Below are 449,273 nucleotides of genomic sequence, written 5' to 3' on the forward strand. Positions count from 1 at the left end.
CGAGACCCTCATCCCCGCAAGCGACACCATGCCGTCGGCCACCACTGCCGAGGTGTCCGGCGCCCTGCTCGACCAGGTCCTGGGTTACCGGCCCGACCTCGTCGGCGCGCTCACCGAGGCGCTGGACTCCAGCGCAGGCAAGGATCCCGAAGCTGCGCTGGACAGCCTGTCCGCCGAGCAGCCGGACCAGTTCGAAGCGCTGACCGTCCTGGCTGCGGGGGCCTACTTCCTCAGCCCGGCAGTGAAAGCTGCCATGCCCTACGACGCCGCACCACGGCCGGCGCGCGACGACATGGACACCTATGTGGACATGCTCGAGAGCGTCGTCGACCGCGGCTTCGCGATCCGCTGATCCGGCCGATACCCACCAGACAAGGACGTGTTTCATGTCGCATGACAGTGCCCCGAGGGTCGAGTATCTGACCATCCAGCCGGTGCCGGAATCGCAGCGCACCGGAAAGGTGCGGCACCTTTTCTCGTTCTGGTTTACGGTCCAGATCATCCCGCTGGCCGTGGTCACGGGCCTGCTGGGGCCGACGATCTTCAAGCTGGACGTGACATCCACGATCATCGCGATCCTACTCGGCAGCGTCGTGGGTGCGGTGTTCATGGCGCTGCACTCGGTCCAGGGGTCGGGCCTCGGTGTGCCGCAGATGATTCAGGCGCGTGCCCAGTTCGGGATGTACGGGTCGCTGCTGGTGATCGTCGTCGTCATTCTTGCGTACGTCGGCTGGATCGTCTCCCTGATGATACTGGCGCAGCAGACCCTGATCGCGGTGTTCCCATCGCTGAATGCCGTTGTGGCGCTTGCCGTCAGCACCGGACTCACCCTGGTCACCGTAGTCGTCGGCTATCAGCTCATCCTCCGGATGAACCGGGTGATGGTCTGGCTCTCGGGTCTCGCCCTGCTGTTCACCCTCGGCTACACCGCAGTCGCCGCGGCGCACGGCGGTGTCGGCGACATCGGTGGCGGCGGCGGTGGCGCCTTCAACTGGACCGGCTTCCTGGGCATGGCATCGGTTGCCGGGATCTGGCAGCTTTCATACGCGCCATATGTCTCGGACTACTCACGCTATCTGCCGTCCTCCACCACCCCCCGTTCCGCGTTCTGGTACACGTACTTCGGCACGCTCCTCGGTGCCGCCGGAGCGATGATCGTCGGTGCGCTCCTCGTTGCGGGCCTTGGCTCCGATGCCCAACTGGCCAGTCTGTCGCGCATCATGCCCGGCCCCCTGTTCGTCTTCGTGATGCTCGTGTTCTTCTTCGGAGCGATCGATGCCGGCGTCATCAACATGTACGGGTCATCGCTGTGCACGCTCACCTGCATCCAGGCCTTCAAGCTGAAGTGGTCGCCGAAGTCCTCGGCCAGGAACATCACCGCGACAGCGATCGCGGTAGTGGTCTTCGTCGCCGCCATCGGATTTTCCGATGACTTCCTCGTCCAGTACTCCAACTTCATCAGCATCCTGATCTATCTGCTGATCCCGTGGAGCATCGTCAACCTGATCGACTACTACGTGGTGAAGAAGGGGCATTACGACCCGGCCTCGTTCAGCGATCCGAAGAGTGGCTACGGTGCCTTCAATGTCCCGGCCGTGCTCAGCTACTTCCTCGGCTTCGTCGTCCAAATCCCGTTCATGTCAACGGCGTTCTATCAGGGCGTGGTTGCCAGCAAGATCGGTGGCATCGATACGGCGTGGATCGTGGGGACGGTTGCGACGTTCTTCATCTACCTCGGTCTGATCAAGCTGTGGCAGGCACGCCAAGTCGAAGAGTTGCAGCCTGCGCTCGCGACCGAGAGCGCACGCTGATCACCGTGACAACCACCACGCAGGCCGATATCCACGAGTTCGAAGAGATTCTCCAACCGATCCCCGAATCGGTCCGCACCAAACGAGTTTCAGGGCAGTTCTGGATCTGGGCCGGTGCCAATATCGCGCCCATCAACTGGGTGCTGGGCGCGCTCGGCATCGGGCTCGGCCTTGGGTTGCGTGACACACTGATCGTCCTGATCGCCGGGAACGTCGTCGGGATGGCGCTGTTCGGCGTGTTCGTGGTGATGGGCCAACAGGCCGGTGTCACGGGGATGGTGTTGTCCCGGGCCGCATTCGGCCGACGTGGCGCCTATGTGCCGGCCGCCATCCAGGCGGCGCTTGCCGTGGGCTGGTGTGCGGTCAACACCTGGATCGTGCTGGATCTGGTGATGGCGCTGCTGGGCCGCCTCGGTTTGGTCGATCCGGACGCGCCGAACATCACGGCCAAGATCCTGGTCGCCGCGGCGGTCATGACCATCCAGGTGACCATCGCCTGGTTCGGCTATCGGACCATCGCCAGGTTCGAGCGGTGGACGGTTCCACCGACCCTGGCGGTGCTGGTGCTGATGTCGGTGGTGGCGTGGGTTCACCTACCGATCGACTCGTCGTACGCCGGGCCCGCCGGCCACGTGCTGCACGGCGGCGAACGCGTCGCAGCCATGTCCGCGGTGATGACGGTGATCGGAATTGGTTGGGGAATCACCTGGTTCGCCTACGCGTGTGACTACTCGCGGTTCGTCAGCACCACGGTGCCGAAGCGTCGGTTGTATCTGGCCAGCGTGCTGGGCCAGTTCATCCCGGTGGTCTGGCTCGGCGTACTGGGGGCGAGTCTGGCGACGACGAATGGTTCGGTCGATCCGGGCAAGCTGATCGTGGAGAATTACGGTGCCTTGGCGATACCGGTGCTGTTCTTGGTGATTCATGGTCCGATCGCGACGAACATCCTCAACATCTACTCGTTCTCCGTATCCGCTCAGGCCCTCGATATCAAGGTGCACCGACGGAAGCTGAACGTGTTCGTCGGTGTGTTGGCTCTGTTTGCCATCGTCTTCTTCATCTTCCAGTCCAGCCTTGCCGCCGTGCTCGACACCTGGCTGGCCTCCATCGTGGCGTGGGTGGCGAGCTGGGCCGGCATCATGCTGGTGCACTACTTCTTCATCGAGAAGGGCCGTCTCGATTCGCAGCGACTGTTCGACCCGATCGGGTCACCGCGGTTGCCCGATGTGAACTGGGTGACGATGGGGTGTTTCGCGGCCGGCATCGTGTCCACCTGGATGTTCATGTACGGGACCACAGGCGTCATGCAGGGCTTCGGAGCCCGCGCGCTGGGCGGACTGGATCTGTCCTGGCTGGCCGGCGGTAGCGTGGCCGCCACGCTGTACGCGGTATTCGGGCCGCAGGCCCATCGCAAGGCCAGGGATGCAGCCCTGGTGGGCAATCCGTAATCGGGTCGGGCTGTTCGGATCTGGCTGATGGCGCTACCCGATGTGTCGTCGAGTCGATACGGTTGGCATGTGAGTATCACGGTGCGCGAATTGCTGGACATGCCGCACCTGCAGCTGCGACTGCATTCCGGCAAGTCCGGACTGGATCGACAGGTGACCTGGACCCACACGTCGGATCTGCCCGAGCCGTGGCAGTGGGTCAGCGCCGGGGAACTGCTCATGACCAACGGCATGTCGTTCCCGGCAGCAGCGGACGACCAGGAGAATCTGCTCGAGGAACTCCATCGCGTGGGGGCCAGCGGACTGGCCATCGGCGAGGACATGTTCTGCCCGCGACTGACCCAGCGGTTCACCCGCGCCAGCGAGCGTCTCGAGTTACCGGTGCTGTGGATTCGTTATCCGATGCCGTTCGTGGCGATCTCGCGCGCCGTCGCCGAGGCCACCCTGCTCGAGCAGTCCCAGCGGCTGATGCAGACGGCACGCATCTATGACGCGCTGCGCCACTCCACCACAGGCGATGCGGGGCGATCACGCATCGCCGACGCCCTGACGAAGGAACTGAAATGCGCGGTGTACGTGTGCGACCGGGTCACCGGAGACGCTTATCACCCTGACGGCCCGCACCCGTCGGACGACGTGAAAGAGACTGTGCGGACGGCGTCGCAGGGCACACTGGCCGCCGGGGCACGATCGGTCCTCACCGACGGCGGGGCCGAGGTTCTGGTCGGGGAGGTGCCCACGCACGACGACGCGGTGCTGGCCGTCATCCGCGAAGGCGGTGCCGCGCTCGACGGTGTGCTGATACAGCACGCCGCGACCGTCGTCGCGCTGGAGTTGTCCCAGACCCACCTCGCGCTCGAACACGCCCGGCGCTCGGGTGCCGAGCTCACCGCGCAGCTCATCGACGGGCGGATGGATCAACGGGTCGGGCGTCGTCAGCTGGTGTCCTCGGGGCTGGACCCGGCGACATCGATGTTCGTCTCGGTCACGTGCGATGACGAACGGCGGTTGCGGGATCTGCACGTGGCGTTGTGGCGCCGCCGGATTCCCCATGTGTCGGCGTTCCGGTCGGGAGTCGCCCATGCCGTGGTACCGGCATCCGATGATGCGGTCGAGGCGATCGCCGCCTCACTCGGGCCGACGGCCAGGGTCGGTGCGGGCCGGGTGATCAAGACCGTGGCCCGTTCGGCCGAATCCGCCCGCGAGGCGACGTGGGCGCTGGGTACCGCGCAGCGGACCGGGGATCCCGTCGTTCGCTACGGCACCGCTACATCGTGGGTGGGCATGGGCGGTGTCGAGGACGCCCGGGCGATGGTGGAACGCTGGCTCGGTCCGGTGATCGAGCATGACGCCCAGCACCGGACCGGCCTGGTCGAGACGCTGGAGGCGTTCCTGGCCAACCAGCGGTCGTGGCAGCGTACGGCGGCCGCGATGAATGTCCATCGGCAGACCGTGCTCTACCGCGTGCACAAGGTCGAGGAGCTCACCGGCGCCCGCTTGTCCGATACCGCGGACATCGCCCAACTCTGGCTGGCTCTGCAGTCCCGCGACCTGCTGGCCGGCGGCAGTGGTCCGGCCGGCGATCGCTAGTGATGCAGAAGGGTGCGCAGCGCGATGGCCTCGGGGTCATTGCCGAAGTGCTCGATGACCTGCACCTGGATTTCGCCGACGACGCCGCCGAGGATTGCGCCGACGGCGATCATGGTCGGTTCGTCGTCCTTGAAGACCGGCCGCAGGATCGACTCGTACTCCTCGTTGGTGAGCTGCCCCATCTTGTCGATGATGGTCTTCTCCAGGTCCAGCGCATGCATGGCGTAGTCCTGGGCCTCGACCATCGTGGTGGGGAGCCGTTCGAGCACCATCTTCACCATGTTGTCCTTGAAGGCGTTGTAGCGCTGCGTGCCGACGGCGAACTTGACCAGCGGGGTCGCGATGCCGGTCTGCGCATCGATGGCTGCTTCGACCTCCTTGCCCACCAGCGCGAACAGCTTGTCGGAGCCCGGGCCGCGTAGCACGCCGTCGAACAGGATCTCGGGTGAGAACAAGTCCTCGGCGAGGATCCGCGCGTAGTCCGCGGTGATCTTGTCGCGCTCGGCGTGCAGCAACCCCTGGAACGGGATGAAGCCGAGGTACTTCGTCGGCCGCACGGGCCGGAACAACATGTTGAGCGCGATGTAGTCACTGATGAGGCCGACGCCGAAGCCGAAGGCCGGCATGATCCACGGATTCTGGAACAGCGCCCACGCGACCATCTGGACCACGCCGATCGCGAGCCCGAAATAGATTCCGCTGCGACGGACGAAGGCCATCGCGTTGTCGCCGAGCCCGCGCATCAGCTTGTTGAGCTTGTCCTTGTTCCGGACCAGCGTCGTGACCGCCAGGTACTGGATGTCGACGAACCGGTTCAGGTCCGACCGCATCTCGTTGAGCATCTTCTCCACGATCTTCGGCGTCTGTTCGTGGACGCGCGCCATGATCGCCTTACGCGCTGCATCAGGCAGCGAATCCCACAGCCCGGGGCGGATCTGCTCGGCGATGTCGCGGGAAATCTCGTCGACTGCCTGGGTCAGCGGCTCGCGCAAGGTGTCGACGGCCTCTCTGGCGTCGACCTTCTCCAGCAGCTCTTCGGGTTTCAGAAGGTTCTGGGTGAGCAGCTCGATGGTCTTGGACCCGACCTTGCCCGCGCGGCGAGGCACGATGCCCTGCCAACCGAACAGGCCGATGCCCTTGAACTCCATCGGCCGGTACAGCATCTCCAGCGCGACGATCTTGGTGCTCCACCCGACGAAGGCGGCGACGAACGGCATGGACAGATAAATCAGCCAATTGACGCCGAAATCTGCCTTGATCTCCTGCCAGGTCTGGATCGCGAGAAATGTCTCGCTGCCGCTCATGCGGTTACGAACCGTCCCGTTGCACCGCGGCCTCCCACAGGCCGCGACCCAGGCCTGACAGCGTGAGGGTCAGCTTGTCCACCCGGGCCGTGAGGGGACCGCGCGACGCACTCTTGATCGCCCGCAACACCATGGGCTCCGCCATGAGCACCTCGTACTCCGCTTTCTGCGACGGATCCTCTGGACCGGTCTCAACCAGCCCCAGTGACAGCAGATGGCCGACGTACTGCGGGACCATGGCGGGCAACGCCACATTGGCGGTGCGACCGATCAGGCAGGCGTTCTCCAGAACGGCCTGCCCCGGGGTCCGGGCCCGGGTCCAGGTATAGACGTTGACCAGCGGCGAAGCCGCGCCCTCCGACAATGCGCCGATGATCCGTGCTTCGTCGGCGACCAACTGGTCGAGCAGGCGGTGGTAGAGCTCGACCTGGCTGCCGGTGGTGCTCTGGTCCAGGGCGCGGTCCAGCAACCGGTCCATCTTGTTGTTGAGCGATTCCGACGTCGGTTCCTCGGGCGTGGCGATCGTCACCGGCCTGGAAGTCGCTGCCGAATCGATGGCCTCCAGCCGGTTCTTCACCAGGGTGGCCAGCTGTTCCTCACCCCAGGCGGCCAGCTTCATGCTGGTCTTCGCGGCATCGAGCGCGCGATCGGCGATTCCGAAGGGGTCGTAGCGCTTCGGCACGAGCGGGCGGGGGTTGCGCGGGGTGCGGATGGCAATGGCGATGTCGCCGACCGGGGTGGCCCATCTGAAAGCCCGGCGCTGGTAGCCGTGCTTCGCAGGCTTGTCCTCGGGCACGTTCGGTTGGGTCGTCGTCATCTCGTCTGACATCGCCGGTCGATCCCCCTCGAGTGGCTGCTTGCGCCCGTGGGGGCGAAGGTCCGCGCCGGATGTCACGACGTTGTCGGGCTGCCGGCGGCATTTGATTATGGGGCACGGTACCCGGTCGGGGCGGGGGCGAGTACAGCGGCGATGACCCGCGAGAAGCACCTGCCCGGCAGCACCACACCCATCCCCAAAAGAAATCGCTGTGGGAAGTCATCGAACTCGTCGGTGATTCGACCCATCAGCTGAAATGGAGCTCGGCCTCGACGTTCACCCGATGATGGTCCCGGCCCACGTGGGCCTCGGAACGCATCCGCTCGACCATGTGCGGGTAATGCAGCTCGAACGCCGGTCGCTCCGAACGGATCCGGGGCAGCTCGGTGAAGTTGTGCCGCGGCGGCGGGCAAGAGGTCGCCCACTCCAGCGAGTTGCCGTAACCCCAGGGGTCATCGACCGTCACCGGCTCGCCGTAACGCCAGCTCTTGAACACGTTCCACACGAACGGCAGGACCGAGACACCCAGGATGAACGATCCGATCGTGGAGATCACGTTGAGCGTGGTGAAGCCGTCGCTGGGCAGGTAGTCGGCGTAGCGGCGCGGCATCCCCTCGGCGCCCAACCAGTGCTGCACCAGGAACGTGGTGTGGAAGCCGATGAAGGTCAGCCAGAAGTGCAGCTTGCCCAGGCGTTCATCGAGCAGACGTCCGGTCATCTTCGGGAACCAGAAGTAGATGCCCGCGTAGGTGGCGAACACGATGGTGCCGAAGAGCACGTAGTGGAAGTGCGCGACGACGAAATACGAGTCGGTGACATGGAAGTCGATCGGCGGGCTGGCCAGCATCACGCCGGACAGGCCACCCAGCAGGAAGGTGACCAGGAAGCCGACCGAGAACAGCATCGGCGTCTCGAACGTCAACTGACCCTTCCACATCGTTCCGATCCAGTTGAAGAACTTGATACCGGTCGGCACCGCGATCAGGAACGTCATGAAGCTGAAGAACGGCAGCAGCACGGCACCGGTGGCGAACATGTGGTGAGCCCACACCGCCATCGACAAGGCGGCGATGCTGAACGTCGCATACACCAGCGTGGTGTAGCCGAAGAGCGGCTTACGCGAGAACACCGGGAAGATCTCGCTCACGATGCCGAAGAACGGCAGCGCGATGATGTACACCTCGGGGTGGCCGAAGAACCAGAACAGGTGCTGCCACAGGATCGGGCCGCCGTTGGACGGGTCGTAGACGTGTGCGCCCAGGTGGCGGTCGGCGGCGAGGCCGAACAGCGCGGCGGTCAGGATCGGGAATGCGATCAGCACCAGGATGGAGGTCACCAGGATGTTCCAGGTGAAGATCGGCATCCGGAACATCGTCATGCCCGGCGCCCGCATGCAGACCACGGTGGTGACCATGTTGACGCCACCGAGGATGGTGCCCAGGCCGCCGACTGCCAGGCCCAGGATCCACAGGTCACCGCCCGCGCCCGGTGAGTGGATCGCGTCGGTCAGCGGCGAGTAGGCGGTCCAGCCGAAGTCGGCGGCGCCCCCCGGGGTGATGAACCCGGCGAGCGCGATCGTCGCGCCCAACAGGAACAGCCAGAACGACAATGCGTTCAGCCGCGGGAACGCCACGTCGGGCGCACCGATCTGCAGCGGCAGCACCAGGTTGGCGAACCCGAACACGATCGGGGTGGCGTAGAACAGCAGCATCGCCGTGCCGTGCATGGTGAAGAGCTGGTTGTACTGCTCATTGGACAGGAACTGCAAGCCGGGGGCCGCCAGCTCGGCGCGCATGAGCAGCGCCATCAGACCGCCGATGAAGAAGAAGATGAAGCAGGCGACGCAGTACATGATGCCGATCAACTTGTGATCGGTGGTAGTCAACAGCTTGTAGACCAGATTGCCCTTGGGGCCTTGGCGCGCCGGGAACGGACGGCGGGCCTCAAGTCCATGCAGTAAGGGCGCTTCGGCTGTCACGAGATCCTCCAAAAACCCATCCCGGTTGTTCCCGAATCTCGCCTCAAATAGTAGTTGGACAGTCTGGCGAGCGAATTGAGTTGACCGAACCTCCTCGGTCGCCGCCGGTGCGCGCCAGACGCAGCACCAGCGGGCAGTCCGCCCCCGGCTGGCGCTGTGGAGTGTGAAGCACCGATTCACGTCCGCCCACATGTCTGGGCTAGTGGCGCTGCCCCGCCGACAGCTTGATGACGATCCGGCAAGATAACCGGGTTTCCTACAGCGTCCGGGAACAAAACCGCGGAAACCCCCGTTGACCACATCGACAGCAAGTTGAGCGATACAGACTCAAGTATGGGTTGACAATCTATGCCTACCCGGAGCAAGCTTGAGCGCAGTCCGCTCAGACCCCTTATCTCTAACAGGAGGCAACACCATGGCTCGTGCGGTCGGCATCGACCTCGGGACCACCAACTCATGCGTCGCGGTCCTGGAAGGCGGCGACCCCGTCGTCGTCGCGAACTCCGAGGGCTCCCGGACCACTCCGTCCGTCGTCGCGTTCGCGCGCAACGGCGAGGTGCTGGTCGGTCAGCCCGCCAAGAACCAGGCGGTGACCAACGTCGACCGGACCATCCGTTCGGTCAAGCGTCACATGGGCACCGATTGGACCGTCGAGATCGACGGCAAGAACTACACGGCGCAGGAAATCAGCGCTCGCGTGCTGCAGAAGCTCAAGCGCGACGCCGAGGCGTACCTCGGTGAGGACATCACCGACGCCGTCATCACCGTGCCCGCGTACTTCAACGACGCCCAGCGCCAGGCCACCAAGGAAGCCGGCCAGATCGCCGGCCTCAACGTCCTGCGCATCGTCAACGAGCCCACCGCGGCCGCCCTGGCCTACGGCCTGGACAAGGGCAGCAAGGAACAGACCATCCTGGTCTTCGACCTCGGTGGCGGTACGTTCGACGTCTCGCTGCTGGAGATCGGCGACGGTGTCGTCGAGGTGCGAGCCACCTCCGGTGACAACCACCTCGGTGGCGACGACTGGGACGACCGGATCGTCGAGTGGCTGGTCGACAAGTTCAAGGCCACCAGCGGCATCGACCTGACCAAGGACAAGATGGCGATGCAGCGGCTGCGCGAAGCCGCGGAGAAGGCCAAGATCGAACTCAGCTCCTCGCAGAGCACCTCGATCAACCTGCCTTACATCACCGTCGACGCCGACAAGAACCCGCTGTTCCTCGACGAGCAGCTGACCCGCGCCGAGTTCCAGAAGATCACTCAGGATCTGCTCGACCGCACCCGTCAGCCGTTCCAGTCGGTGATCAAGGACGCCGGCATCTCCGTCGGCGAGATCGACCACGTGGTTCTGGTGGGTGGCTCGACCCGTATGCCCGCGGTCACCGAGCTGGTCAAGGAAATGACCGGCGGCAAGGAGCCCAACAAGGGCGTCAACCCCGACGAGGTTGTCGCGGTGGGCGCTGCGCTGCAGGCCGGCGTGCTCAAGGGCGAGGTGAAAGACGTTCTGCTGCTTGACGTCACCCCGCTGTCCCTCGGTATCGAAACCAAGGGTGGCGTGATGACCAAGCTGATCGAGCGCAACACCACCATCCCGACCAAGCGGTCGGAGACCTTCACCACCGCTGACGACAACCAGCCGTCGGTGCAGATCCAGGTCTTCCAGGGTGAGCGTGAAATCGCCGCGCACAACAAGCTGCTCGGTTCCTTCGAGCTGACCGGTATCCCGCCGGCCCCCCGCGGTGTCCCGCAGATCGAGGTCACCTTCGACATCGACGCCAACGGCATCGTGCACGTCACCGCCAAGGACAAGGGCACCGGCAAGGAAAACACGATCAAGATCCAGGAAGGCTCCGGCCTGTCCAAGGAAGAGATCGACCGGATGATCAAGGACGCCGAGGCGCACGCCGAGGAGGACAAGAAGCGTCGCGAAGAGGCCGACGTCCGCAACCAGGCCGAGTCGCTGGTCTACCAGACGGAGAAGTTCGTCAAGGAGCAGCGCGAGGCTGAAGGCGGATCGAAGGTTCCCGAGGACACCTTGGCCAAGGTCGACGGTGCTATTGCCGAGGCCAAGTCGGCGCTGGAAGGCACCGACATCTCGGCGATCAAGGCGGCCATGGAGAAGCTCGGTGTCGAGTCCCAGGGTCTCGGCCAGGCGATCTACGAGGCCACCCAGGCCGAGCAGGCCGCCGGTGGAGACGGTGCTTCGGCCGCCGCGGACGACAACGTGGTGGACGCCGAGGTTGTCGACGACGACCAGGAGACCAAGTGAGCGAGAACGATTCGCACGAGCCGGTGACCATCACCGACAAACGGCGCATCGATCCCGACACCGGTGAGGTTCGTGAGCAGGCGCCGGCCCCAGGTGGGCCGGCGTCGGCCGCCTCCGCCGCTGGAGAGTCGGCGAGCGAGAGCGACGAGGTTGCCGAGCTCAAGGCCACGCTGCAACGCGTGAAGGCCGAATACGACAACTACCGCAAACGGGCTCTGCGTGATCAGCAGGTCACGGCTGACCGGGCCAAGGCGGGCGTCATCACTCAGTTGCTGGGTGTGCTCGACGACCTGGACCGCGCCCGCAGCCACGGTGACCTGGAATCCGGACCGCTCAAGTCGGTCGCCGACAAGCTCGTCGGTGCCCTTGAAGGACAGGGTCTTTCCGGATTCGGCGTGGAGGGTGACGAGTTCGACCCGTCGCTGCACGAGGCTGTGCAGCACGAGGGCGAGGGCACTCATCCCGTGGTCGGGACCGTGATGCGCCGGGGCTACAAGATCGGTGACCAGGTGATCCGGCACGCCCTCGTCGGCGTGGTCGACACGGTGCCCGAGGCCGAAGCTGGTGCACAGACGGCAGATAACACTGACGCCACCGGCGATCAGGCCGCAGAATCAGACAATTAGTCCATCCAACTAGAGAGAAGAGGTAAGGAGGTGGCGCATGGCCCAACGCGAGTGGGTCGAGAAGGACTTCTATAAAGAACTCGGCGTCTCCTCTGACGCCAGCGCCGACGAGATCAAGAAGGCCTACCGGAAACTGGCCTCCGAACTGCATCCCGACCGCAATCCCGATGCGGGAGCGGCCGAGCGGTTCAAGGCGGTTTCCGAGGCGAACAGTGTTCTGTCGGACCCCGCGAAGCGCAAGGAGTATGACGAGACCCGCCGGCTGTTCGCCGGGGGTGGGCGTCGGTTCAACCCGGGCGGGAACTTCAGTGGCGGATTCGGTTCCGACGGAGCCGAATTCAACCTGGGCGACCTGTTCGACGCTGCCGGCCAGAGTGGCGGCGCAAACATCGGTGACCTCTTCGGCGGGCTGTTCGGGCGTGGTGCACAACCGCGCCCGAGCCGGCCGCGTCGGGGCAACGACCTGGAAACCGAAACTGAGTTGTCCTTCCTGGAAGCCACGAAGGGCGTGGCCATGCCGCTGCGGCTGACCAGCCCGGCACCGTGCACCAACTGCCATGGCAGCGGTGCGCGGCCGGGCACCAGCCCCAAGGTGTGCCCGAACTGCAACGGCTCGGGTGTGGTCAACCGCAACCAGGGGGCGTTCGGATTCTCCGAGCCCTGCACCGAATGCCGGGGCAGCGGCTCGATCATCGAGCACCCCTGCGACGAATGTCAGGGCACCGGCGTCACCACCCGGACCCGCACGATCAACGTGCGGATCCCACCGGGTGTCGAGGACGGTCAGCGCATCAGGCTGGCCGGCCAGGGTGAAGCCGGGCTACGGGGTGCGCCCTCGGGCGACCTCTACGTCACCGTGCATGTGCGTCCGGACAAGGTGTTCGGGCGTGACGGCGACGACCTGACCGTCAGCGTTCCGGTCAGCTTCCACGAGTTGGCTCTGGGGACAACGCTTTCCGTTCCCACCCTGGACGGCAAGGTCGGTGTGCGGGTGCCCAAGGGCACCTCCGACGGCCGGATCCTGCGGGTGCGCGGACGCGGGGTGCCCAAACGCTCCGGCGGCCACGGTGACCTGCTGGTCACGGTGAAGGTCGCGGTGCCGCCGAACCTGGAAGGTGAAGCGGCAGAGGCGCTGGAGGCATATGCGAAAGCCGAACGAGCCAGCGGATTCGATCCGCGGGCCGGATGGGCAGGCAACATATGAGTCAGCGCAAAGACGAAGCCCGCACGTTTTTGATCTCGGTGGCCGCCGAGCTGGCCGGTATGCACGCGCAGACCCTGCGCACATACGACCGGCTCGGCCTGGTCAGCCCGCAGCGCAGTTCCGGCGGCGGGCGCCGCTACTCCGAGCGTGACGTCGACCTGCTCCGTGAGGTGCAGCGGTTGTCACAGGACGAGGGCGTCAACCTCGCCGGGATCAAGCGCATCATCGAGCTGACCAATCAGGTTGATGCGTTGCGCACACGGGTTTCCGAGCTGACCCAGCAGGTCGAACAACTCAGTGATCAGCGCCGCGACGTTTCGGTGGCATCCAAAGCGGTGGTCCTGTGGCAGCCCGGAGCCGCTCGGCGGCGACATAGGCCGTAGCCGAGGCGCGCGTTAGCCGACTCTGATCGAAAAGGTGGCCGTCTCCGGATTTCCGGGGGCGGCCATCATGTATTTCCCCCGGCGCAACGCGTCGGTGGGTGCGGCCATCGGCTCGATGCCCACCACGTTGTCGCTGCCCGGCGCGAAAAGCTGTGCGGCGGTATAACCCTCGTCGAAGGTGACGTCGACCCGGTGGCCGCCACCGGACAGTGTGAACACAGCACCCCGGGGCACGTCGTCGAAACCGTCGTCGAGTTCGGTGGTGCCCAGGCGTCTCGCCCCACCCGGCCACTCCCGGGATTCGCCGGTGGGCAGGCCCCGGTCATCCACGAGTAGATGCCGCATGGTCGGGGTCTGTAGCTGCCAATCTTGGCGGGGCACATCGGGAATCATCACGTACGGGTGGTAGCCGTAGCACAGCGGCACCGGCTGCTCGGCGGTCGGCGCCACCGTCGTGGACACGGTGAGGGTCCGATCGGCCAGCGTCACCGCCATGGTCAGGCGGTGGGGGAACGGGAACGTCGCCAGCAGGCCCGGTTCGGCGCCCCAGTCCAGTGCGGCTGCCAGTGTGTTCTCGGACTTCTCGATCACCTGCCAGTCCGGATTGGCGGCGAGCACGCCGTGCATCGGCGCCCCGTGCGCATCGGTGCGGACGCCGTCGACCCCGGGGGTCAAGTGCACTGTGGTGCCGTCGACGCGGTACTCGTTGGCGCTCAAGCGATTTGCCCACGGGTAGAGGATCGGGATTCCCATCGTCTTACCGTCGGTGAGGTAAGCCTGCAGCCCGCGCCGCTGGCCCAGGTATTCGACGTCGGTGTCCTTGTCCGCCAGCGAGGTGCAGATCATCCCCGCCTCCGGAACATACGTGGCAGTCAGCGACGACGACGGGTCATGCAGGGTGACTGATCGAACCGCGGCCATGGGGAAAGTCTGGCATCCTCAGCGCGTCAGCGGGTCGTGCTGGATGCGCTCGGCGGGCGCTCCCCGCTCGACCAGGGCGGCTTTGGTAACGGTGACCATGTCCGGGCCGCCGCAGACGAGGATCTGCCGATCGCCCCAGTTGCCGTACCTGGTCACCACTTCGGCCAGGGTTCCGGTTTGCCGGACGTGCAGGCCGCGCGGCGGCTGAACGTTGGGATACTGGCCCGCCCAGGGCGGATCGGTGCTGTATTCGGACACCGGGGTCACCGACAGCCACGGATTCGTGGAAGCGATGTGCCACAGCGTCTTCAGGTCGTACAGGTCGCACGGATAACGGCCACCGAAAAACAGGTGCACACGCGGATTCTCGCCGTGCAGCGACATGTCCATGATGATGTTGCGCAGTGGGGCCAGACCCGTGCTGCCCGCCACCATCAGCACGTCCTCGCCGTCGCGGTCGACGTGCAATCCGCCGTGCGGGCTGGACAGGCGCCAGCGGTCCCCGATCTTGGTCTCGGCGACGATGGCGGTGCTCACCATGCCGCCGGGGACCGACCGGATGTGGAACTCGATGCCCCCGGACCGGTCGGCGGGGACGGCCGGGCTCAGATAGCGCCACCGGCGCGGCCACTGCGGCACCTGGACCGTCACGTACTGCCCGGGGTGGTAGAACAGCGGCTGGTCGAGTTGCAGCCGAATCACCGAGACGTCGCGGGTGACCCGGTGGTGCTCGATGACGGTGCCGTCGCCATAGGCCGGGGAGTCCTCGGCATCGGCCGCTCCGCGCATCACCCCGATGATCAGGGCCACGGCATCGTGGGCGGCCTCGGCCAGTCGTTCGTCCCATTCGGGCTCGAGGTGGCTGTGCAGAGCGTTGTAGAGCGCATCCTGCATGGAGTCGTAGTGGCTCTGCGTCACACCGTATTTGCGGTGATCCCTGCCGAGCTGAGCCAGGAACGCCACCGGCTCCTCGGCACGCTGGTCGATCAACTCCCCGAACAGCCAGGTCAGGGCGCGGGCAAAGACATCGCGCTGGCTGTCCATGTCGGGAGGGAACAGATCGCGGGCCGAGAGGTCGGTGGCGAACCACTGGGTGTAGAAGTTGCGGATCAGCGTTGCAGAGCCCTGCTCGGGGTCGACAGCGTTCTGGAGCGTCTCCAGTGCCTGACGGTCATCGAGTCCCACGGAGTCGCAGTCTAGGCGTGGAGCGCCCGGGCCGCCGCAATGCTGCGATGATCACCAATGTCACGCCGGCGAGGGCCCAGCAACTGAGCACGATGATCGCCAGGTCCGCGCCCGCGCCGCCGAAGTATGCGGTGGATCGCAGCAGCGTGGCGGTGGCCCCCTGGGGCAACAGCTGACCGAGCTGGCCCCAGCCGGCGGGCAGCATCTCCGGTGCGGACGTCAGCCCGGACAGCGGGTTGCCCAGCAACAGGGCCAGCGCGGCGCCCACGGCCAGGCCGACCTTGCCGAACATCGAGCCCAGGCCGAGCATGAACAAACCGGCCGCCGCGATTCCCAGCGTCAGGCCTGCGGCCACGCCCCAGAAGTTCGAGTCGATCGAGCCGAATACGTACTGGAGCAGGGCCGCGACGGTGGTGCCTGCGACCGCGGCGAACACGATCGTGGCGGTCAGGCGGGTCCACACCTCGCTTCGCAATGCCAGCACCAGTGCGATGGCCGGCAGCATCCCGGCCATGGTGATCGGCAGCGCTGACGCCGCCAGGCCGGTTCCGCGCGAATCCTGGGTGGTGGGCGGGGCGAGGTCCTCGGTGTGCAGGGCAACCCCCGAGTGTGTGGCGATGCCGTTGCCGATCTGGGTGAGCAGTTGCGCGACGGCGGGGCCGCCACCGGTGGCGGTCAGCAGGGTCGGGCCCTGCGGGCCGAACGCTATGCCGCCATAGACGTTTCGGTTGAGGATCGCCTCGCGCAGGGCGTCCTCGCCGGGGTAATAGGTCACCTTGAATGCGCCTGGGGCCTGCTGTTCCAGGCGCTCGGCGATCTGGCTGGTGGCGGCCTGGGGTCCGGCGGCACCGATCGGTATGTCGTGGGGCTTGGAACGCGAGGCGGGCAGGGCGAACGCGATGGCGACGACGGCGATCGCGACGGTCAGCACGGCGACGATGCCCGCGGCGCGCACGACGGCGGGCGGTTCGTGTTCGGGTGCCGCGTGGTGGACGGGCGTGGGGGACTGTGTCGAGAGCATGTTCCCTCTTTTCATCCGATGTTGAATTAATCGGTTGGTGTGAGGGTAAGCCTGATGAGTCCTGTTTTCAACAATCATTGAAATGATAGTGTCGATGTATGGCTTCACCTGGGAAAACCGTCACGCGGCGCGGGCGACGCCAGGGCGACCCGGTCTCCCGCGACGCTGTGCTGGCCGCGGCCAAGCAGCGCTTCGCGGCCGAGGGATATGAGAAGACGACGCTTCGGGCGATTGCTTCGGATGCGCACGTCGACGCGTCGATGGTGCTCTACCTGTTCGGCTCGAAGGCCGACCTGTTCCGGGAATCGCTGCGCCTGATCCTGGATCCCGACGTGCTGGTGGCTGCCTTGGAAGGGCCGGCCGAGGAGATCGGCGAGCGCATGGTCCGCGCCTACCTGAAGATGTGGGAGACACCCGACACCGCAGCCAGCATGCGGGTCATGTTGCAGTCGGCAACATCGAATTCCGATGCGCACGTGGCATTTCGAACGTTCATGCAGGATTACGTGCTCGCCGCGGTGTCCGGCGTGCTCGGCGGTGGCGAGCAGGCCCGACTGCGGGCCATGCTCGCCGCATCCAACCTGGTCGGCACCGCGATGCTGCGTTACGTGATGGCGGTGCCGCCGATGGCGACACTCGACGGTGAAGAGGTCGTGCGACTGCTCGCGCCGACGGTGACCCGCTACCTCACCGCCGATGCTGATGAGCTGGGGTTGCCTGAGTTGTAGGCGCTCGGCATGCAGGCTCTGGATGGAGCGATCGAAGCGCTGTCCGCACCTACTTGCCGGCATTCTGGGCGCGGCGGTCGGGCTAAGCGTGGCGCCGTACTCCAGGCGATGAGGGTCAAACCCCCAGGTGACCGGAACTTCCTGGCTAGGCTGTGGTCGTGCGAGGGGACACGCTGGCGGCGGAGTTTGTGGCGCGGGGGCGTCTGCCGAGTACTCCCGGGGAATGGTTCGGCGTGTTGACCTTCTTCGCTGTGATCGGCACGACTTTTGCACTGATGCACTTTTGGGTCGGTCGGAGAGGGTCCGCTCGGTTGGGGGCGCAGGAAGCGCGGCTCAGGTCCGAGTCGGCGCAGTTCAGGTCGCAATGGCCGGCCCAGCAGCTGTGGCAGGCGCCCTATGCTGACCTCGAAGCAGAGGCGGAGCGGTGTTGGCGCATCATTTTCGTTCTGGAACAGCGACGCGACAGCGACGGCGGAGGGCGACGCGGTGACTTTGACGCCCAGATCGCGGCTCTGCGTGGCTGGATCACCACGGTGGTCAATGCGATGAACGCCGTCACTTCCCGAGCGCGGTAAACGCCGTCTCGATGCATCGGTCCACTTCGAGAATCCAGAGGTGAGAAGCCAGAAGATGGTCGACCAAGTGCTCGCTGACGCGTCACATGAACCCAAGAGCTTCGTTACGTACTTGGTTGTCAGTCTGGCGATATCCGCCGTCATTGCCGTGGTGTTCGTTGCTATCGCCTTGATTCCGTCAGCGGCGGGGGAACAGTTGGCTGCTGAACGGGCGCGGCTGTACATCGACTCCGAATTGTTCTGGATTCGTTGGCCGAAATATCGGCTCTTAGAAGCGCCCTACGATCAGCTGGCAGCCGAAGGAACCAGGTGTGAGCGGGTCATTGAGATCTACCGGCGCCAGCGCGGTACGAATATCCGGCCGGCTCCTGGGCCGGCCCGTGAAGTTCACGACGAAGCCAACCATCAGATCGCTGTCTACCAAGGCATGCTCGGCGCGGTGCAGAATGCGATGAACGACGCGATCTCGCGAGGCCGTGGCCCGCAGCAGCCGCCGCGCTACGGCGCGTGAATTCAGCTGCCCTCGAACTGATTCTGGCCCAAGGTGTCTACAAAGGTAGGGCCGCGGCGTTCGAGCTCACGCCGGTATTCGTCGGCCCAGGCGCCGAATGGCCGGTGCGCCAGGTATTCGTTGCGGAACCGGTCATCCTCGGACACCTCGGAAACGCAGAAAGAAGGAATGGCGAGATCGACCACCGGGCTGCCGCGCTCGACTTCCGAGAGCAGTAGCGGTGCGTTTCGCCCGAGGAATTGGTCGATGATCCAGCCGTCCTCGCCCAGCCATATCGAGTAGCGAATCTTCGCGATGACGTGTTCAGATCGGCCGACGATCTGCCCCGCGACCGATGGATCGAGTTCACGTTCGGCCTCGTAGCGGGTGCCACCGACGGCGGGGCCTTTGGCGGTCATGGTCCCCAGCGATTCCTCGCCCAAGGTCGCTACGAGCTCGGCGGGAGTGGCATCCAATTCCGCGGGTGCAGGCCCCTGCACCCGGACGCGCACCGCGTATCCATCGGATGCGAACAGATATGCCTGCACGATGAGGGCAGGCATCGGATCTGATGCTGCCACCGCGGGCAATTCGCGGACAAAGAACTTCCGCTCGAATTCGAAATCACCGAAACCGGATTCGGACATGCGCACACCGTAGCCCGATCCGCGCCGAAAACGTCACCTATAGGGCGTGAATTCCCTTGTAGAGCACGAGGAGGCCGATCGCCACGAGAATCGCCGCAACCAAGACTGCGTGGTTGCGTTCCATCCATTCCTTGAGTCGGACCAGTGTGGGATCGAGACGATCACCCGATACCGCGTAAGCGAGGATCGGCAGGGCCACCGTCGACCCCGCGAACGCCACGTAGTAGAGCCCCGCTGCCCACACCCCGGGTTGACCGAGGCCGGCGCTACCGATGGCTAATCCTGCTGCCGCACAGATGAACAGCACCTTGGGGTTCACCACGGTGAGTACGGCGCCGGCAGCTCCGGCCTTCACGGGCGTCAGCTTGCTGAGGCCGGTCATCCAGCCGGCCATGTGCTCCGATTTCGCCCGGGTGAGAAAGCGGTAGACGCCGAAGACGATGAGGGCGACGCCCACCACGATGCGCAACCACGAGGCCCACGTCGGGGCCGCGTTGAGCCCGCCGAGCATGCTGGAGACACCGACGAAGATCGTGGTCAGCGCGGCCAGTCCGACGAGCCACCCGGTGAGGAAGGCCAGGCCGGTCGGTCGAGGGCGAGGGGTGTGCAGCACCAGCACGGCCGGAATGATCGACAGCGGTGACAAGGCCACCACCAGTGCCAGCGGGATGAGTTCGGCAAGAACCGAACCCCAGCTTTCCGTCATGGCCGCCCTCTCGATGCAGTATCCGAGCAAAACCTAGCAAGCATCGAGTCACGCGGGAGCTGGGTGCTCACCAACGGCCGGTCGCAACGTCCTCGACGGCGTCGGCGGCGTGCCCCGGCCCGCCATGGGCACGGATCTCGTCGCGAATGGCGTCGAGGTTCGTTCGGATCTGCTGATCGGCCGCGACACCGAGTACCGCGTTGCGGATCTCGGCGATTCTGGGGAGATGGTCTGCGAGGTGACGGCCGACGCCGATGGTCTCCAGTCTGGCGGCATTGGCGGGCTGATCGACGGCCTGCGGAATCGCCACCATCGGTACCCCGAACCACAGTCCTTCGGTGCACGAGCCCATGCCGGCGTGGGTGATGAAGCAGTCGGCCACCCGCAACACCGCCGGTTGGGGAACGGTGTCGCGCAGTTGAACCCACGAGGGCACCGGACCCACGTCGGCACCGCCCGTGGCGAGCACCAGCCGCCAACCCAGACCGTCGAGCGCCCCGATCACGTTGCGATAGACGTCGGCTCGGTCGGTGTAGGCCGTGCCGAAGGCGAGTAGGGCCAGCGGGCCGTCGCCGTCCGGCGGGGTCCAGTCACGCGGACCTGCACGACGTGGATCGATGCACGGCCCCACGAACCGGTAGCGGTCACCGACCCGGTCGGCGTTCCGTTGCATGACGCGGGGGATCAGCGCCAGACAACGTCGCGGCACACCGGTTACGTCGTCGAACGTCAACCCTGATCGCGAATCGGTGAGCCAGTCATCGAACATCTGGCGGTAGGCCAGGCCGCTTGGGCTGTTGAGAATGGGATCGAGTATTTCGGCCATGTCGTCGTGGTAGCCCTCCCAGGCCACCTCGCTCGGGGACAGCTGAGCTGACGGCACGCCCCATTGCTCCGCGGCCACCGGACCGGCCATGCCGCCGATGTCGTAGAGCACCAGGTCGGGCTGATCGTCATCGAGGGCGGCGTGAAGCTGGGGCAACACATGGATGGCCTCGTCGAGGAACATCCGCATGCCGGTCACCGGGTCGCCCTCATCATCCCAATCCTCGGGCGCTCCCGGAGCACCCGGAAGCATGGACGTGCACTCCACGACGTCGGCGCCGGTCGGGCGAACCAGCCCGCTCAGGTGGCCGCTGACCAGGTAACTCACCCGATGGCCGCGGCGCGTCAACTCGTGAACCACCGCCAAATGCGGGTACATGTGGCTGGGAGCGGATGCGGCGACGAGGGCGATGTGCACGCGACCAAGTCTGCCCGGGAAAAATTTTTAAAGTTGAGCGGAACAGACTCAACCTTGACTACGTTGTACATCGCGACAAGCATTTTCCACGTAGCCGAAATGGCCGTGGATAGACACAGAAGGGGAGGTGTCGTGGACTCGTTCAACCCGACCACGAAGACCCAGGCGGCGCTGACCTCGGCGTTGCAGGCGGCGACCGCCGCAGGCAATCCGCAGATCACCCCCGCCCATTTGTTGATGGCGTTGCTGACGCAGAACGACGGTATCGCCGCACCACTGCTGGAGGCGGTCGGAGTTGAGCCCGCAACCATTCGCGCAGAAGCCGAGCGCATAGTCGGCCGCCTGCCGAGTGCGAGTGGATCCAGCTCGCAGCCGCAGCTGTCGCCCGAGTCGATCACCGCGATCACGACGGCGCAGCACCTCGCCACCGAGATGGACGACGAGTACGTCTCCACCGAGCACCTGATGGTCGGCCTGGCCACCGGAAATTCCGAGGTCGCCAAGCTGCTGACGGGCCATGGCGCGTCGCCGCAGGCGCTGCGTGAGGCGTTCACCAAGGTGCGCGGCAGCGCGCGCGTCACAAGCCCCGACCCCGAGGGCAGCTACCAGGCGTTGGAGAAGTACTCCACCGACCTGACCGCCGCCGCGCGTGAGGGCAAGCTCGATCCGGTCATCGGCCGCGACACCGAGATCCGTCGTGTCGTACAGGTCCTGAGCCGCCGCACCAAGAACAACCCGGTGCTCATCGGCGAGCCCGGCGTCGGCAAGACCGCGATCGTCGAGGGCCTGGCCCAGCGCATCGTCGCGGGTGATGTGCCCGAAAGCCTGCGGGACAAGACCGTCATCAGCCTGGATCTCGGGTCGATGGTGGCCGGTGCCAAGTACCGCGGTGAATTCGAGGAACGCCTCAAGGCTGTCCTCGACGACATCAAGAACTCGGCCGGCCAGGTCATCACGTTCATCGACGAGCTGCACACCATCGTGGGCGCCGGTGCCACCGGCGAGTCCGCGATGGACGCCGGCAACATGATCAAGCCCATGCTGGCCCGCGGTGAGCTGCGACTGGTCGGCGCGACGACCCTCGAGGAGTACCGGAAGTACATCGAGAAGGACGCCGCTCTGGAGCGTCGCTTCCAGCAGGTGCTCGTCGGCGAGCCGTCTGTCGAGGACACCGTCGGCATCCTGCGCGGCCTCAAGGACCGCTACGAGGTGCATCACGGCGTGCGCATCACCGACTCCGCGCTGGTCGCCGCGGCCACGTTGAGTGACCGCTACATCACCAGCCGGTTCCTGCCGGACAAGGCCATCGACCTGGTCGACGAGGCCGCGTCCCGGCTGCGCATGGAGATCGACTCCCGGCCTGTCGAGATCGACGAGGTCGAGCGGCTGGTCCGTCGCCTCGAGATCGAGGAGATGGCGCTGTCCAAGGAAGAGGACGACGCGTCGAAGGACCGGCTGGAGAAGCTGCGCGGTGAGCTGGCCGACTACAAGGAGAAGCTCGCGGAGCTCACGACTCGTTGGCAGAACGAGAAGGGCGCCATCGACATCGTCCGCGAGTTCAAGGAGCAACTGGACACGTTGCGCGGTGAGGCCGACCGGGCCGAGCGCGACGGCGACCTGGCCAAGGCCGCAGAGCTGCGCTACGGGCGTATCCCCGAGGTCGAGAAGAAGCTCGACGCCGCGCTGCCCGTGGCCGAGGCTCGCGAGAACGTGATGCTCAAGGAGGAGGTCGGCCCCGACGACATCGCCGACGTGGTCGAGGCGTGGACCGGCATTCCCGCCGGCCGGATGCTCGAAGGCGAGACCGCCAAGCTGCTGCGCATGGAGGAGGAGCTGGGCAAGCGCGTCATCGGCCAGAAGGCGGCGGTGACCGCGGTGTCGGATGCGGTGCGCCGCAGCCGGGCCGGGGTGGCCGACCCCAACCGGCCGACAGGTTCGTTCATGTTCCTGGGCCCGACCGGTGTCGGTAAGACCGAGCTCGCAAAAGCGTTGGCGGAGTTCCTGTTCGACGACGAGCGTGCGATGGTCCGCATCGACATGAGCGAGTACGGCGAGAAGCACTCGGTGGCTCGGCTGGTCGGTGCGCCTCCCGGGTACATCGGCTACGACCAGGGCGGTCAGCTGACCGAGGCCGTGCGCCGGCGTCCCTACACGGTGGTCCTGTTCGACGAGATCGAGAAGGCGCACCCGGACGTGTTCGACGTGCTGCTGCAAGTGCTCGACGAGGGCCGGTTGACCGACGGCCAAGGCCGCACGGTCGACTTCCGCAACACGATCCTGATCCTGACCTCCAACCTGGGTGCCGGTGGCACCGAGGAGCAGGTGATGGCCGCGGTGCGGGCGGCGTTCAAGCCGGAGTTCATCAACCGGCTCGACGACGTGATCATGTTCGACGCGCTCAACCCCGAGCAGCTGGTGTCGATCGTCGACATCCAGCTACAACAGCTGCAGAAGCGGCTGGCGCAGCGCCGGCTCACCCTCGAGGTGTCGCTGCCCGCCAAGACCTGGCTGGCGGAGCGTGGTTTCGACCCGCTCTACGGTGCCCGTCCGCTGCGCCGCCTGGTGCAGCAGGCCATCGGCGACCAGTTGGCGAAGATGCTGCTGGCCGGCGAGGTGCACGACGGTGACGTGGTGCCGGTCAACGTCAGCGCGGATGGCGAAAGCCTCGTTCTGGGCTGAGCCAGCCTGACGGAAGACACAAAAGTGCCCAATTCCCATCGGAATTGGGCACTTTTGTTTCCGCTCGCGCAAAGATGGGCGGGTGATCACCAAGGTCCCCGGTAAACCCAACCTGCTCCTCGGCGCGTACGACCTGGCCGACCTGGGTTACGGCGCCGAGGAGTTCTTCGTGTCCGGAACGGCCAGGTCCTATTCGGACACCGTGCCGTCCGAGGCGGACTACACCACCCGCATCGTCGTCATCTCGCCCACGGATGCGGCGAAGTCCAACGGCACCGTGATCGTCGAGTGGCTGAATGTCAGCGGCGGGATCGACGCGCCCGCGGTCTGGTTCATGGCGCATCGGGAGATCGCCCGTGCGGGCTACACCTACGTGGCGGTCTCCGTCCAACAGGTCGGCATCCAGGGCGGAACGAGCCTTGTAGGCGCCGAGATGTCATTGAAAGCACAAGACCCGCAGCGCTATTCCGAGCTGAACCACCCGGGAGACCCCTTCGCCTACGACATCTTCACCCAGATCGGCCGTCTGATCCGCGATGGCGCGATCGACGGTCTGCGGCCGGAGACCGTTCTGGCGGTGGGTGAGTCGCAATCCGCGGCATTCCTGACGACGTACGTCAACGCCGTGGACCCGGGCGCCGCCACGTATGACGGCTTTCTGGTGCATTCGCGATTCGGCAATGCCGCACCCCTCGACGACACCCACGTCTTCGACGAGGCCAGGTCGGATGTGGCCGTGCCCTTCCGCCCGGATCTGCGTGTTCCGGTGCTCACCGTGCTCGCCGAGACCGATGTCGTCGGGGGCTTCCGCGTGGGCTATCACGCTGCGCGGCAGGCGGACAACGAGTTTCTGCGGGCCTGGGAGGTGCCGGGGACCGCGCACGCTGACAACTACACCATCCGCGTCGGTTTCATCGATGACGGGTCCAGGCCGCTCGAAGCCATCGTCGCGGCGTACGCACCCACAAATGAGCTGATGGGCACGCGACTGTCGTACTACATCAACTTCGCTCCCCAACATCACTATGCGCTGCAGGCCGCGATCGCCGCACTCAACACCTGGGTTCACACCGGCACTCCCGCGCCGAGCGCACCGCCGATCGCCTTGACCGGCGGCGACCCGCCGGGACTCGTCCTGGATGCGAACGGGCTCGCCGAGGGCGGAGTCCGCACGCCGTGGGTCGATGTCCCGATCGCGCGGACGTCGGGACTCGCGAAGGACGAGAGCCCCATGTCCTTCCTTTTCGGGTCGGGCGAGGTGTTCGACGCCGCGAGGCTGTGCGAGCTCTACCCCGACGGCGTCGACGAATATCTCGACCGCTTCACCGATGCGCTTGACCGGACAATCGAGGCCGGATTCCTTCTGCCCGCGGACCGCCCGGAGATTCTGGAGCTCGCGGCCGCGATGTTCCCAGCCGTCAGATGTTGAACCTGCCGGCGAATCCCCGCAGCGGCACGTCGGCGCTCGTCAACAGTCCCGGCGGTGCTTTGACCACCGACGCGATGGCGTTGAGTGCGGGCAGGCCGGTCACGGTCATGCCGATCGAGGCGAACGAGGCCGGATCGGACAGGTCCACACCGGGTTTCGGGAAGATCATGTGCTTGTTGTAAACGCACGGATCGCCCTTGATCTGGGTGATGTAGCAGCCCTTGATATCCCAGCTCGGATCGGTGTGCGGGGTCATCTGCCATTCCAGGTGGGTTTCGACGCGCGGCACTCCGTCGACCATGCCCTGGTACTTGATGTAGTTGCCGCCCAGCGATCCCTTGGGCAGCGTGTACCAGCCCAGGTCGACATCCTTGGTGCAGGCGCCGAGCTCGTAGCTGAACTTGACCTCGTCGAGTTCCAGCCCGAAGCAGTCGGCCATCATCAGCACGCTGTCGGCGAAGACCCGGGTGTACTTCTCCAATTTGGCCGGGATCGACGGATCGTCGACGGGCAGGCCGTAGCCGACCTCGATCCAGGTGTCCTTGCTGTGATGGCATGACACATCGACGGATTCGATGGTGGTGACGTTCTCGATCTCGGCGACGTCGGCCGAGCACACCACGCCCAGGATCTGGTTGACGCCGGGGTTCATCCCGGTGCCGTAGAACGTCGACGAGCCCTTCGCGCACGCCTCGGCCAGCAGCTGAGACACCGGCTTGCCGGACGGATGCGGGTGGTTGGTGTCGCGGTGCCAGCCGGTGATCCAGTCGGCGGTGGTGACGATGTTGATCCCGGCCTCAAGGACTTTCACGTAGAGGTCCTCATCCGGAAAGACGCCGTGGAACGTCAATACGTCGGGCTTGGCGGCGATGATCTCGTCGATCGAGCCCGTCGCTGTCACCCCGATCGGATCGATGCCGGCGATCTCACCGGCATCGCGGCCCACCTTTTCCGGTGTGTAGCAATGCAATCCGACAAGTTCGAGGTCGGGTCGCTTGCTGATGCGCTTGATCATCTCGGTGCCGACGTTGCCGGTCGCCACCTGGAAAACGCGGAGCTTCTCGGTCATAGGGTGTCTGCCTTCCGTATAAGCGACAGGTCTGCGGCGCTGCCGCCCCGACCGTCTGGATAGAACTGCATGGCCCACTTGCGGATTGCGGTGAAGCCCTCGTACTCGGCGGTGGCCAGCGCCGGAGGATCGGAGTAGCGCTGGTGTGACCAGATGTGGATGTCCTGGGTGAACTGGCGGATCACCTCGTCGCCGAAATCGGTGGCGCGCTGGGCAGCCCGGGGACTGTCCTTGCCGGGGGTTCGGCCGATGTAGACCATGAACCGCACGTCGGAGGTGGACTCGTCGACGGGGGTGACGGCCGAGATGGTGCGGTTGTCGATCATTCCCCAGCTCTTGGTCACCGCGATGCCCAGACCGCCGTTGATCGCCTCGACGCCGCTGCGCACATCATCGATCGACTGTTGATCGTCGCCCTCGAACGTGATGGTGAAGTCGACGTAGGAGATCGGCGCGGCGAAGTCGTGGCGGGTGAACACCGGCACGATCGGGGTCTGGTGCACGAATTTGAAGTGCGCGAAGTCGACGCCGTTCTCCAGCACGTACTGCGGATGCAGCTCGAGCCCCCCGCGGAACAACCGCTGCTGGGGGTAGTAGTCGGCGGCGGTGCTGCCGTCACCGAAGGACGCGAACACATCCGGCGCATCGAAGAACGGCTCACGCCCTTCGATGTCGTGCCAAACATAGATGGCCTCGTTGCGTTCGACGACGGGGTAGGTGCGCATCCGGCGGCCGCGGTTGGGCCGGTCCTGGTACGGGATGCAGACGTTGCGGCCCTCGGCATTCCACTGCCAACCGTGGAACGGACATTGGATGACCTCGCCGACGACGTGGCCGCCGAATCCGAGGTGGGCGCCCAGATGCTCGCAGTAGGCGTTCATCACGGTCACCTGCCCGGATTCCGAGCGCCAGGCGACCATCTCCTCGCCGAAGTACTTCATGGCGTGCACGGCCCCGGTGCCCACCTGGTCCGACCAGGCGACTTGGAACCATCCCGTCGGTTTCATCGACAACGGTGGTTTTGCCATGACGCGAATCGTAGGAGGTTCTGTGAAACTTTGAAAGAGGGTTCTGTGAAATTGAGGTAATCTCCTGAGATGACCGAGGTGAGCGCGCGCCGAACCAATCGGCGCGGTGAAGCCACCCGGGAGAGCATGTTGGAGGCCGCGCGCAAGGCGCTGGCAACCGGCGATCCGGGGGCGGTCTCGGCCAACCGGATCGCCAAAGACATCGGCGCCACCTGGGGTGCGGTGAAATACCAGTTCGGCGATATCGACGGGTTCTGGGCTGCGGTCCTGCAGCGCACCGCCGAGCGCCGTGCGGGCATGCTGAGCCACCGTCACGACAGCGCGCCATTGCGTGAGCGCGTCGCCGGCATCATCGACCTGCTCTATGACGGGTTGACCGCCAGCGATTCGCGGGCGATCGAGAATCTGCGCGCGGCGCTGCCACGGGACCATGCCGAACTCGAACGGCTCTATCCGAAGACCGCCGCCGAGCTGTCGTCATGGGGGCACAGCTGGCTGCAGACCTGTCAGCAGGCCTTTGCCGACCTCGACGTGGACCCCGAGCGGGTACGTGAAGTTGCCTCGTTCATCCCCGGCGCGATGCGCGGTATCACCTCTGAGCGGCAACTCGGCACATATACAGACCTCGATGTCGCCAGGCGAGGGCTCACAAACGCAATCGTCACGTACCTCGAAGAGTCCCGGTCACGGCGCTCTGATCACCAGTAATCGGGTTGTGACCTCACAAGGTGGAGGCATTCCCGCTGTCAACAAGTAGGCTATGCCCGATGGTCCCGCTCTGGTTCACGCTGTCCGCACTCTGTTTCGTGGGTGCGGCCGTATTGCTGTACGTCGACATCGACCGTCGACGTGGGTTGGGACGGCGCCGGAAGTCGTGGGCGAAGTCGCATGGCTTCGATTACGAGCACGAGTCGCACGAGATCCTCAAGCGCTGGAAGCGCGGGGTGATGTCGACCGTCGGTGACGTCACGGCCAAGAACGTCGTGCTCGGCCAGATCCGTGGCGAGGCGGTGTTCATCTTTGACATCGAAGAAGTGGCAACGGTGATCGCGCTGCACCGCAAGGTCGGCACGAACGTCGTCGTCGATCTGCGACTCAAGGGCATCAAGGAGCCCCGGGAGAGCGACATCTGGCTGCTCGGCGCGATCGGTCCGCGGATGGTGTACTCCACCAACCTCGACGCCGCTCGCCGCGCCTGCGACCGCCGGATGGTCACGTTCGCCCACACCGCTCCCGATTGCGCCGAGATCATGTGGAACGAGCAGAACTGGACGCTCGTCAGCATGCCGGTCACGAGTACCCGCGCCCAATGGGACGAGGGGCTGCGCACTGTGCGTCAGTTCAACGACCTGCTGCGGGTACTGCCGCCGGTTCCGCAGAACGGTGTGGCACCGCAGTCGGGTCAGGGCAGCCAAGCTGCGCTGGCACGTCGCGCAGGCTCGCCCAGCCGCCCGTTGGCGCCGACCCCCGCCGGGCGTCGGGAGCTGCCTCCGGGCCGGGCTGACGCGGCACCCGGACGTGGTGACGTGAGCCGCTACACCCAGCCGCGCCAGGAGCCCGGCCGTCCGGATGCGGTCCGTCGGACCCCGCCGCCGGCGCGCAACGGCCGTCACGCACCGCACTACCAGCGCTAGCCAGCGCACCGGAACAGTTCAGTAACCTGTCGGCATGCCTCGCCCCGTCGCGCTGATCACTGGACCAACCTCGGGCCTCGGTGCCGGGTTCGCCCGCCGGTACGCGCGCGACGGCTATGACCTCGTCCTCGTGGCGCGGGACGGCGCCCGGCTGGAACAACTCGCTGCCGAACTGCACGACGAGGCCGGCGTAGACGTCGAAGTGCTTCCCGCCGACCTGGCGTGCGCCCCCGACCGGGCCAAGGTCGCCGACCGGTTGCGCGCCGGTGTGCAGGTGTTGGTGAACAACGCCGGCTTCGGTACCTCCGGTGAGTTCTGGACCGCCGATCTCGCCCAATTGCAGGCCCAACTGGATGTCAACGTCACCGCGGTGATGGAGCTGACGCACGCCGCGCTGCCGGCGATGATCGAGGCGGGCAGCGGCACCGTCATCAACGTGGCCAGTGTCGCCGGGCTGGTGCCCGGCCGCGGATCGACATATTCGGCCTCCAAGGCCTGGGTCGTCTCGTTCACCGAGGGGCTGGCGAACGGACTGGGCGGCACCGGGGTTGGCGTACACGCGCTGTGCCCGGGGTTCGTCCACACCGAGTTTCATGCCCGCGCGGGCATCGACATGGCGGGCACACCGTCGTTCCTGTGGCTGCAGGTCGAGGACGTGGTGCGCGACTGCCTGGCCGACGTGGCCGCCGGCAAGGTGGTCATCGTGCCCGGCCTGCAGTACAAGGTGCTCACCACCGGGGGCCGGATGGTTCCACGAAACCTGGTGCGCGCCATGACAAAAGCAGTGGGAAAAGGTCGTGGGAGAACTTAGAACAGAATTCTTGTGCCGGTGCGGGCGCTGATCGCGGCGGTGATGGCGGTACTTCTCGCCGTCACCGCGGGCTGCGCATCCGATCAACCGGGCCGCACGTATGAAGCGTCGACCGCCGCACTCGGGGAATCGTTGGACATCCTCGGCTGGCGCCTGAAGGTGTCGGATCTGCGGTTCGACTCCGAACATGTACTGGTCGACGTCGAGGGCACCGCATCTGGCGATGCCCACGCCAAACCAGAGGACATCCGGTTCGGTCTGTACGGTGCCCTCGCGCACCCGATCGAGGCCGACGCGCTGCACGGCTGCGACGACATCACCAACCTGGGTATCCGGCCGCTGTCCGCGCCGGCGCCCGACAAGCTCAGCGGCACAGTCTGCTTGGGGCCGCAACGCGAACAGAACCAGGTGCGCGGGATCTATGTGTACTCGCCGCGCGAGCGCATCCCGGGTACCACAGTGGCCTACCCGGCGGCCTTTCCGGTGGGCATGCTGCCCACCAGCGTCAACGACACCGGTGTCACCGTCAAGACCTCCAGCGTCGATGCATTCAGTGCCGACGGCGGACAGTTGGCGCCGACGGCGATCGGTGACCCCACGGCCTTCAATGGCAAGGGCTCCATGCTGCTCGGCCTCGAAATCGATGGTGCGGCAAAGCGTTATGCGGAGGATTCGGCGGCGCGTGGCGGCCCGCTGATGGTGGTGGCCGGCCCGACGCTGCCGCCCCCGGGACTCAGCCATGCCTGCACGGTGTACGGCTCGTCGCTGCTGCTCCTGCCGGAGGCCTCGCGTGAGGCGGTGAACGTCCGGGCGTCGCTGTGCACCCAGGGGGAGATGAACGCGGCTCTGCTGTACGCGTCGGTTTCGGTGATCGGCACCCACGCGGCCCTGTGGACCACCGGTGGCTGAGGCCGTCGGCCCCACCGAATGGGGAGAGTCCCCCGGAGTGGGGCCCTGGGAGGGCCCGCTGCCCTCCGGGGAAGAAGCCGCCCGTTATGACCCCGAGCTGCTGCGCGACGGAGATACCCGCAATGTCGTTGATGCCTACCGGTATTGGACCCGGGCGGCGATCATCGCCGACATCGACCAGCGGCGGCACCCGCTGCACATCGCGATCGAGAACTTCGGCAACGACGCCAACATCGGTGCCGTGGTGCGCACCGCCAACGCCTTCGCCGTCGACACCGTGCACATTGTCGGACGGCGCCGGTGGAACCGGCGGGGCGCCATGGTCACCGACCGCTATCAGCGGCTCTGTCACCACGACACCACCGCCGAATTGTTGTCCTTCGCCGCCGACGCCGGGCTGACCGTCGTCGCGGTGGACAACGTGCCCGGCGCCGTGCGGCTGGAAGAGACCGAACTACCCCGCGATTGCCTGCTGATCTTCGGTCAGGAAGGCCCGGGCATCACCCCGGAGGCGCAGGCCGGGGCGGCCGTCACGGTATCCATCGCGCAGTTCGGGTCGACCCGCAGCATGAACGCAGGCGTTGCCGCCGGAATCGTCATGCACGCATGGATCACTCGCCACGCGGATTTCTCGCGGGCCTGGTGATCAAAAGGGCTTCGTCGGAAGGTATTTGCCGTCCAGGGTGATGACGGCGCGTTCGCCGCCCTCCGGGTCGGCGACCTTGCGGACATCGAGTTTGAAGTTGATCGCGCTGATGATGCCGTCGCCGAACTGCTCGTGGACCAACGCCTTGAGGGTCGTGCCGTAGACCTGCAGCATCTCGTAGAAGCGGTAGATCGTCGGGTCGGTCGGGACACCGCCGGGGATCGAGCCGCGGGTGGGGATGGTCTGGAGCAGCAGCGCGGCGTCGTCGTCGAGTCCGAGCAGTGCGGCCACCGCGACGGCCGACTGGGCAGGCAGCGCGTGCTGGCCGAGCACGGCAGCGGTCACGAACGCCGGTGAGAGTTCGGCGGCGTCGGCGATCTGCTGCCAGGTGAGGTCCTTGCGGGTCTTAGCCTCGACTGCGGCGGTGGCCAGCTGTTGACGAGCGGCCGGATCAAATTGGGCGTGCACCATTTTGGTGTCCTTCCCTGTAGGGGCTAGATGGCAACCACCATGCCCCCCAGCCGCTATAGCGTCCAATACTTGCTTTCGATTGAAGTTATAGGCAGCACCTATGGCTAGAGATGTCCGTAGCGCGGGCCGTGGCGCACCGCCGTCGCGCTGAAAGCCTGCGCCGCGGCGGACTGGTATCCGGCCTCCCGGTGCAGCAGGACGACCTCGCGTGAGGGCAGCGGGGGATCGGGCCGGATCGGATGCAGGTCGGCGTGTGCCTGGGTGACCGCATCGGGCAGCACCGTGGCCAGCGTGCCGAGTCGCACGAACTCGAGCAGTGCGCTGATGGAGTTGGCCTCGATCACGATGTCCGGTGTGACTCCGTGCGCGGCGAAATAGTCGTCAATGTAGTTGCGGGTGGCGAAGTCTCGGCTCAGCAGGGCCAGGGGTTGGGCGGGCAGTCCTTCGATCGCGAATGTCTCGACGTTCGGAGAATGCGGGTGGGCGGTGCCCACCACGAGGCTGAGCGTCTCGGTGAAGAGCGCGGACGCGGCGACGCCGGCGGTGTGCCGGCCGGCGAACGCGATACCCAGATCGATGCGGTCGGCGAGCAGGTCCGCTTCGATGAGGTCCTGGGTGGTCTCGATGACCGTCAGGGTGACGCCGGGGTGCTGGGCGTGGAACTCCCGCACCAGCGGGCCGATCAGGTAGGCGGTGATCGTCGGCGTCATCGCTATCCGCAGGTGCCCGCGAGTCAGATCCTGGACGTCGTGGACCGCCCGCTGGGCGGCGTCGAGGCCCTGTATGGCCAGCCGGGCGTGCCCGGCGTATGCCGCGCCGGCGTCGGTGAGCCGGACCGTGCGCCCGGAGCGGTCCAGCAGTGTTGCGCCCACCTCGCGTTCGAGCTGTTTGATCTGCTGCGACAGTGTCGGCTGTGACACGTGCAGGGCCTCGGCCGCCCGGGTGAAGTTGCCATGCTCGGCGACGGCGAGCAGGTAGCGGAGATGACGCAGCTCCATCGACCCAATGTATAGGCGATACCTATCGTATCAATGACATCTGCGACTTGGACACTATGGCTGGCGGTCGGCAGAGTTGGAACAAAGAGAAGAAGGAGCACTCCAGAATGGCCATCCGCAACCTACTGATCCTGTTGGCCCGCGTGGGGCTCGGCGTCATCTTTCTGGCGCACGGGTGGCAGAAGTTCGTCACCAACGGGATCGCCGCGACCCAGCAGGGCTTCGCGGCCATGGGCGCCCCGGCACCTGAGTTGTCCGCGGTGGTTGCGGCCACCATCGAATTCGCGGGCGGTATCGGGTTGATCATCGGTCTGGCCACGCCGGTGTGGGCAGCTCTGTTGTTCGCCACCATGGTCGGCGCGTTCCTGATCGCACACACGGGCCATGGGTTGTTCGTCGCGAAGGGCGGGTTCGAGCTGGTACTCGCGCTGGCCGCCCCGATGCTGCTGCTGATCGTCACCGGGGCGGGGCGGTTCAGCGTCGATGGCCTGCTCGGTGCCCGGTTACCTTGGAACCGAGCCATTTTCGCGAACCCATCGCGACCGCTCACTTCGGAGGCGTCATGACCGGCCCGGTGCTCGACGCGCTGGTCGACGTCGTGCTGCCCGACGGCCGTCGGGTCGATGTCACGCTGCGAGAAGGACGGATCGAGGCGATCGTGGATCGCGGACAACCAGATTCGCCGATCGCGGGTCCTGATCGGCACGTCGTCGACTGCGGCGGTGCCCTGCTGCTGCCCGCATTCGTCGACGGCCATTGCCATCTGGACAAGACCTTCTGGGGCGCACCGTGGCAACCGCATCGTTCGTCAGGGTCGCTGCGTGAACGCATTGCCGACGAGCGCGCACTGCGCGCAAAGATCGGAGTTCCCGTCACCACTCGGGCCACCGCGTTGGCCGAGCAGATGGTTTCGCTGGGCACAGGTCACGTTCGCTCCCACGTCGACATCGACCCCGATTGAAGCTCGCCGGCCTGCACGACCTGCTGGAGGTTCGGGAATCCCTGCGCGACAAGGTCAGCATCCAACTGGTGGCGTTTCCCCAGAGCGGCGTCGTGACCGCCCCGGGCGTACCTGATCTGCTCGATGCAGCCCTGGCCGAGGGCGCAGACGTGATCGGCGGGCTCGACCCGGCGGGGTTCGACGGGAATGTCGACGGTCAGCTTGACGTCGTGTTCGGGCTGGCCGAGCGTCACGGCGCGGGCGTCGACATTCACCTCCACGACGGCGGCGAGATCGGAACCCGGCAACTCTCGGCGATCGCCGAGCGGACGAAAACCCTTGGGATGGGCGGCAAAGTGACCGTCAGCCATGCGTATTGCCTCGGGCAGATCGATGAAGTCGCGCTCGACAGGACCGCGATCGCGCTGGCCGCCGCGGGAGTGGCGGTGATGACCAACGGCCCGGCCGGGACCATGCCGCCGGTGCTGCGATTGCGTGAACACGGTGTCCTCGTGTTCGCCGGCTCGGACAACATCCGCGACGCCTGGTGGTCCTACGGGACGGGCGACATGCTCGAACGAGCCACGATCATCGGCCTTGAGGGCGATCTGATGACCGATGACGAGCTCGGGTTCGCAATGTCGCTGATCACCGACTCCGCCGCCACCGCACTCGGACTCGCCGATTACGGACTGCAGCCGGGTAACCGGGCTGACCTGGTGGTCGTCGCTGCGGCGAACTCCGCCGAAGCGGTGGCCGGGCATCCTGAACGGCGGCTGGTACTGCACGGCGGGCGGGTTGTGCGCGCGGCGGATCAACCGCCCTGACCACGCGAGGGGTGCGGAAACTGCTCGACATGCCGACAATTCGAAGGCCTGGTAAGGCAGGATCGTCAGCATGGATCAGCTATGGGCCAACCGTGCGGCCAGCGCCGAAGCTGCGATCACCCAACGACACCTGACGAAGCTCTGGGGTCTGCCGGGTACCCAGCTCGGTGTGGTGGCCTGGCCGGCGACCAAGAAGTACCGCAAGTTCGGAACCTGGCACTACTGGTGGCAGGCGCATTTGCTGGACACTCTGGTCGACGCGCAGGTGCGTGATCCGCAGCCCGAGCGGATAACCCGCATCGAACGGCAGATCCGTGGGCACCACATCCGCAACAACCTGTCCTGGACCAACAACTACTACGACGACATGGCCTGGCTGGCGCTTGCCCTCGAACGGGCCGGCCGGCTGGTCGGGGTCGAGAAACCCCACGCGCTCAAGAAGTTGTGCGCGCAGTTCGTCGACGCCTGGGTGCCCGAGGACGGCGGCGGCATCCCGTGGCGCAAACAGGATCAGTTCTTCAACGCCCCGGCCAACGGTCCGGCAGGGATCTTTCTGGCCCGCTATGACGACCGGCTGCGCCGGGCCCAGCAGATGGCCGACTGGATCGATGACACCCTGATCGATCCGGAAACGCACCTGGTGTTCGACGGCATCAAGGCCGGTTCGATGGTGCGCGCTCAATACACCTACTGCCAAGGCGTGGTGCTCGGGCTGGAGGTCGAACTCGCGGTGCGCACCGAGGATGCCCGGCACGCCGAGCGGGTGCGCCGCCTGGTGGCCGCGGTGGACAAGGAGATGGCCACCGACGGAGTTATCAAAGGCGCCGGCGGCGGCGACGGGGGGCTGTTCAACGGCATCACGGCGCGGTACCTGGCGCTGGTGGCGAATACCTTGCCGGGGGATACGGCCGACGATCGCGCCGCGCGCGAGACGGCCCACTCGCTCGTCCTCAAATCAGCGCAGGCTGCCTGGGACAACCGCCAGACCGTCGATGGGCTGCCGCTGTTCGGTGCGTTCTGGGAGCAGACCGCCGAGGTGCCCGGGGCCGAAGGCCAGCAGGCGCAGTTCGTCGACGGCGCGGTCAACGCCTCGGCGATCCCCGAACGTGACCTGTCGGTTCAGGTGTCGGGTTGGATGTTGATGGAGGCCGCGCACACGCTGGCCGCAGACGACGAGGAGTAGGACTTGACCCAGGCGCAGCGAGCCAGGATCGATTTTCCGTCCCGGATCGGGGTGTGGTGGGCCAGCGAAACCTGGTCGATGCCGGATGCGCAGGAGGTCGCCCGAGAGATCGAGGCACTCGGCTTCGGCTCGTTGTTCCTGCCCGAGGTCACCGGTAAGGAATGCCTGACGCAGTCGGCGGCTTTCCTGGCCGCGACTCAGCGTCTGGTGGTGGGCACCGGCATCGCCAACATTCACGTCCGGGTGCCCAGTGCGGCCGAGACCGGTGCGCGCACCCTCACCGCGCTGTACCCGGGCCGGTTCGTGCTCGGTCTCGGTGTCAGCCACGGGCCGTTGGTCGAACACGGTCTGGGTGGCGTCTATCAGAAACCACTGGCCACCATGCGCGACTATCTGGACCGGATGGCTGCGGTCCCCGAACAGATCGAGCCGGGCGTCGGCCGCCCGCCGCGGCTGCTGGCCGCGCTGGGCCCCAAGATGATCGAGTTGTCCGGCACCCATGCCGATGGCGCCCACCCGTACCTGGTGACGCCCGAGCAGACCCGCGTCACCCGCGACATCCTCGGCCCGGAGAAATGGATCGTCTCCGAACAGGCGGTGGCCATCGGATCAACCGATGACGATCAACTTCGCCGCGCGCATGCGCACCTGGATGTCTACAGCGGTCTGCCGAACTACCGGAACTCGTGGCTGCGTCAGGGTTTTGACGAGTCCGATCTGGTACGCGGCGGATCCGACCGGCTGGCCCGTGCCGTGGTGGGGATGGGATCGGTCGACAGTGCGGCCAAGGCGGTGACCGCTCATCTGGACGCCGGTGCCGATCACGTTGTGCTGCAGGTGCTCGGTGACAACCCGATGGCGGATCCGCGTCCGGCGCTCCGTGAACTGGCCCAGGCCTTCGGCCTGGGGTAGCCAATTGGCGCGAATGGCCAGTTATTGCACGCTGTCGGCGAAGAGCCGTGTAATAACTGGCCACTCGGCGTTCAGTCAGTCAGCTCCACAGGGTCACGTGGACCTTGGGCCGGAACCTGGTGACACCCACCCCTGTTCCGCGGATCATGGCCTGGGTGCAACGCGGGGTCGTGATGAACCGCACCAGTTCGGACACCGCCGGCTGACGGGCCGCCGCCGGCAGGGTCGAGGCAAACCACTCCCCGGCGATCTGCAGGCCCGGACCCTTGACCTGTGCAAGCCTGCCGCTGGTCAGGTCGGCGGCCACGGCGAACCCGATCGTCGGCATCACCCCGCCGACCCGGTGGACCTCCTCCAGAGCGGCCGCATCGCTCTGGAAGATTCGCTGCCGGGCCTCGGGGATCGCGAGGTGTCGCAACATGGTGGCGATCTCACCGTCGACGCTGCCGCCGGAGGGGCCGAGCGTCCATTGCTGCTCCCGCAACTGACCCGGGCTCGGCGACCGTCCGGCCAGCGGGCTGTCCGGGCTGGTCACCGTGATGATCTGGTACTTCAGGAATGCGCGCACGGCGAGCGTGGCGTCATCGCCCTCCGGTGGCGGGCCCAGCGCGATGTCGATCGCACGGGTGGCGATCAGGTCGGCGAAGCGGCTGGCCGGGTGGACACTCAGCTCGACCGAAAGGTCGTCGGCGCGTGAGGAGAACAGCTCGATGAGCCCGGGTGCCGCGTGTTCGGCGAACGCGCTGGATGCCGCGATGCGCAACAGCCGTCGACCGTGCGCAGCCTCGGTCACCTCGATGGCCGTCTGCTGCTGCAAGCCGAGGATCTCGACGGCGCGGCTTGCCAGGCGCAGGCCGCCCGGGGTGAAGGCCAGGCCGGCCGCGGTGCGGGTGAACAGCGGATCGTCGAGTTCCTTGCGCAGTTGGGCGACGTGCATCGAGATCCCGGCATCGGACATACCCAGTTCCTCGGCCGCGGCCCGCACCGAGCCCAGCCGGACGACCGCCGAAAACGCACGCAGCTGCGCGGGTGTCACGATTGAAGCCTAGAACGCGTCGAACGAAAGGGACGTGCGGTTGAGTCGCGCCGCAGGCGGTGCCGAGATCCTTGTAACGGAGTGGCCCGGCACGCTCTAGATTGAAACCGTGAGAGATGTGCTGAGCACCTTGTTAGCGGTGTGGCGTGCAGGTGACACCGCAGCTGTCGGGACTGTGGTGCGCACATTTCGGTCGGCACCGCGCCCTGCGGGTGCGGCGATGGTGGTCGCTCCCGACGGAACCGTCGCCGGGTCGGTGTCGGGCGGCTGCGTCGAGGGAGCGGTGTACGAACTGGCCACCGAGGTGATGGCGAGTGGCACCCCGGTGCTGCAGCGCTACGGGGTCAGTGACGACGACGCCTTCGAGGTCGGCCTCACGTGCGGCGGCATCCTCGACGTGTTCGTGGAACCGGTGTCGCAGAAGACGTTTCATCAGTTGAGTGCCATCGCCGAGGACATCGACGCGCACATCCCGGTCGCGGTGGCCATGGTCATCGCCCATCCCGACGCGTCGTGGGTCGGCAGGCGGCTGGTGGTGCACCGAGACGCCTCGGACGGCTCGCTGGGGTCGCCGCGCGCGGACGCCGCGGTCACCGACGACGCCCGTGGGCTGCTGGCGGCGGGGCGCAGTGAGGTGCTGACCTATGGTCCCGACGGTCAGCGCCGGGGTGAGGGCATGGAGGTCTTCGTCGCGAGCCACGCCCCGCGGCCCCGGATGCTGGTGTTCGGCGCGATCGACTTCGCGGCAGCCGTCGCCCAGCAGGGCGCGTTCCTGGGTTACCGGGTCACGGTGTGCGACGCCCGCCCGGTGTTCGCCACCTCGGCGCGGTTCCCGACCGCCGACGAGGTGGTGGTGGACTGGCCGCACCGGTACCTGGCCGCCCAGGCTGAGGCAGGCGCGATCGATGCCCGCACGGTGATCTGCGTGCTGACCCATGACCCCAAGTTCGACGTGCCCCTGCTCGAGGTGGCACTGCGATTGCCTGCGGCCGCTTACATCGGCGCGATGGGATCGCGGCGAACCCACGAGGACCGGTTGGCCCGGCTGCGTGATGCCGGGATCACCGAGGCCGAGCTGGCCAGGTTGTCCAGCCCGATCGGGCTGGACCTCGGCGGCCGGACCCCTGAGGAGACGGCGGTGTCCATCGCTGCCGAGATCATCGCCCAGCGCTGGGGAGGCGGCGGGCGGCCGCTGGCCCAGACGGGCGGTCGTATCCACCATGAGCAGGGCGAACGCTGGGTGCTGCCGACCAGTTAAGTAATCGCTTAACTGGCTGTTGACGCCGGCGTCAGCAGGGTGTGAGCTGGCTCACATGCAAGTTCCCGGCCCCTTTGAGTACGAACGCGCCACCAGCGTCGACCACGCGGTCGGACTGCTGGACCGGTTGGGGGAGGACGCCAGGATCGTCGCCGGCGGGCACAGCCTGCTGCCGATGATGAAACTGCGCATCGCCAACCCCGAGTATCTGGTCGACATCAACGACCTCGCCGCCGAGCTCGGCTATATCGTCACCGATCCCACCCTCGTCCGCATCGGGGCGATGGCTCGGCACCGCCAGGTGCTGGAGTCCGACCGGTTGGCGGCGATGTGCCCGATCTTCCGTGACGCCGAACGGGTGATCGCCGACCCCGTCGTGCGCAATCGCGGCACCCTCGGCGGCTCGCTCTGCCAGGCCGACCCGGCCGAGGACCTGAGCACCGTATGCAGGGTCCTCTCGGCGGTATGCCTGGCCCACGGACCGGCCGGAGACCGGGAGATCCCCATCGACGACTTCCTCGTGGGGCCCTACGAGACCGCGCTGGCCCACAACGAGATGCTGATCGAGGTCCGGATCCCGGTGCGCCACCGCACCTCCAGCGCATACGCGAAAGTCGAACGCCGCGTGGGGGACTGGGCCGTGACCGCCGCCGGCGTCCAGGTATCGTTGTCCGCTGATTCGGACGGGGCTTCGATCGCGGCGGCCCGCGTCGGTCTGACCGCGGTGAACGCCGACTGGGACGCTCTCCGTGCATTATCGGACTCGTTGGTGGGCAGGCCCGCTGTCGAGGAGACCTTCGCCGACGCGGGTGCGGCCGCGGCACAGGCCTGCGCCCCGGTCAGCGATATGCGCGGCAGTGCCGACTACAAGCGTCATCTGGCGTCCGAACTGACCATCCGCACGCTGCGCGCCTCCGTGGAGCGGGTACGCAACGCCCCTGCGCTGGAAGGGAATTAACCATGCAGGTCAACATGACGGTCAACGGCGAAGCAGTCAGCGCCGAGATCGAACCGCGGATGCTGCTGGTGCACTTCCTGCGCGACCAGTTGGGGCTGACCGGGACCCACTGGGGCTGCGACACGTCCAACTGCGGCACGTGTGTCGTCGATGTCGACGGCGAACCGGTGAAATCCTGCACCATGCTGGCGGCGATGGCCTCCGGGCATGCGATCCGCACGGTCGAGGGCATGGAGGTCGACGGCCATCTCGATCCGGTGCAGGAAGGGTTCATGCAGTGCCATGGACTGCAATGCGGGTTCTGCACTCCGGGCATGATGATCACCGCCCGCGCGCTGCTCGATCGCAACCCGGACCCGACCGAAGATGAGATCCGCGAGGCCATCTCGGGTCAGATCTGCCGCTGTACCGGCTACACCACGATCGTGCGATCCGTGCTGTGGGCCGCGCGGCACGCCCGTGAGGAGGCGAAGGCATGACGACGCTGGAGAACCCGGTCAGCCGACCCGAGGACACCGCAACCAACGACGCGAAACCCTGCGGTCACGGCCGGATGCTGCGCAAGGAGGACCCGCGATTCATCCGGGGCCGCGGCACCTACGTCGACGATGTCACGCTCCCCGGCATGCTGCACCTGGCCATTCTGCGCTCGCCGTACGCGCACGCCAGGATCGCCGGCATCGATGTGACTGCGGCGCAGGCACATCCGAAGGTCCATGCAGTGGTCACCGGTGCCGACCTGGCCGAGAAGGGCCTGGCCTGGATGCCGACGCTGTCCAACGACGTACAGGCCGTGCTGGCCACCGACAAGGTCCGCTTCCAGGGGCAGGAGGTGGCCTTCGTGGTCGCCGAGGATCGGTACTCGGCCCGGGATGCCCTGGAACTCATCGACGTCGACTACGACCCGCTGGACCCGGTGATCGACGCCCGTCACGCACTGGACGCGGACGCCCCGGTGATCCGCACCGACCTCGACGGCAAGGCGGACAATCACTGCTTCGACTGGCAGACCGGGGATGCCGCGGCCACCGACGCGGCCTTCGCCAAAGCCGATGTGGTGGTCAAACAGGAGATCGTCTACCCGCGTGTGCATCCCGCACCGATGGAAACCTGCGGTGCGGTCGCCGATCTGGATCCCGTGACCGGCAAGCTCACCCTGTGGTGCACTTCCCAGGCCCCGCATGCGCACCGCACCTTGTACGCGCTGGTCGCCGGCCTACCCGAGCACAAGATCCGGGTGATCTCGCCGGACATCGGTGGCGGGTTCGGTAACAAGGTGCCGATCTATCCCGGCTACGTCTGTGCCATCGTCGGGTCTCTGCTGCTGGGCAAGCCGGTCAAATGGATGGAGGACCGCAGCGAAAACCTCACCAGCACAGGGTTTGCGCGGGATTACATCATGGTCGGTGAGATCGCCGCGACCGCCGACGGCAAGATCCTGGCGATCCGGTCCAACGTGCTGGCCGACCACGGTGCCTTCAACGGCACCGCGGCCCCGGTGAAATACCCCGCGGGTTTCTTCGGCGTGTTCACCGGCAGCTATGACATCGAGGCGGCCTACTGCCACATGACCGCGGTGTACACCAACAAAGCACCCGGCGGCGTGGCCTATGCCTGCTCATTCCGCATCACCGAGGCGGTGTACTTCGTCGAGCGGCTGGTGGACTGCCTGGCCTATGAACTCAAGATGGATCCGGCGGAGCTGCGGCTGCGAAACCTGTTGAAACCCGAGCAGTTCCCGTACAAATCCAAGACCGGTTGGGTGTACGACTCCGGCGAGTACGAGAAGACGATGCGGCTCGCGATGGAGATGATCGGTTACGAGGGCCTGCGCGCCGAACAACGGGAGAAGCGCGAGCGTGGAGAACTCATGGGCATCGGCATGTCGTTCTTCACCGAGGCCGTGGGCGCCGGCCCGCGCAAGGACATGGACATCCTCGGTCTCGGCATGGCCGACGGCTGCGAACTGCGGGTGCACCCGACCGGAAAAGCTGTGGTGCGGTTGAGTGTTCAGACCCAGGGACAGGGCCACGAGACGACCTTCGCCCAGATCGTGGCCGAGGAACTGGGGATCCCGCCCGAGGACATCGATGTCGTGCACGGCGATACCGACCAGACCCCGTTCGGCCTGGGCACCTACGGCAGCCGGTCGACACCGGTGTCGGGCGCGGCGGCCGCGCTCGTCGCGCGCAAGGTCCGTGACAAGGCCAAGATCATCGCGTCCGGGATGCTGGAGGCCTCGGTCGCCGACCTGGAATGGGACAAGGGGAGCTTCCACGTCAGGGGTGATCCGACGGCGTCGGTCACCATCGCCGACATCGCGATGCGCGCCCACGGTGCGGGCGATCTTCCGGAGGGGATCGAGGGCGGTCTGGACGCCCAGATCTGTTACAACCCGGAGAATCTCACCTACCCGTACGGGGCGTACTTCTGCGTCGTCGACGTCGACCCGGGTACCGCCGTGGTCAAGGTGCGCCGGTTCCTCGCGGTCGACGACTGCGGCACCCGGATCAATCCGATGATCATCGAGGGGCAGGTGCACGGCGGTCTGGTCGACGGCATCGGTATGGCCTTGATGGAGATGATCGCCTTCGACGAAGACGGCAACTGCCTGGGCGGATCGTTGATGGACTACCTCATCCCCACCGCGATGGAGGTGCCGCACTTCGAGACCGGGCACACCGTCACCCCGTCGCCGCACCACCCGATCGGAGCCAAGGGCATCGGTGAGTCCGCGACGGTGGGCTCACCGCCTGCCGTGGTGAATGCCGTGGTGGATGCGTTGGCGCCGTTCGGGGTTCGGCACGCAGACATGCCGCTGACCCCGTCGCGGGTGTGGGAAGCCATGCAGGGCCGGGCCAGGCCGCCCATCTAGATGGAGTGCAGATGACTCTGAGCGAGCGCGTCGCGCAACTTCGCCGGGCACGAACGCCATTCGTGCATGCGACGGTGGTGCGCGCGCAGCAGCCCACCTCGGTACATCCCGGGGATGAGGCGATCCTGTTGGCCGACGGCACAATCGAGGGGTTCGTCGGCGGACATTGCGCTCAGAACTCGGTCCGCAAGGCAGCGCTGGGGGCGCTGCAGGTGGGCGAGAGTGTACTTCTGCGCGTGTTACCCGACGGCGATGTGCATTTCCCAGAGGCCCCGGGTGCCTGCGTGGTCGTCAATCCCTGTCTGTCCGGCGGCGCGTTGGAGATCTTCCTGGCGCCCGAGGTGCCCGCGCCGCTGGTACAGATCTTCGGTGGCACACCGATCGCCGACGCCATGGCCGAGCTGTGCGCGATCCTCGGCTATGAGGTGCGGCGGCTCGACGATCCCGGCTCCGACCCCGGGGATGCCACCGCCGTCGTGGTCGCCAGTCTCGGTGGCCCCGAAGGCGAGGTGATCCGGGCCGCGCTGGACGCCGGGGTCGGCTACATCGGGCTGGTCGCCAGCCGGATACGCGGGGCGTCCATCCTGGACGGACTGGAATTGACGGAAGCCGAACGTGCCAGGGTGCACACCCCGGTCGGCCTGGCGATCGGCGCGAAAACCCCGGCCGAGATCGCTGTTTCGATCGTCGCCGAGGTCATCGAAGGCATCAGGGTCGGCGGGCTCCGCGGCGCATGAACACTGACCCGGTCTTCTCCTGCGTCGAGGATGTGGTGCGGCGGTTCGACGCCAGCGATTACCTGCTCGGTGAAGGCACCGCGACAGCCATCTATCTCGCCGTGACGATGGGACGCCCGCTGTTGCTGGAGGGCGAGCCGGGCGTAGGCAAGACCACCGCGGCCAAAACGCTGGCGGCCGTGTTGGATACCCCACTGGTCAGGCTGCAGTGTTACGAAGGGCTGACCACGAGCGAGGCCCTCTACGACTGGAACTACCAGCGCCAGCTGCTGTCCATCCGGTTGGCCGAAGCTCGCGGCGGCGAACAACTCGACGAGGCACACCTCTACACCGAGGCCTACCTCATGGACCGGCCGATCCTGCAGTGCGTGCGGCACCGCGGACCGCGGCCGCCGGTGCTGCTGGTCGACGAGATCGACCGGGCCGACGACGAATTCGAGGCGCTACTGCTGGAGTTCCTCGGCGAGGCGGCGGTCACCGTGCCCGAGTTGGGTACCTTCGTCGCCGAGCGACCGCCCATCGTGGTGCTGACGTCGAACCGCAGTCGCGATCTGCACGATGCGTTGCGCCGTCGCTGCCTCTACCACTGGATCGAATACCCGCAACGCGCCCACGCCGTCGCGATCGTCCGCCGCACGGTGCCCGGTGCCACCGACCCGCTCATCGAGCGGGCTGCCCAATTCGTCGGCACGGCAAGGGATCTCGACCTCGACAAGCCGCCCGGTATCGCCGAGATCATCGACTGGGTGGCCGCCCTGGTGACATTGGGAGTCGGTGACCTGGTGGACCCCGCCGCATTGGAGACCCTCGGGGCCCTGGCCAAGACCCCCGACGACACGGGACTGCTCCGTGACGCACTGCTGGAATTGAGAGGAAGCGCCCTATGAAGATCGCCAACGAGTTCACCGTCAGCGTGCCCGTCGACGAGGCCTGGGACCTGCTCACCGACCTCGAGCAGGTGGTCCCCCTGATGCCGGGCGCACAGCTGACCGGTCACGAGGGCGAGGACACCTTGGGCAAGGTGAAGATCAAGGTCGGCCCGGTCACCAGTGAGTTCACCGGCAAGGTCCACTTCGTCGAGCAGAACCGCGACGAGCATCGGGCCGTCATCGATGCGTTGGGCAAGGAAGCGCGGGGTACCGGCAATGCCGCCGCCACCGTGACCGCCCGGTTGCACGACGCGGGGCAGGCCACCCGCGTCACCGTCGACACCGACCTCAAGGTCGTGGGCAAGCTCGCGCAGTTCGGTAGCGGCATGCTGCAGGACGTTTCGGAGAAACTGCTGGGCCAGTTCGTCGAGTCGCTGGAGGCCAAGCTCGCCGGCCAGAAAGCTCCGGTGAAGCCCGCCGACACGCCCGTAGCGGCCGCCACTCCCGAACCCCAGCCGATCGATCTGCTGGATCTGGCCGGCGGCAGCGCACTCAAGCGGTATGGCCCGCGAGTCGCCGGTGCCTTTCTCCTGGCGGCCCTGGTGTTCACGATCGGTCGTCTGCGGATGGCCAGGCACGCTCGCCGGTGACGTCGTCCCTGCTACGCGGGGTCGACCTGGCGGCGTTCGCCGTCGCGCTGGTCGACCGGCTGCGCGCGGGCGGGGTGACGGTGTCCGCCGTCGGTCCCTCGACCCTGGTCCAGGCGATGCACGAGCTGGTGCCCGCCGCGCGGTCTCGGCTGTACTGGGCGGCGCGGCTCGCACTCGTCACCCGTGTCGAGGATCTGCCTGCCTTTGACGCCGTGTTCGACGCGGTTTTCGCCGACGCCGTGGTCGGCCTGGATCCGCCGGGTCTCAAGCGGTCGGCGTTGTCGTCGACGGTGCCCGCCCAGAACCCGAGGCCTGAGGACGGCGAGGCCATCGACGGCGACGACGAATTGCCGTGGACGACCAGGCCCGCGTCCGTCGCCGCGGCGACCGGGGCGCCGGAGGGCAGTGCATTGCCCGACCTGATGCCCAGCTGGATGGCCGCGCGGGCTGACGAACCGTTCGATCGGTTCGACACCGACGAACTGCGACGGATCGGAGCCTGGCTGGAAAGCGCGGAAGCCCGCTGGCCGCACCGCCGTACGCTGCGGCGGCGCCGTCACCCGGCCGGCCGGCGCGTCGACCTCAGGGAAACCATCAGGGCCTCCCGGACCACCGGTTGGGAGCCGTTGCGGGTGGCCAGGACACTGGCCCGACTCCGCCCCCGGCGGGTGGTGCTGGTGTGCGACGTCAGCGGATCGATGCAGCCGTATGCCGCGGTGTATCTGCATCTGATGCGCGCGGCGGCGGTCCACCGGCGGACCCGACCCGAAGTGTTCGCGTTCGCGACCACGCTCACCCGGCTCACCGCCGTGCTGTCGCACCGGTCTGCCGAGGTGTCGTTGGCCCGGGCCAACGAGAAGGTGGCCGACCGCTATGGCGGTACGCGCCTGGCCCGGTCGATCCGTGCGTTGTTGAGCGGTCCGCACGGTCATGCGTTGCGCGGTGCCGTGGTGGTGATCGCCTCCGACGGCTGGGATTCGGACCCGCCCGAACTACTGCGGCGCGAGATGGTCCGGTTGCGCCGGCGGGCACACCTGGTGGTGTGGCTCAACCCGCGGGCGGCGGCACCGGGATATGCGCCCCTGGCCGGGTCGATGGCGGCAGCCTTGCCGCTGTGCGATCACTTTCTACCGGCACACACACTCACCGGCTTGCGGGAGGTGTTCGATGTGCTCGGTGGTTAGACCTGCTCGGCGGACTTCTTCGCGGCGCGGCGGCGCTTGAACCACTCGATGAACATCGGTGCCACCGAGGCGACGACGATCAGGATGAAGATCGGCTCCAGCAGCTTCTGGATGATCTCGAACTGGCCCAGCCAGTAGCCGAGCAGCACGAGGCCGACGCCCCACACGATCGCGCCCAGGACGTTGAACGTCGTGAACACCGAATAACGCATCTTGGCGGCGCCGGCAACGATGGGTGCCAGGGTCCGCACGATCGGCACGAAACGGGCGATGACGATCGCGAACGGACCGCGCTGCTCGAAGAAGGCGTGGGCCTCGTCGAGGTACTTCTGCTTCAGAATCCGGGCGTCGGGCTTGAACATCTCGACACCGATGAACCGGCCGATGAAGTAGCCGACCTGGCCGCCGAGGATCGCCGCCACCGGGATGAACACCAGCAGCTGCCAGAGTTCGAAGTTGGCGTTGACCGCCGTTCCCTGGGCGGCAGTGCCTGCCGCGAGCATGCCCGCGACGAACAGCAACGAGTCACCCGGCAGGACTGGGAACAACACCCCGGACTCGACGAAGACGACGACCAGGATGCCCACCAGGGCCCAGGTGCCGAAGGATCCGATGAGGTGCACCGGATCCATGAAATCCGGCATGAGCGCCAGATTGGTCGTAGCCTCAGGGAGGGCGATGTCGATCACGACTCCCTAGGGTACCTGGGTCCCACCACCGGTCTTCACCTGCGACAACCCGCGACAAGATAGAAGGACAAGCCATGCCGATCGCCACGCCTGAGGTCTATGCCGAGATGCTGGGCCGGGCCAAGGAGCACTCCTTCGCATTCCCGGCCATCAACTGCACGTCGTCGGAAACGATCAACGCCGCCATCAAGGGTTTCGCCGACGCGGGCAGCGACGGCATCATCCAGTTCTCGACCGGTGGGGCCGAGTTCGGCTCCGGGCTCGGCGTCAAGGACATGGTGACGGGCGCCGTCGCGCTGGCGGAGTTCGCCCACGTGATCGCCGACAAGTACCCGATCACGGTGGCCCTGCACACCGATCACTGTCCGAAGGACAAGCTGGACACGTATGTACGGCCGTTGCTGGCCATCTCCGCCGAGCGGGTCGCCGCCGGCCGCAATCCGTTGTTCCAGTCGCACATGTGGGACGGCTCGGCTGTCCCGATCGACGAGAACCTGACCATCGCCCAGGAGCTGCTGAAGCTCGCGGCGGCGGCCAAGATCATCCTCGAGGTCGAGATCGGCGTGGTCGGCGGTGAAGAGGACGGCGTCGAGGCCGAGATCAACGAGAAGCTCTACACCTCCTCGGAGGACTTCGAGAAGACCATAGACGCGCTCGGCGCCGGTGAGCAGGGGGCGTACCTGCTGGCCGCGACGTTCGGCAACGTGCACGGCGTGTACAAGCCCGGCAACGTGGTGCTCAAGCCCGACGTGCTGGCCGAGGGGCAGCGGGTGGCCGCCGCCAAGCTCGGATTGCCCAGTGATGCAAAGCCTTTCGACTTCGTCTTCCATGGCGGGTCGGGTTCGCTGAAGTCCGAGATCGAAGATTCCCTCAAATACGGCGTGGTGAAGATGAACGTCGACACCGACACCCAGTACGCCTTCACCCGTCCGCTGGCCGCGCACATGTTCACCAACTACGACGGGGTGCTCAAGGTCGACGGCGAGGTCGGCAACAAGAAGGTGTACGACCCGCGCAGCTACCTGAAAAAGGCCGAGGCGTCGATGTCCGAGCGCGTCATCGAGGCCTGCAACGACCTGCACAGCGCCGGGCGTAGCGTCACCGGCGGTTAGGTGGCCAGTCGGAGCCAGAGCTTGCGTCCGCGCGGCGTCACCCGATCAGGTCAACCGGTGGGCGCCTGGCAGATCTTCCACTGATTGTCGCGGAACTGGAGGTCGAAGCTGCGGGTGGATCGCGTTTGCGGGGCAAAGGCCATGAAGCTGGTGACGTTGGCTTCGGCGTGGTCGCCGTTGACGACCACCTGGTCGATGCTGGCCACCACGGGGTACTGCTTGGCGGCCTCCACCCGGGCGTGGGTTTCATCCCAGGCCTTCTGGTCGTATTTGACGTAGTTGTCGCGGGTGGTGCCGCAGGTGATCGACCGCAGGGCGGCCAGGTCGCCGCGCTGGATGGCTGAGTCGAAGTTCTGGATCGTCGTGCGGACGTCGTCGTCCTGGGAGGCGGCCGTCGACGATGTGCGGGTCAGCAGGACGGTGCCGAGTACTGCGATGGCTACCAGGGCCGCGATCACCAATATGACTGCGACCACCCACCCCCAGCTGCGGCGGGCAGCGGGCTGTGGCTCCTGATCTGGATCTTCGCGCGGCGGAATGACTTGTGGGGCAGCACCTTTAGGCGCCTCGGCGGCGACGGTATCGCCCTCGTCGGGCGGCGCGAAGATCTCGGTCTCCGGGTCGGGAGGGGTGTCGATCTTCTGCGTGGACCCGTCGAATCCGGACGGTGCGGTGAATCGTCGCTCTTCGTTGAGGTGCACTTCCCCGGTGACTTCGTCGGCTGAGCCGAAAATCTCGGTGGCCGGTTCGGTCACCTCGGACATGTTCGGCAACTCGACCTTCTCGGTCGGTGTGTCGCTGTGGTCGGTGCGGTCCTCGTCAGGTCCCGTTGGGTTCGACATCCCTGGTGCGGTCCTCCCCGTACGTCGGTACCGGTGGAGCTTATCGGTCGGTGCACAATAGGCCCATGACACGGATGGGTGATTTGTTGGGGCCGGAACCGGTCTTCCTTCCAGGGGACCCTGAGGCCGAGGACGAATTGGCTGCGGGGGAGAAGGCGGCCGTGGTGGCCGCCGCCCACCCGTCGGCGTCGATCGCCTGGGCGGTACTGGCCGAGAAGGCGCTCGCCGATGACAAGGCCGTCACCGCATACGCGTACGCCCGCACCGGTTATCACCGCGGGCTGGATCAGTTGCGCCGCAACGGCTGGAAGGGGTTCGGCCCGGTGCCGTTCGCCCATGAGCCGAACCAGGGATTCCTGCGGTGCGTGGCCTCGCTGGCCCGGGCCGCCGACGACATCGGCGAGACCGACGAGTTCCAGCGGTGCCTGGATCTGCTCGACGACTGCGATCCGTTGGCGCGGGCCGAGCTCGGCCTGGCCTGAGCCTCAGTCCTTCGCCTCGCACGAGCAGTCGTCTGCTGATTCGGGCGGTTCCACCTGCACGGTGGCGTGAGCCAGGCCCCGGGCGTTGAGTACCGCGCGTGCGTCGTCGAGCACTCGGACGGCGTCGGCATTGCTGGTCAAGTGCGCGGTGACCATGTCCTTCCCGGGGACCAGTGTCCACACGTGCAGATCGTGCACCTCGGTCACACCGTCCACCGATTCGAGCGCAGCTCGGAGTTCCTCGACGTCGATGTGCTGCGGAGAGGATTCGCTGAGAATCCGCAGCGCGGCGCGGGCCAACGCGATGGCCCGGGGCAGCACCCACAGGGCCACCAGGACCGCGACCACCACGTCGGCGTAGGGCCAGCCGGTGGTGACGGTGACGATGCCGGCGACCAGGACGCCGATGCTGCCGACGGTGTCGGCCACGACCTCCATGTAGGCGCCCTTGACGGCCAGGCTGTCCTTGGAGTGCGACCGCAGCATCATCACGACGACGGCGTTGGCGGCCAGGCCCGCCAGGGCCACGACGATCATGGGCACGCCGGGAACGTCGGGAGCATCGCCGAGGCGTTCGAAGGCCTCGTAGAGGATGAAGCCCGCCACGCCCAGCAGGAGGGCGGCATTGGCCACGGCGGTGAAAACCTCTGCTCGGTGCCAGCCGTAGGTGCGGGCCGGCGATGAGCTACCGCGCTTCGCCAGCAGTACCGCGGTCAATCCCATGAACATGGCGACCAGGTCGGTCAGCATGTGGCCGGCGTCGGCGAGCAGTGCGATCGAGTTGATCAGCAGTGCGGTGACCAGCTCGAGGACGAAGAACGCGCTGAGGATCACCGCGGCGAGGATCATCCTGCTGACGCGGGTATCGCTGCTGTGGCTGTGATCGTGGCCGGCACCCATGCCCCGAAATATATGCGGAAATACGCATATGTGGCAAGTGGCGAGGCCACCGTCGGCGACGAAGCGTCAGAGCCAGGCGGACCAGAACCGGGTCAGCGCGCTGCCCCACGACACCAGTTGGCTCGGTACTCCCGAGAGGTCGACGAACCAGAAGACCACCGAGAAGAACCAGCGGTTGAGCGTGGGCGTGAACAGCAGGACCATCAGGATGAGGAAACCCCACTGCTTTGCGGGCGCCACCGCTCGTTGGGTGTCGGGGCTCAGGTGTGGTTCCAGTGCGCCGTAGCCGTCCAGCCCGGGGATCGGCAGCAGGTTCAGTACGAGCGCGGTGACCTGCAGAAATCCCAGGAAGGCCAGCCCGGACCAGAAGACCGCGTGGGCCGAGTCGAAGAAGATCCGGGTGACGGCCAGCAGGATCACCGCCAGTACCAGGTTCGCGGCCGGGCCGGCCAGGCTGACCAGGGTTTTCTGTCGGGCCGTCATCCACGAGGTGCGGACGTAGACGGCCCCGCCGGGCAAACCGATGCCGCCCAGCGCGATAAACAGCGCCGGCAACCCCAGCGACAGCAGCGGATGCGAGTACTTGAGCGGGTTCAGCGTCAGATACCCGCGTACCGCGACGTCGTGGTCACCGAACCGCCATGCGGTGAAGGCGTGGCCGAATTCATGCAGGCACAGGGACACCAACCAGCCCGCGATGACCAGGATGAAGACGCCGACGTAGGACAGCGTCGTGCGCTCCATCCCGGCGAGCCAGGCCAGCACTCCACCGGCCACGGTGAGCGCGACGACGGCCAGGAATACCGGGCTCGGCCGTACCGATTGATGCAGCGGGCGGATGTTCACGATTCGACGCTACCTGCAGTGTTGGTCGATCAGCCGACTCGCAGCCAACCCTCGGTGTGCCGGTAGAACGTCGAGCGCCGTACCGTCCGCGGCGCGGACACCCCGTCGCGGATCACCTGCGCACCCGGCGTGCCCAGCTGCGCGGCGCGTCCGGCAACCCAGCGCTGGGGCCGGCCACGGTCCGACAGCACGCTCGCGCGCAGGCCCGGCATGTCCAGCGTGGGCTCGACCCGGACGCCCGGTGCCTCGCCGTCGAACAGCACGACGTCGTCGACGATGGCTTCGCCCTGCAGCGGCGCACTGTCGGCCCCGTGCCATTGCGCCGCGCTTACCAGCACTGTTCCCGTCTCGTCGCGGATCAGTGGGACACGCCGGGCCGGGGCGCGAAGTGCGCGGCGCGCCGACCAACTGCCGGTGGCCGCCGCGACCTCGACGTCGAGCCGATCGGTGCGCAGCAGCGCGGTCAGAACGGCGGCCAGATCGGCTTCGCCGCCGGTCACGACCAGTCTGCGGTGCGTTCCGAGGTCGTCGACATCGACCCTCGGCAGGCCGCGGAGCGGGCGCGGAACACGCGCCGTGCCGACCACCGCAACCCCGTCGGAGGTGGTCAAAACTGCTCCTTGTGGTCAGACAAATGTGTTCCTGGCGTGAGCTGGGATAAGGTGACCTACCGGCTGCATCACATTAGTGCGGAAGATTAGGCGGGAGATTACGCCATGCCGGCAATCGTCCTCATCGGCGCCCAGTGGGGCGACGAGGGCAAAGGTAAAGCCACCGATCTGCTCGGTGGACGCGTGCAGTGGGTCGTTCGGTACCAGGGGGGTAACAACGCCGGGCATACCGTCGTCCTGCCCACAGGGGAGAACTTCGCACTGCACCTGATCCCCTCGGGCATCCTGACACCGGGGGTCACCAACGTCATCGGTAACGGCGTGGTGGTCGATCCGGGTGTGCTGCTCACCGAGCTCAAAGGGCTGGAAGATCGCGGCGTCGACACCTCGGGCCTGCTGATCTCCGCCGACGCGCATCTGCTGATGCCGTATCACGTCGCCATCGACAAGGTCGTGGAGCGATATGCGGGCAGCAAGAAGATCGGCACCACCGGACGCGGCATCGGTCCCTGCTACCAGGACAAGATCGCCCGCATCGGCATCCGCGTCGCCGACGTGCTCGATGAGCAGTTGCTGGCCGAAAAGATCGAGGGCGCACTGGAATTCAAGAACCAGGTGCTGGTCAAGATCTACAACCGCAAGGCGCTCGAACCGGCCGAGGTGGTCGAGAATCTGCTCGCCCAGGCCGAAGGCTTCAAACACCGCATCGCCGATTCCCGGCTGCTGCTGAATCAGGCGCTGGAAAGCGGCGAGACCGTGCTGCTGGAGGGGTCGCAGGGCACCCTGCTCGACGTCGACCACGGCACGTACCCGTTCGTCACCTCGTCGAATCCGACGGCCGGCGGCGCTGCGGTCGGTTCCGGGATCGGGCCGACGCGGATCACCACGGTGCTGGGAATCCTCAAGGCCTACACCACTCGTGTCGGGTCCGGTCCGTTCCCGACGGAGCTGTTCGACGAGCACGGCGCGTACCTGGCCAAGACCGGCGGCGAGGTCGGCGTGACCACCGGCCGGGCCCGGCGTTGCGGCTGGTTCGACGCGGTGATCGCGCGCTATGCGACCCGGGTCAACGGCATCACCGACTACTTCCTGACCAAGCTCGACGTGCTGTCCAGCCTGGAGACCGTGCCGGTGTGCGTCGGCTACAAGGTCGACGGCAAGCGCACCAACGAGATGCCCATGACGCAGTCCGACATTCACCGCGCCGAGCCGATCTACGAGGAGCTGCCCGGTTGGTGGGAGGACATCTCGGCCGCGCGTGAGTTCTCTGATCTGCCCGCCAAGGCGCAGGACTACGTGCTGCGGCTGGAAGAGCTTGCCGGCGCCCATGTTTCGTGCATCGGCGTGGGTCCGGGCCGCGAGCAGACGATCGTGCGACGTGACATCTTGGCCGCCAAGTGAGCGACGAACCATCGGTCTTCGAACAGCACGGCGGTTTCCCGGTTTTCGAAGCCGCCGACCCGGGTCCCGGATTCGGGCGGTTCCTGACCGCGATGCGTCGCGTCCAGGATCTCGCGGTATCGGCCGACCCTGACAGCGACACCTGGGACGACGCGGCCAACCGGGCCGAGGAACTCGTCAAACTGCTCGACCCGTACGAGGCGGCGGAGGGTGTGGGCCCGGCCAACCGGGTGCCGTCCCTGCCAGGTGCGGGCAGCTTGCTGATGGCGCCGTGGACCATGTCGAAGTTCGAGCCCGAGGGCGTCGAATTGCACGTGCAGTTCAGCCGGTTCCACGTCGGCGGCAACTACGCGGTGCACGGGGGTGTGCTGCCACTGCTCTTCGACTCGGTGTTCGGCATGGTGATCCACGCTGCGGGCCGGCCGATCAGCCGCACGGCTTTCCTGCATGTGGACTACCGCAAGGTGACGCCCATCGACACCAAGCTGACTGCGCGCGGCTGGGTGCGTGAGTCCGAGGGGCGCAAGGCATTTGTGAATGCCGAACTCCGCGACCCCGACGAGAATCTGCTCGCCGAGGCCCACGGCCTGATGATCAGATTGCTGCCCGGCCAGCCCTGAGCCGTGTCACGATGACGCGGTGGTTCAACAACACTTGCACCGCTTGTCTACGCCGCGGGCGGCTGCGTTGGCGGGGGTTTTGTTCGCCGTGCTGTTCGGGGTGGCCCTCGTGTTGATCCGCACCGCATTGCCAGAGGGGGCCGAGCCCGGCTCGCAATGGGTCGACGGCGCGACGACCCGACTGCGGGTGGCGTCGGTGTTGATGCCGTTCGCCGGTATCGCGTTTCTATGGTTCATCGGCGTGGTGCGCGACGGCTTCGGCCGCTATGAGGACCGATTCTTCTCGTCGGTGTTCCTGGGCAGCGGAATCCTGTTCTTGGCGATGATGTTCGTTTCATCAGCCGTCGGTGCCGGATTGATCGCCAGCCGGGCGGGGATTACCGACGCCACCGCCTACAGCCACGTCGCCACGTTCGGGCAGATGGTGTTGATGGCGCTGAGTAAGACCTACGGCGTCCGGATGGCGGCGGTGTTCATGATGTCGCTGGCGACGATCTGGTTGAAGACGGGTCTGATGCCACGTCCGCTGGTGTACACGACTTACCTTGTCGCACTGGGCCTTCTGATCGCCGGCGATGTCAGCATGTGGATCGTTCTGGCGTTCCCGCTCTGGGTGCTTGCCGTCAGTGTGCTGATCCTGATCCGGGCCGGGGTGATCCACCTGCACGGCGAGCGAGAGCATCCCGCACAGCCCGAGGGGTGATCGCCCACGGTTGTCGGTGTGATGTCTCAGGACATCGGTGTCGGCTGTGGGTTCCTTGGGCGGGTCCCTGGGGGTCGGCCGTTGCCGACGTAGGTGATGCCGGGTTCGGGACTGGTGTGCTCGGCGAGGACCTCGCCCCGACCGATGCCCTAGAGATAACAGCCCTCGCGTGTCGGTGGGTGGTGGCATACTCGAACGTATGTTCGATACCGATTCCGATGCGGAGCTGATCGACAGGATCAGTGCCGGTGCACGGGCGGAGTCGGTGGCGATCGCGGGCCGGTTGGCGGCGATCGGGGCGTTGGACTCCCTGCGCGAACAGGAGCTGGCCGAGTCCATTTTGTGGCGGACTGATCCGTTCGAGGAGGTCGCCGCGGAGGTGTCGGCGGCGTTGCGGATCAGTCGGGGGCGGGCCGGGACTCAGGTTCATCATGCTCGGGTGTTGCGGGACAAGCTGCCCCAGGTGGCGGCGCGGTTCGCGGTTGGGGATATCGATTATCGGGTGGTGTGCACGATCATTGCCCGCACCGGCATCGTGGACCAAGCGGTGTGGGCCGGGTTGGATGCGGAGTTGGCGGCGCGGGCGCATCGGTGGATGCGGTTCTCGCAGCGGCAGTTGCGGGATCGGGTGGATCAGTGGATCGCCAAGCTGGACCCGAATGGGGTGCGGGTGCCCCCGGATGTGGCTGAGGAACGGTTCGTGCAGATCGAGGCGGGCAGCCCCGGCAAGGCGACGGTGTGGGCCAACCTGGATGCCGTCGACGGGGCAGCGTTGGATCAACGCCTCAACGCCCTGGCGGCGACAGTGTGCGAGCACGATCCGCGTACCCATGAGCAGCGCCGCGCGGATGCGGTGGGGCCGTTGGCCCGGTTGGAAGCCCAACTGCCGTGCCGGTGTGGGTTACCGGACTGCCCGGCCGCGCAGAAGCGGGCCGCGGCCGATGCGGCGGTGGTTCATGTGCTGGCCGACCGGGCCACCGTCGATGGCACCTCGGATGATCCGGGATATCTACCGGGGCACGGGATCCTGCCCGCCGAGTCGGTGCGCGACCTCGCGGCCACGGCGAAGATCAAGCCGCTGCACGTGCCTGCCGAACCCGCCGAGCCAACCGAACCCGGCGAGGCCGCCTCCGAGCCCGAGCCACCCCAACCCACCGACTCCGATGGGTCTGAACCCGGCTATCGCCCTTCGGTGGCGCTCTCGGAGTTCATCCGCTGGCGCGATCTGACGTGTCGCTTCCCTGGCTGCGATGCCCCCGTCGAGCGCTGCGACATCGACCACACGATGCCCTATCCGCTGGGGCCCACGCATCCGTCGAACAACAAGCTCTACTGCCGCGCCCACCACTTGGTCAAGACGTTCTGCGCGGGCTGGTCGGACCGTCAATTGCCCGATGGCACCGTCGAATTCACCGCACCGACGGGGCACACCTACGTCACCGAACCCCACGGCGCCGGCATGTTCCCGACCCTGGCACAACCCACCGGGGAGCTGAACCTTCCCGAACCGCCGGCCCACCACCCGAACCGGGGCGCGAGGATGCCGACCCGCCGCCAAACCCGCGAGCAGGACCGCCGAGACCGGATCAACGCCGAACGACGGCTACGCGCCGAACTCAACAACGACCTCGAAATCGAACGCGAATACCAAGCCTGGCTCGCCGAAGAATATGGACCACCGCCACCGTTTTGACGGGTACCGCCCGATTTCACTCCCCGGTGAGCTTCAATGCCGACGCGGGGCACAGCTTGACGGCCTGGCGCGCCTGGTCGATCTGATCGTCAGGAACTTCGTCGACGAGGACTTCGACCACGCCGTCCTCGCCCTGGTCGAAGATGACATCGGAGATCATCACGCAGTTGCCCGATGCGATGCAGGCGTCTTGATCTGCTTCTACTTTCATGGCAATCACCACGTTACCGCCAACGATTTCAACCCGTAGATGAAGTGAAAAGAACGGTACTGCACCGCATCGAACGGTTCCGCGAGCGTAAGGGCAGGGAATCGCCGCAGTAGGGCCGGGAAGCCGATCCGCATCTCCATGCGGGCCAGCGGGGCCCCGAGGCAATGGTGCACGCCATGGCCGAAGGCCAGATGTCCGGGTGCGCCGCGGCGGATGTCGAGCACGTCAGGGCTGTCGATGAAGTCGGGGTCCCGGTTGCCTGCGGGCAGTGAGGCAAAGACCAACTCGCCCGCGCCAATCCGTACCCCGGCCACCTCGACGTCGGTGGTGGTGAAGCGGGGGATGGCGTTCTGCACGATGGACAGCCAGCGAAGGAGTTCCTCGACGGCGGGGCCGACGGCATCCGGGTCGTCGCGCACCGCGGCCAGCTGTTCGGGGTGGCGCAGCAGTGCCAGGGCACCCAGGCCCAGCATGTTCGACGTCGTCTCGTGCCCGGCGAGCAACAGCAGCCCGGCGATGCCGACGAGTTCGTCGTCGGACAACTCGGCGCCGTGGTCACGGATCAGCATGCCCAGGATGTCCTCGCCCGGATCCTGGCGGGCCCGCCGAACGAGGCCGCGCATGTAATCACGGCTCTGCTGTTGCAGCGCAAGGCGTTCCGCGATGGGCAGCGACAGGTCGAGCTGGAGCGTCGAGCGGTGCTGGAAGTCGTCACGGTCCTCGTAGGGGACCCCGAGCAGTTCGCAGATCACCAGCGAGGGGATGGGGAGCGCAAAGTCGGCCACCAGATCCGATGGTGGGCCGGCCACGGCCATCGCATCGAGCCGGGCGTCGACGATCTCGATGATCCGAGGCTCGAGCCGCTTCATCCGACGGATGGTGAACTCGGCCGTCAGCATGCGGCGCAACCGTTGATGCTCGGGTGGGTCGAGGCCCAGCAGGTTGCCGGCCCGTGCGCTGGCCAGCTCCTCCTCGGACATCTCGGGCGCCCCGGGCAGGGTGAAACCAGGCGGCCTGCTGTTGGAGAACCGTTCGTGGTCACTGAGTACCGCCTTGACGTCCTCGTGGCGGGTGATCAGGTGCACCGGGTTGCCGAGCGCGCTGGTGACGGTGCGTACCCCGTCGTTCTCGCGGATCTCGCTCAGATCGGACGTCGGGTCGAAGGCGTTGCGCCGCATGTGCAGCGGCGGCAGGGTGACCGGCTCAGTCATGCTTCGACGCTACGCGCGCCCGAGGAAGTCCCTGATCAGCGTATTGGCGAGGGCGGGATTCTCCAGGGCGGCCAAGTGTGCGACGCCGTCGAGAACTACGAACTCGGCGCCGGGGATGGAATCGGCCATGGCCTTGGTCTCGGCGAGGGGGAACGTCGCGTCCTCGGCGCCGGCGACCACGAGCACCGGGGTTTGCACCTGTGAGAGCAGGGCCCGCTGATCCGGGCGTCGCGGCACGACGCTTCGCACCGCCCATGCGCTCGAGTCGATGTCGACCCGGTGCGCGGTGTCGCCGACGAATGCGACGACTTCTGGGCGTACCCGCATCGATGTCGGTCCCAGGAACGCCTTGAGTACCGACCGGGTGAGGGGGCCGCGGATGCCGTTGAGCACTTTTGCCGCGCGGAGCAGCAGCCCGTACTCGAACCGTTGACGCCGGCCGGCAGCCGACGCCGTGCAGTTCATCAGCACGGCCCGGCCGATACGGCTCGGGTACAGCGCCGCGAATGTCCCGCCGATCATTCCGCCCCACGAGTTGCCGACGAAATGCGTGCGTTCGACCCCCACGCCGTCGAGGATGTCGGCGACGGTATCTGCGCAGTCGGTGAAACTGAATGGCGCGGTCAGCTTTTCGCTGCCGCCGTGGCCGGGTGGGTCGACCACGATGACCCGGTGGGTGGTGCCGAACTCGGCTGCCTGCGCGGCCCACATGTCGCCCGTCATCAACAGGCTCGGCCAGAACAGGATCGCCTCACCCTGACCGGTGACCTGAACCCGGAGCCGGCCGAGCTTGGTCGGCAGCGTCAACTCCTCCACGTGCGACATGGTAGGCAGTCCTAGCGCTCGGCGTTCAGGCCCGGCCACCAGATCCGCGGGCCGATCAACGTGAACAGCGCCGGGATGATCACCGTGCGCACCACGAACGTGTCGAGCAGGATGCCCAGTCCGACGATGATGCCCAGCTGCGTCAGCACGATCAGCGGCAGTACGCCCAGCACGCAGAACACCGCCGCCAGCACCACACCGGCACTGGTGATCACCGCGCCGGTGGCCGACACCGCGCGCACGATGCCTTGGCGTGTGCCGTATTCCGGGGTCTCCTCACGGGCCCGCGTCACCAGGAAGATGGTGTAGTCCACACCGAGGGCCACCAGGAACAGGAACGCGAACAGTGGGGTGCTGTTGTCCAGGGCCGGGAAGCCGAACACATGCACGCTGGCCCAGCCGCCCAAGCCGAGTGCGGCCAGCGCGCTGAGCACGGTGACCCCGACCAGCACCAGTGGTGCGAACGCCGAGCGCAGCAGCAGGTAGAGCACTGCCAGAACCACCGCCAGGATCGCCGGGATCACCACGAGCCGGTCGCGCTTGGCCGCCGCGGCGGTGTCCCTGGCCTGGGCGTCGGACCCGCCCACGACCGCGTCCCGGTCCGCGGAACGGACCGAATCACGCAGGGCGTCAATGGTTTCGAACGCTTCATCGGAGGCGGGTTCGGCCTTGAGCACCACGGACCACTGTGTCAGCCCGGTCGGCGACTGACCCGCGGGGGTGGCGGAGACGACGCCGGGAGTGTCGGTGATCGCCCGCTGCACCGCACCTGCGTTGGCGGTGGCGGCGATGACGCGGGTGGGGTCGGTCAGGCCGCTCGGGAAATGTGCGGCCAGTGTCCGGTATCCGGTCACCGATTCGGCCTGTACCCGGAACTGCTCGGTCTGGGTCAGCCCGATCGGCGTGGCCAGCAGGGCGGTACACAGCACGGCGAGGCCGGCCAGCGAGGCCACCGCGACGCGGGCGGGCTTGCGCGCCACGGAGTCCGCAATCCGGTGCCAGACACCGCTTTCCGTCAGCGGCGTGGCACCGACCTTGGGGATGAACGGCCAGAACAACCGCTTGCCGCACAGGGCGAGCAGCGGCGGCAACACGACAAGGACGAAGACCGCGGCGACCACCAGGCCCGATGCAGCCTGCACGCCGAGGCTGCGGTTGCTGGGTGCGGAGGCGAGTAACAGGGTCAGCAGGGCCAGCACCACGGTGGCGTTGCTCGCGACGATCGCCGGGGCGGCGGCGCGCACCGCAACCACCAGGGCTTCGCGGTGTCGTTCGGTGCGCCCGAGCTCCTCCCGGTACCGCGAAATCAACAGCAACGCATAGTTGGTGCCCGCACCGAACACGAGCACGCTTGTGATGCCCGATGTCGAACCGTCCGGGCTGAGGCCGAATCCGGAGGCCACCGCGGTGCCGACGACGGCGCCGACGCGGTCGGCGAAAGCGATCACCAGCAGCGGCACCAGCCACAGCACCGGCGAGCGGTAGGTGATGATGAGCAGCAGCGCCACCACGGTCGCGGTCACCGCGAGCAATGTGATGTTCGCTCCGGCAAACGAATTGGCGATGTCGGCACCGAACGCCGGGCCGCCGGTGATCTCGGCCCGCAGCCCGGGCGGCAAGCCGTCGGTAGCGGTCGCGCGCAGATCCTTCACCGCGTCGTTGAGACCGAAACCCGACAGGTCGGCCTTCAACGGCACGGTGGCCACCGCGGCCTTGCCGTCGTCGGCGACCACCACGGGCGGTCCGGGCGCATCGGTCATCCGGTGGCGCGCATCGGCGGTGGCGTCGACGTCGGCCATGGTGAGCTCACCGCCGTCGGTGCGGGTCACCACCAGGATCGCCGGAACCTGATCGCCGCCGGGGAAATCGGCCCGCAGGGCGTCGGCCCGGGCCGATTCGGCGTCGGACGGAACGGCGACCGGCGACTGCGAGGCGGCGTCGCCTCCGCTCAGCAGGCCCAGCAGTCCGCCGGAGACGACCACGACCAGTACAGCCAGCCACGCCAAACGTCTAATCACGGTTCAGTGTCGCCTCTTCCAGATCGAGACCGCGCAGCACGGTGCGCAGCACCTCATCGTCGATGTGCCCGGCATCGCGCTCGGCGATGAACGTCTGCCGTTCGGCGGCAAGCATTTCCAACCGTAATCGGCGGAAGGCCGAGGCGGGGCTCTCCCCGATGTCGTCTTCGCCGCGGCCCAGGCGTTCCCAGGCGGCATTGCGGCGCCGGGTGTTCCATGCCCGCAGGATCTCGCCGGCGCGTTCGGGTACGTCACTGCCGGGGGTCTGTTCGGAGAGCAGTTCGTCGAGGCGGTCCGCGGCGGCCCTGGCAGCCCGGTCCTGTGCGGCCGCGGTGGCGATCGCGTCGGCATGCTCTTCGTTGCCCTGCACCCCGAGCACCCTGATGAACCACGGCAGCGTCAGACCGTGCAGCAACAGCGTGCCGACCACGACGACGAAGGTCAGGAACACCAACTGCGGGCGGCCGGGGAACGGGTCACCGGACAGGGTCGTGGCCGGGACGGCGAACGCCGCGGCGAGCGAGACGACCCCGCGCATGCCCGCCCAGGCCAGGATGAACACCTGCCCCGGGGTCGGGCGCGGTTCGCGGGCGCGCACCTTCTTGGACAACAGCCGCGGCAGATAGGCGAAGCAGTACACCCAGATGATCCGCACCATGATCACCGACGTGAGTACCGCCGCCGACGAGATCGCCAGGGTGGCCGCCGAGATCCCGGTGAGTTCGCCGATCACCTTGGGTAGTTGCAGCCCGATCAGGAAGAAGGCGAACGACTCGAGCACCAACTGCAATGCCTTCCACACCGCGGAGTCCTGCAGCCGGGTCGCATAGCCGGCGTCGGTCTCGCGCTGTCCCAGCAGCAATGCCGCCACCACCACCGCGATCACCCCGGAGCCGTGCACTTCTTCGGCGACGAGGTAGATCGTGAACGGTGCCACCAGGCCGATGGCGCTCTCCACCAGCGGATCGTCGAGCCGGGTGCGGATGAAGTGCACCATCATGCCCAGCGTGACGCCCACCACGACGCCGCCGGCCGCGGCCAGGGCGAAGGTGCCAAGCCCGCCCTTCCAGGTGGCCGATGCGCCTATCGCGGCGGCCAGGGCCACCTTGTAGGCGGTGAGCGCGGTGGCGTCGTTGAGCAGGCTCTCGCCGCCGAGCAGCGTCATGATGCGGCGCGGCAGCCCGAGCCGGCGGCCGACAGCCGTCGCCGACACGGCGTCGGGCGGCGCCACGATGGCGCCCAGGGTGAGTGCGGCGGCGATCGTGAGCTCGGGCACGGTGTGGAACGCCACGATGCCGACGACCAGCGTCGTGGCCAACGGCAGACCCACCGCCAGTAGCCCGATCGTCCTGATGTTCTTGCGCATCGCCAGGTAGCTGCTCTCCAGCCCCGCCGACCACAGCAGCGGCGGCAGGATCACGAAGAGCACCAGGTCGGGGTCCAGGTGGACATCGTGGAAGCCGGGCAGCGCGCTGCCGGCGAGGCCGGCGACCACCAGCGCCAACGGCGCCGAGACGTCGAAGCGGCGGGCCACGGCGGCCAGCAGGACAGCGGCCACCAGCGCCGCCAGGAGTGAGGCACCCACGTTGTCGTTCCTCCTTCGTGTGCCGTGCCTATCCTTGATCAACATGTTGAGGAGATCACGTCGGCGTGAGCCGAATCCGGCGCCTCGCACCTGTGAACACCTCGACGCGGCGGTCGACGAGCCGCAGCCGTTGACCCCCGGTCGCTGCCAGGAATGCGAGGAAGACGGCGAGAACAACTGGGCGCATCTACGGATGTGCCTGGCCTGCGGCCACGTCGGTTGCTGTGACTCGAGCCCGCATCAGCATGCCACCAAGCACTTTCATCAGTCCGGTCATCCGGTCATGCGTTCGGCGGAACCCGGCGAGAGTTGGCGTTGGTGCTATATCGACCATCGAGTCGGGTGACGATCTGGCAGGCTGGTACGTGCGATGAGTGAATCGATTGAGGACGCGCAGACCGATGACCTGGCCGACGATCAGGTCGACGGCGCCGAAGATGCTCCGGCCGAGGCCGCGAACGACGGATCAGAAGCCGGCGCCGGTAAGCCCACGGACCCTGCAGCGACAGTGCTGCTGCTGGGTTCGGGTGACCTGAGCCGTGAGCTCGCGCTGGCGTTCCAGCGGCTGGGCGTCGTCGTGGTGGCCGCCGACCGGTACTACGCGCCCGCGCACAGCGTCGCGGACCGCTCGGCGGTGATCAAGATGAACGACGCCGAGGAACTCGCCGCGCTGATCGAGCGGGAGAAGCCGCGTTACGTGGTTGCCGAGTCGGGTGTCATCGCCGCCGACGCATTGGTCGCCGTGGCCGAGCGGGGCGACATCGAGGTTCTGCCGGCCCCGCGCAGCATCCGGCTCAGCCAGGACCGCGAGGGTCTGCGCAGGCTGGCGTCGGACGAGCTGGGCCTGCCTACGGTGCCGTTCTGGTTCGCCGGGTCGGTCGAGGAGCTGACCGCGGTGGCCGAGCATGCCGGCTTCCCGCTGGTGGTCAAGCCGGTGATGGGCGCCCAGCGTGACGGCGAGTCGGTGCTGCTGCGTCCCGACGATGTCGAGCCGGCCTGGCAGCGTGCCACCACCGCCGGACACATCGCTCAGAACCGGGTGCTGGCCGAGTCCGTCGTCGAGGTCGAATACGAGATCACGATGCTGACCGTGCGCACCACCGGTCCGACCGGTCCGGGCGTGCAGTTCTGCGAGCCGATCGGGCACCGTCAGGTGGGGACCGACGTGCTGGAGTCCTGGCAGCCTCAGCCGCTGTCGCCGGCTGCGCTGGATGCCGCGAAGTCGATCTCCGCGCGGATCGTCAACTCGCTGGGCGGTCGCGGGGTTTTCGGGGTTGAGCTGCTGGTCCAGGGCGACGACGTGTACTTCTCCGATGTACGGATCCGTCCGCACGACAGCGGGCTGGTGACGCTGCGGTCGCAGCGGTTGTCGGAGTTCGAGATGCATGCCAGGGCGATTCTGGGCCTGGCGGTGGACACCATCATGATCTCCCCGGCGGCTGCCGAGGTCACCTACGGTGGGGCCGACGCCGGCGAGCCGTCGGCCGACATCAGCACGGTGTTGGCCGAAGCGCTGGCCACCTCGGAGAGCGATGTGCGGCTCTTCGGTCGCCCGGGCGAATCCGACGCTCCGCGCCGTCTCGGCGTCGCGCTGGCCACCGCCCCTGACGTGATCATCGCCCGTGACCGTGCCCGCCGCGTCGGCACCGCGCTGCGCAAGCTGTGGTAGGTCGGGATATGGCTGAGGACACAGAAGGCACCGAGTTTTCGCAATCCGATCGGCCCACGATGGCGCCGTTCCTGGGTGCGCTGGCCGTCATTGTGCTCGTGGTGATCGTTGTCGTTCTGCTCAACGTCTTCGGCACCGACGGGCGCAGCGAGGAGCAGAAGGTGAGCCTCGCGGCGGTCGGCCAGAATGACGCGCTGCAGCGGGAGAACTTCGGCGAATTCTCGGATTACACCTGCACCGTCCAGCGTGGGGCCGAGGCAGATTTCATTGCCCGGCAGCGTGATTCGGTGACCAGGCAGGGCGCCAGGTATGTGGACGACGTGACGGAGGTCAAGGTCGAGGGGGATCGGGCCACCGCAACGGTGGTCTACCACTTCGGTAACACCCCCGACGCCAAGGTGAACACCGAGACGTCGTTCGTGCGTGAGGACGGCCAATGGCGCGTCTGTTCGAGTATGGGAGACTCACGCCCGTGAGCTATGCAGGAGACATCACGCCTGAGGAGGCCTGGAAACTTCTGAGTGAGAATTCCGAGGCCGTGCTGGTGGATTGTCGTACCGACGCCGAATGGCGCTTCGTCGGTGCCCCGGATCTGTCCAGCCTTGAGCGTGACGTGGTTTACGTCGAATGGAACCGTACCGACGGCAGCCATAACGACGCGTTCGTCGACGATCTTCAGGCGTCGGGTGTGACGCCGGGCGAACGGCCGGTGGTTTTCCTGTGTCGCTCCGGCAATCGTTCGATCGGCGCTGCCGAGGCCGCCACCGCGGCGGGCATCGGGCCGTCCTACAACATCCTCGACGGATTCGAAGGCAATCTCGACGAGAACCGCCACCGCGGGGGTACCGGCTGGAAGGCCGTCGGTCTGCCGTGGAAGCAGAGCTGAGGGCCCGATGACCGACATCCCATCTGTCCGGATCCCGGCTGCCCTGCCCGACGGCGTCAGCCAGGCCACCATCGGCGTGCGCGGCGGTCTGCTGCGGTCGGAGTTCGAGGAAACCGCCGAGGCGATGTACCTGACCTCGGGCTACGTCTACGAGACCGCCGCTGCGGCCGAGAAGGCGTTCACCGGCGAGATCGACCGCTTCGTGTATTCGCGCTACGGCAACCCGACCATCTCGATGTTCGAGGAGCGGTTGCGCCTGATCGAGGGTGCACCCGCGTGCTTCGCCACTGCCACCGGCATGGCGGCGGTGTTCACCGCGTTGGGGGCGTTGTTGGGGGCGGGCGACCGCCTGGTGGCCGCCCGCAGCCTGTTCGGGTCGTGCTTCGTGGTGTGTAGCGAGATCCTGCCGCGTTGGGGCGTGGAGACGGTGTTCGTCGACGGCGACGACCTCTCACAGTGGGAAGAGGCGCTGTCGGTCCCGACCCAGGCGGTCTTCTTCGAGACGCCGTCCAACCCGATGCAGTCCCTGGTGGATATCGCCGCGGTGTCCGAGCTGGCGCATGCTGCCGGTGCAAAGGTGGTGCTGGACAACGTCTTTGCCACTCCGCTTCTGCAGCAGGGCATGCCGCTCGGCGCGGACGTTGTGGTCTACTCCGGCACCAAGCACATCGACGGTCAGGGCCGGGTGCTCGGCGGGGCGATCCTCGGTGACAAGGAGTTCATCGACGGTCCGGTGCAGAAGCTCATGCGTCACACCGGCCCGGCGATCAGCGCGTTCAATGCCTGGACGCTGCTGAAAGGCCTTGAGACGCTTGCGGTCCGGGTGGATTACTCGAACCGCTCGGCGCACTCGGTGGCCGAGTTCCTGGAGGCCAAGGCCGGCGTGAACTGGGTGAAATACCCGTTCCTGGAGTCTCATCCGCAGTACGACCTGGCCCAGCGGCAGATGCGCGGCGGCGGCACCGTGGTCACCTTCGAACTGGACGGCGGCAAGGACCGCGCCTTCGAGGTGCTCGACAAGCTGCGCGTCATCGACATCTCCAACAACCTGGGCGATGCCAAGTCCCTGATCACCCATCCGGCCACCACCACACACCGGGCCATGGGCCCGGAGGGGCGCGCGGCCATCGGGCTCGGCGACGGCGTGGTCCGCATCTCCGTCGGTCTGGAAGGCACCGAGGACCTGATCGCCGACCTGGACCAGGCGCTGGGCTAGCCCGTGTCACGCGGATCCGACGAGAAGAAGGCCCGCCGCCGCAAGCGGCAGGCCGTCCGGAGTGTGAACCGGGTGTCGGCGGAGTCCGTCGACGAACTGGCGGACATCCCCGACGCTGTGGTCGCCGATCTGGCCGAGTTCGACGAGCGAATCACCCAGCGCGGCTGGGAGTTCGACGAGGAACAGTCGGACGACGACTACGCCGTGTGGTTTTACGAGCCATCCGGGGCTCAGGTCCAGGACGGCCTCGCGGTGACCTCACTGTGGCTCGATGCGGCCGAGGACGGCGAGATCGTGCGGGTGGTGTTCGTCGGCAGCGTCGAGCGCTACGAATTCACCCATGAGGAATTGCTCGACGGCGCCCTCGATGTGATCGAGGGCTACCGTCACGGAGCCGAGCTGCCGACCTTCGGCTAGGTCTTCCCGTCGGAGTCGATGACGCCCTGGGCTGACTGGGCCCGGTCCTCGTAGCTCTTGCGCTTGGCGGCGTCGAACTCCAGGAACACACTGTCCAGGCCCAGCTTCTTGTTCATCCAGCGCCGGCCCTTGGGCGGCAGCATCTGGGCGGCCTGCGCGGTGAAACGCAGGGGCGGCGGCACCGACACGTGGGTCTTCGGCTTGTCGAGCGTCTTGATGATGGCGGCGGCGATGTCCTCGGGCTCGACCGGCTTGATCGCCCCGCTGGACTTGGTGCCCGCGATCAGGTCGGTGTTGGTGAACGGCGGCATGACCACCGACACGTCCACTCCGTGCGGGGCCATTTCGTCGGCCAGTGCGGTGGTCAGTCCGACCACGGCGTACTTCGCGCCGACGTAGACCACCTGGCCGGGCAGGGGGATCAGTCCCGACAGCGACGCGATGTTGATCACGTGGCCGCTGCGGCGCTTCACCATCTCGGGCAATGCCAACTGGCAACCGGTGAGCACGCCGTACACGTTGACCTCGATGGATGACCGGATCGCCTGCTCGGACTGCTCCAGGAACGGGCCGATCGGCATGACGCCGGCGTTGTTGATCAGCACGTCGATGTGCCCGCCGCCGTCGGTGCGGGCCTTGTCCAGGAACGTCGCGAACGATTCGCGGTCGGTGACGTCGAGCGGGTAGCCGGACACCGGGCCGAGCTTGCCCAACTCGACGACAGCCGACTCCTGAAGCGCCACGTCACGGTCGCCGATCACGACGCGGGCGCCCCGGGCCAGCAGGGCCTTGGCAGTGGCGTAACCGATGCCGCGCGCGGCGCCGGTGATCGCGATGGTCTTGCCCCTGATGTTGTCCATGGCGGCGAACTTTACACGTGTCAAGTTTTGCGCGGAAGGGGGTGGCCGAGGCGGCGTAGTCTGGGCGGGCGTGATGGTGAATGGCACTGACCAGCAGGCAGTTACCGAGACGGTTGAAGACTTCTCCGAACGGATGACCTCGGCGATCGACAGCGCGGGCCTGGTCCTGCTGATGAGCCTCGGCCATCAGACCGGGCTGTTCGACGCGATGGCGAACCTGCCGTCGGCAACCAGCGCCGAGATCGCCGACGCAGCCGGCCTCGACGAACGCTACGTCCGTGAATGGCTCGGCGGGATGGCCGCGGCGCGGGTGGTCGACTACGACGTGGAGTCCTCGACGTATCGGTTGCCCGGCCACCGTGCCGCGGCGCTGACGCGCGACGCCGGCCTGGGCAATCTGGCGCGCCTGGCCCAGTACGTCCCGCTGATGTGCGAAGTCGAACAGGAGATCCTCGGCTGCTTCCGCGATGGGGGCGGTCTGAGCTACGACGACTACCCGCGCTTCCACACCGTGATGGCCGAACGCAGTGGAGAGGTTTTCGACGCCGCCCTGCTCAGTTCCGTGCTGCCATTGGTCGATGGCCTTCCGCGACGGCTCGAGAGCGGAATCGACGTCGCCGATTTCGGATGTGGCAGTGGGTACGCGATCGGCCTGATGGCCCGGGCCTATCCGGCCAGCCGATTCACCGGTATCGACTTCTCGGCGGAAGCGGTCGGCACCGGGGCCGCCGATGCGGCGCAACGCGGTTTGACCAATGTCTCGTTCCTGCCTGCCGACCTGGCCGACCTGGACCAGACCGGGGCGTACGACCTCGTCACCGCCTTCGACGCGATCCACGACCAGGCGCAGCCGGCCCGGGTACTGGAGAACATCCATCGCTCCCTGCGGCCGGGGGGAGTCCTGGTGATGGCCGACATCAAGGCTTCCAGTCGGCTGGAGGACAACATCGGCGCCCCGATGAGCACGTATCGCTACGCGGTTTCGCTGACGCACTGCATGTCGGTCTCGCTCGGCCTGGGAGGCGCCGGGCTGGGGACGATGTGGGGCAGGCAGTTGGCCGTGTCGATGCTGACCGACGCTGGATTCACCGATGTGGAAGTCACCGAGATCGAGCAGGACCCGGCGAACTACTACTACCTCGCCAGGAAATGAGCGGCTCGGCAGGGTTTTGTTCAGGCTGAGCCTGTGGGCATATCCCGGCCGGCACTGTGCGTTGAAGCAGGCGTGAATGTCGGAACGGTGGTTAAGTCAGCCCCCGTGAGTGGTGTGCGGTTTGCCGCGGTCGGCCTGGATGATCCACTGGCCGCCCCGCTGCTGGCCGAGTTGTCGGTGGAGTACTCGGGGCGCTACGGCGGAACACCCGAACAGATGATGGTTTGGCTGCGCGGGAAGTCCGCCGACGAGTTCGCCCCGCCCGGCGGTGGCCTGTACATCGGGGTGCTCGACGGCGTGCCGGTAACCGGCGGGGCATTCACCCGATTCGACGCCGACACCGCCGAGCTCAAACGCATCTGGACCGACAGTCGCTATCGGCAGCGGGGATACGCCAGGGTGCTGCTGGCCCACCTCGAACGCGAGATCGCCGCACGCGGGTACCGGCGGGTCTATCTGACGACGGGTCACCTCCAACCCGAGGCTGAAGCGCTCTACGACTCGGCGGGCTACAGCCGACTGATCGCCCCGATGCCGGCCGAGGGGGAGGGGGCGGTCTGTCCGATCGCCTTCGAGAAGGAGCTGTCGAGGGAGGACGGCACATGACGGTGCCGCTATCGATTCTCGACCTGGCTCCCATCAGTGCCGGCAGCGACGCCGTGACCGCCCTGCGCAACACCGTCGACCTGGCTCAGCACGCCGAACAGTGGGGCTTTCAACGGTATTGGGTCGCCGAGCATCATTTCGTATCGGTGGCCAGCTCGTCACCCGCCGTTCTGGTGGGGCAGATCGCCGCGGCCACCGAACGGATCAGGGTCGGCACCGCGGCTGTGCAACTCGGCCACACGACCGCCGTCGCCGTGGTGGAGAGCTTCGGCACACTGGCCGCGTTCCATCCCGACCGGATCGATCTGGGGGTGGGCCGCTCGGGGCAGAAACGCGCCGAAGCGGTGCGGGACAAGCCCCGCGAGCCACGGCCGCCGAGGGAGTGGCACGAGGTCGATGGCGTGGTGGTCCCGGCTCCGTACGACGTCAGCGCGCTGATGCGGGACCCGCAGGTGCGGTCCCGGATGGCGGTGTTGCAGCAACCCGAAGCTGTCACACCGGATTTCGCCGAACAGCTGGATGACATCCTGGCCATGCTCGCCGGCCGCTACGAGGTGGGCACAGCCGTGCCAGGCGCCGGCGCCGGCCTGACCCCGTGGGTGTTCGGCAGCAGCAAGGGACAGAGCGCCCGCGTCGCGGCCGCGCGTGGGCTGCCGTTCGTGGCGAGTTATCACATCACCCCGGCCACCGCGCTGGAGGCAATCGAGGTGTACCGCAACGGATTCACCCCGTCGGAGTACCTGTCCGAGCCGTACGTGGCGGTATCGGCCGACGTGGTGGTGGCCGAGGATGAAGCCACCGCGCGGTATCTGGCGTCCAGCTACGGCCACTGGGTGTACTCGATCCGGGCCGGCGGCGGCGCGATTCCCTACCCGGATCCGGCCGACTGCGGACCGCTGTCCGACGAACAGCTGGAGGTGGTCCGGGACCGTACCGCAACGCAATTCGTCGGAGACCCCGATCAGGTGGCCGCGCGGCTGGCGGCCCTCCAACGGGTGAGCGGGGCGGACGAACTCGTCATCACCTCGGTGACGCACCGGCACGAGGACCGTTTGCGCTCCCACCGGCTGATAGCGCAGCGGTGGGGCGGTTAGCGACTAGGCTGGCCTGCGATGCCGAGTCTGCAGGTAATCGTGGGATCGCTGCTGCTGGCAGCGGCTGCGGTGGTGTTCGCGACCGGGGTGGCTTTGCGGCTGTTCATCGGTCGTCGGGCGGACTCGGCGGAATCACAACGACGGATGCACGCGTTTCGCCGGACCACGTTTGCCAAGGTGCTGTTCGGGTCGGTGTACGACGACGAGGTGTTCGACCCAGACGAGCTCGATCAGTTGGTCCTGATGCCGACGATCGTGCTGGCCTGCGGCCTGTGCCTGACCGGGTTCTTCCTGCTGGGGTACCGCATCCTGCAGCACTAGGCGTGCCGGGCCGCCGCGGCGGAGGCGGCGTCGGCGATCGATCCGCGCCACAGCGGGCCGTGTCCGGGCAGCATCACCTCGGCATCGACTGCCGCCAGCGTCTTCAGGCTGGTCAGGCAGCCCTCCTCGTCGTGGTTGAACAGGGCCGGCAGCAGCGTCGGGCCGGTGTGCCGCAGCAGGGGATGTCCGGTGACCAGGGCGTCGCCGCTGACCAGAACCCCGTCGACGATGAAGGAACAGTGTCCGCCGGTGTGCCCCGGGGTGGGAACCGGCACCGGATTGCCCGGGAGATCTTCGTTGTCGGTCAGCGCCCGCGCGGTCGGGATGCCGGCGTGGTTCATCCCGCCCTTGGCGGTGATGGTAGCCGCCCACTTCAGCCAGCGGGGCTGCCAGATGTTGCGCACCACATCGGCCGGCGCGGCCTGCTCGAGATACTCACGCTTGGTGTGCCCGAGCTCGGTGGAATGGCAAAAGACCGGTGTGCCATGGTTTTTCGCCAGCCAGATGGCGGTTCCGAAGTGGTCGATGTGAGCGTGGGTCAGCAGGACGGCGGCGATGTCGTCGACCGTGAACCCCAGTTGGCGGACCGAGCCGATGACGTCCTCGCGCTGCCCCGGGAACCCCGCGTCGATCAGCATGACCCGGTTTCCGTCGGTCACCAGCGTCCAGTTGACCAAGTCGGTTTGTGCGAAGTGCACATGCTCGGTGATCGCGGTCAGGGCTGCTGCCATGTCGCGAGTTTAGGCATAGGAGTAGAAACGAACCGTGGCTGAACTGAAACTGGGATACAAGGCATCGGCGGAGCAGTTTGCCCCGCGTGAACTCGTCGAGCTGGCAGTGCTGGCCGAAGCGGCGGGAATGGACAGTGCGACGGTCAGCGACCATTTCCAGCCCTGGCGCCACGAGGGCGGGCACGCACCGTTCTCACTGGCCTGGATGACGGCGGTGGGCGAGCGCACCGAGCGGCTGGTGCTGGGCACATCGGTGCTCACGCCCACATTCCGGTACAACCCGGCGGTGATCGCGCAGGCGTTCGCGACCATGGGCTGCCTGTACCCGGGCCGGATCTTCCTCGGGGTGGGCACCGGTGAGGCGCTCAACGAGATCGCCACCGGCTACATCGGGGAGTGGCCGGAGTTCAAGGAGCGTTTCGCCCGGCTGCGCGAGTCGGTGAAGCTCATGCGCGAGCTGTGGGTAGGTGACCGCGTCGATTTCGACGGCGAGTACTACAAGCTCAAGGGCGCCTCGATCTACGACGTGCCCGAGGGCGGCATCCCGGTGTACATCGCCGCGGGCGGGCCGGTGGTGGCCAAGTACGCGGGCCGCGCGGGTGACGGCTTCATCTGCACCTCCGGCAAGGGTGCGGAGCTGTACAAGGACAAGCTCATCCCCGCCGTGAAGGAAGGCGCCGAGGCCGCCGGGCGCAATGCCGAGGACATCGACCGGATGATCGAGATCAAGATCTCCTACGATCCCGACCCCAGGCTGGCGCTGGAGAACACCCGGTTCTGGGCGCCGCTGTCGCTGACGCCCGAGCAGAAGCACTCGATCGAGGACCCGATCGAGATGGAGAAGGCCGCCGACGCCCTGCCCATCGAGCAGGTCGCCAAGCGCTGGATCGTCGCGTCGGATCCCGACGAGGCGGTCGAGAAGGTCGGCCAGTACGTCGAGTGGGGCCTGAACCACCTGGTGTTCCACGCGCCCGGGCATGATCAGCGCCGGTTCCTCGACCTGTTCAAGAAGGACCTGGAGCCCCGGCTGCGCAAGCTGGGCTGAGTTGGGCGGCTCAGGCGCTGCTCACTGAGCGCTGCACCGCGCCGACCGCGCCATGGCTCGTCGCTGTGAGCCGGACCCGGTCGGCGCGGAACAGGTCGGAGGCGTACTCGAATGGCTCGCCACTGCTGTCGCGCGTGATGCGCGTGATCGCCAATAGTGGCTTGCGTTGGGCGATGCCGAGCCATTGCGCCTCGCGAGGGCTGGCGCTGACCACTTCGATGGTCTCGGTGGTGACAGCAGGCGTCAGGCCGTACCGCACCCGCACCAACTCATAGAGCGAACCGCCGAGCGGTTGTTCCAGCAGGTCCTCCATGCGCTCGGCCACGAAGCAGGACAGGTCCACCGACAGCGGCACACCGTCGGCGTAGCGCAACCGACGGACCGTGAATATCTCTGCGCCATCGGCGATTTCGAGCGCACGCGACTCCACCTGGGTGGCCGGTCTGCGATCGGTCGCCAGGACCCGGGTGGCGCTGCTGTGACCGCTGCTGCGCAGCCGGGCAGGAAGCCCGGCCAACTCCGCTGCGTTGCGTTCCACGACGTCGGCCCGCACGAACGTGCCGCCGTTGCGCCCGGTCCGGCGCTCCAGCACACCGGCCTGGCTCAACGGCAGCAGCGCGCTGCGCAGGGTGGATCGCGACACCGCGAAGCTCTCCGCCATCTCACGCTCGGTGCCCAGTCGCGAGCCGGGGCGCAGGGTGCCCAGGGCCAACATGGACAGGATGCGTCGACGCACGTCCTCGGCGACGGGGCCGCCGGATGTCAGGGACATGCTCCGAGTGTGGACCAAATCGACGCCCGCGAGCAGACCAAAACCCACCGATTAACCTGCTCGTTGCACGACTCCCAGGTTCGAAACATAACGGCAACAAAGCGCTTGACCCGCAACAAGTTTCGAGTTGCCCGATGATCTGGGCGGGATGACAATGTGCTGCGTCGCACTACAAAGCCGTCGTCGACGCCGAACAATCAGACCAAATAGTGGTCCGAAAACCGTCCTTCAGTTAGGACCCGCAATGAGCGAGATCATCGATCCGCCGGCCCCGTCCGGCACCTCTATCCAACGCCTCAAACCCAACGCCGTGGGACTGGTCGGCGTGCTGTTCATGGCGGTCGCCACGGCCGCTCCCATCACCGCCATGGTCGGCAACGTGCCGATCGCGGTCGGCTTCGGCAACGGCGCCTACGCGCCCGCCGGGTACTTCGTCGCCACCATCGTGCTGACCCTGTTCGCCATCGGCTATGCGGCGATGAGCAAGCACATCACCGCCACCGGCGCCTTCTACGGATACATCTCGCACGGCCTGGGACGCGTCGTCGGCCTGGGTGCGGGATTCCTCACCGCGCTGGCCTACATGGTGTTCGAGGCGTCGCTGATCGGCATCTTCTCGTTCTTCGGCAACGATCTGTTCAAGTCGTTCTTCAACATCGACGTGCCGTGGGTCATCTTCGCCGTGGTGATGCTGGCCGTGAACGCCGTGCTGACCTACTTCGACATCAATCTGGCGGCGAAAGTGCTCGGGGTGTTCCTGATCACCGAGATCATCATGCTCGCCATGATGGCGCTGTCCGTGGTGTTCACCGGTGGCGGTCCGCAGGGCTGGTCGCTGGGATCGCTCAACCCGCTCAACGGTTTCCAGAGTCTCTCCGGTGAGGTGGCCGGTGTCGACGGCAGCATGATCACCGTCGCCGGATCGGCCGGTGTCGGCCTGTTCTTCGCGTTCTGGTCGTGGGTGGGCTTCGAGTCCAGCGCCATGTACGGCGAGGAGTCCCGAAACCCCAAGAAGATCATCCCGATTGCGGTGATCTGCTCGGTCGTCGGGATCGGCGCGTTCTACATCATCGTTTCGTGGCTGGCCATCGTCGGCACCGGTCCGCAGAATGCGATTGCGCTGGCGCAGGATTCGACCACCGCGGGCGATATCTTCTTCACCCCGGTGCGCCAGCATCTCGGTGAGTGGGCCGTGGACCTGTTCAAGATCCTGTTGATGACCGGCTCATTCGCCTGCGGCATGGCCTTCCACAACTGCGCCGCCCGCTACCTGTACGCCCTCGGGCGGGAGAACGTCATCCCCGGCATGCGCAAGACCATCGGCGCCACCCATCCTGTGCACGGCTCACCGCACATCGCCGGATTCGTGCAGACCGGCTTCGCCACCGTCGTGGTGCTGTTCTTCGACCTGACCGGGCGTGACCCCTACACCGGGCTCTACGGCCTGATGGCGTTGCTGGGCACCACGGCCATCATGATCGTGCAGGCCCTGGCGGCGTTCTCGGTGATCTCGTTCTTCCACGTGCAGAAGCGGCATCCGGAGACCGCGAACTGGTTCACCACGTTCCTGGCACCGCTGCTGGGCGGGGTCGGCATGCTCTACGTCATCTACCTGCTCGCCAAGAACGCGTCGTTCGCTGCGGGTTCAGCCGCTTCGGACTGGATCTTCACGTCGATCCCGTATGTTGTCGGCATCGCCGGAATCGGTGGGGTGCTGTGGGCGCTGTTCCTGAAATTCAGGGATCCGCAACGCTATTCCGATCTGGGGCGCACAGTGTTGGAGGAAGCGCACGAACGTTAGCGGCGGGCCGCGTCGGCGTTAGTGAAAGGAATGCGGGTGCCATGGGTTTCTCGAACATCATGGACTCCAACAGCTATTCGGGAGGTCTGGCGACCGATCCTGATACCGAAAGGCTGATCGAGGCCCGCTCGCACCTGCTGGGCCCGGCGTACCGGCTGTTCTACGAACGGCCGGTACACCTGGTCCGGGGCAGCGGCAGCCACCTGTTCGACGCGGACGGCGAGCGTTACCTCGACGCGTACAACAACGTCGTCAGCGTCGGGCACTGTCACCCGCGCGTGGTCGCCGCCATCACCCGCCAGGCCGAGACGCTCAACACCCACACCCGATACCTGCACGACGGCATCGTGGAGTACTCGGAACGGTTGTTGGCCACGCTCCCAGGAGAAGTCGACCGGGTGATGTATGCCTGCACCGGCTCGGAGGCCAACGATCTGGCCCTGCGGGTCGCCCAGATGTGTACCGGGGCACACGGTGTGATCGTCACCCGCGATGCGTACCACGGCAATACCGAAGCAGTGACGGCGATTTCACCGTCGATCGGCGGCGCCACCAGCATCGGTCCGCATGTGCGCGCCGTGGCCGCGCCGGACAGCTACCGCTCGGGCGACGATGTGGCCGGCCGGTTCCTGGCCGATGTCGACGCCGCAATCACTGATCTGAAGGCGGCCGGTCACGGGCTGAGCTGCCTGATCGTCGACACCTTCTTCTCCTCCGACGGCATCTACCCCGACCCCGCGGTGCTGGCGCCGGCGGTGGCGGCGGTGCGCGCGGCCGGCGGGGTGTTCATCGCCGACGAGGTGCAACCCGGTTTCGGCCGCACCGGGGAGGCGATGTGGGGTTTCACCCGCCACGGCGTCGTGCCCGACCTGGTAACCATGGGCAAGCCGATGGCCAACGGGTTGCCGGTGGCGGCGATGGCCGCCCGCAGTGAGGTGCTCGAGGCGTTCGCCCGCGAGGTGCCGTACTTCAACACCTTCGGCGGCAATCCGGTGTCGATGGCCGCGGCGGGCGCGGTGCTCGACGTCATCGAGGACGAGCAGCTGATGGCCAACGCGGCCAAGGTCGGCACCGTCTTGCGTGACGAGCTCACCGGGGTGGCCGCCGAGAACCCGCGCGTCGGCGATGTCCGTGGCGCCGGGCTGTACGTCGGGATCGAGATGGTGACCGACCCTGATCTATTGACCCCCGATCGGGCCGGCGCCCACGATCTGGTCAACGCGATGCGCGACCGGCGCGTACTCATCTCGGTTTGCGGGACACAGGGCAGTGTGCTGAAGGTGAGACCCCCCCTGGTATTCTCTTTGTCGGATGTGGACTGGTTCTGCACCGAATTCGCCGATGCGCTGCGTCAGCTGCGCTGAGCAAAAAGCAGAGCATCTGGCCGTCCAAACCCTGATGAGGGAAGCTGTATCAGTGCCGGAGGCAGTCGTCGCTACCGCGATCTACATTGCGTCACCAGAAGGTGATACCGGCAAGTCGACCATCGCACTCGGGATGCTGCATCGGCTTGCTGCGACCGTACCCAGGGTGGGCGTATTCCGGCCCATCACGCGCCTGGGTGAGGATCGCGACTACATCCTCGAATTGCTGCTGGCCGGCAGCACCGCGGGGCTGAGTTACGACGACTGCGTCGGCGTCAGCTACCAGCAGGTGCACGAGGACCCCGACGTCGCGATCGCCGAAATCGTCGACCGGTTCCACCGCGTGGCCGAGAAGTGCGACGCCGTGCTGATCGTCGGCAGTGACTACACCGACGTCGCCACCCCCAGCGAGCTGAGCATGAACGCGCGCATCGCGGTCAACCTCGGTGCGCCCGTGGTGCTCGCGGTCAAGGCCGCCGACCGCACGCCCGACGAGGTCGCCCACGCGGTCGAGGTGTGCCTGGCCGAGTTGAACCACCAGCATGCGCACGCCGCGGCGGTGGTCGCCAACCGGTGCGACCCGGCCCAGTTGACCGCGGTGGCCGAGGCCCTCAAACCGCTCGGCCCGCCCGCCTACGTGCTTCCCGAGGAGCCGTTGCTGGTCGCCCCGTCGGTCGCCGAACTGAAGGTGGCGGTCGACGGCACGATGATCGCCGGGGATCCTGAGCTGCTGTCCCGTGAGGCGATGGGCGTGATGGTCGCCGGTATGACCGCCGAGCACTGCCTGGAGCGGCTGACCGAGGGGGTCGCGGTGGTGACCCCGGGTGACCGGTCCGACGTAGTGCTGGCAGTCGTGAGTGCTCATGCGGCAGAAGGCTTTCCGTCACTGTCCTGCATCATCCTCAACGGCGGCCTCGACCTGCACCCGGCCGTCGCGTCGCTGGTGGAAGGGCTCGGGCTGCGGCTGCCCATCGTGGCCACCAAGTACGGCACCTTCGAGACCGCAAGCCGGGTCGCAGGCGCTCGCGGCCGGGTCACGGCGAAATCGCAGCGCAAGATCGACACCGCGCTGGCGCTGATGGACAAGCACGTCGACGTCAACGATCTGCTCGCGCAGTTGAGCATCCCGATCCCCGCGGTCACCACGCCGCAGATGTTCACCTACCAACTGCTCGATCAGGCCCGTTCCGACCGCAGGCGCATCGTGCTGCCCGAGGGCGCCGACGACCGGATCCTCAAGGCCGCGGGCCGGCTGTTGCAACACAAGGTTGCCGAGCTGACCATCCTTGGTGAGGAAAGCCAGATCCGTTCCCGGGCAGCGGAACTCGGGGTGAACATCGATGCGGCCGTCGTCCTCGACCCGCGCACCAGTGCATTGTGCGACCAGTTCGCCGAGCAGTACGCCGAACTGCGCAGCAAGAAGGGTGTGACGGTCGAGCAGGCCCGCGAGATCATCCACGACGTCTCATACTTCGGCACGATGCTGGTGCACAACGAGATGGTCGACGGCATGGTGTCGGGTGCGGCACACACCACGGCGCACACCGTGCGTCCGGCCTTCGAGATCATCCGCACCGCGCCGGGAATCTCGACGGTGTCGAGCATCTTCCTGATGTGCCTGGCCGACCGGGTGTTGGCCTACGGCGACTGCGCGATCGTGCCCGACCCGACCTCCGAACAACTTGCCGACATCGCGATCTCCTCGGCACGCACCGCCGCGCAGTTCGGCATCGATCCGCGGGTGGCCATGCTGTCCTACTCGACGGGCACCTCGGGTACCGGTGCCGACGTCGACAAGGTCCGGGCCGCAACCGAACTGGTGCGCCAGCGCGAACCGGGCCTGTTGGTGGAGGGGCCGATCCAGTACGACGCCGCGGTGGAGCCGTCGGTGGCGGCGACCAAGATGCCCGATTCACCCGTGGCCGGGCGCGCGACCGTCCTGATCTTCCCGGACCTCAACACCGGCAACAACACCTACAAGGCGGTGCAACGCAGTGCAGGCGCCATCGCGATCGGCCCGGTGCTGCAGGGCTTGAACAAGCCGGTCAACGATCTGTCCCGAGGGGCGCTCGTGGAGGACATCGTCAACACCGTGGCGATCACGGCGATTCAGGCGCAAGGAAACTCATGACGGTTCTGGTGCTCAATTCCGGTTCCTCGTCGCTGAAATACGCGGTGGTCAAACCGGATTCAGGGGAGTTCCTGGCCGACGGCATCATCGAGCAGATCGGCTCGGCGCAGGTGCCCGATCATGAGGCCGCGCTGCACGCGGCGCACGAGGCGCTCGCCGCCCAGGGCCTGCACATCGCCACGCTGGGACTGTCCGCGGTCGGTCACCGGGTGGTGCACGGCGGGACCACCTTCTACCGGCCGACCGTCATCGACGACACGCTGGTCGCCAAGCTCGAAGAACTGTCTCCACTTGCCCCGCTGCACAATCCGCCGGCGATCCTGGGTATCGAAGTGGCGCGCAAGCTGCTGCCCGACCTGCCGCACGTGGCCGTGTTCGACACCGCGTTCTTCCACAACCTCCCCGAGGCCGCGGCGACCTACGCCATCGATCGCGAGGTCGCCGACCGCTGGGGTATCCGGCGTTACGGTTTCCACGGCACCTCGCACGAGTACGTCAGCCGGCAGGCCGCCGCGTTCCTCGGTACGCCGTACGAGTCGTTGAATCAGATTGTCCTGCATCTGGGTAACGGTGCGTCGGCATCGGCGATCGCCAGCGGCAGGCCGGTGGACACGTCGATGGGCCTGACGCCGATGGAGGGCCTGGTGATGGGCACCCGCAGCGGCGACGTCGACCCGGGCATCATCATGTACCTGTGCGGCGAGGCCGGCATGAGTGTCGAGGACGTCGACACGATGCTCAACCGCCAGTCGGGGGTCCGTGGCCTTGGCGGCGAGAACGACTTCCGCAAATTGCGCGCCCGGATCGAATCCGGCGATCAGAACGCACAATTGGCTTACGACGTCTACATCCACCGGCTCCGCAAGTATGTCGGTGCGTACCTGGCGGTGCTGGGCCGCGCCGATGTCATCAGCTTCACCGCGGGAGTGGGCGAGAACGACGCCGGGGTACGCCGCGACGCGCTGGCCGGGCTGACCGGGCTGGGGATCGAGATCGACGAGGAACTCAACGCGTTGCGGTCGCCCGAAGCCCGACGGATCTCGACACCGGACTCGGCGGTGACGGTGCTGGTGGTGCCGACCAATGAGGAGCTGGCGATCGCGCGGGCCAGCGCGGCCTTGGTCTGACCGGGATCAGCCCGGCAACCGCCGATTGAGCGCGAGCCCGGCGACAGCCGCGGCGGCCAGCGTCAGGGTGGCGAGAATGATCCATCCGGCACTGGCATCGGCAGGGACCAGTTGGAACCCGATCTGCTGCTGCAACGTGCTGTACACCTCCTCCAGGGAGCCGATGGTGTCGGCGTGGAACACCCGGCCGTCTCCGGAGAGCTTGCTGATCTCCTGCAAGGTTTGGTCGTCGACGGGTACTGCGATTTTCTGGTCGTTGAGGGTGACGTAGCCGTCGGGGGTGCCGAAGGAGATTACCGAGATCGGGACTCCTTGGGCCTTGGCGGCGCGTGCGGCGGCGAACGCCCCTCGTGGCTGGTCGGGGTCCAGCGGCACGGTTTCCTTGCCGTCGGACTCCAGCACGATCCGTGCGGGCGGCGGGCCGTCACCTCCGCCGATCACCCCGCTGACCGTCGCGATCGCCTGCAGTGCGGTGTAGATGCCCTCGCCGGTCGCGGTGCGTTCGGCCGGTTCGAGCTTGTCGATCGCGGCTTTCATCGGTGCCCGCTTGGTCGTCGGTGGTACCAACAACGCGGCGGTACCGGCGAATGCGATCAACCCGAGGTTGACGCTCGGGTTGAGTCCGTCGACGAACTTCTTGCCCGCCTCCTTGGCGGCCGCCAGCCGGTTGGGGGCGACGTCGTTGGCCGCCATCGACTCTGAGACATCGATGACCAGCATGACCACCGCACGATTGCGCGGTATCAGGTGATCGCGCGTCGGGTCGGCCAGGGCGATGGTCAGCAGCAGAAGAGAGATCAGCAGCAGGGCCGCGGGCACGTGCCGCAGTCGCTGCACCCTCGAAGGGGCGACCGCAGTCAGCACATCCATGTTGGCGAACCTCAGCACGGGGATGCGTTTCGCCCGGTACCGCTGAACGTAGAGGGCGAGCATTCCGACGGCAACCAGTGCACACAGGAAGAACCAGCGGTGTTGGAACCCGGACAACGACAAAGCGCTCACGCCCAGAGGGTCTGACCGCAGGCCTCACAACGCCAGCACAATGACCTGGCGGAATGCTGCCAGGTTCGCGGCGTACGTTCACGCTGTGTCTGGGGCGGCTCTCCTGCTGATCCTCGTTATCGGGGTGGGCTACTACCTGTGCCATCGGCGCGCCCGGGGCATCGCTGGTGCGGGGCGGCTCCAGGCCTGGTGCTTCGGCGCCGGCCTGGTGTGGTGGCTGCTGGCCACCCAGGGTCCCGTTGCGGTGTACGCCCCGGTCTTGTTCTGGGTGCGGGCACTGCAGGTGCTGCTGTTGCTGTACGTGGTGCCGTTCCTGCTGGCGCTGGGCCAGCCGGTGACCGCTGTTCGCGAGGCCTCGAGCCCGAATGCCCGCGCGCGACTCGACGCGATGCTCGGGTCGCGGGTCGCCCGGGTGGTGCTGTCACCGCCGGTGACGTCGGTGCTGATGCTGGCGACGCCGTGGCTGCTCTACCTGACTCCGTGGTACGTCGCCTCGCTGGTCAACCCGGTGATCGCGGATCTGACCAACATCGCGTTGTCCGCCATAGGTTTCTGTTACTTCTACACCCGTTTGCAGTCGGACCCCGTTCCGCGGCGGTACTCGCCCCTGCTGTCCATCGGTATCAGCGTCGCCGAGGGTCTGGGCGACGGCGTCCTCGGTCTGGTGCTGTGGCTGGGGCCGCTGATCGCCTACGACTATTACTCTGCGCTGCACCGGGACTGGGGCCCCTCCCTGCGCGACGACCAGACGCTGGGCGCCGGCGTGCTGTGGATTCTGGGCGATGTGCTGGGCATCCCGTTCATCATGGTGTTGATGCGGGCGCTGGGCTCGCATGAGCGCAGGCGCGCCGCCGAGGTGGACGCCGAGATCGACGCCGGAGTCGAGGAGCAGCGCGCTACCGGCGCTTCCGCACTCTGGTGGGAATCCGACCCGCAACTGCGGGACCGCTATCACCGCTGAGGAACTCAGAACGTGCTCATCGGCCGCACACTGTTGGCCAGGTCGATCAGTGCGTAGCGGTGCGACTGCGTTGGGGCGACCCGGGCCAGTGCACGCAGTGACGCCTCGACGCCCAGCTTGAGACCGTGCTCGGTGAACGGGAATCCCAGGATGTGATTGCTGCTCGCCGAGTTGTCGGCCAGCCAGTCCATCGCGGTGCCCAGTACCAACGCCCTGATCTGCAGCACGCGCGGCTCCGAATCGGGAAGTGCCTCCACGCGTCGGGCCGCATCGCGGATGTTCTGTTCGGTGATCTCGCCGGTGGACCGGCCGGACAGCAGGGTGACCGCGCTGGTCAGCCGGGCTGTGGTGAAATGCCGCGAGGTGGGTGGAACTTCGTCGAGGGTTTCGACCGCCTTGTCCCGTGTTCCGGCAACCGACTCGGCGCGGGCCAATCCGAAACCGGCCGAGATCACGCCGTTGTCGGTGCTCCACACCGTGTTGTAGAACTTGAGCTCGTCGGCGGTGCCGGCCAGCTCGGCCGTCGCCGCCAACGCCAGCTTGGGCGCCAGCTCCCCGGGCAGCGTGTCCAGCACCTCGGTGAAATGCTTTGTCGCCGAGTCATAATCAGCCGACAGCATCTCGGCCACCGCGCGGAACCAGACCAGTTGCCAGCGCCAGCCGGCCCAGGTGGCCAGGTCGTCGAGCTTGCGGGTGGCCTTGGCGACGTCACCCAGATCGAGCAGGGCGCGCGCCTCCATCAGCGGCAGCTCCACCGATTCGGACAGGTCCACGCCTTCGGAGTCGATGGCGCCGTGCCGCGCCGCGCGCAACTGGTCCAGGGTATGAACGGGTTGGCTGAGCACGCTGGCGACCAGCATCGGGGCCCCGACATCGGTGCGATCAACCAGGGGTACGGGCAGCGCCCGCACGATCTCCTGCGCCGTCAGCTTCTCCGAATGCACCTGCCCGTCAACATAAACATCGGTGTGGGCGACCAGCAGATCGACTCCGAAAGTCGACCGGGATGGGCTGAACACGGTCGACAGACCGGGGCGGGGGATCCCGGTGTCGGCCGCCACCACCTCACGCAGCACACCGAGCAGCTGCGACGACATCTCCTCGGCGCTGCGGAACCGCCGCCGCGGATCGGGATCGATGGCGCGGCGCAGGAACCGGCCGAAGGAATCGTAGGTGTCGAGCACCGGATCCTCGGACGGCAGCCCCAGGACGTAGCGGCCCCGCCGGGTCCGCAGGTTCATGGTCAGCGCCGCCAGCGTGCGTCCCACGGTGTAGATGTCGGTGGCCACCGTCGGCCCGGTGCGCACGATCTCGGGCGCCTGGAATCCCGGTGTGCCGTACAGGTATCCGTAGGAGTTGAGCTTCGATACCGCACCGAGGTCGATCAGCTTGAGCTGTTCCTCGGTGATCATGATGTTCTCGGGCTTGAGGTCGTTGTAGGCCAGCCCGATCGAATGCAGATAGCCCAGCGCGGGCAGGATCTCGAGCATGTAGCCGATCGCCTCGGCGACCGGAAGTCGGGTGCCCCTGGCCTGTTTGAGCGATGTTCCGCCGACGTACTCCATCACGATGTAGCCGACCGGGTTGCCGTGCTTGTCATCGTGTTCGACGAAGTTGTAGATCTTCACGATTCCCGGGTGCGTCACCTCTGCCAGGAACTGCCGCTCGGCCATCGCGATCACCTGGGCCTCGGCGTCACCGGAATGCACCAGGCCTTTGAGCACGACCGGACGTTCGTTCACGTTGTGGTCGAAGGCCAGGTACACCCAGCCCAATCCACCGTGGGCGATGCAGCCCTTGATCTCGTACTGGTCGGCGACGATCTCGCCCGGGGACAGCTGCGGCAGGAACGAGTACGCGCTGCCGCAGTGCGGGCACCAGCCCTCCGACAGAGCGTGCCCGTCGGACGAGGACCTGCCGACCGGCTTGCCGCAGTTCCAGCAGAACCGCTTCTGCTCGGCCACCACCGGGTTGGTCATCAACGCCGTCAACGGATCCCGCTCGGGCACCCGCGCGATCTCGACCAGCCCGCCGCCCAGCCTGCGGATCGGCGAGAGTATCCGGGTGGCGATCGTGGCGAGGTTCTGCGGTTCGGTATCGCCGCCGCCGAACGTACCGTCGTCGGAATCGTCGAACTCCGGGCGGAAAACCGCCTGGGTCGCCATGGGCCGCATGGTCGACTGCGAATCCATGTCGAGGTCTTCCAGGCTCGCCGGCTGTGTCCCGGGACCGCCCGCGGTGTCGGGGGTTTCGGGGAGCTCAGTGTCGTCGGGCTTCTTCATCAGTCGACATACCTCGCGACCGGGGGAGAGGGCGCCGGACCCAGGACCGTCAACCACTTGCGGTACAACGTGTTCCAGGTGCCGTCGCGGCGGATGCGCTCCAGCGTCGCATTGACGACCCGGACCAGCGGCGTGTTCTCCAGGTTCAACCCGATGCCGTAGGGCTCTTCATTGAGGCTCGGGCCGACGATGTGCAGGTACGGATCCTGCGCCACCAGCCCGGCCAGGATCGAATCGTCGGTGCTGACCGCGTCGGCCTGGCGCTGCTGCAGCGCCACCAGGCAGTCGGCCCAGGTCACCACCGAGACGATGATCGGTGACGGGCTGATCTGCTGGATCCGTTTGAGCGACGTGGTGCCGTCCACCACGCACACCCGCTTGCCCGAGAGGTCGGAGGCCTGCGAGATGTTGGAGTCACGCGCGGCCAGGATGCGTTGGTGGGCCATGAAATACACCGTGGAGAAGTTCACCTCCTTGCGGCGCTCGCAGGTGATCGTCATGGTCTTGACCACGATGTCGACCTGATTGTTCTGCAGGGCGGTGATGCGGTCGGCCGAGGACAGGATGCGGTACTCGACCTGTGACGGCGTGCCGAAGATGTCGCGCGCGACCTCCCCGGCGATGTCCACGTCGAACCCGTTGATCTGACCGGTGATCGGATCCCGGAAGGAGAACAGGTTGCTGCCGATGTCGAGGCCGACGACCAGCCGTCCGCGGTCGCGGATCTTGGCCACTGCCGCGTCGGCGTCGGCCTGATTGCTGAACGGCCGCAGACTCGCGGTGCGGTTGCACTGGTCGGTCTCGGGCTCCGGCACCCGCACCGGTTGGGGGGCGAGTTCCTGCATGCCGGCGGGGCTGGGCGGCGCCAGCGTCATCGTCGGCAACGTCAGGGCCGGCGCGCTCTGACTGCACCCGGCGACCGCCAGGGCCGCGGTCAGGACGGCCAACGTCTTCTTCATCTTCCTCATCAGCGGTACTCACTCAGTCGAGGCCACAGGCCCAGCGCCACCGCCAGCGCCGCGGCCACGCTGAGCAGGGCGGCACCCACGGTCGCGCCGGACAGCACCCGGCGGGCATTGGCGATGTCGTTGCGCAACTGGCTGCGGCTCTGCTCGATGCCCTTGGACAACGCGTCGTCGAGCTTGTCGAAGGCCGAGGTGGAATCGTCCTCGCCGGTGCCCAGCGCCACCTGCGTCGCGGCCTGATAATTGCCCACCGCGATGTAGGCGTTGATCCGGTCATCGGCCGCACGCCACTTGGTGAGCAGGTCTTCGGCACCCGTCAGATCGCTCTTGTCGATGCGGGTGTCACGGGCCAGATACTGCGCGAGCTGTTGCTGCATGGCCTCGATGCGCTGGTAGTAGGACTGCTTGCGCAGGTTCTCGTCGCCGCGCCGGATCAGGGCCAGCGTCTCGTCGGCCCGGGCTTGCTGGGCGGTGATGGCGAGGTTGGTCACGGTCTTGAGGGATTCGGCGGCGGTGTCCTTGGCGTTGCGGCTGTCCGACGTCGAGATCACCAGAGCTGTGGTCACCCAGATCAGCATGATCAGCACGGCCATGCCGCCCGCCACGAAACCGATGTTCACCCGTCGCCGGGTCCGGCGGGCCAGCCAGCGGTTGGCGAACGCGCCGAACATCAACGTGGCCAGCACCACCAACATCACCGCGGTCGGGATCCGGGTGGAGGCCGTCGTCTCGGCGTCCACCCGCGCCGAGGTCTCCTCGTACAGGCGTTGCGCGTCGGGCAGGATCTGCGACTGCATCAGCGCCGAGGCTTCCGACAGATACGACGAACCCACCGGGTTGCCGGCCCGGTTGTTGGTCCGTGCGGTCTCCACCAGGCCCGTGTAGACGGCGAGCCGTGCGTTGATCCGGCCGAGCAGCTGCACCAGCGCTTCGTCGGTCAACCCACTCGATGCCCGCGTCACCGCCACCGAGGCGTCGGTGATGGCCTGCTCGTACCGCTGGCGCACGTCGCGGGGTTCGGCTCCGGCGATGAAGGCCGTGGCAGCGGCGGCGTCGGCGACCGACAGCGTGGTGTAGAGCTGGCCGGCCGCGAACGCCAGCGGCTCGGTGTGGTCGAGCACCGTGGTCAATGCCTGCTGGCGGTCGTTGATCGTGGTGGACGTCGCGAACGCGCTGGCGAGCACGAGGGCCGACAACACGAGCCCGATCGTCAGGATGCGCCCGGGAGTGGTCCACAGAAACCACCAGCGCGGGTGGGCAGGAGTGGTCGGCGACCGGGACGCGAGTGGTTCGGTCGAGGGATGTGCCAACTCCACAGTCACCTGCGCACGGACCTCATTTAGTTTCGGTACAAACGGGGCGTCCCACCACTATAAAAAAATTCTAAGAGCGCCGCGCTTAGGCTCGCTGAGAAATTGGGACCCACCGAAACTCGCGACGTTCCTTATCCTGTACGGGTGCGTGGCGACGGTGACGGCTGGGTGTTCTCCGACAACGGCGCCCGGTACTGGGGGCGCCACGGTGCGGCCGGCCTGCTGCTGCGGGCACCGTGGCCGGGCGGATCGGCGGCGGTGCTGCTGCAACACCGGGCCCCGTGGAGTCATCAGGGCGGAACGTGGGCGTTGCCCGGCGGTGCCCGCGACAGTCATGAGACCGCCGAGCAGGCCGCGGTCCGCGAAGCCCACGAGGAAGCCGGGGTGACGGCCGAGCAGCTCACCGTGCGGACCACCGTGGTGACGGCCGAGGTGGCCGGTATCGGCGGCACGCACTGGTCCTACACGACGGTGATCGCCGACGTGCCCGAGCCGCTGGAGACCATCCCCAACCGGGAGAGTTCGGAGCTGCGCTGGGTGGCCGAGGACGAGGTGGCCGAGTTGCCGCTGCATCCCGGGTTCGCCGCGAGCTGGCAGCAGCTGCGGGCGGTGACGGCGTCCCTGCCGCTGGAGCACAACCGGCATCACTAGGCCCGCGCGAGCGCAGCCTTCAGTTCCGCGGCCGCCGCCCGGGGATCCTCGGCGGCGGTGATCGCCCGGACCACCACGATGCGCCGGGCGCCGGCGGCCAGCACCTCGGGCAGTCGCTGCTGATCGATCCCGCCGATCGCGAACCACGGCTTGGCCGGGTTCAACGCGGCCGTCGAGCGCACCAGGTCCAGGCCCGGTGCGGACCTGCCGGGTTTAGTCGGGGTGGGCCAGCACGGGCCGACGCAGAAGTAGTCCACCTGTTCATCGATCGCGGCCGCGGCCTGCGCGGCGTCATGGGTGGAGCGGCCGATCACCGGACGCTCGCCGATGATGCCGCGCGCGACGTCCAGCGGCAGATCGTCCTGGCCCAGGTGCAGCACGTCGGCCCCGGCAGCCAGGGCGATGTCGGCGCGGTCGTTGACCGCCAGCAGTGCGCCGTGGCGACGGGCGGCGTCGGCCAGGATCTCCAGCGCGTCGAGTTCCTGCCGGGCCTCCAGCGGGCCGAGCTGCTTCTCTCCGGCCGAACCCTTGTCGCGTAGCTGGATCAGATCCACCCCGCCGGCCAGCGCGGCATCGGCGAATTCGGCCAGGTCACCACGCTCCCGGCGGGCATCGGTGCACAGGTAGAGGGTGGCGCGCTGCAGACGGTCGGCGGGTGATTCCACACCGCGACGGTAGCCGGTACCGCCCGAGTACCCTGGACTGGCAATCAATACGGGAGTCCCGGGGACGAGGGGCTGAGAGTGGGCATCCGGACCGGCCCTGACCGTCACACCTGATCCGGGTCATGCCGGCGAAGGGAGCGGATATGGCGCGAACACTCGCCGTCATCGGCGGCGGTGTGATCGGGCTGTCTGTCGCACGCCGGGCGGCGCTGGACGGCTGGACCGTGCGGCTGCACTGCACGCGTGAGCGCGGCGCGTCGTGGGTGGCCGGCGGAATGCTGGCCCCGCACAGCGAAGGCTGGCCGGGCGAGGAACAGATACTGCAGATCGGCCTGGAATCACTGAAGCTGTGGCACTCGGGATTCCTCGACGGGCTGGCGCCCGAGGTGGTCACCGCGCGCGAGTCACTCGTCGTCGCCGTCGACCGGGCCGACGTGGCCGACCTGCGTACCGTCGCCGAATGGCTGTCGGCCCAGGGGCAGCCCGTCGAACTGATCACGGCTGCCCGTGACGTGGAGCCCCTGCTGGCCCAAGGCATCCGGCACGGGTTCCGGGCCACCACCGAACTCGCCGTGGACAACCGCGCCGTGGTCGACGGGCTGGCCGCGCACTGCGAGCGACTGGCCGTGCGCTGGGCCGGGCCCGTCGAGGATCTGGCCGATGTCGAAGCGGACGTGCGGGTGGTCGCCAACGGGATCGACGCCCCGAAGCTCCTGCCCGGCCTGCCGGTGCGTCCGGTGAAGGGCGAGGTGCTGCGGCTGCGGTGGCGCAAGGGCTGTATGCCGGTGCCGCAGCGGGTGATCCGGGCCCGCGTGCACGGGCGGCCGGTGTACCTGGTGCCGCGTGCCGACGGTGTGGTGGTCGGCGCCACCCAGTACGAGCACGGACGCGACACGGCGCCGGTGGTCAGCGGGGTGCGTGATCTGCTCGAGGACGCCTGCGCGGTGATGCCGGCGCTGGGCGAGTACGAACTGGCCGAGACGGCGGCGGGGCTGCGGCCCATGACACCGGACGGCCTGCCGATCGTCGAACGTGTCGACGAGCGCACGCTGGTGGCCGTCGGACACGGCCGCAACGGATTTCTGTTGGCGCCGTGGACCGCTGAGCGGATCGCGGCTGAACTCGAGGTGGGCGTGGGAGCGAAATGATCACCATCACGGTCAACAACGAGACCCTCGAGGTGGACGAGCAGACCACCGTCGAGGGCCTGCTGGAAACCCGGGGCTTCCCCGAGAAGGGCATCGCCGTCGCGCTGGACTGGACGGTGCTGCCCCGCTCGGAATGGGATCGGACCCTGTCCGACGGAGCCCGGGTGGAGGTCGTGACGGCGGTGCAGGGTGGGTGATTCAGTTCTGCGGATCGGCGGCCGGGAGTTCGGCTCCCGGCTGATCATGGGAACCGGCGGCGCGCCGAACCTGGCGGTGCTGGAAGAGGCTCTGGTGGCCTCGGGGACAGAGTTGACGACCGTGGCGATGCGGCGGGTGGACGCCGAGACCGGTACCGGGGTGCTCGACCTGCTCAACCGGCTCGGCATCGCGGCACTGCCGAACACCGCGGGCTGTCGCGGTGCCGCCGAGGCCGTGCTGACCGCGCAGCTGGCCCGCGAGGCGCTGGGCACCGACATGGTCAAACTCGAAGTCATCGCCGACGAGCGCACGCTGTTGCCCGACGCCATCGAATTGGTCAAGGCCGCAGAGCAATTGGTCGATGACGGGTTCATCGTGCTGCCCTACACCAACGACGACCCCGTGCTGGCCCGCCGGCTGGAGGACACCGGCTGTGCCGCGGTGATGCCACTGGGCTCACCGATCGGCACCGGTCTGGGCATCTCCAACCCGCACAACATCGAGATGATCGTCGAGCAGGCCGGAGTGCCGGTGGTGCTCGATGCCGGGATCGGCACGGCCTCCGATGCTGCCATGGCGATGGAATTGGGTTGTGACGCCGTGCTGTTGGCCACGGCCGTCACCCGTGCCTCCGACCCGCCGACCATGGCCGCCGCGATGTCGGCTGCCGTCACCGCCGGATACCTGGCGCGTCAGGCGGGGCGTATCCCGAAGCGGTTCTGGGCACAGGCGTCGAGCCCGGCGCTGTGATTTCGCGCCGAGGCGGCAGTGAGTGCGCCGAGTCTGCGCTGAGATCGTGAAAATGAACAAAATCGCGATCTGGGCGCAGGCTCGATGCGGGGGAGCGGTGTTATGAAGCGCTATGTCGCCCTGGGCAGTTCGATGGCTGCCGGGCCGGGCATCAAACCGTCCGCTCCGGGTGCCCCGTGGCAGGCGGGTCGCTCGGCACGCAACTACCCCCATCTGGCGGCGGCCAGACTCGGGCTCGACCTGGTGGACGTGACCTACTCGGGGGCCACCACCGCGCACATACTGCATGAGCCTCAGAACGGTGCGGCGCCGCAGATCGGCGCGCTCGACGGGTCTGAGGTTCTGGTCACGGTCACGATCGGCGGCAATGACGCCGGCTATGTGCCCCAGTTGATGGCGGCTGCGTTGCCGCGGTTCACCCGGTCCCTGCCGCTGGTGGGGTCGTTCCTTCGCGGCCTGCTGGATCCCGGCGCGCGTGAGACGGCGTTGACGCAGGTGGCCGGCTCGCTGGCGACGGTGGGGCGTGAGATCCGGCAACGCGCTCCTGCGGCCCGGGTGCTGTTCGTGGACTATCTGACGCTGCTACCGCCGCAGGGCGTCGCGGCCTCGCCGCTGTCGGAGGCCGACGTGGAACTCGGCAGACACGTCGCGGCCACGCTGGAACGACTCACCGGAAAGGCTGCGGCCGAAACTGGCTGCGGTTGGGTTCGCGCCGCGCAGGCCAGCCTGCCGCACCATGCCTGGTCGGCCCAGCCATGGACCACGCGGCCCGGTTTGCCATGGCCGGGCCGGCCCGCCCCGCTGCACCCGAACGCCGCCGGTATGCGGGCGGTCGCCGATATGGTGGTGGCGCAGGCAGGCCCCGACACGTGAGGTGGCGCTGACACCATGGGAGCCATGATCGAACTGGCCGGGCTGACGAAGCTCTACGGGACCCACCGCGCCGTCGACGATCTGACGTTCACCGTCGAACCAGGTGTGGTGACCGGATTCCTCGGGCCCAACGGTGCGGGCAAGACCACCACGATGCGGCTGATCCTCGGACTGGACCATCCCAACGCCGGGTCCGCGACCATCGACGGCAAGAAGTACCGGGAACTGCGGGATCCGCTGCGCACGGTCGGCGCCCTGCTCGACGCCCGTCAGGCCCATCCGAACCGCTCAGCCCGCAACCACCTGCGCTGGATCGCGGCAGCCAACCGGATTGCGCCGGCCCGGGTGGACGAGGTGCTCGAGATGGTCGGGCTGACGTCGGTGGAGGACCGCACCGCCGGGACGCTGTCGCTGGGCATGAGCCAGCGGTTGGGGATCGCCGCCGCGCTGCTGGGTGATCCGCCGGTGCTGCTGTTCGACGAACCGGTCAACGGCCTGGACCCCGAGGGCATCCACTGGGTGCGCACCCTGATGCGCAGTCTGGCCGCCGAGGGCCGCACGGTGTTCGTGTCCAGTCACCTGCTGGCCGAAATGGCCAACACCGCCGATCGATTGGTGGTGATCGGTCAGGGCAAGTTGATCGCCTCGACCACGGTGAGCGAATTCGTCAGCGGGACATCCGCCGACACCGTGCGGGTGCGCACACCACAACTGGAGACACTGCGCGAGGTCCTCACCGACGCGGGGTTCGAGGTGGAGGCCGCCGCCGACGGCGATGCGCTGGCGGTGCACGGCGCGGCCATCGAGGTGATCGGTGACCTCGCCGCGCGCAACACCATCACCCTGCACGAGCTGAGCCAGCGGCAGGCCTCGCTGGAGGAGGCATATCTGAAACTCACCGATGACGCGGTCGATTATCGGGCGGCTCAGGCGTGAGCGCGCTGGCCGCGTTCGACGCCGAGCGCATCAAACTGTCCACCACCCGCTCCCCGCTGTGGTCCACGGTCGGGGTGGCGGTGCTCAGCCTCGGCCTGGCAGCGATACAGGGCATGACGGTGAACCACTACACCGGGCTGCCCCCGTCCAAGGCCGCGCTCGGTGTCGCGGTGTTCGGGGTTCCCGTGCTGATGGTGTTGTCCTCGATGACGATGACCGGCGAATACCGCAGCGGGCTGATCCGCACCACCTTGCTGGCCACGCCCAACCGGACACAGGTGCTGACCGCCAAAGCGGTGGTGTGCGCGGCGTTCTCCTCGGTGTGTGCGGTGATCATGGTGCTGGCATCGGTGCTGGTGGCCCGGATGGCCGCCGACCCGGTGGTCGGTACCCAACTGTCGGTGGCCAATCCGGCGACCTGGCGGGTGGCCGGCGGGTTCGCGTTGTACGCCGCGCTGGCCGCGGTGCTCGGGGTGGCCGTCGGCGCGCTGGTGCGATTTTCAGCCGGTGCGGTGGCGGTCCTGCTGCTGTGGCCGCTGGTGGCCGAGCCGCTGCTGGGGAACATGCCCAACTCCGGCCCCAAGGTCGGACCGTGGCTGCCGTTCGCCAACATGTTCCGGTTCCTTGAGGTCGAGTGGTTGTTCCCGACCTATTACACGTCGTGGAGCGAGCTGGGCTCGCTGTTCTATTTCCTGGTGTGGGTGGCGGTGGCGTTCATTGCTGCCGCGGTGGTGCTGAACAGGCGTGACGCCTGACCCGGAATTACTCCGGGTCAGACGCCACATCCGTTGAGATCGCATCGTTACTGCCCAGGGCCAGTACCACCTTCGACCCGTACGGCACCCGCTGGATCAGCTGCAGCTGAGCCAGCGCCGGGTGGGCGTCCAGCAGCTTGCCGGCGTTGGCCAGCGCACGCAGCGCCGCGGTCTCGGCACGGGCTGCTTCCAGCTTCGCCGCGCCGGTGGCCTTGGCCGTCACCAGCGCCATGGCCGCGGCGCGGATCTCAGCCGGGATGATCACGTCCTTGACGAAGGCGTCGATCACCTCGACCCCGGTACGGGCACCGGCAGCACGGGCCGCCGCCGCGATCGCCCCGGCATCGATGCGATTGCCGCGCTGCATCACCTCGTCGGCGGTCACTGCCGCGACGAGATCGCGCAGTGCGATCTGCGCGGCCAGGTACACCGCAGCCATCGGATCGGCCGCCGCCTCCACGTAGGCCACGGCGTCGCTGACCTTGAACTGCAGTGCGACGGTGATACGCAGCGTCACCGCATCCGAGGTCAGCACCTCCTGCGGGGCCAGCGTCAGCACCTGCTCACGCATCTCGACACGCACCACCGAGGCCGCCACATCAATGCGGTGGCGGCCCGGGGGCAGGACACGACCCAGCGTGCCGTCCCGGTACTCCAGTGCGCACTGGCCTGCGGAAACAGTGATTCGGTTGAACGTGAAGATACCCATGTCGTGTCCTCCTTCCGGTGTATGTGTCTGTGCGGCAAAGGGATACCGCCGCCGGACGCAATCGGTGGCGGGGCGTCACATCCCCATACCGGCGGATGCGGGCCGCAAGGCCGTCGACTGCGCGATCCCGGCGACGGTATCGGGGTTGTAGGAGAGGATTCGAACCTCAGGCCCTTTACCTGTGCCATGACGCCGCGGCAACATGCAGAAACGTTGCGGTACCCCGCTCGGCCTGCCCCCTGCCGGCGCCGGGGAACACCATGCCACCACAGCAAATCACCAGGCAACCGATTTATCCGCCAGGCAGTTCGGGGGAGCCGCTACCGTGGGTGCAATGCGACGTACTTCGACGGGGGCGGTTCTGGGCGCGCTGGCGCTGACCGTGGGGCTGGCCGGCTGTGATGCAAAGACCGAACTGCAGACCGACGGGCGGCAGTCCCAGGAGTCGTCACCGGCGGCGGTGCAGTTCGCCGACCAATTGCGTGAGCGGATCTCGGCCGACGCCATGATGGGGCATCTGAGCAAGCTGCAGGACATTGCCAACGCCAACAAGGGCAACCGGGCGCTGGGCAGCTCGGGGTACGACGCGAGTGTCGACTACGTGGCCAACGCGCTGCGCGATAAGGGGTTTGACGTGGAAACCCCGGAGTTCGAGGTGAAACTCCCGTTCGCCGAAGACCCCCAGGTCACCGTCGGTGGCCAGGCCGTCAGCGCCAAGCCGCTGGAGTTCACCATCGGTACCGACCAAGCGGGGGTGTCCGCGCCGCTGGTACCGGCCAAGGTGGAGGACACCCCGGGGTGTGAGGCCGCCGACTACGACGGGCTCCCGGTCGCCGGTGCGGTGGTGCTGGTCGATCGCGGCTCATGCCCCTTCGCGGACAAGCAGGCCGCAGCCGCCGAGCGTGGCGCGGTCGCGATGATCGTCGTCAACACCAACAACGACGAGAAGATGGGCGGCACGCTGGGTCGCGACACCGACGTGAAGATCCCGGTGGTCAGCGTGACCAAGGATGAGGGCACCCGGCTGCGCAACGCGCCCGGACCCACCACGATCAAGCTCGTCGCCGGCGTGCGCACCGAGCACACGCGCAACGTCATCGCCCAGACCAAGACCGGATCGACCTCCGACGTGGTCATGGTCGGCGCCCATCTCGACAGCGTTCCCGAAGGCCCCGGCATCAACGACAACGGTTCCGGCGTGGCCGCCGTGCTGGAAACCGCTCTGCAGTTGGGCGATTCGCCAGAGGTGGCCAACGCGGTGCGGTTCGGGTTCTGGGGAGCCGAGGAAGAAGGTCTGCTCGGTTCGACCAACTATGTCGAATCCCTGGACACCGAAGCCCTCAAGGACATTGCCATGTACCTGAACTTCGACATGCTCGGCTCGCCCAACGCGGGCTACTTCACCTACGACGGCGACCAGTCCGCACCTCTGGAGGAGCAGGGCCGCCCCCGGGTCCCCGAGGGTTCGGCGGGAATCGAGCGCACCCTGGCGTCCTATCTGCAAAATGCTGGAAAGACGCCGCGCGACACCAGTTTTGACGGTCGGTCCGACTATGACGGGTTCACCATGGCGGGCATTCCCTCCGGCGGATTGTTCTCCGGTGCCGAGGACAAGATGAACGCCGAAGAGGCCAAATTGTGGACCGGCGAGGTGGATCAACCGTTCGACCCGAACTATCACAAGAACACCGATACCCTTGACCACGTGAACCGGGACGCATTGCAGATACATGGTGAGGGAGTCGCATTCGCTGTGGGGTTGTATGCCCAAGATCAGCGGGGCCGCAACGGTTTACCGATTCGCTCGGACCGTACGCGGCACCAGATCACCGCGCAGTGACGGGACGTCGACTCGCTGTCATATTGCTCGGTGCCGCACTGGCGGGATGCTCGACGCAGTCATCGCCGAAGGCCGTCGAGCCGCAGGAACTGGCGGGCAAGATCACGGTCGACGCCATGTTCACCCACCTGCGCAAGCTCCAGGAGATCGCCGACAGTCATGACGGAAACCGGGCGGTCGGCAGCCCCGGGTACGACGCCAGCGTCGACTATGTAGTAGAAGTTCTGCGGGACAAAGGCTTTGATGTACAGACGCCGGAGTTCGAGCGGATGGGCACGATGCGTGGGGGTAACCCCGCGCTGAGCGTGTCCGGGACCGTGTACCGGGTGGACCAGGCGTCGATGCTGGTGACGACGGCACCCGGCGGGCTGAATGCTCCGACGCTGCGCCCGGGCAAGCCGTCCGGATGTGCGGCCACCGACTACGGGTCGGTCAACATCACCGGTGCCATCGCGGTCGTCGACGACACCGGGTGTTCGGTTGTGGCAAAACAGAACACCGCTCTGGCCAAGGGCGCGGTGGGCCTGCTGGTGGTCAACAGCGGGCACCAGCCCCCTCCCGGCGGGTTGTTCACCACCGGCTACTACCGACAACTCACCGTCCCGGTCGGCGTCATCGACGAGAACGCGGACGCGGCGCTGCGACGCACGAGTGCGCCGGTGCGCCTGACCCTCGACGGCAAGGCCGAGATGGTCAAATCCCGCAACGTGACCGCGCAGACCAAGACCGGGTCGGGGTCCGATGTGGTGCTGGTGGGTGCGCACCTCGACAGCGTCGGCGGCGGTCCGGGCATCAACGACAACGGCTCCGGGGTGGCGGCCGTTCTGGAAACCGCGCTGCAGCTGGGCAGTTCGCCGAAAGTGGGCAATGCGGTGCGGTTCGCGTTCTGGGGCGCCGAGGAAATGGGGTTGGACGGGTCGACGCAGTATGTGCGGAACCTCCCGCTGGACCAGCTGGACGACCTCGCGCTGTATCTGAACTTCGACATGGTCGGCTCGCCCAACGCCGGGTTCTTCACCTATGACGGCGACCAGTCCGGCCAGGCCACCGATCCCAAGCCGATCCCCGAAGGATCGGCCGGTATCGAAAGGACCATGGCCGGTTACCTCAACCTGGCCGGGGCGCGGCCCGCGGACATGCCGATCAGCGCCAACACCGACTATCACCCGTTCCTGCAGGCCGGTGTGCCCATCGGCGGCACGACCACCGGGGCGTCGCAACGCAAGACCGAGGTGCAGGCCAGGCTGTGGGGCGGACGGGCAGGGGTGGCGTTCGATCCCAACAATCACACGGCCCGCGACACGATCGACAACGTCGATGCCCGCGCGCTCGGGATCATGGGATCGGCGATCGCGTTCACCGTCGGCACGTACGCCCGGTCGATCGAGGGCCCCAATGGTGTGCCGGCACGTGACAAGCGTCACCGCGGCTGAACCCGGATTGGTCGAGGGAGCGTTGAACCGGCGACCGTAGGCCCCCGTGATACGGGTATGGGAATTAACGTCGCGAGAATGCCCAGCCGCAGCACGATTGCCGGCGTCCATGCCGTCCTGCCTCCATATCGGTATACCCAGGACGAGGTCACCAGCGCCCTGCTGGACCTGCCGGGATACGCCGAGGTCGAGGACGTGGTGCGGGCGCTGCACAAGAGCGCGAAAGTGAACAGCAGGTATCTGGTCCTGCCGCTCGAGAAATATGCGAATCTCGATGATTTCGGTGAGAGCAACAGCCTGTTCATCGAGCATGCGACCGAGCTGGGCTGCGCCGCGCTGTCCGGGGCACTGGATGAGGCCGGCCTGCGCCCGCAGGACGTCGACCTGATCGTCACCACGACTGTCACCGGCGCCGCGGTCCCGTCCCTGGACGCGCGCATCGCCGGACGGCTGGGCCTGCGGCCCGACGTACGCCGCATCCCGATCTTCGGATTGGGGTGTGTGGCCGGTGCCGCCGGTATCGCGCGGCTCAACGACTACCTGCGGGGCGCGCCCGACAAGGTAGCGGTCCTGGTGTCGGTTGAATTGTGTTCGCTGACCCGCAAACACAATCCCTCGATGCCGACGCTGGTGGCCGGTGCACTGTTCGGCGACGGAGCCGCCGCGGTGGTCGCGGTCGGTGAACAACGCGCCCGTAGGCTCAACCCGACCGGACCCGATGTGCTGGACTCCCGCAGTCATCTGTACCCAGACTCGTTGCACGCCATGGGGTGGGACATCGGCTCCGATGGCTTCGAGATCGTACTGAGCGCCGAAGTCCCGGGCTTCGTGGGGCGCTACCTCGGTGACGACGTCACCGGGTTCCTCGGCGATCACGGTCTATCCGTCGACGATGTCTCCGCCTGGGTGAGCCATCCCGGTGGGCCGAAGGTGATCGAGGCGATCATAGAAACCCTCGGATTGCCTGAGGACGCACTGGATCTCACCTGGCAGTCGCTCGCCGACGTCGGCAACCTGTCGTCATCCTCGGTGCTGCACGTGCTACGTGAAACCATCTGTAAACGGCCGGAATCGGACACACCCGGGGTGATGATGGCGATGGGGCCGGGGTTCTGCTCGGAGCTCGTCCTGCTGCGTTGGCGCTGATGACGGCCAAGAGATACACCGCGCTGATCACCCTCGTCGCCGTCGAGCGGGTCCTCGAACTGGTGGTGTCCAAACGCAACCTGAAGTGGAGCATCGCCCAGGGCGGCAAGGAATTCGGGGCCGGCCACTATCCGGTGATGGTGGCGCTGCACAGCGCGCTGCTGGTGGGCGCGGTGGTGGAGGCACGTCGCCGCCGCCCGGCACCGGTGCTCGGCCGCATCATGGTGATGGTGGTACTCGTCGCCCAGGCGCTGCGGTGGTGGTGCATCACCACGCTGGGTAGGCAGTGGAACACCAGGGTCGTGGTGGTGCCGGGCGCAACGCGCGTCGTCGACGGTCCGTACCGCGTGCTGCCGCACCCGAACTACGTGGCCGTGGTCACCGAGGGGGCCGCACTGCCGTTGGCCGGCGGCGCGTGGATCACCGCCCTGGTGTTCACGGTGACCAACGCCGCGCTACTGCGAGCCCGGATCCGCGTGGAAAACGAAGCACTGCAAGGTTTGACGTGATCGATTTGCTCGTCGCAGGTGGCGGCCCGGCCGGGCTGGCCACCGCGGTGCACGCAGCGCGTGCCGGGTTGGAGGCCGTGGTGGTGGAACGCCGCCAGGGCCCGATCGACAAGGCCTGCGGTGAGGGCCTGATGCCGCACTCGGTCCGGCAGTTGCAACGCCTGGGCGCTCAACCCGAGGGCCGAACCTTTCGGGGCATCCGCTATCTGGACGGCCACCGCATCGCTGAGGCCAGGTTCCGCGACGGCGCCGGCCGCGGAGTGCGTCGTACGGTTCTGCATGCCGCACTGTCTGAGGCCGCGGCCGAAGCCGGGGTCCGGGTGGTCCAGGGTGAGGTGGGCCCGGTGACCCAGGACTCGACGTCGGTGAGCGCGGCCGGTTTTCGGGCCCGCTACCTGGCGGCCGCCGACGGCCTGCATTCACCGATCCGCCGCGCGCTCGGATTGAGCGGCGGTGAGGGCAGGCGACGCCGCTGGGGAATTCGGCGCCACATCCTGATCGCGCCGTGGTCGGACTGTGTCGAGGTGTACTGGGGCCCTGACGCCGAGGCGTACGTGACGCCGGTCGGGGAGAACTGTGTCGGGGTGGCGATCCTGACCTCGGCGCGCGGCGGCTTCGACGAGCACCTGGCGGCATTCCCGTTGCTGGCCGAGCGGATTCACGGGCTTGAGCACGGCCACGACCGCGCCGCGGGACCGTTGCGGCAGAAGGTCCGTAACCGGAGCGCGGGCCGGGTGCTGTTGGTCGGCGACGCGGCAGGCTACGTCGACGCCCTCACCGGCGAGGGGATGGGCCTGGCCTTCGGTGCGGCCGAACTCCTCGTGGGGTGTGTACGCGCGGACCGGCCCGGTGACTACGACCGGCAATGGCGTGCGCTGACCCGCCGCTACCGGTTGCTCACCGCAGCCCTGTTGCACGGCAGCGGTTTCGGTCCGGTGCGGGCCTGCATCACCCCGGCGTCGGCGGCGCTGCCCTCGGTGTTCACCCGTGTGGTCAACGCGCTTGGCGAGTAGGTTGTGCCAGGTTCCCCAGGTATTCCAACAACCTCATGCCGTGAAAGACCAGTAGCGCGGCGATGGAGCCGAGGGCGATCCCGGTGAACGTCAGAGAACCGAGCTGCCAGGTGAAGTCCGCGATCCCGATGATCAGCGGAATGGCGGCGGTCATCTGGTTGACCGGCTTGGAGAAGTCCACGTGATTAGTCAGCCAGATCCGCACGCCCAGGATGCCGACCAGGCCGTAGAGCACGATGGTCGCCCCGCCGAGCACGCCAGGAGGGATCGCTGAGATCGCCGCTCCGACCTTGGGACACAACGACAATGCGATCGCCACCGCGGCGGCCACCCAGTAGGCCGCGGTCGAGTAGACCCGGGTGGCGGCCATCACCCCGATGTTCTCGGCGTAGGTGGTGGTGGCCGAGCCGCCACCGGCACCCGCCAGCACGGTGGCCACACCGTCGGCGGCCAGTGCGCGGCCGATCATCGGATCGAGGTCGGTCCCGGTCATCTGCCCCACCGACTTGACATGCCCGATGTTCTCGGCGACCAGTGCGATCACCGCAGGTAGGAACAGCGGCAGAACCGCGAGGTTGAAACTCGGGGTGTGGAACTCGGGCAGCCCCAGCCACGGTGCCGCCGCGATCGCCGCGGTGTCCACGTCGCCCAGGGCCAGCGCCAGCAGATACCCGATCAGCACCGCGCCGAAGATCGCCAGCCTGCCGATCAAGCCCTTGAAGAAGGCCAGCGTGGCGACCAGCAACACCAACGTCACGATTCCGACCAAGGGGCCCTTCTCGAAGTTGGACTTGGCGGCCGGAGCGAGGTTGAAGCCGATGAGCGCGACGATCGCCCCGGTCACCACCGGCGGCAGTGCGACGTCGATCCAGTGGGTACCGACGAGGTGCACCACCGCGCCGATGAGGATCAACAACACCCCGACGGCGATCAAACCGCCGAGTGCACTTCCGGTTCCGTGCGATGCCACCGCCGCGGTCACCGGGGCGATCACGGAGAAACTCGACCCCAGGTAACTCGGCAACCGGTTGCCGGTGATGATCAGGAATCCGATGGTGCCGATCCCGGAGAACAACAGCGTGGTCGCGGGCGGAAAACCGGTGAGCACCGGGACCAGGAACGTCGCGCCGAACATGGCCACCACATGCTGGGCCCCGATACCGATGGTGCTCGACCAATTGAGCCGTTCCCCGGGGTTGACGACGAAGTCGTCATCGTTGCGGGTCTCGACGTACTTCCAACTCAGCGGAATCACGCATGTGACTACACACCATGATCGGCTGCCGCGCACGCGGACTGCGGCAACAATCAATCGTGATGAAACCGAACCTGGCGCGTTGGGTCCCCGGACTGGAACAGTTCACCGGCTACCGGCGGTCCTGGCTGCGCGGCGACGTGCTGGCCGGGGTGACGGTCGCGGCGTACCTGGTGCCGCAGGTGATGGCCTATGCGACCGTGGCCGGCCTGCCGCCGGTCGCGGGGTTGTGGGCCGCGCTGGTCCCGATGGCGGTCTACGCGCTACTGGGTTCTTCACGGCAACTGTCGGTCGGGCCGGAATCCACCACGGCCCTGATGACGGCCACGGCGCTGGCTCCACTGGTCATCGGCGACCCGGCGCGCTACGCCGCGATGTCGGCGGTGCTGGCACTGCTGGTGGGAGCGATCTGCTTGGTGGCCGGTCTGTGTCGGCTCGGGTTCCTGGCCGACCTGCTGTCGCGCCCGGTCCTGGTCGGCTACATGACCGGGGTGGCCGTCATCATGATCAGCGGCCAACTCGGCAAGATCAGCGGCATCGAGGTCACCGGCGACGAGTTCGTCGATCAGATCCGCTCTTTCGTCAGCGGCCTCGAATCGGTGCACGTACCAACGGTCGTGCTGTCGGCCACGGTTCTGGTACTGCTGCTGGTGCTGTACCGGATCTCGCCGCGGTTCCCCGGCCCGCTGGTCGCGGTGCTGGCGGCGACCGCTGTGGTGTGGCTGTTCTCCTTGGATGACAAGGGGATTCGGGTGGTCGGCGGCATCCCGGCCGGGCTGCCGAAACCCGCCCTTCCACCGGTCGCGATGACGGAGCTGGTGGCTCTGGTGATCCCGGCGGTCGGCATAGCGGTTGTCGCGTTCTCCGACAACGCCCTGACTGCCCGCACCTTCGCGGCGCGCAAGGGAGAGACCATCGACGCCAACGCCGAACTGCGGGCATTGGGTGTGTGCAACCTGACGACCGGTGTCACGCAAGGCTTTCCGGTCAGTTCCAGCGGAAGTCGTACTGCGCTGGGCGACACCGTGGGCAGCCGCACGCAGCTGTACTCGTTGGTGATGCTGGCGACGGTTCTGTTGGTCATGCTGGCCGGCCGTGACCTGCTGGAGCACTTCCCGATGGCCGCGCTGGGTGCACTCGTCGTCTACGCGGCCCTACGGCTGATCGACGTGGCAGAGTTCCGGCGGCTGGCACGCTTCCGGCGCAGCGAGCTGTTCCTGGCGGTGGCCACCACGGTCGCGGTGCTGGGCCTCGGTGTGCTCTACGGAGTGCTGGTGGCGATCGCCCTGTCGCTGATGGACGCGCTGCGGCGGATCGCCCGCCCGCACGACAGTGTCCTCGGCTATGTCCCCGGGGTCGCCGGGATGCATGACGTCGACGACTATCCGGACGCCCAGGTGGTTCCGGGGCTGGTCGTCTACCGCTACGACGCCCCGCTGTTCTTCGCCAACGCCGAGGATTTCCGGGAGCGTGCGTTGGCCGTGCTCGAGAACGCCCCCGGCAAGGTCGAATGGTTCATCTACAGCGCCGAGGCCAACGTCGATCCTGACCTGACCGCGGTCGACGCGCTGGAACAGTTGCGCCGGGAGCTGACCGCCCGGGGCATCGTGTTCGCAATGGCCCGGGTGAAGGCGGATCTGCGCGACGATCTGGTGGCCGCGGGCTTTCTCGATCGGATCGGCACCGACCGGATCTTTCCGACCCTGCCGACCGCCGTCGAAGCATTCCGTAACCGTTCGGCCTGAGGTCCGCTCAGAGCGGCGCGAGCAGAAGCGCGCAGGCCGTCTTCAGGCTGTCCTGCGCCTCGGTGACGGACATGCGCCCGTTCAGGCTGGACTGCAGGATCCCGTGCCAGGTTTGTTGGACGAGGCGCACCAATGAGATCTGTTGTGGGCTCGGGTCGTTCACGCCGGAGGCGTCCAAGAGCATGGTGCGCACCAGCTGGTCGATCCTGCCCACCTCGGCGACCACCGCCCCATCGGCGGTGTTGAGGGAGTTGAGCATGGCGGCGCTCAGGTGGGGTTGGCGCAGCATCGTGCGGGTGGCCCGCTCCAGTACGTCGAAGACCCGGTCGGCCGCCGTTCCCGATGGGGTGGACCGGCGACGGATGCCGTCCTGCATCCCCTCGACCCGGTCGGCCATCACGGCAAGGAACAGGTGCGTCTTGGATGGGAAGTACCGGTACAGCGTGCCCAGCGCCACCCCTGCCGACTTCGCGACCTCCTGCATCTGGACCTGCTCGGCCGGTCGCAGCGCGCCCAGCACCGCGGCTGCGCGCACTATCGCCTCACGCCGCTCCTGCTGGAGCTCCGAACTGGGCTCCGCTGCGGGGCGTGGTTCCCAGATCCTCGGCAACGCTGCTTCTCCCTGTCGATGGCGAACTCACACTAGAACACAGTCCACTTGCGCTGTAACGTCACTCAAAATTGAAATTCATTCTAGTTCTAGACGAGAGGCTCAGCATGCCGAAATTCACCCGTGATGAGCTGGCCGGCGCGCTCGATCACTACACCAGGACCGTCGAGGTCTGCTCCAAGACGGGCGACTGGGCTCCGTTCGCGGACCTGTTCACCGAGGACGTCACCTACATCGAGCACGCCTACGGCGTCTTCGAGGGCCGCGAGGCGGTCAGGGAGTGGATCACCGCCACGATGGCGCCGTTCCCGCACATGCGGTTCCCGCACACCTGGGTGGCCTATGACGAGGAAAACGGCGCGATCGTGATGGAGATCCTGAATGTCCTCGATCATCCGACCGAGCCCGGGCGTGAGTTCGGCTTTCCCAACGTCACCCGCCTCGTCTACGCCGGGGACAACTTGTTCTCCAGTGAGGAAGACGTCTACAACCCCAACCGGGACGCACCGCGCACGGTCGGTGCGTGGCTGAAGGCCGGCGGGGTCATGCTCGGCGAGGTGCCCGCCGCGAAGCACGCCTGAAATTCACTCTAGTTATGCCCGGTTCGAGTCGTGTATGACCGGACGGCGTAGATCGCCACCCCGACGGCGACCACGACAAGCCCGGTGAGCACCGAGGTCGGGGGCAGTGAGAAGGCCAGCACCAGGCAGCCGATCAGGCCCACGGCCGGCGCCACGCGGGACCACCGGTTCTCGGTCCGCAGCGTCCACGCCGACACATTCGCGATGGCGTAGTACAGCAGCACCGCGAACGACGAAAACCCTATTGCCCCACGAAGATCCGCCACCGCGGCCAGCACTGCCACCATGATGCCGACCAGCACCTCGGCCCGGTGCGGGACGGCGAACCGGGGATGAACCGCGGCCAGCCAGTGGGGCAGGTGATGATCGCGGGCCATCGCCAGGGTGGTGCGCGATACGCCGAGGATCAGGGCCAGGAGTGAGCCGAGTGCCGCCACCGCGGCCCCGGCACGTACCACCGGCTGCCACTGCGGCGCGCCGGCCGCCGCGACCGCATCGGCCAGCGGTGCGGGTGCGGACGCAAGGCCGGATCCGCCGAGCACCGACAGCACGGCGACCGCCACCACGGCGTAGATGGCCAGGGCGATACCCAGGGCGATCGGGATCGCACGCGGAATGGTGCGGGCCGGGTCGCGGACCTCTTCACCCAGGGTGGCGATCCGGGCGTATCCGGCGAAGGCGAAGAACAGCAGTCCCGCGGCCTGAAGTACACCGCCGGCACCGACGTCGTCACCGATCCCCAGGTGGGCGGAGTCGGCGGCGCCGGACCCGGCGATGATCACCACGACCGCGGCCAGGACCGCCAGCACGCACGCGACGATGATGCGGGTCAGCAATGCCGTCTTCTGGATTCCGGTGTAGTTCACCGCGGTCAGGGCCACCACCGCGGCCACCGCCACCGCGTGGGCCCATTGCGGCCACACGTACATCCCGACCGTCAGCGCCATGGCCGCACACGACGCGGTCTTGCCGACGATGAAACTCCACCCGGCCGTGTAACCCCAGAACTCGCCGAGGCGTTCGCGCCCGTATACGTAGGTGCCGCCCGATTGCGGGTAGCGCGCGGCGAGTCGCGCCGATGATGTGGCGTTGCAGTAGGCGACGACGGCCGCGACGGCGAGGCCGATGAGCAGCCCGCTTCTGGCCGCGGCGGCCGCCGGGGCCAGCGCGGCGAAAATGCCGGCCCCCACCATCGACCCCAGGCCGATCACGACGGCGTCAGTTGTCCCGAGCCTGCGCTGCAGGCCGCCGGGGGTGGTCACCCGGCGATATTAAGGTGTGATCGCCGATGCGGCAGCGCTGGAGTCTCCCGGCCAGCGGTTCACGGGTAACCACGGCGTGACCTCGGTTGTTACGCTCGAGTAGTGGGAGAACCCGAGTCAGCAGCCGCGCCGGCGCTAGCCGCCAATAGTTGGGCGCTGCTCGGGATGTTGTCCTACCAGCGCGAACTCTCGGGCTATGACATCCGCAAATGGCTCCACTACGGCGTGCGCTACTACTACGGCAGCCCGGCCTTCAGCCAGATCTACTCCGATCTCAAGAAGCTCGAGAAGATGGGCTTCCTGACCTCTCGCGAAGATGACAGCGGCCCGCGCAACCGCCGTTTGTACAAGATCACCGAGACCGGCCTCGATGCCGTCACCCGATGGGCGCGGGATACGCCGGCAGATCCTCCGACGCTGAAGCACGCCGCGATAATGCGGGTGACCCTGGGGCACCTCAGTGACCCCACGGCACTCAAGCAGATGCTCGAGGAGCACATCGCCTACGTCGATGAGATGCATCAGGATGCCGCCAAGGGCGCACGATGGGCCGCGGCCGATCCGACATGGACCTACGCCCGGATCGCCCTGGATTGGGCGGAGCGGTATTACGCGTCCGAGCGGGAACTCACCTTGAGGATGATCAAGGATCTCGATGACGCCGATGCGAATTTCCCGAAGGTGGGTGAGGGAATTCCGTTGCCCGGACCCGAATATTGGGAAGAATTCGAGAAGCGAGTGGCCGCCGAAAGCCGCAAATCAGCGCAAGATCGGCGGGCTACGCCAGCTGCAGAGTAGCCCCGGTCCGCGGGTCCGCGGGGCTGGGTGCTGCGGGGCCACCGCGCAGCGGACGCAACGGCTGCAAGGTCGGCGCCGCACGGTCGGGACCGTCTTCCGCACTGCGCCAGATGCCCATCGCCGTCATCCGCACCGGTGCGGTCAGCCGCTGGTCGAACGTCATCCGGTTCATCGGGCCGCAGACCGACACTGCCGCGACGGCGGCGCCGACCGGGCCGATCGGCGCCGCCACACAACCGAATCCCGGCAGCGATTCTTCGCGCTCGAAGGCCACTCCGCGGGCGCGGGTCTTGGCCAGCTCGGCTGTCAACTGCTGTTCCGTCGCGATCGAGAACCGCGTCTTGCGTGAGGTCAGGCTGATCTCGACGGACGGGTTGTCGGCCAGTATCGCCTTGCCCACCGCTGTGCAATGCGCGGGTTGGCGTCCGCCGACGCGGGTCGGGATGGCGGTCACCATCTGACCACCGATCTTCTCCAGGTACACCACGTCGGAGCCGCAGAGGACCGCGAGGTGGACGACCAGCCCGGTAGCCCGGTGCAGATCGCGCATGAGTGGAATCGCCGCCTGGTGGATGCGGTCCTGATGCAGCGCGAGCGATCCGAGCTCGACCAGTCGCATGCCCAGCTGGTAATCGCGGCCTTCGCGGCGAAGCCACCGCAGGTGGACGAGACGTTCGAGCATGCGGTGCGCCGACGAACGCGGCAGGCCGGTGCGGCGGACGATCTGAGCCAGCGTCAGACATCCGGGCCCGTCGAAGGCATCGAGGACCAGGGAAATCCGGTCGATGACGGCGCTGGGCGTCTCGCCCGTCTTCTCGACAGCCGTTGTCATCAGAAACCTCCCACCGTGAGCTACATGCCTAATCGAAGTATGACTATTAGGAATATGACTGTTTGTAACATAGCAGTGTGGGCGCTGTCACACTAATCGCTGAATGCGGTCGGTGTCTCTCAGATCATCGCGCGCAGCGGGCCCTGTGGGTCCACGCCCAGAGAGCTCAGGGCCGAGGCGTGATAGACCGTGCCGGGAACGTGGATGGCGTGCGCCTGCCCGACGTGGACATCGCGCCAGTACCGCTGCAGCGGCTTGTCCATCCGGGCGGCGTTGCCGCCGCAGCGCGCGAAGATCTCGTCGACCGCTGACACGGCCCGCCACACCGCCCGGACCTGGGTGCGCCGGCCCGCGGCACGGTCCTCGAAAGACACGTCCCCGCCCGAGTCGACGAGGTCGTAGATGCGGTCGACATTGGCCAACAGCTCCTGGCGGGCGGCGTTGATATCCGCGGCGGCCTCGCCGATCGCATACATGACGTACGGATCGTCCTTGATCGCCACTCCGCTGGCATTCACCCGTTCACGCTGGTAATCGAGTGCGGCCGCCAGCGCGCCCTCGGCGATCCCGATCGTCGCCGCACTGATGCCGAGCGGGAACATCGTCGACCACGGCATCAGGTAGAGGGTGTCGGTCATCCCGGCCTCGCGCTGGGCCGTACCGTCCATCACCTTCGTCGCGTCCATCGTCCGGTACGAGGGAACGAAGGCGTCGGTGACGATGACGTCCTTCGAGCCGGTACCGCGCAGGCCCACGACATTCCACGAGTCCTCGACGATCTCGTAGTCCTGGCGCGGCAGGATCATGTGCAGCATCTGCGGCGGCATCAACGGCTTGCCGTCCGCACCGCCGAGCATGGCGCCCAGGAAGATCCAATCGCAATGGTCGGTGCCCGAGCTGAACTGCCAGCGGCCAGTAAGGAGGTAGCCGCCGGCGTTCCCTTCAATGGGCGTGGCCACACCCTGGGGCGCATACGGCGAGGCGACCCAGGTGTCGACGTCGTCGGCCCAGATCTCGGCGGCGACCCGGGGATCGGCGTAGGCCAGCTGATAGGGATGGACACCCACCACACCGTTGATCCAGCCGGCGGCCGGGTCGAGCGCCGCGGTGGCCATCACGGTTTCGGCGAACTCGCGCGGATGGACCTCCAAGCCGCCGTGGGTCTTCGGTTGCAGCAGCCGGATGTTACCCACCGACTTCATCAGCTTGACCGTCTCGTCGGTGAGCTTCCCGATCTTCTCCGCCTCGGGACCCTGGCTGCGTAGTTGATCGGCGTTCTCGCGCACTCGGTCGATCACCCGGTCGGTCATCATCTGGTCCTATCCGTCGAGGGCTGTCATAAATGGTGTACCGCTTCGCGCCGGTGATGTGGCCTGAGTCTCAGTGAGTGAAATTTGTTGCCATATCTGCTCACGGGTGTGCTTCCGGGGGCCGGCGACAGACGCTTCCGCTCCCCGTCGCGTCGGTCTCCCGATAGGCGGGATACGCCATGCCAAGCCCCGAAATTAACTGCGATTGTTCCCGGTCGAGACGAGTGGTCCGGGTCATACGACCCCTCGCGTGATTCACACACAGAACGGAGAATCCGATGCTGCAGCGACAACTCGCCGGCCCACTCGAAGGGGTGGGTGGGTTGTTCGCCATGTCGGTGGACGCCGCGAGATTCGTGGTTCGCAGACCCTTCCAATGGCGTGAATTCCTCGACCAGTCCTGGTTCGTGGCACGGGTGTCGATGGCGCCGACCCTCCTGGTGGCGATCCCGTTCACCGTGCTGGTGTCGTTCACCTTGAACATCCTCCTTCGCGAGCTGGGTGCGGCAGACCTCTCCGGGGCGGGTGCGGCCTTCGGTGCCGTGACCCAGGTCGGACCGATGGTGACGGTGCTGATCGTGGCCGGCGCCGGGGCCACCGCGATGTGCGCCGACCTCGGGTCCCGCACCGTGCGTGAAGAGATCGACGCCATGGAGGTTCTGGGCATCAACCCGATCCAGCGCCTGGTGACCCCCAGAATGCTCGCATCAGGGCTGGTCGCCTTATTGCTCAACAGCGTCGTCGTGATCATCGGAATCCTTGGCGGATACCTGTTCTCGGTGTTCGTCCAGGACGTCAACCCCGGTGCGTTCGCAGCGGGCATCACCCTGCTCACCGGCGTTCCCGAGGTGATCATCTCCTGCGTCAAGGCCGCGTTGTTCGGCCTGATCGCCGGCCTGGTCGCCTGCTACCGCGGTCTGACCGTCTCGGGCGGAGGTGCCAAAGCGGTGGGCAACGCCGTCAACGAAACAGTGGTGTACGCCTTCATGGCACTGTTCGTCGTCAACGTGGTGGTCACCGCCATCGGCATCCAGATGACGACCCGATGACGGCATCGACGGCGGTACTCCAGTCGGCCTACCCGCGACTGTCCCGCGCCGTGCGACGGCCCGGGGCCGTGCTGAGCGGCATCGGTGACCATGTCCTGTTCTACGGTCGGGCCCTGGCGGGCGTGCCGTTCGCGGCTGCGCACTACCGCAAGGAAGTCGTCCGGCTGATCGCTGAAATCAGCATGGGCGCAGGAACATTGGCGATGATCGGCGGAACCGTCGTCATCGTCGGGTTCCTGACCCTGGCCACCGGCGGGGTCCTGGCGATCCAGGGTTACAGCTCGCTGGGCAACATCGGGATCGAAGCGCTCACCGGGTTCCTGGCGGCCTTCATCAATGTCCGGATCTCGGCGCCCATCGTCGCCGGTATCGGTCTGGCCGCCACCTTCGGTGCCGGCGTCACCGCGCAGCTCGGCGCGATGCGGATCAACGAAGAGGTCGACGCCTTGGAGTCGATGGCGATCCGGCCGGTCGAGTACCTGGTGTCCACCCGCATCGTGGCCGGGATGATCGCCATCACGCCGCTGTACTCGATCGCGGTGATCCTGTCGTTCCTGGCCAGCCAGTTCACCACCGTTGTGCTGCTCGGGCAGTCGGGTGGTCTGTACGGCCACTACTTCAGCACCTTCCTCAACCCGATCGACCTGCTGTGGTCCTTCCTGCAGGCGCTGCTGATGGCGCTGGCGATCCTGTTGGTGCACACCTACTACGGCTTCTTCGCCACCGGGGGCCCGGCCGGCGTGGGAGTGGCGGTCGGAAACGCGGTGCGGACGTCGCTGATCGTGGTCGTCTCGATCACGCTGCTGATCTCGCTGGCCGTCTACGGCTCCAACGGCAACTTCAACCTCTCCGGCTAGAGAAGGCATCTGATGTCGCGTGACGCTAAACGTCAACTGAGCGGACTGATCACGGTGGTGGTGATCGCCGCGATCATCGTCGGCGCCATCGTGGCGTTCCGCGGTGGGGTCGCGCCCACAGCGTCGGTGACCGTCATCTCTCCGCGCGCCGGTCTGGTGATGAATCCCGACGCCAAGGTCAAACTGCACGGTGCGCAGGTCGGCAAGGTCGTCGCGATCGAAGCACTGCCTGACGGGCAGGCGGCCCTCCGGTTGGCGATGAACCCTGATGACCTGCAGCTGATTCCATCCAACACCGGTGTCGAGATCGCCTCGAGCACCGTGTTCGGCGCCAAGTTCGTCCAACTCGTGCCACCGCCGAAGCCGTCGCCGACATCGATGTACGCCGGCCAGGTTCTCGATGCGACGCACACCACCGTCGAGATCAACACGGTGTTCGAGCAACTGGTGACGGTGCTGGCGCAGATCCAACCGGAGAAGCTGAACGAGACGCTCGGCGCGATGGCCCAGGCGATCGACGGTCGCGGTGACAAGCTGGGGCAGACCCTGGTCGATCTGGACGCCCTGCTGGCCAAGATCGCCCCCAGCCTTCCCACGCTGAGCCATGAGATGGCTGTCGCACCACAGGTGTTCAACGCGTACGCCGACGCCGGACCGCAGTTGATGGACACCGTCCGCAATTCGACGCAGCTCAGCAACACGATCTTCGATCAACGGAACGATCTGGATGCGTTGCTCGTCAGCGCGATCGGGCTGGCCGACGTCGGCAACGACGTGGTCGCGACCAACAGTGCTGCGGTGACCGACGCCATGCGACTGCTGGTGCCGACCACGAACCTGCTCAACCAGTACAACCCGGCGCTCAACTGTGCGCTGAAGGGCTTGGAGCCGTTGGCCCTCGGTCCGCCGACACCGTTGCCGGGCGTCATGCTGCTGGACTCGTTCCTGCTGGGCACCGAACGCTACCGCTACCCGGGCAACCTGCCGAAGGTGGCCGCCACCGGCGGCCCGCAGTGCCAGGGCCTGCCCGAGGTCGGTTTCGAGCAGCGGCCGCCGTTCATCGTGACCGATATCAACGCCAACCCCGCGCAGTACGGCAATCAGGGGATCCTGTTGAACTCCGACGCACTCAAGCAAGCGCTGTACGGCCCGCTCGACGGCCCGCCACGCAACACCGCCCAGATAGGACAACCGGGATGACGCGCAGCCGCGGGACCGCTGTGAAGTTCGGCGTGTTCGGACTGACGATGCTGCTCTTGACCGGAGCGCTGTTCGCGATCATGGGCCAGTACCGCACCGGGTCGACGAACGGTTATTCGGCCATGTTCACCGATGCGTCCAGCCTGAAGGCCGGTGACTCGGTACGTGTCGCCGGTATCCGCGTCGGTACGGTCAATGACGTTGTCCTGCAACCTGACAACAAGGTACTGGTGCGCTTCGACGCGGACCGCGAAGTCGTCATGACGACTGGCACCAAGATCGCGGTGCGCTATCTGGACCTGGTCGGCAACCGGTATCTGGAGCTGCTGGAGGGCCCCGGCTCGACCAAGCTCCAGCCGCCCGGGTCACAGATACCGGTCGAGCGCACCGAGCCGGCACTGGATCTCGACCTTCTCCTCGGCGGGCTCAAGCCCGTCATCCAGGGGCTCAACGCCCAGAACGTCAACGCCCTGACCAACTCGTTGATCCAGATCCTGCAGGGCCAGGGCGGCACGGTGGAATCGCTGATGGCCCACACGACTTCGTTCACCCAGGTACTCGCCGACAACGGACAGACCGTGCAACAACTGATCGACAACCTGAAGACCGCCGTGGCAACGGTTGCCAAGGACGGCGACAAGTTCTCGGGTGCTGTCGAGCAACTGCAACAACTCATCACGGGTCTGTCGCAGGAACGCGATCCCATCGGAGAGGCGATCAACGCCCTGGACAACGGCACCGCCTCCCTGGCGGATTTGATGACACAGGCCCGGCCTCCGCTGTCGGGCACCGTCGATCAACTCACCCGCCTGGCGCCGTTGCTCTCCAACGAGGATGACATGGCGCGGCTGGACCTGTCGTTGCAGAACGCGCCCAAGAACTACCGCAAGCTGGTCCGGTTGGGCGCTTACGGCAGCTTCATCAACCAGTACGTGTGTGGCATGAATGTCCGCGTCACCGACCTACAGGGGCGTACCGCGTACTTCCCGTGGATCATCCAGAACTCCGGACGCTGTGGGGAGCCCTGATGCTGAAATACCGTGGATCGCACCTCATCCGGAGCGGACTCATCGGCATCGTGCTGATCGCGATGATCATCGCCGTCGGTCTCCAGCCGCAGGCGCTGTGGTCATGGGCCACTTCGGTCAAATACAACGCACTGTTCGCCGAGGCAGGTGGGCTCACCACCGGTAACGACGTCAAGATCTCCGGAGTCACCAAGGGCCTCGTCACCGATGTCAGCCTGAGCCATGGGAAGGCGTTGGTGACCTTCACCCTCGACAGCAAGGTCCGTCTCGGTTCCGACACCACGGCGCACATCCGCACCGGGACGATGCTCGGTGCCCGGATGCTGACCCTGGAACCGGCCGGCGCCGGCACGATGCACGCTTCGGACACGATCCCCATCACCAGGACGGCGTCGCCGTATTCGTTGACCAACGCCGTCGGCGACTTCACGAACAACACGGCCGGCACCGACACAGCGGCGCTCACCCAGTCCCTGGATACGTTGTCGGACACCATCGACCGGATGGCGCCGCAGCTGGGGCCCACGTTCGAAGGCCTGTCCCGGTTGTCGGAAACGCTGAACAGCCGCAACGAGTCCCTGTCCAATCTGCTCAAGAGCGCCGCCGATGTGACCGGCATCCTGTCGAAGCGAAGCGAGCAGGTCAACACGCTGTTGTTGGACGCGAACGCGTTGACCGGGGTGCTCGACCAACGCCGGTACGCGGTCGTCAACCTGCTGGCCAACACCTCGGCGCTGTCCCAGCAGCTCTCCGGACTCGTCCACGACAACGAAGAAGAGCTCGCACCCACCCTCAAACAGCTCAACTCGGTGAGCGCGATGCTCGAGAAGAACCGTGACAACATCGCGGGCGCACTGGCTGGCCTGGCCAAATACCAAGTCACCCAGGGTGAATCGGTGAACAACGGCTTCTACTACAACGCCTTTGTCTCGAACCTCAATCCTGCGCAAACCATCCAGCCGTTCTTCGACTACGCCTTCGGATTCCGGCGCGGTACCAACGCCGGACAACCACCGGACAATGCCGGCCCACGCGCCGAATTCCCCTTCCCCTACAACGGCATTCCTGGAGGAAGTCGATGATCGCCCGCAACCGGAAGAGGATCAGCCGCGTCGCGCTGGTGCTGCTCGCCGTGCTGGCGCTGGCCGGCACGGTGGTGGTCGTCCGGCAGACCGTCTTCAAGCCGACCACCATCACCGCGTACTTCACCTCGGCCACCGCGATCTACCCGGGTGACGAGGTTCGTGTCGCCGGGGTCAAGGTCGGCTCCATCAAGAGCATCGAACCGGTCGGTGGGCAGGCGCGGATGGTCCTCGCCGTCGATCGTGGGGTGAAGATCCCGGCCGATGCCAAGGCAATCCTCATGGCGCAGAACCTGGTTGCCGCCCGGTACGTCCAGCTGACCCCGGCCTATGAAGATGCCGGTCCGACGATGGCCGACGGTTCGCAGATCGGGGCGGAACGCACCGCGGTGCCCGTCGAGTGGGACCAGGTCAAGGACCAGCTGATGCGGTTGGCGTCGGATCTGGGGCCGATCAACGGAGCGTCGGCCACCTCGCTGAGCCGCTTTGTCGACAGTGCCGCCGCGGCCATGGACGGCAACGGCGAGAAACTGCACGAGGCCATCAGCCAGTTGTCCGGTGTCGCAAAGATTCTGGGCCAGGGGAGCGGCGATGTCGTCGGCATCATCAAGAATCTGCAGGTCTTCGTGACGGCGCTGCGGGACAGCAACGCCCAGATCGTGGAATTCCAGGGCCATCTCGCGAACGTGACCAGCGTCGTCGACGGGAGCCGCTCCGATCTGGACGGCGCCCTGACGAACCTGGCCGACGCCGTCGGCAACGTCCGGCGATTCGTCGCAGGCAGCCGTGACCAGACGGCCGAGCAGCTGGAGCGGCTGACCAACGTCACGCAGAATCTGGTGGACAACAAGACCAAGCTCGAGAACGTCCTGCACGTCGCGCCCAACGCGATCGCCAACGGCTACAACATCTACAACCCCGACAGCGGTACCGCAGTCGGCGCGTTCTCGCTGGCGAACTTCTCCGATCCGTTGTCTGTGGTGTGCTCGGCGATCGGCGCGGTCAAGAATGCCACCGCAGCGGAATCGGGCAAGTTGTGCGCGCAGTACCTCGGACCGGCCCTGTCGCTGCTCAACTTCAACCACATGCCGATGCCGTTCAACGCCTATCTGAAGAAGTCGCCCAGCCCGGAGAACCTGGTGTACACCGATCCCAACCTGGCACCGGGCGGGGCCGGCGGGCGTCCGCAGCCGTACGAAGATCTACCGCCTGCCGTGTCGGCCTACACCGGCGCCGATGACATGGCGCCACCGGCCGGATGGGGTGCGACCCCGGGGGCACCTGGTGCGTACGCACCCAACGGACTGCCCGCGAATACCTCGCCCGCGGCGTATCCCGGATCACCGATCGTCTCGGACCCGCCCGTGCAAGCACCGAAGACATTGCGGGACATGCTGCTTCCTGCCGAAGCTGCACCGGTCCCCGCACCGCCCGCCCCAGGAGGCACCCCATGATCACTCGGCGGTCGCTCACGCGCCTGACCGCGGTAGCCGCCTGCTCGGTGGCCACGCTGACCGGATGTGCGTTCCACGGGCTGAACTCCCTGCCCCTGCCCGGCACCGTGGGGCGCGGGCCGGACGCGACGGTCTATCACGTCGAACTCGCCAATATCGGGACACTGGAATCCAATTCGCCCGTGATGATCGGTGACGTCATCGTGGGCAGCGTCTCCCGCATGGTGGTCAAGGGCTGGCATGCGGACGTGGAGGTCTCGGTCAAGCCCGACGTCGTCGTTCCGGCCAACGCGATCGCCACCGTCGGGCAGACCAGCCTCCTGGGCTCCATGCACATAGCCCTCGATCCGCCGCTCGGGCAGTCTCCGTCCGGGCGGCTTGCCCCGGGCGCGACCCTCGAGCTCAACCAGACTTCGACATATCCGTCGACCGAACAGACCCTGTCGTCGCTGTCTGTGCTCGTCAACGGCGGAGGCCTGGGCAAGATCGGTGACCTGGTCACCGAATTCAACGCCGCGCTGAGCGGCCGCGAAGACAAGATCCGCGATCTGCTCACCCGCCTCGACGACATCGTCGGCATGTTCGCCAACCAGCGGGACGACATCAACGCCTCCATCACGGCACTGAACCGGCTGGCCGGCACGCTGGCCGGACAGCAGGAGGTGATCACCACGGCGTTGAACCGGATACCGCCTGCACTGGACGTCCTGGTCAAGGAACGCCCGCGCATCACCACCGCGCTGGAGAAGTTCGGGAAGTTCAGCGACACCGCGACCAATCTCGTCAACGCGACGCGAGACGACCTGCTGACCAACCTGCGCAACCTCGAACCGACGGTCAAGGCGCTGGCCGACGTCGGCCCGAATCTGGGCACCGTGCTGGCATTCGCGCCGACATATCCCTACCCGCAGAACTTCATCGACCGGGCGATCCGCGGGGACTACCTCAACCAGTTCATCACCTTCGACTTCACGATTCCGAGGCTGAAGCGGGGATTGTTCCTCGGCACCCGGTGGGGCCAGGAGGGGCTGCCCCTTACCCCGGCGCCCGGCGACCCCTTCTTCGCCAACTACACGAAGGACCCGCTCGGCATGCCATTGACGCCGCCACCGGCCGCGGTGGCCACCGTGCCACCGCTGATCGACCAGGCTCCGGCCAATGGTCAGGCGGCCCCGGTGGACCAGGCCGCGGCGCCCGCACCGGAACCGCAGCCCGATCCGCCTGCGGCAGTGGCGCCTTCTGACCCTGTAGAGCCGAACGGAGGCAACTGATGCTCACCCGTTTCGTCCGAATCCAGCTGGCCATCTTCGCGGTGGCGTCGGTGATCGGCATGGCCCTGATGGGCATCGTCTATCTGCAGGCCCCCACCCTCCTGGGCATCGGGCGAATGACGGTGACCCTGCAATTGCCGGGAACCGGTGGGCTCTACCAGTTCTCGAACGTGACCTATCGCGGTGTTCAGATGGGGAAGGTCACCGAGGTGCGGCCCACCCGGGACGGAGCGGAAGCGACACTGTCGCTGAACACTTCACCCAAGATTCCCGCAGACCTGCACGCCGCGGTCTTGAGCGTGTCGGCAGTGGGCGAGCAGTACGTCGATCTGCAACCCCGCAACGACTCGGGACCGTATCTGCACGACGGCTCGGTGATCCCGGCATCGAACACATCGATCCCCCAGGCCGTCGGGCCGATGCTCGATCAGGTCAGTTCACTCATGGGCAGCATCCCCAAGGACAAGATCAGCCCACTGCTCGATGAAACCTTCAAGGCCTTCAACGGCTCTGGAAACGATATGGGGGCGTTGCTGGACTCGTCGTCGAGACTGATCGCCGAGGCGAACGCCGCATCCGATCAGTCCCGTGCGCTCATCGATGACGGCGCGCCACTGCTCGACGGGCAGGCCGAATCGGTCGATGCGATCCGTACCTGGGCTCGCAGCATGGCCGGAATCACCAAGCAGGTCGCCGACGACGACCAGCACGTGCGCACCCTGCTCAAGGAAGGGCCGGGAGCCGCAGACGAAGCCTCCCGCTTGTTCAATCAAGTCAAACCCACGCTGCCGCTGTTGCTGGCCAACCTCACCAGCCTGGGCCAGGTCGGGGTGACCTACCACCCGTCGCTGGAGCAGCTACTGGTGCTTCTGCCGCCGTCGATCTCGGCGACGCAGTCATACGGTGCGCCGAAGAACAATCCAATCGGAATGTCGTTGGGAGACTTCACTCTTACGATGGGCGACCCGCCGGCGTGCACGGTCGGGTTCCTGCCGCCGTCGTCGTGGCGGTCTCCGGAGGACACCACCGACATCGATACCCCCGACGGGCTGTACTGCAAGCTGCCGCAGGATTCGCCGATCGGCGTCCGCGGCGCCCGTAACTACCCGTGCATGGGGAAACCTGGAAAGCGTGCTCCCACAGTCGAAATCTGCGACAGTGACCGACCTTACGAGCCATTGTCGATGCGGCAGCACGCCCTCGGCCCCTACCCGATCGATCCCAACCTGCTCGCTCAGGGGATCGCGCCGGACTCCCGCGTCGATCATGACAAGTTCATCCACGGCCCCATAGAGGGCACGCCACGTCCGCCGGCCGCGGTGCCGCCGGGGGAGGCGCCGCCGCCTGCCGAGGCGCCTGCCGCACCGCCGGCCGAGGCACCGGCTGCTGAGGCACCGCCGAGCCCGGATGCTCCGACACTGGCGCCAAGTGCGTTCAGCCCAGGCGAATCTGCCGGGCCATCGGTTGCGATCGCCACCTACGATCCGCAGACGGGTCGGTACGCCACCCCGGACGGCAAGGTGTACCGGCAGTCCGACCTCGTACCGCGCACCGGTGAGCAGACCTGGCAGGACCTGTTCACCACCTGATTCGAATAACCCCCGCAACGGGATCCATTGCGGGGGCCGGTACCGGAACTGACCGGACAGCTGAAAAGCTGTCCGGTCAGGCCGTTTTCACGAGTTTGAACGGCATCGTGATGAACACCACCTTGCTGGTGCCGCACGACCCGCTGACGCCGGTGGTCGAATCCTCGCCCACCAATGTGGTCGACGCCGGATCGACTGCGGTGGCGCTCTCGTTCGAGGGGAAGAAGCGGTAGACCTGCAGACCGGGGCCGGCGGTGCCGTCGCCGCACGTCTGCCAGTTGTCCACCGTCCTCTTGACGTACCAGACGCCGCTCTTCTTGTAGATCGGTGCGCTCCAACCCCAGTCGGTGTCGACCGTGCCGGTGCATTCGCTCGGGTAACTGCATGTCGTGGAGATCGTCCAGGTGCCACGAATGCTGGCCTCGTCGTGGAAGATGTCGTTCGACTTGGCCCACTCACCGTTCGACGTGGCGATGTACGTCCCGTTGAGACCCCAGTTACTCGGAGATGCCTCGGCGACAGGGCTGCACAAACCGCCCACCACAGCGGCGGTAAGCACCCCTGCCCCAATGAATGCCGTCGACACCCGCATCACCAAACTCCTCCGTACACCGGCCGCCGGCGGTCGCCGTGGCAAGCCTTCACTGTCCAACTTCTGGCGCCTTTTGACGGACAACCTCCCACCTAGTGGGCATTGCGATGGCAGCCGGATTCGGCCGTGCCACAGTGTCGTGCGTGCGGATACCGTTGGCAGCCATGGCAGGTCTGCTCGTCGCGGGGGCGATGACCGCCCCAGCCCCGGCGAGCGCAGAACCTGCCGGATGCAGTGAACCCTCGTGCGTACCCGGGATCGTCGGCGGGGTCGTGCTCGGCGCGCCGTGTGGGGATACGGCGTACTACGTCTTCGGCACCACCTCGTGGGGCCGGCTGGTCTTCTGCGGGTCGCCGCGCCGGTACGAGCCGCGTTACTTCCGGTCACCGCCGCTGAAAGGCATTCGCGAGGAGAACACCCCATGTACCGGCTTCGAAAATTCCGTCGCCCAGGCGCCCGACGGGCTCTTCTTGACTTGTGTGTCCAGTGACGGATCGAGCAGGTGGCTTCGTGGCGACCTCTGACGCGCTGGGCGGTGCGCCGTCGAGGCGGTGGCGCACCGGCGCGGTGTTCGCCGTCACCATCGGCGCGTGCCTTCCCTTGGCGATACCGGCGCACGCGGACGAGGATCCGATGATGCACCGCGTGACGTACACAGTCACCGCCGAGCAGCCGACGGCCGTCGGCATCTACTTCCGCGAGGTCGACCCGCCGACGTGGGCGGACTACAGCCACAATCCTTACGAGTTCAGCCCCAAAGACGATCTCACTCTGGAACCGGGCAAACCCTGGATCCGCGAGGTCACGCTTGCCGATCCGATGAAGTGGGCGATGGTCACCGTCAGCACCGGTGGGTTGGCTCCGCAACCGCCGCGGGCCCTGAGTTGCGAGCTGGCAATCGACGGAGTCGTCGTCGACCGTGCGGCCGGCCCCAAAGGGGCGTTGTGTTCGCTGCGCAATTGGTGAGGCACGAGTTCGGCAGCCACGGATTTGTCCGCTGGGTGGGACAGCGGCGGCGACGCGAACTTCGGTCGCATTAGCGTGTGGCAGCAGTCACATCGGCCATGAGGCGACCGCAGCAACTGGTGCCGTCCTCGACTGGCCGAGATCAACCGGAGGTGCACTATGCGGTTACTCAGCCGCTCCGACCAGGAAACTGAGACAGCCGAACTCGACGAGGCCGACGAGGTCACGTCGCAGCTGAGCGACGACGACCTGGAGTCACCGGATCAGGCTGAAACCGCCGACCCCGCCGACCCCGCCGACCCCGCCGATGAGGACGAGGACCAGGACGAGGACCAACCGTCGGACGCGGGCGGAAAACGTAGATGGCGTCCGAGTCTCGCGACGTTGCTCGCCGGCATCGCCATCCTGGTCAGCGGTGCGTTGCTGGCGGCCGGCGGATACATGATCTGGTCTCACCAGCAGGCCGACCGTGAGCAGCAGCGCCGCGCGGAATTCGCGGCCGCCGCGTCGCAGGCCGCCGTCACCCTGATGTCGATCGACAGCGCCACGGCACAGCAGAACGTCCAGCAGATCATCGACAACTCGACCGGTCAGTTCAAGGACGATATCCAGTCCACCGCCGAAGATCTGGTGAAAGCGGCGCAGGACTCGAAAGCCACGACGAAGGCGACTGCGAAGGCCTCGGCAGTGCAGTCGATGGACGGGGACTCCGCCGTCGTCCTCGTCGGCACGGCAACCACAGTCAGCAACTCGGCCGGTGCCAATCAGCAGCCGCGGAACTGGCGCTTGAGCCTCACCATGGTCAAAGACGGGGGACAGATCAAGATGTCGAAAGTGGAGTTCGTCCCGTGAGCGCGACAACAGCCGAAGCTGATATCGAGGAGTCAAAGGCCGACTGTGCCAGCGAGATCGAGGCCGAGCAGACGGTAGCCGATGAGGGTGCCGACGAGGGTGCCGCTCCCCGGGAGCGGTGGATCCATCGCGTTGCCCGGCGATGGCGACCGATCGCGGTCGTCTGCGTGCTGCTGGCTTCGGCGAGCTCTGCCGCGGCACTCTATTTCGCCATGTATCGCGTGGATCATGGGATCGCCGCCGCGTCCACGACGGTGGTCGACGCGGCGTCCGACGGTTCGGTGGCGTTGTTGTCTTATGCGCCAGACAGTTTGGATCAGGACTTCGCCGACGCGCGTTCCCGCTTGACCGGCGATTTCTTGACGTACTACAGCGAGTTCGCCGACAAGTTCGTGGCGCCCGCGGCCAAACAGAAAGACATCCGCGCCACCGCCTCGGTCGTGCGCGCTGCTCCGATCGCCGTGCAGTCCGATACCGCGGAGGTGTTGGTCTACCTGAACCAGGCGACGACCAGCCGCGACAACCCGGAGCCGGCGCAGGCGGCCAGCGCCGTGAAGGTCGGGCTCACGAAAGTCGATGGGAACTGGCTGATCTCATCGTTCACCCCGATCTAGCCGGCCGAACTGCGTTGTGGTGTGCGCAACGGGGTGGACGCCGTCGCCGGGTGGCCCCCGGACATGACGCCTAGCTAGGGACCGCGGACTGCTTTGCCGGTGAGGGCGTGGTTGTTGTCGAGCAGTGTCCAGCCGGGTGGAAGTCCGGGGTCGAGTGGTTCTGGGGCGGATGGTTCGGGGTTCCAGAGGTGTTCGACATTGGGTGTGTTGGGTGTGGGTTGGTCGAAGTCGTTGTCCCAGTCCAGGTCCCATTGCGGGTCCCATTGCAGTTCCCAGTCGGGAGGCTGCTCGAGTTCGTGGGTCAGGTCCCGTTCGGGATCCTGTTCGGGGTGCTGTTGTGGTTCCGGTTCTGGTTGGTCCTGGGGTGGGGCCAGGAGTAGTTCGGGGCGGTGGTGGTAGTTGATGCGGTGTTGGCCGTGGTCCAGTTCTGGTGGTGGGTGCCATTCGACTTCGCCGTGGTTGTTGATGGTGGTGGTGTAGCCGCCGTTGGTGTGCACGAGGCGGTTGTCGGGGCCGCAGGCCAGGGCCATGTCGTCGACGTTGGTGTTGCCGCCGTCGGCCCAGTCGGTGACGGCGTGATGGACTTGGGTGCCGTAGGCGCCGACGGTGCAGCAGGGTTTGGTGCAGCCGCCGTCGCGGGCGATGAGCATGATGCGTTGGGCGGGGCTGGCGGTGCGGCGGGCCCGGAAGTAGTCCAGGGCTGCTCCGGTGGCCTGGTCGAACACCGCGAGGTGATGGTTGGCGTGTGCGCCCATGCGGATGACGTCTTTGATGGGCAGTTTGGTGCCGCCGCCGGTGAGGCCGATCCCGGCGCGGGATTCGAGGTCTTGCAGGGTGGTGCGGATGATCACCGCGACGGGTAGCCCGTTGAGTTGGCCGAGATCGCCGCTCATCAACGCGATCCGTCCGATGACGAGGAGGGCGTCGTGTTGGCGTTGGGCCAGGCTGCGGTGATCGTTGTCGATCTGGGCTTGGGTGGGGGTACCTGTGGTGCAGGGTTCGTCGTCGTCGGGGTTGCACATGCCTGGGGCGGCGAATTTGGCGAACAGGACTTCCCATACGGCGGCGGCTTCGGGGGTGAGGTTGGCCGTCAGGCCGGTCATCGCGTCGCGGCCCTGCTTACTGACGCACACCGCTCGTTTGCGGGCGCGTTCGGTGTCGTCGGGTTCGGGTCCGTCCTGATCGAGCAGGAACAATCGCAGTTCGGCGGTGTCTTTGAGTTCTTTGGGGCCGACCCCGACTGCGACGCGGACCAGGTCGGCTTCGAACTGTTGGCCGGTGGTGGGGTCGAGGAATCCGGGGAGTCGGTTGATCGCGTCGCGCAGCACTTTGACGTGGTCGGCGTTGATCAGCCCGGCTTCAACCGCGGCGGCGACCGCGGGCAGGACCGGGGCCAGGGGTTGCCCGGTCAGGGCACGCCGCGGCCCCAGTTCGGCTGCCTCACCCAAACGGCGGCCGGCCTCGGTGGTGGACAGTCGCCACCGGATGCGCAGCACCTCGTTCCACGTCTTGGCGCCCATCTCGCGCGGGGTGGTGTCGGCTTGCAGTTGGGCCAGCAGTCGATGCACTACGGCGGGCATCTGGCAGGTCAGGGTCTCGTATTCGTCGAGCACCGCGATCAGCTCGGCTCGGGTCAGCGACCGGTAATCGCAGGCGGCGAACGCGTCGTAGGCGGCCCGCAATGCTGCTACCGCCTGGACCGCACCCGTCTCCATAACTCGAACATACATTCGACCACCGACAAGTCGGACGTTACGTGACAACCAGGGCGCTAGGCCGTATCGCGATTGGGCAGCAGTGTCTCGTGCGCCGAAGACGTTGCGGCACGGAACAACACCGCGATCAACGCCAGGGCACCGAGCGCGGCGACCGGGATGGTCCACAACCGGCGCATCGTCAGGGCCGACCCGCACTTGTCCGCGTACTCCTGGCCGGCGGCAGTGGCTTGAACGAGGTGTGCGCCGTACCCGGAGCCGCAGGGGATCTGCATGCCGAACTTGTCGAAGTCGTCGAGGTAAACCGGCAGGCTCAACAGGTACAGCCCGATGCCTAACGCCACTGCTCCGGCGATTCCGATGTAGACGGCGCGAAAACTCACCGTTCCCCCCTTCATGTCATGCATACGTCGGTGAACAACAACACCGGCCACGAGACGATCGCCCCCAGAAAGGACACCACTGCGTCGAGGCCGCCCATCTCTTTCAGGTGGTCGGTGTGCGTGCCGGACCAGAAGGTACCGATCAGCAGATATGGCACACCCAGCACCACAGATACGACGATCAGTTCGCCGAGCGCGACGCGGTAGGCCAGCAACCTCCGCAACCTGACAAGCACGCAACCCCCGTTCGAACTTATTGCCGTCTATGTTAATGGCTATTCTCTGCCGAACTACCATTTTGACCCGGCTGTTCGGTCCGTTAGTGTGACGGAATGGCGCGCATCTCGCCCCGGTCGATCGACAGCGGTGCCAGTGGTGTGCGACGCCGTCCGAAAGACCGAAAGGCCCAGATAGCGCGGGCCTCGGCGGAGTCCTTCAGCGCGCTCGGATACCACGGCGTGAGCATGGAGGCCATTGCCTCGCGTGTCGGGATCTCGGCGGCCGCGTTGTACCGGCACTATTCGAGCAAGTACGAATTGTTTCGCGACGCCGTACTCAACCTCGGCCAGCAACTCGTCGACGCGACGGCGTTCGCCGAAGAGGCCGACGGGGACCCGCGTGAGCAGTTGCGCAGACTGGTCGCGGCGCTCAGCGACACCGCGTTGGTCAACCGCGAATCCGGTGGGCTGTACCGCTGGGAGGCGCGTTATCTGCGCGGCGACGATCAGAGCACCCTGGATGCGCAGGTACATACGGTGCACCGCCGGATCCACCGGCCGCTGATGGAACTGCGGCCTGAACTCAGCTCGCGGGCCCGCTGGACCCTGTCGACGGCGGTGCTCGGTGTGATCGGCAGCGTCGTCGATCATCGGTCCAAACTGCCCGCCGGTCAGATCCGCGAGCTGCTCGCCGATATCTGCGACACCGTGCTGGCCGCCGAGCTGCCCGAGTTTCCGAACCCGACCGACCCCGTGCCGACGCCCCCCGCGGCCGCGAACACGACGAAATACGAAGCGCTGCTGACCGAATCGATGCGGCTGTTCAACCAGAACGGCTACCGCGACACCACGATGGAGGACATCGCTGCCGCCGTCGGCATGCCCGCCTCGGGGATCTACCGGTATTTCTCCGGCAAATCCGACATCCTGGCCGCCGGGTTCCGGCGTGCCGCCGACCGGTTGTCGGCGGACATGTCGGAGGTCCTCGGTGCGGCGACGGACCCCGAACAGGCGCTGAGCACCCTCATCGACGACTATGTGGCCCGATCGTTCGACCGCCCGGAGCTCGACTACGTCTACTACACCGAACGCCTGAGCATGACGCCCGCCGACCAGAAGATCCTGCGCGACCTGCAACGTGCGGCCGTGGAATCGTGGGTCGAGATCGTCATGCCGGTACGTCCGGGGTGGAGTGCGGGGCAGGCGCGCTTCGCGGTTCATGCGGCGATGGCCTTGGTGATCGACTTGGGCCGGCTCATGAACTATCAGAATTCAGAGCAGGCCCGAGCCGTCGTCGCCGTCCTGATCGATCTGACTCTGCTGGGCCGCTACCGGTTACGGACGGCGTTGCCGGCCAGGTAGGCCACGTAGCCGAGCGTGCCGATCTTCGCCAGCTTGCGGGTCTTGGGAAGCAGCAGGCCCAGACCGATCGCGGTCTCGATGCCGCCGTTGGTGTAGATGTGCTTCTGCGTGTCCTTGGGGAACGCCGGCTTGGTGATCGACTCGAACAGCTGCGGCTTCACGAAATGTGAGACGCCGGCGCCGGCCACGCTGAGGCCGACCAGCTTGACCAGCTTGGAGTTCTTGCCCTCTGCCATGTGTGATCCTCTCTGATCAGGCAAATGTGTAGTCGCTCAACGGGAATCGTGAAGCTTCGGCGACGGCCCGGCGGGTCGTCATCGGCCGGAGCAGCGTTGCCTCGCCGCTCGGATTGAAATAGTACGACCGTGCCGATGCGCAGTTTCCGAGGGTGAACAACGAGTCGCCCAGCGCTTCGGTCATCCGGTCCAGATACCGGCTGTTGGCCTCCTCGGTGACCTCGAATGTGGTCGCCTTCCGGCGCTTGACCTCGCCGAACAGGCGGTCCATCAAGCGCATCTGATACTCCATCGTGTTGAAGAAGTTCAGGCCCAGGAAGGCGTACGGACTGGCCAGGCTCAGGTAGTTCGGGAAGTACGGCATCGAGACACCCTGGTAGGCCTGGAACCGGGTCTCCCGCCACCACTTTCCGAGGTTGCGGCCGTCGCGCCCGATCACCTCGATGGCCGGGAAGTTGGCGTCCCACAGATCGAACCCGGTGGCCAGCACCAGCGTGTCGATGTTCGTCCTGCTGCCGTCGGCGTTGACGATGCCGTCCGCTTCGATGCGTTCGATGCCATCGGCCTGCAGGTGCACGTTCGGTTTGGTGAATGTGCGGTAGTAGCCGTTGGAGAACGTCGGGCGCTTGCAGCCGAAGTCGTAGTCCGGGGTCAGCTTGCGGCGCAGCTCCGGGTCGCGGATCGAGGCGAACCGGTGCAGCTTGGCCAGGTCGGCCGCGGCGATGTTGAACCGGCGGAAGTACCGGTGCTTGAGCACCGCGGTGTCGACCATGAACGCGTAGATGGCGTCGGTGACGGCGCGGATCGCCCGTTGGGCGGCCGGCACGCGGGCGAACAGACGGCGTACCCGCGGCGGGAACTTCAGGTCGATCTTGGGCACGACCCAGATCGGGGTGCGCTGGTAGACGGTCAGGTCTGCGGCGTGGCGGGCCAGCTCGGGGATGAGCTGCACCGCGGTGGCGCCCGTGCCGATGATCGCGATGCGGCGGCCGTCGGGCCGGTAGCTCTCATCCCAGTCCGTGGTGTGGATGACGTCGCCCGTGAAGTCGGCGATCCCGGGGATGTCGGGAGTGTGCGGCTGGGACAGGAAGCCGGTCGCGGTGAACAGGAACTGCGCGGTCAGCGCCTCGCCGCCGGCCAGGGCCACCCGCCAGCGCGAGGACTCTTCATCCCAGCGCGCGCCCTCGACGGTTGTATCGAACCGGATGTGGCGGCGCACGTCGTACTTGTCGGCGACGTCGTCGGCGTACCGCTTGATCTCGGCGCCGGTGGAGAACAGTCGTGACCAGTTCGGATTCGGTTCGAAGAAGTACGAGTAGGTGGTGGTGGGCACGTCGACGGACAGGCCGGGGTAGTGGTTGACGTACCAGGTGCCGCCGAGGTCATCCTCGCGATCCAGGATCACGAAGTTCTCGATGCCCAGCCGTTTGAGCTGGATGGCAGCGCCGATGCCGGCGAAGCCGGCGCCGACGATGATTGCCTCGTATTCCCCCGGGCTCATGCTGGAATACAGTACCGCAGGTACCGGGTACTTTGTCGAGGCCGGCGTTCGCTGTAGTCCGCGATTTTCAATATCGGGTTCGTGAATATTGATTTCGCCTGCGTCTTTGGGTGGGAAAATCCTCTGTGTCCAGGGACTTGGAGTCCGACGCCTAGGAGGATCGCCATGGCATCCACGCCGCGAATCTTTGTGCAGTTGTTCATCATCGCGAGTGCCGCGGTACCGGTTGCCCTGGCGCCGGTCGCCGTCGCCGACCCGACGGGCGTGCCCGAAGCGGGCTCTGAGCCCGCCAGCACCACGATCAAGAACCTGCGTTCCCAGGGCTACAACGTCGGAATCAACTGGGTGAGCGGCGATGCCGACGTTCCACTGTCCGAGTGCAGCGTCACCAATATCGACACTGCCGCCGCACCAACCGTCTGGGTGTCGGTCGAATGTGCCGAAGCCGGTGACTGAGGCCCGGCGGCCGCGTCATCAGCTCCAGCGCAACGGATCACACTCGAGGCTCGCGCGGTCCCAGTCGGCAAGGTCGGCCGCGGCGACGTAGGTGGTCTGGAGGAACTCCATCAGCGCACGGTCGGGATCGGCGGACGTCCGCACCGCCTCGTAGGGCAGCAGGAATTGCCGGAAGTCCTTGTTGTAGTACGCGGCATCGGGGCCGACGGGGTGGGCGGCGAATCCTTCCGGTTCGGGATAGGCGTAGGCGTAGAACGCGCCTTCCTCGCCACCGCCCGGCCAGAAACCGCAACTGCTCAACTCGTGCGAATAACCTTCCACCATCACGCTATTGGGGCAGTTGGGGGCGCCGCCTGGGTGCTCGGGCGCGCGACGCCCGGAGAATCTGGTGCACGCCAGGTCGAATGAGCCCCAGAAGAAGTGCACGGGGCTCACCTTGCCGATGAAATGTGCCCGGAAGTCGCTGATCACCCGGTGCGCCTGCACCAGTTGGCGCCAGAACAGATTGGCGGCATGCGGGTCGTAGGACGCGTGGTGGTGATCTTCGGCGAACGGGATAGCGGGATCGACCTCGTTGGGCCGGGCGTGGATGCGCGCCTCGATGCCCAATTGTTCCAGTGCGGAAAGGGTTTCGGTGTAGAACTCCGCGACCGATTTCGGGGCCAGCGCGACTGTGCCCCGTGCGCCGTCGCTGGTGCGGATGGCAAGCACATGGTCGATGAAATCGAACTCCATGTCGAACAACCGGTCTCGATACGGAATCGACGACGTGGTCAGGCCGCGCGGACTCACATACAGGGTCACCTCCCACCAGTGGTTGAGCAAAGGCGAGTACGTCAGGCGAATCTTTCCGACGATCTGCGTCCACATGTGAAGGGTGTCGCGGGTGGATTCCCAGTCCGACACCCGCAGCGCGGGCCAGGGATCATCGGTCAGAGTGCTCATGGGCCAGCCACCTGCCTTCCCGCCGCACCGCCGCTCGGCATGCGGCACCGCGAGCATAGCTGCGTGCCGGTTGGCGCACCGGCGGAAAGACAGTACTGGCGAAGCCGTCAGAACAGCTTGGCGATCACCTCGCCGGCCTCGGCGTCCTCCACGCAGGGAGTGACGTCGAACGTGAGGTACTCGCTCCACTCCGCGACGGACTCGAACATGGTCTTGGCGTCGTTGGTCTCCACGATGGCGAAGCCTTGGCCGTTCATGCCCCACCAACGGCCGAGCATGGTCGCTCCTTCGGGAACCTGGCCGGCGGTCTTCTTGAACTTCTCGACCGCATCTCGATAGTTCGCCTGCGACTGGGTCCAGTGCACGATGAACTTCATGGCGTACTCCTTCTTGTGATGCGGGCCGGGATCGGCTCGGCGGCGATGACGGTGAAGGGGGTCTCCACCGGGAAGTTGTCATTCAGCGAGGTCACGGAAACCTCGCGCACGATGGTCGCCAGTGCCAGCGTGGCCTCCAGCATGGCGAAGTGATCGCCGACGCAGGACCGCGGGCCGCCGCCGAAAGGCAGGTATTGCCAACGGTTTCTGCCTGCCGAGCGTTCGGGCGTGAACCGCTCCGGGTCGAAGGTCAGCGGATCGTCCCACAATGCCGGGTCACGGTGCATGACATAGAAATTGACCATCGCCATCGTGCCGGCCTCGGCGCGGTAGCCGTCGACGCTCATCTCCTCGTTGAGCATCCGGGGCGTGCCGGCGCCGGGCGGGCACAGCCGCAGCGCTTCGTGCAGCACCCGCACGGTGCGTTCGAGTTGCGGCACGTCGTCGGGCGCCAGCGTGCGATCACCCAGCGCGGCGACTTCGTCGTACAGCCGGGACTGCAGGTCGGGATCGCGGCCCAGCGCCCACAGCGAGTAGCACAGCGTCGTCGACGTGGTGTCATGCCCGGCAAGCATGAAAAGCACCAGTTCATCGCAGATTTCGTCGTCGGTCAGCTGTCGGCCGGTATCCGGGTCACGGGCCTCGATGAGCGCGCGCACGAGCGGTGCGTCCCGATCGGGATCGTCGCGCACCGCGGCGAGGATCTCGGCGGCCAGCCGGTGCAGGCGGGCATTGGCCGCCTTGGCGCGACGCTGTCCGCCGGTGGGCACCCACTGCGGGAAGTTGACCGGCCGAACCGCCCGATCGGAAATCCAGGACAACGCGGTACGCAGCGACGGGCCCACATCGTCGGCGCGCTCGTCGAGATCAAGCCCGAACACCGAGCGGCCCAGCGCCCGCAGCGTGAGTGCCCGGCACGCGACATCCAGATCGACCGTCTCCCCGTCGCGCCAGCCGTCCGCGATCGTGTGTGCTGCGGCGGCCATATGCCCCGCATACCGCGGAACGCTGTGCTTGGTGAACATCGGCTGGAGCGTTCGCCGTCGCGGCAGCCAGCGCTCATGCGGCAGATTCAGCAGGTTGCCGCCCATCAGTCGACGTAGCTCGACCATGTTGAGGGCGCCGCCGCGATCGGCGACCGAATCGCGGCGGCCGAGAACGTCGCGCGCTCCCTGCGGGGACGTGACCAACAGGACCGGGGGGATCAGCCACCGCGGGCCCAGCACCATCCGGGTGACGGGACCGCCCGCGTCGCGGAGCTGCTGATGTCCCTCGATGAAGGACCGCATCGCTTTGATCATCGGTCGGTAGGACAGGGGATTACGCGGTGCGAGCGGCAGGGTGGCCGTGGCGGCCCGCGTATCGATCTCGACCATGTGTCGAGTGTCCGACCGCACGGGGTGAGCGGCCTAGAGTAGCGCGTTACTCTATTTTGCCGCTGCGGGGATTCTTGCTGGTAGCAATGCACGTCACGGTGCGGTCGCCGCGTTGCCAGGAGTCCGCGGTCGGGTACAGGACGAACAGTTGGATACCGGATTCCGCGCTTGCGCCGGGGGCGTGCTGGGTCAGTGCCGGCGCGCACTTGTCGGCGTACGTGACCACCGTGGCATCGCCGGGGAAATCCCCGTCGGGCAGCGGCAGCACGGCGAACACCTCACCCTTGTGCGGCTGGTCGCAATTCACCGTCTTGACGTACAGCACGCGGCTGCTGTCGGGGATCTCGGTCAGACAATCACCCGAGCGGACCTGACTGGCCTCGGTGGCGCCGCGGTCCCGCGCGAGGTAGAACACCGCACCCGCGGCGACCATGACGGCCACCAGCAGCACGACACCCAACAGCGCCCACTTGGGCGCCGAGGATTTCTTCGGCTGAGCCGAGAACTGGTCGGGACCGGTGGAATACGGCTGCGGAGGCGGTGGCGGGTAGTTGTGGCCCTGCGGGCCGGAGGGACCGGGCGGACCAGGAGCGAAGGTCATGGCTCGACGATATCGACAGCGCGTAACGCCGCATCCACCGCAAGGGCGGGTACATCCAGGCGCTTGGATCCGAGGTCGTGGCGGGCACCGTCGATGACGACGAGTTCGGTCGGTCCACTCACCAACGCCGCGGCGGCGGTGAGCTCGTCGATCGTGCCGAACGGATCGGACGTGCCGTGGGTGAATACCGTCGGCACCGTGATGCGGGACAGATGCTCGGTGCGGGCGCGTTCCGGCTTGCCCGGCGGATGCAGTGGGTAGGAGAACAGCGTCAAGACGTCCGGACCGGCCCCGTCGGCGGCCACCATCGAGGTCATGCGCCCGCCGTAGGAATGTCCACCCGCGATCACGGGGCCGTCGGTGAGGCTGCGGGCCAGGGCGATCGCCTCGACGATGCCTTCCTGGTCTCCCGCTGCCGATCCCGACGGCGGTCCCTTGGGTCGGCGACGGCGGTAGGGCAGGTTGTAGCGGACGGCCAGCCAGCCGCGGGAGGCCCACTCGTCGCAGAGCTTGACCAGCATCGCCGAGTCGCGATTACCGCCCGCCCCGTGGGTGAGGACGACGACGCCCTGCGCCTGCCCTTCGGGCTCGTGCGCGACGCCCGCGATCGCCTCCAGGTTCATCGCTGCAACCGGAACAGCGCGTTCACCGGGCCGTGGCCGTGCCCCAGCGGATATGCCGCGCGGATGCACTCGGTCACCCAGGCCTTGCCGAACTCCACAGCCTGGGGAACTGAATAACCATGTGCCAGAGCGCAAGCCGTCGCAGCGGCGAGGGTATCGCCGGCACCGTGGTCATTTCCGGTGTCGATCCGCGGCGCGGCGAACTCGTGGAACTCCGTGCCGTCGAACAGCAGATCCGGGCTGGCTGCCGACGAGCGCAGGTGCCCACCCTTGACCAGTGCCCACTGCGGACCCAGCGCGTGCAGGGCGCGTGCCGCGTCTCGTTGCGAGGCTTGGTCGACGACCTCGATGTCGACCAGCAACCGGACCTCGTCGAGGTTCGGGGTGACCAGCGTGGCCAGCGGGAACAGTTCGGTGCGCAGCGCGTCCAGTGCGCTGTGGTGCAGCAGCGGATCGCCGTGCATCGATGCGCACACCGGGTCGACGACCAAGGGAACGGTTCCGGACAGTCCCTCCATGCGCCAGGTCTCGGCGATCGTGGTGATGATCTCCGAGGAGGCCAACATCCCGGTCTTGGCGGCCTGGATCCCGATATCGGAGGTCACCGCCGAGATCTGATCGGAGACGATGTCGAGCGGGATCTCGTGGAAACCCTTGACACCGACCGAGTTCTGCACGGTCACCGCGGTGACCGCGACGCAGCCGTGCAGGCCGAGCATGGCGAAGGTCCGCATGTCGGCCTGGATCCCGGCACCACCGCCGGAATCGGACCCGGCGATGGTCATCACCCGCAGCGGGGTGTCGCCCGCGGGGGTCAAGGGCAGGAAGTTCACTTCGGCCTCACGTGGTCAAGGGTAGATAGACGCGGTTGCCGTGGTCGGCGAACTCCTGGGATTTCTCGGCCATGCCGCGCTGGATGTCCTCGGGGGCGACCCCGTCCGGGTAGGCATCCCGGATGTCCTGCGTGATGCGCATCGAACAGAACTTGGGGCCACACATCGAGCAGAAGTGTGCGGTCTTGGCCGGTTCGGCGGGCAGCGTCTCGTCGTGGAACTCACGCGCGGTGTCGGGATCGAGGGACAGAGCGAACTGGTCGTGCCAGCGGAACTCGAAGCGCGCCTTCGAGAGCGCGTCGTCGCGTTGCTGGGCGCGCGGGTGCCCCTTGGCGAGGTCGCCGGCGTGCGCGGCGATCTTGTAGGCGATCACGCCGTCCTTTACGTCCTTGCGGTCGGGCAGGCCCAGGTGTTCCTTGGGGGTGACGTAACACAGCATCGCGGTGCCGGCCTGGGCGATGATGGCCGCGCCGATCGCCGAGGTGATGTGGTCGTAGGCCGGGGCGATGTCGGTGGTCAGCGGTCCCAGCGTGTAGAACGGCGCCTCCTCGCACCATTCCTCTTCGAGCCGCACGTTCTCCACGATCTTGTGCATCGGAACGTGGCCCGGCCCCTCGATCATCACCTGCACGCCATGGGATTTCGCGATCTTGGTGAGCTCACCCAGGGTGCGCAGCTCGGCGAACTGGGCCTCGTCGTTGGCGTCGGCGATCGACCCGGGCCGCAGCCCGTCGCCGAGCGAGAACGTCACGTCGTAGCGGGCCAGGATCTCGCAGAGTTCATCGAAGTGGGTGTACAGGAACGACTCGGTGTGATGTGCCAGGCACCAGGCGGCCATGATCGACCCGCCTCGGGACACGATGCCGGTGACGCGCTTGACCGTCAGCGGGATGTAGCGCAGCAGCACCCCGGCGTGCACGGTCATGTAGTCGACACCCTGCTCGCACTGCTCGATCACGGTGTCGCGGTACATCTCCCACGTCAGCTTGGTGGGGTCGCCGTTGACCTTTTCCAGGGCTTGGTAGATCGGCACGGTCCCGACCGGGACCGGGGAGTTGCGCAGGATCCACTCCCGTGTCTGGTGGATGTCCTTGCCGGTGGACAGGTCCATGATGGTGTCAGCACCCCACCGGGTCGCCCACACCATCTTGTCGACCTCCTCGCCGATCGATGAGGTGACGGCCGAATTGCCGATATTGGCATTGACTTTCACGCCGAACGCCTTGCCGATGATCATCGGCTCGGCCTCGGGGTGGTTGTGGTTGGCCGGGATGACCGCGCGGCCCCGGGCTACCTCGTCACGCACCAGATCAGCCGAAACGCCTTCGCGCTCAGCGATATACGCCATTTCGGCGGTGATCTCCCCGGCGCGGGCCCGCTGCAGCTGGGTGCCGCGGTCTCTGTGCACCGCGGGCCGGGCCGGTAGGCCGGCGTTCAGGTCGATCACCGCGGCGTCGTCGGTGTACGGACCCGAGGTGTCGTACAGGTCCAGATGCTCGCCGTTGGTGAGGTTCACCCGGCGAAACGGCACGCGCATCGTCGTGCCGTCATGGTTGATCTCGCGATGGACCTTGGTGCTTCCGGTGATCGGACCGGTGGTCACAGAAGGGTCGACAAGAACATCACTCATTTTTCATCTCCCTACGCCGGCATTACCCGGTCAGGTTCGTACGGTCGACGGGCCTACCCGTCCTCTCAGTGCGCTCGTGCGCACTCCCGCGTGTGGTTTGCAGGGCCCAACCTAGCGCAGACCGGGTGCCGCTTTCTACGTCTGGGCCGTGTTGAGCGTGGCGGCGCGACGCTGGGGTGGAAACCGGCGAGTCCGCCAGGCTGGGCGCCTTCGGGTTGCCCCCGCTTGATTTGCATAGCTAATATATGTGTTTTGAACATGTTGGGCCTCGCAGCCCCCTCGATTGCTACTAGAGCGAAGACGGAATGACGACTGAGATGACGAACGCGTCGGGCGACGTCGACGCCGCACAGGCCGAGACCGCCGACCGGCGCAAACGGATGGACCACGATCACCCGTTCTACAAGTGGGTGGTGCTGTCCAACACCACGTTGGGCATCCTGCTGGCCTCCATCAACGCCTCGATCGTGTTGATCTCGCTGCCGGCGATCTTCCGCGGCATCGGGCTGAACCCGCTCGCCCCCGGCAACGTCAGCTACCTGCTGTGGATGTTGATGGGCTACCTGGTGGTGACCGCGGTGCTCGTCGTGCCGTTCGGGCGTCTGGGTGACATGTACGGCCGGGTCCGCATCTACAACCTCGGCTTCGTGGTCTTCACCCTGGCCGCGATCGCGCTGTCCTTCGACCCGTTCCAGCTCGGTGGCGGCGCGGTCTGGCTGATCGGCTGGCGCGTCGTTCAGGGTGTCGGCGGTGCGATGCTGATGGCGTCGTCGTCGGCCATCCTCACCGATGCCTTCCCGGCCAACCAGCGCGGGATGGCGCTGGGCACGAACATGGTGGCCGCCGTTGCCGGGTCGTTCCTCGGCCTGCTGATCGGCGGCTTCCTGTCCGAGTGGCACTGGAAGGCCATCTTCTGGGTGGGTGTCCCGATCGGCATCATCGGCACCATCTGGAGCTACCGCTCACTCAAAGAACTCGGTGTCCGCACCGCCGGACGGCTCGACTGGGCCGGCACGCTGACCTTCGGGCTGGGCCTGACGGTGCTGCTGATCGGCATCACCTACGGCATCCAGCCCTACGGTGACTCGACCACGGGCTGGACCAGCCCGTGGGTGCTGGGCTCCATCGCGATCGGACTGCTGCTGCTCGTCGCGTTCTGCATCGTCGAGCTCAAGGTGTCGTCGCCCATGGTCGACGTCCGGTTGTTCAAATCGGCCGCGTTCGGAATGGGTAATCTCGCCGGGCTGATGTCCTCGGTGGGCCGCGGCGGGCTGCAGTTCATGCTCATCATCTGGTTGCAGGGCATCTGGCTGCCGCTGCACGGCTACAGCTTCGAGTCCACCCCGCTGTGGGCCGGCATCTACCTGTTGCCGGTCACCATCGGGTTCCTGGTCGCCGCGCCGATCGCCGGATCGCTCTCGGACCGCATCGGCGCGCGGCCGCTGACCGTCGGCGGCATGCTGCTGATGGCGGCCACCTTCGTGGCGCTGCTGATGATTCCGGTCAACTTCGACTACTGGGTGTTCGCCATCCTGGTGTTCCTCAACGGCCTGGGCGGCGGCATCTTCACCGCCCCCAACACCGCGGCCATCATGTCGAGCGTGCCTGCCGATCAGCGCGGTGCGGCCTCGGGCGTGCGGTCCACCTTTTTCAACGCCGGCAACTCGCTGTCGATCGGCATCTTCTTCTCGCTGATGATCGTCGGGCTGGCCAACACGTTGCCCGCCGCGTTGACCAGCGGCCTGACGCAGCAAGGGGTTTCGGCCTCGGTGGCCCATGATGTGGCGAACCTGCCACCGGTCGGCAGCCTGTTCGCGGCCTTCCTGGGCTACAACCCGATGGCCGAATTGCTCGCGCCGTCCGACGCGCTGCACCAGCCGGGCGTGAACGCGGACGTGATCACCGGGCAGACGTTCTTCCCGCAGCTGATCACCGAGCCGTTCCATTCCGGCCTGACGGTGGTGTTCACCGCCGCGGCCGTGATGATGGTGATCGGTGCCGTGGCGTCGATGTTCAGCGCGGGCCGCTATGGGACCGAGGCCGGGGCCGACAACGAGGCCTGAGGGGCCCTCTCGGCAAACGTTTTTTGGCCGCTGGTCATGGAATACTCCCCGCCATGGTCGCTCACACGTTGGCCGCCGCCGGAAGCGCCGCGTATTCCGCGGGCTATCTCCTCGGCGCGCTGCTGATCCCTGGGTTGGGGCTGCTGCTGCTCATCCTCGGCCTGGTTCGGCGTTCGTCATCGTCGAAGCCGAGCGGCCAGCCCGGGTACCCGCCGGGTGCGTATCCGCAGCCGGGTTATCCGCCGGGTTATCCGCAACCTGGCTATCCGCAGCCGGGTTATCCGCAGCCGGGTTATCCGCAACAGGGCTATCCACAGCAGCCGGGCTATCCACCGGCCCCGCCGCAGGTCTACGGTGCGCCACCCAAGAAGTCCGGCACGGTGATGATCGTGATCGGTGTGATCCTGCTGGTGCTCGGCCTGTTGGGATTCGCTGCGCGGATGGCGGCACGCACGTCGGGGTCAGATTCGAGTTCGGGGTCGCGCACGTCGAGCTCCGGCTCAAGTTCCGGGTCCTCGAAGTCGGGCGGCTCTGGTGGCTTGGCGGTGGGGGATTGCATCTCCGGCGATCAGTACGCCGTGGCGGACATGAACCTCACCCCGGTCGGCTGCAGCAGCCCGGAGGCCGTCTATGAGTTGGTGTCCAAAGGTGGCGGATCCGCGACATGCCCGGACGGCAAACGGGCCGACTCGGACTACTCCGTGCTGATGAACGAGTCCCTCACCTACTGCTTCATCCTGGACGTCGACAAGGGCCAGTGCTTCGACATCAACGAAGAGACCAAGCTCGTCACCCCGGTGGAATGCTCCGACCCGGACGCTGCCATCAAGATCGTCAAGCGGGTTGACGGGTCAACGGACACCGCCGTGTGCGGTTCCGCCGGGCGGGCGGTGGCCTTCCCCGAGCCGGCGCGGGTCTACTGCGTGGAGGCGCCGTCGTAGCCGACCTAGACTCGGGCGCGTGACCACCACGCAGCGCCGCGGATTCAACGAGGCCATCACGCGATTCTGGAGCTTCGCCGCCCCGGCGTACGACCAGGGCTGCCTCCAGCGGTGGGTGTACCGGCCCGCTCAGGACGAGGTGATCGCGCAACTGCAGCAGCACGGCGCCAGGGAGATCGCCGACATCGCCTGCGGTACCGGCATCCTGGCCGACCGCATCCAGCGAGAACTGCAACCCGATGAGGTGTACGGCCTGGACATGTCCGACGGCATGCTCGCCCAGGCGCGCAGGCGTTCGGACCGCGTGCGGTGGAAGTTGGCCCCTGCCGAGGAGTTGCCCTTCCAAGACGGCTTCCTGGACGCGGTGGTGACGACATCGGCATTCCACTTCTTCGACCAGCCCGCCGCGCTCGCGGAGTTTTATCGCGTAATCGCACCCGGCGGCATGGTGGCGGTGACGACGATGAGTCCCCGTCGGGAGTTCCTGCCGCTGCACGCGCTGTCGGCCGACCTGGGTGCGCCCGCCCACAGCCCCACCGAGAAGGAGATGCGCGCGCTGTTCGAGGCGGCCGGATTCACCGTCGCCGAACAGCACCGGGTGCACCGGCCGGTGTGGACGCCGATCTCCGACGTCATCACCGTGGGGGTCAAGCCGAGGTGAGCGAGAACGACGACACCCAGTTCCAAATTCGTGGTTCGGTGCAACTGCGTCGTGACCGCTGTGCCACCTCGACCGCCGACCAGCGCCTGCTGGACCGGCACGGCCACACCGATTGGGTGCACACCGATCCGTGGCGAGTGATGCGCATCCAGGGCGAGTTCGTCGAGGGTTTTGACGCCCTCGCCGAGATGCCGAGGGCTGTCACAGTTTTCGGATCGGCGCGGACGGAACCGCATTCGCCGGAGTACCGGTTGGGCGAGGAACTGGGCATCGCGCTGGTGGAAGCGGGCTACGCGGTGATCACCGGGGGCGGTCCGGGCTCGATGGAGGCGGTCAACCGCGGCGCCAGCGAGTCCGGCGGCTACTCCGTCGGACTCGGTATCGAACTGCCCTTCGAGCAGCGCCTCAACCACTGGGTCGACCTCGGCATCAACTTCCGCTATTTCTTCGTCCGCAAGACCATGTTCGTCAAATACGCGCAGGCGTTCGTGTGCCTGCCGGGCGGATTCGGCACCCTCGACGAACTGTTCGAGGCGCTGACGCTGGTGCAGACCCGCAAGGTGACCGAGTTTCCGATCATCCTGCTGGGCGTCGACTACTGGTCGGGCCTGATCGACTGGATCCGCAACACGGTTCTGCGCGAAGGAAAGATCTCCGAACCCGACTTGGCCCTGCTCCATTGCACCGACAGTGTGGCCGAAGCCGTCGAACTCATCGCCGCGTCGGCGCGATAGCCGAAGAGTAGCGACGCGGCTTGCCGGGCCCCAACTCGGCCAGCGTCGCCACCCGGGTGACCTCGACGGGGCGTCCCAACAGCAGGGCCAGCGACTCGGTGACCCGCTGCCGGTCACCGGACGCGATCACCGCCGCGACGCGGCCCTCCGCGTCCTGGTCGACGCTCCACCCGCGGGCCCCGGCGGCCTGCAACTGCTGGGTGAGATCGACGCAGGGCACCGCATCGCCCGTCGCCGACACGAAAACCGTTGCCTCTCTGCCTTCCAGATCGGTCAGCGCCCGACGGCCATGATGGGTGACGAGCCGCGCGTAGTCGCCGGTGCGGTAGCGGACCAGTGGCAGAAACTGGTTCTCCCCGCATGTCACCACGACCTCGCCCGCCAAGACCTCGACATGCACGCGCCGTTCGGCCACCACGAACGGCCCGCCGTCATCGCTGACCGCGATGGGCCGGGTCTCGTGCAAGCCGTAGACGTCCAGGACCGGGCAGTCGTAGGCCGCCTCAAGTGCCCGGCGCAGCGGGAGGGTCAGGGTCATCGCCCCGGAGATCAGCGCCAATGGCCGCAATGTGGACGCGAGCGCAGGCTCCAGCAGCACCTCCAGTGAGGTGGGCGTCCCGCTGATCACCTGCGGATCGGTGTTCCGCAGATACGCATCCCGCTGCATCCCGCCGCCTGCCCACGCGGCGGGATGCAGGTTCAGCCGCGCCATCAGGGCCTCACCGAAGCCCGGGATCACCGACGCATAGGTGAACGCCTGCCGCTGAAACACCGTCTGTGCCAATGCCACCCGATGCTCCACGGGTTCCCAGTCCGCGCCCACCAGCCCTCGTAGCCAGTGGAAACCGCGAGCGAGCTCGTCCGGGTCGTCCGGCATGACCAGGGCGGCGCCGGTGCTGCCCGAACTCGTGCCGTGCAATATCCGGCTCAGGTCGGCGCCGGGCGGGACGAACGCCGCGATGTCATCGACGAGGTCTTCGCGGCCGATCAACGGGAAGTCGGCGAGGGTGTCCAGCGGGCCCGTCCGGTGACGGTAGGCCGGCAGGGTGCGGGCCAGCGCGAGATGCCGTGGCAGCCAATCATCAAGGGGCAGTTGCCGCGTGGCGGCCTGCTGTTGGGCGGGGGAGAGCCGGTGCCCCACCCGGTGACACCAGGCCGGCGCGAGACGATGCTGCTCGAGACCGGCCAGCCGCACCCGCCCGGCCGCCGACAGGCCCGGCCAGCGCTGTTCGTCAGTCAGCGCCACCTGGCCGAACGGAACGTAGTCGTCGAGCCGCAGCGGATCGTCACTCACTGTTGTACCGTGCCGCAGCTTCTTTGGCCTTGGCGTCAGCCAGGCGGCGTTGCACCGCCATTCGATGTTCGTGATCGGCCAGCGCCTGAGCCAGCGCACCTTCGCGGCGCACCGAATCACGCATCTCGAACAGTGAGCGGGCCTGTGCCGCGTCCTCGCCGTGCGGCAGCAGGCCGTCCCAGAGCAGGAACGTCCGCACCGCTTCGTCCCGGCGTTCCGCATCGCTGAGCCAGCGGCCGGGGTCCACCAGGGGCGCCACCCGAAATGCCAACGCCAACAAGGCGGTCGCAGCCCTCCGTTCATCGAGTGGCGTGCTGAACGGGCCGGTGAGATCCGTACTGGCGAACAACCACAGTCCGATGGCAGCGCCGCGCCGGGAGGCCGGCGACCCCCGTTCGGCGATGCGTTGAGCGGCGGCTGCGCACCCGGTGTGGTTGAACACGTCGCAGGCGAGTGCCACCACGTCGACGGTGTCGGCGAGAAACGGTTGGGGTGTGCTCGCCAGCCGTGCGGCGACCTCATCCACCGTCGGGCCGGGCCGCAGGCTCGACCACACCGCCTGCTCGTCCAATCCCTCGGCGAACCAGTTCGCCAGTTCTCTGCCGGATTCCCGACTTGCTTCATCGGCCATGCGACACCTCCCGCCGATACCCGGCGATGTGCGCGGCCAGCCGCGCGCAGATCGCCGGCGCGTCGGACATGTTGTCCAGATAGTCCACCGAGTAGCCGGCCTCGGCGGCCGGGCCGGCCACCGAACGCCGCCGGTCCTGGACCAGCAGGGTGGCGGTATCGAGTTGGCGCCGCACCGCGGCGGCAACCCAGGCGTACTCTTCCTGGCAGGCGCCGAACAGCGACCTCAAGCCGTCGTCGGACAACACCACCAGGTGGCGCTGCTCATCGCGGGCATCGTCACCGGGCGGATACCGGTGCGCCAGCAGATCGAGGGGAAACACCGTGCTGCCGCCGAAGAACGTCGTCAGCTGGCGCATGATCTCCAACCGATCGCGGGTGTACACGCTGTCGCCGGCGACCTGGCCGCGGCCCGACCATGACGTGACCCGAACCCGCCCACCGCCTTTGAGCACCGACAGCACGAGAATCATGCCGGCCAGCACGGCCGGGGATCCCCGCTCTGGGCGCGGCATCGAACCGGACGAGTCGATGTAGAGATCCAGTGTCACCGCTTCGGTGGTGGCGACCGGATCGTCGGGCAGGTACGTGCGGCGCCGCGTCGTCACCCCGGGAACCACCACGGGGTTGGCGGCAAGGGTTGCCGGCCAGTCGAGTTCGGCGATGTCGTCGCCGAGCTCCCACGTCTCCAACGGTCCAGGGATCCCCTGGTCGGCGACGCCCCGGCCGGACTGCCGAAGCGATTGGACCCAGGGCCGGGCCTGCGCCTCGTACCAGGCGAGCATCACGGCGTTCGGATCGGATCCGGCGAAGAGGGCCAATGTCTGTGCGACGCCGTACTGTTGGCCCGGCGGCGCGTCCTGCGACGGTGCACCGATGGCGGCCGCTGCGGGGTGCACCGGGGTCTCGTCGAGCCGCGGATCGGCCAGCACCTGCGCGAGTTCGACTGCGGTGGCCGGCGGCCCACCCTGTTCGGCGCATCCACCGCCGGGCAGGCCGGCGCCGTCGGAGACCATGGATTCCAGCACCAGGTAGGGCACCAGCACCATGCCGAAGGTCAGAGCCCCACCCACTGGGTCCGCCCCGAAGGTGCGGACCGCCTGCGCCACGTACTCGGCGTCGGCGACGGGTTGCACCGGCTGGCTCAGCAGCAGTTCGTCCTGGATGGCGCGTACCCGCAGCGCCGCGGCCCGGTGGATGCGTTCCTTCTCCTGCAGATCCTCGCGGACCATCGATACGTCGAGTGTGGCGGGGTCGATGTGCTGGCGGGCCCGGGCCTCCTCCCGCACCGATTCGGGAACCGCAGGAGGGTCATTGGGGCACAACGTGTTCGACGGCAGTGACCACAACAATTCGTAGGCCCGCATGAGTACCCACCAGGCCGCGTTCGACACCGGCTCCCGCGCGGTCAGTGTGCGCCACAACGCGATCATGTCCGGTTCGGCACCAGGGTGCCGGCGGCGCTGCATCCGGACCACCCGGTCGTTGATGAGTAGATCCGACCACAGATTGGACAGCCGCTGGGCCGTGCTGGTGACGGGAATGGCCCGGCGCGGATCGCTCGCCACAATCGCGCGGGCCATCTGTTGCATCAGCTTGAACGACACGATGCGGGTGCTCGGGGACAACACGTGATGACCGATCTCGTGAGCGAAGACGCTCACCAGGTGGTGCTGTGCGCCCTGACGAGTCAGCTCGTCAAGGTCGATCGAGATCGACGGTGGGAACGAGAACCAGGCGAACGTACCGGTTGCGCTGTCCTGCACCATATCCGGCGGATGAAGTTGCACGCCCCACAACTCAAGGGCGGCCCCCCAGGCCACCAGCTCGGTGTCGGTCGGTGCCCGTCCGGTCATGCCGGCCAGATCTCGGCCAGATAGGAAGTCGGGCGCACCACCAGCTGCGCCGTGCGTGATCCGTCGGCCGAGGGACCGTCGACGGGTGCCGAGGACAGTACGTGGCCGAATACGTCGGCGTCGATCTGCCAGCGCTGCACGCCGACGTCCACCGTCCAACGGCCCGGTCCACGCGGCGTGGGAGCGGTGGGCGGATGATCCCACCTGCCGCCGAGCCCGGTGAACCCGCCGATCCGCGCGATCAATTGGCCCGGTCCGCGCAGCGGCCAGTAGAAGCGGTCGACCGCTTGCCCTTCGGCGAAGGGGACGACCGCGTCGACCGGCAGACCCAGCACCGACGCCGCGAGATCGGTTCCCAACAGCTCCAATCGGGACAATGCGTCGGCGCGGATCCCCAGCACCCCGGCCCGCCAGGCAGCCACCGCGGCGACGTTGAACATCGCCTCCGGCGCCGCGGAGATGCCGCTCAGTGCACGGCGGTACCGGCGTGGATCCCCGCCGAAGCGGGCCACATTGTCGGCCGACAGGGCCAGATCGAGACCGGCCATCACCGGAAGATCGGCATCCGCCGCGGGTAGGTCGAGGTTGACCTGGTGATACGCCCGGGCAATCACCGGCCGCTCTCCAGCCAGTGCAGATAGTTCGAATACCGTTGGTAGAGATACTTCAACGCGACCAGATCATCGAAATCCCGGCCGTAGATCTTGCCGACGGCGGAGACCGCCGAGATCCGGGCCTCGATCGTGGTGAGGCGTCGCGACACCTCGAGTGTCTCCAAGCCGTCGAGCCCGCGGTCGAACTCGGCGAGCAGCTCGGCCACCGGGTCCTCGCCCTCGCGTGCCAGCGCGACGAACTGACGGCACGAGGTGTCGAACAGGTCGGTCAGCCAACTTGCCGGGTCTGACGCCAGTTCCCGGTCCGCGCCGGTGTCGAACCGAGGATGGGCGGTGTTCGGTAACAGCTTGCCGCGCAAGGCGAACGGCACCATGGCCCGCACATCCTCGAGCGTGACGGAGACGTTGCCGCGGAACCAGGCCAGCGCCTTGGCGTAGAGCACCAGGTTCTGCAGTGAGCGCACCGACACCCCGTTGACGGTCTGTGCGCCGAGGTCCACCTGCAGATCGGCGCCGGAGTTGGCGTCGATGATCTGTTCGACCTCGATGCCGGCGGTGGCCACCACATCCTTGGTCCGGTACTCGAAGCGCCGGCCGCCATGCTGGACGAACTCGAAATGGCTGACGAAGAACTCCAACTGGCGGCGCACATCGGTGGGCACCGGGATGGCGCGGATCTTCTCGACCATCGCTGCCTGCTCGGCAGTGGCGAACACCAACTCGGCGGGCACGTTGTCCTCCGGGCGGTCACCGGCCTCCACCCGGCTCACCAGCTCGTCGAGGAACCGGCTGTTGAACCCGAACGCCTGGACTGTCACGTCGATCCGATCGCGCAGAGCCTGGATCACCGGGAAGGTGCCACCGCCGCCGTCGTCGTTGGCGGTGAAAAACCAGCTCTGCACACCGTGTTCGGGTGTGGTCAGGTGCATCTGGTCATGGCTTTCGACGTATCCCTCGGCGACCATGGTCAGCAGCGCGGACTGGGTCTTGGTCGGAATCCGGTTGTATTCGTCGACGATCTTGACCGGCGCGGTCAGCCAGCTCTTCCAGGCGATGGTGATCTCGGCCAGGCTCCCGGCCTGCACCAGATCGCGTGGCAGCGGAATCCCGACCAGGTCACCCACGGTCAACTGCGGCTGGCCCTGCTGGACGTGGCGGCGCACATCGGCGGGCGCCGCCCCCGCGAGAACCCCCATCAGCACCGCCAGGGTGGTCTTGCCGCGGCCCGGACCGCCGATCAGCAGGCACCTTCTGCCCACAGCGAAAGTCAGCAGCGGGACAAGAACATTGGAGGAATAAGCGGGTTGTTTCGGCAGGCTCAGGGAAGCGCCCGCATCACCGAGCGGATAGTTGACCGTGGTGTCCGAGCCGAATTCGACGTCGTAGAACGGGGAGATGACGGCCTTGTTGATCAGCCAGAAGTAGGCGCGGCGCAGCTTCTCGTCGAGAGTGACCGCAGGAGCGGCGGGCGGGGTGAACAGGTCTGCGGCAGTGAGGCCGGCGGCCGGCGCGTGGTCCACGGGCAACGTCGGCGATTTGGATACCGCGCTCCACCTGGTCGTCATCTGGCCCCTCCCCGTCGCGCCAATGCTAACCGCCCCGGCGGCTGCTCAGCTGAGGTCGATCAGTACCGGCGCATGGTCGCTGGGTGCGGTGGTGCCCTTCTTGGGGCGGCGTTCATCCTTCACGATCTCGGCGTTCGTGACCCGCGAGGCGAGGCCGGGGGAGCCGAGGATGAAGTCGATGCGCATGCCGCGGCGTTTCTGGAAAGCCAGCTGGGTGTAATCCCAGTAGGTGTAGATCCCGGGACCTGGTGTGAAAGACCGCACCACATCGGTGAATTGGGCGTCGTTCATGGCCTGGAAGGCCGCGCGCTCGGGCTCGGACACGTGCGTGCTGCCGTCGAAGGCGGCCATGTCCCAGACGTCCTCATCCTGGGGGGCGATGTTCCAGTCGCCGACCAGCGCGATGGGCTGCTCCGGATCCGCTTGCAGCCAGCCGGCGGCGGTATCCCGCAGCGCGGCAAGCCAATCCAGCTTGTAGGCGTAGTGCGGATCGGCCAGCGTACGACCGTTGGGCACATACATGCTCCACACCCGCACCCCGCCGCAGGTCGCTCCCAGTGCGCGAGCCTCGGCCGTGGCCTCCTCCTCGGGTTTGCTGCTCCACGCCGGCTGTCCCGGGAACCCGATCTCGATGTCGTCGAGGCCGACCCGGGAGGCGATGGCCACGCCGTTCCACTGGCTGAGCCCGATGTGTGCGACTTCGTAGCCGAGCGCCGCGAACGGCATCATCGGGAACTGTGCGTCGGTGCACTTGGTTTCCTGCATGGCCAGCACGTCGACGTCGGCGCGCTCCAGCCAGTCGACCACGCGGTCCACTCGGGTTCGGATCGAATTGACGTTCCAGGTGGCCAGGCGCATGAGGTTAGAGGTTACGGTCAGCGCGAACCGAGGATGTCCTCGGCCGCGACATAGCGGGTTTGGTGATGCAGCCGGAATCCCAGTGCGGTGTACAGCGCGATGGCCGGGTGGTTGTCCACCTCCACCTGGACGTAGGCCCGCCGGGCACCTGCCTCGGCGCCCCAGCCCAACAGCGCTTCACACACCGCCCGGGCATGGCCCTGCCTGCGATGGGCGGGGGAGACGCGCACCGACGAGATGCCCAGCCAGGCCGTGCCGTCCGGAGCGCTCGTCACCGCGCCGCGACCGACCGCGCAGTCGGGCACCGTCGCGAAGATCAGCTCTCCGTCGATCACGGCGGTCAGCACGTCGCCGGGGACCTCGCGTTCATAGATCCGCAGCCACTGTGCGTCCAGTAGCTGTGCCAGCGTGACACCCGACGCCGGGGGCTGTGCACCCGGCAACTCGCGCACCATGACCCGTGCCGGCTTGATGCCGGGGGTGCGTATCGGCAGTAGCCGCTCCGGCAGGGCCAGCCAGGCCGGCAGGTCACGCTCGCGGTACCAGTCGCGCACCGCGGACAGATCGGCGATCTGCGCCGACACGCCCAGTGGGATCGCCGAATTGGCGCGGCTGGTGACACCGCGCCCGGCACGCAGCAGCCAACCGCCCAGCCATTGCTGTTCGACGCCGGGCCAGGCCAGCGCCGCCGCGTGTTCGAGCGCGCGGATTTCGGAGGCCCGCACCGGTGCGTGCGACAACTCACGCACGCTCACGATGTCGGCAGGAGAGACTTCGACGAGCTCGCCGTCCTTGGTGCGGATCAGCACCGTCGGCTCCAGGCGCTCCACATGGCCGATGACGTCGGTCAGTGGCTTGGCCGACCCGGCGGGCAGCTGGTAACGCAGGCTGACCCGGGACCCGAGCGCGGGCAATGCCGGCATCAGTGACCGAACGGGTCGGGAACCTCGCCGGGCATCCAGGACAGGCCGGGTACACCCCATCCGTTGCGCTTGACGGACTTCTTGGCCGCCCTCGCGTAGCGGCCCACCAGACGGTCGATGTAGAGAAATCCGTCGAGGTGTCCGGTCTCGTGCTGGAGCATCCGGGCAAACAAGTCGGTGCCCTCGAGAGTGACCGGTGAACCGTCGGCGTCCAGCCCGGTGACCCGCGCCCAGTCGGCCCGGCCGGTCGGGAAATTCTCGCCCGGCACCGACAGGCAGCCTTCCTCGTCATCGTCGGGGTCGGGCATCGTCTCGGGAACCTCGGACGTCTCCAGCACCGGGTTGATGACGACCCCGCGGCGGCGCGTGACTTGGCCCCGCGTCGGGGCACAGTCATAGACGAACAACCGCTTGGCCACGCCGATCTGGTTGGCGGCCAAGCCAACCCCGTTCGCAGCGTCCATGGTGTCGAACATGGTCTGGATGAGTTCGGGCAGGTCCGCGGGCAGCGAACCGTCCGGGCCGACCGGCACCGGCTCGGTCGGCGTGTGCAGAACGGGATCCCCGACGATGCAAATTGGTACGACAGCCACCGGGGAATCTTAGGCGGAAGTCCTTCCGGAGCCGACTCGCGGGTTTATGTGTCACCCAGACCCAGCAAGCCGTGGTTGAATAATCGCCGAACCACAGCGATGTTATTTCTCACGTGTCGGAAGGGTCCAGGGAGCAATATGGACGGCGCCATGGCGCGGACTGAGCAATCCGGGGACGACTCTGATCTGAGCGATGGGCTCACCCGGCGCGAGCACGATATTTTGGCCTTCGAACGCCAATGGTGGAAGTACGCCGGAAGCAAGGAAGACGCGATCAAAGAGCTCTTCTCGATGTCGGCTACGCGGTACTACCAGGTGCTGAACGCGTTGGTGGACCGTCCCGAGGCGCTGGCTGCCGACCCGATGCTGGTCAAGCGGCTGCGGCGGATGCGGGCCAGCCGTCAGAAGGCGCGGGCTGCGCGGCGGCTCGGCTTCGATATCAGCACCTAAAAGGTCACGGGGTGAGGGATCGGGCGGTTCGCTCGATACAGTGGTGGCGATGAATCAGCGAGACTCCTCCGGGTTGCCCCTGCGTGCCATGGTGATGGTGCTGTTGTTCCTCGGGGTCGTGTTCCTGCTGGTCGGTTTCCAGGCGATCGGCTCAGGCGACGACTCTTCGGATCAGTCGTCGTCCGTGGCCACGACCACCGCGACGACCACGACGAAGACCTCGGCAAAGGCCGCACCCGCACCAGAGGTCAAGGCCGACGTGCGCGTGTACAACATCTCCGAAGTCCCCGGTGCGGCCGAGACCACGGCCAACCGGCTGCGCGAGGCGCACTGGAATGTCACCGAGACCGGCAACCTGGCGTTGGAAGGTGTTGCCGGCACCACGGTGTTCTTCGGTGAGACTCCGGGTGAGAAGGAAGCCGCCGACGCCGTGGGCAAGGCGATCCAGGCGCCCGTCGAACCCCGGCGCCCAGAACTTCTGGAGCAACCACCGGGCGTGATCGTGGTAGTCACCGGCTAGGCTTTGGGCCATGCTGAAGCCCGTCAGTGTTGCCATACTGTTCGCTGCCCCCGTTGTCGCGCTGAGCGCCTGCAGTCCGCCCGGACAGGTGCCGTCCGACACGCCCGGCACCACCCCGGCGATCTGGACCGGATCGCCGTCGCCCTCGGCCGCTCCCGGTGAGCAGGGCGGCGGGCACGGTGCACCGGCCACCAGCGGCGGAGAGACCCTCACCGCGGATCTCAAGACCGCCGACGGGACTGCCGTGGCAACCGCCGAATTCCAGTTCGCCGACGGTTTCGCCACCGTCACCGTCGAGACCACCACTCCGGGCAAGCTGGCTCCGGGATTCCATGGTCTGCACATCCACTCGGTCGGCAAGTGTGAGGCCAACTCGGTGGCCCCGACCGGCGGCGCGCCCGGCGACTTCAACTCCGCCGGGGGCCACTTTCAGGTGCCCGGTCACTCCGGTCACCCCTCCAGCGGTGACCTGAGCTCGTTGCAGATCCGCGCCGACGGCTCGGGCAAGCTGGTGACCACCACCGACGCGTTCACCGCCGAGGATCTGCTGGCCGGCTCGAAGACCGCCATCATGATCCATGAGAAGTCGGACAACTTCGCCAACATCCCGCCGGAGAAGTACCAGCAGGTGATCGGCGGCGCACCCGGCCCCGACCCCGCGACCTTGGCCACCGGCGATGCCGGCAGTCGAGTGGCATGCGGTGTTATCGGCGCCGGCTGACAGCCGTATCGATTTCGCCGGGTCGCCCCGGCCCACTGTCGGCGTCGAATGGGAGTTCGCTCTCGTCGACGCCGACAGTCGTGATCTGAGCAACGGCGCCGCCGAGGTGATCGCCGAGGTCGGCGAGAGCCCACACGTGCACAAGGAGTTGCTGCGCAACACCATCGAGATCGTCACCGGGATCTGTGAGAACACCGGTGAGGCGATGGACGACCTGCGCGGCACGCTCGGTCCCGTGCGCAAGATCGTGCACGACCGCGGCATGGAGCTGTTCTGCGCGGGTACCCATCCGTTTGCGAAATGGTCCGCGCAACAGCTCACCGACGCGCCGCGGTACGCCGAGCTGATCAAACGCACCCAATGGTGGGGCCGCCAGATGCTGATCTGGGGTGTGCACGTGCACGTCGGGATCTCCTCGGCGCACAAGGTCATGCCGATCATCTCGTCGCTGCTCAACCAGTACCCGCATCTGTTGGCGCTGTCGGCATCCTCACCGTTCTGGGACGGTGAGGACACCGGGTACGCGAGCAACCGGGCGATGATGTTCCAGCAGTTGCCCACTGCCGGCCTGCCGTTCCAATTCCAGACCTGGCCGGAGTTCGAGGGTTTCGTCCACGATCAGAAGAAGACCGGCATCATCGATCATCTCAACGAGATTCGTTGGGACATCAGGCCGTCGCCGCACCTCGGCACCGTCGAGGTGCGGATCTTCGACGGGGTGTCCAACGTCCGTGAGCTCGGTGCGCTCGTCGCGCTGACCCACTGCCTGATCGTCGATCTGGACCGCAGGCTCGATGCGGGCGAGCAGTTGCCGACCATGCCGCCCTGGCATGTGCAGGAGAACAAATGGCGTGCGGCCCGCTACGGACTGGACGCCGTGATCATCCTGGACGCGGACAGCAACGAGCGGCTGGTCACCGAAGATCTCGACGAATTGCTGAATCACCTTGAGCCGGTGGCAAAGTCACTGGGATGCTCGGACGAGCTCGCCTCTGTCACCGACATCTACCGCGGCGGCGCCTCGTATCAACGGCAGCGCCGGGTGGCCGAGGAGAGCGACGGCGACCTCCGCGAAGTCGTCGACGCCCTGGTCGGCGAACTCCAACTGTGAGGATGAGCGCTATGCGACTGCGGATCATGGCGGGGATTGTGGTGGCGGGCTTCGCCCTCTCGGGTTGCAGCACCGTCACCGCCGGAACGCCGATGGGTGATCCCGATCAGACCGGGATCTCCACCACGACGACCACCAGACCCCGGCCCAGCTACACGGCGGCGCCCTCGGCCCCGGCCTTCCCGTCCCCCAGGACCGGTGGCGGGACCAGTGGCGGGGCCAGCACCCCGCCACCCAACGGGATGTCGACCACCTGCCGGGAGTACGCGTCGATGGACGAGGCCACCCAGCTCGGCATGGTCGAGTTGCTGGCGAAGAACGGCTACGCGGGCATGCAGAAGAATCCGTTCCTGTGGACCTCGTTCATCGGAGCCATGTGCGTGCTGGCCGATCGGAATTCGACCGTGGTAGAGGCGATCAACAAAAAGGTGCCTGGCTGACATCTCTGGGATGAATTGCCTTGTAGTGCACTGCGATATAGGGCCAGGCCTGCATCGCGGTGACACCGTCCAGGCCTCGGATGCGCTCGTCGAGCACGTCGAGCAGATCTTCACCGCGGGCGGTCACCACCTCGGCCACGACATCCCAACGACCGGCGGTCAGCGCCACGTACGACACAGTTTCCACGCGGGTCAGCGCCTCGGCCACCTTCTGGGCGCCGGCCCGTCCGTCGGTACGGATCGCCACCCAGCTGCTGTGGCGGTAGCCGAGCCGCAACGGATTGGCGATGCACATCACCCGGGCTGCGCCCGTCTCGACCATCCGGTTGTACCGGACCCGGATGGTGGTCTCGGACAGGCCCAGCGCGGAAGCGAAGTCGCGGAAGGCCGCGCGGCCGTCGACGGCGAGGCGCGTCAGGATCGCGCGGTCGATGTCGTCGAGCGGGCGCGGCCGCACCGCGCCGTCGGCGAGCACGCCGGACAGCCGGGCCTGCTGATAGTGCAGCCGCAGGTAAGGGAGCAGTTCGACCGAACGCACCCCGGGCAGCGTCGCGATCTTGCCGAAGGCGACATCATGAAGTTCACGGGCGTCGGTGCAGACCAATTCCAGCACCACCCCGTACGGGCCCGTCGTGGCCGTCACGTAATCGGCTTCGCCCAACAAGGCGAGCTCGGCGGCGAGCTCGACCGGTGTGCGGGATCCGTCGACGGTCAGCAGAGCCAGGCCCAGCGAGCCGAACCCCAGCACCGCCGGATCGGTGATGGCGGCGATGGTCATGTAGCCCTCATCCAACAGTCGCGAAACACGGCGGCGCGCAGCCTTTTCCGTGATGCCGGCGCGACGGGCCAGCTCCGCGTAGGGAATACGGCCATCGGCCTGCAGCAATTCGATCAGTTGGCGGTCGACCGCGTCGAGGTCGGTGTAGCCCGGGTCGGACAGCAGCGTGCGGGCTGCCTCAAGCTCCGCTGACGGTGGCATCATCCGAGGTTACCGGCTGATGCGCATTGACCAACCAAAGGGCGAGGACGATCCTGGCCTCATGACGGTCTCACCGATGTTTCCTCTCGAAGTGGCCATGCTGCCCGGCCAGGAACTGCCGCTGCGGATTTTCGAACCGCGCTACGTGGCGATGGTGGGCGACTGTTTGGCCATGTCGGAGCCGTCGTTCGGGGTGGTGCTGATCTCGGCCGGCCGCGAGGTGGGCGGCGGTGACCGCCGGTGCGACGTCGGGGCGCGGGCCTTGATCGTGGACTGCCAGGAATTCGGTGTCGGCAAGTACCGGCTGCTGTGCGTGATGAGTGATCGAATCCGGGTGCAGCGCTGGCTCGACGACGATCCGTATCCACGCGCCGAGATCGAACTCTGGCCCGACGAACCCGGCGGCCAGGCGGATGCCGCCCGCATCAGCGACGTCGAAGACCGGATGGTGGCACTGCTCGACCGGATCGGGGAGGCTCGCGGCACGTCGATCCGCAGCCGCGAGATCGTGGAGTCGGCCGGCGTCGATCCGGAGAACCGCTTGTACGCCTTGGCCAGTCGGTTACCCATGGGACAGGCCGACCGTTATTCACTGCTGGCGGCGCCGTCGGAAGCGGCCCGGCTCGAGGTGCTCAGCGAGGCCGTGGACACCGTTACCGCGATGGTCGAGTTCCAGCTTTCGCAGTAGCGAGCGGACAATTGGTCACGAGATGAGAGTGTTGATCGTCGACGATGAACCCGGGCTCACCAAGACGCTGAGCCTGGGGTTGCGGGCCGAGGGCTGCGTGGTTGTGGTGGCGGACAACGGTGTGGACGGGGCGCACCTGGCCGTGGAGGACGACTTCGATGTGATCCTGCTCGACATCATGCTCCCGGGCATGAGCGGCTACGAGGTGCTGCGGCGGATCCGGGCGCAGCAGGTGTGGACTCCGGTGCTGATGCTGACGGCCAAAGACGGTGAATTCGACGAGACCGACGCGTTCGATCTGGGAGCCGATGACTACCTCACCAAACCGTTCAAGTTCAATGTGCTGGCGGCCAGGATGCGGGCACTGCAGCGCCGGGGCGCACCTCAGCGGCCGGCCGTCATCACCGCGGGATCGCTGTCGCTCGATCCGGCCCGCAAGACCGTCGCCCGCGGCGATGTTCCAATTGACCTGACGCCCAAGGAATTCTGCCTGCTGCAGTACCTGATGCGGAACAAGGACACGGTGGTGACCAAGGCTGACATCCTGCGGAACGTATGGGATGCCCACTACGTGGGGCCACACAACGTCGTCGAAGTCTATGTGCGATACGTTCGCCTCAAGATCGATGCACCGTTCGGTACCAACAGCATTCACACTGTGCGGGGAGTCGGCTACCGGCTCGAATCGGAAGAGAGCCGAGGCAGTTGAACACGGACGACGGTGCCGCCTCCGGCCCGGTCGTCCACAGTGACCGTACCGCCATGTGCGGCAACGATTTCAGAAACGATCGCCAAGCCGAGTCCCGTCCCGCCGCCATTGCGGGAACGATCGGAGTCCAGCCGGACGAACCGGGCGAACACCCGCAGGCGGTCGGCCTCTGGGATGCCCGGCCCGTCGTCGGCGACAGTCAGCATGACGGTGCTGTCCACCTGGTGCAGGTCGATGTCGATGCATGAACGCGCATGACGCGCGGCGTTGTCGGTCAGATTTCGCAGCACTCGTGAGAGAGCCTGGGTGTCACCTGACATCCGGGCTTCACCAACGTCGGTGTGCACGGTCAGGTGGGTTCCGCGCCGTAACCGGTCGGCCTCGGCCTGGATGACCGGCCGGAGGTCCAGCTCTTCCAGGCGGAGTTTCAGACCGCGCTCATCGGCTCGGGCCAGCAGCAACAGATCATCGATCAGCGACTGCATCCGCTGAGCCTCGGGCATCAGTGTGGTTTCGAGCAGGTCCTGGTCGAGCAACCCGGGGTGTACCTGGGCGACATCCAGCGCGGAGATGATCGTGGTCAACGGGCTGCGCAGCTCATGGGAAGCATCCCCGACGAACTGGCGCTGCGCGTTGTGGCCGGTTTCCAGGCGGGCCAGCATGGCATTCATCGTGTCGGCGAGCGCGGCGATCTCATCGTGGCTGTCGGGTCGAGGCACACGCTCGGCAAGGTCCGATGTGCTGATCTCGGCGACCCGGGCGCGGATCGCGTCGACCGATCGCAGAGACCGCTTCACCAGCAGGTAGGTGACCATCGCCACGACGGCGATGACCAGCGGCGCTGATCCGCACAACAGCAGCGCGACGGTCTGGACCGTGGATTCGGCGAGTTCACTGCTGCCGGCAACCAAGATCGTGTACCGCCCGTGGGGCGTATCGACCGTCCGGCCGATGATCCTGAGATCGTCGTTGGGAACCGAATTGCCGGCCAGCCGGGTCGGCTTGGCGCCGACGGCGGTCACCGGCACCAGCGGCGTGCTCGGTGCGTCGGTGGAACTGAGGACGACGGTGTTGTCGTTGGCGATTATCTGGATCGCGACAACCCGCTGATCGGTATCGAGCAGGGAGCTGTCGAAGGCGGCGGGGGACTCGGCCCTGAGTGCGGTGGTGATGTCATGCAGCTGCGTCGCCGCAGCCTCGTCGATCCCCGAGATCAGGTAGCGGTACAGCAGCACCGTCAGGCCCGCGCCCGCGACCACGAGCGCCATCAGCACCACCGTGGCCGCGACGAGGGCCGACCGGGTCGCGATACCCCACTGTCGTGGCCACGGCCGGATCCGCAGCCGCTGACGGCCTGTACCCGAAGCCGACGTCATCTCGACAGTCTGAGCTGCACCGCGTCCTCTCCGATCTCCGGGGTGTCGTCGGCCGGCCTCGCCAGGAAAGCCCAGCCGAGCAGTACGGCCGCCGAACCCAGCAGAAACCCGCCGCTGACATCGGCGAGCCAGTGCACGCCAAGGTAGAGCCGTGTCGCCGCGACCACGAGCGTCGCGAAAGCGCCGCACACGAGTAACCCGACTGTGTGCCCACTACGTGCGCCGACGACAACCGCGAGGATGCCGAGGAGTGCCGCCGTTCCGGTGACGTGTCCGGAGGGGAACGAATGGTCGGTCTCGGCCAGCAGTTGAACTGCGGACGGCGGCCGGTTGGACCTCACCACTGCTTTGCCCAAGGTGCTTGCCACCGATGCGAGCCCAACGGTGGCCACCACCACGATCGCGGGTCGGGCCAGGCGCGTCCGGAACCAGATCAGCGCCGCGGCACCGACCGCGATCAGCGCGACAGCGGCGGGACTACCCAGATCGGTGATCACCGCGGCAACGCTGGTCAGCCATGCATTGCGCTGCGTAACGACCCAGTCGAGGACACGATGGTCTACTGCGGTGCCGGAGTGGGACGACCAGGAGATGAACCCCAATCCGACGAATCCGCTGAGCAGAACAACCGCCATCTGGACCTGCCAGGTCACGCGCCGCATCGCATTCACCGTCCCACGGTGCCCAGGCGTTGCTGAGGCGGCGCTGAGAAGCACGGTGATCACGATCTTTATCAGCGTTTTCTCATCGACGACCTGTCACTCTGTGGCATCGCTGCGGTGATCACGCCGCGGACCGTACGAGGAGATGTTCGATGCCCCCGCTACAGAAGCCGTATCACCGGATGAAGTTGTTGGCCGCCGTCACCGGGATAGGTGCCATGGCGCTGCTCGGCGCGGTAACCGTCATCGACGGCGCCAAGACGGGTACAACTGACTCCGCCTTGCAGTTCAGCAGTACCACGACCGTGACCACCCCGCCGACCGCACCGGAGACTCCATTCGCCTCCCCGAAGGTGAAGGCTCCGCACAAGTAGCGCCGTCGGGGGCTAACTCCGGAACGAAGGCCTCGATGTCGAGCCGGTCGAGCGCACGGCCGTCGATCAGCTCGATGCGGTCCTCCGGGTGTCGAATCTCCGTCATCCAGAATAGGTTTCGGCCAGGATGCCCTCGACGAACTCCGTGGCCATGGTGCCCTCGGTGGTATCGGCGGGCAGGGTGCGGTGGTAGCGCGCCATCAGGTCGTCGGCCGGCAGGGCCGCCACGTCCCAGCAGTGTTCGCTGAGCCAATCGGGGACGTGGGCGCGATCCTCGATGAACCACAGCTGCTCCGGATCCGGCATGTCGTCGCCGGCCTCGGCGGCCTCGGCACGCATCTTCTCGATGAGCTCACGGCGGCGGGCCAGCTGATCTTCGGAGAAGAACCCGGCGCTGAACGACTCGACCGCGATCCGGCTGTCCCGTGCCGACAGTTCGGTGATGCGCTCGAACAGCAGGTCCTGCGCTTCGGCCGGCAGGTAGGGGAGCAAGCCTTCGACGGACCACGCCGTCGGCTCGGTGGCGTCGAAACCCGCATCCCGCAATGCCTTCGGCCAATCCTGGCGCAGGTCGACCCCGACGGCGACATGCCGGGCCTTGGGCGCAGCCCGGTGCGCCGCCAGGACTTCCTCCTTGAACTGCAGCACCTGCGGTTGGTCGATCTCGAACACCACGCTGTCGTGGACCCAGGGCAACCGCCAGGCTCGGGCATCCAGGCCGGCCGCCAGGATCACCGACTGGCGGATACCCGACGCGCCCGCGGCGAGGAAGAACTCGTCGAACCATTTGGTCCGGGACGCGGCGTAATTGCCGATGGCGCGAATCCGCTGGGCCATCGCGCCGGTGGGCGGGCGCCAGCCCCGTGCGGCCGCGGCGTCGAGAAACATCCGCGCATACGGGTCGGTGAACAACGGAGATTCAGCGGCGGTCTCGTCGGCTCGGGCCATCGCCACCCCGAGCGCGGTGGCACCCACGCTCTCGGTGATGTCCCAGCTGTCGTCGTTAGTTCTGGCCATCACTGTCAGTCTCCCCGAACTCCGCCATCTCGTCGCGGGTCAGCAGATTCTCCCGGTTGCGCTGCTCCCGGTAGGCCAGTTGCCCGACGCGGTTGGCGATCACCGGGGCGGTGATCAGCGTGAACAAACCGGTGAGGATCAACATGCCGACATCGGCGTGGCCCCGGAGCCGGATCGCCGCACCGGCCAGCACCAAGAGCAGCCCGAGCACCTGGGGCTTGGTCGCCGAATGCATCCGCGACATGGTGTCGCCGAACCGCACGATGCCGATCGCGGCGGTCAAGGCCAGCGTCGACCCGGCCAGGATCAGGACGGCGGTGACGATGTCGAGGATGTTCATGGCACCCACTTCCGCCGCGGTTCATCGGTATCGGGCACGCGGAACCGCGCCACGCTCACCGAACCGACGAAGCTGATCAACGCCAGCGCCGTCAAGCTGTAGGTCACCGTGGTGTCAAGGCTGTACGCCGCCCAGGTCCCGATACCGCACAGCGTGACGGCCACCAGGGTGTCCAACGCGACCAGCCGATCCAGGGTGCTCGGCCCCGCCAAAAGGCGAAACATCGTGATCGCCGCGGCGGCCGTCAACATGACCGCGGCGATCGTCCACACGGTTGTCATGCGCCCTCCTTGTTGGCCGCAGGGCGCCAGTCCGACTCGCGCTCGAAAGCCGCCACCAAAAGCCGCTGCAGGGTGGTGATCTGGCTGTGGAACCGGTTGATCGCCTTGTCGGAACCCACGTCGACGACGTGTACATAGATCAGCCGCCGGGTCTGATCGATCTCCAGCACGATGGTTCCCGGGGTCAGGTTGATGATGTTGACCCCGAGGGCCAGGACCAGATCCGACTTGATCGCCAGATGCGCCCGTAACACGGCGTTGAGCGGCAGCGGCCCCGGTCTGACCGCCAACCAGGCCATCTGGAACGACGACATCACCAGCCAAACGGCGACCTGAATGACCAACCGCAGCAGCGACAACAGATGTACCCGCCCCTCCACCGGGACGGCGGGCAGCGGCAGCAACACCGTGATCACCACGGCGACCGCCAGGCCCGACACGATGTTGGCCGCAGAGATGCTGCCCCACAGCAGCACCCACACGAGCATCAGCCAGCACAAGATCCAGGCTCGTAGCAGCAGCCACCTCATCGCCCATCACCCCCGAGCACCGCCGAGATGTACTGTCCACGGTCCAGCACTTCGGCCGCGGCGCGCTCGCTGTAGGAGAAGATCGGCCCGGCCGCCACGGTCAGCGCCAGCCCAACCGCGATCAAAGCGCCTGTCGGAGCCAACATTCCCATCGGCATGCGGCCCACGCTGTCGCGATCGGCGAACTCGATGTCCTCGATGTCGTCGAGCAGCACCGCCGGTGCCGCCCCGGCCAGGTGCCCTTCGGGTGCGTCGGCACGGGCTCGCCAGAACGCCTTCGTCCACACCCGCGCCACCACGTAGAGCGTCAGCAGGCTCGTCACCACGCTGCCGGCCACCAGGATCCAGGCCAGTGGCGAACCGTTCGCGGCGCCCGCCTCGAGCAGCGCCACCTTGCCGATGAAGCCCGAGAACGGCGGGATGCCACCGAGGTTCAGCGCGGGCACCACGAACACGAACGCCAGCACCGGGCTGGCCGCGGCCAGCCCGCCCAGCCGTTGCAACGTCGACGCCCCGGCCTGCCGTTCGATCAGTCCGACGACCAGGAACAGCGTCGTCTGCACGACGATGTGGTGGGCCACGTAGTAGATCGCGCCGGACATGCCGAGCTGGTTGGCCAGTGCGACACCGAACACCATGTAGCCGATGTGGCTGACGAGGGTGAAGGACAACAGCCGTTTGATGTCGCTCTGGGCGATCGCACCGAGGATGCCGATGATCATGGTGAGCAGGCCCGCCACCAGCAGCACATTGTCCAGCGCCCCGCCCGGGAACAGCAGCGAATGGGCCCGGATGATCGCGTACACACCGACCTTCGTCAGCAAGCCGGCGAACACCGCGGTGACCGGCGCGGGCGCGGTGGGGTAGGAGTCGGGCAGCCACGTCGACAGCGGGAAGACCGCGGCCTTGATGCCGAACGCCACCAGCAGCACCGCGAACAACGCGGTGCGGGTGCCCGACGGGATGTCGTCGAGGCGTAACGCCAGCTCGGCCATGTTCAGCGTCCCGGTCGCCGCGTACACCAGCGCGATGCCGATCAGGAAGATCAGCGACGACACCATCGACACCAGCACGTAGGAGATGCCGGCACGGACACGGTCCTCGCTGGCGCCGATGGTCAGCAGGACGAAGCTCGCGGCCAGCAGCACCTCGAAGCCGACGAACAGATTGAACAGATCACCCGCCAGGAACGCGGTGCACACACCGGCCGACAGCACGAGATAGGTGGGCAGGAAGATCGACACCGGCTGGCGTTCGTCGCCGTCGCGGATACCCTGCCCGATGGCGTACGCGACCACCGCCAACAGCACGATGGCCGACACCACGAGCATCAGCGCCGAAAGCCGGTCCACCACCAGGGTGATGCCCAACGGCCCCATGCCCGGCACGCTCTGACCCCACCCGCCGACGTGCAGGACCAGGGTGCCGTCCCGGTCGGCCAGGTACACCAGCGCTGCACACACCGCGACCACCGCCGTGAGTGCGAATTGGGTGATGAAGCGTTGCAACTGGGGACGGCGCCCGGCCACGAGCGTCGCCGCCGCGGCGAGCGCCGGGATCAGCACCGGCAACGGGATCAGAGCCTGGGCGTTCACTTCGACCCCTCGAATCCCGGCAGCGCATCGAGTTCGTCGGGCGCGTCGGTGTCGCGGTTGGGGTCGGGTTGCGGAATCTCTTCTTCTTCCTCGGTGCCGGACTGCTGCGACACTCGCGTGTCTTCGGGATCGTTGCTGACCTCTTCGACCGTGGTGAGGCGATACGAGCGGTAGGCCAGTGCCAGTACGAATGCCGCGAGCCCCATGCTGATCACGATCGCGGTGAGGATCATGCCCTGGGCCAGCGGATCAGCGTCGGTGGTGGCGCCGTTGCTGGTGCGCCCGCGGATCGGTGGATTGCCCGACTTGCCGCCGACAGTCAGGATCAACAGGTTGACCGCATTGCCGATCAGCAACAGCCCCAACAACATCCGGGTCAGGTTGCGTTCGAGCAGCAGGTACACGCCGGTGCTGGTGAGCCCGCCGATGATGATCAGCGGGACCAGGAATGTCGTCATCGGGCCATCTCCGCATCCACGCGGGCGCCGAGGCTGCGCAAGATGTCGAGCACCAAACCGACAACGATGAGATACACCCCCAGATCGAAGAACAACGCGGTCACCATCTTGACCGAACCCAGCACCGGCACGTCGAACTGCAGGACAGCCGAGGACAATGCGGGCGCGCCCAACAAGATTGAGGCGACCGCCGTTCCCGCCGAGAGGCCGAGCCCGGTGCCGAGGATCTTGCCCGCGTCCAGCGGCAGCGTCTCGCCGAGCTCGTAGCGGCCACCGGCCAGGTACCGCAGCACGAGCGCGAGGCCAGCGGTCAACCCGCCGGCGAAGCCACCGCCGGGAGTGTTGTGGCCGGCGAAGAAGAAGTACGCCGAGAGCACCATGATGAGCGGGAAGATGACGCGCGTCGCCACCTCCAGCACCAGAGAGCGGTGTCGAGGATCGCGCAGTTCGCTGCCGCGCAGCCAGGTGACATCTCCGACGGCCGGGCTGTACGCCCCGATGGGGCCGATGTCGGGCTGCCCGACGGCGGTGCTGACGCGCGGCGCGGCACCGAAGCGCCGGTGCCGGAACACCAGCGACGCCACACCCGTCGCGGCCACCAGCAACACCATCACCTCGCCCAGGGTGTCCCAGGCACGGATGTCGACCAGCAGCACGTTGACCGCATTGGCGCCGTGCCCGCGGTAGTAGGCGGCATCGGGGATCAGCTCGGCGATGCCCACACCGTTGCGCGCGGCCATCGCGAACACCGCGAGCGTCGTGACCGCGGCACCCACCGCCAGCGCCAGCGCGGCCCGCGGCAGCCGGTGACGGTTGATGTTGGTGGCGTCGGCCTCGGCGGGCAGGACCCGCAGGACCAGCACGAAGATCACCAAAACCAGTGTCTCGACCAGGAATTGGGTCAACGCCAAATCGGGTGCACCGTGGAAGGCGAAGATCGCGCCGCAGCCGTAGCCGGTCACACCGACCAGCAGCACCGCGGCCAGTCGGTTGCGCATCACCGTCGCGCCGATCGCGGCGGCCAGCATCAACAACCCGATCACCACCTGCAGCGGGGAATCCCACAGCGCGAAATTCGGGCGGTCCCTCGCGCCCAGCGCCAGCATCACGATGGGCAGCACCACCAGCGTCGACAAGATCACCGACTGGGTGGCCGGCAGTGAGCCTCGCTGGGTCTCGCCGGTCAGCCGCACCGAGGTGATATCCAGGCCGCGGATCACCGCGTCGTACATGCGGTCGGCGTTGCCCAGCGGCCGATAGGCAAACCGGGTGCGGGGCAACCGGTTCCGGCCGAAGAACACCACGGTGCCGACGGCGAGTACGACGGCCGAGAGCAGCAGCGGCAGGCCGAACCCGTGCCACAGTGCCAGGTGGTAGCCCGAGCCGCCGGGCATGGTGTTGGCGTATTCGTCGAGCACCGCGTCCATCCCGGCGGGCCACAGTCCGAAGACCAGGCCCCCGGCGGCGAGGATCGCCGGTGCGGTCAGGAAAGTGATTGAAGGACGGTGCATTTCGGCAACTCGGGTGCTGGGCTGCGATCGCCCCTTGGCAGCGAACGCGCCCCACATGAAGCGCAGGCTGTAGATGGTGGTGAACACCGAGCCCACCACGATGCCGGTCAGCACCCAGGGAGCCGCGGAGCCGAGCGCCGGGCTGTGCAGCACGGTCTCCAGGTCGGCCTCCTTGGCGACGAACCCGAAGAACGGCGGCAGCGCGGCCATGCTCGCGGTGGCGCATGCGGCAATGATCAGCAGCGGCCGGTTCTGGCGCCCCAAGCCCGCGAGGCGCCGGATGTCGCGGGTGCCGGTGGTGTGGTCGATGACGCCGACCACCATGAACAACGCGGCTTTGAACATCGCGTGCGCACACAGCATCGCCAGCCCGGCCAGCATCATGTCGCTGCCGCCGGCGCCCACCATCACGGTGATCAGGCCCAGCTGGCTGACGGTGCCGAACGCCAGGATCAATTTGAGGTCGTACTCGCGTACCGCGCGCCAGCCGGCCAGCAGCATGGTCGCCAGCCCGAGGCCCACCACCATGGGCCGCCACAGCGGAGTATCGGCAAACCCCGGCGTCATCCGCGCCACCAGATAGACACCGGCCTTGACCATCGCCGCGGCGTGCAGATACGCGCTGACGGGGGTGGGCGCGGCCATCGCGCCGGGCAGCCAGAAGTGCATCGGCACGATCGCCGATTTGGACAGCGCGCCGACCAGGATCAGCGCCACCCCGATCGCGGCCGCGGTGCCGCCCGGCGGAGTCGCGATCAACTCCGACAGCAGATAGGTGCCGGCCAGATTGCCCAGCACGATGATGCCGACCAGCATCGCCAGGCCGCCGAACGTGGTGACCAGCAGCGCCTGGGTGGCCGCCCGCCGGCTGGTGGCCCGCTCGGCGTAGTGGCCGACCAACAGGAAGGACAGGACCGTGGTGGTTTCCCAGAAGATGTAGAGAACCAGCATGTTGTCGCTGACCACCAGGCCGAACATGGACCCGGAGAAGGCGACGAGCTCGGCCGCGAAGCTGGGCAGCCGCTTCTCGATCTTCCCGTCGTGGTGGTGGAAGTACTCGCCGCAGTAGAAGAGGACGAGAGCCCCGATGGCCAGCACCAGCACGCTCATGATGGCCGCCAGCGAGTCGAATCGCAGCGTGATGTCCATCGACAACTCGTGCACCCACGGGATGCTCACGGTCGGGACGCGGTCGTCGCTCGGCCAGTTCAGGCCGACCCAGACCAGGGAGCCGAGCGGCACCAAGGCCAACGGGTAGAACGCTCGCCGGCCCCATTTGGCCACCAGAAGTGGCGCCAGCGCGGTGGCAACCGCGTGGGCGAGCAGAACGGCGAGCATGGCACTCCGATCGGGTTGGGGTCGGGGTGTCAGCCTTATGGCTAGGGCTTTGGGTTAACACGCAGTCTACGTGGCGGGTCATCGCTAGCATCGGCTGATGGCCCCTGGCGAGGTCGTGGTGGTCGGCGCCGGTCCGACCGGATTGATGCTGGCGTGCGAGCTCGCGCTCGGTGGCGCACCGGTCACCGTGCTGGAGGAACGCACCTCGACGCCGAACATCACCCGGGCGTTCGCCGTGCATGCGCGGACCCTGGAACTGCTCGACGGCCGCGGGCTCGTCGATGAGTTGCTGAGCCGCGGAGTCGAGGTGCACGAGGTGGCGCCGCCCGGCGGAGCCACGCTGAATCTGCGGGAACTGCCGACCCGGTTCGGAATGGTGTTGATCGTTCCCCAGAGCGGCACCGAGCACGTGCTGGAGGGCAGGGCCGCCGAACTGGGCGTGCAGGTGCGCCGCGGTGCCGAGGTGGTGGGACTGCGACAGGACGGCGACGGTGTCACCGTCGAGCTGGCAAACGGGGAGAGCCTCGGCGCCGAGTACGTCGTCGGCTGCGACGGGGCCCACAGCGCGGTGCGACGACTGGTCGGGATCGACTTCGTCGGCAAACAGTACGAGACCCACATCCTGCTGGCCGACGTCCGGCTCGCCTCGCCGCCCGAGGAGACCTTGTTCGCCCGGACCGGGACCGAGGGTGTGGTGTTGTTCGTCCCGTTCGGCGACGGCTGGTTCCGCGCCATCGCGTGGGACCGGCTGCGGGAACAGGCGCCGCTGGACGAACCGGTGGCGCTCGACGAGATGCGCGACGCGTTCAACCGCATCGCCGGCGACGACTTCGGCATGAGCGATATGCGGTGGAGTTCGCGGTTCCTCAGCGAGCGGCGCCAGGCCCGGCACTACCGCTCGGGCCGGGTGTTTCTGGCCGGCGACGCCGCACATGTGCATTCCCCGCTGGGCGGGCAGGGCATGAACACCGGACTCGGCGATGCGTTCAACCTGGGCTGGAAGATTGCGTTGGCGGTGCACGGGCGGGCGCCGTCGTGGCTGTTGGACAGTTACGAACGTGAGCGCCATCCGGTCGGCGCAGGCGTGCTTCGGTTGACCGATGCGTTCAACCAGATCGTGCTGAGTTCGGCGGCGTCGCGGCGGCTGCGGGTGCTCGTGTTGGGGACGGTGTTGCGCATACCTCCCGCTCGACACTTCGTGGCCGAACGGCTCAGCGGCATCGGTATCGCCTATCCACGGTCGAAGGACGAGGACTGGTTGGTCGGACGCCGGATGGCCGATGTGGACTGCGGCGGAACCCGGCTCTACGAGCTGCTTCGCGCCGGCAAGTTCGTGCTCGTCACGGCTGAGGCGGTCGACGTCGCCGGTTGTGATGTGGTGCAGGCGATCGACAACCGCCCCGATCTTCCCGATGCGGTGCTGGTCCGGCCCGACGGCTATGTGGCCTGGGCCAGTGAGCGGTTGCCGCGTGCGGCGGAGGTGCGTACGGCGATCGCGCACTGGATGTCCGCTGCCGGGTAGGCACCTCACGGGTTGGGCTGGCGCCGAGACTGTACTCAGGGACAGAAATCGGCATGATCTTGTCCCTCAGTACAGCCTCGGGGTTGTGTCGGTACCGCGTGCCAACATTCCGCCATGGGTGGGGTGTTGATCGGCAGTGAGGCGTTGGCCAAACAACTCGTCACGCGCAACGAGCTTCGACACCACTACCAGAGGCTGTTTCCGGACGTATATGCACGAGGGGAACCGACGCTGCGCGACCGGACAATTGGTGCGTGGCTGTGGTCGGGCCGTCGGGCAGTTATTGCCGGCGTCGCCGCGTCGGCGCTGCACGGGGCGTCGTACGTGGACGCCGATATCCCCATCGAGCTCGTCTGGAACAACACCCGGCCGCCGGCGGGTTTGGTCGTGCGCAACGAGACCCTTGCCGACGACGAGATCAAACGGGTCGTGGGCCTGCCGGTCACCACGCCGGCGCGCACCGTCTTCGACCTGGGCCGTCATTTCCCTCGCGACGAGGCCGTCGCACGGATCGATGCACTGGCCTGGACCCTGCGGGTTACCGTCGACGACGTCACCCCGCTCATCGAGCGCTATCCAAGCGTCCGGGGGATTCGAGCGTTGAAAGCCGCGCTGCCACTGGTCGACCGGGGTGCCGATTCGCCGCGGGAAACATGGCTGCGCCTGCAACTGACTGACGCCGGAATGCCGCCCGACGAAACCCAGATCATGGTGATCGAGGGACGGGGCCGCATCGTCGCGATCTTGGACATGGGCTGGGAACAGTTCAAAGTCGGCGTCAACTACGACGGCAAGTTCCATCAGTCTGATCGCAAACGCTATGTGCAGGACCAGAAGACGTTGCGCAAGCTGGAGGCCATGGGGTGGATCGTTATCCGCGTGATCGCCGAGGACAACATCGCGGACGTCGTCGCCCGAGTCGAACGAGCACTGCGAAGCCGCGGCTGGCATCGAGACTGTAATGAGGGACAAAAGTCGGCCTGATTTTGTCCCTGACTACAGCCTCGGTGAAATCGCACCTCAGAAGTACCGCAGCCAGACGTATCCCCAGGCCAGGGCGGTACTGAGCGCGGTGACCGAGGCTGCCGACGGGTACGAGGCCCTGACCGCTCTGGACGCGACGCCGGTCGACCTGGCGATCCTTGACATCGCGATGCCGCGGATGACCGGGTTGCAGGCTGCCCGTGAGATCAACCGAACGCATTCGCACGTGCGGATTCTGATCCTGTCGATGTACGACAACGAACAGTACTTTTTCGAGGCACTCAAGGCCGGGGCGTCCGGGTATGTGCTGAAGTCCGTGGCCGACCGCGACCTGTTGGAGGCCTGCCGGGCGACCATGCGCGGGGAGCCGTTCCTGTACGCCGGTGCGGTGACGGCGCTGATCCGCGACTATCTGCACCGGTCACGCCAGGGCGGCGAGTTGCCCGAAACCATCCTGACGCCACGGGAGGAGGGGTGCTCAAGTTGATCGCCGAGGGCTATTCGACCCGGGAGATCGCCGCGACGCTGACCATCAGCGCCAAGACAGTGGATCGGCACCGAACCAACATCCTGGCCAAACTCGGCCTCCGGGACCGGCTGGCGCTGACGCGCTATGCGATCCGTGCCGGGCTCATCGAACCGTGAGCCCAGATCGGAATGGCGTGTGACACAACGCCGATGCCCCAACCCATGATCGGCCAGACCGGCCAGAAGTACCAGCCACCACCGCCGAGTCCGACGGCCAGCCAGATGCCGAGCATCAGGAGGGAGCCGGCGAGGTAGGCGGCCAGGTGGATTCCGACGCTCATCCGGGCGGCCCGCTGTTGGGCGGCGCGGCGTCGGGGGTCGTGACGCCGCAGGCGGCTGACGGGTAGGTCGGCGACGAGCGCGCGCAGTTCATGGGTGGTCTGCGCCTGGAAGGTCGACTGCAGCCGATCCTCGTACTCGGGCATGGTCAGGTAGCCCTGGGTGAGGGCCTGGCCGAGGTCGTTGGCGGTCCGTTCACGCTCCCGGTCGCCGGCTCGGGCGGTGTCAACGGTGTGTAGGGCGGTGTCGGCCATCTCAACTCCCGTGGATCTAGTCAGTGACAAGTTGAACTATCCCACCGGAACTTGTCAGCGTCAAGATGTAATGCCGGTTGTTTCCTGTTCGGCCAGGTCGCGCAGGGTGAGGAGCTGTTTCCGCATCATCACCACGTCGCCCACGGCCATCACCCAGCCCAGGGGTCGTGGACCACCGAAGCGCACCCGCACGTGCAGTCGGGTGCCCGCGGCCTCGGGGTGCACGGCATAGGAGACCGCGACCTTCCCGGACTGCAACGTCACGTGCTCGTCTTCGGTGAATGAGCGCAGCGTGAAAATCTGCATGAAGCGTTGGCCGGTTCGGAGCTGGGCCAGTTCGGCGTTCCGCGTGCGCGGACTGCGCCGGCCGAAGTTGTCGATGAGGTCGTAGCTGTACGGCGCGACGCGCAACTGGCAGAGCCAGCCGAACACGGTCGACGGCGGCGCGTCGATGCTGATCGCCCGGTCGGCGGAGAGTGCGGTGGCCGGGGTCAGGGCGTCGCACGGAAGAGTGGCGTTGCGCTCTTGGACCGTGGCGCCCCAATTCAGGATCACGCCAGTACGTCCGGGCGCGGGCATAGTTGTCCCGCAATGCGTTTGAGTATATGGCGGACCGCCACCGCGTGGCCGCCCGAGCCGATCACCAGGGCGCGGTAGATCTTGCCGTGGATGCCCGGAAAGGCTGCCCAGGTTTGCGAGCGCACCCGCGTGCGATGTGGGCCGAGATCATCCAGCTCGAAGACCCATTCGTAGATCGAGAAGGGGTGGCGGCCTTTGAGGACCAGGCGTTGGCGCGGCCTGCACTCACCGATGGCGAATCCGAATGGGGCGCGCGGTTCGGCGGGGTCACCGCACATCGTTCGAAGGACGGCCGCCCATGTCGTAGCGGCGTCGGCGTCGACGGTTATGGCATGCTCGTCGATATAGGGTAAACGTTCCATATAGAAGGACTGTACTAGATCATGGCGCCTCCGCGGAAGCATGAAACCGACGCAATCTTGGATGCCACGCGGGCGTTGGTGCTCGCCGAAGGGCCAAGGGCTGCAAGCGTTGCGGCGATTGCCAAGGTCAGCGGGGCCCCGGCGGGCACGCTGTATCACCGGTTCGGCAATCGCAATGGGGTGTTGACCGCGGCCTGGCTGCGGGCGCTGGAGCGGTTTCAGTCCCGCGCGATGGCGGCCACCGCGGACGACGCGGTGGAGGCGGCAGTCGCGATGGGCGTCGCTGCGGTGGACTTCGCCCGGGAGGTCCCCGAAGATGCCCGCTTACTGCTGACCATCCGGCCCCGTGACCTGCTCGACGGCGCCCCCGATGCGGAGTTCACCGCCACGCTGGCGGCGATGAACATGCCACTGGGGGAGCGGTTGCGTGATCTGGCGCGCGGCATCTACGGCAACGACGATGCGCGCACGATGGATGCGATGGCACGCGCCGTCGTCGACCTGCCCTATGCGATGGTGCGCCGCCACGCCAACGATGCCGAGTTGCCGGTGTGGATGGAGGAGGACCTGGCCGAGGCGATCCGGAAGTTGCTGGTTCGGTGAATTGTGTTCGTCTTCGCCGGTGATCTCCTGTACGAGCCACTGTGACGAATGTGTGTTTTCTTGAGGGGATTTCGGGCATTTCGTCGCGACAGGCTGCACACTCGTCACGCCGGCAACGTAGGAAACTGGGTATCGTCTGGGCCATGGATGACAAGGCCGACGCTTCAAGGGTTGTCGCAGCAAGTCGCGAGATCGCCGCACCGGCAGAGGCGATTTTCGAGCTGATCGCCGACCCGTCCCAACAGCCTCGCTGGGATGGCAATGACAATTTGGCGGTGGCGCCTTCCGGGCAGCGGGTCCGCGCGGCCGGCGACGTATTCGCCATGACGATCAGCCAGGGCGGCGACCGCGAGAACCACGTCGTGGAGTTCGAAGAGGGCCGGCGTATCGCGTGGCAGCCGTCGGAAGTCGGCAAAGAGCCGCCCGGCCATCTCTGGCGCTGGGAGCTGGAACCGTTGGGCGACAACCGAACCCTGGTCACCCACACCTACGACTGGACGCAGCTCAACGATGAGAAGCGGCTGGTGCGCGCACGTGCGACGACCGCGGACAAGCTGCAGGGATCGATCGAGCGACTGGCGGCGATCGCCGAGTAGTTATTCGTCACACCTTTCTCAATGATCACGGCGCGGCGACCGGGTGTCGTTGCGCCCGCCTATGAGCGACAATCGAGCGACAATCGCCACCTGCATCACGGTGGCACCTTCCGTCACGAACGTGATCATTACTCGCGTCACGCGGATCCCATTCCACCTCGCCTGCCACAGATTTCGGCTTGCCCGCCTATCAGCGACAGTGTCGCTCGTAGTCGGGCGCTGGACGGGTGAGGCTGTCGTGGTTCCAGAGGAACGAGTGCCAGGTGAGGTTGCCGCATTCGTGGACGGTGTTGCGTGAGCGGCTCAAGAGGCGATTGTCGCTCGATTGTCGCGCGTAGGCGGGCAGATCGAGGGGGCGGTTCGGCGCCGTGACGCCTGGGGCACTCGTGACTCGCGGCGGGGGCCGGGCGAGTGGGGATAGGCGGGCGGGACCCGCGCTCCGCAGTGTCAGCGCCCCGCGGCGAACTCCCGCAAGGACTCCACCTGCGCTGCATCCAATGACGGCCGCACGGTCTCGCGAGCCTTGGCGACATCGGCCGCGGTGACATCGGCGGCATCGATGGACCGGCGCATCGCCGTCAAGGCCGCCTCCCGCAGCAGCGCCGCGCAATCGGCCGCGCTGTAGCCGTCCAACTCGGACGCCAGGGCGTCGAGGTCGACATCGGGGGCCAGTGGAATGGATTTGCCTGCGGTGCGCAGGATTTCGCGGCGCGCATCGGCATCCGGCGGCTCGACGAACACCAGTTTCTCCAACCGTCCCGGCCGCAGCAGCGCGGGGTCGATGAGGTCGGGGCGGTTCGTCGCACCCAGCACGACGACGTCGTTCATCGGTTCGATGCCGTCGAGTTCGGTCAGCAGGGCGGCCACCACGCGGTCGGTCACCCCGGAATCGAAGCTCTGCCCGCGCCGGGGCGCCAGCGCGTCGATCTCGTCGAGGAACACCAGTGACGGCGCCGAGTCACGCGCCCGGGCGAACAGTTCGCGCACCGCCTTCTCGGATGAACCGACCCACTTGTCCATCAGCTCAGCACCTTTGACGGCGTGCACCGAGAGCTTCCCGGAACTCGCCAGGGCCCGCACCACGAAGGTCTTGCCACAGCCGGGCGGGCCGTACAGCAGCACACCACGCGGTGGCTGCACGCCGAGCCGCTGGAACGTGTCAGGGTGCTGCAGCGGCCACAACACCGCCTCGGTGAGGGCCTGTTTGGTCTCGACCATGTCGCCGACGTCGTCGAGCGTCACCGAGCCGACCGACACCTCTTCGGTCGCGGACCTCGACAGCGGGCGGATCACGGTCAGCGCCCCGGCCAGGTCCTCCTGCCACAGGACCGGTTCGTTGCCGTCGGCGCTGGCCCGCGATGCGGCCCGCAGCGCGCCCTCACGGACCAGGGCGGCCAGATCCGCAACCACGAAACCTGGTGTGCGGTCCGCGATCTGACCCAGATCCAACTCGGCGGCCGGAACGCCGCGCAGCAGCACCTCCAGCAGCGCCTTGCGGGTGGCGGCATCGGGCAGGGTCAGGGCGAGCTCACGGTCACACAGATCGGGCGCCCGCAGTCGGGGGTCCACCCCGACCGGAACGGCCGACGTCGCGATGAACGCCACGCCGCGGGTTCCCACGGCCTCACGTAGTTCGGCGATGATCAGGGCCGCGACCGGTTCGGGGCCCCGGTCTGTGGAGGCCGGCAGCAGGGCGTCGATGTCGGAGATCAGCAGCACCCCACCACCGTCGCGCACCGTGGCGACCGCGTCGGATATCCGGCGCAACCGGTCGTCGGCGGCCAGTGCCCCCACCTGCGGCCCGTCGAGTTCCACCAACCGCCGCTCGGCGCATACCGTCCGCACCATCGTTGCCTTGCCGACGCCGGCGGGACCGGTTACCAGAACACCGAGATTCGGTGTGGCGCCCAGGGTTTCGAGAAGTTGAGGTTCATCGAGCGACAGCTTGAGCCATTCGGTGAGCTTGCCGGCCTGGGTATGGGAGCCCTTGAGGTCATCGAAGCTGACCGCCGGCTCGGCGCGCGCGGGGCTGATCGTGTGCGCCCCGGTGGAATCCGATGTGCTCGGCTCGAGGCCCGATCCCCACGACACCACCGAATTCGGTTGAATGCTCACGGGTCCGGACGGATCGACCCCCGTTACCGTCAGCAGCTCCGAGGTCCAGGTGATGCCCACCGACGACGCCAGCGCCGCAGTGGCCGCCGAAGTCGACGTGCCCGGCCCGAGATCGCGGGGCAGCAGCGACACCGTGTCGCCGACCGTCATCACCTTGCCCAGCAGCGCCTGGCGCAGCGTCGCCGACGAAATCGAGTCGGTCGCCAGCCTCGACCCGCTCACCGTGACGGCCCTCGCGCCGTACACCGTCACCGGCGCCACGATCACCGTGGCGGTTTCGCGCACCCCGGCGTTGGACAACGTGACGTCGTCGAGCAGGGCGGTTCCGGTCGGGGTACCGCCGGGGGCGATGCCGACGACTGCGGCGGTGGTGCGGGACCCGGTCAGCGAGATCGCGTCCCACTCGCGGATTCCCAGGGCGGCGATCGCCTCCGGATGCAGCCGGACCACCCCGCGACGCGAGTCGAGTGCCGAGGTGTTCAGCCGTGCCGTCAGACGCAGATGCCCGAGCGCGTGATCCTCATCGACCTCGAGCTGCGACATGTCAGCGGCCCGGCTTCCGCAGTCCCAGGCGGGCCATCGACCGGCGGTGCGGCTGTGCCCGGCGAATCGCGCGCCGCGTCGCACGGCGCTGTTGCGGCTTGTCGTCCCATGATTCGGGGTGGCTGGCCACCCACTTCTTGGTGCGTACCGCGAACGGGATGTGGATCACGTAGGCCACGATGATCACCATGATCACGATGTAGCCGTAGAAGACGGACGCCGCCACGCCGATCGCGACCAGGGCGAGCAAGGGCGCCACCATGTTCGGCGGCACCGCGAACGTGTGGATCTTGCGCATCGGGATCCGGCTGACCACCAGCAGCGAGACGCCGATCATCCAGATCGACACGGCCCACTCGCTGGTCCACCAACCGTCGCCGAACTGCATCTTGGCCGCCAGCGGTCCGATCGCGCCGAGCGCACCCGCCGGGGCGGGCATCCCGACGAAGTACTCCTTCTCGTACGCAGGCTGATCCACGTCGAGCAATGCGTTGAACCGGGCCAGCCGCAACACGATGCACACCGCGTAGAGCAGCACCACGATCCACCCGACCCGCGAGTGTGACAGCAGGGTGCCGTAGACGATGAGGGCCGGGGCGACACCGAAATTCACCGCGTCGGCCAGGGAGTCGATCTCCTCGCCCATCTTGGAGGTGGCATTGAGCATCCGCGCGACCCGGCCGTCGAGCGCGTCGAGGATCGCTGCGACCGCCAGGAACGCCATCGACTCGGTGGGCCGGTTGTCGAGGGCCATCTTGATCGCCGACAAGCCCAGGCAGATGGCGGCCACCGTCATGGCACTGGGCAGCATCCGCACGCTGAACGGCGGCGGTTTCATGCGTCCCTTGATCAACGACGGGGGTCGCATGCGGGGTTTGATCATGGCAACTCCGCCAGGACGGTTTCTCCGGCCAGCGTCCGCTGGCCCCGGGTGACGAGCAGTTTCGAACCAGCAGGCAGGTAGGTGTCCAGCCGGGAGCCGAACCGGATCAACCCGTAGGTCTCGCCGATGTCGAGCTTGTCGCCGACGTGCGCGTCGCACACGATGCGCCGGGCGATGAGCCCGGCGATCTGCACGGCGATCACCTCGGCACCCTCAGGGGTGCGGATGACGACGCTGTTGCGTTCGTTGTCCTCGCTCGCGGCTTCGAGCTCGGCCGAATGGAAGCGCCCGGGGCGGTGCTGCACGGCCACCACGTCACCGCCGATCGGCGCCCGTTGCACATGTGCGTCGAGGACCGACAGGAAGATGCTGATCCGCGGCCGCGGGGTATCGGGCAGGCCGAGTTCCGACGGCGGCGCCGCTTCTTCGACCAGGCACACCAGCCCGTCGGCGGGGGCGACCACGACGCCGGGGCGGGTCGGCGGTACCCGGGGCGGGTGGCGGAAGAACGCCGCGTTCGCCCCGGCGGCCAGCAGGCCGGCCCGTCGCACCCAGCGGTGCTTGCGGCCCAGGGCCGCGACGGCGAGGCTGGCGCCGACAAACGGTAGGCCCGCCGAATGCATCGGCGGAACACTGGATCGCACCAGCGCCGCAAGGCGTTCTGGTCCGGACTGGAGGTCGGGGCGTCTGGCCATCGGGAGGATTCTACGTGCGGGCGGCGTCGGGATTGCTAGCTCAGGTCCCAGACGGGAACCGTCGACCCGGCCGTGAGTTCGGTGATGTCCTCGCCGATCTCCAACAGACAGTTCGCCGAGGCGAGCCAACGCAGATGATGCGAGGCCGGCGGACCGTAGCTGCTCACCGAATCTCCGGTCAGCACACCCCGCCGGAACTGCCGTTTTCCGCGCGGCGACGTCAGATCTTCGGTCAGCTGCGCGGTGCGTCGCGGCCGGTCGGGTTCGGCGAGGCCCATCGCGGCACGTAACGGTGAACGGACGAACACCTCGAAAGAAACCAGCGCGCTGACCGGGTTGCCGGGCAGCGTGATGATCGGCACTCCGTCGACGGTGCCCGCGCCCTGCGGCATGCCGGGCTGCATCGCCACCTTCACGAACTCCACCTGATCCGACAGTGAGTCCTTGACCACCTCGTACGCGCCCGCGCTCACCCCGCCGGTGGTGATGATCAGATCGGCATCGCCGGCGTGCGCGGTCAGTGCGGCGCGGAAGGCGTCGACGTCGTCGGCGGACATCGGGGCGATCGTCGCCTGGGCGCCGGCGTCGCGGACCGCCGCGGCCAGCATCACCGCATTCGACTCGTAGATCTGGCCCGGTTGCAGTTCGGTGCCCGGAGCCACGAGCTCGGTGCCGGTGGACATCACCATGACACGTTGCGGCGGCAGCACGGGCAAGGTGGCCAGTCCCAGCGCCGCGGCCAGTCCGAGAGCGGCCGGGGTGATCACCTGACCGGCGCGCAGCACCGCCGTCCCCGCGGTGACGTCCTCACCGGCACGGCGGATGTGCTGGCCACCCCGGGCGGCCGCGCGGATCGTCACCGTGTCCGTCGCCCCGTCGGTGGCCTCGACCGGGACCACCGCGGTGGCACCGGACGGCAGCGGAGCCCCGGTCATGATGCGGTGCGCGGTTCCCGGCTGCAGCGTCAGCGGGTCCGTGCGCCCGGCCGGGATGTCCTCGGCGACCGGCAACCGCACCGGGGTGTCCTCGGTGGCGCCCGCGACGTCATCGGCGACGACGGCGTAGCCGTCCATCGCGGAGTTGTCGAAGCCGGGCAGGGAGAGCGGGGCGACGACATCGGTGGCCAGCACCAGTCCGAGCGCGTCGTTCAGCGGAAGATCTTGCGGTGCGCGGGATTTGATCAGACCCGCGACCACCTTCTGGTGTTCTTCGACGGTCCGCATCATCACACCGGGAAGCTGACGCCGGTGAGCTCTTCGGACACCGCCCACAGCCGGCGCTGCAGCTCCTCGTCATGCGACTGCTTGCTGGAGGTCACGAGCTTCGGGTAGCCGCGGAGTTCCCGGAACCCGTCCGGTCCGTAGTACTGGCCGCCCCGCACGCCGGGATCGGTTGCGGCGCGCAAGGTGGCCAGGGCGCCCTTCAGCGCGCTGTTGACGAGGAGGGTGGTGATCTTGCTGACGCCCGGCAGCCCGGCGCCGGGGATGTGCCGCGTGAGTTCGGTGTCCGAGATCCCAGGATGAGCGGCCACGGCGATCGTCGGCTCGTTCTTGGCAGCCAGACGCCGCTGCAGCTCGTAGGTGAACAACAGGTTCGACAGCTTGGACTGCCCGTACGCGGCGACGCGGTTGTAGCTGCGTTCCCACTGCAGGTCGTCGAAGTGGATGCCGGCCTGGATGTCGTGGGCGATGCTGGCGACCGCGACGACGCGCGATCCGTCCACCGGGAGCAGGTGATCCAGCAGCAGTCCGGTCAAAGCGAACGCGCCGAGGTGGTTCGTGCCGAACTGCAGCTCGAAACCGTCGACGGTGGTCTGCTTCGGCGGGTACATCACGCCTGCGTTGTTGATCAGCAGGTCGATGCGCGGATAGGCGGCCTTGAGCTCGTCGGCAGCGGTCCGGACCGAATCCAGCGAGCCCACATCCAGCTGCTGCAGTTTGAGGTCGGCCTTCGGTACGGCGGCGGTGATCTGGTCGACGGCCTGACGGCCCTTGTCCAGGTTGCGTACCGCGATGACGACGTGCGCGCCTCTGGTGGCGAGCACACGGGCAGTCTCGTAGCCCAGACCGATGTTGGAGCCGGTGACGATCGCGACCCGGCCGGACTGATCGGGGACGTCGGCCTCGGTCCATTTGGAATTGGCGCTCATGAGTGTTGAACATACGGAATCTGGGTGCTGGACGGCACCCCGGCGCCATAGCAGTCTGGGAGCCATGCGGAACCTGCCGGCGGTCCAACCGTGCCGCAGATCCCGTTGTCCGCGTGGAACGAAACAGACTGGAAGACGGTGTTCGCCCGGTGAAATTGATCGATCCGGCCCAGCCGCCGAGCCGTAAGGCACCACTGGTGTGGGCGTTGAGCGCAGCTGTCCCGTGGGCGGTGCTGGCATTCGCGCAGTTGATCTGGTTCGCAATCGACTCTCGGATGCTGTGGTTGCACGGCGCGGCCGCGATCGTCACGGTCCTGGGTGCGGTGCTGTTCATCGCGGTGGTGCCGATGTGGCGTTACCGCGTGCACCGGTGGGACATCAACGTCGGGTCCGGGACGCCGGCGGTGTACACCCGCACCGGGTGGCTGGTGCAGGAGCGTCGTATCGCGCCGATCTCCCGGGTGCAGACCGTGGACACCTACCGGGGTCCGCTGGACCGGTTGTTCGGCCTGGCCAACGTGACGGTGACGACGGCATCCTCGGCGGGGGCCGTGCGGATCGTGGCGCTCGATGACGACGTCGCCGAGCGGGTGGTGGCGCAGCTGACCGACATCGCGGCGATCGGTGAACAGGACGCCACGTGACGCCGCCGGCTGAGCCGGCCATCGGGCCGCCGCCCGCCGAGCGGGCCACCGAGCCGACATGGCACCGGCTGAGCCCGCGTATGCTCCTGGTCCACCCGGTTCATGAAGTGCTGCAGCAGATTCCGCTGCTGATCGGTGCGGTGGTGCTGGGCTCGGCGACCGGCAACTCGGGGTGGACGATCGCGGCCATCGCCCTGACCATCGCCGTCGGTCTGGCGCGGTGGTTCACCACCAGCTACCGCATCGAACCGGACGAGGTGCAACTGCGCACGGGGCTGTTGCAACGCAAGGTGCTCTCGGTGCCGCGCAACCGGATCCGGTCGGTGTCCACCGATGCCCGGCTACTGCACCGGCTGCTCGGGCTGACTGTGTTGCGGATCAGCACCGGCCAGGAAGCCAAGGGCGACACCCAGTTCGCCCTGGACGCGGTCGAGGCGCAGCAGGTGCCGAGGCTGCGCGCGATCCTGCTGGCCGATGCCGTCCCGGTCGCCGATGCTCCGGCAGGCCGGGAGCTGGCCCGGTGGCAGCCGTCCTGGCTGCGCTACAGCCCGCTGAGCCTCACCGGCCTGGCGATGATCGCCGCCGCGACGGGGGTGATCTATCAAGCCGGAGTGGGTGTGGCACTGCGAAACTCGGCGATAGCCCAGTCCGGTATCGCGGTCGCAGAACGCCTGGGCGTCCTGATCAGCGTGGTGGTCGGCGTCGTGGTCGTACTGGTGGCCTCGGTGGTGCTCTCGGTGTTGCGGTCCTTGCTCACCTACGGGAATCTGGTGCTGCGCAGAGATTCCGACGTACTGCACCTGCAGCACGGCCTGCTGCGGCTGCGGGAACACACCTACGACATGCGGCGGATGCGCGGCGGCACATTGCGTGAGCCATTGCTGGTCCGTGCCTTCGGTGGTGCCCGCCTCGATGCGGTGATGACCGGCGTCGGTGGCGAGGGGGAGGCCTCGCTCCTGCTGCCACCGTGCCCTGCGGCCACCGCCAGATCAGTGCTGGCCGAGTTGGTCCACAACCCCGGCGTAGTGGAAGCACCGCTGGTTACCCACGGACCGGCGGCGATGCGCCGGCGCTGGACTCGTGCCCTCGTGCTGCCCGCCGTGGTCGGGTTGGGGATGCTCCTGGTCGGGGTGCCGGCGTGGGCCTGGGTGCTGTGGGTGTTGTTGGTCGGGTGTTCGGGGCTGGTGGCCGCGGACCGGTCGCGGTCCCTGGGCCACCTGGTGCGCGACGGCTGGTTGGTGGCTCGCGCCGGAAGTCTGGAACGCCGCCGCGATCACCTGGACACCGCGGGGATCATCGGATGGACGGTGCGGCAGACGTTCTTTCAGCGTCGCGCCGGGGTGGCCACCCTGATCGCCGCGACGGCGGCGGGGGAGAAGCACTACCAGGTGCTCGATGTGCCGGCCGAACAGGCATGGTCGGTGGCGGTGGCCGCCACGCCCTGGGTGGCCGACAACGGTTGGGTCGAGAGTTGATGCGGCCGGCACCGGCACGACAATTCGTGCCGGTGCCGGCCGCTTCGCCGCTAGCGCGACGGAACCCAGGCGAGGTCTTTGACGTCGGTCGTGACCCGATCGTCGTCCCGGTGGACCTTCCCCTCCTTCATCACGAAGCACGTCGCTTTCAGATCGGCGATGTTCTGCAGTGGATCCCCGTCGACGGCGACCAGGTCCGCATATGCGCCGGCCCGCAGGCAGCCGATCTTGCCGTCCTGACGCAGGACTTCGGCCGCCACGGTGGTGGCAGACTGAATCGCCTGCAATGGCGTCATGCCGTATTCGACCATCAAGTCGAACTCGTCGAGTTGTTCCCCGTGCGGGAACGACCCGATGTCGGTGCCGAACGCGATCTTCACACCGAGTTCGAGGCCTCGTTTGAACGCACCTTCGTGTCGCTTGACGAAGCGCTTCTCGAAATCGGTGTTCTGGCGCTTATAATACGTCTGCATCGTCGGTACCCAGTAGGTGCCGATCTGGAGCATCGCCTGCAGGTCTTCCTCAAGCAGCAGCGGACCGTGCTCGAGTGTGCGCACGCCGCCGTGAATGGCCGCCTGCGCACCGTGTCCGCCATAGGCGTGCGCGGCGACGTCGCGACGGAATCGCTTCGCCTCCTTGACGATTGCCCGAACATCCTCGATGTCGAACTGATGCAGCGGCTCCATCGTCTCTGGCTCGACATCTTTGCGAGTGCTCGTGCAGTAGATCTTGATCCAGTCGGCGCCGATCTTGATCTGGCGGCGAACCTCGCCGATGTAGGCGTCCCGTGAGTCGGCCATCGCCGCGACATCAGGCAGATTGAGCTCCGGATTGACCTTGTCGTCGATCCTCATGTCGCCGCCGGTGATGGAGATCGCGTCGGTGGCAACCCACATCCGCGGGCCGGGAACCGTGCCGGCGGCGATCGCGTCGCGTAGGGCCGTATCCCCGTGCCAGACCTGCTCGTTGTCGGTGTCGCGCTGGCTGGTGATGCCGATCTCCAGCGCGCGCGCCGCGGCCGCCACGCCTTCGATCATGCGGTACACCTGGGTCTTGAAAAGGATTGCAGGAGGCCATACCTGGTCCTCCGGCCGCAGCAGCATATGTGTGTGGCAGTCGATGAGACCGGGCAGCAGCGTGCGATCGCCGAGATCGACGACCACGGCACCGGGCGGGGGAGTGTCGACTACCGACTCGATCTTGCCGCCGCTCAAGACGACAACGGCATCCTCCAGATACGTGTCCCGCTCCGGATCGAGAACGCGCTTCGCCCGTATCGCATATTGGGTTTCGGTTTCTACTGTATTCATTCCTTACCTTCCTGTTGATGGGTCCGGGAGTGTGTCGGCGTGCGCCGAGGTGTGCTGGGTACGAGGTGACACGAGACGCGGTGGGCGTGACAGTCGACGGGATCGAGAGACGGTGCCCGGACCCGACATTCGTCGACTGCCACCGGGCAACGCGTCTCGAACGAGCAGCCGGATGGGGGCTGGATCGGACTCGGGGGGTCACCGATGAGTGTTGGTGTCGGCAGTCCGCGTCCGGCGGCGTCCAAGGTCGGGACCGAACCGAGCAGCGCCTGGGTGTAGGGGTGCTGCGGTGTCGTCAGGACTGTGTCGACATCACCTACCTCTACGATCTTGCCGAGGTACATCACCGCGATCCGGTCACTGATCTGGCGGACGACATCGAGATCGTGGGCGACGAAGACACAGGTCAAGTCGAGTTCGTCGCGCACGAGTGCGAGCAGGTTCAGTATCTGGGCCTGGACGAGGACGTCCAATGCCGATACCGGCTCGTCGCAGACGAGTACCGACGGATTGACGGCGAGTGCGCGCGCAATGCCGATGCGCTGAAGCTGGCCGCCCGAGAACTCGTGTGGATAACGGCTCGCGACCTTGGCCGAAAGCCCCACCAGGTCAAGCATCTCCGAGACCCGGCGATGGATCGACTGCTTGTCTCCGAGCTTGTGCACGACTAGGGGTTCGCCGATGATCGCGCCGACGCTCATCCGGGGATTGAGCGAGGTGTAGGGATCCTGCAGGACGATCTGGACAGTTTTCGTCAGCTGCCGCCGGGTTCGCCGATCGGCCTGGCCGACCTCGGTCCCGCCGACATGGATCTCACCTTCGGTGGGGCGGTCCAGGCCGACGATGAGCCGGCTCAACGTTGATTTGCCACAGCCGGATTCGCCGACCAGACCGAGGGTCTCGCCGCGCACCACTTCGAGATCGACACCGTCGACGGCGCGGAGCAGTTGGTGACGACCCAACCCGCGGGCGACCTTGTAGTGGCGTCGGACAGCCCGCAATTTCAGCATCGGCTCTGCCTCCGGCTTGGAAAGGGTTTCACTCGACATGGCACGCACACGCTCCCTCAGAGGCTCGTGGACTCAGTTCGGGATCGGTTGTGGAGCAGATCTCGATGGCCTCGCTGCAGCGGAATCTGAACGGGCATCCGGTGAGCCCTGCGGTGAGTTCGGGTGGCCCTCCCGGCAGGACATCGAGCTGCCCTGCGCGCCGGCTCGGACTGGGGATGGCGCGTAGCAAGGCTGCGGTGTACGGGTGGTGTGGCCGCGCCAGCAGAGACCGGGTCGGTCCCGTCTCGACGATGCGGCCCGCGTACATGACAGCCACCCGGTCAGCGATCGCTGCCGCCGCTTTGAGGTCGTGGGTGATGAGGATCAGGCCCATGCCGAGTTGCTCCTGCAGTGACTTCAACAGGTGCAGAATCTGCAATTGCACCGTCGGGTCGAGGGCGGTGGTGGGCTCGTCGGCGATCAGGATCCGCGGCGACTGCGCCAGGGCAATCGCGATGGCGACCCGCTGGCGCATCCCGCCGGAGAACTGGTGCGGATAGCTTCGGTACCTGGCTTCCGCGTCGGGGATGCGGACTTGGCGCATGAGTTCCAATGCGCGCTCTCGGGCCTGTGTGCGCGACAGTCCCTGCCGGATGCGAAGTGCCTCACCGATCTGTGCACCGACACGGTGCACCGGGTTCAGTGCCGACAGTGAGTCCTGGAAGACGAGACCGATCCGAGCGCCACGCACGGACTGCATCTGACGTGGGGTGAGGCCGCGAAGGTCGAGGCCATCTGATTCGATGCGGCCTTCGACCGTGCAGGTTTTGGGCAGAAGCCCCATGACCGCCTGGGCGGTGAGGCTCTTTCCCGAACCGGACTCGCCGAGAAGTGCAAGCCCCTCGCCGGCCTTGACCTCGAGATCCACCCCTCGCAGGAGGGGAGTGCCGTCGCGCAGTGACACGCGCAGGTTGTCGAGGATCAGGGCTGGTTGTTGTGATTTCCCGCGCTGTTCGGGTGAAACGACTGGCGTACTGGACGATTTGGAGTTCATTTCGCATCCTTGGGATCGAGTGCGTCGCGCAGCGAGTCGCCGATCAGGATGAAGGCGAAGACGGCGGCGGTGAGAAATCCGGCTGGTGCGAGAAGCGGCAGGGGCGCATCGAGGAAGCGGCTCTGAGCGTCGTAGATGAGCTGGCCCCACGAGATGGTCGGCGGTTGGAGCCCTACGCCGAGCATCGAGACGATCGACTCGTAGGTGATGAAGAGTCCGAGGTTCGTGGTCACGACAACGAACCAGGGCGCCAGGCTGTTTCGCAGAACGTGATGCACAAGGATCCGGCTGTGGGTTCCGCCCGTCGCGCGGGCAGCCAGCACGAAGTCGCGATGCCGGACCTCGAGCACGGCCCCACGCATGATCCGCGCAACCGGGGGCCAGCCGCTGAGGGTCAGCGCGATCACCACTGCGGCCAGGCCGCCGTTTCCGACCAGAGTCAGGAGCACGCTCGCGCTCAGGAGCAGCGGGATCGACAGAGCGATCTCGGTCATCTTGGTCAGGACGGTGTCGATCCAGCCGCCGGCGTAGCCGGCGATGGCCCCGATTGCTCCGCCGAGAAGTCCGGTGAACAGAGCGACGAGCAGACCGACGGTGAGACTTGCCCTCGTGCCGTAGATCGATTGCGTCAGAACGTCGCAACCTTGCAGGTCGGTACCGAGCAGATGTTGTGGACTTGGGGAGAGCAGGGATTCGCTCAGCGAGCAGTCGCTGCTGCTGTACGGCGCGAACAGCCCGGGCATGACGGCCAGGGCAATCATCAGCAGAAGGAGGAAGGCTCCGATCTGCGCCTGCCGGGACTGACGTAGCTGGGTCCAGGACCGCTGCCGGTGTCCACCTGCCGGCTCTTCGACAGGCGGAGCGGACAGGTCGAGGTTATGCATGACGAATCCTCGGGTCTAGGAGGAGGTAGATGGCGTCTATTGCCAGGTTGATCAGTGCGTAGACCAAGATGATCGCGGTCACGATGCCCACCACCGCCGGTTTGTCGCCGAGGTAGATCGCGCGCGCGAGAGCCTGTCCCAGGCCAGGGATGTTGAAGATGAGTTCCACGATGACCGCCCCGCCGAACAGCGCTCCGAACTCGATGCCGGCAAACGTCACCACCGGGATGAGGCTGTTTCGCAACGCGTGATGCCGAACGACGCGCCAGCGTCCGAGCCCCTTCGCCGTGGCGAGCCGGACGTAGTCCTCGTCCAGCTGCTCGATGAGCTGTGATCGGGTAAGCCGTGTGATGTAGGCCGTCGAGGCCACTGCCAGAACGAATCCGGGCAACAGGAAGCTCTTCCATCCGGCCTCCAGACCCGACACGGGAAGCCACTGGAGCTTTACGCCGACGACGAGTTGGAGAACGAACGCGATGACGAAGAACGGGATGGACAATCCGGCCAGGGTGGCTGCGCGGACGATGTGGTCGATGGTGCGGTGGCGGTTGAGGCTGGCCAGCATGCCGGCACCGATCCCCAGGACACACGCGATGAGTACCGCAACGGCGGCGAGTTGTGCACTGACACTGAGCCGTTCGGCCAGCATGGGCGCGATCGGCTGGCCGGTGACGGTCTGGCCGAAGTCTCCATGCAGAAGCCCTTGCACGTAGTACAGGTACTGGCGCCACAGCGGCTCGTTGAGGTGGTAACGGCTCTCGATGGCGGCGACGAAGGCCGGATCCGCGGCTCGTTCACCGGCGAGTGCGGCCGCCGGATTGGTCGGCAGTGCAAAGGCCAGAGCGAAGATCACCATTGTGCCGCCGAACACCACACCGAGCGTTTGCAGCGCGCGACCGAGGATGTATTTGACCATGATCAGTTGAACGCGACGTCTTCGACATGGATCCTGCGGAAGGCGTCCATGTGCACGTCGGTGACGCGCTCGGAGCTACCTACCGGGACCCGCTGTGTCCACAGCGGGACGTAGGGCATGTCCTTGAGCACGATCTGCTCTGCCTGGAGGTAGGTGTCGCGCGCTTGATCTGCCGACGCGGAGCCTTTGGCGCTCGCCAATTTCTCTTCGAAGGAAGGGTTTTGGTAGCCGGAGAAGTTCTCGGGAGATTTGGCACCGAAGACCGGCTCGAGATAGTTCCCGATGCTGGGGTAGTAGAAGGTCCAGGCAGTTCTGAACGCGGAGTCGACCGATCCGTTGCCCAGCTTTTCGAGTACCACCGCCAGGGTTGGATACGGCTTCGGCGTGACCTGAATACCGAGACTGTCCGACAGTTGCCGGGCCACAGCCTCGACCCAGGGCTTATTGTCGGGGCTGTCGGTGCTGTACGCGATCGAGAATCCATCACGGATGCGGTTGTTCGCGGCTTGATCGAAGAGGCGTCTGGCGGCCTCGGGATCGTGCGTGCAGGTCTGGCCGCATGCGTCTGCCGCTGCCCCCGGCACGAGGCTGGGCACGTAGCCGGTTGCGGGCTCGCGAGTGCCCGCGAATACGGCGTTGCTGACGGTCTGCCGGTCAATGGCCATCGAGACGGCGTGCCGAACGTCGGCGGAATCGAATTGCGATGAAGAGAGCGGGAATCCGAGGTACTCCAATCGTCCGCTGCCGAACTCCTCGTAGTTCCCGCCGAGGATTCGCCGCGCTTCGTCGACCTTCGATGCGGGAATCCCCGGCACGATGTCGACGCCGCCGGAGACCAGGTCGTTGTACGCGGTGTCGAAGCTCTGGTAGATCCGGTAGGTCAGAGACGAGGCCTTGGCCGGAGTGCCGGCATACTCGTCGAACCGGGTCATCTGGATCTCTTGGTCGTGGACCCATTCCCCGTTCATCTTGAAGGGGCCGTTACCGATCGGCGCCCGCTCGAATGCTTTCGGATCCTTGAAGGCCGCTGTCGGCAGAGGTGAGAAGGCGGGGTAGCCGAGCATGATCTCGAACTGCGAGTCGGGTGTTTTCAGGTCGATCCGGAATGACTTGTCGTCAATCACGCGAAGACCACTCATCGCGGTCGCTGAGCCTGCGGAGACGTCGTCGTAGCCCTGAATGTTGTTGAACACGTATGAATTGAGCTGGGCCGCATCGCGGCTGGCGTTGAAGTTCCACGCGTCGACGAATGAGGAAGCCGTCACCGGTTCGCCGTTGTGGAACGTCCAGCCGGGGGCGATACGCACATCCCAGTGCTGGCTGTCGGCGCTCTTGATCTCGGAAGCGACCCCGAGTCTCGTTTCATTGCTCCCTGGATCGAACGTCACCAGCGGCGTGAACAGCGACGTCACGACCTGCGAGCCGTACACCTCCGAATAGTTTGCTGGCATCAGCGATGAAGGCTCCAGGATGGCGACCGACATCTTGCCGCTCGACGCGTCCCCGGAACCTCCATTTCCACATGCAGTCGCACTGATGGCGATCGCCGCGATCGCTAGTCCTATGAGTCGTCGCATGGCCCTCTTTCCCGCTACTGTGTTCTGAATACAGTGTGCTACATTTTGGCCCGTGTCAAGGCTTTCAGCGGGATTCGGTGAACTTGATCACCGGTCGGCGGACGGCCGTGTGGCTGCATTCGTGGTGGTTGTCGAACGATGGAAAGGGCACCGATGCAACGACGTACGCTCCTGAAAGGCGCTGGGATCGGCATGGTGGGTGCATCCACCTTGGCCGCGGCCGGTTGCGGAAGTGAGGCAGCGACGCTGCGGGTCCGCAGCATGTCGGGCTTCCATGTCGGCGGACGATCGCTGTCGGTGCGCGGCGAGGCGACCCGGCCGATGTTCACCGCGGCCGGCGTGCCCGCGGCGACCGTTGATCCGAACGGCGACATCGAAATCGGGCAGCTGTACGCGCACGAAGTGAGACTCGACAACCCGCGCACCGAGGCCCCGGTCGTGTTCTGGCCCGGCGGCGGACTATCCGGGGTGTGCTACGAAGGCACGCCCGACGGGCGTGCGGGCTGGCAGGAGCGGTTCCTGCGCGATGGATACGACACGGTCGTCTGCGACCCGGTCGGTGGCGGCCGAGCGCCGTCGGCCCGCTATCCCGAGGTCTATCCGAGCGAGCCCCTGTTCCGCACCAAGGCGGAGATCTGGGATATCTTCCGGATCGGGCCGGGCAGCGGGTACGCGACGGACCCGGGGAGCCGCACGGCGTATCCGGGAACGCGCTTCCCGGTCGACGCGTTCGATCAATCGATGCGACAGGTGATTCCGCGGTACAAGCTGTCGGACGATCTGCGGTTGCCCGCTTATGACGCGCTGTTCGAGCGGCTCGGTCGCGGCATTCTGCTCTCCCACAGTGCCTCCGGGCCGGACGCATTCGCCACCGTCGTGGGGAACCCTGATCGCGTGGTCGCGCACATCGCGGTCGAACCGAGCGGTTCAGCGGTCCCGGCCGGCACTGATCTGAGTCCGATCAAACACATTCCGCACCTGGTGATCTGGGGTGACCGCATCGATGACGAGCCGGCCGCCGGGTGGCGAGATCTCTGGAACTCGACCCGCGAGTACACCGACCGGCTGCAGGCGGCGGGTGGCAACGTCACCTGGATCGACCTGCCTGCCAGTGGCATCACCGGTAACACGCACATGTCCATGTGGGACGACAACTCAGACCAGATCGCCGGCCTTATCCTCCGGTGGTTGAAAGACGTTGTCTAGCAGTCCGCGTGCGCTGGACTGCTTTCAGTGGGTGTGGCCTGTCTCGTCACTCCAACCGCCGAGCAGCCGCTGGAGACCCGACATGGCGTCCACCACGTCGCGGTCGCTGGCGGCGAACGAGAGCCGAATATGGCCGGGTGCGCCGAAGGCCTCGCCGGGGACCACGGCGATCCCGAGTTCGTCGAGAAGGTAGGTGGCGAACTCGATGCTGTCGGCGAACTGACGCCCGTTGACGCCTCTGCTCAGCACCTCGGAGACATCCGGGAAGCAGTAGAACGCGCCGGCGGGCTCAGCGGTGTGGACACCGGGCAGTCCGTCGAGCACCTGCAGCATGAGGTCGCGGCGACGGGTGAACGCGGCCACTGCGGCCGGAACATGCTCAAGTCCGCCCCGTAGGGCGGCCAGCGCGGCCGCTTGGGCGATGTTGCTGACATTGGATGTCAAGTGCGACTGCACTTTTGCCGCCGCGGCGGCAATTGGTCCGGGAGCGTGCAGCCAACCCACTCGCCAGCCGGTCATTCCATAAGTCTTCGAGACTGCGTGCACGGTGACGGTGGCCGCCGCGATCTCCGGACTGACCTCGCGGATGGTCGCAAACTCGCGGCCATCGAAGATCAGGTGTTCGTAGACCTCGTCACTGAGCACGGTCAGACCCCGGCGAAGGGCCCACTCGGCAATCGCCCCGAGTTCTTCGGCGGAGTACACCGCGCCGGTCGGATTGGACGGCGAGCCGATCACCACGATGCGGCTGCGGTCCGTCCAGGCCGCCTCCAAGGACTCGACGAGTACCTTCCCTTCCGGATCGGTGGGAACGAACACCGGTTCCGCCCCGACCAGACGTGCGGCCTCTGGGTAGGTCGTCCAGTACGGGGTTGGTATCAGGACCTCGTCGCCGGGGTTGAGAAGCACTGCCATGGCGATATATACGGCCTGCTTGGCCCCGTTGGTCACCACGATCTCATCCGGGCCGGCCACTCCGGCCATGGCGCTCGCCATCGCCGCCCTCAACTCGGGCAGGCCTGATGATCCGGAGTAGCGATGGGTCGCGCGTGCCGAGCACGCTTCAGTAGCTGCTTCGAGGACATGATCGGGAGGCGTGAAGTCGGGTTCGCCGGCGGCCAGCGACAGCACGTGTCGTCCCATTGCTCGCAGTTGTGCCGACCTGGCAGCGACTACCATTGTGGCCGAAGGCGATACGGCATTGACTGTGCGGCTAACGGTGATCATCGTTGCGCTCCTCAGAATCGGTGAAGGACGCGCTGGTGGGGTTGGCGCGGTCCAGAACTGCCAGGAAGGCTCGGTTGTCTGCAGGCGTGCCGATCGAGACGCGCAGCCATCCTGCCGGTCCGACATTGCGGATGGCGATCTTGGCGGCCGCCAGATCTTCGAAAAGGCTCTCGGAGCACGTCATGCCGGTGAACAGAAGGAAGTTCGCGTCGCTGTCGGCCGTCCTGAACCCTCGGCTTTCCAATTCTGCTCGTAGCCAGTCACGTTCGTCGAGGATGGCCGGAATCCGCTCGAGTAGTCGTGGGGCGTGGGCGAGAGCGACTTTCGCTGTCGCCGCGGCGAGGCTGCTGACCGGATACGGCAACGACATCATGCGTAGGTCGCGTATGCGAGCCTCCGCCGCGACGATGTACCCGATTCGCACGCCCGCGAGGGCAAAGGCTTTGGACAGTGTCCGGGCGACGACCAGGTTTTGATGTTCGTGGATGCGTGGCACGACCGACCGTGTGCGGGCGAACTCGTGATATGCCTCATCGATCACAACGATCGAGTCCCGGGCCGCATCGACGAGCTGCTCGATGGTGTCCGGCGGCAGCGGCATTCCGGTGGGATTGTTCGGATTCGAGACCATGATGATGTCGGGACGCACCCGTGCGATGACGGAGCGGGCGTGCTCGGCAGTCAACGTGAAGTCGTCTGCTCGCATCCCGTCGTGCCATTCACTTCCCGTGATGGCTGCCAGCTGCCGGTGCATGCCGAAGTCAGGGGTGAAACCCAAGATCCGGCGCCCGGGGCCACCGTAGGCGAGGAGCAGCTGAAGCAACACCTCGTTGGAGCCGTTGCCGGCCCAGACCTCAGCGGGCTGTATGTCGTGGCCAACGTAGCGGGCCAACGACTCCCGTAGACCGGTAACGGTCGTGTCGGGGTATCTGTGCGCGTTTTCGAGGGCTTGTTTCAGCTCGGCGAGCATGTTGGACAACACGTCGGCGGGCGGCGGGTACGGGCTCTCATTGTTGTTGAGACGGTGCACAACTCCGCTGAGTGCAGACGCTGCCGTGTAGGTTGCCAAACCCGCCAAGTCGTCCCGAATGGAAATCTGTCGTCGCGATGTCCCGATGGTTGTCACCCGGCGCCGCCGCCGTTGATGCGCTCGATGAGTCGTTCCATCCCGGTCAGCCAATTGCGGTCCAGCTCGCGGCAGGCTTCCTCGATGTCACCTGCCGCTATCGCGTCCGCGATACGTGTGTGCTGTCCGGCTGACTCCCCGAGGGCGGAGGGGTCACTGAGGTACGCGTGCTCATAGCGGTGCACCACCAATTTCTGGTCGCAGATAAGGCGTTTCAGGCGCCCGTTCGGGCAGGCGCTCATCAGCAGGTCGTGCCACTCGTCATCGGCGGCCTGCGCCACGACAGCGTTCGACGATTGCTGAATATCGCGAGCGTGGTCACCTAGCCGCGGTGCGATCGCGGCGAGCTGGGCGGCATCGGACGTCCGCAACGCGAACTGCTCCAACGCGGAGATGATGGGGTAGGTCTCCCGGACCTCCGTGTCAGTCAACGGCGACAGCCAGAATCCGCGGCTTGGGCGCGCTTCGATCAGGCCATCGTTGGCGAGGGCAGACAGTGCCTCGCGTAACGGTGTGCGACTTACGCCGAGCTCTGCCGCCAGATGAACTTCATTGATCCGCGTGCCGACGGGGTAATCGCCGCGAAGCAACTTGTCCAGAACCGCAGACTGAACGGCGTCGCGGAGCAAATGTCTCTCTACGACCATTGCAATCCCTCCTCGGGTGTGTACTGTACCGCAACAGTAGACTGAATACAGTAGGCAATGGAGGATTTGGTGGTCGAGATAACCCCGATAGCACGGTCGGCATCCGTCATCCGCGAGCTGGCGCTGACTGCTTCGCCGGACGACTACTGGCCTGGTTGCCGTCGATGGCACACGACAATGCCCGGCTATGTGCCGACTGAGCTGGTTCATGTCCCCACGCTTGCGGAATCGATGGGCGTCAAGAACGTCTGGGTGAAGAACGAGCAGGAGCGCTTCGGCCTGCCGTCGTTCAAGATCCTCGGGGCCTCGTGGGCGGTGAACCTGACACTCAGTGCGCTGTGTGGGAAGCCCCCGGCAGGCAGCTTCGCCCATCTCCGGCGACGGGTGAGCGGACGCGAATTCACGTTGACATGTGCCACCGATGGCAACCATGGCCGTGCTGTCGCGCGGATAGCGCGCGATCTTGGTCTCGGCGCTGTCGTCTATGTGCCCAGCACCATTTCCAGACCAAGGATCGACGCCATTCGCTCTGAAGGCGCCGACGTGGTCGTGGCGTACGCCTCATACGACGACACTGTGCAGTTCGTCGCCGACCAGGCCCAGAGAAACCCCCACTACGTGCTGATCTCGGACACGTCATGGCCGGGTTATGAGGACGTCCCCGCGGCGGTGATCGCGGGCTACGCGACCATCATGGCCGAAATCCAACAGCAGCTCGATGCCGGCGGCGTCCAGCCTGCCGAGTCACTCGCAGTCTTTGCACCGGCCGGCGTGGGGGCTCTCGCCGCGGCGGTCGCCCGCCATTTCCGATCTCGGCCCCGGACCTTGTTGGCGACCGTGGAACCGCAAGGGGCCGACTGCATTGCCAAATCGCTACGCGAAGGCAAGCGGGTTGAGGTCCCGGGCCCACATCATTCGATAATGGCGGGGCTCAACTGCGGTGTTCCGTCGCTGCTGGCATGGGGGGAGCTCTACGGATCGATCGATGCCGCGATAACGGTCGACGACGACGATGCCCGAACCGCCATGCGGGAGTTGGCCGACGTAGGAGTCGAGTCAGGTGAGAGCGGGGCGGCATCGCTTGCCGGCGCGACGGCGTACTTCCGCCATCACCGGGACGGCGCCGCCGAAGCCGGCGAGGTGTACGACCATGTCCTGATCTTGAACACCGAGGGGGCGGCGGATCCAGATGCCTACGCCGCCACCATCGCCGGCGACGAGGACACGGTCCAACCCGGCGGCGAGACGATCCATGCCGGGTGAATCGGAAGACGGCCGTTCGGCGGTTCGATCGGTAGCGGAAGCCATTGTCGTCGGCCGTCGCATCCGACTAGGCCATGATCAACCACGCCCGGAACCGGCCGCGATCCTGGTGCGGGGCGGCCTTGTCGAAGAAGTCAGCCCGGGGTGTGATCGTGCTCCGTCGAGTTGGCCGACGGCGCCGACGATCGACCTCGGTGAGCTCGTCGCCGGTCCGTCGTTCATCGACATGCATGTGCACGTCACTGAGCCGGCACAAGGCGATTCAGACGTCGTGGCCGGCCCCGTCGACAACGGCGAATGCCGTGCGCACGCACGTCACGCACTCGAATCGCTTCTCAGCGTCGGGGTGACCACAGCTCGCGATTGTGGTGGGCCCGCACCGCTCATCTTCGAGATCGCCCGGGATGCGCGGCCGGCGTCAGACCGAGCCCGGCTCTATCCGGCGGGTGCTCCGCTGACACCGCCGGGAGGGCATGCCGCGCGGATGGGCGGCGAAGCATCGGGCGGGTTCGCACTGGAGAAACTCGTGGAGAGATTCGCGGCTGCCGGGGCAACCCAGATCAAGGTCATGGCCTCTGGTGGCGGTACCACGGGATCGAATCCGTGGGATGCCGCGTTCACAACAGCCGAGCTCGAGAGAATCGTCGCGGCCAGTCGAGCAGCCGACCTTCCGGTGACTGCTCATTGCCTGTGTGCCAACTCAATTCGGCAGGTCCTCTCCGTCGGCATTCGCGTGATCGAGCACGCGAAATTCCGCTCTCCCGGCGATGGGCGGATCGATGCCGGAATACGTGCCGAGGTGGCACGCGAACTCGTGGACCATGAGGCGGTGGTGGTATCGACACTCAGCGTGGGCCACTACGTGCTGGACCGAGCTCCCGCCGCGGCCGCCATCCGCGAGGTGTGGACCCGTCGGCAACGAAACGACCTGCTCGACACGCGGGACCTCATCGACGCGGGTGTCACCATCGTGGCGGGTACGGACGCCGGTTGGCGATGGACACCCTTCGACGCCCTGCCCACCGAACTACGCCTCCTCACCCAGTCCGGTATGTCCGCGGGCGAAGCGCTGCGCGCCGGGACCGAGACCGCAGCGGCGGCGGCACGGCTGCCGGGGGTAAGCGGGAGACTGGCCGTCGGGAGCTTCGCCGACTTGGTTGCCTATCCGGCCGATCCGCACCGGGACATCACTGTGCTCGAATCAGCCGCACTCGTCGTACGCGGCGTCGCGGCGAAAGGTGCCAGCCCCGAGTTGCGCTGAAATCGCGGGCGTTTACTGTCGCTGCATGGCTATCGGTGGAGTGCTGTTCGACATCGATGGTGTGCTGGTCACCTCCTGGCAGCCCATCGACGGCGCGGCGCAGACACTGCGGGTCCTGGCCGAGAATCAGATCGCCCGGTCCTACCTGACCAACACCACTACCCGCACCCGCGCGCAGATCGCCGACCTGCTGACCGCGGCCGGCATGGACGTCGCCGCCGACGAAGTCATCACCGCGGCAGCGCTGACCGCCGAGTACGTGCGCGACCGCTATCCCGGCGCCCGATGTTTCCTGGTCAACAGCGGGCAGATCGGTGAGGACATGCCCGGCGTCGACGTCGTCTACTCGAGTGACTTCACCGGACCGGCCGCACCTGACACCCCCGACGTGGTGCTGCTCGGCGGGGCCGGGCCGGAGTACAACCACCTCACGCTGAGTTGGGTCTACGACTGGATGGCGCAGGGAGTGCCGGTCGTGGCGATGCATCGCAGCACCGCGTGGACCACCACCGACGGACTGCGGGTGGACACCGGCATGTACCTGGCCGGCATGGAGGAGACCTCGGGCCGCAAGGCCACCGCCGTCGGCAAGCCGGCCCCGGAAGGGTTCCTGGCCGCCGCGAACCGCCTCGGCGTCGACCCCGAAGAGATGTACATGATCGGCGACGACCTCAACAACGACGTGCTGGCCGCGCAGGTGGTGGGGATGGCAGGCGTGCTGGTGCGTACCGGCAAGTTCCGTCAGGCCACGCTGGACCGTTGGGCCGCAGACGAATTCGCGATGCAACCCAACTACGTCATCGATTCGGTCGCTGACCTTCCTGAACTGTTGGAGCTGTAGCCGTCCCGGTAGTCCTGGCAGTCGTCCTGGCAGCCGTCCCCGGCGTCGGCGCCGCGTCGTTTTCTACACCTGGGTAGTACTTTTCGGCGCGCGCGACGCTCACGTAGAAATCGGCGAGCGCGTTGTCGGGGGCAGGAGCGCCCCGCTACACCGTGTAGCGCCTGTCGTACCCGGCCTGGCGTTCGGCGATCTGCTGGGCGCGGTCGTAGTTCAACTGCTCGGGGTTGTAGTTGGGATCATTCGGGTCGTTCACGATGCCCGCGACCTCAGAAGCCTTCACCACACGCGTCGTCACCGTCGGGTTGTTGGTGGAATCCGGGTCCACCCCCTGGAACCGCATCGAGATGGTGCCCTGGTTCAGCCCGCCGGTGGACACCCAGTTCGCCACGCCAGGATCGTTCTTGGACACCACGATCGTGTACGTGCCGTCCGCGTTCTTGATGGCCTGACTGTTGTTGAGACTGGTCTGCTGGTTGCGGGTGTCGTTGGTGATGGTCCAGTCGTTGGTCACCGGCACCACGAAGTACTCCGCATCACCGGGATCCACGGTGATGATCATCGCCTCGTCGTCTTTGAGCTGGAAGTAACCGGCGCTCTGCAACTGCGTGGAGAGGAACTGGGCGTTGTGCTGTGGCTGGGACAGCGTGTTGGGCTGGCCGGTCGCGGTCGCAACCGACATGTAGGTGTTCTCGCCGCTGATACCGGTGACCAGCATCAGGATGGCGGTCTCGGCGGACGACAACAGCAGCGGTGCCCTGTCGAACGCCGGGACGATCGACACCAGGCTCATCAGAAGCGGGTTCTTCACCACCGTCTCGCCGATGACCGGGATGGCGAACCCGCCGATCTGGCTGAACAAGCTGCTGGGCGGCCCGGCGGTCTTCTCGATGGTCAGCGTCATGGGCGTCTCGGTATTCCAGTCCCCCAAGGTGTTTCGCGTGGCGAGGATGGTTGAGTTGGCCGGCGCCTGCAGGTAGTTCATCCCCTTCTCGGGGTTGGCCGGCGCCGCGTCCGGGCTCACCACGATGGTGAACGTCCCGTCGTCCCTGACGCTGAGTTCCTCACCGTTGAGATTCGCCGCGGTGACGCCGTTGATGCCGGTCAGCACACTGAAATTGGTGTTGGCGGAAGTGGGGTGGGTGCTCGGGTCGGTCGGGTCGTATCCCTGGACCTTCCCCTCGATCTTGTAGGTCGAGGCGCCGTTGATACCCGTGAATCGATAGACGGTGTCGGGGTTGTCGTACCAGATCCGGGTGCCGCCGGCGTTCTGCCCGTTCCAACTGTGCGGCGGGTTGACCTGCAGCAGCAGCTTCGGATCGTTGGAATTGAGCAGCAGGAACTCGGTCGCCGACTGATTGGCGTACTCGGTCGCGGCCTCGTTGAGCTGTGCCAGGTTCGTGAAGTCGGGGCCGCCGACGGTCGCGAAGTTCTTGGCCGCCTCGACGTACCAGGCCGCCATCAGGACCACCTTGGCCAGCTGAACGAATGGCGTGTTGACGATCTGGCTGACCTGTCGCTCGGCCGCAAGCTGGTCCTCGGTGGCCAGCGTGCTCGTTGCCGCGTCGGTGACCTGCGAGGTGGTGACGGTGCTCTCGACCTGTTGCCTTTCCCGCGACCGGCCGAGGAGGTCGATCGACGGGGCCTGGCCGTCACGGCGCGACCAGCCCAGCAGCGCTGCAAGGCTGAGGTCCTGGACCGGGCTCACCGGAGATTCCGGGATGCGTGGTTTGAGCCGCTGGGTCACGTCAGCCACCAACTCGGGTACGGCCTGGGCTGGCGGCGCCTGGATGCGGGGTGTCAACACCGGAATCACCTTGTTCGCAACATCATTCGTCACAGTCTTGGTGACGACGGTCAGCGATTCCAGGGGTGTGGTGGCCTCGTCCTCGATCGAGCCTTGTGGCCTGGTGTCGAGCGTGGCCGGTCGCTTGCGGGGCGCATCGGCCGGTGTGCCGACGGCCAGGGAGACCTTCTGCCGGACATTGCCGATGGCGGTCTCGACGGCTTCGGCGGCCGTGGCGGATTTGGCATCGGTCTTGCGGTCAGTTGACGTTGTCGACGATCGGCGCTCACTGGCCTTCGAGCTACCAAGGGCCGACTCCACTTTGGCGGACACCTCGCCGAGTCGTTTGGCCAGCTTGTCCGGGCCCGAGAGCGACGGCTTGCGGGGACCTCGCTTCGGGGTCGAGCTATCCGATTTCGGATTGTTGGTCGCCCCTGATGACGTTCCGGACGAGTCCGGGCTACCGGTCCCGGCGGACGCGATCGCGCTGCCGTTGGCAACCGCCACGCCGATGCCCAACGCGACGGCGAGAGCACCCACCCGCCCGATGAATCGCGCGCCTCCAGCGGTTGCGGATGTCGTCGTCATCTCGTCTCCCCCAACTGTTCTGGCTGCAACAGAACGCAATTGGCCGACTGTAACAAGTTCCAGTTCGGTCTCGGGTGAGTTTGGCGGGACTCTGATTTTTTGTCGTGCGGGCGGCTGTCAGGCCTTCAGATCCCGCACGGCTTCGATACGGGCCTTCAACTGATCGGTCGTCGCCGCGGCCACCGGCGGCCCGCCGCAGATGCGCCGAAGCTCGTTGTGGATCCAGCCGTGCGGCTTGCCGGTGCGGTGATGGGCGATGGTCACCAAAGTGTTGAGTTCACGACGCAATTCCCGGATCTGCCCGTGTGTGGTGCGCGGTGGTGGGGGAGCACCCGATGCCGCCGCTTCGGCCGTGCGTTTGGTGAGTTGCTCATCCTGCCTGCGCCGCAACAGGTCTCGCATCTGCGAGGCGTCTAGCAGACCGGGGATACCGAGGTAGTCGGCCTCCTCGTCGCTGCCGGCCGGGGTGGCGGTGCCGAACGAGGCGCCGTCGAAGATGACCTGGTCCAATTCGGCGTCCGCGCCCAGGGACTCGAAGCCGTTCTCCAGCTCGCCCTTCTCGTCCTTGCGTTTCTCGGCAGCTTCGAGCGCCTCGTCGTCCAGCCCGTCGGATTCCCGATGCGGCTTGCCCAGCACGTGGTTGCGCTGGGCTTCCATCTCGCTGGCCAGCAGGAGCAGATTCGGTACCGACGGCAGGAAGATGCTGGCCGTCTCACCGGCGCGACGCGACCGCACGAACCGGCCGATCGCCTGCGCGAAGAACAGCGGTGTCGATGCACTCGTCGCGTACACCCCGACGGACAGGCGCGGCACGTCGACACCCTCGGACACCATGCGCACCGCGACCAGCCAACGGCTGGTGCTGGCCGAGTACTGACTGATCCGGTCGGACGCGCTCGGGTCGTCGGAGAGCACCACGGTGGGCACTTCGCCGGTGATCTTCGTCAGCAGATCGGCATAGGCACGGGCGGTGGTCTGGTTGGTGGCGATGATCATGCCGCCGGCGTCGGGCACATGCTGACGCTTCTGCTGCAACCGCTTGTCGGCGGCCGCGATGACCGCCGGCATCCACTCGCCCGTCGGGTTCAGCGCGGTGCGCCAGGCCCGCGCGGTGTGCTCGGCGGTCAGCGGCTCGCCGAGGCGGGCCGCGTGCTCCTCGCCGGCGCTGTCACGCCAGCGGGCCTCACCCGAATAAGCCAGGAACACCACGGGCCGGACCACGCCGTCGGCCAGCGCGTCGGAATATCCGTACACGTGGTCGGCCTGCGAGCGCTGGAACCCGGCCTCGTCGGGCTCATAGTTGACGAACGGGATCGGGCTGTCATCGCTGCGGAACGGCGTACCGGTGAGGGACAGCCGCCGCGTCGCGTCATCGAAGGCTTCGCGCATCGCGTCGCCCCAGCTCTTCGAGTCGCCGCCGTGGTGGATCTCATCGAAGATGACGAGCGTCTTGTGGTTCTCGGTGCGCACCCGGTGCCGGGTGGGGTGGCTGGCCACCTGGGCGTAGGTGACGACGACGCCGTGGTACTCGGCCGAGGTCCGGGAGTCGGAGTTGCTGAACTTCGGATCCAGCGCGATGCCGTTACGCGCCGCCGACTCCGCCCACTGGATCTTGAGATGCTCGGTGGGCACCACCACAGTGATGGCGTCGACCGTGCGGTCGTTGAGCAGCTCCGCCGCGATCCGCAGCGCAAACGTCGTCTTACCTGCGCCAGGCGTGGCGACCGCCAGGTAATCCCGCGGTTTGGCAGTCAAATACCGCACCAGCGCCTTGCGCTGCCAGCCCCGAAGTGCCTGGGTGCTGGGCGCTGCATCAGCCCGCACCCTAGGACTCCTCTCAGTCGGAAAGCATTCTAGGCCAGCGCGTTACGTCAGCGCATATCCGCAGGAGCGCGCCGGGCGTGTCGTTCAGATGAAGTAGTTGTCGTTCTTGATGAACCAGTCGGCGCGTTCCTCGTCGTTGAGGTCGGCCAACTGGGCGAACCCTTCGAAATAGGCCTCCCGCGGCGCGCCTGGAGCAAACAACATCAACAGGGATGTCGGCGCGTCGGCCTCATTCCGGAAACCGTGGATCCCGCCCGGTGGAACATACAGGAAGTCGCCCTGGTTGCCGTCCACCCAGTCGTTTCCGTCGTAGAGTTTGACGGTGCCCGACAGGACGAAGAAGGCCTCTGACATGGCCCGGTGAAAATGCGGGCCGGGCCCGCCGCCCTGCGGGCTGATGTCGATGCGATACAGGCCGTAATCGCCGTTGGTCTGCTGCTGGTTGGCCAGGTAGTGGTACTTGACGAGGCCGAGGGAATCGTAGTCGGGCGGTTCGTCGCCCCGTCTCAGCCGGGCGCTGACTTCGGGCTCGTCTCTGGTGTAGCGGGCCGGGGGATATGGGGGCACATTCTTGGGATCCCAGAACGACACGAGCGCCAGCCTAGCCGCGGCGAGCTTGTTCGCGCCGAGATCGACGCCAGGGTCGTCCGCGTCGCGTCGGAGCGGCCGTGGTGTCGAAATCGGCGGCGAGAATTCAGGCGTGCGCGTCCTGCAGCTGTGGGTACGTCACGCCGCTGAGCTCCTCCGACACCGCCCACAGTCGACGCTGCAGCTCCAGGTCATGGGACTGGTCACTGGACGGCACGACCTTCGGGTAGCCGCGGGTGGTGAGGTGCGGCCCGAAGTACTGGCCGCCGAGGGCGCCCGGATCAGTGGCTGCCCGCAACGTCGGCAGTGCGCCGGCCGCGGCGTCCTGGAACAGCGGACGCAGCAGCGGGATCGCGCTTTGCAGGACACCGGGCAGGTGACGCATCAACTCGGTGTCCGAGCCGCCCGGGTGCGCGGCGAGCGCGGTGGTGTGTCGGCCGGTGAGGCGGCGCTGCAGTTCGTAGGTGAACAGCAGGTTGGCCAACTTGGACTGACCGTAGGCGCCCACGCGGCTGTAGCTGCGTTCCCATTGCAGGTCGTCGAAATGGATTGCGGCCTGGATGCGATGCCCGATGCTGCTCACCGTGACCACCCTGGATCCGGTAACCGGCAGTAGGCGGTCGAGCAGCAGGCCGGTCAGTGCGAAGTGGCCGAGGTGGTTGGTGCCGAACTGCAGCTCGAACCCGTCCGCTGTGGTCTCTTTCGGCGGGTACATGACGCCGGCGTTGTTGATCAGCAGGTCGATGGTGTCGTGCTTTGCCTTGATCTCGGCGGCGGCCTCACGCACTGACGCCAGTGACCCGAGGTCGAGGCGTTGCAGTTCGAGATCGGCTTGCGGCACCGACCGCGAGATCCACTCGACGGCGGCCTCGCCCTTGTCCAGGTTGCGGACGGCGAGGACGACGTGGGCGCCCTTGGCGGCGAGGGCCTTGGCGGTCTCGAGTCCGAGGCCGGTATTGGCGCCGGTGACGACGGCCGTGCGGCGGCTTTGGTCCGGAATGTCGGCGGTGGTCCACTTGGTCATGAGAGACTCCTAGGAGGGCTAAACGGAGTGAACGCTCCGGTTGTGTACGAATATACGGAACGTGCGCCCCGTTTTGTCAATGGTTTGCCGCTGACCGATTTGTGAGGTGTGGACGAATGCGTGCGGATGCGGCCCGGAACCGGGCCCGGGTGCTTGAGGTCGCCTACGAAACATTCGCGGCCGACGGACTGTCCGTGCCCATCGATGAGATCGCGCGTCGGGCGGGCGTCGGCGCGGGAACCGTCTACCGGCACTTCCCGACCAAGGAGGCGTTGTTCCAGGCGGTGATCGCCGAGCGGATCCGCGGCGTCGTCGAGGAGGGGCGAACCTTGCTGGCCGAGGACGATCCGGCCGATGCGCTGTTCAGCTTCCTGCGGTCGATGGTGCTGCAGTGGGGTGCCGCCGACCGCGGACTGGTCGATGCCCTCGCCGGTCTGGGCATCGACGTCAAGAACGTGGTACCCGAGGCCGAGGACGGGTACCTCGCGATCCTCGGCGACCTCCTGGCCGCCGCGCAACGCGCGGGCACAGTACGAGGTGACGTCACCGTCGCCGAAGTGAAGGCGCTCCTGGTCGGCTGCCAGGCCATGCAGGCCTACAACGACGACGTGGCCGAGCGGGTTACCTCAGTGGTGTTCGACGGGTTACGGGCGGGAGTAGCGTCGGCCAAGTGAAGTTCGGCATCGCCACCTTCGTCGACGACGACACCATCGACACCGTGTCGCTTGCTCGTGCGATCGAGGAGCGGGGGTTGGCCTCGCTCATCATCGCCGAGCACAGCCACATCCCGGCGAGCCGGGAGTCCCCGTACCCGGAGGGCGGCGAGCTGCCGCCGTGGTACTACAACACCCTCGATCCGTTCGTGACGCTGGCCGCCGCGGCGGCGGTGACCACCACGATCGAACTGGTCACCGGAGTCGCCCTGCTCATCCAGCGCGATCCGATCCACACCGCCAAAGAAACCGCGAGCATCGACCTCCTCTCCGGCGGCCGGTTCGTCTTCGGCGTCGGCGCCGGCTGGAACCTCGAGGAGATGCGCGACCACGGCACGGATCCCAAGACCCGTGGGGCCCGCCTCGACGAGAGCATCGAGGCGGTCAAGGCACTGTGGACCACCGAACCCGCCGAATATCACGGCAAGTACGTCAACTTCGATTCGTCCTACTGCCGCCCCAAGCCGGTCCGGCAACCGCACCCGCCCATCTATATCGGCGGTAACTCCGACGCCACCGTCAAGCGGGTGATCCGCCACGGCGCGGGCTGGATCTCGACCGCGCAGCCACGCGATGTGCTGGCCAAGCGAATCGGGCAACTGCGTGCGGGCGCGGACTACGACGTGCCGCTGCTGATGTTCGGCGCACCCATCAAGGCCGACTATTGGCGTGCCGCTGAGGATCTCGGCTTCGGCCAGCTAGGGCTGTTCCTGCCGTCCGTCGGCAAGGATGAATCGCTACGACTGCTCGATGAGTTCGCAGAACAGGTGCAGAAGTATCGGGCGTAACTGGTGGTTGGTGGCGTTGATCGCGGTCGCCGTCCTGGTATCCGGTGTGGGCCTGTTGATCGTGGCATCGGTGGTTGTCTTCGCTGTATTCGGCTTCGGTGACGATGATCTCGGTCTCCATGACCTCGACGCCGACGGGGCCGCGAAGGCGATGGAACTGCGTCATGTCGGAATCCCCGACGGCTTCGCTTTCGAGGATATGACTCAGGCCCGAGTGTTCACCGGGGCCGACTTCTATCGAGGCCGGTACTCGGTGGTCGGGAGCTTCGATTCGGCGAAACAAGCTCTTGCCCAAGCAAATCCGGATTTCCCGCCATTGCGCGGTGTCACCTGCGATGACGAGATCGTGGACCGGGACTTCGTCGGCAAGCCGAAATTTCACTGCGATGCCCGAACCCAGCTTGCGGTCAGCACCCGTGCCCTAAATGGTGCAGATGTTCTGACCGACAACTACGCGGGTACGCCTCCTGACTGTGAGACCGTGTTGTTGGCACGCAACGGCGATCGCACTGAGCTGTTCGTGCTGTCCCAAGGGCACTGACGACGCAGGGCCCCAGCCAACCCACAGCTAATCGACGGCCGATCATCAAGAAGCGCTCCTACCGTCGGCAGAGTGATCACCAGGCGTACGTTCCTGGCGGCGTCCGCGGTCGGTTCGATCGCCGCCGGCTACGCATTGCGTGTCGGGGTGCCCGCAGCTCAGGCCGACCCGAACGCGATCGACCCGCCGTCGGTCGCGGTGACCAACAAGCGACGAGCGCCCACACAGTGGGGGATGGCCCTGCCCGGAATAACCACGTCGTTCGCCGCGGCCGGCCGTCAGATCGCCTTGACTTTCGACGCCTGTGACGGTGCCTGCGACGACGCGTTGCTCGACACCCTGCAACGCAACGGTGTGCCTGCCGTGCTCATGCTCAACTCGAGATGGATCGACAGGAATCCGGACCGGGCGCGGCAGTTGGCCGGCAATCCGTTGTTCGAGATCGGGAACCATGGCACCCGGCATGTGCCGCTGTCGGTGACGGGTCGTTCTGCCTATGGCATCGCCGGGACCCGCTCGGCCGACGAAGTGGTGAGCGAGGTGTGGGGCAACCATCAAAAGCTCACCGCGTTGACCGGCCGGGCCCCGACCTGGTTCCGTCCCGGCACCGCACATTACGACGACGTGGCCGTCGAGATCGTGCACGAACTCGGCGAGCAACCATTGGGGTTCACCGTCAACGCGGACAACGGTGCGACGGCGTCCGCCGCGGCCGTGCGGTCCAACGTCATGAATGCGGCCCCGGGGTCGATCGTCATCGCCCACATGAACCATCCGCAATCGGGTACCCACGCCGGCTTCGCCGATGCGATCCCCGCCATGCAGGCGGCGGGCTGGCAGTTCGTGTCGCCGAATGGGCGGGCTGCGGGGTAGTCAGCATTACCCGTCGAGTGGCCAGTTATGTCACGGATTTTCACGTTCCGCGTGCCACAACTGGCCATTCGCAGGGCCAACGCCGCCAATCGTTCCCAGCCGTTGACTAATCTCGGCGCATGGGGATCGAGGGGGCGGATTCATCTGGTGACGGGCGCAAGACCTATCCGCATTTCAGCGTTCCCATCGGTCTGACCTTCGGGTTCACCACTGCTGGGGTGCTGTGTCTCGCATATGCCTGGATCAACCGGATCCCGGAGACACCGTTCGAAACAGACCACTCCGCGATCACCGCAATGTTGTGGCACACCACGATCGCCGTCGGCGTCGCTGTGGGTTTCGTCCTCGCGACGTTCGTGCCGCGATCAGGGCGCACACGTTCGACGAGTCGCGGTGCCCTGTGGCGGATGTGGGCGGCACCGGTTCTGCTGATCGTTGCACTGGGTGGCCTGCTCTACCTCTACCGGGGCACGCCGAAGAAGATCTTCGACGACGCCTCATGGCAGCAGGCTGGACTGGATCTTGTGCAGGTGACCACGGTGGCGCGGGTTGCCTGGTGGTGCGCCTGCCTGGCGGTATTCAGCTTGGCGTTCGTCTGGCTGGCTGGGCATGTGTTGTCCGAAGATCGGCCGCGACCGGAGATGACCCTCGCATCCAATCCGAGGCTCGTCCTCCCGGTCGCGATCGTCACTGTCCTCGCCGTCGTCGCGGTACTCGCGGTGCACACGGTCAGGGCGGCACCCGGCAGCACGACCGCAGCTCGCATCGATTCCGCGCTGCCGGATCAGATCTCGGGGGAGGTGGCCTACCGGATTGATCTGCCGCACACCCGAAATGTCACGGTGTTCCCCGGCGGCGCCGGTTTCCTCCGGATTCACAGCGGCAGCTTCGATACCCAGATCGAGGGCTACGACGGAGCCACCGGTCAACGACGGTGGGTGTTCAAACTGCCGGGAAACGGTTATCTCCAAGCCCTCGCTGTCACCGGGTTCGGGCCCGACAGCGTCGCAATGCTGCAGGCGTCATACCGCACCGCGGGCGCACTGATCGGACTCGATGCCACGACGGGTGAATTGCTGTGGGTCTCGCACGGCGACACGGAGCGCAAGTTCCAGGTCGGACCGATAGACACGCCGCAGCTGTCCGAGCAGGTCGTGTTGATGGGACAGGCGGTGTCGGAAGGCATCTCAAGCTGGAGAAATCCCGCGGAAGTCGACTGGACGGCGTTGTCACCGCGGACCGGGGAAACCCTGTGGTCCACGACTGTTCGGCAAGGTTGCCGGGCCCAGCCCCGGGTAGCCCGCAACGTCGTCGTCATGGTGCGGTGCGACGCCGGACCGTACGACGACGAGGTCGCCTACCTGCTCGATCCGCAGACCGGTCAGCGGCGAGGCTCGATCACCGCGTCGCAGTTGGGCATTGATCGTCGCGCGAGTGGCTTGGACGGCGAGGTCTGGGTGTACACCGACCCGGACAGCACGTTCGCCACCATGTACTTCCACAGCGCCGACCCGCATCGTGACGGCGTAGGCCGGGCGGTCGATCTGGCGTCCGGCCGCCCCGTCTACTCGATTCCCGAGAGCATGTCGGCGGCGCTCATACCTCCGGACTGGTTGAGATCAGCGGACCCTCGCGCGTCGCCTGAAACCCTGGTCGATCTTCCGAGCGGAAGAACGCTGCCCACCGACCGGATCGGGACCCGGAGGCTGCTCGGCATCGGCGGACAGTGGGCACGGGTCGGACCCGAGTTGGCGACACTGCTGCCGTCCACGGCTGCACCCGACGACAGCCATGCGCCGCTGACCCTGATCGATGGCACCGGTGCGGTGCGCACGCGCACCAATCCGTGCGAGGACCCCGATCTGCCCGACACGGCACCTTCCGTGACAACCGTTCCCGGCGCCCTCCTCGTGGACTGCGGTTGGCAACTGGTCGGGCTGCGATGACCGGTGAACATTTGCGGTGGGCCCACTCCCGGACGGGTTAGGTTTGACAGGTGACCGCGGGGGAGCTCGACGAAACTGTCATCGACAGCACGCAAAAAGAGTCATATCGGCAACCCGCTGTGCTGCTCGGGCTGATGCTGGGTCTGCTCATCGCCGCTGTCGTGTGCCTTGTGTTGGGTTGGCTGCACCGCACACCGGAACTGCCGTTGGGGGAAGACTTTTCGTCGCTGACGACGGTGTTGTGGCGGACCACATTCGTCGGCGTGGGCGTCCTGGTGTTGGTCGTTACCTACATCGTCGTGGGGCGGGCATACCGGCAGACGGCGGGGTGGCGGGCCAAGTTCGTGGCCTACTCCAGCCCGGCGCTGTTCGTACTCGTTGTGGCGGCATTGATGGCACAGGGCCGGGGAACCATCGCCAACGCCTTCCGCGACGCCGCAGAGGATCAACTCGCGCTGGATCCGTTCGCCGTCACCACTGTCGCGCGCGCCGCCTGGTGGTTCGCGTGCCTGGCACTGGCGGCACTGGCGCTGCTGTGCGTTCTCGCCTACCGCGGTCACCCGCCGCACCCGGCACCGCGCCCGCTCACGGTGAGCCGATGGGTGGCCGCGGCAGCGGCCGTCATCGTCGCCGCGATCGGCGTTGTGCCAGTGCTGGTGCAGGCCAAAGCTTCACCGTTCCACAACGAGACCGCCGAGCGCGTCGATCCGCCCACACTGAAGACTCTGACCGGCAAGGTTGCCTACCGGGCCGAGGTGTCGTCTCTGGCCACCTACTCCAGGCCCGGCGGCGCGGGTTGGGTACACGTCGAGAACGGCCCCGAGTACCGACAGGAAACCGTCGTGGGCTTCGACGGCGCAACAGGGGAGCGACGCTGGACGTTCAGCGTGCCCCGATTCAACGTCAGCGAACTGCGGACGACTGGAATCGGGCCCGACAGCGTGGTTCTGGTGAAGGCCTACATTCCCACCGATGCGATGATCGCACTCGATGCCACCACCGGAGCGCTGTTGTGGACGCGGGTGGATCATGATGTGTTCGACGAGGACTATCCCCTGTCGTCCAGCGTGCTGTTGACCAGCAGCCCAGACCCGGCCGGTGGCATGAAGTGGACCGCCCTGGCGGCACGAACCGGAAATGAGTTGTGGGCCAAGACATTCGCTCGTGACTGCAAGACGTCGATTCGTGCCACCGAGAATTTCATCCTGATGCGCACCTGCGATGACGGTCCCGACGTGGTGACACAGGTGCTCGATCCGCAGACCGGGCAGCAGCGTGGCGTGATCACCGCCTCGTCGCTCGGTATTCAGCCCAGCGAGATCCAGACGAACTCCAGCCTGAGGATCGATGCCACGTCAGGCGACCGTGCGCTGGTGTCCGGCGCGGGCGCGCCGCTGGTCATCGATGTCGCAGCGGGCCGGGTGATCGTCCGGGTGCCCGACCATCGGGACGCCATATTCATCGATGCGGAATCGCTCATGCTGACCCCTGTGAGCAAGAATCATGAAGAGCTGCAACCGGTTTCAATTCACGACCTGCGTGATGGCGTCACCATCGACACCGGCCTGCTGTTGGCCTGGCAAGGCCGCGAGGAGGCTTGGGGAGCGATGGCGCGGGTCGGGGACCAGTGGCTGACATTGCTGCCCGACGCCCCACTCGCGCCGCTGCCTGTGGGGTCGACGCGTGATCCGGTCCCGATGCGCATCATCGGCAAGCAGGGGCCGGCCGAAACGCTGCCCAACCCGTGCGACGGCCGCATGCAAGTCGCCCCGACGGTTTCCCTCGTGCCCGGGTCGGTACTTGTCGAATGTGGCACGTCGGATGCCGTCGCCGCCGTTCGGTAACGCCCTCAGCGCAGCCCGAGTACGTCATAGCCGATGATCGACCCGTTACCGGACTCGTTGGCGCACAACGTCAGTACTGCTCCAGGAACGGGTACGACCCTACCCGTGCGGTCGCCGCACGGATTCGGTTTCAGCGCCGCTTGCCCACCGGCCACCGATACGGTGGCCACCTTTTCGTCGAAATCCCCTTGATAGGCCGACGCGGTCACGAACTCATCGCCGACCCGAGCCCAGCGTTGCGCAGCAGGATCTCTGAACAGCTCCAGACCCGTGACGTGCACACTGCGCCGCTCTGCGGGGACGTACAGGGTGACTGTCTGCGCGCTTCCGTCCCTGTCGATTTCGAGGACGGGCCCCGGAATCAGTGCCTCGGACTCTGGTCCGCGTGCGTAGGGTCCCGGCACAATCTGCACATCCTTCGTCTGGGTATCGACGATGAGAAGGACGCCATCCATGATCCTGACTCCCGCTGCTTGAATGACGGCGAGGCCTTTGTCGACGGCGACCAGCTCGGTGGATACGTCACCCGCTGGAAAACCGGGCTGTTGACTGAGGTCGATCGTGCTCTCGGCATCCGCGTCATACACGTGCAGTTTGTCGCCGCAGGCGTCGACGAAGATCAGTCTGCCGCCCACGGCGTCGTAGCTGCTGCGACTGCAGTCGTCGTCATCGGGACGGTCCTTGACCCACAACGGTTTTCCGGTCCTCGGATCCAGTGCGCCGATCTGGCCGGGACTCAGCGCCGCCAGGATGTCACCGTCGGCATTGGCCCGGCCCTGCAAGCGCCAGTCGCTGTCGTTGATCCACAGCTGCTCGCCCGTCGTGGCATCGAGGCCGACCAGGAAGGCGACGTGATTCCGGCCCTCGTTGGTGTAGCTGTCGAGGGCGGGGTCATTCGGCGGTCGAGTGCACTGCACGATCACCACCGCGTCATCGGCGATCCCGGTCGACCACAACGACACGTCACCGCAACGCTTGGGAAGGTCCGCGGTCGGGAAGCGCCAGCGTTGAGCGCCGGTTGTCCCGTCGAAACCGATGACGGCGCCATCAGCGGTGCTGACGAATCCGGGCCCGGCCGGAAGAACCCTCTGCGCGTCGACCTTCACCGTGTAGGCCACATTCGTTCCGACGGACGTGGGCAGGGCGGGTATTGCCACCCGATCGGTTGTGGTCGCCGAGGATGTGCCGACCCCGCTGACCGACGTCACCGCGATGCCGGCCACGGCGGCCAGGGCGACGCCGGTGGCGGCCAGTCCGCCGGACGCGGCCGGGCCGGGCCTGCGCGCAGAGTCGGGAGATGCGGACGTGACACCGGCGAGCAGGAACAGGGCCGCACACACAAGGACCACCCAGGAGATCTGCGCGATCAATACGACGGGACGCGCGCCCGGCCCCGAGATCAACAAAGCGAGCTGCGCGGGTTGTAGGGCGATGAAGCCGTAGGCCGCGGCCGCGACGGTTCCCGCGAGCAGTGCCGATGAACGGCCACCGACGGTGGCGCCGGAGATGGCTCGCAGGCCGAGCAGGATTGTGGCGGCGCCGACAACGCATGCGGCGACCATCGAGATCAGCAGTAGGTGGCCCGCGGGAGCCAGGTAGGTCGCGGTTTGCCCGGCTGGGACCCGGGCCGCGTAGGCATAAATGGCGAGCCCAATCGCTCCCAGCGCCAGACCCACGCTCAGGGCGATGGCCAACCGGCCCACCCGTGTCACCGTGGATCTGCGCTCGTCGTCGCCGGTACTCGTCTCGTCGCTCACTCAGCTACCCCCTCGGGCCAGACTCTGCCACAGCGTCGGGCCACATCAGGGCGGAAAATCGCGGCGGTCGGTACGTCATCCTCGGTGGACTGCCACCGTTTTCTACCCAGGGGTCGCCAGACTGCGCCGGGAACGGCCCTGAGGTAGAAATCGGCGACGCGTAGCCCATACGACGCGTAGCTGATGTGGGTGGCGACGGGGCGGTCCGCAGGGGTTTCGCCACGGGCGTAGGCGGGAAGCCGGAGCAAGCACCCGACAACCTTGCACTCACCCTGGTCGAGTGCTAAGAATGCAGTTGGCACTCTCGATCAGTGAGTGCTAGGTCGGGACAGTGAGACCGGGGCCGCACCTGCGGGAGCACACCCAGTCGTCCGTCGCGGGCACTGAACCCGACCAATGAACGTGCGATCCCCTATCCGGAGGAATCACTTCGCAATGGCTAAGACAATTGCGTATGACGAAGAGGCCCGTCGCGGCCTCGAGCGGGGTCTGAACGCCCTCGCCGACGCGGTAAAGGTGACGCTGGGCCCCAAGGGTCGCAACGTCGTCCTGGAGAAGAAGTGGGGCGCCCCCACGATCACCAACGATGGTGTGTCCATCGCCAAGGAGATCGAGCTGGAGGACCCGTACGAGAAGATCGGCGCTGAGCTGGTCAAAGAGGTCGCCAAGAAGACCGACGACGTCGCTGGCGACGGCACCACCACCGCCACCGTTCTGGCCCAGGCCCTGGTTCGCGAAGGTCTGCGTAACGTCGCTGCCGGCGCCAACCCGCTCGGTCTGAAGCGCGGCATCGAGAAGGCCGTGGAGAAGGTCACCGAGACGCTGCTGAAGAGCGCCAAGGAGGTGGAGACCAAGGAGCAGATCGCTGCCACCGCCGGTATCTCCGCCGGTGACCAGTCCATCGGTGACCTGATCGCCGAGGCCATGGACAAGGTCGGCAACGAGGGTGTCATCACCGTCGAGGAGAGCAACACCTTCGGGCTCCAGCTGGAGCTCACCGAGGGCATGCGCTTCGACAAGGGCTACATCTCGGGCTACTTCGTCACCGACGCCGAGCGTCAGGAAGCCGTCCTGGAGGATCCCTACATCCTGCTGGTCAGCTCCAAGGTGTCGACCGTCAAGGACCTCCTGCCCCTGCTGGAGAAGGTCATCCAGTCCGGCAAGCCGCTGCTGATCATCGCCGAGGACGTCGAGGGCGAGGCCCTGTCGACCCTGGTGGTCAACAAGATCCGTGGCACCTTCAAGTCTGTGGCCGTCAAGGCTCCGGGCTTCGGTGACCGCCGCAAGGCCATGCTGCAGGACATCGCCATCCTCACCGGTGGCCAGGTCATCAGCGAAGAGGTCGGCCTCTCGCTGGAGACCGCCGATGTCGCACTGCTGGGCACCGCTCGCAAGGTCGTCGTCACCAAGGACGAGACCACCATCATCGAGGGTGCCGGCGATGCCGACGCGATCCAGGGCCGTGTCGCCCAGATCCGCGCCGAGATCGAGAACAGCGACTCCGACTACGACCGTGAGAAGCTGCAGGAGCGCCTGGCCAAGCTGGCCGGCGGTGTTGCGGTGATCAAGGCCGGCGCTGCCACCGAGGTGGAGCTCAAGGAGCGCAAGCACCGCATCGAAGACGCCGTGCGTAACGCCAAGGCTGCCGTCGAAGAGGGCATCGTCGCCGGTGGTGGCGTGGCACTGCTGCAGTCGGCTCCGTCTCTGGATGAGCTGTCGCTCACCGGTGATGAGGCCACTGGCGCCAACATCGTGCGCGTCTCGCTGTCGGCCCCGCTGAAGCAGATCGCCTTCAACGGTGGTCTGGAGCCGGGCGTCGTCGCCGAGAAGGTGTCGAACCTGCCCGCGGGTCACGGCCTGAACGCCGCGACCGGTGAGTACGAGGACCTGCTGGCCGCCGGCGTTGCCGACCCGGTCAAGGTCACCCGCTCGGCGCTGCAGAACGCGGCGTCCATCGCGGCGCTGTTCCTCACCACCGAGGCCGTCGTCGCCGACAAGCCGGAGAAGTCGGCCCCCGCGGCCGACCCGACCGGTGGCATGGGCGGTATGGACTTCTAAGTCCTGCTCTTTACGTGAAGGCCCGGCTCGCTTGGCGAGTCGGGCCTTTTCGTGTCCAGTGGCCGGTTATTGCACGCTCGGAGGCCAGCTGCGTGAGATAACTGGCCACTCGGCGCGGCGACGTGTTGTGTCGAGATCAGTTCTCCGAGAGGACGATGCAGTCACTGTCGCACTGACCGGGCGGGCCGGGCTGCGCTGCCTTGCGATGCAGCACCGCGCGGCTGGGCACGATCTGATGCGTCTCGTCCCCGGCGGTACCCGCTTGCCCGCGCCCGTCGACGATCAACGAATACCCACCGGGCTGACGCGGCGGACAGACCAGCGTCGCGTGCTCGTGGGACGCGAGGTTTCTACGGGTGTGCCCTCCGACCGGGCCGACGTGAATCACGCCGTTGACCAGGTGTGGCTCCACCGCGACGGTGTGTGCGTGGTAGTTGTCGTCGACCGTGACGAGGTAGGCGAACGTGTAGTCCGCCAGCTTGTCGGCCAGCTGGTTGAGATCCACTTTCACGCTCATGACGTGAGAATAGTTCTGTTGGCGCCGCGTCGTGGCGGACCTGTCACATGGGTGCGGGTTGTTTGCCTCGGACCAGACGACCGGGGCGCGCCTCGGTCGGCACACCGTTCTCGGCGATGATCTCACCGGACACGACAGTCGCGACGTAGCCGTCTGCGGTCTGGTCGAGGCGACGCCCGCCGCCGGGCAGGTCGTAGGCGACGACCGGCCGGTGCAACCGCAGCGCCGCGTGATCGATGACATTGAGATCAGCCTTGTAGCCCAACGCAATTCGACCGCGATCGGCGAGCCCGGCGACCCTGGCGGGTACCGAGGTCAGTTCCCGGACGGCATCCGCCACGCTCAGCATGCCGTTGCCACGGTCCCGTACCCAGTGCGTCAGTAGGTAGGTGGGGAAACTCGCGTCGCAGATCATCCCGTAATGCGCGCCACCGTCGCCGAGGCCGAGTATGACGTCGTCGCGTCGGATCAACTCGGCGACGGTGTCGAGGGAGTTGTCGCGGAAATTGGCCAGCGTGACCAGCAGCATGGCGTGCCCGTCGTCGTCGAGCAGGCGGTCGTAAGCCTCCTCGAGAGGGTCGACGTCGCGGGCCCGGGCCCGCGCACCGATCGAGTTCGACGGGTCGGGCTCGTAGTCGGGCTGCTCGCCCAACGGATACATGTAGTCCCAGGCCTGCACCGCGAACATCAGCGGATGCCCGTCGCTGGCCGCCGAATCACTCAGAATCCGTTGGCGGACTTCGGGTTTACGCATCTCCGCGACCCGCTCGGCAAGCGGCAGGTGGGCGATCTCGCGATAACTCGGGTAGAGGACGAACGGGTTGCCGGACAGCTCAAGACCGAGGACCAGTCCGATCGGCCGGGGGAAGATCTGGGCGGTCACGACGGGATCAGGTGCAGCAGCGTTCGTATTGGCCTTCTCCACCATGCGCAGCGCGTCCTCGAAGAACGGCGGCCCGGCATTGCCGACCGCCAGCGTGAACGTGACGGGCAGTCCCACGTCGGCCGCGACGTCGAACACCGTCTGCAGTGCCGGTTCGTAGTCGCCTGCGACCAGATCGGGCACGAACTGGATCAGTCCGCCGCCGGCGTCGTCGACGCCCCGGGCGATCGCCTCGATCTCGGCATAGCCGGCGTCGTAACTGGGAATCGGCCTGCCGCTCTCGGTCTTGTGGATCGTCAGCCTCGACGAGGCGAATCCCAGCGCGCCGCAGTTCACGGCCTCGGCGGCAAGCTTGCGCATGAGTGCCAGATCTTCCGTGTTCGCTGGCTCTCGATCTATGCCGCGCTGGCCCATCACGTACACCCGCAACGGGGAGTGCGGCAGGAAGGCCGCCACATCGATATCGAGCTGGCGAGACCCCAACGCGTCGAGGAATTCGGGGAACGTCTCCCACGTCCAGGGCAGACCGTCGACCATGACGACCCCGGGGATGTCCTCCACGCCGGCCATCACATCGACCAGTACGTCGTGATCGTCGGCGCGGCACGGCGCGAACCCGACGCCGCAGTTACCCATCACGGCCGTGGTGACCCCGTGTGCCGAGGACGGGTTGAGCCGGTCCGACCAGATCGCCTGACCGTCGTAGTGGGTGTGCAGGTCGACGAAACCCGGGGTGACCAAGAGACCGGTGGCGTCGATCTCACGTTCGGCAGTCCCGGTCACGGATCCCACTTCGACGATGACGCCGTCGCGCACGGCGACGTCACCCACATACGGGTCGCCACCGAGGCCGTCGACGATGGTGCCGCCGCGGATGCACAGGTCATAGCTCATCTAACTAACTTACGACGACGATGCGCGTATGCCTATGGGGTACGCCAAAGTTCGTTGCATGTCGGTGGGCCATGCCAGGATCGGGACGTGATCGATCACTTCGGCATCAACTGCACCGATTTCACCAAGTCCGCCGAGTTCTACGACACCGTGCTGGGCGTGCTGGGCTACACCCGGCAGCTCGACTTCGGCATGGTCGTCGGCTATGGCATGGACGGCAAGCCGGATTTCTGGATTGCCGACGTCAACGCCGGCGATGCCAAGGGCCCCAACCGGGAAATCCACGTGGCATTCCAGGCCGCAGGCGTGGACGCGGTCGCGGCGTTCTACGACGCCGCGCTGAAACTGGGAGCCGAGTCGCTGCATGCGCCGCGGCTCTGGCCCGAATACCACCCCGGTTACTTCGGCGCGTTCGTCCGCGATCCCGACGGCAACAATGTCGAGGCGGTCTTCCATGGGGCGGCACCCGCAGCGCAGTAGCCGCTAGAGCTGTTCCAATTCCGAGATCAGCCAGTCGCCGTGGGCGCGGGTGAGGCTGACCCGGTATGCCAACGCATCCTTGGTCGATTGCCCGCCACCCGCGGTCTCGGTTTTCTGGTCGACGAACGCCACCACCGTGGCCTCGTCGGCCTTCAACGACTCCACGCCCGTGTTGCGGACCGTCGCGGTCTGGGTGACCTTGTCCGGCTTGGTGCGGATCGTCTTGCGGTACTCGTCGACCGCTGCGCCGGTCAGCAGTTCGGTGACCGCGTCGATGTCGGCCCGGCTGGTCGTGGGGGTGTAGCTGAGCACCTTGACCACGTTGGTGCCCACGAACTCGGTGACCTGCTCGCGCGCATGGTCGTCGTCGGCGATGGGTGCCGGCGCCGGCCGGCTCTTGACCGACAGCTGCCAGGAACCCAGGCCGACGGTCACGACGATGCCGACGACGAGGGCGACGACCAGTAGCGTCCAGCCTCGGGTGCGAGTTCCCATCAGTTCACGAACTCCAGCTTCGAGGCCTTGTAGCTGCCGTCGACATGTTCGACGGTGACCCGCACCCGTTGCAGTGAAACCACGCCGACCCGATTGCTCGTGACGGTGACCTTCGTGTCGACGGTGACGAGCACGACCGCTTCATCGGAGAACAACAATTCGACGCCGGCCCCGGTGACCGTTCCGTCGGTCTTGACGCCCAATTCCTGAGCCTTGCGTTTGATCTGCGGCGCCTGGTCCTTCAGGTTGGCGCGGAACTCGTCGGTGGCGCCGGCCATGATCGCCGCGAGATCGGTGTCGACGGTGTCCGCGCTCACGGTCACGGTGTGCAGCGCGAAAGTCTGCGCGGCCTCGACGTACGGCTGCCACGACGGCGTGCTGCGCGGCGCTGGGGTGGCGCGGACGAACTGGCTGGTCGCGAAGCCGAGGGCGCACACCAGCAGTACCGCCAGCACGGTCGGCACCACAACCCTTGCAGCGCTGCGCTTCTGAGGGATGCGCGGTTGCGGGATCGGGCTGGGCCCCGACCAGGTGGGGGAGTGGTGCGGCGCATTGACCACCGGGGGGCCGGGTGCGGTGAAGGTCGGGGCGATGATCCGTGGGGGCTCGGCGGAGACCGGCCGCGGCGAAACCGGTTGTGGTGGTACCGGTTGTGGCGCGGGAGGCCGCTGCGTAACGGGGGCGGTCGCCCGGGCGTCGGCGAGTGCCTTCGCGAAATCGCTGCACCGCGTATAGCGGGCATCGCGGTCCTTGGCCATGCCCTTGAGCATCACCTCGTCCAGGTGGGCCAGTTCCGGACGAATGGTGCGCAGGCTCGGCGGGAGCTCGTTGAGTTGCTTGCTGATGACCACGGCGGGATTGGAGTGATAGAACGGCGAGTGCCCGGCCAGGAGCTGAAATGCGCTGGCGGCCAAGGCATATTGGTCGGCCCGACCGTCCATCGTCTGCCCCAGTAGCTGCTCGGGGGCGGAGTAGGCCATGGAGCCCACGGCCATGTTGGTGGCGGTGATCCCGCTGATGTCGTCGATCCGGCGGGCAACGCCGAAGTCGGCCAACAGAATTCGGCGACGAGCGGCTTCCGGTCCGGTCAGCAGGATGTTGGCGGGCTTGACATCGCGGTGGAGCAGGTGGCGCTCGTGCGCGTAGTCGAGTGCTTCGGCGATGGCGGTGACGATCTCGACGGCCTCAGGCAGGGGCATGCCCCCGGGATGCCCCTCACGCACGTGTCGAGCGGCGTCGGTGCCGTCGACGTAATCCATCGCGATCCACAGCTGCCCCTCGTACTCGCCGCGATCATGCAGGCCGACGATGTGGGGATGCCAGAGCGAGGCGGCGATATCGGCCTCGCGGTTGAACCGGTCGCGGTACTGGGCGTCACCGGTCAGCGAGGCCGGCATGATTTTGAGGGCGTCCTGGCGGGGGAGGCGCGGATGCTGCGCCAGATACACCTCGCCCATGCCGCCTGAGCCGAGTAGACGCTGAATCGTGTACCCGGCGAACACGTCGCCGGAATTCAACGCCATGTGCGTGATCGTAGTCGGGACGGTGACGAGGCGGTTCGCGAGTAGCGTCGAGGCCATGGCTGCCGCTGATTCCGATGCCGTCCGAGAATTGCTGCGCGACGCATTCACGAGGCTCATCGAGCACGTCGACGATCTCACCGAGGGGTTGACCGAGGAGGCCTCTAGTTACCGGCCCACCCCGCAGGCCAACAGCATCGCATGGCTCATCTGGCACAGCGCCCGTTGCCAGGACCTGCAGTTGTGTGACATCGCCGGGATCGAGCAGGTGTGGATCCGTGATGGCTGGAAGGATCGCTTCGGGCTCGACCTGCCGGCCGACGACATCGGGTACGGGCACAGCCCCGAAGACGTTGCGAAGGTGCACGCGTCGGCCGAACTGCTGGCGGGCTACTACCTCGCCGTGCACAAGGTGACGCTGGCCTACATCGCCGGTGTGACGTCCGAGGAGCTCGGCCGCATCGTCGATACGCGGTGGGATCCGCCGGTGACGGCGAGCGCGCGCCTGGTCAGCATCGTCGACGATTGCGCTCAGCACCTCGGCCAGGCGGCGTACCTGTGCGGCATCATCCCTTGATTGCCCGGTGGTGGCCACCGATCGCCCTGGCATGCATGGTGCTGCTCGGTTGGGCTGTTCATGGCGCTCCGGTTTCGATCGACCAGTGGTTTCAGGCGCTCGGCCATGAGATGGGCCGGCGAAGGATCGTCTTCCTCCTGTTCACCGATCCGCCCCTGGTGGCTGTCGCGTTGGTGATCGGCATCGTCGTGGCCGTGCGGCAGCAGCGAAAGCGACTGGCGGTCGCCATGGTGGTGAGCCCGCTGCTGGCGATCACCATCGTGCGGTTCATCAAGCCCCTCTTCGGCAGGGAGAAAGAGGGGGCGCTGGCCTATCCCAGCGGCCACACCACGTTCCTCGTGACGGTGACGGGGATGCTCGTGCTGGTGGCGTACATGCGACTGTGGGCGCTGGCGGTCGCGGTCATCGTCGTCCTGCTCGGCATCTTCGGTTTGGCGACGACGTTTCACTACTTCACCGACACCGTCGGCGGCGTGTTGCTGGGCACTTCGGTGGTGTGTATCGCCGCGATCTTCGCCCGCCAGGGGCAATTCGACCCGGTGAACGGCGCTTCGCCCGATCTTCGCTGAGCGATCACCTGTCGCGGGCTGCGCAGTGGGTGACGATGGGGGCCGCCACCCACTGCGCGGCTCGTCGAGATCGCCTCGAGCCTGCGTTCAGATCGCAAATTCCGGCGTTCGGGCGATCCGGGCGCAGGGTCGGCGAAAAGTCCATCGCAGGCCGTACTTGACAGGTGTCAACCCCAATGCGACGTGGGTCACAAACGGTGATTAACATAGGCCGCATGACAGCGACGCCAGATGTAGATCGGACCGGAGAGTTCACGGGTTCCGGCACCATTCACAACCCCGCGACCGGTGCCGTCGCGGGCCAGGTGACCTGGACCGACGCCGCCGACGTGCCGCGCATCGCGGCCGGGCTGCGGGAAGCTCAGAGGGAGTGGGAGGCCCGCGGCGCCAAAGGCCGCGCCAAGGTGCTGGCCCGCTACGCGGTGTGGCTGGGGGACCACCGCGACGAGATCGAGAAGCTCCTGATCGCCGAGACCGGCAAGTCGGCCATGGACGCCGCACAAGAGGTCCCGCTGCTGATCATGATCCTCTCGTACTACATCAAGGTCGTCGAGAAGGCGATGGCGCCGGACTCCCGCCCGGCCCCGCTGCCCTTCTTGTCCATCAAGAAGATCGCCGTGCATTACCGGCCGCGTCCGGTCATCGGGATCATCGCGCCGTGGAACTACCCCGTGGCCAACGCCATGATGGACGCCATCGGCGCGCTGGCCGCCGGATGTGCGGTGCTGCTCAAGCCGTCGGAGCGCACCCCGCTGACCGCCGAGGTGCTGCTGCGCGGCTGGCTGGATTCCGGCGCGCCCGAGGTGTTCGCCCTGGCTCAGGGTGCGCGCGCGGTGTCCGAGGCCGTCATCGACAACTCCGACTACATCCAGTTCACCGGCTCCAGCGCGACGGGCGCCAAGGTGATGGAGCGCGCCGCACGGCGCCTGACCCCGGTCAGCCTGGAGCTCGGCGGCAAGGATCCGATGATCGTGCTGGAAGACGCCGACGTCGAGCTGGCCGCCAACGCCGCGGTGTGGGGTGCGATGTTCAACGCCGGTCAGACCTGTGTGTCGACCGAGCGGGTCTATGTGCTCGACCCCGTCTACGACCAGTTCGTCGCCGCCACCGTCAAGGCCGTGGAGAACCTCAAGATGGGCACCGGCGAGGGCTACCACTTCGGCTCCCAGATCGACGAGAGCCAGGTGGCGATCACGGAACGCCACGTCAATGAGGCCGTTGCCGCCGGCGCCAAGGCGCTGACCGGAGGCAAGCGAACCGAAGGCGGGGGCAGCTTCTTCGAACCGACCGTGCTCGTCGACGTCGACCACTCGATGGCCTGCATGACCGAAGAGACCTTCGGGCCGACGCTGCCGATCATGAAGGTGTCCTCGGTGGAGGAAGCCGTCCGGCTGGCCAACGACAGCCCGTACGGGCTGAGCGCAGCGGTGTTCTCCAAGGATGTCGAGCGGGCCAAGGCGATTGCGCTGCAGCTGGATTGCGGTGCGGTCAACGTCAACGACGTCATCTCCAACCTGATGTGCACCACGGCCCCGATGGGCGGCTGGAAGACCTCGGGCATCGGAGCCCGCTTCGGCGGCCTCGACGGGGTGCGCAAATTCTGCAAGCAGGAGACCGTGGTGGTGCCGCGCACCAACGTGGGTGCCGGCGGCAGCTACTACAACAACTCGGAGAAGGCGACCGCCCGGATGAACAAGCTGATGACCAAGCTGGCATTGGCACGTCCGCGCCGTAAGTCCAAGTAAGGCCGGGTAAGGACCTACCGGGCGTTCACCCCGGCGACACCTTCGTGTTCGCCGGGGTGGATACCGTCGGCCGGTGACTCTCGACATCACCGGTTACGCGGTCCGTGACGACGACGATGACGACCCTGAGTTGTTGCTGGAACCCAGCGGCGAGGTCGTCGACACCTGGCGGGAGAACTACCCGTACTCCGACCGCATGTCGCGTCAGGAGTACGAGGAGCAGAAGCGCCTGCTGCAGATCGAACTGCTGAAGCTGCAGAAGTGGAGTCAGGGCAACGGGTTGCGGCACGTCATCGTCTTCGAAGGCCGTGACGCCGCAGGCAAGGGCGGCACCATCAAGCGGTTCATGGAGCACCTGAACCCCCGCGGGGCCCGCGTCGTCGCCTTGGAGAAGCCGACCGAAAAAGAGCGCACCCAGTGGTACTTCCAGCGCTACGTGCAGCACCTGCCCGCCGCCGGTGAGATCGTGCTATTCGACCGCTCCTGGTACAACCGCGCCGGGGTGGAACGCGTGATGGGTTACTGCTCGCCCAAGCAGCAGGCCGAATTCATCCGCCAGGCCCCGTTGTTCGAGCAGATGCTGGTCAACGACGGCATCAGCCTGACCAAGCTGTGGTTCTCCGTCACGCAGTCCGAACAGCGCACCCGGTTCACCATCCGCCAGGTCGACCCGGTGCGGCAGTGGAAACTCTCACCCACCGACCTCGCGTCGCTGGACAAGTGGGAGGACTACACCGCGGCCAAAGAAGACATGTTCGCCTGGACCGACACCGAAATGGCGCCCTGGACCGTGGTCAAGAGCAACGACAAGAAACGCGCCCGCATCAACGCCATGCGTCATGTGCTCGGTAAGTTCGACTACGACAACAAGGATTTTGACGTGGTCGGCCACGCCGATCCGCTGATCGTGGGGCGTGCCCTGTCGGACTGAGCAGTTCCGGCCGCCGCCTGAGAACTAGGAGGACGGCGTGCGATTCGTCATGACGCTGTTCCTGTGGGTGCTGACGACGATCCTGCTGGCGGCCGCGGTGCCGTCGGCGTGGGTCCAGAAGAACATCATCGACCAGCAGGGCTACTCGGCGTTCGCCACGGCCGCGGCCGAGGATCCGCAGCTGCAGCAGGCGGTGGCCGGCGAACTGACCACCCAGGTGCAGTCCCTGGCCGCGCAGAGCGGGGCGGACGTGGACTCGCGGCGGATCCGCGCTGCGGCAGGGGCCTACACCACCGGCCCGGACTTCCCCGGGCAGTTCGCCCTCGCCAACCAACTCGCGCACACCTGGATGTTCACCGACCGGTTGTCCCGGAACGAGAACGGCAGCTGGGTGATCGACCTGGCCCCGATGCTCTCGGATGCCTCCTTCCGCAAATCCCTGTCCGATTTCGGTGTCGAAGTGCCGCAAACGCTTACGGTCCCCATCGCCTCGACGGCGCCGGACAGTCTGCGGCCCGGAATCTTGCGTCCGCTGGCGGTGTGGGGTCCGTGGGTCAGTGTCGGGGTGACGGTTCTGGCGGGCGTCTTCGCCCTGCTGACGTTGGCTGCCGCCCGCGCTCGCGGTAAAACCCTTGCTGCACTGGGCATTTCCGCGTTGCTGGTGGGTGCGGCCGGCTGGGCCGGTTTGGAGGTGGGCCGACGCTATCTCAACGAGGCGCTCAACCACACCAGCGGGGACATCCGGCAGATCGCCGACGCCATGGTCGGCCATGCCATCGCCAGCCTGCACCAATGGCTCAACCTGACCCTGGCCGCCGGCGGTGCGCTGGTGGTGTTCGGGATCGTCGTGGCGCTGCTCGGTGGATTGCGGCGTCGCGACTGACGTCTAGCCTCCCCGGACGCGTTCCCACAGCCGCAGGTAGACCTCGGCGCCGTGGAACATGTCGGTCATCATCTCCGGGCCGGCGAGGACGCGGATCGCTTCGAGCCAGTCGGCGTAGCTGCCGTAGGTCGCGGTGCCATCGGCGTTGATGTCGAAAATGCGGTCGCCCCACCGTTCCCGGTCGAAGGTCACTTTGCCGTCGTGCGAGGTGAAGGGGTAATTGACGACGCCGGCGCCGAGCGGTCCGCCCTGTGGCGCAAGGCCATTCGAATCGGAGCCGAAGCCGAAGCCGAAATCGGCGTTCGGCCGGTACATGGCACGGGCCTGGCGCCAGGCTCCGATGGTGCCGCCCGGGCCGCCGGCGTAGGGCGTGGCGAAACCGCCTACGGCATAGACGCGTTGGATGGTGCGGGTCGAGCCCCAGCTGTGGGAGGACACGACGCCGGGATACTGACGCTGTTCGACGATCGTCATGACCTGGTCAGCGGTGACCTCGTCCATGTGATCGACCTCAAGGAGAAAGCCCCGGTCGATCATCGCGTTGATCAGGTACCTGCCCAGGTCGGTGAGACCGCGGACATTGCAGTGTGGTCCGGCGGCGTAGAGCGGTAGCGGCGCGCCTCCGGTCAGGGGGCCGGTGAGGCGGGCCAGGAACTGGTTGACGTTGCCGGCCAGCGGCACCGAGAGTTGAGTGCTGTCGGACTCGGGACCGGTGCAGGACTGGACATTCCAGAATGTGCCGGTCTGCAGAAAGTTGCCGGCGTTCACCAGCAGGCCGGTGGCCTCGGGGTCCATCTTGGTGCCGCCGAAGGCGTTGTCGAATTTGTGGATGGGGAAGAAGCTGCTGACGCCGAGGTTGCGCAGTTCCGTGAGCCAGCGGTCGACGTTGGCTCGCCCGCATTTCGGTTGGCCCAGGATCACGCCGCAGCCCATGGGGTCGGACAGCTCCATGCCCATCACCACCGCGAGTTTTCCGGACGCCGCGACCTGGCGCGCGGTCGCGGGATCCGTGACGATGCGGAAGAAGCCCTGCCCGGGGCCGCCGGCCTGGGCGTCGATGTAGTCCTGCAGGGCGCGCAGGCTTGCGGCCTGGGTACGCACGGAAGCCATGTCGTCGCAACGGTTTCGGCGATCAGTCATCAGCATGCACAGTGACTCGTTGTCGACCAGGTCGACGGTCATCATGCGCAGACCGGCCTTCCAGGTCCGCTGAATACTGGTCCAGTAGGTGTTCTCGGTGGAGAGCACGTACGGCTTCGGCCAGTCACGGAAGGTCGGCCAGCCGCGCTTGTCATAGGCTTTGAACGGCTCGCCGTAGTCGAGGAAACTGGCGACCAGGCCATTGGTTCCGGTCCGGTACCGCGAACAGTCGGGTAGCGCGAACGGTGCTCCCAAGGGATGCCACGGGCGGCCGCAGTGGAAATTGCCGCCCATGAATTCGTAGGCGGTGACATGCACATGCGGGTCGATCGTTCCCACGACCGACCCGTCCGGGCCGACGCTCGGGCCCGGGGCGCCGGAGGTTCCGTCGTTGGCTTCGGGGTAGTCCGCGCAGCCGGTCGCGGGCACGAAAGTGACGGGCCCACTGGTCCTGGTGGCCGTATTGGTGAGGGTGAATCCGGTTGCGCCCGAACCATCTACGCGCCATACGGAGGTCCATGTCGGCGTCGTCGTCGTAACTACCGACTGTGGCGGCAAAGCATTGAGGATCTCGCGGTTCCGGCCGTAAAGCAGGTATTCGCCGAGCGCCGTCGCCTGCATCCGATACGGCCCGGAGGCTGGGGCCAGCGGGCCCGTCGGCGTATCGATCATGTAGCAGCCGTTCACCAGGGAGTAGCGCGTCTGCGTGGGATCGGCGGTGGCCGTACCCATTGCCGGCCCGGCGCTCAGGGCGGTCAGCACAACTGTGAGGAGTACTGACAGGTATTTCAAAGATCTTCTCCTGGTAGCGATTCCCGAGTTCTTACCCAAGTGCGGACCAGGCAGATGCGCAGCACATACCGACCCCCTCCTGCCCGACCGGCAGATTACCCACGACGGTGTGAGCGGAGATAGGGACCGGTATCCATCGTCAGCGTTTTGTGACCCACCCGTTAAATACCGGGCGATCCGCTAACTGACTGTCGTCATTACAGTAACCTCCACAGCATGCTGCGTGTCATTCAGTGGGCCACCGGATCCGTCGGCAAACACGCGATCGCCGCGGTGCAGGCCCACCGCGAGCTTGAGTTGGTCGGGGCGCTGGTTTACAGCGATACCAAGGCGGGCCGCGACGTCGGTGAGATCTGCGGGATCGGCCGCATCGGCGTCACCGCCACCGCCGATCGGGACGAGATCGTGGCGGCCGACGCGGACTGCGTCCTCTACATGCCCCAGGGCGAGATGAACCCGATGGGCGCGGTCGACGACATCTGCCGACTGCTGGCCTCGGGAAAGAACGTGGTGTCCACCGCGGTCACCGGACTCATCTACCCCCTGAGCATGGGGCAGCGCGTGGTGGACAAGCTGGAGGCGGCCTGCGCTCAGGGACAGACCTCCTTTCACGCCACCGGAATCGAACCGGGTTGGGCCGCAGAGGTTCTACCGCTCACGATGTCGGGGCTGTTTCAACGCATCGACACCCTGCTGGTGCAGGAGCTGATGGATTACAGCACCTACGACAGCCCCGAGATGATGTTCGACATCATGGGATTCGGCAAGCGGCCCGACGAACCGGTGCCGATGGCCGATCCGGCGCTGGCCGGGCTGACCTTCAAGGCACCGCTGATGCTGCTCGCCGAGGGGCTCGGCGCCACCATCGACGACTTCATCTTCGATCGCCAGGTCGCCGTCGCGGCCGAGGCGTTCGACATCAAGTCCGGCCGTATCGAGTCTGGAACTGTTTCCGCTCAACGATTTTCCTACACTGCCGTCGTCGGCGGCCGACCCGCCCTGACCGTCGAACACATCACCCGCCTCGGCGACGATCAGGCACCCGACTGGCCGGCCGGGCGCGGCTGGCACGTCACCGTCGAAGGCAACCCGTCGATGGAGCTCAGATCCCGTATCGCCAACCACGGTGAGGACGAGACCGAGCAGGGCTGCCTGGGCACAGCGATGCACGCGGTGCACGCGATCGCACCGGTGTGCGCGGCCGCCCCCGGGATCCGGACCTTCCTGGACCTACCGATGATCACCGGACGTGGAGTGCTCGACGGGCGCTAGCCGCTACGACACGTCGCTGGAGGGCGAGAGCCAGGTGTTGCACTGTCCGATCTTGTTCTCGCGGTAGCCCTGATCCCACCAACCGCTGAAGTGTGCCTTTGATCCGTGGTCACGAGGCGCGCTCGGATTCCAGTCGCCACGGGTCGCGTTGTCGTCAAGCGCAATCTGGTAATCGGCCACGGTGAATCGTCCTCCGGTGTCGACGATGGAACCGATGAACATGCCGGAGAAGCACTGTGCCTGCAATTCGTAGCGGCGCGTCAACTCCAGCCCTTGCTCGGACTGTTCACCCACCGCGTCCCTCTGTCTGCTCTCCTCACTCCCTGTTCCGAGGAGCGATTGGATGTGGTGGCCGTATTCATGGGCGAGCATCGACAGGTAGATGATCGCCTTGTCGCCGTATCGATCTGCCGGCATTCCGGCAAGTGGCATATAGATGGTTTCGCTGAGGGTTCCCTGCGGAAGCTGCCCAGAGCAGTAGCGGGCGGGGTTCTGGCCCGGGCTCGTCGAGTAGGTGCCACATGGCGTTGTCATGACGTCGCCCGTCGGCACCGACAGCGTCACGTTCCGAAACTCGAAACCTGCGGCCGTCACGACGGGTTTCCACGCGGCCTCCAAGCACTGGAGGGCCGCCTGGTAGAAGATCTCAGCCGCCACCGCGTCGCTCGGCCAGCCGACCGGGTTGCATGGCTGTTTGGTCAGGCCGGCGTCGAAGTTGGCGTAGATCCGGTTTTGTCCCAATGCGGCCTCGCCGGTGGGCAGGGGCATTGCACTGGTGGTGGTCGGGGGAGGTGTGGTGGTGGCGGTGTAGGACGGTGTGGAGGTGAGTTCGCTGGTGGGGACTGCGCCTGCGGGGCTGGCCGGCTCGCTGGCGCTGGTGCTGCCCTGTTGTTTGAACACCACGACTCCTGCGGCGATCAGCGCGAGCACGACGACGACGGCGACGGCCGAACCGATCAGGTCGGCCGGTCGTCGAGCGCTTTTCGGTGTTGGCAACGGGGCCGGATACGCGGGGGATGGCCCACCCCAGGGGTCGGCATGGCCCGGCTGATGCTGCGGTGGCATGGGCGGCCCCGTTGGCGCGGTGGCCCATGGATCCGGGGTCGACACCCGGGGATCCGCGGGCTTGGCGTTGTCCGATTTGGCCCGTGCGAACGGGTCGGCGCCCGCAGCGAAGGGATCATCGCCCCAGGACTTGGGCGGCGGACCGAACGGACCCCACGACTGCATTTCGAGTACGTTACTGCCCGGACCGAGCCCGCGCGTGCGCGAGTTTTCGCACGAGTGGGCTCAGCGCCGGGCAAACTTCCGCTAGGTGCGGTCCCCGAGCGTCTGCCAGAGGAACTCGTAGGTCAGCGCCGCCTTGAACGCGGACTGCTTGTTGTCGGCCGCGCCGCCGTGGCCACCTTCGATGTTCTCGTAATACAGCACCCGATGCCCGGCCGCCTCCAGCGCCGCGGTCATCTTCCTGGCATGCCCGGGATGCACCCGGTCATCCCGGGTCGAGGTGGTGATCAGGATCGGCGGATACTTCGCCGAGGCCGAAATATTCTGGTACGGCGAGTATTCCGCCATGAACTCCCAGTCAGCCGGATCGTCGGGGTTGCCGTACTCGGCCACCCATGACGCGCCCGCGAGCAGCAGGTGGAAACGCTTCATGTCCAGCAACGGCACACTGCACACCAGTGCCCCGAACAGCTCCGGGTAGCGGGTCAGCATCACGCCCATGAGCAGCCCGCCGTTGCTGCCGCCGGCCGCGCCGAGCTGCTCGACCGTGGTGATGCCGCGGCGCACCAGATCGGCGGCGACCGCGGCGAAATCTTCGTACACCAGATGGCGGTTCTCCCGCATCGCCTGCTTGTGCCAGCCCGGGCCGTACTCGCCACCGCCGCGGATGTTGGCCTGCACGTACGTGCCGCCGCGCTCCAGCCAGCCGCGGCCGACCCCGCCGATGTAGCCCGGGGTCAGCGAATTCTGGAACCCGCCGTAGCCGTAGAGATAGGTCGGGCTCGGTTCGTCGCGGCGCCCGACGACGAAATACGGGACCTTCGTGCCGTCCTTGGAGGTGGCGAAGAACTGCTCGACGCCGATGCCGTCGGCGTTGTAGAACGCCGGTGCGGATTTGATCTGAACCAGCGACCCGCCTGCGGTGCCGTACAGCAGCCGCGACGGAGTGGTGAATCCGCTTGAGTTGTAGAAGACCTCGTCACCGAGGTGGTCGATGTCGACGACGATCGTATCGGCGGCCGGCGGGATGTCCGGTGCGTCCCTGCGTTCCCACGTCCCGGGCGTGACGACCTCGACGTGGCTGGCGACATCGCGCAGCGTGATCAGGATCAGCTTGTCCTTGGTCCACTGCACGCTCGACAGGCAGCTGTGCTCGTCGGGCTCGTAGATCATCGCGAGATCAGCTGTGCCGGACAGGAAATCGTCGAACTTGGTGGCCAGGAGCGCGCCCGCGGGATAGGTGACCTCACCCACCTGCCAGTCGGTCCGCAGGGAGATCAGCAGCCACTCTCGGTGCAGTGACAGTGACGAGTCGGTCGGGACCTTGAGTTCGATGAGCTCGCCGTCGCGCACCTCGTAGCGGATGCGGTGGTAGAAGTCGGTGTAACGGCCCAACCGGGTGTGCTCGAAGCCCGGGGTCCGGTCGATCGAGGCGATCACCCGGACATCAGTCGGCTCGGCCTCGTACACCGTCTCGGCGTCGGCCAACGGCTGACCACGGCGCCAGCGCTTGGCGATCCGCGGATACCCGGATTCGGTCATCGAACCCTCGCCGAAGTCGGTGCACACCAGCAGGGTGTCCTCGTCCTCCCACGACACCGAGGACTTGGCTTCGGCCAGCTCGAATCCTCCGGAAACGAATTCCCTTGTCCGCATGTCGAACTCGCGCACCACAGTGGCGTCGGCGCCGCCCCGGGACAGGCTGATCATGGCCAGCGTGTGCTCCGGCTCGATCACCTCGGGCCCGGCCCACACCCAGTTCTCGTCCTCGGCGCGCGCCAGCTCGTCCAGATCCAGGATCACATCCCAGTCCGGATCGTCGGTCCGGTAGCTCTCCAGTGTGGTGCGCCGCCACAGGCCGCGCGGGTTGGCCTCGTCGCGCCAGAAGTTGTACAGATACTCACCGCGCCGGCCCGGATAGGGGATCCGCGCATCGGTGTCGAGGATCTCCAACACCTCGGAGCGCATCGCCTCGAAACGGTCGCCGCTCAACTCGGCGATCGTCGGCTCGTTGTGCGCCCGCACCCACGCCAACGCGTCGTCGCCGGTGATGTCCTCAAGCCACAGGTAAGGGTCGTTCGCCACCCGTCCATTGTGACCGCGCGCGTACTGTGAGCTGGACAACACCACTGACGACAGAAGCGAGGACGTGATGGGCCAGGCACCGGCGCGGGCCCTGATCACCGCGGCCGCCGCTGAACTGCTGGCACGGCTACGGGAGCGCCACGGGTCGCTGATGTTCCACCAGTCCGGCGGCTGCTGCGACGGGTCGTCGCCGATGTGTTACCCCGACGGCGAGTTCATCGTCGGTGATCGCGACGTCCTTCTGGCGGTTCTCGACGTCGGTGACGGCGTTCCGGTGTGGATCTCCGGTCCACAGTTCGAGGCGTGGAAGCACACCCAGCTGGTGATCGACGTCGTCCCCGGCCGCGGCGGTGGTTTCAGCCTGGAAGCGCCCGAAGGCATGCGGTTCCTGTCTCGCGGCCGGGCCTTCACCGACGCTGAGAACGACCTGTTGGCCGAGCAACCCCCGGTGACCGGTGCGCAGTACGGAGACGGAATCAGGCCGCCCGGCACCGGCAGCCACATCGTCGACGAAGCCGCCGACGCCTGCCCGATCCCCGGGGGACGCGCCGCGCAGATGTAGCGGGTCGGCGTGGTCGCGGCGTTATCGTCGAAGAGTGATTCCGCTGCCACGGGCGTGGCTGCTGACCAGCGCAATGTTGGTCGGCGTAGCGGTCGGGCTGTTGGCAGGCATCGCCACGACACTGCTGGTCACGGTCGCCGTCCGGCCTGATGTGGTGATCGCCCTCGCCCTCGGGGTGCCCGGGGTCCTGGGGATACTGATGGTCCTGGTTTCGGGGCGGCGGTGGGTCACGACGCTCGGCGCATGTGTGCTGGCCATCGCGCCCGGCTGGTTCGGTGCCCTGGCGATCATCCAGGTGGCAACCCATGCCTGAAAACGTCGACACCTCCACCGCGGACTTCGCCCCGCTGTTCGACACGGGGGAGAACGAGGTCCTCGACGAGGAGTTGTCGCCCGAAACGACGTCCGCGGAAGACATGACCCCGGACGAGACGGCCTTCGACGACGCGCCCTCGGCACCGCTGCCCGCCCCGGCTCCGCCCATCGTGGTGGAAGGGATCTACCTGTCCGTCAAATGGTGGACGTTCGTGGGCGGGCTGGCCGGGGTGTGGTTCGTCTCCGCAGCGGCGGGGGCCGGTCTGTACTACTACTGGTACCAGTCAGCCGACAAGACCTGGCCGGTGTTCGCCGTGCTCGCCTACATCGTCGTCACCACGGTCGGGGCCCTGGTGGCGTCGACGGCCCAGCGCAAACCCCTGGTATCGGCCCTGGCCATCGCCCTGATGTCGGCGCCTCTGGCGGCGATGGCAGCGGCGGCGGTTTTCTACGGCGCCTACGTATTCGGCTGGATCGCCCGGTAGGGCCATTGCACGGCCCACTAGGGTGGGGTCGTGACCCACTTTGACGTCGTCGTTCTCGGAGCTGGTCCCGGTGGATACGTCGCGGCCATTCGTGCCGCCCAACTGGGGCTGAACACCGCAATTGTCGAACCCAAATACTGGGGCGGCGTGTGCCTCAATGTCGGGTGTATCCCGTCCAAGGCGCTGCTGCGCAACGCGGAACTCGCGCACATCTTCAACAAGGAAGCCAAGACCTTCGGCATCAGCGGTGAGGCCACCTTCGATTACGGTGCCGCCTTCGATCGCAGCCGCAAGGTCGCCGACGGTCGCGTCGCCGGCGTGCACTTCCTGATGAAGAAGAACAAGATCACCGAGGTTCACGGCTACGGCACCTTCACCGGGCCCAAGTCGATGTCGGTCAAGCTCAACGAGGGCGGTACCGAGGACCTCACCTTCGACAACGCGATCATCGCCACCGGATCATCGACCCGCCTGGTGCCGGGCACCGCGCTGTCCGACAACGTGGTCACCTACGAAACCCAGATCCTGTCGCGCGACCTGCCGGGCTCGATCATCATCGCCGGCGCCGGCGCGATCGGCATGGAGTTCGCCTACGTGCTGAAGAACTACGGCGTCGACGTCACCATCGTCGAGTTCCTGCCGCGCGCGCTACCCAACGAGGACGCCGAGGTCTCCAAGGAGATCGAGAAGCAGTACAAGAAGCTCGGCGTCAAGATCCTGACCGGCACCAAGGTCGAGGGCATCGCCGATGATGGGTCGACGGTCAAGGTGACGGTCAGCAAGGACGGCACCACCGAAGAGCTCAAGGCCGACAAGGTGCTGCAGGCCATCGGGTTCGCGCCCAATATCGAGGGCTTCGGCCTGGAGGCGGCCGGGGTGGCGCTGACCGACCGCGGGGCCATCGCGATCGACGATTACATGCGCACCAACGTTCCCGGCATCTACTCGATCGGCGATGTCACCGGCAAGTTGCAGCTGGCCCACGTGGCCGAGGCCCAGGGCGTCGTCGCAGCCGAAACCATCGGCGGCGCAGAGACTCTGGCGCTCGGTGACTACCGGATGATGCCGCGCGCCACATTCTGCCAGCCGCAGGTGGCCAGCTTCGGTCTCACCGAGGAGCAGGCCAAGGCCGAGGGATACGACGTCGTCGTCGCCAAGTTCCCGTTCACCGCCAACGGTAAGGCGCACGGCCTGGCCGATCCGACCGGCTTCGTGAAGCTGATCGCCGACAAGAAGCACCTCGAGCTGATCGGTGGACACCTGATCGGGCCGGACGTGTCCGAGCTGTTGCCGGAGCTGACACTGGCGCAGAAGTGGGACCTGACGGCCAACGAGCTGGCCCGCAACGTGCACACCCACCCGACCCTGTCGGAGGCGCTGCAGGAGTGCTTCCACGGGCTGACCGGCCACATGATCAACTTTTGAGAAACGAAATCGTTGCCGGCATAGCCGGATTGGTGGTCGGCCACATTCTGTGGCTGGCTGCCATCACGTTGGCGACCGAAGGCTCCCGGGTGAACATCTGGGTGCTTCTGGTCGCGGCCCTGTCGCTCATCGGCGGCGCCGCGGGCGGATATTTCGGCTGGCGTAAGTACCAGCAGAAGTCCCACACATGGGCGGCGTTCCTGTGGACGTTGCCCGTGTCTCCGGTGCTGTTCTCGCTCGTGTTGCTCGGGGTCACCTACCTGTAGGTTTGTGTGATCGCACAACAACAGGGCGTGCGTTTCGTGCGATTTTCCGCTACAGGACAGGTACACCCTGGACGAATGTCGATGTGAACAGATCGGGCCGCGGCCCGTCCACATCGGCAGCACAGGGAACCCAATGGCATCTAGCAGTGGACTGATCGATGACGCGCCCCTGACGGCATTCCACAAGAAACTGACGCTGTACTCGTCGGGTGGACCGTTCATCGACGGCTATGCCATTGCGATCATCGGGTTCACCTGGGCGACCATGAGCACGTCGTTCAACGTCACGACGGCAGACAAGGGACTGATCGCCGCCGCGGTCCTGGTCGGCATCTTCGTCGGCGGCGGCCTGTTCGGCTGGGTGACCGACAAGGTCGGCCGCCACATGATGTACATCCTGGATCTGCTTGCCCTGGCGGTCTTTTCGGTGGGCTGCATGTTCGCCACCGAGGTCTGGCAGCTGATCTTGCTGAGGTTCCTCATCGGCATGGCCATCGGCGCCGACTACCCGATCGCCACCTCGCTGCTCGCGGAGTACCTGCCCGCCAAATACCGCGGCCGCATGCTCGGCGCCACGTTCGTCGTGTGGGCTGTCGGCGCTACCGTTGCGCCCGTCGTGGCGATGGTGTGCACCCACTTCGCCGGCGACAATGCCTGGCGCTGGATGCTGGCCAGCCCGGCCGTCTTCGCGCTCGTCACCCTGTTCCTGCGGTTGGGGACACCGGAATCGCCGCGGTGGCTGATCAGCAAGGGACGCGTCGAGGAAGCGGACCGATCCATCAAGCAGGTCTTCGGGCCCGACTACGGGGTCGAGGATCTCGGCGAGCCGGCGACCGCCGAACGCGCGACCTTCACGTCGGTGTTCAAGCCGCCGTACCTGAAGAGGACGCTGTTCGTCAGCCTGTTCTGGATGTGTCAGGTGATTCCGCTGCTGTCCATCTACTCGTTCTCCTTCGACATCCTGGGCGAGGTCGGCATCACGGGTAACGGTGGAGAGGTGTTCCTCGCCGCACTGTTCGCGGTCGGCGGCATCCCGGGACTGTTCCTGGTCGACCGGATCGGCCGCAAGGCCCTGCTGATCTACACCTTCGCCGGTATCGGAATCATCTGGGGCATCGCCGGTCTGATCCCGGGTCTGCCGGTGATGATCGTCTTCACCGCCGTGTGCGCGTTCGCGTTGCTGTCCGGGGCGTCCAGCTTCCTCGAAATCGTCTATCCCAACGAGTTGTTCCCGACGGAAGTGCGCGCGACGGCTGTCGGCATCGGCACTGCGGCCAGCCGGATCGGTGCGGCGGTGGCCGTCTACCTCATGCCCTTCGCCCTCGACAAGGGAGTCAACTGGGTGCTGCTGGCCGGCTCCGCCGTCTCATTCGTCGGGCTGGCCGTCACGGTCGCGTGGGGTGTGGAAACGGCCGGCCGCTCGTTGAGCGACGCGGCGGACGTCAAGGCAGGGTCAGACCGGGAGGCGGTACGTTCCGCCTGACTCGGTTTTCTACACCCGGGCTGTCGATGGGCCGCCGTCACAACCCAGGTGTAGAAATCGACGTTGGGATGCCGCCGCCGCCTAGTCCGGGAAGTCCAGTGGGATCCGCAGCGTCGTCATCATGGCGGCCAGACCATCGTATTGGGCTGCCAGCATGCAGAATTCGATGAGCTGCTGCTTGGTGAGGATCGCCGAGAGTGTGGCCCAGGTTTCGGCCGAGATCGACCGGGTCACGACGAACTCGTCGGTCGCGGTGACCAGCACCCGCTGCCGGTCGGTCAGCCCCTCGGCGTCGGGCCCCTCGAAGATGCGGGCCTGGGTGTCGGCGTCCACCCCGCGGCTGCGGGCCAACCGGCGGTGCTGCTGCAGTTCGTATTCGCAATCCCGCAGATGGCCCACCCGGAGGATGACCAACTCGGCGTCCTGACGCGACAACTTGCCCAGCGGGCCCAACAGCACCCCGGAATAGGGCAGCCAGGCCAGGAACAGCAGCTTGTGCTGGCCCAGGACGTTCATCAGGGTGAACCTCGGTGCCCGGATGGCCCTGGCGCCCAGCTTGGCGATGGCCCAGTTGACCGGGCCCAGCTCACGGAATCCGCCGGGTGCGATACGGGCCGGCTCGAGTGCACTCACCTCGCCGAGTCTGGCACAGGTGGTGCGGCTCAGAAGGTCCAGGCGCCGGTGGGTTCGATGACGAAGCCGTGGTTGTGGCGGGTGTCGATGCACGCGACGAGGCCGTTCTCGCCTACGGCGCAGGTGAATACACCCACTTGGGGCCCCCAGTCAGCGACCAGTTTCTGGCCAACCTCGAGAAGTCGGCCCTTCGGGCCCGCTTCAGACTGACATTTGTCATCGAGCCGATTGATCGAGTACGTGTGTTCGCGGTCTGGGTGTTCACGGTTGGATCGCCCGGCATGCGAGCAGACGTTGTCGGTCGATTCATAGGGGTCGGGCGAAAAGTTTCCTGAGCACCAAGGTCCGCCGAAGTTGATCTCACAGCTAACCCCAGTCGAGGTGGTGAATTGATAGCTTGGCCCTCCGCGGAGTGGTACGTAGAAATTTTCCGGGTTTGCGGAGACGAATTCGTCGAGGTTTGGGAAGACGTGTGGCTGCGGTTCTGCTTGTGCAGTACCCGATATTTGGCGTGTACAGCCGGCGATTGAGGCGGCGACCAATACCGCCACGGCGAAAAACATCGCGATTGTGCGGATCACCGAAGCCGGCCACACGTTGGGAAACGTTTCATTCGCGTTTGCGCCGACTGTGAGTGTGCAGGTCGGCGACCCGCGTCACGTAGTCTGCGCTGGCCGCCAGCTCGGTCACCGCAGCGGAACTCGGCTGGAAGTCAGGTCCCGGATCCATCGGGGTGACCGCATCCTGCATCTGTGTGCCGAGGTCATTGAACTGGCCGGCGAGCACCGTCAGTTCAGCGGTATCGACCTCGAGCTGCGGCCCAGTCATTTCCCAAGCTTATGGCCATCTCCGGGCCGCCCGGCGCGCCAATTAACTACGGCTGCCGCACCAGATACGGGGACACGGTCGAGCGGTGCTCGTTGAGGTCCAACGCTTTGCCGAGTGCGGGGAACGCGCGTTGCGGGCAGTTGTCGCGTTCGCACACGCGGCAGCCCGAGCCGATAGGTGTGGCAACCTCTCCGGAGAGGTCCAGTCCTTCGGAGTACACCAGCCGATGCGCGTGGCGCAGTTCGCATCCCAGCCCGATGGCGAAGGTCTTGCCGGGCTGCCCGTAGCGCGACGCGCGGCGCTCCACGGTGCGGGCCACCCACATGTAGTTGCGACCGTCGGGCATCTGGGCGATCTGCACCCCGATCTTGCCCGGATTGCCGAACGTCTCGTAGACATTCCACAGCGGGCAGGTGCCGCCTGAGGATGAGAAGTGAAAGCCGGTGGCGGACTGGCGCTTTGACATGTTGCCTGCGCGGTCGACCCGGACGAAGGAGAACGGCACCCCGCGCATCGACGGACGCTGCAGGGTGGACAGCCGGTGCGCGATGGTCTCGTAGCTCACCGAGTAGAACGCCGACAACCGCTCCACGTCATAGCGGAAATTCTCGGTCACATCATGGAATTGGCGGTAGGGGAGCACCGTGGCCGCGGCGAAGTAGTTGGCCAGCCCGAGCCGGGCCAGGGTGCGGGATTCGTCGCTGGTGAACATGCCCTCGTCGACCATCTTGTCGATGAGCTCGCCGAACTCGAGGAAGGCAAGTTCGGCCGCCATCTTGAACACCTGCTGGCCGCTAGAGAGGTGGTTGCCCATCTCCAGGGTCTTGGTAGCCGGGTCGTAGCGGTGCAGCACGGTGTCGCCCAGGTCGATGCGCCGAACGATCCGGACGCCGTGCACCGTGGTCATCCGGTTGGCCAGCTCACCGGCAAGGTCACCACGGTGCATGCGGATCTTCGAGGTCAGATCCTCCGCGGCGGTATCGAGTTCGTGTAGATAGTTCTGCCGTTGGTAGAAGTAGTCGCGCACTTCCTCGTGCGGCATGGTGATCGAACCGCTGCCGCTGCCGTCGGAATACCGGTCCTCGGTGGCGGCCGCCAATTGCGTGGTGGTGAGCCGGTATCGACGGTGCAGGTTGACCATCGCGCGGGCGAAATTCGGATATGCCGCGACCATGTCGGCGACTTCGGCGACGTCCATCTCGGCGCCGAGGTCGCGGTCCATCGTCACCTCGCGCATCTCGGCGACCAGGCGGGTGTCGTCGTGGGAGGCGAAGAACGTCGCGTCCACCCCGAATACCTCGGTGATGCGCAGCAGCACGGCCACGGTCAGCGGCCGCACGTCGTGCTCGATCTGGTTGAGATAACTGGGGGAGATCTCCAGCATCTGGGCCAGCGCCGCCTGGCTGAACCCACGCTCGCTCCGCAGTTGACGCACCCGCGACCCGACGAACGTTTTTGCCACGTCAAATAGCCTAACAAGGGTGTGAAGGCGGTCTTTGCATTCTTGGCAGTTTGGTCACTACTGGCAGTATCGGGCTGCCTGGCATGATCGGCTCAGACGACAGCGACTGGAGATGACCATGACGGGAACCGCGCAGAATTCGACCACCGGGCTGAACAAGGTGATGATGCCGGTGCCCGATCCCCATCCCGATGTCTTCGACCTGGAATGGCCGCTGCGGATGGCCGATGTCGATCGCACCGGCCGACTGCGGTTCGACGGCGCGTGCCGGCACATTCAGGACGTCGGCCAGGACCAGCTGCGGGAGATGGGATACGAAGACGTCCACCCCGCGTGGATCGTGCGGCGCACGATGATCGATCTGATCCGGCCCATCGAGGGCAGTGACATCCTGCGGATGCGGCGGTGGTGTTCGGGCACGTCCAACCGGTGGTGCGAGATGCGGGTGCGCATAGATGGAAGGCGCGGCGGCCTCATGGAGTCCGAGGCGTTCTGGATCCACATCAACCGCGACACCCAGGGGCCCTCCCGGATCTCCGACGACTTCCTGTCCGGCCTGCGCCGCACCACCGACGAGTCCCGTCTGCGCTGGAAGTCCTACCTGAAGGCCGGAAGTCGTGAGGACGCGGCCGAGATCCGCGAGTACCCGGTGCGGGTGTCCGACATCGACCTGTTCGACCACATGAACAACTCGGTCTACTGGACGGTGGTCGAGGACTACCTGTACTCGCACCCCGAGCTGCTGGAGAAGCCGCTGCGGGTGACCATCGAGCACGACGCCGCGGTGGCCCTCGGCGAGAAGCTCGAGATCCTGTCGCACGTTCACCCGGCCGGATCGACCGACAAATTCGGTGAAGAGCTCTCGGATCGCACTGTTAGAACGCTCACATATGCCGTCGGCGACGAGACAAAAGCGATCGCATCACTGTTCTCGCTCTGACCCCACTCGGTTTAACAGTACGAGCGTACTGACCTGCGCCTTTGCGCTACTCGTCGGTAGCTTCTGAACCGGTACAGCCATCATATTTCTTCGCAACCTTTGCAAGTTAACTAAGCGCTTTGGCGAAACTTGGCAACTGAAACGGGTGGACCTGCGGATATGGGCTGTGCCATCGTCGGGTTAGCACAACAGTGAAGCTGTCACGGCGTTAGCAATTAACAAGGCGAACGACGCGGCGGTGGAACAAGGCGACTGAAACAACCCGAAGGAGCAGTCCTATGTCGACCGTGGGCACCCCCAAGTCACCGGAGCAGATCCAGCACGATTGGGATCACAACCCCCGCTGGAAGGGCATCACCCGTACCTACACCCCGGCCGACGTGGTTGCCCTGCAGGGTTCCGTCGTCGAGGAGAACACCCTGGCCCGCCGCGGCGCCGAGGTGCTCTGGGAGCAGCTCCACGACATGGACTTCGTCAACGCGCTGGGCGCGCTGACCGGTAATCAGGCCGTGCAGCAGGTCCGCGCCGGCCTCAAGGCCATCTACCTGTCCGGGTGGCAGGTCGCCGGTGACGCCAACCTGTCCGGCCACACCTACCCCGACCAGAGCCTCTACCCGGCCAACTCGGTGCCGCAGGTCGTCCGCCGCATCAACAACGCGCTGATGCGCGCCGACCAGATCGCCAAGGTCGAGGGCGACACCTCGGTCGAGAACTGGCTCGCCCCGATCGTCGCCGACGGTGAGGCCGGCTTCGGTGGTGCGCTCAACGTCTACGAGCTCCAGAAGGCCATGATCGCCGCCGGTGTCGCCGGTTCGCACTGGGAAGACCAGCTGGCCTCGGAGAAGAAGTGCGGCCACCTCGGTGGCAAGGTGCTGATCCCCACCCAGCAGCACATCCGCACCCTGACCTCGGCCCGCCTGGCCGCCGACGTCGCCGACGTCCCGACCCTGGTCATCGCCCGCACCGACGCCGAGGCCGCCACCCTGATCACCTCCGATGTGGACGAGCGCGACCGCCCGTTCATCACCGGTGAGCGCACCAACGAGGGCTTCTACCGGGTGCAGAACGGCCTGGAGCCGTGCATCGCCCGCGCCAAGGCCTACGCGCCGTACGCCGACCTGATCTGGATGGAGACCGGCACCCCGGACCTGGAGCTGGCCAAGAAGTTCGCCGAGGGCGTCAAGAGCGAGTTCCCGGACCAGATGCTGTCCTACAACTGCTCGCCGTCGTTCAACTGGAAGCAGCACCTGGACGACGACACCATCGCCAAGTTCCAGCGCGAGCTGGGCGCGATGGGCTTCAAGTTCCAGTTCATCACGCTGGCCGGCTTCCACGCCCTCAACTACTCGATGTTCGACCTGGCCCACGGGTACGCCCGCGAGCAGATGAAGGCCTACGTCGAGCTGCAGGAGCGCGAGTTCGCCGCCGAGGAGCGCGGTTACACCGCCACCAAGCACCAGCGCGAGGTCGGCGCCGGCTACTTCGACCGGATCGCCACCACCGTGGACCCGAACAGCTCGACCACCGCGCTGGCCGGTTCCACCGAAGAGGGTCAGTTCCACTAGCAGCTGCTGAGCTGCCGAGCGTGGGTGCTGTGTGCGTATTCCGACACAGTTTCGTGCACAGCACCCACTCTCGCGCGCAGTAGTTCTCGACAGCAGCAGGCCCCGCTCAGAATTTTTGGGCGGGGCCTGTTCTGCGTATAGAAAGAGAAGTCGTGAGCAATCAAATTGAACGTGTAGGTGTGATCGGTGCCGGCCAGATGGGCGCAGGTATCGCCGAGGTGTCCGCGCGTGCCGGCGTCGACGTGCTGGTGTTCGAGACCACCGACGCACTGGTCACCGCGGGCCGCAACCGGATCACCAAATCACTCGAGCGTGCGGTCAGCGCGGGCAAGGTCACGGAGCGGGAGAAGGACGCCGCGCTGGGCAAGCTGGCGTTCACCACCACGATCGACGATCTGGCCGATCGTCAGCTGGTCATCGAGGCTGTGATCGAGGACGAGAACGTCAAGGCGAAGATCTTCGCAGACCTGGATCGCGTGATCACCGACCCTGACGCGGTACTGGCCTCCAACACCTCCAGCATTCCGATCATGAAAATCGCAGCAGCTACACAGAATCCTTCCAGGGTGCTGGGCCTGCACTTTTTCAACCCCGTTCCGGTGTTGCCGTTGGTCGAACTGGTCAGCACTCTGGTGACCGCAGATGCCGCCGCGGCGCGCGTCGAGGAATTCGCCAGCACGGTGCTCGGAAAACAGGTTGTGCGTTGTTCTGACCGGTCGGGTTTCGTGGTCAACGCGTTGCTGGTTCCGTACCTCTTGGCAGCCGTCAGAATGGTCGAGGGCGGCTTTGCCACAATTGACGATGTCGACAAGGCAGTGGTGGCGGGGTTGTCCCATCCGATGGGGCCGCTGCGGCTGTCCGATCTGGTCGGTCTGGACACCCTAAAGCTCATCGCTGACAAGATGTTTGACGAGTTCAAAGAGCCTTTGTACGCCGCGCCGCCGCTTCTGCTGCGTATGGTCGAGGCGGGTCAGCTGGGCAAAAAATCGGGCCAGGGCTTCTACAAGTACTGAGTAGGGCCGAGCTGGCACTATGGCCAAGGCTTAGCTAGTCTACCCACAGGAGGGCCTGCCGGCTCGCTCTATAGAGTCTGCATGTAAGAACACGTGTCGGCCCCAAACCAACGGTCGTCAGCAGCAGAAACGCAAAGAGGTAATTTTTCGTATGTCTAACGTCGAGTCCGATCTTGCTCCGTACTACGAGGAGTCGCAGTCGATCTACGACATCTCGAATGAGTTCTATGCGCTGTTCCTCGGACCGACCATGGGCTACACCTGCGGTTACTACGAGCGCGAGGACATGAACCTCGAGGAGTCGCAGAACGCCAAGTTCGATCTGGCGCTGGGCAAGCTCGACCTCAAGCCGGGTATGACGCTGCTGGACATCGGCTGCGGCTGGGGTGGCTGCCTGGAGCGTGCGCTGATCAACCACGACGTCAACGTCATCGGGATCACGCTGAGCAAGGAACAGTCGGACTATGCCCGCAAGCGGCTGGCCAAGATCGACACCAACCGGAACGTCGAGATCCGGTTGCAGGGCTGGGAAGAGTTCAACGAGCCCGTCGACCGCATCGTCTCGATCGGTGCATTCGAGGCGTTCAAGCAGGAGCGCTACCCGATCTTCTTCGAGCGGGCCTACAGCATCCTGCCGGAGAACGGCGGCCGCATGCTGCTGCACACCATCCTGGCGCACACCCAGCAGTTCTTCCGTGAGAACAACATCAAGCTGACGATCAGCGACCTGAAGTTCATGAAGTTCATCGGTGAGGAGATCTTCCCCGGTGGGCAGCTGCCTGCGGTCGAGGACATCGAGAAGCTCGCCGACGGCTCGGGTTTCAAGCTGGAGCGCATCCACCTGCTGCGTCCGCATTACGCGCGCACGCTGGACATGTGGGCGGCCAACCTGGAGGCCAAGAAGGACGAGGCCATCGCCCTGCAGGGTCAGGAAGTGTACGACCGGTTCATGAAGTACCTGACCGGTTGCGCCGACTTCTTCCGTCGCGGCATCACCAACATCGGCCAGTTCACGCTGGTCAAGTAGTTACTTTCCAAAAGCAGCCTCCGACACCGTCGGGGGCTGCTTTTGTTTGTGCCCTGTGTGCCGAAACTGTACTCAGGGACAGAATCCGCGCGGATCTTGTCCGTGAGTGCAGTCTCGGCGCGAGAAACTCAGGCGGAAGCCAGCCGCTTCTTCTCGGCCTCGACGTCGAAGTCCGGCGGTGGCCAGGACATGTTGAGGCCTTTGAGGGCCTCGATCAGCAGCTCGGTGATCGCGAGCCGGCTGTACCACTTCTTGTCGCACGGCACGATGTGCCAGGGCGCGTAATCGGTCGACGTCTTCTCCAGCATTGCCTGGTAGGCCTCCTGGTACTTGGGCCACAGCAGCCGCTCGTCGATGTCAGCCGGGTTGTACTTCCAGTACTTCTCGGGGCGGTCCAGCCGTTCGGACAACCGCGCCTTCTGCTCGGCGAGCGAGACGAACATGGCCACCTTCACCAGCGTGGTGCCGGCATCGACCAGCTCGCGTTCGAAGGCGTTGATCTCGTCGTAGCGGGCGCCCCAGACGTCCGGCGGCACCAGGTTGTGCACACGGACGATCAACACGTCCTCGTAGTGCGAGCGGTCGAACACCCCGATATGTCCGGCCGGTGGTAGCGCATTGCGGATCCGCCACAGGTAGTGGTGGGCGCGCTCCTCCTCGGTCGGCTTGCCGAAGCTGGTGTACCGGATGCCCTGTGGGTTCGCTGCTCCCACAACATGTTTGACGATGCCGCCCTTGCCTGCGGTGTCCATGCCCTGCAGGATCAGCAGCACCGAGCGGTTGTCGTCGCCACTCTTGCTGCGGGCGTAGAGCATTTCCTGTAGCGAGGCGAGTCGCAGATTGCGCTCGGTCTGCAGGGTGGGTGCGTCGCTCTTGTTCCCGCGGAATCCCGGCGTGCTGTCGGTGTCGATTCGCGCGACCTCGTCGCCCGGGCGGAAAGCCAGCTGGTCATGTGGTTCGTGGGTCCACAGGGCAGGCAGATCTCTGTCGCTCACCCGATCAGTCAAGCAGTTGTGGCGGCAAAACCGGTGACGGGTGCGGCAGTGAGTTGAACTTTTCCAGCGAGCCGCCGACTTCCACGATGCCGCACAGCGCGTTCCACTCCAGCATGGTCAGGTAGTCGATCAGCTCGTCGGCGGTCATCCGCGGGTTCGACATCCACGAGTGGGTGGCCAGCTGCACGCCGCCGACGGTGTGGAACGCCCACGCCTCTGCGCCGCGGGTATCCATACCGGCCTGGGCCATCCGGCGGCGCAGCATGACGCCGAGCATGCGCGCGATGATCTGCTCGGAATCGGCGACCGCCTTGCTCTTGCTGGCCGAGTTGTTCGCCATCACGAAGCGATACGGTTCTGGTTCGGCGGCAACGGTTTCCACGTACACCTTGATGATCTCGCGGGTCAGGTCGAAACCGTCGAGGTTCGAGGACAGGGCTGCCGCCATGTTCGGGATCAGGGTGGTCTGGGCGAACCGCATCATCACTGCGGTGGTGAGATCGTTCTTGTCGACGAAGTAGCGGTAGAGCACAGTCTTGGACACGCCGATCTCGGCAGCGATCTCATCCATGCTGACGTTGCTGCCCCGGCGTCGGATCGCTTCGAGGGTGCCGTCTACCAACTCATTGCGCCGCTCCACCTTGTGCTGGTGCCAGCGCCGCTTGCGTCCATCGGTCTTCACCGTCACCGGCGGAGTCTGCTGTGCCACTGTCGCAGTAGTCCCATTCCCTAGTTCCACTTGATACTACGGCGAAACTGCGGATACCGGCCTGTGGGTCAGACCGTCAGTCGCGGCGATAGCGCAAGATGGAAAGGTGGCACATCGATCCGACGCGGGAGTCCGCGCGCTTGCGGGCACGCGGCCAAGTTTTGCCGAGACGCTGGTCGGTGCGGACAGCGCCGCCGACGCCGAACGTCTACGGGGTTTGCGGAGGATGAAGCTCGTTGCGCTGAGCTTCCTGGTCGGCGCCACAGTGATCTTCCTGTTGTGCACCTGGGCCCAGTCGCGGGGGGCGGCCGGTTGGGTCGGGTATGTGCGGGCTGCGGCCGAGGCCGGCATGGTCGGCGCGCTTGCCGACTGGTTCGCTGTGACGGCGCTGTTCAAGCATCCCCTCGGGCTGCCGATCCCGCACACCGCCATCATCAAGCGTAAGAAAGACCAGCTGGGGGAGGGTCTGGGCGCGTTCGTCCGGGAGAACTTCATGTCCCCCGAGGTGATCGCGAACAAGTTGCACGACGCGCAGGTGGCGGGTCGGTTCGGCAAGTGGCTGAGCGACCGATCCCACGCCGAGCGGGTGGCCGCCGAGGCGTCGACCGTGCTGCGCGTCGGGGTGGAGATGCTGCGCGACGAGGACGTTCAGCATGTGCTGGACCGGATGATCGTCAAGCGCATCGCCGAACCGAAATGGGGACCGCCGATCGGCCGGGTGCTGTCGACCCTGCTGCAGGAGGGTCGTCAGGAAGCGCTGATCCAGTTGCTGTGCGACCGGGCGTTCCAGTGGTCACTGAACTCCGGTGAGGTCATCGAGCGCGTCATCGAGCGGGATTCGCCGACCTGGTCACCCCGTTGGGTGGACCACCTGGTCGGGGACCGGATCCATCGGGAGCTGATGGACTTCACGGACAAGGTGCGCCGTAACCCCGACCATGAGCTGCGGCGCTCGGCCACCCGGTTCCTGTTCGAGTTCGCCGACGACCTGCAGCACGACGAGGCGACGATTCAGCGCGCCGAGAACGTCAAGGAACAGCTCATGGGCCGCGACGAGGTGGCCCGGGCGGCCGAGACCGCGTGGGCGGCTGCCAAGCGGATCATCTTGGAGTCGGTGGATGACCCGTCTTCGGCGTTGCGGACCCGGATCGCCGACTCGGTGATGCGGATCGGCGAGTCGTTGCGCGACGATGCCGAGCTACGCGACAAAGTCGACGGCTGGATCATCCGGGGCGCAAAACACCTGGTCGCTGAGTATGGGACCGAGATCACAGCAATCATCACCGAGACCATCGAGCGCTGGGATGCCGACGAGGCGAGCCGCCGGATCGAGCTCCATGTGGGTCGTGACCTGCAGTTCATCCGGATCAACGGCACCGTGGTGGGTTCGTTGGCGGGCCTGATCATCTATTCGGTAGCTCAACTACTCTTCTGACCTGCGCTAACTAGTGCTTGCAAAAGTTAGCACCCCGTCGTAGCGTGAATTTCGTCGTTAACGGATACCCGGGCTACGAGGGGAATGACATGGCGCAAGAAGAAAATCTCGCGGCTGTCGTCTCCAACGCTGCGCAGGACATCGGGAGCTTCATCCGCGCCCAGCGTGAGGCGGCACAGGTATCGGTACGGCAGTTGGCCGAGAAGGCCGGCGTCAGCAATCCCTACCTGAGCCAGATCGAACGGGGATTGCGGAAACCCTCCGCCGACGTGCTCAACCAGATCGCGAAGGCACTGCGGGTGTCTGCGGAAGTTCTCTATGTGCGTGCCGGGATCTTGGAGCCCAGCGAGCCCAGCGAGGTCCGCGACGCCATCGTCAACGACGTGGGGATCACCGAACGGCAGAAGCAGGTGCTGCTCGACATCTACACGTCGTTCCGTCAGCAGAACGAAGCCGATGCAGGTGAGGAGCCGACAACTGACTGACAACTCACCAGCTGCCCGAATAACCACTCGCACGAAAAGCCATCCTGAGAAAGGAATTCGCATGACCGAGAAGACTCAGCCCACCATCGAAGACCTCAAGGCCCCGCTGCTGGCCGCCGTCGGCGCCGCTGACCTGGCCCTGGCCACGGTCAACGAGATCGTCGCCAGCCTGCGCGAGCGTGCCGAGGGTGCGCGCACCGACGCCGAGGCCCGCGTCGAGGAAGGCCGCGCCCGCCTGACCAAGCTGCAGGAAGACCTGCCGACCCAGTTCGACGAGCTGCGCGACAAGTTCACTTCCGAGGAGCTGCGCAAGGCCGCCGAGGGCTACGCCGATCAGGCCACCGCGACCTACAACAAGCTGGTCGAGCGTGGCGAGGCGGCGCTGGAGCGCCTGCGCAACCAGCCGGCCATCGAGGAAGCCGCCAGCCGCGTCGAGGGCTACACCGACCAGGTCACCGAGCTGACCCAGGATGCGCTGGGCACCGTGGCCTCGCAGACCCGCGCGGTCGGCGAGCGCGCCGCCAAGCTGGTCGGCGTGGAGCTGCCGAAGAAGGTCGAGAAGGCCACCGAGACCGCCGCCGCGAAGGCTGCCGCCCCCGCCAAGAAGGCTGCTCCGGCCGCCAAGAAGGCCGCCCCCGCCGCTCCGGCCAAGAAGGCCGCCCCGGCCGCCAAGAAGACCACGGCCGCTCCGGCCAAGAAAGTCACCCAGAAGTAAAACCGGTGTTGACCCCTGTCGGTCGACGCTAGTGATGACGCCCGCATAGGCTGGTGAGGTGCAACTCGCCAACCTTGCGGGCGTCATCCTTACAGCGCTCAGTTATCTGGTCGTTGTCGCGGGCGTCTACGCCTTCGTACATGCGGCAATGCAGCGTCCGGACGCCTACACGGCCACCGGCAAGCTCACCAAGCCGGTTTGGCTCGCCATTCTGGGAGCCGGCGTGGTGCTGACGCTGCTACTCGGCGGTGTTTTCATCGCCGTCATCTCCGCCTGCGCCACCGGCGTCTACCTCGTCGACGTGCGACCAAAACTGCTTGAGATCCAAGGAAAGTCGCGCTGACCCGATGCGCTCACCTCTTGCCGCGCTCGGCGCGGCAGCCATCGCGCTGGGCGCACCACTGACCTCGGCTCCCGCTGCGACCGCCGACCCAGGCGTCGACCACGTGTACGTCGACCACGTCGAATGGGCCAAGTGGGGCGATATGTCGAGCCTGCGCGTCTATCCCACCGACGCTGCCCGCGCACTGACCCACCAGCCCGGCAGCGTGGCCCAGGCGGATCAGGCCTGGGCCGAGGTACTGGCCCTGTCCCCGGACGCCGACCTGCCCGGAATGCGTGAGCAGTTCGTGTGCCACTGGACGTTCGCCGAACTTGCCGAGCCGGGCAAGACCAGCTGGAACCTGGAGCCGTGGCGACCCGAGGTCAGTCCCGAGGTGATGCTGGCCAGCGGATGCAATCCCGGCGGCAGCGAGGAACCGTTCTGATGGGCAGTTACACCCGTGCCCAGGTGGCGGCACTGGTCGACCACACCCTGCTCAAGCCCGAGGCCACCGTGGCCGACGTCGAAAAACTGGTGGCCGAGGCCGTCGACCTCGAGGTGTTCTCGGTGTGCGTGTCACCGTCGCTGGTGTCCGCCGCGGCCGCGGTCGCCCCGTCGGGTCTGGTGGTGGCTGCGGTGTCCGGCTTCCCGTCGGGCAAACACCTGGCCGAGATCAAGGCCCGTGAGTCTCAGCTGGCCGTGGCCGCAGGCGCCGCCGAGATCGACATGGTGATCGACGTCGGGATCGCGCTCAGCGGAGACCTGGACGCGACCGCGGCCGAGGTGGCTGCCGTGCGCGCCGCCGTCCCCGGCGCCACGCTCAAGGTCATCGTCGAGTCCGCGGCGCTGCTGGAATTCGCCGGCGAGTCGTTGCTACAGGACGTGTGCCGGGCCGCCGTCGGTGCCGGGGCCGACTTCGTCAAGACCTCCACCGGATTTCACCCCAGCGGCGGCGCTTCCGCCCGCGCCGTCGAACTGATGGCGCGCGCGGTGGGAGACGGCGTGGGGGTCAAGGCCAGCGGCGGCATCCGCACCGCCGAGGCGGCCACGACCATGCTCGACGCCGGGGCCACCCGGCTCGGCCTGTCGGGCACCCGGGCGGTGCTCGACGGCCTCACCGGTTAGCCCGGCGCGGACTCGCTACAGCTTGTCGAAGCAGGGGTCGTCGGCGGCCTTGGGCATCGAGGCGTTCGTGGTCGAGAACTTGGCCACCACGCCGCCGTCGGTGACCTGCACGCTGTCGGCGTGGATCCCCATCGGGTAGTTCTCGGTGAGCTGGGCGGTGAACTTGTCCAGGATCGGCTGCAGGGTCTCGCGCGGCCAGGACAGGCCGATCGCGCTCAGATCGACGATCTGCAATGAGATGCCCTTGTTGACCACCGTCGGCTTGGCGGTGATGGTGCCGAGCAGGCCCTTCAGTTCGATCGTCCCGTTGGACGGGTTGGTCTTCACATCCGAGATGGCCGAGCCGATGAACGGCAGCTGCACCAAGTCGGCCACCGTCTGACGGATGCCGTCGGTGCTCCAGTTGATGTCGGCGACCAGCGAGCCCACGGTGCCGCTGGCGTCAGCCGTTTCCTTGATCCGCACGTCTTCGATGCCCAGCTTCACCTGCATGCCCTTGGCATCGCGGATCTGGTTACCGGCCGTCTCGATGTTGATGTTGGTGTAGTGGCCGCTCACATGCTGCAGCAGGAACGGCGGCAGCGGGTCGAACGACGCCTTGGCGCCGTCCTGCACGATGCATTCCACGATCGAGGCGACGATCTTGTCGGCGCGGCTGCGGGCGAAAAGCTCACCGCCGAGCACACCGGCGGCGACCAGGGCCAGCACGATCACGAAGACCAGCACCACCGACAGCGGATCCGAGAACAGCTTCCTGACCTTCGCCAGTGCCGAGGGGTCCTGCGGCTGGGGCGCGGCGGGTGCCGGTTGTTCGACCTGACCCGGCTGACCCGGCTGATCCGGCGCCGGGGGCGACGGAGGCAGCTCCGCCGAAGGCGCTGACGGGGACTGGTCGGTTGGGCGAGCCCAGGGATCGGTCACCCCAGCGATTGTGCCTTACCCAACTGAGCGAACTGTGAGCGGTTCTGCAGCACCGCGATGGTGTCCCGGACCTGGTTGGCGGCTTCGAGGTCGACGTCGAAGACCAGCAACTGCGGGTCCGCGCCGGCCGAAGCGAGCACCTCGCCGGTGGGGGAGGTCACCACGCTGCCGCCGACGCCTGTCGGTCCGACCTCGGCGATCTCATCGCCCGGGTAGGCCTGGTCCACCGCGGCGATGAAGCCGGTGGTGTCCAGTGCGCGGGCCCGGGCCAGCAGGGTCCACTGCTCGAGCTTGCCGGGCCCGGATCCCCACGAGGCATGCACGGTGATCAGCCGGGCGCCGCGACGGGCCAGCTCCACGTAGAGCTCCGGGAACCGGACGTCGTAACAGGTGGTCAGGCCGACCGTGACTCCGTCGACAGTGATCGTCACCGGATCGAAACCCGGTGCGACAGTGCGTGATTCGGTGAATCCGAAGGCGTCGTAGAGATGGATCTTGTGGTAGTGCGCGTCGACGCCGGGGCCCGTCGCGATCAGGGTGTTGGTGACCCGTCCGTCGTCGCCGGGGACGAACATCCCGGCCACCACGACCACTCCGGCCCGTGCGGCGATCTCGCGCACCCCCGTCGCCCACGGCCCGTCCAGGCCCTCGGCGACCGGGGACAGCGGCACGCCGAACCGGCACATCGTGGCCTCGGGGAACAACACCAACCGAGCGCCGGCATCTGCAGCGCGCCGGGTGAACTCATCGACCAACGTCAGATTCGACGACGGGTCGGTGCCGGTGGCGATCTGCGCCAGGGCAATTCGCATGCGCCTCAGCCTAGTGGCGCCACGGTGTTCAATGCGTGGCCGGCGCCACGGAAGACCAGGGGACCGTCAGCACGCCGTCACGCAGCCGGCGCCGCGGCGGCGCGACCTGGTAACCCTCCGCACGCAACAGCTCCACCATGGCCCGCCATCGCACCCGCGGCCCGAACACGCCGTGCCCGGCCGCGCTGGCCCAGGCCCGGTCGGCAGCGCCGAGCAGCGTGTGGATCGGCTGGCCTTCGACGTTGTGATGGATCAGCACTTTGGGCAGCCGCTCGGCCAGATCCGAGGGGCGCTCGATGCCGAAGGGATCGCAGGCCAGGGTCAGGCTCACCGGCCCGCCCTGGTCCAGCAGCACCCAGCAGCATCGGCGGCCCAGCTCGTCGCAGGTTCCGTCGACGATCAGCCCACCGGGCGCGAGCCGGCGCGACATCGTGGCCCAGGCCTCCGGCACCGCCTCGACCGGGTACTGGCGCAACACGTTGAAGGCCCGCACCAGCACCGGGCGCAGCCCGGCCAACTCGAACCCGCCGAGCGCGAACCGCACATCGGTGCCGCCGGCCACCGCCCGCGCGGTGGCCACCCGCTCAGGGTGGATCTCCAGGCCGACGACCCGGACGTCCGTTCGGACTGCCTGCAGGCGCGCCGCCAATTCGAGAGTGGTCACCGGTAGAGCGCCATACCCGAGGTCGACCACCAGCGGATCGGCAGCGGCCCGCAACACGGTGCGCACCCGCGGCGAGTGCACCAACCAGCGGTCGCTACGGCGCAGCCGGTTGTACCCGGTGGTGCCCCGGGTGACCGCGCCAACAGGCTTAGACGTGCTCGGAGATCCAGTCAGCGGTGAACGCCCCCTCGATGCCGAACACTTCGTTGACGGATTGCAGCACCAGGTCTTCGAGCTTGCCCCCGATCAGGGGCATCGACACCTTGCACGTGCTGTCGACCTGCAGCCGGCTACCCGTGGAGGCCCCGGTGAGCGCATAGCGGCCGTCGAGCCGGCCCGGCGCGTGGGAGACCGACGCCGCGTAGTGGCCGTTCACACCATGCTGGTCGAAGGGGCCGAAAAACTGCCTGCGGGTGATGGCCATGTCGAGCGGTATCACCGTCCGCAGGATCGCGGGCAGCTCCGCGCGCGGCAGCACCTGGCGGAACTCGACCTCGATCCCGTGCTCGTCGGACCGGAATTCCGTGATGTCGGACTTCCCCGGCGTGAGGTCGTCATATCGGTCCATCAGGGACTGCCAGTACTCGTCGCTCGCGTACGCGGCATAGACCGTCTCGGCGGGGGCGTCGAACGCCAGCGTGTACTCCAGGCGCCTGCTCACGGATAACGACGGTACCGGTGCCCTCAGGAGTGATCGGTGATCCACACCGAGGTGAAGCGTTGCTCGGCGGTCAGCAGCTCGACCAGCTGCCTGCCGATGAAGCTCTCGATCTTCCCGCCGACCAGCGGCACCCTCACCTCGACCGTGATGCGCACCGACAACCGGGACCCGCCGTCGGTGGTGGCGAGAGTCGCGGTTCCGGACAGGGATACCGGGGCGCCGGCGACGGAGCCTTGGACGGTGCCCTGGGCCGCGCCGTCACGGATCGGCTGCCAGTGCTCCTCACGCCGGATTCTCAGATCGCCGCGGTGAAACTGCGACACCAGCCCGGGCAGGCGGTCTGCGCGCAGGATCTGTGTGGTGACCGCCTCGATACCGCCGTCGTCGGTCACCGTCAGGGCGTCCAGCGTGGTTTTGTCGGCCCCCGAATCGGCGAGCCGCGCCAGCCAGTACCGTTCGTCCGCGAATGCCCGGTGGACCTGTTCGACGCTGCCTTTGTAGTCGGTGGCCATGTCGAATGATCGCGGCATAGCTGGTCAGGCTACCGTTACGGCCCGTGGTCAGTTCGTATGTTGCCGGTGTCGCAGTCGCCGAGGCGGTTGCGCTGGCGCCGCTGACCACACTGCGGGTCGGCCCGGTGGTACCCCGGGTGCTCACCTGCACCAGCACCGACCAGCTCGTCGATGTGCTGCGCGCCGTGGCCGAGCCGATCCTGGTGCTGGCAGGTGGTTCGAACGTGGTGCTGGCCGACGACCTGGCCGACACGATGCCCGACCTCACCGTGGTGCGCGTGGCCAACACCGCCGTCACGGTCGAGGGCAACCTGCTGCGCGCCGAGGCCGGCGCGGTGTTCGACGATGTCGTCGTCACCTCACTGCGGCACGGGCTCGGCGGGCTCGAATGTCTGTCCGGGATACCGGGATCGGCCGGGGCCACCCCCGTGCAGAACGTCGGCGCCTACGGGGCCGAGGTCGCCGACACCATCAGCCGGGTGCGGCTACTCGACCGGCGCACGGGTGAAGTCCGTTGGGCCGCACCGGAAGAACTCAAGTTCGGGTACCGCACCAGCATCCTCAAACACTCCGATGCCGTCATCGTGCTCGAAGTCGAGTTCGCCTTGACTGCGGATGGGGCCAAGGACAGGCGAAGCGCCCCGCTGCGTTACCGCGAGCTGGCCAATGCGCTGGGCGTCGAACCGGGGGAGCGCGCCGACCCGCTGCGAGTTCGCCAGGCCGTGCTGCAGTTGCGCGCGGGCAAAGGCATGGTGCTCGACGCGAACGACCACGACACGTGGAGCGTCGGATCGTTCTTCACCAACCCGGTGGTGACGCAGGCCGAGTTCGAGCGGGTGCAGGCCACTTTCCGGGCCGGCGCCGGGGCGGAAGAGGCCGGACCGGTGCCGCACTACCCCGCGCCCGATGGGGTGAAGCTGGCCGCCGGCTGGCTCGTCGAGCACTCCGGCTTCGGGAAGGGCTACCCCGGCGACGGCGCTCCCGCGCGACTTTCCACCAAACATGCGCTGGCTTTGACCAATCGTGGCGAGGCGAACAGTGCCGACGTGATTGCCCTGGCCAGAGCGGTGCAAGCGGGTGTCCGGGACCGCTTCGGGATCACTCTGGAGCCCGAGCCGATTCTGATTGGGTGCGAACTATCAGTACCCTAGATCCACGTGAGCCCTGCCGGTGATATAGAGGCCGATGCGCCGTTGTTCAATCGGCGGCGTGCCCTGACGGTGTTGACCGTCGGAATGGGAGCCGGATTGCTGGCTGCCTGCTCGGGAGAATCACCCATCTCGAAGCCTCAGGCCGAGGAGCCGACGGCGCCGACGGTGACCTACGAGCCTGCCGCCGACTCCGAGGATGTGCTGCCGACCGCGCCGGTCGGAGTGAAGGTCGACAACGGCTCGTTCCAGCGCGTCAGCCTGACGAATGCCAACGGCAAGGCGGTCGCCGGCAAATTCAACAGCGACCGCACCGCGTTCACTGTCACCGAACCCCTCGGCTACGAGTCCACCTACACGTGGGCCGGCGCCGTGGTGGGGAAGGACGGCAAGGCCGAACCCGTGCAGGGCAAGTTCACCACCGTCGCCCCACAGAAACAGGTCAACGGTCAGTTCCAGCTCGCCGACGGCCAGGTCGTCGGCGTGGCCGCGCCGATCATCCTGCAGTTCGACGCCGCGATCGACGACAAGTACCGCGCGACCGTCGAAAAGGCCCTCCAGGTCACCACCACGCCTGCGGTCGAGGGCAGCTGGGCCTGGCTGCCCGACGAGGCCGGGGGCTCGCGTGTGCACTGGCGCACCAGGGAGTACTACCCGGCCGGAACCAAGGTCAGCGTCAAGGCGCCGCTGTACGGGATCAGCTTCGGTGACGGCGCCTACGGTGCGGCCGACTCCACGCTCGACATCGAGATCGGCCGCCACCAGCTGGTCAAGGCCGATGCGTCCACCCACCGCATCCAGGTGTTCGACGGGTCCGGCGCGTCGATCATGGACTTCCCGTGCAGCTACGGCGAAGGCGATCTGGACCGCAACGTCACCCGCAGCGGTATTCACGTGGTCACCGAGAAGTACGAGGACTTCTGGATGACCAACCCGGCCGCGGGCTACTCCAACGTGCACGAGCGCTTCGCGGTGCGGATCTCCAACAACGGCGAGTTCATCCACTGCAACCCCAACAGCATCGGGGCGCAGGGCAACACGAACGTCACCAACGGCTGCATCAACCTCAACCTGGAGAACTCGCAGCAGTACTTCAACAGCGCGATCTACGGCGACCCCGTCGAGGTCACCGGCACCCGCATCGACCTGTCCTACGCCGACGGCGACCTCTGGGACTGGGCGGTGGACTGGAACGAGTGGAAGTCCATGTCGGCGTTGTCCTCGGAGGACTCACCGGCGAACCTGCCTGCCAGCGCGCCGGCGACACCGACGGACGCGCCCACGCTGTCGGGTACTCCCACGACCACCACGCCGCCGAAGCCCGCGCCCGGGGGCTAGGGCCCTGCGTTGATCTGGCGGCTATTTCCGGTTGAACCGCCCGTGTGGCGCCTGGTCGCGCGGCCGGATCACGATCTGGTCGAGGTTGACGTGTGACGGCCGCGAGGCGACGAAGCCGATCACCTCGGCGACGTCTTCGGCGACGAGCGGGGTGATGCCCCGGTACACGTTGTCCGCACGTTCCCGGTCGCCGTCGAAGCGCATCAGTGAGAAGTCGGTCTCCACTGCGCCCGGCGCAATCTCGGTGAGCCGCACCGGTTTTCCGAGGAGCTCACCGCGCAGCGTGCGGTGCAGCGCACCCTGGCCGTGCTTGGCCGCGGTGTATCCCGAGCCACCGTCGTACGTCTCGAACGCCGCGATCGAGGTGACCGTGACGATCAGGCCGTCGCCGGAGGCGATGAGCTTGGACAACAGCGCCCGGGAGACCCGCAGGGTGCCCAGCACGTTGGTTTCCCACATCCACCGCCAATGTTCCAGGTCGGCGTCCAGTACGGGCTCCAGCCCCCTGGCCCCGCCGGCGTTGTTCACCAGCACGTCCACCCGGTCCAACTGGGCCGCCATGGCGTCGACGGCGGCCTGGTCGGTGACGTCCGCCACAATCGCGGTCCCGCCGATCTCCTGGGCCAGCGCCTGGATCCGGTCGGCCCGGCGGGCTACGCAGACAACATGAAATCCCAGGCCGGCAAGTGATTTGGCGGTTGCAGCACCGATTCCCGCGCTGGCGCCGGTCACCACTGCCACTCTTTTGTCTGACTGAGATGTCGTCACCTGACCAACATTAGATGGCGTGCTAAGTTCTTCGTGTGTCCGGAAGTCTCCAGTCCCGCTTCGTGCGGCGTGCGTGTTGTTGTCGCGCACCCCGCCGCGCCTGACTGAACCCGGACACCGTTTTCCCGTCCTGCTGAGTCGCCAGGTGTGGTCTCTCCCCACCAGCCGACAAATCAGTAAGGACAATTCACGTGACCACCGTCATCGCCGCTCCCCGCCGGAATCCCGCCCGTAATGCCGCCGTCTCCTCGTCCGGCACGTCGGCGCGCACCTCCCGGTCCCTGGCCGCCGCCTCGCGTTATCCGCAGTCGCGGCTCCTGCACATCGTCGCGCCGTCGCTGAAGGTGCCCGATGCCGCCGCGGCATCGGTGTTCAGCGCGGTCCGCACCCGCGGCCCCATCGCCCGGGACGCCATCGCGCAGCTCACCCAGCTGAGCATCGCGACCGTCAACCGTCAGGTCACCGCGCTGCTCGAAGCCGGAATCCTGCGTGAGCGTGCCGATCTCGCGGTTTCGGGGGCCATCGGACGGCCTCGCGTTCCCGTCGAGGTCAACCACGAGCCTTACCTCACGCTCGGCATCCACATCGGTGCCCGCACCACCAGCATCGTGGCCACCGACCTGTTCGGTCGCACCCTCGACGTGGTCGAGACGCCGACCCCGTCGGGATCGCAGTCCGCGGCGTTGGCCACGCTGGCCTCCAGCGCCCGCCGTTACCTGAGCCGCTGGCACCGCCGTCGTCCGTTGTGGGTCGGTATCGCCGCCGGTGGCGTCGTCGACAGCGCCACCGGGTATCTCGATCACCCCCGACTGGGGTGGGTCGATGCCCCGGTGGGGCCCGTGCTCGCCGAAGCCCTCGGGTTGCCGGTGTCGGTCGCCTCACACGTCGACGCGATGGCCGGTGCCGAACTGCTGCTGGGTGGACGGCGTTCCTCGCCGGAGTCCGTCGGCGCCCCGTCCCGGACCAGTCTCTACGTGTATGCCCGCGAGACCGTCGGCTACGCGCTGTCGATCGACGGCCGGGTGCACTCGCCGGCCAGCGGACCAGGCACTATCGCCGGTCTGCCTGCGCAGTCTGAATTGCTCGGTGGCACAGGACAACTGGAGTCCACCGTGAGTGACGAGGCGGTACTCAACGCGGCCCGCAAGTTGCGGATCATCCCGGCTGAAGGCCCGTCCTCGACCCTGGGGACGGTGCTGCGCGCGGCCCGGCAGGGCAACGAGAAGGCGGTCGAGCTGTTGGCCGATCGGGCCCGGGTGCTCGGCGAGGCCGTCGCGCTCCTGCGTGATCTGCTCAACCCCGACGATCTGGTGCTCGGCGGCCAGGCCTTCACCGAATACCCGGAGGGCATGTCCGTCGTGGAGGACGCCGTCGCGCGGCGTTCGGTGCTGGGGCCCCGCGATATCCGGCTGACGGCCTTCGGAAACCGGGTGCAGGAGGCCAGTGCCGGCATCGTTTCGCTGGGCGGTCTGTACGCCGATCCGATCGGTGCCATGCGGCGCGCTCAAACCCGCCGATCCGCAGCGGTGTAGACATGTCTGTGTGCGTCTAGCCCCGGACCTCGAGATTCCGCGCCGCGTTGCGGTGCTATCCGTACATACTTCGCCGCTGGCGCAGCCGGGTACCGGTGATGCCGGCGGGATGAATGTCTACGTGTTGCAGACCGCATTGCAGCTGGCCCGGCGCGGTGTCGAGGTGGAGGTTTTCACCAGGGCCACCTCGTCGTCGGACGCCCCGGTGGTGCAGGTGGCTCCGGGCGTGCTGGTGCGCAACGTGGTGGCCGGGCCGTTCGAGGGCCTGGACAAGTACGACCTGCCCACCCAGCTGTGCGCGTTCACCGCAGGGGTGTTGCGCGCCGAGGCGACCCATGAGCCCGGCTACTACGACGTCGTGCACTCGCACTACTGGCTGTCCGGTCAGGTCGGCTGGCTGGCCCGCGACCGCTGGGCGGTGCCGCTGGTGCACACCGCGCACACCCTGGCCGCGGTGAAGAACGCCGCGCTGGCCGCCGGGGATTCACCCGAGCCGCCGTTGCGTGCGGTGGGGGAGCAGCAGGTGGTCGACGAGGCCGACCGGCTCATCGTCAACACCGAACATGAAGCACAGCAACTGGTTTCACTGCATCAAGCTGATCCGGGACGGATCGATGTGGTACATCCGGGCGTCGATCTGGATGCGTTCACCCCGGGGGATCGCGCCGCGGCACGGGCAATCCTGGGCATTGCGCCCGACGAGCAGGTGGTCGCGTTCGTGGGCCGGATCCAGCCGCTCAAGGCGCCCGACGTGCTGCTGCGCGCCGCGGCCAAACTGCCCGGGGTCCGGGTGCTGGTCGCCGGCGGACCGTCCGGCAGCGGCCTGGCCGAGCCCGACACCCTGATCCGCCTGGCCGACGAACTGGGCATCACCGACCGCGTGACCTTCCTGCCCCCGCAGTCCCGTGACGAGCTGGTCAACGTGTACCGCGCCGCCGATGTGGTCGCCGTGCCCAGCTACTCCGAATCCTTCGGCCTGGTCGCCATCGAGGCCCAGGCCTGCGGTACCCCGGTGGTGGCGGCCGCGGTCGGCGGTCTGCCGGTCGCGGTGGCCGACGGGGTCAGCGGAGCCCTGGTCGAAGGCCACGACGTCGACGACTGGGCCGCCGCGATCGACGGCGTGCTGCAGCGCGATCCGGATCCACTGAGCGTGGCCGCAGCGGCCCACGCCGCGCAGTTCTCCTGGGGGCACACCGTCGACGCCCTGCTGGACAGCTACGCGCACGCGATGAGCGACTACCGGTCCCGGCACCGCAGGCCCGGCCGTCGTCCCGGGCGGCGGTTCGCACTGCGTCGCGGGGTGCGGGCATAACCATGGGCACCGGCGTCGAACAGATCATCACCGACACCCTCGACGAGCACGAGCTCGTCTACCACCGGCACGAGGGCGCCCACGGCGGGCTGCCCGGCATCATCGTCGAGCTGCCCGGCGAACGGAAGCTCAAGACGAACACCATCCTGAGCATCGGCGAGCACTCGGTACGCATCGAGGCGTTCGTGTGCCGCAAGCCCGACGAGAACTTCGAAGGCGTCTACCGGTTCCTGCTCAAGCGCAACCGCAGGCTCTACGGCGTCGCCTACACCCTCGACAATGTCGGCGACATCTATCTCGTCGGCCGGATGGCCCTGCACTCGGTCACCGCCGAGGAGATCGACCGCGTGCTCGGCCAGGTGCTCGAGGCCGTCGACTCCGACTTCAACACCTTGCTGGAGCTGGGTTTCCGCTCTTCCATCCAGAAGGAGTGGGAGTGGCGGGTCTCGCGCGGTGAGTCACTGAAGAACCTCAAGGCATTCGAGCACCTGATCGAGGACTGAGTCTCAGGCTCAGGCTCACGCGCGAGCGTGGGCCCTGTGCACACGGATTCGCCCGAATACGTGCACAGCACCCACGCTCGGCCGGCGCGACCGCGACCGTGAGAAGATCCTCTGCATGCCGACGCTGATCCTGCTCCGCCACGGTGAGAGCGACTGGAACCAGAAGAACCTGTTCACCGGATGGGTCGACGTCGACCTCACCGACAAGGGCCGGACCGAGGCCGTCCGCGGCGGCAAGCTGCTGGTCGAGAATGACGTGCTGCCCGACGTGGTCTACACGTCGCTGCTGCGCCGCGCGATCACCACCGCGAACCTCGCCCTGGACGCCGCCGACCGGCACTGGATCCCGGTACACCGCGACTGGCGGCTCAACGAGCGGCACTACGGCGCCCTGCAGGGCCTGGACAAGGCCGCCACCAAGGAGAAGTACGGCGAAGAGCAGTTCATGGCGTGGCGCCGCAGCTACGACACCCCGCCGCCGGCCATCGAGAAGGGCAGCGAGTTCAGCCAGGACGCCGACCCGCGCTACGCGGACATCGGCGGCGGCCCGCTGACCGAATGCCTCAAGGACGTGGTGACCCGGTTCGTGCCGTACTACGAGGACACGATCGTGCCCGACCTCAAGGCCGGCAAGACCGTGCTGATCGCGGCCCACGGAAACTCGCTGCGTGCGCTGGTGAAATACCTCGACGGCATGTCCGACGAGGAAGTCGTCGGCCTGAACATCCCGACCGGCATCCCGCTGCTCTACGAACTCGACGAAAACCTCAAGCCCCTGGTCACGGGCGGGGAGTACCTCGACCCCGAGGCCGCCGCTGCCGGGGCCGCCGCGGTCGCCGCGCAGGGTGCCAAGAAATAATTCGCTGGACACTCGGGCCTGCGGGCAAACAGCAGGTTACCGGGGGTTAACGACAGCCGAACTCCTGTATTTGACGGTGTGACATGTCCCGTTTTGGTCGCACGCTGCTGGGATGACGTTCACCGGGTGCGTACGATTTTCGCGTGAGCTTGGTGTCGGCGTTACTGCTGACTGCGGTCGTATCGTTGCTCGCGCTGATCGTCGGTGCGGGGGTGGCCGCCGCAGTCGCCCCTCGCCTCGTGGCCAACCGGCAGCGTCGCGAAGCTGATCAGGCCGGCCTGACTGTGTCGCAGATGCTGCAGCACATCGTGTCTGCAGCGCCCAACGGCATCGTCGTGGTCGACACGTTCAACGACGTCGTCTACGCCAACGACCGGGCCTCCGAGCTGGGCGTCGTGCGCGACCGGCTTCTCGACGACCGGGCCTGGCGGGCGGCCGAGCAGGTATTCGCCACCGGCCAGCCGATCGACGTCGACCTGTCGCCCCGCAAGCTTCCGCACCCCGGACGTTCGGGTATCTCGGTGCGCGGCTGGGTGCGGCTGCTGTCGGGTGAAGACCGCCGTTTCGCCGTCGTCTACGCCGACGACCAGTCCGAACACGCCAGGATGGAAGCGACCCGGCGGGATTTCGTCGCCAACGTCAGCCATGAGCTCAAGACCCCGGTGGGCGCCATGCGCGTGCTGGCCGAAGCGTTGCAGGCCTCCGCCGACGACCCGGACATGGTGCGCCGCTTCTCCGACAAGATGGTGGCCGAATCGCTGCGGCTGGCCGACATGGTCGGCGAGCTGATCGAGCTGTCCCGGCTGCAGGGCGCCGAGCGGCTGCCCGATCTGGGCGCCGTCGACGTCGACACCGTGGTGTCCGAAGCGCTGTCGCGGCACAAGGTGGCCGCCGACAAGGCCGACATCTCGATCACCACCGACGCCCCGACCGGCTACCGGGTGCTGGGCGACCAGACCCTGCTGGTGACCGCGATCGCCAACCTGGTGTCGAATGCAATTGCTTACTCGCCCAACGGATCCGGCATATCCATCAGCCGGCGCCGGCGGGGTGGGAGTGTCGAGATCGCGGTCACCGACCGCGGTATCGGAATCGCCAAGGCCGATCAGGAGCGGGTCTTCGAGCGGTTCTTCCGGGTCGACAAGGCCCGGTCGCGCGCCACTGGCGGTACCGGGCTGGGCCTGGCGATCGTCAAACACGTGGCCGCCAACCACAACGGAACCATCCGGCTGTGGAGTCAGCCGGGCACCGGGTCGACATTCACGTTGTCGATTCCGGCCTATCCCGATACCGATGAGTCCACAAGTGACTCAGACGACCGAGAGGATTAGCGAGACCGATGACCAGCGTGTTGATCGTTGAGGACGAGGAGTCGCTGGCCGATCCCCTGGCATTCCTGCTCCGCAAGGAAGGCTTCGAGGCCACCGTGGTGGCCGATGGTCCCTCCGCACTGGCCGAGTTCGAGCGCTCCGGCGCCGATATCGTCCTGCTGGACCTGATGCTGCCCGGGATGAGCGGTACCGATGTCTGTAAGCAACTGCGGGCCCGATCCAGCGTGCCGGTGATCATGGTCACCGCGCGTGACAGTGAGATCGACAAGGTTGTCGGCCTCGAGTTGGGTGCCGATGACTATGTCACCAAGCCGTATTCGGCCCGCGAGCTGATCGCGCGGATCCGGGCGGTATTGCGCCGCGGCTCCGACACCGACGACAGCGCCATCGGCGACGGCGTGCTCGAGGCCGGCCCGGTGCGGATGGACGTCGAACGGCATGTCGTGAGCGTCAACGGGGAGCAGATCACGTTGCCGCTCAAGGAGTTCGACCTCCTGGAGTACCTGATGCGCAACAGCGGGCGGGTGCTCACCAGAGGCCAGCTCATCGACCGGGTGTGGGGCGCCGACTACGTGGGCGACACCAAAACCCTTGACGTGCATGTCAAACGGCTGCGCTCCAAGATCGAGGCAGACCCGGCCAACCCGGTGCACCTCGTGACCGTGCGCGGTCTCGGCTACAAGCTGGAGGGCTGAACCCCGTTGGAGGCCGGGGTCGCTCGATGCTCGGCCGCGCTGGTCGCCGGATGTACGGCGACCAGCCCCAGCGCGCTGCGCCGCCGGCACATCGCGGCCAACTCGGCGTAGGCCTTCTCGCCGAGCACCGCGATGAGCTCGGGGGCGTAGGACTCGAAAACCGGGCGGGCGCCGACATGCGCGGCGGGATCACCGGTGCAGTACCAGTGCAGGTCGGCACCGCCCTCGCCCCAGCCGCGCCGGTCGTATTCGGTGATGACGGTCCGCAGGATCTGGGTTTCGTCGGGCCGGGTGATCCACTCCTGGCTGCGGCGGATCGGCAACTGCCAGCACACGTCGGGCTTCATGGTCAGTGGCTCGACACCGAGCTTGAGGGCCTTGCTGTGCAGCGCACACCCGATTCCGCCGGCGAACCCCGGACGGTTCAGGAAGATGCATGCGCCCTTGTACTTCCGGGTGCGCAGGTTGGGCTTGCCGTCGTACTCGTCGTCTTCCAGGTAGCCCTTGCGGCCCAGGCCCTTGTCGCGGAACTGCCAGTCTTCATCGGTCAGTTGACTGACCGCGTCGTCAAGCCGGGCCCGATCGTCGTCGTCAGAAAGGAACGCTCCATGGGAGCAGCAGCCATCGTCCGGGCGGCCCTCGACCGTGCCCTTGCAGGCCGGTGTGCCGAACACACACGTCCAGCGGGACAACAACCACGTCATATCGGCCGCGATCAGATGTGTCGCGTCCTCCGGGTCGTAGAACTCCACCCATTCGCGGGCAAAGTCGAGTTCGACTTCGCCGGGATGCACATCTGTCACGGCGCAAACGGTACTCGCATACGCCGTAACGCATTTCCCAACCGTGGTACGACGCGGAGTGGGACACACCACAAGCCTGGCCTGCCCATCCCGAAGGTTGCGGGTGGTCCGGCCACGAAGCGCCTCTCGACTGCGGTTAGGTTGGTGCAGTGCGGTTAGGCGTGCTCGATGTCGGGAGTAACACGGTGCATCTCCTCGTGGTGGATGCGCGCCGTGGCGGGCACCCGACCCCGATGAGCTCCACGAAGGCGGCCCTGCGGCTGGCCGAGGCGATCGACAACTCGGGCAAGCTGACCCGCAAGGGTGCCGACAGCCTGGTGGCCACCGTCGACGAGTTCGCCAAAATTGCCACCAGCTCGGGCTGTGCCGAACTGATGGCGTTTGCCACCTCTGCGGTGCGCGACGCCACGAACTCTGAGGAAGTGCTGGCAAGGGTGCGGGCCGAGACCGGGGTGTCCCTCGGGGTGCTCAGCGGCGTCGACGAATCCCGGCTGACATTCTTGGCGGTGCGCCGCTGGTACGGCTGGAGCGCCGGTCGAATCATCAACATCGACATCGGCGGCGGCTCGCTGGAGCTGTCCAGCGGGGTCGACGAAGAGCCCGAGGTGGCGCTGTCGCTCCCGCTCGGTGCCGGGCGGCTGACCAGGGAATGGCTGACCGAAGACCCACCTGGGCGGCGCCGGGTCGCGATGCTGCGGGACTGGTTGGCCACCGAACTCGCCGACGCCGGTGCCACCATGCGCCGGGCCGGGAATCCGGATCTCACGGTGGCGAGCTCGAAGACCTTCCGGTCGTTGGCGCGGCTCACGGGCGCGGCCCCTTCAGGGGCAGGCCCGCGGGTCAAGCGGACCCTCACCGCGGCTGGATTAAGACAGCTCATAGCTTTCATCTCTAGGATGACAGCGGCTGACCGTGCCGAACTGGAAGGGGTGAGTGCCGAGCGCGCACCACAGATCGTGGCCGGTGCTTTGGTAGCTGAAGCTAGTATGCGAGCACTGGAGATCGATTCCGTCGACATTTGCCCCTGGGCTTTGCGGGAGGGTTTGATTCTGCGGAAACTCGACAGCGAGGCCGACGGCACAGCCTTGGTAGAGACGTCGGCGCGCGACGCCGCACGTTAAGGAAAAGCTAGCCCCAAAGGCAACATAGGTATGACAGGACCAGAGAACAGCCCATCCGGCACCCGACCGATCTCGGTAGCGGAGTTGCTGGCGAAGAACGGGACGATCGGGGCGCCCCCGGTCGGCGGTCGCCGTCGGCGCCGTCGCGGTAACAGCGACGCGGTGACCGTCGCCGAACTCACCGGCGAAATCCCGATCATCACCGACGACATCGAGTTCGAACCCCGCGGTGAATCGGTTCCCGCCCCTGATCCACTGGTCGACACCGCCGTCGTGGCACCGATCCTGGATGAACCCCGCGAGCCGCGTGAGCAGCCGCAGCCGCGTGAGCAACCGCAGCCGCGTGATGAGCCGCGGGTCCGCAGCGGGAGTCGCGGCGGTGTCTCCAGGCCGCCTCGGGCCAAACCGGCCGCCAGGCCGGCCGAACCCGTTGAGGTGCGCACCGACGCCGAGGACGACTACGAGGCGCACCTGGCTGCGCGCGACGCCGATCCGGAACCCGTCGAATTCCGGCCACGCCCGCGCCGCGCGCCGTACAAGCGCTCGGCGCCCGACTACCAGCCGTCGGGCACCGGCGCCGAGCGGATGAGTCCTGATCCCCTCTACGACCTCCACGAGGACGATGCGGCCGAGCCGGTCGACACGTTGGTCGAAGCCGACGCTCGCGATGTCCGCGACGTGGACACCGACGACGCGGCATACGACGACTACGACGATGAGTACGGGGACCGTTCCTACTCCTCGCTCGGGCCACTGTTCGGCGCCGAGTCCGGCGCCGACGACCGCGCCCGTCGTCCCCGCGGCGGCGTCGACGACATCGACCTCGAGGACGAAGGGCTGTCCGAGGGCGCCGATGAAGCCGACGTCTTCGACGAGCACGACGAATTCGACGAGGATCAGCCGCCCAGCTCCCCGCTGGTTCGCGCAATGTGGATCGTCGGGCAGTGCGTGATCGCGGTGGGCTTCGGTGCCGGCCTGTTCATCGCCTTCGACCAGCTGTGGAAGTGGAACACCATCGTCGCGCTGGTGCTCGGCGTGCTGGTGATTCTCGGCCTGGCCGGTGGCGTGCGGGTGGTTCGCAAGACCGAGGACATCGGCAGCACGCTGACCGCGGTGGCGGTCGGAGCGCTGGTCACCTTCGGACCATTGGCTCTGCTGCAGGCGAATTAGGCCGCGGCGCTGCGGCCGAGTTAGTACGGCGGTACACAATTGGTTGTGCGCCCAGCCATCAAGATCGGCCTGTCCACCGCTTCGGTCTATCCGCTGAGGACGGAGGCCGCCTTCGAGCACGCCGCCCGACTCGGCTACGACGGTGTCGAGCTGATGGTGTGGGCGGAATCGGTCAGCCAGGACATCGACACCGTCGCCAAGATGTCCGCGCACTACGGGGTGCCGGTGCTGTCGGTGCATGCACCCTGCCTGCTGATCTCGCAGCGGGTGTGGGGCGCCAACCCGATCCCGAAATTGGAACGCAGCGTGCGGGCCGCCGAACAACTGGGCGCGCAGACCGTCGTCGTGCATCCGCCGTTCCGCTGGCAGCGCCGCTACGCCGAGGGCTTCAGCGAGCAGGTCGCCCGACTGGAGGCCGACAGCGAGGTCCTGGTGGCGGTGGAGAACATGTTCCCGTTTCGGGCCGACCGGTTCTTCGGGGCGGGCGGCACGTCCATCGAGCGGATGCGCAAGCGCGGCGGTCGACCCGGCCCGGGTATTTCTGCGTTCGCGCCGTCCTACGACCCGCTGGACGGCGATCACGCGCACTACACGCTCGATCTGAGCCACACCGCGACCGCAGGCACCGACGCCATGGACATGGCCCGGCGCATGGGCGACGGCCTGGTGCACCTGCACCTGTGCGACGGTAAGGGCGCGTCCACCGACGAGCATCTGGTCCCGGGCCGCGGCACCCAGCCGACCGCAGAGGTGTGCCGGATGCTGGCCGCGGGAAATTTCTCCGGCCACGTCGTCCTGGAGGTCACCACCTCGGCGGCCAAGACGGCCGCCGAACGCGAGGCGCTGCTGACCGAATCGCTGCAATTCGCCCGTACCCACCTGTTGCGCTGAAACCTGACCCGGCCCCTGCAAAAAGGACTCGTACATGACTGGCTCCACCCTGTTCACCGACGCCATGGCGCTGACGCCGGCCGGTGACGGCGTCTATCACGGTGAGCTCAACGAGCATTGGACGATCGGGCCGAAGGTGCACGGCGGCGCGATGCTCGCGCTGTGCGCCAAGGCCGCGCGCACCGAGTTGGGCACGTCGGCGCAACCTCTAGCGGTGTCGGGGAACTTCCTCTGGGCACCGGATCCCGGTCCGATGCAGGTGGTCACCACGGTGCGCAAGCGGGGCCGCCGGATCGGTCTGGTGGACGTGGAGCTCCGTCAGGGGGAGCGCACGGCGGTCACGGTGTCGGTGACCCTCGGCGAGCCCGAACATCACGTGCCCCCGCTGCTGTCGTTCAACCCGGTGGTGCCGTTGATGACGCCGGAACCGCCGCCGGGTCTGGAGCCGATCGGTCCCGGCCATCCGATGGAGCACATCGTGCACCTGGCACACGGCTGTGACATCCGGCCGGCGTTGCACACCATGGGCCCGCGGACGGATGGCGGTCCACCCGTGTTCGAGTACTGGGTGCGGCCGAAGGGAGTCGCTCCCGACGTGCTGTTCGCCCTTCTCTGCGGCGATGTGTCGGCTCCGGTGACATTTGCCGTGGAACGCACCGGTTGGGCGCCCACGGTCCAGCTGACGGCCTATCTGCGGGCATTGCCGGCCGATGGCTGGCTGCGGGTGATGTGCACCTCGGTTCAGATCGGCCAGGACTGGTTCGACGAGGACCACATCGTGGTCGACTGCGAGGGCCGGATCATCGTGCAGACGCGGCAGTTGGCGATGGTGCCCACGCCGGGCTGACACGGCCCTGACGCGCGGGCATGGAATGCTGTCGCCCATGTCGAGAATCGCGATAATCGGCGGCGGAAGCATGGGCGAGGCGCTGCTGTCGGGGCTGTTACGGGCTGGCAGACAGGTCAAGGACATGGTGGTCGCGGAGAAATTCCCGGACCGGGTCAAGTACCTGTCAGAGAAGTATTCGGTGCAGGTGACCTCGGTCGTCGCTGCCGCCGAGAACGCCACCTACGTGGTCATCGCGGTCAAACCTGGCGATGTCGAGAAAGTGATCGACGAGATCGCCGAGGCGGCGGTTCGCGCCGACAGCGACACCGCCGAGCAGGTGTTCGTCTCCATCGCCGCGGGTGTGGCCACGTCGTACTACGAGAACAAGCTGCCGGCCGGATCGCCGGTGATCCGCGTCATGCCCAACTCTCCGATCGTGGTCGGCGGCGGGGTGAGCGCCTTGGCGCCGGGCCGGTTCGCGACCGCTGATCAGCTCAAGGCGGTCTCGTCGATCTTCGATGCGGTCGGTGGCGTGATCACCGTCGCCGAGTCGCAGCTGGACGCGGTGACCGCGGTTTCCGGCTCGGGCCCGGCGTACTTCTTCCTAATGGTCGAGGCCTTGGTGGATGCGGCCGTGGAATCGGGCCTGTCGCGTGCCGTGGCCACCGATCTGGCGGTGCAGACGATGGCCGGTTCGGCGGCGATGCTGCTGGAGCGCCTCGATGAGGTGAACGCGGCCGGAGGCGCCGCGCTGGACACCACGCCGGCCCAATTGCGGGCGATGGTGACGTCGCCGGCCGGGACTACGGCCGCTGGGCTGCGGGAACTGGAGCGTGGGGGACTGCGGACCGCGGTCTCCAATGCCGTTCAGGCCGCGAAAACGCGCTCTGAGCAGCTCGGAATTACATCTGAGTAATTAGATTAATTCCAACTGATTAGCCCACACCCGTCGCAGTAACCCCACCCGCCACGCTATTCTCCCTTTGTATGCGCGGGTCGGTGCCAGCGGTGGGGAAGCCGCTGGGACTGCCTGTGCCTGATTGATTGGGTTGCGATGACGTCTATGAACGGGCCATCGGCGCGGGATGCTGGCGACGGTCAGCCTCGAGCTCAATTTCTGACGGTCGCCGAAGTGGCGAGCTTGATGAGGGTCTCGAAGATGACGGTGTACCGGTTGGTGCACAACGGTGAACTGCCAGCGGTGCGAGTGGGTCGATCGTTCCGGGTCCACGCCAAGGCGGTCCACGATCTGCTGGAGTCTTCGTACTTCGACGCCGGTTAGGCACACGCCGCAGCGGTCTGGGTGGGCCTGAGCAGGCTGGCGTTTTCCGTTTCGGTGGTCGGCCCGGGTAAAGTGACCGGGTCAACCATCCAGCGTGAGTAGCGGAGACACCAGACTTTATGGGCTCAGTCATCAAGAAGCGGCGTAAGCGTATGTCGAAGAAGAAGCACCGCAAGCTGCTTCGCCGTACTCGGGTGCAGCGTAGAAAGCTTGGCAAGTAGCCTTCCGCTGCAGCCGCTAGGCTGAGCCGATGGATTCTGATGGTCGTTCGGGGGGACGCCCGACGGGAGTCCCCGGGTCGTCTGGCGCGGACTCTTCCGGTGGAACGCAGTCCGCAGGTGCGGCGCCCGCTCCGAAAGTGGTTCTGGTCACGGGTGCGTGCCGGTTCCTCGGTGGTTATCTGACCGCCAGGCTGGCACAGAACCCGTCGATCGAGCATGTCATCGCCGTGGATGCGGTGGTGCCGAGCAAGGACCTCATGCGTCGGATGGGGCGGGCCGAGTTCGTCCGGGCCGACATCCGCAACCCGTTTATCGCCAAGGTGATCCGAAACGGGAATGTGGACACCGTCGTGCATGCCGCGGCGGCGTCCTACGCGCCGCGGTCCGGAGGGCGCGCCACGTTGAAGGAACTCAACGTGATGGGCGCGATCCAACTGTTCGCGGCCTGCCAGAAGGCGCCGTCGGTCCGTCGGGTCGTGCTCAAGTCCACCTCAGAGGTGTATGGCTCGAGCTCCCGTGATCCGGTGATGTTCAGCGAGGAGAGCAGCGCCCGGCGTCCGCCGGGTGACGGGTTCGCCCGCGACAGCATGGACATCGAGGGCTATGCGCGCGGCCTGGCCCGGCGTCGTCCGGACATCGGCGTGACCATCCTTCGGCTGGCCAATATGATCGGGCCGGCCATGGATACCGCCTTGTCGCGGTATCTGGCGGGGCCGGTGGTCCCGTCGTTGGTCGGCCACGACGCACGGCTGCAGTTGTTGCACGAACAGGACGCCCTCGGCGCCCTGGAGCGTGCGACCATGGCCGGCAAGGCGGGCACATTCAACGTCGGCGCCTCGGGCATCATCATGATGAGCCAGGCGATCCGGCGGTCGGGGCGTGTCCGGCTTCCCGTCCCGCGCGGGGCGTTGTCGGCGATCAATTCACTCAGTCGCGCAACGCGTTACACCGAACTCGACCGCGATCAGATGAACTATCTGAGCTACGGCCGGGTTATGGACACTACGCGAATGCACAGGGATCTGGGTTACAGTCCCAAGTGGACGACCGCCGAGGCATTCGACGACTACGTCCGTGGTCGCGGATTGACACCGATACTTGATCCGCGATGGGTACGCTCAATGGAGAGTCGCGCCATGGGGGTGGCGCAGCGTTTGGGATATTAGGACTGGCTCTATCCGGGGTGGGAGAAGGTATCGACGTGGCGGCTGAATCCAAGGCGAAAGTTATTCCGCTGCATGGGAACTCGAGCCGTGCCTCCGCTGCGCGCCGGGCGGCGGCCCGGTCCGACAGTGCCCGCAGGCACCCGTCTGTCCTGGCCGATCCGGGTAGCCGGGCCTCGGCCGAGCAGATCGCCGCGGTAGTCCGGGAGATCGATCAGCGGCGCAGCAGCGCCTCGGGTCACTCGCCGGCCGACGACGGCCCCAGCGAACTCGTCAAGGGCATCGCGGCGGTCTCTGAATTCGTCCGCACCCGGATGACCGGTGAGTACCCGGTGGACGAGTTCGGGTTCGATCCGCACATCACCAACGCAATCTTCCTGCCTTTGCTGAGAACGTTTTTCAGGTCCTGGTTCCGGGTCGAGGTGTCCGGCATCGAGAACCTGCCCGAGAGTGGCGCGGCGCTCGTGGTGGCCAACCACGCCGGGGTGCTGCCCTTCGACGGGCTGATGACTCAGGTGGCCGTGCACGATCACCATCCCGGACACCGGGATCTGCGTCTGCTGGCCGCGGACCTGGTCTTCGATCTGCCGATGGTCGGTGCGGCTGCCCGCAAAGCCGGGCACACCATGGCCTGCACCACCGACGCGCACCGACTGCTCGCCAACGGCGAGCTCACCGCCGTGTTCCCCGAAGGCTTCAAGGGGCTGGGCAAGAACTTCAAGGACCGGTACAAGCTGCAGCGGTTCGGCCGTGGCGGGTTCGTTTCCGCAGCTCTGCGGGCACAGGCGCCGATCGTGCCGTGCTCGATCGTCGGGTCGGAGGAGATCTACCCGATGATGGCCGACGTCAAGCTGCTGGCCCGGTTGCTCGGTCTGCCGTACTTCCCGGTGACCCCGCTGTTCCCGTTGGCCGGCCCGCTCGGGCTGGTGCCGTTGCCGTCGAAGTGGCACATCCAGTTCGGCGAGCCGATCGAGACGGCCGATTACGAAGAGGGCGCCGCCGACGACCCGATGATCACCTTCGAGCTCACCGATCAGGTCCGCGAGACCATCCAGCACACGCTCTATCAGCTGCTGGCGGGGCGCCGAAACATGTTCTTCGGCTGAGGTTTTCGCCTTACCTTCTCCCGGCCAGCAGACACAAAACTGCCCCTTTTCGTGTGAAAAGGGGCAGTTTTGTGTCTGCTCGCGGAAGGGAAAATCAGGCGCCGGACTTTTGCCCAGCAACCATCTTGGCGATCGCGGCATCGCGGGCCGCGGCGATCTGTGAACTGATCTCGTCGGCCTCGTCGATGGCCGCCTCGCCGAGCATGGTGACGATGCTGGTGGCAACCGGGTTGCCGTCGTCGTCGGAGACCTCGGCCCGGACCTCGGCGATCACGGTGCCGTGCGACTCGATGACCGAGTCCAGGTACGAGTCGAACCACAGCTTGTCGCCGACCAGGATCGGGCGGTGGAAGATCAGCTTCTGGTCGCGGTGCAGCACGCGCTCCAGGTTGATCGGGATGTCGAACTTGTCGAACAGCTCCAGCTGGACACGCCGGCCGGCCACCGCCAGGAACGTCACCGAGGCCACGACCGAGTCGTAGCCGTATTCCTTGGCAGCCTCGGCGTCATAGAGCGCCGGATGCTCGTCCTTGACCGCGCGGGCGAACTCGCGGACCTTCTCCCGGCCGACCTCGAAGTAGTCGGGGTACCGGTAGTGAGTCCCGATGATGTTTGCGGCGATGCTCATGTTCCCTGCGCTGTTCGGTATGCGGTGCGCGGTGCGCACAAACGTGCATGGCTGCGGGGGCCCGCTGGCGCGGCCCGCCGCGGCAGCTTATCAGCGCGGGACACCCGCTCAGCGAATGTCGTGGCGGCGGGACGCGGCAGCCGCCAGTGCGCCGCCCAGCGCCCCGAGGGCCAGTGCCGACGGCACGCCGATGCGCGCCGCCTTGCGTGCGGTGCGGAAATCGCGGATCTCCCAGCCCCGTTCCCTGGCGACATCGCGCAGGGCGGCGTCGGGGTTGATCGCCACCGCGGTACCGACCAGCGACAGCATCGGCACGTCGTTGAAGCTGTCCGAATAGGCCGTGCACCGGCGCAGGTTCAGCCCTTCCCGGATGGCCAGCGATCGCACCGCATGGGCCTTGCCGGTGCCGTGCAGGATGTCGCCGACCAGCCGTCCGGTGAACACCCCGTCGACCGACTCGGCCACCGTGCCCAGCGCGCCCGTCAGCCCCAGGCGCCGCGCGATCGTGGCGGCCAGCTCATAGGGGGTCGCGGTGACCAGCCACACCTGCTGACCGGCGTCCAGGTGCATCTGGGCCAGCGCCCGGGTTCCCGGCCAGATCTTGTCGGCGATGATCTCGTCGTAGATCTCCTCGCCGAGTTCGACGAGCTCGGCGGTGGAGCGACCCTCGATGAACGCCAGGGCCTTCTGCTTGCCCTCGGCGACGTCGTCGCTGTTCTCCTTGCCGGTGAACTGGAACTTGGCCTGCGCGTAGGCGATGCCGAGGATGTCGCGGTAGGTGAAGTACTTGCGGGCGGCCAGGCCGCGGGCAAAGTGCACCAGCGACGATCCGTGGACCAGGGTGTTGTCGACGTCGAAGAACGCCGCGGCCGTCAGATCGGGCGGCGGCGCCGGTACCCCGGCGGGCTCGGTGTCGGACTCGAGCTCGGTGACAGCGAGTTCGGCGCCGGCCTCGGCGGCAAGCTCCTGTTCGAGCGCATCGGCACTACCGGATTCGGACACGAATTCACCCTAGGTCACCGGGCCGGGATACTGGCGGTGTGGAGCGCGAGCAGGCGGGTAGCGGCGGTCGAGCCACTGTGACGTTGCTGACCCGGGCCGGGTGCGGTATGTGCGAAAAGGCGGCCCGGCAGCTGGCCGCGTTGCGCGAGGAGCTGGACTTCGACCTGGTGAACACCGACGTCGACGTGGCAGCCGCCGCCGGGGACACGACACTGCGGGCCCGGTACGGCGATCTGTTACCGGTGATTTTGCTGAACGGGACCGAACACAGTTACTGGGATGTCGACGAGCAGGCCCTTCGGGCCGACGTCCCCAGCAGATGACGCCGCCAGATGAAATTTGGTGGGCGGGCGGGAAACGATTACCTTGGTGACGTGGTGATGAAGCCGTGAGTGTGCTGCTATTCGGGGTTTCGCACCGCAGCGCGCCGGTGTCTGTTCTCGAGCAGTTGAGCACTGACGAGTCGGATCAGGCCAAGATCATCGACGAGGTCCTTCGATCCTCGTTGGTCACCGAGGCCATGGTCCTGTCCACCTGCAACCGCGTCGAGATCTATGCCGTGGTCGAGGCCTTCCACGGTGGCCTGTCGATCATCGGGCAGGTGCTGTCCGACCACTCCGGCATGTCGCTCAACGATCTCACCAAATACGCCTATGTGCGCTACGCCGAGGCTGCCGTCGAGCATCTGTTCGCGGTGACCAGCGGCCTGGATTCGGCCGTCATCGGTGAAGCCCAGGTGCTGGGGCAGGTGCGTCGCGCCTATTCGTCGGCCGAAGAGCACCAGACCGTCGGGCGCACCCTCCACGAACTGGCCCAACGCGCCCTCAATGTCGGCAAGCGGGTGCACTCCGAGACCGGGATCGACGCCGCGGGCGCATCCGTGGTGTCGGTCGCCCTCGGCATGGCCGAGACCAAACTCACCGGCGGGCTCGCCGGGCGCACCGCAGCCGTGATCGGCGCGGGCTCGATGGGCGCGCTGGCCGGCGCGCACCTGGTGCGGGCCGGAATCGAGCGGGTCCACGTGGTGAACCGCTCGCTGCCGCGCGCTGAGCGCCTCGCCGCCAACCTCACCGAGCAGGGTGTGCAGGCGCAGGCCTTTTCTCTGGACGATCTGTCGGAGGCTCTGGCCGACGCCGATGTCGTGGTCAGCAGCACCGGGGCGGTACGTCCGGTGGTGTCGCTGGCCGACGTGCACCACGCCCTGGCGCAGCGAAATGCTGCCGCCGGCGGCGACCGGCAGTTGGTGATCTGCGATCTCGGCATGCCGCGTGACGTGGACCCGGCGGTAGCCGGGCTGCCCGGTGTCTGGGTGGTCGACATGGACCGGATCCAGCGGGAACCGTCGGCGCGTGCGGCGGCCACCGATGCCGACGCGGCCCGCACGATCGTCGCCACCGAGGTTGCCAACTACCTGGCCGGCCAGCGGATGGCCGAGGTCACCCCGACCGTCACCGCGCTGCGGCAGCGCGCCGCCGACGTGGTCGAGGCCGAGCTGCTGCGCCTGGACAACCGGCTGCCCGGGCTGGACGCGACGCACCGCGACGAGGTGGCCAAGACGGTCCGCCGCGTCGTCGACAAGCTTTTGCACGCACCCACGGTGCGGGTGAAACAACTCGCCAGCGCGCCTGGCGGGGACAGCTACGCAGAAGCCCTGCGTGAGCTGTTCGAACTCGATCCGCAGGCCGTCGAAGCTGTGGCGGCCAGCGAATTGCCCTTCATGACAACAGATCTCGATAAGTCTGAGTAGGTTTTGGTAAAAACGCGCGATACGGTAATCCGGATCGGCACCCGGGGTAGCCTGCTGGCGACCACGCAGGCCGGCACCATCAGGGACGCAATGCGGGCGGCCGGGCATGCCTGCGAGCTGGTGATCATCTCCACCGAGGGCGACCGCAACCAGGGCCCCATCGCCGACATCGGTGTCGGGGTCTTCACCGCGGCGCTTCGGGAGGCGATCCACGACGGCCGGGTGGACATGGCCGTGCACTCCTACAAAGATTTGCCCACCGCACGTGACGATCGGTTCGTGATCGCCGCCGTGCCGCGCCGTGAGGACCCCCGTGACGCGCTGGTGGCGCGTGACGGATTGGTGCTCGGCGAGTTGCCGGCGGGGTCCGTGATCGGCACATCGAGTGCGCGACGGGCCGCGCAGCTTAGAGCACTGGGTCTCGGTTTGGAAATCCGCCCCCTACGAGGCAACCTAGATACCAGGTTGAACAGGGTTACGAGCGGTGATCTCGACGCCATCGTGGTCGCCCGCGCGGGTCTTGCCCGTATCGGACGACTCGATGTAGTCACCGAGTCGCTCGAGCCGGTGCAGATGTTGCCAGCGCCGGCTCAAGGTGCGCTCGCGGTGGAGTGCCGCTCCGGCGACACCGAGCTGATTTCGGTGCTGTCGGAGTTGGACGACGCCGATACGCGCGCCGCGGTCACCGCCGAACGGATCCTGCTCGCCGAACTGGAGGCGGGCTGTTCCGCACCGGTTGGCGCGATCGCAGAAGTGGTCGAGTCGATCGATGAGGACGGCAATGTCTTCGAGGAGCTGTCGTTGCGCGGCTGCGTAGCGACGCTGGACGGATCCGACGTGATTCGTGCGTCCGGTATCGGAACTCCCGATCGGGCCGCCGACTTGGGTGTCTCGGTGGCCGCGGAGCTTTTCGAGCTGGGTGCACGCGAGCTGTTGGTAGAGCGCGGGAGTGAAGAATGACCATGCGAGGTCGCAAGGCGAAGCCCGGCCGCATCACATTTGTGGGCTCAGGCCCGGGAGATCCGGGGCTGCTGACGGCACGGGCACAAACCGTGCTGGCGCACGCCGAGTTGGTGTTCACCGATCCTGACGTACCCGAAGCCGTGTTGGCGCTGATCGGCACCGAGCTGCCGCCGGCGTCCGGCCCGGCCCCGGCTGCGCCGGCCAAGGCCGACGCTGCCGCCGGTGACACGGCCGACGCCGATGCCGCCGGAACATCCGACGCTGCACAGGCCGCGGTCATCGCGGGTGGACCTGAGGTCCGTCCGGCGCTCGGCGACCCCGCCGAGGTGGCCAAGACGCTGGTCGCCGAGGCTCGCCACGGCTACGACGTGGTGCGCCTGGTCGCGGGTGACCCGCTGTCAGTCGACGCCGTCATCACCGAGATCGGTGCACTGGCCAAGTCCCATGTGAACTTCGAGATCGTCCCCGGGTTGCCCGCCACCAGTGCGGTGCCCACCTACGCGGGCCTGCCGCTCGGTTCGTCGCACACCGTGGCCGATGTCCGCGGCGACGTGGACTGGGCGGCGTTGGCCGCCGCTCCCGGGCCGCTGATCCTGCACGCGACCGCGTCGCACCTGCCGGATGCCGCACGCACCCTGATCGAGCAGGGGCTGGTCGACAGCACCCCGGCGGTGGTGACCGCGAGCGGCACCACCTGTCAGCAGCGGTCGGTGGAGACCACGCTCGGTGGGCTGCTCGACAAGGCCACGCTGGAGAAGCCGGCCGGAAGCGAGCTGGTCGGACCGCTGGTGGGGCCGCTGGTCGTCACCATCGGCAAGACCGTGGCCAACCGGGCCAAGCTGAACTGGTGGGAGAGCCGCGCCCTGTACGGCTGGACCGTGCTGGTGCCGCGCACCAAGGATCAGGCCGGCGAGATGAGCGACCGGCTCGTGGGCCACGGCGCCCTGCCGATCGAGGTGCCGACCATCGCCGTCGAGCCCCCGCGCAGCCCCGCGCAGATGGAGCGCGCGGTCAAGGGTCTGGTCGACGGTCGGTTCCAGTGGGTGGTGTTCACCTCGACCAACGCCGTGCGTGCGGTCTGGGAGAAGTTCAACGAATTCGGCCTGGACGCACGGGCGTTCTCGGGTGTGAAGATCGCGTGTGTCGGACAGGCCACCGCCGACAAGGTGCGGGCGTTCGGCATCAACCCCGAGCTGGTGCCGTCGGGGGAGCAGTCCTCGCTCGGCCTGCTCGATGAGTTCCCGCCGTTCGACGAGGTTTTCGATCCGGTGAACCGCGTGCTGCTGCCGCGTGCCGACATCGCCACCGAGACGCTGGCCGAGGGCCTGCGCGAACGCGGCTGGGAGATCGAGGACGTCACCGCCTACCGCACCGTGCGTGCGGCTCCGCCACCGGCGCAGACCCGCGAGATGATCAAGACCGGCGGTTTCGACGCGGTCTGCTTCACCTCGAGCTCGACGGTGCGCAACCTGGTCGGTATCGCCGGCAAGCCGCATGCCCGGACCATCGTGGCCTGCATCGGACCCAAGACCGCTGAAACCGCAGCGGAATTCGGCCTGCGGGTGGATGTGCAGCCCGAGTCGGCCGCGGTGGGACCGCTGGTCGATGCGCTCGCCGAGCACGCTGCCCGTCTGCGGGCAGAGGGGGCGCTGCCCCCGCCGCGCAAGAAGAGCCGCCGCAGGTAAACACCCGCCGAAACGGTATCCCAGCAGGGCCGCTCTCGAACTCTTCCTTCTGGAATACAGTTTCGCGGAGAAGCGCAGAAGGAGCTTGCCATGGTTTACCCGAGGCATCGTCCACGTCGGCTGCGGTCCACGCCGGCGATGCGTCGGCTCGTGGCCCAAACCTCTTTGGAGCCGCGCCATCTGGTGCTGCCGATGTTCGTCGCCGACGGTATTGACGCACCGCGCCCGATCTCCTCGATGCCCGGCGTGGTGCAACACACCAGGGATTCGTTACGCCAGGCGGCCGCCGACGCGGTGGCCGCGGGTGTGGGCGGGCTGATGCTGTTCGGCGTGCCCCGCGACGAGGACAAGGATCCGACCGGTGCCGTGGGCATCGATCCCGAAGGCATCCTCAACGTGGCGCTGCGTGATCTGGCCAAGGACCTCGGCGACGCCACGGTGCTGATGGCCGACACCTGCCTCGATGAGTTCACCGACCACGGGCACTGCGGCGTGCTGGATGCCGCGGGCCGGGTAGACAACGACGCAACCAACCTGCGTTACGTGGAACTTGCCGTGGCGCAAGCGGAATCGGGTGCACATGTGCTCGGCCCCAGCGGCATGATGGACGGCCAGGTGGCCGCCATCCGTGACGGGCTGGATGCGGCCGGCCACACCGACGTCGCCATCCTGGCCTACGCGGCCAAGTTCGCCTCGGCGTTCTACGGCCCGTTCCGCGAAGCGGTGTCGTCCAGTCTGGTCGGGGATCGTCGTACCTACCAACAGGATGCGGGCAACATCCGGGAAGCCGTGCACGAGGTCGAGCTCGACGTCGACGAGGGCGCCGACATGGTGATGGTCAAGCCCGCGATGAGCTACCTGGACGTGGTGCGCGCCGCTGCCGATATCTCGCCGGTACCCGTTGCGGCATATCAGATTTCGGGCGAGTACTCGATGATCTGTGCGGCCGCCGCCAATGGCTGGATCGATCTGGAGGCGGCGGCGCTGGAGTCGCTGATCGGGATCCGGCGGGCCGGCGCCGACATCGTGCTGACCTATTGGGCGGCCGATGTGGCCGGCTGGCTTGCGTGACGGAACAGGTGACCGAGCAGCAGCAGGGCCCGACCGGCCGTCCCGAGGACGTCGACACCGGGTTCTGGTTGTGGACCGCCGCCCTGGTGCTCATGGTGGTGGGGTATCTGATCGACGCGCTCACCGGATCCGGCAGTGGTGTGCAGCGGTCGATGACCATCGTCTTCTCGGTGATGTTCCTGGTCGTGTTGTCCTCGATCGTGGTGACATTCCTGCTGTTGATGCGCCAGGGATATCGCTGGGCCCGCACCCTGCTGACCAGCGGCGGGATCGTCTCGGTCCTGCACGCGATCAGCAGCCTGCTGACCGGCGAACGCCAAGATGCGGCCGCGGTGGGCTACGCCGTGACCGCGATCGTCGGATCGGTGCTGATCGCGGGTGGGCTGTACCTGCTGCACCGCAAGGACGCCGACGGTTTCTTCACCCACTGATTGGCTACGCTTCCCGACAATGTCCTCATTACCAGCGTCGCGCCGCGCGACCATCGTGTTCAGTTGCTGGCTCGTCGGCGCGGTGCTGTTGATCGCCGGCGGGATGCTCGCAGTCTCGGCAAGCCCACCCGGCGGTAACGCGATGTTGTACCGCGGGATCGGAGCGCTCGTCGCGCTCGCCGGGCTCGGGATGGCTTTTCTGGCGGGCCGCAGCCGCTCCGATGATCCACGCTACCGCCGCGCGGCGATCGCATTGTCGCTGGCTATCGTGGTCCTGGTGCTGTTGACCGGCCTCAACATTCTCGTGCTGGTCTCGCTGCTCCCGCTCATCGTGGGTACCGGGCTGAGCGTGCTGCCATTGCGGAGGGGTGACGATGGAGAGTGAACCGGTGAGCAAAGTTGCCTCCGAGGTGCTGTTCTACGAGCAGGGCGCCAGCTGGGCCTGGCTCCTTTTGGGGCCGTTCGCCGGTATCGGTATGGCGATTCTGCAGATGACCGGCGGATACGGCTACGACCTGTGGATTCCGATCCTGTTCCTGGTGCTGGTGTCGGGGTTCGTGGCCATCCAGATCAAGGCCGCGCGCATCCACACCTCGGTCGAGTTGACCGCCGACGCCCTGCGACAGGGCGCCGAGATCCTCAAGATCGACGAGATCGTGCTGATCTACCCCGAAGCCTCGGGCTCGGAGGCCCCGAAATGGCAGTCGGCCCGTGCCCTCGGAGAACTGTCCGGGATGCCACGGGGCCGCACCGGCATCGGGCTCAAGCTCACCGGCGCCCGTACCGCCCAGGCCTGGGCGCGCAAGCACCGGAAGCTGCGGGAAGCGCTGACGCCGCTGGTCGAGGAGCGCACATCGTGAAGCGCCGGGCTGTGCTGGAGTTCATCGTGGCCGCCGTTGCTGCGGTGGGCTGTGTGTTGAGCTGGATCGCTGCGGCAACGACGATCGAGGTGGCGCCCGTGCTCGACGGTGAGCCGGCCACCACCGCGGTCAGCTACTCGGCACCACTGCTGGTGCTGGCACTGGTGCTCGCGGGTCTGGCGGGCGTGCTGACCGTGCTGGGCGTCGCCCGGTTGCGCCGCTGATCCCGTGACCGGCTGGCATCCCGTTTCGCGCGGTGAATCCGGTGCCGCTGTGTTCCGTAGTGCGGACGGTTCCAGATTCGCGAAGATGGTCGGCCCGGCGGCGGTGACGGATCTGGCAGCCGAGCGGGACCGGGTGTCGTGGGCGCACGATCACGGTGTGCCGTCACCGGCGGTGATCGACTGGGGCGCCACCGAGGACGGCGGTGCCTGCCTGGTCACCAGTGCCGTCGCCGGCGTCGGGGCCGATGGGCTCACGGAAGCGGAGCTTCGGTCGGTGTGGCCCGCGGTGGTGGAGGCAGTCCGCTCCTTGCACGGCATCGCCGTCGACGATTGTCCGTATCGGCGCGACCTCGACGACATGCTGTCGCGGGCCCGCTCCGTCGTCGCCGCGGGCGCGGTCAACCCCGAGTTTCTGCGCGACGAGGACCGGGACGTTCCGGCCGCCGAGTTGCTCATGCGCGTCGAACGCGAGGTCGACCTGCGTCGCCGCCAGGAGGCCGCCGATCTCGTGGTGTGCCACGGCGACCTGTGTCTGCCCAACATCCTGATCGACCCCGACCGGCTCACCGTCGAGGGATTCGTCGACCTCGGTCGCCTGGGTCTCGCCGACCGCCACGCTGATCTGGCGTTGCTGTCGGCGAACACCGCCGACACCTTTCCCGGCTTCGCCGAGGACGCCGCGGCAGGTCTGGCCGCGGGCTATCCGGCGGCGATAGATGAGGACCGGCTGCGGTTCTACCTCGCATTGGATCCGTTGACCTGGGGGTGAGAGCCCAAGGCGCGGTTCAGGAATCGAGCCACGCCAGCTCGTCGGACAAGTGCGCGCGCCAGAAGTCCTGATCGTGGCCGCCGGGGTAGAAGCCGACGGCTGGGGTCTTGGGCAGTTGGTTGACGAACATTCGGGTCGCGGCGTAAAACCCGTCCCCGGTGCCGCAGTCGATGCGTAGCGGGATCGACCCCAGCGCGGGCAGCAGCCTCAGCGCTGAGTTCTGCTGCCAGTCTTCGAGGCTGTCGAAGGCGTCGGGCGGCGCGCCCCAGTACGTCAGGTACAGCGCCGGGCTGATTGCGCAGACCGCCGCGGTGCGCGCGGCACCGAGTCTGGCACCCAACAGCATGGCGCCGTAGCCGCCCATCGACCAGCCCATGAAGGCCACTCGCGAGGTGTCGATGCCCTTGGTGGCCAGCATCGGGATCAGTTCGTTGAGCACCATCGCGCCGGAGTCCCCACCAGAGGCTCGACGGCGCCAGAACGAGTTGCCGCCGTCCACACTGACCACGGCGAACGGCGGTCGGCCTGCCGCGGTCAGCTGGGCCAGCGCTTCCGGGATTCCCAGGTTCATCACGCCGGCGGCATCGTTGTCCATCCCGTGCAGGGCGATCACTGGACGCAATGGGCCGTGCTGGCCCGGCGGACGGGCGATGATCCAGTTGGTTTCGACACCGCCGCGGGCCGCGGAGGTGAACGACCCTGAATCGCGGGTCGGCAACGGGGCGCCCGCGGAGGCCGTTTGGTTGGGGCTCGGAGACGCTCGGGGCGTAGCCGGACCGAGCAGGCTGCCCAGTGTCATCAGTCCCGCGGCACCGGCACCGGTGACGCCTAGGCGCAGCGCGTCGCGGCGGGTCAGCGAGGTCACCTGCGCATCATTCCAACTATGGGTCTCATCGCGGGCCACGGTCCGGCAACAGCGCGATAACGCCGCCCACCTCGTCGGTGACCCCGGTCACAGACCTGTTGGTACAAAGTGCGAAATCTGTAACACTGTGTCCATGACCGAATTGGCCGAGCAGCCTCAGCAGACCGACGCCCTGCCCCTGGGGCGGCAATCGCTGGTCTGGAAGTACTTCGGCGACAACCGGATGTACCTGATCGGGCCGCGGCCCGCCGTCCTGCAGAACATGCTGGCCGAGCTCGGCCAGGGGGTGCTGGACCATTCGGTGTTCTTCTCCGACACCGCCGCCCGCGTCAAGCGGTCGTTGCCTCCGATCTACATGACCGTTTACGGCACCGATGATGACAACCGTGGACAGCAGGTGCGCGACTACCACCGCGACATCAAGGGTGAGATGCCTGACGGCGCGCGCTATCACGCCCTGGACCCCGAGACGTACTTCTGGGCGCACGCCACCTTCGTCGAGCAGGTGCTGTATTTCGCCGATACCTTCGTCAAGCGGCTCAGCGACGCCGAGAAGGAACAGATCTACCTGGAGTCCAAGACCTGGTACCGCCGCTACGGCGTCAGCGACCGCGCGATGCCGGCCACCTACGCTGAGTTCGGGCAGTACTGGGACCGGATGATGAACGAGATCGTCGTCGCCCACAAGACTGCGCAGTACGGCATCGGGTACGTCACCAAGGGATTCCCGCGGCCCAAGGCGGTGTCGCCGCTGGCCTGGAAGCTGGCCGCGCCGGTGTTCAATCCGGTAGCCGCGTTCATTACGACCGGCGGTATGCCGCCACGTGCCCGTGACCTGCTGAACCTGCCGTGGAGTGACCGTCAGGAACGCAACTACCAGCGGTTCGCGGCGTTCTGGCGGTCCCGCCCGGTGAACTGGGTGTGGGACCATCTACCGATGAGCGTGCGCTACAACAAATTTGCGCAAAAGGGCTATGCCCAGGCCTGATTCGTCGCCCGCGGCGGTGGCTGATTCGGTGACTGGGATCCTGGACGCGGCGCTCGTCGAGTTCGAGCGGCACGGTCTACGCCGGGTCGCGCTCGACGACGTCGCGCGCCGGGCCGGGGTCAGCCGCACCACGATCTACCGCAGGTTCGCCAACCGCGACGAGCTGGTCGCGGCGGTGATCGAACGGGAGAACGTCGCGTTGTTCTCCGACATCGCCAACGAGTTGAAAAATGCTGGACCGCAATCGAATTACTACGTCGAGGCGTTCACGCTGTCGATCCTGAAGTTCCGTCGTCACCATGTGCTCAACCAGATGATCGCCGATGAACCGGCCCTGGTGATGGAGATGCTGCACACCCACTACGGCGCGGCGATCGAGCGGATGGCCGCGGCGCTCAAGGTGATCTTCCCGGCCGGCTTCGCCGAACGGATAGGGGAGCAGACGGTCAACGACCTGGCCGACACCATCCTGCGTTACGCGGGGATGGTGCTCCTGCTGCCCAGCGTCGAACCTCTCGACACCCCCGAGGATCTCCGGGCCTTCGCCACCCGGCATTTCCTGCCCAGCCTGCCGGCCTCGCTTCGCACCGTCTCGGCCTGACCCCGGTCCGGCGCCCGGCGTGCCGATGTGTTTGGCAGCTCACGCTTTCGGGCAGCCATAGGTATGAGCACCGAGAAGCCGCCCGTCACGGCCAAGCACCACAGAGAAGCCGAACGCGTCCTGAACTCCTATGACGACGAGCGCCCGACCGTCACGCTGCCAGGCAGTCATGGCACGGTATCCGGCACCGCCGTCAACGACTGGCTCGACGACGACGGCAACCCCATCTACGGTGAGGCGGACCGCGAGCAGTAACCGCGAACCTGCGCCGGTGAGGGGGGCCCTTGCCTAATGTGGCTGACGTGACCCCGCTGGACCGGATTGCCCCTGCCTTCGTGACGATGGCCCACGAGATCGTGTGGGCTTCGGTGGCCACCGTCGACGCCGACGGTCAACCCCGAAGCCGCATCCTGCACCCGATCTGGGAATGGGACGGGACCGACCTGTTCGGCTGGGTCGCCACCGTTCCCAGTCCGGTGAAGCGGGCGCATCTGGCGGTGCACCCGCACGTCTCGGTGAGTTACTGGACCACCAATCACGACACCTGCGCCGCCGATTGCCTGGTGGAGTGGTACACCGACGACGAGACCTGCACACAGGTGTGGGACCGCTTCGCCAATGGCCCCGCGCCGGTGGGGTACGACCCGTACGTCATCCCGCAGTGGACCGACGGGCCGACGTCGGATCAGTTCGCGGCCTTGCGGCTGACCCCGTACCGGTTGCGGGTGATGCCGGGCACGGTCATGACAGCGGGGTCCGGTGAGGTGCTCACCTGGCGGGCGTGAAGCCTGAATTGCCCACTACCGGGTGCAGCGGCGATCGCCGCGGCTGCTCGGTGCTGTGACCGGTATGCCATGACACAACGGCATCGGCGACATCGGGGACATCGTCGTCGGTGTCGATCGCCGCATATGAGGCCGAGTGGCCGGGCAGTCCGTTGACCGCGCATTCGTAACCGACCCGGTGCGCCAGATTGCGGGTCCAACGGGTGGCGGACGCACGCCGGCTCGGAGGCAGCCGGCGTGCGTCGCCGATCAACAGGGCCCGTCGCGCGCCCACGGTGAGTGCGGCGGTGGTCGCCATCTCACACGCTTCGCTCGCGCACGCGCGCAACCGCCTGCGCGAAGCGCAGTTCTGGCGCCCGCCGAACCGGGAATGCATGAAATGCCCGTCGAAAATGGCGATCACCGATTCGATCGACTCGATCTCAGCTGCGCTCAATGGCAGCGCTGCCGAATCGGTTGCGCGCCAGCGTGTCCGGATCGGCACCCGGGTACACGGCGGATGCGCATGTTTGGTCACGATGTCGTCGCGCCCCAGGGCCGCGGCAATCGACCCGGACAGGTCGGTCAGCCAACCGAGCACCAGTACCTGCGGGCCGGCGGCTTCTCGATCCGCCACAGCAATTCCACCCGCCATTCTCCATATTGGCCGGAAATTGTCATGCTTCGGCCGACCATTATTTCGCAAATTGATCCACGCTGATCAATAAATTGGACGAGCGATTAACGCGCGGATTTCGATGTTCAATGAAAAGGTGATAATTCGATGCGAATCAATTTCTGCCGACCCGGTGTGTGGTGCGTTCAGTCGGTGCGTGGATGCCGAAAAATCGTAAGAAGCCGCAGTTCAAAGGCTATGCGCGGTCCGGCCGCTTCCTCTTGGGAATGGTCTCCCCGGCCTCGGCGGCCTTGTCTCGCTTCGCTGCCCGCCGTTCCTTGATGGACATTGCCGCCGGTTTCTTGGGCGCGCGACTGTGGGATTTATCAGCCATCGTTGCTCCTTTACTCGCAAACAATCACTGAGCCCGACCATACATCAGAAAAAAATAAAAGCCAGTCGGCGTTTTTCGGCCTTGGCGCGTACGGCGCTCCGTCCGGCGGTGTCTGGCGGGCCTGTGGTCGGCGGTGGGTTGGGCGTGTTGCTCGCCGGGCGTCCAGGACGAAATGGGCGAATGCTACTAGCGAGTAGCTGTGAGAATTCTTTACGCTACCGTAAGTAGCTATATTGCCGAAAGTGCAGATAGTGGCGATTGATTCACGTTGCTAAATGTTGCGGGTGCAAACGGCCTCCGCTCCACCTCGGCAAAAACTGCAACACGTTACAACCCGTCGAGTACGTTTCCTCGTCGTTGGCTGCGTGCGGTGCGTCGGGCCCCGTCCGGAATGTCAACTCGGACGAAGGGGATTACATGCACGCAGGTGTTCGGCCCTATCTCACTGCCGGAATCGCGCTTGTCGGAGCCGGTGTCATCGCCACGGCACCCGTCAACCCGCCACCGCAGATCCATTCGGGCAGTGTCGAACTCGTGGCCGCGGTGGAGAATCCGGTCGAGGTGTTCGCCCCGGTCCTCGAGTTCTCGCAGGAAGTCATCGCCGGACTCATCGCCGCTGAACTCAGTGACCCGGCCCCGATTCTCAATCAGCTCCTGATGAACCAGCTCGCCACCGTCAACACGACGGGAGCGATTGTGGTCGACGGCATCAAGACCGCCGTGGACGTCGTTACCGGGCTACCCGCCGGTCTCTCAGCGGCGGCCGACGCGATCGTGCACGGTAACCCCGGGCAGGCACCCATCGAGATCCTCAATGCAGTCGGAACGCCGGTCATCCAGTATGTGATTCGGTCGGTACCGTCGGTGGAGTACCTGCTGCAACGCCCGCTGGCCGTCGCCCAGGCCTTGGTCCCCGTGCTGGTGGAGAGTGCGATCTCGATACCGATCTACCTCGGGATCAGCTATGTGAAGCCGCTCATCGACCAGGCGGTCTATTCGATAGGTGAGGTGCTGAAAGCGGCGGCCACGCTTGACCCGGGCGCCACCATCAACGCGTTCCAGCACGGGGTGAAAGACGTCGCCATGCGCACGATCGATCTGGCCAACGCCACTGCGGCGGTTGGTCACGACACCCGGCAGGCGATCAAGGCCGCCCTCCAAACCCAGCCCGTGACACCGAATCTCGCACTGGAGCGTAGGGCTGAAGCCGGTCCTGCCACCGGTACAGGTGACGATCAGGACGTCGCACCCGCTGCCCGGGTGGCGGCAACGGTCAACACCTCGGATTCGACCACGCATGCCCGTCCCGCGCTGCGCTCGATCTTCGGCAAGGGCAACAAGGTTCGGCCCGGGCAGACCGTGGCGAGCCTCGGTGACACGGATACGGACAGCGCAGGTGCACCGGCGGAGGGCAAGCCCGAATCTCCGGCGGCGACGTCAGTGAAATCCTTTGTGAAGAAGGTGAAGTCGGGTCTGAACAAACCTGCCAAGGCTTCCGGAGGGAACGAGTCCTCGGGCGACGCAGACGGCGGCCAGGAGTAGTCGCATGCCGGGTGTGGTTTGGGCGTACGTCGCTCACCACACCCGGCTGGTCGCGAGCTCCCGGCGGTTACGCCGGGCGGTGCCTGGCCCTCGGGGCGGGATGGTCGTGACCGAGGTGCAGTCCTGGAGTCAGCATCGCCACCCGGTGCCGGTAGTCGCGGTACTGATCGCCCATCTTGACCACCATGTCGTGCTCCTCGAGCTGGATCGCGACCAGGATGTAGGCGGTGCTGACGGCCGCGAACAGCAGATGCCCCGCCGTCATCGTCGGGGTGGCCCAGAAGGCCACGATGAATCCGGCCATGATCGGGTGCCGGATCACCCGGTAGAACATCACCGTGCGGAACCCCAGTTCGTCATAGGGTCGGCCGCGCCAGTTCAGCCACACCTGGCGGAGCCCGAACAGGTCGAAGTGGTTGATCATGAACGTCGAGGCAAACACGGTTGCCCAGCCGGCCCAGAACAGCGCCCACAGAATCACCCGTCCCGCAGTGGATTCCACGTTCCACACGACCGCGGGCATGGTGCGCCACTGCCAGTACAGCAGGAACAGCGCCAGGCTGGCCAACAGTACGTAGGTGCTGCGCTCGATGACTTGCGGGACGATCCGCGTCCACCGGTCCTTGAACCAGGGCCGGGCCATCACGCTGTGCTGAATGGCGAACACCGCGAGCAGTAGCAGGTTGACGAGCACGGCCTCACTGGTCGGTGCGGCGATACCGGCATCGACCGTGCGGGGCACCACGAAATTGCCGACGAACGCGATCGCGTAGAGGAAGGCCGCGAGGAACGCCAGATAGCTTGCGACCCCGTAACCGATGATGAGTAGGCGCTTCATGGTGACCTCCTGCCACCGATGGGACAGATGCCGCGCCCTGCCGCGGATCGCAGCAGTGACTTATCTACGGTAGACCTTGAATCCCCAGGTGAACAGGGGTTTGCGGGTTTGCTGAATCAGCCGGTTCCGGACCGTTTCGGATCCAGCAGGCCGTGTCGGTCCGCCTCTGACAATCCGCCCCACACCCCGAACGGTTCGCCGATGGCCAGCGCGTGTGTCCGGCATTGCGCCAGTACCGGACAATCCCGGCACAGCGCTTTGGCCCGCTGCTCACGATTCAATCGAGCGCGCCCGCGTTCACCCTCGGGGGAGAAGAACACCGAAGCATCCATGCCTCGACACCTCGCGTGCAGTTGCCAGTGCCATCCGTCCGCGTCGTCATGTGCCATGGACACCATCCCAGCGGCTTCGGTGCTCGCTTCTCGGGTTGTTCACGACTTCTTTACGGGTGCAACGAGATTCTGCACGGGCTGTTGGCGCACATGATCTTCAGGTCCTGTAAGGATTCGAGCGTCGGCCATCAAGAAACCGTTGAGATCGATGACGGGTGCCCCGGGGCCCGGGTAGACCGGCAGGTATGCGAGACAAGACACCGACTGAGTTGCCCGCCCCCGCCGTTGCCCCGATTCCACCCGGGCGGGCAAGGCGCAATCCGCGATGAGCGAGATGTTCCAGATCATCGCGTTGATGGCGGTGCCCGTCGCGACGATGCTCGGCCTACGCCGCGTGGTGATCTGTCAGAACCGTCGACTGGATTCGCAGGCGTCTCCGGTTCCGCGGGTGACCACTACACCTTTTTGAGCAACACGGCCTGTTCGAAGGGCAGACGCGCGAACGGGCGACGCATCGCACCGGTCACATGCTCGGCGGCTTCGGCCTTGGATACCACCCGCGGCCCGCTGACCTCGATGGTCTTACCGTGGCGCCGGATCCGTGCGTGACCCGCTGAGGTGATGTTCTTCAGCCAGTCCCGATCCGGACCGTAGGTCAGCATGATGGCCACGCCGTCGTCGGTACTGAAGACGCTCAACGGGGTCCGGTAGGTCTTGCCGGATTTCCGGCCGACGTGCTCGAGGATCCCGAACGTCGGCGCCCAGCCTGCCCACAGGCGCTGGATGGGGTTGGTCACATGGCGGTTGAACCTGGCCAGCGATTGCGGAAGTTGCATGCCCGATTCAATCGCAGCCGTGACGGCGGTCACAACCTACTACGGTCGGATTTTGTCCGAACGCCTGAGCAACAGCGTGTGCTCGACGCCCGCACGCGCCATCAGTTGGCGCCACGGCGCCTTCAGCCGTGGCAGCGCCTCGGCAGTGGGCACGATTCGCGGTTGATCGACGGCGAACGTCCGCCCTTCGAACTTCACCCGGCCACCGCCCGCGCGTTGCAGGTTTTTCACCCAATCCCGTTGTCGCCCATAGGGCAGTAGCACGGCCACCCCATCGGCGGTGCTGAATGCGGTCACCGGGGTGCGATAGGTCGTACCGCTGCGTCGCCCGGTGTGCTCGACGATCGACCAGATCGGTAGGTAACCCGACACGGGCCGGAAGATCCGGTTGGTGACGCGTCGATTGAACCGAGCGCGGCGTTCTGAGAATCGGACCATCGTGTCATCTTGCCGGGCCTCGTTGTTCATGAGCGTGTCCACCTCTGGCGCGCCGGGCGATATGTGCCGAGACTGGAGCCATGGCCTACCTCAAGCCCCCTTGGTTTGTCCGGAAGGTGTTCAACCGGATCGCGATGGCGACCGGCGTGGGACACAGCGAGACCCTGACCGTGACCACCCGGGTCAGCAAACAGCCGCAGCAGATTCCCGTTGTGGTTCCCGAGGTCGACGGCGTCAAGTATCTGGTCTCGACCCGTGGTGAATCGGAATGGGTGCGCAATATCCGAGCCAACCCGCGCGTAACGCTGGGCAAGTCCAGCTACCTGGCGGCGGAGGTTTCGGTGGATCAGCGGGCGCCGATCATCGCGGCCTACCGCCCGCTGGCCGGCAAGGTGGTGGAGGGCTACTTCCGTGACCTGCCCGACGACGCCGATCATCCGGTGTTCGCGCTGACGCCGGCCGGGTGACCGCGCCCACTACACCCTGTAGTTGACGCATTTGCACCGGCTGGGACACTGGTGGCCATGCGTGTGGACAATCCACAGACCCAGCGATCGGCCCAGCTGTTCGCCGATGCCTGCGCCGTCATCCCCGGTGGAGTGAACTCGCCGGTGCGTGCCTTCAGCTCGGTCGGCGGCACCCCCAGGTTCATCACCTCGGCCAAGGGCTACTGGCTGACCGATGCCGATGACAACCGGTACGTCGACCTGGTCTGTTCGTGGGGCCCGATGCTGCTGGGTCACGCTCACCCGGCGGTGGTGGAGGCCGTGCAGAAGGCGGTGGTCAACGGGCTGAGCTTCGGCGCCCCGACTCCGTCGGAGACCGAGCTCGCCGCCGAGATCATCGACCGGGTCGCCCCCGTCGAGCGGCTGCGTCTGGTCAACTCCGGCACCGAGGCCACGATGAGCGCCATCCGGCTGGCCCGCGGGTACACCGGACGCGCCAAGATCATCAAGTTCTCCGGCTGCTACCACGGCCACAGTGATGCGTTGCTGGCCGACGCCGGTTCGGGCGTCGCGACCCTGGGTCTGCCGTCCTCGCCCGGTGTCACCGGCGCGGCGGCGGCCGACACCATCGTGCTGCCGTACAACAACGTCGCCGCGGTGGAAGAGATCTTCGGCCGGTTCGGTGACGAGATCGCTTGTGTCATCAGTGAAGCCAGCCCCGGCAACATGGGCACGGTGGCTCCGCTGCCCGGGTTCAACGCGGCGTTGCGCCGGATCACCGCGGCTCACGGTGCCCTGCTGATCCTCGACGAGGTGATGACGGGATTCCGGGTGAGCCGGGCCGGCTGGTACGGACTCGACCCCGTCGACGCCGACCTGTTCACCTTCGGAAAGGTGATGAGCGGTGGCCTGCCGGCCGCGGCGTTCGGCGGCAGTGCCGAGGTGATGGGGCGGCTCGCCCCGCTCGGGCCGGTCTACCAGGCCGGGACCCTGTCCGGTAACCCGGTGGCGATGGCCGCCGGGCTGGCCACGCTGCGCAACGCCGACGACGCCGCCTACGCCCGGTTGGATGCCAACGCCGACCGGTTGGCCGGCCTGCTGACCGGTGCTCTCACCGACGCCGGGGTGGTCCACCGCGTGCAGCGCGCAGGCAACATGCTCAGCGTGTTCTTCACCGACGAGCAGGTCGACGACTTTGCCGCGGCCAAAGCCACCGAGACCTGGCGGTTCCCGCCGTTCTTCCATGCGCTGTTGGAGGCCGGGGTGTACCCGCCCTGCAGTGCGTTCGAAACCTGGTTCGTCTCAGCGGCTTTGGATGACGAGGCGTTCTCCCGCATCGCCGACGCGCTGCCCGGTGCGGCCCGCGCCGCCGCGGAGGCCCGCCCGTGACGACCAGAACCACGGTGCACGTGATGCGTCACGGCGAGGTGTTCAATCCGGAGAAGGTGCTCTACGGCCGGCTGCCCGGCTACCACCTGTCCGACCGCGGGCGGGCCCAGGCGCAGGCCGCCGCCGATTGGCTGGCCGGCCGGGACATCGTCTACGTGGTGGCCTCACCGCTGGAGCGGGCGCAGGAGACGGCCACGCCGATCGCCGAGAGTCACGGGCTGCCGATCGCCACGGACGGCGAGCTGATCGAGTCGTGGAACACGTTCGAGGGGGAGCGGGTGGCCCCCGGCGACGGTGCCCTGCGCGACCCGAGGAACTGGCTCCGGCTGCGTAATCCGATGAAACCGTCGTGGGGTGAGCCCTACGACGAGATCGCGCCCCGGATGATGGCGGCCATGCACCGGGCCCGGGAGAAGGCGGCCGGGCACGAGGCGGTGTGCGTCAGCCACCAGCTTCCGGTCGAGACGCTGCGCCGGGCGATGACCGGACGCAAGCTCGCCCACCTGCCGTTGCCGCACAGCCGGCTGTGCAATCTGTCCTCGATCACGTCGTTCACGTTCGACGACGACGAGCTGATCCGATGGGGCTACACGGAGCCCTGGGGAATCTGAATGAGGTCGTTGGTCGCCCGGGTGAGTGCGGCGGTGCTGGCAGGGCTGGTGCTGCTCACCGCATGTTCGACGGGTGACGACGCGGTGGCCCAGGGCGGCACCTTCGAGTTCGTCGCACCCGGCGGCAAGACCGACATCTTCTACGATCCACCCGAAAAGCGCGGCACCCCAGGCAAACTGAGCGGGCCCGAACTCACCGACCCGACCAAGACCATCTCGCTGGAGGATTTCGCCGGCAAGGTCGTGGTGATCAACGTGTGGGGCCAGTGGTGTGGGCCGTGCCGGGCCGAGATCGGTCAGTTGCAAAAGGTGTACGAACAGACTCGCGACAAGGGCGTGGCTTTCCTCGGCATCGACGTACGGGACAACAACCGCGATGCCGCAGTCGATTTCGTCACCGACCGCAAGGTCACCTTCCCGTCCATCTACGACCCGGCGATGCGCACGATGATCGCGTTCGGCGGTAAGTACCCGACGACGGTGATCCCGTCGACCGTCGTGCTGGACCGTCAGCACCGGGTGGCCGCGGTATTCCTGCGCGAGCTGCTGGCCGAGGATCTGCAGCCGCTCGTGGAGCGGTTGGCGGCCGAACCGGGACCGCAGAAATGACCGGGTTCGCCGAGATCGCCGCGGCCGGACCGGTGCTGCTGGCGCTGGGGATCAGCGTGCTGGCCGGGCTGGTGTCGTTCGCTTCACCGTGTGTGGTGCCGCTGGTGCCCGGCTACCTGTCCTATCTGGCCGCGGTGGTCGGGGTCCAAGAGGACCCGGCGGCCACCGGGGCTGGGGTGACGAAGCAGGCCACCAGGGCTGCGCGGCTGCGGGTGGCCGGCGCGGCGGGGCTGTTCGTCGCGGGTTTCACCGTGGTGTTCCTGCTCGGCGCGGTGGCGGTACTCGGGATGACCACCACGCTGATCGTCAATCAGGTTCTGCTGCAACGCATCGGCGGTGTGGTGACGATCGTGATGGGCCTGGTGTTCGTCGGCTTCATCCCGGCGCTGCAACGTCAGGCCCGGTTCGCGCCGCGGCAGTGGTCCACGATGGCCGGCGCCCCGCTGCTGGGCGCGGTGTTCGCGCTGGGCTGGACCCCGTGCCTCGGTCCGACGCTGACCGGGGTGATCGCGGTGGCCTCGGCCACCGACGGCGCCACCGTGGCCCGCGGAGTGGTGCTGGTGCTGGCCTACTGCTTCGGTCTGGGCATCCCGTTCGTACTGCTGGCCCTGGGTTCGGCGCGAGCGGTGACCGGCCTGGGCTGGTTGCGCCGGCACACCCGGACCATCCAGATCTTCGGCGGGGTCCTGCTGATCCTGGTGGGCACCGCACTCGTGACAGGTCTGTGGAATGAGTTCGTGTCGTGGGTGCGTGACGCCTTCGTCAGTGATGTGAGGCTGCCGATATGACCGACGCCGAAGCCCGGCGCCTGGGAGTGTTCTCCCGATTGTTCGCGTTGATTCGGAACACGTGGCGGACCCTGACGTCGATGGGCACCGCGCTGGTGCTGCTGTTCCTGCTGGCGCTCGGCGCGATCCCCGGCGCGCTGCTACCGCAGCGCAGCCTCAACGAATCCAAGGTCGACGAGTACCTGGCCGCCCATCCCACGCTGGGACCGTGGCTCGACCGGTTGCAGGCCTTCGATGTGTTCTCCAGCTTCTGGTTCACCGCCATCTACGTGTTGCTGTTCATCTCCCTGGTGGGTTGCCTGACCCCCCGGATGATCGAGCATTTCCGCAGTCTGCGCGCGATGCCGGTGCCCGCGCCGCGCAACCTGGGCCGGCTGCCCAAACACCACATCGAGCACGTCAACGCCGAGCCGGCCGAGGTCACCGACACCGTGACCCGACGGCTCAAGGGCTGGCGCACCGTCACCCGTGAGACCGACGCCGGCACCGAAATTTCGGCGGAGAAGGGCTACCTGCGCGAGTTCGGCAACATCGTCTTCCACTTCTCACTGCTCGGGCTGCTGGCCGCGGTGGCGATGGGCAAGCTGTTCGGCTACGAGGGCAACGTCATTGTCATCGCCGACGGCGGCCCCGGGTTCTGCACCGCCTCACCGGCCGCCTTCGACTCCTTCCGGGCCGGCAACACCGTCGACGGCACCTCCCTCGATCCGATCTGCCTGCGGGTCAACGGCTTCGACGCGCACTATCTGCCCACCGGGCAGGCGTTGTCGTTCGCCGCCAACATCGACTATCAGGCCGGAGACCACCTGGTCAGCGACACCTGGCAGCCCTACCGCCTCGAGGTGAACCACCCGCTGCGGATCGGTGGAAACCGGATCTACCTGCAGGGGCACGGGTACGCGCCGTCGTTCACGGTGACCTTCCCCGACGGTCAGCAACGCAGCCAGACCATCCAGTGGCGGCCCGAGGAACAGATGACGTTGCTGTCCTCCGGGGTCGTGCGCATCGATCCGCCGGCGGGTACCTATCCGGATCCCGACGAGCGTCGCAAGCACCAGATCGCGATCCAGGGCCTGTTCGCGCCCACGAAGGAACTTGAGGGCACGCTGTTGTCATCGAGTTTCCCGGCGCTGAACGACCCGGCGGTGGCCATCGACATCTACCGGGGTGACACCGGCCTGGACACCGGCCGGCCGCAATCGTTGTTCTCGCTCGATCCCCGGTTGATCGAGCGCAAGCAGCTGAACAAGGTGGCCCGGGTCAACCTGGTGAAAGGCCAGGACACCCGGCTCGATGACGGCACCAAGGTCCGGTTCGACGGCGCGGTCCCGTTCGTCAACCTGCAGGTCTCGCACGACCCGGCCCAGGTCTGGGTGCTGGTGTTCGCGATGTCGATGATGGCCGGGTTGCTGGTGTCGTTGGTGGTGCGCCGGCGCCGGATCTGGGTTCGGATCCAGCCCGCTACTGCGGGTACGGTGAACGTCGAGCTGGGCGGGCTGGCCCGTACCGACAATTCCGGTTGGGGCGATGAGTTCGAGAAGCTGACCGCGCGGCTGTTGGAGGGGTACGACGACGTGCCGGCGGTAGAAGAGAAGGCGGAGCAGTGAATACCGAGCACATCGACATCGGACTGGCCAGGTACTCCGACTGGGCGTTCACGTCGTCGGTGGTGGTTCTGGTCGGCGCGCTGATCCTGCTCGCCGTCGAACTCGCCTACAGCCGCGGCCGTCGGGTCGAAAATCGTGAGCTGGTCGGCGCCACCGTCGGCGCCGACAGCGTCACCCCCGGCGTCGTCGCCGAGGAACCCCGGCGCCCATTCGACGAGCGGGTCGGCCAGACCGGCCTGGCGCTGACCTACGTCGGCATCGGCATGCTGTTCATCTGCATCGTGTTGCGCGGCCTGGCCACCTCGCGGGTGCCCTGGGGCAACATGTACGAGTTCATCAACCTGACCAGCTTCTGCGGCCTGATCGCGGGCGCGGTCGTGTTGCGCAAGCCGCAGTACCGCGCGCTGTGGGTGTTCGTGCTGGTTCCGGTGCTGATCCTGTTGACGGTGTCCGGGCGCTGGCTGTACTCCAACGCCGCGCCTGTGATGCCCGCGCTGCAGTCCTACTGGCTGCCCATCCACGTGTCGGTGGTCAGTCTCGGCTCCGGGGTGTTCCTGGTGGCCGGTGTGGCCAGCATCCTGTTCCTGCTCAAGATGTCGCCGCTGGCCGACCGCGACAATGCGTTCGGGCGGATCATGCAGCGCGTACCCGACGCGCAGACCCTGGACCGGATTGCCTACCGCACCACGATCTTCGCGTTCCCGATCTTCGGCTTCGGCGTGATCTTCGGCGCCATCTGGGCCGAGGAGGCCTGGGGCCGGTACTGGGGCTGGGACCCCAAGGAGACGGTGTCGTTCATCGCGTGGGTGGTGTACGCGGCGTACCTGCATGCGCGTTCGACCGCGGGTTGGCGGGACCGCAAGGCGGCCTGGATCAACGTCGTGGGCTTCGTCGCGATGGTGTTCAACCTGTTCTTCATCAACCTGGTGACCGTTGGCCTGCATTCGTACGCGGGGGTTGGCTAGACACCGCCAGATTGGTGAGATGACCGTGCGCCCTGAGGCTGTGGCGCGGCTGCGGTCCGGTCGGGAGTGTTTGGAAAAGAGGGGATTTCGTGTCCGAACCAGTGTCTGAGCCGTCCGAAACGCAGGAGCCTGCCCCGCAGGACAACAGCGAACCGTCAACGGACGCCCCAGCCGACCAGCCGACCGTGGTCCATGAGGCCGCCCCACCCGCCGCTGACCCACCGCCCGCCGTTTCCCCGGCATCCCCGCCCGTGGCCGAACTGCCGCCCGTCCCGTCGGTGTTCGCCCCGGTGCCCGGGTTCCGCAGTCAGAAGCGGTTCAGCAATCCCGCCGAGCCGGGAGTCTCCACCCCGCTGCCCGCGGAGTGGACCGCCCCGACGCCGCCGCACGGCCTTCCGGTGATCACCGCACCGCCGGTGCCCGCAAGCTTCTCGGGGCCCGTCGCGGGGACATTTGAGCGGCCCGCTGCCGGGTTGGTTGCGCCGCCTGCCCCCGGGCACCATGAGCGGCCCGCCGCTGGGCCCGACTTCGCCACCCCGTACCGGGATCTGTCCACCGCCGCGCTGCTCGGCCAACGCAAGAACCCGCCCACCTCGGGCTGGCGCAAGGCCCTCTACGTCGCGTCGTTCAAGCAGGTCAACGTCGGCGAGAGCCCCAAGATCACGCACCGCAACAACCTGGTGGCCGAGGTCAGTGAGCCGCTGCAGGGTTGTTACCGGATCGCGTTGATGTCCTTGAAGGGCGGCGTGGGCAAGACCACGATCACCGCGACACTGGGTGCCACGTTCGCCTCGATTCGCGGCGATCGGGTGGTAGCGGTGGATGCCAATCCGGACCGGGGCACGCTGAGCCAGAAGGTGCCGCTGGAGACGGCTGCGACAGTGCGGCATCTGCTGCGCGACGCCGAAGGCATCGAGCGCTACAGCGACGTTCGGGCCTACACGTCACAGGGGCCGAGCCGCCTGGAGGTGCTGGCTTCGGAGAGTGACCCGGCGGTGTCGGAGGCGTTCAGCTCGGATGACTATCTGCGCGCGCTGGAGGTGCTGGAGCGGTTCTACAGCCTCGTGCTCACCGACTGTGGGACGGGTTTGATGCACTCGGCGATGTCGGCAGTGCTGTCCAAGGCCGACGTGCTGGTCGTGATCAGCTCCGGTTCGGTGGACGGGGCGCGGAGCGCGTCGGCGACGCTGGACTGGCTCGACGCCCACGGACATCAGGATCTGGTGCGCAATTCCATCGCGGTGATCAACGCGGTGCGGCCGCGCTCGGGCAAGGTCGACCTGTCCAAGGTGGTGGACCACTTCTCGCGGCGCTGCCGTGCGGTGCGGCTGGTGCCGTTCGATCCGCATCTGGAGGAGGGCGCCGAGATCAGCCTGGATCGTCTCAAGCCCGGCACCCGGGAGGCGCTGATCGAGCTGGCAGCGGTGGTGGCATCCGACTTCGTGGGGGCGCGCCGATCGACGGACTCGCGCGCCTGACGCAGGCTAGCTGCGCGGATTGTCGCCGTGCCCGAGCCGACGCAGGAACTCTGGGTCGTCATCAGGGCCGATCACCCGCGTCTTGGGTTGACTGCCGGAAACCCGCGCGAGCCGCCAGCCGATGTACACCAGGCTTGCTGCGACAATGAACAGGAGTAGATACGCCACTCGAAACCTCCTTGATCCGAATATACGCGCCGTCGGTAGGCTCGGAGGGTGTCAGGAAGTGGTTCGACCTCCCGCATGGTCACCGACGTCGTGGTTTACCTCATCGCCCGGCTGGTGCTGGTCGCTGTATTGACTGGAGCGATCTACGGGGTGGGGAGTCTGGTCGTGGCGGATTTCCCGGTCGTGGTGGCGCTGTTGTTCGCCATCGTGATCGCGCTGCCCGTGGGAATATGGCTCTTCCGCCCGCTGCGTGAGCGGGCGACGGCCTCTATCGCGATGGTCGACGAGCGGCGCCGCAAGGATCGCGAGCAGCTGCAGGCCCGGTTGCGCGGCGATGAGCCGCCGGACGAGGGCTGAGGCGCCGGCGCGCGGCGCCTTTCCGGCGCAGCAACTTTCGTTTCGCCTGAGCTACCGGATGAAGGCCGAGCCCTTCTCCTGGTCCAGGTAGGTTTCGGCCTTGTTCTTGAGGAAAAGCACGTACACCGCGAGTGACATGGTGATGCACACCGTGACGTAGGCGATGAACCACGGCACGAGGTCGCGGTCCTTGAGCGCCTGGTAGATCACCGGCGCGGTCCCGCCGAACATCGAATTGGCCAGGGCATAGCCAACTCCCACCCCGAGCGCGCGCACATGTGAGGGGAAGAGCTCGGATTTCACCAGGGCGTTGATCGAGGTGTACCCGGTCAGGATCACGTAGCTGACGGCGACCAGGAGGAACGACAGAATCGGTGAATGTGTCTGGGGCAGATAGGTGAACAGGACGTAGGTGTAGATCACCCCGCCGATACCGAACCACACCAGCAGCGGCTTGCGGCCCACCTTGTCGCTGATCATCCCACCGATGGGTTGGATGGCCATCAGGAAGATCAACCCGATCAGGTTGATCCAGGTGGCCGTCATCGCCTGGTCTTTGTACGTCGTCTTGACGATCGCCGGGGCGTTGACGCTGTAGGCGTAGAACGCCAGGGTGCCACCCATCGTGATCAGGAAGCACAGCACCAGGGGCCTGGAGTAGCGGGTGAGCAGTTCGCGCAATGAGCCGGAGTTCGTGTCCTCCCCGGCCTTGATTGCTTCGAGTTGTTCCTCGGACAGTGATTCGTCCATGGTCCGGCGCAGCCAGAACACCACGATCGCAGCCACGCCACCGACGGCAAAGCCGATGCGCCAACCGAATTCGTGCACCTGGTCGGTGGTGAACGTGGTCAGGATGATCAGCAGGGTGAATTGTGCCAGTACGTGACCGCCGACCAGCGTCACGTACTGGAACGAGGAGAAGAAGCCGCGTCGTTCCCGCGTGGCGGCCTCGGACATGTAGGTCGCCGAGGTGCCGTACTCGCCGCCGGTCGCGAAGCCCTGCACCAGCCGGCACAGGATGAGGACGATGGGCGCTGCGACACCGATGGTTTCGCGTGAGGGTACGAACGCGATGACCAGTGAGCACAGCGCCATCAGCGAGACGCTGACGGTCAGTGCGGAGCGGCGGCCGCGGCGGTCGGCGAAGCGGCCGAAGAACCACGAGCCGATCGGGCGGGTGAGGAACGTGATCGCGAAGATCGCGTAGACGTAGACGGTGGCGTTCTTGTCGGCCTTGTCGAAGAATTGCGCTTCGAAGTATGTGGCGAACACCGTGTAGACGTAGACGTCGTACCACTCGACGAGGTTGCCCGACGATCCTCTGATGGTGTTCCAGATGGCCCGACGGGTTTCGGCGCGGCCCGACGGTGCGGGCTGGTGCGCCTCGGTCGAAGTGGTCATGCACATCCCCCAGGTGGTTGGCGTTGCAGGCCGACGGCCACGTTAGTGCACCGCGGCTGTGCCACGCGCGGTTTGCAGACGCCGGGGTTCGCCGAGTTCTACGTCAGGGTCGTGGATGTCGACGCGCAACGACCCTCACGTAGAAATCGGGGAAGAGAGCGCCTCGTTAGGCCGCCAGGAACAGGGCCGCAGAGACCGCGACCGACCACACCAGCATGGTCAGCCCGGTATCGCGCAGCACCGGGATCAGCTGGGCCCCCGTACTGCCGTCGCGCACCGGCCGCAGCGCCCGCACCGCCGGCGCCAGCGCCAGCAGGCCCACCGCACACCACGGGGTGGCCAGGATCAGCACCAGGGGCAGCACCAGGGCCACGCCCACCAGCAGTTGATACAGCAGCCGGGTGCGGGCGTCGCCGAGTCGCACTGCGAGGGTGATCTTGCCGGACTCGCTGTCGGTGGGGATGTCGCGCAGGTTGTTGGCGACCAGCACGGCCGACGACAGCGAGCCCATGGCCACCGCGGCGACCAGCCCGACCCAGTCGATGCGCAGGGCCTGGGTGTACTGCGTGCCGAGTACCGCGACCAGGCCGAAGAAGATGAACACGGCTACCTCGCCCAGGCCGAGGTAGCCGTAGGGCTTCTTGCCGCCGGTGTACAGCCAGGCGCCGGCGATGCAGACCGCGCCGACCACGATCAGCCACGGTGCACTGACCGCGGCGAGTACCAATCCGGCCACCGCGCCGATCGCCAGGCTCACCACCGCCGCGGTCAGGACGGCCCGGGGCGAGGCCAGCTTGGACCCCACCAGACGCAGCGGGCCGGACCGCACGTCGTCGGTACCGCGGATGCCGTCGGAGTAATCGTTGGCGTAGTTCACGCCGATGATCAACGCGAGTGATACGGCCAGCGCCAGCAACGCTTTCCACCACACGGCGGAGCCCATCCAGGCGGCGGCGCCGGTACCGGCGAGCACCGGGGCGACGGCGTTGGGCAGCGTGCGGGGGCGGGCGCCCTCGATCCATTGCGAGAAACTGGCCACGACCGTCATCGTATGAGCTGACCCGGTGCCATCCCGCGCGGACTCCTACACTGAGCCTCATGAAGGAGCAGCTCAGCAAGACCGAGATCGGCAAGGACGTGCTGCAGGAATCCGTCGAGGCAGTGGCCTCCACGGTCGGGCAGGTCACCTCGATCATCACCACGGCCGTCAAGGACGTCGCGACCGCCATCGGTGGCCTGGCCACCGATGTCTTCGAGATCGCCGACGGCGCCCGCAAGGCGAATGAGGATTTCGACGACTTCGACGACGACCTCGACGCAGGCGTCGGCCCGGACGTTGACGAGGGCCCGGCGGACGTCAAGGCCCCCGACGAGGCCGAATAGCACTGCATGCTCGGCGTCATCGGCGGTAGTGGGTTCTATTCGTTCTTCGGGCCCGAGGCCCGCTCCGTCACTGTGGACACCCCCTACGGTCCGCCGAGCGCGCCCATCACGGTGGGCGCGGTGGGCGGGCACGAGGTGGCCTTTCTGCCTCGGCACGGGGTCAACCACGAGTTCTCGCCGCACACGGTCCCGTACCGGGCCAATATGTGGGCGCTTCGCACGTTGGGGGTGCGACGGATCTTCGGTCCGTGTGCGGTGGGCAGTCTGACGACGCAGTTGGGTCCGGGTTCGATCGTGGTGCCCGATCAGCTGGTGGACCGCACGCGTGCCCGCGCCGACACGTACTTCGATTCCGGCGGCGTCCACGTCGGTTTCGCCGATCCGTACTGCCCGGCCTTGCGGTCCGCCGCGGCCGGGCTGCCCGGGGTGGTCGACGGCGGCACCATGGTGGTGATCCAGGGGCCGCGGTTCTCCACCAGGGCCGAGAGCCGGTGGTTCGCCGATCAGGGTTTCACCCTGGTCAACATGACGGGCTACCCCGAGGCTGTGCTGGCGCGTGAGCTTGAGATGTGTTATGCGGCAATCGCTTTGGTGACCGATCTGGATGCCGGGATCGAGGCGGGTGCCGGGGTCACGACGGTGGACGTCTTCGCCGAGTTCGAGCGCAATCTGGTGCCGTTCAAGAAGCTCGTGCACGAGGCGCTGGAAGCGGTAGCGGCGGTCGACGCTCAGCAGACCTGCACGCACTGCCTGGCCCACGACGGCGTGAAGTTGCCATTCGAGCTGCCGTGAGGATTTTGCTCACCGGCGCGGCGGGGTTCATCGGCACCCGCACCTGGGCCGCGTTGGAGGCCGCCGGGCATGAGGTCATCGCCGTCGACACCCTGCTGGCGGCCGCGCACGGTCCGGGCGCCGAACCCCCGCCGCGGTGTCGGGTGGCCGACGTCCGCGACCGCGATGCGCTCAAGCCACTGCTCGCCGGGGTCGATGTGGTGTGTCACCAGGCCGCGGTGGTGGGAGCCGGGGTCGACGCGGCCGACGCGCCGTCTTACGCCGGCCACAACGACTTCGGGACGGCGGTGCTGCTCGCCGAGATGTTCGCCGCGGGCTGCACGCGTCTCGTGCTGGCCTCGTCGATGGTGGTGTACGGGCAGGGCGGTTACGACTGTCCCGAGCACGGCGTCGTCGACCCGGCGCCGCGCACCCGCGCCGACCTGGACGCCGGGGTGTTCGAGCACCGCTGCCCGGTCGGCGGGGAGCAGTTGCAGTGGCGGCTCGTCGGCGAGGACGCGTCGCTGCGCCCCCGCAGTCTCTACGCCGCCAGCAAGGCCGCACAGGAGCACTACGCGTTGGCCTGGGCGGAGACCGGCGCGGGGAGTGTGATCGCGCTGCGCTATCACAACGTCTACGGCCCGAACATGCCGCGCGACACCCCGTACTCCGGGGTCGCGGCGATCTTCCGCTCACAACTCGAATCCGGAAAGCAGCCAAGGGTTTTCGAGGACGGCGGTCAGATGCGCGACTTCGTTCACGTCGACGATGTGGCGGCCGCCAATGTGGCCGCGGTCGGTGCCGGGCTCGACGGCTTCAATGCGTTCAACGTGTGCTCGGGGCGGCCCGTCTCGATCATGGAGGTGGCCGCCCGGCTGTCCGAGGCCCGCGGTGCGGAGCGGCCCGTCGTCACCGGCCAGTACCGCAGCGGCGACGTCCGCCACATCGTGGCCTCGCCCGCGCACGCCGCACGGGTGCTGGGTTTCGAGGCGGCGATCGACCCGCGCGACGGGTTGGCCGAGTTCGCGTTCGCACCGCTGCGCACTTGACCACGGGCCACTCTTGACACCCGTCAAGTCCGCGTGCCAATACTGACGGGGTGAAACCCGCCATCTGTGAGCAGTTCGGGATCGACTTTCCCCTCTTCGCCTTCAGTCATTGCCGCGACGTGGTGGCCGCGGTGACCAATGCCGGCGGCTTCGGTGTCCTCGGCGCGACGGCGTACACACCCGACCAGCTGGACCGCGAGCTCACCTGGATCGACCAGCAGGTGGGCGGCAAGCCCTACGGCGCCGACATCATTGTCCCGGCGAAGTTCGAGGGCAAGGGCGAGAACTTGTCCCGCAGCCAACTCACCGACCGGATCCCCGGCGAGTACCGGGAGTTCGTCGCGAAACTGCTGGCCGATCACGGCATCGAGCCCGAGTCCGAGCAGCGCCTGGGCGGGTCCTCGCTGTCCGGCGACACCGGCCACGAGCTGCTGGACGTGGCGATGAGCCATCCGATCAAGCTCATCGCCAACGCGCTCGGGGTGCCGCCGGATTACATGATCGAGGCCGGCCGCGAGCGCGGAGTCCCGGTCGCTGCCCTGGTGGGTGCCCGCGAGCATGCCCTCAAGCAGGTGCAGGCCGGGGTGGACCTGATCGTCGCGCAGGGCACCGAGGCCGGCGGGCACTGCGGTGAGGTGTCGACGCTGGTGCTCGTTCCCGAAGTCCTCGAGACGCTGGAGCAGGCCGGCAGCGACATTCCGGTGCTTGCCGCCGGTGGCATCGTCACCGGACGGCAGATGGCGGCCGCCGTGGCGATGGGGGCGGCCGGTGCCTGGACCGGTTCGGTCTGGCTGACCACCGAAGAGGCCGAGACGGCCCCGCACACGGTGCAGAAGATGCTCGCCGCGACGTCGCGAGACACCGTGCGCTCGACCGGGCGGACCGGCAAGCCCGCCCGCCAGTTGAAATCGGAATGGACCGATGCCTGGCAGCCGAATCCCAGTGGCCACCAGACGCTTCCACTGCCGTTGCAGAACATGCTGGCCGAGCCCGTCATCCGCCGGGTGGATGTGCTTGCCGCGCAAGGGCATCCGGGCGCGCAGGCATTGGCGACGTATTTCGTGGGGCAGGGCGTCGGGCTGATGAACAAGGTGAAACCGGCGCGCGAGATCGTGCGCGAGTTCATCGAGGACTACGTGGCCGCCACCGAGCGGCTGAGCAACTCGCTGCCGGACTGACGCCTAATCGGCAGAACCGGCCGCCAGTGGCAGTCGCACCTCGAAGCGCGCCCCGGTGTCCAGGTTGCGGGCGGACAACGTGCCACCGTGCGCCTGCACCAGGCCTGCCGCGATGGTCAACCCCAGTCCGGACCCGCTCGGCAGCGACGAATCCACGCGTGGCACACGGCCGTTGGAGCCCCGGTAGGCCACGTCGAACACCCGGGGTAGGTCGGCCTCATCGATGCCGACGCCGGTGTCATCGACGTGGGCCCATGCGCCGTCGGCATCGGAACCGAGGGACAGCGTCACGCTGCCGCCGTCCGGTGTGTGGGCGATGGCATTGGCCACCAGGTTCGACAGCACGCGGACCAGGGAACGGTCGCTGCCCAGCACCTGCACCGGTTGCGGGGGAAGTTCCGCGGTCAGCCGCACGCCCGCCCGGTCGGCCGGTATCCGGTGGGCGGCGATCACATCGGCCACCACTTCGTCGAGGGCCACCTGTTCGCGTACGGGCTGCACCGAACCGGCGTTGATCTTCGACATCTCGAACAGGTCATCGACCATCTCCGACAACCGGATTGATTCCTGCTCAATATGTTTGGCCTGCGTCCTGACCTCGTCGTCGGTGACCACACCGTCGGCGATGGCCTCGGACACCGCGCGGATACCGGCCAGCGGGGTGCGCAGGTCGTGGCTGACGAACGCCACCAGCTGGCGGCGGGAATGCTCGGCCGCCCGCTCGGAATCGCGGATCTCCTGCTCCCACACCGTGCGCCGGGCCTGGTAGCGGGCCAGCATGACGGCTGCGGGGATGGTCACCACCGACACGATCACCAGCACGACAGCGGTCTGCTCGAAGGTCTCGGTGATCATGAACCCACTGGCGCCCAGCACTCCGGTGAACGTGGCCAGCGTCGGGATCAGCACCAGCACCACCATGCTCAGCGCGAGCGACCAGGACCGGGCGAACCGGATGATGATCGCCCCGGCCACCACCACCGGCAGCGAGCAAGCCAGCGCCCAGCCGATGATCTCAGCGAGATTCTGCACTACGCCCTCTCATCTTCGCGCAAGCGCTCATCGCCACTCCACAGGTAGCCCCGTCCCCATACGGTCTGGATCCGGTGCTGATCACCGAGTTTTGACCGCAGCCGCTTGATGTGCACCGTCACGGTGGACAGGTCGCCGAAGTCCCAGTGCCAGACCCGCTTCAGCAGATCCTCGCGGGAGAACACGACGTCGTTGTTGGTCAGGAAGAACACCAGCAGATCGAACTCGCGGTTGGTCAGGCTGACTGGATGCCCGGCCAGCGTCACGGAGCGTGCCGCGGTCGAGACGTGCAGATCGTCGAGAGCGAGTTCCGCGGGCACGGGCGTGGTGAGGCCGCTGCTGCGTCGCAGCACCGACCGCACCCGTAACGCCAGTTCACGAGGGCTGAACGGTTTGGTCAGGTAGTCGTCCGCGCCGGCCTCCAGGCCCGCGATGCGGTCGTCCTCTTCGCCCAGGGCGGTCAGCAGGATCACCGGCATGCTGTAGTCGCCGTCGCGCCGTAGGACACGGCACAACGACAGCCCGTCGGAGCCGGGCATCATCACGTCCAGAACCGCGACGTCGATCTGCTCGGAGTCGAGTAACCGCAGCGCTTCGGTGCCGTCGTGCGCGATCGAGACGTCCAGGCCGTCGCGTTCCAGGTAGCGCCGTACGACATCGCGCACCACGGTGTCGTCGTCGGCAATCAGTACCCGGGTCACCCTTCGAGGTTACTGCCGCGGCGCCGCGACCTGCGGCTATGTCACAGTTTCGTCATGGTTGGGCCCTGGTCAGCGAGCCGTGAGCGGCCTAGCGTCGGATCACATGACCCTGCCGGCCACGTGACGGTGGTGCTGCCCTGCCTGGACGAGGAGCACTCGCTGCCCGGCGTGCTGGCCGCTATACCCCAGGGGTACCGGCCGCTGGTGGTCGACAACAACAGCGCCGACCGCACGGCCGAGGTGGCCCGGGCGCTCGGAGCGACAGTGGTGGTCGAGTCTCGTCCCGGGTACGGCTCGGCCGTGCACGCGGGTGTGGTCGCGGCCGCGACGCCGATCGTGGCGGTGCTGGACGCGGACGGGTCGCTCGATGCGGGGGAGCTCCCGGCGCTTGTCGCCGAACTCGACCGCGGTGCCGACCTGGTCATTGGTAGGCGCCGTCCGGTCCCCGGCCTGCGCTGGCCCTGGCATGCCCGGTTGGGTACCGCCGCGGTGTGCTGGCGGCTCCGTCGGCGGCACCGGCTGCCGGTGCACGACATCGCGCCGATGCGGGTGGCCCGCCGGGACGCGCTGATCGGGCTCGGGGTGACCGATCGCCGGTCGGGTTACCCGCTGGAGTTGCTGGTCCGCGCCGCTCAGCAAGGTTGGCGGGTGGTCGAGCGCGATGTGGCCTACGGACCCCGCACCGGCGGGCAATCCAAGGTGAGTGGATCGGTGCGGGGCAGTGTCATTGCGGCGCTGGACTTCTGGCGGGTGATCAGGTGAAACCCCTTGCGGTGCTCGTGGTTGCCAAGGCCCCGGTGCCCGGGTTGGCCAAGACCCGGCTGGCCGCGGGGGTCGGCGACCAGGCGGCCGCCGACATCGCGGCGGCGGCGCTGCTGGATACCCTCGACGCGGTGGCCGCCGCGGCGGTCTCGGCGCGAGTGGTGGCGCTGACCGGTGACCTTGGGCGGGCCCGCTGTGGCCGGGAAATCTGGGACCGCTTGGACGATTTCATCGTCGTGCCCCAGCGGGGCGCCGGCTTCGCCCAGCGACTGGCCAATGCGCACGCCGACGCCGCCACGGCGACGGGGCTGCCCGTGCTGCAGATCGGGATGGACACCCCGCAGGTGACCGCCGCGTTGCTCGACGAGTGCGGGCGGGCGTTGGCGGACGCCGATGCAGTGCTCGGGATGGCGCATGACGGCGGCTGGTGGGTGCTGGGTGTCCGAGACTGCCGCACGGCCGGGTGCCTGGCCGACGTCGAGATGTCCACGTCGCACACCGGTGTGGAAACCCTTGCCGCACTGCGCGACACCGGGGCGACGGTGGCCCTGGCCGCCGAACTGGCCGACTTCGACACGGTCGACGACATCGCCGAGGTGCGCCGGGCGTGTGCGCCGGGCAGCCGATTCGTCCGCGCGGCTGAAGGATTCTGACATGCACGGCCGGCTCTACGACCGGGCACTCGACGGGGAAAGCTGCTGGATCCGCCGCGCCGATGGCAGCCTACGTCAGCTGCCGGTATACAGCTGGCTGGGCGGTGCGCGCGCCGACGGCCGCTTCGATCGCACGATTGTGAACCTGTGTTCGGGTCCGACGCTCGATCTCGGTTGTGGGCCGGGGCGCCTGGTCGCCGGTCTGGTGCGGCGCGGGTTGCCCGCGCTCGGTGTGGACCTGTCCCGCGCGGCCGTCGAGTTGGCGCGGGGCAGTGGGGCACCGGTGTTGTGCCGCGACCTGTTTGAACCGCTGCCGGGAACCGGTCGCTGGCACAACGTGTTGTTGGCCGACGGAAACGTCGGGCTGGGCGGTGATCCGTGGCGGGTGCTGCAGCGGGCCGGTGAGCTGCTTCGGAGCGGTGGCCGCTGCCTGGTCGAATTCGACACGGTGGCAACGGGTGTCGACGCGGCGTGGGTGCGGTTGGAGACTCTGCGCAGCATCGGGCCGTGGTTCCGTTGGGCGACGGTGGGTTTGGACTGCGCGGCCCGGCTTGCCGGGGATGTCGGCCTCGGTGTGGCGGCGGTGTACCCCGTCGGTGACCGGGCGATCGCGGCACTGGAAGCGATATGAGCGGCCTGCGGTCGACCGCGGTGACCGTCCGGGTCGGAACGGCTCTGGGTATCGCGGTGGCGGTTTGCTTGGTCACCGGGCTGATCAGCCATTTCATCCAGCATCCGCAGCCGTGGTTCTTCTGGCCGACCCGGCCGGTCTGGCTGTACCGGCTCACCCAGGGGTTGCACGTGATCTCGGGTATCGGGGCGATCCCGCTGCTGGTGGTCAAGCTGTGGTCGGTTTGGCCGAAGCTGTTCGAGCGTCCGCTGATCGGCGGGCTCACCCGCCAGCTCGAGCGATTGTCGATCCTGGTGCTGGTCGGTGCGATGCTGTTCCAACTGTCCACCGGACTGATGAACATCGCACAGTGGTACGCATTCAGGTTCTTCTTCACCACCGCGCACTACGCCATGGCCTATGTGGCGGCCGGCGCTGTGCTGGTGCACCTCGCGGTGAAACTGCCGGTGATCCGCCGGGTGCTGGGCGAACCGCTCGGCGACGTGGTTACGAATGCACCGGTGGGTCCCACCCGGCGCACCGTGCTGCGTGCCACCTGGGTGGCGGTGGCGCTGGCGACGGTTGTCACCGCAGGGCAGACGGTGCCGTTCCTGCGCCGTGTTTCCGTCTTGGCGCCGCGTTCCGGGCAAGGGCCGCAAGGAGTTCCGGTGAACCGATCGGCGATCGCGGCCGGTGTGCTGCGCAGCGCGACCGCACCGGACTACCGGCTGACGGTGACCAGGGGAGAGGTCGTGCGGGCGTTCAGCCTGACAGAGTTGTCGGCACTACCGCAGACGACTCGGCGACTGCCGATCGCGTGCGTCGAAGGCTGGAGTGTCGATGCGGAGTGGACCGGGGTGGTACTGGCCGATCTGATCGCCGCGGTCGGCGGTGCGCCGGACTCCGATGTGCGGATGGTCTCGCTGGAACCGCCGGGGCCGTACTCCCGTACGGTGCTGCCCGCGCGGCATGCCCGTGACGGCGCCACGTTGATCGCGTTGCGGCTCAATGGTGCGCCTCTCGATCTGGACCACGGGTATCCGTGCCGGCTCATCGCTCCGAGCAGGCCCGGTGTGCTGCAGACGAAGTGGCTGTCCAGGATCGAGGTGATGACATGACGGCGACGCGGCTGCTGCTCGCGGTGATCGGAATCGGGCTGGCCGGCTACGGTGGGCTGCTGCTGTCGGAGAACCCGCCGGTGATCGTTGTGCGGATCCTGGTGTGGGTGGTCGTCGGGGTGGTGGTGCATGATTTCGTCTTCGCACCGTTGTGCGCCGCGGTGGGATGGGCGGGCCGTCGGCTGATCCCGGCCGGTTCCCGCTCGCCGATCGCGGTGGCCGCACTATGCAGTGTGGTGCTGGTTCTGCTGGCTGTCCCGGTGTACGGCCGGCCGGGTATGCGGCCCGACAACATGACGGTGCTCGATCGCAACTATCCACTGGGACTGGCGGTTTCACTGGCCGCGGTGTGGCTGAGCGTGCTGCTGTATCAGCTGCTGCTGCGGCGGCTACCAGTTGGTGAGGATGACGTGGTTCAGCGCCAGCGCACCGAGGACGTTGACCGCCAGCCACCAGCGCTGTGACCGAGCCGGTAGGAATGCGCCCGCCGCGGTCAGCCACACCGTGAACGGTAGCCAGATGCGTTCGGTTTCGGCCTTGCTGAGCATGCTGAGATCGGCGAACACGATCGCCACGAGCGCGGCGATCAGCACGAGGCGGAGCCCCGGCTGGCGCCGGATCGCCGCGAGATCGAACAGCCGGCCGATCCCGGCGACGCTGCCCAGGCCGATGGCACAGACCACGGAGGCCAGGTTGGCCCATGACCAGTACTGGAACGGACGGTCGGCGGCGATACCTTGCCAATAGCGTTGTTGGACCAGGGTGTAACCGTCGAACCACCAGAATCCTGCCGCCGCGAACACGGCGACCACCGCCAGCGCCGCCACCGCGGCCGGCACCATGACACGGAGGGCGGCCCGCCGGTCGGTGGCCGTCGCGAGGACGGCCAGTGCCGGCAGCGCCATGAGGGCCAGTCCGTAGTTGAGGAAGATCCCCCAGCCCAGCAGCAGGCCGGCCGCACCGGCCCACAGGATCTGACGGCGGCCCGATCCGTGCACAGAAATGGCCAGCGCCGTGATTCCCCATGCGGCCACGCCCGCGTAATACCCGTCGGCCGAGACCGCGATCCAGATGGCCGTCGGTGCCACCGCCACGAACGGCGCCACCTGCCGTGCGGTGGCCTCGTCGGTGAGGGCACGCGCCGCGATGACGATCGCCGCGGCCGCGCTGGACCCGGCGAGCAGGCACAGCAGCCCGGCCCACGCGCCGCCACCCAATCCGATACGGTCCAGCCAGACGAAGCTCAAGAGCGCGCCGGGTGGGTGCCCCGATACGTGGGTGATCCATGAATCGGGCTGGTAGTCGAGAATTCTCGAGGAGAACGTGCGGAGCGCCTCAGGAATGTCGGTGATCGTCGGAACCTGGCGCAGGTACTCGTGGCGCGCCGTGAGGCGGCCGGCGAAGCCGCGCTGCCAACCGTCGATCATGGCCAGCGAGAACGCCCAGGCGCACGATACCGCCCACGCCGTCACAGGCACGGCCCGCCATGGAATCCGTTGTGCGAGTGCGGGACCCCACCACACCGCGGCCAGCCCGATGACGATCGCCGGGATGGTTCCCCAGCCGACATGCGCATTCCACCAGCCGAAAATCGGTGCGGTGTCGGTGAAGCTGTGGATCTCCTCCGGTGTGCTGTTGATCAGCGGTGTGACGATACCCAGGTGCAGGTGGGGCACGACGAACGCCGCTACCACCAGGATCAGGCCGATGACCACCGCGACAGCGTCCCGGCGGCTGATCTGCATGCGCCAAGCCTAGGCGGGCGCCGCCGGGGCGTGTCTGACGTTTCGGTGACGTCGGGTGCGCAGCCATGGGATTCGGCCGTCGTCCGGCGCATCGTGGAACTCATGAGATCGGATCAATTCGAGACGATGAGTGCAGCGTTGCCTGAGCGCCTCACCGCCATCGGACAAGGTGTGAGCCGCTACGGGCTCGTCATCGTGCTGGCGTGGATCGGCATCGGCAAGTACGTGAAGTTCGAGGCCCGTGCCCTCATCGAGCACAGCCCCTTGATGTCGTGGATCTATCACTTCCTCAGCGCCGGAGCGGTGGGGGTGACGCTGGGGACCATGGAGATCGTTGCCGCGGTTCTGATTGCGCTGCGCCCGTGGTGGCCTCGGCTTTCCGCCGCCGGCAGCGCCCTGGCCGTGGTCTTGTTCCTCGGCACCCTGAGCTTCCTGTTCACGACGCCCGGCGTGGTGGTCAACCACGCCGGGCCGATCCCGGTGCTCGGCGCACAACCCGGTCAGTTCCTGTTGAAGGACCTGGTGCTCATCGGCGTTGCGCTCTGGACACTGGGAGAGGCGCTGGGCGCACAGCCGAATAGGGTCCGTCAGTGCCAGTCCCAGACGGACATGTCGTTGGGCGGGTAATTCATGCAGACGTCGGTGGTGTTGGCCGCGACGCCCTTGTTGTTGAAGAACAGCTTGGCCCAGTTCGGCCAGCGCCAGGCCATGTTCTCGAAGAAGGCGTTGGTGGCGGTGTTCTCGGAGTACTGGCGGCGGCCCGCGTAGTCCATCGAGAAGAACCAGTGGATCCGGTCCTGGGCGCCCTGCTGATCGGCGACCGGCTTGTTGTTGTAGTCGATCATGTAGCGCTCGTAGTACACCGGTTCGACGTCGCGGGCGGCGGCCATGATCTGCTCGGCCGTGCACGGCGTCTTGAGGATCCGGTTGGGGATCGGGTAGTCGTCGGTGGCGTCGGCGTTAGCGATGCCGGCCCCGGCCAGGCTGCCGGCGACCGCACAGGCGGCCAGGCCGGTGCGGATCAGGTTACTGACACTCTTGCGGTTCGACATGTTGCTCCAAAGTCGTTCAGTGCGCGGCTTGTTCGTAGACGAAGCGCTGATCGGGGCAGTAGTAGTTGATGGCGGTACCCAGGAACTGCCACGACTGAGCGTCGGTGCTGTCCTTGGCCAGTTGCTTCTTCACGAAACCGACCGAGTCCTGGGCATTGTGGTCGACGCCGTTGTGCAACCGCTTGCACGCCAGCTTGCCGATCCAGGCGTTGTAGTCCTTCTGCCCGTAGACGCCGTAGGTGTGCAATTCGTTGGCGAACTCCGTGTCCGGATCGGCGTAGGCCGGTGCGGACAGCGCGACACTGGTTGCGGCACAGAATGACAGGGCGATCAACATGCGTTTCATCAGACCAGGGCCTCCTCAGGCTCGCGTTGGATGGGCTTCGGCCAGGGCTGCGGTAACGGACGCTGGCGGACGTGTTGCGGCCACCAGAACCAGCGCCCGAGCAGCGTGGCGATGGACGGTGTCATCAGCGACCGGACCACCAGGGTGTCGAACAGCAGGCCCAGGCCGATCGTCGTTCCGACCTGACCGATGACGATGAGGCTGCTGACCGCCATCGATGCCATGGTGAAGGCGAAGACCAGGCCTGCCGAGGTGACCACGGCACCGGTGCCGACCATGGCACGGATGATCCCGGTCTTCAGCCCGGCGTGGATCTCTTCCTTTATTCGTGAGACGAGCAGCAGGTTGTAGTCCGCGCCGACGGCCAGCAGGACGATGACCGACATCGGCATCACCATCCAGTGCAACGGGATCCCCACGATGTGTTGCCAGAGCAGTACCGACAGACCGAAGGCCGAGGCCAGACTCAGCACTACCGTGCCGACGATCACCGCGGAGGCCACCACCGCACGGGTGAGCACCAACATGATGATGAAGATCAGGATCAGTGCCGCCGCGGCGACGATGATCAGGTCGTAGTCGGCGCCCTGCTGCATGTCGTTGTACGTCGCCGAGCTGCCGCCGAGGTAGATCTTGGATCCCTCGAGCGGGGTTCCCTTGATCGCGTCGGCCGCTGCGATCTTGAGCGGCGCGATGCGTGCGGTGCCTTCCGGAGTCAGTGGGTCACCCTGGTGAATGATGGTGAACCGCACCGCATGTCCGTCAGGCGACATGAACAGCTTGATGCCTCGCTGGAAGTCCTCGGTCTCGAATGCCTCCGGCGGCAGGTAGAACGAATCGTCGTTCTTGGCCGTATCGAATGCTTCGCTCATGGCGGTGGCGGTGTTCTGCATCGCCATCGTCTGATCCTGTTGGGCCTTCTGCACCTGATACTGGTTCAGCAGCAGCTCTTTCTGATGCTTCATCGACTGGATCTGCCGCGGCATGGTGGCGACCATCTTCGGCATCAGGTCGGCCATGCGCTGCATCTCGGGAACCAGGTCCTGGAAGTCATCCGACATCGTGTTGATGCCGTCGAGCGCGTCGAAGATCGACCGGATGGACCAGCACATCGGAATGTCGAAGCAGTGCGGTTCCCAGTAGAGGTAGTTGCGCAGCGGCCGGAACTGGTCGTCGAAGTCCGCCAGGTGATCGCGCACGTCGTTCATGTCGCTGGACGTGGTCTTCATCTTGTCGGCCATGCGCTGCGACACCGCTGCCAGATCCGTTTGGATGGACATCATTTCGGTCATCGCATCGATGCTGGTCTGCAGATCGTCGGCCTGGTCGAGCAGATTCTGCAGATTGGCCTGCGCATAGTCGTTGTTCATCAGCTGGGTCGTGCCGCTCTGGCCCAGCGTGTACGGGATCGTCGAGTGCTTGATCGGATCGCCATCGGGACGGGTGATGGTCTGCACCTGGGCGATTCCGTGCACGCTCTTGAGTGCCTTGGCGATCTTGTCGATCACCAGGAAATCGGCGGGGTTACGCAGATCGCGATCGGACTCGATCATCATCAGGTCCGGGTTCATCTTGGCCTGCGAGAAGTGCCGGAACGCGGCGTCGTATCCGACGTTCGTCCCGACGTCCTTGGGCAGGAAGATGCGGTCGTTGTAGGTGGTGTGGTAGCCCGGCAGGGCGAGCAGGCCGATCAACGCCGCGACGATGGCGCACACCAGGATTGCGCCCGGCCAGCGAACCGTGGCGGTGCCCACCCGGTGCCATCCGCGGGACTTCGAAAACCGCTTGGGCTCAAGGATCTTGCCGAATCGGCTGGCAACCGAGATGACGGCCGGCCCCAGGGTCAGGGCCATGGCGACCACCATCGTCATTCCGATCGCCAGCGGAATGCCCATGGTCTGGAAGTACGGCAGGCGGGTGAAGTGCAGGCAGAACGTCGCACCGGCGATGGTCAGGCCCGACGCGAGCACGACATGGGCCGTGCCGTGGAACATGTCGTAGTAGGCCGCTTCCTTGTCCTCGCCGGCTCTTCGTGCTTCCTGATATCGGCCGATCAGGAAGATCGCGTAGTCGGTGGCCGCGGCGATGGCCAGGGTCACCAGCATGTTGGTCGCGAACGTCGTGAGGCCGAAGAAGTTCTGATAGCCCAGTAACGCGACGAGGCCACGGGCGCCGGACAATTCGAGCACGACCATCACCAGCACGATCAGGGTGGTGATGATCGACCGGTAGACGCCAAGCAGCATCACCGCGATGACACCGAAGGTGACGAGCTCGATCAGCTCCATGCTCTCGTCACCGACGATGTTCTGATCGGTGCTGGATGCCGCGGATCCGGTGACATACGCCTTCACACCGTCGGGTGCGGGGCTGTCGGTGGCGATGCGCCGCACCGCCTCGACCGACTCGTTGGCCAGCGTCTCGCCCTGGTCACCGGCGATGTAGACCTGCACGTAAGCGGCCTTGCCGTCGCGGCTCTGCGCGCCCTTGGCGGTCAGGGTGTCGCCCCAGAAGTCCTGCACATGCTGCACGTGGGTGGTATCCGCGCGCAGGTCGCGCACCATCTTGTCGTAGAAGACGTGCGCCTCGAGGCCCAGCGGCTGGTCGCCTTCGAGCACGACCATCACCGAGCTGCTGGTGTCGTACTCCTGGAACTTCTTGCCGACCTCTTTGATCGCGATCATCGACGGCGCGTCGTTGGGACTCATCGACACCGCGCGCATCTTTCCGACGACCTCGAGCTGAGGGACGACGGTGTTGAGCAGTGCAACGATCACGATCCACGCCAGGATGATCGGCAGGGCGAACGCCCGGATGAATCGCGGGAGCCGCGGGCGCGGAGGTGCCGCGTGGCGTCCCGTTGCGATGGCGTCGGTCGGGGCGTCGTCGGTCGGCGCGCTCATGCTGCCTTCACAAAGCAGAAGGTTTGTGCGTTCACTCCAGTAGCCGTTCTCTCTTCTTTGACCGCGTCATCGACGGTGACCCGGCAACTGATGCTGTGCCCGTCGCCTTGCGCCATGATGTTGGGCTGCACCGAGGGCAACGTGGTTTGCAGTGTCAAAGTCCATGGCAGCGGCACGGTTCCGGTGCGCTGGGGTTTGCCTTCAAGGTCCATGTAGTTGATGACGGCAGTGCCGCCCGTGCCGAAGATCTCGTACTTCACGAACTTGGGGTTGAAGTCCTCGGCGTTGTCCGACGTGGTTTCGGTGATGATGACCGGATGTGCGCCGAAGACCTTGCGGACGTTCATCACGATCAGCACGCCGGCCACCATGGCGATGACGATCAGTACCGGAAGCCATATCCGTCGGATTGCCTTGGTCATCGCGCCCGCCTTGGGGATCGGGCCGCGGCTGGCGGAGCGCTGACGGCTGTCATTGTGGGCCTCCCGACGTTCGATGCGTTCGCGACGACCTGTCAGTTAGGCGGCCTACGCAGTCCGAAGGGTAAAGTTAGTCGAACAAGTGGATAGGATCAATCCACTTATGACCCCGATCACTTAAGCTGAGAGATATGACCGAGGAAACACGTCGCGTGCTGCGTAGGGACGCAGAGCGCAACCGGCAGCGGGTGCTCGATGCCGCGCGGGAGCTGTTTGCCGAAAAAGGTCTTGAGGCGACGCTCAACGACGTGGCACATCACGCCAATGTCGGGGTCGGAACGGTGTATCGACGGTTCGCCACCAAAGAGGAGCTGCTCGAGGCGATCTTCGTGGACGGTATGGATCAACTCACCGCATTGGCTGAAATTGCACTGCAGCAAGAAGATTCATGGCAGGGGTTCTCGTGGTATGTCGAGAGCATGTGCAAGATCACGGCCACCGACCGCGGGTTGAGGGAGATCGCGTTCAGCAAATGCTATGGGGGCGACCGGGTCAAGGCCTGCCAGGAGCGGCTCGTCCCGGCGTTGACCAAACTTGTCGAGCGGGCGCAGAGCGACGGCTATCTGCGTCCGGAGGTGTCGTCCACGGACATGCCGCTCTTCGGGCTGCTGGCCGGCACCGTGAGTGAATACGCCGGGCATGTCGATGCCGACCTGTGGCGCCGGTATGTGGCCATTCTTTTGGACGGCATGCGCTACCACGACGACCAGGCGCCGATTCCGGTGAAGGCGCTCGACAGCGATGAGCTCGATACGGCGATGCAGACGTGGGAACCCGCGGGGCCGCCCCGCTGACCGACGCCGGGGTTGGTACCCACGTTTCGGAAAAGCCTGTGCGGGCACAATATCGACGTGGCTATCAAAGGTGACTCAGACCAGGGCTCGGACCAATTGTTCTGCGGTGTCGATTTGGCCCGCCGCATCGAGAAGGCCGAGGCGGACCTGATCGCGGCGGCGACGCGCGCTGCCGGACACCGTGGCGCCGATGGGCTGGTCCTGCCCGTCGCCGGCGGGTACGCCTGTTTCGCCGAGGCGGAATCGCCGATGAACAAGGTGGTCGGCCTCGGCTTCGACGGGTTGCCCGATGAAGCGGTGCTGGGTGAGATCGAGCGCGCGTTCGCGGGCAGAGGCAGCTCCACGCGGGTGGAACTGTCCAACTTGGCCGACCCGGAGATCACCGAGTTGTTGTCCGGCCGCGGCTATCGCCTCGTCGAGTTCGAGAACGTGCTGGGCAGGCCGATTCACGACGAGCGCCCGCCGGCGTCAGACGTGCAGGTGCGCCGGGCCGACGATCTCGCCGCATGGGTGAACGTCGTGGTGGAGGGCTTCGCCCATCCCGATGGTGAGGGTCCCATCAGTCACGAGCAGTTCCCCGCTGACATCCTTGAGCGGGCCGAACGGGACATGGAAAAGGCCGGGGCCACCGCGTATATCGCGCTGTTGGACGGAGCGGTCGCCGGTGGCGGGATGATGCGGCTGGCCGGTGGGGTCGCTCAGCTGGCCGGGGCCGCGACGGCGCCGGCCTACCGGCGCCGCGGGGTGCAGGCCGCGCTGCTGGCGGCTCGGCTGGCCGAGGCGGCCGACGCCGGATGCGAGATCGCCGTGGTGACAACGGCGCCCGGCTCGAAGTCCCAGCACAACGTGCAGCGCCGGGGCTTCCAGCTGCTTTACACGCGGGCGGTCCTGGTGAAACCGGCTGAGGAAGTTCAGTAAAGGATCTTGCGCAGGTTGTCCTCGCTGTAATACGCGTCGAGTTCGGCCTGGCTCTGGTCGGGCTTGAACGCCTTGGCCATCTGCGCCACCGAGGGCACCGACGTCGGATTCCAGGTCTCGGGTTTCCATGTGTCGGAGCGCAGGAATGCCTTGGGGCAGTGGAAGAACACTTCTTCGACGGCGATCTCCAGCGCGAGGATCGGCCGCTTGCCGTCGACCACCATGTCCTCGAAATAGTCTGCGTCGGAGAGGATCCGGGCGGTGCCGTTGATCCGCAGGGTGTCACCGCGGCCGGGGATAACGAACACCGTGCCCACGTGCGGGCGCTGCAGCACGTTGAGGAAACCGTCGACGCGCCGGTTGCCGGGCCGCTCCGGGATCGCGATCGTGGTGTCGTCGATGATCTGGACGAAGCCCGGTGGGTCGCCCTTGGGGGAGACGTCGACGCGGCCGTGTGCATCGGTGGTCGCCACGAAGCCCAGCGGTGACTGCTTGAGCCAGACCTGCTGTGCTTCCGACAGTCGGTCCGTCACCTTCTTGGCGACGGCTGCGGTGGGTTGCCCGACGATGGCGCGCAGCTCATCCGCGGAGGTCACTTCTCGGCGCATGCCTCCATCATGCCCAAGCCGACAACTGAATTGTCTGACCAGGAATTCGCCGGCCGGCGCCCGGAGCTCAGCCGCCGTAGCGGGCGGCCAGCGTGCGCCGGTCGAGCTTGCCGATGCCGCGACGGGGCAACTCGTCGACGATGTGCACCTCCCGCGGGGCCGCGGTGGCATCAAGGGTCTGGGCCACATGGGCCCGCAACTCGGCCACATCGGGGACCGATGAACCCGGGGCCAGTACCAGTGCGGCGACCACGCGCTGGCCGAGCCGCTCGTCGGGGACCCCGAAGACCGCGCAGTCGGCGATCGCCGGATGGTCGGCGAGTGCCGATTCGACCAGTTGCGGCAGCACCGTCAACCCGCCGGTGCTGACCGCCTCATCGACCCGGCCCAGAACCCGCAACACGCCCGAATCATCCACGGTGCCAAGGTCATCGGTGCGGAACCACCCCGGCTCGGCGAAGGGGTCGGGGCTGATCGGGTTGCGATAGCCGCGGGCCACGGTGGCTCCGCCCAGCAGGATGCGGGAATTGTCGATACGCACCTTCACCCCGTCGAGTGCCACGCCGTCGTACACACATCCGCCCGCGGTCTCGCTCATCCCGTAGGTGCGGACCACGTTCACCCCGGCCGACTCCGCGCGTTCGGCCACCCCAGCCGGCATCGGCCCGCCGCCGATCAGAACGGCGTCGAGCTGGGCCAGCGCGTCCGCGGCGGCCGGGTCACGCAAGGACTTGTCGAGCTGCACCGCCACCAGTGAGGCGTAACGACGTCCATTGCCCAGAGCCGCCACCGCAGAAGGCAATTCGGACGGATCGAAGGACGCGGAGATGGTGACGGGCGTGGTGCCGGCCAGTGCACTGCGCACCAGGACCTGCAGGCCCGCGATGTGATAGGCGGGCAGGGCGAGCAGCCACCGGCCGTCACCGCCCAGCCGGGCGTGCGTGGCCGCGGCGCTGGCCCGCAGCGCGTCGGCGGTCAGCAGCGCGCCTTTGGGCTCGCCCGTGGTGCCCGAGGTCGAGATCACCACTGCGACGTCGTCGTCGATTTCTTCCCCGGCGCGCAAAGTGGTTGTCAACAAAGAACTCTGACGTTCGTCGTCGGCAGGGACGGGCAGGATCGCCGACCCGCGCCCGGTCAGGACGTCATCGAGGACTGCCGGCAATTCGTCCGTCGCGGATCCGACGGTGACGGAGCGTAGGACAGCTATGCCGGGCCCCCTGGCTCTTTCGGGTCGTCACCGTTCTGGCGGCCGGCGTCATCGGAGTCGATCGAGTCCTCGGCATCGCGCGGATCGTCCAACGGCCACCCCTTGGCCGCCAGTCGTTCCCGGACCCGCTCGACGTCTTCCGCGCGGGGCAGCTCGTCGGTGATCTGGGTGATGAGTACGCCGATGTCGATGTGATCGAAGTCACCGCGATCGATGAGATCCCGTGCGACGGCTTTGACTTCGTCGTTGGTGAGGCGCCGGGTCAGCAGGGCCAACAACGGCACCCGGTCTGGCCCAGGCACCCCCTCGGGGTACCCGGCGTTCAGCCAGGCCGCGATCTTCGCGAGAAATGCGTTCACTGTGCCTACTCCTGATGCACCCGAGCGAGGTTCCTCCGGACAAACGAGTTTGAGCCGGAAGACCGCATTGATGTTAGTGGTGCCAGCCGACTCTGGCTCGCAGTGAACTTATCGGCCGCTCGGGGATCGGCAAACCGCCCCGGCGAACAGCCCGGGGTGCGGAGATGAACACTCGGTGAACTCATTCGTAGCGTATTCGAATTCCCAGCTCAGCGAGGTGTTTCCGGCTGGTCAAAAACGCCAATGGTCCGACAGAATTACCGCCATGAGCGCTGAGCTGATCGTCCTGGTGCTGTTGATAGCAACTGCACTGGCTTTTGACTTCACAAACGGCTTTCACGACACCGGCAATGCCATGGCCACTTCGATCGCCACGGGGGCGTTGAAGCCGAAGACCGCTGTGATCCTGGCGGGTGTCCTCAACCTTGTCGGCGCGTTCCTCTCGGTCGAGGTGGCCGTCACGGTCACCACATCGGTGCTCAAGATCCAGGACAGCAAGACCGGGTCGCTGGTATCCGGCATCGATGCCTCGACGGGTCTCACGATCATCTTCGCCGGTCTGATCGGCGGCATCCTGTGGAACCTGCTGACCTGGCTCTTCGGTATTCCGTCCAGCTCGTCGCATGCGCTCTTCGGCGGGCTGATCGGCGCCGGGCTGGCAGCCATCGGCCTGTCCGGGGTCAACTGGTCCGGCGTGCTCCAGAAGGTGCTCATCCCCGCGATCGCGGCTCCCTTCATCGCCTGCCTCGTCGCCGCCGCCGGAACCTGGCTCGTCTACCGCATCACTCGCAACGTGCTGAAGAAGCGTCGTGAGCAGGGCTTCCGCTGGGGCCAGATCGCCACCGCCTCGCTGGTCGCACTGTCGCACGGAACGAATGACGCCCAGAAGACCATGGGCGTCATCGCGCTCGCCCTCATCACCACCGGCCACCTCACCGGGGACGTGAAGGAGAACGGCCTACCGATCTGGATCATCGCCTCTTGCGCGCTGGCCATCGGCCTCGGCACATACATCGGCGGCTGGCGCGTCATTCGCACGCTGGGCAAGGGCCTGGTCGAGATCGAATCCCCGCAGGGGCTTGCCGCTGAAGCATCGTCGGCTGCAATCATTTTGAGCTCCAGCGCGGCGGGCATGGCGCTCTCCACAACTCACGTCGCCACCGGCTCGATCCTCGGTAGCGGCGTCGGCAAGCCCGGCGCCGAGGTGCGCTGGGCCGTGGCCGGGCGCATGGCGATGGCTTGGTTGATCACGTTGCCCGCCGCCGGTCTCGTCGGCGCGCTGGCCTTCTGGCTGTCGCACGGTGTCGAGTCGCTCACCGGATCAGCGCTCGCCGGTGACGGCCTGATCTTCCTGGTCCTGGTCGCCCTGTCCGGGTACATGTGGTGGCGCGCCCAGCAGCAGAAGGTCGACCACAAGAACGTCAATGCCGATTGGGACGACTCCACCAACTCGGTGGTGCCGGCTGAGGTACGCGACGCCGCCAAGCCCGCCGCCACCGCCGACAAAGCCGCAGTCTGACCGGATCTAGCTAAGGAATCAGCTGATGATTTATGTGGACTCCATCTTCAAGGTGCTGGTTGTGGGGTTGATCCTCGGAGCCGGTCTGCCCGCGGTGTTCGCCACGGGCCTGGTGGCCTACTCGAACGGTGCCGGCGGTACACACGAGGACGGCACCGTCGTGGCGCCCAACCCCGCGCTGAAGGTCCTCGGTCTGGCGCTTTTCACCATCGTCGCTGCGGTGATCGTGATCGCGATCCTCTGGATCACCAAGACCACGATCATTCACCACTTCGGATTCAACCCCGTCCCCTTCATTCCGGGTAAGTGAGCTGAGCATGACCGAAACGACGAGCTTCCTGGACAACGTGCTGAGCTGGCTGCGGGCCGGCTATCCGGAGGGAGTGCCGCACAAGGATCAGTTCGCCTTGCTGGCGCTGCTGACCCGGTCGCTGACCGAGGATGAGGTGGTCAAGGCCACCCACGACATCCTGCGGTCCAGCAATGGCGACAGCCCGGTCACCGACGACGAGATCCGTCTGGCGGTGCACAATGTCATCGACAAGGACCCCAATCCGGAAGAGATCAACCAGGTCGCCGCTCGGCTGGCCTCGGTGGGTTGGCCGCTGTCGACCCCGGTGCGCTGAGGCCGCTCTAGCCGCCTGCACCGTTCCGGTTTCGGGGCGTCGCTTTCTACATCACGGCTGCTGCCCGAGCTGATCGACAACCCTGGGGTAGAAAAGCGGCGGGCGGACTCAGCGGCGGGTGTCGCGGCGCAGCGGATGGGTATCGGGCACCTGCACGAAAATCAGCGTGATGCCGTCGGGATCGGTCACGTGCATCTCGTGCAGACCCCACGGCTCCTGGGCCGCGGCCCGGGCGATCGCCACGCCGCGGCTTTCCAGTTCCGCCTGGGTGGCGTAGACATCGCGCACCTGCAGCCACAGCGCTCCGGGGAACACCCCGGATTCGGTGGGGCTGTGGTGGCCGGCCAGCTCGATCAGTGACTGCCCGGCGTAAAAGACTGTGCCCGCACCATATTCGCGGGCGATGGCCAGACCGATCCCGTCGCGGTAGAACTCGACGGACTTCGGGTAGTCGACCGGCCGGATCAGCATCCGGCTGGCCAGGATTTCCATCTCCCTTGTCTACCACCGCGCGGTGTCCCGACAAATCCGCGACACGGTCAGTTCTGGGATTGGTGCAGGTAGGCGCTCAGGCTCCGAGTTGCCAGCGCGTCGTCCAGGCCGAGCTCGAAGCGAGGTTTGTCGGCGTCGGTCAACCACGCTTGGTGGTCTTCCAGTAGCGAGACGGTGCCGAGCACCAGACGTTCGGCGGCAGCCGCGATGTCGTCGGTGTCCGAGGCCTCGCCCGAGAGGCCGAGACAGCGCAGGAAATCCTCCCGATAACCCTGTGGTGCAACAGGAAATGACAAGGCGGCGTCGAGGGCTGCCCGGGCACTGGTTATCGGATCGGCAGGATGGCCGGGATTGACTGCCGCCAGTACCGAGGGGCAAAGAAGTGCGGCCGCTCGGGCGGCAAGCCGGACGCCCAACTCGTCGCCGGCTCTGCGCGCATTGCGGAGCTTGCCAAGGTCGGAAAAGAAGTCCTCCAGTTCGGGTTCCCCGGCAGGACGGAGGAGTCCGGGCCCGCAATACCGTGCCGCCTCCTCCGGATCGTCCACCCAGAGCAATCGAAACACCTCAAGAGCAGCGAAACCGAACGACCATTCCGCCGGATCCTCGGCCTCATCCCACCAGACGTCCCGAGAATGAACCGCGAGCGAAACATGGTGCAAGCGACCACCTTCGCTGTCGAACCATGCGGCATAACTGCTTTCGTCGGCTCCAGTCACCAGAACGTCCAGGTCGATATCGCTGTACGGGCCGGCGTCGCCGCGGACCAGGCTGCCCTTGAGGAGGATCGCCCGGGTGTCTGGGTAGTCGTGTCGAATGCGTCCGACCGCGCGCCCGAGGACAGCCTCGATTGCCGGATCGCACGAAGCGTGCTGGGCGGACTCGGGCATGGACAACTCCTATCAGAAACTGTTCGACCAAAGAGTTCGGCCAGGAGGCGCCGCGTCCAACGTCCTATCTCGACGGCGACGCTCCCGTGTCGCGAAGGCGTCCTCACATCTCACGGCAGAACCGATGCATGCCGTCCTCGATGCCCTCGTGGCACCAGCCGATCGCGGGGAAGAATCTGAACGCTGTGGGATTGTCCACCTCGACGAACGCGATCCAACGTTTCGCCGCCGGATGCCCAGCCCAGGCCACCGTTGCCGCGACTGCCTCACGCCCGATCCCCGAACGCCGAAGTTGAGGGTCAACCGCGAGATCGGTGATCGCATGTTCGTCGCCCGACTGATCCCACACACATCCCACCAGCGCCGCGGGCCGCCCTTTTTGGTCCTCCAGGACGAGTTGCACCCCGTCGTGGTCGGAGAGAACATGCTCCAGCCACTCTTCATCAATCGGCCCCAACCGGCGATCAAGCTCCGTGTCGCGAAACCAACCACATATCCAATGCCAATCCGAGCGCACCATCGGGCGTACGTGAAACCGATTCTCGTTGCGCTGAGCCGATTCCGGGTCCATCACACGCACCGATGACGCGGGCGCCGACAACGACCACGTCGGGCGCGGTCACACCGTGTCGACATGCGTCTCGCGATCGAACAATGCCGCAAGATGCGGCAGCGCAACACGTGTCGCCCTGGTCACGGGCTCGGGGAGTTGGCGCAGCGGGAACCAACCCCACTCGGCGTGTTTTTCGAGTTCGACGAGCCTGGGTTCTCCACTGAATTGCCGCACCAGGTATACGGGGGCAACCCAATGCTCAGGGGTTCCCGGGTCGATTTGATCGACAACGCACAGCAGCTCAAGGGTTTCGAGCTCGATGCCGAGTTCTTCGCGAATCTCGCGTGCGACCGCTACCTGCACCGGTTCCATCCATTCGACCTTTCCACCCGGGAGCCCCCAGTGGTCGGCTTCGGGGTCACACCGACGATGAACCAGCAGCACGGCACCGTCTTGCATGATCGCGGCCCCGGAGCCCACCCGCGGTTCACGGGTCATTCGGCATCCCTCCATCACGCCGGCAACTTCCTCATCAGCTGTGGTCATCGGGCCCACGGGAGCGACTCACGAAGTAACTACCGCGTGCTCGCCCACGTCAGCGCACAGCCAGCCGGAGGCCTCGTGGGCGCCGAGGCGTGCCGTTTGCGATGACAGCCAGACCTCGTGCTGCGCTGAGTATTTACCAAATTCCACGAACTTGGCAAACGATATTCGCTTGCCTGCCGGGGTGGATCGCGTCACCGCGAAACACCGACAGATTTCCACACGCGTTTCACCTGCGACATTGAAATGTCCTTGGGAGTCTGAATTTTGACGGTTCGGCGCATGCCTGTGCCTTCGGTGAAAGCTACACGGCCTACGTGCCGAGGCATGCCGTGTGCTGCGAGGGTCTTGTCCGGTCGGGCGTAGGAGAGTAGGACCGATCCCGCGACGGGTCAGTCCGGCCGTCCGGGCATCCGGCGGGCGCGGTCGCTGGCGCGCAAGCCGATGGCGAACGCGGCCTGATCCTCGAAACTCATCGGGTTACGTCCCGTGATCTCGTGGATGCGACTCAGCCGGTGACGCACGGTGTTGGTGTGCAGGAACAGTTCGCGGGCGGTGTCGATGAGTGACCCGTTGGTGGCCAGGAAGGTCCGAAGAGTCCGCACGTGCTGGGTGCCCCGGTCGTTGTCCAGGCGCTCGAGTGGGTCGATGAGTTGGTTCTTGAACGGGGCCAGCCGGCTCAGCGGCAAGCCCTCGAGCAGGCTGTCGAAGGTGCTCAGTTGATCGGGTCCGATGCTTCCGCCGTGCTGCTGGGCCAGGTCGAGGGCGATGCGGGCTTGAGTTATTGCCGCCCCCAGCTCGGCGAGCGGTACGGCTGCGGCGTGCCCCGAGGGCATCGAGAGTTCGGTGGCGGCCTGAGCGCGGGCGCCGGCCTCAAGAACCAGACAGACCTCGGGTGCGTCGCCGACCAGGGCATCGGGAAACGCCATCGACAGCACGGCGCCGGCCCCGGCCGGCCAGGCCGAGCAGGTCAGTTCGGGTGAGCTCAGCCCCGCCCAGTCCAACAGCTGATTGAGGGCGTCGGGCAGCAGCATGCGTCGCTCGATCAACGACAGCAGCTGTCCGACCCGTTCGCGGGTCAGCGCGGTTTCGATGTCGCGATCACCTTGGGCGGCCTGGGCGAATCGCGCGATCAGCTGCAGGACAGCGGTTTCGGGCGGGTCGCCGCTGCCCACCCAGGTCAGGGCGCCCAACCCGTCGACCACGGTGGTGGTGCCGGTGTCCTCGGGTGCCCCATCAGGATCCAGCAGGAGGTAGCCGCTCAGCACCTCACCTGCTCGGTCCAACAGCTGCCTCACCGATTCGCGCCGTCGTTGTGACGAAAGTAGTTCGGGCATCAGCGAATTGGTGGCCCGTGCGACGGATATCTCACCGCCGACCTGGAAGTCGGCAACATAGCGGCTCACCGACGAGAACGGCACATTGGGAGGGGCGATGAGGATCGGCAGGCCGTCTCGGGCGGCCGAGGTGATCAGCGCGCCGGGGACCGTGTCGTGCACATCGCCGATGCCGAAGCACAGGCCGGCGGCCCCGGCCCGGGTCAACGACTCGACGAATGCCGCGCAGTCCTCGGCGGTCTGCAGGCTGATGCCCACCGTGCAGACCAGCTCGCCACCGTGCAGATACCGCGACGGGTCCCGCAACTCGGTGGTGTGCACCCAGCTGATCCGGCGGTCCAGGTCGCCGGTGGGTTCGTCGGGCGTGAGCAGCCCTCGGTGTGACTCGAGGAGATCGCGCAGTGTCGGGATGACGTCGCTGCGGTCCGACATGGGGTGAGCGTAACGCCGACGTCACACCCGTGTCGGCGGGCATTGTCGGATCCTCCAATGCCGCCATGGGGCAACAGTGGGTTTGCAGCGTGTTCGCCGCGATTGCTTGGCGGTTGCACCACCGCGGCGTGATAGTTCCTGCAACCACGTCAGAGGGAGCACAGATGACTGCATCGCCGATCTCGGCGCCCGCGCACGACCCCGACGGACCCCATGTTCTACGGCGCGAGTTCTCGCTGTGGTCAGCGTTTGCCTTCGCTTTCGCGTTCATCTCGCCGATCGTCGCGCTCTACGGAATCTTCGGTTTGGCACTGGCAGCGGCCGGCCCGAGCTTCTGGTGGGGCTTCGCGCTGGTGTTCGGCGGCCAGCTGCTGGTGGCCCTGGTCTTCGCGATGCTGGTGTCCCGCTGGCCGTTGGAGGGTTCCATCTATCAGTGGTCGCGGCGGCTGCTGGGCACGACCTACGGCTGGTTCGCCGGCTGGGTGTACATGTGGACGCTGGTGATCGCGATGGCGACGGTGGCGCTCGGCGCGGCTGGGTTCGTGGCCAACATCGCCGGGGTGGAATCTCCGTCCGGGGGCCTGCGGGCCGTCATCGCGCTGATGATCCTGCTCGGCGGGACAGCGATCAATCTGATCGGCCGCGGCGCGCTCAAGGTGTTCATGACCGCCAGCATCGTGGCCGAAGTGATCGGTTCCATCGGGCTGGGCACCTGGCTGCTGGTGTTCCATCGCAACAACTCGTTGTCGGTGCTGTTCGACGGAGGCGGTCCCGGGCTGGATACCTGGAGCTACCTGAGCGGGCCGTTCCTGATCGCGGTGGCCTTCATCGGGTTCTCGTTCGTCGGGTTCGAAAGCGCGGGCGCGATCGCCGAGGAGGTGCATGAGCCGCGGCGGGATCTGCCCAAGGCGGTGATCTTCTCGCTGGGGTTCATCGCGTTGGTGGTGGCCTACTCGAGCTTGGCGATCATCCTGGCGATCCCGGATCTCGATGCGGTGGTATCGGGTTCGGTGGCCGACCCGGTGTACGAAACTCTCACGGCGGCACTGGGACACGGCATCGCCAAACCGGTCGAGGTGCTCTTCGTGATCGGCTTCCTGGCCAGCTTCCTGGCCCTGCAGACTTCGGCCTCACGCGTGATCTGGGCCTACGCCCGTGACGGTGCATTGCCGGCCTCGGCCGCGCTGGCCCGGTTGCGCGGCAGGGCCCGGATCCCGGTGGTGGCGATCCTGGTCACCACGGTCGTCGGCGGGGCACTGTTCCTGCTCAGCATCGTGGCCGGCGACATCTATTCGCTCATGGTCAATTTCACCGCCGGCGGCTTCTATCTGGCCTTCCTGTTCCCGCTGATCGGGTTCGTGGTGGTGCTGGCCCGCCGCGGCTGGACCGACGGTGCATTCAGCCTGGGCCGGGCCACGGTTCCGGTTGCCGCCGTGGCCGCGGTGTGGGCGATCCTGCAGACCCTCAACATTGCTTGGCCGAGGCCGGTTTTCGAGCAGCGCTACCTGGACTGGTCGGTGTGGATCGGGCTCGCGGTGCTGGGTGTGATCGGTCTCGGGATCCTGCTCAGTGTGCGCAAGCGGATCGTGAGCGCCGCGGTGATCGATGGGGTCGAGATCCTCGATGAGCGCGCCGACGTCAAGGCGGTGGCCGGTGACTGAGGCTCCTGTGGCCGTCGTCACGGGTGGCGCCAGCGGGATCGGCGCTGCCGTGGTCTCCGCGCTGCGCGAGCGTGGCTACGTCATCGGAACGCTCGATCTGTCGGGCGCAACCGAGGCGGATCACGCTGTGGCAGCCGATGTTTCCGACGGCACCGCCGTCGCCGGCGCGGTCGCCGAGATCCGCGCCGAACTCGGCCCGATCGCCGCGCTGGTGACCTCGGCCGGGTACTACGAGATGGCTCCGGTGAGCGAGATCAGCGCCCAGGCCTGGCAGCGCATGCTGCGGGTGCATGTGGGCGGGCTGTTCCACGCTGCCCGGGCCTGCCTGCCCGACATGCTCGAACGGGGCTCGGGTGCGGTGGTCGCGGTGGCCAGTGAACTCGCGGTCGGCGGCGGCGACTGCGACGCTCACTACGCCGCGGCCAAGGGTGCCATCCTCGGTCTGGTGCGCAGCTTGGCCGCCGAGGTCGCCGATCGCGGTGTGCGGGTGAATGCGGTGGCTCCCGGGCCGACTGACACCCCGCTTCTCGCCGATGATTCTCCTTGGCGGGCAGCGGATTACCTGGCCACGCTGCCGTTGCGGCGGTTGGTCACCCCGGCCGAGGTGGCGCGCTGTGTGCAGTACCTGGTGTGCGACGCCACCTTCAGCGTCGGCGACGTCGTCGACGTGAATGCGGGAGCGGTGATATGAGCTCATTGCAGGGCCGGGCCGTGTTGGTCACCGGTGCGGCGCAGGGCATGGGTGCCGCCCACGCGCGCCGGCTGGCCGCGGCCGGAGCGACGGTCGCGGTCAACGACATTCGTGGCGGTGCCGCGCTGGATGCGCTGGCTGCCGAGATCGGCGGCTTGGCTGTGCCCGGTGACGTCAGTGACCCGGCCACCTGTGCCGAGATCGCAGATGCGGTGGTGGCCGCGGCGGGCAGGCTCGACGTGCTGGTCGCCAATCATGCCTACATGACCATGGCGCCTCTGCTTCAGCACGACGAGGCGGACTGGTGGCGGGTCGTCGACACCAATCTGGGTGGCACCTTTCATCTGGTGCAGGCGGTGTTGCCGCACATGCGCCGGCTCGGCGCGGGGCGCATCGTCGTGATCTCCAGCGAGTGGGGTGTCACCGGCTGGCCCGAGGCCACGGCCTACGCGGCGTCCAAGGCCGGGCTGATCTCGTTGGTCAAGACGCTGGGGCGGGAGTTGGCGCCGGAGGGGATCATCGTCAACGCGGTGGCGCCCGGCGTGACCGACACCCCGCAGCTGCAGGTCGACGCAGACTCCGCCGGAATCCCACTGACAGATATGCACAAGCGTTACGCCGAGTCGATTCCGTTGGGCCGCATCGGTTCTGTCGACGAGATCGCGGCCGCGGTGGAGTTCCTGGCCGACTTCGAGATGTCGGCGGTCGTCGGGCAGGTGATCGCCTGCAATGGCGGGGCGACCCGGACGAGGGCGTGACGCAGTGAGAGAAGGGAATCAGGTGGCAAGCCAACCGTATGTGCGGTCGGAGACCGGAAATGTCGGGCAGGTCGATGCGATGGCGGTGCCGCGGTATGCGGGCATCGCCACCTTTGCCCGGCTGCCGCAACGCCACGAGGTCTCCGACTACGACATCGCGGTGGTCGGGGTGCCGTTCGACACCGGCGTCACCTACCGGCCGGGGGCCCGGTTCGGCCCGGCCGCGATCCGGCAGGCCTCGCGTCTGCTCAAGCCCTACCACCCGGCGCTGGACGTGAGCCCGTTCGCGCAGGCACAGGTGGTCGATGCCGGCGACATCGCGGCCAATCCGTTCGATATCGAGGCGGCGGTGGAGCAGGTGCGCGAGGGCATCGCCGACCTGCTGACCACACCGCGACAGCGGGTGGTGCTCCTCGGCGGGGACCACACCATCGCGCTGCCGGCACTGCAGGCGATGCATGCGGTCCACGGCCCGGTGGCGCTGGTGCACTTCGACGCCCACCTCGACACCTGGGACACCTACTTCGGTGCGCCCTGCACGCACGGCACCCCGTTCCGCCGGGCTTCCGAACAGGGCCTGATCGTCAAGGGCCACTCGGCGCACGTCGGGATCCGCGGCTCGCTCTACGACCGCGCCGACCTGCTCGACGACGAGTCATTGGGCTTCACGGTGGTCCACTGCCGCGATATCGACCGCATCGGTGTCGACGGGGTCATCGAGCGGATCCGCGACCGGGTGGGGGACCACCCGGTGTACGTTTCGATCGACATCGACGTGCTGGACCCGGCATTCGCGCCGGGCACGGGAACGCCCGAGATCGGTGGAATGACGAGTCGTGAGTTGGTGGCGGTGTTGCGTGCCATGCGCGGGTTGCAGATCGTCGGTGCCGACGTGGTGGAGGTCGCTCCGGCCTACGACAGCGGTGACGTCACCGCCGTGGCGGGGGCCAATCTGGCCTACGAGCTGGTTACGCTGATGGCTGACCATGGCTGAATTCTCTTGGCCGGAAGGCAAAACCGCGGCGGCGGCGTTCACGTTCGATGTGGATGCCGAGTCGGCCGTACTGTGGGGCAACGAGGGTGCCGCCGCGCGGATGAGCGTGATGTCCCACCAGGCCTACGGGCCGCTGGTGGGAATTCCCCGGATCCTGGAACTGCTGGAGCGCCACCAGATTCCGTCGACGTTCTTCGTCCCCGGTCACACCGCGCACCGGTACCCCGAGGCGGTGCGCGCGATCGTCGCAGCCGGGCACGAGATCGCCCACCACGGTTACCTGCACGAGCAACCGACTGCACTGACGCTGCAAGAGGAGATCGACGCGCTGGACCGCGGGCTGGAGGCGCTGGCCGAGGTGGCCGGCGTGCGGCCGGTCGGCTACCGCGCGCCGATGTGGGACCTGTCCTGGCATACCCCGGCGCTGCTGGCCGAACGTGGATTCCTGTACGACTCCAGCCTCATGGACGCCGACTGCCCCTATGAGCTGGCCGTCGGTGACGGCTCGCTGGTCGAGATCCCGATCCAGTGGGCGCTCGACGACTGGGAGCAGTACTGCTATCTGCCCGACATCTCCGGATCCGGTCTGATCGAAAGCCCGCGCAAGGCAAGGGAACTCTGGCAGCTGGAGTTCGACGCGCTGCGCCGCGTGGGGGCCTGCTGGGTACTCACCAATCACCCCTTCCTGACCGGACGGGCTTCGCGGGCAGCCGAACTCGACGACCTCATGCGTTACGTGCTTGAGCACACCGATGTGTGGACCACCAACCTCGGCGCCATCGCCGAGCACGTGCGCTCACTCGGGCTCCAGCCGCGGAGCATCACCAAGCCGTGATCAGACCGGCTGGACCCGTTGCCGTTTCATCACGGCGTCGACCAGCCCGGGTGCCACGGTGTTGAGTGCCTTGGCGGTCACGGCCATGCGCGGGGCGATCTGCACCGGGCGCTGGGTAGTGTTAGGCGCGTTCGACGACCAAGGGCATCTCGTCAGCGCGGCCGGCATGTATCCATGGGGCGATGAGTGCCTATTGGCCGATCTCCGAGTGCTCGCCCTCGGCACCGATACGGCCCTGTGTCGGCAAATCCTGCCCCCGCCACCGTTGCTACCCCTGATTTGTTCGAAACTCGCACTCTCGCCGGGATGGATGCCATCACGCCAGTCGATGATCTCATCGAAGCGGCCCGGCGCATCGCCGACACCGGTCCCGATTACGTCGTTGTGAAAGGCGGAGTTGAGCTTTCCGATGAAAAAGCCGTCGATGTCTTCTTCGACGGCAGTGACGCCGAGATCGTGGCACGCGTCAAAGACCGGACATGCACACCTCGCCAAAGAGTTACCACCGCAGGGATCATCGATCGGGTAAGTGGAAATACACCCTTCGACACCGTGCGGCAGGGCGCGCGGCGATTAGGAATCGGAGGCCAGTTGTGGTGTCGGAAGGTGCTGACGGTTCTGACCGATCGGTGACTATCGTGAGCGCGTGCCTGAGCGGAACGCCCTGCCGATATGACGGGCGAGCTCGGCCTGACAAAGACGTGATCGATGCGCACTGCTGGGCCAGGGCCGCCATCGGAACCAACCCGGCACACGACACCAGATTGGACTCATCGAAGATCGCCGACGCTACGGGCCGGGTGCGAGACCGCTGCATCTACGAGATGCCCTTCGTTCTGGCCGAACGTGATCCGCAAGAAATCCCATTCTTCCACCACGACAGGGCATTTCGCTTTCGCGACCCACCCCGGACCCCAACCGAATCGGTGAATCAAGGCCTAGACCTGTTGCTCCGGTTCGGTTCGCGAGCGACGCTAGCCCGCACATGGGCGTTAGTCGCCGATCAGAGTGGCGCGCAATTCGGTTCGTGTAGCGCGGGGCGACCAGTCCAAGGCTTGCCGTATTGCGGCCGTGTCAAAGGCGCTCGCGCGTGGGTTTGCGCGGTAACGCTCGTGATCGACAGTGGTGGGCAACTCGCCGAGAGACTCCGACAGGAACTCCAGCGTATTCCTCGGCGACAGGGTGTCATCGGCAGCGACAAGGTAGGGGCCGAACCCCGGTGAGGTCGCGTCCACCGCCGCAAGAAACGCCTCACCGCAGTCCTTGGCCGAGATGTACTCGCCGAGGAAGATCTCGCCATCGGGATCGAGCAGCGCATCCAGATTGTCGGCAGTCACAACGGTGCACGGGCGAAGGCAGACCACCTCAAGCAAATTGCCATCAACGAACGAGCGTGCCATGGTCTCCGCGACGGCCTTGCTGACGCTGTATGGCTCGACGGGGGAGACGGGATGCTCCTCGGTGATGGGCAGTTGTCGGGGTTTCCAGTCATCACGCATCTCGTGCAAGCCCATCGCCGCGACGCTGGAACAGATCACCACACGGCGAACACCGACTTCTGCACTGACTTCGAGGACATTCCACGTTCCCAGCGCATTGACCCGGATGGTGTCCTCGCCACGCTCATGGAAGTCGTAGTCCACGCCAGCCAAATGGATGACGGCGTCGGCTCCTGCGAATGCCTTTCGCAACGACTCCACATCGAGTACATCGACGGCGATCCGGCCGTCGGGGACCATCGCCGGCCTGTCGGCCACGACCACCTCGTGGTGGCGCATCACGGCCGAACACACGTGGCGGCCCAGTCTGCCGGCGCCGCCTGTCACCACTACTCGCACTGCTCGAGCCTTTCATTCATCCCGACGTTGCCTGTCCATCCCCTCACCTGCAGTGTCATGCCGGTTCCGTAGCGTGTGGCGGCACTGGTTCCGCGGCTTGGATCTTCTCGGATTCCTCACTGCGCGTGAGCCATTCGGTGTCTCCGCGTATCGAGCGGATGACCAGTACCGCACAGCCAAGGATGAACCAGAGGACTACGACCGGCAGCGCCCAGTTCAACGGCGCCTCGGGCATCGGATTGAGCGACATGTAGGAGACCGCGATGAGTGCCACGGCGCCGACAAAAGGGACGACGCCGTGTTTGACGAGGTTGAACTCCGACCGTGCCTTGGTGCGGTACAGCCGCCACACCGCGATGTTGGCCAGTACGTACACGAAGTTCAGTGCGAAGACGAACATCAAGCCCGTGAAGGAGAACACGTTGGCCAGCCCCACCGTGGCGACGAGCAGGAACCCTACAACGACATTGAGGATCGTCTGCAGCACCACGGCGTTGCCGGGGGTGTAGTTGCGGTTGAGGCGCCCAAGGATCGCGGGCAGCGTGCCGGTGCGTCCCATCTCATAGAAGATGCGTATCGAAGCGTTCATGCAGGCCAGGCAGGCGCCGACGATGGCGGTGACCATGGCGACGGGAGCCAGAACCCAGGCGCCGCCCCAGTGCCGCTCGGCCAATACGAAGATCGGCGGTATCTGTGAATCAGCCATGGATGCAAGCTGATTCGTGCCCCATCCGGTGATCTCACCCCATGTGGTGATGACCACGAACACACCCATGATGAGGATCGATCCGAGGACGGCCTTTGGCACGTTCTTCAACGGGTTTGATGTTTCTTCGCCGAGGGTGGCGGCGTTGTCCCAACCGGTGAGGTTGTAGATGCTGAAGATGAATCCCAGGAAGAAGCCGCTCATCCCCGGGCTGTTGTGGCCCCAGATCCACGAGATGCTGGTGCCGCCGTCACCTGGGACGAAAAGGCACCACACACAGAGCGTCAGCATGATGAGGATCTCGGCAAGGCCGAGGATGACCACGACACTCACTGCCATCTCCACGCCGCGATGTGCCAGTACAGCCACGACTGCGATGAGCACCAGCATCGGTAGCCACCAGGGGATATCGATCCCGTAGTTGGTCAACAGGATCTGGTGCATCGTAGATCCGAGAAGGGTGGTCAGCATCGCTGTGGCAACCGGGTAGAACAGCAGGTATACCCAACTGACCATGAAGGCTGCCCGGGGTCCGATGAGTTGGCGCGTGAAGGATCCGTAGGACCCGGCAGAGCGGAGGTGGCGTGTTAGTTGCGCCAGTGAATACCCCAGCAGGTAGGAGACCACCGCCGCGAGAAATACCGCCAACGGGCTGAGATAGCCCGCGGTGACCGCGAGGAACGGTACGGAGAAGATGACGCTGACCGCCGGCGACATCGTCGCGATCGATTGCATGATCGCTCCTGGAAGCGTGACGGCGCCCGCGCGCAGCCCTTCCGGTGGTGCTGTGGCGTTGTCCACGGTTGTACTCCTTGGTGGCTCGGTCGATTGTTGATGAAGCCGGTGCGGGGCTATTGGCGTTGGGCGTTCAGATCCGCGCACGGATGGTCGAGTTGTTGCACGCAACGATCTGACCGGTCAGATGTTCGAGTTCGAGATCGGCGAGGAAGGCGACGAGCTGGGCGACCTTGATCCCGTATCCCTCGGCGTGGAGACCGTAGAGAAGGTCAGTCTGAACGGCTGCCGCGTTGACCGACACGCCGCTCGGGCTGAATTCCCTCGCAAGCGATTTCGTCATGGCGATCGCCGCACCTCCGAGCGCAGACTCGATGGATCGACCGGCGTCACCACAGACTCCCGCATCATTGGCGATCAACACGACCCGACCACCACCGTTCTCGGCCATGCGGTTGACGCGCTGGAGCTGTTCGAACGCCGAAGCGAGAGTCCTCTCGACGACATCCCACCACCGAGCCTCGTCGGTATCGAGAAACCTCTCGGCCTGCTGCGCCGGTGGCATCACGCCGACGATGAGGACCCGCGGAGCGATGCGCGCGGGGGTGCAGACTGGCTGTGGCAGCAAACACTGCAGCCCCCGGTTCGAGAGAGCGTCACTGACGGCTGCGGTCAGGGCCTCTGGTAGAAGGGCTATTTCGGCATCGGTAGTCGTGGTCACAGCACACTCCCTGCGTTCGGCGAAATGACTTGCCCGGACACCTCGGCGTTACCGTCCAACAGAAATGCGACCGTGCGAGCGATCTCAACGGGTCGAACCAATCCACGCGACGGCAGGGTCGACAGATAGGCCTCGGTGCGCCACACCGTGCCCGGAGCGATCATGGCGGTGTCCGTTGGCCCCGGCGCGACGCTGTTCACGCCGATGCCATCGGGAGCGAACTCCACTGCCAGCGCGCGCGTAAGACCAAGGAGTGCACCCTTGGCGGCCACGTAGTGCAACGCGTCATCGCCTCCGGCGAGGGCCAGCTCCGAGGAGATCGACACAATCTGGCCACGGCCGTGCTCACGCATCAGTGGCGCCGCGAGCCGACACCACCAGCCGAATGCGCGCAGGTGGGTTCGCAGCATCGAAGTTAATGCGACGGTGCTGATCTCGGCCAGCGGGATCTCTTCGACGTACCCGGCGGCGCTGACCAGGCCGACGACTGGCCCCAGCTCGTCACACACCTTGACGAACGCGCCGCGCATACCGTCGAGGTCCATGACGTCGACGCGCACGTCGAGATCCACATCGAGCGATGGCGATCGATCCAGACCGGCAACGAGCCAGCCCTGTCGGCGAAGTTCCCTCGTCGTCGCGGCTCCGATCCCTCCTGCGCTCCCGGTGACGAGAGCGACCCGGCGATCAGACATCGTCTCTGTCTCCGAATTCCTTGCGCAGGGCGGCAGACATCTCGTCTACGGCGACTTCGAACATCGCCCGGCCAAGCGCGGGAGAGCTTCCGGACGCTGTCCGAAGGACCCCCGACGGGTCCACCATCCCCGGCGATTCCGGAAGAACGGTGTACGGCGGTGCCGACACGGTGGCGGTGTGCGACGAGATCAACTGCGGCCGTACTCGTTCGGCATCGAGATGCCACACGAGTGACGTCTCGACCACCCCGGCGTGCTCCGCCTCCCATCCGGGGAACGTGCCGTCGAAGATCTCATCGAGTTGGTGTGCGCTGATCTGCTCCCACCAGTTGAGCACGACCACCTTGGCCTGAGCGCCGCGTTCCAGGGCGAGGTTGACTCCCTCGACGATGAACAGAGTGTTCTCGTAGTGCCCGTTGATCAGTGCGATGCGCGACAATCCGTGGCGTGCCCACCCGTAGACGATGTCGGAGACGATTGCGCTGAGAGTGGCTCCCCGCAGGCTCACCGTCCCGGGAAACAGTTCACCGCCACCGCTGCCCGGTTGCGAGCGGTAGCCATAGTTGAATCCGGGCAGGACCACGCCTCCGACGCGCTCGGCCAGGGCCTCCGAGAATTTGATGGCAAGGAACGTGTCGGTGTCCAGACCCATATGGGGGCCGTGCTGCTCTACTGCACCGACCGGGATGAGGCCGACGTCGCGCCCGGCTCTTTGTGCCATGTCTGGTCCACTGAGGAGGCCAGCAGATGTTGTGAATGGTTGAGTCACTGGTATCGCCTTAGGGTTTGAGGTCGGGGGATGGGGTTGCTGAGAACCCCTAGAGGTGGGTGGGAGCGAACATTCTGAGCAGGGCGGGCAGCACCACCACCGACGGGCCGCTTGTGGCGAAGGTCTCCGCGACGACACGGCCGACATCGGCAAGCGATGCGGGATAGGCGGGGATGCCGAAACTGGCTGCCAGCGAGACAAAGTCCGGTCGGGAGAGTTCGGTGGCGGTGGCCTGACCGAATGCTTCGGTCATGTATTCGCGGAGGATCCCGTATCCGCCGTCGTCCACGATCAGCCACGTGACGTCCGCGTTGTGTTGCCGTGCGGTGGCCAGTTCGGCGATGGAGTACATGGCGCCACCGTCGCCGGACACCGCGAACGTCCGCCGTCTCGATCCGATCGCCGCTGCCACAGCTGCGGGGAAGGCGAAGCCGAGTCCGCCCGAGCCCTGCGCCGAGTGGAACTTGCCATCGGCGGGATCCCAGGCCGACCACGCCCAGTAGCCGGCAATGGTCATGTCCCAGAATGTGTGTGCGGTCGACGGGACCGCGGCGCGCAGGTCCCGCATCAACGTCAACTCGGTGGTGACGTCCTGGGCGGCGAGCCTGCCTTCGACCGCCTCGCGCAATCCGGCGGCGACCTGCCCGCCGCGGGATGGGTCGCGTGGTGACACGCGTTCGGCGATGGCGCGCAGTGCCAGCGCTGCGTCGGCGTGGACGGCGAGCGCCGGATGGTTGGCCTGCAGGACGCGGGCTTCGGCGTCGACCTGGATCAGCCTGCCCTTCGGGGCGAACGTGAAGTAGTTGCTGGTGACCTCACCCATCGCCGTGCCGACAGCCAGCAGCACGTCGGCGTTTTCCAGCAGGTCGGTGGTGTGGCGGTCCTCGATCCACGACGCAGCTGACAGCGGGTGGTCGAACGCGATGGCGCCCTTACCTCCGACGGTCGAGACCACCGGTGCGTCAAGTCTTTCCGCGAGCTGCACCAGAGCCTCGGGCCCGTCCGCCGATCTGCGGACCCCGCCGCCGGCCAGGATGACGGGCCGGTGCGCACCGTCGAGTAGTCGGGTCGCGGCCTCGATCACCTCGGCGCGCGGCGCCCGGTCACTGGGAGCGGCGGCGATCGACGTCACCGGCGGTACGTCGGTCGTCTCGAGGAGCACGTCCTGCGGGATCTCCACCCAGGTCGGCCCAGCCGGCGCGGACTGTGCCGTTGCCCACGCGTAGGCGATCAGACTCGGGATCTCGGCAGCCTGCCGAACCACGGCGGTGCTCTTGGTGACATTGACGGCGCTGCGCTGCTGATCGTCGAGTTGATGCAGCATGCCGCGGCGCAACCCCAGCCCCGCGCGTGGCACCTGACTGGTGATCACCAGCAGAGGGACACAGGTGGCGTGCGCCTCCTGCAGGGCGCCGAGTGCGGTGAGCGCACCTGGTCCCGTGGACAAGAACAGCACGCCGACTTCGCCGGTGGCCCTGGCATATCCGTCGGCGCCGAACGCCGAGTTGTTCTCTACCCGGGAGCTGACGAACGTCAGGTCGCTGCGCCGGATCGCGTCGAAGAGGCCAAGGGCGTGCTGGCCGGGGATGCCGAAGACGTGCGAGACACCGAGCGCGGTTAGGGTTTCGACGACGAGGTCGCCGCCGTTACGCACGGATGCCTTCGGCGCCCAGCGCCAGCAGGGACACCAGGTCATAGGCGACGTGGGACGCGGCGACACCGGTGATCTCGGCGTGGTCGTAGGCCGGGGCGACCTCGACGACGTCGGCGCCGACCAGGTTCAGCCCGCGGAACCCGCGCAGGATCTCCAGCAGTTCGCGGCTGGTTATGCCGCCGGCCTCGGGGGTGCCGGTGCCGGGAGCGTGGGCCGGGTCGAGCACGTCGATGTCGATCGATACGTAGACGGGTCGGTTACCGAGGCGCTGTCGGAGTTTGTCGACAACCTCGCGCACGCCTTGGTAGTACACGTCGGACGAGGTGACGATGCCGAACCCGAAACGACGGTCGTCCTCGAGATCCTTCTTGCCGTACAGCGGTCCGCGGGTGCCGACGTGTGACAGCGCCTCGGTGTCGAGGATGCCCTCTTCCACGGCGCGGCGGAACGGCGTGCCGTGGGTGTACTCGGCGCCGAAGTAGGTGTCCCAAGTGTCCAGGTGGGCGTCGAAGTGCACCAGCGCGACGGGGCCGTGTTTAGCCGCGGCGGCGCGCAGCAACGGCAGTGCGATGGTGTGGTCACCGCCGATGGTCACCAGCTTGGTGCCGTCGGAGGTGAGGTCGCGGGCGGCACCCTCGATGGTCTCGATCGCCTCGTGGATGTTGAAGGGGTTCACGGCGATATCGCCGGCATCGGCGACCTGGATGAGCTCGAACGGGGACACGTCCATGGCGGGGTTGTACGGGCGCAGTAGGCGCGAGGACTCGCGCACGTGGGTCGGGCCGAACCGGGCGCCGGGCCGGAAGGAGACGCCGGCATCGAAGGGCACCCCGGCAACGACCACGTCCGCTTTGGTCACCTGGTCGAGACGGGGCAATCGGGCGAAGGTGGCCGGACCGGCGAATCGCGGGACCTTCGATGCGTCGACGGGGCCGATCGGGGCGGTCATACCGGAGCCTCCTGGGGCGGTGGTTGTCGGAGTCGTTCTGTGGTGCCGGTCACTGTAGGGCGGTGCGGCGTGGCCGTCCAATCACTTCGATCGCCAAATGGATGCTCAGGATCACGATCCGACGGAATTGCACGGCTATTCCAGTGCCATAGGCTTAGATTGCTGGTTCTGACGCCTGATTTGACTTGCCATTCGGGTGGAAATATTTCTGACGAGTTTTCGAGGGGTAGCGCGATGGACCAAGTTGACGAGGCGATCGTGGAACTCCTGGAGGTGGACGGGCGCCTGACACACCACGAGATCGCCCGTAGGGTGGGGCTGTCTCGATCCGCGGCTGCGGTGCGCGTGCAACGACTCATCGCAAGCGGCCAGGTTGTCGTTCGCGGCGTCGTTCACCCCGCGGTGATCGGACGGGGCACGCTGGCTTACGTGGGGCTGACGGTCGACAGACCTGCGGCGTGTGTCGCTGCCGAGATCGCCCACCGCGAAGACGTGCCCTTCCTGTCGTTGACGAGCGGGGTGCACGGCTTGGTCGCCGAGGTGCGTGCCGCCTCGACGCGCGAAATCGACCGGGCCATCTGCGAATTGCGAGGCCTCGAGGGCGTCGTTGGCATCGACACGCTCACCTACGTCGAGGTGGTACGGGACGTGGTCGGCCCCGTCGGCGATGTCACGAACGACGTTGACGGCATCGACCTTGCACTTTTACGGGCGCTGCAGGAGGACGGTCGCGTCTCCTACGTCGACCTCGCGGCGCTGGTCGGGCTTTCCGCGTCGGCGGCGCGTCGGCGCGTCGTTCGGCTCGTCGACGCACAGTTGGTCCGCATTGGTGCTGTTGTCCGCCATTCGGGGCAGGACCGGCAAAGCGCGATGGGGTTGGGCATCCGGCTCACCGGCGACCACCATGACGTCGTCGCCGCACTGACCACCATGCCATCAGTTATCTTCGTGGCTCGCACGCTGGGCCGTTTCGACCTGTTGGTCACGGTGCGGGCGTTCTCCGCGGCCCAGCTTGTCGAACAGCTCGACGCGACTCGTGCCATGCCCGGGGTCAGCGGCATAGAGAGCTGGACGCACCTCGAAGTGGTTAAGGAGAGCTACGCTTCGGTGCTGGACTCAGTCGGTTGACGATCCCTCCGCCGAGCGCACGCTGGGCGGACTGGCGCGTTGACTGTGCCGTACACGGCGCCTCCGACGCAGTGAAGACTTACCGCAAGGTTGATTCGATTGGGTCTGCTGCAGCTGGCCGAACTACTAGAGCAAACGTGCCGTCCTCGAGGAACATCTCCTCCAGTCGCGACGGTGCCTCCAGGATCAGCATCCGGGCCGAGTATGGGATCTCCGTCATGCCTACCCGCTGCCGGACACCCCGCACTGATCGCCCCGCCATCGAATCCGGGTTGGATGGCGTCGTCAACAAGGTATTCATGCCTTGTCTGACGACGCGCGCGACGGTGTTGATCGACACCTGTTCTCCGGCATCGTGCAGATCGGCGGTGATCCGCGGCGAACCGTAAGCCGCTTTCTCAAGAATGCGATTTCATTGGACTGCTCGACCCCGTTCGCTCACAGCCGTACCAGCTCGGCCCGTTCATCTGGTGAAAGCGGTTGCCCATCAACAGGATCCAGTGCCGGCCCGCTATCTCAGATATCCACTACTTCTGGGGAACCTCGAACAAGGGTCGTGCCTTCCAAACCGGGCGTTGCCGCAGCCGGGTGCGACGATGGAAGCGCAGAGATCCTTCGCCTCGGGCGATGCCTATCCTGTTCACATTTGTCGAGGCAATGAACGGCTGCGGGATCCTGCCAGACTCGGTACTGTCTCGGGGATCGTCGCTGCGGTGGTGCGTACGGATCCGCTACTCGTGCGAGAGATTTCGCTTGCCTACCTGTCGGGCCGCAGCTTGCCCTCGGCTGTGGAAGCATTCGCGAACTACGTGGCTCGTGATTGGCCGCGGTCGCAGGCCGGCGGTGGGCAATAGCGATGTGCATTCGGTCAGCGCTCTAGGTGGTCGGGTCCCTCGCCGGAACGTGGTGGGCAAAAGCCGAGCTGTGCTGGTCGGACGTATTGGGTTGTGACATTTAATGTACATATGTACATTCGACTCGGATTGGGAATGCGCTGCCCGGATCGACTGTGTGACTGGGTGCAGAAGCTCATGGCCAGAAGGGAACGAAACGACGTGGGTCAGCCGACTCGACGACAGGTCATACTCGGTGCGGCGGTCGGCGCCGCGGTGGCGGCGGTTGCCGCGTGCTCGCAGCCTGGTGGCGCGGCGGAACCTCACGCCGACGGTGACGTTCCAGCGCTTCCGGAAGCCATGAGAAGTGAGTTCTGTCGCCTGACCGATGCGCAGAAGGTGCGCGGATGCAGCGTTGCCGCAGTAACTCGGGAGGGGACCGTTTTTGCTGATGCGTGGGGGGTTGCTCGCGACGGGCAGGCGATGACACCGGTCAGTACGTTGAATATCGGGTCTGTGAGCAAGACTGTCACTGCGACTGCGGTGCTCCAGTTGGTCGCCGCGGGCCGGCTTGATTTGGATGCCGATGTCAATGACGTTCTCGCGCAGAGCGATGTTTATGGGCCTGCGAGCGTTCGCACTCCCTATCATCCCGACGTTCCGATCACGGTTCGGCACCTCATCACGCACTTGACGCCGATTGATAGCCCGGTTGAGCCGGGGCCTTACGGTTATTCGTATCGGGTTGGGCCGGTGGCTGATCCTGCGGAGATGGGGCGGTGGCTTCATGACTTCTTGACCCCGGCTCCCCGGGGCTGGACGTACTCCCGTGATAACTTCACGAAATCTGTTCCAGGGCAATCGCATCTGTATTCCGACATCGCGTACGACCTGGCCGGTCATATTGTCCAGGCTGTCACGGGGCAGTATTTCGCCGACTATTGTCGGGATTCGATTCTTCGTCCTGCGGGGATGAATCGCTCGGACTTCAATCGGGATCGCCTGGGCGAGTGGGACCGAGCACACCCGCATGCGTGGTTTGAGAACGGTGTCAAGAGGGGGATGTGGCCCGATTTTCGGAATCTCATTCCGCATGACATTGCGGACGATTTCACTGGCCATGTCGAGTATGCCCCGTACACCAGTTGCCTGCAGGCCGACGGCGGGCTGCGGTCGAACGCGCTCGATCTGGCCCGCTGGGCACGAATGTGGCTTGGGCAGGGCGCTATTGACGGTACAGAGGTCCTGGAGAAGCGCTGGGCTGTTGCCGCGCTGTCGGAACAGGTCTCGGCTGAGATCCTGGCCGCATCTGATGCTCCGCTGCCGATGATCTCCCAGGGCTTTGCGTGGCATCGGGTGGAAGGCGACGATGACGGCGTCTGGCAGCACGCTGGCAGCGAGTTTGGTACGGCCTCGTATGTGATGCTGGATACCAAGCGTGGGGTGGGCGCGACGGTGGTGTGCAACACCGAACTGGCGATGGAAGGTGACCCGCGAGTCGCGATGCTGCATCGGCTCATGGATGCCGCCGCCGGGCAATGACCTGCTTCAGCGGTGCATGAGGGCGGTCAATGTGTCGATCAGCAGGTCGCGATTGATGGGGGTGTCGTTGAGTGCCGCGTGGACAGTGGCCCCGTCGGCGAAGATCCCGACCGCCGTTGCGCGGTCTCTGCCGATATGTGGTTCGAGGGCCTCGACGAGGCCCTCGAACCACCGCAACGCATGTACCCGCAAGTCTTGGTTGGTTACCGCGGCACAGATCAACGCAGTTTCGGCGCGCACAGTCTGGCGATCGTGCAATTGCGGAAGGTACTTGTCGGCGAAGGCGACCGCTGACGGGCCATGACTTTCAACGGCCTTCTGGAACTCGGCGATATCGTCGTCGATCTTGTCCGCGAGATGCTGCACGGCGGCCAACCGTATGTCATCCAGGGTCGCAAAATACTGAGTCGTTGAACCCAGTGGGATCCGTGCGCGGGCCGCGATCTGGCGGTGGGTGAACTCCGTCGATCCCTGCTCTACGATCAATTCCGCTGCGGCCAGGACAATCTGGCGGCGGCGCTTCTCAGGATCGGGTGACTCGCGTCGAGACACTGTCTTCTTCACTGTAGCCACGCGTCCTCCCGTGCGTTGTAGTTAATGTACTAAAGTACGTTAACTACAACGCCGGTGTGCCGTTGTGCGGCAACCCGAGTGGCCAACGGACACCGCTTACGCGTATCTCGCTCCGTATCGGTCACCGACTGGTCACACGCGACAATTCTGCGTCGGGTGCCAGCCTGATCTTGTGCGCGGCCCGCGCGAAACGTGGCTCACTTCCCGAGAAGTGAAGAGAGCAGACAGGGCGGCTATTGTCATGTCCAGTCCTGCTGGAAGTCAACTGTCGATCGTCCGAGGTTTGGAACCACGATCTCAGGGCGCACCGTCAGTAGGCACCTGACCGACCCCGGATTGGTCCGGGATGGTATTTGCGAGACCGTCCGCCTCGAGGCGCTGCATTGTTCCCGAACCGGGGTTTTGAGCATCCGCCGAGCTTCGGCGATGAGGTTCTCCGAACTTTCGTGGACCGGTTTGTCTTCATCGCGGTCTCACCCGCCTCGGCTTGTGGGCTGGGCACGGCAGTCTCCCCGATGACTTTCACGAAGACTACTCATCCGTCTCGACGGGATCAGCGGCGTCGCCATCGGACCATTCAAACGAGTGCGGCTCGCACGACCGTACGCGCTCGCTCAGTGCGGCCGGTAGGTCAGACTAATGTGGCTCCGAGCTTCAACGCGTGCCACGCCACCTGCGGCGAGGCTGACAAGGAGGCTGTAGCAGCGTTGCGGAAACAACAGGAGCGCCAAGTGATCTTCCGACAGTGTGCCACGCGCGACCGCGACGCCTGCTTGGCGATCATCCGCACCTATACGCCTGACTTCTTCGCCGAATACGAGGTGGCGGAATTCTATTCCGGCTTCAGGAGAGATCGTTGGTGTTGAGGGACAAGATGTTGACGAGGTGGGGCTGTGTCCTAGGCTGCTGAGCTTAAGAACTCGAGATCCCCGTCGACCGCGATATCGTCGACCTGGCCACGTCGATCTGTCCGGTGAAACCCGCTCGGATCATGCTGTCGCAGTGGGTGTTTCTGACGGTTCCGCGGTGGCTGGCGCGGTCAACGGGATCCGCGCCGAACTCGGACCGATCGCCGGACTGGTCACCTCGGCGGGCTACTACGAAATGGTGCCGGTGAGCTAGATCGGCACCAGAGCGTGGCAGCGCATGCTGCGGGTGCACGTCGGCGATCTGTTCCATGCTGCCCGCGCCTGCCTGCCCGAAATGCTCGCGCGCGGCTCGGGTGCGGTGGTCGCGGTGGCCAGTGAACTCGCGGTCGGTGGCGGCGACCACGACGCCCACTACACGGCGGCCAAAGGTGCCATCCTCGGTCTGCTGACCACGTCGCAGAAGCAGGTGGTGCTTCTCGGCGGGGATCACACGATCGCGCTGCCGATCTTGCAGGTGATGCGTGCGGTGGACGACCTGATGCGTTATGTGCTTGAGCACACCGATGTGTGGACCACGAACCTCGGCGCCATCGCCGAGCATGTGCGCTCGCTCGGGCTCCAGCCGCGGAGCATCACCAAGCCGTGATCAGACCGGCTGGACCCGTTGCCGTTTCATCACGGCGTCGACCAGCCCGGGCGCGACGGTGTTCAGCGCCTTGGCGGTCACGGCCATCCGCGGGGCGATCTGCACCGGGCGGGTGCGCGCCGCGGTCAGCATCCAGTCGGCGGCCTCGGCGGCCGACAGTCCGGGCAGCCCGTCGTAGGCCCGGGTGGGCGCGATCATCGGTGTCTTCACCAGCGGGTAGTACAGCGTCGTGGAATGCACGCCGACGGAAGCCCATTCGGTTTCGATGACCCGGCTGACCGCGGCCAGCGCGGCCTTGGAGGCGTTGTACACGGCGAACAGCGGCGAGGATTCGTTCATCACGCCCCAGGTGGCGACGTTGATGATGTGCCCGTCGCGGCGGTCCCGCATGCCCGGAGCCAGGCCGCGGATGAGCCGCAGCGGTGAGTAGTAATTGAGCGTCATGGTGCGCTCGACGTCGTGCCAGCGGTCCAACGATTCGGCCAGCGGACGCCGGATCGACCGGCCCGCGTTGTTGATCAGGATGTCGACGCCGCCCAGATCGCGTTCCACGGTGGCGACCAGTTCGTCGATGGCGTCCATGTCGGACAGGTCCACCGCGTGGGCCCGGGCGTCGCCGCCCTTGGCGGTGATCCGCCCGACCAGGTCGTCGAGCAGTTCCTGACGGCGGGCCACCGCGATGACGGTGGCGCCCTTGGCGGCGAACTTCTCGGCCGCGGCCTCACCGATTCCCGAGGATGCGCCGGTCAGCAGGATCCGCTTGCCGGCGACGTCGATGTCGTCGCGGGCCTGCAGCCGTTCGGTCAGTGGCGGACGCATGCTGGTCAGCAACAGCTGTTCGGACAGCCGGCGCAGCGGGCTCTTGCTCATGCGCTGAGTTTAGGTCGCCTAGCTTTCTGGCCGGTATCCCGCATACCCCGCTTCCGCGATGACTTGTGGGGCCCCGCGGAGTCGGTACCGCTATGACGATCACCGGCAAGCTTGACCAGCGCTTCAGCGAGGCGACCGAAGCGACGAGTTGGGAGTCCGCTGCGGCGGCCCTCGATGCCGCCGGGCTGTACTGGCTCACGACCGTGCGCGGTGACGGGCGACCGCACGTCACACCGTTGGTCGGGGTGTGGACCGACGGTGTGTTCGTGTTCTGCACCGGGTCCACCGAGCAGAAGGCCCGCAACCTTCAGGCCGGCGCGGGCGTCGTCGTCACCACCGGCACCAACACGTGGAACGCGGGCCTCGACATCGTCGTCGAGGGCACCGCCGCACGGGTGACCGGCCTGCAGCGGCTGACCGCCCTGGCCGACACCTATCGGAGCAAGTACGGGGACGACTGGGATTTCGATTGCGACGACGAGGTTTTCGACCCGGACGGTGAGGCCGCGATCGTCTACCAGGTCAGCCCGGCCAAGGTGCTCGCGTTCGCGAAGTCACCCCATGGCCAGACGGTTTTCCGTTTCTAGCCCTGCGTTCTAGCCCTGCGATTTGTGGAGTTTCAGCCGCGGTCAGCGCGGCTGAAACTCCACAAATCACTAGAAGTAGCGCGGGAAACCGCTCCAGTCCGGATCGCGCTTCTCCAGGAACGCGTCGCGGCCCTCGACGGCCTCGTCGGTCATGTAGGCCAAGCGGGTGGCCTCCCCGGCGAACACCTGCTGGCCCACCAGGCCGTCGTCGATCAGGTTGAACGAGAACTTGAGCATCCGGATTGCCTGGGGCGACTTGCCGTTGATCTCCGCGGCCCACTGCAGGCCGACGGACTCGAGCTCGGCATGGTCGACAACCTCGTTCACCGCGCCCATCTGGTACATGGTCTCGGCGTCGTAGGCGCGGCCCAGGAAGAAGATCTCGCGGGCGAACTTCTGCCCGGTCTGGCGGGCCAGGTAGGCGCTGCCGAACCCGCCGTCGAAGCTGCCGACGTCGGCGTCGGTCTGCTTGAACCGGGCGTGCTGGCGGCTGGCCAGGGTCAGGTCGCAGGTGACGTGCAGGCTGTGCCCGCCGCCGGCCGCCCAACCGTTGACCAGGCAGATCACCACCTTCGGCATGAACCGGATGAGTCGCTGCACCTCGAGGATGTGCAGCCGCCCGGCCCGCGCCGGATCGACCGTCTCGGCGGTGTCTCCTGCCGCGTACTGGTAACCGGACCGGCCCCGGATGCGCTGGTCCCCGCCGGAGCAGAAGGCCCAGCCGCCGTCCTTTTGCGAGGGGCCGTTGCCGGTCAGCAGCACCACCCCGACGTCGGGGGACATCCGGGCGTGGTCGAGGACGCGGTACAGCTCGTCGACGGTGTGCGGCCGGAAGGCGTTGCGCACCTCGGGCCGGTCGAACGCGATCCGGACCGTGGGCTGCCGGGCGCCGTCGGCGACGTGGCGGTGGTACGTGATGTCGGTCAGATCGTCGAAGCCGGGCACCGGCTCCCAGACCGTCGGGTCGAACGGGTTGTCTGCACTCACGTGCTCGACTGTAGAGCGAGGGCGACGGGAGGTTTCACAGGTACCGTCGCGGGGTACGAAACCCGGCGCGATGATGTGTACCGCGCACCACCAGATCAGAGGGGACCACGATGAAGCGCTCAGTGAGTGTGTTGTTGGCGGGATTGGCTACGGGCATGGTGCTCGTCGGATGCTCGCCCGCGATCACCGGTGGTGACACCAAGTGCAAGGACTTCATCGGGCAGGACGAGAAGACGCAGAACGACGCGGTGGCCAAGATGCTCAAGGACGAAAAGGGCACCGATGCAGCGCAGCTGGAGATCACCGGAACCCGGTTGGCGGTGCAGACCTACTGCCAGACGGTCGGCAAGCAGGACTCCAAGATCAAGGAGGCCCCGCACCTGAGCTGAGCGCGGGCTAGATCGGGTCCAGCCGGAACACCGGGCAGCGTCCGGCCAGGGCCTCGAACTCGTCGGGATTGGGCCCGGTCACCAGCCCGGCGTTGCGCATGAAACCCACACCGGTCGGCACCAGGATCGGGAACTGACGCAGCAGCGGCCGGGCCTGCTCGGCCGGGATCTCCACCAGCCGCACCCGCTGGTCACGGCGGCCGTGGTGCACCGTGGCCTCACCGGCGGCGCGGGCGTTGGCCGCCCAGTCGCCTTGCGGCAGCCCGCCGACGATGTAGCGGTGGCCGTCGATGGTCATCGGGGTGACCGGGGTCGACCGTGGTTTACCGGACTTGCGGCCCGGCACCGTCAGCACCACAGGCCCCGTGCCGATGCCGAGCTTGTTCAGCCCGATCATCATCTTGTTGACGTACTTCAGCCACCACGGTGGCCGGATGCGGTCGTCAGCCATGGCTCCACACTAGGCGCGGATGCCGACGCCCTGCAGGGCCGCGATCAGCCCGTCGGGCCGCTCGGCGGTGGGCAGCGGGTCGACCAGCGCGAACTGGCAACCCACCGCGCGGGCACCGCCGTCGGCCTCCTCGCTGTCACCGACCATCAGCGCGTCTTGGGCAGCCACACCCAGGCGGTCCAGCGCCGCGGTGAAGATTGCCGGGTCGGGCTTGACCGCACCGACCTCGAAGGACAGCACGAACTCGTCGACGTGCTCGGCCGTGCCGATCGCCGTGAACGCCGGACGTACGTCGAATGCGATGTTGGAGACGACGGCCGTCCGGATTCCCTGTGCATTCAGGTTTTTGAACACCCGCGCGGTGTCGGGATAGGCGGTCCAGCTGGCCGGATCGATCACCCGGTTGTACAGCGATTCGGCGTGGTGGTCCGCCAATCCGGATTCCCGCAGCACATGCAGGTACGCCTCCCGGTGCAGGTGGGGCGCCAGGTCGCGGTTGGCCCAGGCCCGGTATTGCTCGTCGGTCATCGCCACGGACCGCCCGGTCGGGGCGGTGAGCCGGCGCATCAATTCGGTTTGGACGTGGCCGTCGACCTCTTGTTCGTCGACGGCCATCCCGGCGAACCAGCTGTCCTGTTCCTCGAGGCGGAACAGGGTCCCGGAGAAGTCGAACAACACGGCCGACACCATGTCCGCCATCGTGCCATGAGGCGGGCAGGTATCAGCCGCGTTCGCGGATTGCCTTGTCCACCAGTACCTGTCGTTCGCGTTCGTTGTCAGTCAATTCGGCGGCCCGGTCGAACTGTTCGGCGGCGTCGAGGTTCCGGCCCAGTCGGGACAGCAGTTCGCCGCGGACGCTGGGCAGTAGATAGGAGCCGTCCAGACCCTCGATACCGTCGACGATCTCCCACGCCTCCTGCGGGCCCGAGCGCATCGCGACGGCCACCGCGCGGTTGAGCTGCACGACGGGGGAGGGCGTGATCTGCAGCAGGGCGTCGTAGAGCGCGACGATGCGGTTCCAGTCGGTGTCGGCTGCGGCCGGGGCCACCGCGTGGCATTCGGCGAGCGCGGCCTGTAGCGCATACGGGCCCCAACCCCGTTGCTGCCGTGCGGCACCGGAGCGCTGAAGGGCGGCGACGCCGCGTTGGATCTGCGCACGGTCCCAGCGGGCCCGGTTCTGGTCTTCCAGCAGGATGGGCCGGCCCTCGGCGTCGGTGCGGGCGGCAAAGCGGGACGACTGGAACTCCATCAGCGCCACGAGGCCGTGGACTTCGGGTTCGTCGGGCGCCAGTGCCGCCAGCACACGCCCCAATCTCAGTGCTTCGGTGCACAATTCGTCGCGGATCCACCGCTGTCCGGCGGACGCCGAGTAGCCCTCGTTGTAGATCAGATAGATGACCGAGAGCACCGCCGACAGTCGCTGCGGGTATTCGTCGCGGGGCGGTACCTCGAAGGGTGGGTTGGCCTGGGCCAGAGCCTTTTTGGCCCGGGTGATGCGGGCGGCCGCGGTGGCGGTCGAGGTCAGGAAGGCCCGGGCGATCTCGTCGGTGCTCAGCCCGCCGACCATGCGTAGCGTCAGCGCGATCTGGGCCTCGCGGGACAACACCGGGTGGGCGGCGATGAAGATCAGCCGCAGCACGTCGTCGTCGATGCGGTCGGGGTCCCAGGCTTCCTCGACGTGTTCGGCCAGATCGCGGGCCAGCACGGCGTACTTGGCGTCGAGGTTCTCCGCGCGCCGCCAGTGATCGATGGCCTTGCGTTTGGCCACCGTGGTCAGCCAGGCGCCGGGATTGCGTGGCACACCGGTCTGGGGCCATTGCGTGAGCGCGTCGAGCAAGGCTTCGGATGCCAGATCCTCGGCCAGGGCGACGTCGCCGACCGTGCGGGTCAGGGTGGCCAGGATCTTGGCCGCTTCCATCCGCCACACCGCGTCGAGGGTGGCGCGCATGTCAGCAGCGGTTGCCGGGTTGTCGGGCACCTCACCCATTCTGCCGAGCAGACGCGCGGGTACCCCAAATCGCGTGAATCCGGGGTACCTACGCTGGGGGCCCCTCCCGCTTGCGGGGGACTGCTCGCGCAGGGAACGGCAGGGAGACTCAGCCGATCGCGCGGGCGGCGCCCTCCCAGAACTGGGCCCGGACGGCCTTCTTGTCGGGCTTGCCGAGTGCGGTCACCGGCACGGAGTCGACGACGATCACCTGCTTGGGCGATTGCACCGAGCCCTTGCGGTCCTTGACCGACGACTGGATCTCCGCGGTCACCTTGGCCACCGCCTCGTCGTCGGAGGCGGCGTCGGGCCGCAGCACGATCACCGCGGTCACGGCCTCGCCCCACTTCTCGTCGGGGGTGCCGATCACGCACACCTGTGCCACCGAGGGATGTTCGGCCACAACGTCTTCCACTTCACGCGGGAACACGTTGAATCCGCCGGTGACGATCATGTCCTTGACCCGGTCGACGATGAACCAGTAGCCGTCCTCGTCCTCGCGGGCCATGTCGCCGGTGTGCAGCCAGCCGTCCTTGAAGGTGTCGGCGGTGGCCTCGGGCAGCTTCCAGTAGCCCCCGGCCAGCAGTGGCCCGGACACACAGATCTCGCCGACCTCGCCCTGCGGCACGGGCTGGCCGGAAGCGTCCAGTAGCGCGGTCCGGGCGAACAGCGTGGGCCTGCCACAGGAGGTCAGCCGCTTCTCGTCGTGATCCTTCTTGCCCAGGTACGAGATCACCATCGGGGCCTCGGACTGGCCGTAGTACTGCGCGAAGATCGGCCCGAAGCGCTTGAGCGCCTCGGCCAGCCGCACCGGGTTCATCGCCGAGGCGCCGTAGTACACGGTCTCCAGCGAGGACAGGTCACGGGTGTGCGAGTCCGGGTGGTCCATCAGCGCGTAGATCATCGACGGCACCAGCATGGTCGCGGTGATGCGCTGTTCCTCGATCACCCGCAGCACCTCGGCCGGGTCGAACTTGGTCAGCACCACCAGTTCGCCGCCCTTGACGATGGTCGGTGTGAAGAAGGCCGCGCCGGCATGCGACAGCGGGGTGCACATCAGGAAGCGCGGGTTCTCGGGCCACTCCCACTCAGCGAGCTGAATGGTCGTCATAGTGGAGATCGAGCGCACCGTGCCCATCACGCCCTTGGGCTTACCGGTGGTGCCGCCGGTGTAGGTCAGGCCGCCGACGTGCTCGGGAGCGAGTTCGGCGGCCACCAGGGGCGCCGGGGAGTACTTGGCGGCCTCGGCCGTGAGGTCGGAGACCGATGCGCTGGAGGCGGCCAGGGCCTCGGGCACCGGTCCGATCGTCAGCACCTGCCGCAGCGACGGCACCTTCTCCAGCAACCCCAGGGCCCGCTCCACGAACGCCGGCGTGGGGTCGATGATGAGCGTCGTCACCTCGGCGTCGGACAGCACGTAGGCGTGATCGTCCAGCGAACCGAGAGGGTGTAGTGCGGTGCGACGGTACCCCTGGGTCTGGCCGGCGCCGATGATCATCAGCACCTCTGGGCGGTTCAGCGACAGCAGGCCGACGCCTTCACCGGTGCCCGCGCCGAGCGCTTCGAAGGCCTGAATGTACTGGCTGATGCGTTCCGCGAGCTCGCCACCGGTCAGGGTGGTGTCGCCGAGGAACAGCACAGGCTTGTCCTTGTTGCGCTTGAGCGCGCCGACCGTGAGGTGGCCGGAATGGATGGGATGGTGCAGCAGCGCATCACTCATGGGGTCCAGATTAGAACGTGTTCCAGAAACCGTGGAGCCGATCCCCCGATGTCGGTGTAACACGAGGTCGCCGCGGAGCGATATACGGGTCGAAATACAGGTAGCGCGCTACTCGTGTCGACCCTGTTGACGCTGCCTAATGTGACTGATTGTGGGGGTGGGAGCCAGGCCCCGGCGGGTTAGGGACCGCCGGGGTCTGTGCCCAGGTCAGCGGTTGGCGGCCTCACGGGCCTGCTGGGCGAGCTTCTCTGCCAGTTCGGCCTTCCACTGGATCTCTTTCTGAACCCACTCGTTGTCCTGCGGAAACTCATCGGTTTCGCTGACCCGGCGGACCTCCAGCTTCACGCCGCAGCCCAGCGGGCACTTCCGCGCCCACTGCTTGGCCTCCTCTTTGGAGGACACATCGAGCATCCAGAACCCGTTGAACAGCTCCTTGGCCTCGGTGTACGGCCCGTCGGTGACCACCGGGGGATCGGCATTGAAATCGACGACGAAGCCTTCGTCGGGGTCGGTCAATCCCTCGCCGGCCAGCAGTACGCCGGCCTTGATGAGCTCCTCGTTGTAGCGGCCCATCGACGCGATGATCTCGTTGAAGTCGATGTTCTGCTCGGCCATCGCCGTCTCGGCTTCGGGGGTGGACCGCATGATCAGCATGTAGCGCGACATTGTCTGTCTCCTTCTGGTGTCGGGAAGGGGCCCGTCCATTGTTCTTGAGTGGCCCTCGTTAGTACGTCGAACGGCACCCCGCGGAAATCGACACGGCAGCCGGAATTTCTTTCGAGCAAACCTCGCCGCCCTTAGCATCGCGGGCATGACCACTCCCGCGTCTGCCGATCTCGTCCTCTACGGAACCATCCTCACCGTCGACTCCGCGCGACCCACTGCCGAGGCGATCGCGGTGTCCGGCGGCCGCATCGTCGCGGTCGGGTCCCGGTCGGAGGTGGCTGCCTGGGTCGGCCCCGCGACCGACGTCCGCGAGGCCGACGGCTGCGTCATGCCGGGTTTCGTTGAGGCGCACGGTCATCCGTTGATGGAGGCGGTGGCGTTGTCAGGCCGCATCGTCGACATCCGTCCGGTCACGTTGGAGAACGCCGAGGCGGTGCTCGACGCGATCGGCGCGGAGGTGGCCAGACGCGGGGCCGACGGTGCCTTCTTGAACGGCTGGGATCCGTTGCTGCAGCACGGATTGCCGGAGCCCACCCTGGCCTGGCTGGACACCACGGCCCCGGATACCCCGCTGGTGATCGTGCACAACTCGGGCCACAAGGCGTACTTCAACTCTGCGGCGGCGCGCCGCGCCGGACTGACGAAGAACACCCCGGACCCCAAGGGCGCCAAGTACGGGCGCGATGCCGACGGCAACCTCGACGGTACGGCCGAGGAGACCGGAGCGGTGTTCCCACTGCTGGGCGACGCCATCTCGGTGAGCGACTACCCGGCGATGTTGGCCGCCGAATGCGCCCGTCTGAACCGCGCCGGGCTGACGACCTGCTCGGAGATGGCGTTCGACCCGATGTTCCGGCCGATGCTCGCACAGCTGCACGACCAGTTGACGGTGCGGTTGCGTACCTACGAGATGTCCACCGCCGCCCTGCACACCGATGCCACCCCGTCCGAGGGGGACGACATCGTGCGCCAGGTCGGCATCAAGATCTGGGTCGACGGGTCGCCATGGGTCGGCAACATCGACCTGACGTTCCCGTACCTGGATACCGAGGCCACCCGGACCATCGGGGTGGTGCCCGGCTCCTGCGGGCACGCCAACTACACGAAAGAGCAACTCGCCGAGATCGTCGGCACGTTCTTTCCGCAGGGCTGGCAGTTGGCCTGCCACGTGCACGGCGACGCCGGGGTGGACACCATCCTCGACGTCTACGAAGAAGTTCTGCGGGCGCATCCCCGTGACGATCACCGGCTGCGGCTGGAACACGTCGGTGCCATCACACCCGAGCAGTTGCAGCGTGCCCACGCCCTCGGCGTCACCTGCAGCCTGTTCGTCGACCACCTGCACTACTGGGGCGACGTGCTCGTCGACGGGCTGTTCGGGCCCGAACACGGCGGACGGTGGATGCCCGCCGGCTCCGCGGTGGCCACGGGCATGCGGATCTCCCTGCACAACGATCCGCCGGTCACCCCGGAGGAGCCGCTGCGCAACATCAGCGTGGCCGTCACGCGGACCGCTCCGAGCGGCCGCGTCCTGGCGCCAGAAGAGCGGCTGACCGTTGAGCAAGGGATCCGGGCGCAGACGATCGATGCGGCGTGGCAGTTGTTCGCCGACAACGTGATCGGTTCGCTCGAGGTGGGTAAGTACGCCGACCTGGTGATCGTGTCCGCGGACCCCCGTGAAACCGCTCCGGAGAGCATCGCGGACCTGGAGGTACAGGCCACGTTCCTGGCCGGGCGGCAGGTTTATCCGAAAGCTGGCTGACGGCTGGCGTGCCGTGGCACGCTCGGGGCATGTCAGATTTGCCGGCTCCGAAGTTTCTCGACGAACGTGTCGCCCACTGGGCAGTGACCAAACCTGACGAGGAGGCGGTCACGTATCTGGGCCGCACGTGGACCTGGTCGCAGTGGTACGACCGGGTCCAGCGGTTGGCCGGTGCTTTGAGTGCGTGGGGCGTCGGTCGTGGCGACGTGGTCGCGTTCCTCGACAAGAACCACCCGGCATGTGTCGAGATGACGCTGGCGGCCGCGTCACTCGGTGCGGCCAACGCCATCATCAACTTTCGGCTCGCCGCCGACGAGTTGGATTATGTGCTCAACGACTGCCGGGCGAAGGTACTGGTGGTCGGTGAGGAGCTCCGGGCGGGCATCGACGCGATCGCCGACCGCCTCACGTCCGTCGAGCACATCGTGACGGTGACCCCCGAGGGCGGTGACGGGGACGAGTACGAGGCGCTGCTCGCCGGCGCGTCGCCGGTCGGTCATGCACCGGACGTGCAGTCCGACGACGTGGCGATCGTCATGTATTCCTCGGGTACCACCGGCCGGCCCAAGGGCATTGCGCTCACCCATACCAATGTCATCGCCCACACCCTCAATGCGTTCGAGGGCTGGACGCTCGGCGACGGGGACAAGAGCCTGGTGGCCATGCCGCTGTTCCATGTCGGCGGGTCGTCGTACATGCAGTGGGGGCTGCACCACGGGGCGCCGAGTTACATGACGCGTGATGTTGACGGCATGGCGTTGGCCGGCGGAATTCTGGCCGGGGCGAACCGGACCTTCCTCGTGCCTGCGGTGCTGTCCAAGGTGTTCGATACCGGTGAGGACGCCGTGAAGCTGTTCGGTGCGCTGAAGACCTTTGCCTACGGTGCGTCGCCAATGCCGTTGCCGCTGTTGCGTTCTGCGTTGCAGGCGTGGCCCGAGACGGAGTTCATCCAGGTCTACGGATTGACCGAGGTGTCCGGTGCGATCAGCCGATTGGGTCCGGACGATCATCGCGGCGCGACCGAAGCGCGGCTCATGAGTGCGGGCACCGTCGTCCCCGGCAGCGAGGTCAGGGTGGTGGACCCCGACACCGGTGCCGATGTGCCCGTCGGCGAACAGGGTGAATTGTGGTTCCGTTCACCGCAATTGATGAAGGGTTATCTCAACCGGCCGGACGCCACGGCGGAGTCGATCACGCCCGAGGGCTGGTTCCGCACGGGCGATATCGGCCGCGTGGACGACGGTGGGTACATCTTCGTCGAGGACCGGCTCAAAGACATGATCATCTCCGGTGGGGAGAACATCTACTCGATCGAGGTCGAGCGGGTGCTGGCCGAACATCCCGCGGTCACCGAGGTCGCGGTGATCGGCGTGCCCGACGAAAAATGGGGTGAGTCGGTGAAAGCCGTTGTGACACTGGACGGGGACGTCACCGAACGGGATCTGATCGCGTTCGCCCGGGAACATCTTGCGGCCTACAAGTGTCCCAAATCAGTGGATATCGTCGACGAATTGCCCCGAAATCCCACCGGCAAGATCCTCAAGAAAGACCTACGCAAGCCGTACTGGGAGGGCCGCGACCGCGCCACCGTGTAGGAATTGGCGCCCGATTTCTCTGTATTTCCCGTTCCGGGCGGAGTAGCTTCGGCTCCATACGTGTGCGTGGAGATGTGGGGTGCGGACATGGCACATGCGCATAGATTGAAGCGTTTCGCTCGCGGGTTCGGGTTTCTGACTGCCCTGGCCATGGTGGTGACCGGCGGACTACTCGGGCCGCCGCCGACGGCAAATGCCTGGTCAAGAGCGGGTTTACCGGTCGAGATGCTGACAGTGCCGTCAGGGGCGATGGGCCGCGATGTCAAGGTCCAGTTCCAGGGCGGCGGGTCTCACGCGGTCTATCTGTTGGACGGCTTGCGGGCCCGCGACGACTTCAGCGGGTGGGACATCGAGACTCCGGCATTCGAGTGGTTCTACCAATCCGGGCTGTCGGTGGTCATGCCGGTCGGCGGTATGTCGAGCTTCTACACCGACTGGTACCAGCCCGCCGCGGGCAACGGCGGGGTATGGACGTACAAGTGGGAGACGTTCCTGACCAGTGAGTTGCCGCAGTGGCTGGCGGCGAACAAGCATGTGTCCTCGTCGGGCAACGCTGTGGTCGGGCTGTCGATGTCGGGCAGCTCGGCGCTGATTCTCGCCGCGTACTACCCACAGCAGTTCCGCTATGCGGGGTCGTTGTCGGCGTTCCTGAATCCGTCGGCCGGCCCGTGGCCCGGGTTGATCGGGCTGGCGATGGGCGATTCCGGTGGTTTCTCGCCCACGGCCATGTGGGGCCCGCCGGGTGATCCGGCGTGGGCGCGCAACGATCCGACGCTGCAGGTGGGGCGACTGGTGGCGAACAACACTCGCATCTGGGTCTACTGCGGCTCGGGGACGCCGGGAGAGTTGGGCGGTAACGACGTCGCCTCGACCTTCCTGGAAAACACTGCGCTGCAGAGCAACTTCAACTTCCGCGATCAGTACGTCGCGGCGGGCGGGCACAACGCGGTGTTCAACTTCCCGCCCACCGGCACCCACACGTGGGGCTACTGGGGTGCGCAATTGAACCAGATGAAGCCCGACATCCAGCGGACATTGGGCGCCGGCTGACCGGTTTGGGCATCATTGACGGCGTGATTGACGCGACGCCGGCACTGGACGAGCTCCTGGAGCGTCTTCACGTCGTTGCCCTGCCGATGCGGGTTCGCTTCCGCGGCATCACGGTTCGTGAGGTGGCGCTGATCGACGGCCCGGCCGGCTGGGGTGAGTTCGGCGCGTTCCCCGAATACGAGGCGCCGGAGGCGGCGGCCTGGCTGGCGGCCGGGATCGAGGCCGCGTACGGTCCGGCGCCGGCGGTGTACCGCGACCGTGTCCCGATCAACGCCACCGTGCCTGCGGTGCCGGCCGGTCAGGTGCCCGAGGTTCTGGCGCGGTTTCCCGGAGCGCGCACGGCCAAGGTCAAGGTGGCCGAGCCGGGTCAGACGCTGGCCGACGACGTCGCGCGGGTCAACGCCGTGCGCGCACACGTTCCGGTGGTGCGGGTGGATGCGAATGCAGGCTGGACGCTGCGGGAGGCGGTGGCTGCCGCGACGGCGCTGACCGCCGACGGACCGCTGGAGTATCTGGAACAGCCGTGCGCGACGGTCGACGAGTTGGCCGCTCTGCGCCGGCAGGTGGCGGTGCCGATCGCCGCTGACGAGTCGATCCGCAAGGCGTCTGACCCGCTGCGGGTGGTGCGGGCCCGCGCCGCCGACGTCGCGGTGCTCAAGGTGGCGCCGCTGGGTGGGGTGGCGCGGATGCTCGACATCGCCGCGCAGATCGATATCCCGATCGTGGTGTCCAGCGCACTGGATTCCGCGGTGGGCATTGCCCGCGGACTGTTGGCCGCCGCGGCGCTGCCCGAGTTGCGGCATGCCTGCGGGCTGGGCACGGGCGGACTTTTCGTGGAGGACGTCGCGGAGGCGCCCGCGCCGGTGGGCGGCTACCTGCCCGTCGGGGCGGTGGTGCCGGACCCTGCGCGGTTGTCTGCGCTGGCTGCGGTGCCGGAGCGACGGCAGTGGTGGATCGATCGGGTACGGGAGTGCTACCCGCTGATATTGGAGTAGGCCCTTACTCTAGGGACCTGCTCGCCGCGGGCTGATCCTGATGCGATGAAGCTCGGAATCATGGATCCGATCACCGCGGCACGGCCTGCTGTGGATACGTTCACGCGAGCCAACTACCTGAGTGCCGTCGCCAGCGGCGTCGACTCTTTCTGGGTACCCGACCACCTCAACGCCATGGTTCCGAGGGCGCTGTGGCAGCCGAAGTACATGGGTGGCGCAAAGATTCTGCCGACGGGCGACGCCTTCCTCGAGCCGTGGACCATGTTGGGCCACATCGCCGCACGTAACCGGATCGGGCGGCTCCGCCTGGGTGTGGGAGTGACCGACACCGGACGGCGTAACCCGGCCGTCACCGCGCAGGCGGCTGCCACGCTGCAGTTGCTGACAAAGGGTCGCGCCATCCTCGGCATCGGCACCGGGGAGCGCGAGGGCAACGAGCCGTACGGGGTGGACTGGTCGAAGCCGGTGGCCCGGTTCGAGGAGGCGATGGCCACGATCCGCGCCCTGTGGTACTCCAAAGGCGAACTGGTCAATCGTGATTCGTCGTACTTCCCGCTACGCAACGCCCTTTTCGATCTTCCTCCCTACCGCGGAAAATGGCCGGAGATCTGGATCGGCGCACATGGTCCCCGCATGTTGCGTGCCACGGGCCGCTACGCCGATGCGTACTTCCCGATGTTTCCCCATCGGCCCGTCGACTACAAAGAGCGTCTCGACCGGGTCCGCGAAGCGGCGTCCGACGCCGGCCGTGATCCGATGGCGATCGTTCCGGCGGTGGGGCTTTTCGTTGTCCCGGGCCGCAGTCGGGACGCCGTTGAGGAGGCGCTCGAGTGCGAGCTGATCCGGTCGACCGGTCTGAGCGCCGCTGATGAGCATTTCGTCCGGCACGGAGCGCAGCATCCGCTGGGTGCCGGGTTCTCGGGTGCCCAGGACCTCCTCCCGCAGGCCATGGATGAGCAGACGGCGCTGTCGCATACGGCTGCGGTGCCGATTCCGTTGCTGCGCGAGGTGTTGCTTACGGGTACTCCCGCCGAGATTGCCGATCGGGCCGCGGAGTGGCGCGATTGCGGTGTGCGGTACATGGTGCTGATGAATATCGGTGTGGCCCAACGTAGCTTGCGCAAGGGAATGGCGACGCAACTGCCTTTCAGCCAGGCGTTGCGCAAGCTCAAGAAGCTGTAGGGCTGCGGGGTGGTAGGGCCCTGGCACCACATTCGTCACACCATCGCGACGCGGTCCGACAAGCCCATGTCCTGATTTGTGGGGTACAGGGCATAGACGCCATCGCCGAGGTCACGAACACTGGAGATGTGACGCGATCGGTGGTGATCCTGGGCTACCCCGGGGTGCAGGCCCTGGACCTGGCCGGGCCGTTCGACGTGTTCGCCACCGCCACGCTGGCCCTGGTCGGCCAGGGCCGATCCGACGACGGCTACGTCGTCACCCTGACCGCCGTGGACGGTCGGCCCGTCACCACGCTCACCGGGTTGGAGTTCGTCGCCGCGCCATTGCCTGACCCGCACGCTCCGATCGACACCATCGTCATCCCCGGCGGTATCGGGACCGACGCCGCCCGAGCCGACCCGGCAGTGGTCGACTGGATCAGCACCGCATCGCGCCACGCTCGCCGCGTCGTCAGTGTGTGCACCGGAGCGTTCCTGGCCGCTGAGGCCGGGTTGCTCGACGGCTGCACCGCTACCACTCACTGGTCCTCGGCCCGTCGATTGGCCGATGAATTCCCTTCGGTGGCGGTAAATCCCGATCCGATCTTCGTGAGGAGCTCCGAGCGCGTGTGGACGGCGGCCGGCGTGACCGCAGGCATCGACCTGGCGTTGTCACTGGTCGAGGACGACTACGGCACCGACATCGCCCAGACTGTCGCCAGGTACCTGGTGCTCTACCTTCGTCGGCCCGGCGGGCAGACTCAGTTCGCTGCGCCGGTGTGGATGCCACGGGCCAAGCGTGCTCCGATCCGCGAGGTGCAGGAATCCATCGAGGTCGAACCCGGTGGTGCGCACAGCATTTCCGATCTGGCCCGGCGCGCGGCGATGAGCCCCCGGCATTTCACCAGGGTGTTCACCGACGAGGTCGGTGAGGCGCCCGGTGCCTACGTGGAACGTATCCGCACCGATGCCGCGCGGCGTCAGCTCGAGGAATCCGATGACACCGTCACCGTCATCGCCGCCCGCTGCGGGTTCGGCACCGCCGAGACCATGCGGCGCAATTTCGTTCGGCGCCTTGGCATTTCGCCTGACCAGTACCGCAAGACTTCCGCGCACGCGAGGAGCGGAGATTTAACCGCCTGAAAGGAACAAACCATGCAGATCGCAATCGTGTTGTACCCCAGCTTCACCGCGCTCGATTTCATCGGGCCCTATGAGGTGCTGCGCAATCTGCCCGACACGGAAGTGCGGTTCGTCTGGCACGAGCCGGGCCCCGTCACCGCCGACTCCGGGGTGCTGATGGTGGGCGCCACCCACAGTTTCGACGAAACCCCTTCGCCCGATGTGGTGCTGGTGCCCGGCGGGCCGGGCACCACCATGGTGGCCCGCGACGAAAAGGTGCTCGACTGGGTGCGGCAGGTGTATCCGGGGACCACCTGGATGGCCTCGGTGTGCTCGGGTTCGGTGGTGCTGGCCGCGGCGGGCCTGCTGGATGGGAAGCGTGCCACCTCGCACTGGTCGGTGTTGAGCGCGCTGAAGCTGATGGGCGCCACCCCGGTGGGGGATCAGCGCATCGTGCGTGCCGACCCCGACGGGAAGGTGATCACGGCGGCGGGTGTCTCGGCGGGGATCGACCTGGCCATGTGGTTGGCCGGTCAGATCGGCGGCGAGGCGAAGGCCAAGGCCATTCAGCTGATGATCGAGTACGACCCGCAGCCGCCGTTCGACTCCGGGCACATGTCGAAGGCGAGCGCGGCCACCAAGGCCGGCGCCACCGCACTGCTGGGCAAGGACATGATCAAGCCCGAACCGCTCAAGGCCGGGGTGTTGCTGGCCTGGGATCAGGCGATCCGCAGGGTGCGGGGGCGCCGCAGCGCGTGAGCGCTGAGACGGCTACAGCGCGTGAGCTGTTGCACTGACTGCCATCAAGTAGCGTCGGCCGGATGAACTTGGCTTATGACGAGCGAGGCAAGGGCGACCCGGTGCTGTTCATCGCCGGACGCGGGGGAGCCGGCCGCACCTGGCATCTGCATCAGGTCCCCGCGCTGCAGCGGGCCGGCTACCGCGTCATCACCTTCGACAACCGCGGGGTCGGCGCGACGGAGAACGCCCAGGGGTTCGGCACCGAGCAGATGGTGGCCGACACCGCCGAGCTGATCGAGAAGCTGGGTGCTGCTCCGGCGCACATCGTGGGCGTGTCGATGGGCTCGTTCATCGCTCAGGAACTGATGTTGGCCCGTCCCGAGCTGGTGCGATCGGCGGTGTTGATGGCCACCCGCGGCCGGCACGACCGGGCCCGCGAGTTCTTCCGTACCGCCGAACGCGACCTGGCGGCCTCGGGCGTTCAGCTGCCGCCGACGTTCGACGCCAAGCTCCGGATGATGGAGAGTTTCTCGCCCAAGACGCTCAACGACGACGTGCTGGTGCGCGACTGGAGTGAGATGTTCACCATGTGGCCCACCAAGCAGACACCGGGGCTGGTGGCCCAGTCCGACGCCGCTCCGGTGGGTAACCGGCTGCCGGCGTACCAGGCCATCACTGCGCCGGTGCTGGTCATCGGGTTCGCCGACGACGTGGTGCTGCCGCCGCACCTGAGCCGTGAGGTGGCCGACGCGATTCCCACAGCCCGTTACCTGGAGATCCCCGACACCGGCCATCTCGGCTTCATCGAGAGGCCCGACGCCGTCAACGCCGCGCTGCTCGAGTTCCTGGCCGGGCAGACCGGGCAGACCGGCCGGTACTGACGAATAAGGTGGAGTGGTGAACCCCTCGACGGCACAGGCGCGCGTAGTCGTCGACGAACTGATCCGCGGCGGTGTCCGCGATGTGGTGCTGTGCCCGGGCTCGCGGAATGCGCCGCTGGCGTTCGCGCTGTCCGACGCCGACCGTGCCGGCCGCATACGCCTTCACGTCCGCATCGACGAGCGCACGGCCGGGTACCTGGCCGTCGGTCTTGCAGTCGCCGAGCGGTCCCCGGTCTGCATCGCGATGACCTCGGGCACCGCGGTGGCGAACCTCGGCCCCGCGGTCGTCGAGGCCAACTACGCCCGGGTGCCGCTGATCGTGCTGAGCGCCAACCGGCCCTATGAAATGTTGGGCACCGGCGCCAACCAGACCTTTGAGCAATTGGGTTATTTCGGTACCCAGGTGCGGGCGAACATCAGTGTGGGTCTGGCGCCCGAACTCACCGGGGCGAAGCCGGGCGAACTCATTTCGCTCAACGCCCAGTGGCGCTCGGCGACCTGCCGGGTGCTGGCGGCGGCCACCGGATCGCGTACCGCCAACGCCGGGCCCGTGCAGTTCGACATCCCGCTGCGCGAGCCGCTGGTTCCCGATAACGCGCACGGGGACGCGTCCTTCCCGCCGGGCCGCCCGGACGGCAAGCCCTGGACCTACACCCCGCCGGTGAGTTTCGACCAGCCGCTGGAGATCGACCTCACCCCGGACACCGTGGTGATCGCCGGCCATGGTGCCGGCGTCCATCCCAATCTGGCGGGGTTGCCGACGGTGGCCGAGCCCACCGCGCCGCTTCCGGAGAACCCGCTGCACCCGCTGGCGCTGCGCCTCGTGCACCCCAAACAAGTCATCATGTTGGGGCGTCCCACCCTGCACCGGCCGGTCTCGGCACTGCTGGCCGATCCGGCGGTGCCGGTCTACGCGCTGACCACGGGCCCGCGCTGGCCCGACGTCTCGGGCAACTCGATGGCCACCGGCACCCGCGCGGTGACGACCGGCACCCCGGACCCGGCCTGGCTGAGCCGCTGCACCGAGCTCAACCAGCACGCCGTGGCGGCGGTGCGGCAGCAACTCGCGTCGCACCCGCTGACCACCGGTCTGCACGTGGCCGCGGTGGTCGCCGATGCGCTGCGCCCGGGGGATCAGCTGGTGCTCGGGGCGTCCAATCCGGTGCGCGACGCCGCCCTGGTCGGGCTGCGCACTGCGGGCGTCAAGGTGCGGTCCAACCGCGGTGTCGCCGGTATCGACGGCACGGTGTCGACGGCGATCGGTGCGGCGCTGGCGCACGATGGCCGGACCATTGCGCTGATCGGGGATCTGACCTTTGTGCACGACAGCTCGGGGCTGTTGGTCGGGCCCACCGAGCCGACGCCGCGCAACCTGACCATCGTGGTGTCCAACGACAACGGCGGCGGCATCTTCGAGCTGCTCGAACAGGGTGATCCACGGTTCGCCGACGTCTCGTCGCGAATCTTCGGTACCCCGCACGATGTGGATGTCGCGGCGTTGTGCCGCGCCTATCACGTGGACAGTCAGCAGGTGGAGGCTGACGCACTCGGCGCTGCGCTGGCCGAACCCTTCGACGGGATGCGGGTGCTGGAGGTGAAGGCCGACCGGTCGTCGCTGCGCGCCCTGCACGCGTCGATCAAGGCCGCCTTGTGAGGCCCGCGCAGATCGCGGCGCGTTTGCGGGCGATGGTGCAGCCGCTGATTCCGCACCTGTACGGCGAACCGGGCGAGACGCGGTCCCAGCGGATCATCCGCCGGGTGCGGATCGGCGTGGTGATCGCCGCGTGCCTGGTCACGTTGCAGTCGGTGCTGCTGGTGCTCGGCGCGTGGCGCAATGACCAGCAGATCGAGAGCAACATGGGCGTGGCCGCCGCCGAGGTGCTCAGTGCCGGACCGCGGCGCTCGACGATCGAGTTCGTCACGCCCGACCGCGTGACCTACCGTCCCGAGCTGGGCGTGCTGTATCCGTCCGAACTCGACACCGGGATGCGGATCTACGTCGAATACGACAAGAACAATCCCGATCTGGTGCGGGTCCGCGACCGCGATGCCTCACTGTCGATCATCCCGGCCGGGTCGATCGCGGTGGTGGGCTGGTTGGTTGCGGCCGCGGCGCTGACGCTGCTGGCGTTCCTGCAGCGACGGCTGAGCCGGGTCAGCTCCGCGGCGTAGCCAGCAGTTTGGCCAGCCAGTCAGGGTCGCTGGTGTCGACAACCTGCTCGCCGACGAGGTCATAGATCGCCGGGGTGGACACCTCATATTGGGTTTCGGTGAGTAGTTCGGCGTTGGCGTCGTTGAGCTGGTCGGCGTCGACGGCGTGCTCACCCGCGGCGATCTTTTCGGTCTGCTCGGCGCCGACCCCGCTGCCGGAGGCCATGGCGGCGATCTGGTCGTCGGTCGGGCCGGGCGAGCCCTCGGGTTCCTGGTGGCCCCACAGATCCTGCACGAACGCCTGGAATGCCGCCCCGGTGGTGGTCGGTCCCGCGGCCAGGAACAGAGCATTGGCCACGTGGGCCGAATACTCGGTGACCGAGCGGTCCAGGAAGGTCAGCGGCCGGTACGTCACCGCCAACTTGCCCTGGCCGACGGCGTTGGCGATAGCGTCGCCGAACTCATGCTGCAGGTGTGCACATGCCGGGCACTGTGGTTCGGTGAAGAACTCGATCCGCGCGGGCGCATCCGGATAGCCGATCTGGACCCCCCAGCCGTCCTGGGTGATCGCGCTGCCGGGTTTGTCTCCGTTGGCCTGCGCGGTGCCGTCGACGAGCCGGGTGCAGCCCGTGGTGGACCCCGCAACGGACAAGGCCAGCACGGCCAGCATCGCTGCAGCAACGCGGGACAAACGCATGCCGCAACACTAGCCCCGCGCATCAGCTTTTAGCGTGTCGTATCCCCGGACGCTACCTAGGCGACAGGTGCCGCTGAGACCATTCCGGTGTGCGCGTTGCGATCGTTGCAGAGTCCTTCCTCCCGAATGTCAACGGCGTCACCAACTCGGTGCTTCGGGTGATCGAGCATCTCCGCCGCACCGGCCACGAGGTACTCGTCATCGCTCCGGACACTCCGCGGGGTCAGCCGTCCGCCGACCGCGTCCATGACGGTGTACGTGTGCACCGGGTGCCCTCACGGATGTTTCCCATGGTGACCTCGCTGCCGCTGGGTGTGCCGCGGCCCCGGATGGTGAACGTGCTGCGCGGCTTCGACCCCGACGTCGTTCACCTCGCATCGCCGGCCCTGCTCGGCTGGGGCGGCGTACATGCCTCCCGCTACCTGGGGGTGCCGACGGTGGCGGTGTTCCAGACCGATGTCGCCGGTTTCGCCGAGAGCTACGGCGTCGGCGTCCTCTCGCGGGCCTCGTGGGCGTGGACGCGGAGGTTGCACAGCAAGGCCGACCGCACGCTTGCCCCGTCCACCTCAGCGATGGAAAACCTTGAAGCCCACCGGATTCCCCGGGTTTTCAAGTGGGGGCGCGGGGTCGACATCACGGGTTTCGCGCCGTCGGCCCGCGATGAGCAACTGCGGGCGACGTGGTCTCCCGAGGGCAGGCCGATCGTCGGGTTCGTCGGGCGGTTGGCGCCGGAGAAGCACGTGGAGCGGCTGGCCGCGCTGGCCGGGCGGGACGACCTTCAGCTGGTGGTGGTGGGCGACGGGGTGGACCGCGCCAAACTCCGAACAGTCTTGCCCACCGCCGTTTTCACCGGTGAACTGCACGGTGAGGCGCTGGCTGCGGCCTACGCCAGCATGGACGTCTTCGTCCACCCCGGTGAGCACGAGACGTTCTGCCAGGCCGTGCAGGAGGCGATGGCCTCCGGCCTGCCGGTGATCGCTCCCGATGCCGGCGGACCCAGGGACCTGGTGGCGCCGTACCGCACCGGGTTGTTGCTGCCCGTCGAGGAATTCGAGTCCGCCCTGCCCGCATCCGTGGAGCATCTGATCGCCGAGCGGTCGCGCTACTCGGTGGCCGCGCGTCGCAGCGTGCTGAGCCGCACCTGGCCCGCGATCTGCGATGAGCTGATCGGGCACTACGAGGCCGTGCAGGGCCTGCGTCAGCTGCGCGCTGCGTGACCTCTGCCCGGCGAGCGAACTCAGCCCTGTGCCAGGACCGACACCGGCTGCCATTGCTCCCAGGTCGCCAGCCGGCTCTCGTAATCGGCCTTCGCCAGCTGCAGCGGTAGTTCGCCGAAAAACACTCGCAGCGGCGGGTTTTCGGCGTCGACGATCTTCAGCACCGCCTCGGCCGAGGCCTTGGGATCGCCGGGCTTGGCGCTGCGCTGTGCCCGGGCGTGTTGTGCGGCGGCGCGGGCCTCGTCGTAATCGGCAAGCGGGGCAGCATGTCTGGCCGAGGATCCGGCCCAGTCGGTGGAGAACCCGCCCGGCTCGATCAGCGTCACATGGATACCGAACGGTGCGACTTCGGCGGCCAGCGACTGCGAGAACCCTTCCAGCGCCCACTTGGACGCGTGGTACATGCCGACCAACGGGAACGCGGTGATTCCGCCGATCGAGGACACCTGGATGATGTGCCCGCTACCTTGCGCCCGCAGGTACGGCAGCGCGGCCTGGGTGACCCACAGCGCGCCGAAGACGTTCGTCTCGATCTGATCGCGGGCGTCGGCCTCCGACAGCTCCTCGATGAACCCGAACTGGCCGTAGCCCGCGTTGTTGACGACGATGTCGAGGCGGCCGAAGCGATCGTGGGCCGCTTTCACGGCGGCGAAGTCCGCCTCGCGGTCGGTGACGTCCAGCTTGATCGGCAGCAGCGCGTCGCCGTACTTGTCGGCCAGATCGGCCAGTGTCGCGGTGTCACGCGCGGTGGCGGCCACCTTGTCCCCCCGATCCAGGGCAGCGATCGCCCACTCCCGTCCGAAGCCCCGCGATGCACCGGTGATGAACCACACTTTTTCGCTCATGATCAGGTTCAAGTCGTGCCGGTGGGCGCCAATTCCCGGTCGCAGGAAGTTCACAGCGAGGACTACGGGTACCGTCGGCGGCGTGAGTCGCGCGAGCCTGGAGAAGAACCCCCACGAAGTGGCATCGATGTTCGATGCCGTGGCACGGCGCTACGACCTGACCAACACGGTGCTGTCACTCGGGCAGGACCGGTTCTGGCGTCGGCAGACGCATGCGGCGCTGGGCATCGGCCCCGGCGACAAGGTGTTGGACCTGGCCGCGGGGACCGCGGTGTCGACGGTCGAGTTGGCGACATCGGGTGCCTGGTGTGTGGCCGCGGACTTCTCGGTGGGCATGCTCGCCGCCGGGGCGTCACGCCCGGTGCCCAAGGTGGGCGCCGACGCCACCCGGTTGCCGTTCGCCGACGGGGTGTTCGACGCGGTCACCATCAGCTTCGGGTTGCGCAACGTGGTCGACCACGTGGCGGGCCTGCGTGAGATGGCCCGGGTGACGCGCCCCGGTGGCCGGCTGGTGGTGTGTGAGTTCTCCACGCCGACCAACCGTGCGTTCGCAACGCTGTACAAGGAGTACCTGATGCAGGCGCTGCCGCGGATGGCCACCGCGGTGTCCAGCAACCCGGACGCATATGTGTATCTGGCCGAGTCGATCCGGGCCTGGCCGGATCAGGATGAGCTGGCGCGGCGCATCGGCGAGGCCGGCTGGTCACAGGTCAAGTGGCGCAACCTGACCGGTGGGATCGTGGCACTGCACGCGGCGACGAAGCCGTCCTCAGGTCAATAATCGCCAGACGATCATGCCCAGAGGACCAAGTACAAGCGCGGACATCAGGGCCATCTGGAGGTAATCGCGCACCTTGAGCCGGGTCAGATCCTGCGCACCGCGCCGCAGCGGCACCCACCGCTTGCCGGTCGGGGTCTGCATCTGTGCCTGATATGCGGCAGCCCATTGCGACGTGGCCGGGAGCGCCTGGTTGCGTTCTGCGCCAGAATCGAGTTGCGCCTGGGCTTCCCACAGCCGAGCATTGCGCAGCGCCACCAGAGCGTCGGGTGTGGGGCGCGGTTGCTTGGTCATGTGGCCCCTCCGAACAGCCCGGTGACCGGGCCCTGTTGGAGCCGTTCCTCGAGGTATTGGAGGAACAGCACTGCCAACATCAACTCGGGCAGTGGGTAAGGCTTTGGTTGTGGGCTGTCGAGCAGATAGTCGGAGAACGACCGGTGGGTGCTCTTATAACCGGTGGAGTACATCACTTGGCCGTGGATACGGCCGATCCGGGTCCCGGTGCAGTCGAAGATCGGTATGGGTTTGTCCGTTCTGCTTTGGTGTATCTCGGTGGCGCCCAACCACTGCCGGTTCGCCTCCAATCCCAATGTGCCACCGTGGCATCGGGAGAACTGCGCAACCGGAGCGGTGCGGCGGAGGCGTCCCACGAGATGACCGCTCGCGTCAGTGACCTGCATCGCCAGGTCCGGCCCAGCGTGGGACCGCTCATCGAACCAGCTGAGGTACAGCAGAACTGCCCCATCGGGACGGAAGATGGCGAAGTGCCGTTCGCCCTGCATCACAGCGAGGGGTTGGATCAGGGCCAACTGTTGGTCGAAGACGTTCTCGAGCGAACAACAGATGTTGCGATCTTTGGGATCGGTCATGGCGCGCAGGTAGAGCAGAGGTTCGCCGAACGGGAATCCAGCAACGGGCCGGGCGTGCGGAGGCAATTGTGCCTGCGCGGCCGGCGATGGTGCGCTTTCGATGACGGTCCCCTCTGGTGTACGTCTACCTGGCGACGATGCTAGACCAGAGTTGCGAGTGTGAATCCGCTGCGAGTAGTGGGTACGACCCTAGGATCGCGATGGATCGCTGTGGTGACGAGAGGACCTTGCGTGTACCCACCTGCCGGCGGCCCTCACCAGGGGCCGCAGCCTAACCCGCCGCACCACCACGGCTACCCGCAGCATCTGCCGCCCCGCTACCCGATCGAGCCGATGCCGCCACCGCCGTGGCAGGACCCGTCCATCGCGCCACCGCAGAAACCGAAGGGGCGTGCCAGGTACCTGCCGATCGTCGTATCCGGGCTTTTCGGTGCGCTCTTGGTCACGGTCGCCATGGTGATGCTCCGCGGGGACACTGGTGGCTATTTCGACAGCGGTGATCGGGTGACACCGACGGCTGACGGGCACATGGTGTTCGCCAAAGAGAAGCACCTCGACGGAAAGCCGCCGAGTTCGGTGCGCTGTACCGCGATCACCGATGCCGGCGAGGAGTTGACGCTGCCCGCGCCGGATGAGGTCAAAACCACGTCCCGCGGTGCCCGGCCCACAATCAGGTATGTGTCGGTGGCCGAATTACCCACCGACCGAGGACCTTTGGCGGTGACCTGCATCAGAGTCGGGTCGGATTTCAGCCCCGAACTGGTGCTGGGCAAGCCGGAATCGTCCACCAGCGTGCTGGTCTTCTTCGCCGGGTATGGGGCGCTGATGGTAGTTCTGATCGGCGTGGTGATCGTCGCGAACCGCAGGTACATGAACCGCTACCCGGCACCGCAGGGCGATGGACAACAATGGCAGGTTTGAGCCCCGGCTGAGATTCTTACGACAGCATCCGGCTGGTCAGCACGAACCGCCTCAAGGATCGGCGATCGCGGGGGCTCACCGAAGTGCCGGTCAACTCGGCCGCCCGCGGATGTTGCATGGCCCGGATCGCCCGCCGCGGCACGGCCCGTGGCCACCAGTCCGTCGGCGCGAACATCTGCCGGCGGAACGGCTCGAAGTGCTCGCCCACGCTCAACCGGGTACTGCACTCGTCCTCGAAGTACTCACAGAACTCGGGCCAGCTTCCCGGCACCGGTCGGGTGGATATGCCGTAGCGGCGGTACCACGCGCAGCACTCCTGGTAGAGCTGCTCGTGTTCGTGCTCATCGAGCTTCCGGATGAAGGTATTGACCATCATCACAAGGCTTTCCACGTAGGTGGCGTGCTGGAAGTGGAAGACGTCGGGGTTCAGCGCGTGGTACTTCTGCCCGGCCGGGTCGCGGCCCTTGACCTCTTCGTGTGCGAACCGGATGTACGGCCGCATGTCGACGTCGGTGAAGGCGATCCTGATCGCCTGGGTCACCGTGCGTTTGTGGTGTAACCAGACTCGCCGGTGCAGCAGTGCGTGCTGCGAGATCCCGGTGGCGATCGTCGGATGCAGGGACTGCAGGCAGGCCGCCCTCGGCAGGACGAACAGGAACCGCCGGTCCCGGAGATACTGCGACAGCAGCGTGTCCGGGACCGGTTGGATGGCCGCCCTGCTCAGATCAGGGCCTTCCTACGGCGGATCCGGCGGCGCAGATCCTTCAACAGCACCGCGTAGTTGCCGGTGCGCAAGGACTTCGGCAGGAAGCGGTTGACGAACGCCACGAACAGGAAGAGATGCTCGAAGCGGCGCCGGTCGGTTTCGGTCCACTCCAGTTCCATGGCGTCGCGGAACACCGGCGCCAGGAAGCCGATGGTCAAGAACCGCAACAGCGGTGCCAGCATCATCCGCATCGGCCAGTTGATCATCCGCAACTCCACCAGAACCATGAGGTAATCCCGCACGAACGGGGTCATCTCGACGCGTTCGCACGCGGTGTTCCAGTACGCGTCGAAGTCGGTCCTGGTGGCCGGCCACATCTCCTCGAGCACCTGCAGAGTGGTGCCGATCGTCATGGCGCTCTGGTAGAAGCCTTCGGCCTGCTCCTCGGTCATCTTGCCGTAGAGCAGCTGATGGGTGTCCTCGTAGAAGATGAAAAGGCATGCCGCCACCCACAACTGCAGTTCGCGGTTGAACGCGTTGTACTTGACCGGACTGTCCTCGGTGGAGCGAACCTGCCGGTGCGCGACGTTGACCGCCTCGCGATAGGCGTTCTTCTCCTCGTCGCTGCCGAGGATCGCGACGGTCAGGTACTGCGCGGTGGTGCGCAGCCGCTTCCACGGGTGATGCACCAAACTGCCTGATTCCACCCGGCTTTCGGAGACGCCGTAACCGACCTCTGGCCAGCTCATCTGCATGATGACGTTGGCCGCCGCCCCGGCCGCGGACCAGAAGTCCAGCGCGTCGGACAGGTCGACGTCCTTCTTCCTGATCCACCGCGGCACCCGCTGAGTGACGGTGATGCGGGTTTCGGCAGTGGTCAACCGCGGCTCGGCGGCCAGATCCACGTATGTCGCTGGCATGGGGCTCCTCTCGGGGGTGAAACGGCGGGGTTACACGGTCTGCACGTCGTCGACGATCCAGCGGTCGCCGCTGCGCACGAGCTTGACCACCATCCGGTACTTCTGGTTACTTCCCTGTGGCGCAGTCACATTGGTGACGTGTTGGTCGACGAACGCGACGACCGTCGCGGTGTCGCCGTCGAGCGAGTCGACGACGACGTGATCGGCCGTTGCGGTCGCGACGCCTTTGCTGGTCACCACGATGTCGCGAAGCGCCTTGACCATCTCGTCGTACTTGGCCGCGAACCCGGGGGTGGAGTTGGCCACGATGTGCTCACGGTTGGCGTCCATCTTCTGGTAGTCGAATGCGGCCATGGCCACCAGATAGTCACGCGACATCTGCACGGCCTCGGTGCGCAGCGATTCGTCCTGGCGGTGGTGGTACTCACTGATCGACAACACCACCAGCGCGGCCGTGGCGGCCGCGGCCAGCAGCGCAACCAGGCCCGCCACGAGCCGGTGCTTGCGCCGGCCGGGCGCGGTGGTTTCGTCTACCTCCGCCTCCTCGGCAGTCTCGGGTGTGTCGGCTTCGTCTGCTGTGTCTTCAGCGGGATCCTCCAACGTCAGCACCGATTCAATGCGCTGGTCGTCATCATCGGAATTGCTCACTGCGGGCCACCTTTCAGGATGCTGCGCCACTTGTAGGCCAGCTGGGCCAGGGTCGGGATCTGCACTGGGTCGCTGACCACTTCGGGTCCGATCGGATACCCCGGGGTCTGTGAGTTCTGCAGGCCGAGATCGTTGGGTCGGGGTGCGTTGACCGCACCCCGCATGAGCATGTCGGGTGCGGGTGGGCAGTACATCACCAGGTTGGGCTCTTTCGCGCTGACATCGCCGATGGCCCGGCGGTCGACGTCGTAGTTGCACACCGGCCCCTGGGTGGCGATCAACGAGAAATCGGCCCGGGTCTGGCCGGTGGCGTCGACCTTCACGATGGAGGTCAGATCCTGCAGGCCTTTGGGGATCGTCGACAGGCCGGTCTGCAGTGAGTCGGTGCGGTCCCCGATGATCGGGGTGACGGTGGCCAGGTTGGCCAGGGTGGCGCCGAACGTGCCCTGATAGGTGTCCAGAACCCGCTGCAGGGACTTCAGCGCAGCCGGTGAGCGGTCGGTCAGGTACAGGAAGGCCGGGCCGCTGCCGTCGAGCTGATTGGCCAGACGGGCGCTGGCGCCCATGCCGCGGACGAAGGGATCGCCCTGGCCGGCCATGGTGGTGACCAGCTCGGCGGTGCCGTCGATCAGAGGCTGCAGCTGACCGGTCTGGTTGCGGATGCGGGTGGACATGTCCGACGCGTTGTCGATCAGCATGGCGAGATCGGGGCCCAGCCCGTCGAACGCATTCGACAGTTCGGTGCCGACCGATTGAACCGCCTGGGTGTCAATGCCTTTCACCAGTTGCGCGGTGTCGCCCATGATGCGGTCCATCTGGATGGGTTGCCGGTCGGCCGGTGCGGCGATGGTGTCGCCCGAGGCCAGGTACGGCCCGGCGTCGGACTGCGGCATGATGTCGACGCTCTGGATACCCGCGGCCGTGCCCATCCCGACGGTGAGGATCGCGTCGCGGGGGATCCGGGTGTCCGGGTCGATCGCCAGCCGCACCATCGCGGTCCCGTCGGGGGTCAGCCACACGTCGTCGACGGTGCCGACCTGCACGCCGCGCACGGTGACGCTGGTTCCCGCGGTCAGGCCGAACGCGTCGGTCATCGTCGCGGTCAGGGTCATCGGTGTCCGGAAGCCCTGGGGCCCGGCCACATAGCGGATTCCGAACGGGATGACGATCACGGCGATCACCGCGAAGATCGCCAGCTGAACCACTACCAGGCGTCTCAATTCAGACCTCCCGACAAGAACCCCTCCAGGGCCACGTCCCCGGTGATCGGGGTGCCGTTGACGATCAACCCTCCGGTGAGCAGTTTGTCGATGGTGCCCGGAATGTCCAGGGCGCCATCGAACATCAGGTAGTCGCCGTGGACGGAGTTGCCGAACTTCTCCAGGAAGGTGTTCATCGCGGTGAGCATCCCGCCGAGCCGGTCGTTGAAGGTGCCCATCATGCCGACGACGGTGCCCGCGTCGGTCACCATCGCGTTCAGGTCGGTCGACGACAGCGCACTGTTGGCCGTGGCGGCCAGCGCGGTGGTCGAGGAGAACAGGGTCTGCAGCTTGGCGCGCTGCACGTCGAGCATCGCCACGACTTTGGGTACAGCGTCGAGGTATCCCGCCACGGTTTTCTGCTCGCGGCCGAACTGCCCGGTGATGTTGGCGGCCAGGCTCATCGCCTGATCGAACTCGCCCTGGTGCTCAGAAGCCTTGTCGGCCAGCAGCGACATCGAGTCGATCAGCCCGCGCACCTTGTCGGCCCGGCCTCCGAATGCCTTGTCCAGTTCGGTGACGATGGTGGCGAGCTGGTCGACACCGCTGCGGGACAACAGCGCCCCGAAGGTGGCCAGCGCACTTTCGATCTGCGGCCCGAGCTCGGTGTGGCTGGGCGGGATCACGTCGCCGTCGCGCAGCGCACGCTGGGGTGCGAGCTGTGCGCTGCTGAGCCGGACGAACGGATTGCCCAGGGCCGATGGGAGTTCCACGCTGGCGACGGTTCCGGAGTCGAGGCCGTCTGCGTCGGCCAGGCTCAGCTGCACCGAGGCTCCCGAGGCGGCCAGGTTCATCCCGCTGACCCGGCCCACCACCTTCTGCCCGTTGCGGACGTCGGCGCCGATGGTGATGCCGTCGGCGGTCGGCAGCACCACCGTGACGGCCATGGTGTCGGTGGGGGAGGTGCGGCCCAGGGGAAGATCCTGAATTCCGATATCGCTCAATGCCCATACGCCCGCGGCGGCCACGATCACCGCACAGCCGGTCGAGAGGCGAGCCAGGGATCTAGACATGACCGTTCACCTCGGGTACTTCGGGTTCGGCGGCGGGGTGTTGCCGGTGACCGCGGTGACGATGCCCAGCGGGTCCGACCGGCTGATCGGGTAGGAGATCGGGTTGGTGATCCCGGCGCCCACGCACATCGGCAGCATGTTGCGGTCGCAGAAGTTCTGGGCCGCGGCGAACTGGGTGAGCACCGTGGACACGTTCAGCCGGATCCGGCCGCGCCGGTCCTGGCCGACGGTGTTGGACAGGTTCTGCATCATCAGCGGTACCAGGTCCATGAATTCGGCCAGCTGGGGTTGATTGGCGGTCAGTACGTCGCCGACGGCGTTGAGGTTGGCCGCGATGGTGCCGAGGTCGTCGCCGTGCTGGGTGACGAAGGTGTCGACCTGATCGAGCACGACCTTGAGATCGGCCATGGGCTGGGCGATGTCGACGTTGGCGTCGGCCCAGCTTCCGCCGACCTGGCCGAGTTCGTCGACCATCTGGTTCAGCGACACCTGCCGCTGGTTGAACGCGGCCATCAGCGTGCTGAGGTTGTCCACCACCGCGCCGATGTCCTCGGCCCGGGCGCCGAGTACGCCGCTGGCGGCGCTGAGGTTGCGCATCGCGGAGTTGAACAGCTTGCCCTGGTCGTGCCACTGTTCGGCGCCTCGGGTCAGCACTGCACCGATGTCGCCCTGTTGCGGGCCGATCGCCGAGGTCAGCGTGCTCAGGCTGCCGAGCATGCTGTCGAAGGTGATCGGGGAGTGGCTGTGGTCGGCTCCGATCACATGCCCGTCGGTCAGGGTGGGCCCGGTTCCGCTGTAGGCCGGGCCGAGTTCGACACTGCGGTCACTGATCAGCGCCGGGCTCACCACATAGGCGTCCGGTTCGGCGGGCAGCATGACGTCGTCGGGAAGGGTCATGGTGACCCGCACCGTGGTGCCCTGCGGCGTCACCGCGGTGACCCGTCCCACCGGCACCCCGAGCACGGTGACCTTGCTGCCCGGGTAGATGCCGTTGATGTAGCCGAAGTCGGCGTGCACGGTCCGGGCCCGGTCGGTGCGGCCGAACACGTACCAGCCGCCGGCGGCCAGACACAGGACCACGACGAGTACGGAAGCGATGCTCCGGTTTTCACGAGTCATCGGCACTCCCGCTGAACGTTGAGGAAGCACAACAGGTTGTCGGGCATCACCACGGATGGTGAGTTGACGTCGGCCCAGTTGCCGTTGCCGGTGGCGTTGGTGACCGCCCGGATCGCCGGGGGCATCTTCTGCAGGGTCTGGTCGATCTTGTCCACGTTGGCCTTCAAGGTTCCGGTGACCGCGGTGAGGCCGGTGATCAGACTGCTGAAATCGGCCTGCTTCTCGGTGTAGATCGCGGCCAGGTGCCGCATGATCGCGGTCAGGTTGTGAACGATGTCGGTCAGTGCCTGGCGCCGCGCGGCCAGTGAGGACACGATGTACTGCGCGTTGGCCGCGGTGTCGGCCAGTGAATCCGTCTGGTGGGACAGCATTTCGGTCATCGACCGGCTGATCCGCAGGATCTCGTCGATCTTGTCGCCGTTGTCGGCGAACGCCGAACTGGCCGCGCTGATCCCGGCCAGGGCCTTGCCGAGCTCGGTGCTGTTGCCCGGCATCGTCTCGGCCAGGGTGCTCATCATCGCCGTCAACGGCTGCTGGTCGACGTGCTCGGCGGTGTCGGCGGCCTTACGACCCACCTCGTCGAGGCTGTAGGGGACGGTGGTGCGCGACAACGGGATGACGTTGGAGTCCAACCCGTTGATGGTCCCGGCGGGCATCACGTCGAGGAACCGCTTGCCCAGCACCGTCCGCAGTCGCACCGTGACGGTGGTGCGGTTGCCCAGCGCTTGAGCCTTGTCCAGCCGGAAACCGACGCGGACCCGGTCGCCGGCCAAGGCCACGTCCTCCACCCGCCCGGCCGGGACCCCGGCGACATACACCGGATCGCCACCGGACAGTCCGCTCGCATTGGCCAGCTCGGCGACATACGCGTTGGTCCGTATGTGGTAGACGGCGCGGGGGATCCCGATCGAGACGACCATGATGGCGACCAGGGTGATCGTGCCGATCATGCCCAGCGCCAAGGGGATTGACGGGTTGTGTTTGCGCTGATCTTTGACGAAGAGGAAGATCACCGCGCCGACGAAGAGGTCGATCAGTTTGACGAGGAACATCTACAAACACACCTCGGAATGTCTGCTGCCGAAGATGTTGGCTTCGTGGCTGCGAATCTTGAGGGTGAAGTTGCACAGGTACAGGCTGACGAACCCGCCGTAGCTGGAAGTCCGGTTGATCGCATCGCCGAACTCCGGGAGCCGGGCCAGCAGCGTGGTGAACTGCTCGGTGTTGGGCTGCCAGGTCTGCAGCATGGAATTGAGATTGGTGATGGTGTCTCCATAGGCGGCGCTGGAGTTGTTCACCGTGTTGGCCAGAGTGGCCAGCACGGCGTTGCCCTGGTCGATGAGCATCTCGAACTGCCGGTCGCCGGAGGTCACCGCGGCGCTGAGCCGGTTGAGCCCGGTGAGCATCTGTTCCAACTGCGGCTGACGGGTGTTCATGGTCCGCATGAGTGCCGACATGTTGTCGATCAGCTGGGTGAAAATCCCAGCGTTGTTGGTCAAACTCGATGTCATGGCTGCGATCTGGGTGAGCAGCGTCGTCAAGGTCTGGGCCTGGCCGCTGAAGGTCTCGACGAATCCGCGGGTAAGGGTGTTGACCTGCTCGGGGGCCAGCGCGTCGAACAGCGGCTTGAACCCGTTGAGCAATGCGGTCAGATCCACCGCCGGCGAGGTCTGGGCCAGGGGGATGACGCCGCCGGCGGCCAGCCTGGCCGGCGGTTCGTCGGTGGAGACGTCCATGATGGCGCCGCCCGGGTCGGACAGGGCCACGTAACGGGCACCGAGCATGTCGCCGTAGCGCACCGCCGCGGTGACGTTGCCGGTCAGGGTGAAGTCGGAGTTGACCTCGATGTCGACGTCAGCCCGGCTGGTGCCGTCGGCGTTGGAGGCGAACCGGATCGAATCCACCCGGCCGATCCGAATACCGTTCATGGTCACCGGGTTTCCGACGTTGAGGCCCTCGACGCTGGTGAACTGCGCCTGGTAGGTGACGGTGCTACCGCGCACCGGCACCGACAGGGTGTTGATCACCAGCACCGCGCTGAGCATCCCGGCCGTGCCGAAGGCGCCCAGCTTGGCCCACGACTGCCAACCACCGTTGCGGTTCATGAGACCTGTACTTCCGTGCCGCGCACGAGCGGGCCCAGCATGAGCACCGTGGCGATGTTGGGTTGGGTCGAGGGGGCACCGGTCGGGGGGATCAGTTGGTCCTGCAGGACCGCCAGGGCATGGGCCTGGCGGTCGGCGTCGACGACGGCTGACGCGGGTGCGGCCCCTGGAACCGCCTCGGCGGGAAGCGGTTCCGTGGGGATCGGCGCCGACTGCGGCAACCCGGGCCCCGGCGGCAGGAACGAATTCGTGGGCAGGTGCGGGGCCGGCGGGGTAAGAGGATTGACGGGTAGGTCGGCGGCCGGGCGGGCCAGCACGTCGGCCGGCTGATCCGGCACCTCGCCCGACGGTGCGGATTCGGCGCAGCGCGCGCCCTGGGTGTTGCCGTAGACCGGACAGTCCTGCAGCGAGTACGGCATCGGTCCGGCGAAGGTCGCCACGGCGGTGATGTTGAACTTGCCCGTCGCGAACACCTTGGCGCCGGCCTCGCCGAACGACTGTGCGCCGGCGAGGGTGTCGACCAGACCCAGGGGCTGGGCGGCGGTGGTCGCCATGATCTTCCCGGCCGAGTCGACCACGGTGATCAACTGCTCGCGGTGATCGGACATGAACGAGGTGAGCACTGAAGAGAACCGGGCGAAACCGTCGATGGCCGAGGCGAACTTCTTCTGGTCGTCGACCATCCGATTGGACACCGACGTCGCCGCCGACAGCGTCGAGATGATGTCGGGGGTCGCGGTGTTCAGCGAGGCCATCACATCCCGGAACTGCGGTGTGGTGTCGAGGAATCGCACCAGCGACGGCGTGAGGACCTGCGCGCTGGCGCTCAGGTTGTCGATCGTGGTGCCCAGCTCGGTGCCGCGGTTACGCAGCGACTGGCTGATCGCGGTGAGGGCGGTCTGCATGCGTTCGGGTTTGATCTGCGAGAACAGTTCGACGATCTTGGTGAACACGTCGTAGAGCGCCATCGCGTCGGGGCTGTCATCGATCGCCACGGTGTCTCCCGGCTTCAGCCCGGTGGCCGACCGGTTGCCTTGCGGGTCAACGAGTTGCAGATAGATGTCGCCGAAAAAGGTGCGGGGCACGATCCGCGCGACCGCCGAGGACGGGATGATGCCCAGGCTGTCGGGTTCGATCGCCAGCCGGACCCGTGACGTGCGGGTGCCCGACTCGATGTCGGCGATGCGCCCGACGTTGACACCGTGGTAGCGGACCGGGGATCCGCCGGTGATCAACCCGGCCGACACCGGCACCCCAACGAACACATCGGCGCTGCGTTCCAGATGTCCCGAGGCTCGGGCCACCAGCACGGATGCCACGGCCATCGCCACGGCGGCCGCGGCCAGCCCGCGCAGCGCCAGTTTCGCCCGGCTGGGGTCGGTGCGCCTGCTTCGCTTCCTGGATCTGCCTGGCCCGTTCACATTCCCATCCCGGGGATCTCGGGGACCAGGCCCCACAGCGCGAAGGTCAGCAGCACGTCGAGGATGCCGACCGCGAGGATCGCGGTGCGCAGTGCCCGTCCCGCGGCCTGCCCCACCCCGGCGGGCCCGCCCGAGGCGAAGTAGCCGTAGGTGCAGTGCACCAGCGCCACCACGATCGCGAAGACGATGGCCTTGATCCCGGAGTAGAGCAGGTCTCGCGGACCGAGGGCCAGGTGGAAGAAGTAGTCGTAGGTGCCGGGGGAGGCGCCGTTGAAGATCACCACCACGGTGCGGGTGGACAGGTAGCTCGCCAGCAGTCCGATCATGTAGATCGGGATGACGCAGACCACCGAGGCCAGCACGCGGGTGCCGACCAGGTAGGGGATGGAGCGCAGCGCCATGGCGTCGAGTGCGTCGATCTCGTCAGAGATCCGCATGGCCCCGATCTGGGCGGTGAATCCCGTTCCGACCTTGGCGGCCAACGCGATTGCCACCACCACGGGCGCCAGTTCGCGGGTGTTGGCGATCGCGGCGAGCATGCCCGAGAGCGTGTTCATCCCGACCAGATCCAGGCCGCGCTGGGTCTCGACGCCCAGCATCATGGCCGCGGCCAGCGACATGGCGAACACGATGCCGATGGTTCCGCCGCCGGACAGCAGCGAGCTGGTGCCGAAGGTGACCTCGCCGATCTGTCCCAGGGTGTGCTTGCGGTAGCGGACGAGGGCGTACGGCAGGGACCCCAGGACTTTGGCGTAGAACGTGACGTGCTGGCCGGCGACGGCGAGTGCGTCGTACCCGGCGCGCGCGGGCCGCGAAATCCGGTGCAGGGCAGCGCTGCTGGTGATCGCGGTCACCGGTAACTGCCCACGGCCGGAACCACCACGGTGTACAGCGCCGACATCGTGGTGTTGAGGATGAAGACCAGGGCGAAGGCCAGCACGACGGCCTCGTTAACCGCGTTGGCCACGCCGCCGGCCCCGCCCTTGGCGTGCAGGCCCTTGAAGGTGGCGACCAGGGTCGCGGTCAGCCCGAACACCGCCGACTTGATCAGTGCCATAACGAAATCCGACACCTGACCGTATTGGCTGAAGGTGGCCAGGAACGTTCCGGCGGGCAGGTGCTGCACGCTGATGTGATACAGGTAGCAGGCCATCACGCCGCCGAAGGTCACGATCGAGCACAGGGCCAGCGCCACGATGACGGAGGCGACCAGACGCGGCGCGACGAGACGCTCGATCACATCCAGCCCCATGACCTCCATCGCGTCGATCTCCTCGCGGATGGTGCGCGATCCCAGGTCGGTGCAGATCGCCGAACCGGCCACACCGGCCATCATCAACGCGCACACCAGGGCCGCGGCCTGGCCGACGATGATGAACGCCACCACTGCGCCCGAGTAACCCCCGGCGCCGATGCGCCCGGCCAGCTCACCGACCGACACCGCGATGAACACGCCGATGGGCATCATCAGTAGCAGGGCGGGACCGGTGCATACCCGGCCGATGAACAGGGTCTGGGTGACGACCTCGTCGAGCACCAGGCGCCGGCGGACCACCGCGGTGACAACGCTGACGAGCGCCTGCACCGAGAAGCCGAGCACGTAGCCGCCCTGGACCAGGACATCCCGTACGGGACCCTTGGACGCCGGTAGCTCGTAGGTCATCGAGTTCCTTCCGCGCTCGTCGTGGCATGCGCGGGGCCGGCCGGTGGCACCGGCTGTGCTGAGCACCGTTTCGACCCCCGGTCGTCTGTGGAGCATGTCACATTTCATGACGTCGCCGCAACAATTAAGTGAATGAGCATTCTCGAGTCGCAGTACCCGTGGTGTGGCCTCTGTAGTGGTTCAATCCCGAGTGATGTGATCAATCGATCGGTTCAATGCGGACTGCATTCAGGTCGGCGTGTCGGGCCTGTTCGTTGGAGAATCGCCGTTAACTTAGCGCGCACAGGGGTTGCCGAACTGAGGTGGTGTCGGTATGTCGGGTGGGGTTGGGGAGCGTCATATTTCGCGGCGGTCGTTTCTGGCCGGCACGGCCACGGCTGGGGTGGCCGCGGCCGCGCTGAGCAGGCCGGGAGCCGCGCGCGCGGCGCCGGGGTCCACGGTCGCGGTATTCGGTGCCGGGGTGGCCGGCCTGACCGCCGCGCACGAACTGGCCGAGCGCGGGTACCGCGTCACGGTGTTCGAACGGAAAGCGCTGGGCGGCAAGGCAAGGTCGATCCCGGCGCCGAGCGCGACGGGCAGCACGCTGCCGGCCGAACACGGCTTCCGGTTCTTCCCGGGCTTCTACCGCAACGTGACCGACACCATGCGGCGCATCCCGTTCGCCGGCAACACCTTCGGAGTTTGGCAGAACCTGACCCGGGCCACGTCGTACCTGCACTCGGGGCTGGGGCGGGCGGATCTGACCATCCCGCTGCCGTTTCCGATCCCGACGCTGCCCAACCCGATCACCCCGAAGGCGTTCACCGAGTCGGTGGCCGCGGTGTTCCAGACGTTGTTCCGGCTGCCGCCCCTGGAGGCGGTGTACGCCGCTCAGAAGCTCGCGGTCTACGTCACCAGTTGCGACGAGCGCAAGCTCGGCCAGTGGGACAACATGACGTGGGAGAGATACATCGGAGCGGACCGGAAGAGCAAGGAGTGCAACCGGTATCTGGCCGACGGCATCATCCGGAATCTTGCCGCCTCCAAATCCAAAGACGCCAGCGCACATTCGATCGGGTTGGTCGGTGAGGCCTCGGTGTGGTCGATCCTGTTGTTGGGCAACGATATCGACAACAAGGGATTCGACCGGGTGCTCAACGGGCCCACCAGCCTGCAGTGGATCGACCCCTGGGTGGCGCACCTGCAGTCGCTGGGAGTGACGTTCCGGCTCGGGCAGGCGCTGGCCCGGCTGACTCCCAACGGCCGCCACATCGCCTCGGCGACGGTGGTCGACGGCAACGGGGTGGCTCAACCGGTGGTAGCCGACTGGTACATCTCCGCCGTGCCGTGCGAGAAGCTGGCGGCGGTGTTGACCCCCGACGTGATCGCCGCCGATCCCAAGCTGGCCTCGGTGGCCGCGCTGCGCACCGAGTGGATGAACGGCCTGATGTTCTTCCTGCGGGAACGCGTCGACGTCACCAAGGGTCACGTCAACTACGTCGACTCCGGCTGGGGGCTCACGTCGATCAGCGAGGCACAGTTCTGGAAACGGCCGCTGACGTCGTACGGCGACGGGACCGTCAAAGACTGTCTGTCGGCGATCCTCTCGGACTGGAGCACCCCGGGCAATTTCAACGGGCTCAGCGCCCGGCAATGCACGCCACCGCAGATCGCGGCCGAGGCCTGGGCGCAGATCAAGGCCCACCTCAACGACACCGGCATAGTGCTCACCGACGCGATGCTGCACTCGTGGTTCCTCGACCCGGCGATCATCGACTCGGGCACGCCGAATGTGCGCAACGACGAACCGCTGTTCATTCAGGACCCTGGGTCGTGGGCGCGCCGGCCGGAAGCCACGACCGGGATCGACAACCTGTTCCTGGCCGGCGAGTGGATCAAGACCGACCAGAACGTCACGACGATGGAGGGCGCCAACGAAGGCGGTCGCTACGCCGCCAACGGGGTGCTGCTGGCGTCGGGCTATGCGGGCCCGAAGGTGAAGATCGTCGAGCTGTTCCAGGCGCCGTGGTGGGCCCCGTTCAAGGCCGCCGACAAGGCGCGGTACCGGGCCAAGCTGCCCAACGTGCTGGACATCGTCGATGCCCGCTGGCCGACCTGACCTGCTCAGATGAAAACCATTCCCAATAACCCTACGATGGCCCGGTGACGTCGACCGGATCCGTACCCGTGCTGGCGGTCGCCGGGCATCTCGGCGCCGGCAAGACCACCCTGCTCAACCACCTGCTGCGCAACAGCCGCGGCGTCCGCATCGGTGCACTGGTCAACGACTTCGGCGCGGTCAACATCGACGCCATGCTGGTGGCGGGGCAGGTCGATGCGATGGCGTCGCTGTCCAACGGGTGCATCTGCTGTGTGGTCGACGGCGAAGAAGTGGGCGAGATGCTGGGCAAGCTCGCCGCCGTCAAACCCCGGCTGGATCTGATCGTGGTGGAGGCCAGCGGTGTGGCCGAACCGGCCTCCCTGGCCCGCACCATCATCACGGTCGACGATCCCCGCTTCCACTATGCCGGGCTGGCCCTGGTCCTCGACGGACTGCAACCCGACCTGAGTCACGGGCTGCCGGTCGCCGATCTGGTGGTGCTCAACAAGGCGTCCTCGTGCACCGACGTCGAGGGATTACTCGCGCGGATCCGCGAGCTCAGCCCTCGGGTTCCGGTGCTGCCCACCGACTTTGCCCGCATCGACCCCGAGATGCTGATCGAACCGCCGAAGCGGGCGCCGCAGGCCCAGCTGTCCTTCGACGAGCTGCTGCACGACCAGCATGACCACGACCATCCCGAGTATCAGAGCGTCGAGTTCCGCACCGATGCCGCGGTCAACCCACGCTTGTTCATGGAGTTTCTGCGGGATCGCCCCGTTGGGCTCTACCGCGCCAAAGGTTTCGTCGACTTCGGCGCCCAGAGCTTCCTGCTGCAGCTGGTCGGCAGCTCGCTGCGCTTCGAGAAGCGGCGCTCGGGTGCCACCGAGTTGGTGCTGATCGGCACCGGGATGGACACGTCGGCAGTGCTGGCCGCACTCGAGCGGTGCGCTGGTGAGCCGGCCGACGAGAACGCGATGCTCGGGGTGCTCAAGTACGTGGTGTAGCTGGTGGCGGGTGCTTTTCGCCCGGGTATTCTGACCGCTCACCCGACTTCAAGGAGCCGCATTGTTCAAGGTCAACGAGTACTTCGGTGGCGACGTCGCATCGATCGGCTTCACGACGCCGGCGGGGCCCGCGACCGTGGGCGTCATGGCCGTCGGCGAGTACGAGTTCGGCACCACCCAGCTCGAGATCATGCGGGTGGTTTCCGGTGCGCTCACCGTCAAGCTGCCCGGCCGCGAGGATTGGGAGACCTTCGCGGCCGGCACTCAGTTCACCGTGCCCGCCGACAGCAAGTTCCAGCTGCGCGTCGAGACCGAGACCGCCTACCTGTGCGAGTACCGCTGACGCTAGGCCGTTCTGCTCAATCGTCACCGTTTTCTACGCCAGGGTTGTTCAAGGCGCGAATCACGACCCGGGTGTAGAAATCGGCGAGCAGCACGTGGGTGTGCGCGCCACCCGATCGGGGTAACCACACCGGCATGCGACCGATCACCTTGACCAAGACGGCCACTGCGGCATTGACCACCGCACTCGTCGGCGGGCTGGCCAGCAGGCCTGCGCAGTCGAACTGGTACGAGTCCTTGCGCAAGCCGTCGTTTCAGCCTCCGCGACAAGCCTTTCCGATCGTCTGGCCGATCCTGTACGCCGGTATCGCGGTGGTGTCGGCCCGCACGATCGACCGGCTGCGCACCGACGGGCATCAGGATCAGGCCCGCGCCTACACGGTGGCATTGGCCGGCAACCTCGCCGTCAACGCCGCATGGTCATGGGTGTTCTTCTCCCGCCGCCAACTCGGCGCCGCGGCAGTCACCGCCGCCGTGCTGACCGGCAGCAGCGCCGACCTGACCCGCCGGGCGGTGCAGGCGCAGGGCGCGTCGGGCGCGGCGCTGGCGCCCTATCCGCTGTGGTGTGCATTCGCGACGGCGCTGTCCGCCCGGATCTGGATGCTCAACCGCAACTGATCGCGATCAGCTGAACGGTTTGCGCTGATCGAGTCGACGCGAGGCCAGCCCGGCCGTGCGCCACACCCGTGCGACCCAGTCGTCGTCCTCCTCGGTCACGAGGTTGCCCATCACCCGCACGGCGATGTTCATCAGGAACGACGAGCGGATCGCCAGCGGGCCGGAGGCCGGTAGGAACCGGGGCAGCGTGAGCAGCAGGGCCAGCCTTCGGGCGATCGAGAACCCCTGGGCGTAGTGGTCCTGCAGTAGTGCGGGCCAGGCGTGTGAATAGTCGCCGGACCCCAGCAGTTCGGCCGCCAGCCGGCCGGTTTCCAGCCCGTAGTCGATGCCTTCGCCGTTGAGCGGGTTGACGCACGCCGCTGCATCGCCGACCAGCATCCAGTTGGGCCCGGCCACCCCGGACACCGCGCCGCCCATCGGCAACAGCGCCGACAATGCGGCCCGCGGCTCCCCGGTAAATCCCCATTCCTCGCGGCGCAGCTCGGTGTAGTACGACAGCAGCGACCGCAGCGCGGCGTGGGCGGGACGTTTGGCCGTCGCCAGGGCGCCCACGCCGATGTTCACCTCACCGTTGCCCAGCGGGAAGATCCAGCCGTAGCCGGGCAGCACCTGGCCCTCGGGGGAGCGCAGCTCCAGATGCGAGGTGATCCACGGCTCGTTGGCGCGCGGTGAGGCGATGTAGCCGCGGATCGCGGTGCCGTAGACGGTTTCCTTGTGCCAGGTGCGGCCCAGCACGCGGCCCAGGGTGGAGCGGGCCCCGTCGGCCACGATCAGGTGCGTGCAACCGATCGTGGCGCCATCGTCGAGCTGTACGGATTCGACCCGCCCACGCGAGTCGTAATTCACTCCAACGACTTTGGCGCCCAGGCGCATCTTCGCACCGTCGTCGGCGGCGACCGAGCGGATCCGGTCGTCGAGTTCGGTGCGCGGGACCGCACTTCCGGTGGACGGGAACGACGGCCCGGGCCACGGGACTTCGACGTCGGCGCCGAATCCCGACAGCCGCAGGCCGTGGTGCCGGATCCGGGTGTCGAGCCACGGGCCCATGCCGAGCCGCTCCAGCTCGGCAACGGCCCGCGGCGTCAGCCCGTCGCCGCAGGACTTGTCCCGGGGGAACTGCGCCGCGTCGACAACCTGCACGTCGCGACCGGCTCGAGCCGCCCATGCGGCGGCCGCCGACCCGGCCGGTCCCGCGCCGACGACGACCACGTCTGCCTTGATATCCATTGCTCCCAGTATGTTGGACGAATGAGGACACCAGCGACTGTGGTGGCAGGCGTTGATTTCGGGGACGCGGCGTTCGCCGCCGACGTCCGGGACAGCGTCGCCAGGATCGAACAACTGATGTCTGATGAGCTCGGCAAAGCCGATGAGCTCATGGCCGAGGCAGTCCAGCACCTGTTCCAGGCCGGCGGAAAACGGTTCCGCCCGCTGTTCACCGTGCTCTCGGCGTCCCTGGGCCCCCGGCCCGACGATCCCGAGGTCGCGATCGCGGCTGCGGTGATCGAGCTGGTGCACCTGGCCACGCTGTATCACGACGACGTGATGGACGAGGCCCAGATGCGACGCGGGGCGCCCAGCGCAAACGCCCGCTGGGGTAACAACATCGCCATCCTGGCCGGCGACTACCTGTTCGCCACGGCCTCGCGGCTGGTTTCACTGCTCGGACCCGACGCGGTGCGTGTGATTGCTGACACATTCGCGCAACTGGTGACCGGTCAGATGCGCGAGACCCGCGGCGCGGCCGAGCATGTCGACTCCGTGGACCACTACCTCAAGGTGGTCTACGAGAAGACCGCGTGCCTGATCGCCGCCTCGGGGCGGTTCGGCGCGACGTTCTCGGGGGCCGACGCCGACCAGATCGACCGGCTCCACCGGTTGGGCGGCATCGTGGGCACCGCCTTCCAGATCTCCGACGACATCATCGACATCGACAGCGATCCCGACGAATCGGGCAAGGTCCCGGGCACTGACCTGCGTGAGGGCGTGCACACCCTGCCGGTGCTCTACGCGCTGCGCGACTCGGGCCCGGACTCGGACCGGTTGCGTGAGTTGCTGGCCGGCCCGGTCGAGCGCGATGAGGACGTCGCCGAGGCGCTGACGCTGCTGCGGCGGTCGACCGGTATGGCACGCGCCAAGGAGACCGTGGCCGAGTACGCGGCGCAGGCTCGCGACGTGTTGGCAGACCTTCCGGCCGGGCCGGGGCGGGACGCACTGGCCACTCTCGTGGACTACACGGTCAATCGTCACGGCTGATTCCGGAACCACGGGCGGTAACTGAGCGTTTAATCAGCGATGGTTGCCGAGTAGTTGCCTAGGAGGAAACTGCGATGACGTGGAACCCGCACGCGAACCGGATCAAGACATTCTTCCTGCTGGTCGGAATGTCGGCATTTATCGTGTTCGTCGGTTCGTTGTTCGGCCGCAACGTGATGTACCTGGCCGTGCTGTTCGCCGTCGGCATGAACGCCTACGTGTACTTCAACAGCGACAAGATGGCGCTGCGCGCCATGCACGCCCAGCCGATCACCGAGGTACAGGCGCCCGAGATCTACCGGATTGTGCGGGAGTTGGCCACCACGGCGCATCAACCGATGCCGCGCCTGTACATCTCCGACACCGCGAACCCGAATGCGTTCGCCACCGGACGGAATCCGCGCAATGCCGCGGTGTGCTGTACCACCGGCATTCTGCAGCTCCTCAACGAGCGTGAACTACGTGCGGTTCTGGGCCATGAGCTTTCGCACGTCTACAACCGCGACATCCTGATCTCGTGTGTGGCGGGCGCGATGGCGTCGGTGATCACCGCCCTGGCCAACATGGCCATGTTCGCGGGAATGTTCGGCGGCAACCGTGAGGGCACCAATCCGCTTGCCATGCTTCTGGTTTCGCTGCTGGGTCCCATCGCGGCCACCGTGGTGAGGCTGGCGGTGTCGCGTTCGCGTGAGTATCAGGCCGATCAGTCCGGTGCCGAATTGACCGGTGACCCACTGGCATTGGCCTCGGCGCTGCGCAAGATCTCCGGTGGGGTCGAGGCGGCGCCGCTGCCCCCGCAGCCCCAGTTGGCCGACCAGGCGCATCTGATGATCGCCAGCCCGTTCCGGGCCGGCGAGCGCATCGGCAAGCTGTTCTCGACGCACCCGCCGATCGACGACCGGATCCGCCGCCTGGAGGACATGGCCGGCCGCGGCCCGGGCCACTACTGATTCGCGCTACGTACCGTCGTCGCCGTCGCGCAGGCACCGGATCATGCTCTGCAGGGCCCGGAACGCGTCTGACTGCTCGGTCTCGGTCATGCCGGCCAGCATTCTGACCTCGACGGACCGAACCGCCACGGTCGCCTTGGCGAGGCTGCGCCGTCCGCGCGCGGTGAGCCGGGTGGGGAGAACCTTCCCGACGGGCGCTTCCGCGGGCCTGGTCACGTAGCCCTCTCTTTCGAGGGCCTGGAGCAGCACGTTCATCGACTGCCGAGTCACGAAGGCGCCCCGGGCGAGCTCGGAGTTCGACAAGCCCGGTCGTTGAGCCAGCAGCTCGAGGCAGGCGTAGCGCGTCACGTTCATCCCGAGCGGCCGCAGCGCCTCCTCCATGGCTGCGCGCAGGACACTGGACGCCTCTTTCAGCAGATAACCCAGTGACGTCTGGAGGTCGACGCCGTCTTGACTCATGTCAGCATTCTGACATAGCTTCGTTCGTGTCAGAAAACTGACACGAACGAAGGAGCATCGTCATGCCCGCCACCGGCCCCGACTTCATCTCTCTCCAAGCGCGCGACCTCGAAGCTTCGCAGGCGTTCTACGAGCGGTATCTCGGCCTCGTCCGCTCGCAGGCGGGACCTCCGCACGCTGTTGTCTTCGAGACCGAGCCGATCGCGTTCGCACTCCGGGAGGTCCTTCCCGGAACCGGCCTTGCCTCTGTTGCTCAGCCCGGCATCGGGGCCGCGATCTGGCTGCACGCCACGGACGTTCAGGCCATTCACGATGCTCTCGTCACCGACGGGCACACCATCGTCTCCGCGCCGATCGACGGACCCTTCGGTCGGACGTTCACCTTCGCCGACCCTGACGGCTATCAGGTCACTCTCCACGACCGCGCCTGATCAACTGGAGGACTGACAAGACACCGCGAGCGTGCGTGAACTGCTGCCGAGACACAGTGTGTCGGGCACCAGACATGCACGCTCGCGGTGCAAGCCGTGCGGGGAGAGAACCTACGCGGCGTCGGCGAGGGTCTCGACGTGCGTGGGCGTCACCCGCAGCACGCCGGCGCTGGCGATGTCGTAGAACAGGCCGATCACGTTGACCCGTCGCGCCAATGGGTGTGCCTGCAGGGTCTGCACCTGGACTGCGATGTTGACCATCGACAGCTGATCCACCGTTCCGAAGCCTGCCTCGGCCGCCGACAGCGCCACCGGGTGACGACCCTCATCGAATGCGTCGACGGATGGATTGCCATGGGCCAGCCAGGATTCCAGGTGCTTGTCGCCCGCGTCGGTCTTGCCCATCATCGCGGTCATCGCGCCGCAGCTGGAATGCCCGCACACCACGATCGAGGAGACGTTGAGCTTGTCCACCGCGAACGCGATGGCCGCTTCGATCGAGGCGTCGGCCTGGCCGGCCGGCACCATGTTGCCGACGTTGCGCACCGTGAACAGGTCTCCCGGACCGCTGCTGGTGATGACGTTGGGCACCACCCGCGAATCGGCGCACGTGAGGAACAGCGTCTCGGGCCGCTGCGCATGCGCCAGTTCCTGCATGTGCGGGCGCAGCATCGGGGCGGTGCGACGGTGGTAGGCGGCCAGGCCGTGGAGTACCGAAGCCGACTCCTCGCGCTGCCAGGAACTCCACGGCACCACGCCGGAGCGCTTGTCGAACGGTGTGAAGCCCCGCATCGGTGGGCCGGTGACGGCGCTACCCATCTCGACCACACCGACGTCGTGGATGTCGACCGTGCCACCGGTGGCCACGTGCTGGCGCTGCCATTCTTCGATGGTCTCGTGGGCGGCGTGGTCGATGAAGTCGACCGACAGCTCGACGGTCACCGCCGTACCCGACGGCACCTGCGCCAGCGCACTGGTCAGCGTCGGCAGGGACAGGAACGTGCAGGAGCCCTCGATCGCGACCCGCCAGGTGTCCTTACCGGTGGGCTCGGCGACGATGTTGGTACGCACCACCCGCCACACGGTCAGTGCGACCGCCAGTGCCAGTCCGATCAGCACGCCTTCGAGCAGGTTGAGGAACACCACGCCGACCACGGTCACCGCGTACACCGCGAGATCACCTGTGCGCCGGGCTGTTTCGATGTGCGCACGCTTGACCAACTGGCAGCCGATGACGATCAGCAGGCCGGCCAGGGCGGCGGTCGGGATCATCTGGGCCAGGCCGGCGAACGGCACGGCGAACGCCAGGATCCACACGCCGTGCAGGATTGCCGCGGCCCGGGTACGGGCTCCGGCCGCGACGTTGGTGGAGCTGCGCACGATCACACCGGTGACGGGCAGCCCGCCGATGGCGCCGGAAGCGATGTTGGCGGCGCCCTGGCCGATCATCTCGCGGTCGAAGTTGGTGCGCGGGCCGGTGTGCATACGGTCCACCGAAACCGCCGACAGCAGGCTCTCGACACTGGCGATCAGTGCGACGGTGAGCACACCGGCGGCGAACGCGCTCCAGTTGCCGTCGGGCAGGCTGGGCAGGGCCAGCGCGTCCAGCAGCGAGCCGTTGATCTGGATGCGGGTGACGTCACTGAACGGGGCCAGCAGCGACAGCGCGGTGACGCCGACGATGGCCACCAGCGGGCCGGGCACCTTCTTCACCGCTGCCGGTGCCCAGCGCCACGCCACCAGGATCGCGATCACCAGTGCGCCCAGGATGACGCCGTGACCGTGGGCGTTGACCAGCTGACCTGGCAGTTCTGCGACGTTGGCCCAGGCCGAGCTGTTGGAGCTGCCGCCGAGCAGCACGTGGATCTGCTGCAGCGCGATGGTGATGCCGATGCCGGCCAGCATCGCGTGCACGACGACGGGGGAGATTGCCAGTGCGGCGCGCGCCACCCGGCTCAGGCCGAACAGCACCTGCAGCACGCCCGCGCACACCGTGATGGCGCAGGTGACCGCCCAGCCGAACTGTGAGATCAGTCCGGCCACCACGACTGTCAGCCCGGCCGCGGGCCCGCTGACCTGAAGCGGCGATCCGCCCAGGGCTCCGGCGATGATGCCGCCGACGATGGCGGCGATGATGCCGGCCAGTACCGGAGCGCCGGAGGCAACGGCGATACCCAACGACAACGGCAGGGCGACCAGGAAGACCACCAGGGAGGCGGGTACGTCGTACCGCAGAACGGCCCGGGCCCGTTCGGCGAGTTGGGTGGTTTGCTGCATGGTGCGCCTCCGTCTGGAGTTGGTGATGCGCGGACCCGCCTCGTTGCGGACCCGCACAAAGTTATTGACGTCGTTGTCGGTAAACAACTTCGAAAGGTGTTGGAGCACAGTGCGACACAAGTCGACTTATGGCTCAGTTGTAGCTCGGCAACACCCAATTACTGTGGGCGAGAGTATTTATCGCTGTGAGCGCGTGCAAGGAAGTTTGGGCCATGCATAGAGAACCCAAATGTTTCGGCGGAGTATCGAGCCGCGCGAATATGCCTGGTGCGCAGGGCAAACCATTCAACAAATGGTTGCAGGCGGCACCAATTGTTCACCTACTCGTTTGAAACTGTATGTATCGCAATGCGTTTGATCTAGATCACCACTGGTCACGAACGTGACGACGGTCATAGAGGAATCATAGAAACAGCATTCCCTTAGAACTCCATATGAACTCCGTGACAACACTCTGTGTACTCCGCACAATGGAAATATGACGACGATGTCCGTATCCCCCCGAGCCCAGCAACCCCGCCAGGCCATCCTCGGACAGTTGCCGAAGATCCACCGCGCCGACGGATCAGCTATCCGGGTGTTGCTGGTCGATGACGAGCCGGCGCTGACCAACCTGGTCAAGATGGCCCTGCACTATGAGGGCTGGGAAGTCGAAGTGGCCCATAACGGCCATGACGCGGTAGCAAAGTTCGACGAGATCGAACCGGATGTGGTGGTCTTGGACATCATGCTGCCGGATATCGACGGGCTGCAGATCCTGCAGCGGATGCGTGAGGCCGACGGCTACACGCCGACGCTGTTTCTGACGGCCAGGGATTCGGTGCTGGACCGGGTGTCCGGTCTGACCGCGGGGGCCGACGACTACATGACCAAGCCGTTCAGCCTCGAGGAGCTGGTGGCCCGGCTGCGCGGGCTGTTGCGCCGGTCCAGCCACACCACACCGCCGGCCGACGAAACCCTGAAGGTCGGCGACATGGTGCTCGACGGCGCCAGCCGCGAGGTCACCCGTGCCGGTGAGCCGATCAACCTCACCGTGACGGAGTTCGAGCTGTTGCGTTACCTGATGCGCAACCCGCGCCGGGCGCTGAGCCGCGCCGAGATCCTCGACCGGGTGTGGAACTACGGCTTCGGCGGGAAGTCCAGCATCGTGGACCTCTACATCTCCTACCTGCGCAAGAAGGTCGACACCGACCGCGAGCCGATGATCCACACCGTGCGCGGGGTGGGTTACATGCTGCGGCCCGCGTCGTGACCCGCTGATGCCGCCCAAAACCAAGTGGTGGTGGCCGCGCTCGCTACGCCGCCAATTGGTGCTGGGTGTCAGTGCGATCGTCACGGTGGCGCTGGCCGCGGTCGGCGCGTTGTCGGTGTACAGCCTGCACACCTATGTGTCGACGATGAGCGATGCCGAGGTGACGCGGTCGTTGGCGGCGTTCAGCCACTCCTATGAGAAGTGGCGCGAAGGCCAGACCGGGCACGTGCTCACCGCGGATGCCGAGGCGCTCACCGCGTTCGTCGGACAGGCGCCCGGCAACCTGATCGCGGTGCTGCACGACGGCGAGGTGATCCAGTCGGCGGTGTTCTCCGACGGTGAGCCACACCCCGCCCCGGTCTCGGTGACTCGCGCCCTCGACCAGTACGCCTGGACAGACGAGCACCCGCGCACGGTGAAGCTGCCGGTGCTCGGCTCGTATCGGCTGGCCAGCCAGCCTGCGGGCAACGGCGATGTGCTGGTGTCCGGGGTGTCCATGGAGAGCGCGAACCTGGTGATCGCGCGCAAGACGGTGACTGTCGCGGTGATGATCGTCGTCGCGCTGATCGCCACGGCATTGGGCACGGTCGCGGTGGTGCGTATCGCGCTGCGGCCGTTGCGCCGGGTCGCGGCCACCGCCGCCAAGGTGGCGACACTGCGGTTGGACGCCGGCGATCACCGCATCACGGCGCGGGTGCGTGACAAGGACACCGATCCGGACAACGAGGTCGGCATCGTCGGCGAAACACTCAACCAGCTGCTGTCCAACGTCGACAGTGCGCTGGCCGAGTTGGCGGCTTCCGATCGGCGCACGCGGCAGTTCCTCACCGATGCCAGCCATGAGCTGCGCACCCCGCTGGCGGCGATCCAGGGTTATGCCGAGCTCACCCGGCAGGACAGCGCGAACCTGCCGCCGACCACCGAATACGCGCTGGCCCGCATCGAGGCCGAGGCGCGCCGGATGACCGGGCTGGTCAGCGACCTGCTGTTGTTGTCCCGGCTCAGTGAGGGCCAGGACCTGGAGACCGATGACATCGACCTGAGCGATCTGGTGGTCGACGCGGTCAACGACGTGGCGGTGGGCGCACCCGAACATCACTGGGTGGCCGAACTGCCCGACGATCCGTTATGGGTGCGCGGCGATTTGGCCCGGCTGCACCAAGTGGTCAGCAATTTGTTGACAAATGCCCGGGTGCACACGCCGCCCGGTGTGACGGTCACCATTGCATTGACCGAGACCGATGAATTCGCGGAATTGACCGTTACCGACGACGGGCCGGGAATTGATGCGGAATTGTTGCCGAATCTCTTCGGCAGATTCGTCAGAGCCGATAAATCGCGGTCGCGAGAATTGGGTAGCACCGGGCTGGGCCTGGCCATCGTGGCGTCGATCATCGAGGCCCACCAGGGCACCGTGGCCGTCGCCTCGAAGCCAGGTGAGACGGTGTTTACTGTGCGTATCCCGCTGGCCGGCGAGTCCGCTCCGGACGCTGCCGGGCACCTGAAAAATATGAATTCCGCCTGAATATTCAATGCCCGGCAATTCATATGCGCTCATTCGTATGTGTTCAATATGAGTTGATGGACGCGGGTGAATTACCTGAATAGGCTGAAATCAATTCAGCAAGGAAGGCAGGTAGTTCAATGAGGAACACCGTCAAAAACACCGTTGTCGCCACCGTCGGGGCCGGTCTGGCCCTGAGCGCGCTGGCACTGGCCGGCCCGGCCGCGGCGGCACCGAGTGGCGCCGGATCGGCCCAGCAGACCATCAAGCAGTTGGAGGACGAGGGCTACCGCGTCATCTTGTCCCGAGTCGGCAGCGGCTCGATCGATGCCTGCAACGTCAAGGCGGTCCGTCCGGGTCGTGACATCACCGAACTCAAGGCGGCGCCTCGGGGCAACACCGAGGAGCGGGTCCGCTACACCACGGTGTACGTCGACCTCGCTTGCGGCCAGGGCAAGTAGCCGAACCCGGAGCGGTGGACCGCACTATCGCCCCGGGTTAGGGTGACGGCGTGCTGAGCAGAGTGGTGATTGGCCTGGTGAGCGCCGCGGGGGCGGCAGTGATGAGCGTGCCGCCGGTGGCGGCCGCGGAACCGGCGCCGGCTCCCGCCGTCCCCAACGTCAACGCGTACGCGCCGGTCAAGACCTCCGAGTACGCGGTGATGGACAACAACTGGTACGCGTTCGGCATCCCGGACGGCATCACCTGCGTACTACAGCGCTCCGGCACCTACGGCTGCAGCGGACCGATCCCGGCCGCACCCAACGGGGCCAATCTGGTCAGCGGCGGGCCCGGGGTGCCCGGGTTCGCCAGCTCGCCGGCGCCGGTGTTCGGCGTCGTCGAGAACCCCAAGCCGTTGCCGCCGAACTCGCGGATCAGCTACCAGACGATCAGCTGCGGCACCGACGGCGTGACGACCTCCTGCATCGATGGACGCAATCAGTCCGGCTTCGTGATCAGCCCGGCGGGCAGCTTCGTCATCGGTAAGCAGGAATCGGACTTCAAGCCCACCTTCACCATCGGCTGAGACCGCCATCGGCTGAGTCAGCCGATTCCTTCGAGCGTCTCCATGTCGCTGGTGCCGATCTTCGCGATCACTTCCGGTGACCGGCGGCTCAGAATCCAGTACCAGGCCAGCGCGGCGGCAACCGTGGCCAGGAACAGCCACGGGATCACATTGAGCGGGTAGGCCGGCACCGGATACACGTTGGCGTAGAACACATATGCCATTGATCCGATGGCCAGCGCGGCGGCCGGCCAGACCAGCGGGACGCGGACCTTGATGCTGCGCAGGAAGACGACGGCCGCGATCGCAGCGGCGGCGTACGCCACCATGTAACCGTAGGTCCCATAGGTGTCCACCCAGGTCACCACGTCCATCGCATCGACGCCGCCCAGGTACAGGACCACGGGCACCGCGATCACCAGTGGGCTGACCGAGATCAGGGCGCGGTGCGGGGTCAGGTGCGTCGGGTGGGTCCGGCCGATCGCCGACGGCACCACACCCTCTTTGCCCATCACGTACAGGATGCGGCCGATGACGTTCATCGGTGCGACCACCACGGCGAAGAACGATGCGGCGATACCGAAGTTGAGGATCGGGTTGAACCAGCCCGGCATGCCGACCAGGGTCGCGAGATCGTTGAGCGGCTGAGCGGATTCACCGAGGTCGGGTCCCAGCGCGGCCACCTGGGTGTAGGCGGCGAAGACGTACAGCACACCCACGCCGGCGGCGCTCCACATGATTGCCCGCGGCACCGCGCGGTAGGGATCTTTGGCCTCCCGGGCCAGGGCGTCGGCGCTGGAGAATCCGACGAAGCCCAGGATCGCCAGCACCATGCCCACCGCGATTCCCGACGGCTTGGCGCCGCTCAGGTCGAACTGGTCGGCGTCGAAGGCGTCCGCTCCCAGGTGCACCAGGGTGAAGACCAGCAGCAGGGTGATGATGGACACCGAAACCAATTCGAGCACAAGGGAAACCCGTGCGGAGAGGCGGATGCCGCGGATGGTGAACAACGTGGCCAGTGCGCCGAGAACGGCGGCGAGCACGATCTGTGCGGCCACCCCGTGGACCGGAATGCCGAGTTGGTTGAGCAGGGTGGCGGTGTAGGCCACCGAGCCGCTCAGTGAGCCTGCGGCGATACCGAAGCATCCGATGATCAGGCTGACGCCGGTCAGGTAGGCGCCGAACGGTCCCAGAGCGGTCGCGGCATAGCTGTACAACGAGCCCGCGCTCGAACGGCGCTTGGCGAACTGCGAGATGCAGTACCCCACCGCGAGTATGACCACGGTGGCCAGCGCGAACGAGATCCAGGTGCCGTTACTGGCCGTGGTGTAGATGGCGGCAGCGGTGAACGCGATGACGGCGCTGGGCGCGATGTTGGCGATGGCCTGTGCGGCGAGTTCGCCGCCACCCATCACTCCGCGGCGCAGGCCGGCATCCCCGTTCGGGGTCTCGGCCCGGGTCTGAAGATCTTCAGTCACTTGGGATCTCGATTCTTCTCAGGCGTTCGGGACGAGTAGTTGGCGCAGTGCGTGGCCGGCGGCCAGATCATCGAGGGCGGCCGCGGCTTCGGCCAGTGGCCGCCGGGCGGAGATCATCGAGGCCAGGTCGAGGTTGCCCGCCATCACCTCGTCGACCAATTGCGGGATGTCCCGCTCGGGCACCGCCGAGCCGTAATTGGAGCCCAGTATCCGTTGATCGGCCTCGGCCAGCGCGAGCGGGTCGAAGCTGGCGCGTTCGCCGGCCGGTGGCAGGCCGACGATGACGGCGGCCCCGCCGAGGCCCAGCGCGGCGATGGCCTGTTCGGTGGTGGCGATCTTGCCGATGGCGTCGAAGATGTAGTCGTATCCGTCGGGCACCGCCTCACGCAGGGCGGTCACCACGTCCTCGACCGCCGAGGCGTCGACGGTGTCGGTGGCTCCGAGTTTGCGTGCCAGGTCGAGCTTTTCGGCGACGACGTCGACCGCCACGATGCGTGAGGCGCCGGCCAGTCGGGCGCCCTGCACGCAGGCCAGGCCGACCCCGCCGCAGCCGATCACCGCGACGGTCGAATCGGGTTGTACGCCGGCGGTATTGCGCACCGCGCCCACTCCGGTGGCGATCGCACAGCCCACGATCGCGATGTCTTCCAGGGGCGCGTCCTTGCGGACCTTGACCGCGCCGCTGCGGGGAACCACGACCTGCTCGGCGTAGGAGGACACCCCGAGGTAGTGGTGGATCTGGCCGCGTTCGTTGGACAGCCGGGTGGTTCCGTCGTACAGGGTGCCGCCGGTGGCCACGACCGACGCGACCAGCGCGCATTGGGCCGGTCGGCCGGCCAGGCAGGCGCGGCATTCGCCGCAGCCGGGCACCCAGCTGAGCACCACATGGTCGCCGGGTTCGAGGTCGTCGACGCCGGCACCGACCGCGGTGACCACGCCGGATCCTTCGTGTCCCAGCACCACCGGCGCCGGGACGTCCCAGGCTCCGGTGGTGACGTGCAGGTCGGAGTGACAAACGCCGGCGGCGGCGATCTTGACCCGCACCTCACCGGGGCCGGGGGCGGCCAGGTCGACGTGCTCGATGGTGATGGATCCGTTGCCGTCGAGTACGGCGGCCTGAATCCGCGTCGACTCGCTGTTGGGCTCGGTTGCAGGTGCAGACACCGCGTGCCTTTCTGTGCTTCGGGGGGCACCGCCACGTGTAGGGTTCAATGCCATAAAACGATGGAACGTGTTTTACACCACTAAACGAACGTGCGTCAACAGGAAGGGGAAGCTTCAGTGGGGGACGGCCAGCAGACCGGCACGGAGACCGGCATGGGGCGGGCTGGGGCACGGCTGCGCGAATTTCGTGGTCAGCGCGGATTGAGCCTGACCGAGGTGGCCGCCCGGGCCGAGGTGACCAAGGGTTTCCTGAGCCTGGCCGAGCGGGGGATGACGAATGTCTCGGTCCCGGTGTTGATCCGGATCTGCGACGCACTGGAGATCGGCATCGGCGACCTGTTCGAGTACCCCTCGGCGCCGGTGGTGCGCAGCGGGGCCGGGGCGCCGCTGGAGATGGGCGGCCACGGGGTCCGGGAAGAGTTGCTGACCCCGAAGTCCGAACACCATGTGCAGGTGATGCACACCGTCATGCGGCCGGGCGGAGGCTCCGGCGGGGCCTACCGGCTCGATGCCGCAACGATTTTCGTCTACGTGCTCAAAGGCGAGCTCAGCATCACCGTCGAGGGGCAGGCCACATTGCTGAACACCGGCGACAGCATGACCTTCGGTGCGACCCAGCTGCACGACTGGCACAACCCGACCGAGGGCGAGGCCGAGGTGCTCTGGACCATCGCCCCACCGGTCGGGGCCGAGGACTTCCGCGCTGCGGTGCGGGGCGCCTGAAGACTCAGAACCCTGAGCCGTGCACCTCGTGCCCCGGCTTCTCGACCATCAGGCCGTAGTACGCGTCCTCCACCTTCGCGCCGTGGTTGATCACGCGGTCCACCTCGCGGGCGATGGGCATGTTGAGCCCGTACTTGTCGGCGAATTCCATGATCACGCTGGCGGCCTTGACGCCCTCGGCGACCTGATTCATCGAGGCGATGATCTCGTCGATCTTCTTACCCGCGCCCAGTTGCTCGCCGACGTGCCGGTTGCGGCTGCGCTGGCTGGTGCAGGTGACGATGAGGTCTCCCATGCCGGCCAGGCCCGCGAAGGTGTCGCGGTGTCCGCCCATGGCCTCGCCGAGTTTGGACATCTCCCGGACCGCGCGGGCCATCACCATCGCGCGGGTGTTCTCGCCGATGCCCAGCGAATAGCCCATGCCGACGGCGATGGCGTAGACGTTCTTGAGCGCCCCGGCCATCTCCACCCCGATCACGTCGTCGGTGGTGTAGGTGCGAAATCGCTTGGTGCGGAACAACTGTGCGAGATTCGCCGCGAGGTGTTGGTCGGGCATGGCCAGCACGGCGGCGGCGGCATAGCCCTCGGCGACCTCGCGGGCGATGTTGGGCCCGGCCAGGATCCCGGCCGGATGCCCGGGCAGCACCTCGTCGACGATCTCGCTCATCCGCCGGTTGGTGCCCTGCTCCAGGCCCTTGACCAGCGAGACCACCGGCACCCACGGCCGCAGTTCACGGGCCAGCTCGGTGAGCACCCCGCGGAAGCCGTGTGACGGCACGCCCATCACGATCACGTCGGCGCAGTTGGCCGCCTCGCTGAAATCGTTTGTGGCCTTCAGGCTTTGCGGGAGTACGACTTCGTTGCCCAGGTAGCGCGTGTTGCGGTGGTTGTCGTTGATGTCCTTGGCGGTCTCCTCCGAGCGCACCCACTGCAGCGTCGGCCCGCGCCGAGCACAGATGGAGGCGACGGTGGTGCCCCAGGATCCTCCGCCGAGGACGACGACGTTGGGTTCGCGTTGCGCTGGTGCCATGGCGATCAGAGTATTGCCGCGACGCCGTTGCTGAGCCCAAGTTGTCGAACTGGGTCAGTCGGTGCCGGTTCCGCGTCGACTCAGTGCGCCGATGCCCGCGGCGGCCAGGCAGGCCGTCGCCACCGCGGCGGCGAACCACGGGAAGACGGTGGCCAGGTCCCAGCGGGTGGCGGCCCAGCCGGCCAGCAGTGTCGGGACGGCCATCGCGGTATAGGCCAGCAGGTAGAACGCGGACATGGTCTCGCCGCGCTGGTCGGCCGGGACGACGTGCGACAGGTGCCGCAGCGATCCGCCGAAGCCGAGCCCGAACGTCGCGCCCAGCATTGCTGCCGCCGCGAACACCAGGGGCCAGGATTGGGTGAGCAGCACCGGAACGGTCAGGCCCAGGGCGATCGCCATTCCCACGTCGCCGGCGATCGCGGAGCGGTGTGCCGGGATGCGGGTGGCGGCCAGTTGGGCCATCGCTGCGGAGAACGCGGTGATGGCCACGACTCCGCCGCCGAACACCAGGTTCTCGATGTGGGTCTGGTGTGCGGCCAGCGACGGATACAGCGAGAGCAGCACACCCAGCACCGACCAGGATGCCATCGCGCCGAGTGCGGCGAACCAGAAGTCGGACCGGATCTCCTTGGCCACAGCAGGTTTCGAGATTCGGATAGGGCCGGGGGAGCGGGTGGTGTGGGTTTCGCGCAGGGCGAGGACGCCGACGCCGACCAGGACGCAGATCACCGCCACCACGGCGTAGGGGGTGCGCAGTGGGTGTGGGGCGTATTGCGCCAGGACGGCGGAGCCGATGATCGCGACGGTCATGCCGATGTTGAATGCGACGCCGCTGAGCTGTCCCGAGCGCACACCGCGGTGCGGACGCAGGTCGAGCAGCGCGGCGGCGGCCACCACCACGATCGAGCCGACGGCCGCGCCGTGGATGGTGCGGGCCAGCAGGAGCAGGGCCATGTTGTCGGCCACCAGGAAGACGCCGAGTCCGATGATCATCGCGATGAGGGCGCCCACGAGCACGGGCTTACGGCCGATGACGTCGGATATGCGGCCGGACACGAGCACAGCGGCCAGCGCGGCCAGTGCGTAGACCGCGAAGACGATCGTGGTGGCCAGCGGAGTGAGGTGCCAGGCGGTTTCGTAGATCCCGTACAGCGGCGCGGGCAGACCCGAGACTCCGAGGGCGACACCACTGAGGATCAGTAGCAGCGGGTAGGCCCAACGCTGGTTGTCCGGGCCGAGCGAACCTTCCGCCGAAATCCCCGCCATCGTCATGCCCCGTCCGGTAGGTTTGACGTTCATCGAACCTGGCTGAGCTTACGCCCGGTTTGACGTTCATCAAACTTATTTTCCGGTGGCGGAGGGCGCATGGCAGAGGCTCCGGCGGTCGAGGCGCAATGTCCCGTCGGGGCGTTGCCTCAGTTGCTGGCCGCCCTCCAGGACCCGATCCGGCTGGAGATGGTGCGTCGTTTGCACGAGGTCGGTGAGCCGGTGAAATGCGCGGCGCTGTATGACGGCATCAACAAGTCGACGGCGACCCACCACTTCAACATCTTGCGCGACGCCGGGCTGACCGAGCGGGTGGTCAGCGAGGGGCACATCTATCAGCGGCTGCGCACGCGGGACGTGGACGCTGCGATGCCGGGCCTGCTGGATGCGATCGTGGCGCAGGCGAACCGGGAATCCGGCCGCCACTGAGCGGGTCCTGCCGGTGCGCGCACGAGATGTTCCGAAACCCGACTGACATCGCCTGTAGTCAGTAGACTTCGGCGCAACGGCGCGGCAGGGGTACCGGGCGCCACCCGTCAGCAAGATCTGGCAACTTTTTCCGCGGTTTCGACACGATCGGCAAAGTTAACGTGCATGCCGGGCACTGATTCCGTGGTGAGTTTGTCCGTGGGGCGCGAATCCCTGACCGTTCGGGGTGTGGCCCTTACGTCGGCGTCAATGCGAATGGCGCTCACTTTGGCCTGAATGCACTGCATTTACACGTGATACGGGAAGTGGCAATTGATCGCCCGCACGTGGGAGCGGCGGTGGCGGTGCGCCGGCGGTGACGACGGATTTGCCGGAAATTGATGAGCCAATCTCGCTAAGTGAATGAGAATTCGGCAAAACATTGACGGGGGATGAGCGCCGACGCTACGGTGCCAACCACTGCGAGTTATCCGGCCGGCGGTGGCCATATCTCTGCCTGGGGAGGGATGGATCTGTGTTGGTTCTGCTGCTTAATGAGAGAGGATGACGGCGCCGCCCGAGAGCGTGGCTGATGGGGTCGAGTCGGAACGGGGAATCGACGCCATCGAGAACTGGGCCACCGGCTATGCCAGGCGTCATCCGCTGGCCTCGCTCACCACGGTCGGGGACCAGTTCGTGCTCGGAGTCCGGACCGTTCAGATTCTCTTCCTCGACCTGGTGACGGGCCGCTTCCAATGGCAGGAGTTCGTCCGCCAGGGTGCCTTCATGGCCGGCACGGCCGTGCTCCCCACCGTGCTGGTGGCCCTACCGATCGGCGTCACCCTCTCCATACAGTTCGCCCTGCTGGCCGGGCAGGTCGGCGCGACGTCACTGGCCGGTGCGGCCAGTGGCCTGGCCGTGATTCGGCAGGCCGCGTCGCTGGTCGCGGCCGTTCTGATGGCCGCCGCGGTCGGGTCGGCGATCACCGCCGACCTGGGTTCGCGGACCATGCGTGAGGAAACCGACGCCATGGAGGTCATGGGCGTCTCGGTGATTCAGCGGCTGGTCGTGCCGCGCTTCGTCGCCGCGATCATGATCGGCGTCGCGCTCACCGGGGTGGTGTGCTTCGTCGGCTTCCTGGCGAGCTTCCTGTTCAACGTCTACTTCCAGAACGGTGCCCCCGGCAGCTTCGTGGCAACCTTCGCCTCGTTTGCTACCACCGGTGACATGATCGTGGCTCTGTTGAAGGCGGTGATCTTCGGCGCCATCGTGGCCGTGGTGTCGTGTCAGAAGGGGCTGTCCACCAAAGGCGGCCCCACCGGCGTCGCGAACTCCGTGAACGCGGCAGTGGTGGAATCGATTCTGTTGCTGATGGTGGTCAACGTGGCGATCAGCCAGCTCTACATCATGTTGTTCCCCCGGGTCGGGCTGTGACATGACGGCCTCCACATTCGTCCCACCGTTGTTCGCGCCGTGGGTGCGGCTGTACAAACGGGCCTCCAAGCCGGTGATGCGCTTGGGCCACATGATGGTGTTCTTCGTCCGGGCACTGGCAGCGGTACCGATCGTGCTGCGGCACTACCGCGCAGAATTCGTCCGGCTGCTGTCCGACATCGCCTGGGGCAACGGCTCACTCGTGGTCGGCGGCGGAACCATCGGGGTGGCGGTGGTGCTGGGCATCACCATGGGGGCGCTCGTCGGCATCGAGGGATACAACTTCCTCGACCTCCTCGGGCTCGGCCCGGCCACCGGCATCATCTCGTCCCTGGTGAACACCCGTGAACTGGCGCCGATCGCCGCCTCACTGGCCTTCGCAACACAGGCCGGATGCCGGTTCACCGCGCAGCTGGGGTCGATGCGCATCGCCGAGGAGATCGACGCGCTCGATTCCATCGCGATCCGCCCGATCCCGTACCTGGTCACCACACGGCTGATGGCTGCGGTGGTCGCGGTGATCCCGCTTTACGCGCTCTGCCTGGCGGTGAGCTATCTGACCACCCAGCTGGTGGTCTTCCTGATCAGCGGCGGCTCGACCGGTTCCTACCTGCATTACTTCAGCCTCATGCTGTCCGGGCAGGACATCCTCTACTCGGTACTGAAGGCGGTCATCTTCGTGTGGATCGCCTCCACCGTGCAGTGCTACTACGGGTTCTACGCCTCGGGCGGGCCGGTGGGCGTGGGCGTGGCCGCCGGCCATGCCATGCGGGCCAGCATCACCGTGGTGGTCATCGTGAACATGCTGCTCACCATGGCGCTGTGGACGGTCGATTCAGGAGCGAGGTTCGGCGGCTAGATGGGCAACTCGCTGGAAATGGACGGGCGTGGCCCGACCGACCGTCAACTGCTCGGCTGTGGTGCCGCCGTACTTGTTGTGGCAGTACTGATTTCGACATTCCTTCTGGTGAAGGCCACCGGGCGGCTCGACGCGCGGGTGCCGGTGGTGGCCGCCCTGGTCAACGTCGGCGACGGTCTGCCGCAGCGGTCCGACGTGAAGTATCACGGCGTGCTCGTCGGGATGGTCGACGACGTCGTCCCGGCCGCCAACGGCGATCCCAACTTCGTCCACATCGACCTCAACCCCGAATACGCGGGCGCCATTCCGAACACGGTGACGGCACGTGTGGTGCCCAGCAACGTCTTCGCGGTGTCGTCGGTGCAGTTGGTCGACCGCTCCGACGGACCGGCTCCGGCGATCTCCGCGGGCGCACAGATCCCCGAGGACACCGAACTGCCGACGGTGTTGTTCCAGACCACGATCAGCAAGCTGCGCGACGTGCTGGCCGCCACCGGGCGCGGTCGTGAGGACAAAACGGTGGGCATCCTGGCCGCGGTGAACGCCGCGACCGAGAACCGCCGAACCGAATTGCTCACCAGCGGAGCGCAATTGAACCGGCTGATCGATCAGCTCGACTCGGTGGTGGCCACCGAACCCGGCCAGACCACGGTCTCCGCACTGATCGACGCGACCCACGGGCTGCAGCAGACCGCGCCGGATCTGCTCGATGCCCTGCACAAGGCGGTGCAGCCGATGCAGACCCTGGTCGAGCAGCGCTCCCAGCTGAACACCATGATCAACGGTGGGATCAACACCGTGGGTACGACGCACACCGCGCTCGGCAACCACGCCGACCAGCTGGCGAAGACCACGTCGAACCTGACGCCGGTTCTGGGTGTGCTGGCAGACACCTCCAACAACTGGGTGCCGGCCTTCGTCAAGCTCAATCAGCTGTCGGGCAAGTTCTTCGAGCACGTCTGGATGTCCGACCATGACATCGGCAACATGCGGGTGAACCTCTCGTTGACGCCGAGCTACGCCTACACCCGTGCCGACTGCCCGCAGTACGCCGGGCTCAAGGGGCCCAGCTGCTTCACCGCCCCGCTGGTGCCGACCCGGCCCTCGCTACCGGATGTGCTGTTGCCGCAGAACTTTCAGCCACCGGCTGATCTGATGCCGCCTCCCGGAACGGCGCTGGGCGCCAATGGGAATCTCGTCGCGGTCGGTCCGCCGTTGGTCAATCCGAACCCAGACCTGTCCGACCCGAATCCGCCCCTGCCGCCGTGGATGCCGGCGTCCGGACCGGTGCCGGGAACGGCGAACCCTGCACTGATGCCGGCGCCGCCCCCGCCGGTGCCACTGTCGCCGGTCGCGCCGGTGGCCCCGGGCGGCCCGCTGCTGCCCGCGGAAGCCGCACCCGCCGCCGGACAACCCGTTTCTGGAGAGGGAGGCCGATGAGGTACCGCGGTGCGACGATCGGCCTGTCGCTGTTCATGGTGGTCGCGCTGGGGCTGACCTGGCTCGTCTATGTCACGCTGCGCCGTGACGTGGCCGGCAAGACCGTGCCCTACGCCGCCCTGTTCTCCGATGTGTTCGGCCTGCGTGAGGGTGACGACGTCCGGATGGCCGGGGTACGGGTGGGGCGCGTCGAGAAGATCGAACTGCAGGGCGCCCTCGCCAAGGTGTCGTTCGTGGTGCAGGACAACCAGCCGATGTACGGCCGGACCGCCGCCTCGGTGACCTACCAGAACATCGTCGGGCAGCGTTATCTCGGCTTGTCGCTGGGCAATATCGGTGACCCCGGCCCGCTTCCGGCCGGGAGCGTCATCCCCGTCGAACAGACCGATCCGTCCTTCGACGTCGGGACGCTGCTCAACGGGTATGAGCCGCTGTTCAGCGTGCTCAACCCGCGCGACGCCGACAATCTCACCAAAGGAGTGATCGCCTCGCTGCAGGGCGACAATTCCTCGATCGTCGCGCTCGTAGACCAGACCGCGCAGCTGACGGATTCCTTCGCCGGACGGGACCAGGAACTCGGAGAGGTGATCAACAATCTGAACGCGGTGGCCAAGAACCTGGCCGAGCACAACGACAGTCTCGACGAGGTGATCACCCAAACCCGGGGAATGGTCGCCACATTCGACGCCCGCCGGCCTGAGATGGTGGACTCGCTGGGTTCGATCTCCAAAGTGGTGCGCCAGTTGTCGACCATCAGCGGTCAGGTGTACCCGTCACTCAACGAGCTCGTGACCCGGGAACCCGGGTTCGTCTCGCACATGGTGGGCATCGAACCGCAACTGGCGTTTACCGGCGCGAATCTCCCGCTGCTGCTCAAGGGATTCGCCCGGATGACCAACGAGGGCGCCTACGCCACCACCTATGCGTGCGACCTGAATGCGACGGGATTCTTCCCAGGCCTCAACGACGTCACACCGATCATCGTCGACGCCGCCACCCCGGGGAACAAGGCGCAGTACACCCCCAAATGCAGGAATTTGGCCAATGGTTGATCAGCTGACGAAACCGGAGACACCGACGGTGCCGGAGGCACCGAAGAAACCGCGCCGTCCACTGGAGAGCTACAACCGGACGCGGCTCGGGATCATCGCGATCGCCGTGGTGGCCGTTCTGATCGGGGCGATGTTGATCGTCAAGGTCGCCGATGTCGGCTACCGGCAGTACACCGCGCGGTTCCAGCAGGCCGCTGCGCTCAAGGCCGGTAACCCCATCACCGTTGCCGGCATGCCGGTGGGCGAGGTCAAGAGCATGAAGCTGGCCGGCGACCACGTCGAGGCCAAACTCAAGGTGCGCGATGACGTTCCGCTCGGAAAGGACTCCCGGGCAGTCATCAAGATCACCACCATCTTGGGATCGCGTTATCTGGCCCTGCAGCCCGCGGGCTCAGGTTCCCTGCCCGACAACACCTTTGACCTCACTCACACCGAGGTGCCGTATGACCTGCAGGAGGCGCTGGGGGACGTCACCACCACCTTTGAGCAGGTCGACTCCGACAAGTTCGCCCAGACGCTGAGCATCCTCGGCAAGCAGATGGAGGGCCTGCCGGCAGTGGTGCCGCGGGCGCTGCAGAACACCCACACCCTGGCGACCATCATCGCCGACCGGCGGAACCAGCTGGGTTCCCTGCTGGAAACCACTGACCTGGTCGGCAACACCCTGCGTCGCCAGCAGGCCACGATCGGCAGCCTGGTCAACCAGGGCAACGACCTGGTCGGCGAATTCGTCATGCGCCGGGCGTCATTTCAGGCCATGCTCGCGGCCCTGACCAATCTGGTCCAGACCCTCACCGGCATCGTGGTGGACGACCGGCCACAGCTCGAGCAGCTGCTGACGAACCTGCGCGACCTGTCGAACATGTTGGGTCAGCACGACGATCTGCTGCGCAGCGTCCTGCAGTCGGGTCCGGTGGCCCTGCGCGGACTCGCCAACGCCACCGGCAATGGCAATGCCGGGGAGATGCACGTCGGCAACGGGTTGCTGATCGACTCCTGGATGTGTGCGATCAGTGGCCGGGCCAAACAGTTCAACATGATCCAGTACTACAAGGACTGCAAATGAGGGTGATCCGTAGCAAGGTGTTGGCCCTGTGCGTCGCCGGTGCGGTGCTGATCGCCGCAGTCGTCGGCACCGGCTGGTGGTTTGTGAAGGAGCGGACCAATACCATCACGGTGACGGCCCAGTTCGACAGCGCGGCAGGGCTTTACGAGGGTAATACGGTCGCCGTGCTCGGTATGAAGGTCGGCAGCGTCAACAAGATCACGCCCAAGGGCAACTATGTCGAGGTCGAGTTCACCGTCGACAAGGATGTCCAGGTGCCGGCCGACGCGCAGGCGGTCACCATCTCCAATTCGATCCTCACCGACCGCCAGATCGAGCTGACCCCGGCCTACCGGGGTGGGCCGACGCTGCAGAATCACGACACGATCGGTCTGAATCGGACCAAGACGCCGGTCGAGTTCGCCCGTGTGCTGGATGTATTGGACAAGTTGTCCTCCTCGTTGAAGGGTGACGGCAAGGGGAACGGACCCATCGGGGACGTCGTCAATGCCAGTGCGGCGATCGCCGACGGCAACGGTCAGCAGATGAAGGACGCCCTCGGTGAACTGTCAGACGCGTTGCGGCTCAGTTCCGATCGTGGAGCGGTGACCCGCGACCAGCTCACCACGATTGTGCGCAACCTGAGCTCGCTGTTCGAGGCGGCCTCCCGCAACGACGCCACGCTGCGGGAATTCGGTTCGTCGGTACGTCAGCTCAGCCAGATCCTGGCCGACGAGAACTTCGGTAGCGGCACCACCGGCAAGAAGATCAACGAGGTGATCACCCAGGTGGGCGAAGTGCTGCAGACGCACCGCGACGAGGTCAAACAGATTGTCCTCAACGGGAATACCGCGCTGACCACAACGGTGGACCAGCGGCGAGATCTGGCCGAGTTCCTCGATCTCGCGCCGCTGACGCTGGACAACATCTACAACATCGTCGACCAGACGAATGGCTCGGCGCGGGCCCACGTCCTGGTGGACAAGGTGCTTTTCGATTCGCAGACCGTCAAGGAGGTCTGCAACATGATGGGGCTGCGCCAGTTGGGGTGCAGCACCGGAACCGTGCAGGACTTCGGTCCCGACTTCGGGCTGTCCTACATGCTCGACGGCATGGCGGCGATGGGACAGAGATGATCAGACCGGTGCGCAAATACGTTCTGCCCGTAGTGATGACGGCCTGCCTGACGATCTCGGGATGTGCCTCCGAGGGCCTGGCCAGCCTGCCGTTGCCGGCGCCCGGCGTCGGCTCGGGCGGCTACAAGCTGACCGCGATATTCGCCAATGCCCTGAACCTGCCGGCCAATGCCAAGGTGAAGTTGGCCGGTGCCGATGTGGGTGAGCTCGAGTCGATGGTGGCCAGCAACTACACCGCGGTGACCACCCTGCGCATCATGGATGGTGTCCGGTTGCCCCATGGCACCGAGGCCGAATTGCGTTCGGCGACACCGCTGGGAGATGTGTTCGTCTCGCTCAGGCCGCCGACCCCGGTCGACCCGAACGCGCCACTGCTCAAGGACGGCGACACCATCGACCTGGATTCGACACAGGCCGCCGCGACCGTCGAATCGCTGCTGGGTTCGGCGGCGATCCTGGTCAACGGTGGTGCGGTCCGTAACTTCACCAACATCATCAACGGTATGGGTAAGGCCACCGGTGACCAGGGCCAGGCGTTCGGCAATCTGATCGCCAAGACAAACCACACGCTGGGCACCCTGAACGCCCGCTCCGACCAACTTTCGACCGCGATGACCGAGACATCGCGGCTGTTGCGGCAGATCGAAGACAAGAACCAGACCGTGAGTGAGTTGATGGATGCGGCCGGGCCGGCTACGAACACGTTGGCCGAGCACACCACCCAGATCGCGGATCTGATCACCCAGATCGGCGACACCTCGGCGCAATTGCGCAAATTCCCGTCTGTTGCGGGCACCGACACCAGCGGGCGCAGCGTGATCGCCGATGCCAACAAGGTGGCGGGCGCCTGGAATGATGTGGCGCTCGCTCCCGATGCCTCGCTGTACGCGCTCAACCGGATGATGCCGCCCTTGGTGAAAGCGACTTCCGGCAGTGGCCTTTCGGTGCGCGCCAGCATCGACCGACTGATTCTCGGGTCGATTCCCGATATCGGGTTCGCCGGTGATCCGGGACTGCACGGCCCCAAGCGGTACAACTGGCATCAGCTGGTCGGCTCATTGCAGTACACGTTGTTGCGCCTGCAGGAGCGCGTCGTCGGCCGGGGCCCTTCGGTGCCGCAGATGCCGGTGATCCCGAGCCCGACCGAGCCCGGCGCGATCGTTCCCGCACCCGAGGCTCCGGCCGGGCCACCGCCCGGGGAGGTTCCGGCACCGGCACCGGCGGAGGCGCCACGATGATCAACGCACTCGCGGATTTCGTGGTCGGCGTGGTCCGGGCCGGGTACCGGCGCCGAGCCTGGCTGTCGGCCGGCGCGCTGGTGATGACCCTCGTTGTGGCCGGCGCCTACCTGATGATCGGGGCGCTGAGGGTCAAGCCTTTCGACTCCAGCTACCGCATCACCATCGAGTTGCCGGAATCCGCCGGCCTGCTGCCCAATCAGGACGTCACCCTGCGCGGCGTGCGGGTCGGGCGGGTGGAGCGGCTCAACATCACACCCACCGGGGTCCAGGCGGTGGTGAACGTGAATTCGGCCGTGTCGATTCCGAAGTCCAGCGATGTGCGGGTGTCCGGGCTGTCCCCGGCCGGTGAGCAGTACGTCGACTTCGCGGCGAACACGGCAGACGGCCCGTTCCTGACCGACGGCAGCGTGATCGGCCTGGGCAAGGCCACGGTGCCGGTCAGCCTGGCCCAGTTGCTCGCCGATGCCGACGGCGCGCTGTCCCAGGTCGATGTCGGCAAGCTCGAAGTGATCCGCCGGGAACTGAGTATGTCGCAAGCCGGTCCCCGCAAGTTGGCCGACGTCATCGACGGCGGCACGTTCCTCCTGTCGACGCTGGATTCGGTGCTGCCCGAGACGGTGAGCGTGCTGCGCAACAGCCGCGTGGTCTTCAACCTGATGTCGGAGAAGAACGCCGGCGTCGCGGTGGCGTCGGACAATTTGAGTTCGACGTTCGACGGGATCAACAAGATGCGCGAGGGCTTCCGTCGCCTCACGAACCAGACCCCGGGAGCGTTGAACTCCGTCGACAACCTGTTCGCCGACAACTCCGACACCATGGTGCAGCTGCTCGGAAGCCTCGCCAGCACTTCGCAATTGCTGTACCTGCGGGTGCCGGCGTTGAACGCGCTGTTCCCGAACTACCGCACGTCGGTGCTCGACGCCCTGGGCAGTGTCATGCATGACAACGGGCTGTGGGCCACCGCGGACATCTACCCGCGCTACACCTGCGACTACGGGACACCGCGTCGGCCACCGGCGTCGGCCGACTATCCGGAGCCCTACATGTACACCTATTGCACCGACGATCATCCGGGCGTCCTGGTCCGCGGGGCCAAGAACGCGCCGCGCCCCGCGGATGACGACACCGCGGGGCCGCCGCCCGGGGCAGATCTCGCGCGCACCACCGACCCGACACCGCGGGGGCGCTACACCATTCCGACTCCCTACGGCGGCCCGACCCTGCCGATCGAACCGCCCCGCTAATCCACCCAACCTCACCCAAAGGAGATGACGGTGACTGTTACGACTGACAAGAAGGCCGACGAAGATCTGGCCGAGATCGTCGACGACGCAATTGGTATCGAAGAGACGGCCGACGAGATCGTCGAGCCCGAAGTCGATTCGGACACCGAGGACAAAGAGGAAGCCAAGGCTGAGCCCGAGGCGGAGGCCGCGAAACCGGGCCGGCGCAAGTGGGTGCTGGTCGGCATTGTGGTTGCGGTATTCGTTGCCGTCCTGGCCCTTTCGGGCTTCCTGGGATGGACGGTGTTGCAAAACCAGCAGGTGGCACAGGCCGGCAAACAGGCCCAGGACGCCGCGGTGTCCTACGCCCAGATCTTGACGAGTATCGATTCCGACAAGGTCGACGAGAATTTCAACCAGGTGCTGGCCGGTGCGACGGGCGAGTTCAAGGACATGTACTCGCAGTCGAGCATGCAGCTGCGCCAGTTGCTCATCGACAACAAGGCCTCGGCGCACGGCGTGGTGATGGAGTCCGCCGTGCAGTCGGCGACCAAGGACAAGGTCGTGGTGCTGTTGTTCGTCGACCAGTCGGTGTCCAACAGCACCGTTCCCGATCCGCGGATCGATCGTAGCCGCATCAAGATGACGATGGACAAGGTCGACGGGCAATGGCGCGCAAGCAAAGTGGAACTCGCCTGAGCCGGCCCATGATGCGCATCGGCAAGCTGATCGGCGCGGCGGCCGTGGTGGCCGCGGCCATCACGACCGCGCCGTCCGCCGCGGCGTCGGCGGCATCTTTCTGCGACGACCTGGGCGCCCAGTGGGATGGGCAGTCCTGCCACACGTCGGTGACCTCGGACCGAAAGGCGGTTCGTGACATCAAGATGGCGCTGCCCGGCGATCTGGTGGAAAACCCCGTCATCCGGCAGTACCTGACCAACCTGATGAACAACTGGCGCAACGCCGCGCAGAAGATGGCCGCCGACAGCTTCGGCGAGGAGCAGTTCGAGATTTTCCAGCATGGTGACGCGATGACGGCCGTCTTCCATGAGATGTACTCAGGGACGGTCGGTACCGACGCCCTGTCACACCCGAACGCGCCTATCGTCAGCGACGCCTACCGCACCTTCACGTTCGCGGGCGGGCGGCAAGTGCAGCTGGCCGACCTGTTCAAACCGGGCGCCGACTACCGGGCCGAGATCCCGCGCCTGGGTGAGCCGTTCATCGTCGCCGCACTCGATGCCGCGCCGCCGCCGCACCAGCCCGGCACCTATCCGTTCACCCCGGACCGCTGGACCCCGGACAACGTCTACTCGGGCGGGTACAAGGCCTGGGCGCTGACACCGGACGAGCTGATCCTCTATATGCCGGACTATCCGGTCGGGCGGGACAGTCCGGTCGATTTCACCCCGGGCCGGATGCAGTGGGCGATGGACGGCGGCACGGTGCAGGCGCACATCCCGCTCTCGGCGCTGGCCCCGGTGCTGCAGCCGCAGTTCGGCGGCGCCTGACCCGGTCACAGTCGGCCTATTCGATTCTTCGCGAGGCTAATGGGTTACCCGGCCTGAGTTTGTTGCCACCATGAGCCGCACCAATCAGTGCGACTCCATGGGGGACAACGGCCATGCGCCTATTCAGTTCGGTACTCGCGATGCTCAGCGCACTCGTGGTGGTACTGACCGCGTGTGGCTCATCCGGTGAGTCGGCGCGCACGGAAGACGGCAAGACCGTGGTGCGTTACCAGGGCTGGGCCGGTGAGGTTCGATTCCAGGAGCTGGCCGAAGACCTCGGCTACTACCAGAAGATCAAGCTCGATTGGGTCGGGAACACCACCAGCGGTCCGCAGGACATCCAGTCGGTGGCCACCGGCGATATCGACGTGGGTGAGGCGTTCAACGGTGCGGTGGTCAAACTCAACGCCGCCGGCGCGCCGATCACCTCGGTGCTCAGCTCCTACGGCGCCGACGAGGGCGAGTACACCGGGTACTTCGTGCTGGAGAACAGTCCGATCCACTCAGCTCGGGACCTGATCGGCAAGAAGGTCGGGATGAACACCCTTGGCGCCCACCACGAATTCCTGACCCGGGAATGGCTGGCCAAGGAGGGACTGACCAACGACGAGATCAAGACGGTGACCCTCACCGTGGTACCGCCGGTCAACACCGAGCAAGCGTTGCGGGAGAAGCAGATCGACGTCGCGGCGCTCAACGGGATCTGGCGCGAAACCGCGCAACAACGCGGGGGGATCCGGCCGCTGTTCACCGACAAGTCTCTGTTCGGGGCGTTCAGCTACGGCACCTACGTGGTCCGGGACGAATTCCTGGCCAAGAACAGGGATGCGGTGGCCGATTATGTCCAGGGCACCGCGCGGGCGATCCGCTGGACCCAGGTGACCCCGCGCGACGAGGTGGTGGCCAGGTTCCGAGAGATCATCAACAAGCGACAGCGCAACGAGGACACGCAGTCCATCGAATACTGGCGCAGCTCGGGCATTCCGGTTCCCGGCGCGGTGATCGCCGAACGCGAACTGCAGACCTGGATCGACTGGCTCGTGCGCAACGGTGAGCTCAAGGAAGGCCAGCTGAAGGCGAAAGACCTCTACACCAACGAGCTCAACCCGTACGCGAACGGCACTTACCCCGACGGCAGCGGCCCCGATGGGAAAGCGCTGGCACACAAGTGAGTACGCAACCCAAGCTGCGCCTGCGCAATGTGACCAAGCAGTTCCCGATCCGGGGTGAGAAGGCAGGTTTCACGGCACTCCAGGACATCAGCATCGACCTGGCGGCAGGGGAGTTCCTGGTGCTCGTCGGGCCGAGTGGCTGCGGCAAGTCGACGCTGCTGGACCTGCTCGGTGGGCTGACCCAGCCGACATCGGGGGAGATTCTCCTCGACGGCAAGCCCGTCACCGGCCCGGGGCTGGATCGTGGCATCGTCTTCCAGCAATATGCCCTGCTGCCGTGGCGCACCGCCCGCAAGAACATCGAATTCGGCCTGGAGGCAAAGGGTTTACCCTCGGGCAAGCGGCGCCGGCGGGCCGAGGAGTACCTCGAGCTGGTCGGGCTGCAGGGCTTCGCCGATCGCTACCCGCACGAACTGTCCGGTGGAATGAAGCAGCGCGTCGCGATCGCCCGCAGCCTGGCGTTCGATCCCGAGGTGCTGCTGATGGACGAGCCGTTCGCCGCGCTGGACGCCCAGACTCGCGAATCCCTGCAGGACGAGCTGCTGAGGATCTGGCGGGCGACCGGCAAGACCATCCTGTTCATCACCCACGGCATCGACGAGGCGCTGTACCTCGGTCAGCGGGTCGCGGTGCTGACGTCGCGGCCCGGCCGGATCAAGCAGATCGTCGACGTCGACATCGATCGCAGCACCGACGACATCCGCTCCAGCGAGGGATTCCGGGCGCAGCGCCACCGCATCTGGTCGCTGCTGCACGACGAGGTGCAACGCGCCCGGTCCGAGGAGGTTCAGCATGTCTAGCGCCATCGCGGTCGCACCCGTCGAGTCACAAGTAGAGATTCCAACCGAGACGTCGGCGGCGCCGGAGCACGAGCATCGCGGCCCCCGGTTACAGGCCCTGGCCTGGCGTCTGTTGCGGCTCACGGTGGTTGTCGCCGCGTTCCTGGCGCTGTGGGAGGCGGCCCCGCGGATCGGGCTGGTGGACAAGGTCTTTCTGCCGCCGTTCTCCGAAGTCGTCAGCGCGTGGTTCACGCTGCTGGGCAACGGTCAACTGGCCGAGCATGTCTCGGCCAGCCTGTCGCGCGCCCTGGCCGGATTGGCGATCGCAATCGTGGTCAGCATCCCACTAGGGGTGGCGATCGCCTGGTACCGCCCGGTCGCGGAGTTCCTCAACCCGATCCTGGAGTTGTTCCGCAACACCGCCGCGCTCGCTCTGCTTCCGGTATTCATCCTCATTCTGGGGATCGGGGAAACATCGAAAGTGGCGCTGGTGATCTATGCCGCGTCGTTCCCGATCCTGCTCAACACCGTTTCCGGGGTGCGCACCGTGGACCCCCTTCTGATCAAATCGGCCCGCTCCCTCGGGCTTTCCCCGATCCGGCTGTTCCACAAGGTGATCCTGCCCGCGGCGGTGCCGACCATCTTCACCGGTCTGCGCATGGCAGCGGCCTCTTCCATCCTGGTGCTGATCGCCGCCGAGATGGTCGGCGCCAAGGCGGGTTTGGGATATCTGATCACCGCATCACAGCTCAACTTCCAGATCCCCAACATGTACGCCGGCATCGTCACGATCGCCCTGGTGGGCGTCATCTTCAACGGCATCGTGGTGGCCATCGAGGGGCGGCTGTCGGGCTGGCGGGCCACCACCTAACCGAAGGACTTTCCATGACGCGACAACTTCATCTCAACGCCTTCCTCATGGGAGTCGGGCACCACGAGGCGGCGTGGCGGCACGAGCGCACCGATGTGCGAAACCTGACCGACGTCAAGCACTTCCAGCGGCTCGCGCAGGTGGCCGAACGCGGCAAGTTGGATTCGGTGTTCTTCGCCGACGGGTTGGCGGTGGGGCCGCGGGTGAAGCACAACACGCAGGCGATCTTCGAACCGATCACGCTGCTGACCGCGATGGCGACGGTCACCGAGCACGTCGGTCTGATCGCCACCGCGACCACCGGCTACATCGAGCCCTACACCCTGGCCCGCAGCTTCGCCTCGCTGGATCACATCAGCGGCGGCCGGGCCGGATGGAACATCGTCACCTCGGCCGGTGAGGACGAAGCGGCCAACTTCGGTGTCGAGGGCATCCCGGACCATGCCGGCCGCTATCGGCGGGCCGCTGAATTCGTCGATGTGGCAACGGAACTGTGGGACAGCTGGGAGGACGACGCTCTGGTCCTCGACGAGTCCACCGGCATCTTCGCCGACCCGGACCGGGTACACCGGATCGACCATGACGGCGAGCACTTCACGGTGCGGGGCCCGCTGAACTCGCCCCGGTCGGTGCAGGGCCGTCCACTGTTGGTGCAGGCCGGGTCTTCTGAGTCCGGCAAGGATTTCGCCGGGCGCTACGCCGAGGCGATCTTCACCGCGCAGCGCTCGGTCGACGAGGGCAAGGCGTTCTACCGCGACGTGAAGGCCCGCGCGGTGAAATTCGGCCGCAGCGCAGATGAGGTGAAGATCCTGCCCGGCATCGTGCCGTTCATCGGTCCCACCGAGGAGGCCGCGCTGGAGCTGGAACAGCAATTCACCGACCTGATCTCGCCCGAGTACTCGTTGCGTCAGCTGTCGCAGATGCTGGGAGTGGACCTGACCGCGCATGCGCTCGACGCGCCGCTGCCTGCCCTGCCGCCCATCGAGCAGATCCAGGGCAACAAGAGCCGCTATCAACTGGTCAAGGATCTGGCCAGCAGTGAGTCACTGACCGTGCGGCAGCTGATCGCCAAACTCGGTGGCGGCCGCGGGCACCGGACCTTCGCGGGCACCGCCGAGCAGGTGGCCGACAACCTGGAGCTGTGGTTCACCGCGGGCGCGGCCGACGGCTTCAACATCATGCCGCCGTATCTGCCGGGCGGCCTGGAGGATTTCGTCGAGCAGGTGGTGCCGATCCTGCAGCGGCGCGGACTGTTCCGGACTGACTACACCGCGACGACGCTGCGCGGGCATTACGGGCTGGCGCACCGGCCCAGCCGTTACACGGTGACGGCGGCCGAAACCAGCGCGTGAGCGAGGGTGTCCCCGGGGTAATCCGGTGTGACGGCCGTGGACGTGTTGACGGGCGTAGGAACGGGCTCGGCAACGGCGTGATCATGACGCTGGGTGCCGATGTGGCGCCCACTGTGCGCTGAGTGCGCCGACTGTGCGCTCAGATCGCGATTTCGTCGTCAGACGCGATCTGAGCGCACACTCGAAGGTCGGCCCTAGCGGTAGTTGACGAACTGCAGGGCCACGTCGAGGTCCGAGCCCTTGAGCAGGGCGATGATCGCCTGCAGGTCGTCGCGCTTCTTCGAGCTGACCCGGATCTCGTCACCCTGGATCTGCGCCTTGACGCCCTTGGGGCCCTCGTCGCGGATGATCTTGGTGATCTTCTTGGCCTGCTCGCTGCTGATGCCCTGCTTGATGTCGCCGGACACCTTGTAGGTCTTGCCGCTGGCCTGCGGTTCGCCGGCGTCGAAGGCCTTCATCGAGATGTCGCGGCGGACCAATTTCTCCTTGAACACGTCGACCGCGGCCTTGACGCGCTCCTCGGTGCTGGAGGTGAGTTCGATCACCTCTTCGCCCTTCCAGGCGATGCTGGTGTCGGTGCCGCGGAAGTCGAACCGGGTGGACAGTTCCTTGGCGGCCTGGTTGAGCGCGTTATCGACCTCCTGACGGTCGACCTTGCTGACGACGTCGAAGCTGGAATCCGCCATTGGACGCCCCTCCTCTTTCCTCGCTGAATGCTGCCGGTTTGTAACTTGGGTACATCTTCGTTGTACCCTGCTAGTCGCACCAAACCGGAAACGGGGCGGGGCGAAACCAGGCAGATTGCCCGAGCGGCCAATGGGAGCGGACTGTAAATCCGTCGGCTTACGCCTACGCAGGTTCGAATCCTGCATCTGCCACCCAAGTCAGGCCCCCTTTCGAGGGGGCCTGATTGGTTTCGTGGGGCTCGATCGTCACGGCTTGTCACAGGCCGTGTTGATCTCGACGTCCACACCAATCGAGGGGCTGCGGTTGATGGGTGGTCGGCGCCGCCGAGGGGGCATTCGTGGCGGTCGAGGCTGTGATCGCGGAGGGACGCGCCAACTGAGCAGGTAGTTCCGGGGTTCTAGGAGCAGGTTGCTCAGGCTTCAACCGGGGCTGACGGCTTTCTCGGATCTCGGACTGATCTTGCCGCTCAGGCATTGGTGAGGCGGTGTTTTGGCGCTGTGATGACAAGATGCCGATTTCAGCTTTGCCCGGAGTGGTGCGTTTCTCTGACTGCGCTGAGGAACCGTGGGCGAATGGCGGTGGGAGCACGCGAGTAATCGCTGTCGGTCCTGCCGATTCGATGGTCGGTGGATTCGATTGGCGCTTGAGCGTCGCGTCGGTCACAAGTAGTGCCTTCTCCCAGTTCCCTGGAGTGGACCGGGTGATCGTATTGGCCGAGGGGCCGACGATGACGTTGGTGATCGACGGTGAAGAGTTCGAGCTTGATTCGTTTCGTCCCAGACAGTTCGCGGGTGAGTCGGTCGTTGCGTGCGAGACATCGACGCTGTCTTTTGATTTCAATGTGATGACGCGCCGACAGGTGTGTCGAGCTGAAGTCAGCATTCGTGTGGGTTCGGGCCATATCGGCGCGCCGCATGATGGCCTGACGTTTATCGTGGTGCTGGCAGGGTGTGCGACTGTTCGGTCAGCGGACGGTGGCGCGGTGAGACTCAGTCGCTTCGACAGCGTGAGGTTGTCGTCGGCATCTGAGCTATCCGTCGAGGCACAGGGGCGGGCGGCTCTCGTGCGTATCAGCTACACCGATCACCCGTGACGTGCTGACATAGATTCTGTTGACGCCGCCATGTTCGGATCGGATGTTGTCATGGCGAGATCCACTGGGGCCGGGTGTATCCGGTGATGTCGTCGTGCATGCGGGGTTCCCGCTGGCCGGGTTCGCAATAGGGGACGAGCCGCTACATTCGTCGCAGTCAGGTGCGGGGGGTGGCGTCGTCTGGATGGCCTTGGCCGGCCACCACGGTGTGGGCGATCAGGTTGACACCCGGCCGGTACGCCAGATGCAGATAGGTCGGTGCGTGCAGCCGGACGAAGTCGGCGCGGTGACCGGGATACAGCGCGCCGATGTCGTTGCGGCGCAGTGCTGCTGCACCGCCTGCGGTGGCGGCCCACAGGGCTTCAGCGGGAGTGAGATGCATATCGCGCACCGCTAGGGCGATACACAGCGGCATGCTGGTGGTGTAGGAGCTGCCGGGGTTGCAGTCCGTTGCGAGGGCCACCGTGGCACCGGCGTCGAGGAACCGGCGTCCGTTGGGCCACTGAGCCCGGGTGCTGAATTCGGCGCCGGGCAACAAGGTGGCGACTGTCGATGACCCGGCGAGGGCGTCGATGTCCTCGTCGGTGGCGTAGGTGCAGTGATCCACCGAGGCGGCGTCGAGTTCGACGGCAAGTTTGATGCCGTCGCCGCGGCCGAGCTGGCTGGCGTGCAGTCGTGGCTGCAAGCCTCGGGCAACTCCGGCAGTGAGAATGGCGCGCGCTTCATCGACATTGAAGGCACCCCGATCGCAGAAGACGTCGATCCAGCGGGCATGCGGGGCGCACGCCTCGAGCATGGTGGTGCGTACCAGCTCGACGTAATCGTCGCGATGGGAGGCGTATTCGGCTGGCACGACGTGCGCTCCGAGAAAAGTTGTCTCGCTGGTGTAATTGGTCGCCACGCGCAGGCTGCGGGCTTCGTCGGTGACATTGAGCCCGTAGCCGCTCTTGGTCTCGAAGGTAGTGACGCCGGCGTCGCGCAGTTCCCGGCCCAGGCGCGCAACATTGGCGGCCAAGACATCGTCGGTGGCCTGTCGGGTCGCTGCGACTGTTGTGGCGATACCACCGCCGTCGTAGGGCTGCCCCGCCATGCGGGCGGCGAATTCGGCTGCACGGTCGCCATCGAAGACGAGGTGGGCGTGGCTGTCGACGAAGCCGGGAATGACCGCCGCATGCCGGCAGTCGACGCGCTGGTCGGCGGCGGGAGCTTTGGCGGCCGGTCCGACCCAGGCGATCTGCCCATTGTCGACCAGAAGTGCGGCGTCGGTGAGGATTCCGAGCGGGCTGTGATCGCCCTGGGCGGGGTCGTTGGTGACTAGTTCGCCGATGTTGTCGTAGAGCACGGTCATGGGGAGCTCCTGATCGGTTCCGCGTCCAGCAGTGCGGTAATGCTGTGGGCAATTGCGGATGTGGGCTGTTCGATGCTGGTGTGACGGCGGTCGGCCACCACGCGGCGGCCGTCGATGATGACGTCGGTGACGTCGGCGGCGGTCGCGGCGAACACCGCGGTTTCTGCCGCCGCCGGGCTGCCGGCAGTACGGATGGAGTTCAGGTCGACGGCGACGAGGTCGGCGCGGTGGCCGATCCGTAGCTGGCCGGCGTCGCTGAACCCGAGGGCCTGGTGTCCGTTGGCGGTGGCCGCGGTGAGCAGGTCGGCGGCGGCGAACAGGCCGCGTTCACGGCGGGCGAGGCGTTCGTCGAGTTCGACGCCACGGGCTTCCTCGAACAGGTCGATGATGGCGTGGCTGTCGGAGCCCAGGCTGAACAGCCCGGCGGCCTGCATGAGGGCTGTGGCGGGGCCGATGCCGTCGCCGAGGTCGCGTTCGGTGGTGGGGCAGAAGCAGACACCGGTGATGGTGGTGTCGAGGTCGGTGATGTCGGCGTCGGTGAGGTGGGTGGCGTGCACCGCGGTGGTGCGCGGCCCCAGCGCTCCGTGGTCGCGCAGCAGCGCGGTGGGGGTGCAGCCGTGCACGACCAGGCATTGGTCGATCTCGGCGGTCTGTTCCGAGGAGTGCACGTGCAGCGGGGCGTCGTGGGTGGCGGCCCACTCCACGACGGCGCCCATGTGCGCGACGGGGACCCCACGCACCGAGTGCAGTGCCGCGCCGATCACGACGGAGCTGTCGCCGGTGTAGTGCTGGTGCAGGGTTTCGACGCGTTCGGCCCACCGCAGTCCGGTGTGGTCGCCGAAGCGTTGCTGCGGTCCGTCGGCCAATGGCGAACCGTCGACACCCGAGCTGAGATAGCAGGTGTCGAGCAGGGTGATCCGTAACCCGGCGTCGCGGGCGGCGGCGATCAGGGCATGGCCCATCGCGTTGGGATCGGCATAAGGGGTGCCACGATCGTCGTGGTGCAGGTAGTGAAACTCGCCGACGCAGGTGATGCCGGCCAGGACCATCTCCGCGTACACACCGCGCGCCAGCCGGTAGTAGGAATCCGGGGTAAGCCGGTCGGCGACCTGATACATCAGGTTGCGCCAGGTCCAGAACGTGCCGCGGTCACGCTGGGTGCGTGAGCGCAGCGAGCGGTGGAAGGCGTGCGAATGGGCGTTGGCCAATCCCGGCAGGACCAATCCGGTCAGCGCCGTGTCGCCGTCGCCGTGGTCGGTGTCGGCGGTGACGGCGGTGATGTAGCCGTCGGCGACCTCGATGGTGACTCCGTCGGCGACGGTGTCACCACCGAGCCAAGCATGCTGGCACCAGTACCGGGCGGAACTCATTGGCTGATCCAATCGGCCATGACGGCGGCCAGCGCGTCGGCGCCGAGGCGGCAATCGCTGATCTCGGCGTACTCGTCGGGTGAGTGGGAGACGCCAGTGGGGTTGCGCACGAACAACATCGCGGTCGGCAGCACCGCCGCGAGCACACCGGCGTCGTGGCCGGCAGCGGTGGGCAATACGGGCAGCTCACCGAACTGGGGCGCCAGGATGCGCTGAATACGCTCACGCGGTTCCCCGGGGAAGTGCACGGCCGGAGAGACGGACTCGGTTTCGATCTGTACCGAGGTGAGATCGATTCCGGCGTTGCGCGTGGCGTCGGCGGTGATGTCGTCGACGAGGGCGCGCAAGGTGTCCTCGTCGGCGGCGCGGGCATCCAACCACGCCAACACCTTCGACGGAATGGCGTTGGCGCCGTTGGGCGTGACCTGTACCTTGCCGAAGGTGGCGACCGCCTGGTGGGCGGCTGCGCGGGTGCGGGCGTCGTGCACCGAGGTGGCGAAGGTGAGCATGGGGTCGCGGCGGTCGACCAGCCGGGTGGCCCCGGCATGGTTGGCTTCCCCGCAGAACGAGAACTGCCAGCGGCCGTGTGGCCAGATCGCCGAGGCGACGGCCAGCGGCTTGTCCACGAGGTCGAGTGCGCGGCCCTGCTCGACGTGTAGTTCGACGTAGACCCCGACCCGCTGGGTCAGCGTCGGGTCGACGCCGACGTGGCGAGGGTCGCGTCCGGCGGCGCTCATCGCCTCGGCCAGGGAGGTGCCCTCGGCGTCGCGCAGTCCCAAGGCACGTTCGGCGGTGACCGCACCTGCCGACAGTTGCGAGCCGACGCATGCCACGCCGAAGCGCGCGCCCTCCTCGTCGGAGAACGCGGCGACGGCCACGGGGCGATGCGGGGTGACACCGGTGTGCTGCAGGATGTCGATCGCGGCGAAGGCGGTGATGATCCCCAAAGGACCGTCGAATGCGCCGCCGTCGGGAACCGAGTCCAGATGTGACCCGGTGACGAATGCATCGCGCGGGTCACCGGTGTGGCCGGGCGGTAGCCACCAGGCCCACAGGTTGCCGTTGCGGTCCTCTTCGACGCTCATGCCGCGCTGCTGGGCTTCGCCAGTGAACCATTCGCGCAGTGTCAGATCGGCTGTGCTCCAGGCGAATCGGCGATACCCGCCGCTGGCGGGGTCGCGGCCGACGTCGAGGATGGACTCCCACAGAGAGTCGAAGGTGCTCACTTGGCGTCCTGCATGGGGATGCGCACGCCACGCTCCTTGGCGACGTCGGCGGCGTGGTCGTAGCCGGCGTCGACGTGGCGGATGACGCCCATGGCGGGGTCGTTGGTGAGCACCCGCTCGAGTTTGCGTGCGGCCAGTTCGGTGCCGTCGGCCACACACACCTGGCCGGCGTGGATGGAGCGGCCGATCCCGACGCCGCCGCCGTGGTGCAGTGACACCCACGAGGCCCCGGAGGCGGTGTTGACCAGGGCGTTGAGCAGGGGCCAGTCGGCGATGGCGTCCGAGCCGTCGAGCATGGCCTCGGTTTCGCGGTAGGGCGAGGCGACCGATCCGGAGTCGAGGTGATCGCGGCCGATGACGATGGGGGCGGAGATCTCACCGCTGGCCACCATCTCGTTGAACTTCAGCCCTGCGCGGTGGCGCTCGCCGTAGCCGAGCCAGCAGATGCGGGCGGGCAGTCCCTCGAAGGCCACCTTCTCTCCGGCCATGGTGATCCAGCGCCGCAGGTGCTCGTTGTCGGGGAACAGTTCCAGGATGGCGCGGTCGGTGGCTTCGATGTCCTTGGGATCGCCGGACAGTGCGACCCACCGGAACGGGCCCAGGCCCTCCTCGAACTGCGGGCGGATGTAGGCGGGCACGAATCCGGGGAAGTCGAACGCGCGGTTGTAGCCGGCCTTGCGGGCCTCGTCGCGGATGGAGTTGCCGTAGTCGAACACCTCGGCGCCGCGGTCCTTGAATCCGACCATCGCCTCGACCTGACGGGCCATGGAGGCCTGGGCCTGCTCGGTGAAGTAGCCCGGGTCCTTGTCGGCCATCTTGGCCATGTCCTCGAATTCGATCCCGACCGGCAGATACGACAGCGGGTCGTGAGCAGAGGTCTGGTCGGTGACGATATCGATGGGAGCATTGCGCGAGAGCAGTTCGGGGAACACCTCGGCGGCGTTGCCCACGAGGCCGATCGACAGCGGCTTCTTGGCGTCGCGGGCCTCGATGGCCTGGCGGAGCGCGTCGTCGAGGTCGGCGGCCCGAGTGTCGAGGTAGCGGTGGGCGATGCGGCGGTCGATGCGGCTCTCGTCGCAGTCCACGCAGATGGCCACGCCCTCATTCATGGTGACGGCCAGCGGCTGGGCGCCGCCCATGCCGCCGACGCCAGCGGTCAGCGTGATGGTGCCCGCCAGGGTGCCGTTGAACCGCTTCTTGGCCACCGCGCCGAAGGTTTCGTAAGTGCCCTGCAGGATGCCCTGGGTGCCGATGTAGATCCATGATCCGGCCGTCATCTGGCCGTACATGATCAGCCCGGCAGCTTCCAATTCGCGGAAGTACTCCCAGTTGGCCCAGTCGCCGACGAGGTTGGAGTTGGCGATGAGCACCCGCGGGGCCCATTCACTGGTCCGCAGGATGCCGACGGGCTTGCCCGACTGCACAAGCAGCGTCTCGTCGTTCTCGAGGTCACGCAGGCTGGCCACGATCGCGTCGAACGCCTCCCAGCTGCGTGCTGCGCGGCCGGTACCGCCGTAGACGACCAGCTTGTCGGGGTGCTCGGCGACCTCCGGGTCGAGGTTGTTGCTCAGCATGCGCAGGACAGCTTCTTGCTGCCAGCCCTTGCAAGACAGGGTGGCTCCACGGGCGGCGCGCACGGTGCGGGGGCCGGAATTCTGCTCGGTCACGGTGATTCCTTTGAGGGGCTGTGCGGGTGGTGGCGTTGTTGGTGTCCAGCACACCGCATCCGGTCGCATTGCTGCAGAGCCGTTTCCGCGATACTGTCTCGAATCCGAGACAGATGGGTGGGTTGGGTGTCGAGTGCCTCTCCGGCCGTGGGCCGCTCCCTGGAGTTGCTGCTAGCGCTGGCGGCGCGCACCGGTCCGGTCGGTGCGGCGACGCTGGCCCGCGAGCTGGGCATTCCTCGATCAACGGTGTATCACCTGCTCGAAGTGCTCATCGAGCATCACTTCGTCGTGCATCTGCCTGAGCAGCGCGGCTACGGGCTGGGCGTGGCCGCTTTCGAGATCGGTTCGGCCTACATGCGCCACGAACCGCTGGAATTGCTGGCACGGCCGGTGCTGCGCCGACTGGTCGACGCGATCGGCGAGACCGCTCATCTGGGCGTCCTGCATGGCGCGGAGACGCTGTATCTGATCAAGGAACAGCCCGCAGTCGCCCGTGTGCCGGTGACGTTGGTGACCGACGTCGGTGTCCGGCTGCCGGCTCATCTGACGGCCAGCGGGCGGTCGATTCTGGCACACCTGCCCGCCGCTCAGGTGCGCGCGTTGTTCCCGGCGAGCACAGGGTTCGTGATCCGGACCGGCCGTGGTCCGACGTCGCTGCCGCAGCTGCGGCGGCTGCTCGGGGTTGAACGAAGCCAGGGTTGGGCCGAGGAGGACGGCCTGATCACCGAGGGGCTGCACTCGGTGGCTGCGTGCGCGTTCGACCATTCCAGCCGCCCGGTCGCGGCGATCAGCGTGACGCGGCGCGCCGACCGATCCTCGGTGGCGGTCAGCGAGCTGGTTCGTGCGGTGCGTCATGCCGCCCAGCAGCTGACGTGGGCGATGTCGGGGGTAGCGCCGCCGGGCTGGTTCTCGCGTTGACGTTGGTCAGGCGCCGCATTCGCAGTTGTGTGGGCTCTCAAACTGCTGCCGTTGGGCCCTCCGCCGCCGGCGGGCCGATTCGTAACGTTGTGTGGCAACGGGATCGGCGGACTGCAACGCGGGTACGGAAATGGGCCGCCGTTCGGCATCGACGGCGACCATGGTGAAGTAGCAGCTGTCGGTATGGCGCGCGATTCCGGAGATGATGTCGAGGGTGTCGACGCGGATCCCGATCTCCATCGAGGTGCGACCGGTGTAGTTGACCGATGCCGAGAAGGTGACCAGATCGCCGACGTGGATGGCGTCGCGAAACAGGACGCGATCCACCGAGAGCGTCACGACGTAGCTTCGGGCGTAGGCGCTGGCGCACGCGTAGGCGACCTGGTCGAGGATCTTCAGGATCGCTCCGCCGTGGACGTTGCCGGAGAAGTTGGCCATGTCGGGGGTCATCAGCAAGGTCATGGTCAGGCTGCGGGCCGGTGAATCCTGCGCGCCAGTGCTTGCGGAGGTGGGTGTCGGTTCTGGGCCGGTCACGGGTGTGTCCTCACGTGTGGTCGGGTGCCGTCACCGCTGGTGGCGTTGCGGTGCAGGGTGTGGGTCAGCGTGGCGGCGATCAGCGCGGCGGCGGCGCAGATCAGTGCGGGCGCGGTGTAGCTGTGCGTGCTGTCGCGCAAGTAACCCGCCAAGGTGGGGCCGACCAGCGCGGCCAGCCCGACGCTGGTGTAAAGGGCGCCGAGGGTAGCGCCGATTCCGTTGTCACCGAACAGATCTGCGGTAACTGCTGGGTACAGGCTGACGCACCCGCCGTAGGCGAGGCCGAACAGGACGGCGAAGCCGATCAGTACGGGCAGGGCACTGCTGGCCGCCCATCCCAGGAACGAGAACCCGAGGATGGCGGTCAGTGCAGCCAGCACACGCAGGCGCCCCATCCGGTCGGCGATACCGCCGAGCCCGAACCGGCCCAGGATGTTGCCGACGCCGATCAGTGCGATCAGCAGGGTCCCCATCTGCAGGGAGTAGCCCTGGTCACGGGCGGCCGGCACGAGGTGCACGTAGGGGATGAAGGTGCAGATCGAGGCCAGCAGCACCGAGAGGTAGAACCGGGCGAACACCGCGGTGCGCAGGACCGGCAACAGGGGCCGCGACGTCGACGCTATCGCCGCCGGGACGGCACGCGGACGTCGCCGAACCAGCAGCGCCGCAGGCAATCCCGCGGTGGCGATGGCGGCGCCGAGGATGACGAAGCACGTGCGCCATCCCAGTGTCGGCAAGACGGCGCCGACGGCCATCGGCGCCACGACCGTGCCGATTCCCAGTCCCGCGGTGGCGATGCCCGCCGCTGCGGAGCGCTTGACGGCGAACCAGGTTTGCACGGCGGCCATCGACGGTACATAGAGCAGGCCGATGCCCAAGCCGACACCGAGGCCGTAGCAGGCGTAGAGAGCGCTGAGCGTCGGTGCGCGCGAGGCCGCCAGGTATCCGGTCGTCATCACCAAGACCCCAGCCACGCACATCAGGCGGATGGATACGCGGTCGGCAAGTCGCCCCGCGATGGCGCCGAACAAGTGAAAACCGCCTGCAGCCAACGAGAACACCAATGCCACCGCCGAACGGGAGGCGTGGAACTCGTCGGCCAAGCCGGGAAAGGCGGCGGAAAAGGAGTATGCCGAGCCGTAGGTGACAGCGGTCAAGGCATGTACGGCCCACACCACCCTCCAACCGGCCCGGGTATCCAACCCTCGTGTGTCGCAGTCTGCCTCGGTCGCCGTCGGCGATGCCACCGCGGCCGAATCAGGGTGGCCGCCGCTCATCGGCCCCGGTCGCAGCGCAGTGCTGCGGCGCGCCGTCGAGTGGCCTCGGCGAGTTGGTGTGCTCTACCGGCGTCCGGGCCGCCGTGGCCGGCGATGGTGCTGTGCAGGTCGGCCTTGGCGTCCAACCATGCGGCCAGTGCCTCGCCGTCGGCGTCGCTGCAAGGTTTCGTAACCGAGAGCGTCGTCAGCGTGCGCAGGATGCTCATGCCGGTCCTTTCGTCGGATTTGTCCCAGAACGCCAGCAACCTTGGATGGCGACTTGTCAGCGCGCGGGGGAGGGGGCGTGCGGACTGGCGGTGGCGGCCCAGTTGAGGCTGTCGATCGCGGCCAGCACGGCATCCTCGGCGTCACGGCCACCGACGGTGACCCGCACTCCTTCGCCGTCGAACGCCCGGACCGAAACACCTCGGGCAACACAGGCGTCCTGAAGCTCCACTGTGCGCGACCCGACGGGGAACCAGACGAAGTTCGCACCGCTGGCCGGGGTAGCGAGCCCGCGCTTCGCGGCCTCGCTACGCAGGTACTCGCGTCCGTCGCGGACCACCTTGACGATGTGATCGGTGTGATCGGTGTCGGCCCACGCGGCCCGGGCGCCGGCCTCGGCAAGCCGGCTCAATCCGAACGGTGGCGCGGCTGCGCGGATGTTGGCGGCGACCTCCGGATGGGCGACCATGTACCCGGCGCGTAGTCCGGCCAGGCCGTAGGCCTTGGAAAAAGTCCGGAAGACAACGACATTGGGGTATTGGTGGACCAGGCTGAGCCCGTCGACGTTGGTGCTGGCGAACTCCTGGTAGGCCTCGTCGAGCAGTACCAGCACGTTGCCTGGCGCCGAGGTGATGAGGCGCTCGATCTCGCTGCGGGGCAGTTCGGTGCCGGTTGGATTGTTGGGGTTGCACACGATGATCGCCCGGGTGGCCGGGGTGATTGCGGCCAGCATTGCGTCAATGTCGTGGGTGTGGGTGGCATCGAGGGAAACCGCGACCGGGGTGGCCCCGACGACACCGATGAGGATCGGGTAGGCCTCATAGCTGCGCCAGGCGTGCACGACCTCGGAGCCGGCCCCGGTGTAGGCGGCCAGCGTGTGCTGCAGCACCGCCAGAGATCCGCCGCCGACGACGATCTGCTCGGGGGCGACCTGCAACCGGGTGCTCAGATCGGCGATGAGCAGATCACCTTGCAGCGAGGGATACAGGTGAGCCTGCCCGGCCGCCTCCGCGATGGCCTGCTGCACACGCGGCGACGGCGGCACCGTCGATTCATTCGACGACGCGCGCCAGCGCACCTGGCTCAGGCCCGCGGCGCGCGAGTAACGGGGCAGCTCGGCCACCACGGGACGAGGCCGTACGGTCGGGCGGACGGGCTGATCGGGCACGGATGCTCCCAGTGGGTGGGCGGGGACGGAGCGGGTCACTGCAATGCGCCGATCGCACTCTCGGCGGCTGCCACCAGCGCCCCACTGTGGGCCAGGTCGACGACGGCGCCGATCTCGGGGGACAGGTAGCGGTCGGCGCCCGGGCCGGGAACGTGTGTGCGGACGGCGGCGATGACGGCCGCGGTCGCCGGTGCCGGGGTCAGCGGCGCGCGCAGGTCGAGGGCGCGTGCGGCGGTGAGCACTTCCACGGCCAGTACCCGGCTGAGCCCGTCGATCGCGCGGCGCAGCTTGCGTGCTGCCGACCAGCCCATCGACACATGGTCTTCCTGCATCGCCGAGGACGGGATCGAATCCACGCTGGCCGGGACGGCCAGGCGCTTGAGCTCGGAGACGATGCCGGCCTGGGTGTACTGGGCGATCATGTGACCGCTGTCCACGCCGGGATCATCGGCGAGGAACGCGTTGAGTCCGTGGTTGCGCGCCGGATCCAGGAACCGGTCGGTGCGCCGTTCACTGATCGAGGCCAGATCGGCCACGACGATGGCCAGGAAGTCCAGCACGTAGGCCACCGGAGCGCCGTGGAAATTGCCGTTGGACTCCACCCGGCCGTCGAGGGTGACCACCGGGTTGTCCACGGCGCTGGCCAGTTCGCGCTGGGCTACCAGCCGGGCGTGTTCGACGGTGTCGCGAGCGGCCCCGGCGACCTGCGGAGCGCAGCGCAGCGAATAGGCGTCCTGCACCACGGTGCAGTTGTCGGTCTTGTGGCTGGCGACGATGGCCGAATTGGCAAGCAAGCGCGTCATGTTCGCCGCGGCCAAGCCTTGCCCCGGGTGCGGCCGCAGCTCCTGCAGATCGGCGGCGAACACCCGCTCGGTGCCCAGCAGACCTTCCACGCTCATTGCGGCGGCGATATCGGCCAGCCGCAGCAGACTGTCGAGTTCATGTAGTGCGAGGACCAGCTGGCCGAGCATGCCGTCGGTGCCGTTGATCAGTGCCAGGCCTTCTTTTTCGGCCAGCACGACGGGCTGCAGTCCGTGTTCGGAGAGTGCCTCGGCTGCGGATTTGAGTTCGCCGTCGCGGGTGCGGACCTGCCCTTCGCCGATGAGTGCCAGTGCCACGTGCGCCAGCGGCGCCAAGTCGCCGGAGCAGCCCAAGCTGCCGTACTCGTAGACCACCGGGGTGATGCCTGCCGAGAGCAGCCCGGCGTAGGCCTGGACCACCACGGGCCGCACGCCGGTGCGCCCGGTGGCCAGCGTCGATAAACGCAGCAGCATCAGGGCACGCACCACTTCGCGTTCCACCTCGGTGCCCGAACCGGCAGCATGCGAGCGGATCAGGCTGCGCTGCAACTGGGTGCGCAACTCGTGTGGGATGTGGCGGGTTGCCAGGGCGCCGAAGCCGGTGGATACACCGTAGACAGGGGCCGGGTCCGCGGCCAGGGCGTCGATGCGCGCCCTGCTCTCGGCGACTGCGGTCATCGCCTCATCGGACAACTGCACGGCGGCATCGTCGCGGGCGACCGCAATCACGTCGGCGAAGCTGACTGGCCCGATTCCCACCGTGACGACGGCGGTGGGCTGCAGCGTGGTGGTCGGGGAGGACGGAGTCATCAATTTCACCTTTGTCTTGTATTGCAGACGTAAGTCTCGTTTGTTTGATACTGGTGGGAGCTAGGCCGCTGTGTAAGAAGCCAAAAATTGGTCAGTGCTGTTGCAGCAGCGAGCGGCCGCGTTTGCGCAGCTCGTCAACGCTGGTGACGCCGAGAAGTGCCAGAGTCCGGCTGAATTGATCCGACAACAGCCCGATCGCCTTGTCGACACCGGCTCCGCCGCCGGCGACCAGACCCCACAAGTAGGGGCGGCCGATGAACGCCGCATCGGCGCCCAGGGCCAGGGCGGTGGCGATGTCGGCGCCGTGGCGCACCCCGGAGTCGACGAAGATGGCGAAGTCTGAGCCGGCAGCGTCGCGTACGGGTGCAACGAGATCGATTGGCGCGACCGTACGGTCGAGTTGGCGACCGCCGTGGTTGGACAGGTGCACTCCGTCGATGCCCAGATCGTGGGCGCGGGTGGCGTCCTCCGGGCCGAGCGGACCTTTAAGCACCACGGGTCCGGGCCACAGATCGCGGATGCGAGCCAGGTCTTGCCACGACACCGATGGGTCGAACTGCTTGGTGATGTTCTCGATGGTGTAGCCCTCGCCGCCGGTGCCACTGGTGACGTTGGCGAACTCCAGTGCCGGGCTGGCCAGCATCTTCGTCCAGTACCCCGGGCGCAGGCCGATGTCGACGAGACCCTTGAGGGTCATCTGCGGGGGGATTGTCAGGCCGTTGCGCGCGTCGCGGACCCGGTAGCCCGAGACGGCGGTGTCGACGGCGATCTCCAGTACCCGGTAACCGGCGGAGGCTGCGCGCGTCACCAGTTGCGCGGTGAGGTCGCGGTCCTTCCAGATGTACAGCTGAAACCATCGGTCGGTGTCGCCGGCTCCGCGATGAGCGGCCAAGTCCTCCAGGGAGGTCGAGGCCATCGTGGACAGCACATAGGGGATCCCGGCGCGGCCGGCGGCGCCGGCGACCGCGGGCTCGCCCAGAGCCGAGATCATCCGTGTGTAGCCGGTGGGTGCCAGACCCAGCGGCATTGTGCTGTGTTGGCCGAGCAGTGTGGTCGATGTATCGACGTTGGCGACGTCGATCAGCACGCTGGGGGTGAACTGCCAGCGCCGGAAGGCCGCGACGTTGTTGGCCAGACTCAGTTCTTCGTCGGCGCCCCCGTCGACGTAGTCGGCAACGGGGCGTGGCAGTCGTCGGCGCGAAAGCCGGTGCAGATCCTCGATGGTCCTGCAGGCGTCCAGCCGGGCGGTGCGGCGATCGATTTGTGGCGGCTTGACCTGAATGAGGGCGCGTACCTCGCGGGCCTTCATGCCGGTGTGGCTTCCTGTTCGTCGGCCATCGCGTCGGCCTGCGGGCTAGGCGTGGACGGGATGGCGTAGGTGGGTTCGGGGTAGTTGGCGCGTGTCGGGAATTTCTTCATGAGGAAGATGTAGAGGCCGCCGGCAATGAAGATGCCGAGGATCCAGGAGATGTCGGCGCCGCCAAGCGCAGTGGCGATCGGGCCGGTGTAGAAGGGGCTGGCGATGAACGGGATCTCGACAATGATGCCGACAAGGTAGGCGGTCATCGCGCGCCAGTCCACACCGCCGTAGTGCCCGTGCGGCTTGAACATGTCGTCGATGCTGTAGCGCTCCTTGCGTATGACGTAGAAGTCGGCCAAGTTGATCGAGGTCCACGGGATCAGGAAGTAAGCCAGCAGCAGGATGAAGTTGCTGAAGTTGATCAGGAAGTTGTCCTTGCCGAGGATGCCGATCGTCGTGGCCACCGCGGCCACGGCCACGATCAGCCCCACGCGCATCGACGGGGAAACCTTCATCTTGAACACCGAGTTGAGCACCGTGCTGGTCGACATGAACATGCCGTAGACGTTCAGGGAGTTCACTCCGATGACGCCGGCGATGATGATCAGGAAGAACAACGCGTGCCACCCGGCAGCCTGGGCGACGATGAAGTCCACCGATCCGCCATCGAATGCATCGGCGGCGACGGCGGTCGCGGTGGCGCCGAAGGCGAACATGAACGTCGTAGACAGCACCGCGCCGGCGTAGGTGTACCAGAATGCGGCGCGTACCGAGGTGTCGGCGGGCAGGTAGCGCGAATAGTCGGCAACGTAGGGTGCGTACGTCAGCTGCCAGGTGGCCGCGATCGCGGCGGCGGCCAGGAACAGTGCCCAGGAGAAGTCGTTCATCGTCCATACCGCGGCGAGGTCGTTGGCCGTCACCAGCCGGTAGCTCAGATAGAGGAAGGCCAGGCCGCTGATCACCGAGAGCCATTTCTCGGCGGCGTGAATAAGGCGGTACCCGACGATGGCCAGCGTGGCGGTGACGACCACGACGACGATGATCGAGGCGTCGATATTGACGCCGGTCAGGCTGGAGAAGGCGGCTCCGCCCTGCACGGCGGTGGTGGCGAAGTAGCCGATGTACATCAGGAGCACCAGAATGAGCGGCAGCACGGCACCGTAGAAGCCGAACTGGGCGCGCGACTGGATCATCTGCGGAATGCCGAGGATGGGGCCTTGCGCGGAATGCAGGGCCATGAAGACCGCGCCGATGAGGTTGCCGACCAGGCTAGCCAGCAGCGCCCACGGTAGCGACAGGCCGATGGCGACGGAGATGGCGCCGGCGGCGATCGCGGTGACTTGCAGGTTGGCGCCAAACCAAAGGGTGAACAGGCTGCGGACCCGTCCGTGTCGCTCGTGATGAGGCACGTACTCGATCGAGCGCTGCTCGGGGTTGAGGATGGACATGGTGTGTGGTCCCTTCGGTGCGCCCGCGGGCTATCGGGGAAGTGGTGTGAAAAGGCAAGTGGGATAGCACATTTTGAGTTGTGGGAGAGGTGACCTCCGTGAGCCGCGGGGAGGACCGGGCCGGGCTCACGGAGGTCGGCCTGTCAGTGCCGGTTCAGTCGGCGGGTGACGGCGAACTCGTGGGCGGGGAAGCCCTCGTGGCGGGTGAAGGCGATCACCGTGTCCGACATCCGTTTGAGCGCCTCGGGCGTGGACTTTGCCACAGCGGTGCGCTTGCGGAAGGCGTCGGCGGTGACGCCGCTGCTGACCTTGGCGTAGCCGCTGGTGGGCAGCGCGGCGGGGCAGCCGATGATGAAGTTGGCCATCGACACCGTGGTGTGTTGACCGATAAGGATTTCTCCGGCATCCACCAGCAGGTCCAGGGCGTGGTCTTCGTCGCGGACGGCGATCTGCATGTGCTCGGGGGCGAACGCGTTGGCGACTTCGGCGGATTCCTCGACTGATGTGGTCAGGACGGCGCCGCCGTTCTTGCCCAGTGCCTGACGGGCGTACTCGGCGCGGTTGTCGGGCAGATCGAGCAGCTGCTTGGCGACCTCGACCTGGACCGCGTCGATGAGGGCCTGGCTGTCGGTGACGAACACGCTCGTGGAATCGGCGCCGTGCTCGGCCTCGTTGAGCAGGTCGGCGGCCAGCAGGTACGGGTCAGCGGAGTCGTCGGCCAGGATCAGTGACTCGCTGGGACCCAGCAGCATCACGCTGACGGTGCCGTAGCGCTGCACCTCGACCTGGGCGCAGGTGACCGGCGGGCTGCCAGGTCCGCAGACCTTGCGGACCTGCGGCACGCTCTCGGTGCCGAACGCCAATGCGGCGATACCGGCCGGACCGTTGGCGCGGAACACGTCGTGGATGCCCAATTCGTCGGCCACGACCAGAACGGCCGGGTCGACCTCTCCGTCCCCGCCGGGGATGGGCGGCACGACCACGGCGATCTTCTGCACACCTGCCACCACCGCTGGGGCACCCAGCTGAGCCATCACCGACGGGTAGGAGCCCTTGCCGCTGGGCACGAACAACCCGGCGCTGGCGATCGGGGTCACCTTCTCGCCGACCATCAGACCCGGCTCGCTTTCGAAGCTCCAGTCGCCGTGAGCGGTGAGCTGTTCGTTGAACGACTTCAGGTGTGCCAGGAGGTCCCGGATCGCGGTGAGCAGTTCGGGGCTGATCTTCTCCCGTGCCGCGGCGAATTCTTCGGGCGAAACCCGGATGCGATCAGGGGTGATGGAGATCTTGTCCCATTTTTCCAGGGCGCGGATCAGGCCGGCGTCACCGTTCTGGCGGACGTCCTCGATGATTTCCAACACGCCTTCGCGCAGGTTGGGGTCGAAGATCTTGGCGCTGCCGCGGTCGATGAGATCGGCCCGGTCTGCGGTCGACATCTCCTGCCAGAGGCCGCGCTCGAGGATGGGGCGGTCGGTTGACATGTGCATGACTCCCATTGGTTCGGTGACTGTAGGTGAGGCAAGCGTCACACTCGCCGCACGTCTTGTATACGAGACATTGATCTGTAATGCAAGACTTGATGACGGATCGGGGAACATTCTGAAGGGGTTGGAATGCGGCGGGACGCGAACCGCCAGGCGCGCGCCGGATGCGCGGGCCTGGCGGGCAACAGCGTCGTCTAGATGTTGCTGGCCCCGGCGATAGGAATGGTCGCACCGCTGAGGAACGGGGCCTGGTTGGCGAGCAGGAAGGCCACGGTGGCGCCGATGTCGGCGGCTTCGCCGAATCTGCCCGCCGGTATGCGGGCCAGCAGCTCAGCCCTGACCTGTGGATCGTCGAGGTACTGGGCGGTCATGTTGGTGCGGAAATAACCCGGGCACACGCACGTGACGCACAGGCCGTCGGTACTCCACTCCTGGGCCAAGGTGCTCGCCAGCGCGGCCGCGGCGGCCTTGCTGGCGTTGTAGTCGGCGAAGTGCGCTTCGGGTCGCATCGCGTTGACCGAGGCGTTGACGACGATGGCCCCCGGCCGGGTCAGGACGCGGTGCGCGGCCTGGGCTCCGTGCAGGATGCCGAGCACGTTGACGTCGAGTACCCGGCGAAAGGTCGCAGGATCAAGCTGCTCGGCGGGTTTACCCTCCCCGTCGATCCCGGCATTGAGGAAAACTCCGTCGAGCCCTCCGAACGCTGTCGCGGCGTCGTCAAACGTCTGATGGACGGCCGCGGCATCCGCGGCATCACAGATGCTGCCGCCGGCAGCGCCACGTCCGAGGGCAGCGGCGACGGACTGTTCGCTGGTACCGGTCACCCACACCTGGTGGCCTTCGGCGCTGAGGTACTGGGCGCACATGTCGCCGATGCCGCTGGTGCCGCCGGTGATCAGATAGCGCCGTGGAGTGGTCATGCGGTGCACCGAATCAGGACTTTGATGGCTTCTCGCATGCCACCGTCGGTCACGAAGGACGGGATCTCGGCGAGGTCGACGGTGTGGGTGACGATGGCGTTGTACCGCTCGGGCTTCTCGGCGAGGGCGGCGAGCGCCTCGTCGACGTGGTGGTCGTCGAATCCGACGCTGCCCACGACGTGCAGGCTGTGCTCGACGATTGTGGCCGGCAACACGGTGGCCGATGCGTGGCCCAGCGCGATGAGCAGAATGGAGCCGCCGAACGCGGTGGCGGCGATGGCGGTCTCCAAAGAGCCGTCATAACCTGCGGCATCGATCACCACGGAGTACCGGTCCGTCCCGGTCAGTACTCCGACGCGAGCACCCTGGGTGTGCGCCAGCTCGGCGCGTAGGGCGTTCGGCTCGACCACGGTGACGGCGGCGTGCGGCCACCGGCGTGCGACCTCGGCGTGGGCCAGCGCCCCGATCGGACCGTAACCGAGAATGCCCACGGTCTCGGGGTGGTCGACGGGAATCTGGTCGATGGCGCACATGACGACGGCCAGCGGCTCGGCCAGCACGGCATCGGCCGTGCTCAGACCGGGCGGCACGCGATAGAGGCTGTCGCCGGGGATCACCATGGCCCCGGCGTAGCCGCCAGGTCGGGCTTCGCCGAGCCATTGGAGATCCTCGGCCAAGCGGTCGGATTGCTGGCGGCCATCGACGACACGACACGGTATCCGTGAATCGGCCACCACCGCTTCGCCCGCGGCGAAGCTCGCATGCCGCGACTGGCGCACCCGCCCGGCCACTTCGTGCCCCAACGTGGCCGGCCAGTAGGCCACCCAGTCACCCGTCTGCAGGACGTGCAGGTCCGATCCGCAGATCCCGGCATAGTCGACGTCAACGAGGACGTCACCGTCGGCCAGGTCGGTCAGCTCGCGCGTGCCGACGCTCAGGGACAAGTTCTCGCCCAATAGCAAGGCTGTGGTTTGCGCCGGCCCACCACCGGGATCTGTGATCCAAGACATGAGTCTTGATTACCAGACTCGGGGGCAAAGTGGAATGGCAAAGTGGAATAGCGTGCCCGGCGATGGTCAGGCGATGCCGGAGGCGCCTCCATCGCCCGGCGCCTCATTCACCCGCGCGCCGAAGCTTTCCGAGAAGTCTGCTGCTGTAGCGACCACCGTCTTGGTGATCTCGGCAGCCTGTTCGGCTGTCTTGGTGGCCGACATGTACGCCACGCCGAGTGCCGCGACAGCGCGGCCGTCGCGAGTGAGCACGGGGCTGGCGATGCAGTCAATACCTGAGGTGGTGGTGCCCTGTTCGTGGGCGTAGCCGTGGGCGCGCACCTCGTGGAGCACCTCGCGCAGCGCCGACAACGAGGTTGGCCCCTCGCCTGTGCGCGACTGCCAGGCGTAGCCGTCATACAGCGTCGAGAGCTGCTCGACATCCAGACGGCTGAGGATGGCCCGGCCCACCGCGGTCAAATGTGCCGGTAGCCGCGAACCGACCTCGGTCACCAGTCGAACGCCTGGTGTCAGGGGCTCGCGCTTGTCCAGGTAGATGACGTCGGTGCCCTGCAGTACGGCGAGGTGTGATGTTTCGTTGACAGCATTGGTCAAGGCGAGCATGTAGCGCTGGCCGGCGCGATGTAGCGGTCCTGACCGCATATAGGACGCGCCAACCTCGAAGGCCGACACGCCCAGAGTCCAGGCTCGTTGATCGGGCCAGTACGAGACGAAGCGGCGTTCCCGCATGACGTTGAGCAGATGGTGGGTGGTGCTTTTCGGCAGGGACAGCGTCTCCGCGATCTCCATGGTCGCCATCGGAACTCCTCGTCGCGCAAGCAAGTCCAGCACGTCCATGACGCGCTCAGCAGACTTCACGCGACTTGCCGTGGCCACAGCCCGTCCCCCTCTCGCCCCTTGTCGTCTCGGATACAAGACAACAATCTGTGGTAATAGGTTAGCCGACCTGGGCTCTGGCCCGTTCCCGGTGAATGAGCCCACCAAGTTCTAGAGTCCTGAGCGCGATTCACAGCTCACCCATAAGGCCAAGAGAGCGCTTAGCTAGCCCCTCGCCCTACGTTGACCTCGCTCGAACCGATTCGTGGTTCGACGAAGCCGCAAGGAGGCGGTGAAGATGAGCCCAATCAGGATGCGGTTCAGCGGCTTAGGTGTCGTAGCGGCTGCGCTGGCATCGTCGATCAGCAAAACGCAATCGACGAGTCGATGACGGCTGGGAACAACTAACGGATCTGGCACTTTGTGACTACCGACCGATCACCGATCTTGCGCCGGCCAGATTGGTTGTCGCCTGGTCGCAGCAGTCCCGCTCCACTGCGGTCGCCGCATTCGTCAACTCTGCGACCGCCGTTGCCGCACGCGCACGAGGAGACAAACCACTCTCAAGGTCGTGGTGACCTGACAGTCTCTGTCCCAGGGGCCGCTCGTACCGGGGTTGCCGTCGCTCAGGCGTGGCGGTGAAATGCTGCCCCGGGGGCCTGATTGGTTTCAGCGGCCGCGCAGCCGTGGCTGATAATCGACTCGACACCGTCGGGAGAATCGACGTCATGACCGCGTACCACCACGTCGCCGACCACAAGCTGGTGAACTTCGCCAGCCACATCGACGACAACACCATCGAGCAGGCGAAGCAGACCGCCTCGATGCCGTTCGTGCATCCCCATGTCGCGCTGATGCCGGATGCTCACAGCGGCAAGGGGTCAGCCGTCGGCACGGTGATCCCGACCATTGACGCCGTGATCCCGGCCGCGGTCGGCGTCGACATCGGCTGCGGCATGATCGCTGCCCGCACGGAATTCACCGCTGCCGATATTCAGGACCGTGACCTGGCTGCCCTGCGTACCGCGATCGAGACGACGATTCCGCTGTCGCCTGGCAACTACAACGACACGCTCGCCCGGTTCCCGTTCACGGAGGGCCGCATCGCCGACCTCGAACACTTGGCAGGAGACGGCGGAATCGACCTCTCCCACTCACCCAAGTGGCGCGAGCAACTCGGTTCCCTCGGCGGCGGCAACCACTTCATCGAACTGTGCCTGGATCAGGACGATCGGGTGTGGCTGTTCCTGCATTCCGGTTCTCGTGGTGTGGGAAACAAGATCGCCCAGAAGCACATCAAGGTTGCGCAGAAGCTCATGAAGCGGTGGTGGATCGACCTGCCCAACCCGGACCTCGCCTACCTGCCTCAGGGCACACCGGAGTTCACCGACTATCTGCGGGAACTCAACTGGGCGCAGCGATTCGCCTTCGAGAACCGCGCCGAGATGATGGATCGTTACATGTGGGTGTTCGCCGCGTGGATGGGTTATGCCCAGTTGGACCAGCCACGTACGGCGGGCGACTTCGAGGTCGAGCGGATCAACACTCACCACAACTACACCCGCAAGGAACACCACGGTGGCCGCGATGTGTGGCTGACCCGTAAGGGTGCGATCGACGCCCACGCAGGCGTCATGGGGCTGATTCCCGGCAGCATGGGGACGCGTTCGTATGTGGTGCGCGGCAAGGGCAACCCCGCCGGCCTGTGCTCAGCGCCGCACGGTGCCGGGCGCCGGTTCTCCCGTAACGAGGCGCGTCGCCGGTTCACTGCCGACGACCTCGCACAGCGGATGCAGGGTATCGAGTACCGCCACGGCGCGGAATGGGTCGACGAGATCCCCGACGCGTACAAGGACATCGACGTCGTCATGGCGGACGCAGCCGGCCTCGTCGAGATTGAGCATGAGCTGCGTCAGGTGCTCAACGTGAAGGGCACGTAGGTCCTGGGCTGCCAGGTCAGGACCTACGCCCGACTACGAGATAGGCCGCGGGCAGCACACCCGAGGTGCTCAGCAGTCCGAGGGCGCTGCCCCACAACCACTTTGGCCCCTTGATCTGGTTCGGCTGGCGGCCCGCGAGGTCACGCAGCGCCCAGGCCCGCAACCCGGCGTCGACTGCTGCCACGGCGATGACGGCCTTCTTGGCATTGGGGGACAGGTCATTCCAGCGCTTCTTGGCCACTAGGGCGGTCCTTTCGAGGAAGGGCGAGTTACGGACTGAGGGGCATCGTCGTCACCGGCGAGCCGCCGGAGCTGGAACCGCTGCCGCTGCCGGAGCCACTACCGCGACCGAACAGTCCGCCGCCGGACGAAGACCCACCAAACGGGGAGTCACCACCAAACGGAGACTGTGGTGCCACCGTTGTGACCGGAGCCTGAGTCGCCGGAGCCTGAGTCACGGGCTGTTCGACCGGGGGTGTGTATGCCGGCGCGGTGTGGGCCGGAGCCTCGATCGTCGGCTCCGACGCTTCCGTGGACGTGTGTGTCGGCGGCACGGTGGTGGTCGGCGGCGCCACCGTGGTGGTGGGCGGTGCCGTCGTCGTGGGTGGCGCGGTAGTGGTCGGCGGCGCGGTGGTCGTCGTCGGCGGTGCCGTTGTCGTCGTAGGCGGTGCCGTGGTGGTGGTCGGCGGGGCTGTCGTTGTCGTCGGGGGAGCCGTAGTGGTGGTGGGTGGTGCGGTGGTCGTGGTCGGCGGGGTCGTCGGAGGTGTCGTCGGCACCCACGTCGGCACAGTCGGCCACACAACCGGAGGGATCGGGATCGGAATGGGCACCGGCACAGGCACAGGTACTGGAACTGGTCCCGGTGCAATCTCGACGGGCGGAGGCGCCGGCACGGCCGGAGGTGCGGCCGGCGGCACTACCGCAGGAGCCTGGTTGACCGGCTGGTTGCCGGTGTCAGAGCGCACCTTGGGCGCAGCCGGAGCGGCGGGTGGCGGGGTGAGCACCGCCACGGGCAGTGCCACCGGATCCGGCTCATGCGGCACCGGCGGGAGGTAGTTACCTGGCACGGTGGCCGCCTGCTGGGTGGGCGCGGGCTGGGCCCGCACATCGGCTGTCGGCCGGACGTTGATCGCGACGGTGACGGCCAATGTGGCGAAGCTGACCACCACGAATGCCAAGGCGCTGCCCATCAGCAGCATCCGCGGCGGCGGCGGCGCGATGACGGTCGTGTACTCCGGGTCGTCTTCCTGCTCGGGGACGAACTCGTTGACCGCGTCCATGGGCATCTCGTCGGCCCAGGGCTCGTCATCGGCCGCCTGTGAGTAGGCCAGGTCCGGCCCGACGGCGGCGGCGTCCCCACGGGCGGGTGCGATCTGGGTGGCATCGGCGGCGGCAGGAGCCATTTGCGTGGCATCAGCGGCAGCTGGCGCCATCTGCGTGGCATCGGCTGCGGCGGGAGCCATTTGGGTGGCCGCCGATACAGGTGCCATCTGCGTCGCCTCGAGGGCAGGTGCCATCTGGGTGGCCGCGCCGGCCGGTGCGACATCGCCGACCAGTTGGGCCGCACCCCGGGCGATCGCGTAGCCCGCGTCCGGTGCCACCTCCACCGGTGCGGTCGAACGAAGCTCTGCCGCAACGGAATCAAGATCGAGGCGCTGTCCGACCAACAGCACGCGCCCCGGGGCTTCGCCGGCGGGTACCCGGTGCAGCACGGCTGCACACGCGGCGGCCGCCCCGGCAGTGCCGATCGGCATCGTGGCCAATGTCGTCAATGTCGACGCGGGTGCCTCGCTGGCCTGGCCGACCGTCGTCAGCGACACGGTGTCGTCATCGGCGAGCAGCAGTGCGGCGTCTGCACCTACGCTGCGGGCCAGTGCTGCGGCGGCCTCGGCTTCGGTCACCACCTCGACGTTGGGCACCCCGGCGTCGAGCACCGTCCGGCGCAACGTGTCGGCGGCCGAATCGTCGGGCACGCACAGTCGGGTCGCGGCGACCTGATTACCGGACTCGGTCACCGCGCGGTAGGTGCCGATGATGGTCTCGGCCAACTCCGACATCTCGGCAACCAGGTCGTCGGGCAGATCGAGCGCGTACTGATCCAGAACCTGGCCGCCACTCGCGGGCGAACCGATCATGGCCAAGCGCGCCACACGCCCGGTGACCGCCACCCCGAGGACTACGTCCACGGCCCCACTCCTTGCTTCATGGATGTATTTCGATCCCCGACGGACATTTCCAAGCTACCGCACAGCTGCGACAGGCCCTGCTGGTCAAACGGCGCGGTAGCCAGCGCTGCTTGTGCGTCGGAGCAAAAGTGAGCACGCTGGTTGAGTCCCGTTGCGTTGTCACTCATAGAGAGGAATCGGTAGTTGAGCGACGAGCGTTACGACGCGTCCGCCACCGTGCAGGTGGCGACAATGGCCGCGCGGGTCGTGGAGCGACCCCCGCGGGTCGGCTACGTACCCAGCCGGACCAACCGGGTGCGTGACGGCTTCGCCGTGGCGCTGCTCGTCGTCGCGATGCTGCTCCCGTGGAACCTTGAATTCGGCCTTGGGGTGCCCGGCAGTGCCGGGTCGACGTTCGGCGTGCTGGCCGTCGTGACGCTGCTGGCCATCGGCGCCGCGCTCGCCCCGCACCTCGGTCCGTTCCGCCTGGCCGCCCCCAAATCCGACGTCGGTCGCACCAGCCGCATCCGGCTCGTGCTCAGCGCCGCCTACCTCGTCGTGGTCATCTGTTTCGTCGGGTACCACCTTGCGCAGACGGTGGGCAGCGGCGGAACCGGGGCCGTGCCGCCGGGGGTGGGGCCGGGCATGCTGCTCGGCCTCGCCGGCGCACTGCTGGCGGCGCAGCCGCCCATCACGTCGATCACGATCGAGGACAACAGGTTTCGCCGCTGGTACGCCATAGCCCGGGCGATCGGTTTCCTCTCGATCGCCTTGGCGACGCTGTCGGTTGCATTCAACCTCTACTGGCGGCTGCGGTACCTGTTCGTCACCCAGGTCGAGTTCGGCAGTCACGACATCGCCGTTATCGTCACCACCCTGCTCTACGGCGCGGAGGCGATGATCGCTCTGGTCATCGCCTCGCGCTGGCTCACCGAGCGCACCGGGGCGGCGCGGTTGGCCACGACGGCCATCGGTGTCTCGGGCGCGATCGCTGCCACTCTGGTGTGGCTTGCCGGCATCGGCCGCGATATCGACGCCTTCCACGGCATCGCCCAGAACACCTCGACGGCGGCCGTGGGCTACGAGGGCTACCTCGCCTGGGCGGCTGCCGCCGCGATCGTGGCGCCGACGACGCTGTACGCCGTCTTCCTGATCAAGCCGCCGACCGTCGGCGCCTACCGCGGTGCCGCGCAGAAGTGCCTGACGCTCATCGCCTTCTGGGCGTTCGCGGCGGCGGCGCTGCGGATCGTCGACTTCCTGATCGCCCTATCGCTCGACCTCCCACGGGCGGCGTACGACACCGTCGCGATGACGGTGTTCAACCTGGTCACCGCACTGGTCGCGCGGTGGCTGCACCGCCAGCTCGAGCAGGGGCTGACCTCGACGACCGTGGCCGCCGCCTTCAGCGCGGTGCTGTTCGTCTTCACCGTGGCGAATGTGGCCATCGGGGTGGCCCTGGCACCGCGTTACGCCGGTCCGGCACCCGCGGCGATCTACGGCAACAACCTGGCCCAGCAGATCACCAGCACCTTCGACGTCACCGTGTGTGTGCTGAGCCTGCTCGTGCTGGTGGTGATGGTGTTCACCGGGCCGTTTGCCGGCTACCTGGTGCGACGCGAAACCCGTTCCGCCAAGCCGGCGCCCGAACCGCCGACGGAGGTCGTGCCGTCGAGACCTGCCGTCGAAGAGTTCGCACCGCCGACCATCGTTCGGCAACCCCGGGCGGCGTCCGTCCCGAGAATCGTTCGCCTGAAAGAGGATTCGACGACGGTGCTGGCCGCCCCGCCGACCGCCGATCTTCAGGTTCCGACGCAGGCGCTGCGGATTCAGCGTCGTCCGCAGCGCCCGCCGTCAGAGCGTTAGCCGGCCTTCGCGCTCTCGTGCTTCGAGGGCCGGTTGTTCTGAGTGTCCGCCGACTTCGCGGCCTGCTTGGCCGCCCGCTTCGCGGTGCGAACGGACTTCCGGTCTGGCTTGTCACTGTCCGACCCGGCGCTCGGCGCGGACTCATGGGCTGACTCGCCGGCGGGCGAAGCCTTCCCGTCGCGCGCCTGCGAATCGTCCGTGTCGCGGACCACCTTCAACCGCGGCGCCGAGTCGGTGCGCGGGGAGTCCGATCGTGTCAGCGTCGGACGACCGATCGATGTTGACTTCGTCTCGTTGCCGGTCTCGACCGTGGCGGCAACAGTGCTGTCCGCCTTGATTTCTGCCGGAACGGGGCTATTGGCCGGGACAACCGTCTTGTGCGGCGCTGTCGCGCTGCCGATCGCCTGCAGCACCTTGGCCAGTGGCCGGGTGGCGTCGGACAGCGCTGCCGCGACGTCCTCGACCGCGTGGCGCACGCCTTGCTCGAACGGCGAGTTGCCCACCGGGTCGATGGGATGGTCGGTCACTGGTGTTTCGGGTTCGGTGCCCGGCACAACGGGCTGGGGCAGGGTGGGGGTGTACTTTTGGCCGCCCAGAATCGCCAGTGACTGTGCGAACGCCGCCGGCAGCTCGTTGAGTGCTTCGTGGATCTTCTCTGGAGGCGTGACCCAGCTGAACTCCTTGACCTGACTGGGGTCTGCGGTGCGGTCGTAGCCCATTTCGATGAACACCCGCAGGATCGGGTCCATGGCGTCGACGAATCGTTCCGCGCCGATCAAGGATGCGGGAATGCGCAGCGGTGCCAGCAGTGGCAGGTACTGGGGCAGCATCACGTAGGTGGTGTTGCCGACCTGTGTGGTGACGGCGTTGGGTGCGTCAGGGTGCTCCAGCACATAGCCGGGAAAGACATGCTGGAACAAGATCCCGGCAACCGCGTTCGCGACGGACATCACGTTGAAATACGCCGGGAAATCAGCGAATCCGTCGTACTGGTTCTGGTAATAGGTCGTCTTGAAGGGGCTGTCGGACGGCCCCGGCCGGCCGAACGGGAAGATGTCGCCGAGCACGGGCAGATCGCTCCACGAGGTGAAGCGGGTCAGGATGCCGCCGTTGGGCTGGTACGGGTCGCCGATGAAGACGAACTCGTAATTGTCGGCGTTGGCAACATAATTCGGGTCTTTGGCCATGCTGGCGCGCACGATCTCGGCGACTTGGGTGCCCTGCGACATGCCGATGATCGTGACCTTGTCGTCGGCGGGGGTGTTGGCGATGTCCTGTTGGAGGTAGCCCGCCCCGATCTCCTCGGATCGTTTGAGCGACTGCGGCCAGTACGGAATGTCGGACAGCCCAGGCAGATCGGAGATGATCGGGAAGCTGAGGTTGATCTGCGCCGGGTAGGGGACTGTGTGGAACGAGTCGCCTTCGGGCACCGTGCTCCCGTAGAAGAACATCGGGATGCTCAACCCGAATCCGTCGAAGGAGGGCCCGACGCCGATCGTCGTACCGATCAGTCGAACGGCGGCACTGTATGTGGCCGTCGGGGTGCTGACCGTGACTCCCGCCGATACCGCGACGACGACGCCGCCGGTCAGCAACATCGACCCCCAACGGCGTGAACCGCGCTGTCGGCGCGCACCGCGCGACGACTCCCCCCGACCCCAACCCCGCATGCTGTTCCTTCTTTCCTCATCGTGGTGAGTCGGCCGTCCAGATGGCACGGCCGGAACATCTGAGCCTGCGACCAGCACGTCAACAGCGGAATGTGACGGGCGCCACTTCGCATGCTGCCGGAAAGCTACCAGTGGGTAGAGATGAATGACAAGAGTCGCTTTTTGAAACAAGGGCTCTTGTTGCAAACCGGGGTTTGCAGATTCAGCGGGTGGACGCCGCGATCCCGGCGCGAACCACCGCCACAAAGCTCGCGAGATTGCCGATCAGCGTGTCGATGGTCGGCGGTGAAGCGCTGTCGGTCTCCCGCTGGTGCAGCCAGTCGGCCACGCTTTCGAACAGCCCGCCCACGGTCGACACCGCCAAGGCGTGATAGTCGACCGCGCCGGTATCGGGCAGGCAGGGAAACTCGCGCTGCCGCCACAGATTTTCGAGAAACGCCGCAGTCCAGCGGCGATTCTCGCGGCGCAGCCGCTCGACGCGCGGCGAGATGCCGGCACATTCCCCGAAGGCGACCACAGCCACCCGGGGGTCGTCGACGAGAGCGTGGGCGAAGGCCGACAACAGTCGGTGGACGGTTTCGTCGGGATCGTCCGGCGCATCGGCGAGCGCCTCGACCGCTTGCTTCTCGATCCGTGCTGCTATCTGGGCGAGCAGGGCCAGGTAGCAGTCTTCTTTGCTGTCGAAGACTTCATAGAACGCCTTGTTGCCGACATACGCCGTCTGGCAGATCTGCTCGATCGAGGTGTTGGCATACCCGTCGCGCGCAATCAGGTCAAAGGCCGCTGTCAACAACTGCTCACGGCGATACGCACGACGCTGCTCGGCGTCGAGTCCGCGGATCGTGCGCTGCCCGCGGGGCTTTGCAGCCTGGCCCGGCGTTGTGCCTGCGCCGGGCGCCGCCGGCGGTCTATCCATGGCCCGGAGTGTAGTGCGGTCGGTATCCCGAGGTCGGACGGTTAGCCCGCGCGGTTGCGCTTGCGATCCGAAGGGCGATGGCGTTCAGCGGGTGCAGACTTCGCGGCCTTCTTGGCCTTGGCCGCGCCGACAGCCGAGCCAACCGACGAGCGAACAATCGAGCGAACGGAATCCCGGTCGGAGCCCTTCGGCTGCAGGGCCGCCCTCAACCGCTGCACCGAATCGCTGCGGGGCGAGCCCACTTGCGTGTGCGTCTTCGGGGCGCGCAGTGACGTCGACGCGTTGACGGCGTCGGTCGGCTCGGTGGGCTCAATGGTCTTCTGTGTCCTCGTCGCCTCGCCGATGGCTTGAAGCACTTTGGCAAACGGCCGGGTGGCGTTTGACAACGTTGCCGCCATGTCCTCCACCGCGCGGCGTACGTCCTGCTCGAACGGCGAGGTGCCCACCGGCACAATCGGATGCTCGGTCACCGGTGTCTCGGGTTCGGTGTCGGAGACGACCGGCTGGGGCAGCGTGGGGGTGTACTTTTCGCCGGCGAGGATGGCGATCGATTGCTTGAACGCGCGCGGCAGTTCGTTCAGTGCTTCCTGCACCTTCTCCTGAGGCGTGACCCAGCTGAATTCCTGGGCGTGACTGGGATCTGCGGTGCGGTCGTAGCCCATTTCGATGAATACCCGCAGCACGGGGTCCAGGGCGTCGACGAATCGTTCCGCGCCGATCAGGGATGCGGGTATGCGCAGCGGTGCCAGCAGTGGCAGGTACTGGGGCAGCATCACGTAGGTGGTGTTGCCGACCTGTGTCTTCACCGCATTCGGGGCGTCGGGGTACTCCAGGACGTAGCCGGGAAATGCATGCCCGAACGCCTGGCCGGCAAAGGAGTTTACTAGCGACAGCACGTTGAAATAGGCGGGGAAGTCGGCGATGCCGTCGTATTGATTCTGGTAGTACGTGGTCTTGAAGGGGCTGTCGGAAGGCCCGGGACGGCCGAGCGGGAAGATGTCGCCCAGTACCGGAAGGGTGCTCCACGACGCCAATCTGGTGAGAATGCCGCCGTTTGGTTGATAGGGGTTTCCGATGAAGACGAACTCGTAATTCTCGGCATTGGCAACGTAATTCAGGCTTTTGGCCATTGCTGCCCGCGCCAGTTCGGCGACCTGGTTGCCCTGCGATACGCCGATGATCGTGATCTTCTCACCGGCCGCCGTGTTGGCGATGTCCTGCAGCAGGTAGCCGGCCCCGACCCCCTCGGATCGTTTCAGGGACTGCGGCCAGTACGGAAGACCCGACAGCACCGGCAGATCCGAGATGATCGGGTAGTTGAGGTTGATCTGTGCGGGGTAGGGGAGGGTGTGGTACGAGTCGCCTTCCGGGATGGTGCTTCCGTAGAACAACATCGGGACGGTCAATCCGAATGCGTCGAAAGAGGGCCCCACGCCGATCGTCGTGCCCACCAGCCGAATCTCAGCACTGTAAGTGGCTGTTGGTGTGCTGACCGTGATTCCTGCCGATACCGCGACCGCGACGCCACCGGCCAACAACATCGAAGCCCACCGATGCGAAAAACGCTGCCGGCGCGGACGGCATGACGATATCCCCCGACCTTTCATTCATGAATTCCTTTCTTAAGAGTTCTCGTTGGTTCTTGAGGGACCTTTATGCCTCCGCGTTCTCGGGGCGCGCTCCATGCTGCGCTGTGTCACAGTGAATTGGTGGGGAAATTCGGAAGTGCCGGATTAGTTGCCGTCATGGCGGCGGCGGCTTCCGTGATGAACAACGTGGCGATTCCGTCCGCCAATGCGACACCGTGTCCGGATGCCGAGGTGGTTTTCGCCCGCGGCACGATGGAAGCGCCGGGCGTAGGAGACACCGGGGAGGCGTTCATCAATTCTCTGCGCGCCAACGTCGCTCCGAAATCGGTGGGGGTCTATCCCGTCGATTACCCGGCGACCACCGATTTCCCAACTGCCGTACAAGGAATCGCTGATGCTCGGGCGCGCATCATGACCACCGCCGCCAACTGCCCGGACACCAAGATGGTGCTCGGCGGGTTCTCCCAGGGTGCGGCGGTCATCGGGTTCGTGACGGCAAGCGTTGTGCCGGACGGGGTTTCACCGGCAGATGTGCCCGCACCGATGCCGTCCGATGTGGCGGACCACGTGGCGGCCGTCGCGTTGTTCGGCAAGCCGTCGCCGCGATTCATGAAGGTGCTCAACAACCCGTCGGTCGTCGTAGGGCCGAACTACGCGGCCAAGTCCATCGACCTCTGCGTCGACAACGATCTGGTGTGCGACCCGCAGGGCAGAAGCTTCGGCATCCACACGCAGTACGCGGAAGCCGGCCTGGTGAACCAGGGCGCCGCGTTCGCGGCGAGCAAGCTTCAGGACGACTGGGCGCAGCAGTCAACCCAGCCCGCTGCGCCGGCGATATTGGCCGGCACCGGCCCGTCGCAGCCTGCGCGTGTCCAGCCGGCCCAGCCCGCACAGGCCGCCCAACACATGGGCCCGGCGCCGCAGTCACTTCCCGGGCCGGCCCCTGCTCAAAGCCCACCGGCGACGTCGCCGACAGCGCCCTCGCCGGCACCGGCCGCACCGGCGCCCGTCGCGCCGCTGGCCTGAGCTGGCCTAGCGGTGCGCGTTACCGCCGAACAGGTAGACGCCGGTGTGATGGCCGATGAAATTGTTGGCGATGAACAGCACGCCGGCGACCACCACGACCAGCACCAACGCGAACATCACCCAGCTGAGGCCCGTCAGCAGACGGCGACGGCCGACGTCTGAGGCGTCATCGGCGACATCACCCGCGATGTGCAGGCGCACACCGATCGCGAACAGGGTCGGCACGGATGCGCCCACTGCCAGGCCGAACAGCAGGATCTTGCCGACGGCCACGAGATTGATCCAGTCACTCATGCGATGTTCCCGCTCCGGTCCTCGACCGCGGTCAGGCTGCCCTGCCACGCGTCGTTCACGTTCTTGTGGTCGATCGGGGGCTTACGCGACCTGAGCCAGATGGGCACCGTCGAGGCGATCAGGGCGACGAACCCGACCAGCGGCCCGGCGAAGCCGCCGATCCCGTGCACGAGGACGTAGGTCAGTGCGCCGATCAGGCCCGCGGCCGGCAGGGTGATCAGCCACGCGGTGGCCATGTTGCGGGCGACGCCCCAGCGCACCTCGGTGCGACGGCCCAATCCGCTGCCGAGGATGGACCCGGTCGCGACGTGCGTGGTGGACAGCGAATAGCCGAAGTGACTGGACAGCAGGATGGTTGCCGCCGAGGACACTTCGGCGGCCATGCCCTGGGGAGCCTCGGTGTCGACCAGTCCCTTGCCGAGGGTGCGGATGACCCGCCAACCACCTGAGAGCGTGCCGAGGGCGATGGCGATGGCGCAGGCGGCGATCACCCAGAACGGCGGCATCGTCGCGGAGTCGTCGACGGCGCCGTAGGAGATCAGGGCGAGAAAGATGATGCCCATTGTCTTCTGCGCGTCGTTAGTGCCATGCGCCAGTGAGATCAGGGATGCCGAGCCGATCTGTCCGTAACGGAAGGCGGCGATCGTGCGGTCCTTCGGAAGGCCCCGGATCAGCCGGTAGACCAGCCAACTGGCGATGCAGGCCACCACACCGGCGATCAGTGGCGACAACACCGCGGGCACGATGACGGTCGAGACCACGCCGTGCCAGATCACGCCATGGCCTCCGACGGCGGCGATCATCGCGCCGACGATGCCGCCGATGAGGGCATGCGACGAGCTCGACGGAATACCCATCAGCCAGGTGAGCAAGTTCCACAGGATGCTGCCGACGAGCCCGGCGAACACCAGCTCCAAGGTCACGAGATTCGCGTCGACGAGACCCTTGGCGATCGTTGCGGCCACAGCGGTGGACAGAAACGCGCCGACGAGGTTCAGCAGCGCTGACAGCGCTACTGCCGTACGTGGTTTCAGTGCTCCGCTGGCGATCGACGTCGCCATCGCATTGCCGGTGTCGTGAAACCCGTTGGTGAAGTCGAACATCAAAGCGGTGAAAACGACAATGCACAGCAGGAGGAACTGTAACGACACGGTAAACAATTCTTGAACACAATCGCTACGGAAGCCTAATTAACTGGCTGAGGTCTGTGTCACGTTCGGGGCCCCGAGGTGTGGCTCCGAAAATGGCTCGCGTGTGGTAGCCGGCCGGGTGGGCCGTCAGCGTTTCGGGATTTCGATGCCCAGCAGCTTGAGCCCCTCGTTCATGCGGAGATGGGCCTCATCGATGGTGGTGCCCAACTTCGTCAACCGGGTGGCACTGTTTGCCGGGGTCAAGGCCACGCATTGGTCGGCCATGCTGCGGAAGCCGTCGAAGCCGTCCCCGAGGGCGGCGTTGACCAGGACGTCGGGCCCGGGCAGTACTTTCGGCTGTGTTGAGTCGACGTAGGCGCGCATATCGGTGCAGGCGCGGTGCAGTGCCGGGTAGTCGGTGACGGGAGCCGTCATCGCGTCGCCGATCGGGCCCAGTTGCGTGCCCAGTCCCGCGACCGCGTCCATTACCGCTTGGCGCCATTCATCGTCCACCGGGGCCGCGGTCGGCCTGCCCGCGACTGCGCACCCGGCGAGCACGGACATGGTGGCCAACGCGGCGGCGAGGTACCTCATATGCAGCGAGCTTATGGTGTGCCGCCGCATGGGTGCGGGCCGATATCAGACGGAGGAGTTTGCGCGCAGATCGCCGCACCCACGTGTAACCGGCGTCACACCGGTAACCTGATCAACGACTGACTAGGCAGATCGGGGGATCGGTATGGATCTCGTGCTCGGCCTCGCGATGACTTCGAGAGCCGTTCGGTGGGTGCTCGTCGAAGGGACGACGGGCGAGGGGCGTCCGCTCGATCGCGGCGCGATCTCGTTCGAGGATGTCGCCGGTTATGACCCCGACGGCCTGCTGCGGGGCTTGGTGGACGACACCGAACTCGACGGCGGACACCGTATCCATGCCATCGGCGTGACGTGGACGAATGATGCCGCGCCACTGGCCGGTCACATCATGCAATCTCTGGATAACCGCGGCTACGGAAATGTCTTCGCGGTCTCGGAGATCGAGGCGGCCGGGATGCTGGCCAGTGGCATCGCCGAGATCACCGAGCACGACGACATCGCGGTGTGCATCGTCGAACCCGACGCCGCGGTGGTGGCGATCGTGACCCCCGACGACGTCAGTGCCGACCGCATCGAGCGGTCCGACACGTTCGTCGCCGACATCACCGGACTGTTGGCGCTGACCGGCCGACCGATAAGCGCGATGTTCGTCCTGGGCTCCGGCGCCTGCGGTCCGATCGTGTCGGAGCTGGCCGATTCCGTCTCGACTGCGGTGATCACCGCGGCCGAATCCGATCTGGCGTTTGCGCGGGGCGCAGGACTGGCGGCGGCGCTCGCGGTGAACACCGCGGCCACACCGGCCAAGGCGGTGCACTGGACCAAGGTCGGCGCATTGTCGTCGGTCGTCGGCGGGGCACTGGTGACGCTCGTCGTCGCGACCTCGGCCGCCATCGGGCTGCACCTGCATCCGGGCGCGGTATCGGAAACCGCGCACGCCGCTGGAATCCAGGAATCGGCGCCCGCTGCCGGGCCGGCACCGAAACCGGTGCACAAGCCGGTCGACAAGCCCGCCGTCAAACCGGCCCCCGCGGCTCCGCCGCCGGCTCAGGCGGTCGAGGCCGCCAATCCGCCGGCACACCAGCCACCCGCCCAGATCCCGCCGGCCCCGGCAGCTCCGGCCCCGGCGCCCGCGCCCGCCTACGTTCCGCCCGCACCCGCGCCGGTCTATGCACCGCCGCCGTATGTTCCCCCGCCGGTGACCTACCCGCAGCCGCGGCTGCGGGACCGGATCATCGAGCGCATTCCGATCATCAACCGGTTCCACTGAACTTGGCGGTCAGCCCCGCTCGGGCCAGCCGGGCCTGCTCGGCTCGCACGACCTCGTCCTGATGTGGTGGGGCCTGCTCGGGATGCTGCGCCAGGCGACGGATCGGCTCATCGACGGTGCCCCTGGCCAGCAGCCGGTACACCCGCACGGTGTGCAGTTCGCTGAGCCGCTGGGTGCGTCCGATCACCTGCCGCTCGGTGCGCGGCTGCCACTGGGGTTCGGCGATGATGAACACCACCGGAGCATTCAGCCGGCGCAGGTCCAGCGCGCCGGCCCCGATGTGGGCCAACAGGGTGGCCGGGCCGCGGTCGGTTGCGAACGCGTCGACGACGGCCTGCTGATCGGGTACCGACGCGTCCACCGGTCCGAAGATGTTGCCCGGTAGGGCTTTCCGGATCACCTCGAGTACCGCGGGAAAATGCGAGAACACCACCACCCGGGCGCCGTTGATGTGGGCCTCGTTGGTGAGTTCGATGAGCCGGTCCAGCTTGGCTCCCGGTGTCGGTGAGCCCGACGGCCAGGCGCCTTGCCGAATCGCGCTGAAGTTTCCGCTGGAGACGCACTGTCGGTAGCGCTCACGGTCGGCTCGGCTGAGTCGCACCCACTCCTCGGTGGCGATCCGCACCGGCAGTTCGTCGACAACATCGCGGTAGTCCCGTCGCAGGTACACCCGGTCCACGGCGCGGCGGAAGGCGATCGATCCGCGTTCGCCGGCGTTGGGCGCGACCTTGCCCGCGACGTCGGGTTGCAGAAAGTCGGCGAGATGGCGAAAACCGCCGATCCGCTGGTGCATCGGCACGCCGGACAGGAACAGCACGCGGTTATCGGAGGTCAGCACGTTGCGGACGGCCCGGGACCGGTCGGACTTCGGGTCCCGCAGCAGGTGTGCCTCGTCGATGATGACCAGCCCGGGGCGTTCGGGCAGTTTGATGCGTTGCAGGGTGTCGTAGGACACGATGGCCACACCGCCGGAGGTCTTCCAATCCTCAAGGCGCGCATCGCGTTCGCTGCCGCGGATCTCGATTGCCCGCAGCGCGGTGTGCTTGGCGGTCTCTGCGGCCCAATGGATTCCGGTGTTGGGCTGGCACACCACCAGGGTGTGGCGTAGCTGTGCGGCGGCGGCCAGGTGTGCCACGATCGCCAGGGCCTGCAGGGTCTTGCCCAGGCCGAGCTCGTCGCACAGCAGCACCCGCTCGCGGGCCAGCGCGTAGCGGGCGCCGAATTCCTGGTATCCGCGCAATTCGGTGCGCAGCAGTGATCGGTTCAACGGGGTCTGCTCGACCTGTACGGCCACCTCGGCCCCGACGAATCCCTGGGCTGCATCCACATCGGTTGTCCCGGAGGCGAATTCACTGAGAAGCTGGTCGATGGGGCGAGGGTCGGCGCGGTAGTGTGCCCACACGTCGCCGTCGTGGTGGTGGGCATCGTCGATGCGGTCCAGCAGTCCGCGCGCCGACTCGAGCAGCGGATCCGACGCGGTGTGGCTGCGCAGCCGCGGCATAAGCCGGCGCAACTGCTTGACCGGCACGTCGGTCTCGGCCAGCGTCAGCAGCGAGGACAGCAGCTCGGTGTCCTCCCCGGCGCGCAGCCGGGGCCGGGTGGTGGTGCGGATGTGGTCGGCCATGGCCTGGGCTGCGGCCTGCACCGATTGCGCGGCCTCGATGTCGACGCCGGGCACCTGGGTCAACAGCCGGGCGGGCACCGTGTGGATGTCGGCGACCCTGCGGTACTCGGAGTTGGCCAGCCCGCCGAGACGCGCGCCGGGCGCCAGATACGGGCGCAGGTGCTGCAGCGGCGCCGAGTGCAGGGTCTGCGTAACCACCTCGTCGGTGCGGGCGCGGATACGGTCGGCGATCTCGGCGCGGAGTTTGCCGACACCGGCGAGCGCGGAGTCGGCATGGCGGATCAACTCGGTGAGATCGGCGCCGTCCATGACTCATCATCATGGCACCTCACCTCGGTGGCCGGGTGCACGGAATGTCCGGGATTCTTCGGCGGAATCTCGCCTCCGCTCAGTTTCGCCACGGGGAATGCCCAGGTCGCAGCGATGGCTTGAGGTGACCGTACATAAACGTATGGAAGGTGCGGATCATGCGAATAATCTCTGCCGCCGCGCTGGCTGCGGCCGGCGCCGCGACGTCGATCATCCTCGCGCCCCTCGCGGGAGCCACTGTGGCGGGGGTGCCGACCGGCAGTCAGCGCATTGCGCCGGCGCCGCAGTCGTGTACCACCACCAACGTCGGCAGTGAGTGCATCTCGCCCGGCAATGCGCAGATCAACGACTCTCCGTCGTTCGTCGACGCGTTCCCGATGTACGGGGCCTTCCCGTGGATTCTGTGATGCGCACTGTTTCTAGGAGGTCGGGGCATGGCCGTCGACAACGAGTTGGAGCTCGGCTTCAAACAGGTGAAGTGGATCGAGGCGGTCGAATTCGTGTCTGATTTCCGTGAAGTCGGTTGGGGCCGTGGTGGGTACAACGAGGACCACGAGTATTTCGGCTACCGCATGCCGATTTAGCCGATTCGGACGATTGATCGATGTGCCCGCCTGTCAGCGACTTTTCAGCGACAATTGCCACACGGCTAACTCCTAGCTCGTCAAACCCATTGTCGCTGACCGTTTTCGCCAATCCGGCACCGCTGACCTCATCAGTCTCACTGGTCCAGTGCCCGCGTATCAGCGACACTGTCGCTGATAACCGGGCACCTCGAAATCTGTGACGAATGAAACTGGTATGCATTCGAGTGGCACAAGTTCACTTCGGGCGCGCGGCACATGGTGCTCACGGTGTGGATGTGGCGATTGTCGCTGAAAAGTCGCTGATAGCCGGGCAACTCGGCACTCCCGTCCCGCCCGCGACACGCCGATCCCGCCGGGCAACACGCGAAAGCCTCAGATCATGTCGTTCTTCGTGAGCCAGCGCATCACCGGCCAGCCGATGAACACCGGCAACCAGCAGGTCAGCACCCGGTAGAGCAGCACCGCCGGCACTGCGATCCCGGCAGGCACGCCGAATGCCGCGAGACCACCGATCAGGGCCGCCTCGACCGCGCCCACACCGCCGGGGGTGGGGGCTGCCGAGGCCAGGGTGCCGCCGACCATGGTGACGACCGTGACGGTGATGAATGAGGTGGTTCCGCCGAACGCCTCGACGCTGGCCCACAGTGCCAGGGCCGCGCCGAGAGTCGTGCCCGCGGCGCCCAACACGATGAGCGCCAACCGTTGTGGTTCGCGGGCCAGTTTGACCAGGTCGTCGGTGACCTCTTTGAGTTTGGGGCGCAACGAGGACGACAGCCAGCGCCGCAGTTTGGGCACGGCCAGGAACGCCCCGATCAGCCCGAGTGCGAGCCCTGCGATGAGGTACAGGACGGTCGAGCTCGGGACGAAGTGCGACAGGTCGGCCGAGGCCCCGGCCATGGTGCTGAAGAAGATCAGCAGGATCACGTGCACGATCACCTGTACCGACTGCTGCAGGGCCACCGCCGCGGTGGCACGCGTCGTGCTCAGCCCGCCCTTCTGCAGGAACCGGGTGCTCAGTGCCAGGCCGCCGACGCCTGCGGGCGTGGTGGTGGCGGCAAAGGTGTTGGCCACCTGCATGATCGAGAGGTTGCGGAAACTCACCAGCCCGTCGGCACATGCCCACAGCGCGGCCGCCGCGCCGACATAGGTCAGGGCCGAGACGGTCAGCCCGAGCAGGGCCCACGACCAGTCCACGGTGCGCAGTTCGGAGAAGAACGTCGGCACCGTGCTGATGAACGGGTAGGCCACGTAGACCAACGCCACCAGCAGCACCAGCTGGATCACCTGGGTGCGGGTGAACCGGGTGATGGTCTCGGCCTGGATCTGGTCGGCACCGGTCTGGCGTTTCACCTCGTCGCGCGCGGCGGCCATCACTTCTTTGGTGTCGGGGACGGCGTCGCGCACCCGGGACGGCACCGCGGCCTTGGTCAGTCGGCGTGATGCGGTGAGCACGGTGTCACGGCCGAACGCATCGATCGCCGCGGTGACCGCCGCCTTCGCGTCGTACAACGCCGTGGTGGTGACGAGCAGTTGCGCGATGTCGGACTGCAATTGGACGTCGGTGGCACCGTATTCGGCGCTGCCGAACCCGCCGAACAGCACGGCGCCGTCGTCGACGGTGATCTCGTTGCTGCACAGGTCGCCGTGGGAGATCTGGTGGTCGTGCAGGGTGCGCAGCGCGTTCCAGACGCGACCGACGGTGGTTTCTTCGGTGCTGTGGTCCAGCGGGATGCCGCGTTTGCGGTTGTGTGCGTAGAGCGTCCATCCGCGGTCCAGCGCCGCCACCGACATGGTCGACGTGCTCGCCAGGCCCAGGTCGCCGATGGCGATGGCCATCAAGGCCCGGTGCTCGACGGCGCGGCGCATAGAGGTCTGCAGGGGTGCGGTCTCATTGGAGCGCAGCCGTAGCTTGCGCCACACCTGCCGTACGGCGCCGCCGCTCTGTTGGTTGGGGCCGTAAAGCTCGACGATGGCGCTGGAGTCGGGATCCGGCGACTGCGCGGTCAAAGTCAACGGGCCGGCGCCGGCCGGGCGCACCACGGTGAACGCCGAGACGACGAACCCGCGCCGGGCCAGCGCGCGCACCGCGCCGTCGAGCGGGACTTCCAGGGCGGGGGTGCCGACGAGCCACACCACCAGGGCGCCGACGAACCAGCCCGCGGTCAGGCCCAGCAGGGAGCGGGCCGGCACGACGGCGCTGACCACCAGATGGATCGGGACAAATGCCAGCAGCAGCGTCCACCACCAGCGGCGCAGCCGGCGTGACAGCCACGGCCCGGAGACGGTGAGGACAGCGGCGAGCATGCCGATCCAGCGCGGGTCATCGAGGAACTGCGAGAGCTGGGAGCTGAGCCGGTCCGAGAGATCGAAATGCCATCTGGGCGCGGCGATGCCGTTGGCGGTGATCGACAGCGACAGCATGGTGATCAGGGCCGCGGCGGCATAGGCGCCGAGCAGTTTCCACTGGCGTCCCAGGACCAGGCTGACCAGGATCACGAACGGCAGTGCCAGGATCGCGATGCCGTACGCCAGGTAGACCAGGTTGGACTGGGTGGGCGTCAGCACGCCGACGATCTCGGAGATCGACTTCTCCAGCGCCACCCACTCGTAGCGGGTGATCAGCGAGCTGGTGATGACGGTGGCCAGGAAGATCGCGGCCAGCGTCAGCCGCAGGATGTCGTTGGTGCGACGGGTCGGCGGTTGCAGGAGGCTGCCGGTGACAGTGATGTCCCGTCCGTCAACGCGCAATGTTCCCCCTTTCCCAGCCGGTTATCGAGACCCGCTATCAAAGCCCGCGACCAAAGTAGCGGGATCGGATGCGGATATCGGCATTTGGTGGGGATCTGGACCGTTACGAATTCACATCGGTCTCATTTGTCACCGAGGGCGACAATTTTTGCTCGCGCGTTGTGATCCAGGGCGACGCATGCGGCAAACGTGATGTAACTTCGATCGACATGCCGACGCCGAATTGGCCGCTTCGGAGGAGTTGAACGGTGGATTCGACCCCATTCGGGCACTATCAGCTGCAGAAGCTGATCGGTCGGGGCGGGATGGGTGAGGTTTACCAGGCCTACGATTCCGACACCGATCGCGTCGTCGCGCTCAAGGTTCTGCCGCCGCACCTGGCCCAGGACCGGGCTTTCCAGGAGCGGTTCAGGCAGGAATCGCATGCCGCGGCCGGGGTCAACGATCCGCATGTGGTGCCGATCCACGGCTACGGCGAGATCGACGGCCGGCTCTACCTGGACATGCGGCTGATCGAGGGACGCAACCTCGGCGCCATGCTCGCCAACACCGGGAAGCCGATGGAGCCGGCTGCTGCGGCGAGCATGGTCGAGCAGGTCGGAATGGCGCTCGACGCCGCCCACCGGGTGGGGCTGGTCCATCGGGACGTCAAACCGTCGAACATCCTGATCGCTGACAACGACTTCGTCTATCTCATCGATTTCGGGTTGGCTCGCTGCGCCGACGACGTGGGGGTGACCACCGCGGGCAGCACGGTGGGCACGCTGGCGTACATGGCCCCGGAGCGGTTCGAAGGCGGGAAGGCCGATCCGCGCTCGGACATCTACGCACTGGCGTGCGTGCTCTACGAATGCCTCACTGGAGTGCGGCCCTATCCAGGGGACAGTCTTGAGCAGCAGATCGCCGGGCACATGGTGTCCCCGGCGCCGCGGGCGTCCGACAAGGATCCGCGCCTGGCGGCCTTCGACGAGGTGATCGCCAAGGGCATGGCCAAGAAGCCGTCCAAGCGCTATCAGACCGCTGGGGATCTGGCAGCCGCGGCGCGCGCCGCGTCGGCGGTGCCCGTGCGCCCGGGCGGGCGGTCGGGGCGCCATTCGGCACAGCGGGTTCCGACCCGGGCGCGGGTGTCCAAGAAGGTGGCTGTTATCGCCGGAGCGACCGTTCTGGTGGCGGCGCTGGGCGCGGTGGGGGTGTGGCAGCTGCGCGATGACGGTTCGGGCCGTGTTGCCAATGTGGCCGGTTCAGCCGGGTCCGGTCCGGTGCAGGTGCCGACGGGTGCGGTGGACAAGATCGCGCAGACGGTGCCGTCAGGGATCCGCGGCTCCGGGCGACTGGTGATCGGGGTGAATGTGCCCTACGCGCCCAACGAGTTCAAGAATTCCAGCGGCGAGATCGTCGGGTTCGACATCGATCTGATGAAGGCCGTCGCGCGCACGATGGGGTTGGTGCCCGACTTCCGCGAGACCGGTTTCGAGGGGATTCTGCCGTCGGTTCAGGACGGCAACTTCAACGTCGGGATGTCCTCGATCACCGACACCGCCGAGCGCGAGAAAGAGGCCGACTTCGTCACCTACTTCCAGGCGGGCACGCTGTGGGCGCGGCGGGCCGGATCGTCGGCCGATCCCGGATCCCCGTGCGGGCTGCGAGTAGGCGTGGCGTACAGCACGATTCAGGAGACTCAGGAGATCCCGGCCAAATCGGATGCCTGCGTGGCGGCCGGGCTGCCGCCCATCGAGAAAGTGGTGCGCACCCATCAGGACGAGGTGACGGCCGCGCTGATCGCCGGCGAGGTCGACGCGATGACCGCCGATTCACCCGTCGCGGGATTCGCGATCAAGCTCAGCGGCAGTGCGCTGGAGCCGGCCGGTGAGGTGTTCGACTCCGCGCCTTACGGCTGGCCCGTGGCCAAGGGGTCCGGTTTGGCCGAGTCGCTGCGGCTGGCGCTGGAGCACGTGATGAACACCGGGGAGTACCGCACGATCGCCACCATGTGGGGCGTGGAGAAGGGCATGATCACCCAGTCGGTGATCAATGGTGCCTTCCACTAAGGATTTTGGATCTCAGACCGCGTTGCGGCCGGCGATGGCCTTGGCCAGTTGCACCACCTGGCCGTCGGTCAGGTTGGTTCCGGTGATCCGCACATCGACGACGACGTTGTCGACGGCCAGGATCGCTCGGCGGCTGCCCTGCTGCGGGCTGGTCGGTGACTGCTCATTGGTGACGTCGATGTCGTCGACGACGCTCGGGTTGCCGAGCACGAAGGTACTGGGCCGGCGATTGCTGTCGTAGCTGATCGTAAGGTTGTCCCCGGCGCATTGCCGCCAGGTGTCCACCGTGCGGGCGACGAGTGTCTTTGCGGCCGTGGGGGTATCGAAGGCCGTGACGGCCTGATCGACCTCTAGGTCGTCGCCCTCGTCGGCGAACAGGGACTCGCGGAACTGCCGGAATCCGCTGTCGCGGTACACCTCGTCCATGGCATTGCCGATGACAGCCAGGCACACCGGCCGCGACGCGTGCTCGTCGGCGTCGAGCCTGGCGGGCTGACGTAGTGCGGTCTTGGAGCGCAGCCCTGTGGTGGCCAGGATCGTGTTGAGCTCGGATTCGCTGGCGAGCATGCTGCCGAGGACGTCGACCTGTGGACTGCCGTCGTCGCCGGTTTGCTTGGTGCTGCACCCGCTGAGGGCGGCACCCGCCAGCGCGATAGCCGCGATGACGGGGACGACCACTCGTTGCACGTCCATCCGACCCCCTTGCCCGTGTTTGCTGATCGTAATCTGTCAGAGGGGCCGGGCGCAGCGTTCGAGGATGCGCTGAACATCCGCAATCACACGGGTCACAGCAGCACCAGGGAGTGCCCGTATTCGATCCCGGGAAGCGGTATCGCGGGTGATACCAGTTCCGGGCAAGGCGGACCCGTGCAGTTGACAATGCCTGTGGTGCAGCGTTGACTAGGGTTCTGGCCCGGATCCCGTCACTAGGCACAATCGATCCAAGCGCTAGCGGAGAGCAATCAGTTTTCCTGCGGTATCGCGAAATTCGGTTCAGTTCATTCACGTCGGTCTTGACGTGCTCGGAGTAGCCCGAGATGTCGGCCGCGAGCCGAAGCGAGGGCAGTCATTACGCACATCACCGAGCCGCGGGTAATCGGCAATCACGCAGACATGGGGCCGTCAAAGCCGAAAAGCGCTGACGATTCAGAAGTTTCAATCGCGGCCTTGACCGCCGGGGAAGTGCTTCGCGCCCAGATCATGTCGGGTTCATCTTGAGTGCTCCGTCCGTTCTGCACTTGCCGGCGGGCCCTACCGCGGTGCGCGCCTATCCCGACTCTCTCAGGGTTGGGATCCTCAGCACGTATCCGCCGACTCCTTGCGGTCTGGCGACGTTCAGCGCATCGCTCACGCGCGGTTTGTCCGCGACCGGTGCGGATGTGAGTGTCGTTCGAGTCTCTGATGGTTCGCCGTCCGGCGACGGTCGGGTGGTAGGCGAGTTGGTCAACGGATCCGAGGCATCGATGGCTGCCAGTTCGGATCTGCTCAATCACAACGACATTGCCGTCATCCAGCACGAGTACGGCCTCTACGGGGGATTGGACGGCGACGAGATTGTCGACATCATCGGTGACCTCGACATCCCGTCGATCGTCGTTGTGCACACCGTTCTCAAAGATCCGACGCCCCACCAGCGTTCACTACTCGAGGTAGTGGCGGCGCTGGCGGACCGGGTCGTCGTCATGTCCGAGGCGGCCCACCGGCGACTGTGTCTCGGCTTCCACGTTGACCGACACAAGGTCACCACGATCCCGCACGGTGCGATGGTCCCGGCACCCGCGCAGACCAAGCGCGGCGGCAGACCCACCCTGTTGACCTGGGGGTTGCTCGGGCCGGGAAAGGGTATCGAGCGGGTCATCGACTCAATGGGCGAGCTGCATCAGCTCAACGGCCGACCACGGTACCTGGTGGCCGGCCAGACCCATCCAAAGGTGCTGGCTGCCGATGGCGAGGAGTACCGCGACTTCTGTATCGAGAAGGCACGGTTGAGTGGCCTCGCCGACGCAGTGCACTTCGACTCCGGCTACCTCGATGCGCGGTCGCTGACTGCTCAGCTCCGGGCCGCGGCTGTGGTGGTACTGCCCTACGACTCGACCGAGCAGGTCACGTCCGGGGTGCTGGTCGACGCGATTGCCCATGGGCGGCCTGTTGTCGCTACCGCCTTTCCGCATGCCGTCGAGCTACTCGGGAGTGGGGCCGGCATTGCGGTCGAGCACGGGAATCCGGTGGCGCTCACCGCCGCCCTGCGCAGCGTGCTCACCCAACCGCGCCTCGCCGGCGCGATGGCCGCCGAGGCTCGTCGGCTGGCGCCCGCGATGTCGTGGTCCGTCGTCGCGAATTCGTACCAGTCGGTGGCACGGCAGATCCTGGCCAAGCGATCGGAACGCCAGTGACCGACCTGCCGATTCCGCGGTTCGACCACCTGCTGCGGATGACGGACGGCAGCGGCACCTTCGAACATGCCCGACTGGCTGAACCGAGAGCCGAAAACGGTTACTGCACGGACGATATGGCGCGCGTATTGATCGTCGCCACCCGCGCACCCGGCCCCGACAGTGACCTGAACCGTCTGGCGGGTGTGGCGATGCGCTTCCTCAACGAGGCGCAGACGCTCACCGGCGCCTGCCACAACCGTATGGACCGCACCGGCACGTGGGTCGACGAACCGGCGCTGGAGGACTCTTGGGGCCGCTGCCTGTGGGGCCTGGGCACCGCGGCTGCGCACAGTGATGTCGGCATGGTCCGCCAGATGGCGGTCATCCAGTTCAAGCGTGCCGCGCAGCAGCGGTCGATATGGCCACGGGCGATGGCGTTCGCTGTGCTGGGAGCGGCTGAGCTGCTCTCCGCCCAACCCGGGCACAGTGCCGCCCTCGCACTCATCACCGACTACGTCGCCGGTATCCCTGCGCCCACCGGTAACCCGGCCTGGCCCTGGCCCGAACCGCGACTCGCCTACGCCAATGCGGTTCTCGCCGAGGCCATGATTGCCGCGGGCGTCGCGATCGACGACTCGGCGCTGTACAACCGGGGCCTGGACCTGCTGGCATGGCTGGTCGAGCGCGAGACGGCCGACGATCACCTGTCGGTCACACCCGCCGGCGGCTGGGGTGCCGATGACCCGCGACCGGGATTCGACCAGCAGCCGATCGAGGTCGCTGCACTGGCGGATGCATGTGCCCGCGCCGCAGCTGTTGATCCGAGCGCCATCTGGCCGGAAACCGTGCGGGCCGCTGCCGCCTGGTTTCAGGGTGCCAACGACATCGGCGAGCTGATGTGGGATCCCGAGACCGGTGGCGGATTCGACGGGTTGCACGCCGATGGGGTGAACCGCAACCAGGGTGCCGAGTCGACGCTGGCGGCGCTCTCGACTTTTCTGCAGGCGCAACGCTTTTCTCATGTCACCCCATGACGTCGATCCGGCCGGTAGCCCTCACGCGCAGTCCGCAGTGGTTGAGAGCTGACCATTCACGGGTGATCACGCAGCTGTTCGTCCCGGGTCAGGAGGGTTTCGAGCATCAGGAATCCCGGGCGGGCAAGGTTCTCACCCGGATCCTGGATCTGGATGAGACCCAGGTGCTGTCGGCGCTGGACGACGTCCTTCTCGGATACGGTGATCGCCACCGCGGCCTCATCGACACGTTCCGGCGTCACGCCGCCGAACTGGCCGACCGGCTCGCTTCCGGTTCGAAACTGTCCGAGTCTCGAATGTTGTTGCTCGGCGCGGTGTTCACCAACGAATACGCGATCGAGGGTGCCGCATTGTGCAACCCCAGTATCGTCGTGCACCCGGACCAATCCGGAACCGCCACAGGCAGTGTGAGATTCGTGATGAGTGTGCGGGGGATCGGGGAGGGGCACCGGTCTTCGATCGGGTTCCGGACCGGCACCGTGGACGATGACGGCGGCGTCGTGGTCGACGACCCGGTACCGTTCGCCTCCGCCGGTGCGACCGTGCCGACACTCCTCGATGCGGATGTGTTCCGCAGCGAGCTGGCCTGGCTGCACGATGGCGGCGAGGCGTCCGACTATGTGCTCGATGCGCTCGGCGATCGGTTCACCCGTGCCGACCTGGATGAGCGGCTGGAGCAGTTGCAGCGACATCGCAGCACCCGCAGGCATGCACCGGCGACGATCGCGTCGATCCGAGCGATCGCGGACCGCGCGTACGGGGTCGAGTTCTCCGGCGATACCGCACTCTCCGAACGCGTGCTGTGGCCCGCTACCAGTGCTGAAGCCGCCGGAGTGGAGGACGCGCGGTTCGTGCGGTTCGTCGACGACGACGGTGCGGTCAGGTACTACGCGAGCTACACGGCGTACAGCGGCTCGCAGATCAGCCAACAGCTTCTTGCGACCACTGATTTCCGGTCGTTCACTTCTGTGCCGATGGTCGGACGGGCCGCCGCGAACAAGGGACTTGCCCTGTTTCCGCGCCGGATCGGCGGACGATTCGCGGCCATGTCGCGATCCGACCGGGAATCGAACACCATCGCCTATTCGGACCACCCGGCGGTGTGGACGAGCTCGTTGCCGTGCCAGCGGCCGACACAGCCCTGGGAGGCGCTCCAGCTGGGAAACTGCGGTCCACCCATCGAGACCGAGGATGGGTGGCTGGTGCTCACTCACGGCGTCGGCCCGATGCGCACCTACCGGATCGGGGCCCTTCTGCTCGACCTCGACGATCCAACCCGGATTCTCGGTCGGCTGACCGAACCGCTGCTGAGTGCGGCGGACGACGAACGCGACGGTTACGTGCCCAATGTCGTGTACTCCTGTGGCGCGCTCGTGCACGCCGGCACCTTGGTGCTGCCGTTCGGGGTCGGTGACTCCGCCATCCGCATCGCCACCGTTCCCCTGCCCGAACTGCTGGGCGCATTGCGCGCATAGCGCAGCATGGGCACCGGTCACGGGTGCTCGACCTGGTGTGGTGGCAGGGATCGGTATCACCCCTTAGGCTGAAAGTACTTTCACCCAGGTGGCCCGGACCATGCCGCCGTACACAGACGGACCGGGAATTCTGACAATCAGGGATATCGCGGCATACGCGAAGTTGAGCCGTACCGACATCGACGCGATCGGTGCCGAGTTCGACACGATCCGCAGCGACATCGAAGAGTCGCTGGGGGCGAGAGACGCCGCCTACATTCGGCGCACCATCGTGTTCCAGCGGGCGCTCGAGGTGGTCGCACGGCTGCTGATCGCAGGCACCCGGTCGAAGACCGGCCTGTTGGCTGGGACGGCT

The 449,273-nt window shown here is 66.7% G+C and carries 457 protein-coding genes, 1 tRNA gene, 3 pseudogenes and 2 riboswitches (2 of these 463 cut by a window edge); of the genes and pseudogenes, 258 read left to right on the forward strand and 203 right to left on the reverse strand.

Going from position 1 to position 449,273, the window contains the following annotated elements; all coding sequences use genetic code 11:
• The 4 genes from ACZYZ7_RS09700 to ACZYZ7_RS09715 all read left to right on the forward strand — a co-directional run.
• Positions 1-352, forward strand: the 3' portion of a protein-coding gene (locus ACZYZ7_RS09700) for a hypothetical protein (protein ID WP_450069361.1). Its footprint begins 41 nt before the window's first position; 352 of the gene's 393 nt are visible here — the last part of the coding sequence; its start codon lies beyond the left edge, outside the window; it ends in the stop codon at positions 350-352.
• A 34-nt stretch (positions 353-386) separates the two neighbouring features.
• A complete protein-coding gene (locus tag ACZYZ7_RS09705; RefSeq protein WP_450069360.1) occupies positions 387-1,811 on the forward strand; it encodes a purine-cytosine permease family protein in 1,425 nt (474 codons plus the stop codon).
• Positions 1,812-1,816: 5 nt separating this feature from the next.
• Entirely contained in the window at positions 1,817-3,259 is a 1,443-nt protein-coding gene (locus ACZYZ7_RS09710) for a purine-cytosine permease family protein (protein ID WP_450069359.1), read from the forward strand.
• A 69-nt stretch (positions 3,260-3,328) separates the two neighbouring features.
• A complete protein-coding gene (locus ACZYZ7_RS09715; protein WP_167857700.1) occupies positions 3,329-4,849 on the forward strand; it encodes a PucR family transcriptional regulator in 1,521 nt (506 codons plus the stop codon).
• Here the strand turns inward: ACZYZ7_RS09715 and ACZYZ7_RS09720 are convergent.
• The 3 genes from ACZYZ7_RS09720 to ctaD form a co-directional block, all read right to left on the reverse strand.
• The gene (locus tag ACZYZ7_RS09720; RefSeq protein WP_450069358.1) at positions 4,846-6,153 is read right to left on the reverse strand and encodes a DUF445 domain-containing protein; all 1,308 of its coding nucleotides are present in this window, start codon (positions 6,151-6,153) and stop codon (positions 4,846-4,848) included. The genes ACZYZ7_RS09715 and ACZYZ7_RS09720 overlap by 4 nt on opposite strands.
• Before the next feature lie 4 nt (positions 6,154-6,157).
• Positions 6,158-6,970, reverse strand: coding sequence for an Abi-alpha family protein (locus tag ACZYZ7_RS09725; RefSeq protein WP_286174609.1), 813 nt, complete (start codon positions 6,968-6,970; stop codon positions 6,158-6,160).
• A gap of 247 nt (positions 6,971-7,217) precedes the next feature.
• Positions 7,218-8,948 (reverse strand): aa3-type cytochrome oxidase subunit I, encoded by a 1,731-nt coding sequence (gene ctaD, locus ACZYZ7_RS09730; RefSeq protein ID WP_135452015.1) that lies wholly within the window; start codon positions 8,946-8,948, stop codon positions 7,218-7,220.
• A 415-nt stretch (positions 8,949-9,363) separates the two neighbouring features.
• Between ctaD and dnaK the strand changes: the two genes are divergently transcribed.
• From dnaK to ACZYZ7_RS09750, 4 genes are read left to right on the forward strand one after another with little or no spacing between them, the layout of a single operon-like run.
• Complete coding sequence (gene dnaK, locus ACZYZ7_RS09735) at positions 9,364-11,217, forward strand: molecular chaperone DnaK (protein WP_135452017.1); 1,854 nt, start codon at positions 9,364-9,366, stop codon at positions 11,215-11,217.
• Positions 11,214-11,843, forward strand: a complete 630-nt coding sequence (gene grpE, locus ACZYZ7_RS09740) for a nucleotide exchange factor GrpE (RefSeq protein WP_135452019.1) — start codon at positions 11,214-11,216, stop codon at positions 11,841-11,843. The genes dnaK and grpE overlap by 4 nt, the downstream gene beginning before the upstream one ends.
• Positions 11,844-11,880: 37 nt before the next feature.
• Positions 11,881-13,047, forward strand: a complete 1,167-nt coding sequence (dnaJ, locus tag ACZYZ7_RS09745) for a molecular chaperone DnaJ (RefSeq protein ID WP_135452021.1) — start codon at positions 11,881-11,883, stop codon at positions 13,045-13,047.
• On the forward strand, positions 13,044-13,430 hold the full coding sequence (locus ACZYZ7_RS09750) for a heat shock protein transcriptional repressor HspR (RefSeq protein ID WP_135452023.1): 387 nt from the start codon (positions 13,044-13,046) through the stop codon (positions 13,428-13,430). The genes dnaJ and ACZYZ7_RS09750 overlap by 4 nt, the downstream gene beginning before the upstream one ends.
• A gap of 12 nt (positions 13,431-13,442) precedes the next feature.
• Here ACZYZ7_RS09750 and ACZYZ7_RS09755 read toward each other — a convergent pair whose 3' ends face one another.
• Genes ACZYZ7_RS09755 through ACZYZ7_RS09765 form a run of 3 tightly spaced genes read right to left on the reverse strand, consistent with a single transcriptional unit; the run spans position 13,443 to position 16,557 of the window.
• On the reverse strand, positions 13,443-14,351 hold the full coding sequence (locus tag ACZYZ7_RS09755; protein WP_450069357.1) for an aldose 1-epimerase: 909 nt from the start codon (positions 14,349-14,351) through the stop codon (positions 13,443-13,445).
• 18 nt (positions 14,352-14,369) lie between these two features.
• The gene (locus ACZYZ7_RS09760; RefSeq protein ID WP_450069356.1) at positions 14,370-15,536 is read right to left on the reverse strand and encodes an FAD-binding oxidoreductase; all 1,167 of its coding nucleotides are present in this window, start codon (positions 15,534-15,536) and stop codon (positions 14,370-14,372) included.
• Complete coding sequence (locus ACZYZ7_RS09765; protein ID WP_450069355.1) at positions 15,523-16,557, reverse strand: ABC transporter permease; 1,035 nt, start codon at positions 16,555-16,557, stop codon at positions 15,523-15,525. The genes ACZYZ7_RS09760 and ACZYZ7_RS09765 overlap by 14 nt, the downstream gene beginning before the upstream one ends.
• Before the next feature lie 98 nt (positions 16,558-16,655).
• Between ACZYZ7_RS09765 and ACZYZ7_RS09770 the strand changes: the two genes are divergently transcribed.
• From ACZYZ7_RS09770 to ACZYZ7_RS09780, 3 genes are all read left to right on the forward strand, one after another.
• Positions 16,656-17,285 (forward strand): TetR/AcrR family transcriptional regulator, encoded by a 630-nt coding sequence (locus ACZYZ7_RS09770; RefSeq protein WP_450069354.1) that lies wholly within the window; start codon positions 16,656-16,658, stop codon positions 17,283-17,285.
• Between the two features lie 158 nt (positions 17,286-17,443).
• Positions 17,444-17,860: a hypothetical protein gene (locus tag ACZYZ7_RS09775; protein WP_450069353.1), complete on the forward strand. Its 417-nt coding sequence runs from the start codon at positions 17,444-17,446 to the stop codon at positions 17,858-17,860.
• Between the two features lie 40 nt (positions 17,861-17,900).
• The gene (locus tag ACZYZ7_RS09780) at positions 17,901-18,371 is read left to right on the forward strand and encodes a hypothetical protein (protein WP_450069352.1); all 471 of its coding nucleotides are present in this window, start codon (positions 17,901-17,903) and stop codon (positions 18,369-18,371) included.
• A 2-nt stretch (positions 18,372-18,373) separates the two neighbouring features.
• Here ACZYZ7_RS09780 and ACZYZ7_RS09785 read toward each other — a convergent pair whose 3' ends face one another.
• From ACZYZ7_RS09785 to ACZYZ7_RS09795, 3 genes are all read right to left on the reverse strand, one after another.
• Positions 18,374-18,997 (reverse strand): CYTH domain-containing protein, encoded by a 624-nt coding sequence (locus ACZYZ7_RS09785; RefSeq protein ID WP_450069351.1) that lies wholly within the window; start codon positions 18,995-18,997, stop codon positions 18,374-18,376.
• 37 nt (positions 18,998-19,034) lie between these two features.
• Positions 19,035-19,703 carry a GAP family protein gene (locus tag ACZYZ7_RS09790; protein WP_463740805.1) on the reverse strand — a complete coding sequence of 223 codons (669 nt, stop codon included), beginning with the start codon at positions 19,701-19,703 and terminating at the stop codon, positions 19,035-19,037.
• Between the two features lie 67 nt (positions 19,704-19,770).
• Positions 19,771-20,946, reverse strand: coding sequence for a macrolide family glycosyltransferase (locus tag ACZYZ7_RS09795; RefSeq protein ID WP_450069349.1), 1,176 nt, complete (start codon positions 20,944-20,946; stop codon positions 19,771-19,773).
• Between the two features lie 132 nt (positions 20,947-21,078).
• Between ACZYZ7_RS09795 and clpB the strand changes: the two genes are divergently transcribed.
• Both clpB and ACZYZ7_RS09805 read left to right on the forward strand, forming a co-directional pair.
• Positions 21,079-23,625, forward strand: a complete 2,547-nt coding sequence (gene clpB, locus ACZYZ7_RS09800) for an ATP-dependent chaperone ClpB (RefSeq protein ID WP_135452041.1) — start codon at positions 21,079-21,081, stop codon at positions 23,623-23,625.
• Positions 23,626-23,707: 82 nt separating this feature from the next.
• Entirely contained in the window at positions 23,708-25,054 is a 1,347-nt protein-coding gene (locus tag ACZYZ7_RS09805; protein WP_450069348.1) for an alpha/beta hydrolase domain-containing protein, read from the forward strand.
• On the opposite strand, the gene ACZYZ7_RS09810 is transcribed toward ACZYZ7_RS09805, so the two are convergent.
• Both ACZYZ7_RS09810 and ACZYZ7_RS09815 read right to left on the reverse strand, forming a co-directional pair.
• A complete protein-coding gene (locus tag ACZYZ7_RS09810) occupies positions 25,044-26,123 on the reverse strand; it encodes an NAD(P)H-dependent amine dehydrogenase family protein (RefSeq protein WP_450069347.1) in 1,080 nt (359 codons plus the stop codon). The two genes, ACZYZ7_RS09805 and ACZYZ7_RS09810, sit on opposite strands and share 11 nt — an antisense overlap.
• Entirely contained in the window at positions 26,120-27,151 is a 1,032-nt protein-coding gene (locus tag ACZYZ7_RS09815) for a Rieske 2Fe-2S domain-containing protein (protein ID WP_450069346.1), read from the reverse strand. The genes ACZYZ7_RS09810 and ACZYZ7_RS09815 overlap by 4 nt, the downstream gene beginning before the upstream one ends.
• Positions 27,152-27,220: 69 nt before the next feature.
• Here ACZYZ7_RS09815 and ACZYZ7_RS09820 point away from each other — a divergent pair, with 69 nt between their 5' ends.
• Genes ACZYZ7_RS09820 through ACZYZ7_RS09840 form a run of 5 tightly spaced genes read left to right on the forward strand, consistent with a single transcriptional unit; the run spans position 27,221 to position 31,151 of the window.
• Positions 27,221-27,859 carry a TetR/AcrR family transcriptional regulator gene (locus tag ACZYZ7_RS09820; protein ID WP_135452050.1) on the forward strand — a complete coding sequence of 213 codons (639 nt, stop codon included), beginning with the start codon at positions 27,221-27,223 and terminating at the stop codon, positions 27,857-27,859.
• 59 nt (positions 27,860-27,918) lie between these two features.
• Positions 27,919-28,785 carry a trehalose monomycolate transport factor TtfA gene (gene ttfA / locus ACZYZ7_RS09825; protein WP_135452052.1) on the forward strand — a complete coding sequence of 289 codons (867 nt, stop codon included), beginning with the start codon at positions 27,919-27,921 and terminating at the stop codon, positions 28,783-28,785.
• A gap of 34 nt (positions 28,786-28,819) precedes the next feature.
• Complete coding sequence (locus ACZYZ7_RS09830) at positions 28,820-29,596, forward strand: SDR family NAD(P)-dependent oxidoreductase (RefSeq protein WP_450069345.1); 777 nt, start codon at positions 28,820-28,822, stop codon at positions 29,594-29,596.
• Positions 29,597-29,614: 18 nt separating this feature from the next.
• Entirely contained in the window at positions 29,615-30,505 is an 891-nt protein-coding gene (locus ACZYZ7_RS09835; protein WP_135452056.1) for a hypothetical protein, read from the forward strand.
• Entirely contained in the window at positions 30,498-31,151 is a 654-nt protein-coding gene (locus ACZYZ7_RS09840; RefSeq protein ID WP_450069344.1) for a TrmH family RNA methyltransferase, read from the forward strand. The genes ACZYZ7_RS09835 and ACZYZ7_RS09840 overlap by 8 nt, the downstream gene beginning before the upstream one ends.
• On the opposite strand, the gene cynS is transcribed toward ACZYZ7_RS09840, so the two are convergent.
• Both cynS and cynR read right to left on the reverse strand, forming a co-directional pair.
• Positions 31,152-31,622, reverse strand: a complete 471-nt coding sequence (gene cynS / locus ACZYZ7_RS09845; RefSeq protein WP_450069343.1) for a cyanase — start codon at positions 31,620-31,622, stop codon at positions 31,152-31,154.
• 104 nt (positions 31,623-31,726) lie between these two features.
• The gene (cynR, locus tag ACZYZ7_RS09850) at positions 31,727-32,620 is read right to left on the reverse strand and encodes a transcriptional regulator CynR (RefSeq protein WP_450069342.1); all 894 of its coding nucleotides are present in this window, start codon (positions 32,618-32,620) and stop codon (positions 31,727-31,729) included.
• Positions 32,621-32,727: 107 nt separating this feature from the next.
• Between cynR and ACZYZ7_RS09855 the strand changes: the two genes are divergently transcribed.
• The 5 genes from ACZYZ7_RS09855 to ACZYZ7_RS09875 all read left to right on the forward strand — a co-directional run bounded on the left by ACZYZ7_RS09855 (position 32,728) and on the right by ACZYZ7_RS09875 (position 36,482).
• A complete protein-coding gene (locus ACZYZ7_RS09855) occupies positions 32,728-33,186 on the forward strand; it encodes a DoxX family protein (RefSeq protein ID WP_450069341.1) in 459 nt (152 codons plus the stop codon).
• A complete protein-coding gene (locus ACZYZ7_RS09860; protein WP_463740806.1) occupies positions 33,183-33,581 on the forward strand; it encodes a hypothetical protein in 399 nt (132 codons plus the stop codon). Before ACZYZ7_RS09855 ends, ACZYZ7_RS09860 begins: the two co-directional genes overlap by 4 nt.
• Positions 33,578-34,387 (forward strand): amidohydrolase family protein, encoded by an 810-nt coding sequence (locus ACZYZ7_RS09865; RefSeq protein ID WP_463740807.1) that lies wholly within the window; start codon positions 33,578-33,580, stop codon positions 34,385-34,387. Before ACZYZ7_RS09860 ends, ACZYZ7_RS09865 begins: the two co-directional genes overlap by 4 nt.
• Positions 34,388-34,457: 70 nt before the next feature.
• Complete coding sequence (locus tag ACZYZ7_RS09870) at positions 34,458-35,570, forward strand: glycoside hydrolase family 76 protein (RefSeq protein WP_450069339.1); 1,113 nt, start codon at positions 34,458-34,460, stop codon at positions 35,568-35,570.
• Between the two features lie 3 nt (positions 35,571-35,573).
• Positions 35,574-36,482: an LLM class F420-dependent oxidoreductase gene (locus ACZYZ7_RS09875; protein WP_135452062.1), complete on the forward strand. Its 909-nt coding sequence runs from the start codon at positions 35,574-35,576 to the stop codon at positions 36,480-36,482.
• 79 nt (positions 36,483-36,561) lie between these two features.
• Here the strand turns inward: ACZYZ7_RS09875 and ACZYZ7_RS09880 are convergent, their stop codons facing one another.
• The gene (locus ACZYZ7_RS09880) at positions 36,562-37,518 is read right to left on the reverse strand and encodes a LysR family transcriptional regulator (protein WP_463740808.1); all 957 of its coding nucleotides are present in this window, start codon (positions 37,516-37,518) and stop codon (positions 36,562-36,564) included.
• Between the two features lie 109 nt (positions 37,519-37,627).
• On the opposite strand from ACZYZ7_RS09880, the gene ACZYZ7_RS09885 reads away from it, so the two are divergent.
• The 8 genes from ACZYZ7_RS09885 to ACZYZ7_RS09920 are packed head-to-tail and all read left to right on the forward strand — an operon-like array spanning position 37,628 to position 46,049.
• A complete protein-coding gene (locus ACZYZ7_RS09885) occupies positions 37,628-38,776 on the forward strand; it encodes an XdhC family protein (protein WP_463740809.1) in 1,149 nt (382 codons plus the stop codon).
• 55 nt (positions 38,777-38,831) lie between these two features.
• Positions 38,832-39,734: an FAD binding domain-containing protein gene (locus ACZYZ7_RS09890; protein ID WP_463740810.1), complete on the forward strand. Its 903-nt coding sequence runs from the start codon at positions 38,832-38,834 to the stop codon at positions 39,732-39,734.
• 2 nt (positions 39,735-39,736) lie between these two features.
• A complete protein-coding gene (locus ACZYZ7_RS09895; protein ID WP_135452070.1) occupies positions 39,737-40,213 on the forward strand; it encodes a (2Fe-2S)-binding protein in 477 nt (158 codons plus the stop codon).
• Positions 40,210-42,609, forward strand: coding sequence for an aerobic carbon-monoxide dehydrogenase large subunit (locus tag ACZYZ7_RS09900; RefSeq protein ID WP_463740811.1), 2,400 nt, complete (start codon positions 40,210-40,212; stop codon positions 42,607-42,609). Before ACZYZ7_RS09895 ends, ACZYZ7_RS09900 begins: the two co-directional genes overlap by 4 nt.
• A gap of 11 nt (positions 42,610-42,620) precedes the next feature.
• Positions 42,621-43,346, forward strand: a complete 726-nt coding sequence (locus tag ACZYZ7_RS09905) for an XdhC family protein (RefSeq protein ID WP_463740812.1) — start codon at positions 42,621-42,623, stop codon at positions 43,344-43,346.
• A complete protein-coding gene (locus tag ACZYZ7_RS09910) occupies positions 43,343-44,233 on the forward strand; it encodes an AAA family ATPase (RefSeq protein ID WP_463740813.1) in 891 nt (296 codons plus the stop codon). The genes ACZYZ7_RS09905 and ACZYZ7_RS09910 overlap by 4 nt, the downstream gene beginning before the upstream one ends.
• A complete protein-coding gene (locus ACZYZ7_RS09915) occupies positions 44,230-44,865 on the forward strand; it encodes an SRPBCC family protein (protein ID WP_135452078.1) in 636 nt (211 codons plus the stop codon). Before ACZYZ7_RS09910 ends, ACZYZ7_RS09915 begins: the two co-directional genes overlap by 4 nt.
• Entirely contained in the window at positions 44,862-46,049 is a 1,188-nt protein-coding gene (locus ACZYZ7_RS09920) for a vWA domain-containing protein (protein WP_463740814.1), read from the forward strand. Before ACZYZ7_RS09915 ends, ACZYZ7_RS09920 begins: the two co-directional genes overlap by 4 nt.
• On the opposite strand, the gene ACZYZ7_RS09925 is transcribed toward ACZYZ7_RS09920, so the two are convergent.
• The gene (locus ACZYZ7_RS09925; protein WP_135452082.1) at positions 46,046-46,738 is read right to left on the reverse strand and encodes a DedA family protein; all 693 of its coding nucleotides are present in this window, start codon (positions 46,736-46,738) and stop codon (positions 46,046-46,048) included. The two genes, ACZYZ7_RS09920 and ACZYZ7_RS09925, sit on opposite strands and share 4 nt — an antisense overlap.
• Before the next feature lie 74 nt (positions 46,739-46,812).
• Here ACZYZ7_RS09925 and fbaA point away from each other — a divergent pair, with 74 nt between their 5' ends.
• Positions 46,813-47,850 carry a class II fructose-bisphosphate aldolase gene (gene fbaA, locus ACZYZ7_RS09930; RefSeq protein WP_135452084.1) on the forward strand — a complete coding sequence of 346 codons (1,038 nt, stop codon included), beginning with the start codon at positions 46,813-46,815 and terminating at the stop codon, positions 47,848-47,850.
• A 50-nt stretch (positions 47,851-47,900) separates the two neighbouring features.
• Here the strand turns inward: fbaA and ACZYZ7_RS09935 are convergent, their stop codons facing one another.
• Positions 47,901-48,692: an Rv0361 family membrane protein gene (locus ACZYZ7_RS09935; protein ID WP_450069329.1), complete on the reverse strand. Its 792-nt coding sequence runs from the start codon at positions 48,690-48,692 to the stop codon at positions 47,901-47,903.
• A 65-nt stretch (positions 48,693-48,757) separates the two neighbouring features.
• Between ACZYZ7_RS09935 and ACZYZ7_RS09940 the strand changes: the two genes are divergently transcribed.
• Positions 48,758-49,174 (forward strand): DUF3151 domain-containing protein, encoded by a 417-nt coding sequence (locus ACZYZ7_RS09940; RefSeq protein WP_450069328.1) that lies wholly within the window; start codon positions 48,758-48,760, stop codon positions 49,172-49,174.
• Between the two features lie 3 nt (positions 49,175-49,177).
• Here the strand turns inward: ACZYZ7_RS09940 and ACZYZ7_RS09945 are convergent, their stop codons facing one another.
• The 3 genes from ACZYZ7_RS09945 to ACZYZ7_RS09955 all read right to left on the reverse strand — a co-directional run bounded on the left by ACZYZ7_RS09945 (position 49,178) and on the right by ACZYZ7_RS09955 (position 51,531).
• Positions 49,178-50,074, reverse strand: coding sequence for a cation diffusion facilitator family transporter (locus ACZYZ7_RS09945; RefSeq protein WP_135452088.1), 897 nt, complete (start codon positions 50,072-50,074; stop codon positions 49,178-49,180).
• A gap of 66 nt (positions 50,075-50,140) precedes the next feature.
• Positions 50,141-50,920 (reverse strand): site-2 protease family protein, encoded by a 780-nt coding sequence (locus tag ACZYZ7_RS09950; RefSeq protein ID WP_450069327.1) that lies wholly within the window; start codon positions 50,918-50,920, stop codon positions 50,141-50,143.
• 29 nt (positions 50,921-50,949) lie between these two features.
• Positions 50,950-51,531 (reverse strand): hypothetical protein, encoded by a 582-nt coding sequence (locus ACZYZ7_RS09955; RefSeq protein ID WP_135452092.1) that lies wholly within the window; start codon positions 51,529-51,531, stop codon positions 50,950-50,952.
• Between the two features lie 105 nt (positions 51,532-51,636).
• Between ACZYZ7_RS09955 and ACZYZ7_RS09960 the strand changes: the two genes are divergently transcribed.
• The 4 genes from ACZYZ7_RS09960 (at position 51,637) to ACZYZ7_RS09975 (ending at position 55,948) form a co-directional block, all read left to right on the forward strand.
• Positions 51,637-52,932: an adenylosuccinate synthase gene (locus tag ACZYZ7_RS09960; RefSeq protein WP_135452093.1), complete on the forward strand. Its 1,296-nt coding sequence runs from the start codon at positions 51,637-51,639 to the stop codon at positions 52,930-52,932.
• The gene (locus ACZYZ7_RS09965; protein WP_450069326.1) at positions 52,929-53,552 is read left to right on the forward strand and encodes a PaaI family thioesterase; all 624 of its coding nucleotides are present in this window, start codon (positions 52,929-52,931) and stop codon (positions 53,550-53,552) included. Before ACZYZ7_RS09960 ends, ACZYZ7_RS09965 begins: the two co-directional genes overlap by 4 nt.
• 43 nt (positions 53,553-53,595) lie before the next feature.
• Complete coding sequence (locus ACZYZ7_RS09970; RefSeq protein WP_450069325.1) at positions 53,596-54,255, forward strand: hypothetical protein; 660 nt, start codon at positions 53,596-53,598, stop codon at positions 54,253-54,255.
• Positions 54,256-54,454: 199 nt separating this feature from the next.
• Positions 54,455-55,948 carry an HNH endonuclease signature motif containing protein gene (locus ACZYZ7_RS09975; RefSeq protein WP_450069324.1) on the forward strand — a complete coding sequence of 498 codons (1,494 nt, stop codon included), beginning with the start codon at positions 54,455-54,457 and terminating at the stop codon, positions 55,946-55,948.
• A gap of 16 nt (positions 55,949-55,964) precedes the next feature.
• Here ACZYZ7_RS09975 and ACZYZ7_RS09980 read toward each other — a convergent pair whose 3' ends face one another.
• The 5 genes from ACZYZ7_RS09980 to ACZYZ7_RS10000 are packed head-to-tail and all read right to left on the reverse strand — an operon-like array spanning position 55,965 to position 61,798.
• Positions 55,965-56,159 carry a ferredoxin gene (locus tag ACZYZ7_RS09980; RefSeq protein WP_450069323.1) on the reverse strand — a complete coding sequence of 65 codons (195 nt, stop codon included), beginning with the start codon at positions 56,157-56,159 and terminating at the stop codon, positions 55,965-55,967.
• A 5-nt stretch (positions 56,160-56,164) separates the two neighbouring features.
• Positions 56,165-57,370 (reverse strand): cytochrome P450, encoded by a 1,206-nt coding sequence (locus ACZYZ7_RS09985; protein ID WP_463740815.1) that lies wholly within the window; start codon positions 57,368-57,370, stop codon positions 56,165-56,167.
• A 9-nt stretch (positions 57,371-57,379) separates the two neighbouring features.
• Positions 57,380-58,195 carry an alpha/beta fold hydrolase gene (locus ACZYZ7_RS09990; RefSeq protein WP_463740816.1) on the reverse strand — a complete coding sequence of 272 codons (816 nt, stop codon included), beginning with the start codon at positions 58,193-58,195 and terminating at the stop codon, positions 57,380-57,382.
• 11 nt (positions 58,196-58,206) lie between these two features.
• Positions 58,207-60,213, reverse strand: coding sequence for an MMPL family transporter (locus ACZYZ7_RS09995; RefSeq protein WP_463740817.1), 2,007 nt, complete (start codon positions 60,211-60,213; stop codon positions 58,207-58,209).
• The gene (locus ACZYZ7_RS10000) at positions 60,206-61,798 is read right to left on the reverse strand and encodes a Na+/H+ antiporter (protein WP_463740818.1); all 1,593 of its coding nucleotides are present in this window, start codon (positions 61,796-61,798) and stop codon (positions 60,206-60,208) included. The genes ACZYZ7_RS09995 and ACZYZ7_RS10000 overlap by 8 nt, the downstream gene beginning before the upstream one ends.
• A 43-nt stretch (positions 61,799-61,841) precedes the next feature.
• Between ACZYZ7_RS10000 and ACZYZ7_RS10005 the strand changes: the two genes are divergently transcribed.
• From ACZYZ7_RS10005 to ACZYZ7_RS10030, 6 genes are read left to right on the forward strand one after another with little or no spacing between them, the layout of a single operon-like run.
• Positions 61,842-62,144 (forward strand): UBP-type zinc finger domain-containing protein, encoded by a 303-nt coding sequence (locus tag ACZYZ7_RS10005; RefSeq protein WP_463740819.1) that lies wholly within the window; start codon positions 61,842-61,844, stop codon positions 62,142-62,144.
• A 24-nt stretch (positions 62,145-62,168) separates the two neighbouring features.
• Positions 62,169-63,467, forward strand: a complete 1,299-nt coding sequence (gene purT, locus ACZYZ7_RS10010) for a formate-dependent phosphoribosylglycinamide formyltransferase (RefSeq protein ID WP_463740820.1) — start codon at positions 62,169-62,171, stop codon at positions 63,465-63,467.
• An 8-nt stretch (positions 63,468-63,475) separates the two neighbouring features.
• Positions 63,476-63,943 (forward strand): Rv0361 family membrane protein, encoded by a 468-nt coding sequence (locus ACZYZ7_RS10015; RefSeq protein WP_450069317.1) that lies wholly within the window; start codon positions 63,476-63,478, stop codon positions 63,941-63,943.
• Positions 63,940-64,353, forward strand: a complete 414-nt coding sequence (locus ACZYZ7_RS10020) for a rhodanese-like domain-containing protein (protein ID WP_463740821.1) — start codon at positions 63,940-63,942, stop codon at positions 64,351-64,353. Before ACZYZ7_RS10015 ends, ACZYZ7_RS10020 begins: the two co-directional genes overlap by 4 nt.
• A 7-nt stretch (positions 64,354-64,360) precedes the next feature.
• A complete protein-coding gene (locus ACZYZ7_RS10025) occupies positions 64,361-65,569 on the forward strand; it encodes an O-succinylhomoserine sulfhydrylase (RefSeq protein WP_450069316.1) in 1,209 nt (402 codons plus the stop codon).
• Positions 65,570-65,572: 3 nt separating this feature from the next.
• Positions 65,573-65,986, forward strand: a complete 414-nt coding sequence (locus ACZYZ7_RS10030; protein WP_135452116.1) for a hypothetical protein — start codon at positions 65,573-65,575, stop codon at positions 65,984-65,986.
• Here the strand turns inward: ACZYZ7_RS10030 and ACZYZ7_RS10035 are convergent.
• The gene (locus ACZYZ7_RS10035) at positions 65,983-66,846 is read right to left on the reverse strand and encodes an SDR family oxidoreductase (RefSeq protein WP_450069315.1); all 864 of its coding nucleotides are present in this window, start codon (positions 66,844-66,846) and stop codon (positions 65,983-65,985) included. The two genes, ACZYZ7_RS10030 and ACZYZ7_RS10035, sit on opposite strands and share 4 nt — an antisense overlap.
• Positions 66,847-66,919: 73 nt before the next feature.
• Between ACZYZ7_RS10035 and ACZYZ7_RS10040 the strand changes: the two genes are divergently transcribed.
• The 4 genes from ACZYZ7_RS10040 (at position 66,920) to ACZYZ7_RS10055 (ending at position 70,020) form a co-directional block, all read left to right on the forward strand.
• Positions 66,920-67,999 carry a class I SAM-dependent methyltransferase gene (locus ACZYZ7_RS10040; RefSeq protein ID WP_450069737.1) on the forward strand — a complete coding sequence of 360 codons (1,080 nt, stop codon included), beginning with the start codon at positions 66,920-66,922 and terminating at the stop codon, positions 67,997-67,999.
• Between the two features lie 105 nt (positions 68,000-68,104).
• Positions 68,105-68,605, forward strand: a complete 501-nt coding sequence (locus ACZYZ7_RS10045) for a GNAT family N-acetyltransferase (RefSeq protein ID WP_450069314.1) — start codon at positions 68,105-68,107, stop codon at positions 68,603-68,605.
• The gene (locus ACZYZ7_RS10050; RefSeq protein ID WP_463740822.1) at positions 68,602-69,699 is read left to right on the forward strand and encodes an LLM class flavin-dependent oxidoreductase; all 1,098 of its coding nucleotides are present in this window, start codon (positions 68,602-68,604) and stop codon (positions 69,697-69,699) included. Before ACZYZ7_RS10045 ends, ACZYZ7_RS10050 begins: the two co-directional genes overlap by 4 nt.
• Before the next feature lie 18 nt (positions 69,700-69,717).
• Positions 69,718-70,020, forward strand: a complete 303-nt coding sequence (locus tag ACZYZ7_RS10055) for a hypothetical protein (RefSeq protein ID WP_135452126.1) — start codon at positions 69,718-69,720, stop codon at positions 70,018-70,020.
• Here ACZYZ7_RS10055 and ACZYZ7_RS10060 read toward each other — a convergent pair.
• Entirely contained in the window at positions 70,017-70,751 is a 735-nt protein-coding gene (locus ACZYZ7_RS10060; RefSeq protein WP_135452128.1) for an MBL fold metallo-hydrolase, read from the reverse strand. The two genes, ACZYZ7_RS10055 and ACZYZ7_RS10060, sit on opposite strands and share 4 nt — an antisense overlap.
• Positions 70,752-70,785: 34 nt before the next feature.
• On the opposite strand from ACZYZ7_RS10060, the gene fgd reads away from it, so the two are divergent.
• Positions 70,786-71,796, forward strand: coding sequence for a glucose-6-phosphate dehydrogenase (coenzyme-F420) (gene fgd / locus ACZYZ7_RS10065; protein WP_463740823.1), 1,011 nt, complete (start codon positions 70,786-70,788; stop codon positions 71,794-71,796).
• Positions 71,797-71,806: 10 nt separating this feature from the next.
• On the opposite strand, the gene ACZYZ7_RS10070 is transcribed toward fgd, so the two are convergent.
• Complete coding sequence (locus ACZYZ7_RS10070; protein ID WP_135452132.1) at positions 71,807-72,568, reverse strand: GntR family transcriptional regulator; 762 nt, start codon at positions 72,566-72,568, stop codon at positions 71,807-71,809.
• A gap of 244 nt (positions 72,569-72,812) precedes the next feature.
• Here ACZYZ7_RS10070 and ACZYZ7_RS10075 point away from each other — a divergent pair, with 244 nt between their 5' ends.
• The 4 genes from ACZYZ7_RS10075 to ACZYZ7_RS10090 are packed head-to-tail and all read left to right on the forward strand — an operon-like array spanning position 72,813 to position 78,991.
• Positions 72,813-74,369 (forward strand): APC family permease, encoded by a 1,557-nt coding sequence (locus tag ACZYZ7_RS10075; RefSeq protein ID WP_450069309.1) that lies wholly within the window; start codon positions 72,813-72,815, stop codon positions 74,367-74,369.
• A gap of 41 nt (positions 74,370-74,410) precedes the next feature.
• Positions 74,411-75,733, forward strand: coding sequence for an aspartate aminotransferase family protein (locus tag ACZYZ7_RS10080; RefSeq protein ID WP_463740824.1), 1,323 nt, complete (start codon positions 74,411-74,413; stop codon positions 75,731-75,733).
• Positions 75,734-75,767: 34 nt separating this feature from the next.
• Positions 75,768-77,864, forward strand: a complete 2,097-nt coding sequence (gene pta, locus ACZYZ7_RS10085; protein ID WP_463740825.1) for a phosphate acetyltransferase — start codon at positions 75,768-75,770, stop codon at positions 77,862-77,864.
• Positions 77,861-78,991 (forward strand): acetate kinase, encoded by a 1,131-nt coding sequence (locus ACZYZ7_RS10090; RefSeq protein ID WP_463740826.1) that lies wholly within the window; start codon positions 77,861-77,863, stop codon positions 78,989-78,991. Before pta ends, ACZYZ7_RS10090 begins: the two co-directional genes overlap by 4 nt.
• A gap of 6 nt (positions 78,992-78,997) precedes the next feature.
• Here the strand turns inward: ACZYZ7_RS10090 and ACZYZ7_RS10095 are convergent, their stop codons facing one another.
• Entirely contained in the window at positions 78,998-79,993 is a 996-nt protein-coding gene (locus tag ACZYZ7_RS10095) for a VWA domain-containing protein (RefSeq protein ID WP_463740827.1), read from the reverse strand.
• A 40-nt stretch (positions 79,994-80,033) separates the two neighbouring features.
• On the opposite strand from ACZYZ7_RS10095, the gene ACZYZ7_RS10100 reads away from it, so the two are divergent.
• The gene (locus ACZYZ7_RS10100; protein ID WP_463740828.1) at positions 80,034-80,954 is read left to right on the forward strand and encodes a cytochrome c oxidase assembly protein; all 921 of its coding nucleotides are present in this window, start codon (positions 80,034-80,036) and stop codon (positions 80,952-80,954) included.
• A gap of 5 nt (positions 80,955-80,959) precedes the next feature.
• Here the strand turns inward: ACZYZ7_RS10100 and ACZYZ7_RS10105 are convergent, their stop codons facing one another.
• The 3 genes from ACZYZ7_RS10105 to glnX are packed head-to-tail and all read right to left on the reverse strand — an operon-like array spanning position 80,960 to position 85,523.
• A complete protein-coding gene (locus ACZYZ7_RS10105) occupies positions 80,960-83,236 on the reverse strand; it encodes a serine/threonine-protein kinase PknG (RefSeq protein ID WP_135452143.1) in 2,277 nt (758 codons plus the stop codon).
• Entirely contained in the window at positions 83,236-84,204 is a 969-nt protein-coding gene (locus ACZYZ7_RS10110; protein WP_135452144.1) for a glutamate ABC transporter substrate-binding protein, read from the reverse strand. Before ACZYZ7_RS10110 ends, ACZYZ7_RS10105 begins: the two co-directional genes overlap by 1 nt.
• Positions 84,204-85,523 (reverse strand): protein kinase G-activating protein GlnX, encoded by a 1,320-nt coding sequence (gene glnX / locus ACZYZ7_RS10115; RefSeq protein ID WP_135452146.1) that lies wholly within the window; start codon positions 85,521-85,523, stop codon positions 84,204-84,206. Before glnX ends, ACZYZ7_RS10110 begins: the two co-directional genes overlap by 1 nt.
• Before the next feature lie 135 nt (positions 85,524-85,658).
• Between glnX and ACZYZ7_RS10120 the strand changes: the two genes are divergently transcribed.
• Positions 85,659-86,165 carry an NUDIX hydrolase gene (locus ACZYZ7_RS10120; RefSeq protein WP_167857704.1) on the forward strand — a complete coding sequence of 169 codons (507 nt, stop codon included), beginning with the start codon at positions 85,659-85,661 and terminating at the stop codon, positions 86,163-86,165.
• On the opposite strand, the gene thiE is transcribed toward ACZYZ7_RS10120, so the two are convergent.
• A complete protein-coding gene (gene thiE, locus ACZYZ7_RS10125) occupies positions 86,162-86,830 on the reverse strand; it encodes a thiamine phosphate synthase (protein ID WP_463740829.1) in 669 nt (222 codons plus the stop codon). The genes ACZYZ7_RS10120 and thiE overlap by 4 nt on opposite strands.
• A gap of 39 nt (positions 86,831-86,869) precedes the next feature.
• Positions 86,870-86,984: riboswitch (TPP riboswitch) on the forward strand.
• Here thiE and thiO point away from each other — a divergent pair.
• The 6 genes from thiO (at position 86,974) to ACZYZ7_RS10155 (ending at position 91,490) form a co-directional block, all read left to right on the forward strand.
• Positions 86,974-87,978, forward strand: coding sequence for a glycine oxidase ThiO (gene thiO / locus ACZYZ7_RS10130; RefSeq protein ID WP_450069302.1), 1,005 nt, complete (start codon positions 86,974-86,976; stop codon positions 87,976-87,978). Its footprint overlaps the riboswitch before it by 11 nt.
• The gene (thiS, locus tag ACZYZ7_RS10135) at positions 87,975-88,175 is read left to right on the forward strand and encodes a sulfur carrier protein ThiS (RefSeq protein WP_135452152.1); all 201 of its coding nucleotides are present in this window, start codon (positions 87,975-87,977) and stop codon (positions 88,173-88,175) included. The genes thiO and thiS overlap by 4 nt, the downstream gene beginning before the upstream one ends.
• On the forward strand, positions 88,168-88,926 hold the full coding sequence (gene thiG / locus ACZYZ7_RS10140; RefSeq protein WP_135452154.1) for a thiazole synthase: 759 nt from the start codon (positions 88,168-88,170) through the stop codon (positions 88,924-88,926). The genes thiS and thiG overlap by 8 nt, the downstream gene beginning before the upstream one ends.
• 102 nt (positions 88,927-89,028) lie before the next feature.
• Positions 89,029-89,799 (forward strand): SGNH/GDSL hydrolase family protein, encoded by a 771-nt coding sequence (locus ACZYZ7_RS10145; protein ID WP_463740830.1) that lies wholly within the window; start codon positions 89,029-89,031, stop codon positions 89,797-89,799.
• A gap of 24 nt (positions 89,800-89,823) precedes the next feature.
• Positions 89,824-90,735: an ABC transporter ATP-binding protein gene (locus tag ACZYZ7_RS10150; protein WP_463741064.1), complete on the forward strand. Its 912-nt coding sequence runs from the start codon at positions 89,824-89,826 to the stop codon at positions 90,733-90,735.
• Positions 90,732-91,490, forward strand: coding sequence for an ABC transporter permease subunit (locus ACZYZ7_RS10155; RefSeq protein WP_135452160.1), 759 nt, complete (start codon positions 90,732-90,734; stop codon positions 91,488-91,490). The genes ACZYZ7_RS10150 and ACZYZ7_RS10155 overlap by 4 nt, the downstream gene beginning before the upstream one ends.
• A gap of 7 nt (positions 91,491-91,497) precedes the next feature.
• On the opposite strand, the gene ACZYZ7_RS10160 is transcribed toward ACZYZ7_RS10155, so the two are convergent.
• Positions 91,498-92,199, reverse strand: a complete 702-nt coding sequence (locus ACZYZ7_RS10160) for a slipin family protein (protein WP_463740831.1) — start codon at positions 92,197-92,199, stop codon at positions 91,498-91,500.
• Positions 92,200-92,533: 334 nt separating this feature from the next.
• Here ACZYZ7_RS10160 and ACZYZ7_RS10165 point away from each other — a divergent pair, with 334 nt between their 5' ends.
• The 5 genes from ACZYZ7_RS10165 to ACZYZ7_RS10185 all read left to right on the forward strand — a co-directional run bounded on the left by ACZYZ7_RS10165 (position 92,534) and on the right by ACZYZ7_RS10185 (position 98,140).
• Positions 92,534-94,039, forward strand: coding sequence for a M28 family metallopeptidase (locus ACZYZ7_RS10165; protein ID WP_463740832.1), 1,506 nt, complete (start codon positions 92,534-92,536; stop codon positions 94,037-94,039).
• Positions 94,036-95,472 (forward strand): M28 family metallopeptidase, encoded by a 1,437-nt coding sequence (locus ACZYZ7_RS10170; protein ID WP_463740833.1) that lies wholly within the window; start codon positions 94,036-94,038, stop codon positions 95,470-95,472. The genes ACZYZ7_RS10165 and ACZYZ7_RS10170 overlap by 4 nt, the downstream gene beginning before the upstream one ends.
• Positions 95,473-95,550: 78 nt before the next feature.
• Entirely contained in the window at positions 95,551-96,618 is a 1,068-nt protein-coding gene (locus ACZYZ7_RS10175; protein WP_450069297.1) for a type III polyketide synthase, read from the forward strand.
• The gene (locus tag ACZYZ7_RS10180) at positions 96,618-97,127 is read left to right on the forward strand and encodes an isoprenylcysteine carboxyl methyltransferase family protein (protein ID WP_463740834.1); all 510 of its coding nucleotides are present in this window, start codon (positions 96,618-96,620) and stop codon (positions 97,125-97,127) included. Before ACZYZ7_RS10175 ends, ACZYZ7_RS10180 begins: the two co-directional genes overlap by 1 nt.
• Positions 97,124-98,140 (forward strand): NAD(P)/FAD-dependent oxidoreductase, encoded by a 1,017-nt coding sequence (locus ACZYZ7_RS10185; RefSeq protein ID WP_463740835.1) that lies wholly within the window; start codon positions 97,124-97,126, stop codon positions 98,138-98,140. Before ACZYZ7_RS10180 ends, ACZYZ7_RS10185 begins: the two co-directional genes overlap by 4 nt.
• On the opposite strand, the gene ACZYZ7_RS10190 is transcribed toward ACZYZ7_RS10185, so the two are convergent.
• Positions 98,121-99,395, reverse strand: coding sequence for a uracil-xanthine permease family protein (locus ACZYZ7_RS10190; protein WP_463740836.1), 1,275 nt, complete (start codon positions 99,393-99,395; stop codon positions 98,121-98,123). The two genes, ACZYZ7_RS10185 and ACZYZ7_RS10190, sit on opposite strands and share 20 nt — an antisense overlap.
• Before the next feature lie 62 nt (positions 99,396-99,457).
• Here ACZYZ7_RS10190 and ACZYZ7_RS10195 point away from each other — a divergent pair, with 62 nt between their 5' ends.
• Positions 99,458-101,140, forward strand: coding sequence for a SulP family inorganic anion transporter (locus ACZYZ7_RS10195; protein WP_450069293.1), 1,683 nt, complete (start codon positions 99,458-99,460; stop codon positions 101,138-101,140).
• Positions 101,141-101,147: 7 nt separating this feature from the next.
• On the opposite strand, the gene ACZYZ7_RS10200 is transcribed toward ACZYZ7_RS10195, so the two are convergent.
• A complete protein-coding gene (locus ACZYZ7_RS10200; RefSeq protein ID WP_463740837.1) occupies positions 101,148-101,750 on the reverse strand; it encodes a TetR/AcrR family transcriptional regulator in 603 nt (200 codons plus the stop codon).
• 107 nt (positions 101,751-101,857) lie between these two features.
• Here ACZYZ7_RS10200 and ACZYZ7_RS10205 point away from each other — a divergent pair, with 107 nt between their 5' ends.
• Positions 101,858-102,331 (forward strand): nuclear transport factor 2 family protein, encoded by a 474-nt coding sequence (locus ACZYZ7_RS10205; protein ID WP_450069291.1) that lies wholly within the window; start codon positions 101,858-101,860, stop codon positions 102,329-102,331.
• Between the two features lie 8 nt (positions 102,332-102,339).
• Here ACZYZ7_RS10205 and ACZYZ7_RS10210 read toward each other — a convergent pair whose 3' ends face one another.
• Positions 102,340-103,593, reverse strand: a complete 1,254-nt coding sequence (locus tag ACZYZ7_RS10210) for an APC family permease (RefSeq protein WP_463740838.1) — start codon at positions 103,591-103,593, stop codon at positions 102,340-102,342.
• Positions 103,594-103,695: 102 nt separating this feature from the next.
• On the opposite strand from ACZYZ7_RS10210, the gene ACZYZ7_RS10215 reads away from it, so the two are divergent.
• Positions 103,696-104,391: a PadR family transcriptional regulator gene (locus tag ACZYZ7_RS10215; RefSeq protein WP_450069289.1), complete on the forward strand. Its 696-nt coding sequence runs from the start codon at positions 103,696-103,698 to the stop codon at positions 104,389-104,391.
• Here ACZYZ7_RS10215 and ACZYZ7_RS10220 read toward each other — a convergent pair.
• Positions 104,372-105,223, reverse strand: a complete 852-nt coding sequence (locus ACZYZ7_RS10220; protein ID WP_463740839.1) for an IclR family transcriptional regulator — start codon at positions 105,221-105,223, stop codon at positions 104,372-104,374. The genes ACZYZ7_RS10215 and ACZYZ7_RS10220 overlap by 20 nt on opposite strands.
• Positions 105,224-105,342: 119 nt before the next feature.
• Entirely contained in the window at positions 105,343-106,533 is a 1,191-nt protein-coding gene (locus ACZYZ7_RS10225) for an acyl-CoA dehydrogenase family protein (protein ID WP_463740840.1), read from the reverse strand.
• 278 nt (positions 106,534-106,811) lie between these two features.
• Here ACZYZ7_RS10225 and ACZYZ7_RS10230 point away from each other — a divergent pair, with 278 nt between their 5' ends.
• Genes ACZYZ7_RS10230 through ACZYZ7_RS10265 form a run of 8 tightly spaced genes read left to right on the forward strand, consistent with a single transcriptional unit; the run spans position 106,812 to position 116,063 of the window.
• Entirely contained in the window at positions 106,812-107,582 is a 771-nt protein-coding gene (locus ACZYZ7_RS10230) for an MlaE family ABC transporter permease (RefSeq protein WP_135452184.1), read from the forward strand.
• A complete protein-coding gene (locus ACZYZ7_RS10235) occupies positions 107,579-108,439 on the forward strand; it encodes an MlaE family ABC transporter permease (RefSeq protein WP_135452186.1) in 861 nt (286 codons plus the stop codon). The genes ACZYZ7_RS10230 and ACZYZ7_RS10235 overlap by 4 nt, the downstream gene beginning before the upstream one ends.
• Positions 108,440-108,451: 12 nt before the next feature.
• Positions 108,452-109,639, forward strand: coding sequence for an MCE family protein (locus tag ACZYZ7_RS10240; RefSeq protein ID WP_450069286.1), 1,188 nt, complete (start codon positions 108,452-108,454; stop codon positions 109,637-109,639).
• Positions 109,636-110,667, forward strand: a complete 1,032-nt coding sequence (locus ACZYZ7_RS10245) for an MCE family protein (RefSeq protein ID WP_463740841.1) — start codon at positions 109,636-109,638, stop codon at positions 110,665-110,667. The genes ACZYZ7_RS10240 and ACZYZ7_RS10245 overlap by 4 nt, the downstream gene beginning before the upstream one ends.
• Positions 110,667-111,749 carry an MCE family protein gene (locus tag ACZYZ7_RS10250; protein WP_463740842.1) on the forward strand — a complete coding sequence of 361 codons (1,083 nt, stop codon included), beginning with the start codon at positions 110,667-110,669 and terminating at the stop codon, positions 111,747-111,749. Before ACZYZ7_RS10245 ends, ACZYZ7_RS10250 begins: the two co-directional genes overlap by 1 nt.
• Positions 111,746-113,203: an MCE family protein gene (locus tag ACZYZ7_RS10255; protein WP_463740843.1), complete on the forward strand. Its 1,458-nt coding sequence runs from the start codon at positions 111,746-111,748 to the stop codon at positions 113,201-113,203. Before ACZYZ7_RS10250 ends, ACZYZ7_RS10255 begins: the two co-directional genes overlap by 4 nt.
• Positions 113,200-114,474 carry an MCE family protein gene (locus tag ACZYZ7_RS10260; protein ID WP_463740844.1) on the forward strand — a complete coding sequence of 425 codons (1,275 nt, stop codon included), beginning with the start codon at positions 113,200-113,202 and terminating at the stop codon, positions 114,472-114,474. Before ACZYZ7_RS10255 ends, ACZYZ7_RS10260 begins: the two co-directional genes overlap by 4 nt.
• Positions 114,474-116,063: an MCE family protein gene (locus ACZYZ7_RS10265; RefSeq protein ID WP_463740845.1), complete on the forward strand. Its 1,590-nt coding sequence runs from the start codon at positions 114,474-114,476 to the stop codon at positions 116,061-116,063. The genes ACZYZ7_RS10260 and ACZYZ7_RS10265 overlap by 1 nt, the downstream gene beginning before the upstream one ends.
• Positions 116,064-116,139: 76 nt before the next feature.
• On the opposite strand, the gene ACZYZ7_RS10270 is transcribed toward ACZYZ7_RS10265, so the two are convergent.
• On the reverse strand, positions 116,140-116,655 hold the full coding sequence (locus ACZYZ7_RS10270) for an Rv2253/PknI dimerization domain-containing protein (protein ID WP_135452200.1): 516 nt from the start codon (positions 116,653-116,655) through the stop codon (positions 116,140-116,142).
• Between the two features lie 164 nt (positions 116,656-116,819).
• Here ACZYZ7_RS10270 and ACZYZ7_RS10275 point away from each other — a divergent pair, with 164 nt between their 5' ends.
• The 4 genes from ACZYZ7_RS10275 (at position 116,820) to ACZYZ7_RS10290 (ending at position 119,087) form a co-directional block, all read left to right on the forward strand.
• Positions 116,820-117,179, forward strand: coding sequence for a hypothetical protein (locus ACZYZ7_RS10275; protein ID WP_463740846.1), 360 nt, complete (start codon positions 116,820-116,822; stop codon positions 117,177-117,179).
• A complete protein-coding gene (locus ACZYZ7_RS10280) occupies positions 117,166-117,621 on the forward strand; it encodes a hypothetical protein (RefSeq protein WP_463740847.1) in 456 nt (151 codons plus the stop codon). Before ACZYZ7_RS10275 ends, ACZYZ7_RS10280 begins: the two co-directional genes overlap by 14 nt.
• Before the next feature lie 159 nt (positions 117,622-117,780).
• On the forward strand, positions 117,781-118,473 hold the full coding sequence (locus ACZYZ7_RS10285; protein WP_463740848.1) for a hypothetical protein: 693 nt from the start codon (positions 117,781-117,783) through the stop codon (positions 118,471-118,473).
• Entirely contained in the window at positions 118,470-119,087 is a 618-nt protein-coding gene (locus tag ACZYZ7_RS10290) for a twin-arginine translocation pathway signal (protein WP_463740849.1), read from the forward strand. The genes ACZYZ7_RS10285 and ACZYZ7_RS10290 overlap by 4 nt, the downstream gene beginning before the upstream one ends.
• 74 nt (positions 119,088-119,161) lie before the next feature.
• Here ACZYZ7_RS10290 and ACZYZ7_RS10295 read toward each other — a convergent pair whose 3' ends face one another.
• From ACZYZ7_RS10295 to ACZYZ7_RS10305, 3 genes are read right to left on the reverse strand one after another with little or no spacing between them, the layout of a single operon-like run.
• On the reverse strand, positions 119,162-120,817 hold the full coding sequence (locus ACZYZ7_RS10295) for an HNH endonuclease signature motif containing protein (protein ID WP_463740850.1): 1,656 nt from the start codon (positions 120,815-120,817) through the stop codon (positions 119,162-119,164).
• Between the two features lie 41 nt (positions 120,818-120,858).
• A complete protein-coding gene (locus ACZYZ7_RS10300; RefSeq protein ID WP_463740851.1) occupies positions 120,859-121,185 on the reverse strand; it encodes a hypothetical protein in 327 nt (108 codons plus the stop codon).
• Positions 121,186-121,196: 11 nt separating this feature from the next.
• Entirely contained in the window at positions 121,197-121,421 is a 225-nt protein-coding gene (locus tag ACZYZ7_RS10305) for a hypothetical protein (RefSeq protein WP_463740852.1), read from the reverse strand.
• A 96-nt stretch (positions 121,422-121,517) separates the two neighbouring features.
• Between ACZYZ7_RS10305 and ACZYZ7_RS10310 the strand changes: the two genes are divergently transcribed.
• A complete protein-coding gene (locus ACZYZ7_RS10310; RefSeq protein WP_463740853.1) occupies positions 121,518-122,765 on the forward strand; it encodes a TetR/AcrR family transcriptional regulator in 1,248 nt (415 codons plus the stop codon).
• Here the strand turns inward: ACZYZ7_RS10310 and ACZYZ7_RS10315 are convergent.
• Together ACZYZ7_RS10315 and ACZYZ7_RS10320 are read right to left on the reverse strand one after the other, a co-directional pair.
• The gene (locus ACZYZ7_RS10315; RefSeq protein ID WP_135452207.1) at positions 122,732-123,001 is read right to left on the reverse strand and encodes a hypothetical protein; all 270 of its coding nucleotides are present in this window, start codon (positions 122,999-123,001) and stop codon (positions 122,732-122,734) included. The genes ACZYZ7_RS10310 and ACZYZ7_RS10315 overlap by 34 nt on opposite strands.
• Before the next feature lie 16 nt (positions 123,002-123,017).
• On the reverse strand, positions 123,018-124,502 hold the full coding sequence (locus tag ACZYZ7_RS10320) for a flavin-containing monooxygenase (RefSeq protein ID WP_463740854.1): 1,485 nt from the start codon (positions 124,500-124,502) through the stop codon (positions 123,018-123,020).
• A 165-nt stretch (positions 124,503-124,667) separates the two neighbouring features.
• Here ACZYZ7_RS10320 and ACZYZ7_RS10325 point away from each other — a divergent pair, with 165 nt between their 5' ends.
• Positions 124,668-124,958 (forward strand): hypothetical protein, encoded by a 291-nt coding sequence (locus ACZYZ7_RS10325; protein ID WP_450072073.1) that lies wholly within the window; start codon positions 124,668-124,670, stop codon positions 124,956-124,958.
• 18 nt (positions 124,959-124,976) lie between these two features.
• Here the strand turns inward: ACZYZ7_RS10325 and ACZYZ7_RS10330 are convergent, their stop codons facing one another.
• The 7 genes from ACZYZ7_RS10330 to thiC form a co-directional block, all read right to left on the reverse strand.
• Positions 124,977-125,903, reverse strand: a complete 927-nt coding sequence (locus ACZYZ7_RS10330) for a DUF5996 family protein (protein ID WP_463740855.1) — start codon at positions 125,901-125,903, stop codon at positions 124,977-124,979.
• 107 nt (positions 125,904-126,010) lie between these two features.
• Positions 126,011-126,280 carry a DUF3303 domain-containing protein gene (locus tag ACZYZ7_RS10335; protein WP_135452210.1) on the reverse strand — a complete coding sequence of 90 codons (270 nt, stop codon included), beginning with the start codon at positions 126,278-126,280 and terminating at the stop codon, positions 126,011-126,013.
• Entirely contained in the window at positions 126,277-127,656 is a 1,380-nt protein-coding gene (locus tag ACZYZ7_RS10340) for a cytochrome P450 (RefSeq protein ID WP_463740856.1), read from the reverse strand. The genes ACZYZ7_RS10335 and ACZYZ7_RS10340 overlap by 4 nt, the downstream gene beginning before the upstream one ends.
• A gap of 46 nt (positions 127,657-127,702) precedes the next feature.
• The gene (locus ACZYZ7_RS10345; protein WP_450072070.1) at positions 127,703-128,257 is read right to left on the reverse strand and encodes a septum formation family protein; all 555 of its coding nucleotides are present in this window, start codon (positions 128,255-128,257) and stop codon (positions 127,703-127,705) included.
• Positions 128,254-128,880: an alpha/beta hydrolase family protein gene (locus ACZYZ7_RS10350; RefSeq protein ID WP_135452212.1), complete on the reverse strand. Its 627-nt coding sequence runs from the start codon at positions 128,878-128,880 to the stop codon at positions 128,254-128,256. The genes ACZYZ7_RS10345 and ACZYZ7_RS10350 overlap by 4 nt, the downstream gene beginning before the upstream one ends.
• The gene (thiD, locus tag ACZYZ7_RS10355) at positions 128,877-129,713 is read right to left on the reverse strand and encodes a bifunctional hydroxymethylpyrimidine kinase/phosphomethylpyrimidine kinase (RefSeq protein WP_450072068.1); all 837 of its coding nucleotides are present in this window, start codon (positions 129,711-129,713) and stop codon (positions 128,877-128,879) included. Before thiD ends, ACZYZ7_RS10350 begins: the two co-directional genes overlap by 4 nt.
• A 7-nt stretch (positions 129,714-129,720) precedes the next feature.
• Positions 129,721-131,343 carry a phosphomethylpyrimidine synthase ThiC gene (thiC, locus tag ACZYZ7_RS10360; RefSeq protein ID WP_463740857.1) on the reverse strand — a complete coding sequence of 541 codons (1,623 nt, stop codon included), beginning with the start codon at positions 131,341-131,343 and terminating at the stop codon, positions 129,721-129,723.
• Positions 131,334-131,443: riboswitch (TPP riboswitch) on the reverse strand. (Overlaps the previous gene by 10 nt.)
• 205 nt (positions 131,444-131,648) lie before the next feature.
• Between thiC and ACZYZ7_RS10365 the strand changes: the two genes are divergently transcribed.
• The 4 genes from ACZYZ7_RS10365 to ACZYZ7_RS10380 are packed head-to-tail and all read left to right on the forward strand — an operon-like array spanning position 131,649 to position 135,742.
• On the forward strand, positions 131,649-133,406 hold the full coding sequence (locus tag ACZYZ7_RS10365; protein WP_450072066.1) for an MFS transporter: 1,758 nt from the start codon (positions 131,649-131,651) through the stop codon (positions 133,404-133,406).
• Positions 133,407-133,459: 53 nt separating this feature from the next.
• Positions 133,460-134,347 carry an LppU/SCO3897 family protein gene (locus tag ACZYZ7_RS10370; protein WP_463740858.1) on the forward strand — a complete coding sequence of 296 codons (888 nt, stop codon included), beginning with the start codon at positions 133,460-133,462 and terminating at the stop codon, positions 134,345-134,347.
• A gap of 19 nt (positions 134,348-134,366) precedes the next feature.
• The gene (locus ACZYZ7_RS10375) at positions 134,367-135,008 is read left to right on the forward strand and encodes a class I SAM-dependent methyltransferase (RefSeq protein ID WP_463740859.1); all 642 of its coding nucleotides are present in this window, start codon (positions 134,367-134,369) and stop codon (positions 135,006-135,008) included.
• Complete coding sequence (locus ACZYZ7_RS10380; protein WP_135452220.1) at positions 135,005-135,742, forward strand: LOG family protein; 738 nt, start codon at positions 135,005-135,007, stop codon at positions 135,740-135,742. Before ACZYZ7_RS10375 ends, ACZYZ7_RS10380 begins: the two co-directional genes overlap by 4 nt.
• Here ACZYZ7_RS10380 and ACZYZ7_RS10385 read toward each other — a convergent pair.
• Genes ACZYZ7_RS10385 through ACZYZ7_RS10420 form a run of 8 tightly spaced genes read right to left on the reverse strand, consistent with a single transcriptional unit; the run spans position 135,720 to position 144,075 of the window.
• Positions 135,720-137,036, reverse strand: a complete 1,317-nt coding sequence (locus ACZYZ7_RS10385; RefSeq protein ID WP_463740860.1) for a phenylacetate--CoA ligase family protein — start codon at positions 137,034-137,036, stop codon at positions 135,720-135,722. The two genes, ACZYZ7_RS10380 and ACZYZ7_RS10385, sit on opposite strands and share 23 nt — an antisense overlap.
• Positions 137,029-137,667: a hypothetical protein gene (locus tag ACZYZ7_RS10390; protein WP_463740861.1), complete on the reverse strand. Its 639-nt coding sequence runs from the start codon at positions 137,665-137,667 to the stop codon at positions 137,029-137,031. Before ACZYZ7_RS10390 ends, ACZYZ7_RS10385 begins: the two co-directional genes overlap by 8 nt.
• The gene (locus ACZYZ7_RS10395; protein ID WP_463740862.1) at positions 137,657-139,522 is read right to left on the reverse strand and encodes a hypothetical protein; all 1,866 of its coding nucleotides are present in this window, start codon (positions 139,520-139,522) and stop codon (positions 137,657-137,659) included. Before ACZYZ7_RS10395 ends, ACZYZ7_RS10390 begins: the two co-directional genes overlap by 11 nt.
• Positions 139,519-140,136, reverse strand: coding sequence for a hypothetical protein (locus ACZYZ7_RS10400; RefSeq protein WP_463740863.1), 618 nt, complete (start codon positions 140,134-140,136; stop codon positions 139,519-139,521). The genes ACZYZ7_RS10395 and ACZYZ7_RS10400 overlap by 4 nt, the downstream gene beginning before the upstream one ends.
• Positions 140,133-141,701: an AAA family ATPase gene (locus ACZYZ7_RS10405; protein ID WP_463740864.1), complete on the reverse strand. Its 1,569-nt coding sequence runs from the start codon at positions 141,699-141,701 to the stop codon at positions 140,133-140,135. The genes ACZYZ7_RS10400 and ACZYZ7_RS10405 overlap by 4 nt, the downstream gene beginning before the upstream one ends.
• Before the next feature lie 45 nt (positions 141,702-141,746).
• Positions 141,747-142,559 (reverse strand): exodeoxyribonuclease III, encoded by an 813-nt coding sequence (locus ACZYZ7_RS10410; protein ID WP_463740865.1) that lies wholly within the window; start codon positions 142,557-142,559, stop codon positions 141,747-141,749.
• 17 nt (positions 142,560-142,576) lie between these two features.
• Positions 142,577-143,482 carry an N-acetylglutamate synthase, CG3035 family gene (locus ACZYZ7_RS10415; RefSeq protein ID WP_463740866.1) on the reverse strand — a complete coding sequence of 302 codons (906 nt, stop codon included), beginning with the start codon at positions 143,480-143,482 and terminating at the stop codon, positions 142,577-142,579.
• Positions 143,482-144,075 (reverse strand): peptide deformylase, encoded by a 594-nt coding sequence (locus ACZYZ7_RS10420; protein ID WP_135452237.1) that lies wholly within the window; start codon positions 144,073-144,075, stop codon positions 143,482-143,484. Before ACZYZ7_RS10420 ends, ACZYZ7_RS10415 begins: the two co-directional genes overlap by 1 nt.
• Positions 144,076-144,213: 138 nt before the next feature.
• On the opposite strand from ACZYZ7_RS10420, the gene ACZYZ7_RS10425 reads away from it, so the two are divergent.
• The 5 genes from ACZYZ7_RS10425 to ACZYZ7_RS10445 are packed head-to-tail and all read left to right on the forward strand — an operon-like array spanning position 144,214 to position 147,317.
• Positions 144,214-144,525, forward strand: coding sequence for a DUF3263 domain-containing protein (locus tag ACZYZ7_RS10425; RefSeq protein ID WP_036442184.1), 312 nt, complete (start codon positions 144,214-144,216; stop codon positions 144,523-144,525).
• Positions 144,526-144,574: 49 nt separating this feature from the next.
• Complete coding sequence (locus ACZYZ7_RS10430) at positions 144,575-145,045, forward strand: LytR C-terminal domain-containing protein (protein WP_210115462.1); 471 nt, start codon at positions 144,575-144,577, stop codon at positions 145,043-145,045.
• 10 nt (positions 145,046-145,055) lie between these two features.
• Positions 145,056-145,766 carry a superoxide dismutase[Cu-Zn] gene (gene sodC / locus ACZYZ7_RS10435; RefSeq protein ID WP_135452242.1) on the forward strand — a complete coding sequence of 237 codons (711 nt, stop codon included), beginning with the start codon at positions 145,056-145,058 and terminating at the stop codon, positions 145,764-145,766.
• A complete protein-coding gene (locus tag ACZYZ7_RS10440) occupies positions 145,723-146,877 on the forward strand; it encodes a glutamate--cysteine ligase (RefSeq protein WP_463740867.1) in 1,155 nt (384 codons plus the stop codon). Before sodC ends, ACZYZ7_RS10440 begins: the two co-directional genes overlap by 44 nt.
• Before the next feature lie 11 nt (positions 146,878-146,888).
• Entirely contained in the window at positions 146,889-147,317 is a 429-nt protein-coding gene (locus ACZYZ7_RS10445) for a hypothetical protein (protein ID WP_463740868.1), read from the forward strand.
• On the opposite strand, the gene ACZYZ7_RS10450 is transcribed toward ACZYZ7_RS10445, so the two are convergent.
• Positions 147,295-148,296, reverse strand: coding sequence for an Lrp/AsnC family transcriptional regulator (locus ACZYZ7_RS10450; RefSeq protein WP_450072055.1), 1,002 nt, complete (start codon positions 148,294-148,296; stop codon positions 147,295-147,297). The genes ACZYZ7_RS10445 and ACZYZ7_RS10450 overlap by 23 nt on opposite strands.
• A gap of 61 nt (positions 148,297-148,357) precedes the next feature.
• On the opposite strand from ACZYZ7_RS10450, the gene ACZYZ7_RS10455 reads away from it, so the two are divergent.
• Both ACZYZ7_RS10455 and ACZYZ7_RS10460 read left to right on the forward strand, forming a co-directional pair.
• Positions 148,358-148,984, forward strand: coding sequence for an LON peptidase substrate-binding domain-containing protein (locus ACZYZ7_RS10455; RefSeq protein ID WP_135452249.1), 627 nt, complete (start codon positions 148,358-148,360; stop codon positions 148,982-148,984).
• Between the two features lie 22 nt (positions 148,985-149,006).
• Positions 149,007-149,693, forward strand: coding sequence for a response regulator transcription factor (locus ACZYZ7_RS10460; protein WP_463740869.1), 687 nt, complete (start codon positions 149,007-149,009; stop codon positions 149,691-149,693).
• Here the strand turns inward: ACZYZ7_RS10460 and ACZYZ7_RS10465 are convergent.
• Both ACZYZ7_RS10465 and ACZYZ7_RS10470 read right to left on the reverse strand, forming a co-directional pair.
• A complete protein-coding gene (locus tag ACZYZ7_RS10465; protein ID WP_450072053.1) occupies positions 149,657-151,069 on the reverse strand; it encodes a sensor histidine kinase in 1,413 nt (470 codons plus the stop codon). The genes ACZYZ7_RS10460 and ACZYZ7_RS10465 overlap by 37 nt on opposite strands.
• Entirely contained in the window at positions 151,066-151,731 is a 666-nt protein-coding gene (locus ACZYZ7_RS10470) for a phosphatase PAP2 family protein (RefSeq protein ID WP_463740870.1), read from the reverse strand. Before ACZYZ7_RS10470 ends, ACZYZ7_RS10465 begins: the two co-directional genes overlap by 4 nt.
• A 152-nt stretch (positions 151,732-151,883) precedes the next feature.
• Here ACZYZ7_RS10470 and ACZYZ7_RS10475 point away from each other — a divergent pair, with 152 nt between their 5' ends.
• The gene (locus tag ACZYZ7_RS10475; protein ID WP_450072051.1) at positions 151,884-152,105 is read left to right on the forward strand and encodes a hypothetical protein; all 222 of its coding nucleotides are present in this window, start codon (positions 151,884-151,886) and stop codon (positions 152,103-152,105) included.
• Positions 152,106-152,207: 102 nt separating this feature from the next.
• On the opposite strand, the gene ACZYZ7_RS10480 is transcribed toward ACZYZ7_RS10475, so the two are convergent.
• From ACZYZ7_RS10480 to ACZYZ7_RS10510, 7 genes are read right to left on the reverse strand one after another with little or no spacing between them, the layout of a single operon-like run.
• Positions 152,208-153,122: an SAM-dependent methyltransferase gene (locus ACZYZ7_RS10480; protein WP_463740871.1), complete on the reverse strand. Its 915-nt coding sequence runs from the start codon at positions 153,120-153,122 to the stop codon at positions 152,208-152,210.
• The gene (locus tag ACZYZ7_RS10485; RefSeq protein ID WP_135452259.1) at positions 153,109-153,462 is read right to left on the reverse strand and encodes a monovalent cation/H(+) antiporter subunit G; all 354 of its coding nucleotides are present in this window, start codon (positions 153,460-153,462) and stop codon (positions 153,109-153,111) included. Before ACZYZ7_RS10485 ends, ACZYZ7_RS10480 begins: the two co-directional genes overlap by 14 nt.
• On the reverse strand, positions 153,459-153,743 hold the full coding sequence (locus ACZYZ7_RS10490) for a monovalent cation/H+ antiporter complex subunit F (protein WP_036442168.1): 285 nt from the start codon (positions 153,741-153,743) through the stop codon (positions 153,459-153,461). The genes ACZYZ7_RS10485 and ACZYZ7_RS10490 overlap by 4 nt, the downstream gene beginning before the upstream one ends.
• Complete coding sequence (locus ACZYZ7_RS10495; RefSeq protein ID WP_135452261.1) at positions 153,740-154,273, reverse strand: Na+/H+ antiporter subunit E; 534 nt, start codon at positions 154,271-154,273, stop codon at positions 153,740-153,742. The genes ACZYZ7_RS10490 and ACZYZ7_RS10495 overlap by 4 nt, the downstream gene beginning before the upstream one ends.
• Positions 154,270-155,868: a Na+/H+ antiporter subunit D gene (locus ACZYZ7_RS10500; protein ID WP_135452263.1), complete on the reverse strand. Its 1,599-nt coding sequence runs from the start codon at positions 155,866-155,868 to the stop codon at positions 154,270-154,272. The genes ACZYZ7_RS10495 and ACZYZ7_RS10500 overlap by 4 nt, the downstream gene beginning before the upstream one ends.
• The gene (locus ACZYZ7_RS10505) at positions 155,865-156,326 is read right to left on the reverse strand and encodes a Na(+)/H(+) antiporter subunit C (RefSeq protein ID WP_135452265.1); all 462 of its coding nucleotides are present in this window, start codon (positions 156,324-156,326) and stop codon (positions 155,865-155,867) included. The genes ACZYZ7_RS10500 and ACZYZ7_RS10505 overlap by 4 nt, the downstream gene beginning before the upstream one ends.
• Positions 156,323-159,175 carry a Na+/H+ antiporter subunit A gene (locus ACZYZ7_RS10510; RefSeq protein WP_463740872.1) on the reverse strand — a complete coding sequence of 951 codons (2,853 nt, stop codon included), beginning with the start codon at positions 159,173-159,175 and terminating at the stop codon, positions 156,323-156,325. The genes ACZYZ7_RS10505 and ACZYZ7_RS10510 overlap by 4 nt, the downstream gene beginning before the upstream one ends.
• Before the next feature lie 97 nt (positions 159,176-159,272).
• Between ACZYZ7_RS10510 and ACZYZ7_RS10515 the strand changes: the two genes are divergently transcribed.
• The 3 genes and pseudogenes from ACZYZ7_RS10515 to ACZYZ7_RS10525 all read left to right on the forward strand — a co-directional run.
• The gene (locus ACZYZ7_RS10515; protein WP_463740873.1) at positions 159,273-160,697 is read left to right on the forward strand and encodes an FAD-dependent monooxygenase; all 1,425 of its coding nucleotides are present in this window, start codon (positions 159,273-159,275) and stop codon (positions 160,695-160,697) included.
• 114 nt (positions 160,698-160,811) lie between these two features.
• Entirely contained in the window at positions 160,812-161,681 is an 870-nt protein-coding gene (locus tag ACZYZ7_RS10520) for a hypothetical protein (protein ID WP_450072046.1), read from the forward strand.
• A 79-nt stretch (positions 161,682-161,760) separates the two neighbouring features.
• Positions 161,761-162,326 (forward strand): annotated as a pseudogene (locus ACZYZ7_RS10525) (response regulator); the annotation flags it as partial.
• Here the strand turns inward: ACZYZ7_RS10525 and ACZYZ7_RS10530 are convergent.
• From ACZYZ7_RS10530 to ACZYZ7_RS10540, 3 genes are read right to left on the reverse strand one after another with little or no spacing between them, the layout of a single operon-like run.
• On the reverse strand, positions 162,293-162,742 hold the full coding sequence (locus ACZYZ7_RS10530) for a DUF1707 domain-containing protein (RefSeq protein WP_463740874.1): 450 nt from the start codon (positions 162,740-162,742) through the stop codon (positions 162,293-162,295). The pseudogene ACZYZ7_RS10525 and the gene ACZYZ7_RS10530 overlap by 34 nt on opposite strands.
• Positions 162,743-162,802: 60 nt before the next feature.
• Positions 162,803-163,297: an SRPBCC family protein gene (locus tag ACZYZ7_RS10535; RefSeq protein ID WP_463740875.1), complete on the reverse strand. Its 495-nt coding sequence runs from the start codon at positions 163,295-163,297 to the stop codon at positions 162,803-162,805.
• Positions 163,294-163,683 (reverse strand): hypothetical protein, encoded by a 390-nt coding sequence (locus ACZYZ7_RS10540; RefSeq protein ID WP_463740876.1) that lies wholly within the window; start codon positions 163,681-163,683, stop codon positions 163,294-163,296. The genes ACZYZ7_RS10535 and ACZYZ7_RS10540 overlap by 4 nt, the downstream gene beginning before the upstream one ends.
• Positions 163,684-163,704: 21 nt before the next feature.
• Between ACZYZ7_RS10540 and ACZYZ7_RS10545 the strand changes: the two genes are divergently transcribed.
• Positions 163,705-164,286 (forward strand): TetR/AcrR family transcriptional regulator, encoded by a 582-nt coding sequence (locus ACZYZ7_RS10545; RefSeq protein ID WP_450072042.1) that lies wholly within the window; start codon positions 163,705-163,707, stop codon positions 164,284-164,286.
• A 143-nt stretch (positions 164,287-164,429) separates the two neighbouring features.
• Positions 164,430-164,882 carry an SRPBCC family protein gene (locus ACZYZ7_RS10550; protein WP_463740877.1) on the forward strand — a complete coding sequence of 151 codons (453 nt, stop codon included), beginning with the start codon at positions 164,430-164,432 and terminating at the stop codon, positions 164,880-164,882.
• 447 nt (positions 164,883-165,329) lie between these two features.
• Here ACZYZ7_RS10550 and ACZYZ7_RS10555 read toward each other — a convergent pair whose 3' ends face one another.
• The 5 genes from ACZYZ7_RS10555 to ACZYZ7_RS10575 are packed head-to-tail and all read right to left on the reverse strand — an operon-like array spanning position 165,330 to position 171,267.
• On the reverse strand, positions 165,330-167,540 hold the full coding sequence (locus tag ACZYZ7_RS10555) for an AAA family ATPase (protein WP_463740878.1): 2,211 nt from the start codon (positions 167,538-167,540) through the stop codon (positions 165,330-165,332).
• Position 167,541: 1 nt separating this feature from the next.
• Complete coding sequence (gene pssA, locus ACZYZ7_RS10560; RefSeq protein WP_286175169.1) at positions 167,542-168,423, reverse strand: CDP-diacylglycerol--serine O-phosphatidyltransferase; 882 nt, start codon at positions 168,421-168,423, stop codon at positions 167,542-167,544.
• Entirely contained in the window at positions 168,420-169,118 is a 699-nt protein-coding gene (locus ACZYZ7_RS10565) for a phosphatidylserine decarboxylase (protein ID WP_463740879.1), read from the reverse strand. The genes pssA and ACZYZ7_RS10565 overlap by 4 nt, the downstream gene beginning before the upstream one ends.
• Before the next feature lie 35 nt (positions 169,119-169,153).
• Positions 169,154-170,341, reverse strand: coding sequence for a molybdopterin molybdotransferase MoeA (gene moeA / locus ACZYZ7_RS10570; protein ID WP_463740880.1), 1,188 nt, complete (start codon positions 170,339-170,341; stop codon positions 169,154-169,156).
• A gap of 2 nt (positions 170,342-170,343) precedes the next feature.
• Complete coding sequence (locus tag ACZYZ7_RS10575) at positions 170,344-171,267, reverse strand: SDR family NAD(P)-dependent oxidoreductase (protein ID WP_463740881.1); 924 nt, start codon at positions 171,265-171,267, stop codon at positions 170,344-170,346.
• 149 nt (positions 171,268-171,416) lie between these two features.
• Between ACZYZ7_RS10575 and ACZYZ7_RS10580 the strand changes: the two genes are divergently transcribed.
• Together ACZYZ7_RS10580 and ACZYZ7_RS10585 are read left to right on the forward strand one after the other, a co-directional pair.
• Positions 171,417-171,911 (forward strand): PH domain-containing protein, encoded by a 495-nt coding sequence (locus ACZYZ7_RS10580; RefSeq protein WP_167857998.1) that lies wholly within the window; start codon positions 171,417-171,419, stop codon positions 171,909-171,911.
• An 80-nt stretch (positions 171,912-171,991) separates the two neighbouring features.
• Complete coding sequence (locus ACZYZ7_RS10585; RefSeq protein WP_463741065.1) at positions 171,992-173,386, forward strand: PH domain-containing protein; 1,395 nt, start codon at positions 171,992-171,994, stop codon at positions 173,384-173,386.
• A 50-nt stretch (positions 173,387-173,436) separates the two neighbouring features.
• Here the strand turns inward: ACZYZ7_RS10585 and ACZYZ7_RS10590 are convergent, their stop codons facing one another.
• From ACZYZ7_RS10590 to ACZYZ7_RS10615, 6 genes are all read right to left on the reverse strand, one after another.
• Positions 173,437-174,549 (reverse strand): metal-dependent hydrolase family protein, encoded by a 1,113-nt coding sequence (locus ACZYZ7_RS10590; protein ID WP_463740882.1) that lies wholly within the window; start codon positions 174,547-174,549, stop codon positions 173,437-173,439.
• Positions 174,550-174,692: 143 nt separating this feature from the next.
• On the reverse strand, positions 174,693-175,745 hold the full coding sequence (locus tag ACZYZ7_RS10595; RefSeq protein WP_463740883.1) for an ABC transporter ATP-binding protein: 1,053 nt from the start codon (positions 175,743-175,745) through the stop codon (positions 174,693-174,695).
• Complete coding sequence (locus ACZYZ7_RS10600; RefSeq protein WP_463740884.1) at positions 175,735-176,739, reverse strand: ABC transporter ATP-binding protein; 1,005 nt, start codon at positions 176,737-176,739, stop codon at positions 175,735-175,737. Before ACZYZ7_RS10600 ends, ACZYZ7_RS10595 begins: the two co-directional genes overlap by 11 nt.
• Positions 176,736-177,623, reverse strand: a complete 888-nt coding sequence (locus ACZYZ7_RS10605; protein WP_135458609.1) for an ABC transporter permease — start codon at positions 177,621-177,623, stop codon at positions 176,736-176,738. The genes ACZYZ7_RS10600 and ACZYZ7_RS10605 overlap by 4 nt, the downstream gene beginning before the upstream one ends.
• Positions 177,616-178,539 carry an ABC transporter permease gene (locus ACZYZ7_RS10610; RefSeq protein ID WP_124713630.1) on the reverse strand — a complete coding sequence of 308 codons (924 nt, stop codon included), beginning with the start codon at positions 178,537-178,539 and terminating at the stop codon, positions 177,616-177,618. The genes ACZYZ7_RS10605 and ACZYZ7_RS10610 overlap by 8 nt, the downstream gene beginning before the upstream one ends.
• A 2-nt stretch (positions 178,540-178,541) precedes the next feature.
• Positions 178,542-180,023: a peptide ABC transporter substrate-binding protein gene (locus tag ACZYZ7_RS10615; RefSeq protein WP_450072034.1), complete on the reverse strand. Its 1,482-nt coding sequence runs from the start codon at positions 180,021-180,023 to the stop codon at positions 178,542-178,544.
• Between the two features lie 246 nt (positions 180,024-180,269).
• Here ACZYZ7_RS10615 and ACZYZ7_RS10620 point away from each other — a divergent pair, with 246 nt between their 5' ends.
• Positions 180,270-181,322, forward strand: a complete 1,053-nt coding sequence (locus tag ACZYZ7_RS10620; RefSeq protein WP_135458603.1) for an alpha/beta hydrolase family protein — start codon at positions 180,270-180,272, stop codon at positions 181,320-181,322.
• Between the two features lie 24 nt (positions 181,323-181,346).
• Here the strand turns inward: ACZYZ7_RS10620 and ACZYZ7_RS10625 are convergent, their stop codons facing one another.
• From ACZYZ7_RS10625 to ACZYZ7_RS10635, 3 genes are all read right to left on the reverse strand, one after another.
• On the reverse strand, positions 181,347-182,465 hold the full coding sequence (locus ACZYZ7_RS10625) for a pyridoxal phosphate-dependent aminotransferase (RefSeq protein ID WP_450072033.1): 1,119 nt from the start codon (positions 182,463-182,465) through the stop codon (positions 181,347-181,349).
• Between the two features lie 70 nt (positions 182,466-182,535).
• A complete protein-coding gene (gene hisC, locus ACZYZ7_RS10630) occupies positions 182,536-183,675 on the reverse strand; it encodes a histidinol-phosphate transaminase (RefSeq protein WP_450072032.1) in 1,140 nt (379 codons plus the stop codon).
• Positions 183,672-184,304 carry a GntR family transcriptional regulator gene (locus ACZYZ7_RS10635; protein WP_450072031.1) on the reverse strand — a complete coding sequence of 211 codons (633 nt, stop codon included), beginning with the start codon at positions 184,302-184,304 and terminating at the stop codon, positions 183,672-183,674. Before ACZYZ7_RS10635 ends, hisC begins: the two co-directional genes overlap by 4 nt.
• Positions 184,305-184,391: 87 nt before the next feature.
• On the opposite strand from ACZYZ7_RS10635, the gene ACZYZ7_RS10640 reads away from it, so the two are divergent.
• Genes ACZYZ7_RS10640 through ACZYZ7_RS10650 form a run of 3 tightly spaced genes read left to right on the forward strand, consistent with a single transcriptional unit; the run spans position 184,392 to position 187,687 of the window.
• Positions 184,392-185,585: a diaminopropionate ammonia-lyase gene (locus ACZYZ7_RS10640; RefSeq protein ID WP_463740885.1), complete on the forward strand. Its 1,194-nt coding sequence runs from the start codon at positions 184,392-184,394 to the stop codon at positions 185,583-185,585.
• Positions 185,575-186,846: an amidohydrolase family protein gene (locus ACZYZ7_RS10645; protein WP_463740886.1), complete on the forward strand. Its 1,272-nt coding sequence runs from the start codon at positions 185,575-185,577 to the stop codon at positions 186,844-186,846. The genes ACZYZ7_RS10640 and ACZYZ7_RS10645 overlap by 11 nt, the downstream gene beginning before the upstream one ends.
• Before the next feature lie 25 nt (positions 186,847-186,871).
• Positions 186,872-187,687: an HAD-IIA family hydrolase gene (locus tag ACZYZ7_RS10650; protein ID WP_135458591.1), complete on the forward strand. Its 816-nt coding sequence runs from the start codon at positions 186,872-186,874 to the stop codon at positions 187,685-187,687.
• A 145-nt stretch (positions 187,688-187,832) separates the two neighbouring features.
• On the opposite strand, the gene ACZYZ7_RS10655 is transcribed toward ACZYZ7_RS10650, so the two are convergent.
• From ACZYZ7_RS10655 to ACZYZ7_RS10670, 4 genes are all read right to left on the reverse strand, one after another.
• Positions 187,833-190,058, reverse strand: a complete 2,226-nt coding sequence (locus ACZYZ7_RS10655; protein ID WP_463740887.1) for a DUF1214 domain-containing protein — start codon at positions 190,056-190,058, stop codon at positions 187,833-187,835.
• A 117-nt stretch (positions 190,059-190,175) separates the two neighbouring features.
• Positions 190,176-191,882 (reverse strand): DEAD/DEAH box helicase, encoded by a 1,707-nt coding sequence (locus tag ACZYZ7_RS10660; RefSeq protein WP_450072027.1) that lies wholly within the window; start codon positions 191,880-191,882, stop codon positions 190,176-190,178.
• Between the two features lie 84 nt (positions 191,883-191,966).
• Positions 191,967-192,473 (reverse strand): cupin domain-containing protein, encoded by a 507-nt coding sequence (locus ACZYZ7_RS10665; RefSeq protein WP_463740888.1) that lies wholly within the window; start codon positions 192,471-192,473, stop codon positions 191,967-191,969.
• A 103-nt stretch (positions 192,474-192,576) separates the two neighbouring features.
• Positions 192,577-193,494 (reverse strand): SDR family NAD(P)-dependent oxidoreductase, encoded by a 918-nt coding sequence (locus ACZYZ7_RS10670; RefSeq protein WP_463740889.1) that lies wholly within the window; start codon positions 193,492-193,494, stop codon positions 192,577-192,579.
• A gap of 116 nt (positions 193,495-193,610) precedes the next feature.
• Between ACZYZ7_RS10670 and ACZYZ7_RS10675 the strand changes: the two genes are divergently transcribed.
• The 6 genes from ACZYZ7_RS10675 (at position 193,611) to ACZYZ7_RS10700 (ending at position 200,199) form a co-directional block, all read left to right on the forward strand.
• Complete coding sequence (locus ACZYZ7_RS10675) at positions 193,611-194,168, forward strand: TetR/AcrR family transcriptional regulator (protein WP_463740890.1); 558 nt, start codon at positions 193,611-193,613, stop codon at positions 194,166-194,168.
• Positions 194,165-194,995: an LLM class F420-dependent oxidoreductase gene (locus tag ACZYZ7_RS10680; protein WP_463740891.1), complete on the forward strand. Its 831-nt coding sequence runs from the start codon at positions 194,165-194,167 to the stop codon at positions 194,993-194,995. Before ACZYZ7_RS10675 ends, ACZYZ7_RS10680 begins: the two co-directional genes overlap by 4 nt.
• Before the next feature lie 10 nt (positions 194,996-195,005).
• On the forward strand, positions 195,006-195,536 hold the full coding sequence (locus tag ACZYZ7_RS10685; protein ID WP_463740892.1) for a hypothetical protein: 531 nt from the start codon (positions 195,006-195,008) through the stop codon (positions 195,534-195,536).
• A gap of 72 nt (positions 195,537-195,608) precedes the next feature.
• Complete coding sequence (locus ACZYZ7_RS10690) at positions 195,609-196,409, forward strand: polysaccharide deacetylase family protein (RefSeq protein WP_463740893.1); 801 nt, start codon at positions 195,609-195,611, stop codon at positions 196,407-196,409.
• A 119-nt stretch (positions 196,410-196,528) separates the two neighbouring features.
• Positions 196,529-198,355 (forward strand): hypothetical protein, encoded by a 1,827-nt coding sequence (locus tag ACZYZ7_RS10695; protein WP_463740894.1) that lies wholly within the window; start codon positions 196,529-196,531, stop codon positions 198,353-198,355.
• Positions 198,356-198,405: 50 nt separating this feature from the next.
• Positions 198,406-200,199 carry an outer membrane protein assembly factor BamB family protein gene (locus tag ACZYZ7_RS10700; RefSeq protein WP_463740895.1) on the forward strand — a complete coding sequence of 598 codons (1,794 nt, stop codon included), beginning with the start codon at positions 198,406-198,408 and terminating at the stop codon, positions 200,197-200,199.
• 5 nt (positions 200,200-200,204) lie between these two features.
• Here ACZYZ7_RS10700 and ACZYZ7_RS10705 read toward each other — a convergent pair whose 3' ends face one another.
• A complete protein-coding gene (locus tag ACZYZ7_RS10705; protein ID WP_463740896.1) occupies positions 200,205-201,956 on the reverse strand; it encodes an outer membrane protein assembly factor BamB family protein in 1,752 nt (583 codons plus the stop codon).
• Between the two features lie 435 nt (positions 201,957-202,391).
• Between ACZYZ7_RS10705 and groL the strand changes: the two genes are divergently transcribed.
• On the forward strand, positions 202,392-204,014 hold the full coding sequence (groL, locus tag ACZYZ7_RS10710) for a chaperonin GroEL (protein WP_135458564.1): 1,623 nt from the start codon (positions 202,392-202,394) through the stop codon (positions 204,012-204,014).
• Between the two features lie 136 nt (positions 204,015-204,150).
• Here groL and ACZYZ7_RS10715 read toward each other — a convergent pair whose 3' ends face one another.
• Together ACZYZ7_RS10715 and ACZYZ7_RS10720 are read right to left on the reverse strand one after the other, a co-directional pair.
• Positions 204,151-204,531 (reverse strand): hypothetical protein, encoded by a 381-nt coding sequence (locus ACZYZ7_RS10715; RefSeq protein WP_090516059.1) that lies wholly within the window; start codon positions 204,529-204,531, stop codon positions 204,151-204,153.
• 43 nt (positions 204,532-204,574) lie between these two features.
• Positions 204,575-206,308 (reverse strand): N-acyl-D-amino-acid deacylase family protein, encoded by a 1,734-nt coding sequence (locus tag ACZYZ7_RS10720; protein WP_450072019.1) that lies wholly within the window; start codon positions 206,306-206,308, stop codon positions 204,575-204,577.
• 87 nt (positions 206,309-206,395) lie between these two features.
• Here ACZYZ7_RS10720 and ACZYZ7_RS10725 point away from each other — a divergent pair, with 87 nt between their 5' ends.
• The gene (locus ACZYZ7_RS10725; protein WP_450072018.1) at positions 206,396-206,788 is read left to right on the forward strand and encodes a VOC family protein; all 393 of its coding nucleotides are present in this window, start codon (positions 206,396-206,398) and stop codon (positions 206,786-206,788) included.
• 3 nt (positions 206,789-206,791) lie between these two features.
• Here ACZYZ7_RS10725 and ACZYZ7_RS10730 read toward each other — a convergent pair whose 3' ends face one another.
• Entirely contained in the window at positions 206,792-207,283 is a 492-nt protein-coding gene (locus ACZYZ7_RS10730; RefSeq protein ID WP_450072017.1) for a hypothetical protein, read from the reverse strand.
• Entirely contained in the window at positions 207,283-208,806 is a 1,524-nt protein-coding gene (locus ACZYZ7_RS10735; protein ID WP_450072016.1) for a serine/threonine-protein kinase, read from the reverse strand. The genes ACZYZ7_RS10730 and ACZYZ7_RS10735 overlap by 1 nt, the downstream gene beginning before the upstream one ends.
• Before the next feature lie 55 nt (positions 208,807-208,861).
• Between ACZYZ7_RS10735 and ACZYZ7_RS10740 the strand changes: the two genes are divergently transcribed.
• The 5 genes from ACZYZ7_RS10740 (at position 208,862) to ACZYZ7_RS10760 (ending at position 213,508) form a co-directional block, all read left to right on the forward strand.
• Positions 208,862-209,380, forward strand: coding sequence for a mycothiol transferase (locus tag ACZYZ7_RS10740; RefSeq protein ID WP_450072015.1), 519 nt, complete (start codon positions 208,862-208,864; stop codon positions 209,378-209,380).
• Positions 209,362-209,949 carry a phosphatase PAP2 family protein gene (locus tag ACZYZ7_RS10745; protein ID WP_450072014.1) on the forward strand — a complete coding sequence of 196 codons (588 nt, stop codon included), beginning with the start codon at positions 209,362-209,364 and terminating at the stop codon, positions 209,947-209,949. Before ACZYZ7_RS10740 ends, ACZYZ7_RS10745 begins: the two co-directional genes overlap by 19 nt.
• A gap of 215 nt (positions 209,950-210,164) precedes the next feature.
• Entirely contained in the window at positions 210,165-211,694 is a 1,530-nt protein-coding gene (locus ACZYZ7_RS10750) for an aldehyde dehydrogenase family protein (protein WP_450072013.1), read from the forward strand.
• A gap of 73 nt (positions 211,695-211,767) precedes the next feature.
• Positions 211,768-212,625 (forward strand): polyphosphate kinase 2, encoded by an 858-nt coding sequence (gene ppk2, locus ACZYZ7_RS10755; RefSeq protein ID WP_450072012.1) that lies wholly within the window; start codon positions 211,768-211,770, stop codon positions 212,623-212,625.
• 37 nt (positions 212,626-212,662) lie between these two features.
• Complete coding sequence (locus ACZYZ7_RS10760; RefSeq protein WP_450072011.1) at positions 212,663-213,508, forward strand: hypothetical protein; 846 nt, start codon at positions 212,663-212,665, stop codon at positions 213,506-213,508.
• A 3-nt stretch (positions 213,509-213,511) separates the two neighbouring features.
• On the opposite strand, the gene ACZYZ7_RS10765 is transcribed toward ACZYZ7_RS10760, so the two are convergent.
• The gene (locus ACZYZ7_RS10765) at positions 213,512-215,440 is read right to left on the reverse strand and encodes a peptidase (RefSeq protein ID WP_450072010.1); all 1,929 of its coding nucleotides are present in this window, start codon (positions 215,438-215,440) and stop codon (positions 213,512-213,514) included.
• A 216-nt stretch (positions 215,441-215,656) separates the two neighbouring features.
• Between ACZYZ7_RS10765 and ACZYZ7_RS10770 the strand changes: the two genes are divergently transcribed.
• The gene (locus ACZYZ7_RS10770) at positions 215,657-216,712 is read left to right on the forward strand and encodes an NAD(P)H-dependent amine dehydrogenase family protein (protein ID WP_450072009.1); all 1,056 of its coding nucleotides are present in this window, start codon (positions 215,657-215,659) and stop codon (positions 216,710-216,712) included.
• Between the two features lie 3 nt (positions 216,713-216,715).
• Here the strand turns inward: ACZYZ7_RS10770 and ACZYZ7_RS10775 are convergent, their stop codons facing one another.
• Entirely contained in the window at positions 216,716-217,942 is a 1,227-nt protein-coding gene (locus tag ACZYZ7_RS10775; RefSeq protein ID WP_463740897.1) for a neutral zinc metallopeptidase, read from the reverse strand.
• An 81-nt stretch (positions 217,943-218,023) separates the two neighbouring features.
• Positions 218,024-220,066 (reverse strand): prolyl oligopeptidase family serine peptidase, encoded by a 2,043-nt coding sequence (locus tag ACZYZ7_RS10780; RefSeq protein ID WP_450072007.1) that lies wholly within the window; start codon positions 220,064-220,066, stop codon positions 218,024-218,026.
• A 25-nt stretch (positions 220,067-220,091) separates the two neighbouring features.
• On the opposite strand from ACZYZ7_RS10780, the gene ACZYZ7_RS10785 reads away from it, so the two are divergent.
• The 6 genes from ACZYZ7_RS10785 (at position 220,092) to ACZYZ7_RS10810 (ending at position 224,560) form a co-directional block, all read left to right on the forward strand.
• Positions 220,092-220,586, forward strand: coding sequence for a DUF779 domain-containing protein (locus ACZYZ7_RS10785; protein ID WP_135458534.1), 495 nt, complete (start codon positions 220,092-220,094; stop codon positions 220,584-220,586).
• Between the two features lie 34 nt (positions 220,587-220,620).
• Entirely contained in the window at positions 220,621-220,899 is a 279-nt protein-coding gene (locus ACZYZ7_RS10790; RefSeq protein WP_450072006.1) for a putative holin, read from the forward strand.
• A complete protein-coding gene (locus tag ACZYZ7_RS10795) occupies positions 220,892-221,386 on the forward strand; it encodes a hypothetical protein (RefSeq protein WP_450072005.1) in 495 nt (164 codons plus the stop codon). The genes ACZYZ7_RS10790 and ACZYZ7_RS10795 overlap by 8 nt, the downstream gene beginning before the upstream one ends.
• A gap of 30 nt (positions 221,387-221,416) precedes the next feature.
• On the forward strand, positions 221,417-222,811 hold the full coding sequence (lpdA, locus tag ACZYZ7_RS10800) for a dihydrolipoyl dehydrogenase (protein WP_450072004.1): 1,395 nt from the start codon (positions 221,417-221,419) through the stop codon (positions 222,809-222,811).
• Entirely contained in the window at positions 222,808-223,077 is a 270-nt protein-coding gene (locus ACZYZ7_RS10805; RefSeq protein WP_135458530.1) for a flagellar basal body-associated FliL family protein, read from the forward strand. Before lpdA ends, ACZYZ7_RS10805 begins: the two co-directional genes overlap by 4 nt.
• A 133-nt stretch (positions 223,078-223,210) precedes the next feature.
• Entirely contained in the window at positions 223,211-224,560 is a 1,350-nt protein-coding gene (locus ACZYZ7_RS10810) for an MFS transporter (RefSeq protein WP_450072003.1), read from the forward strand.
• An 81-nt stretch (positions 224,561-224,641) separates the two neighbouring features.
• On the opposite strand, the gene ACZYZ7_RS10815 is transcribed toward ACZYZ7_RS10810, so the two are convergent.
• Genes ACZYZ7_RS10815 through ramB form a run of 4 tightly spaced genes read right to left on the reverse strand, consistent with a single transcriptional unit; the run spans position 224,642 to position 227,483 of the window.
• Positions 224,642-225,193, reverse strand: coding sequence for a carboxymuconolactone decarboxylase family protein (locus ACZYZ7_RS10815; RefSeq protein ID WP_450072002.1), 552 nt, complete (start codon positions 225,191-225,193; stop codon positions 224,642-224,644).
• Positions 225,194-225,222: 29 nt separating this feature from the next.
• A complete protein-coding gene (locus tag ACZYZ7_RS10820) occupies positions 225,223-225,774 on the reverse strand; it encodes a hypothetical protein (protein WP_463740898.1) in 552 nt (183 codons plus the stop codon).
• A 28-nt stretch (positions 225,775-225,802) separates the two neighbouring features.
• Entirely contained in the window at positions 225,803-226,021 is a 219-nt protein-coding gene (locus tag ACZYZ7_RS10825; protein ID WP_450072000.1) for a hypothetical protein, read from the reverse strand.
• Positions 226,022-226,067: 46 nt separating this feature from the next.
• Positions 226,068-227,483 (reverse strand): acetate metabolism transcriptional regulator RamB, encoded by a 1,416-nt coding sequence (gene ramB / locus ACZYZ7_RS10830; protein WP_135458521.1) that lies wholly within the window; start codon positions 227,481-227,483, stop codon positions 226,068-226,070.
• 118 nt (positions 227,484-227,601) lie between these two features.
• Here ramB and ACZYZ7_RS10835 point away from each other — a divergent pair, with 118 nt between their 5' ends.
• The 4 genes from ACZYZ7_RS10835 (at position 227,602) to ACZYZ7_RS10850 (ending at position 232,028) form a co-directional block, all read left to right on the forward strand.
• Positions 227,602-228,423 (forward strand): acyl-[acyl-carrier-protein] thioesterase, encoded by an 822-nt coding sequence (locus ACZYZ7_RS10835; protein ID WP_135460289.1) that lies wholly within the window; start codon positions 227,602-227,604, stop codon positions 228,421-228,423.
• 278 nt (positions 228,424-228,701) lie between these two features.
• The gene (gene aceA / locus ACZYZ7_RS10840; protein WP_039314369.1) at positions 228,702-229,988 is read left to right on the forward strand and encodes an isocitrate lyase; all 1,287 of its coding nucleotides are present in this window, start codon (positions 228,702-228,704) and stop codon (positions 229,986-229,988) included.
• 152 nt (positions 229,989-230,140) lie between these two features.
• Positions 230,141-231,001, forward strand: coding sequence for a 3-hydroxybutyryl-CoA dehydrogenase (locus tag ACZYZ7_RS10845; protein ID WP_450071999.1), 861 nt, complete (start codon positions 230,141-230,143; stop codon positions 230,999-231,001).
• A 151-nt stretch (positions 231,002-231,152) separates the two neighbouring features.
• Positions 231,153-232,028, forward strand: coding sequence for a cyclopropane mycolic acid synthase family methyltransferase (locus ACZYZ7_RS10850; protein WP_135458517.1), 876 nt, complete (start codon positions 231,153-231,155; stop codon positions 232,026-232,028).
• A gap of 128 nt (positions 232,029-232,156) precedes the next feature.
• Here ACZYZ7_RS10850 and ACZYZ7_RS10855 read toward each other — a convergent pair whose 3' ends face one another.
• Together ACZYZ7_RS10855 and ACZYZ7_RS10860 are read right to left on the reverse strand one after the other, a co-directional pair.
• Positions 232,157-233,023, reverse strand: coding sequence for a polyphosphate kinase 2 family protein (locus ACZYZ7_RS10855; RefSeq protein ID WP_450071998.1), 867 nt, complete (start codon positions 233,021-233,023; stop codon positions 232,157-232,159).
• Positions 233,024-233,027: 4 nt separating this feature from the next.
• On the reverse strand, positions 233,028-233,732 hold the full coding sequence (locus tag ACZYZ7_RS10860; protein WP_135458513.1) for a TetR/AcrR family transcriptional regulator: 705 nt from the start codon (positions 233,730-233,732) through the stop codon (positions 233,028-233,030).
• 106 nt (positions 233,733-233,838) lie between these two features.
• On the opposite strand from ACZYZ7_RS10860, the gene ACZYZ7_RS10865 reads away from it, so the two are divergent.
• The 6 genes from ACZYZ7_RS10865 (at position 233,839) to deoC (ending at position 237,814) form a co-directional block, all read left to right on the forward strand.
• On the forward strand, positions 233,839-235,167 hold the full coding sequence (locus ACZYZ7_RS10865; protein ID WP_450071997.1) for a DUF445 domain-containing protein: 1,329 nt from the start codon (positions 233,839-233,841) through the stop codon (positions 235,165-235,167).
• 89 nt (positions 235,168-235,256) lie between these two features.
• On the forward strand, positions 235,257-235,652 hold the full coding sequence (locus ACZYZ7_RS10870) for a helix-turn-helix domain-containing protein (RefSeq protein WP_036442056.1): 396 nt from the start codon (positions 235,257-235,259) through the stop codon (positions 235,650-235,652).
• A gap of 61 nt (positions 235,653-235,713) precedes the next feature.
• Positions 235,714-236,367, forward strand: a complete 654-nt coding sequence (locus tag ACZYZ7_RS10875) for a heparin-binding hemagglutinin (RefSeq protein ID WP_135458509.1) — start codon at positions 235,714-235,716, stop codon at positions 236,365-236,367.
• Between the two features lie 58 nt (positions 236,368-236,425).
• A complete protein-coding gene (locus tag ACZYZ7_RS10880; protein WP_135458507.1) occupies positions 236,426-236,710 on the forward strand; it encodes a DUF2516 family protein in 285 nt (94 codons plus the stop codon).
• Positions 236,711-236,714: 4 nt separating this feature from the next.
• A complete protein-coding gene (locus ACZYZ7_RS10885; RefSeq protein ID WP_450071996.1) occupies positions 236,715-237,134 on the forward strand; it encodes a DUF2599 domain-containing protein in 420 nt (139 codons plus the stop codon).
• Complete coding sequence (gene deoC / locus ACZYZ7_RS10890) at positions 237,134-237,814, forward strand: deoxyribose-phosphate aldolase (protein WP_450071995.1); 681 nt, start codon at positions 237,134-237,136, stop codon at positions 237,812-237,814. The genes ACZYZ7_RS10885 and deoC overlap by 1 nt, the downstream gene beginning before the upstream one ends.
• 15 nt (positions 237,815-237,829) lie before the next feature.
• Here deoC and ACZYZ7_RS10895 read toward each other — a convergent pair whose 3' ends face one another.
• From ACZYZ7_RS10895 to ACZYZ7_RS10915, 5 genes are read right to left on the reverse strand one after another with little or no spacing between them, the layout of a single operon-like run.
• Positions 237,830-238,735: an LmeA family phospholipid-binding protein gene (locus ACZYZ7_RS10895; RefSeq protein ID WP_463740899.1), complete on the reverse strand. Its 906-nt coding sequence runs from the start codon at positions 238,733-238,735 to the stop codon at positions 237,830-237,832.
• Entirely contained in the window at positions 238,732-239,547 is an 816-nt protein-coding gene (locus ACZYZ7_RS10900; protein ID WP_450071993.1) for a carbon-nitrogen hydrolase family protein, read from the reverse strand. The genes ACZYZ7_RS10895 and ACZYZ7_RS10900 overlap by 4 nt, the downstream gene beginning before the upstream one ends.
• A 28-nt stretch (positions 239,548-239,575) precedes the next feature.
• Positions 239,576-240,385, reverse strand: coding sequence for a methyltransferase domain-containing protein (locus tag ACZYZ7_RS10905; protein WP_450072084.1), 810 nt, complete (start codon positions 240,383-240,385; stop codon positions 239,576-239,578).
• A complete protein-coding gene (locus tag ACZYZ7_RS10910) occupies positions 240,360-240,872 on the reverse strand; it encodes a DUF2505 domain-containing protein (protein ID WP_450071992.1) in 513 nt (170 codons plus the stop codon). Before ACZYZ7_RS10910 ends, ACZYZ7_RS10905 begins: the two co-directional genes overlap by 26 nt.
• A 23-nt stretch (positions 240,873-240,895) precedes the next feature.
• Positions 240,896-241,402 carry a DUF2505 domain-containing protein gene (locus ACZYZ7_RS10915; protein WP_450071991.1) on the reverse strand — a complete coding sequence of 169 codons (507 nt, stop codon included), beginning with the start codon at positions 241,400-241,402 and terminating at the stop codon, positions 240,896-240,898.
• A 26-nt stretch (positions 241,403-241,428) separates the two neighbouring features.
• Between ACZYZ7_RS10915 and ACZYZ7_RS10920 the strand changes: the two genes are divergently transcribed.
• Both ACZYZ7_RS10920 and ACZYZ7_RS10925 read left to right on the forward strand, forming a co-directional pair.
• Entirely contained in the window at positions 241,429-242,535 is a 1,107-nt protein-coding gene (locus ACZYZ7_RS10920) for a UDP-N-acetylmuramate dehydrogenase (RefSeq protein ID WP_450071990.1), read from the forward strand.
• Between the two features lie 6 nt (positions 242,536-242,541).
• A complete protein-coding gene (locus ACZYZ7_RS10925; protein ID WP_135458491.1) occupies positions 242,542-243,870 on the forward strand; it encodes a L,D-transpeptidase in 1,329 nt (442 codons plus the stop codon).
• A 21-nt stretch (positions 243,871-243,891) separates the two neighbouring features.
• Here ACZYZ7_RS10925 and ACZYZ7_RS10930 read toward each other — a convergent pair whose 3' ends face one another.
• Positions 243,892-244,638 carry an SDR family oxidoreductase gene (locus ACZYZ7_RS10930; protein ID WP_450071989.1) on the reverse strand — a complete coding sequence of 249 codons (747 nt, stop codon included), beginning with the start codon at positions 244,636-244,638 and terminating at the stop codon, positions 243,892-243,894.
• Positions 244,639-244,829: 191 nt separating this feature from the next.
• Here ACZYZ7_RS10930 and ACZYZ7_RS10935 point away from each other — a divergent pair, with 191 nt between their 5' ends.
• The 6 genes from ACZYZ7_RS10935 (at position 244,830) to regX (ending at position 250,870) form a co-directional block, all read left to right on the forward strand.
• On the forward strand, positions 244,830-246,170 hold the full coding sequence (locus ACZYZ7_RS10935; protein WP_450071988.1) for an ROK family protein: 1,341 nt from the start codon (positions 244,830-244,832) through the stop codon (positions 246,168-246,170).
• 10 nt (positions 246,171-246,180) lie between these two features.
• Positions 246,181-247,482, forward strand: coding sequence for a D-inositol-3-phosphate glycosyltransferase (gene mshA, locus ACZYZ7_RS10940; RefSeq protein ID WP_450071987.1), 1,302 nt, complete (start codon positions 246,181-246,183; stop codon positions 247,480-247,482).
• 2 nt (positions 247,483-247,484) lie between these two features.
• Positions 247,485-247,985 carry a type III secretion system chaperone family protein gene (locus ACZYZ7_RS10945; protein ID WP_135458485.1) on the forward strand — a complete coding sequence of 167 codons (501 nt, stop codon included), beginning with the start codon at positions 247,485-247,487 and terminating at the stop codon, positions 247,983-247,985.
• Positions 247,986-248,100: 115 nt separating this feature from the next.
• The gene (locus ACZYZ7_RS10950; protein ID WP_450071986.1) at positions 248,101-248,844 is read left to right on the forward strand and encodes a phosphoglyceromutase; all 744 of its coding nucleotides are present in this window, start codon (positions 248,101-248,103) and stop codon (positions 248,842-248,844) included.
• A gap of 143 nt (positions 248,845-248,987) precedes the next feature.
• Positions 248,988-250,175, forward strand: coding sequence for a sensor histidine kinase (locus tag ACZYZ7_RS10955; protein WP_167857990.1), 1,188 nt, complete (start codon positions 248,988-248,990; stop codon positions 250,173-250,175).
• Between the two features lie 8 nt (positions 250,176-250,183).
• Positions 250,184-250,870: a two-component sensory transduction protein RegX gene (gene regX / locus ACZYZ7_RS10960; RefSeq protein ID WP_054603396.1), complete on the forward strand. Its 687-nt coding sequence runs from the start codon at positions 250,184-250,186 to the stop codon at positions 250,868-250,870.
• On the opposite strand, the gene ACZYZ7_RS10965 is transcribed toward regX, so the two are convergent.
• Positions 250,852-251,673, reverse strand: coding sequence for a hypothetical protein (locus ACZYZ7_RS10965; RefSeq protein WP_450071985.1), 822 nt, complete (start codon positions 251,671-251,673; stop codon positions 250,852-250,854). The two genes, regX and ACZYZ7_RS10965, sit on opposite strands and share 19 nt — an antisense overlap.
• Positions 251,674-251,822: 149 nt before the next feature.
• Here ACZYZ7_RS10965 and ACZYZ7_RS10970 point away from each other — a divergent pair, with 149 nt between their 5' ends.
• The 9 genes from ACZYZ7_RS10970 (at position 251,823) to ACZYZ7_RS11010 (ending at position 259,456) form a co-directional block, all read left to right on the forward strand.
• Entirely contained in the window at positions 251,823-252,794 is a 972-nt protein-coding gene (locus ACZYZ7_RS10970) for a Ppx/GppA family phosphatase (RefSeq protein ID WP_167857989.1), read from the forward strand.
• A gap of 30 nt (positions 252,795-252,824) precedes the next feature.
• The gene (locus tag ACZYZ7_RS10975) at positions 252,825-253,964 is read left to right on the forward strand and encodes an FUSC family protein (protein WP_450071984.1); all 1,140 of its coding nucleotides are present in this window, start codon (positions 252,825-252,827) and stop codon (positions 253,962-253,964) included.
• Positions 253,965-254,009: 45 nt separating this feature from the next.
• A complete protein-coding gene (locus ACZYZ7_RS10980; protein ID WP_450071983.1) occupies positions 254,010-254,855 on the forward strand; it encodes a sugar phosphate isomerase/epimerase family protein in 846 nt (281 codons plus the stop codon).
• Between the two features lie 34 nt (positions 254,856-254,889).
• Entirely contained in the window at positions 254,890-255,702 is an 813-nt protein-coding gene (locus ACZYZ7_RS10985) for a thioesterase family protein (RefSeq protein WP_450071982.1), read from the forward strand.
• 37 nt (positions 255,703-255,739) lie between these two features.
• Complete coding sequence (proC, locus tag ACZYZ7_RS10990; protein WP_135458471.1) at positions 255,740-256,600, forward strand: pyrroline-5-carboxylate reductase; 861 nt, start codon at positions 255,740-255,742, stop codon at positions 256,598-256,600.
• 138 nt (positions 256,601-256,738) lie between these two features.
• Positions 256,739-256,966, forward strand: a complete 228-nt coding sequence (locus ACZYZ7_RS10995) for a cell division/environmental response transcriptional regulator (RefSeq protein WP_003882954.1) — start codon at positions 256,739-256,741, stop codon at positions 256,964-256,966.
• 119 nt (positions 256,967-257,085) lie between these two features.
• Positions 257,086-257,187, forward strand: a complete 102-nt coding sequence (locus ACZYZ7_RS11000; protein WP_003402602.1) for a 30S ribosomal protein bS22 — start codon at positions 257,086-257,088, stop codon at positions 257,185-257,187.
• Between the two features lie 29 nt (positions 257,188-257,216).
• Positions 257,217-258,353 carry an SDR family oxidoreductase gene (locus ACZYZ7_RS11005; protein WP_450071981.1) on the forward strand — a complete coding sequence of 379 codons (1,137 nt, stop codon included), beginning with the start codon at positions 257,217-257,219 and terminating at the stop codon, positions 258,351-258,353.
• A gap of 29 nt (positions 258,354-258,382) precedes the next feature.
• Positions 258,383-259,456, forward strand: a complete 1,074-nt coding sequence (locus ACZYZ7_RS11010; RefSeq protein WP_450072083.1) for a lysophospholipid acyltransferase family protein — start codon at positions 258,383-258,385, stop codon at positions 259,454-259,456.
• Positions 259,457-259,550: 94 nt separating this feature from the next.
• Here ACZYZ7_RS11010 and ACZYZ7_RS11015 read toward each other — a convergent pair whose 3' ends face one another.
• Both ACZYZ7_RS11015 and ACZYZ7_RS11020 read right to left on the reverse strand, forming a co-directional pair.
• Positions 259,551-260,084 carry an FAS1-like dehydratase domain-containing protein gene (locus ACZYZ7_RS11015; RefSeq protein ID WP_135458465.1) on the reverse strand — a complete coding sequence of 178 codons (534 nt, stop codon included), beginning with the start codon at positions 260,082-260,084 and terminating at the stop codon, positions 259,551-259,553.
• Positions 260,085-260,192: 108 nt separating this feature from the next.
• Positions 260,193-261,086, reverse strand: a complete 894-nt coding sequence (locus tag ACZYZ7_RS11020; protein WP_463740900.1) for an HAD family hydrolase — start codon at positions 261,084-261,086, stop codon at positions 260,193-260,195.
• Positions 261,087-261,124: 38 nt separating this feature from the next.
• Here ACZYZ7_RS11020 and ACZYZ7_RS11025 point away from each other — a divergent pair, with 38 nt between their 5' ends.
• The 10 genes from ACZYZ7_RS11025 (at position 261,125) to ACZYZ7_RS11070 (ending at position 268,836) form a co-directional block, all read left to right on the forward strand.
• Positions 261,125-261,409 (forward strand): glutaredoxin family protein, encoded by a 285-nt coding sequence (locus ACZYZ7_RS11025; protein WP_286175159.1) that lies wholly within the window; start codon positions 261,125-261,127, stop codon positions 261,407-261,409.
• A gap of 65 nt (positions 261,410-261,474) precedes the next feature.
• Positions 261,475-262,833, forward strand: a complete 1,359-nt coding sequence (locus ACZYZ7_RS11030) for a glutamyl-tRNA reductase (RefSeq protein WP_135458461.1) — start codon at positions 261,475-261,477, stop codon at positions 262,831-262,833.
• 3 nt (positions 262,834-262,836) lie between these two features.
• Positions 262,837-263,793, forward strand: a complete 957-nt coding sequence (gene hemC, locus ACZYZ7_RS11035; protein ID WP_135458458.1) for a hydroxymethylbilane synthase — start codon at positions 262,837-262,839, stop codon at positions 263,791-263,793.
• Entirely contained in the window at positions 263,790-265,481 is a 1,692-nt protein-coding gene (locus tag ACZYZ7_RS11040; protein ID WP_135458456.1) for a bifunctional uroporphyrinogen-III C-methyltransferase/uroporphyrinogen-III synthase, read from the forward strand. Before hemC ends, ACZYZ7_RS11040 begins: the two co-directional genes overlap by 4 nt.
• Positions 265,482-265,571: 90 nt before the next feature.
• Positions 265,572-266,552 carry a porphobilinogen synthase gene (hemB, locus tag ACZYZ7_RS11045; protein ID WP_463740901.1) on the forward strand — a complete coding sequence of 327 codons (981 nt, stop codon included), beginning with the start codon at positions 265,572-265,574 and terminating at the stop codon, positions 266,550-266,552.
• Positions 266,549-266,983 (forward strand): hypothetical protein, encoded by a 435-nt coding sequence (locus tag ACZYZ7_RS11050; RefSeq protein ID WP_463740902.1) that lies wholly within the window; start codon positions 266,549-266,551, stop codon positions 266,981-266,983. The genes hemB and ACZYZ7_RS11050 overlap by 4 nt, the downstream gene beginning before the upstream one ends.
• Positions 266,984-267,002: 19 nt before the next feature.
• Positions 267,003-267,368, forward strand: a complete 366-nt coding sequence (locus ACZYZ7_RS11055; protein WP_135458450.1) for a hypothetical protein — start codon at positions 267,003-267,005, stop codon at positions 267,366-267,368.
• Complete coding sequence (locus ACZYZ7_RS11060) at positions 267,358-267,843, forward strand: DUF3093 domain-containing protein (protein WP_135458447.1); 486 nt, start codon at positions 267,358-267,360, stop codon at positions 267,841-267,843. The genes ACZYZ7_RS11055 and ACZYZ7_RS11060 overlap by 11 nt, the downstream gene beginning before the upstream one ends.
• Complete coding sequence (locus ACZYZ7_RS11065; protein WP_450071979.1) at positions 267,840-268,067, forward strand: hypothetical protein; 228 nt, start codon at positions 267,840-267,842, stop codon at positions 268,065-268,067. The genes ACZYZ7_RS11060 and ACZYZ7_RS11065 overlap by 4 nt, the downstream gene beginning before the upstream one ends.
• 4 nt (positions 268,068-268,071) lie before the next feature.
• Positions 268,072-268,836, forward strand: coding sequence for an APH(3'') family aminoglycoside O-phosphotransferase (locus tag ACZYZ7_RS11070; RefSeq protein ID WP_463740903.1), 765 nt, complete (start codon positions 268,072-268,074; stop codon positions 268,834-268,836).
• A 16-nt stretch (positions 268,837-268,852) separates the two neighbouring features.
• On the opposite strand, the gene ACZYZ7_RS11075 is transcribed toward ACZYZ7_RS11070, so the two are convergent.
• Positions 268,853-269,701: an alpha/beta hydrolase gene (locus tag ACZYZ7_RS11075; protein ID WP_135458443.1), complete on the reverse strand. Its 849-nt coding sequence runs from the start codon at positions 269,699-269,701 to the stop codon at positions 268,853-268,855.
• A 133-nt stretch (positions 269,702-269,834) separates the two neighbouring features.
• On the opposite strand from ACZYZ7_RS11075, the gene ACZYZ7_RS11080 reads away from it, so the two are divergent.
• From ACZYZ7_RS11080 to ACZYZ7_RS11095, 4 genes are all read left to right on the forward strand, one after another.
• Complete coding sequence (locus tag ACZYZ7_RS11080; RefSeq protein ID WP_463740904.1) at positions 269,835-270,689, forward strand: oxygenase MpaB family protein; 855 nt, start codon at positions 269,835-269,837, stop codon at positions 270,687-270,689.
• Positions 270,676-271,290 (forward strand): TetR/AcrR family transcriptional regulator, encoded by a 615-nt coding sequence (locus ACZYZ7_RS11085; protein WP_450071976.1) that lies wholly within the window; start codon positions 270,676-270,678, stop codon positions 271,288-271,290. Before ACZYZ7_RS11080 ends, ACZYZ7_RS11085 begins: the two co-directional genes overlap by 14 nt.
• Positions 271,291-271,353: 63 nt before the next feature.
• Positions 271,354-271,545 (forward strand): hypothetical protein, encoded by a 192-nt coding sequence (locus tag ACZYZ7_RS11090; protein ID WP_135458437.1) that lies wholly within the window; start codon positions 271,354-271,356, stop codon positions 271,543-271,545.
• A 47-nt stretch (positions 271,546-271,592) separates the two neighbouring features.
• Entirely contained in the window at positions 271,593-272,075 is a 483-nt protein-coding gene (locus ACZYZ7_RS11095; protein ID WP_463740905.1) for a pyridoxamine 5'-phosphate oxidase family protein, read from the forward strand.
• Here ACZYZ7_RS11095 and ACZYZ7_RS11100 read toward each other — a convergent pair.
• Both ACZYZ7_RS11100 and ACZYZ7_RS11105 read right to left on the reverse strand, forming a co-directional pair.
• A complete protein-coding gene (locus ACZYZ7_RS11100; protein WP_450071975.1) occupies positions 272,059-272,691 on the reverse strand; it encodes a DEAD/DEAH box helicase family protein in 633 nt (210 codons plus the stop codon). The two genes, ACZYZ7_RS11095 and ACZYZ7_RS11100, sit on opposite strands and share 17 nt — an antisense overlap.
• Positions 272,692-272,926: 235 nt before the next feature.
• Complete coding sequence (locus ACZYZ7_RS11105; protein WP_167857987.1) at positions 272,927-273,064, reverse strand: hypothetical protein; 138 nt, start codon at positions 273,062-273,064, stop codon at positions 272,927-272,929.
• A 417-nt stretch (positions 273,065-273,481) separates the two neighbouring features.
• Between ACZYZ7_RS11105 and ACZYZ7_RS11110 the strand changes: the two genes are divergently transcribed.
• Positions 273,482-274,606, forward strand: a complete 1,125-nt coding sequence (locus tag ACZYZ7_RS11110) for a hypothetical protein (RefSeq protein WP_463740906.1) — start codon at positions 273,482-273,484, stop codon at positions 274,604-274,606.
• Positions 274,607-274,673: 67 nt separating this feature from the next.
• Here ACZYZ7_RS11110 and mddA read toward each other — a convergent pair whose 3' ends face one another.
• Complete coding sequence (mddA, locus tag ACZYZ7_RS11115) at positions 274,674-275,444, reverse strand: methanethiol S-methyltransferase (protein ID WP_135458430.1); 771 nt, start codon at positions 275,442-275,444, stop codon at positions 274,674-274,676.
• 116 nt (positions 275,445-275,560) lie between these two features.
• Entirely contained in the window at positions 275,561-275,842 is a 282-nt protein-coding gene (locus ACZYZ7_RS11120) for a WhiB family transcriptional regulator (RefSeq protein WP_450071973.1), read from the reverse strand.
• A gap of 259 nt (positions 275,843-276,101) precedes the next feature.
• Between ACZYZ7_RS11120 and ACZYZ7_RS11125 the strand changes: the two genes are divergently transcribed.
• The gene (locus tag ACZYZ7_RS11125; protein WP_167857986.1) at positions 276,102-276,245 is read left to right on the forward strand and encodes a hypothetical protein; all 144 of its coding nucleotides are present in this window, start codon (positions 276,102-276,104) and stop codon (positions 276,243-276,245) included.
• On the opposite strand, the gene ACZYZ7_RS11130 is transcribed toward ACZYZ7_RS11125, so the two are convergent.
• Together ACZYZ7_RS11130 and ACZYZ7_RS11135 are read right to left on the reverse strand one after the other, a co-directional pair.
• The gene (locus tag ACZYZ7_RS11130; RefSeq protein WP_090424844.1) at positions 276,232-276,612 is read right to left on the reverse strand and encodes a nitroreductase family deazaflavin-dependent oxidoreductase; all 381 of its coding nucleotides are present in this window, start codon (positions 276,610-276,612) and stop codon (positions 276,232-276,234) included. The genes ACZYZ7_RS11125 and ACZYZ7_RS11130 overlap by 14 nt on opposite strands.
• A gap of 39 nt (positions 276,613-276,651) precedes the next feature.
• Complete coding sequence (locus tag ACZYZ7_RS11135; RefSeq protein WP_135458426.1) at positions 276,652-277,050, reverse strand: nitroreductase family deazaflavin-dependent oxidoreductase; 399 nt, start codon at positions 277,048-277,050, stop codon at positions 276,652-276,654.
• 80 nt (positions 277,051-277,130) lie between these two features.
• On the opposite strand from ACZYZ7_RS11135, the gene ACZYZ7_RS11140 reads away from it, so the two are divergent.
• From ACZYZ7_RS11140 to ACZYZ7_RS11175, 8 genes are all read left to right on the forward strand, one after another.
• Positions 277,131-277,517, forward strand: coding sequence for a nitroreductase/quinone reductase family protein (locus tag ACZYZ7_RS11140; protein WP_135458424.1), 387 nt, complete (start codon positions 277,131-277,133; stop codon positions 277,515-277,517).
• 57 nt (positions 277,518-277,574) lie between these two features.
• A complete protein-coding gene (gene hemL / locus ACZYZ7_RS11145; protein WP_135458422.1) occupies positions 277,575-278,885 on the forward strand; it encodes a glutamate-1-semialdehyde 2,1-aminomutase in 1,311 nt (436 codons plus the stop codon).
• Positions 278,882-279,496 carry a histidine phosphatase family protein gene (locus ACZYZ7_RS11150; protein WP_463740907.1) on the forward strand — a complete coding sequence of 205 codons (615 nt, stop codon included), beginning with the start codon at positions 278,882-278,884 and terminating at the stop codon, positions 279,494-279,496. Before hemL ends, ACZYZ7_RS11150 begins: the two co-directional genes overlap by 4 nt.
• Complete coding sequence (locus tag ACZYZ7_RS11155; protein ID WP_135458419.1) at positions 279,497-280,105, forward strand: TlpA disulfide reductase family protein; 609 nt, start codon at positions 279,497-279,499, stop codon at positions 280,103-280,105.
• Positions 280,102-280,893 carry a cytochrome c biogenesis CcdA family protein gene (locus ACZYZ7_RS11160; RefSeq protein ID WP_450071970.1) on the forward strand — a complete coding sequence of 264 codons (792 nt, stop codon included), beginning with the start codon at positions 280,102-280,104 and terminating at the stop codon, positions 280,891-280,893. Before ACZYZ7_RS11155 ends, ACZYZ7_RS11160 begins: the two co-directional genes overlap by 4 nt.
• An 80-nt stretch (positions 280,894-280,973) precedes the next feature.
• Positions 280,974-282,500 (forward strand): cytochrome c biogenesis protein ResB, encoded by a 1,527-nt coding sequence (locus tag ACZYZ7_RS11165; protein WP_450072081.1) that lies wholly within the window; start codon positions 280,974-280,976, stop codon positions 282,498-282,500.
• Positions 282,497-283,465 carry a c-type cytochrome biogenesis protein CcsB gene (ccsB, locus tag ACZYZ7_RS11170; RefSeq protein WP_135458413.1) on the forward strand — a complete coding sequence of 323 codons (969 nt, stop codon included), beginning with the start codon at positions 282,497-282,499 and terminating at the stop codon, positions 283,463-283,465. Before ACZYZ7_RS11165 ends, ccsB begins: the two co-directional genes overlap by 4 nt.
• A 251-nt stretch (positions 283,466-283,716) precedes the next feature.
• Positions 283,717-284,943, forward strand: a complete 1,227-nt coding sequence (locus tag ACZYZ7_RS11175) for a MinD/ParA family ATP-binding protein (protein WP_450072080.1) — start codon at positions 283,717-283,719, stop codon at positions 284,941-284,943.
• Positions 284,944-284,949: 6 nt separating this feature from the next.
• Here the strand turns inward: ACZYZ7_RS11175 and ACZYZ7_RS11180 are convergent, their stop codons facing one another.
• Positions 284,950-285,111 (reverse strand): hypothetical protein, encoded by a 162-nt coding sequence (locus tag ACZYZ7_RS11180; protein WP_167857985.1) that lies wholly within the window; start codon positions 285,109-285,111, stop codon positions 284,950-284,952.
• Positions 285,112-285,186: 75 nt separating this feature from the next.
• Here ACZYZ7_RS11180 and ACZYZ7_RS11185 point away from each other — a divergent pair, with 75 nt between their 5' ends.
• The gene (locus tag ACZYZ7_RS11185; RefSeq protein WP_450072079.1) at positions 285,187-285,468 is read left to right on the forward strand and encodes a DUF4229 domain-containing protein; all 282 of its coding nucleotides are present in this window, start codon (positions 285,187-285,189) and stop codon (positions 285,466-285,468) included.
• 51 nt (positions 285,469-285,519) lie between these two features.
• Here the strand turns inward: ACZYZ7_RS11185 and ACZYZ7_RS11190 are convergent, their stop codons facing one another.
• Complete coding sequence (locus tag ACZYZ7_RS11190) at positions 285,520-286,869, reverse strand: MFS transporter (RefSeq protein WP_463740908.1); 1,350 nt, start codon at positions 286,867-286,869, stop codon at positions 285,520-285,522.
• 166 nt (positions 286,870-287,035) lie between these two features.
• Positions 287,036-287,908 carry a 1,4-dihydroxy-2-naphthoate polyprenyltransferase gene (locus tag ACZYZ7_RS11195; RefSeq protein WP_450071968.1) on the reverse strand — a complete coding sequence of 291 codons (873 nt, stop codon included), beginning with the start codon at positions 287,906-287,908 and terminating at the stop codon, positions 287,036-287,038.
• A gap of 59 nt (positions 287,909-287,967) precedes the next feature.
• On the opposite strand from ACZYZ7_RS11195, the gene ACZYZ7_RS11200 reads away from it, so the two are divergent.
• Genes ACZYZ7_RS11200 through ACZYZ7_RS11215 form a run of 4 tightly spaced genes read left to right on the forward strand, consistent with a single transcriptional unit; the run spans position 287,968 to position 291,250 of the window.
• Positions 287,968-288,252, forward strand: coding sequence for a hypothetical protein (locus tag ACZYZ7_RS11200; protein ID WP_135458405.1), 285 nt, complete (start codon positions 287,968-287,970; stop codon positions 288,250-288,252).
• A gap of 6 nt (positions 288,253-288,258) precedes the next feature.
• Positions 288,259-289,044 (forward strand): S-methyl-5'-thioadenosine phosphorylase, encoded by a 786-nt coding sequence (locus ACZYZ7_RS11205; RefSeq protein ID WP_463740909.1) that lies wholly within the window; start codon positions 288,259-288,261, stop codon positions 289,042-289,044.
• Complete coding sequence (locus ACZYZ7_RS11210; RefSeq protein ID WP_463740910.1) at positions 289,041-290,072, forward strand: NAD-dependent epimerase/dehydratase family protein; 1,032 nt, start codon at positions 289,041-289,043, stop codon at positions 290,070-290,072. Before ACZYZ7_RS11205 ends, ACZYZ7_RS11210 begins: the two co-directional genes overlap by 4 nt.
• A 50-nt stretch (positions 290,073-290,122) precedes the next feature.
• Positions 290,123-291,250, forward strand: a complete 1,128-nt coding sequence (locus ACZYZ7_RS11215; RefSeq protein ID WP_463740911.1) for an NAD(P)H-dependent flavin oxidoreductase — start codon at positions 290,123-290,125, stop codon at positions 291,248-291,250.
• A 3-nt stretch (positions 291,251-291,253) separates the two neighbouring features.
• Here the strand turns inward: ACZYZ7_RS11215 and ACZYZ7_RS11220 are convergent, their stop codons facing one another.
• Positions 291,254-292,282 carry a sensor histidine kinase gene (locus ACZYZ7_RS11220; RefSeq protein WP_450071964.1) on the reverse strand — a complete coding sequence of 343 codons (1,029 nt, stop codon included), beginning with the start codon at positions 292,280-292,282 and terminating at the stop codon, positions 291,254-291,256.
• The gene (locus ACZYZ7_RS11225) at positions 292,282-292,983 is read right to left on the reverse strand and encodes a response regulator transcription factor (protein ID WP_463740912.1); all 702 of its coding nucleotides are present in this window, start codon (positions 292,981-292,983) and stop codon (positions 292,282-292,284) included. Before ACZYZ7_RS11225 ends, ACZYZ7_RS11220 begins: the two co-directional genes overlap by 1 nt.
• Before the next feature lie 54 nt (positions 292,984-293,037).
• Here ACZYZ7_RS11225 and ACZYZ7_RS11230 point away from each other — a divergent pair, with 54 nt between their 5' ends.
• From ACZYZ7_RS11230 to ACZYZ7_RS11250, 5 genes are read left to right on the forward strand one after another with little or no spacing between them, the layout of a single operon-like run.
• Positions 293,038-293,745, forward strand: coding sequence for a glycosyltransferase family 2 protein (locus tag ACZYZ7_RS11230; RefSeq protein WP_463740913.1), 708 nt, complete (start codon positions 293,038-293,040; stop codon positions 293,743-293,745).
• Complete coding sequence (locus ACZYZ7_RS11235; RefSeq protein WP_450071961.1) at positions 293,742-294,398, forward strand: TIGR04282 family arsenosugar biosynthesis glycosyltransferase; 657 nt, start codon at positions 293,742-293,744, stop codon at positions 294,396-294,398. Before ACZYZ7_RS11230 ends, ACZYZ7_RS11235 begins: the two co-directional genes overlap by 4 nt.
• A 1-nt stretch (position 294,399) precedes the next feature.
• Positions 294,400-295,029, forward strand: coding sequence for a methyltransferase domain-containing protein (locus tag ACZYZ7_RS11240; protein WP_463740914.1), 630 nt, complete (start codon positions 294,400-294,402; stop codon positions 295,027-295,029).
• Positions 295,026-296,126, forward strand: a complete 1,101-nt coding sequence (locus tag ACZYZ7_RS11245) for a molybdopterin-dependent oxidoreductase (protein ID WP_463740915.1) — start codon at positions 295,026-295,028, stop codon at positions 296,124-296,126. The genes ACZYZ7_RS11240 and ACZYZ7_RS11245 overlap by 4 nt, the downstream gene beginning before the upstream one ends.
• A complete protein-coding gene (locus tag ACZYZ7_RS11250) occupies positions 296,123-296,590 on the forward strand; it encodes a hypothetical protein (protein ID WP_450071958.1) in 468 nt (155 codons plus the stop codon). The genes ACZYZ7_RS11245 and ACZYZ7_RS11250 overlap by 4 nt, the downstream gene beginning before the upstream one ends.
• Here ACZYZ7_RS11250 and ACZYZ7_RS11255 read toward each other — a convergent pair.
• Positions 296,516-297,871, reverse strand: a complete 1,356-nt coding sequence (locus tag ACZYZ7_RS11255; RefSeq protein ID WP_450071957.1) for a hypothetical protein — start codon at positions 297,869-297,871, stop codon at positions 296,516-296,518. The genes ACZYZ7_RS11250 and ACZYZ7_RS11255 overlap by 75 nt on opposite strands.
• Positions 297,872-297,973: 102 nt before the next feature.
• On the opposite strand from ACZYZ7_RS11255, the gene ACZYZ7_RS11260 reads away from it, so the two are divergent.
• Positions 297,974-298,498 (forward strand): YkgB family protein, encoded by a 525-nt coding sequence (locus ACZYZ7_RS11260; protein ID WP_450071956.1) that lies wholly within the window; start codon positions 297,974-297,976, stop codon positions 298,496-298,498.
• Here the strand turns inward: ACZYZ7_RS11260 and ACZYZ7_RS11265 are convergent.
• From ACZYZ7_RS11265 to ACZYZ7_RS11280, 4 genes are read right to left on the reverse strand one after another with little or no spacing between them, the layout of a single operon-like run.
• On the reverse strand, positions 298,459-298,923 hold the full coding sequence (locus tag ACZYZ7_RS11265) for a DUF5078 domain-containing protein (RefSeq protein ID WP_450071955.1): 465 nt from the start codon (positions 298,921-298,923) through the stop codon (positions 298,459-298,461). The genes ACZYZ7_RS11260 and ACZYZ7_RS11265 overlap by 40 nt on opposite strands.
• 16 nt (positions 298,924-298,939) lie before the next feature.
• Positions 298,940-299,269: a DUF732 domain-containing protein gene (locus ACZYZ7_RS11270; RefSeq protein ID WP_450071954.1), complete on the reverse strand. Its 330-nt coding sequence runs from the start codon at positions 299,267-299,269 to the stop codon at positions 298,940-298,942.
• Complete coding sequence (locus ACZYZ7_RS11275) at positions 299,269-302,172, reverse strand: MMPL/RND family transporter (RefSeq protein WP_450071953.1); 2,904 nt, start codon at positions 302,170-302,172, stop codon at positions 299,269-299,271. The genes ACZYZ7_RS11270 and ACZYZ7_RS11275 overlap by 1 nt, the downstream gene beginning before the upstream one ends.
• Positions 302,169-302,594 carry an MmpS family transport accessory protein gene (locus ACZYZ7_RS11280; protein WP_135458376.1) on the reverse strand — a complete coding sequence of 142 codons (426 nt, stop codon included), beginning with the start codon at positions 302,592-302,594 and terminating at the stop codon, positions 302,169-302,171. Before ACZYZ7_RS11280 ends, ACZYZ7_RS11275 begins: the two co-directional genes overlap by 4 nt.
• A gap of 188 nt (positions 302,595-302,782) precedes the next feature.
• On the opposite strand from ACZYZ7_RS11280, the gene ACZYZ7_RS11285 reads away from it, so the two are divergent.
• Positions 302,783-303,445 carry a TetR/AcrR family transcriptional regulator gene (locus ACZYZ7_RS11285; RefSeq protein ID WP_135458374.1) on the forward strand — a complete coding sequence of 221 codons (663 nt, stop codon included), beginning with the start codon at positions 302,783-302,785 and terminating at the stop codon, positions 303,443-303,445.
• A 57-nt stretch (positions 303,446-303,502) separates the two neighbouring features.
• Positions 303,503-304,363 (forward strand): GNAT family N-acetyltransferase, encoded by an 861-nt coding sequence (locus ACZYZ7_RS11290; protein WP_450071952.1) that lies wholly within the window; start codon positions 303,503-303,505, stop codon positions 304,361-304,363.
• On the opposite strand, the gene ACZYZ7_RS11295 is transcribed toward ACZYZ7_RS11290, so the two are convergent.
• The 3 genes from ACZYZ7_RS11295 to ACZYZ7_RS11305 form a co-directional block, all read right to left on the reverse strand.
• Entirely contained in the window at positions 304,357-304,971 is a 615-nt protein-coding gene (locus ACZYZ7_RS11295) for a pyridoxamine 5'-phosphate oxidase family protein (RefSeq protein ID WP_135458370.1), read from the reverse strand. The genes ACZYZ7_RS11290 and ACZYZ7_RS11295 overlap by 7 nt on opposite strands.
• A 67-nt stretch (positions 304,972-305,038) precedes the next feature.
• Positions 305,039-306,133 (reverse strand): o-succinylbenzoate--CoA ligase, encoded by a 1,095-nt coding sequence (gene menE, locus ACZYZ7_RS11300; protein WP_450071951.1) that lies wholly within the window; start codon positions 306,131-306,133, stop codon positions 305,039-305,041.
• 41 nt (positions 306,134-306,174) lie between these two features.
• Positions 306,175-306,537 (reverse strand): DUF3349 domain-containing protein, encoded by a 363-nt coding sequence (locus ACZYZ7_RS11305; RefSeq protein ID WP_450071950.1) that lies wholly within the window; start codon positions 306,535-306,537, stop codon positions 306,175-306,177.
• A 265-nt stretch (positions 306,538-306,802) separates the two neighbouring features.
• On the opposite strand from ACZYZ7_RS11305, the gene ACZYZ7_RS11310 reads away from it, so the two are divergent.
• The 3 genes from ACZYZ7_RS11310 to ACZYZ7_RS11320 are packed head-to-tail and all read left to right on the forward strand — an operon-like array spanning position 306,803 to position 308,682.
• On the forward strand, positions 306,803-308,056 hold the full coding sequence (locus tag ACZYZ7_RS11310; protein WP_450071949.1) for an inorganic phosphate transporter: 1,254 nt from the start codon (positions 306,803-306,805) through the stop codon (positions 308,054-308,056).
• Between the two features lie 25 nt (positions 308,057-308,081).
• A complete protein-coding gene (locus ACZYZ7_RS11315; RefSeq protein ID WP_135458361.1) occupies positions 308,082-308,366 on the forward strand; it encodes a hypothetical protein in 285 nt (94 codons plus the stop codon).
• 7 nt (positions 308,367-308,373) lie between these two features.
• Entirely contained in the window at positions 308,374-308,682 is a 309-nt protein-coding gene (locus ACZYZ7_RS11320; RefSeq protein WP_463740916.1) for a DUF3349 domain-containing protein, read from the forward strand.
• A 108-nt stretch (positions 308,683-308,790) separates the two neighbouring features.
• On the opposite strand, the gene ACZYZ7_RS11325 is transcribed toward ACZYZ7_RS11320, so the two are convergent.
• From ACZYZ7_RS11325 to ACZYZ7_RS11345, 5 genes are all read right to left on the reverse strand, one after another.
• Positions 308,791-309,174, reverse strand: coding sequence for a VOC family protein (locus tag ACZYZ7_RS11325; protein WP_463740917.1), 384 nt, complete (start codon positions 309,172-309,174; stop codon positions 308,791-308,793).
• A 47-nt stretch (positions 309,175-309,221) separates the two neighbouring features.
• Positions 309,222-310,061: a nucleotidyltransferase domain-containing protein gene (locus tag ACZYZ7_RS11330; RefSeq protein ID WP_463740918.1), complete on the reverse strand. Its 840-nt coding sequence runs from the start codon at positions 310,059-310,061 to the stop codon at positions 309,222-309,224.
• 103 nt (positions 310,062-310,164) lie between these two features.
• Positions 310,165-310,632, reverse strand: a complete 468-nt coding sequence (locus tag ACZYZ7_RS11335) for a GNAT family N-acetyltransferase (protein WP_463740919.1) — start codon at positions 310,630-310,632, stop codon at positions 310,165-310,167.
• A 48-nt stretch (positions 310,633-310,680) separates the two neighbouring features.
• Positions 310,681-311,160, reverse strand: a complete 480-nt coding sequence (locus ACZYZ7_RS11340) for an NUDIX hydrolase (protein ID WP_463740920.1) — start codon at positions 311,158-311,160, stop codon at positions 310,681-310,683.
• Positions 311,161-311,549: 389 nt separating this feature from the next.
• Positions 311,550-312,926, reverse strand: coding sequence for a PucR family transcriptional regulator (locus ACZYZ7_RS11345; protein ID WP_463740921.1), 1,377 nt, complete (start codon positions 312,924-312,926; stop codon positions 311,550-311,552).
• Between the two features lie 164 nt (positions 312,927-313,090).
• Between ACZYZ7_RS11345 and ACZYZ7_RS11350 the strand changes: the two genes are divergently transcribed.
• The 5 genes from ACZYZ7_RS11350 (at position 313,091) to ACZYZ7_RS11370 (ending at position 317,865) form a co-directional block, all read left to right on the forward strand.
• Positions 313,091-314,587 (forward strand): APC family permease, encoded by a 1,497-nt coding sequence (locus ACZYZ7_RS11350; RefSeq protein ID WP_450071938.1) that lies wholly within the window; start codon positions 313,091-313,093, stop codon positions 314,585-314,587.
• Positions 314,550-315,278, forward strand: coding sequence for an SDR family NAD(P)-dependent oxidoreductase (locus ACZYZ7_RS11355; RefSeq protein ID WP_463740922.1), 729 nt, complete (start codon positions 314,550-314,552; stop codon positions 315,276-315,278). Before ACZYZ7_RS11350 ends, ACZYZ7_RS11355 begins: the two co-directional genes overlap by 38 nt.
• On the forward strand, positions 315,275-316,036 hold the full coding sequence (locus ACZYZ7_RS11360) for an SDR family NAD(P)-dependent oxidoreductase (protein ID WP_450071936.1): 762 nt from the start codon (positions 315,275-315,277) through the stop codon (positions 316,034-316,036). The genes ACZYZ7_RS11355 and ACZYZ7_RS11360 overlap by 4 nt, the downstream gene beginning before the upstream one ends.
• Positions 316,037-316,115: 79 nt before the next feature.
• Positions 316,116-317,030, forward strand: coding sequence for an agmatinase (gene speB / locus ACZYZ7_RS11365; RefSeq protein WP_450072078.1), 915 nt, complete (start codon positions 316,116-316,118; stop codon positions 317,028-317,030).
• A complete protein-coding gene (locus ACZYZ7_RS11370; protein WP_463740923.1) occupies positions 317,023-317,865 on the forward strand; it encodes a polysaccharide deacetylase family protein in 843 nt (280 codons plus the stop codon). The genes speB (ACZYZ7_RS11365) and ACZYZ7_RS11370 overlap by 8 nt, the downstream gene beginning before the upstream one ends.
• Here ACZYZ7_RS11370 and ACZYZ7_RS11375 read toward each other — a convergent pair.
• Positions 317,866-317,976 (reverse strand): annotated as a pseudogene (locus ACZYZ7_RS11375) (short-chain dehydrogenase); the annotation flags it as partial.
• A 103-nt stretch (positions 317,977-318,079) separates the two neighbouring features.
• Here ACZYZ7_RS11375 and ACZYZ7_RS11380 point away from each other — a divergent pair.
• Positions 318,080-318,498: pseudogene (locus tag ACZYZ7_RS11380) on the forward strand (bifunctional hydroxymethylpyrimidine kinase/phosphomethylpyrimidine kinase); the annotation flags it as partial.
• A 359-nt stretch (positions 318,499-318,857) separates the two neighbouring features.
• On the opposite strand, the gene ACZYZ7_RS11385 reads toward ACZYZ7_RS11380, so the two are convergent.
• From ACZYZ7_RS11385 to speB (ACZYZ7_RS11415), 7 genes are all read right to left on the reverse strand, one after another.
• Positions 318,858-319,703, reverse strand: a complete 846-nt coding sequence (locus tag ACZYZ7_RS11385; protein ID WP_205265812.1) for an NAD-dependent epimerase/dehydratase family protein — start codon at positions 319,701-319,703, stop codon at positions 318,858-318,860.
• Between the two features lie 55 nt (positions 319,704-319,758).
• Positions 319,759-321,210, reverse strand: coding sequence for an APC family permease (locus tag ACZYZ7_RS11390; protein WP_463740924.1), 1,452 nt, complete (start codon positions 321,208-321,210; stop codon positions 319,759-319,761).
• A 67-nt stretch (positions 321,211-321,277) separates the two neighbouring features.
• Positions 321,278-321,865, reverse strand: coding sequence for an SDR family oxidoreductase (locus tag ACZYZ7_RS11395; protein WP_463740925.1), 588 nt, complete (start codon positions 321,863-321,865; stop codon positions 321,278-321,280).
• Positions 321,862-322,560, reverse strand: a complete 699-nt coding sequence (locus ACZYZ7_RS11400; RefSeq protein WP_463740926.1) for an SDR family NAD(P)-dependent oxidoreductase — start codon at positions 322,558-322,560, stop codon at positions 321,862-321,864. The genes ACZYZ7_RS11395 and ACZYZ7_RS11400 overlap by 4 nt, the downstream gene beginning before the upstream one ends.
• Positions 322,553-323,281, reverse strand: a complete 729-nt coding sequence (locus ACZYZ7_RS11405; RefSeq protein ID WP_205265816.1) for a creatininase — start codon at positions 323,279-323,281, stop codon at positions 322,553-322,555. The genes ACZYZ7_RS11400 and ACZYZ7_RS11405 overlap by 8 nt, the downstream gene beginning before the upstream one ends.
• A 97-nt stretch (positions 323,282-323,378) precedes the next feature.
• Positions 323,379-325,025, reverse strand: coding sequence for a thiamine pyrophosphate-binding protein (locus ACZYZ7_RS11410; protein WP_463740927.1), 1,647 nt, complete (start codon positions 325,023-325,025; stop codon positions 323,379-323,381).
• Positions 324,976-325,932, reverse strand: coding sequence for an agmatinase (gene speB, locus ACZYZ7_RS11415; RefSeq protein ID WP_205265818.1), 957 nt, complete (start codon positions 325,930-325,932; stop codon positions 324,976-324,978). The genes ACZYZ7_RS11410 and speB (ACZYZ7_RS11415) overlap by 50 nt, the downstream gene beginning before the upstream one ends.
• Before the next feature lie 234 nt (positions 325,933-326,166).
• On the opposite strand from speB (ACZYZ7_RS11415), the gene ACZYZ7_RS11420 reads away from it, so the two are divergent.
• Entirely contained in the window at positions 326,167-327,060 is an 894-nt protein-coding gene (locus tag ACZYZ7_RS11420) for an Lrp/AsnC family transcriptional regulator (RefSeq protein WP_463740928.1), read from the forward strand.
• A 1,019-nt stretch (positions 327,061-328,079) separates the two neighbouring features.
• Complete coding sequence (locus ACZYZ7_RS11425) at positions 328,080-329,435, forward strand: serine hydrolase domain-containing protein (RefSeq protein ID WP_463740929.1); 1,356 nt, start codon at positions 328,080-328,082, stop codon at positions 329,433-329,435.
• 6 nt (positions 329,436-329,441) lie between these two features.
• Here ACZYZ7_RS11425 and ACZYZ7_RS11430 read toward each other — a convergent pair whose 3' ends face one another.
• Complete coding sequence (locus tag ACZYZ7_RS11430; RefSeq protein WP_234927422.1) at positions 329,442-330,008, reverse strand: TetR/AcrR family transcriptional regulator; 567 nt, start codon at positions 330,006-330,008, stop codon at positions 329,442-329,444.
• A 641-nt stretch (positions 330,009-330,649) separates the two neighbouring features.
• On the opposite strand from ACZYZ7_RS11430, the gene ACZYZ7_RS11435 reads away from it, so the two are divergent.
• A complete protein-coding gene (locus ACZYZ7_RS11435; protein ID WP_463740930.1) occupies positions 330,650-330,874 on the forward strand; it encodes a hypothetical protein in 225 nt (74 codons plus the stop codon).
• A 256-nt stretch (positions 330,875-331,130) separates the two neighbouring features.
• Positions 331,131-331,523: an SDR family NAD(P)-dependent oxidoreductase gene (locus tag ACZYZ7_RS11440; RefSeq protein WP_463741066.1), complete on the forward strand. Its 393-nt coding sequence runs from the start codon at positions 331,131-331,133 to the stop codon at positions 331,521-331,523.
• Here the strand turns inward: ACZYZ7_RS11440 and ACZYZ7_RS11445 are convergent, their stop codons facing one another.
• A complete protein-coding gene (locus ACZYZ7_RS11445; protein ID WP_463740931.1) occupies positions 331,524-332,393 on the reverse strand; it encodes an SDR family oxidoreductase in 870 nt (289 codons plus the stop codon). It abuts the gene before it with no gap.
• 92 nt (positions 332,394-332,485) lie between these two features.
• On the opposite strand from ACZYZ7_RS11445, the gene ACZYZ7_RS11450 reads away from it, so the two are divergent.
• Positions 332,486-332,980 (forward strand): pyridoxamine 5'-phosphate oxidase family protein, encoded by a 495-nt coding sequence (locus ACZYZ7_RS11450; protein ID WP_450071932.1) that lies wholly within the window; start codon positions 332,486-332,488, stop codon positions 332,978-332,980.
• A 69-nt stretch (positions 332,981-333,049) separates the two neighbouring features.
• On the opposite strand, the gene ACZYZ7_RS11455 is transcribed toward ACZYZ7_RS11450, so the two are convergent.
• Positions 333,050-333,967: a 1,4-dihydroxy-2-naphthoyl-CoA synthase gene (locus ACZYZ7_RS11455; protein WP_135458334.1), complete on the reverse strand. Its 918-nt coding sequence runs from the start codon at positions 333,965-333,967 to the stop codon at positions 333,050-333,052.
• A gap of 110 nt (positions 333,968-334,077) precedes the next feature.
• Between ACZYZ7_RS11455 and ACZYZ7_RS11460 the strand changes: the two genes are divergently transcribed.
• Entirely contained in the window at positions 334,078-334,356 is a 279-nt protein-coding gene (locus tag ACZYZ7_RS11460) for a hypothetical protein (protein WP_135458332.1), read from the forward strand.
• 7 nt (positions 334,357-334,363) lie between these two features.
• On the opposite strand, the gene ACZYZ7_RS11465 is transcribed toward ACZYZ7_RS11460, so the two are convergent.
• From ACZYZ7_RS11465 to ACZYZ7_RS11485, 5 genes are all read right to left on the reverse strand, one after another.
• Positions 334,364-334,807 carry a nitroreductase/quinone reductase family protein gene (locus tag ACZYZ7_RS11465; protein WP_463740932.1) on the reverse strand — a complete coding sequence of 148 codons (444 nt, stop codon included), beginning with the start codon at positions 334,805-334,807 and terminating at the stop codon, positions 334,364-334,366.
• Between the two features lie 9 nt (positions 334,808-334,816).
• On the reverse strand, positions 334,817-335,506 hold the full coding sequence (locus ACZYZ7_RS11470) for an HAD family hydrolase (protein WP_463740933.1): 690 nt from the start codon (positions 335,504-335,506) through the stop codon (positions 334,817-334,819).
• 22 nt (positions 335,507-335,528) lie between these two features.
• Positions 335,529-336,794, reverse strand: a complete 1,266-nt coding sequence (locus ACZYZ7_RS11475) for an RNA polymerase sigma factor (protein ID WP_463740934.1) — start codon at positions 336,792-336,794, stop codon at positions 335,529-335,531.
• A 109-nt stretch (positions 336,795-336,903) separates the two neighbouring features.
• Positions 336,904-338,514, reverse strand: a complete 1,611-nt coding sequence (gene fadD8, locus ACZYZ7_RS11480) for a fatty-acid--CoA ligase FadD8 (RefSeq protein ID WP_135458325.1) — start codon at positions 338,512-338,514, stop codon at positions 336,904-336,906.
• A gap of 207 nt (positions 338,515-338,721) precedes the next feature.
• Positions 338,722-339,180 (reverse strand): YciI family protein, encoded by a 459-nt coding sequence (locus ACZYZ7_RS11485; RefSeq protein ID WP_135458323.1) that lies wholly within the window; start codon positions 339,178-339,180, stop codon positions 338,722-338,724.
• Between the two features lie 145 nt (positions 339,181-339,325).
• On the opposite strand from ACZYZ7_RS11485, the gene ACZYZ7_RS11490 reads away from it, so the two are divergent.
• From ACZYZ7_RS11490 to ACZYZ7_RS11535, 10 genes are all read left to right on the forward strand, one after another.
• Positions 339,326-340,942 (forward strand): amidohydrolase, encoded by a 1,617-nt coding sequence (locus tag ACZYZ7_RS11490; protein WP_463740935.1) that lies wholly within the window; start codon positions 339,326-339,328, stop codon positions 340,940-340,942.
• 29 nt (positions 340,943-340,971) lie between these two features.
• Entirely contained in the window at positions 340,972-342,537 is a 1,566-nt protein-coding gene (locus tag ACZYZ7_RS11495) for a long-chain-fatty-acid--CoA ligase (RefSeq protein ID WP_135458319.1), read from the forward strand.
• A gap of 87 nt (positions 342,538-342,624) precedes the next feature.
• Positions 342,625-343,587, forward strand: a complete 963-nt coding sequence (locus tag ACZYZ7_RS11500; RefSeq protein ID WP_450073069.1) for an esterase family protein — start codon at positions 342,625-342,627, stop codon at positions 343,585-343,587.
• A gap of 23 nt (positions 343,588-343,610) precedes the next feature.
• On the forward strand, positions 343,611-344,582 hold the full coding sequence (locus tag ACZYZ7_RS11505) for an o-succinylbenzoate synthase (RefSeq protein ID WP_463740936.1): 972 nt from the start codon (positions 343,611-343,613) through the stop codon (positions 344,580-344,582).
• 45 nt (positions 344,583-344,627) lie between these two features.
• Positions 344,628-345,764, forward strand: a complete 1,137-nt coding sequence (locus ACZYZ7_RS11510; RefSeq protein WP_463740937.1) for an LLM class flavin-dependent oxidoreductase — start codon at positions 344,628-344,630, stop codon at positions 345,762-345,764.
• 128 nt (positions 345,765-345,892) lie between these two features.
• A complete protein-coding gene (locus tag ACZYZ7_RS11515) occupies positions 345,893-346,888 on the forward strand; it encodes a GlxA family transcriptional regulator (RefSeq protein ID WP_463740938.1) in 996 nt (331 codons plus the stop codon).
• A 12-nt stretch (positions 346,889-346,900) separates the two neighbouring features.
• Positions 346,901-347,626, forward strand: coding sequence for a DJ-1/PfpI family protein (locus tag ACZYZ7_RS11520; protein ID WP_463740939.1), 726 nt, complete (start codon positions 346,901-346,903; stop codon positions 347,624-347,626).
• Between the two features lie 62 nt (positions 347,627-347,688).
• Positions 347,689-348,489, forward strand: coding sequence for an alpha/beta fold hydrolase (locus ACZYZ7_RS11525; protein WP_135458305.1), 801 nt, complete (start codon positions 347,689-347,691; stop codon positions 348,487-348,489).
• Between the two features lie 16 nt (positions 348,490-348,505).
• Positions 348,506-350,143, forward strand: coding sequence for a 2-succinyl-5-enolpyruvyl-6-hydroxy-3-cyclohexene-1-carboxylic-acid synthase (menD, locus tag ACZYZ7_RS11530; RefSeq protein WP_463740940.1), 1,638 nt, complete (start codon positions 348,506-348,508; stop codon positions 350,141-350,143).
• Between the two features lie 32 nt (positions 350,144-350,175).
• Positions 350,176-350,661: a DUF3592 domain-containing protein gene (locus ACZYZ7_RS11535; RefSeq protein ID WP_135460277.1), complete on the forward strand. Its 486-nt coding sequence runs from the start codon at positions 350,176-350,178 to the stop codon at positions 350,659-350,661.
• Here ACZYZ7_RS11535 and ACZYZ7_RS11540 read toward each other — a convergent pair.
• Positions 350,645-351,337: a DsbA family protein gene (locus ACZYZ7_RS11540; RefSeq protein WP_463740941.1), complete on the reverse strand. Its 693-nt coding sequence runs from the start codon at positions 351,335-351,337 to the stop codon at positions 350,645-350,647. The genes ACZYZ7_RS11535 and ACZYZ7_RS11540 overlap by 17 nt on opposite strands.
• A gap of 89 nt (positions 351,338-351,426) precedes the next feature.
• Here ACZYZ7_RS11540 and ACZYZ7_RS11545 point away from each other — a divergent pair, with 89 nt between their 5' ends.
• Positions 351,427-352,554 (forward strand): glycosyltransferase family 4 protein, encoded by a 1,128-nt coding sequence (locus tag ACZYZ7_RS11545; RefSeq protein ID WP_463740942.1) that lies wholly within the window; start codon positions 351,427-351,429, stop codon positions 352,552-352,554.
• 20 nt (positions 352,555-352,574) lie between these two features.
• Here ACZYZ7_RS11545 and ACZYZ7_RS11550 read toward each other — a convergent pair whose 3' ends face one another.
• On the reverse strand, positions 352,575-353,399 hold the full coding sequence (locus tag ACZYZ7_RS11550) for an SDR family oxidoreductase (protein ID WP_463740943.1): 825 nt from the start codon (positions 353,397-353,399) through the stop codon (positions 352,575-352,577).
• Positions 353,400-353,481: 82 nt separating this feature from the next.
• On the opposite strand from ACZYZ7_RS11550, the gene ACZYZ7_RS11555 reads away from it, so the two are divergent.
• Positions 353,482-354,180 carry a demethylmenaquinone methyltransferase gene (locus ACZYZ7_RS11555; RefSeq protein WP_135458296.1) on the forward strand — a complete coding sequence of 233 codons (699 nt, stop codon included), beginning with the start codon at positions 353,482-353,484 and terminating at the stop codon, positions 354,178-354,180.
• On the opposite strand, the gene ACZYZ7_RS11560 is transcribed toward ACZYZ7_RS11555, so the two are convergent.
• Together ACZYZ7_RS11560 and ACZYZ7_RS11565 are read right to left on the reverse strand one after the other, a co-directional pair.
• Positions 354,169-354,471, reverse strand: a complete 303-nt coding sequence (locus ACZYZ7_RS11560) for a hypothetical protein (RefSeq protein ID WP_463740944.1) — start codon at positions 354,469-354,471, stop codon at positions 354,169-354,171. The genes ACZYZ7_RS11555 and ACZYZ7_RS11560 overlap by 12 nt on opposite strands.
• Entirely contained in the window at positions 354,468-355,046 is a 579-nt protein-coding gene (locus tag ACZYZ7_RS11565; RefSeq protein ID WP_463740945.1) for a hypothetical protein, read from the reverse strand. The genes ACZYZ7_RS11560 and ACZYZ7_RS11565 overlap by 4 nt, the downstream gene beginning before the upstream one ends.
• 231 nt (positions 355,047-355,277) lie before the next feature.
• Between ACZYZ7_RS11565 and ACZYZ7_RS11570 the strand changes: the two genes are divergently transcribed.
• The gene (locus tag ACZYZ7_RS11570) at positions 355,278-355,967 is read left to right on the forward strand and encodes a hypothetical protein (protein WP_463740946.1); all 690 of its coding nucleotides are present in this window, start codon (positions 355,278-355,280) and stop codon (positions 355,965-355,967) included.
• Positions 355,968-355,983: 16 nt separating this feature from the next.
• Here ACZYZ7_RS11570 and ACZYZ7_RS11575 read toward each other — a convergent pair whose 3' ends face one another.
• The 11 genes from ACZYZ7_RS11575 to ACZYZ7_RS11625 are packed head-to-tail and all read right to left on the reverse strand — an operon-like array spanning position 355,984 to position 366,821.
• Entirely contained in the window at positions 355,984-356,691 is a 708-nt protein-coding gene (locus ACZYZ7_RS11575; RefSeq protein ID WP_463741067.1) for an oxygenase MpaB family protein, read from the reverse strand.
• The gene (locus ACZYZ7_RS11580; RefSeq protein WP_135458286.1) at positions 356,688-357,593 is read right to left on the reverse strand and encodes an oxygenase MpaB family protein; all 906 of its coding nucleotides are present in this window, start codon (positions 357,591-357,593) and stop codon (positions 356,688-356,690) included. The genes ACZYZ7_RS11575 and ACZYZ7_RS11580 overlap by 4 nt, the downstream gene beginning before the upstream one ends.
• Positions 357,594-357,623: 30 nt before the next feature.
• Positions 357,624-358,241, reverse strand: coding sequence for a mce associated protein mas1a (locus tag ACZYZ7_RS11585; RefSeq protein WP_463740947.1), 618 nt, complete (start codon positions 358,239-358,241; stop codon positions 357,624-357,626).
• The gene (locus ACZYZ7_RS11590; protein ID WP_463740948.1) at positions 358,238-359,461 is read right to left on the reverse strand and encodes an MlaD family protein; all 1,224 of its coding nucleotides are present in this window, start codon (positions 359,459-359,461) and stop codon (positions 358,238-358,240) included. The genes ACZYZ7_RS11585 and ACZYZ7_RS11590 overlap by 4 nt, the downstream gene beginning before the upstream one ends.
• Complete coding sequence (locus ACZYZ7_RS11595) at positions 359,458-360,513, reverse strand: MlaD family protein (RefSeq protein ID WP_463740949.1); 1,056 nt, start codon at positions 360,511-360,513, stop codon at positions 359,458-359,460. The genes ACZYZ7_RS11590 and ACZYZ7_RS11595 overlap by 4 nt, the downstream gene beginning before the upstream one ends.
• A 6-nt stretch (positions 360,514-360,519) precedes the next feature.
• Positions 360,520-361,632: an MCE family protein gene (locus ACZYZ7_RS11600; RefSeq protein ID WP_463740950.1), complete on the reverse strand. Its 1,113-nt coding sequence runs from the start codon at positions 361,630-361,632 to the stop codon at positions 360,520-360,522.
• Positions 361,629-362,684 (reverse strand): MCE family protein, encoded by a 1,056-nt coding sequence (locus ACZYZ7_RS11605; RefSeq protein ID WP_450073054.1) that lies wholly within the window; start codon positions 362,682-362,684, stop codon positions 361,629-361,631. The genes ACZYZ7_RS11600 and ACZYZ7_RS11605 overlap by 4 nt, the downstream gene beginning before the upstream one ends.
• Positions 362,685-363,737, reverse strand: coding sequence for an MCE family protein (locus tag ACZYZ7_RS11610; RefSeq protein ID WP_450073053.1), 1,053 nt, complete (start codon positions 363,735-363,737; stop codon positions 362,685-362,687). It lies immediately after the preceding gene.
• On the reverse strand, positions 363,734-365,158 hold the full coding sequence (locus ACZYZ7_RS11615; protein WP_450073052.1) for an MCE family protein: 1,425 nt from the start codon (positions 365,156-365,158) through the stop codon (positions 363,734-363,736). The genes ACZYZ7_RS11610 and ACZYZ7_RS11615 overlap by 4 nt, the downstream gene beginning before the upstream one ends.
• On the reverse strand, positions 365,155-365,985 hold the full coding sequence (locus tag ACZYZ7_RS11620; protein ID WP_450073076.1) for an MlaE family ABC transporter permease: 831 nt from the start codon (positions 365,983-365,985) through the stop codon (positions 365,155-365,157). Before ACZYZ7_RS11620 ends, ACZYZ7_RS11615 begins: the two co-directional genes overlap by 4 nt.
• Before the next feature lie 23 nt (positions 365,986-366,008).
• The gene (locus ACZYZ7_RS11625; protein WP_450073051.1) at positions 366,009-366,821 is read right to left on the reverse strand and encodes an MlaE family ABC transporter permease; all 813 of its coding nucleotides are present in this window, start codon (positions 366,819-366,821) and stop codon (positions 366,009-366,011) included.
• A 313-nt stretch (positions 366,822-367,134) separates the two neighbouring features.
• On the opposite strand from ACZYZ7_RS11625, the gene ACZYZ7_RS11630 reads away from it, so the two are divergent.
• The 4 genes from ACZYZ7_RS11630 to ACZYZ7_RS11645 all read left to right on the forward strand — a co-directional run bounded on the left by ACZYZ7_RS11630 (position 367,135) and on the right by ACZYZ7_RS11645 (position 370,865).
• Positions 367,135-368,919, forward strand: coding sequence for a hydroxysqualene dehydroxylase (locus tag ACZYZ7_RS11630; protein ID WP_463740951.1), 1,785 nt, complete (start codon positions 367,135-367,137; stop codon positions 368,917-368,919).
• A gap of 44 nt (positions 368,920-368,963) precedes the next feature.
• Positions 368,964-369,905, forward strand: coding sequence for a CobW family GTP-binding protein (locus ACZYZ7_RS11635; protein WP_167857982.1), 942 nt, complete (start codon positions 368,964-368,966; stop codon positions 369,903-369,905).
• Between the two features lie 61 nt (positions 369,906-369,966).
• Complete coding sequence (gene ppnP / locus ACZYZ7_RS11640) at positions 369,967-370,248, forward strand: pyrimidine/purine nucleoside phosphorylase (RefSeq protein WP_463740952.1); 282 nt, start codon at positions 369,967-369,969, stop codon at positions 370,246-370,248.
• 134 nt (positions 370,249-370,382) lie between these two features.
• A complete protein-coding gene (locus tag ACZYZ7_RS11645; RefSeq protein WP_463740953.1) occupies positions 370,383-370,865 on the forward strand; it encodes a TspO/MBR family protein in 483 nt (160 codons plus the stop codon).
• Positions 370,866-370,871: 6 nt separating this feature from the next.
• Here ACZYZ7_RS11645 and menJ read toward each other — a convergent pair whose 3' ends face one another.
• Positions 370,872-372,092, reverse strand: a complete 1,221-nt coding sequence (menJ, locus tag ACZYZ7_RS11650; RefSeq protein ID WP_135458260.1) for a menaquinone reductase — start codon at positions 372,090-372,092, stop codon at positions 370,872-370,874.
• A gap of 21 nt (positions 372,093-372,113) precedes the next feature.
• Here menJ and grcC1 point away from each other — a divergent pair, with 21 nt between their 5' ends.
• Together grcC1 and htpX are read left to right on the forward strand one after the other, a co-directional pair.
• Positions 372,114-373,121 (forward strand): nonaprenyl/(2E,6E)-farnesyl/geranylgeranyl diphosphat synthase, encoded by a 1,008-nt coding sequence (gene grcC1 / locus ACZYZ7_RS11655; RefSeq protein ID WP_167857981.1) that lies wholly within the window; start codon positions 372,114-372,116, stop codon positions 373,119-373,121.
• A 74-nt stretch (positions 373,122-373,195) separates the two neighbouring features.
• The gene (gene htpX / locus ACZYZ7_RS11660) at positions 373,196-374,071 is read left to right on the forward strand and encodes a zinc metalloprotease HtpX (RefSeq protein ID WP_135458258.1); all 876 of its coding nucleotides are present in this window, start codon (positions 373,196-373,198) and stop codon (positions 374,069-374,071) included.
• Positions 374,072-374,077: 6 nt separating this feature from the next.
• Here the strand turns inward: htpX and ACZYZ7_RS11665 are convergent, their stop codons facing one another.
• The gene (locus tag ACZYZ7_RS11665; RefSeq protein WP_463740954.1) at positions 374,078-374,530 is read right to left on the reverse strand and encodes a MarR family winged helix-turn-helix transcriptional regulator; all 453 of its coding nucleotides are present in this window, start codon (positions 374,528-374,530) and stop codon (positions 374,078-374,080) included.
• Positions 374,531-374,592: 62 nt separating this feature from the next.
• Here ACZYZ7_RS11665 and ACZYZ7_RS11670 point away from each other — a divergent pair, with 62 nt between their 5' ends.
• On the forward strand, positions 374,593-374,961 hold the full coding sequence (locus tag ACZYZ7_RS11670; RefSeq protein ID WP_450073046.1) for a VOC family protein: 369 nt from the start codon (positions 374,593-374,595) through the stop codon (positions 374,959-374,961).
• A 111-nt stretch (positions 374,962-375,072) separates the two neighbouring features.
• Here ACZYZ7_RS11670 and ACZYZ7_RS11675 read toward each other — a convergent pair whose 3' ends face one another.
• Entirely contained in the window at positions 375,073-377,238 is a 2,166-nt protein-coding gene (locus tag ACZYZ7_RS11675; protein WP_135458256.1) for a SulP family inorganic anion transporter, read from the reverse strand.
• A gap of 478 nt (positions 377,239-377,716) precedes the next feature.
• On the opposite strand from ACZYZ7_RS11675, the gene ACZYZ7_RS11680 reads away from it, so the two are divergent.
• The 4 genes from ACZYZ7_RS11680 (at position 377,717) to ACZYZ7_RS11695 (ending at position 381,021) form a co-directional block, all read left to right on the forward strand.
• Entirely contained in the window at positions 377,717-378,490 is a 774-nt protein-coding gene (locus ACZYZ7_RS11680) for a response regulator transcription factor (protein ID WP_135458254.1), read from the forward strand.
• A 7-nt stretch (positions 378,491-378,497) separates the two neighbouring features.
• Positions 378,498-380,015: a sensor histidine kinase gene (locus ACZYZ7_RS11685; protein ID WP_135458253.1), complete on the forward strand. Its 1,518-nt coding sequence runs from the start codon at positions 378,498-378,500 to the stop codon at positions 380,013-380,015.
• A 119-nt stretch (positions 380,016-380,134) separates the two neighbouring features.
• Positions 380,135-380,455, forward strand: coding sequence for a hypothetical protein (locus tag ACZYZ7_RS11690; protein WP_135458251.1), 321 nt, complete (start codon positions 380,135-380,137; stop codon positions 380,453-380,455).
• Between the two features lie 50 nt (positions 380,456-380,505).
• Positions 380,506-381,021 (forward strand): hypothetical protein, encoded by a 516-nt coding sequence (locus ACZYZ7_RS11695; RefSeq protein ID WP_135458249.1) that lies wholly within the window; start codon positions 380,506-380,508, stop codon positions 381,019-381,021.
• Positions 381,022-381,038: 17 nt separating this feature from the next.
• On the opposite strand, the gene ACZYZ7_RS11700 is transcribed toward ACZYZ7_RS11695, so the two are convergent.
• Together ACZYZ7_RS11700 and ACZYZ7_RS11705 are read right to left on the reverse strand one after the other, a co-directional pair.
• Entirely contained in the window at positions 381,039-382,478 is a 1,440-nt protein-coding gene (locus ACZYZ7_RS11700) for an APC family permease (protein ID WP_135458247.1), read from the reverse strand.
• An 18-nt stretch (positions 382,479-382,496) separates the two neighbouring features.
• Positions 382,497-383,642, reverse strand: a complete 1,146-nt coding sequence (locus ACZYZ7_RS11705) for a zinc-binding dehydrogenase (protein ID WP_450073044.1) — start codon at positions 383,640-383,642, stop codon at positions 382,497-382,499.
• A gap of 153 nt (positions 383,643-383,795) precedes the next feature.
• Here ACZYZ7_RS11705 and ACZYZ7_RS11710 point away from each other — a divergent pair, with 153 nt between their 5' ends.
• On the forward strand, positions 383,796-384,365 hold the full coding sequence (locus ACZYZ7_RS11710; RefSeq protein WP_450073043.1) for a helix-turn-helix domain-containing protein: 570 nt from the start codon (positions 383,796-383,798) through the stop codon (positions 384,363-384,365).
• Between the two features lie 4 nt (positions 384,366-384,369).
• Here ACZYZ7_RS11710 and ACZYZ7_RS11715 read toward each other — a convergent pair whose 3' ends face one another.
• Together ACZYZ7_RS11715 and ACZYZ7_RS11720 are read right to left on the reverse strand one after the other, a co-directional pair.
• A complete protein-coding gene (locus tag ACZYZ7_RS11715) occupies positions 384,370-385,395 on the reverse strand; it encodes an NAD(P)H-dependent glycerol-3-phosphate dehydrogenase (RefSeq protein WP_135458241.1) in 1,026 nt (341 codons plus the stop codon).
• A gap of 54 nt (positions 385,396-385,449) precedes the next feature.
• Positions 385,450-386,661, reverse strand: coding sequence for an MFS transporter (locus tag ACZYZ7_RS11720; RefSeq protein WP_450073075.1), 1,212 nt, complete (start codon positions 386,659-386,661; stop codon positions 385,450-385,452).
• A 99-nt stretch (positions 386,662-386,760) separates the two neighbouring features.
• On the opposite strand from ACZYZ7_RS11720, the gene ACZYZ7_RS11725 reads away from it, so the two are divergent.
• The 15 genes from ACZYZ7_RS11725 (at position 386,761) to ACZYZ7_RS11795 (ending at position 402,184) form a co-directional block, all read left to right on the forward strand.
• Positions 386,761-387,090 carry an ArsR/SmtB family transcription factor gene (locus tag ACZYZ7_RS11725; RefSeq protein ID WP_450073042.1) on the forward strand — a complete coding sequence of 110 codons (330 nt, stop codon included), beginning with the start codon at positions 386,761-386,763 and terminating at the stop codon, positions 387,088-387,090.
• Between the two features lie 543 nt (positions 387,091-387,633).
• Entirely contained in the window at positions 387,634-388,503 is an 870-nt protein-coding gene (locus tag ACZYZ7_RS11730; RefSeq protein WP_450073041.1) for an MlaE family ABC transporter permease, read from the forward strand.
• Position 388,504: 1 nt separating this feature from the next.
• Complete coding sequence (locus tag ACZYZ7_RS11735; RefSeq protein ID WP_135458234.1) at positions 388,505-389,362, forward strand: ABC transporter permease; 858 nt, start codon at positions 388,505-388,507, stop codon at positions 389,360-389,362.
• A complete protein-coding gene (locus ACZYZ7_RS11740; RefSeq protein WP_450073040.1) occupies positions 389,363-390,802 on the forward strand; it encodes an MlaD family protein in 1,440 nt (479 codons plus the stop codon).
• Positions 390,799-391,854: an MlaD family protein gene (locus tag ACZYZ7_RS11745; protein ID WP_450073039.1), complete on the forward strand. Its 1,056-nt coding sequence runs from the start codon at positions 390,799-390,801 to the stop codon at positions 391,852-391,854. The genes ACZYZ7_RS11740 and ACZYZ7_RS11745 overlap by 4 nt, the downstream gene beginning before the upstream one ends.
• The gene (locus tag ACZYZ7_RS11750) at positions 391,847-392,920 is read left to right on the forward strand and encodes an MlaD family protein (RefSeq protein WP_135458229.1); all 1,074 of its coding nucleotides are present in this window, start codon (positions 391,847-391,849) and stop codon (positions 392,918-392,920) included. Before ACZYZ7_RS11745 ends, ACZYZ7_RS11750 begins: the two co-directional genes overlap by 8 nt.
• Positions 392,917-394,035, forward strand: coding sequence for an MCE family protein (locus tag ACZYZ7_RS11755; RefSeq protein ID WP_450073038.1), 1,119 nt, complete (start codon positions 392,917-392,919; stop codon positions 394,033-394,035). The genes ACZYZ7_RS11750 and ACZYZ7_RS11755 overlap by 4 nt, the downstream gene beginning before the upstream one ends.
• Complete coding sequence (locus ACZYZ7_RS11760; protein ID WP_135458225.1) at positions 394,032-395,273, forward strand: MCE family protein; 1,242 nt, start codon at positions 394,032-394,034, stop codon at positions 395,271-395,273. Before ACZYZ7_RS11755 ends, ACZYZ7_RS11760 begins: the two co-directional genes overlap by 4 nt.
• Positions 395,270-396,520 carry an MlaD family protein gene (locus ACZYZ7_RS11765; RefSeq protein WP_135458223.1) on the forward strand — a complete coding sequence of 417 codons (1,251 nt, stop codon included), beginning with the start codon at positions 395,270-395,272 and terminating at the stop codon, positions 396,518-396,520. The genes ACZYZ7_RS11760 and ACZYZ7_RS11765 overlap by 4 nt, the downstream gene beginning before the upstream one ends.
• Before the next feature lie 24 nt (positions 396,521-396,544).
• Positions 396,545-397,198: a DUF3329 domain-containing protein gene (locus ACZYZ7_RS11770; protein ID WP_450073037.1), complete on the forward strand. Its 654-nt coding sequence runs from the start codon at positions 396,545-396,547 to the stop codon at positions 397,196-397,198.
• An 11-nt stretch (positions 397,199-397,209) separates the two neighbouring features.
• A complete protein-coding gene (locus ACZYZ7_RS11775) occupies positions 397,210-398,010 on the forward strand; it encodes a DUF3298 domain-containing protein (protein ID WP_450073074.1) in 801 nt (266 codons plus the stop codon).
• Positions 398,011-398,150: 140 nt separating this feature from the next.
• Positions 398,151-399,182, forward strand: a complete 1,032-nt coding sequence (locus ACZYZ7_RS11780) for an ABC transporter substrate-binding protein (protein ID WP_450073073.1) — start codon at positions 398,151-398,153, stop codon at positions 399,180-399,182.
• Positions 399,179-399,982 (forward strand): ABC transporter ATP-binding protein, encoded by an 804-nt coding sequence (locus tag ACZYZ7_RS11785; RefSeq protein WP_450073036.1) that lies wholly within the window; start codon positions 399,179-399,181, stop codon positions 399,980-399,982. Before ACZYZ7_RS11780 ends, ACZYZ7_RS11785 begins: the two co-directional genes overlap by 4 nt.
• Positions 399,975-400,832 (forward strand): ABC transporter permease, encoded by an 858-nt coding sequence (locus ACZYZ7_RS11790; protein ID WP_450073035.1) that lies wholly within the window; start codon positions 399,975-399,977, stop codon positions 400,830-400,832. Before ACZYZ7_RS11785 ends, ACZYZ7_RS11790 begins: the two co-directional genes overlap by 8 nt.
• Before the next feature lie 14 nt (positions 400,833-400,846).
• Positions 400,847-402,184 (forward strand): LLM class flavin-dependent oxidoreductase, encoded by a 1,338-nt coding sequence (locus ACZYZ7_RS11795; protein WP_450073034.1) that lies wholly within the window; start codon positions 400,847-400,849, stop codon positions 402,182-402,184.
• Between the two features lie 194 nt (positions 402,185-402,378).
• On the opposite strand, the gene ACZYZ7_RS11800 is transcribed toward ACZYZ7_RS11795, so the two are convergent.
• Positions 402,379-402,870, reverse strand: a complete 492-nt coding sequence (locus ACZYZ7_RS11800; RefSeq protein WP_450073033.1) for a YajQ family cyclic di-GMP-binding protein — start codon at positions 402,868-402,870, stop codon at positions 402,379-402,381.
• Between the two features lie 109 nt (positions 402,871-402,979).
• Here ACZYZ7_RS11800 and ACZYZ7_RS11805 point away from each other — a divergent pair.
• A tRNA-Tyr gene (locus ACZYZ7_RS11805) sits at positions 402,980-403,062 on the forward strand.
• Between the two features lie 317 nt (positions 403,063-403,379).
• On the forward strand, positions 403,380-403,964 hold the full coding sequence (locus tag ACZYZ7_RS11810; protein WP_450073032.1) for a HutD/Ves family protein: 585 nt from the start codon (positions 403,380-403,382) through the stop codon (positions 403,962-403,964).
• Between the two features lie 157 nt (positions 403,965-404,121).
• On the opposite strand, the gene hutI is transcribed toward ACZYZ7_RS11810, so the two are convergent.
• Genes hutI through hutU form a run of 4 tightly spaced genes read right to left on the reverse strand, consistent with a single transcriptional unit; the run spans position 404,122 to position 409,581 of the window.
• Positions 404,122-405,312, reverse strand: a complete 1,191-nt coding sequence (gene hutI / locus ACZYZ7_RS11815) for an imidazolonepropionase (protein ID WP_463740955.1) — start codon at positions 405,310-405,312, stop codon at positions 404,122-404,124.
• Positions 405,309-406,682, reverse strand: coding sequence for a formimidoylglutamate deiminase (locus tag ACZYZ7_RS11820; RefSeq protein WP_450071410.1), 1,374 nt, complete (start codon positions 406,680-406,682; stop codon positions 405,309-405,311). The genes hutI and ACZYZ7_RS11820 overlap by 4 nt, the downstream gene beginning before the upstream one ends.
• Positions 406,679-407,908 (reverse strand): allantoate amidohydrolase, encoded by a 1,230-nt coding sequence (locus ACZYZ7_RS11825; RefSeq protein ID WP_450071409.1) that lies wholly within the window; start codon positions 407,906-407,908, stop codon positions 406,679-406,681. Before ACZYZ7_RS11825 ends, ACZYZ7_RS11820 begins: the two co-directional genes overlap by 4 nt.
• Positions 407,905-409,581, reverse strand: a complete 1,677-nt coding sequence (gene hutU, locus ACZYZ7_RS11830; RefSeq protein WP_450071422.1) for a urocanate hydratase — start codon at positions 409,579-409,581, stop codon at positions 407,905-407,907. The genes ACZYZ7_RS11825 and hutU overlap by 4 nt, the downstream gene beginning before the upstream one ends.
• A gap of 120 nt (positions 409,582-409,701) precedes the next feature.
• Between hutU and ACZYZ7_RS11835 the strand changes: the two genes are divergently transcribed.
• Positions 409,702-410,493 carry an IclR family transcriptional regulator gene (locus ACZYZ7_RS11835; protein WP_135458199.1) on the forward strand — a complete coding sequence of 264 codons (792 nt, stop codon included), beginning with the start codon at positions 409,702-409,704 and terminating at the stop codon, positions 410,491-410,493.
• A gap of 6 nt (positions 410,494-410,499) precedes the next feature.
• Here the strand turns inward: ACZYZ7_RS11835 and ACZYZ7_RS11840 are convergent, their stop codons facing one another.
• The 11 genes from ACZYZ7_RS11840 to ACZYZ7_RS11890 form a co-directional block, all read right to left on the reverse strand.
• Positions 410,500-410,955: an acyl-CoA thioesterase gene (locus ACZYZ7_RS11840; protein ID WP_450071421.1), complete on the reverse strand. Its 456-nt coding sequence runs from the start codon at positions 410,953-410,955 to the stop codon at positions 410,500-410,502.
• 68 nt (positions 410,956-411,023) lie between these two features.
• Positions 411,024-412,184 carry an MFS transporter gene (locus ACZYZ7_RS11845; protein ID WP_463740956.1) on the reverse strand — a complete coding sequence of 387 codons (1,161 nt, stop codon included), beginning with the start codon at positions 412,182-412,184 and terminating at the stop codon, positions 411,024-411,026.
• 116 nt (positions 412,185-412,300) lie between these two features.
• Complete coding sequence (locus tag ACZYZ7_RS11850) at positions 412,301-412,510, reverse strand: hypothetical protein (protein ID WP_135458195.1); 210 nt, start codon at positions 412,508-412,510, stop codon at positions 412,301-412,303.
• A 56-nt stretch (positions 412,511-412,566) separates the two neighbouring features.
• Complete coding sequence (locus tag ACZYZ7_RS11855; RefSeq protein WP_135458193.1) at positions 412,567-413,676, reverse strand: aminotransferase class I/II-fold pyridoxal phosphate-dependent enzyme; 1,110 nt, start codon at positions 413,674-413,676, stop codon at positions 412,567-412,569.
• A 35-nt stretch (positions 413,677-413,711) separates the two neighbouring features.
• On the reverse strand, positions 413,712-415,286 hold the full coding sequence (hutH, locus tag ACZYZ7_RS11860; RefSeq protein WP_450071407.1) for a histidine ammonia-lyase: 1,575 nt from the start codon (positions 415,284-415,286) through the stop codon (positions 413,712-413,714).
• Between the two features lie 91 nt (positions 415,287-415,377).
• The gene (locus ACZYZ7_RS11865) at positions 415,378-416,595 is read right to left on the reverse strand and encodes an alpha-hydroxy acid oxidase (protein WP_450071406.1); all 1,218 of its coding nucleotides are present in this window, start codon (positions 416,593-416,595) and stop codon (positions 415,378-415,380) included.
• Complete coding sequence (locus tag ACZYZ7_RS11870; protein WP_135452721.1) at positions 416,592-418,034, reverse strand: purine-cytosine permease family protein; 1,443 nt, start codon at positions 418,032-418,034, stop codon at positions 416,592-416,594. The genes ACZYZ7_RS11865 and ACZYZ7_RS11870 overlap by 4 nt, the downstream gene beginning before the upstream one ends.
• Before the next feature lie 143 nt (positions 418,035-418,177).
• A complete protein-coding gene (hisD, locus tag ACZYZ7_RS11875; protein ID WP_450071405.1) occupies positions 418,178-419,515 on the reverse strand; it encodes a histidinol dehydrogenase in 1,338 nt (445 codons plus the stop codon).
• Between the two features lie 197 nt (positions 419,516-419,712).
• Positions 419,713-420,438, reverse strand: a complete 726-nt coding sequence (locus tag ACZYZ7_RS11880; RefSeq protein ID WP_135452723.1) for an SDR family NAD(P)-dependent oxidoreductase — start codon at positions 420,436-420,438, stop codon at positions 419,713-419,715.
• Positions 420,435-421,448, reverse strand: a complete 1,014-nt coding sequence (locus tag ACZYZ7_RS11885; RefSeq protein ID WP_450071404.1) for a zinc-dependent alcohol dehydrogenase — start codon at positions 421,446-421,448, stop codon at positions 420,435-420,437. The genes ACZYZ7_RS11880 and ACZYZ7_RS11885 overlap by 4 nt, the downstream gene beginning before the upstream one ends.
• Positions 421,449-421,514: 66 nt before the next feature.
• Positions 421,515-422,324: an IclR family transcriptional regulator gene (locus ACZYZ7_RS11890; RefSeq protein ID WP_463740957.1), complete on the reverse strand. Its 810-nt coding sequence runs from the start codon at positions 422,322-422,324 to the stop codon at positions 421,515-421,517.
• Positions 422,325-422,992: 668 nt separating this feature from the next.
• Here ACZYZ7_RS11890 and ACZYZ7_RS11895 point away from each other — a divergent pair.
• A complete protein-coding gene (locus tag ACZYZ7_RS11895) occupies positions 422,993-424,204 on the forward strand; it encodes an RtcB family protein (protein ID WP_450071402.1) in 1,212 nt (403 codons plus the stop codon).
• 16 nt (positions 424,205-424,220) lie between these two features.
• Here the strand turns inward: ACZYZ7_RS11895 and ACZYZ7_RS11900 are convergent, their stop codons facing one another.
• On the reverse strand, positions 424,221-424,445 hold the full coding sequence (locus ACZYZ7_RS11900) for a hypothetical protein (protein ID WP_450071401.1): 225 nt from the start codon (positions 424,443-424,445) through the stop codon (positions 424,221-424,223).
• Positions 424,446-424,473: 28 nt separating this feature from the next.
• On the reverse strand, positions 424,474-426,390 hold the full coding sequence (locus tag ACZYZ7_RS11905; protein WP_450071400.1) for a hypothetical protein: 1,917 nt from the start codon (positions 426,388-426,390) through the stop codon (positions 424,474-424,476).
• 183 nt (positions 426,391-426,573) lie between these two features.
• On the opposite strand from ACZYZ7_RS11905, the gene ACZYZ7_RS11910 reads away from it, so the two are divergent.
• Positions 426,574-428,232 (forward strand): DUF7937 domain-containing protein, encoded by a 1,659-nt coding sequence (locus tag ACZYZ7_RS11910; protein ID WP_450071399.1) that lies wholly within the window; start codon positions 426,574-426,576, stop codon positions 428,230-428,232.
• On the opposite strand, the gene ACZYZ7_RS11915 is transcribed toward ACZYZ7_RS11910, so the two are convergent.
• The 3 genes from ACZYZ7_RS11915 to ACZYZ7_RS11925 all read right to left on the reverse strand — a co-directional run bounded on the left by ACZYZ7_RS11915 (position 428,229) and on the right by ACZYZ7_RS11925 (position 432,359).
• The gene (locus ACZYZ7_RS11915) at positions 428,229-429,902 is read right to left on the reverse strand and encodes a PE-PPE domain-containing protein (protein ID WP_463740958.1); all 1,674 of its coding nucleotides are present in this window, start codon (positions 429,900-429,902) and stop codon (positions 428,229-428,231) included. The two genes, ACZYZ7_RS11910 and ACZYZ7_RS11915, sit on opposite strands and share 4 nt — an antisense overlap.
• 202 nt (positions 429,903-430,104) lie before the next feature.
• Positions 430,105-430,818 carry a TetR/AcrR family transcriptional regulator gene (locus ACZYZ7_RS11920; RefSeq protein ID WP_135452728.1) on the reverse strand — a complete coding sequence of 238 codons (714 nt, stop codon included), beginning with the start codon at positions 430,816-430,818 and terminating at the stop codon, positions 430,105-430,107.
• Between the two features lie 41 nt (positions 430,819-430,859).
• Positions 430,860-432,359, reverse strand: coding sequence for a PE-PPE domain-containing protein (locus ACZYZ7_RS11925; RefSeq protein WP_463740959.1), 1,500 nt, complete (start codon positions 432,357-432,359; stop codon positions 430,860-430,862).
• 204 nt (positions 432,360-432,563) lie between these two features.
• On the opposite strand from ACZYZ7_RS11925, the gene ACZYZ7_RS11930 reads away from it, so the two are divergent.
• Positions 432,564-433,433, forward strand: a complete 870-nt coding sequence (locus tag ACZYZ7_RS11930; protein WP_450071396.1) for a cutinase family protein — start codon at positions 432,564-432,566, stop codon at positions 433,431-433,433.
• Between the two features lie 6 nt (positions 433,434-433,439).
• On the opposite strand, the gene ACZYZ7_RS11935 is transcribed toward ACZYZ7_RS11930, so the two are convergent.
• The 3 genes from ACZYZ7_RS11935 to ACZYZ7_RS11945 all read right to left on the reverse strand — a co-directional run bounded on the left by ACZYZ7_RS11935 (position 433,440) and on the right by ACZYZ7_RS11945 (position 435,451).
• On the reverse strand, positions 433,440-433,727 hold the full coding sequence (locus tag ACZYZ7_RS11935; RefSeq protein ID WP_463740960.1) for a hypothetical protein: 288 nt from the start codon (positions 433,725-433,727) through the stop codon (positions 433,440-433,442).
• On the reverse strand, positions 433,724-434,878 hold the full coding sequence (locus ACZYZ7_RS11940) for an inorganic phosphate transporter (RefSeq protein ID WP_135452731.1): 1,155 nt from the start codon (positions 434,876-434,878) through the stop codon (positions 433,724-433,726). The genes ACZYZ7_RS11935 and ACZYZ7_RS11940 overlap by 4 nt, the downstream gene beginning before the upstream one ends.
• A 126-nt stretch (positions 434,879-435,004) precedes the next feature.
• Positions 435,005-435,451 carry a hypothetical protein gene (locus ACZYZ7_RS11945; RefSeq protein ID WP_135452732.1) on the reverse strand — a complete coding sequence of 149 codons (447 nt, stop codon included), beginning with the start codon at positions 435,449-435,451 and terminating at the stop codon, positions 435,005-435,007.
• Between the two features lie 145 nt (positions 435,452-435,596).
• Here ACZYZ7_RS11945 and ACZYZ7_RS11950 point away from each other — a divergent pair, with 145 nt between their 5' ends.
• On the forward strand, positions 435,597-436,718 hold the full coding sequence (locus tag ACZYZ7_RS11950) for a DUF7159 family protein (RefSeq protein WP_463740961.1): 1,122 nt from the start codon (positions 435,597-435,599) through the stop codon (positions 436,716-436,718).
• On the opposite strand, the gene ACZYZ7_RS11955 is transcribed toward ACZYZ7_RS11950, so the two are convergent.
• Positions 436,702-438,651 (reverse strand): SNF2-related protein, encoded by a 1,950-nt coding sequence (locus ACZYZ7_RS11955; protein ID WP_463740962.1) that lies wholly within the window; start codon positions 438,649-438,651, stop codon positions 436,702-436,704. The two genes, ACZYZ7_RS11950 and ACZYZ7_RS11955, sit on opposite strands and share 17 nt — an antisense overlap.
• A gap of 158 nt (positions 438,652-438,809) precedes the next feature.
• Between ACZYZ7_RS11955 and ACZYZ7_RS11960 the strand changes: the two genes are divergently transcribed.
• Together ACZYZ7_RS11960 and ACZYZ7_RS11965 are read left to right on the forward strand one after the other, a co-directional pair.
• On the forward strand, positions 438,810-439,058 hold the full coding sequence (locus tag ACZYZ7_RS11960; RefSeq protein ID WP_463740963.1) for a hypothetical protein: 249 nt from the start codon (positions 438,810-438,812) through the stop codon (positions 439,056-439,058).
• A gap of 27 nt (positions 439,059-439,085) precedes the next feature.
• A complete protein-coding gene (locus ACZYZ7_RS11965; RefSeq protein ID WP_353653667.1) occupies positions 439,086-439,235 on the forward strand; it encodes a molybdopterin-binding protein in 150 nt (49 codons plus the stop codon).
• A gap of 375 nt (positions 439,236-439,610) precedes the next feature.
• Here the strand turns inward: ACZYZ7_RS11965 and ACZYZ7_RS11970 are convergent, their stop codons facing one another.
• Positions 439,611-441,986: a flippase-like domain-containing protein gene (locus ACZYZ7_RS11970; RefSeq protein ID WP_463740964.1), complete on the reverse strand. Its 2,376-nt coding sequence runs from the start codon at positions 441,984-441,986 to the stop codon at positions 439,611-439,613.
• A gap of 248 nt (positions 441,987-442,234) precedes the next feature.
• Here ACZYZ7_RS11970 and stpK7 point away from each other — a divergent pair, with 248 nt between their 5' ends.
• Complete coding sequence (gene stpK7 / locus ACZYZ7_RS11975; RefSeq protein WP_463740965.1) at positions 442,235-444,034, forward strand: serine/threonine protein kinase StpK7; 1,800 nt, start codon at positions 442,235-442,237, stop codon at positions 444,032-444,034.
• Positions 444,035-444,046: 12 nt separating this feature from the next.
• Here the strand turns inward: stpK7 and ACZYZ7_RS11980 are convergent, their stop codons facing one another.
• Positions 444,047-444,727 (reverse strand): sensor domain-containing protein, encoded by a 681-nt coding sequence (locus tag ACZYZ7_RS11980; protein WP_463740966.1) that lies wholly within the window; start codon positions 444,725-444,727, stop codon positions 444,047-444,049.
• Positions 444,728-445,293: 566 nt separating this feature from the next.
• Between ACZYZ7_RS11980 and ACZYZ7_RS11985 the strand changes: the two genes are divergently transcribed.
• The 4 genes from ACZYZ7_RS11985 to ACZYZ7_RS12000 form a co-directional block, all read left to right on the forward strand.
• Complete coding sequence (locus ACZYZ7_RS11985; RefSeq protein WP_463741068.1) at positions 445,294-446,427, forward strand: glycosyltransferase; 1,134 nt, start codon at positions 445,294-445,296, stop codon at positions 446,425-446,427.
• 38 nt (positions 446,428-446,465) lie between these two features.
• Complete coding sequence (locus ACZYZ7_RS11990) at positions 446,466-447,443, forward strand: glycosyltransferase (protein WP_135459851.1); 978 nt, start codon at positions 446,466-446,468, stop codon at positions 447,441-447,443.
• The gene (locus ACZYZ7_RS11995; RefSeq protein ID WP_463740967.1) at positions 447,440-448,918 is read left to right on the forward strand and encodes a glycoside hydrolase family 130 protein; all 1,479 of its coding nucleotides are present in this window, start codon (positions 447,440-447,442) and stop codon (positions 448,916-448,918) included. Before ACZYZ7_RS11990 ends, ACZYZ7_RS11995 begins: the two co-directional genes overlap by 4 nt.
• 130 nt (positions 448,919-449,048) lie before the next feature.
• Positions 449,049-449,273 carry the 5' end (the start) of a fatty acid desaturase family protein gene (locus ACZYZ7_RS12000; protein WP_463741069.1) on the forward strand. The gene runs 879 nt beyond the window's last position, so 225 of the gene's 1,104 nt are visible here — the first part of the coding sequence; it begins with the start codon at positions 449,049-449,051; the stop codon falls past the right edge of the window.

This window comes from Mycobacterium sp. IDUB_17 (assembly GCF_055419465.1).

Excerpts from the sequence above, each read along its gene's own strand:
- ACZYZ7_RS11980 (WP_463740966.1), bottom strand. The coding sequence starts at position 444,727 with ATGGACGTGCAACGAGTGGTCGTCCCCGTCATCGCGGCTATCGCGCTG.
- ACZYZ7_RS11525 (WP_135458305.1), top strand. The coding sequence starts at position 347,689 with ATGAACTTGGCTTATGACGAGCGAGGCAAGGGCGACCCGGTGCTGTTC.
- ACZYZ7_RS10250 (WP_463740842.1), top strand. The coding sequence starts at position 110,667 with ATGCTGAAATACCGTGGATCGCACCTCATCCGGAGCGGACTCATCGGC.
- ACZYZ7_RS11360 (WP_450071936.1), top strand. The coding sequence starts at position 315,275 with ATGAGCTCATTGCAGGGCCGGGCCGTGTTGGTCACCGGTGCGGCGCAG.
- ACZYZ7_RS10345 (WP_450072070.1), bottom strand. The coding sequence starts at position 128,257 with ATGACCTTCGCTCCTGGTCCGCCCGGTCCCTCCGGCCCGCAGGGCCAC.
- grcC1 (WP_167857981.1), top strand. The coding sequence starts at position 372,114 with ATGAGGACACCAGCGACTGTGGTGGCAGGCGTTGATTTCGGGGACGCG.
- ACZYZ7_RS10390 (WP_463740861.1), bottom strand. The coding sequence starts at position 137,667 with ATGGCCGATGAAGCAAGTCGGGAATCCGGCAGAGAACTGGCGAACTGG.
- ACZYZ7_RS10015 (WP_450069317.1), top strand. The coding sequence starts at position 63,476 with ATGGCTGAGGACACAGAAGGCACCGAGTTTTCGCAATCCGATCGGCCC.
- ACZYZ7_RS10455 (WP_135452249.1), top strand. The coding sequence starts at position 148,358 with ATGACGGTCTCACCGATGTTTCCTCTCGAAGTGGCCATGCTGCCCGGC.
- ACZYZ7_RS11470 (WP_463740933.1), bottom strand. The coding sequence starts at position 335,506 with ATGGCGGACATGGTGTCGGCCGTGTTGTTCGACTTCTCCGGGACCCTG.
- ACZYZ7_RS09770 (WP_450069354.1), top strand. The coding sequence starts at position 16,656 with ATGGCTTCACCTGGGAAAACCGTCACGCGGCGCGGGCGACGCCAGGGC.
- ACZYZ7_RS10040 (WP_450069737.1), top strand. The coding sequence starts at position 66,920 with ATGGTGAATGGCACTGACCAGCAGGCAGTTACCGAGACGGTTGAAGAC.
- ACZYZ7_RS10335 (WP_135452210.1), bottom strand. The coding sequence starts at position 126,280 with ATGAAGTTCATCGTGCACTGGACCCAGTCGCAGGCGAACTATCGAGAT.
- ACZYZ7_RS10715 (WP_090516059.1), bottom strand. The coding sequence starts at position 204,531 with ATGAGCGTGAAAGTGGATCTCAACCAGCTGGCCGACAAGCTGGCGGAC.
- ACZYZ7_RS10145 (WP_463740830.1), top strand. The coding sequence starts at position 89,029 with ATGAAGCGCTATGTCGCCCTGGGCAGTTCGATGGCTGCCGGGCCGGGC.
- ACZYZ7_RS11800 (WP_450073033.1), bottom strand. The coding sequence starts at position 402,870 with ATGGCGGATTCCAGCTTCGACGTCGTCAGCAAGGTCGACCGTCAGGAG.
- ACZYZ7_RS10550 (WP_463740877.1), top strand. The coding sequence starts at position 164,430 with ATGGATGACAAGGCCGACGCTTCAAGGGTTGTCGCAGCAAGTCGCGAG.
- ACZYZ7_RS11945 (WP_135452732.1), bottom strand. The coding sequence starts at position 435,451 with ATGAGGTACCTCGCCGCCGCGTTGGCCACCATGTCCGTGCTCGCCGGG.
- ACZYZ7_RS10585 (WP_463741065.1), top strand. The coding sequence starts at position 171,992 with ATGCTCCTGGTCCACCCGGTTCATGAAGTGCTGCAGCAGATTCCGCTG.
- ACZYZ7_RS10055 (WP_135452126.1), top strand. The coding sequence starts at position 69,718 with ATGCCGAGTCTGCAGGTAATCGTGGGATCGCTGCTGCTGGCAGCGGCT.
- hisD (WP_450071405.1), bottom strand. The coding sequence starts at position 419,515 with ATGTCAACCGACCGCCCCATCCTCGAGCGCGGCCTCTGGCAGGAGATG.
- cynS (WP_450069343.1), bottom strand. The coding sequence starts at position 31,622 with ATGGTGCACGCCCAATTTGATCCGGCCGCTCGTCAACAGCTGGCCACC.
- speB (WP_205265818.1), bottom strand. The coding sequence starts at position 325,932 with ATGACCGCCCCGATCGGCCCCGTCGACGCATCGAAGGTCCCGCGATTC.
- ACZYZ7_RS10870 (WP_036442056.1), top strand. The coding sequence starts at position 235,257 with ATGGCGCAAGAAGAAAATCTCGCGGCTGTCGTCTCCAACGCTGCGCAG.
- ACZYZ7_RS09765 (WP_450069355.1), bottom strand. The coding sequence starts at position 16,557 with ATGCTCTCGACACAGTCCCCCACGCCCGTCCACCACGCGGCACCCGAA.
- ACZYZ7_RS11295 (WP_135458370.1), bottom strand. The coding sequence starts at position 304,971 with ATGCGCCGAGAAGTGACCTCCGCGGATGAGCTGCGCGCCATCGTCGGG.
- ACZYZ7_RS11285 (WP_135458374.1), top strand. The coding sequence starts at position 302,783 with ATGACCGAGGAAACACGTCGCGTGCTGCGTAGGGACGCAGAGCGCAAC.
- regX (WP_054603396.1), top strand. The coding sequence starts at position 250,184 with ATGACCAGCGTGTTGATCGTTGAGGACGAGGAGTCGCTGGCCGATCCC.
- hemB (WP_463740901.1), top strand. The coding sequence starts at position 265,572 with ATGGTTTACCCGAGGCATCGTCCACGTCGGCTGCGGTCCACGCCGGCG.
- ACZYZ7_RS09750 (WP_135452023.1), top strand. The coding sequence starts at position 13,044 with ATGAGTCAGCGCAAAGACGAAGCCCGCACGTTTTTGATCTCGGTGGCC.
- ACZYZ7_RS10270 (WP_135452200.1), bottom strand. The coding sequence starts at position 116,655 with ATGCGGGTGTCGACGGCATTCATTGGGGCAGGGGTGCTTACCGCCGCT.
- ACZYZ7_RS10070 (WP_135452132.1), bottom strand. The coding sequence starts at position 72,568 with ATGTCCCTGACATCCGGCGGCCCCGTCGCCGAGGACGTGCGTCGACGC.
- ACZYZ7_RS11335 (WP_463740919.1), bottom strand. The coding sequence starts at position 310,632 with ATGGACCCGGAATCGGCTCAGCGCAACGAGAATCGGTTTCACGTACGC.
- ACZYZ7_RS11885 (WP_450071404.1), bottom strand. The coding sequence starts at position 421,448 with ATGTCTTGGATCACAGATCCCGGTGGTGGGCCGGCGCAAACCACAGCC.
- ACZYZ7_RS10440 (WP_463740867.1), top strand. The coding sequence starts at position 145,723 with ATGCCGGCAGTCGAGTGGCATGCGGTGTTATCGGCGCCGGCTGACAGC.
- ACZYZ7_RS11485 (WP_135458323.1), bottom strand. The coding sequence starts at position 339,180 with ATGTCGCGCTACATGCTGATCATGCGGTCCACCCCCGAAGCCGAGACG.
- ACZYZ7_RS11155 (WP_135458419.1), top strand. The coding sequence starts at position 279,497 with ATGAGGTCGTTGGTCGCCCGGGTGAGTGCGGCGGTGCTGGCAGGGCTG.
- ACZYZ7_RS11935 (WP_463740960.1), bottom strand. The coding sequence starts at position 433,727 with ATGAGTGACTGGATCAATCTCGTGGCCGTCGGCAAGATCCTGCTGTTC.
- ACZYZ7_RS11685 (WP_135458253.1), top strand. The coding sequence starts at position 378,498 with ATGCCGCCCAAAACCAAGTGGTGGTGGCCGCGCTCGCTACGCCGCCAA.
- ACZYZ7_RS10605 (WP_135458609.1), bottom strand. The coding sequence starts at position 177,623 with ATGCATAACCTCGACCTGTCCGCTCCGCCTGTCGAAGAGCCGGCAGGT.
- ACZYZ7_RS10675 (WP_463740890.1), top strand. The coding sequence starts at position 193,611 with ATGCGTGCGGATGCGGCCCGGAACCGGGCCCGGGTGCTTGAGGTCGCC.
- ACZYZ7_RS11280 (WP_135458376.1), bottom strand. The coding sequence starts at position 302,594 with ATGACCAAGGCAATCCGACGGATATGGCTTCCGGTACTGATCGTCATC.
- ACZYZ7_RS11255 (WP_450071957.1), bottom strand. The coding sequence starts at position 297,871 with ATGCAGATCAGCCGCCGGGACGCTGTCGCGGTGGTCATCGGCCTGATC.
- ACZYZ7_RS10900 (WP_450071993.1), bottom strand. The coding sequence starts at position 239,547 with ATGCGAATTGCCCTGGCGCAGATCGCCACCGGCACCGACCCGTCGTCG.
- ACZYZ7_RS10240 (WP_450069286.1), top strand. The coding sequence starts at position 108,452 with ATGTCGCGTGACGCTAAACGTCAACTGAGCGGACTGATCACGGTGGTG.
- ACZYZ7_RS11520 (WP_463740939.1), top strand. The coding sequence starts at position 346,901 with ATGCAGATCGCAATCGTGTTGTACCCCAGCTTCACCGCGCTCGATTTC.
- ACZYZ7_RS10625 (WP_450072033.1), bottom strand. The coding sequence starts at position 182,465 with ATGGGACGACACGTGCTGTCGCTGGCCGCCGGCGAACCCGACTTCACG.
- ACZYZ7_RS10770 (WP_450072009.1), top strand. The coding sequence starts at position 215,657 with ATGCTGCGTGTCATTCAGTGGGCCACCGGATCCGTCGGCAAACACGCG.
- ACZYZ7_RS11400 (WP_463740926.1), bottom strand. The coding sequence starts at position 322,560 with ATGTCTGATCGCCGGGTCGCTCTCGTCACCGGGAGCGCAGGAGGGATC.
- ACZYZ7_RS11665 (WP_463740954.1), bottom strand. The coding sequence starts at position 374,530 with ATGAGTCAAGACGGCGTCGACCTCCAGACGTCACTGGGTTATCTGCTG.
- pta (WP_463740825.1), top strand. The coding sequence starts at position 75,768 with ATGAGGGAAGCTGTATCAGTGCCGGAGGCAGTCGTCGCTACCGCGATC.
- ACZYZ7_RS11420 (WP_463740928.1), top strand. The coding sequence starts at position 326,167 with ATGGACCAAGTTGACGAGGCGATCGTGGAACTCCTGGAGGTGGACGGG.
- ACZYZ7_RS10105 (WP_135452143.1), bottom strand. The coding sequence starts at position 83,236 with ATGAAGAAGCCCGACGACACTGAGCTCCCCGAAACCCCCGACACCGCG.
- ACZYZ7_RS10075 (WP_450069309.1), top strand. The coding sequence starts at position 72,813 with ATGAGCGAGATCATCGATCCGCCGGCCCCGTCCGGCACCTCTATCCAA.
- ACZYZ7_RS11500 (WP_450073069.1), top strand. The coding sequence starts at position 342,625 with ATGGCACATGCGCATAGATTGAAGCGTTTCGCTCGCGGGTTCGGGTTT.
- ACZYZ7_RS11275 (WP_450071953.1), bottom strand. The coding sequence starts at position 302,172 with ATGAGCGCGCCGACCGACGACGCCCCGACCGACGCCATCGCAACGGGA.
- ACZYZ7_RS10365 (WP_450072066.1), top strand. The coding sequence starts at position 131,649 with ATGACGACTGAGATGACGAACGCGTCGGGCGACGTCGACGCCGCACAG.
- deoC (WP_450071995.1), top strand. The coding sequence starts at position 237,134 with ATGGGCAGTTACACCCGTGCCCAGGTGGCGGCACTGGTCGACCACACC.
- ACZYZ7_RS10260 (WP_463740844.1), top strand. The coding sequence starts at position 113,200 with ATGATCACTCGGCGGTCGCTCACGCGCCTGACCGCGGTAGCCGCCTGC.
- ACZYZ7_RS10480 (WP_463740871.1), bottom strand. The coding sequence starts at position 153,122 with ATGGCCAGAACTAACGACGACAGCTGGGACATCACCGAGAGCGTGGGT.
- ACZYZ7_RS10735 (WP_450072016.1), bottom strand. The coding sequence starts at position 208,806 with ATGGCGTTGAATTCCGGCGACGTGTTCGCCGGGTACACGATTCAGCGT.
- ACZYZ7_RS10540 (WP_463740876.1), bottom strand. The coding sequence starts at position 163,683 with ATGGAACGTTTACCCTATATCGACGAGCATGCCATAACCGTCGACGCC.
- ttfA (WP_135452052.1), top strand. The coding sequence starts at position 27,919 with ATGGTCCCGCTCTGGTTCACGCTGTCCGCACTCTGTTTCGTGGGTGCG.
- aceA (WP_039314369.1), top strand. The coding sequence starts at position 228,702 with ATGTCGACCGTGGGCACCCCCAAGTCACCGGAGCAGATCCAGCACGAT.
- ACZYZ7_RS09755 (WP_450069357.1), bottom strand. The coding sequence starts at position 14,351 with ATGGCCGCGGTTCGATCAGTCACCCTGCATGACCCGTCGTCGTCGCTG.
- cynR (WP_450069342.1), bottom strand. The coding sequence starts at position 32,620 with ATGGAGCTGCGTCATCTCCGCTACCTGCTCGCCGTCGCCGAGCATGGC.
- moeA (WP_463740880.1), bottom strand. The coding sequence starts at position 170,341 with ATGCGGACCGTCGAAGAACACCAGAAGGTGGTCGCGGGTCTGATCAAA.
- ACZYZ7_RS10450 (WP_450072055.1), bottom strand. The coding sequence starts at position 148,296 with ATGCCACCGTCAGCGGAGCTTGAGGCAGCCCGCACGCTGCTGTCCGAC.
- ACZYZ7_RS11565 (WP_463740945.1), bottom strand. The coding sequence starts at position 355,046 with ATGACCGATCCCAAAGATCGCAACATCTGTTGTTCGCTCGAGAACGTC.
- ACZYZ7_RS09890 (WP_463740810.1), top strand. The coding sequence starts at position 38,832 with ATGCAAGTTCCCGGCCCCTTTGAGTACGAACGCGCCACCAGCGTCGAC.
- ACZYZ7_RS11110 (WP_463740906.1), top strand. The coding sequence starts at position 273,482 with ATGCACGCAGGTGTTCGGCCCTATCTCACTGCCGGAATCGCGCTTGTC.
- ACZYZ7_RS11085 (WP_450071976.1), top strand. The coding sequence starts at position 270,676 with ATGCCCAGGCCTGATTCGTCGCCCGCGGCGGTGGCTGATTCGGTGACT.
- ACZYZ7_RS09790 (WP_463740805.1), bottom strand. The coding sequence starts at position 19,703 with ATGACGGAAAGCTGGGGTTCGGTTCTTGCCGAACTCATCCCGCTGGCA.
- ACZYZ7_RS09980 (WP_450069323.1), bottom strand. The coding sequence starts at position 56,159 with ATGAAAGTAGAAGCAGATCAAGACGCCTGCATCGCATCGGGCAACTGC.
- ACZYZ7_RS11540 (WP_463740941.1), bottom strand. The coding sequence starts at position 351,337 with ATGCGTTTGTCCCGCGTTGCTGCAGCGATGCTGGCCGTGCTGGCCTTG.
- fadD8 (WP_135458325.1), bottom strand. The coding sequence starts at position 338,514 with ATGAGTGATGCGCTGCTGCACCATCCCATCCATTCCGGCCACCTCACG.
- ACZYZ7_RS11950 (WP_463740961.1), top strand. The coding sequence starts at position 435,597 with ATGGATCTCGTGCTCGGCCTCGCGATGACTTCGAGAGCCGTTCGGTGG.
- ACZYZ7_RS10230 (WP_135452184.1), top strand. The coding sequence starts at position 106,812 with ATGCTGCAGCGACAACTCGCCGGCCCACTCGAAGGGGTGGGTGGGTTG.
- ACZYZ7_RS11310 (WP_450071949.1), top strand. The coding sequence starts at position 306,803 with ATGAGCGCTGAGCTGATCGTCCTGGTGCTGTTGATAGCAACTGCACTG.
- ACZYZ7_RS11820 (WP_450071410.1), bottom strand. The coding sequence starts at position 406,682 with ATGAGTTCCGCCCGGTACTGGTGCCAGCATGCTTGGCTCGGTGGTGAC.
- ACZYZ7_RS10575 (WP_463740881.1), bottom strand. The coding sequence starts at position 171,267 with ATGAGCGCCAATTCCAAATGGACCGAGGCCGACGTCCCCGATCAGTCC.
- ACZYZ7_RS11965 (WP_353653667.1), top strand. The coding sequence starts at position 439,086 with ATGGCCGTCGACAACGAGTTGGAGCTCGGCTTCAAACAGGTGAAGTGG.
- ACZYZ7_RS10470 (WP_463740870.1), bottom strand. The coding sequence starts at position 151,731 with ATGCGGCGCGTGACCTGGCAGGTCCAGATGGCGGTTGTTCTGCTCAGC.
- ACZYZ7_RS11645 (WP_463740953.1), top strand. The coding sequence starts at position 370,383 with ATGCGACCGATCACCTTGACCAAGACGGCCACTGCGGCATTGACCACC.
- ACZYZ7_RS09910 (WP_463740813.1), top strand. The coding sequence starts at position 43,343 with ATGAACACTGACCCGGTCTTCTCCTGCGTCGAGGATGTGGTGCGGCGG.
- ACZYZ7_RS10265 (WP_463740845.1), top strand. The coding sequence starts at position 114,474 with ATGCTCACCCGTTTCGTCCGAATCCAGCTGGCCATCTTCGCGGTGGCG.
- ACZYZ7_RS11600 (WP_463740950.1), bottom strand. The coding sequence starts at position 361,632 with ATGACTCGTGAAAACCGGAGCATCGCTTCCGTACTCGTCGTGGTCCTG.
- proC (WP_135458471.1), top strand. The coding sequence starts at position 255,740 with ATGTCGAGAATCGCGATAATCGGCGGCGGAAGCATGGGCGAGGCGCTG.
- ACZYZ7_RS11925 (WP_463740959.1), bottom strand. The coding sequence starts at position 432,359 with ATGTTGTTGGCCGGTGGCGTCGCGGTCGCGGTATCGGCAGGAATCACG.
- ACZYZ7_RS10610 (WP_124713630.1), bottom strand. The coding sequence starts at position 178,539 with ATGGTCAAATACATCCTCGGTCGCGCGCTGCAAACGCTCGGTGTGGTG.
- ACZYZ7_RS10885 (WP_450071996.1), top strand. The coding sequence starts at position 236,715 with ATGCGCTCACCTCTTGCCGCGCTCGGCGCGGCAGCCATCGCGCTGGGC.
- ACZYZ7_RS11130 (WP_090424844.1), bottom strand. The coding sequence starts at position 276,612 with ATGCAACTTCCGCAATCGCTGGCCAGGTTCAACCGCCATGTGACCAAC.
- ACZYZ7_RS11810 (WP_450073032.1), top strand. The coding sequence starts at position 403,380 with ATGCCGATTTCAGCTTTGCCCGGAGTGGTGCGTTTCTCTGACTGCGCT.
- ACZYZ7_RS11490 (WP_463740935.1), top strand. The coding sequence starts at position 339,326 with ATGACCACTCCCGCGTCTGCCGATCTCGTCCTCTACGGAACCATCCTC.
- ACZYZ7_RS10730 (WP_450072017.1), bottom strand. The coding sequence starts at position 207,283 with ATGGGAACTCGCACCCGAGGCTGGACGCTACTGGTCGTCGCCCTCGTC.
- ACZYZ7_RS11460 (WP_135458332.1), top strand. The coding sequence starts at position 334,078 with ATGAAGCGCTCAGTGAGTGTGTTGTTGGCGGGATTGGCTACGGGCATG.
- ACZYZ7_RS09810 (WP_450069347.1), bottom strand. The coding sequence starts at position 26,123 with ATGACCGAGAAGCTCCGCGTTTTCCAGGTGGCGACCGGCAACGTCGGC.
- ACZYZ7_RS11690 (WP_135458251.1), top strand. The coding sequence starts at position 380,135 with ATGAGGAACACCGTCAAAAACACCGTTGTCGCCACCGTCGGGGCCGGT.
- ACZYZ7_RS11350 (WP_450071938.1), top strand. The coding sequence starts at position 313,091 with ATGACTGCATCGCCGATCTCGGCGCCCGCGCACGACCCCGACGGACCC.
- thiO (WP_450069302.1), top strand. The coding sequence starts at position 86,974 with ATGGCGCGAACACTCGCCGTCATCGGCGGCGGTGTGATCGGGCTGTCT.
- ACZYZ7_RS09815 (WP_450069346.1), bottom strand. The coding sequence starts at position 27,151 with ATGGCAAAACCACCGTTGTCGATGAAACCGACGGGATGGTTCCAAGTC.
- ACZYZ7_RS11535 (WP_135460277.1), top strand. The coding sequence starts at position 350,176 with ATGGTGCAGCCGCTGATTCCGCACCTGTACGGCGAACCGGGCGAGACG.
- ACZYZ7_RS10835 (WP_135460289.1), top strand. The coding sequence starts at position 227,602 with ATGACGGGAACCGCGCAGAATTCGACCACCGGGCTGAACAAGGTGATG.
- ACZYZ7_RS09905 (WP_463740812.1), top strand. The coding sequence starts at position 42,621 with ATGACTCTGAGCGAGCGCGTCGCGCAACTTCGCCGGGCACGAACGCCA.
- ACZYZ7_RS11760 (WP_135458225.1), top strand. The coding sequence starts at position 394,032 with ATGATCAGACCGGTGCGCAAATACGTTCTGCCCGTAGTGATGACGGCC.
- ACZYZ7_RS10080 (WP_463740824.1), top strand. The coding sequence starts at position 74,411 with ATGGGTTTCTCGAACATCATGGACTCCAACAGCTATTCGGGAGGTCTG.
- ACZYZ7_RS11040 (WP_135458456.1), top strand. The coding sequence starts at position 263,790 with ATGACCATGCGAGGTCGCAAGGCGAAGCCCGGCCGCATCACATTTGTG.
- fbaA (WP_135452084.1), top strand. The coding sequence starts at position 46,813 with ATGCCGATCGCCACGCCTGAGGTCTATGCCGAGATGCTGGGCCGGGCC.
- ACZYZ7_RS11895 (WP_450071402.1), top strand. The coding sequence starts at position 422,993 with ATGACCGCGTACCACCACGTCGCCGACCACAAGCTGGTGAACTTCGCC.
- hemL (WP_135458422.1), top strand. The coding sequence starts at position 277,575 with ATGCGTGTGGACAATCCACAGACCCAGCGATCGGCCCAGCTGTTCGCC.
- ACZYZ7_RS10005 (WP_463740819.1), top strand. The coding sequence starts at position 61,842 with ATGTTGAGGAGATCACGTCGGCGTGAGCCGAATCCGGCGCCTCGCACC.
- ACZYZ7_RS10035 (WP_450069315.1), bottom strand. The coding sequence starts at position 66,846 with ATGGACAACATCAGGGGCAAGACCATCGCGATCACCGGCGCCGCGCGC.
- ACZYZ7_RS11765 (WP_135458223.1), top strand. The coding sequence starts at position 395,270 with ATGATCAACGCACTCGCGGATTTCGTGGTCGGCGTGGTCCGGGCCGGG.
- ACZYZ7_RS09915 (WP_135452078.1), top strand. The coding sequence starts at position 44,230 with ATGAAGATCGCCAACGAGTTCACCGTCAGCGTGCCCGTCGACGAGGCC.
- ACZYZ7_RS10670 (WP_463740889.1), bottom strand. The coding sequence starts at position 193,494 with ATGACCAAGTGGACCACCGCCGACATTCCGGACCAAAGCCGCCGCACG.
- ACZYZ7_RS11850 (WP_135458195.1), bottom strand. The coding sequence starts at position 412,510 with ATGAGCATCCTGCGCACGCTGACGACGCTCTCGGTTACGAAACCTTGC.
- ACZYZ7_RS10740 (WP_450072015.1), top strand. The coding sequence starts at position 208,862 with ATGGCTGCCGCTGATTCCGATGCCGTCCGAGAATTGCTGCGCGACGCA.
- ACZYZ7_RS10645 (WP_463740886.1), top strand. The coding sequence starts at position 185,575 with ATGCCGGGTGAATCGGAAGACGGCCGTTCGGCGGTTCGATCGGTAGCG.
- ACZYZ7_RS11770 (WP_450073037.1), top strand. The coding sequence starts at position 396,545 with ATGACGGTGACTGTTACGACTGACAAGAAGGCCGACGAAGATCTGGCC.
- ACZYZ7_RS11960 (WP_463740963.1), top strand. The coding sequence starts at position 438,810 with ATGCGAATAATCTCTGCCGCCGCGCTGGCTGCGGCCGGCGCCGCGACG.
- ACZYZ7_RS11005 (WP_450071981.1), top strand. The coding sequence starts at position 257,217 with ATGGATTCTGATGGTCGTTCGGGGGGACGCCCGACGGGAGTCCCCGGG.
- ACZYZ7_RS11610 (WP_450073053.1), bottom strand. The coding sequence starts at position 363,737 with ATGAACCGCAACGGTGGTTGGCAGTCGTGGGCCAAGCTGGGCGCCTTC.
- ACZYZ7_RS11240 (WP_463740914.1), top strand. The coding sequence starts at position 294,400 with ATGCACGGCCGGCTCTACGACCGGGCACTCGACGGGGAAAGCTGCTGG.
- ACZYZ7_RS11630 (WP_463740951.1), top strand. The coding sequence starts at position 367,135 with ATGTCGGGTGGGGTTGGGGAGCGTCATATTTCGCGGCGGTCGTTTCTG.
- ACZYZ7_RS10655 (WP_463740887.1), bottom strand. The coding sequence starts at position 190,058 with ATGACGACGACATCCGCAACCGCTGGAGGCGCGCGATTCATCGGGCGG.
- ACZYZ7_RS10220 (WP_463740839.1), bottom strand. The coding sequence starts at position 105,223 with ATGACAACGGCTGTCGAGAAGACGGGCGAGACGCCCAGCGCCGTCATC.
- ACZYZ7_RS10090 (WP_463740826.1), top strand. The coding sequence starts at position 77,861 with ATGACGGTTCTGGTGCTCAATTCCGGTTCCTCGTCGCTGAAATACGCG.
- ACZYZ7_RS10275 (WP_463740846.1), top strand. The coding sequence starts at position 116,820 with ATGGCAGGTCTGCTCGTCGCGGGGGCGATGACCGCCCCAGCCCCGGCG.
- ACZYZ7_RS10165 (WP_463740832.1), top strand. The coding sequence starts at position 92,534 with ATGCGACGTACTTCGACGGGGGCGGTTCTGGGCGCGCTGGCGCTGACC.
- ACZYZ7_RS10490 (WP_036442168.1), bottom strand. The coding sequence starts at position 153,743 with ATGACAACCGTGTGGACGATCGCCGCGGTCATGTTGACGGCCGCCGCG.
- ACZYZ7_RS11725 (WP_450073042.1), top strand. The coding sequence starts at position 386,761 with ATGGCAGAGGCTCCGGCGGTCGAGGCGCAATGTCCCGTCGGGGCGTTG.
- ACZYZ7_RS11510 (WP_463740937.1), top strand. The coding sequence starts at position 344,628 with ATGAAGCTCGGAATCATGGATCCGATCACCGCGGCACGGCCTGCTGTG.
- ACZYZ7_RS10505 (WP_135452265.1), bottom strand. The coding sequence starts at position 156,326 with ATGACGACATTCCTGGTCCCGCTGATCATCATCGGCGGGCTCACCAGC.
- ACZYZ7_RS10205 (WP_450069291.1), top strand. The coding sequence starts at position 101,858 with ATGCCGAAATTCACCCGTGATGAGCTGGCCGGCGCGCTCGATCACTAC.
- ACZYZ7_RS11165 (WP_450072081.1), top strand. The coding sequence starts at position 280,974 with ATGGGCACCGCGCTGGTGCTGCTGTTCCTGCTGGCGCTCGGCGCGATC.
- ACZYZ7_RS11680 (WP_135458254.1), top strand. The coding sequence starts at position 377,717 with ATGACGACGATGTCCGTATCCCCCCGAGCCCAGCAACCCCGCCAGGCC.
- ACZYZ7_RS10510 (WP_463740872.1), bottom strand. The coding sequence starts at position 159,175 with ATGCTCGCCGTTCTGCTCGCCCACGCGGTTGCCACCGCGCTGGCGCCA.
- ACZYZ7_RS10465 (WP_450072053.1), bottom strand. The coding sequence starts at position 151,069 with ATGACGTCGGCTTCGGGTACAGGCCGTCAGCGGCTGCGGATCCGGCCG.
- ACZYZ7_RS11055 (WP_135458450.1), top strand. The coding sequence starts at position 267,003 with ATGTCCTCATTACCAGCGTCGCGCCGCGCGACCATCGTGTTCAGTTGC.
- ACZYZ7_RS11105 (WP_167857987.1), bottom strand. The coding sequence starts at position 273,064 with ATGGCTGATAAATCCCACAGTCGCGCGCCCAAGAAACCGGCGGCAATG.
- ACZYZ7_RS11595 (WP_463740949.1), bottom strand. The coding sequence starts at position 360,513 with ATGTCTAGATCCCTGGCTCGCCTCTCGACCGGCTGTGCGGTGATCGTG.
- ACZYZ7_RS10160 (WP_463740831.1), bottom strand. The coding sequence starts at position 92,199 with ATGGGTATCTTCACGTTCAACCGAATCACTGTTTCCGCAGGCCAGTGC.
- ACZYZ7_RS11775 (WP_450073074.1), top strand. The coding sequence starts at position 397,210 with ATGCGCATCGGCAAGCTGATCGGCGCGGCGGCCGTGGTGGCCGCGGCC.
- ACZYZ7_RS10515 (WP_463740873.1), top strand. The coding sequence starts at position 159,273 with ATGGCCCCTGGCGAGGTCGTGGTGGTCGGCGCCGGTCCGACCGGATTG.
- ACZYZ7_RS11710 (WP_450073043.1), top strand. The coding sequence starts at position 383,796 with ATGGGGCGGGCTGGGGCACGGCTGCGCGAATTTCGTGGTCAGCGCGGA.
- ACZYZ7_RS10225 (WP_463740840.1), bottom strand. The coding sequence starts at position 106,533 with ATGACCGACCGGGTGATCGACCGAGTGCGCGAGAACGCCGATCAACTA.
- ACZYZ7_RS11670 (WP_450073046.1), top strand. The coding sequence starts at position 374,593 with ATGCCCGCCACCGGCCCCGACTTCATCTCTCTCCAAGCGCGCGACCTC.
- ACZYZ7_RS09960 (WP_135452093.1), top strand. The coding sequence starts at position 51,637 with ATGCCGGCAATCGTCCTCATCGGCGCCCAGTGGGGCGACGAGGGCAAA.
- ACZYZ7_RS10100 (WP_463740828.1), top strand. The coding sequence starts at position 80,034 with ATGACCTGGCGGAATGCTGCCAGGTTCGCGGCGTACGTTCACGCTGTG.
- ACZYZ7_RS10370 (WP_463740858.1), top strand. The coding sequence starts at position 133,460 with ATGGTCGCTCACACGTTGGCCGCCGCCGGAAGCGCCGCGTATTCCGCG.
- ACZYZ7_RS10595 (WP_463740883.1), bottom strand. The coding sequence starts at position 175,745 with ATGTCGAGTGAAACCCTTTCCAAGCCGGAGGCAGAGCCGATGCTGAAA.
- ACZYZ7_RS10785 (WP_135458534.1), top strand. The coding sequence starts at position 220,092 with ATGGGCCAGGCACCGGCGCGGGCCCTGATCACCGCGGCCGCCGCTGAA.
- ACZYZ7_RS11320 (WP_463740916.1), top strand. The coding sequence starts at position 308,374 with ATGACCGAAACGACGAGCTTCCTGGACAACGTGCTGAGCTGGCTGCGG.
- ACZYZ7_RS09945 (WP_135452088.1), bottom strand. The coding sequence starts at position 50,074 with ATGGGTGCCGGCCACGATCACAGCCACAGCAGCGATACCCGCGTCAGC.
- ACZYZ7_RS10395 (WP_463740862.1), bottom strand. The coding sequence starts at position 139,522 with ATGACCGGACGGGCACCGACCGACACCGAGCTGGTGGCCTGGGGGGCC.
- ACZYZ7_RS11090 (WP_135458437.1), top strand. The coding sequence starts at position 271,354 with ATGAGCACCGAGAAGCCGCCCGTCACGGCCAAGCACCACAGAGAAGCC.
- ACZYZ7_RS11185 (WP_450072079.1), top strand. The coding sequence starts at position 285,187 with ATGGTCACCGACGTCGTGGTTTACCTCATCGCCCGGCTGGTGCTGGTC.
- ACZYZ7_RS10245 (WP_463740841.1), top strand. The coding sequence starts at position 109,636 with ATGACGCGCAGCCGCGGGACCGCTGTGAAGTTCGGCGTGTTCGGACTG.
- ACZYZ7_RS11060 (WP_135458447.1), top strand. The coding sequence starts at position 267,358 with ATGGAGAGTGAACCGGTGAGCAAAGTTGCCTCCGAGGTGCTGTTCTAC.
- ACZYZ7_RS11920 (WP_135452728.1), bottom strand. The coding sequence starts at position 430,818 with ATGGATAGACCGCCGGCGGCGCCCGGCGCAGGCACAACGCCGGGCCAG.
- ACZYZ7_RS11730 (WP_450073041.1), top strand. The coding sequence starts at position 387,634 with ATGACGGCGCCGCCCGAGAGCGTGGCTGATGGGGTCGAGTCGGAACGG.
- ACZYZ7_RS10615 (WP_450072034.1), bottom strand. The coding sequence starts at position 180,023 with ATGTCGGTCGCCATCCTGGAGCCTTCATCGCTGATGCCAGCAAACTAT.
- ACZYZ7_RS09935 (WP_450069329.1), bottom strand. The coding sequence starts at position 48,692 with ATGTCGAACCCAACGGGACCTGACGAGGACCGCACCGACCACAGCGAC.
- ACZYZ7_RS11245 (WP_463740915.1), top strand. The coding sequence starts at position 295,026 with ATGAGCGGCCTGCGGTCGACCGCGGTGACCGTCCGGGTCGGAACGGCT.
- pssA (WP_286175169.1), bottom strand. The coding sequence starts at position 168,423 with ATGATCAAACCCCGCATGCGACCCCCGTCGTTGATCAAGGGACGCATG.
- ACZYZ7_RS10530 (WP_463740874.1), bottom strand. The coding sequence starts at position 162,742 with ATGGCCGACACCGCCCTACACACCGTTGACACCGCCCGAGCCGGCGAC.
- ACZYZ7_RS11200 (WP_135458405.1), top strand. The coding sequence starts at position 287,968 with ATGAAGGAGCAGCTCAGCAAGACCGAGATCGGCAAGGACGTGCTGCAG.
- ACZYZ7_RS09725 (WP_286174609.1), bottom strand. The coding sequence starts at position 6,970 with ATGACGACGACCCAACCGAACGTGCCCGAGGACAAGCCTGCGAAGCAC.
- ACZYZ7_RS10285 (WP_463740848.1), top strand. The coding sequence starts at position 117,781 with ATGCGGTTACTCAGCCGCTCCGACCAGGAAACTGAGACAGCCGAACTC.
- ACZYZ7_RS11355 (WP_463740922.1), top strand. The coding sequence starts at position 314,550 with ATGAGCGCGCCGACGTCAAGGCGGTGGCCGGTGACTGAGGCTCCTGTG.
- ACZYZ7_RS10810 (WP_450072003.1), top strand. The coding sequence starts at position 223,211 with ATGGCATCTAGCAGTGGACTGATCGATGACGCGCCCCTGACGGCATTC.
- mddA (WP_135458430.1), bottom strand. The coding sequence starts at position 275,444 with ATGAAGCGCCTACTCATCATCGGTTACGGGGTCGCAAGCTATCTGGCG.
- ACZYZ7_RS11330 (WP_463740918.1), bottom strand. The coding sequence starts at position 310,061 with ATGCCCGAGTCCGCCCAGCACGCTTCGTGCGATCCGGCAATCGAGGCT.
- ACZYZ7_RS10555 (WP_463740878.1), bottom strand. The coding sequence starts at position 167,540 with ATGTCGCAGCTCGAGGTCGATGAGGATCACGCGCTCGGGCATCTGCGT.
- ACZYZ7_RS10350 (WP_135452212.1), bottom strand. The coding sequence starts at position 128,880 with ATGAACCTGGAGGCGATCGCGGGCGTCGCGCACGAGCCCGAAGGGCAG.
- ACZYZ7_RS11370 (WP_463740923.1), top strand. The coding sequence starts at position 317,023 with ATGGCTGAATTCTCTTGGCCGGAAGGCAAAACCGCGGCGGCGGCGTTC.
- ACZYZ7_RS11865 (WP_450071406.1), bottom strand. The coding sequence starts at position 416,595 with ATGAAGGCCCGCGAGGTACGCGCCCTCATTCAGGTCAAGCCGCCACAA.
- ACZYZ7_RS10025 (WP_450069316.1), top strand. The coding sequence starts at position 64,361 with ATGACCGACATCCCATCTGTCCGGATCCCGGCTGCCCTGCCCGACGGC.
- ACZYZ7_RS09820 (WP_135452050.1), top strand. The coding sequence starts at position 27,221 with ATGACCGAGGTGAGCGCGCGCCGAACCAATCGGCGCGGTGAAGCCACC.
- ACZYZ7_RS09830 (WP_450069345.1), top strand. The coding sequence starts at position 28,820 with ATGCCTCGCCCCGTCGCGCTGATCACTGGACCAACCTCGGGCCTCGGT.
- ACZYZ7_RS11450 (WP_450071932.1), top strand. The coding sequence starts at position 332,486 with ATGACGATCACCGGCAAGCTTGACCAGCGCTTCAGCGAGGCGACCGAA.
- ACZYZ7_RS10195 (WP_450069293.1), top strand. The coding sequence starts at position 99,458 with ATGAAACCGAACCTGGCGCGTTGGGTCCCCGGACTGGAACAGTTCACC.
- ACZYZ7_RS10050 (WP_463740822.1), top strand. The coding sequence starts at position 68,602 with ATGACGGTGCCGCTATCGATTCTCGACCTGGCTCCCATCAGTGCCGGC.
- ACZYZ7_RS10410 (WP_463740865.1), bottom strand. The coding sequence starts at position 142,559 with ATGCGCCTGGCCACCTGGAACGTCAATTCGATCCGAACCCGAGTGGAC.
- ACZYZ7_RS11205 (WP_463740909.1), top strand. The coding sequence starts at position 288,259 with ATGCTCGGCGTCATCGGCGGTAGTGGGTTCTATTCGTTCTTCGGGCCC.
- ACZYZ7_RS09900 (WP_463740811.1), top strand. The coding sequence starts at position 40,210 with ATGACGACGCTGGAGAACCCGGTCAGCCGACCCGAGGACACCGCAACC.
- ACZYZ7_RS11230 (WP_463740913.1), top strand. The coding sequence starts at position 293,038 with ATGGTTGGGCCCTGGTCAGCGAGCCGTGAGCGGCCTAGCGTCGGATCA.
- ACZYZ7_RS10320 (WP_463740854.1), bottom strand. The coding sequence starts at position 124,502 with ATGAGCCCGGGGGAATACGAGGCAATCATCGTCGGCGCCGGCTTCGCC.
- ACZYZ7_RS11995 (WP_463740967.1), top strand. The coding sequence starts at position 447,440 with ATGACGTCGATCCGGCCGGTAGCCCTCACGCGCAGTCCGCAGTGGTTG.
- ACZYZ7_RS11550 (WP_463740943.1), bottom strand. The coding sequence starts at position 353,399 with ATGAGCGAAAAAGTGTGGTTCATCACCGGTGCATCGCGGGGCTTCGGA.
- ACZYZ7_RS10825 (WP_450072000.1), bottom strand. The coding sequence starts at position 226,021 with ATGACTGGGCCGCAGCTCGAGGTCGATACCGCTGAACTGACGGTGCTC.
- ACZYZ7_RS11720 (WP_450073075.1), bottom strand. The coding sequence starts at position 386,661 with ATGGCGGGGATTTCGGCGGAAGGTTCGCTCGGCCCGGACAACCAGCGT.
- ACZYZ7_RS09720 (WP_450069358.1), bottom strand. The coding sequence starts at position 6,153 with ATGAGCGGCAGCGAGACATTTCTCGCGATCCAGACCTGGCAGGAGATC.
- ACZYZ7_RS09990 (WP_463740816.1), bottom strand. The coding sequence starts at position 58,195 with ATGTCGCACGTGGAGGAGTTGACGCTGCCGACCAAGCTCGGCCGGCTC.
- ACZYZ7_RS10695 (WP_463740894.1), top strand. The coding sequence starts at position 196,529 with ATGGGGATCGAGGGGGCGGATTCATCTGGTGACGGGCGCAAGACCTAT.
- ACZYZ7_RS10175 (WP_450069297.1), top strand. The coding sequence starts at position 95,551 with ATGCCCAGCCGCAGCACGATTGCCGGCGTCCATGCCGTCCTGCCTCCA.
- ACZYZ7_RS11270 (WP_450071954.1), bottom strand. The coding sequence starts at position 299,269 with ATGAAACGCATGTTGATCGCCCTGTCATTCTGTGCCGCAACCAGTGTC.
- ACZYZ7_RS11265 (WP_450071955.1), bottom strand. The coding sequence starts at position 298,923 with ATGTCGAACCGCAAGAGTGTCAGTAACCTGATCCGCACCGGCCTGGCC.
- ACZYZ7_RS11080 (WP_463740904.1), top strand. The coding sequence starts at position 269,835 with ATGACCGAATTGGCCGAGCAGCCTCAGCAGACCGACGCCCTGCCCCTG.
- ACZYZ7_RS09975 (WP_450069324.1), top strand. The coding sequence starts at position 54,455 with ATGTTCGATACCGATTCCGATGCGGAGCTGATCGACAGGATCAGTGCC.
- ACZYZ7_RS11160 (WP_450071970.1), top strand. The coding sequence starts at position 280,102 with ATGACCGGGTTCGCCGAGATCGCCGCGGCCGGACCGGTGCTGCTGGCG.
- ACZYZ7_RS11930 (WP_450071396.1), top strand. The coding sequence starts at position 432,564 with ATGGCGGCGGCGGCTTCCGTGATGAACAACGTGGCGATTCCGTCCGCC.
- ACZYZ7_RS11755 (WP_450073038.1), top strand. The coding sequence starts at position 392,917 with ATGAGGGTGATCCGTAGCAAGGTGTTGGCCCTGTGCGTCGCCGGTGCG.
- ACZYZ7_RS10600 (WP_463740884.1), bottom strand. The coding sequence starts at position 176,739 with ATGAACTCCAAATCGTCCAGTACGCCAGTCGTTTCACCCGAACAGCGC.
- ACZYZ7_RS10060 (WP_135452128.1), bottom strand. The coding sequence starts at position 70,751 with ATGGCAGCAGCCCTGACCGCGATCACCGAGCATGTGCACTTCGCACAA.
- ACZYZ7_RS10110 (WP_135452144.1), bottom strand. The coding sequence starts at position 84,204 with ATGAGGAAGATGAAGAAGACGTTGGCCGTCCTGACCGCGGCCCTGGCG.
- ACZYZ7_RS11340 (WP_463740920.1), bottom strand. The coding sequence starts at position 311,160 with ATGACCACAGCTGATGAGGAAGTTGCCGGCGTGATGGAGGGATGCCGA.
- ACZYZ7_RS10750 (WP_450072013.1), top strand. The coding sequence starts at position 210,165 with ATGACAGCGACGCCAGATGTAGATCGGACCGGAGAGTTCACGGGTTCC.
- ACZYZ7_RS11325 (WP_463740917.1), bottom strand. The coding sequence starts at position 309,174 with ATGGAAATCCTGGCCAGCCGGATGCTGATCCGGCCGGTCGACTACCCG.
- ACZYZ7_RS10495 (WP_135452261.1), bottom strand. The coding sequence starts at position 154,273 with ATGAGGTGGCTGCTGCTACGAGCCTGGATCTTGTGCTGGCTGATGCTC.
- ACZYZ7_RS10310 (WP_463740853.1), top strand. The coding sequence starts at position 121,518 with ATGGCGCGCATCTCGCCCCGGTCGATCGACAGCGGTGCCAGTGGTGTG.
- menJ (WP_135458260.1), bottom strand. The coding sequence starts at position 372,092 with ATGGATATCAAGGCAGACGTGGTCGTCGTCGGCGCGGGACCGGCCGGG.
- ACZYZ7_RS10520 (WP_450072046.1), top strand. The coding sequence starts at position 160,812 with ATGGGTGGGGTGTTGATCGGCAGTGAGGCGTTGGCCAAACAACTCGTC.
- ACZYZ7_RS11675 (WP_135458256.1), bottom strand. The coding sequence starts at position 377,238 with ATGCAGCAAACCACCCAACTCGCCGAACGGGCCCGGGCCGTTCTGCGG.
- ACZYZ7_RS09705 (WP_450069360.1), top strand. The coding sequence starts at position 387 with ATGTCGCATGACAGTGCCCCGAGGGTCGAGTATCTGACCATCCAGCCG.
- htpX (WP_135458258.1), top strand. The coding sequence starts at position 373,196 with ATGACGTGGAACCCGCACGCGAACCGGATCAAGACATTCTTCCTGCTG.
- ACZYZ7_RS10875 (WP_135458509.1), top strand. The coding sequence starts at position 235,714 with ATGACCGAGAAGACTCAGCCCACCATCGAAGACCTCAAGGCCCCGCTG.
- ACZYZ7_RS10850 (WP_135458517.1), top strand. The coding sequence starts at position 231,153 with ATGTCTAACGTCGAGTCCGATCTTGCTCCGTACTACGAGGAGTCGCAG.
- ACZYZ7_RS11345 (WP_463740921.1), bottom strand. The coding sequence starts at position 312,926 with ATGTCGGACCGCAGCGACGTCATCCCGACACTGCGCGATCTCCTCGAG.
- ACZYZ7_RS10650 (WP_135458591.1), top strand. The coding sequence starts at position 186,872 with ATGGCTATCGGTGGAGTGCTGTTCGACATCGATGGTGTGCTGGTCACC.
- ACZYZ7_RS10180 (WP_463740834.1), top strand. The coding sequence starts at position 96,618 with ATGACGGCCAAGAGATACACCGCGCTGATCACCCTCGTCGCCGTCGAG.
- ACZYZ7_RS11990 (WP_135459851.1), top strand. The coding sequence starts at position 446,466 with ATGACGGACGGCAGCGGCACCTTCGAACATGCCCGACTGGCTGAACCG.
- ACZYZ7_RS10325 (WP_450072073.1), top strand. The coding sequence starts at position 124,668 with ATGGCATCCACGCCGCGAATCTTTGTGCAGTTGTTCATCATCGCGAGT.
- ACZYZ7_RS11260 (WP_450071956.1), top strand. The coding sequence starts at position 297,974 with ATGAGATCGGATCAATTCGAGACGATGAGTGCAGCGTTGCCTGAGCGC.
- ACZYZ7_RS10315 (WP_135452207.1), bottom strand. The coding sequence starts at position 123,001 with ATGGCAGAGGGCAAGAACTCCAAGCTGGTCAAGCTGGTCGGCCTCAGC.
- ACZYZ7_RS09855 (WP_450069341.1), top strand. The coding sequence starts at position 32,728 with ATGGCCATCCGCAACCTACTGATCCTGTTGGCCCGCGTGGGGCTCGGC.
- ACZYZ7_RS10340 (WP_463740856.1), bottom strand. The coding sequence starts at position 127,656 with ATGGTCGAGATCGATACGCGGGCCGCCACGGCCACCCTGCCGCTCGCA.
- ACZYZ7_RS11580 (WP_135458286.1), bottom strand. The coding sequence starts at position 357,593 with ATGCCAGCGACATACGTGGATCTGGCCGCCGAGCCGCGGTTGACCACT.
- ACZYZ7_RS10405 (WP_463740864.1), bottom strand. The coding sequence starts at position 141,701 with ATGACGACCAGGTGGAGCGCGGTATCCAAATCGCCGACGTTGCCCGTG.
- ACZYZ7_RS11250 (WP_450071958.1), top strand. The coding sequence starts at position 296,123 with ATGACGGCGACGCGGCTGCTGCTCGCGGTGATCGGAATCGGGCTGGCC.
- ACZYZ7_RS10975 (WP_450071984.1), top strand. The coding sequence starts at position 252,825 with ATGACAGGACCAGAGAACAGCCCATCCGGCACCCGACCGATCTCGGTA.
- ACZYZ7_RS11190 (WP_463740908.1), bottom strand. The coding sequence starts at position 286,869 with ATGACCACTTCGACCGAGGCGCACCAGCCCGCACCGTCGGGCCGCGCC.
- ACZYZ7_RS11735 (WP_135458234.1), top strand. The coding sequence starts at position 388,505 with ATGACGGCCTCCACATTCGTCCCACCGTTGTTCGCGCCGTGGGTGCGG.
- ACZYZ7_RS11795 (WP_450073034.1), top strand. The coding sequence starts at position 400,847 with ATGACGCGACAACTTCATCTCAACGCCTTCCTCATGGGAGTCGGGCAC.
- ACZYZ7_RS09860 (WP_463740806.1), top strand. The coding sequence starts at position 33,183 with ATGACCGGCCCGGTGCTCGACGCGCTGGTCGACGTCGTGCTGCCCGAC.
- ACZYZ7_RS09785 (WP_450069351.1), bottom strand. The coding sequence starts at position 18,997 with ATGTCCGAATCCGGTTTCGGTGATTTCGAATTCGAGCGGAAGTTCTTT.
- ACZYZ7_RS11870 (WP_135452721.1), bottom strand. The coding sequence starts at position 418,034 with ATGTCCATCCTCAACCCCGAGCAGCGCTCGATCGAGTACGTGCCTCAT.
- ACZYZ7_RS11135 (WP_135458426.1), bottom strand. The coding sequence starts at position 277,050 with ATGGTCCGATTCTCAGAACGCCGCGCTCGGTTCAATCGACGCGTCACC.
- purT (WP_463740820.1), top strand. The coding sequence starts at position 62,169 with ATGAGTGAATCGATTGAGGACGCGCAGACCGATGACCTGGCCGACGAT.
- ACZYZ7_RS11495 (WP_135458319.1), top strand. The coding sequence starts at position 340,972 with ATGTCAGATTTGCCGGCTCCGAAGTTTCTCGACGAACGTGTCGCCCAC.
- ACZYZ7_RS11120 (WP_450071973.1), bottom strand. The coding sequence starts at position 275,842 with ATGGTGTCCATGGCACATGACGACGCGGACGGATGGCACTGGCAACTG.
- ACZYZ7_RS11715 (WP_135458241.1), bottom strand. The coding sequence starts at position 385,395 with ATGGCACCAGCGCAACGCGAACCCAACGTCGTCGTCCTCGGCGGAGGA.
- ACZYZ7_RS10995 (WP_003882954.1), top strand. The coding sequence starts at position 256,739 with ATGACGTCTATGAACGGGCCATCGGCGCGGGATGCTGGCGACGGTCAG.
- ACZYZ7_RS11790 (WP_450073035.1), top strand. The coding sequence starts at position 399,975 with ATGTCTAGCGCCATCGCGGTCGCACCCGTCGAGTCACAAGTAGAGATT.
- ACZYZ7_RS11560 (WP_463740944.1), bottom strand. The coding sequence starts at position 354,471 with ATGACCAAGCAACCGCGCCCCACACCCGACGCTCTGGTGGCGCTGCGC.
- ACZYZ7_RS11475 (WP_463740934.1), bottom strand. The coding sequence starts at position 336,794 with ATGGGTGAGGTGCCCGACAACCCGGCAACCGCTGCTGACATGCGCGCC.
- ACZYZ7_RS11750 (WP_135458229.1), top strand. The coding sequence starts at position 391,847 with ATGGTTGATCAGCTGACGAAACCGGAGACACCGACGGTGCCGGAGGCA.
- ACZYZ7_RS10795 (WP_450072005.1), top strand. The coding sequence starts at position 220,892 with ATGCCTGAAAACGTCGACACCTCCACCGCGGACTTCGCCCCGCTGTTC.
- ACZYZ7_RS10150 (WP_463741064.1), top strand. The coding sequence starts at position 89,824 with ATGATCGAACTGGCCGGGCTGACGAAGCTCTACGGGACCCACCGCGCC.
- ACZYZ7_RS10485 (WP_135452259.1), bottom strand. The coding sequence starts at position 153,462 with ATGAACATCCTCGACATCGTCACCGCCGTCCTGATCCTGGCCGGGTCG.
- ACZYZ7_RS11465 (WP_463740932.1), bottom strand. The coding sequence starts at position 334,807 with ATGGCTGACGACCGCATCCGGCCACCGTGGTGGCTGAAGTACGTCAAC.
- ACZYZ7_RS11605 (WP_450073054.1), bottom strand. The coding sequence starts at position 362,684 with ATGTTCCTCGTCAAACTGATCGACCTCTTCGTCGGCGCGGTGATCTTC.
- ACZYZ7_RS10445 (WP_463740868.1), top strand. The coding sequence starts at position 146,889 with ATGCGACTGCGGATCATGGCGGGGATTGTGGTGGCGGGCTTCGCCCTC.
- sodC (WP_135452242.1), top strand. The coding sequence starts at position 145,056 with ATGCTGAAGCCCGTCAGTGTTGCCATACTGTTCGCTGCCCCCGTTGTC.
- dnaK (WP_135452017.1), top strand. The coding sequence starts at position 9,364 with ATGGCTCGTGCGGTCGGCATCGACCTCGGGACCACCAACTCATGCGTC.
- ACZYZ7_RS11000 (WP_003402602.1), top strand. The coding sequence starts at position 257,086 with ATGGGCTCAGTCATCAAGAAGCGGCGTAAGCGTATGTCGAAGAAGAAG.
- ACZYZ7_RS09870 (WP_450069339.1), top strand. The coding sequence starts at position 34,458 with ATGGATCAGCTATGGGCCAACCGTGCGGCCAGCGCCGAAGCTGCGATC.
- ACZYZ7_RS10295 (WP_463740850.1), bottom strand. The coding sequence starts at position 120,817 with ATGTATGTTCGAGTTATGGAGACGGGTGCGGTCCAGGCGGTAGCAGCA.
- ACZYZ7_RS09985 (WP_463740815.1), bottom strand. The coding sequence starts at position 57,370 with ATGACTGAGCCGGTCACCCTGCCGCCGCTGCACATGCGGCGCAACGCC.
- ACZYZ7_RS11840 (WP_450071421.1), bottom strand. The coding sequence starts at position 410,955 with ATGACCTTGCTGATGACCCCCGACATGGCCAACTTCTCCGGCAACGTC.
- ACZYZ7_RS11315 (WP_135458361.1), top strand. The coding sequence starts at position 308,082 with ATGATTTATGTGGACTCCATCTTCAAGGTGCTGGTTGTGGGGTTGATC.
- ACZYZ7_RS11780 (WP_450073073.1), top strand. The coding sequence starts at position 398,151 with ATGCTCAGCGCACTCGTGGTGGTACTGACCGCGTGTGGCTCATCCGGT.
- ACZYZ7_RS10915 (WP_450071991.1), bottom strand. The coding sequence starts at position 241,402 with ATGCCGCGATCATTCGACATGGCCACCGACTACAAAGGCAGCGTCGAA.
- ACZYZ7_RS11015 (WP_135458465.1), bottom strand. The coding sequence starts at position 260,084 with ATGAGCATCGCCGCAAACATCATCGGGACTCACTACCGGTACCCCGAC.
- groL (WP_135458564.1), top strand. The coding sequence starts at position 202,392 with ATGGCTAAGACAATTGCGTATGACGAAGAGGCCCGTCGCGGCCTCGAG.
- ACZYZ7_RS11625 (WP_450073051.1), bottom strand. The coding sequence starts at position 366,821 with ATGACCTACGAGCTACCGGCGTCCAAGGGTCCCGTACGGGATGTCCTG.
- ACZYZ7_RS11955 (WP_463740962.1), bottom strand. The coding sequence starts at position 438,651 with ATGGACGGCGCCGATCTCACCGAGTTGATCCGCCATGCCGACTCCGCG.
- ACZYZ7_RS11745 (WP_450073039.1), top strand. The coding sequence starts at position 390,799 with ATGAGGTACCGCGGTGCGACGATCGGCCTGTCGCTGTTCATGGTGGTC.
- dnaJ (WP_135452021.1), top strand. The coding sequence starts at position 11,881 with ATGGCCCAACGCGAGTGGGTCGAGAAGGACTTCTATAAAGAACTCGGC.
- ACZYZ7_RS10950 (WP_450071986.1), top strand. The coding sequence starts at position 248,101 with ATGCCGACGCTGATCCTGCTCCGCCACGGTGAGAGCGACTGGAACCAG.
- ACZYZ7_RS09940 (WP_450069328.1), top strand. The coding sequence starts at position 48,758 with ATGACACGGATGGGTGATTTGTTGGGGCCGGAACCGGTCTTCCTTCCA.
- hutI (WP_463740955.1), bottom strand. The coding sequence starts at position 405,312 with ATGACCGTGCTCTACGACAACATCGGCGAACTAGTCACCAACGACCCC.
- ACZYZ7_RS11140 (WP_135458424.1), top strand. The coding sequence starts at position 277,131 with ATGGCCTACCTCAAGCCCCCTTGGTTTGTCCGGAAGGTGTTCAACCGG.
- ACZYZ7_RS11915 (WP_463740958.1), bottom strand. The coding sequence starts at position 429,902 with ATGCGGGGTTGGGGTCGGGGGGAGTCGTCGCGCGGTGCGCGCCGACAG.
- ACZYZ7_RS10430 (WP_210115462.1), top strand. The coding sequence starts at position 144,575 with ATGAATCAGCGAGACTCCTCCGGGTTGCCCCTGCGTGCCATGGTGATG.
- thiC (WP_463740857.1), bottom strand. The coding sequence starts at position 131,343 with ATGAGTGATGTTCTTGTCGACCCTTCTGTGACCACCGGTCCGATCACC.
- ACZYZ7_RS11880 (WP_135452723.1), bottom strand. The coding sequence starts at position 420,438 with ATGACCACTCCACGGCGCTATCTGATCACCGGCGGCACCAGCGGCATC.
- ACZYZ7_RS11445 (WP_463740931.1), bottom strand. The coding sequence starts at position 332,393 with ATGAGCAAGAGCCCGCTGCGCCGGCTGTCCGAACAGCTGTTGCTGACC.
- ACZYZ7_RS10255 (WP_463740843.1), top strand. The coding sequence starts at position 111,746 with ATGATCGCCCGCAACCGGAAGAGGATCAGCCGCGTCGCGCTGGTGCTG.
- hutH (WP_450071407.1), bottom strand. The coding sequence starts at position 415,286 with ATGACTCCGTCCTCCCCGACCACCACGCTGCAGCCCACCGCCGTCGTC.
- ACZYZ7_RS10945 (WP_135458485.1), top strand. The coding sequence starts at position 247,485 with ATGGGCACCGGCGTCGAACAGATCATCACCGACACCCTCGACGAGCAC.
- ACZYZ7_RS10330 (WP_463740855.1), bottom strand. The coding sequence starts at position 125,903 with ATGAGCACTCTGACCGATGATCCCTGGCCCGCGCTGCGGGTGTCGGAC.
- ACZYZ7_RS10545 (WP_450072042.1), top strand. The coding sequence starts at position 163,705 with ATGGCGCCTCCGCGGAAGCATGAAACCGACGCAATCTTGGATGCCACG.
- ACZYZ7_RS11740 (WP_450073040.1), top strand. The coding sequence starts at position 389,363 with ATGGGCAACTCGCTGGAAATGGACGGGCGTGGCCCGACCGACCGTCAA.
- ACZYZ7_RS10620 (WP_135458603.1), top strand. The coding sequence starts at position 180,270 with ATGCAACGACGTACGCTCCTGAAAGGCGCTGGGATCGGCATGGTGGGT.
- ACZYZ7_RS10475 (WP_450072051.1), top strand. The coding sequence starts at position 151,884 with ATGCCCCCGCTACAGAAGCCGTATCACCGGATGAAGTTGTTGGCCGCC.
- ACZYZ7_RS10985 (WP_450071982.1), top strand. The coding sequence starts at position 254,890 with ATGACTGGCTCCACCCTGTTCACCGACGCCATGGCGCTGACGCCGGCC.
- ACZYZ7_RS10565 (WP_463740879.1), bottom strand. The coding sequence starts at position 169,118 with ATGGCCAGACGCCCCGACCTCCAGTCCGGACCAGAACGCCTTGCGGCG.
- ACZYZ7_RS11405 (WP_205265816.1), bottom strand. The coding sequence starts at position 323,281 with ATGGCACAAAGAGCCGGGCGCGACGTCGGCCTCATCCCGGTCGGTGCA.
- ACZYZ7_RS10720 (WP_450072019.1), bottom strand. The coding sequence starts at position 206,308 with ATGAGCTATGACCTGTGCATCCGCGGCGGCACCATCGTCGACGGCCTC.
- ACZYZ7_RS11410 (WP_463740927.1), bottom strand. The coding sequence starts at position 325,025 with ATGACCTGGTGTCCCTGCTGGCGCTGGGCGCCGAAGGCATCCGTGCGT.
- ACZYZ7_RS09895 (WP_135452070.1), top strand. The coding sequence starts at position 39,737 with ATGCAGGTCAACATGACGGTCAACGGCGAAGCAGTCAGCGCCGAGATC.
- ACZYZ7_RS10460 (WP_463740869.1), top strand. The coding sequence starts at position 149,007 with ATGAGAGTGTTGATCGTCGACGATGAACCCGGGCTCACCAAGACGCTG.
- ACZYZ7_RS11125 (WP_167857986.1), top strand. The coding sequence starts at position 276,102 with ATGAGCGAGATGTTCCAGATCATCGCGTTGATGGCGGTGCCCGTCGCG.
- ACZYZ7_RS10425 (WP_036442184.1), top strand. The coding sequence starts at position 144,214 with ATGGACGGCGCCATGGCGCGGACTGAGCAATCCGGGGACGACTCTGAT.
- ACZYZ7_RS10235 (WP_135452186.1), top strand. The coding sequence starts at position 107,579 with ATGACGGCATCGACGGCGGTACTCCAGTCGGCCTACCCGCGACTGTCC.
- ACZYZ7_RS10415 (WP_463740866.1), bottom strand. The coding sequence starts at position 143,482 with ATGCCGGCATTGCCCGCGCTCGGGTCCCGGGTCAGCCTGCGTTACCAG.
- ACZYZ7_RS10775 (WP_463740897.1), bottom strand. The coding sequence starts at position 217,942 with ATGCAGTCGTGGGGTCCGTTCGGTCCGCCGCCCAAGTCCTGGGGCGAT.
- thiS (WP_135452152.1), top strand. The coding sequence starts at position 87,975 with ATGATCACCATCACGGTCAACAACGAGACCCTCGAGGTGGACGAGCAG.
- speB (WP_450072078.1), top strand. The coding sequence starts at position 316,116 with ATGGCGGTGCCGCGGTATGCGGGCATCGCCACCTTTGCCCGGCTGCCG.